General features: G+C 38.2%; 390 protein-coding genes, 7 tRNA genes, 5 pseudogenes and 1 CRISPR repeat array (1 of these 403 cut by a window edge). Of the genes and pseudogenes, 225 read left to right on the forward strand and 177 right to left on the reverse strand.

All coding sequences use genetic code 11. The annotated features are described in order from the left end of the window. Positions 1 to 1,893: 1,893 nt before the first annotated feature. Entirely contained in the window at positions 1,894 to 3,159 is a 1,266-nt protein-coding gene (gene glyA / locus NBC122_RS07520; RefSeq protein WP_133439784.1) for a serine hydroxymethyltransferase, read from the reverse strand. Between the two features lie 2,700 nt (positions 3,160 to 5,859). On the opposite strand from glyA, the gene NBC122_RS07525 reads away from it, so the two are divergent. From NBC122_RS07525 to NBC122_RS07665, 29 genes are all read left to right on the forward strand, one after another. Then, the gene (locus tag NBC122_RS07525; RefSeq protein ID WP_133439785.1) at positions 5,860 to 6,501 is read left to right on the forward strand and encodes an outer membrane beta-barrel protein; all 642 of its coding nucleotides are present in this window, start codon (positions 5,860 to 5,862) and stop codon (positions 6,499 to 6,501) included. Positions 6,502 to 6,606: 105 nt separating this feature from the next. After that, positions 6,607 to 7,404, forward strand: coding sequence for a polysaccharide biosynthesis/export family protein (locus NBC122_RS07530; RefSeq protein ID WP_133439786.1), 798 nt, complete (start codon positions 6,607 to 6,609; stop codon positions 7,402 to 7,404). Between the two features lie 6 nt (positions 7,405 to 7,410). Beyond that, on the forward strand, positions 7,411 to 9,735 hold the full coding sequence (locus tag NBC122_RS07535) for a GumC family protein (RefSeq protein WP_133439787.1): 2,325 nt from the start codon (positions 7,411 to 7,413) through the stop codon (positions 9,733 to 9,735). A gap of 576 nt (positions 9,736 to 10,311) precedes the next feature. Then, positions 10,312 to 10,662, forward strand: coding sequence for a four helix bundle protein (locus tag NBC122_RS07540; RefSeq protein WP_133439788.1), 351 nt, complete (start codon positions 10,312 to 10,314; stop codon positions 10,660 to 10,662). Positions 10,663 to 10,906: 244 nt separating this feature from the next. Continuing rightward, positions 10,907 to 11,755, forward strand: a complete 849-nt coding sequence (locus tag NBC122_RS07545) for an ABC transporter permease (protein WP_133439789.1) — start codon at positions 10,907 to 10,909, stop codon at positions 11,753 to 11,755. A 733-nt stretch (positions 11,756 to 12,488) separates the two neighbouring features. Next, positions 12,489 to 13,724, forward strand: a complete 1,236-nt coding sequence (locus tag NBC122_RS07550; protein ID WP_133439790.1) for an ABC transporter ATP-binding protein — start codon at positions 12,489 to 12,491, stop codon at positions 13,722 to 13,724. Continuing rightward, complete coding sequence (locus NBC122_RS07555; RefSeq protein ID WP_133439791.1) at positions 13,721 to 14,554, forward strand: FkbM family methyltransferase; 834 nt, start codon at positions 13,721 to 13,723, stop codon at positions 14,552 to 14,554. Before NBC122_RS07550 ends, NBC122_RS07555 begins: the two co-directional genes overlap by 4 nt. Before the next feature lie 117 nt (positions 14,555 to 14,671). After that, positions 14,672 to 15,520, forward strand: coding sequence for a glycosyltransferase (locus tag NBC122_RS07560; RefSeq protein WP_133439792.1), 849 nt, complete (start codon positions 14,672 to 14,674; stop codon positions 15,518 to 15,520). A gap of 9 nt (positions 15,521 to 15,529) precedes the next feature. Continuing rightward, the gene (locus NBC122_RS07565) at positions 15,530 to 16,540 is read left to right on the forward strand and encodes a glycosyltransferase family 2 protein (RefSeq protein WP_133439793.1); all 1,011 of its coding nucleotides are present in this window, start codon (positions 15,530 to 15,532) and stop codon (positions 16,538 to 16,540) included. 24 nt (positions 16,541 to 16,564) lie between these two features. Next, on the forward strand, positions 16,565 to 18,049 hold the full coding sequence (locus NBC122_RS07570; protein WP_133439794.1) for a hypothetical protein: 1,485 nt from the start codon (positions 16,565 to 16,567) through the stop codon (positions 18,047 to 18,049). A gap of 59 nt (positions 18,050 to 18,108) precedes the next feature. Then, on the forward strand, positions 18,109 to 18,957 hold the full coding sequence (locus NBC122_RS07575) for a glycosyltransferase (protein ID WP_133439795.1): 849 nt from the start codon (positions 18,109 to 18,111) through the stop codon (positions 18,955 to 18,957). Between the two features lie 255 nt (positions 18,958 to 19,212). Further along, positions 19,213 to 20,643, forward strand: coding sequence for a hypothetical protein (locus NBC122_RS07580; protein ID WP_133439796.1), 1,431 nt, complete (start codon positions 19,213 to 19,215; stop codon positions 20,641 to 20,643). An 87-nt stretch (positions 20,644 to 20,730) separates the two neighbouring features. After that, on the forward strand, positions 20,731 to 21,723 hold the full coding sequence (locus tag NBC122_RS07585) for a glycosyltransferase family 2 protein (RefSeq protein WP_133439797.1): 993 nt from the start codon (positions 20,731 to 20,733) through the stop codon (positions 21,721 to 21,723). Further along, a complete protein-coding gene (locus tag NBC122_RS07590; RefSeq protein ID WP_133439798.1) occupies positions 21,720 to 22,820 on the forward strand; it encodes a hypothetical protein in 1,101 nt (366 codons plus the stop codon). Before NBC122_RS07585 ends, NBC122_RS07590 begins: the two co-directional genes overlap by 4 nt. A 53-nt stretch (positions 22,821 to 22,873) precedes the next feature. Then, entirely contained in the window at positions 22,874 to 24,136 is a 1,263-nt protein-coding gene (locus NBC122_RS07595; RefSeq protein ID WP_133439799.1) for a glycosyltransferase family protein, read from the forward strand. Between the two features lie 74 nt (positions 24,137 to 24,210). Continuing rightward, positions 24,211 to 25,029: a GT-D fold domain-containing glycosyltransferase gene (locus NBC122_RS07600; protein ID WP_133439800.1), complete on the forward strand. Its 819-nt coding sequence runs from the start codon at positions 24,211 to 24,213 to the stop codon at positions 25,027 to 25,029. Between the two features lie 2 nt (positions 25,030 to 25,031). Beyond that, positions 25,032 to 25,919 carry a glycosyltransferase family 2 protein gene (locus tag NBC122_RS07605; RefSeq protein ID WP_133439801.1) on the forward strand — a complete coding sequence of 296 codons (888 nt, stop codon included), beginning with the start codon at positions 25,032 to 25,034 and terminating at the stop codon, positions 25,917 to 25,919. Positions 25,920 to 26,132: 213 nt separating this feature from the next. Then, the gene (wecB, locus tag NBC122_RS07610) at positions 26,133 to 27,251 is read left to right on the forward strand and encodes a non-hydrolyzing UDP-N-acetylglucosamine 2-epimerase (RefSeq protein ID WP_133439802.1); all 1,119 of its coding nucleotides are present in this window, start codon (positions 26,133 to 26,135) and stop codon (positions 27,249 to 27,251) included. Beyond that, entirely contained in the window at positions 27,248 to 28,000 is a 753-nt protein-coding gene (locus NBC122_RS07615; protein ID WP_133439803.1) for a glycosyltransferase family 32 protein, read from the forward strand. The genes wecB and NBC122_RS07615 overlap by 4 nt, the downstream gene beginning before the upstream one ends. A gap of 5 nt (positions 28,001 to 28,005) precedes the next feature. Next, positions 28,006 to 29,172 carry a glycosyltransferase family 4 protein gene (locus tag NBC122_RS07620; RefSeq protein WP_133439804.1) on the forward strand — a complete coding sequence of 389 codons (1,167 nt, stop codon included), beginning with the start codon at positions 28,006 to 28,008 and terminating at the stop codon, positions 29,170 to 29,172. 18 nt (positions 29,173 to 29,190) lie between these two features. Beyond that, the gene (locus NBC122_RS07625) at positions 29,191 to 30,282 is read left to right on the forward strand and encodes an EpsG family protein (RefSeq protein ID WP_133439805.1); all 1,092 of its coding nucleotides are present in this window, start codon (positions 29,191 to 29,193) and stop codon (positions 30,280 to 30,282) included. 34 nt (positions 30,283 to 30,316) lie between these two features. Beyond that, entirely contained in the window at positions 30,317 to 31,495 is a 1,179-nt protein-coding gene (locus NBC122_RS07630) for a glycosyltransferase family 4 protein (protein ID WP_133439806.1), read from the forward strand. Then, positions 31,489 to 32,517, forward strand: a complete 1,029-nt coding sequence (locus NBC122_RS07635; protein ID WP_133439807.1) for a glycosyltransferase family 2 protein — start codon at positions 31,489 to 31,491, stop codon at positions 32,515 to 32,517. Before NBC122_RS07630 ends, NBC122_RS07635 begins: the two co-directional genes overlap by 7 nt. After that, positions 32,514 to 33,632 (forward strand): glycosyltransferase family 1 protein, encoded by a 1,119-nt coding sequence (locus NBC122_RS07640; protein ID WP_133439808.1) that lies wholly within the window; start codon positions 32,514 to 32,516, stop codon positions 33,630 to 33,632. Before NBC122_RS07635 ends, NBC122_RS07640 begins: the two co-directional genes overlap by 4 nt. Further along, complete coding sequence (locus NBC122_RS07645; protein WP_133439809.1) at positions 33,629 to 34,525, forward strand: glycosyltransferase family 2 protein; 897 nt, start codon at positions 33,629 to 33,631, stop codon at positions 34,523 to 34,525. The genes NBC122_RS07640 and NBC122_RS07645 overlap by 4 nt, the downstream gene beginning before the upstream one ends. A gap of 296 nt (positions 34,526 to 34,821) precedes the next feature. Beyond that, entirely contained in the window at positions 34,822 to 36,000 is a 1,179-nt protein-coding gene (locus NBC122_RS07650) for a glycosyltransferase family 4 protein (protein ID WP_246012283.1), read from the forward strand. A 284-nt stretch (positions 36,001 to 36,284) separates the two neighbouring features. Further along, positions 36,285 to 37,178, forward strand: a complete 894-nt coding sequence (locus NBC122_RS07655; protein WP_133439810.1) for a glycosyltransferase family 2 protein — start codon at positions 36,285 to 36,287, stop codon at positions 37,176 to 37,178. Then, complete coding sequence (locus NBC122_RS07660) at positions 37,175 to 38,230, forward strand: glycosyltransferase (RefSeq protein WP_133439811.1); 1,056 nt, start codon at positions 37,175 to 37,177, stop codon at positions 38,228 to 38,230. The genes NBC122_RS07655 and NBC122_RS07660 overlap by 4 nt, the downstream gene beginning before the upstream one ends. A gap of 151 nt (positions 38,231 to 38,381) precedes the next feature. Continuing rightward, a complete protein-coding gene (locus NBC122_RS07665) occupies positions 38,382 to 39,521 on the forward strand; it encodes a glycosyltransferase family 4 protein (RefSeq protein ID WP_317127501.1) in 1,140 nt (379 codons plus the stop codon). 161 nt (positions 39,522 to 39,682) lie between these two features. On the opposite strand, the gene NBC122_RS07670 is transcribed toward NBC122_RS07665, so the two are convergent. From NBC122_RS07670 to NBC122_RS07705, 8 genes are all read right to left on the reverse strand, one after another. Beyond that, on the reverse strand, positions 39,683 to 40,366 hold the full coding sequence (locus tag NBC122_RS07670) for a hypothetical protein (protein WP_133439812.1): 684 nt from the start codon (positions 40,364 to 40,366) through the stop codon (positions 39,683 to 39,685). A 1,298-nt stretch (positions 40,367 to 41,664) separates the two neighbouring features. Then, positions 41,665 to 41,853 carry a hypothetical protein gene (locus NBC122_RS07675; RefSeq protein ID WP_133439813.1) on the reverse strand — a complete coding sequence of 63 codons (189 nt, stop codon included), beginning with the start codon at positions 41,851 to 41,853 and terminating at the stop codon, positions 41,665 to 41,667. Further along, positions 41,850 to 42,068, reverse strand: coding sequence for a hypothetical protein (locus NBC122_RS07680; protein WP_133439814.1), 219 nt, complete (start codon positions 42,066 to 42,068; stop codon positions 41,850 to 41,852). Before NBC122_RS07680 ends, NBC122_RS07675 begins: the two co-directional genes overlap by 4 nt. Then, complete coding sequence (locus NBC122_RS07685) at positions 42,065 to 42,469, reverse strand: DUF5675 family protein (protein WP_133439815.1); 405 nt, start codon at positions 42,467 to 42,469, stop codon at positions 42,065 to 42,067. Before NBC122_RS07685 ends, NBC122_RS07680 begins: the two co-directional genes overlap by 4 nt. Positions 42,470 to 42,471: 2 nt before the next feature. After that, complete coding sequence (locus NBC122_RS07690) at positions 42,472 to 43,230, reverse strand: hypothetical protein (RefSeq protein ID WP_133439816.1); 759 nt, start codon at positions 43,228 to 43,230, stop codon at positions 42,472 to 42,474. Positions 43,231 to 45,351: 2,121 nt separating this feature from the next. After that, entirely contained in the window at positions 45,352 to 45,555 is a 204-nt protein-coding gene (locus NBC122_RS07695) for a hypothetical protein (protein ID WP_133439817.1), read from the reverse strand. A 389-nt stretch (positions 45,556 to 45,944) separates the two neighbouring features. Continuing rightward, positions 45,945 to 46,775: an RteC domain-containing protein gene (locus NBC122_RS07700; protein WP_133439818.1), complete on the reverse strand. Its 831-nt coding sequence runs from the start codon at positions 46,773 to 46,775 to the stop codon at positions 45,945 to 45,947. Positions 46,776 to 46,807: 32 nt separating this feature from the next. Beyond that, entirely contained in the window at positions 46,808 to 48,505 is a 1,698-nt protein-coding gene (locus tag NBC122_RS07705) for a helix-turn-helix domain-containing protein (protein WP_133439819.1), read from the reverse strand. Between the two features lie 267 nt (positions 48,506 to 48,772). Between NBC122_RS07705 and NBC122_RS07710 the strand changes: the two genes are divergently transcribed. Both NBC122_RS07710 and NBC122_RS07720 read left to right on the forward strand, forming a co-directional pair. Next, complete coding sequence (locus NBC122_RS07710) at positions 48,773 to 48,991, forward strand: hypothetical protein (protein ID WP_133439820.1); 219 nt, start codon at positions 48,773 to 48,775, stop codon at positions 48,989 to 48,991. A 643-nt stretch (positions 48,992 to 49,634) separates the two neighbouring features. Beyond that, positions 49,635 to 49,994 carry a hypothetical protein gene (locus tag NBC122_RS07720; protein ID WP_133439822.1) on the forward strand — a complete coding sequence of 120 codons (360 nt, stop codon included), beginning with the start codon at positions 49,635 to 49,637 and terminating at the stop codon, positions 49,992 to 49,994. Between the two features lie 48 nt (positions 49,995 to 50,042). Here the strand turns inward: NBC122_RS07720 and NBC122_RS07725 are convergent, their stop codons facing one another. From NBC122_RS07725 to NBC122_RS07735, 3 genes are read right to left on the reverse strand one after another with little or no spacing between them, the layout of a single operon-like run. Further along, positions 50,043 to 51,383, reverse strand: a complete 1,341-nt coding sequence (locus NBC122_RS07725; RefSeq protein WP_133439823.1) for a RagB/SusD family nutrient uptake outer membrane protein — start codon at positions 51,381 to 51,383, stop codon at positions 50,043 to 50,045. Positions 51,384 to 51,395: 12 nt separating this feature from the next. Then, positions 51,396 to 54,593 carry a SusC/RagA family TonB-linked outer membrane protein gene (locus NBC122_RS07730; RefSeq protein WP_133439824.1) on the reverse strand — a complete coding sequence of 1,066 codons (3,198 nt, stop codon included), beginning with the start codon at positions 54,591 to 54,593 and terminating at the stop codon, positions 51,396 to 51,398. Positions 54,594 to 54,627: 34 nt separating this feature from the next. Beyond that, positions 54,628 to 55,881: a TlpA family protein disulfide reductase gene (locus NBC122_RS07735; protein WP_133439825.1), complete on the reverse strand. Its 1,254-nt coding sequence runs from the start codon at positions 55,879 to 55,881 to the stop codon at positions 54,628 to 54,630. A gap of 841 nt (positions 55,882 to 56,722) precedes the next feature. Here NBC122_RS07735 and NBC122_RS07740 point away from each other — a divergent pair. The 18 genes from NBC122_RS07740 (at position 56,723) to NBC122_RS07835 (ending at position 74,244) form a co-directional block, all read left to right on the forward strand. Next, complete coding sequence (locus tag NBC122_RS07740; protein WP_133439826.1) at positions 56,723 to 56,983, forward strand: helix-turn-helix domain-containing protein; 261 nt, start codon at positions 56,723 to 56,725, stop codon at positions 56,981 to 56,983. A 237-nt stretch (positions 56,984 to 57,220) separates the two neighbouring features. Further along, the gene (locus NBC122_RS07745; protein WP_133439827.1) at positions 57,221 to 58,018 is read left to right on the forward strand and encodes a hypothetical protein; all 798 of its coding nucleotides are present in this window, start codon (positions 57,221 to 57,223) and stop codon (positions 58,016 to 58,018) included. A gap of 242 nt (positions 58,019 to 58,260) precedes the next feature. After that, on the forward strand, positions 58,261 to 59,259 hold the full coding sequence (locus NBC122_RS07750; RefSeq protein ID WP_133439828.1) for a S1 family peptidase: 999 nt from the start codon (positions 58,261 to 58,263) through the stop codon (positions 59,257 to 59,259). A gap of 8 nt (positions 59,260 to 59,267) precedes the next feature. Further along, on the forward strand, positions 59,268 to 59,687 hold the full coding sequence (locus NBC122_RS07755) for a toll/interleukin-1 receptor domain-containing protein (RefSeq protein ID WP_246012285.1): 420 nt from the start codon (positions 59,268 to 59,270) through the stop codon (positions 59,685 to 59,687). Between the two features lie 305 nt (positions 59,688 to 59,992). Then, on the forward strand, positions 59,993 to 60,700 hold the full coding sequence (locus NBC122_RS07760; protein ID WP_133439830.1) for a leucine-rich repeat domain-containing protein: 708 nt from the start codon (positions 59,993 to 59,995) through the stop codon (positions 60,698 to 60,700). Between the two features lie 775 nt (positions 60,701 to 61,475). Beyond that, positions 61,476 to 61,823 (forward strand): hypothetical protein, encoded by a 348-nt coding sequence (locus NBC122_RS07770; protein ID WP_133439832.1) that lies wholly within the window; start codon positions 61,476 to 61,478, stop codon positions 61,821 to 61,823. A gap of 313 nt (positions 61,824 to 62,136) precedes the next feature. Further along, positions 62,137 to 62,757 (forward strand): hypothetical protein, encoded by a 621-nt coding sequence (locus tag NBC122_RS07775; RefSeq protein WP_133439833.1) that lies wholly within the window; start codon positions 62,137 to 62,139, stop codon positions 62,755 to 62,757. A gap of 297 nt (positions 62,758 to 63,054) precedes the next feature. Continuing rightward, positions 63,055 to 63,420: a hypothetical protein gene (locus NBC122_RS07780; protein ID WP_133439834.1), complete on the forward strand. Its 366-nt coding sequence runs from the start codon at positions 63,055 to 63,057 to the stop codon at positions 63,418 to 63,420. 363 nt (positions 63,421 to 63,783) lie between these two features. Beyond that, positions 63,784 to 64,299, forward strand: a complete 516-nt coding sequence (locus tag NBC122_RS07785) for a Panacea domain-containing protein (protein WP_133439835.1) — start codon at positions 63,784 to 63,786, stop codon at positions 64,297 to 64,299. Continuing rightward, entirely contained in the window at positions 64,271 to 64,882 is a 612-nt protein-coding gene (locus tag NBC122_RS07790) for a hypothetical protein (protein ID WP_133439836.1), read from the forward strand. Before NBC122_RS07785 ends, NBC122_RS07790 begins: the two co-directional genes overlap by 29 nt. A 305-nt stretch (positions 64,883 to 65,187) precedes the next feature. Further along, positions 65,188 to 65,829: a hypothetical protein gene (locus NBC122_RS07795; protein WP_133439837.1), complete on the forward strand. Its 642-nt coding sequence runs from the start codon at positions 65,188 to 65,190 to the stop codon at positions 65,827 to 65,829. A gap of 85 nt (positions 65,830 to 65,914) precedes the next feature. Continuing rightward, positions 65,915 to 67,345: a hypothetical protein gene (locus tag NBC122_RS07800; RefSeq protein WP_133439838.1), complete on the forward strand. Its 1,431-nt coding sequence runs from the start codon at positions 65,915 to 65,917 to the stop codon at positions 67,343 to 67,345. 193 nt (positions 67,346 to 67,538) lie between these two features. After that, positions 67,539 to 68,243, forward strand: a complete 705-nt coding sequence (locus tag NBC122_RS07805; protein WP_133439839.1) for a GNAT family N-acetyltransferase — start codon at positions 67,539 to 67,541, stop codon at positions 68,241 to 68,243. Between the two features lie 155 nt (positions 68,244 to 68,398). Continuing rightward, complete coding sequence (locus NBC122_RS07810; protein WP_133439840.1) at positions 68,399 to 69,325, forward strand: SMEK domain-containing protein; 927 nt, start codon at positions 68,399 to 68,401, stop codon at positions 69,323 to 69,325. A gap of 235 nt (positions 69,326 to 69,560) precedes the next feature. After that, entirely contained in the window at positions 69,561 to 71,288 is a 1,728-nt protein-coding gene (locus tag NBC122_RS07815) for a DUF2326 domain-containing protein (RefSeq protein WP_133439841.1), read from the forward strand. Between the two features lie 835 nt (positions 71,289 to 72,123). Then, positions 72,124 to 72,450, forward strand: a complete 327-nt coding sequence (locus NBC122_RS07825; protein WP_133439843.1) for a hypothetical protein — start codon at positions 72,124 to 72,126, stop codon at positions 72,448 to 72,450. A 155-nt stretch (positions 72,451 to 72,605) separates the two neighbouring features. Beyond that, positions 72,606 to 73,511, forward strand: coding sequence for a helix-turn-helix domain-containing protein (locus NBC122_RS07830; RefSeq protein WP_165983204.1), 906 nt, complete (start codon positions 72,606 to 72,608; stop codon positions 73,509 to 73,511). Between the two features lie 64 nt (positions 73,512 to 73,575). After that, positions 73,576 to 74,244, forward strand: a complete 669-nt coding sequence (locus NBC122_RS07835) for a hypothetical protein (RefSeq protein WP_133439845.1) — start codon at positions 73,576 to 73,578, stop codon at positions 74,242 to 74,244. A gap of 364 nt (positions 74,245 to 74,608) precedes the next feature. On the opposite strand, the gene NBC122_RS07840 is transcribed toward NBC122_RS07835, so the two are convergent. Continuing rightward, the gene (locus tag NBC122_RS07840; protein WP_133439846.1) at positions 74,609 to 75,214 is read right to left on the reverse strand and encodes an REP-associated tyrosine transposase; all 606 of its coding nucleotides are present in this window, start codon (positions 75,212 to 75,214) and stop codon (positions 74,609 to 74,611) included. Positions 75,215 to 75,681: 467 nt separating this feature from the next. On the opposite strand from NBC122_RS07840, the gene NBC122_RS14725 reads away from it, so the two are divergent. Further along, entirely contained in the window at positions 75,682 to 75,876 is a 195-nt protein-coding gene (locus NBC122_RS14725) for a hypothetical protein (RefSeq protein ID WP_394345893.1), read from the forward strand. A 131-nt stretch (positions 75,877 to 76,007) separates the two neighbouring features. Further along, positions 76,008 to 77,009, forward strand: coding sequence for an alpha/beta hydrolase (locus NBC122_RS07850; protein WP_133439847.1), 1,002 nt, complete (start codon positions 76,008 to 76,010; stop codon positions 77,007 to 77,009). An 89-nt stretch (positions 77,010 to 77,098) separates the two neighbouring features. Here NBC122_RS07850 and NBC122_RS07855 read toward each other — a convergent pair whose 3' ends face one another. Continuing rightward, positions 77,099 to 78,073, reverse strand: coding sequence for an NAD(P)H-quinone oxidoreductase (locus NBC122_RS07855; RefSeq protein WP_133439848.1), 975 nt, complete (start codon positions 78,071 to 78,073; stop codon positions 77,099 to 77,101). A gap of 292 nt (positions 78,074 to 78,365) precedes the next feature. On the opposite strand from NBC122_RS07855, the gene NBC122_RS07860 reads away from it, so the two are divergent. From NBC122_RS07860 to NBC122_RS14490, 6 genes are all read left to right on the forward strand, one after another. Further along, positions 78,366 to 78,824, forward strand: a complete 459-nt coding sequence (locus NBC122_RS07860) for a hypothetical protein (protein WP_133439849.1) — start codon at positions 78,366 to 78,368, stop codon at positions 78,822 to 78,824. A 271-nt stretch (positions 78,825 to 79,095) separates the two neighbouring features. Then, entirely contained in the window at positions 79,096 to 79,596 is a 501-nt protein-coding gene (locus tag NBC122_RS07865; protein WP_133439850.1) for a hypothetical protein, read from the forward strand. Then, positions 79,571 to 80,386 (forward strand): tetratricopeptide repeat protein, encoded by an 816-nt coding sequence (locus NBC122_RS07870; RefSeq protein ID WP_133439851.1) that lies wholly within the window; start codon positions 79,571 to 79,573, stop codon positions 80,384 to 80,386. The genes NBC122_RS07865 and NBC122_RS07870 overlap by 26 nt, the downstream gene beginning before the upstream one ends. 655 nt (positions 80,387 to 81,041) lie before the next feature. Then, on the forward strand, positions 81,042 to 83,366 hold the full coding sequence (locus NBC122_RS07875; protein ID WP_246012287.1) for a chondroitinase-B domain-containing protein: 2,325 nt from the start codon (positions 81,042 to 81,044) through the stop codon (positions 83,364 to 83,366). 100 nt (positions 83,367 to 83,466) lie between these two features. Beyond that, positions 83,467 to 84,873 (forward strand): heparinase II/III family protein, encoded by a 1,407-nt coding sequence (locus NBC122_RS14485; RefSeq protein ID WP_221343566.1) that lies wholly within the window; start codon positions 83,467 to 83,469, stop codon positions 84,871 to 84,873. 26 nt (positions 84,874 to 84,899) lie between these two features. Beyond that, positions 84,900 to 85,703 (forward strand): hypothetical protein, encoded by an 804-nt coding sequence (locus NBC122_RS14490; protein ID WP_221343567.1) that lies wholly within the window; start codon positions 84,900 to 84,902, stop codon positions 85,701 to 85,703. Between the two features lie 162 nt (positions 85,704 to 85,865). Here the strand turns inward: NBC122_RS14490 and NBC122_RS07885 are convergent, their stop codons facing one another. Then, complete coding sequence (locus NBC122_RS07885; protein WP_133439852.1) at positions 85,866 to 87,062, reverse strand: T9SS type A sorting domain-containing protein; 1,197 nt, start codon at positions 87,060 to 87,062, stop codon at positions 85,866 to 85,868. 27 nt (positions 87,063 to 87,089) lie between these two features. Beyond that, positions 87,090 to 87,977 (reverse strand): polysaccharide lyase family 7 protein, encoded by an 888-nt coding sequence (locus tag NBC122_RS07890; protein ID WP_133439853.1) that lies wholly within the window; start codon positions 87,975 to 87,977, stop codon positions 87,090 to 87,092. A gap of 161 nt (positions 87,978 to 88,138) precedes the next feature. On the opposite strand from NBC122_RS07890, the gene NBC122_RS07895 reads away from it, so the two are divergent. After that, a complete protein-coding gene (locus NBC122_RS07895; RefSeq protein ID WP_133439854.1) occupies positions 88,139 to 89,020 on the forward strand; it encodes an alpha/beta hydrolase in 882 nt (293 codons plus the stop codon). A gap of 101 nt (positions 89,021 to 89,121) precedes the next feature. Here NBC122_RS07895 and NBC122_RS07900 read toward each other — a convergent pair whose 3' ends face one another. The 13 genes from NBC122_RS07900 to NBC122_RS07960 all read right to left on the reverse strand — a co-directional run bounded on the left by NBC122_RS07900 (position 89,122) and on the right by NBC122_RS07960 (position 105,050). Further along, entirely contained in the window at positions 89,122 to 89,886 is a 765-nt protein-coding gene (locus tag NBC122_RS07900; RefSeq protein WP_133439855.1) for an SDR family NAD(P)-dependent oxidoreductase, read from the reverse strand. A gap of 34 nt (positions 89,887 to 89,920) precedes the next feature. Next, positions 89,921 to 91,384 carry an MFS transporter gene (locus tag NBC122_RS07905; RefSeq protein ID WP_133439856.1) on the reverse strand — a complete coding sequence of 488 codons (1,464 nt, stop codon included), beginning with the start codon at positions 91,382 to 91,384 and terminating at the stop codon, positions 89,921 to 89,923. Between the two features lie 70 nt (positions 91,385 to 91,454). Then, positions 91,455 to 92,159 (reverse strand): FadR/GntR family transcriptional regulator, encoded by a 705-nt coding sequence (locus NBC122_RS07910; RefSeq protein ID WP_133439857.1) that lies wholly within the window; start codon positions 92,157 to 92,159, stop codon positions 91,455 to 91,457. A 128-nt stretch (positions 92,160 to 92,287) separates the two neighbouring features. Next, complete coding sequence (locus NBC122_RS07915; RefSeq protein ID WP_133439858.1) at positions 92,288 to 92,947, reverse strand: bifunctional 4-hydroxy-2-oxoglutarate aldolase/2-dehydro-3-deoxy-phosphogluconate aldolase; 660 nt, start codon at positions 92,945 to 92,947, stop codon at positions 92,288 to 92,290. A 10-nt stretch (positions 92,948 to 92,957) separates the two neighbouring features. Further along, a complete protein-coding gene (locus NBC122_RS07920; protein ID WP_133439859.1) occupies positions 92,958 to 93,407 on the reverse strand; it encodes a YhcH/YjgK/YiaL family protein in 450 nt (149 codons plus the stop codon). A gap of 12 nt (positions 93,408 to 93,419) precedes the next feature. Continuing rightward, a complete protein-coding gene (locus tag NBC122_RS07925) occupies positions 93,420 to 94,460 on the reverse strand; it encodes a sugar kinase (protein ID WP_133439860.1) in 1,041 nt (346 codons plus the stop codon). 46 nt (positions 94,461 to 94,506) lie between these two features. After that, the gene (locus tag NBC122_RS07930; protein WP_133439861.1) at positions 94,507 to 95,382 is read right to left on the reverse strand and encodes a polysaccharide lyase family 7 protein; all 876 of its coding nucleotides are present in this window, start codon (positions 95,380 to 95,382) and stop codon (positions 94,507 to 94,509) included. 12 nt (positions 95,383 to 95,394) lie between these two features. Then, entirely contained in the window at positions 95,395 to 96,255 is an 861-nt protein-coding gene (locus tag NBC122_RS07935) for a PKD domain-containing protein (protein ID WP_133439862.1), read from the reverse strand. A 92-nt stretch (positions 96,256 to 96,347) separates the two neighbouring features. Beyond that, positions 96,348 to 97,781 carry a RagB/SusD family nutrient uptake outer membrane protein gene (locus NBC122_RS07940; protein ID WP_133439863.1) on the reverse strand — a complete coding sequence of 478 codons (1,434 nt, stop codon included), beginning with the start codon at positions 97,779 to 97,781 and terminating at the stop codon, positions 96,348 to 96,350. Positions 97,782 to 97,791: 10 nt separating this feature from the next. Continuing rightward, positions 97,792 to 100,674: a SusC/RagA family TonB-linked outer membrane protein gene (locus NBC122_RS07945; protein ID WP_133439864.1), complete on the reverse strand. Its 2,883-nt coding sequence runs from the start codon at positions 100,672 to 100,674 to the stop codon at positions 97,792 to 97,794. A 147-nt stretch (positions 100,675 to 100,821) separates the two neighbouring features. Then, complete coding sequence (locus tag NBC122_RS07950; RefSeq protein ID WP_133439865.1) at positions 100,822 to 101,172, reverse strand: cupin domain-containing protein; 351 nt, start codon at positions 101,170 to 101,172, stop codon at positions 100,822 to 100,824. A gap of 10 nt (positions 101,173 to 101,182) precedes the next feature. Beyond that, positions 101,183 to 103,441: a heparinase II/III domain-containing protein gene (locus NBC122_RS07955; protein ID WP_133439866.1), complete on the reverse strand. Its 2,259-nt coding sequence runs from the start codon at positions 103,439 to 103,441 to the stop codon at positions 101,183 to 101,185. 841 nt (positions 103,442 to 104,282) lie between these two features. Further along, on the reverse strand, positions 104,283 to 105,050 hold the full coding sequence (locus NBC122_RS07960) for a sulfite exporter TauE/SafE family protein (protein WP_133439867.1): 768 nt from the start codon (positions 105,048 to 105,050) through the stop codon (positions 104,283 to 104,285). A gap of 354 nt (positions 105,051 to 105,404) precedes the next feature. On the opposite strand from NBC122_RS07960, the gene NBC122_RS07965 reads away from it, so the two are divergent. Both NBC122_RS07965 and NBC122_RS07970 read left to right on the forward strand, forming a co-directional pair. After that, positions 105,405 to 105,623, forward strand: a complete 219-nt coding sequence (locus NBC122_RS07965; protein ID WP_133439868.1) for a gliding motility protein GldL — start codon at positions 105,405 to 105,407, stop codon at positions 105,621 to 105,623. Then, positions 105,617 to 105,955, forward strand: coding sequence for a low molecular weight phosphatase family protein (locus NBC122_RS07970; protein ID WP_133439869.1), 339 nt, complete (start codon positions 105,617 to 105,619; stop codon positions 105,953 to 105,955). The genes NBC122_RS07965 and NBC122_RS07970 overlap by 7 nt, the downstream gene beginning before the upstream one ends. Before the next feature lie 299 nt (positions 105,956 to 106,254). On the opposite strand, the gene NBC122_RS07975 is transcribed toward NBC122_RS07970, so the two are convergent. Beyond that, positions 106,255 to 107,613, reverse strand: a complete 1,359-nt coding sequence (locus NBC122_RS07975) for a PQQ-dependent sugar dehydrogenase (protein WP_133439870.1) — start codon at positions 107,611 to 107,613, stop codon at positions 106,255 to 106,257. Between the two features lie 830 nt (positions 107,614 to 108,443). Between NBC122_RS07975 and NBC122_RS07980 the strand changes: the two genes are divergently transcribed. Continuing rightward, positions 108,444 to 109,019: a hypothetical protein gene (locus NBC122_RS07980; protein WP_133439871.1), complete on the forward strand. Its 576-nt coding sequence runs from the start codon at positions 108,444 to 108,446 to the stop codon at positions 109,017 to 109,019. A gap of 246 nt (positions 109,020 to 109,265) precedes the next feature. Beyond that, entirely contained in the window at positions 109,266 to 109,556 is a 291-nt protein-coding gene (locus NBC122_RS07985) for a hypothetical protein (RefSeq protein WP_133439872.1), read from the forward strand. Here the strand turns inward: NBC122_RS07985 and NBC122_RS14360 are convergent. From NBC122_RS14360 to NBC122_RS08015, 7 genes are all read right to left on the reverse strand, one after another. Then, positions 109,553 to 109,723 (reverse strand): hypothetical protein, encoded by a 171-nt coding sequence (locus tag NBC122_RS14360; protein WP_165983205.1) that lies wholly within the window; start codon positions 109,721 to 109,723, stop codon positions 109,553 to 109,555. The two genes, NBC122_RS07985 and NBC122_RS14360, sit on opposite strands and share 4 nt — an antisense overlap. 64 nt (positions 109,724 to 109,787) lie before the next feature. Further along, positions 109,788 to 110,174, reverse strand: a complete 387-nt coding sequence (locus NBC122_RS07990) for a response regulator (protein ID WP_133439873.1) — start codon at positions 110,172 to 110,174, stop codon at positions 109,788 to 109,790. Beyond that, a complete protein-coding gene (locus NBC122_RS07995) occupies positions 110,171 to 110,737 on the reverse strand; it encodes a chemotaxis protein CheB (protein ID WP_133439874.1) in 567 nt (188 codons plus the stop codon). Before NBC122_RS07995 ends, NBC122_RS07990 begins: the two co-directional genes overlap by 4 nt. Before the next feature lies 1 nt (position 110,738). Beyond that, the gene (locus NBC122_RS08000; RefSeq protein WP_133439875.1) at positions 110,739 to 111,557 is read right to left on the reverse strand and encodes a CheR family methyltransferase; all 819 of its coding nucleotides are present in this window, start codon (positions 111,555 to 111,557) and stop codon (positions 110,739 to 110,741) included. 3 nt (positions 111,558 to 111,560) lie between these two features. Next, positions 111,561 to 111,935: a response regulator gene (locus NBC122_RS08005; protein ID WP_133439876.1), complete on the reverse strand. Its 375-nt coding sequence runs from the start codon at positions 111,933 to 111,935 to the stop codon at positions 111,561 to 111,563. Between the two features lie 11 nt (positions 111,936 to 111,946). Continuing rightward, on the reverse strand, positions 111,947 to 115,531 hold the full coding sequence (locus tag NBC122_RS08010) for a response regulator (protein ID WP_133439877.1): 3,585 nt from the start codon (positions 115,529 to 115,531) through the stop codon (positions 111,947 to 111,949). Positions 115,532 to 115,537: 6 nt separating this feature from the next. Further along, positions 115,538 to 116,662, reverse strand: a complete 1,125-nt coding sequence (locus NBC122_RS08015) for a hybrid sensor histidine kinase/response regulator (protein ID WP_133439878.1) — start codon at positions 116,660 to 116,662, stop codon at positions 115,538 to 115,540. Between the two features lie 1,184 nt (positions 116,663 to 117,846). Here NBC122_RS08015 and NBC122_RS08020 point away from each other — a divergent pair. Continuing rightward, entirely contained in the window at positions 117,847 to 119,274 is a 1,428-nt protein-coding gene (locus NBC122_RS08020) for an OmpA family protein (RefSeq protein ID WP_133439879.1), read from the forward strand. A 384-nt stretch (positions 119,275 to 119,658) separates the two neighbouring features. On the opposite strand, the gene NBC122_RS08025 is transcribed toward NBC122_RS08020, so the two are convergent. From NBC122_RS08025 to ureA, 9 genes are all read right to left on the reverse strand, one after another. Next, positions 119,659 to 120,546, reverse strand: a complete 888-nt coding sequence (locus NBC122_RS08025) for an urea transporter (protein WP_133439880.1) — start codon at positions 120,544 to 120,546, stop codon at positions 119,659 to 119,661. Positions 120,547 to 120,564: 18 nt separating this feature from the next. Then, positions 120,565 to 121,239 carry a hypothetical protein gene (locus tag NBC122_RS08030; protein WP_246012289.1) on the reverse strand — a complete coding sequence of 225 codons (675 nt, stop codon included), beginning with the start codon at positions 121,237 to 121,239 and terminating at the stop codon, positions 120,565 to 120,567. A 31-nt stretch (positions 121,240 to 121,270) separates the two neighbouring features. Then, the gene (locus NBC122_RS08035; protein ID WP_133439882.1) at positions 121,271 to 122,068 is read right to left on the reverse strand and encodes an urease accessory protein UreD; all 798 of its coding nucleotides are present in this window, start codon (positions 122,066 to 122,068) and stop codon (positions 121,271 to 121,273) included. Continuing rightward, positions 122,069 to 122,707 (reverse strand): urease accessory protein UreG, encoded by a 639-nt coding sequence (ureG, locus tag NBC122_RS08040; protein ID WP_133439883.1) that lies wholly within the window; start codon positions 122,705 to 122,707, stop codon positions 122,069 to 122,071. A gap of 15 nt (positions 122,708 to 122,722) precedes the next feature. Next, positions 122,723 to 123,412 (reverse strand): urease accessory protein UreF, encoded by a 690-nt coding sequence (locus NBC122_RS08045; RefSeq protein WP_133441086.1) that lies wholly within the window; start codon positions 123,410 to 123,412, stop codon positions 122,723 to 122,725. Then, positions 123,405 to 123,920 carry an urease accessory protein UreE gene (ureE, locus tag NBC122_RS08050; protein ID WP_133439884.1) on the reverse strand — a complete coding sequence of 172 codons (516 nt, stop codon included), beginning with the start codon at positions 123,918 to 123,920 and terminating at the stop codon, positions 123,405 to 123,407. The genes NBC122_RS08045 and ureE overlap by 8 nt, the downstream gene beginning before the upstream one ends. An 89-nt stretch (positions 123,921 to 124,009) precedes the next feature. Beyond that, positions 124,010 to 125,731 carry an urease subunit alpha gene (gene ureC / locus NBC122_RS08055; RefSeq protein WP_133439885.1) on the reverse strand — a complete coding sequence of 574 codons (1,722 nt, stop codon included), beginning with the start codon at positions 125,729 to 125,731 and terminating at the stop codon, positions 124,010 to 124,012. Between the two features lies 1 nt (position 125,732). Continuing rightward, positions 125,733 to 126,101 carry an urease subunit beta gene (gene ureB, locus NBC122_RS08060; protein ID WP_133439886.1) on the reverse strand — a complete coding sequence of 123 codons (369 nt, stop codon included), beginning with the start codon at positions 126,099 to 126,101 and terminating at the stop codon, positions 125,733 to 125,735. A gap of 19 nt (positions 126,102 to 126,120) precedes the next feature. Next, positions 126,121 to 126,423, reverse strand: coding sequence for an urease subunit gamma (ureA, locus tag NBC122_RS08065; protein WP_133439887.1), 303 nt, complete (start codon positions 126,421 to 126,423; stop codon positions 126,121 to 126,123). 896 nt (positions 126,424 to 127,319) lie between these two features. Between ureA and alaS the strand changes: the two genes are divergently transcribed. Then, positions 127,320 to 129,977, forward strand: a complete 2,658-nt coding sequence (gene alaS / locus NBC122_RS08070) for an alanine--tRNA ligase (protein WP_133439888.1) — start codon at positions 127,320 to 127,322, stop codon at positions 129,975 to 129,977. A gap of 76 nt (positions 129,978 to 130,053) precedes the next feature. Here the strand turns inward: alaS and NBC122_RS08075 are convergent, their stop codons facing one another. The 4 genes from NBC122_RS08075 to NBC122_RS08090 form a co-directional block, all read right to left on the reverse strand. Continuing rightward, a complete protein-coding gene (locus tag NBC122_RS08075) occupies positions 130,054 to 130,296 on the reverse strand; it encodes a hypothetical protein (RefSeq protein ID WP_133439889.1) in 243 nt (80 codons plus the stop codon). Between the two features lie 91 nt (positions 130,297 to 130,387). Beyond that, the gene (locus NBC122_RS08080; protein ID WP_133439890.1) at positions 130,388 to 130,882 is read right to left on the reverse strand and encodes a GNAT family N-acetyltransferase; all 495 of its coding nucleotides are present in this window, start codon (positions 130,880 to 130,882) and stop codon (positions 130,388 to 130,390) included. Between the two features lie 17 nt (positions 130,883 to 130,899). Continuing rightward, positions 130,900 to 132,105 (reverse strand): metallophosphoesterase, encoded by a 1,206-nt coding sequence (locus NBC122_RS08085; RefSeq protein WP_133441087.1) that lies wholly within the window; start codon positions 132,103 to 132,105, stop codon positions 130,900 to 130,902. Between the two features lie 67 nt (positions 132,106 to 132,172). Next, positions 132,173 to 133,240 carry a 3-oxoacyl-ACP synthase III family protein gene (locus tag NBC122_RS08090; RefSeq protein WP_133439891.1) on the reverse strand — a complete coding sequence of 356 codons (1,068 nt, stop codon included), beginning with the start codon at positions 133,238 to 133,240 and terminating at the stop codon, positions 132,173 to 132,175. Between the two features lie 105 nt (positions 133,241 to 133,345). Between NBC122_RS08090 and NBC122_RS08095 the strand changes: the two genes are divergently transcribed. The 11 genes from NBC122_RS08095 (at position 133,346) to NBC122_RS14755 (ending at position 147,654) form a co-directional block, all read left to right on the forward strand. Then, on the forward strand, positions 133,346 to 133,918 hold the full coding sequence (locus NBC122_RS08095; RefSeq protein WP_133439892.1) for a hypothetical protein: 573 nt from the start codon (positions 133,346 to 133,348) through the stop codon (positions 133,916 to 133,918). A 63-nt stretch (positions 133,919 to 133,981) separates the two neighbouring features. Beyond that, positions 133,982 to 134,644, forward strand: a complete 663-nt coding sequence (ubiE, locus tag NBC122_RS08100; protein ID WP_246012485.1) for a bifunctional demethylmenaquinone methyltransferase/2-methoxy-6-polyprenyl-1,4-benzoquinol methylase UbiE — start codon at positions 133,982 to 133,984, stop codon at positions 134,642 to 134,644. A 4-nt stretch (positions 134,645 to 134,648) separates the two neighbouring features. Continuing rightward, positions 134,649 to 135,434 (forward strand): type IX secretion/gliding motility protein PorT/SprT, encoded by a 786-nt coding sequence (porT, locus tag NBC122_RS08105; protein ID WP_133439894.1) that lies wholly within the window; start codon positions 134,649 to 134,651, stop codon positions 135,432 to 135,434. A 150-nt stretch (positions 135,435 to 135,584) separates the two neighbouring features. Next, positions 135,585 to 135,887 (forward strand): hypothetical protein, encoded by a 303-nt coding sequence (locus NBC122_RS08110; protein WP_133439895.1) that lies wholly within the window; start codon positions 135,585 to 135,587, stop codon positions 135,885 to 135,887. After that, positions 135,887 to 136,174, forward strand: a complete 288-nt coding sequence (locus tag NBC122_RS08115) for a cell division protein ZapA (protein ID WP_133439896.1) — start codon at positions 135,887 to 135,889, stop codon at positions 136,172 to 136,174. The genes NBC122_RS08110 and NBC122_RS08115 overlap by 1 nt, the downstream gene beginning before the upstream one ends. 288 nt (positions 136,175 to 136,462) lie before the next feature. Next, positions 136,463 to 138,037 carry a ribonuclease Y gene (gene rny, locus NBC122_RS08120; protein WP_133439897.1) on the forward strand — a complete coding sequence of 525 codons (1,575 nt, stop codon included), beginning with the start codon at positions 136,463 to 136,465 and terminating at the stop codon, positions 138,035 to 138,037. 605 nt (positions 138,038 to 138,642) lie between these two features. Continuing rightward, on the forward strand, positions 138,643 to 142,785 hold the full coding sequence (gene cas9 / locus NBC122_RS08125) for a type II CRISPR RNA-guided endonuclease Cas9 (protein ID WP_133439898.1): 4,143 nt from the start codon (positions 138,643 to 138,645) through the stop codon (positions 142,783 to 142,785). Next, positions 142,782 to 143,675 carry a type II CRISPR-associated endonuclease Cas1 gene (gene cas1 / locus NBC122_RS08130; RefSeq protein ID WP_133439899.1) on the forward strand — a complete coding sequence of 298 codons (894 nt, stop codon included), beginning with the start codon at positions 142,782 to 142,784 and terminating at the stop codon, positions 143,673 to 143,675. Before cas9 ends, cas1 begins: the two co-directional genes overlap by 4 nt. Beyond that, positions 143,672 to 144,010, forward strand: a complete 339-nt coding sequence (cas2, locus tag NBC122_RS08135) for a CRISPR-associated endonuclease Cas2 (RefSeq protein WP_133439900.1) — start codon at positions 143,672 to 143,674, stop codon at positions 144,008 to 144,010. Before cas1 ends, cas2 begins: the two co-directional genes overlap by 4 nt. A gap of 555 nt (positions 144,011 to 144,565) precedes the next feature. After that, a complete protein-coding gene (locus NBC122_RS08140) occupies positions 144,566 to 144,949 on the forward strand; it encodes an HU family DNA-binding protein (protein ID WP_133439901.1) in 384 nt (127 codons plus the stop codon). A 311-nt stretch (positions 144,950 to 145,260) separates the two neighbouring features. Beyond that, a CRISPR array of direct repeats spans positions 145,261 to 147,309; the repeat unit is 47 nt; unit sequence GTTGTTCCTCGTCACGAAGATAATGAAATTTGAAAGCAATTCACAAC. A gap of 210 nt (positions 147,310 to 147,519) precedes the next feature. Beyond that, complete coding sequence (locus NBC122_RS14755) at positions 147,520 to 147,654, forward strand: hypothetical protein (RefSeq protein WP_449384924.1); 135 nt, start codon at positions 147,520 to 147,522, stop codon at positions 147,652 to 147,654. 362 nt (positions 147,655 to 148,016) lie between these two features. Here the strand turns inward: NBC122_RS14755 and NBC122_RS08145 are convergent, their stop codons facing one another. The 13 genes from NBC122_RS08145 to NBC122_RS08205 form a co-directional block, all read right to left on the reverse strand. Next, the gene (locus NBC122_RS08145) at positions 148,017 to 148,532 is read right to left on the reverse strand and encodes a PepSY-like domain-containing protein (protein ID WP_133439902.1); all 516 of its coding nucleotides are present in this window, start codon (positions 148,530 to 148,532) and stop codon (positions 148,017 to 148,019) included. 120 nt (positions 148,533 to 148,652) lie between these two features. Further along, on the reverse strand, positions 148,653 to 149,117 hold the full coding sequence (locus NBC122_RS08150; RefSeq protein WP_133439903.1) for an acyl-CoA thioesterase: 465 nt from the start codon (positions 149,115 to 149,117) through the stop codon (positions 148,653 to 148,655). A gap of 233 nt (positions 149,118 to 149,350) precedes the next feature. Beyond that, positions 149,351 to 150,298 carry a transketolase family protein gene (locus tag NBC122_RS08155; RefSeq protein ID WP_133439904.1) on the reverse strand — a complete coding sequence of 316 codons (948 nt, stop codon included), beginning with the start codon at positions 150,296 to 150,298 and terminating at the stop codon, positions 149,351 to 149,353. A 164-nt stretch (positions 150,299 to 150,462) separates the two neighbouring features. Next, positions 150,463 to 151,314: a transketolase gene (locus NBC122_RS08160; RefSeq protein WP_133439905.1), complete on the reverse strand. Its 852-nt coding sequence runs from the start codon at positions 151,312 to 151,314 to the stop codon at positions 150,463 to 150,465. Positions 151,315 to 151,399: 85 nt separating this feature from the next. Further along, entirely contained in the window at positions 151,400 to 152,467 is a 1,068-nt protein-coding gene (locus tag NBC122_RS08165) for a type I restriction endonuclease (RefSeq protein WP_133441088.1), read from the reverse strand. A gap of 71 nt (positions 152,468 to 152,538) precedes the next feature. Further along, on the reverse strand, positions 152,539 to 153,975 hold the full coding sequence (locus tag NBC122_RS08170) for a sodium:solute symporter (protein WP_133439906.1): 1,437 nt from the start codon (positions 153,973 to 153,975) through the stop codon (positions 152,539 to 152,541). A gap of 589 nt (positions 153,976 to 154,564) precedes the next feature. After that, positions 154,565 to 154,858, reverse strand: a complete 294-nt coding sequence (locus NBC122_RS08175; RefSeq protein WP_133439907.1) for a GNAT family N-acetyltransferase — start codon at positions 154,856 to 154,858, stop codon at positions 154,565 to 154,567. A gap of 5 nt (positions 154,859 to 154,863) precedes the next feature. Then, complete coding sequence (locus NBC122_RS08180) at positions 154,864 to 155,436, reverse strand: TMEM175 family protein (protein WP_133439908.1); 573 nt, start codon at positions 155,434 to 155,436, stop codon at positions 154,864 to 154,866. Positions 155,437 to 155,523: 87 nt separating this feature from the next. Continuing rightward, positions 155,524 to 157,032, reverse strand: a complete 1,509-nt coding sequence (locus tag NBC122_RS08185; protein ID WP_133439909.1) for a catalase — start codon at positions 157,030 to 157,032, stop codon at positions 155,524 to 155,526. A 365-nt stretch (positions 157,033 to 157,397) separates the two neighbouring features. Next, positions 157,398 to 158,306, reverse strand: a complete 909-nt coding sequence (locus NBC122_RS08190; protein ID WP_133439910.1) for a pirin family protein — start codon at positions 158,304 to 158,306, stop codon at positions 157,398 to 157,400. 89 nt (positions 158,307 to 158,395) lie between these two features. Further along, entirely contained in the window at positions 158,396 to 159,052 is a 657-nt protein-coding gene (locus NBC122_RS08195; protein WP_133439911.1) for an NAD(P)-dependent oxidoreductase, read from the reverse strand. 89 nt (positions 159,053 to 159,141) lie between these two features. Next, on the reverse strand, positions 159,142 to 160,017 hold the full coding sequence (locus tag NBC122_RS08200; protein ID WP_133439912.1) for a pirin family protein: 876 nt from the start codon (positions 160,015 to 160,017) through the stop codon (positions 159,142 to 159,144). 118 nt (positions 160,018 to 160,135) lie between these two features. Continuing rightward, complete coding sequence (locus tag NBC122_RS08205; RefSeq protein ID WP_246012292.1) at positions 160,136 to 161,548, reverse strand: MFS transporter; 1,413 nt, start codon at positions 161,546 to 161,548, stop codon at positions 160,136 to 160,138. A gap of 417 nt (positions 161,549 to 161,965) precedes the next feature. On the opposite strand from NBC122_RS08205, the gene NBC122_RS08210 reads away from it, so the two are divergent. The 8 genes from NBC122_RS08210 to NBC122_RS14365 all read left to right on the forward strand — a co-directional run bounded on the left by NBC122_RS08210 (position 161,966) and on the right by NBC122_RS14365 (position 171,706). After that, on the forward strand, positions 161,966 to 163,171 hold the full coding sequence (locus tag NBC122_RS08210) for an RsmB/NOP family class I SAM-dependent RNA methyltransferase (protein ID WP_133439913.1): 1,206 nt from the start codon (positions 161,966 to 161,968) through the stop codon (positions 163,169 to 163,171). Positions 163,172 to 163,329: 158 nt separating this feature from the next. Continuing rightward, entirely contained in the window at positions 163,330 to 164,994 is a 1,665-nt protein-coding gene (locus tag NBC122_RS08215; RefSeq protein ID WP_133439914.1) for a GLPGLI family protein, read from the forward strand. A 320-nt stretch (positions 164,995 to 165,314) separates the two neighbouring features. After that, positions 165,315 to 166,907 (forward strand): GMC family oxidoreductase N-terminal domain-containing protein, encoded by a 1,593-nt coding sequence (locus NBC122_RS08220; protein WP_133439915.1) that lies wholly within the window; start codon positions 165,315 to 165,317, stop codon positions 166,905 to 166,907. 219 nt (positions 166,908 to 167,126) lie between these two features. Beyond that, a complete protein-coding gene (gene asnB / locus NBC122_RS08225) occupies positions 167,127 to 168,797 on the forward strand; it encodes an asparagine synthase B (RefSeq protein WP_133439916.1) in 1,671 nt (556 codons plus the stop codon). 283 nt (positions 168,798 to 169,080) lie between these two features. Next, positions 169,081 to 169,749: an FAD-binding oxidoreductase gene (locus NBC122_RS08230; RefSeq protein ID WP_133439917.1), complete on the forward strand. Its 669-nt coding sequence runs from the start codon at positions 169,081 to 169,083 to the stop codon at positions 169,747 to 169,749. Positions 169,750 to 169,827: 78 nt separating this feature from the next. Next, positions 169,828 to 170,547, forward strand: coding sequence for an SDR family oxidoreductase (locus NBC122_RS08235; RefSeq protein ID WP_133439918.1), 720 nt, complete (start codon positions 169,828 to 169,830; stop codon positions 170,545 to 170,547). Positions 170,548 to 170,670: 123 nt separating this feature from the next. After that, complete coding sequence (gene folK / locus NBC122_RS08240) at positions 170,671 to 171,453, forward strand: 2-amino-4-hydroxy-6-hydroxymethyldihydropteridine diphosphokinase (RefSeq protein ID WP_133439919.1); 783 nt, start codon at positions 170,671 to 170,673, stop codon at positions 171,451 to 171,453. A 91-nt stretch (positions 171,454 to 171,544) separates the two neighbouring features. Beyond that, a complete protein-coding gene (locus NBC122_RS14365) occupies positions 171,545 to 171,706 on the forward strand; it encodes a hypothetical protein (RefSeq protein WP_165983206.1) in 162 nt (53 codons plus the stop codon). 17 nt (positions 171,707 to 171,723) lie between these two features. Here NBC122_RS14365 and NBC122_RS08245 read toward each other — a convergent pair whose 3' ends face one another. Together NBC122_RS08245 and tyrS are read right to left on the reverse strand one after the other, a co-directional pair. Continuing rightward, complete coding sequence (locus tag NBC122_RS08245) at positions 171,724 to 172,476, reverse strand: acyl-CoA desaturase (RefSeq protein ID WP_133439920.1); 753 nt, start codon at positions 172,474 to 172,476, stop codon at positions 171,724 to 171,726. A 101-nt stretch (positions 172,477 to 172,577) separates the two neighbouring features. After that, positions 172,578 to 173,873, reverse strand: a complete 1,296-nt coding sequence (tyrS, locus tag NBC122_RS08250) for a tyrosine--tRNA ligase (protein WP_133439921.1) — start codon at positions 173,871 to 173,873, stop codon at positions 172,578 to 172,580. 310 nt (positions 173,874 to 174,183) lie between these two features. On the opposite strand from tyrS, the gene NBC122_RS08255 reads away from it, so the two are divergent. Next, positions 174,184 to 174,630, forward strand: coding sequence for a KTSC domain-containing protein (locus NBC122_RS08255; protein ID WP_133439922.1), 447 nt, complete (start codon positions 174,184 to 174,186; stop codon positions 174,628 to 174,630). 410 nt (positions 174,631 to 175,040) lie between these two features. Here NBC122_RS08255 and NBC122_RS08265 read toward each other — a convergent pair whose 3' ends face one another. The 14 genes from NBC122_RS08265 to NBC122_RS08335 form a co-directional block, all read right to left on the reverse strand. After that, entirely contained in the window at positions 175,041 to 175,511 is a 471-nt protein-coding gene (locus tag NBC122_RS08265) for an RES family NAD+ phosphorylase (protein ID WP_133439923.1), read from the reverse strand. After that, a complete protein-coding gene (parS, locus tag NBC122_RS08270) occupies positions 175,511 to 176,011 on the reverse strand; it encodes a type II RES/Xre toxin-antitoxin system antitoxin (RefSeq protein ID WP_133439924.1) in 501 nt (166 codons plus the stop codon). The genes NBC122_RS08265 and parS overlap by 1 nt, the downstream gene beginning before the upstream one ends. A 551-nt stretch (positions 176,012 to 176,562) precedes the next feature. Continuing rightward, complete coding sequence (locus NBC122_RS14555) at positions 176,563 to 176,778, reverse strand: hypothetical protein (protein ID WP_246012294.1); 216 nt, start codon at positions 176,776 to 176,778, stop codon at positions 176,563 to 176,565. Between the two features lie 242 nt (positions 176,779 to 177,020). Next, positions 177,021 to 178,475, reverse strand: coding sequence for an FAD-dependent monooxygenase (locus tag NBC122_RS08285; RefSeq protein ID WP_133439925.1), 1,455 nt, complete (start codon positions 178,473 to 178,475; stop codon positions 177,021 to 177,023). Positions 178,476 to 178,805: 330 nt separating this feature from the next. Continuing rightward, positions 178,806 to 180,407 carry an ice-binding family protein gene (locus tag NBC122_RS08290; RefSeq protein WP_133439926.1) on the reverse strand — a complete coding sequence of 534 codons (1,602 nt, stop codon included), beginning with the start codon at positions 180,405 to 180,407 and terminating at the stop codon, positions 178,806 to 178,808. Between the two features lie 391 nt (positions 180,408 to 180,798). After that, positions 180,799 to 182,253, reverse strand: a complete 1,455-nt coding sequence (locus NBC122_RS08300) for a sigma 54-interacting transcriptional regulator (RefSeq protein ID WP_133439928.1) — start codon at positions 182,251 to 182,253, stop codon at positions 180,799 to 180,801. A 181-nt stretch (positions 182,254 to 182,434) separates the two neighbouring features. Continuing rightward, a complete protein-coding gene (locus NBC122_RS08305) occupies positions 182,435 to 183,577 on the reverse strand; it encodes a vWA domain-containing protein (protein WP_133439929.1) in 1,143 nt (380 codons plus the stop codon). Between the two features lie 182 nt (positions 183,578 to 183,759). Next, positions 183,760 to 183,948, reverse strand: a complete 189-nt coding sequence (locus tag NBC122_RS08310) for a hypothetical protein (protein WP_133439930.1) — start codon at positions 183,946 to 183,948, stop codon at positions 183,760 to 183,762. Next, entirely contained in the window at positions 183,945 to 184,163 is a 219-nt protein-coding gene (locus tag NBC122_RS08315) for a hypothetical protein (RefSeq protein ID WP_133439931.1), read from the reverse strand. The genes NBC122_RS08310 and NBC122_RS08315 overlap by 4 nt, the downstream gene beginning before the upstream one ends. Continuing rightward, the gene (locus NBC122_RS08320; protein ID WP_133439932.1) at positions 184,160 to 184,564 is read right to left on the reverse strand and encodes a DUF5675 family protein; all 405 of its coding nucleotides are present in this window, start codon (positions 184,562 to 184,564) and stop codon (positions 184,160 to 184,162) included. The genes NBC122_RS08315 and NBC122_RS08320 overlap by 4 nt, the downstream gene beginning before the upstream one ends. 2 nt (positions 184,565 to 184,566) lie before the next feature. After that, positions 184,567 to 184,755 carry a hypothetical protein gene (locus NBC122_RS14690; RefSeq protein ID WP_317127504.1) on the reverse strand — a complete coding sequence of 63 codons (189 nt, stop codon included), beginning with the start codon at positions 184,753 to 184,755 and terminating at the stop codon, positions 184,567 to 184,569. Next, positions 184,731 to 185,324, reverse strand: coding sequence for a hypothetical protein (locus tag NBC122_RS08325; protein ID WP_317127505.1), 594 nt, complete (start codon positions 185,322 to 185,324; stop codon positions 184,731 to 184,733). Before NBC122_RS08325 ends, NBC122_RS14690 begins: the two co-directional genes overlap by 25 nt. 2,264 nt (positions 185,325 to 187,588) lie before the next feature. Then, positions 187,589 to 187,792, reverse strand: a complete 204-nt coding sequence (locus tag NBC122_RS08330) for a hypothetical protein (RefSeq protein ID WP_133439933.1) — start codon at positions 187,790 to 187,792, stop codon at positions 187,589 to 187,591. 250 nt (positions 187,793 to 188,042) lie between these two features. Next, the gene (locus tag NBC122_RS08335) at positions 188,043 to 189,089 is read right to left on the reverse strand and encodes an IS110 family RNA-guided transposase (protein WP_133439934.1); all 1,047 of its coding nucleotides are present in this window, start codon (positions 189,087 to 189,089) and stop codon (positions 188,043 to 188,045) included. Between the two features lie 548 nt (positions 189,090 to 189,637). Here NBC122_RS08335 and NBC122_RS08340 point away from each other — a divergent pair. After that, positions 189,638 to 190,702 (forward strand): transposase, encoded by a 1,065-nt coding sequence (locus NBC122_RS08340; RefSeq protein WP_133439112.1) that lies wholly within the window; start codon positions 189,638 to 189,640, stop codon positions 190,700 to 190,702. Between the two features lie 284 nt (positions 190,703 to 190,986). On the opposite strand, the gene imm40 is transcribed toward NBC122_RS08340, so the two are convergent. The 6 genes and pseudogenes from imm40 to NBC122_RS08370 form a co-directional block, all read right to left on the reverse strand. Continuing rightward, complete coding sequence (gene imm40 / locus NBC122_RS08345; RefSeq protein ID WP_133439935.1) at positions 190,987 to 191,304, reverse strand: Imm40 family immunity protein; 318 nt, start codon at positions 191,302 to 191,304, stop codon at positions 190,987 to 190,989. 12 nt (positions 191,305 to 191,316) lie between these two features. Beyond that, the gene (locus NBC122_RS08350; protein ID WP_133439936.1) at positions 191,317 to 191,853 is read right to left on the reverse strand and encodes a hypothetical protein; all 537 of its coding nucleotides are present in this window, start codon (positions 191,851 to 191,853) and stop codon (positions 191,317 to 191,319) included. Continuing rightward, positions 191,823 to 192,560, reverse strand: coding sequence for an RHS repeat-associated core domain-containing protein (locus tag NBC122_RS08355; protein ID WP_317127506.1), 738 nt, complete (start codon positions 192,558 to 192,560; stop codon positions 191,823 to 191,825). Before NBC122_RS08355 ends, NBC122_RS08350 begins: the two co-directional genes overlap by 31 nt. A gap of 827 nt (positions 192,561 to 193,387) precedes the next feature. Further along, entirely contained in the window at positions 193,388 to 193,969 is a 582-nt protein-coding gene (locus NBC122_RS08360; RefSeq protein WP_133439938.1) for a hypothetical protein, read from the reverse strand. A gap of 611 nt (positions 193,970 to 194,580) precedes the next feature. Further along, a pseudogene (locus tag NBC122_RS14560) lies at positions 194,581 to 194,781 on the reverse strand (RHS repeat-associated core domain-containing protein); the annotation flags it as partial. Positions 194,782 to 194,784: 3 nt separating this feature from the next. After that, on the reverse strand, positions 194,785 to 197,670 hold the full coding sequence (locus NBC122_RS08370; protein WP_133439940.1) for an RHS repeat domain-containing protein: 2,886 nt from the start codon (positions 197,668 to 197,670) through the stop codon (positions 194,785 to 194,787). A gap of 45 nt (positions 197,671 to 197,715) precedes the next feature. Between NBC122_RS08370 and NBC122_RS14565 the strand changes: the two are divergent. Beyond that, positions 197,716 to 198,050, forward strand: a pseudogene (locus NBC122_RS14565) (transposase); the annotation flags it as partial. 591 nt (positions 198,051 to 198,641) lie between these two features. Here the strand turns inward: NBC122_RS14565 and NBC122_RS08380 are convergent. From NBC122_RS08380 to NBC122_RS08395, 4 genes are all read right to left on the reverse strand, one after another. Continuing rightward, the gene (locus tag NBC122_RS08380; protein ID WP_133439941.1) at positions 198,642 to 199,151 is read right to left on the reverse strand and encodes a hypothetical protein; all 510 of its coding nucleotides are present in this window, start codon (positions 199,149 to 199,151) and stop codon (positions 198,642 to 198,644) included. A gap of 2 nt (positions 199,152 to 199,153) precedes the next feature. Beyond that, positions 199,154 to 199,378: a YdeI/OmpD-associated family protein gene (locus tag NBC122_RS08385; RefSeq protein ID WP_133439942.1), complete on the reverse strand. Its 225-nt coding sequence runs from the start codon at positions 199,376 to 199,378 to the stop codon at positions 199,154 to 199,156. A gap of 167 nt (positions 199,379 to 199,545) precedes the next feature. Beyond that, the gene (locus tag NBC122_RS08390; protein ID WP_133439943.1) at positions 199,546 to 200,610 is read right to left on the reverse strand and encodes a Gfo/Idh/MocA family oxidoreductase; all 1,065 of its coding nucleotides are present in this window, start codon (positions 200,608 to 200,610) and stop codon (positions 199,546 to 199,548) included. Between the two features lie 338 nt (positions 200,611 to 200,948). Continuing rightward, complete coding sequence (locus tag NBC122_RS08395) at positions 200,949 to 202,325, reverse strand: flavin-containing monooxygenase (protein ID WP_133441090.1); 1,377 nt, start codon at positions 202,323 to 202,325, stop codon at positions 200,949 to 200,951. A gap of 730 nt (positions 202,326 to 203,055) precedes the next feature. Here NBC122_RS08395 and NBC122_RS08400 point away from each other — a divergent pair. Both NBC122_RS08400 and NBC122_RS08405 read left to right on the forward strand, forming a co-directional pair. Then, positions 203,056 to 204,369 (forward strand): M16 family metallopeptidase, encoded by a 1,314-nt coding sequence (locus NBC122_RS08400; protein ID WP_133439944.1) that lies wholly within the window; start codon positions 203,056 to 203,058, stop codon positions 204,367 to 204,369. Between the two features lie 6 nt (positions 204,370 to 204,375). After that, positions 204,376 to 206,424 carry a M16 family metallopeptidase gene (locus tag NBC122_RS08405; protein ID WP_133439945.1) on the forward strand — a complete coding sequence of 683 codons (2,049 nt, stop codon included), beginning with the start codon at positions 204,376 to 204,378 and terminating at the stop codon, positions 206,422 to 206,424. Between the two features lie 198 nt (positions 206,425 to 206,622). On the opposite strand, the gene NBC122_RS08410 is transcribed toward NBC122_RS08405, so the two are convergent. The 6 genes from NBC122_RS08410 to NBC122_RS08435 form a co-directional block, all read right to left on the reverse strand. After that, the gene (locus NBC122_RS08410; protein ID WP_133439946.1) at positions 206,623 to 207,810 is read right to left on the reverse strand and encodes an MFS transporter; all 1,188 of its coding nucleotides are present in this window, start codon (positions 207,808 to 207,810) and stop codon (positions 206,623 to 206,625) included. 221 nt (positions 207,811 to 208,031) lie between these two features. After that, complete coding sequence (mgtA, locus tag NBC122_RS08415) at positions 208,032 to 210,740, reverse strand: magnesium-translocating P-type ATPase (protein WP_133439947.1); 2,709 nt, start codon at positions 210,738 to 210,740, stop codon at positions 208,032 to 208,034. A gap of 160 nt (positions 210,741 to 210,900) precedes the next feature. After that, complete coding sequence (locus NBC122_RS08420; RefSeq protein ID WP_133439948.1) at positions 210,901 to 211,395, reverse strand: hypothetical protein; 495 nt, start codon at positions 211,393 to 211,395, stop codon at positions 210,901 to 210,903. A gap of 401 nt (positions 211,396 to 211,796) precedes the next feature. Continuing rightward, positions 211,797 to 212,339 carry a hypothetical protein gene (locus tag NBC122_RS08425; RefSeq protein ID WP_133439949.1) on the reverse strand — a complete coding sequence of 181 codons (543 nt, stop codon included), beginning with the start codon at positions 212,337 to 212,339 and terminating at the stop codon, positions 211,797 to 211,799. A 588-nt stretch (positions 212,340 to 212,927) separates the two neighbouring features. After that, complete coding sequence (locus NBC122_RS08430) at positions 212,928 to 214,490, reverse strand: Rne/Rng family ribonuclease (protein WP_133439950.1); 1,563 nt, start codon at positions 214,488 to 214,490, stop codon at positions 212,928 to 212,930. Positions 214,491 to 214,831: 341 nt separating this feature from the next. After that, on the reverse strand, positions 214,832 to 215,122 hold the full coding sequence (locus NBC122_RS08435) for an HU family DNA-binding protein (protein ID WP_133439951.1): 291 nt from the start codon (positions 215,120 to 215,122) through the stop codon (positions 214,832 to 214,834). 47 nt (positions 215,123 to 215,169) lie between these two features. On the opposite strand from NBC122_RS08435, the gene mutY reads away from it, so the two are divergent. The 8 genes from mutY to NBC122_RS08475 all read left to right on the forward strand — a co-directional run bounded on the left by mutY (position 215,170) and on the right by NBC122_RS08475 (position 223,710). Next, positions 215,170 to 216,222, forward strand: a complete 1,053-nt coding sequence (mutY, locus tag NBC122_RS08440; protein ID WP_133439952.1) for an A/G-specific adenine glycosylase — start codon at positions 215,170 to 215,172, stop codon at positions 216,220 to 216,222. Between the two features lie 180 nt (positions 216,223 to 216,402). Continuing rightward, positions 216,403 to 216,960, forward strand: a complete 558-nt coding sequence (gene gldD / locus NBC122_RS08445; RefSeq protein WP_133439953.1) for a gliding motility lipoprotein GldD — start codon at positions 216,403 to 216,405, stop codon at positions 216,958 to 216,960. 195 nt (positions 216,961 to 217,155) lie between these two features. Then, positions 217,156 to 218,076, forward strand: coding sequence for a PfkB family carbohydrate kinase (locus NBC122_RS08450; protein ID WP_133439954.1), 921 nt, complete (start codon positions 217,156 to 217,158; stop codon positions 218,074 to 218,076). Between the two features lie 105 nt (positions 218,077 to 218,181). Beyond that, complete coding sequence (locus NBC122_RS08455) at positions 218,182 to 220,011, forward strand: peptidylprolyl isomerase (RefSeq protein ID WP_133439955.1); 1,830 nt, start codon at positions 218,182 to 218,184, stop codon at positions 220,009 to 220,011. Between the two features lie 65 nt (positions 220,012 to 220,076). Next, on the forward strand, positions 220,077 to 221,447 hold the full coding sequence (locus NBC122_RS08460; RefSeq protein ID WP_133439956.1) for a peptidylprolyl isomerase: 1,371 nt from the start codon (positions 220,077 to 220,079) through the stop codon (positions 221,445 to 221,447). A 365-nt stretch (positions 221,448 to 221,812) separates the two neighbouring features. Continuing rightward, positions 221,813 to 222,061, forward strand: coding sequence for an FUSC family protein (locus tag NBC122_RS08465; RefSeq protein WP_133439957.1), 249 nt, complete (start codon positions 221,813 to 221,815; stop codon positions 222,059 to 222,061). Positions 222,062 to 222,246: 185 nt separating this feature from the next. Then, complete coding sequence (locus NBC122_RS08470; protein ID WP_133439958.1) at positions 222,247 to 222,585, forward strand: hypothetical protein; 339 nt, start codon at positions 222,247 to 222,249, stop codon at positions 222,583 to 222,585. Between the two features lie 180 nt (positions 222,586 to 222,765). Continuing rightward, on the forward strand, positions 222,766 to 223,710 hold the full coding sequence (locus NBC122_RS08475) for an NAD(P)H-dependent flavin oxidoreductase (protein WP_133441091.1): 945 nt from the start codon (positions 222,766 to 222,768) through the stop codon (positions 223,708 to 223,710). Between the two features lie 47 nt (positions 223,711 to 223,757). Here the strand turns inward: NBC122_RS08475 and NBC122_RS14660 are convergent, their stop codons facing one another. Continuing rightward, the gene (locus tag NBC122_RS14660) at positions 223,758 to 223,883 is read right to left on the reverse strand and encodes a hypothetical protein (protein ID WP_262709550.1); all 126 of its coding nucleotides are present in this window, start codon (positions 223,881 to 223,883) and stop codon (positions 223,758 to 223,760) included. A gap of 289 nt (positions 223,884 to 224,172) precedes the next feature. Between NBC122_RS14660 and NBC122_RS08480 the strand changes: the two genes are divergently transcribed. After that, on the forward strand, positions 224,173 to 225,552 hold the full coding sequence (locus tag NBC122_RS08480; protein WP_133439959.1) for a tyrosine phenol-lyase: 1,380 nt from the start codon (positions 224,173 to 224,175) through the stop codon (positions 225,550 to 225,552). 289 nt (positions 225,553 to 225,841) lie between these two features. Here the strand turns inward: NBC122_RS08480 and NBC122_RS08485 are convergent, their stop codons facing one another. Next, positions 225,842 to 226,177 carry a HopJ type III effector protein gene (locus tag NBC122_RS08485; protein ID WP_133439960.1) on the reverse strand — a complete coding sequence of 112 codons (336 nt, stop codon included), beginning with the start codon at positions 226,175 to 226,177 and terminating at the stop codon, positions 225,842 to 225,844. Between the two features lie 189 nt (positions 226,178 to 226,366). Then, positions 226,367 to 228,598, reverse strand: coding sequence for a polyribonucleotide nucleotidyltransferase (locus NBC122_RS08490; protein WP_133439961.1), 2,232 nt, complete (start codon positions 228,596 to 228,598; stop codon positions 226,367 to 226,369). Between the two features lie 455 nt (positions 228,599 to 229,053). Between NBC122_RS08490 and NBC122_RS08495 the strand changes: the two genes are divergently transcribed. Then, on the forward strand, positions 229,054 to 229,296 hold the full coding sequence (locus NBC122_RS08495; protein WP_133439962.1) for a GlsB/YeaQ/YmgE family stress response membrane protein: 243 nt from the start codon (positions 229,054 to 229,056) through the stop codon (positions 229,294 to 229,296). 104 nt (positions 229,297 to 229,400) lie between these two features. Here NBC122_RS08495 and NBC122_RS08500 read toward each other — a convergent pair whose 3' ends face one another. Together NBC122_RS08500 and NBC122_RS08505 are read right to left on the reverse strand one after the other, a co-directional pair. Beyond that, complete coding sequence (locus NBC122_RS08500) at positions 229,401 to 231,329, reverse strand: DUF2207 domain-containing protein (protein WP_133439963.1); 1,929 nt, start codon at positions 231,327 to 231,329, stop codon at positions 229,401 to 229,403. Positions 231,330 to 231,334: 5 nt separating this feature from the next. Next, complete coding sequence (locus NBC122_RS08505; RefSeq protein WP_133439964.1) at positions 231,335 to 231,889, reverse strand: LemA family protein; 555 nt, start codon at positions 231,887 to 231,889, stop codon at positions 231,335 to 231,337. A 210-nt stretch (positions 231,890 to 232,099) separates the two neighbouring features. On the opposite strand from NBC122_RS08505, the gene der reads away from it, so the two are divergent. Genes der through upp form a run of 3 tightly spaced genes read left to right on the forward strand, consistent with a single transcriptional unit; the run spans position 232,100 to position 234,516 of the window. Continuing rightward, entirely contained in the window at positions 232,100 to 233,407 is a 1,308-nt protein-coding gene (gene der, locus NBC122_RS08510; protein WP_133439965.1) for a ribosome biogenesis GTPase Der, read from the forward strand. A 59-nt stretch (positions 233,408 to 233,466) separates the two neighbouring features. Beyond that, complete coding sequence (locus NBC122_RS08515; protein WP_133439966.1) at positions 233,467 to 233,814, forward strand: four helix bundle protein; 348 nt, start codon at positions 233,467 to 233,469, stop codon at positions 233,812 to 233,814. Between the two features lie 51 nt (positions 233,815 to 233,865). After that, positions 233,866 to 234,516, forward strand: coding sequence for a uracil phosphoribosyltransferase (gene upp, locus NBC122_RS08520; RefSeq protein WP_133439967.1), 651 nt, complete (start codon positions 233,866 to 233,868; stop codon positions 234,514 to 234,516). A gap of 53 nt (positions 234,517 to 234,569) precedes the next feature. Here upp and NBC122_RS08525 read toward each other — a convergent pair whose 3' ends face one another. Both NBC122_RS08525 and NBC122_RS08530 read right to left on the reverse strand, forming a co-directional pair. After that, positions 234,570 to 235,223 (reverse strand): ComF family protein, encoded by a 654-nt coding sequence (locus NBC122_RS08525; protein WP_133439968.1) that lies wholly within the window; start codon positions 235,221 to 235,223, stop codon positions 234,570 to 234,572. Between the two features lie 245 nt (positions 235,224 to 235,468). Beyond that, positions 235,469 to 236,938 carry a helix-turn-helix domain-containing protein gene (locus NBC122_RS08530; protein WP_133439969.1) on the reverse strand — a complete coding sequence of 490 codons (1,470 nt, stop codon included), beginning with the start codon at positions 236,936 to 236,938 and terminating at the stop codon, positions 235,469 to 235,471. A gap of 176 nt (positions 236,939 to 237,114) precedes the next feature. Here NBC122_RS08530 and aceB point away from each other — a divergent pair, with 176 nt between their 5' ends. The 8 genes from aceB (at position 237,115) to NBC122_RS08570 (ending at position 247,220) form a co-directional block, all read left to right on the forward strand. Continuing rightward, positions 237,115 to 238,692 carry a malate synthase A gene (gene aceB / locus NBC122_RS08535; protein ID WP_133439970.1) on the forward strand — a complete coding sequence of 526 codons (1,578 nt, stop codon included), beginning with the start codon at positions 237,115 to 237,117 and terminating at the stop codon, positions 238,690 to 238,692. Positions 238,693 to 238,915: 223 nt separating this feature from the next. Beyond that, positions 238,916 to 240,202, forward strand: coding sequence for an isocitrate lyase (gene aceA, locus NBC122_RS08540; protein ID WP_133439971.1), 1,287 nt, complete (start codon positions 238,916 to 238,918; stop codon positions 240,200 to 240,202). Positions 240,203 to 240,481: 279 nt separating this feature from the next. Then, a complete protein-coding gene (locus NBC122_RS08545) occupies positions 240,482 to 240,928 on the forward strand; it encodes a 6-pyruvoyl trahydropterin synthase family protein (protein ID WP_133439972.1) in 447 nt (148 codons plus the stop codon). A gap of 64 nt (positions 240,929 to 240,992) precedes the next feature. After that, entirely contained in the window at positions 240,993 to 241,793 is an 801-nt protein-coding gene (locus NBC122_RS08550; protein ID WP_133439973.1) for a UDP-2,3-diacylglucosamine diphosphatase, read from the forward strand. Positions 241,794 to 241,861: 68 nt separating this feature from the next. After that, positions 241,862 to 242,896, forward strand: coding sequence for a LuxE/PaaK family acyltransferase (locus NBC122_RS08555; RefSeq protein ID WP_133439974.1), 1,035 nt, complete (start codon positions 241,862 to 241,864; stop codon positions 242,894 to 242,896). A gap of 12 nt (positions 242,897 to 242,908) precedes the next feature. Continuing rightward, complete coding sequence (locus NBC122_RS08560) at positions 242,909 to 243,448, forward strand: hypothetical protein (RefSeq protein ID WP_133439975.1); 540 nt, start codon at positions 242,909 to 242,911, stop codon at positions 243,446 to 243,448. A 50-nt stretch (positions 243,449 to 243,498) separates the two neighbouring features. Further along, the gene (locus tag NBC122_RS08565) at positions 243,499 to 244,248 is read left to right on the forward strand and encodes a DUF4230 domain-containing protein (protein WP_133439976.1); all 750 of its coding nucleotides are present in this window, start codon (positions 243,499 to 243,501) and stop codon (positions 244,246 to 244,248) included. Between the two features lie 98 nt (positions 244,249 to 244,346). Beyond that, entirely contained in the window at positions 244,347 to 247,220 is a 2,874-nt protein-coding gene (locus tag NBC122_RS08570; protein ID WP_133439977.1) for an alpha-amylase family glycosyl hydrolase, read from the forward strand. Positions 247,221 to 247,384: 164 nt separating this feature from the next. Here the strand turns inward: NBC122_RS08570 and NBC122_RS08575 are convergent, their stop codons facing one another. The 3 genes from NBC122_RS08575 to pfkA all read right to left on the reverse strand — a co-directional run bounded on the left by NBC122_RS08575 (position 247,385) and on the right by pfkA (position 250,690). After that, positions 247,385 to 248,218 (reverse strand): oxygenase MpaB family protein, encoded by an 834-nt coding sequence (locus NBC122_RS08575; protein WP_394345894.1) that lies wholly within the window; start codon positions 248,216 to 248,218, stop codon positions 247,385 to 247,387. A gap of 447 nt (positions 248,219 to 248,665) precedes the next feature. Further along, positions 248,666 to 249,670: a type I glyceraldehyde-3-phosphate dehydrogenase gene (gene gap / locus NBC122_RS08580; protein WP_133439979.1), complete on the reverse strand. Its 1,005-nt coding sequence runs from the start codon at positions 249,668 to 249,670 to the stop codon at positions 248,666 to 248,668. Between the two features lie 33 nt (positions 249,671 to 249,703). Next, entirely contained in the window at positions 249,704 to 250,690 is a 987-nt protein-coding gene (gene pfkA, locus NBC122_RS08585; RefSeq protein WP_133439980.1) for a 6-phosphofructokinase, read from the reverse strand. A 167-nt stretch (positions 250,691 to 250,857) separates the two neighbouring features. Between pfkA and NBC122_RS08590 the strand changes: the two genes are divergently transcribed. The 4 genes from NBC122_RS08590 (at position 250,858) to NBC122_RS08605 (ending at position 255,715) form a co-directional block, all read left to right on the forward strand. Then, positions 250,858 to 251,211: a hypothetical protein gene (locus NBC122_RS08590; protein ID WP_133439981.1), complete on the forward strand. Its 354-nt coding sequence runs from the start codon at positions 250,858 to 250,860 to the stop codon at positions 251,209 to 251,211. A gap of 84 nt (positions 251,212 to 251,295) precedes the next feature. Continuing rightward, entirely contained in the window at positions 251,296 to 253,680 is a 2,385-nt protein-coding gene (locus NBC122_RS08595; protein WP_133439982.1) for a TonB-dependent receptor, read from the forward strand. Positions 253,681 to 253,691: 11 nt separating this feature from the next. Then, on the forward strand, positions 253,692 to 254,249 hold the full coding sequence (locus NBC122_RS08600; protein ID WP_133439983.1) for a hypothetical protein: 558 nt from the start codon (positions 253,692 to 253,694) through the stop codon (positions 254,247 to 254,249). A 131-nt stretch (positions 254,250 to 254,380) separates the two neighbouring features. After that, on the forward strand, positions 254,381 to 255,715 hold the full coding sequence (locus tag NBC122_RS08605) for a trigger factor (protein WP_133439984.1): 1,335 nt from the start codon (positions 254,381 to 254,383) through the stop codon (positions 255,713 to 255,715). Positions 255,716 to 255,794: 79 nt separating this feature from the next. Here the strand turns inward: NBC122_RS08605 and NBC122_RS08610 are convergent, their stop codons facing one another. From NBC122_RS08610 to NBC122_RS08620, 3 genes are read right to left on the reverse strand one after another with little or no spacing between them, the layout of a single operon-like run. Then, positions 255,795 to 256,439 carry an MgtC/SapB family protein gene (locus tag NBC122_RS08610; RefSeq protein WP_133439985.1) on the reverse strand — a complete coding sequence of 215 codons (645 nt, stop codon included), beginning with the start codon at positions 256,437 to 256,439 and terminating at the stop codon, positions 255,795 to 255,797. Between the two features lie 23 nt (positions 256,440 to 256,462). Further along, positions 256,463 to 257,047 (reverse strand): DUF3109 family protein, encoded by a 585-nt coding sequence (locus NBC122_RS08615; protein ID WP_133439986.1) that lies wholly within the window; start codon positions 257,045 to 257,047, stop codon positions 256,463 to 256,465. Positions 257,048 to 257,056: 9 nt separating this feature from the next. Further along, positions 257,057 to 257,962: a DUF6427 family protein gene (locus NBC122_RS08620; protein ID WP_133439987.1), complete on the reverse strand. Its 906-nt coding sequence runs from the start codon at positions 257,960 to 257,962 to the stop codon at positions 257,057 to 257,059. Between the two features lie 42 nt (positions 257,963 to 258,004). Between NBC122_RS08620 and NBC122_RS08625 the strand changes: the two genes are divergently transcribed. Further along, a complete protein-coding gene (locus tag NBC122_RS08625; RefSeq protein WP_133439988.1) occupies positions 258,005 to 258,241 on the forward strand; it encodes a hypothetical protein in 237 nt (78 codons plus the stop codon). 60 nt (positions 258,242 to 258,301) lie between these two features. On the opposite strand, the gene NBC122_RS08630 is transcribed toward NBC122_RS08625, so the two are convergent. The 4 genes from NBC122_RS08630 to NBC122_RS08645 form a co-directional block, all read right to left on the reverse strand. Continuing rightward, the gene (locus NBC122_RS08630) at positions 258,302 to 258,736 is read right to left on the reverse strand and encodes a universal stress protein (RefSeq protein WP_133439989.1); all 435 of its coding nucleotides are present in this window, start codon (positions 258,734 to 258,736) and stop codon (positions 258,302 to 258,304) included. A gap of 58 nt (positions 258,737 to 258,794) precedes the next feature. Continuing rightward, positions 258,795 to 259,403, reverse strand: a complete 609-nt coding sequence (locus tag NBC122_RS08635; protein WP_133439990.1) for a fumarylacetoacetate hydrolase family protein — start codon at positions 259,401 to 259,403, stop codon at positions 258,795 to 258,797. 174 nt (positions 259,404 to 259,577) lie between these two features. After that, positions 259,578 to 260,342, reverse strand: coding sequence for a 3'-5' exonuclease (locus NBC122_RS08640; protein ID WP_133439991.1), 765 nt, complete (start codon positions 260,340 to 260,342; stop codon positions 259,578 to 259,580). A 78-nt stretch (positions 260,343 to 260,420) separates the two neighbouring features. Continuing rightward, on the reverse strand, positions 260,421 to 261,137 hold the full coding sequence (locus NBC122_RS08645) for a CDP-alcohol phosphatidyltransferase family protein (protein ID WP_133439992.1): 717 nt from the start codon (positions 261,135 to 261,137) through the stop codon (positions 260,421 to 260,423). A gap of 199 nt (positions 261,138 to 261,336) precedes the next feature. Here NBC122_RS08645 and NBC122_RS08650 point away from each other — a divergent pair, with 199 nt between their 5' ends. From NBC122_RS08650 to NBC122_RS08690, 9 genes are all read left to right on the forward strand, one after another. After that, positions 261,337 to 263,262: an LTA synthase family protein gene (locus tag NBC122_RS08650; protein WP_133439993.1), complete on the forward strand. Its 1,926-nt coding sequence runs from the start codon at positions 261,337 to 261,339 to the stop codon at positions 263,260 to 263,262. Between the two features lie 141 nt (positions 263,263 to 263,403). Then, entirely contained in the window at positions 263,404 to 263,823 is a 420-nt protein-coding gene (locus NBC122_RS08655; protein ID WP_133439994.1) for a DUF2147 domain-containing protein, read from the forward strand. A 116-nt stretch (positions 263,824 to 263,939) separates the two neighbouring features. Continuing rightward, the gene (locus NBC122_RS08660; protein ID WP_133439995.1) at positions 263,940 to 264,923 is read left to right on the forward strand and encodes a pyruvate dehydrogenase complex E1 component subunit beta; all 984 of its coding nucleotides are present in this window, start codon (positions 263,940 to 263,942) and stop codon (positions 264,921 to 264,923) included. A 95-nt stretch (positions 264,924 to 265,018) separates the two neighbouring features. Continuing rightward, complete coding sequence (locus NBC122_RS08665) at positions 265,019 to 267,004, forward strand: KUP/HAK/KT family potassium transporter (protein WP_133439996.1); 1,986 nt, start codon at positions 265,019 to 265,021, stop codon at positions 267,002 to 267,004. Between the two features lie 76 nt (positions 267,005 to 267,080). Further along, positions 267,081 to 267,554, forward strand: coding sequence for a Fur family transcriptional regulator (locus tag NBC122_RS08670; RefSeq protein ID WP_133439997.1), 474 nt, complete (start codon positions 267,081 to 267,083; stop codon positions 267,552 to 267,554). Beyond that, positions 267,554 to 269,290: an OstA-like protein gene (locus tag NBC122_RS08675; RefSeq protein ID WP_133439998.1), complete on the forward strand. Its 1,737-nt coding sequence runs from the start codon at positions 267,554 to 267,556 to the stop codon at positions 269,288 to 269,290. Before NBC122_RS08670 ends, NBC122_RS08675 begins: the two co-directional genes overlap by 1 nt. Before the next feature lie 122 nt (positions 269,291 to 269,412). Continuing rightward, on the forward strand, positions 269,413 to 270,591 hold the full coding sequence (locus tag NBC122_RS08680; RefSeq protein WP_133439999.1) for an aspartate aminotransferase family protein: 1,179 nt from the start codon (positions 269,413 to 269,415) through the stop codon (positions 270,589 to 270,591). A 398-nt stretch (positions 270,592 to 270,989) separates the two neighbouring features. Continuing rightward, on the forward strand, positions 270,990 to 271,376 hold the full coding sequence (locus tag NBC122_RS08685) for an START-like domain-containing protein (RefSeq protein WP_133440000.1): 387 nt from the start codon (positions 270,990 to 270,992) through the stop codon (positions 271,374 to 271,376). A gap of 68 nt (positions 271,377 to 271,444) precedes the next feature. Beyond that, positions 271,445 to 272,248 (forward strand): aminotransferase class IV, encoded by an 804-nt coding sequence (locus NBC122_RS08690; RefSeq protein ID WP_246012301.1) that lies wholly within the window; start codon positions 271,445 to 271,447, stop codon positions 272,246 to 272,248. Positions 272,249 to 272,433: 185 nt separating this feature from the next. On the opposite strand, the gene NBC122_RS08695 is transcribed toward NBC122_RS08690, so the two are convergent. After that, complete coding sequence (locus NBC122_RS08695; RefSeq protein WP_133440001.1) at positions 272,434 to 272,982, reverse strand: YqgE/AlgH family protein; 549 nt, start codon at positions 272,980 to 272,982, stop codon at positions 272,434 to 272,436. Positions 272,983 to 273,033: 51 nt separating this feature from the next. On the opposite strand from NBC122_RS08695, the gene pdxH reads away from it, so the two are divergent. Next, positions 273,034 to 273,678, forward strand: coding sequence for a pyridoxamine 5'-phosphate oxidase (gene pdxH / locus NBC122_RS08700; RefSeq protein ID WP_133440002.1), 645 nt, complete (start codon positions 273,034 to 273,036; stop codon positions 273,676 to 273,678). 47 nt (positions 273,679 to 273,725) lie between these two features. On the opposite strand, the gene NBC122_RS08705 is transcribed toward pdxH, so the two are convergent. Beyond that, positions 273,726 to 274,016, reverse strand: coding sequence for an HU family DNA-binding protein (locus NBC122_RS08705; protein ID WP_133440003.1), 291 nt, complete (start codon positions 274,014 to 274,016; stop codon positions 273,726 to 273,728). Between the two features lie 394 nt (positions 274,017 to 274,410). Here NBC122_RS08705 and panD point away from each other — a divergent pair, with 394 nt between their 5' ends. Both panD and NBC122_RS08715 read left to right on the forward strand, forming a co-directional pair. Then, positions 274,411 to 274,761: an aspartate 1-decarboxylase gene (panD, locus tag NBC122_RS08710; RefSeq protein ID WP_133440004.1), complete on the forward strand. Its 351-nt coding sequence runs from the start codon at positions 274,411 to 274,413 to the stop codon at positions 274,759 to 274,761. A 21-nt stretch (positions 274,762 to 274,782) separates the two neighbouring features. Next, a complete protein-coding gene (locus tag NBC122_RS08715) occupies positions 274,783 to 275,829 on the forward strand; it encodes a lysylphosphatidylglycerol synthase transmembrane domain-containing protein (protein WP_133440005.1) in 1,047 nt (348 codons plus the stop codon). A gap of 191 nt (positions 275,830 to 276,020) precedes the next feature. Here NBC122_RS08715 and NBC122_RS08720 read toward each other — a convergent pair whose 3' ends face one another. Further along, the gene (locus NBC122_RS08720; RefSeq protein WP_133440006.1) at positions 276,021 to 278,036 is read right to left on the reverse strand and encodes a M3 family metallopeptidase; all 2,016 of its coding nucleotides are present in this window, start codon (positions 278,034 to 278,036) and stop codon (positions 276,021 to 276,023) included. Positions 278,037 to 278,136: 100 nt separating this feature from the next. Between NBC122_RS08720 and NBC122_RS08725 the strand changes: the two genes are divergently transcribed. The 6 genes from NBC122_RS08725 to NBC122_RS08750 all read left to right on the forward strand — a co-directional run bounded on the left by NBC122_RS08725 (position 278,137) and on the right by NBC122_RS08750 (position 284,696). Next, entirely contained in the window at positions 278,137 to 278,655 is a 519-nt protein-coding gene (locus NBC122_RS08725) for an SRPBCC family protein (RefSeq protein WP_133440007.1), read from the forward strand. A gap of 212 nt (positions 278,656 to 278,867) precedes the next feature. Next, positions 278,868 to 279,929 (forward strand): DUF6263 family protein, encoded by a 1,062-nt coding sequence (locus tag NBC122_RS08730; RefSeq protein ID WP_133440008.1) that lies wholly within the window; start codon positions 278,868 to 278,870, stop codon positions 279,927 to 279,929. 120 nt (positions 279,930 to 280,049) lie between these two features. After that, the gene (locus tag NBC122_RS08735; protein WP_317127507.1) at positions 280,050 to 280,199 is read left to right on the forward strand and encodes a hypothetical protein; all 150 of its coding nucleotides are present in this window, start codon (positions 280,050 to 280,052) and stop codon (positions 280,197 to 280,199) included. 56 nt (positions 280,200 to 280,255) lie between these two features. Beyond that, entirely contained in the window at positions 280,256 to 282,832 is a 2,577-nt protein-coding gene (locus tag NBC122_RS08740) for a YfhO family protein (RefSeq protein WP_133440010.1), read from the forward strand. Between the two features lie 10 nt (positions 282,833 to 282,842). Next, positions 282,843 to 283,250: a GxxExxY protein gene (locus NBC122_RS08745; protein WP_133440011.1), complete on the forward strand. Its 408-nt coding sequence runs from the start codon at positions 282,843 to 282,845 to the stop codon at positions 283,248 to 283,250. 120 nt (positions 283,251 to 283,370) lie between these two features. After that, positions 283,371 to 284,696 (forward strand): glycosyltransferase family protein, encoded by a 1,326-nt coding sequence (locus NBC122_RS08750; RefSeq protein ID WP_133440012.1) that lies wholly within the window; start codon positions 283,371 to 283,373, stop codon positions 284,694 to 284,696. A 108-nt stretch (positions 284,697 to 284,804) separates the two neighbouring features. Here the strand turns inward: NBC122_RS08750 and NBC122_RS08755 are convergent, their stop codons facing one another. Next, positions 284,805 to 285,785 (reverse strand): PLP-dependent cysteine synthase family protein, encoded by a 981-nt coding sequence (locus tag NBC122_RS08755; RefSeq protein ID WP_133440013.1) that lies wholly within the window; start codon positions 285,783 to 285,785, stop codon positions 284,805 to 284,807. A 138-nt stretch (positions 285,786 to 285,923) separates the two neighbouring features. After that, entirely contained in the window at positions 285,924 to 287,153 is a 1,230-nt protein-coding gene (locus NBC122_RS08760) for an ABC transporter permease (protein ID WP_133440014.1), read from the reverse strand. A gap of 4 nt (positions 287,154 to 287,157) precedes the next feature. Here NBC122_RS08760 and NBC122_RS08765 point away from each other — a divergent pair, with 4 nt between their 5' ends. After that, positions 287,158 to 288,354 (forward strand): exo-beta-N-acetylmuramidase NamZ family protein, encoded by a 1,197-nt coding sequence (locus NBC122_RS08765; RefSeq protein ID WP_133440015.1) that lies wholly within the window; start codon positions 287,158 to 287,160, stop codon positions 288,352 to 288,354. Between the two features lie 160 nt (positions 288,355 to 288,514). On the opposite strand, the gene NBC122_RS08770 is transcribed toward NBC122_RS08765, so the two are convergent. Then, positions 288,515 to 291,571 carry a hypothetical protein gene (locus NBC122_RS08770; RefSeq protein ID WP_394345895.1) on the reverse strand — a complete coding sequence of 1,019 codons (3,057 nt, stop codon included), beginning with the start codon at positions 291,569 to 291,571 and terminating at the stop codon, positions 288,515 to 288,517. A 320-nt stretch (positions 291,572 to 291,891) separates the two neighbouring features. Here NBC122_RS08770 and NBC122_RS08775 point away from each other — a divergent pair, with 320 nt between their 5' ends. Both NBC122_RS08775 and NBC122_RS08780 read left to right on the forward strand, forming a co-directional pair. Further along, complete coding sequence (locus NBC122_RS08775; protein ID WP_133440016.1) at positions 291,892 to 292,665, forward strand: T9SS type A sorting domain-containing protein; 774 nt, start codon at positions 291,892 to 291,894, stop codon at positions 292,663 to 292,665. 102 nt (positions 292,666 to 292,767) lie between these two features. Further along, positions 292,768 to 293,535, forward strand: a complete 768-nt coding sequence (locus tag NBC122_RS08780; protein WP_133440017.1) for a T9SS type A sorting domain-containing protein — start codon at positions 292,768 to 292,770, stop codon at positions 293,533 to 293,535. A gap of 67 nt (positions 293,536 to 293,602) precedes the next feature. On the opposite strand, the gene NBC122_RS08785 is transcribed toward NBC122_RS08780, so the two are convergent. Then, positions 293,603 to 296,422 (reverse strand): aminopeptidase, encoded by a 2,820-nt coding sequence (locus tag NBC122_RS08785; protein WP_133440018.1) that lies wholly within the window; start codon positions 296,420 to 296,422, stop codon positions 293,603 to 293,605. Between the two features lie 95 nt (positions 296,423 to 296,517). Here NBC122_RS08785 and NBC122_RS08790 point away from each other — a divergent pair, with 95 nt between their 5' ends. Both NBC122_RS08790 and NBC122_RS08795 read left to right on the forward strand, forming a co-directional pair. Beyond that, positions 296,518 to 297,372, forward strand: a complete 855-nt coding sequence (locus NBC122_RS08790; RefSeq protein ID WP_133440019.1) for a DUF4846 domain-containing protein — start codon at positions 296,518 to 296,520, stop codon at positions 297,370 to 297,372. A gap of 126 nt (positions 297,373 to 297,498) precedes the next feature. After that, complete coding sequence (locus NBC122_RS08795; RefSeq protein WP_133440020.1) at positions 297,499 to 298,662, forward strand: MFS transporter; 1,164 nt, start codon at positions 297,499 to 297,501, stop codon at positions 298,660 to 298,662. Between the two features lie 10 nt (positions 298,663 to 298,672). On the opposite strand, the gene NBC122_RS08800 is transcribed toward NBC122_RS08795, so the two are convergent. The 4 genes from NBC122_RS08800 to pyrF form a co-directional block, all read right to left on the reverse strand. Continuing rightward, entirely contained in the window at positions 298,673 to 299,173 is a 501-nt protein-coding gene (locus NBC122_RS08800) for a GreA/GreB family elongation factor (protein ID WP_133440021.1), read from the reverse strand. A gap of 121 nt (positions 299,174 to 299,294) precedes the next feature. Next, a complete protein-coding gene (locus NBC122_RS08805) occupies positions 299,295 to 299,999 on the reverse strand; it encodes a DsbA family oxidoreductase (protein ID WP_133440022.1) in 705 nt (234 codons plus the stop codon). A gap of 98 nt (positions 300,000 to 300,097) precedes the next feature. Beyond that, complete coding sequence (locus NBC122_RS08810) at positions 300,098 to 301,024, reverse strand: AEC family transporter (RefSeq protein WP_133440023.1); 927 nt, start codon at positions 301,022 to 301,024, stop codon at positions 300,098 to 300,100. A 166-nt stretch (positions 301,025 to 301,190) separates the two neighbouring features. After that, complete coding sequence (gene pyrF, locus NBC122_RS08815; protein WP_133440024.1) at positions 301,191 to 302,549, reverse strand: orotidine-5'-phosphate decarboxylase; 1,359 nt, start codon at positions 302,547 to 302,549, stop codon at positions 301,191 to 301,193. 814 nt (positions 302,550 to 303,363) lie between these two features. On the opposite strand from pyrF, the gene NBC122_RS08820 reads away from it, so the two are divergent. The 5 genes from NBC122_RS08820 to NBC122_RS08840 all read left to right on the forward strand — a co-directional run bounded on the left by NBC122_RS08820 (position 303,364) and on the right by NBC122_RS08840 (position 308,062). Continuing rightward, a complete protein-coding gene (locus NBC122_RS08820; protein WP_133440025.1) occupies positions 303,364 to 303,753 on the forward strand; it encodes a DUF302 domain-containing protein in 390 nt (129 codons plus the stop codon). Between the two features lie 101 nt (positions 303,754 to 303,854). Continuing rightward, the gene (locus NBC122_RS08825) at positions 303,855 to 304,082 is read left to right on the forward strand and encodes a hypothetical protein (RefSeq protein WP_133440026.1); all 228 of its coding nucleotides are present in this window, start codon (positions 303,855 to 303,857) and stop codon (positions 304,080 to 304,082) included. A gap of 453 nt (positions 304,083 to 304,535) precedes the next feature. Then, a complete protein-coding gene (locus NBC122_RS08830; protein ID WP_133440027.1) occupies positions 304,536 to 305,198 on the forward strand; it encodes a BON domain-containing protein in 663 nt (220 codons plus the stop codon). Positions 305,199 to 305,520: 322 nt separating this feature from the next. Then, the gene (locus NBC122_RS08835; RefSeq protein WP_133440028.1) at positions 305,521 to 306,282 is read left to right on the forward strand and encodes an SDR family NAD(P)-dependent oxidoreductase; all 762 of its coding nucleotides are present in this window, start codon (positions 305,521 to 305,523) and stop codon (positions 306,280 to 306,282) included. 484 nt (positions 306,283 to 306,766) lie between these two features. After that, positions 306,767 to 308,062 carry an NRAMP family divalent metal transporter gene (locus NBC122_RS08840; RefSeq protein WP_133440029.1) on the forward strand — a complete coding sequence of 432 codons (1,296 nt, stop codon included), beginning with the start codon at positions 306,767 to 306,769 and terminating at the stop codon, positions 308,060 to 308,062. A gap of 238 nt (positions 308,063 to 308,300) precedes the next feature. Here NBC122_RS08840 and NBC122_RS08845 read toward each other — a convergent pair whose 3' ends face one another. From NBC122_RS08845 to NBC122_RS08875, 7 genes are all read right to left on the reverse strand, one after another. Further along, positions 308,301 to 308,903 carry a 2,3-bisphosphoglycerate-dependent phosphoglycerate mutase gene (locus NBC122_RS08845; protein ID WP_133440030.1) on the reverse strand — a complete coding sequence of 201 codons (603 nt, stop codon included), beginning with the start codon at positions 308,901 to 308,903 and terminating at the stop codon, positions 308,301 to 308,303. Between the two features lie 128 nt (positions 308,904 to 309,031). Then, positions 309,032 to 310,147: an ABC transporter permease gene (locus tag NBC122_RS08850; protein WP_246012303.1), complete on the reverse strand. Its 1,116-nt coding sequence runs from the start codon at positions 310,145 to 310,147 to the stop codon at positions 309,032 to 309,034. A 2-nt stretch (positions 310,148 to 310,149) separates the two neighbouring features. Next, positions 310,150 to 311,256 (reverse strand): ABC transporter permease, encoded by a 1,107-nt coding sequence (locus NBC122_RS08855; RefSeq protein ID WP_133440032.1) that lies wholly within the window; start codon positions 311,254 to 311,256, stop codon positions 310,150 to 310,152. A 10-nt stretch (positions 311,257 to 311,266) separates the two neighbouring features. Continuing rightward, a complete protein-coding gene (locus NBC122_RS08860) occupies positions 311,267 to 312,013 on the reverse strand; it encodes an ABC transporter ATP-binding protein (protein WP_133440033.1) in 747 nt (248 codons plus the stop codon). A gap of 2 nt (positions 312,014 to 312,015) precedes the next feature. Next, a complete protein-coding gene (locus tag NBC122_RS08865) occupies positions 312,016 to 312,939 on the reverse strand; it encodes an ABC transporter ATP-binding protein (protein ID WP_133440034.1) in 924 nt (307 codons plus the stop codon). A 4-nt stretch (positions 312,940 to 312,943) separates the two neighbouring features. After that, positions 312,944 to 313,882, reverse strand: a complete 939-nt coding sequence (locus NBC122_RS08870) for an HlyD family secretion protein (RefSeq protein ID WP_133440035.1) — start codon at positions 313,880 to 313,882, stop codon at positions 312,944 to 312,946. Beyond that, the gene (locus tag NBC122_RS08875) at positions 313,882 to 315,162 is read right to left on the reverse strand and encodes a TolC family protein (protein WP_221343568.1); all 1,281 of its coding nucleotides are present in this window, start codon (positions 315,160 to 315,162) and stop codon (positions 313,882 to 313,884) included. The genes NBC122_RS08870 and NBC122_RS08875 overlap by 1 nt, the downstream gene beginning before the upstream one ends. Before the next feature lie 825 nt (positions 315,163 to 315,987). Between NBC122_RS08875 and dgt the strand changes: the two genes are divergently transcribed. The 5 genes from dgt (at position 315,988) to NBC122_RS08900 (ending at position 321,211) form a co-directional block, all read left to right on the forward strand. Beyond that, the gene (dgt, locus tag NBC122_RS08880) at positions 315,988 to 317,343 is read left to right on the forward strand and encodes a dGTP triphosphohydrolase (RefSeq protein WP_133440036.1); all 1,356 of its coding nucleotides are present in this window, start codon (positions 315,988 to 315,990) and stop codon (positions 317,341 to 317,343) included. Between the two features lie 69 nt (positions 317,344 to 317,412). Continuing rightward, positions 317,413 to 318,309 (forward strand): SPFH domain-containing protein, encoded by an 897-nt coding sequence (locus NBC122_RS08885; protein WP_133440037.1) that lies wholly within the window; start codon positions 317,413 to 317,415, stop codon positions 318,307 to 318,309. Positions 318,310 to 318,528: 219 nt separating this feature from the next. Continuing rightward, positions 318,529 to 319,161, forward strand: a complete 633-nt coding sequence (locus tag NBC122_RS08890; RefSeq protein ID WP_133440038.1) for a hypothetical protein — start codon at positions 318,529 to 318,531, stop codon at positions 319,159 to 319,161. A 177-nt stretch (positions 319,162 to 319,338) separates the two neighbouring features. Further along, positions 319,339 to 320,451, forward strand: a complete 1,113-nt coding sequence (gene prfB, locus NBC122_RS08895) for a peptide chain release factor 2 (RefSeq protein ID WP_133440039.1) — start codon at positions 319,339 to 319,341, stop codon at positions 320,449 to 320,451. Positions 320,452 to 320,515: 64 nt separating this feature from the next. Next, positions 320,516 to 321,211: a DedA family protein gene (locus NBC122_RS08900; protein ID WP_133440040.1), complete on the forward strand. Its 696-nt coding sequence runs from the start codon at positions 320,516 to 320,518 to the stop codon at positions 321,209 to 321,211. Between the two features lie 77 nt (positions 321,212 to 321,288). Here the strand turns inward: NBC122_RS08900 and NBC122_RS08905 are convergent, their stop codons facing one another. Both NBC122_RS08905 and NBC122_RS08910 read right to left on the reverse strand, forming a co-directional pair. Further along, a complete protein-coding gene (locus NBC122_RS08905) occupies positions 321,289 to 321,657 on the reverse strand; it encodes a glyoxalase (protein WP_133440041.1) in 369 nt (122 codons plus the stop codon). Between the two features lie 215 nt (positions 321,658 to 321,872). Next, positions 321,873 to 322,859: an SDR family NAD(P)-dependent oxidoreductase gene (locus NBC122_RS08910; RefSeq protein ID WP_133440042.1), complete on the reverse strand. Its 987-nt coding sequence runs from the start codon at positions 322,857 to 322,859 to the stop codon at positions 321,873 to 321,875. Between the two features lie 644 nt (positions 322,860 to 323,503). Between NBC122_RS08910 and secD the strand changes: the two genes are divergently transcribed. The 19 genes from secD to NBC122_RS09005 all read left to right on the forward strand — a co-directional run bounded on the left by secD (position 323,504) and on the right by NBC122_RS09005 (position 342,993). Further along, positions 323,504 to 326,425 carry a protein translocase subunit SecD gene (secD, locus tag NBC122_RS08915; RefSeq protein WP_133440043.1) on the forward strand — a complete coding sequence of 974 codons (2,922 nt, stop codon included), beginning with the start codon at positions 323,504 to 323,506 and terminating at the stop codon, positions 326,423 to 326,425. A 439-nt stretch (positions 326,426 to 326,864) separates the two neighbouring features. Continuing rightward, entirely contained in the window at positions 326,865 to 327,752 is an 888-nt protein-coding gene (locus tag NBC122_RS08920; RefSeq protein WP_133440045.1) for an AraC family transcriptional regulator, read from the forward strand. A gap of 131 nt (positions 327,753 to 327,883) precedes the next feature. Next, a complete protein-coding gene (locus NBC122_RS08925; RefSeq protein WP_307425097.1) occupies positions 327,884 to 329,008 on the forward strand; it encodes a muconate/chloromuconate family cycloisomerase in 1,125 nt (374 codons plus the stop codon). Between the two features lies 1 nt (position 329,009). Then, positions 329,010 to 329,300 carry a muconolactone Delta-isomerase family protein gene (locus tag NBC122_RS08930; protein WP_133440046.1) on the forward strand — a complete coding sequence of 97 codons (291 nt, stop codon included), beginning with the start codon at positions 329,010 to 329,012 and terminating at the stop codon, positions 329,298 to 329,300. Between the two features lie 31 nt (positions 329,301 to 329,331). Beyond that, positions 329,332 to 330,261 carry a dioxygenase family protein gene (locus NBC122_RS08935; RefSeq protein WP_133440047.1) on the forward strand — a complete coding sequence of 310 codons (930 nt, stop codon included), beginning with the start codon at positions 329,332 to 329,334 and terminating at the stop codon, positions 330,259 to 330,261. A 141-nt stretch (positions 330,262 to 330,402) separates the two neighbouring features. Continuing rightward, complete coding sequence (locus tag NBC122_RS08940) at positions 330,403 to 331,743, forward strand: Rieske 2Fe-2S domain-containing protein (protein WP_133440048.1); 1,341 nt, start codon at positions 330,403 to 330,405, stop codon at positions 331,741 to 331,743. Positions 331,744 to 331,754: 11 nt separating this feature from the next. After that, on the forward strand, positions 331,755 to 332,240 hold the full coding sequence (gene benB / locus NBC122_RS08945) for a benzoate 1,2-dioxygenase small subunit (RefSeq protein ID WP_133440049.1): 486 nt from the start codon (positions 331,755 to 331,757) through the stop codon (positions 332,238 to 332,240). 10 nt (positions 332,241 to 332,250) lie between these two features. Then, a complete protein-coding gene (gene benC, locus NBC122_RS08950; protein ID WP_133440050.1) occupies positions 332,251 to 333,261 on the forward strand; it encodes a benzoate 1,2-dioxygenase electron transfer component BenC in 1,011 nt (336 codons plus the stop codon). A 9-nt stretch (positions 333,262 to 333,270) separates the two neighbouring features. Then, entirely contained in the window at positions 333,271 to 334,056 is a 786-nt protein-coding gene (locus NBC122_RS08955; protein WP_185145757.1) for a 1,6-dihydroxycyclohexa-2,4-diene-1-carboxylate dehydrogenase, read from the forward strand. 19 nt (positions 334,057 to 334,075) lie between these two features. After that, positions 334,076 to 334,855, forward strand: coding sequence for a 3-oxoadipate enol-lactonase (gene pcaD, locus NBC122_RS08960; RefSeq protein WP_133440051.1), 780 nt, complete (start codon positions 334,076 to 334,078; stop codon positions 334,853 to 334,855). 11 nt (positions 334,856 to 334,866) lie between these two features. Beyond that, complete coding sequence (locus NBC122_RS08965) at positions 334,867 to 336,213, forward strand: 3-oxoacid CoA-transferase (protein ID WP_133440052.1); 1,347 nt, start codon at positions 334,867 to 334,869, stop codon at positions 336,211 to 336,213. Between the two features lie 61 nt (positions 336,214 to 336,274). Further along, the gene (pcaF, locus tag NBC122_RS08970) at positions 336,275 to 337,486 is read left to right on the forward strand and encodes a 3-oxoadipyl-CoA thiolase (protein ID WP_133440053.1); all 1,212 of its coding nucleotides are present in this window, start codon (positions 336,275 to 336,277) and stop codon (positions 337,484 to 337,486) included. A 33-nt stretch (positions 337,487 to 337,519) separates the two neighbouring features. Beyond that, the gene (locus tag NBC122_RS08975) at positions 337,520 to 338,059 is read left to right on the forward strand and encodes a TetR/AcrR family transcriptional regulator (protein WP_133440054.1); all 540 of its coding nucleotides are present in this window, start codon (positions 337,520 to 337,522) and stop codon (positions 338,057 to 338,059) included. 102 nt (positions 338,060 to 338,161) lie between these two features. Beyond that, a complete protein-coding gene (locus NBC122_RS08980) occupies positions 338,162 to 338,737 on the forward strand; it encodes a DUF417 family protein (protein ID WP_133440055.1) in 576 nt (191 codons plus the stop codon). 257 nt (positions 338,738 to 338,994) lie between these two features. Continuing rightward, a complete protein-coding gene (locus NBC122_RS14495; protein ID WP_221343569.1) occupies positions 338,995 to 339,225 on the forward strand; it encodes an OsmC family protein in 231 nt (76 codons plus the stop codon). A 986-nt stretch (positions 339,226 to 340,211) separates the two neighbouring features. Next, a complete protein-coding gene (locus NBC122_RS08990) occupies positions 340,212 to 341,012 on the forward strand; it encodes a GLPGLI family protein (protein WP_133440057.1) in 801 nt (266 codons plus the stop codon). A 173-nt stretch (positions 341,013 to 341,185) separates the two neighbouring features. Continuing rightward, positions 341,186 to 341,530, forward strand: a complete 345-nt coding sequence (locus tag NBC122_RS08995) for a DUF4377 domain-containing protein (protein ID WP_133440058.1) — start codon at positions 341,186 to 341,188, stop codon at positions 341,528 to 341,530. Positions 341,531 to 341,852: 322 nt separating this feature from the next. Beyond that, positions 341,853 to 342,551, forward strand: a complete 699-nt coding sequence (locus NBC122_RS09000; RefSeq protein ID WP_133440060.1) for an SAM-dependent methyltransferase — start codon at positions 341,853 to 341,855, stop codon at positions 342,549 to 342,551. A gap of 64 nt (positions 342,552 to 342,615) precedes the next feature. Further along, positions 342,616 to 342,993, forward strand: a complete 378-nt coding sequence (locus NBC122_RS09005; protein ID WP_133440061.1) for a hypothetical protein — start codon at positions 342,616 to 342,618, stop codon at positions 342,991 to 342,993. A 44-nt stretch (positions 342,994 to 343,037) separates the two neighbouring features. Here NBC122_RS09005 and NBC122_RS09010 read toward each other — a convergent pair whose 3' ends face one another. Then, positions 343,038 to 343,436, reverse strand: a complete 399-nt coding sequence (locus tag NBC122_RS09010; RefSeq protein WP_133440062.1) for a hypothetical protein — start codon at positions 343,434 to 343,436, stop codon at positions 343,038 to 343,040. Between the two features lie 101 nt (positions 343,437 to 343,537). Then, positions 343,538 to 344,011 carry an Mpo1 family 2-hydroxy fatty acid dioxygenase gene (locus tag NBC122_RS09015; RefSeq protein WP_133440063.1) on the reverse strand — a complete coding sequence of 158 codons (474 nt, stop codon included), beginning with the start codon at positions 344,009 to 344,011 and terminating at the stop codon, positions 343,538 to 343,540. A 124-nt stretch (positions 344,012 to 344,135) separates the two neighbouring features. Between NBC122_RS09015 and NBC122_RS09020 the strand changes: the two genes are divergently transcribed. Then, entirely contained in the window at positions 344,136 to 344,849 is a 714-nt protein-coding gene (locus tag NBC122_RS09020) for a class I SAM-dependent methyltransferase (protein WP_133440064.1), read from the forward strand. A gap of 41 nt (positions 344,850 to 344,890) precedes the next feature. On the opposite strand, the gene metG is transcribed toward NBC122_RS09020, so the two are convergent. After that, positions 344,891 to 346,924, reverse strand: coding sequence for a methionine--tRNA ligase (gene metG / locus NBC122_RS09025; RefSeq protein WP_133440066.1), 2,034 nt, complete (start codon positions 346,922 to 346,924; stop codon positions 344,891 to 344,893). Between the two features lie 362 nt (positions 346,925 to 347,286). Between metG and NBC122_RS09030 the strand changes: the two genes are divergently transcribed. From NBC122_RS09030 to NBC122_RS09080, 11 genes are all read left to right on the forward strand, one after another. After that, positions 347,287 to 350,031, forward strand: a complete 2,745-nt coding sequence (locus NBC122_RS09030) for a SusC/RagA family TonB-linked outer membrane protein (protein WP_133440068.1) — start codon at positions 347,287 to 347,289, stop codon at positions 350,029 to 350,031. Positions 350,032 to 350,043: 12 nt separating this feature from the next. Beyond that, a complete protein-coding gene (locus NBC122_RS09035; RefSeq protein ID WP_133440069.1) occupies positions 350,044 to 351,606 on the forward strand; it encodes a RagB/SusD family nutrient uptake outer membrane protein in 1,563 nt (520 codons plus the stop codon). 18 nt (positions 351,607 to 351,624) lie between these two features. After that, the gene (locus NBC122_RS09040; RefSeq protein ID WP_133440070.1) at positions 351,625 to 352,758 is read left to right on the forward strand and encodes a SusE domain-containing protein; all 1,134 of its coding nucleotides are present in this window, start codon (positions 351,625 to 351,627) and stop codon (positions 352,756 to 352,758) included. Positions 352,759 to 352,800: 42 nt separating this feature from the next. Beyond that, on the forward strand, positions 352,801 to 354,234 hold the full coding sequence (locus tag NBC122_RS09045) for a SusE domain-containing protein (RefSeq protein ID WP_133440071.1): 1,434 nt from the start codon (positions 352,801 to 352,803) through the stop codon (positions 354,232 to 354,234). Positions 354,235 to 354,453: 219 nt separating this feature from the next. Continuing rightward, complete coding sequence (locus tag NBC122_RS09050; protein WP_133440072.1) at positions 354,454 to 356,610, forward strand: glycoside hydrolase family 97 protein; 2,157 nt, start codon at positions 354,454 to 354,456, stop codon at positions 356,608 to 356,610. 59 nt (positions 356,611 to 356,669) lie between these two features. Then, positions 356,670 to 357,266 (forward strand): transposase, encoded by a 597-nt coding sequence (locus NBC122_RS09055; RefSeq protein WP_133440073.1) that lies wholly within the window; start codon positions 356,670 to 356,672, stop codon positions 357,264 to 357,266. Positions 357,267 to 357,315: 49 nt separating this feature from the next. Next, positions 357,316 to 357,627 (forward strand): hypothetical protein, encoded by a 312-nt coding sequence (locus NBC122_RS09060; protein ID WP_133440074.1) that lies wholly within the window; start codon positions 357,316 to 357,318, stop codon positions 357,625 to 357,627. Positions 357,628 to 357,648: 21 nt separating this feature from the next. Continuing rightward, positions 357,649 to 358,149, forward strand: a complete 501-nt coding sequence (locus NBC122_RS09065) for a GLPGLI family protein (protein WP_133440075.1) — start codon at positions 357,649 to 357,651, stop codon at positions 358,147 to 358,149. Positions 358,150 to 358,161: 12 nt separating this feature from the next. Then, positions 358,162 to 360,018 (forward strand): glycoside hydrolase family 13 protein, encoded by a 1,857-nt coding sequence (locus NBC122_RS09070; protein WP_133440076.1) that lies wholly within the window; start codon positions 358,162 to 358,164, stop codon positions 360,016 to 360,018. A 73-nt stretch (positions 360,019 to 360,091) separates the two neighbouring features. Continuing rightward, positions 360,092 to 360,616, forward strand: a complete 525-nt coding sequence (locus NBC122_RS09075) for a nuclear transport factor 2 family protein (protein WP_133440077.1) — start codon at positions 360,092 to 360,094, stop codon at positions 360,614 to 360,616. Positions 360,617 to 360,665: 49 nt separating this feature from the next. Continuing rightward, entirely contained in the window at positions 360,666 to 362,048 is a 1,383-nt protein-coding gene (locus tag NBC122_RS09080; RefSeq protein ID WP_133440078.1) for an MFS transporter, read from the forward strand. 207 nt (positions 362,049 to 362,255) lie between these two features. Here NBC122_RS09080 and NBC122_RS09085 read toward each other — a convergent pair whose 3' ends face one another. Continuing rightward, entirely contained in the window at positions 362,256 to 362,618 is a 363-nt protein-coding gene (locus NBC122_RS09085; protein ID WP_133440079.1) for a DUF488 domain-containing protein, read from the reverse strand. Between the two features lie 170 nt (positions 362,619 to 362,788). Then, positions 362,789 to 363,655, reverse strand: coding sequence for a DUF808 domain-containing protein (locus NBC122_RS09090; RefSeq protein ID WP_133441097.1), 867 nt, complete (start codon positions 363,653 to 363,655; stop codon positions 362,789 to 362,791). Positions 363,656 to 363,983: 328 nt separating this feature from the next. Here NBC122_RS09090 and purM point away from each other — a divergent pair, with 328 nt between their 5' ends. From purM to NBC122_RS09125, 7 genes are all read left to right on the forward strand, one after another. Beyond that, the gene (gene purM / locus NBC122_RS09095; RefSeq protein WP_133440080.1) at positions 363,984 to 364,973 is read left to right on the forward strand and encodes a phosphoribosylformylglycinamidine cyclo-ligase; all 990 of its coding nucleotides are present in this window, start codon (positions 363,984 to 363,986) and stop codon (positions 364,971 to 364,973) included. A 70-nt stretch (positions 364,974 to 365,043) separates the two neighbouring features. Then, positions 365,044 to 365,613 (forward strand): phosphoribosylglycinamide formyltransferase, encoded by a 570-nt coding sequence (purN, locus tag NBC122_RS09100; protein WP_133440081.1) that lies wholly within the window; start codon positions 365,044 to 365,046, stop codon positions 365,611 to 365,613. A 52-nt stretch (positions 365,614 to 365,665) separates the two neighbouring features. Further along, the gene (gene purH, locus NBC122_RS09105) at positions 365,666 to 367,183 is read left to right on the forward strand and encodes a bifunctional phosphoribosylaminoimidazolecarboxamide formyltransferase/IMP cyclohydrolase (protein WP_133440082.1); all 1,518 of its coding nucleotides are present in this window, start codon (positions 365,666 to 365,668) and stop codon (positions 367,181 to 367,183) included. Between the two features lie 186 nt (positions 367,184 to 367,369). Next, the gene (purD, locus tag NBC122_RS09110; protein ID WP_133440083.1) at positions 367,370 to 368,605 is read left to right on the forward strand and encodes a phosphoribosylamine--glycine ligase; all 1,236 of its coding nucleotides are present in this window, start codon (positions 367,370 to 367,372) and stop codon (positions 368,603 to 368,605) included. A gap of 247 nt (positions 368,606 to 368,852) precedes the next feature. Beyond that, on the forward strand, positions 368,853 to 370,382 hold the full coding sequence (gene guaA / locus NBC122_RS09115) for a glutamine-hydrolyzing GMP synthase (RefSeq protein ID WP_133440084.1): 1,530 nt from the start codon (positions 368,853 to 368,855) through the stop codon (positions 370,380 to 370,382). Between the two features lie 92 nt (positions 370,383 to 370,474). After that, on the forward strand, positions 370,475 to 372,121 hold the full coding sequence (locus NBC122_RS09120; RefSeq protein WP_133440085.1) for an AarF/UbiB family protein: 1,647 nt from the start codon (positions 370,475 to 370,477) through the stop codon (positions 372,119 to 372,121). Positions 372,122 to 372,480: 359 nt separating this feature from the next. Beyond that, a complete protein-coding gene (locus NBC122_RS09125; RefSeq protein WP_133440086.1) occupies positions 372,481 to 373,833 on the forward strand; it encodes a DEAD/DEAH box helicase in 1,353 nt (450 codons plus the stop codon). A gap of 270 nt (positions 373,834 to 374,103) precedes the next feature. On the opposite strand, the gene rpsO is transcribed toward NBC122_RS09125, so the two are convergent. Then, positions 374,104 to 374,373, reverse strand: a complete 270-nt coding sequence (gene rpsO / locus NBC122_RS09130; protein ID WP_133440087.1) for a 30S ribosomal protein S15 — start codon at positions 374,371 to 374,373, stop codon at positions 374,104 to 374,106. Positions 374,374 to 374,546: 173 nt separating this feature from the next. Between rpsO and NBC122_RS09135 the strand changes: the two genes are divergently transcribed. From NBC122_RS09135 to NBC122_RS14570, 13 genes are all read left to right on the forward strand, one after another. Further along, on the forward strand, positions 374,547 to 375,158 hold the full coding sequence (locus NBC122_RS09135) for a pyruvate decarboxylase (protein WP_185145758.1): 612 nt from the start codon (positions 374,547 to 374,549) through the stop codon (positions 375,156 to 375,158). Between the two features lie 458 nt (positions 375,159 to 375,616). After that, positions 375,617 to 375,946, forward strand: coding sequence for a single-stranded DNA-binding protein (locus NBC122_RS09140; protein ID WP_133440088.1), 330 nt, complete (start codon positions 375,617 to 375,619; stop codon positions 375,944 to 375,946). Between the two features lie 89 nt (positions 375,947 to 376,035). Continuing rightward, complete coding sequence (locus tag NBC122_RS09145) at positions 376,036 to 376,485, forward strand: HRDC domain-containing protein (protein ID WP_133440089.1); 450 nt, start codon at positions 376,036 to 376,038, stop codon at positions 376,483 to 376,485. 125 nt (positions 376,486 to 376,610) lie between these two features. Beyond that, complete coding sequence (locus NBC122_RS09150) at positions 376,611 to 377,093, forward strand: GNAT family N-acetyltransferase (RefSeq protein ID WP_133440090.1); 483 nt, start codon at positions 376,611 to 376,613, stop codon at positions 377,091 to 377,093. A 91-nt stretch (positions 377,094 to 377,184) separates the two neighbouring features. Continuing rightward, entirely contained in the window at positions 377,185 to 378,534 is a 1,350-nt protein-coding gene (hisS, locus tag NBC122_RS09155) for a histidine--tRNA ligase (RefSeq protein ID WP_133440091.1), read from the forward strand. A 63-nt stretch (positions 378,535 to 378,597) separates the two neighbouring features. Beyond that, positions 378,598 to 379,014: an EamA family transporter gene (locus NBC122_RS09160; RefSeq protein ID WP_133440092.1), complete on the forward strand. Its 417-nt coding sequence runs from the start codon at positions 378,598 to 378,600 to the stop codon at positions 379,012 to 379,014. Then, on the forward strand, positions 379,014 to 379,805 hold the full coding sequence (locus NBC122_RS09165) for a class I SAM-dependent methyltransferase (RefSeq protein ID WP_185145759.1): 792 nt from the start codon (positions 379,014 to 379,016) through the stop codon (positions 379,803 to 379,805). The genes NBC122_RS09160 and NBC122_RS09165 overlap by 1 nt, the downstream gene beginning before the upstream one ends. A gap of 83 nt (positions 379,806 to 379,888) precedes the next feature. Continuing rightward, positions 379,889 to 379,962: transfer RNA gene (locus tag NBC122_RS09170), tRNA-Ala, on the forward strand. Positions 379,963 to 380,549: 587 nt separating this feature from the next. Further along, positions 380,550 to 383,384, forward strand: coding sequence for an excinuclease ABC subunit UvrA (gene uvrA / locus NBC122_RS09175; protein ID WP_133440093.1), 2,835 nt, complete (start codon positions 380,550 to 380,552; stop codon positions 383,382 to 383,384). Between the two features lie 83 nt (positions 383,385 to 383,467). After that, positions 383,468 to 383,986: a DUF421 domain-containing protein gene (locus NBC122_RS09180; RefSeq protein WP_133440094.1), complete on the forward strand. Its 519-nt coding sequence runs from the start codon at positions 383,468 to 383,470 to the stop codon at positions 383,984 to 383,986. Between the two features lie 201 nt (positions 383,987 to 384,187). Next, positions 384,188 to 384,685 carry a GNAT family N-acetyltransferase gene (locus NBC122_RS09185; RefSeq protein WP_133440095.1) on the forward strand — a complete coding sequence of 166 codons (498 nt, stop codon included), beginning with the start codon at positions 384,188 to 384,190 and terminating at the stop codon, positions 384,683 to 384,685. A gap of 111 nt (positions 384,686 to 384,796) precedes the next feature. After that, positions 384,797 to 386,362, forward strand: coding sequence for an NAD(P)/FAD-dependent oxidoreductase (locus NBC122_RS09190; RefSeq protein ID WP_133440096.1), 1,566 nt, complete (start codon positions 384,797 to 384,799; stop codon positions 386,360 to 386,362). A 202-nt stretch (positions 386,363 to 386,564) separates the two neighbouring features. Beyond that, the gene (locus NBC122_RS14570; protein WP_246012305.1) at positions 386,565 to 387,068 is read left to right on the forward strand and encodes a hypothetical protein; all 504 of its coding nucleotides are present in this window, start codon (positions 386,565 to 386,567) and stop codon (positions 387,066 to 387,068) included. Positions 387,069 to 387,125: 57 nt separating this feature from the next. Here the strand turns inward: NBC122_RS14570 and NBC122_RS09200 are convergent, their stop codons facing one another. Genes NBC122_RS09200 through NBC122_RS09210 form a run of 3 tightly spaced genes read right to left on the reverse strand, consistent with a single transcriptional unit; the run spans position 387,126 to position 388,334 of the window. After that, the gene (locus NBC122_RS09200; RefSeq protein ID WP_133440097.1) at positions 387,126 to 387,374 is read right to left on the reverse strand and encodes a DUF6952 family protein; all 249 of its coding nucleotides are present in this window, start codon (positions 387,372 to 387,374) and stop codon (positions 387,126 to 387,128) included. Continuing rightward, the gene (locus NBC122_RS09205) at positions 387,374 to 387,682 is read right to left on the reverse strand and encodes a thioredoxin family protein (RefSeq protein WP_133440098.1); all 309 of its coding nucleotides are present in this window, start codon (positions 387,680 to 387,682) and stop codon (positions 387,374 to 387,376) included. Before NBC122_RS09205 ends, NBC122_RS09200 begins: the two co-directional genes overlap by 1 nt. A 13-nt stretch (positions 387,683 to 387,695) precedes the next feature. After that, positions 387,696 to 388,334 (reverse strand): peroxiredoxin, encoded by a 639-nt coding sequence (locus NBC122_RS09210; RefSeq protein ID WP_133440099.1) that lies wholly within the window; start codon positions 388,332 to 388,334, stop codon positions 387,696 to 387,698. Between the two features lie 145 nt (positions 388,335 to 388,479). On the opposite strand from NBC122_RS09210, the gene NBC122_RS09215 reads away from it, so the two are divergent. From NBC122_RS09215 to murA, 4 genes are all read left to right on the forward strand, one after another. Beyond that, positions 388,480 to 388,977, forward strand: coding sequence for a heme-binding domain-containing protein (locus NBC122_RS09215; RefSeq protein WP_133440100.1), 498 nt, complete (start codon positions 388,480 to 388,482; stop codon positions 388,975 to 388,977). Further along, complete coding sequence (locus tag NBC122_RS09220) at positions 388,977 to 389,387, forward strand: thiol-disulfide oxidoreductase DCC family protein (protein ID WP_133440101.1); 411 nt, start codon at positions 388,977 to 388,979, stop codon at positions 389,385 to 389,387. The genes NBC122_RS09215 and NBC122_RS09220 overlap by 1 nt, the downstream gene beginning before the upstream one ends. Before the next feature lie 499 nt (positions 389,388 to 389,886). After that, positions 389,887 to 390,528 carry a DUF4290 domain-containing protein gene (locus NBC122_RS09225; protein ID WP_133440102.1) on the forward strand — a complete coding sequence of 214 codons (642 nt, stop codon included), beginning with the start codon at positions 389,887 to 389,889 and terminating at the stop codon, positions 390,526 to 390,528. A 2-nt stretch (positions 390,529 to 390,530) separates the two neighbouring features. Further along, positions 390,531 to 391,838 carry a UDP-N-acetylglucosamine 1-carboxyvinyltransferase gene (gene murA, locus NBC122_RS09230; protein ID WP_133440103.1) on the forward strand — a complete coding sequence of 436 codons (1,308 nt, stop codon included), beginning with the start codon at positions 390,531 to 390,533 and terminating at the stop codon, positions 391,836 to 391,838. Between the two features lie 150 nt (positions 391,839 to 391,988). Here murA and NBC122_RS09235 read toward each other — a convergent pair whose 3' ends face one another. Both NBC122_RS09235 and ahcY read right to left on the reverse strand, forming a co-directional pair. After that, complete coding sequence (locus NBC122_RS09235) at positions 391,989 to 392,435, reverse strand: hemerythrin domain-containing protein (RefSeq protein WP_133440104.1); 447 nt, start codon at positions 392,433 to 392,435, stop codon at positions 391,989 to 391,991. 295 nt (positions 392,436 to 392,730) lie between these two features. Further along, on the reverse strand, positions 392,731 to 394,044 hold the full coding sequence (gene ahcY / locus NBC122_RS09240) for an adenosylhomocysteinase (protein WP_133440105.1): 1,314 nt from the start codon (positions 394,042 to 394,044) through the stop codon (positions 392,731 to 392,733). A 126-nt stretch (positions 394,045 to 394,170) separates the two neighbouring features. Between ahcY and NBC122_RS09245 the strand changes: the two genes are divergently transcribed. Further along, positions 394,171 to 394,845 carry a 4'-phosphopantetheinyl transferase family protein gene (locus NBC122_RS09245; protein ID WP_246012307.1) on the forward strand — a complete coding sequence of 225 codons (675 nt, stop codon included), beginning with the start codon at positions 394,171 to 394,173 and terminating at the stop codon, positions 394,843 to 394,845. On the opposite strand, the gene NBC122_RS09250 is transcribed toward NBC122_RS09245, so the two are convergent. The 3 genes from NBC122_RS09250 to porU form a co-directional block, all read right to left on the reverse strand. Further along, positions 394,821 to 397,082 (reverse strand): FUSC family protein, encoded by a 2,262-nt coding sequence (locus NBC122_RS09250; RefSeq protein WP_133440106.1) that lies wholly within the window; start codon positions 397,080 to 397,082, stop codon positions 394,821 to 394,823. The two genes, NBC122_RS09245 and NBC122_RS09250, sit on opposite strands and share 25 nt — an antisense overlap. 77 nt (positions 397,083 to 397,159) lie before the next feature. After that, on the reverse strand, positions 397,160 to 398,290 hold the full coding sequence (porV, locus tag NBC122_RS09255) for a type IX secretion system outer membrane channel protein PorV (protein WP_133440107.1): 1,131 nt from the start codon (positions 398,288 to 398,290) through the stop codon (positions 397,160 to 397,162). Between the two features lie 34 nt (positions 398,291 to 398,324). Further along, the gene (gene porU, locus NBC122_RS09260) at positions 398,325 to 402,218 is read right to left on the reverse strand and encodes a type IX secretion system sortase PorU (protein WP_133440108.1); all 3,894 of its coding nucleotides are present in this window, start codon (positions 402,216 to 402,218) and stop codon (positions 398,325 to 398,327) included. Between the two features lie 160 nt (positions 402,219 to 402,378). Here porU and gldJ point away from each other — a divergent pair, with 160 nt between their 5' ends. Together gldJ and NBC122_RS09270 are read left to right on the forward strand one after the other, a co-directional pair. Continuing rightward, positions 402,379 to 403,986 (forward strand): gliding motility lipoprotein GldJ, encoded by a 1,608-nt coding sequence (gene gldJ, locus NBC122_RS09265; protein WP_133440109.1) that lies wholly within the window; start codon positions 402,379 to 402,381, stop codon positions 403,984 to 403,986. Between the two features lie 60 nt (positions 403,987 to 404,046). Then, positions 404,047 to 405,321 carry a UDP-N-acetylmuramoyl-tripeptide--D-alanyl-D-alanine ligase gene (locus NBC122_RS09270; protein ID WP_133440110.1) on the forward strand — a complete coding sequence of 425 codons (1,275 nt, stop codon included), beginning with the start codon at positions 404,047 to 404,049 and terminating at the stop codon, positions 405,319 to 405,321. Here the strand turns inward: NBC122_RS09270 and NBC122_RS09275 are convergent. Beyond that, on the reverse strand, positions 405,318 to 405,923 hold the full coding sequence (locus tag NBC122_RS09275) for an NUDIX hydrolase (protein ID WP_133440111.1): 606 nt from the start codon (positions 405,921 to 405,923) through the stop codon (positions 405,318 to 405,320). The two genes, NBC122_RS09270 and NBC122_RS09275, sit on opposite strands and share 4 nt — an antisense overlap. A 33-nt stretch (positions 405,924 to 405,956) precedes the next feature. Between NBC122_RS09275 and NBC122_RS09280 the strand changes: the two genes are divergently transcribed. Then, positions 405,957 to 406,343, forward strand: coding sequence for an SRPBCC family protein (locus NBC122_RS09280; RefSeq protein ID WP_133440112.1), 387 nt, complete (start codon positions 405,957 to 405,959; stop codon positions 406,341 to 406,343). Positions 406,344 to 406,394: 51 nt separating this feature from the next. Here NBC122_RS09280 and NBC122_RS09285 read toward each other — a convergent pair whose 3' ends face one another. From NBC122_RS09285 to NBC122_RS09315, 7 genes are all read right to left on the reverse strand, one after another. Beyond that, complete coding sequence (locus NBC122_RS09285; protein WP_133440113.1) at positions 406,395 to 407,090, reverse strand: ABC transporter ATP-binding protein; 696 nt, start codon at positions 407,088 to 407,090, stop codon at positions 406,395 to 406,397. Positions 407,091 to 407,199: 109 nt separating this feature from the next. After that, a tRNA-Arg gene (locus tag NBC122_RS09290) sits at positions 407,200 to 407,273 on the reverse strand. Between the two features lie 87 nt (positions 407,274 to 407,360). Next, positions 407,361 to 407,435 (reverse strand) — tRNA-Pro (locus NBC122_RS09295). 20 nt (positions 407,436 to 407,455) lie between these two features. Continuing rightward, a tRNA-Ser gene (locus NBC122_RS09300) sits at positions 407,456 to 407,542 on the reverse strand. Positions 407,543 to 407,590: 48 nt separating this feature from the next. Next, positions 407,591 to 407,664, reverse strand: a tRNA-Arg gene (locus NBC122_RS09305). 80 nt (positions 407,665 to 407,744) lie between these two features. Next, positions 407,745 to 407,819 (reverse strand) — tRNA-Pro (locus NBC122_RS09310). A gap of 21 nt (positions 407,820 to 407,840) precedes the next feature. Next, a tRNA-Ser gene (locus NBC122_RS09315) sits at positions 407,841 to 407,927 on the reverse strand. Between the two features lie 132 nt (positions 407,928 to 408,059). Here NBC122_RS09315 and NBC122_RS09320 point away from each other — a divergent pair. The 4 genes from NBC122_RS09320 (at position 408,060) to NBC122_RS09335 (ending at position 414,115) form a co-directional block, all read left to right on the forward strand. Beyond that, complete coding sequence (locus tag NBC122_RS09320; RefSeq protein ID WP_133440114.1) at positions 408,060 to 409,076, forward strand: N-acetylmuramoyl-L-alanine amidase; 1,017 nt, start codon at positions 408,060 to 408,062, stop codon at positions 409,074 to 409,076. 114 nt (positions 409,077 to 409,190) lie between these two features. Then, positions 409,191 to 410,594, forward strand: a complete 1,404-nt coding sequence (aspA, locus tag NBC122_RS09325; protein WP_133440115.1) for an aspartate ammonia-lyase — start codon at positions 409,191 to 409,193, stop codon at positions 410,592 to 410,594. Between the two features lie 45 nt (positions 410,595 to 410,639). Beyond that, positions 410,640 to 413,555 carry a M16 family metallopeptidase gene (locus tag NBC122_RS09330; protein ID WP_133440116.1) on the forward strand — a complete coding sequence of 972 codons (2,916 nt, stop codon included), beginning with the start codon at positions 410,640 to 410,642 and terminating at the stop codon, positions 413,553 to 413,555. A gap of 302 nt (positions 413,556 to 413,857) precedes the next feature. Beyond that, positions 413,858 to 414,115, forward strand: a complete 258-nt coding sequence (locus NBC122_RS09335; protein ID WP_133440117.1) for a DUF2892 domain-containing protein — start codon at positions 413,858 to 413,860, stop codon at positions 414,113 to 414,115. Between the two features lie 277 nt (positions 414,116 to 414,392). Here the strand turns inward: NBC122_RS09335 and NBC122_RS09340 are convergent, their stop codons facing one another. Further along, positions 414,393 to 416,534 (reverse strand): S46 family peptidase, encoded by a 2,142-nt coding sequence (locus NBC122_RS09340; protein ID WP_133440118.1) that lies wholly within the window; start codon positions 416,532 to 416,534, stop codon positions 414,393 to 414,395. Between the two features lie 435 nt (positions 416,535 to 416,969). Here NBC122_RS09340 and glgB point away from each other — a divergent pair, with 435 nt between their 5' ends. From glgB to NBC122_RS09360, 4 genes are all read left to right on the forward strand, one after another. Then, a complete protein-coding gene (gene glgB, locus NBC122_RS09345; protein ID WP_133440119.1) occupies positions 416,970 to 418,916 on the forward strand; it encodes a 1,4-alpha-glucan branching protein GlgB in 1,947 nt (648 codons plus the stop codon). A gap of 37 nt (positions 418,917 to 418,953) precedes the next feature. Beyond that, the gene (locus NBC122_RS09350) at positions 418,954 to 420,360 is read left to right on the forward strand and encodes a glycogen synthase (protein WP_133440120.1); all 1,407 of its coding nucleotides are present in this window, start codon (positions 418,954 to 418,956) and stop codon (positions 420,358 to 420,360) included. 189 nt (positions 420,361 to 420,549) lie between these two features. Continuing rightward, positions 420,550 to 421,542, forward strand: a complete 993-nt coding sequence (locus NBC122_RS09355; RefSeq protein ID WP_133440121.1) for an EamA family transporter — start codon at positions 420,550 to 420,552, stop codon at positions 421,540 to 421,542. 223 nt (positions 421,543 to 421,765) lie between these two features. Continuing rightward, positions 421,766 to 422,743: a L,D-transpeptidase gene (locus NBC122_RS09360; RefSeq protein WP_133440122.1), complete on the forward strand. Its 978-nt coding sequence runs from the start codon at positions 421,766 to 421,768 to the stop codon at positions 422,741 to 422,743. On the opposite strand, the gene NBC122_RS09365 is transcribed toward NBC122_RS09360, so the two are convergent. Beyond that, complete coding sequence (locus tag NBC122_RS09365) at positions 422,740 to 423,267, reverse strand: hypothetical protein (protein ID WP_133440123.1); 528 nt, start codon at positions 423,265 to 423,267, stop codon at positions 422,740 to 422,742. The genes NBC122_RS09360 and NBC122_RS09365 overlap by 4 nt on opposite strands. Further along, positions 423,264 to 424,505, reverse strand: a complete 1,242-nt coding sequence (locus tag NBC122_RS09370) for an aspartyl protease family protein (RefSeq protein WP_246012309.1) — start codon at positions 424,503 to 424,505, stop codon at positions 423,264 to 423,266. The genes NBC122_RS09365 and NBC122_RS09370 overlap by 4 nt, the downstream gene beginning before the upstream one ends. Positions 424,506 to 424,682: 177 nt before the next feature. On the opposite strand from NBC122_RS09370, the gene NBC122_RS09375 reads away from it, so the two are divergent. Next, complete coding sequence (locus NBC122_RS09375) at positions 424,683 to 427,226, forward strand: phosphoenolpyruvate carboxylase (RefSeq protein ID WP_133440125.1); 2,544 nt, start codon at positions 424,683 to 424,685, stop codon at positions 427,224 to 427,226. Between the two features lie 498 nt (positions 427,227 to 427,724). Here the strand turns inward: NBC122_RS09375 and NBC122_RS09380 are convergent, their stop codons facing one another. After that, complete coding sequence (locus tag NBC122_RS09380; protein ID WP_133440126.1) at positions 427,725 to 429,332, reverse strand: S8 family peptidase; 1,608 nt, start codon at positions 429,330 to 429,332, stop codon at positions 427,725 to 427,727. Between the two features lie 81 nt (positions 429,333 to 429,413). Then, positions 429,414 to 429,539 carry a hypothetical protein gene (locus NBC122_RS14665; RefSeq protein WP_262709551.1) on the reverse strand — a complete coding sequence of 42 codons (126 nt, stop codon included), beginning with the start codon at positions 429,537 to 429,539 and terminating at the stop codon, positions 429,414 to 429,416. A gap of 286 nt (positions 429,540 to 429,825) precedes the next feature. Here NBC122_RS14665 and NBC122_RS09385 point away from each other — a divergent pair, with 286 nt between their 5' ends. Together NBC122_RS09385 and galE are read left to right on the forward strand one after the other, a co-directional pair. Further along, entirely contained in the window at positions 429,826 to 430,950 is a 1,125-nt protein-coding gene (locus NBC122_RS09385) for a DegT/DnrJ/EryC1/StrS family aminotransferase (protein ID WP_133440127.1), read from the forward strand. Between the two features lie 59 nt (positions 430,951 to 431,009). Continuing rightward, the gene (gene galE / locus NBC122_RS09390; RefSeq protein WP_133440128.1) at positions 431,010 to 432,029 is read left to right on the forward strand and encodes a UDP-glucose 4-epimerase GalE; all 1,020 of its coding nucleotides are present in this window, start codon (positions 431,010 to 431,012) and stop codon (positions 432,027 to 432,029) included. 146 nt (positions 432,030 to 432,175) lie between these two features. Here the strand turns inward: galE and NBC122_RS09395 are convergent, their stop codons facing one another. The 4 genes from NBC122_RS09395 to pnuC form a co-directional block, all read right to left on the reverse strand. Continuing rightward, positions 432,176 to 434,701: a TonB-dependent receptor gene (locus NBC122_RS09395; RefSeq protein ID WP_133440129.1), complete on the reverse strand. Its 2,526-nt coding sequence runs from the start codon at positions 434,699 to 434,701 to the stop codon at positions 432,176 to 432,178. 120 nt (positions 434,702 to 434,821) lie between these two features. Next, entirely contained in the window at positions 434,822 to 435,859 is a 1,038-nt protein-coding gene (mltG, locus tag NBC122_RS09400; RefSeq protein ID WP_133440130.1) for an endolytic transglycosylase MltG, read from the reverse strand. Between the two features lie 19 nt (positions 435,860 to 435,878). Continuing rightward, positions 435,879 to 436,655 (reverse strand): diaminopimelate epimerase, encoded by a 777-nt coding sequence (gene dapF / locus NBC122_RS09405; RefSeq protein WP_133440131.1) that lies wholly within the window; start codon positions 436,653 to 436,655, stop codon positions 435,879 to 435,881. Between the two features lie 88 nt (positions 436,656 to 436,743). Continuing rightward, positions 436,744 to 437,415 (reverse strand): nicotinamide riboside transporter PnuC, encoded by a 672-nt coding sequence (gene pnuC, locus NBC122_RS09410; RefSeq protein ID WP_133440132.1) that lies wholly within the window; start codon positions 437,413 to 437,415, stop codon positions 436,744 to 436,746. Between the two features lie 219 nt (positions 437,416 to 437,634). On the opposite strand from pnuC, the gene NBC122_RS09415 reads away from it, so the two are divergent. Further along, a complete protein-coding gene (locus tag NBC122_RS09415) occupies positions 437,635 to 437,844 on the forward strand; it encodes a hypothetical protein (RefSeq protein ID WP_133440133.1) in 210 nt (69 codons plus the stop codon). 222 nt (positions 437,845 to 438,066) lie between these two features. Then, positions 438,067 to 439,617: a serine hydrolase gene (locus tag NBC122_RS09420; RefSeq protein ID WP_133440134.1), complete on the forward strand. Its 1,551-nt coding sequence runs from the start codon at positions 438,067 to 438,069 to the stop codon at positions 439,615 to 439,617. Positions 439,618 to 440,043: 426 nt separating this feature from the next. Here the strand turns inward: NBC122_RS09420 and NBC122_RS09425 are convergent, their stop codons facing one another. The 8 genes and pseudogenes from NBC122_RS09425 to NBC122_RS09455 form a co-directional block, all read right to left on the reverse strand. Next, positions 440,044 to 440,523: a hypothetical protein gene (locus tag NBC122_RS09425; protein WP_133440135.1), complete on the reverse strand. Its 480-nt coding sequence runs from the start codon at positions 440,521 to 440,523 to the stop codon at positions 440,044 to 440,046. 745 nt (positions 440,524 to 441,268) lie between these two features. Beyond that, positions 441,269 to 441,592, reverse strand: coding sequence for a hypothetical protein (locus NBC122_RS09430; protein WP_133440136.1), 324 nt, complete (start codon positions 441,590 to 441,592; stop codon positions 441,269 to 441,271). A 537-nt stretch (positions 441,593 to 442,129) separates the two neighbouring features. Beyond that, positions 442,130 to 444,268 (reverse strand): catalase, encoded by a 2,139-nt coding sequence (locus tag NBC122_RS09435; RefSeq protein WP_133440137.1) that lies wholly within the window; start codon positions 444,266 to 444,268, stop codon positions 442,130 to 442,132. A gap of 27 nt (positions 444,269 to 444,295) precedes the next feature. Next, on the reverse strand, positions 444,296 to 444,862 hold the full coding sequence (locus NBC122_RS09440) for a YciE/YciF ferroxidase family protein (RefSeq protein WP_246012311.1): 567 nt from the start codon (positions 444,860 to 444,862) through the stop codon (positions 444,296 to 444,298). A 570-nt stretch (positions 444,863 to 445,432) separates the two neighbouring features. Further along, positions 445,433 to 445,741 (reverse strand): hypothetical protein, encoded by a 309-nt coding sequence (locus tag NBC122_RS09445; RefSeq protein ID WP_133440139.1) that lies wholly within the window; start codon positions 445,739 to 445,741, stop codon positions 445,433 to 445,435. Positions 445,742 to 445,884: 143 nt separating this feature from the next. Next, positions 445,885 to 448,309 (reverse strand): annotated as a pseudogene (locus NBC122_RS09450) (multicopper oxidase domain-containing protein); the annotation flags it as partial. Between the two features lie 240 nt (positions 448,310 to 448,549). Further along, positions 448,550 to 448,666, reverse strand: a pseudogene (locus NBC122_RS14730) (hypothetical protein); the annotation flags it as partial. A gap of 7 nt (positions 448,667 to 448,673) precedes the next feature. Beyond that, a pseudogene (locus NBC122_RS09455) lies at positions 448,674 to 449,046 on the reverse strand (heavy metal translocating P-type ATPase); the annotation flags it as partial. A 118-nt stretch (positions 449,047 to 449,164) separates the two neighbouring features. Between NBC122_RS09455 and NBC122_RS14575 the strand changes: the two are divergent. Continuing rightward, positions 449,165 to 449,389 (forward strand): DUF4372 domain-containing protein, encoded by a 225-nt coding sequence (locus tag NBC122_RS14575; RefSeq protein WP_246012489.1) that lies wholly within the window; start codon positions 449,165 to 449,167, stop codon positions 449,387 to 449,389. Positions 449,390 to 449,883: 494 nt separating this feature from the next. On the opposite strand, the gene NBC122_RS09465 is transcribed toward NBC122_RS14575, so the two are convergent. The 3 genes from NBC122_RS09465 to NBC122_RS09475 all read right to left on the reverse strand — a co-directional run bounded on the left by NBC122_RS09465 (position 449,884) and on the right by NBC122_RS09475 (position 452,519). Continuing rightward, complete coding sequence (locus NBC122_RS09465) at positions 449,884 to 450,549, reverse strand: response regulator (protein WP_133440140.1); 666 nt, start codon at positions 450,547 to 450,549, stop codon at positions 449,884 to 449,886. Positions 450,550 to 450,560: 11 nt separating this feature from the next. Further along, entirely contained in the window at positions 450,561 to 452,222 is a 1,662-nt protein-coding gene (locus tag NBC122_RS09470; protein WP_165983207.1) for a tetratricopeptide repeat-containing sensor histidine kinase, read from the reverse strand. Positions 452,223 to 452,306: 84 nt separating this feature from the next. Beyond that, positions 452,307 to 452,519, reverse strand: a complete 213-nt coding sequence (locus tag NBC122_RS09475; RefSeq protein WP_133440142.1) for a hypothetical protein — start codon at positions 452,517 to 452,519, stop codon at positions 452,307 to 452,309. 438 nt (positions 452,520 to 452,957) lie between these two features. Between NBC122_RS09475 and NBC122_RS09480 the strand changes: the two genes are divergently transcribed. Next, the gene (locus NBC122_RS09480) at positions 452,958 to 453,746 is read left to right on the forward strand and encodes a hypothetical protein (RefSeq protein WP_133440143.1); all 789 of its coding nucleotides are present in this window, start codon (positions 452,958 to 452,960) and stop codon (positions 453,744 to 453,746) included. Between the two features lie 396 nt (positions 453,747 to 454,142). On the opposite strand, the gene NBC122_RS09485 is transcribed toward NBC122_RS09480, so the two are convergent. The 3 genes from NBC122_RS09485 to NBC122_RS09495 form a co-directional block, all read right to left on the reverse strand. Next, positions 454,143 to 454,658, reverse strand: coding sequence for a hypothetical protein (locus NBC122_RS09485; protein WP_133440144.1), 516 nt, complete (start codon positions 454,656 to 454,658; stop codon positions 454,143 to 454,145). Positions 454,659 to 455,059: 401 nt separating this feature from the next. Then, a complete protein-coding gene (locus NBC122_RS09490) occupies positions 455,060 to 455,518 on the reverse strand; it encodes a nuclear transport factor 2 family protein (RefSeq protein WP_221343570.1) in 459 nt (152 codons plus the stop codon). 784 nt (positions 455,519 to 456,302) lie between these two features. Further along, positions 456,303 to 456,782 carry a hypothetical protein gene (locus tag NBC122_RS09495; protein ID WP_133440145.1) on the reverse strand — a complete coding sequence of 160 codons (480 nt, stop codon included), beginning with the start codon at positions 456,780 to 456,782 and terminating at the stop codon, positions 456,303 to 456,305. Positions 456,783 to 457,493: 711 nt separating this feature from the next. Here NBC122_RS09495 and NBC122_RS09500 point away from each other — a divergent pair. From NBC122_RS09500 to NBC122_RS09515, 4 genes are all read left to right on the forward strand, one after another. Beyond that, the gene (locus tag NBC122_RS09500) at positions 457,494 to 458,540 is read left to right on the forward strand and encodes an IS110 family RNA-guided transposase (RefSeq protein ID WP_133440146.1); all 1,047 of its coding nucleotides are present in this window, start codon (positions 457,494 to 457,496) and stop codon (positions 458,538 to 458,540) included. 263 nt (positions 458,541 to 458,803) lie between these two features. Further along, positions 458,804 to 459,397 carry a DUF6088 family protein gene (locus tag NBC122_RS09505; protein ID WP_246012313.1) on the forward strand — a complete coding sequence of 198 codons (594 nt, stop codon included), beginning with the start codon at positions 458,804 to 458,806 and terminating at the stop codon, positions 459,395 to 459,397. Then, positions 459,390 to 460,394, forward strand: coding sequence for a nucleotidyl transferase AbiEii/AbiGii toxin family protein (locus NBC122_RS09510; RefSeq protein WP_133440148.1), 1,005 nt, complete (start codon positions 459,390 to 459,392; stop codon positions 460,392 to 460,394). The genes NBC122_RS09505 and NBC122_RS09510 overlap by 8 nt, the downstream gene beginning before the upstream one ends. A gap of 169 nt (positions 460,395 to 460,563) precedes the next feature. Beyond that, positions 460,564 to 461,373, forward strand: partial view of an EamA family transporter gene (locus NBC122_RS09515; protein WP_133440149.1) — the 5' portion only. The gene runs 81 nt beyond the window's last position; 810 of the gene's 891 nt are visible here — the first part of the coding sequence; the start codon lies at positions 460,564 to 460,566; its stop codon lies off the right edge, out of view.

The following is a 461,373-nucleotide window of genomic DNA, read 5'->3' on the forward strand; positions in this document are numbered from 1 at the left end:
TTGTTTTTAATGGAATCGGCGAACCTCCTTCGTCGGTTTGCTAAAAAATGAAGATTTCTTCCGAGAAAATCCCCAAAATTTATCTCGTCCCTAAGACGAGACTCGGGCGGAAACAAGATTTGTTATCAATTAAAGTTATTTGCCGCCCTCAAACAGTGGGGATTTTTTGACATTATGTTCGTTTGAAGATTTGGATGGGAAGAAATCGTCATTTTTCTTCACGCAAAAATCTCCTAAGTCGACACTCCAGGGAAAAACAGTTTTTCATTGAAAAGGTGGCGTCATTGAGGACGCAGGGAAGCAATCTGTTAATCAGGATTTCCATAGCAAGAGTATCTTTTTTTATTAAGTTCTTTTGTCTTGAAACAAAAGAACCAAAAGTTCAAGACTGGATCTTTTTGCTAAAAAATGAAGATTTCTTCCAAGAAAATCCCCAAAATTTATCTCGTCCCTAAGACGAGACTCGGGCTGAAACAAGATTTGTTATCGATTAAAGTTATTTGCCGCCCTCGAACAGTGGGGATTTTTAGGCGTTATGCTCGTTTAAAAAGTTGGATGGGAAGAAATCTTCATTTTTCTTCACGCAAAAATCTCCTAAGTCATTCCAATTTCGTTTTTACATCCCGATTTCGTCGAAAAATCAAATTCACTCCCTTTTTTATGCTGAGCCTGCCGAAGTAAGGGTTGGGGCAATGAATTTGATTTTACTTAACGCAAAAATCTCCTAAGTCGATCCTCCAATTAAAAACAGTTTTTCATTAAAAAGACGGCGACATTGCGGGCGCAGCGATGCAATCATCACGTGATCGGGGCGTGCCGCTCAAAATGAGGTATTTCTCTATTGATCTATGGAATCTGCAATACGGTGATTTCGGCTCCGCTCAATCACCAAAAAGGGCAACATAACAGCGAGGCTGCATGTAGACTTTAATGTCTGTAAAAAATAAATTCACTGCCTTTGTCGCGACAGAGAATTTGAAATTGGTACTCTTATATTTAAAGTCAATAATCTAATAGTCTATCTCTATCGGCCTGAGGGTGCTGGGCGTATTACCTAAAATGAGGTATTACTCTAGTGATAGGTGAAAATCTGTTGAATCTGTGTGGGATTCCTGATGGCAGTTTTTCCACTACGATGATTTCGGCTTCGCTCAATTACCAAAAAGGGCACCGAAAGAGGGAGGCGACACATAGATCTATCTTGTAGAAAAAACAAATTCACTGCCTTTGTCGCGACAGAGAATTTGAAATTGGTGTTCCTATATTTAAAAGCAATAATCTAATAGTCTATCATCTATCGGCCTGAGGGTACTGGGCGTATTACCTAAAATGAGGTATTACTCTAGTGATAGGTGAAAATCTGTTGAATCTGTGTGGGATTCCTGATGGCAGTTTTTCCACTACGATGATTTCGGCTTCGCTCAATTACCAAAAAGGGCACCGAAAGAGCGAGGCGACACATAGATCTATCTTGTAGAAAAAACAAATTCACTGCCTTTGTCGCGACAGAGAATTTGAAATTGGTACTCTTATATTTAAAGTCAATAATCTAATAGTCTATCTCTATCGGCCTGAGGGTGCTGGGCGTATTACCTAAAATGAGAATTTACTCTAGTGATAGGTGAAAATCTGTTGAATCTGTGTGGGATTCCTGATGGCAGTTTTCCCATCACCGTCAAGGTGATTTCGGCTCCGCTCAATCGCCAACAAGGGCAACATACCAGAGAGGTGACACGTGAATATCTATCTTGTAGAAAAAACAAATTCACTGCCTTTATCGCGGCAGTGAATTTGGAATTGGTGTTCCTATATTTAAAAGCAATAATCTAACAGTCTATTGTCTATCATCTATTAGTCTATCATCTATTAGTCTATCATCTCTCCGTCTCCCGTCTAATAATTAAACAAAGCCTTCCCCTCCATCATTTGATTGACTTTTTTACGGACTTCAGCTATTTTGTGGTCGTCGTTGATGTTCATGACCACGTCGTTGATCAGGCCGGCAAGGATTTCCATATCGGCTTCTTTTAAACCTCTGGTCGTGATCGCTGCAGTTCCTAAGCGGATCCCCGAGGTGGTAAATGCAGATTTGTCATCGAAAGGAACCATGTTTTTGTTACAGGTAATATCGGCTTTTACCAACGCTTTTTCGGTTTCTTTACCATTGACATTTTTATTCCGGAGATCGACCAACATCAGGTGATTATCGGTTCCCCCACTTACGATATCGAATCCCTGGGTCATCATTGCTTTTGCTAACGCACGGGCATTGGCCACCACCTGTTTTGCATAGACTTCAAATTTCTGATCAATGGCTTCTGCAAACGCCACTGCTTTTCCGGCAATCACATGCTCCAGTGGTCCGCCCTGGATTCCAGGGAATACAGAACCGTTTAAGACCTGACTCATCATTTTGGTTTCTCCTTTTGGCGTTTTGTGACCGTAGGTGTTTTCAAAATCTTTGCCCATCATAATCAGTCCGCCTCTTGGTCCACGAAGGGTTTTATGGGTAGTGGTAGTAACCACATGACAATGTTCAAATGGCGAGCTCAGCAGTCCTTTGGCAATCAATCCCGCTGGATGCGCGATATCTGCCCAAAGCGTTGCTCCTACTTCATCCGCCACTTCGCGGAATTTACTGAAATCGATATCTCTGGAATAGGCAGAATAGCCGGCGATCAACATTTTCGGTTTTACTTCCAAAGCTTTCTGACGCATGGCCTCGTAGTCGATCAGCCCGCTTTCGCGCTCTACACCATAGAAATTGGCACTGTACTGAATTCCAGAAAAGTTCACAAAAGAACCATGCGTCAAATGGCCCCCCATCGATAAATCAAGTCCTAAAATCTGATCACCCGGTTTGAGAACAGAGAGATAAATGGCAGCATTGGCTTGCGACCCCGAATGCGGCTGAACATTGGCATAATCGACACCAAACAGTTGTTTTGCTCTTTCGATAGCTAAAGTTTCTATTTCATCTACGACTTCGCAACCGCCGTAGTATCTTTTTCCGGGATAGCCTTCCGCGTATTTATTGGTCAGAACACTTCCTACTGCTTTCATTACATTTTCTGAAACAAAATTTTCAGAAGCGATGAGTTCGATGCCGTGTGTCTGTCTTTGTCTTTCCTGTTCAATAAGGTCAAAAATTGGATCCATAGGGTATAAATAATGTTTTAAAATTCTCGTTAATAAAGAATTCAAATTTATGGAATTTTTTGGGAAGAATTCTGGTTGTGGGAGAAATTGTGGAAGGAGGGGTGTGGGATGCTGGATGTTGGATGCTGGGTGCTTGATACTGGGTGTTGGATTTTGAGTGTTTGTGTATTTGAGTATTTGAGTGGATGATTAAAACGCTGAGTCATGGAGTGGAGAAATCTGTTAATACTTTTCTTTTTAACGCAAGGGCGCAAAAAATATTTGACATGCATGCTGTGTTGCGGGTGTTTTTTAAGACGCAAGGGCGTTTGACTTCGTCTAATCTCTTCGGGATTTCTTCACGCAAAAATCTCCTAAGTCGATCCTCTATGTAAAAACAGTTTTTCATTAAAAGGCGGCGTCATTGCGGGGAGGAACGGTGAAGCAATCGGTCAATGATGGTTCCTTGCTTTTCTTTTTAACGCAAGGGCGCAAAAAATATTTGACATGCATGCTGTGTTGCGGGTGTTTTTTAAGACGCAAGGGCGTTTGACTTCGTCTAATCTCTTCGGGATTTCTTAACGCAAAAATCTTCTAAATCGACCCTCTTTTCATTAAAAAAAATCGGCGTCATTGCGGGCGTAGGGAAACAATCTGCTGATGATAGTTTCCGTAGAAAGAGCATCTTTTTTTTAAGTTCTTTTGTCTTGAAACAAAAGAACCAAAAGTTCAAGACTGGATCTTTTTGCTAAAAAATGAAGATTTCTTCCAAGAAAACCCCCCAAATTTATCTCGTCCCTAAGACGAGACTCGCGCGGAAACAAAGTTCTGCTTCGAAACGAGATTATGGCCGCGCTTCGGACAAAGGGGATTTTTAGGCATTATGTTCGTTTGAGGATTTGGATGGGAAGAAATCTTCATTTTTGCCTCCTGTTTTTATATTTTTATTTGAATCGGCGAATCTCTTTGAGATTTCTTCACGCAAAAATCTCCTAAGTCGATCCTCTATGTAAAAACAGTTTTTCATTAAAAGGCGGCGTCATTGCGGGGAGGGACGGTGAAGCAATCGGTCAATGATGGTTCCTTGCTTTTCTTTTTAACGCAAGGGCGTTTGACTTCGTCTAATCTCTTCGGGATTTCTTAACGCAAAAATCTTCTAAATCGACCCTCTTTTCATTAAAAAAAATCGGCGTCATTGCGGGCGTAGGGAAACAATCTGCTGATGATAGTTTCCGTAGAAAGAGCATCTTTTTTTTTAGTTCTTTTGTCTTGAAACAAAAGAACCAAAAGTTCAAGACTGGATCTTTTTGCTAAAAAATGAAGATTTCTTCTTAGAAAATCCCCAAACTTGCACGGGAACAAAATATCGCTGTGAAACGATATTATGGCCGCGCTTCGGACAAAGGGGATTTTTAGGCATTATGTTCGTTTGAGGATTTGGATGGGAAGAAATCTTCATTTTTCTTCACGCAAAAATCTCCTAAGTCGATCCTCTATGTAAAAACAGTTTTTCATTAAAAGGTGGCGTCATTGCGGGTGGTGGGAAGCAGTCAGCTAATGAGGGTTTCCGTAGAAAGAGCATCTTTTTTTTAAGTTCTTTTGTCTTGAAACAAAAGAACCAAAAGTTCAAGACTGGATCTTTTTGCTAAAAAATGAAGATTTCTTCTTAGAAAATCCCCAAACTTGCACGGGAACAAAATATCGCTGTGAAACGAGATTATGGCCGTGCTTCGGACAAAGGGGATTTTTAGGTGGTATGTTCTTTTAAAAACCTGGATGGGAAGAAATCTTCATTTTTCTTCACGCAAAAATCTCCTAAGTCGATCCTCTATGTAAAAACAGTTTTTCATTAAAAAGACGGTGTCATTGCGGGGAGGAACGGTGAAGCAATCGGTCAATGATGGTTCCTTGCTTTTCTTTTTAACGCAAGGGCGTTTGACTTCGTCTAATCTCTTCGGGATTTCTTCACGCAAAAATCTTCTAAATCGACCCTCTTTTCATTAAAAAAAATCGGCGTCATTGCGGGCGTAGGGAAACAATCTGCTGATGATAGTTTCCGTAGAAAGAGCATCTTTTTTTTTAGTTCTTTTGTCTTGAAACAAAAGAACCAAAAGTTCAAGACTGGATCTTTTTGCCTCATTCTTTTTTTTGTTTTTAATGGAATCGGCGAACCTCCTTCGTCGGTTTGCTAAAAAATGAAGATTTCTTTCAAGAAAATCCCCAAAATTTATCTCGTCCCTAAGACGAGACTCGGGCGGAAACAAGATTTGTTATCGATTAAAGTTATTTGCCGCCCTCGAACAGTGGGGATTTTTAGGCATTATGTTCGTTTGAGGATTTGGATGGGAAGAAATCTTCATTTTTGCCTCCTGTTTTTATATTTTTATTTGAATCGGCGAATCTCTTTGAGATTTCTTCACGCAAAAATCTCCTAAGTCGTTTTAATTTCTATTTTATATCTCGGGAATCAACTTTGCCAAAGTTTGGAACTTTGGCAAAGTGAGGTAGCCCGTTATGCCGGTTAATAAATTATACGGTCACCATCATCCATCATCATCTAATCCCTCAAATACTCAAATACTCAATCACAACACCCAACACCCAACATCCAGCACCGAATATCTCACCGTTTATAAAAAAAACAGCATAATTGAAATAATTTTAATTAATTTGCATAAGAATTCTTAAAAAACACAGTTCGTCAATATCGATTCTAATGGTATGAAGAAAATTAATATACTCATTGCGCTGTTCCTTTTGATTATGGTGAACGGGCAAACCTTCAAGTACGGTATTACCGGCAATTTCCACAAAGGGTCTATCGTGGGCGTGCACGATGTTTCGAAAGGGGCGTATGGCGGCAGTCTCGGATTTTTCGGACAGTGGTCGCTCGTAGAAAATGATGTCTTCGATTCGGCGTGGCTTTTTATTACCCCACAGATCGAATACCACATGGGTGGTGAAATTGCGAAAGCAGAAGAGGATATATTCGGGGTCCAGAAATTTCATCATGATTATGTGGCCATGCAGGTGTATATGAAATGGTTTTTTCATCAGGGAAACATGAAGCGGGATGTCTTTTTATTTGCCGGTCCGCGTATTGAATATTTAGTAAGACAGGAAAGAAAGGTAGATCCGGCGTATGATTTGGCCTATTTTAAATTCAATAAGGACGATGAGGTTAAGAAATTCGGGTATGGTGTTTCTTTCGGTGTCGGTATAAAAATCAGCCAGCAGTTTGAAGGATTTCTGAGGTATGACCGAGGTTTCAGCAAAGTATATCCCAATAATGACAGCCACAATACCTATAACAGGATGTTGGGGGTAGGGCTTAATTATTACTGGAAAGAGAACTGGTGGTAATAAGAGAACTGGTGGTAATCAGCTGACCGTCCATTTACTGTCAGATTACTGTCAGAGACTGGTCTGCTAAAAATAGTTTTACATTTGTAGTCTTAAAAATAAGAAATGAAGAAATACTTTTCAGTATTTATAATCGTTGCGCTCCTTGTATTTCAGTCGTGTCAACCGAAGAAAAACATCGTTTATCTCTCGAACAATAACTTTGAACAGGAAGTTTCACAAGCCCGGTACGAGGGGCTTCATATTCAGGAAGGCGACCGGTTGCAGATTTTAGTTTCCGCTTTCGAAGAGATCGCGGTACGTCCTTTCAATCTCTCTACCATGGCAGCGACAGGAGCAGCGGGGACAGGAAGCGGTTCCGGCGGATCTTCCGGCGCATCGGAATATACCGTTACCACCGACGGTACCATAGTGTTCCCGGTTCTGGGAAGTGTCTACTGCAAAGGGATGACCAAGCAGCAGCTCAAACAGGATTTAGAAAGCCGCTTAAAAAGGTACCTTACTGATCCTATGGTGACGGTTACCTTATCCAATTTTAATTTCTCAGTTTTAGGCGAGGTGAAAGGGCCGGGACAGAAAACAAGTCCGACAGAGAAGCTTAATCTCTTTCAGGCTATTGCCCTGGCTGGAGATCTTACTTACGACGCCAACAAAACCAATGTCAAGCTGATCCGCTATTCCGAAGAAGAAGCTAGAGATAAAGTGATTTCCCTTGACCTTTCAGAAGTTTCCATCGTGAATTCGCCTTATTATTATCTGCAGCAGAATGACATTCTCTATGTGGAACCCGACCGCAACAAGCAGATGTCGGTGAATACCAATTCCAATGTTGATAACTGGATTAAATATGGCGGGATTGGTTTAGGTCTGTTCACTTTAATCCTCAGTTTAACCCGAAAATAAGTATTAATGGAATTGTTGGAAAACTCCGAGCCGTTAAAACGGACAAAGACGGTTAATATCAAAAAAGAAATCGGGAAGTACCTGAAGAAATGGCCTTGGTTTTTGCTCAGTCTCGCCGTGTTTTATGGGGGTGCTAAAATCTACCTTAAATATACACAGGCCCAGTACAGCAGCAAGACTTCTCTTAAACTGAGGGAATCGAAAGGAAACAGTTCCGCTGCGCTGAGTGATCTGAAAAACCTTGGAATGGGTGTCAGTGGAGACAATGAGCTGCAGGGTGAAACCACGATCATCGTTTCCAAACCGATTTTAGAAACGGTAGCAAAAAACCTTAATTTGGGCGTCAGCTTTTTTAGTTTGGGTAAAATTAAAGAAGTGGAACTTTATAATGACAGCCCTTTATCGGGAAAGATCATCAGCATCGATCAGCCCGATCAGTTTTCCGGAGCAACTTATACCATCAATCCCGTGGGCCGTAATTCCTTTAAGCTCAACGATTCAAAGACCGTTTACCGGTTTGGGTCTCCTGCCCGTTTTCCTTTCGGCACCGTACAGATCAATGCAAAACCCGGCGTCGTTTTGACCGATCCCATCAAGGTGGTATTTAACAGTCTCAAAAGCGCGGTAGCAAATCTGGAAGGGCGAATCTCGGTAAGTTTACCGGAAAACAAAGGACTGCTCATGGAAGTAGCCATGGTAGGACCTGTTCCGAAAAAATCAGAAGATATTTTAAATGAACTCGCCAAACAGTACATCATTGATGGGGTGAACGATAAAAACCAGGAAGCACAAAATACCCAGAATTTCATCAATGAGCGTTTAGAAGTGATTACCGATGACCTCTCGGGTATTGAAGGGCAGAAAGAACGGTTCAAACAGTCCAATCAGATGACCAATCTGGAGGCACAGGGGAGTATGGCCTTAAGCAAAGCAGAGGAGAATACGAAGATCATTCTGACCCAGTCGATGCAGTTGGATCTGGTCAATTCAGTCTTGGCAGCCAGCGCGACAGAACAGCTGTTGCCAACGGGAATGGGTCTGCCTGCCGGTGCCGAAAGCAATATCACCGAGTACAACAATCTCCTGCTCACCCGGAACAGGGTTTTAAAACAGGCGACGGGCGAAAATCCATCGGTGATTGAAATGAACAAACAGATCGCCGTTACCAAAAATTTAATCCGGAAAAACTTAATAGAAGCGCGCGAAATCTTGCAGCTTCAGGTTGCTCAGGCCAATGCCCAGCTCAATCTGGCCAAAGGAAACATCAGCAAATTTCCCACCCAGGAAAAAATGTTCCGGAGCATCGACCGGCAGCAAACACTGAAAGAACAGCTCTACCTTTATCTTTTACAGAAGAGAGAAGAAAATGCCATTACCCTGGCAGTGACGGCACCGAAAGCGAAGATTATCAATCCCGCCTTCACCACCGGCATTGTACAGCCCAATTCCAAACGCATTATGAACGGGGCGCTCACGGCTGGCTTTCTGCTGCCGCTGCTCTTTCTGATTGTCTGGAACTCCCTGGATACCAAAGTACACACCAAGGAACATATCATGGCTTTAATGCCTGTGTCTGCCGTGGTCATTGCAGAAATCCCGGTCAACAGTGAAGAGAATGCCGTGGTTCACCCTAATGACTTTTCTACTTTTGCCGAATCTTTCCGGATCTTAAGTTCCAATCTCAAATACCTGTTAAAGGCTAAAAAGACCGAACTCGGAGATGTCGTACTGATCACTTCCTCCATTAAAGGCGAAGGAAAAACCACGGTGTCCATTAATACCGCCTTAACTTTAGCCGGAAAAAATAAAGTAATCATCATCGGAGCCGATATCCGGAATCCGCAGCTGCACCGTTTTGTCCACGGAAAAAATATTGGTTTGACCGACTATCTGGTCTCCGACAAGACCGTGCCCGATTCTTATATCGTCCCTTCCAAAGTGAACGACAATCTCGACGTCCTTTTCAGCGGTCAGATCGCCCCCAATCCCAACGACCTTCTGGATATGGAGAAGTTTGCAGAAATGATCAGCTATCTCAAAACCAAATACGACTATATTGTTTTAGACTCTGCGCCCGTCATGCTGGTGAGTGATACCCTGCAGCTGGTAGAGAAAGCCGATGTCCTGCTCTACGTCGTAAGATCCGAATTTACAGAAAAGGGGATGATCGATTTTGCTGCCGGCTTCCAAATCGAAAACCAGATCAGCAACATGGCTTTTGTGCTGAACAGTGTGAAACCTGAAAATACGAGGTATGGTAAGAAGTATGGGTATGGGTATTATTCTTATACGCATGAGATTGAGAAGAAATGGTGGGAGAGGCTGATGTGAGCAAGTGAATGAGTGAATGAGTGAATAAGTGAACATGTGAACATGTGAACCTGTGAACAAGAGAACCAAATCGTAAGTGAACTTGTGAACGAGTGAACATGTGAACCTGACAGTGAGAGAGCTTGTGAATAAGAGAACCAGATAGTAAGTGAACTTGTGAACGTGTGAACGAGAGAACATGTTAACAGGAGAATCTTATAGTAAGTGAACTTGTGAATGAGTGAATGAGTGAATAAGTGAACATGTGAACCTGTGAACCTGTGAACAAGAGAACCAAATCGTAAGTGAACTTGTGAACGAGTGAACATGTGAACCTGACAGTGAGAGAGCTTGTGAATAAGAGAACCAGATAGTAAGTGAACGTGTGAACGAGAGAGCATGTTAACAGGAGAATCTTATAGTAAGTGAACTTGTGAATGAGTGATTAAGATTTATATTATCAAATTTGCATTATGATTACTAAGCTATTTACGACCCACTGTTCAAACCTTCCCAGGTTCCCAGGTTCACAAGTTCACAAGTTCACAAGTTCCCAGGTTCACACGTTCGCAAGTTCACAGCTTTAAAACCACCAATATGAATAACCACAAAGATCTGCTTGTTTATCAAAAATCGCTCGATTTAGTAGAATTAATTTATAGGATTACGCAGTCATTTCCTGCCGAAGAAAAATTTGGACTGACCAGCCAACTGAGAAGATGTGCGGTATCTTTGCCCTCTAATATTGCAGAAGGGGCCGGAAGAAAAGGAACAAAAGAGTTTATCCACTTTTTATATATTGCATTAGGGTCATTAAATGAAGCGGAAACGCAGATGGAGATTTCCAGACGTTTAGGATTTATAGCAGATCTTACTGCTTTTACAGAACTTTTTCTGCATATCAAGAGGATGCTTTTGAAATTGATTGACAAACTGGACGGCAAGTGAATATGTGAATATGTGAACAAGAGAACATGTGAACAAGAGAACATGTGAACAAGTGAACAAGAAAGCCCGCCAGTTCCCAGGTTCACAAGAGAACAAGAGAATATGCGAACAAGAAAGCCAGTTCACACGTTCACAGGTTCACAAGTTCACAGGTTCACAGGTTCACAAGTTCACAGGTTCACAAGTTCACAGGTTCACAAGTTCACACGTTCACAGGTTCACAAGTTCACATTAAAAAAAAACAATGACCAAAGAAACCCAACCCACCTACTACATCCACTCCAAACAATCGGTTTTCTCGCTCAACTTAAAAGAAGTCTGGGAGTACCGCGATCTGTTGCTGATGTTGGTGAAAAAAGATTTTATTACCTTCTATAAGCAAACGGTTTTAGGGCCGCTGTGGTTTATTGTGCAGCCTTTGCTGACCACGGTAATCTACATCATCCTGTTTGGAAATATTGCCAAATTATCGACCGACGGCGTGCCGCAGGTGCTCTTTTACCTCTCCGGAATTACGGTGTGGAATTACTTCTCCGAAAGTTTAACCAAGACCTCTTCCGTCTTTACGGCCAATGCCGGGATGTTTGGGAAGGTGTATTTCCCACGGTTGATTATGCCGCTGTCGATTGTGGCTTCGTCGCTTATGAAATTTGCGGTGCAGTTTGGCATCTTTGCAATCGTGCTGCTGTACTTCGTTATTTTTACCGATGAGGTACACCCCAATATCTGGATGTTGTTTACGCCGGTTTTAATACTGCTCATGGCGATGTTCGCGCTGGGAATGGGGATGATCTTCTCGTCCCTGACGACCAAATACAAAGACCTTACGTTTCTTTTAACCTTTGGCGTTCAGCTGTTCATGTACATCACACCGGTGGTGTATCCCATTTCGGCTTTACCCGAGAAATTCAGGTTTCTGGTCTATATGAATCCGCTGTCCTCCATTTTTGAATGTTTCCGGTACGCCTTTCTAGGGTCCGGCAGTTTCGATCTGATGAGCATCCTCTGGAGCAGCATTTTCATCACCTTCATTCTGGTTATCGGCACGGTGATTTTTAATAAGGTGGAGAAGAGTTTTATGGATACGGTGTGAGGTGTGGGTGTGAAAACTTGTGAACTTGTGAACGTGTGAACAAGTGGGAGTTATTGAGTGATTGAGTTTTTGAGTGATTGAGTTTTTAAGTGATTTTAATGAAATGTTTGTTGAGTACTTTAGTGGAATAACAGCATAGTGATTGCCATGTCATACGGAGGCTGAGTGTAGCCGAAGCCGGTATCTGTATAACATCCTGCACTGCATCCTGCACGGTGCAAGATTCACGGTGCAGGATGCAGGGTGCATCCTTTGGATGACTGCCGATTCCCACCATCTGCGAAGCGGGAGGCGAAGCCCAAAAGGCGAAAGCCCCTATTCCCCTCCTCTGGAGGGGTGACCCGAAGGGTCGGGGTGGTATCTACGCAGTGATTGCGATGATTTTGGTGAATGTATGAATGGTCAATGGTGAATGTGTGAATGGTGAATCCTGTCACCGGTCGCTGAGCGGAGCCGAAGCGAAAATCGCACCCCGCACCCCGCACCCCCATTTATTTTTCCGGCAGCGATAACATAAACTCCGGTTTCCCTAAGAAATCTTCATCAACACCATTGCTTAATTAAAAACTTAATGCTTAATTTGTAAATAATTTCATAAAACACTTAAAACCACCCTCTAAAATAAAAAACCACCAACATCCAACATCCAACATCCAACATCCAACATCCATCACCCAACATCTATCCGTCTATCATCTATCCGTCTAATATCTATTCCCCCAACATCCCTCCCTTGAACCCCAACACCGCCATCACCGCCCACAACATCTCCAAACAATACCGCCTCGGTGAGGTAGGAACCGGCACCCTTACGCATGATCTGAACCGCTTCTGGGCAAAACTCCGGGGCAAGGAAGACCCTTTCCTGAAGATTGGGGAAAGCAATGATCGCACGTCGAAAGGTGAAAGCGATTATGTGTGGTCTTTGAAAGACATTAATTTTGAGATCGAGAAAGGCGATGCCGTGGGAATTATCGGCAGAAACGGGGCGGGAAAGTCGACCCTGTTGAAACTGTTGAGCCGGGTGACCAAACCCACCACCGGACATTTTGAAGTACAGGGCAGGATCGCTTCTCTGCTGGAAGTAGGAACCGGTTTTAATCCCGAAATGACGGGCCGGGAAAATATCTTTCTGAATGGGGCGATCTTAGGAATGCGCCGCCAGGAGATCAAAAGAAAGTTTGATGAGATCGTGGACTTTGCAGGCGTAGAGCGGTATATCGATACGCCCGTGAAACGCTATTCTTCCGGGATGTATGTAAGACTGGCTTTTGCCGTTGCCGCGCATTTGGAATCGGAGATCCTCATTGTCGATGAAGTGCTGGCGGTAGGCGATGCCGAGTTTCAGAAAAAATGCCTGGGGAAAATGGGGGATGTCTCCAAAGGGGAAGGAAGAACGGTTTTGTTTGTGAGTCATGATTTAAACGCTGTTTCACAATTATGCAATGTGGGAATTCTCTTAAATAATGGTGAAGTTGAATACAGAGGTCCAGCAAGGGAAGCAATATCAAAATATTTAAGCGATGGTGTAGATGATGCGGTGTATATTAATCCTATTGATAGCAGTTCAAAAGAAATATTTATCAAGAAAATTGAAGTTCAGAAATCAACCGGAAGCGTAAGCAGTGAATTCTATTTCGATGAAATAATTAATTTAAAGTTTAATATCGAAATTAAAAACAAAAATAAGTATGTTAGCTTATTTGTTATGATACTTGATTCTAGAAAAAAAAGAATTTTCGCCTGTGAGACTGAAAATATAAAGGACGAAATAATACTCTCTTTTGAAGCAAATACTTTAGTCAGAGGTTCTTACTCAGTCCATGCTTTTATTAATGAACCGAAAATAAAACAACATGACGTGGCAGAAGATGTATGTAAATTTGTTGTATTAGATGCCAGTTCTTACCTTTCTAAACATGGCGATTATGATTATGGTTCAGTGTTCGCAAAACATACTTGGAAATGATGAAAATAATACAAGATTTAAAGTCTCTGCTGTTGCAAATTTTACAGCTTATTAAAAATTATTTGGATAGGAACAAGACTAATATTAAAACGGGGATTACCACTGCTGAAGTAAATAGAATATCTAATTTAGCAAGTCTTCAGGAGAATAAAGCGAAACTATTTTCTAAAGATTTTTATTTTTCTGATAACAATGGATTTTTACATTCACTAAATGAAATCTTTGATCAGGAAGTCTATAAATTTAATTCTGATAACCAAGCTCCTCTTATTATCGACTGTGGCTCCAATTATGGGCTAAGTATTCTCTACTTAAAAAAACTTTTTCCTAAATCTAGAATTATTGCTTTTGAGCCTGATGCAAAAATTTTTCAAATTCTGAACAGGAATATTATAAACTACAATCTTAAAGATGTAGAGTTACATAATGAAGCGGTCTGGACAGTAGATACAGATTTGAATTTTTATTCAGAAGGATCTTTAGGAGGAAGAATATCAAATGCTGAACAGAATCATTACACAGTAAAAGCAATTGACTTTAAAAAATATCTCAATCAAAAGATTGATTTTTTGAAGATGGATATTGAAGGAGCGGAAAACTCGGTGATTTTTGACATAAAAGACTATTTAAAAAATGTTGATAAACTCTTTTTAGAATATCACGGAATTGTAGGTGAAAACCAGAATCTTGGAGATATTTTAAATATGCTTTCCAGTGTGGGGTTTCAATATTACATAAGAGTTGCCGGAGAAACGATGCGTTATCCATTTTGTGGTGAGCGACCTAAAATATTCAATCAACAGTTAAATATATTCTGTTATAGAAACTAAAAACTCTTTGAATGCATATAAAAGCACTTTAATTTTATCATGATTTTTTTAGAATAGCAATCTTAGAAGCACAATTCGGGAATTGTGTTTAAAATATATCCTGACTGAGAGATAAAAATGATTTCAATAATAATTTGTTCCAGAACTCCGGAAATAAGTCCCCAACTTTTTCAAAATATTGAAGAATCAATTGGTTATGACTATGAAATAATAGTAATTGATAACTCAAAAAAAATCTATTCTATTTTTGAAGCGTACAATATAGGGATTAAAAATAGCAAAGGAAATTACTGGTGTTTTGCTCATGATGATATTTTGTTACATACTCAAAATTGGGGAAAGGAGATCAAGAAAATTTTCGAAAATGACGAGGAGATAGGTTTAATTGGAATTGCAGGTTCAAAAATAAAAACCCGAATGCCCTCTGCTTGGTTTGATTGCGACGAAAGTTTAAAAGTAAATTCTTTGATACAACATTTTAACTCAGATAAAGTTAAATTGTGGGAACGGGGCTGGAAAGACAGCCGCAATGAGGAAGTTTCTGTTATTGATGGTGTTTTTATGGTGGGTAGGAAAAATGATTCCATTAAATTTAATGAAGAATTGAGCGGCTTTCATAATTACGATTTAAATCTTTCACTCGCTTATAAAAATGCAAATTATAAAGTTATCGTAACGAGAAACGTATTGATAGAACATTTTTCTATTGGGAAAATTGACAAATCGTGGTATATCTCTGCTTTACAATTCGATACTGAATATGGAAGATATTTACCTTTAAAAGTGAATGATATCATTTCTAAATCCGATTTCAGATTACAGGAATTAAAAAACGGAACGACGTTTTGTTTATATCTAATAAATAACGATTTGAAATTTGAGGCAATCAAATACTGGATCAAATTAATAAGTTTAAAGCCCGTTTCAAAATTTCATCTTCATTTTATTAAATTACTCTTAAAATAAATGTAGTATATGCCTCCCCCAGTAGCAGTTTCAATAATCATTCCCAACTACAACCATGCTTTATACCTAAAGCAAAGGATCGATTCTGTGCTGCAGCAAACCTTTCAGGATTTTGAATTGATTATTTTGGACGACTGTTCCACAGATAACAGCCGACAAATAATTGAGGAATACCGTACGCACCCCAAAGTGAGCAAAATGGTGTATAATGAACAAAACTCCGGCGGTGTCTTTAAGCAGTGGATCAAAGGAATAGAAAACGCAAAAGGTGAATATATCTGGATCGCCGAAAGTGATGATTATGCTGATGAAAACTTTCTACAGCAAACCTTAAAAGTAATTGAAAAGGATGATTTTATTGGGATGGTTTTTACCAATACGAATACGGTAAATAGTGAAGGGGAATTCCGCTGGACTACTGAAGAAAATAAATCTAATTGTTATGCTGAACTAGCAACTTTAGACAATACCATCAATAAAGACAATGCTTCTCAATTTCTGGTCTCTGAAATGATTATCGCAAATGCGAGCAGTGTACTCTTTAGAAAAAGTAGTTTGGTGGCTATTAATTTTGAAGAACTTAAAAAATTCGTCAATACCGGTGACCGATTTGTTTATTTGGGAATTGCCTTACAGTCAAATATTGTTTATATTTCTAAACCATTAAATTTTATGCGGTCGCATGAGCACAATACGACGAAGAAAAGTTTTGAAAACGGGAATATTCACAAAGACCGCCTCAGGGTTTTGAATTATTATTTTAATGATCTTTGTGCCACCGAATTAAATTGCAGAAATGTTGTTGCCTTTTACAAAACCAATTATTTATCTTTTATTCATTACGGCGATTATTATGACAATGCCGCATTGCTGAAAAAGCTAAAAGAAAGAAATGAAATCCAAAATAGCTTTTATCATGTAGTGATGTTTAATTTGTTTTTATTTAGAAAAGCCAATATAAATTCAAGAATTCTCAAAGGATTATATTACAGAATTTTAGTACGACAAAACTCACTTTAATCTGAATTATTTAATATTATGATCATGTCCCAGCTGAAGCCTCTTGATAAATTGTATTTATTAACAATTTTCGCTTTTATTATTGCTTTATTGTTGCCATTTGTAATTAATAATGTTCTATTGACTGATGATTTGGCAAGAGTGTATGGGGCTTTTTTGTACCATCAAATAAAATATTTTCCAGATTATTTATACAGATACCTAAATACGGAAACGATGTCATCGCGGCCTATTTCGGGTCTTTTTACTGCGGTTATTTCTTATTGGACAGGTTTTTATGAGAAACTTTATTATTTAGGCTATATCTTTTTTATTGTCGCTATCTATTTTGTTTTTAAATTATCAAAGTGCCTTACGAACAATATTTTTTTCTCAATTATAACTACTGCAATCTATTGTCTTATTCCTATTGGCACTTCACTTCTATATTCCCCATTGATGCTGAATTCTAGTCTTGCTACCATTTTTTATTGTATCAGTCTTATTGTTTTAATAGAAAAAAAGCAGACCACTAGAACATTGTTTTTTAGCATACTATTTTTCATTTTGTCGGTTCTTTCGTATGAGGTTTTTGCACCTTTGATTTTTTTAAGCCTGCTGTTATTAAAAAGAAATAAAATTATTTATTTATTGAGTGTAATTACTTCCATTTTTATATACAGGCAACTAATAGAACCACAAATATTCACCAATTATTTCCACAGAAGCGATGTTGCGCAATTGTTTCAAATTAAAAGAAACATTATGGTGATTTTTGATTTTATAAAGGCTTTGACCTATGATCTTTTGCTTTCACTATGCAGATCCATTCGCGCAATAAGATATTTCACTTTGTATGATTATTTGCTTCTAAGTTTGTTTAACCTTTTTACATTTTACTATATAAGAAGTAAAAATATAGTTGTCGAATTCTCTAACAATCTGAATATCAAATTTAATTTCTTTATAATATTAGGAGTTGCCTGTGCAACCTTAATTTACTTTGGCTCCGGTTATTTTCCTGATCTTTTTGGCTATAATAACAGAACAATGGGAGCGCTTAGGCTCTATGGTGTTTTATCTTTAAGTTATTTTTTGTTTAAAACACGAAATCATTATTTAATTTTCGTTGTTATATTGATTTTCTCAGTAAGTGCCATCAGTGTGAAAAATGCCTGGCTTTATAGTTTTAAAATTAATAATGAAATATTTCGAAAAATAAGTGCTCATAAAATATCTACTGATAATGATATCAAAATACTTTATGTAATTTTCGACCAGAAAAATACAGATTTAAAAACTAATTTTAGTGAACAACGTAAGAAAGACCGTAATGCCTTTTTTTTAGATCCACATTTTATCCTTCAGGAGCCGATGTTTTTCGCAACGTGGGAGCACAGGTATTATGTAAGAAAATTAAATTTAAACAAAGATCTCAAAATTCACTATTTTTATTCTACGGATGAAGCTAAATCAAAATCATATTATTTATATAATTTGGCTACGGATAAAATATCAATAGTAAAATAATAATGTACGGAGTATTTGAATTGCATTAAAATACTCCCTTAATGTAATTATAAATTTAAATGACCAATCCACTCTTCTCCATCCTCATCGCCCAATATAACAATGGAAAATATTTCCAAGACTGTTACAAAAGTATTATGGCACAAATCTATGATCATTGGGAAGTCATTATTGTTGATGACGGTTCGACCGATGATTCCGTAGCAGTGATGAAAGAAATTATTGGCAATGATGCCCGTTTTAAGATTGAGATCAACTCTGAAAACAAAGGATGTGGCTTTACCAAAAGAAAATGTGCCGAACTGGCAACAGGTGAAATATGCGCTTTTCTGGATCCTGATGATGTAATTACCCCAGACGCACTTTCGGTGATGGTTGACGAACATGCAAAACATCCTGAGGCTTCTATGATTTATTCCAAACCGTTTTGGTGTGATGAGTATTTGAATATACAAAGCGAAAGAAAATCTCAACAAGTAGAAAACGGTGTGTCTGACTTTTTTGATCTAGACGGCTATTTATTCGCTTTCCTTTCCTACAAAAATGATTTCTACCATAAAACTGAAGGCATCAACAGTTACCTGCAGAGAGCGATAGATAAAGATTTGGTTTTAAAACTATACGAAACCGGCCCAGCTTTTTTGAAAGACAAGGCCATGTACAAATACCGCATTCACCCTAATGGTATTTCTACCAATCGGAATCAGGATAAAGCGTATTTTTGGTATTGGGTTACAATTATGGATGCCGCAAAAAGAAGAAACCTTAACATAGAAGATCTTTTTATTGAAAAGGCCTTACAAAGTAGGAGAGAGGTTTCACTGGAAAAGGAGATTGCTGCTTATAATAAATCAATCATTTTTAAAGTATTACGAAAGCTAGGTTTATTTAAATTATTTGTCAATTAACCACAATATAGAACTGATTTTCGGAAGCAAATACGAACAAATGACATAGTCTTTTTTGAATCAACTACTAATTCTGGCAAAAAAAACCAATCAATACTGATGTTAAAAAATATATTATTTCACTCCTCTTTCTTTCTACTTTGTTCCCTGTCATTGATATTAATTATTTCAAATATATCCTTTCTTTGCAATTTTGATATCACTGTTTTTAACGTTGTCGGTAGCGTGCTGATAAGTGTCTTTATTATGATCTATATGGTTAAAAAAAGCACTGATATTATTGTTTCGATCGTTGCGGCACTCCTCGTGTCGGTGGTGAGTTACTATTTAGCAATTACCTATTTTGATCTTTCTTATGATGGTCAAGGATACCATCAGGAAACCATTTATTTGTTGAAAAACGGCTGGAATCCTGTTTATGGAGAGACCAAGGCTTTCAGATCCTGGATTAATTATTACCAAAAGGGCAATGAAATTATTCAATCCAATATCTACTTGTTAACAGATAAAATTGAAGCCGGCAAGATGATTAATGTCCTGTTTATCTATATCGCATTGGTCACCTTTTTTATTTTTTTATCGACCTTGCAAATAAAACATATTTACAAATGGATCATTACGTTTATCGTAGTTTTTAACCCCGTCGTATTTACGCAGGTTTTTACGAACTACCTCGATGCCAACTGGTACCTGACTCTGGTTATTTCTTTATCATCACTATTGACTTATTTTTCAAACCGAGAACGGTTAGGATTGATTATTTTCATCCTTAGTTCTGTGATTTTTTGTTCGTTAAAATTAACCTCCATTCCGGTTTTTATCGTCATTGCAGTTTTCGCCTTCTCTTATCATCTGTTTTTTCATAAGAAAAAAATGATAATGCCCTTTTTAACAGTCCTCCTACTTTCTGGTATCTGCAATGTTCATCCGTTTTTAACAAACGTGCAACATGGATATCACATTTTACATCCCTTTGCGGGCGCTAAAAAAAGTGATATCCTCAACCAGAATATTCCGGAAGTATTGTTAAATAAAAATCGAGTGGAAAGAATATTGGTGTCCTTATTTTCGGAGTCGAGTAATGGCACAAAAGCAATCCTTTATGAGGGATTAAAAATGCCCTTTGAGGTAAATAAAGCGAACTTATACATTAGCTATGATACGAGATTAGGAGGATTTGGATTTCTTTTTAGTGGCATTATAGTACTTACATTATTGATGTTCCTATGTATACTTTTTATAAAGGAAGAGAAATTTTATAAAAAAATCTTAATCATTGTTCTTGCATGTATTGTTTCCACGATCATTGTTAATCCCGCCAGTTGGTGGGCAAGATTATCTGCACAGATTTGGTTATTACCAATAACAATAATTATTTTTGGCCTTCTTTCTAAAAAGAAATTACCTAAATTATTATCTCAACTATCTTTATTTATATTTATGTTGAATATTTTAATACCGGGATACTTAAATTTCAATGAACTGCAGAACAACAAAAAAATAATGAATCAATTCGTTAATTCTGTTGGTAAAAAAACGATTATTTTAGACCTCTCAAATAAATCTGGTTTTCAACAATATTATCTGAAGTTCAGGGAAAGAAATATAAAATATAAACTTAATAATATTACCGATAAAAGTCATCTTGCACCATTTACACCACATGTATATTATGAAATAGAATAAGTTTCATATATATATATGATTGACTTTTTAAAGTTAGAATACTATAATTCAGGTTAAGAGAGTATTATCACCGATCATTCTTTTTAAATGCACAAAATAAGCATCATCATTCCAATCTACAATGTAGAGCAATATCTACCGCAATGTTTAGACAGTGTCGTCACCCAAACCTACCCAAATCTGGAGATCATTTTAGTTAATGATGGCTCAACAGATTCCTGTCCTCAGATTTGCGAAGCATACTCTGAAAAAGATTCCCGGATAACAGTAATCCACAAACAAAACGGTGGCTTATCTGACGCAAGAAATGCAGGGTTTAATATTGCCACCGGTGATTTTATTTCTTTTGTGGACAGTGATGATTTGCTTTCACCGCACTTTTTTCAGAAACTTTTTCAAGCACTCACCACGCACAATGCGGATATCGCAGAATGTGAATTTAAGAAATTTGCTAACGAGGAGGAAATCAAGTACTTTCCCGATAAGGCAGAAAGTTCCATAAAGGTATTTGAAAGTGAAAAAATGATGGAAGCACTATTCAAAGGGCCGTTGCACGTTATGGTATGGAATAAGCTCTACAAGATTGCATTAGTTCGTGGTAAGCTTTTTCCTGTGAACCGCATAAGTGAAGATGTATTCTGGACGTATAGAATATATGGTGAGGCCATAAAAACAGTGAAAATAAACGAAGAATTATACTTTTATCGTCTGCGAGACGATAGCATCATGGGGAGCAGATACTCAATTAAGCGTCTAGACAGTTTAGATGCTTACGAAGAAAAAATTGATTATTTAAAAATGAAATTTCCAAATCTTGTTCAGGATGTCAGAAAGGCTTATTGCTTTGTATTAATCGATAATTATATTCAATTAAGACAACATAATGAGGTTGATCCGGATAAGTTCCACCGAAATATTATATTAGAAAAAATAAAGAGTTACAATTATTGGACTGAGCTCAAAAAGTGGAGGTGGAAGGATTTGGTGTGGTATAAGCTTTTTTTATGGTCGCCCAACGGCTACGCGTCGCTACGGAAATATATGGATAAAAAGTCGAAACGGTTAAATGTACAAAAATGAAAAAACGAAGCGCATCTGCATTTCGTAGAACTATAAATAAAACTCCACATCTTAAAAGTAGGATATTGTGGCTTTATGATACGCTGCATAAGTATTTGCCTTTTATTGTGGGTACACTTACTCGCTCTCCTGCTTATTTAAAAAATAGGATGAATTCCAAAGTAGTCGCAAAACCAGGTACCTTGTCTTTTGAAGGTGGCGTTTTCAATCCGGGTGCGCTCCTCGTTGATGACTGCCATGTTCTACTTTTAGCAAAATCTCAAGTGCTTCCATTTTTTAAAGCAGTGGGTAAAAAACGGGAGTTGTATTTAAAAGGCAGCCCTGTTGCTTTTTTAGTAGATACCTCTTCTTTGCAAACAATTAAATCCTGGACGATACCTAAGATGGTCGGTTTCCCTCAAGAAGAGGAATATGCCATTGAAGATTTAAGATTATTCAAGTGGGGAGACCATAAAATGATTAACCATACCATCATCACAAAACAAAGAGTGCAAGGATATCTTTCAATAAAATCAACTTCCTCGGCTTTATCAGAATTAGACGATCGCGATCAAACCCTCAAATTTTGTGCGTTGCCCAAAATTGATTTTGAGCGTCAAGAGTTTGAAAAAAACTGGGTGTACGCTGAAAAAGAGGAGCAGTTGCTGTTGTGGTATTCAGTCAATCCTTACAGGGTCTTGGCTTTACAGGACGAAGAAAATTTTAATTTTAAAACCCGAATCCATCAGCAACTTTCCGGAAAGATCACTGATCCCGGTGGCTTCGGAACCATGGTGTCTTTCAGTACTAACCCAATTGATTTTGATGAAAAGCATTGGCTCGTCATCATCCACCAGTTTAAAAAGAAAATTACCGGTCGATGGTATGTGCATTGGGCAGTGCTTATTGACAAAGCTACAGTATTACCAGTGCAGATCACTTCCAAACCCATCTTTACTGGAGCGGGAGCGAGAGGACGAGTGCCGGGTTGCCGCTACATTTCTTCGGTGGTTAAAGTGCGGGATGAACTTCTTTTTTTTGCGGGTGAAGGTGATGTTTATGTAACAGTAACAAAAAAGAAAATTATAGAAATAGAATCATTATTTACTCCAATCTAATACTAATTTTGTATATAGATTTGCGCAAACAGATGATCAGTTAAAATGAAAATATGAGAGTTTTATATGTCGTTGGAACTAATTTAAGAAGGAATACTTCAGCAAACATCAGCCATAATGCTTATGTTCAGGGGTTATTGGAAAATGGATGTCAAGTGGAAATTTTGATGTCAAGTTCAAGTTGGGGCGAAGAAGATGATGCGCTTCCAATATGGACGGATGCCAAATATCATATATACAACTCTGTATCATTGATTGACAGAGTAAAATCAGCATTTAAAAATAAAATAGATAAAACGCGTACCAATGATAAAAAGGTTGACGTAGCCAGTGAGTTTACATCTGGAGAAGATACTCCGAATCACAGTTTTAAAATAGCTATAAGAAATATTATAAAGACAACGTATGATTTTCTTTTTAACACTTCTTACATCTATAATTTAGACCGCATCTGGTTACGAAATGCCAAACATTTTAAAGAAACCTCACCTTATGATTTAATTATTTCTAATTCAAGTCCTGCTTCAAGTCATAAGCTGGTTTTAGATTTATTTTCTAAGAAACATATTTCAAAAACTCGTTGGATTCAAATTTGGGAAGATCCTTGGTTTTTTGATCTTTATGGAGGTCATAATGAAAAGATAAGGAATGAAGAACATCGCTTATTGCGAGCAGCGGAAGAGATATTTTATGTAAGTCCACTCACGCTGGAATATCAAAAACAACATTTCCCGAACTGTGCTTCTAAAATGAAGCATATTCCACTGCCTTTCTTACACCTTAGCGAAGGAACGCGAAGAGAGAATGTTGGTAATCTTAAATTTGGCTATTTTGGTGACTATTATTCTAAAACTAGAAATCTAAACCCATTTTATGATGCAGTGGTGGACAGTGAAACCGAAGCATATATCTATGGTGATTCCGACTTAACGCTACCTTCGACAGAAAATGTTACTGTAAACGGGCGGGTAACTTTAGATAGATTAAACCTTCTGCAAAATCAGGTGGAGGTGTTGGTCCATCTTTGTAATCTGAAAGGTGGTCAAATCCCTGGTAAAATCTATCACTATTCTGCCACGACCAAACCAATTTTATTTATCTTAGACGGCACGGAAAGGGAAAAAAAAATGATCAAAGAATATTTTATCAAATTTAATAGATACCATTTTTGCGAAAACACAAAGGAGAACATTCTAAATACTATTATTTCATTTAAATTAGGTAATGAAGAACTGGTAAGGCAACCAGTATCTAATTTTGCACCAAAACAAGTCATTGCAGAAATACTTCATGGAAAAATGGGGTGGAGAATATAAAAAAAATTAAGAAAAAGCAAGATTGTGGTAGTGAATGCGAAAAATAATTTAGAATTAACAAAATCATTAATAATATGAAATGGTCCACTATTGTAGTTCACCAATTTAACAAAGCGCTTAATGTGTTCAAGTTAAATATTTCCGATACCGGTGCATCAATCGAACTTTTATGTCAAAATAATTTTTCAATGGCTCGATATGGCGATGGTGAATTAAATATTATGATGGGCGGTGATATTCACTTTCAGCCGTATAATAGTGAATTAGCAGGAAGGTTAAAAGAAATTTTGAGATCTTACGATGAACAATCTGCTTTAAAAATTGGTGTGCCCTTGGCGATCAATACGACTGCCGGATACAATAAGACAGCAAAAGATTTTTGGGAAATGAACCTTAGTTCTGGTCGTATGCATTGGTTTCGATATTGTGGATTGCGGAAAAAATTTATTAATGCAAGCTTGACAAGATGTTATATCGATTATGAGGAAAAGGAGCAGAGCCTATTATGGTTTCAGCAGATTCAAGCACTTTGGAGAAATAAAAAGGTTCTTGTTGTAGAGGGTGCTGCCTCCAGAATGGGAGTTCAAAATAATCTTTTTGATAATACAGCTTCTGTTAACCGAATTATTACCAAATCAAGTGATGCATGGATTGTGTACGCTTGGATTTTAGAAACAACCTTGAAAGTGGCAAAAAACTATGACTTGATTTTAGTTTCTTTAGGCCCGACAGCAACTGTGCTAGCAGCAGATGTCAGTAAACATGGGTATCGGATTTTGGATATTGGTCATATTAGTTTAGAATATGACGAGTACCAGAACGACGGTTTAGGAGTAAATCAGAATGATTGTAAAATTAAGTATCAAAATCAAATCATTGAACAAATATTTTAATCATGCAGATTACCGTCTTCACTACAACTTATAATAGGGCTTATATTCTACCCAATCTCTATCATTCTTTATTGCGACAGCAAACTAATGATTTTGAATGGTTGGTTATCGACGATGGTTCTACCGACGAGACTGCCCAATTAGTAGCAGGGTGGGTCGCTGATGGACCGTTCCCAATTCGCTATTTCAAAACGGAAAACGGTGGTAAACCGCGCGCGATAAACAAAGCTGTTGAATTGGCAAATACCCCTTATTTATTCATTATTGACAGCGATGATTATTTAACAGATGACGTTATACCATTTTTCTTAAGTGAATTGCAAGATTTTGTCCGAAAACCTGAATTAGTAGGTTTAGGTATTATGAGAGGCAACAACCCACACCAACCTTTAGGATCGCCAAGGTTCGGCGACCAAGATTTTATAGATGCTCCTCATCTCGAAAGAAACAAATACGGTCTGAATTTCGATTGTAATGAACTCTATAAAATAGAAATTCTTAGGCAATTTCCCTTCCGCGTATGGGAGGGGGAGCTTTTCTCTCCCGAAGAAATCGTCTTATATGAAATGGATTTGCACGGCTACAAAGTTCGCTGGTACAACAAAGTGGGCGTAATTTCAGAATATTTGGAAGACGGACTTACCGTGAATGCTTTCAGTCTTCTCAAAAAAAACCCAATGGGCTACGCCATGTCTTTCAACCACCAACTGAAATATAAAAAAACTTTTAAAGAAAGATTCACCAGCGCTTACCTCATGATCTGTTACACCTTACTCGGTAAAAATATTTTCTATCTTGCAGAATCGAATGATAAACTAATGACCGTGCTGGCTTTCCCTGTAGGAGTGCTTGTGTCTGTGCGCAGGTGGTGGCAGTTTAGGAAAGCATAAGTATTAAATTGAATAATCTTATAATCAGATACGGGAAATTAAAAAATGGGCATCGCTGCATGCATTGGATCACGTCCATTAAGACTCGCTAAAACTCTGCTGCTTTACCAGCGATTAAAAGGAATTTAAAGACGCATTATTTATAGTTATAACATTTATAAAACGTCTTATTATGTCACGAAATGATTTAAATATCAATAAATTTGCTTCACTATGAAAAAAATCCTCCTTTGTTTCGGAACGCGCCCAGAAGCGATTAAAATGGCGTCATTGGTTCACGAACTTAAAACTTCCAACCAGTTTGAAATAAAGGTGGCGGTTACCGCGCAACACCGTCAAATGCTGGATCAAGTTCTGGATTTTTTCGAAATTGTTCCGGATTATGATTTGGACATCATGAAGGAGAACCAAAGTTTAAATGAATTGTGTGGACGAATATTTATGAAAATCGACAGCGTTTTGCAGGACTATAATCCTGATTTGGTTTTAGTACATGGTGATACTACAACCTCCGCTGTTTGCGCTTGGGCTGCTTTTCACAGAAATATAAAAGTAGGACATATAGAAGCCGGTCTTCGTACTTTTGATAAATGCAGCCCATTTCCAGAAGAAGTAAACAGACAAATTACGGGAAGAATTGCAGATTTTCATTTTGCGCCAACCTCAATTTCTTCACAAAATCTATTGGCAGAAAAAATAAACCCACATAATATTCTAATAACCGGCAATACGGTAATTGATTCCTTACTTTGGACTAAAAATAAATTGGATCATAATTTTGGAAATCTCCGAATAAAAGAGTTAAAACAAAAACTTGATTTTACAAAAAAGATTATTTTAGTGACAGGTCACCGGCGCGAAAACTTTGGCGATGGTTTTCTCAATATTTGTAATGCCTTAATCAAAATTGCTGAAAACAGTGAGGTTGAAATTGTATATCCCGTACATCTAAATCCTAATGTGCAGATGCCTATTCTGAAACTTCTTTCAGGTATAAGTAATATACACTTGATTGATCCATTAGATTATCCGACTTTTGTATGGATGATGAGTAATTCTTATTTTATTATCACCGATTCAGGTGGGGTACAGGAAGAAGCGCCATCGTTAGGAAAGCCGGTTTTAGTTATGAGAAATACAACAGAAAGACCCGAAGCAGTTGATGCGGGCACCGTTATTCTCGTGGGAACAGACAGCCAGAAGATTGTTGCTGCATCTGAGAAATTGTTAAACAATGAAGTGGAATATAATAAAATGAAGCAAACGCATAACCCATACGGGGACGGACAAGCCAGTCCGAGAATTCGTAAGTTTTTAGAAAATATAATATGATACCAAAAATCATCCATTATTGTTGGCTCAGCAATGATCCATTTCCCAAAGATATCGCAGCATTCATAGCATCATGGCAACTCAAATTGCCGGAGTATGAGTTCATGCTATGGGATTTAAGCAGGGATCAGATAGGCGAAAATCTATGGGTACAGCAATCATTTGAAGCAAAAAAATATGCCTTCGCAGCAGATTATATCAGAATTTATGCATTGTATGAGTACGGTGGTATTTATTTGGATACCGACGTTGAGGTAATCAAGAGCTTTGATGATTTACTCCATCTGCCTTATTTTGCCGGGACTGAAGGTGGCAACTGGATTGAGGCTGCAGTCCTGGGCGCTGAAAAGAGTGCTGATTGGCTGAAAGATATTCTCACTTACTTTGATAAGCCCTTTGTCAATGGGGATGGCAGTTACGCCATGGTTACTTTACCTCAGGTCATGAACAGCATTATTGAAAGAAAAAGACAGATTATAGTAGCCGACAAAAAAGAAATTGGTGAGAATATGGACCGAAATTACCAATCACACTTTTATCTTTTCGAAGAAGATTTTTTCAGTCCTAAAAATATGGGTACCGGTGTTATTAAGAAAACAAACAATACCTACGCAATACATCATTTTGCAATGAGTTGGATTCCGACAAATCAAAAGATGCTTCCAAATATTAAAAGGGCATTGATGAAAATGTTTGGGGTGCATAATATTAATGCTGTTATTGGGTTTTTGAGATTAATTAAAAAATAGTTTTAATGAAAGTTCTTTACCTTACCGATCAAACTTTTCTCCACGGTGGGGTAGAAAAGGTTCTATCCCAGAAAGCCAACTATCTTACAGATCAGTTGGGTGATGAGGTAACCATTGTAACCTACCGGCAACAGAACCAGAAACCGGTGTACGCTTTCAGCGATAAGATAAAGTTGATCGATTTAGGAGTGGATTATGAGATTGTAAAAAGTTATTTCCATCCTCATAATCTGAAAAAAATTCCGCACCATTTCGCCAGCTTAAAGAAAGTTTTAAAGGATATTCAGCCAGACGTCATAATCAGCTGCAGTTTTGGACCTGATTTTTATTTTATGCCCTTTCTGGAAAAACAGATTCCGAAAATCAAAGAGTTTCATTCCTCACGGCATTTTTACAGTGAAAATTCCTACTCAGCAAAAGACAAACTGTTGAATATACTGTCAGCGACTTTAGAGAAAAAGTACCATCAGTTGGTTGTTCTCAACGAGTCTGAAAAGGAGTTTTATCAAAACAATCAGATTACAGTCATTCCCAACCCCGCTGAAATTTCAGAAAAAAGGGCAGAGGTCTCTTCCAAAAAAATAATGGCTGCCGGTCGGATTTCACCCGTCAAAAATTTCGGTGATCTGATAGAAGCATTCGCCAAAGTGATCAAAGATTTCCCCGACTGGGAACTGCATTTTTTTGGTGAAGACTATGTCGGTACTCAAGGGAAATTAGAACAGAAAATCAATGCTTACGGTCTGCAAAACCATATCAAATTCATGGGCGTTTCCCCCGATCTGAAAACGGAAATGCAACATTACAGCATCTACGCCCTGACTTCTGAAACGGAATGTTTCCCCATGGTTTTATTAGAGGCGTTATCTGTTGGGATGCCTGTAATTTCTTACGACAGTCCCACCGGTCCAAAACATATTTTAACCGATAACGAAGATTCTTTTCTTGTCCCTTATAAAAATTTAGATATTTTTGTAGAGAAACTTACAGAACTGATGCAAAATGAAGACCTCCGCCATGAAATGGGACAAAAAGGACGACAAAATGTACAGCGCTTCAGTATTGAAAAAGTAATGCACCAATGGAAAGATCTATTTACTTCATTAATCAATAAAACATCTAACATCCAACATCTGTCACCCATCAGCCAACATCCATCACCTAATATCTAACACCTAACACCTGACCCCTTGTTCGACTGGATCCCCGCAGCATCTTATACCGCTATTCACTATCACGTATTGCTCGTCATTGCATTACTGATTACTTTTCATGCAATAATTTTTGATGTCAAAGATGAACAGAGCATCAACTTTTTTTATTCTTTTGGCTATATAGTGGTGGTTACTTTGATTTTCTATATGGGGTTGCGGCAAGTTAATACCGGTTATTTTGGGGATACCATTAACTACTCAAGAGGTTATGATTTGTTGCAGCAGGGAGTTGACGTTAAAATAAAAAGCGACTATCTGTTTAACTACTTAATGAGGTTTTGCAGTGGTTTTATGGATGTTCACAGCTTTTTCTTACTGGTCGATATTCTATATATAATACCCTGTTTTTTATTTTCACAGAAATATTTCGGCCGCTACTGGTTTTTCGCCATGTTTATGTTTATCTGCTCCTATTCTTTCTGGACCTATGGGACCAATGGATTACGAAATGGCTTGGCAACTTCATTTTTTATCATGGGTCTGTATTGTTACGGTAAGAAATACTGGATGTACTTTTGGTTTGTTTTAGGCTATTTCATGCATGCTTCCCTCGTTATTCCTATCGCAGCATTTGTTGTTTCTGGATTCTATAAAAATCCTAAAATTTACATTTATATTTGGCTGTTAGCGATTCCTTTGTCGTTGGTGGGAGGTAGTTCCTGGTCAACTTTAATGGCAGGTTTAGGGTTTGAAGACCGAACCGCGGGTTATTTGACCAATTCTGACGAAAGTATGAATCAGTTTTCCCAGACCGGTTTTCGTTGGGATTTTCTGGTCTATAGTGGCTCAGCCGTGTTTGCAGGTGCCTATTTTATTTTTAAAAAGAAAATCACCGACCCTTTCTATATTCATGTTTTTGGGATTTACTGTATTGCGAACGCTTTCTGGATTCTAGTCATTACGGCCGCATTTAGTAATCGTTTTGCCTATCTCTCCTGGTTCCTCATGCCGGTCATTTTTGCCTATCCCATGTTCCGCTATAAAATGTGGCAGGATCAGTACAAAGTTTTTGGCGGGATATTATTCGCTTATTTTATGTTTACCTATTTTATGAATGTCATTAAATAGTTATCGAGGGAAATAATAGTTTTATCAGAAGATTATGAAAATCGTATATTGCTTGAACAGTATCAGAGGTATAGGTGGTATCGAAAGAGTTACCCTCATTAAAGCGAATGCGCTTTCAGAAATAGAAGGCAATCAGATCTTTGTCGTAGTGACTGATGATAATCACGGAAACTATTGTGATACTATCAGTAAGAAAGTTGATTTTATTAATTTGAATATTAATTATTATGATAATGATTGGCAGCCTGGTTTATCTGCGAAATTATCTCAAATTCGAAAAAGGGGACTGCATAAAAAATTACTTAGGGAAGTGTTAAATAAGATTCAACCCGACATTGTAATCGCCGTAGGGCAGTCTGAAAAGTTTTTTTGTAGAAAAGGATTGGTTAAGACTTCATATCCTGTCTATATCCGTGAGTTGCATTTTGCAACCAATTATAGAGAAAGTTTGGCGCAGAATGGAAAGGCAAAAATGATTGGGAGAATCCTTTCTTTTATAGATTTTGGCATACTTTGTAGATTTTACTATGATATTGTAGTTTGCCTAACACCAGAAGATTTAAATAAAAATTGGAGAGGACGAAAGAATGTAGCCTCGATGCCAAATCCTTTAACAATTTCCCGACCGGCAAATAAGGAGAACAGTTTTGAAAGTAATAGTTCTGCAAAAAAAATAGTAGCTATAGGAAGGTTAAGTTACCAAAAGAATTTTGAGTCCCTCATCAGATCTTTCGCACTGATTTCTTCATCAAATCCTGAATGGATTTTAGAGATTTATGGTGAAGGTGATGACAGAAAAAATCTAGAATCGGTCATTTCATCTCTAAACCTTTATGGTATTGTGAAATTAATGGGTGCCACCTCCGATGTAGCTTCGGTATTATCTTCAGCTTCCTTTTTTGTGTTGAGTTCTCGGTTAGAAGGGTTTCCTTTGGTTTTACTGGAAGCGATGGTACACAAATTACCGGTCATTTCATATAATTGTGATTTCGGACCCTCATTTATTATCGAAAATGGGATCAATGGGTTTTTAGTTCCACTCAATGACGAACAAAAGTTAGCTTCTAAAATGCAATTACTAATCGATGACCCTATTTTATTGGCTCGAATGGGGGAAAATGCACATAAACGGGCAGAGTCTTTTTCTCCTGATATTATTGCAGATAATTGGATGGATTTATTTCATAATCTTATTGCTAAAAAGAAATGCTGAAAATATCATTAATCATTCCCTGCTATAATGTGGACCAATATATTTCGCAATGTTTGGGGAGTGTTTTGGCGCAAACCTATCCTCATTTAGAAATCATTTGTGTGAATGATGGCTCTACGGACGGAACTTTTACTATTTTAGAGCAATTTACTGATCAGGACCGCAGGATTACAATCATTACTCAGGAAAATAGCGGTATTGCTGAGGCAAGAAATGCAGGATTAAATGTAGCGACAGGAGATTATATTGCCTTTGTTGATGCTGACGACTGGTTAGAGACCGATGCATTTGAGAAAGTTTTAAAAGACTGCTCTGAGGATATGATCTGTTTTTCGTATTACCGTAATTTCGCGCACGGACAGTTGACCAAAGATTTGGGGTTGGAAGGGATGTTCGATTCAGGTTATATCCAGAGACGGATTATTGGCCTTGTTGATGAGGAAATGGAAGATATAAACTCGTTTGACGCATTAATTACGTGTTGGGGGAAGCTGTATAAAAAGGAAACTGTCGCAGGAATCCGCTTTAAAGATCTGAAGCATTTTGGAACATGGGAAGACGGTATTTTTAATATAGAGGTATTAGAGAAAGCGCGTAAAGTGCGGGTGATCAACAAACCATTATATCACTATCGAAAGCCACTGCAAAGCACCTACACCACAAATTATAAACCCGAACTGTATCTAAAATGGAAGAATAAATTTGAGTGGATTCGTTTGTTCATCCTGGTGCATGATAAACCTGAAATTTTTGAGGAGGCATTGCGCAACCGGATCAGCGTTACCACACTTAATCTGGCATTCAATGAGATGAACAGCAGTCAATCTTTCGGAGAGAAAAAAGCAAATATTAAAAAAATTCTTAGTGATCCACTCTACGTCAATGCATTTGGGTTTTTCGCGATCAATGATATCCCGGTCATCTGGAGGATTTTCTATTACTTTGCAAAGACTGAAAATGCTTTTGCGGTAACGCTGATGGCAGATCTGATTTACCGTTACATTAACAGAAAAAATAAATGAAACCCCTAAAAGTCCTTCAGGTTTTCACCGTCCTTAACCGCGGCGGCGCTGAAACCAATCTGATGAATTACTACCGTCAGATGGATAGGGAACGGGTACATTTTGATTTTTTAGTCCACCGGCAGGAAGAGGGTGCTTACGAACAGGAAATAAAAAAAATGGGGGGTGAGATTTTCCGGTTGCCCGCTCTTCATCCTACTAGGATTAAACAGTATAAAGTCGCGGTTAGTAAGTTTTTTGATGAGAATCCCGGTTATCAGATCATTCATGGTCAATGCTCCGAATTGGGCATCTTTATTTACCGGGAAGCGAAGAAAAGAAAGATCCCTGTGATTATTGCTCATGCGCATAATTCTAAGATGGATTGGGATCAGAAAGCGCTGTTCCGGATGTTGTGGAAACACGGCATGCGAAAATACATCAATACCTACTTTAGCTGTGGACAGGAGGCTGCGAAATGGCTCTTCGGTAAAAAGCTTGCAACTAAGGCTTATCAGATGAATAACGCTGTTAATACGGATGATTTTGTCTTCAACCCCTCTTTGCGGGAACGGATGCGTTTAAAACTGCATACAGAAAATAGCTTTAATGTAGTCCATGTCGGCCGTTTCAATATTCAAAAGAACCACTGTTTTTTAATCGATATTTTCTCTGAAATCATAAAAATTAATCCGCAAAGTAAATTGTTTTTAGTGGGTGAAGGGGAGCTTAAAAAAGAAATAGAAACCAAAATCGATCAATTGAATCTCACCGAAAAAGTTGAATTTCTAGGTCTGCGCAGTGATGTTGCTGATCTTTTGCAGGCGATGGATGTATTTGTATTTCCTTCCCGGTTTGAAGGATTACCCGTAGCATTGGTTGAGGCGCAAACGTCTGGGATCCTCTGCGCTGTTTCTAATGCCATCCCCCGGGAGGCCGTCTTGGTGCCGGATATTGTCGAGGTATGTTCGCTGCAGGATTCAGCAAAATACTGGGCTGAAAAGATGATAAAGAGACATCTTACTTTCATCCGGACTGATGTTTCGCACCACATCACTAAGGTGGGGTATGATATAAAAACCAATGCCTCACAGTTGGAGCAGAAATATAGTGATCTAATCGACCAGTTTTCATGAAAGCACTGACCATCTTTACACCATCTTATAACCGTGCGCATCTTCTGCCGCGGATCTATACCTGTTTGAAAGACCAGACCTGTCAGGATTTTATCTGGTTAATCGTAGATGACGGTTCCGTAGATGATACCCGGCAGGTTGTCGCTGCTTTTATTCAGGAAGATACAATAGAAATACAATATATTGCTCAGGAAAACCAGGGAATGCATGGGGCACACAATACCGCCTATGAAAATATCATTACTCCACTGAACACCTGTATTGACTCGGATGATTATCTACCAACCGATGCTGTCGAGAAAATTCTCCGCAAATGGGAAACGGTTGAGCATAAAGAAAAATACAGTGGGCTGGTGGGCTTGGATGCTGATCTGAAAGGAAACCTCATCGGCTCCCCGTTTCGCACCGAAACCACCACACTGGAAGATTTTTACCTTCAGGGCGGTACCGGTGATAAAAAATTAGTGTACCGCACAGCAGTGATGCAACAGTATCCTCCGTACCCCCTATTTCCAGGGGAGAAGTACGTAGGGCTAGGCTATAAATACCAACTCGCAGATCAGGATTTTGAATTGGTCACTTTAAATGAAATTTTAGTGTTGGTCGATTATCAGCCGGGCGGTTCTTCCAATAATATGTTTCGCCAGTATTATAACAATCCACGTGGTTTCGCTTTTATCAGAAAGCAGGGGATGGTCTTGTCAAAGTCACCGGTCAAGCGGTTTAAAGATGCGGTTCATTATGTTTCCAGCAGTCTGCTGTCCGGAAACAGGAAATTCATTGCAGAATCCCCACGCAAAGCAATGACTGTTTTGGCCTTTCCGTTAGGTTTGGTGCTCTACGCAATCGTACTCTTTAAAAACAGAAAGGTGATTAACAGCAATGAGCTTTAGGTGTACTTTGCATAGGTGAGGCTAAGTTCATTTTATTTAATACATTCTGCTTTTTGAAAGCCTAAGTTCTTGTTACCATAAACCACCCCGACCCTTCGGGTCACCCCTCCAGAGGAGGGGAATAGGGCTTTCGCCTTTTTTTTGGCTTCGCCTATTGCGTCGCACATTGTGGCTCTCCAACAAAGTTCCCATTGACCATTGACCCGTTCACTGCGTCACTCAATCGGTGACCCCAACAAAAATCCCCCCGTTGAAAGAAATATTTTATCTTTGCTCTAATAAGCATCTATCAACCATTGAAAAAGCTCTTCCGCATTTCCACCATTCCGATGTCCCTGAATCTCTTATTGAAGGGACAGTTGCGTTATTTGAATCAGTTTTATGAAGTGACAGCCATCTCCGGGGCGGGCAGTGATTTGGAGGAAGTCAAAGAAAGAGAAGGCGTGAAAGTAGAAGCCGTTGAGATGTCAAGAGAGATTTCTATTCTAAAAGACCTCGTGGCGCTCGTTCAGCTTTACCGCCTTTTCAAAAAAGAAAAACCCGATATCGTGCATTCCATTACGCCGAAAGCCGGTTTGCTGTCGATGATGGCGGCAAGGCTTGCAGGCGTTCCTGTGAGGATGCACACCTTCACCGGGCTCATTTTTCCCTATAAAAAAGGACTGTTGAAATTCATTTTAATCTGGATGGACCGCCTCCTGGCCAACAGTGCGACCCATATTTATCCCGAAGGAAAAGGCGTACAGGAAGATCTGGAACGCTACCGCATCTCGCGCAAACCGCTGAAAATATTAGCCCATGGAAATGTGAATGGCATCGACACCTCCTATTTTAATCCCGAAACTATTGCAGAGAGCGGTCAGGAGAACTTGCGGCGCCAGCTTGGGCTGTCTGAGGAAGATTTCGTCTTTATCTTTGTTGGCCGTTTGGTAAGGGATAAAGGCATCAACGAGCTCGTCGCGGCTTTCAAAAACCTCGCTTCGACTCCGCTCAGCGACCACGCTTCCGATGCACTTCGTTCTCTCAAATTATTGCTCGTCGGTCCCCTTGAACAGGAGCTCGATCCTCTGGAGCCTGGGACTTTAAAGGAGATAGAAACCAACCCCCATATTATTTCGGTAGGATTCCAGACAGAGGTACGACCATATTTTGCCCTCAGCGACGCTTTGGTTTTCCCTAGCTACCGCGAAGGTTTCCCCAATGTCGTTTTACAGAGTTTAGCCATGGAACTGCCCGCCATCGTCACCGATATCAATGGCTGCAACGAGATCATCACCCCTGGTGAAAACGGACTCATCATTCCTGTCAAAAATACCGAAGCCCTGCAAACCGCCATGGAAGCATTATACACGGATACCAGCCTTTATCAGTCTTTAAAAAATAAAACCCGCAAAAGTATCTTTCTTTATGAGCAAAAAGCGGTTTGGGAAGCGCTGGTGGTGGAGTATCGGTTGGTGGAGGGGGTGAACGTGTGAACGTGTGAACGTGTGAACGTGTGAACGTGTGAACGTGTGAATGAGGTGAATGAGGTGAATGGTGTCAATGGTGAATGGTGAATGATGACTGCCACCATTTGCGAAGCAAGAGGCGAAGCCAAAAAGGCGAAGCCCTATTCCCCTCCTCTGGAGGGGTGACCCGAAGGGGCGGGGTGGTAAAACAAACAAACAGGTTCTCCATGTAAAAGTCAGCTAAAAGATATAACTAAGCATGATTAAAAGTAAATATGAATAATAATCCCTGTTTCTGACACGAACCGTACATGAAAAAACTCACCGTTTTCACGCCTACTTACAACCGCGCCTATTGTCTCGGTGACTTATACGAGAGTCTCTGCAGACAGACGTCTGGCGACTTCCTCTGGTTGGTGATTGACGACGGCTCTAGTGATGGCACAGCCGCTTTGGTGGCGGAATGGATGGAAGAGGGTAAAATAGAAATCCGCTATCATTACAAAGAAAACGGCGGCATGCATACCGGTTATAATGCGGCTTATGAGCTGATTGATACCGAACTGAACATGTGTATGGATTCTGATGACTATTGTCCGGATAATGCTGTAGAACTCATTGTTGATTGTTGGGAGAAATTGGGTTCTGACCAGTATGCCGGTATTCTTGCTTTAGACTGTCTAAAAAACGGTGAAGTGATTGGGGATCGGTTTCCCGAGGATTTAAAGGAAACGACTGTCGGAGACTTTTATTGGATTCATCGCTTAAAAGGAGATAAGAAATTAATTTACAGAACAGCGGTAGTCAAAAAGTATGAACGGTATCCGGAGTTTCAGGGCGAGAAATTTGTACCTATTTTCTGCATGCCCTTTAGGATCGATCAGGATTACAAAATGCTTACGCTGAATGAGGTGGTCTGTATTGTTGATTATCGGGAAGATGGTTCCACGAAGAATATTGTACAGTCTTATTTTAAAAATGCAAAAGGTTTTAATTATGCAAGAACAGTAAGAATGCGCTATTCTCCCTCCTTCAGAGACCGTTTCAGAAATGCCATCCATTATGTCTCCGGAAGTATCATTGCTAAAAATAAAAACTTTGTTTTCGAGTCTCCAAAAAGGATGATGACTTTTTTCGCTGTTCCTTTTGGGGTGGTGCTTTATGCGTATTTACAATATCTGATCCGTAAAAAGAAGAAGCGATGAAAGTGCTTTTTTTGACCAAATATAGCGCGCTGGGTGCCAGCAGCAGGCTGAGAACCTTTCAGTATTTGCCCTTTTATAGAGAAGCGGGTATTGAATGTATCGTTGAGCCCTTTTTTAATGATTCCTATTTAGAGCGTCTTTACAATGGTAAGGGAATTCACTTACTTGTTTTTTCTTTTTACCTGAAAAGACTTCTCGTTCTTTTAAGCATTTTGAAATATGATAAGATTTATATAGAAAAAGAAATTTTCCCCTATTTGCCTCCGTTTGCGGAATGGATCCTCTTTCTTTTAAAGAAAAAATATATTGTGGACTATGATGACGCCATCTTTCACAATTATGACCGGAATAAAAATGTAATCGTCAGAATCTTCCTTAAAAATAAAATCGACTCCGTCATGAAATATGCGGAGGTCGTCATCGCAGGAAATGCCTATTTGGCTCAACGGGCCACCGATGCTGGTGCAAAACATACCGAAATAATTCCTACGGTAGTCGATCTGAAAAGATATACCGTAAGAAGCGAAAAAAAGGAAGATGTATTCGTGATCGGCTGGATCGGTACTAAATCTACTTTTGAAAAACATCTGCTATCGATTAAGGACTGGTTGATTAAGGCACAGCAACTTTTGAACGTGGAGCTGCATGTGATTGGAATTACCAAAACAGAGGTGTTTTTGGGTGATCATGTAAAACTGATCCCCTGGACAGAAAATACTGAAGTGGCTCATCTATCCAAGTTTGATGTAGGCATCATGCCTCTGAGGGATTCGCCTTGGGAAAGAGGAAAATGTGCCTATAAAATCATCCAGTATTTTGCGGTGGGAATCCCCGTCATTGCTTCGGATGTAGGAATGAATGCGGAAGTATGTATCAATGGAGAAACCGGTTTTTTAGCCAATACGGAGGAGGGATTTCTCGGTGCACTGAAATTTTTGATCACTCATGAAGATACCCGTAAAGAAATGGGAATGAAGGGGCGGAAAGTTGTTGAAAAAACATTTAATGTAGAGGCTACTTCGAAAATTTTAACTAATATTATCCTGAATTAGTAAATAATCAACATAACTGCTATATTCGTGTGGAACTGATAAATTACTCCGTCTAAAATGGTATTGAAGATCCGAAATGATGAAAAAACTGATCCGCATTACGACCATTCCTCTTTCCCTGGACAAGCTTCTGGGGGAGCAGCTGACGTATATGAATCAGTTTTATGAAGTCACCGCCGTTTCTGCGGATGAAAAGGAACTCGAAAGGGTGGCTGCGAAGTATGGCGTCCAACACCACCATGTGGAAATGACGCGTACCATTTCTCCGCTGAGAGATATTGCAGCAGTCTGGCGGCTCTATCGTTTTCTGCGTCAGCAAAAGCCCCATATCGTGCACAGTCATACCCCGAAAGCCGGCATTGTCGGCATGATGGCTGCGTGGCTGGCCGGTGTTCCGCACCGCCTGCATACGGTTGCCGGTTTGCCCCTTCTCGAAAGGGGAGGCTCGAAAAGAACCTTACTGAATCACATCGAAAAACTCACGTGCCGGCTGGCGACGCAAGTCTATCCCAATTCTTTTGAACTTCAGAAAATCATCATGCGGGCCCAATTCTGTGCGCCCCATAAAATGAAGGTCATCGGGCAGGGAAGCAGCAACGGCATCGATACCGACCATTTCAGCCCGGCCCAAATTACCGCTGACGAGCAGCAAAACCTGCGAGCCGAACTGGGGCTTTCTCCGGACGATTTTGTTTTCATCTTCGTAGGAAGGCTGGTTTGCGATAAAGGGATTAATGAATTGGTTGCGGCTTTCAAAAATGTCGCTTCGGCCCGTTTCGGCTTCGCTCAACGACCGGTGCCCGATGACCAGAGTTTGAGGCCGATTGGCGGAAATGTAAAGCTCTTATTGGTTGGCCCTTTAGAGCAGGACCTCGATCCTTTGCGTGCAGAAACTTTAAGTGACATAGAATCGAATCCCGATATTATTTCTGTCGGTTTTCAGGAAGAGGTGCGGCCTTATTTTGCAGTCAGCAATGCGTTGGTGTTCCCGAGCTACCGGGAAGGTTTTCCCAATGTGGTTCTTCAGAGTTTAGCCATGGGATTGCCTGCAATCGTTACCGACATCAACGGCTGCAATGAAATGGTCCGCAATGGATTTAATGGTCTTGTGGTTCCGCCAAAAAATGAAACTGCCCTTCAAAATGCGATGGAACAGCTTTTCAGTGATCCGACTTTGTATGATGAGCTGAAAAGCAATGCCCAAAAGAGTGTGTTGCCTTATGAGCAAATCGCAGTTTGGGAAGCGCTTTTGGAGGAGTATAGGGGTTTGGAGGCGTTACCGGAAATCTGATGATTGTGAGGAGAGACCACCCCGGCATTTCACCTGCGGTGAAGCGCCGCCCCTCCAGGGGTGGGAATAGGGTGAGTGAATATGAAGAAAGTGGGAAAAAATTCCCACTTTCTTTTTTATTTTATCCTCACCGGTTTGCGGGTGTGGAATGTGATGTCTGGTTAGAGGCTTTCCTCCGCGGCTTGCTTTTCCGGTGATTCCTCAGCTTTTTCCAGAACGACTCCCTGCAGGGAATCTTTGCCTGCAATAAATACAAAGAAGCTGTATCCTTTTTTTGCGCGGAACTTTTTTTTGATGACGACCGGTTTTTTCTGATCGGCGGGAGTCAGGCGGTAATCGTGACGGCGGAAGTCTCCAGTGATTAGGTTGATCTGCAGTTCCGTCAGGGAAGCTTCTGTGCGGCAGGGGTTCATTACGACTTCAATTTCTACGCCCCTAAGTACGGCGTTTAAAATTTTCGGAAACTTTCTGCGGTGCTGATGAAATATGAAACGGTTAAAAAGTGCTTTTCCTTCGGCAGTCTCCAGCCCTCCGACAGGGGTTCTGCTGCCCACGGGCGCCGGATCGCAGTTTTTAATCTGAAAGAGCAGGGCATTAACCTGTTGGGAAAGGTACCGTTCGCCCAAATTCCCAAACTCCTGCTCCAATGCCTTGCGCAGGTGTTTGGATGTCAAAGCTGCGGTGCCGAATTCTGTGGCGTAGAGGGCATTTTTTTTCATGCCTTCTGTTTTGGGTCCTTTGTGAGGAGTGGGGAGGCTGCGCCGCATCTGTTTGCCGTTTCGTACATAGTATACGTAGTCTCCGAGTTTTCCGTGCCAGTTGCCGTTGATGTCTACTTTTGCCATTTTTTTTGTTTTTTAAGGGTTAGATTGTTGTTTTTTGTAATAGTGATTTTTTGATTATGAGTTCTTTTGCTTCCTCTTCTTTGTTATTTTAAATGGGTCAGCGAAGTATTTTTAATGGTTTGTGTTATTCTTTTACTTTTTGTCTTAACACAAAAAGTAACAAAAAAGTCAAGACTGGATCTTTTTGCTAAAAAATGAAGATTTCTTCTAAGAAAATCCCCAAACTCGGGCGGAAACAAGATTTGTTATCGATTAAAGTTATTTGCCGCCACTCGAACAGTGGGGATTTTTAGGTGGTATGCTCGTTTGAAAACTGGATGGGAAGAAATCTTCATTTTTCTTTACGCAAAAATCTCCTAAGTCGTTTTAAATTCAGGTTTCGTTGAAAAATCAAATTCACTCCCTTTTTTATGCTGAGCTAAGTCGAAGTAAGGGTTGGGGCAAATGAGTTTGGTTTTTCTTTATTCTTTTACTTTTTGTCTTGACACAAAAAGTAACAAAAAGGTCAAGACTGGATCTTTTTGCCTCATCCCTTTTTTTTGTTTTTAATGGAATCGGCGAACCTCCTTCGTCGGTTTGCTAAAAAATGAAGATTTCTTCTAAGAAAATCCCCAAACTCGGGCGGAAACAAGATTTGTTATCGATTAAAAGTTATTGCCGCCCTCGAACAGTGGGGATTTTTAGGTGGTATGCTCGTTTGGAGACTGGATGGGAAGAAATCTTCATTTTTTTTAACGCAAAAATCTCCTAAGTCGATTCCTAACTCAAATACATTGCTAGGAAGAACGACGTGGCAAACCGTCAATGATAATTCCCATAATCGTAATCCAATTTCTTTTTTTTACGTTCTTTTGTCTTGAAACAAAAGAACCAAAAGTTCAAGACTGGATCTTTTTGCCTCACCGATTTCTATTGTTTTTAATGGAATCGGCGAACCTCCTTCGTCGGTTTGCTAAAAAATGAAGATTTCTTCCAAGAAAATCCCCAAACTTGCGCGGGAACAAAGTGCCGCTTCGGAACGAGATTATGGCCGCGCTTCGGACAAAGGGGATTTTTAGGCATTATGTTCGTTTAAAGATTTGGATGGGAAGAAATCTTCATTTTTTTTAACGCAAAAATCTCCTAAGTCGGGGGTTTAGTGCCGACAGTCCATATGGTGTAATCGTGATGTAGCGATGTCTTTTCGATCATTGTAATTTGGGTAATTGTTGCCATTTTTTTGTTTGTTATAAGTGTTTGTTTTTTTGTGGGTGTTTTAATAAAAGCCTCCCCGGAGGGAGGCTGGTTCCGTTTTGGGTTTATTTGAATTTCTTTCTGAAACGGATCAGGAGAAATTTGACGGCGAGGGTGAAGAGGTAACTCGAGACTCCTCCGAGGCCTGCCAAAACAATGGTTTTGAGGACTTCCCCGCTTTCAATCTGCATCAGGACAATGAGTGCCATGCCACTGAAGGCACTGATGCGCTGTGAACTGTCGAAGTACATCATGGCTGTCCTTCGCTGTTTACGGCCGTCTGGCTGATGGCACTTGCAATCGCGCCCGCAATGGCCAGATAGCCGGCTGCCGTGATGAGCACCGCCGGCAGAGCGACCGGTGCCGTGAGTACCGCTCCGCTTATGGCGGTGAGCAGGAGGCCTGCATTTCTGATTTTGCGGAAGAACCGTGGCGTGGGTTCCTGCATTCTCTGAATGATGTTTTTCATTTTTCAGCGTTTTTTATGGTTAGCGTTATTTGGCGTCCATTATCCATTAGCGGATAAAGGAGTTCTTTCATTCTTTGCAAAGCAGCCCTGGAGGCGCTGCCTTTTCCTTCACCGGTATGCTCTGTGACCGGTGCGATGCATCCCCTGAGTTCTTTGCCGGCATCATTGGCGGTATGGAAGAGGATGTACTTCCTGTCTTTCACCTCCATGACTTCAAAATGGGATTTGAATTTTGGGCTACAGCGTTTGCGCAGTCTGTAGTTTCCCTGCGGAATGCATGAAACCCGCGGCTGGTTGTTCTTCCAGGGGAGTTCAACCGTTTTGCAGAGTTCCGTCCCGTTGAAGAGCAGGATCCCGTTGGTTCCTTTGGGATAGCATGTTCTGATCAACTGAAGTTCCATGGTTATGGGGTACCGGAAACGTTGACAATCTGCAGGGCATTATACGCCCCGTTTTTCAGCTCGTAAAAAGTACCGTTGACTTCCTGATAGAAATTGATTCCGAACACCAGAAATAGCGGGTTGACTGAATTTTCCGGCAGGTTGTTGTTCAGCTGGACCGCCGTGGTCAGTACCGTATCAATGGGTAGCATGGGTGTTGCATTCTTTTCGGAAGCAAATGTTCCGTTTTCGAAATTGATGTCCATTGCGGCAGCCACGAGTTTGTAATGGGTGCTCCCTGCGGGTGCTCCGAGGCTTTCCGTGGGGATGAACGGTTCAATTTCAACCACCGCATCGCCGGTAACCCGGTCTAAAGTGGCGGTAAACGGTGCGGAGATTGAATGCTCCAATTTGCCGTGGATATTGAATTCGAATCCCAGCAGCAATTCCGCCTCTCCATCGATGACATTCCGCAAACCGCGCGGATTGACCGCATCCAGCTGGATGACTTTGATCATCTCTTTGGTCAATCTACTGACCATTCTCCGGTCTGCCGAAGTTCTGAGCAGACTCTGAATAGAGGCCCGCAGTACTTTACCTGCTTTACCTGCTCTTCCGAATTCTGCCATATTTTCCCGGGTTCTCTGGAATCTGGGATCGTTCTGCATCCGTTCTGCGGTGATTCCGCCTTTTTCTCTGGCCATGTAGCCGTCTTTGGTACGGTAGAAGGTGATGTCCCCCATGGTACCTTTCAATTTAATAATACCTTTTTGTCTTGCCATTTTGTTTGTTTTTAAAAATTAATAATCAGATGTTGAGGTACATCCGTTAAAACCTGTTGTGATCACGGGGCAAAATTTGGTATAAAATTCATGCAAAGCAAGTGTTCATGCCGGTTGCGCCGTTTTTAGCCGATAACGCCGTTTATTTCCGGAATGGGGTGGATTATGCCGGATTTGCCGAAAAGTGCTGTTTGTTCCGGTTTCTACGTGGGCGTTGTCATGAACTACTCATGAACTATCCATGAAGTATCCATGAAGCATCCATGAAGCATCTATGAAGCATCTATGGGGCAGCTTCGAAAAATAGGTGGAGAGGGTGTGGAATGGTGGGGTTGTGGGGTTGTGAACTAGTGAACTAGTGAACATGTGAACGTGTGAACTGGTGGTTGCGCCACTGAGCTTTGCGTTGATTTTGGTTTTTTGGCAAATAGGGTCAGTTGCTTGCCACTTGAACAGTGGGGGTTTATTTTTTACTTTTTGTCTTGACACAAAAAGTAACAAAAAAGTCAAGACTGGATCTTTTTGCTAAAAAATGAAGGTTTCTTCTTAGAAAATCCCCAAACTCGGGCGGAAACGAGATTTGTTATCGATTAAAAGTTTTTGCCGCCCTCGAACAGTGGGGATTTTTAGGCGGTATGCTCGTTTGAAAACTGGATGGGAAGAAATCTTCATTTTTTTTAACGCAAAAATTTCCTAAGTCGTTTTTAAATCCAAGTTTTGTTGAAAAATCAAATTAAGTCCCTTTTTTATGCTGAGCGAAGCCGAAGTAAGGGTTGGGGGCAAATGAGTTTGATTTTTCTTTATTCTTTACTTTTTGTCTTGACACAAAAAGTAACAAAAAAGTCAAGACTGGATCTTTTTGCTAAAAAATGAAGGTTTCTTCTTAGAAAATCCCCAAACTCTGGCGGAAACGAGATTTGTTATCGATTAAAAGTTTTTGCCGCCCTCGAACAGTGGGGATTTTTAGGCGGTATGTTCGTTTGGAGACTGGATGGGAAGAAATCTTCATTTGCCTCCTCTTTTTTTATTTTTTAATGGAATCGGCGAACCTCTTCGAGGTTTTTCTTAACGCAAAAATCTCCTAAGTCGCTCTCAAACTAAAAACAGTTTTTCAATAAAAGGCTGCGTCATTGCGGGCGTAGGGAAACAACCTGCTGATGATGGTTTCCGTAGCAAGAGCATCTTTTTTTTAAGTTCTTTTGTCTTGAAACAAAAGAACCAAAAGTTCAAGACTGGATCTTTTTGCTAAAAAATGAAGATTTCTTCTTAGAAAATCCCCAAACTCGGGCGGAAACGAGATTTGTTATCGATTAAAGTTATTGCCGCCCTCGAACAATGGGGATTTTTAGGTGGTATGCTCGTTTAAATACTGGATGGGAAGAAATCTTCATTTTTTTTAACGCAAAAATCTCCTAAGTCGTTTTTAAATCCAAGTTTTGTTGAAAAATCAAATTCACTCCCTTTAGGGTTGGGGCAAATGAATTTGATTTTTTTTAACGCAAAAATCTCCTAAATTGGGGTTTAGTGCCAGCTGGGGAAGTCGGAGGCTTCGGAGAGCGGAATAGCACGTATTCAAAACCTTTTGATCGGGGTATACAACCGATGCCTGAGGCTCCCGAAGGCGGAGGATCCGTAAAGTCCTATTATAACTTTGCATTTTTTACTGAGCGAATGGTGGCTTCGAGAGCCTCAGCCACCGCGGGGAGAGCCTCAGCCACCGGGCTTCGAGAGCCTCAGCCACCGAGGAGCTCACCGTATTCAAAACCTTTTGATCGCGGTATGCAACCGATGCCTGAGGCTCCCGAAGGCGGAGAATCCGCAAAGCCCTATTATAACTTTGCATTTTTTACTGAGCGATTGGTGGCTTCGAGAGCCTCAGCCACCGCGGGGAGCGCACCGTATTCAAAACCTTTTGATCGGGGTATACAACCGATGCCTGAGGCTCCCGAAGGCGGAGGATCCGTAAAGTCCTATTATAAATTTGCATTTTTTACTGAGCGATTGGTGGCTTCGAGAGCCTCAGCCACCGGGGAGCGCACCGTATTCAAAACCTTTTGATCGAGGTACGCAACCGATGCCTGAGGCTCCCGAAGGCGGAGGATCCGTAAAGCCAGTGGTGATTCAGTTGATGATGAGGTGTTGGATGGATTCGTGAGGGATTCCCATGTAGGTGCAGAATTCTGCCACTGTGAGGACCTGGTGTGGTTCTTTGTTGAGTGATTTTTTGATGGTGTGTATGAGGTCGCGGCTGTATCTTTCGCTTTTTCCGGTGATGCACTGCACGTCTTTGGTGTAAATGCAGAGGCGCGGGATTCTGGGTTTCATGGCTGGTGGTTTTGTTTGATTCACAAAGTTTATCAAACAGAATGGAACCTATTCCGTAGAAATACGATAGTATGGATTTTTAGTTATTAACATTCAGCAAATGGCGGGAAAAACCACCCCGTCAGTCGGGCAAGCCCACCTGCTCCAAAGGAGGGGAATAAACCCGTCTCTTTTACAGGGTACTTTAATAAAACAAAAGGCAGCATGGGTCTCATCATACCAATAAACCCCTTAAAAAAAGAGACGCTTATTCCCCTCCCCTGGAGGGGCGGCGCTTCACCGCAGGTGAAACGCCGGGGTGGTCTCTCCCGCGCATACCTCTTTTTCCCTTCACACCCTGCCGACGTCACCCCGCATGATCTTCTTACAGGGCAATACCATCATCTTTTTCAAGATAGGCAGTAAGGTTTTCGCTGAGCTGCTTTAAGAATGGGGTTGGACTTTCTGTTTCTGATTTCTGCAATGGTGTTGTGGTAATTTCCCAGATCTACGCTGAGTGCTTCTTCAAACCATTTCACGGTTTCGGAGAGCGAAGTGTTGCCGCCGTTGAAACAGTGGGTGTGATGGAGGGCAAATACCAGTTCGGTGAGGGCAACTTTGGGAGCGGTCCATTGCAAACCGCTGGTTGCATAAGAGGGTTCGCCGGGTGGCGTTTCTTTAAGCTGCTGCAACTGCTTTTTCAGAAAAAGTTCGTATTGGTCATGCGCCAGAATGGTGGCGATAAGATGGTCATGGGAAGTGGAAAAACGTTCATCATAATTGTGAAAATCGGGTGCCAGTTTAACATCGAGGTCGTATTTGAAACGCATGAAATATTTAAGATCGAGATAGGTGGCTTTGCGGCGGTAATAGCTGATGAATTCCGTGTTTTCGAGAAAAAAATAGTGTATTTTTTCAAATTCCTGTTCATACAGTTTCTTTTTGTATTTAATGCCCGAACCGGGTGTGGCAGAGAGCAGGGCAACCACCTTGCTGAAATAGATGTATTTTGCAATGAATAGGGGTTTTAATTTTTTAAAGAAAGTGATTTCGTTTTCCCAGCAGTCGAAATCGTGCTTGATGACCCATGATTTGATGGTGCGGATGGCTTCATCGGTTTCCATTAATGCATACTGTATGAATTCCAGCTGGTTGGTTTTTTCAGTTTTCAGGTTCTTAATTTGAGTTTCCAGACCGGTGAACAACTCTTTCGTTTTTTCAATCAATAATTTTGACTCCATAGGATTAATTGCTTCAAACAGTGCAGCTTAAATTAGTTAAGGTTCAGTTCTTTATTTCTTTGGCGGATAAAATCGCCCGGCGTAATTCCGTTGATTTCATGAAATAGCCGCGAAAGCTGCTGACGTGATCTCAGTCCACATGCCTGAGCAAGTGCTTCATTGTCCATACGGAGGTAGAGGGTGTCTGTATCGGAATTCATTAAGGTAGTGATGTACTGAATACGCAGATGTGCCAGATAGGTTCTGAAATTCATTTTTTTGTACTCATTGATCACGTAGGAGAGGTGATTTTTGGTAATTCCCAGCTGCGGTCCCAGCGTTGCCATGGTAACGTCTGGATCGAGAAATCCGTGCCGGTCTTCAAATGACTGAAGCTTCTGCAGCACTTCCCCCACGATCTCCATGCTGTATTCCATCTTGCGTGGCAAATCACTTATTGGGGATGCTGTTTCGACGTCTTGCTGTACAGATTGAAGTCTTAACTGAAGTTTTTGGTAGGCGGCTGTATTTCTTTTCTCCCGTATATATGCTCTGATCAGGAACGACAAAAGTGCGGCACTGACGATTAAAGAAAAAATAACGATTCCATCTCCGACGGCCTTCGCCTTCAAAAGTTTTTCCTTTTCAGCATGTAAGGCTTTGACATCATACTCGCGGAAGATCCGAGAAGACAGATAAGGTAACTCTGCCTGCAGAATGCTGTCGGATTTCAGCAACTGCCCAATATAATAGGTGGCTTCTTCGGGCTTTTCGGCAGGGTCTGTTTTTTTAAACAGCAGTTCATAAGTTGAATGTACCTCGGGTACTGCTAATTTATTTTTTCTAAAAAGGGAATCGACCTTTTGGAGGTAGGCGGTGCCCGTGTGGCTGTCATTCATTTTAAAAAAGGAATTGCCGATGTAGTACCAGGCAACCGCCAACATTCCTTCATCTTTTTTTTCGCTCATCAGTTGGGTAGCTGCCATCAGGGTGTCGATTGCCTCGCGGTACCGGTGGTTCCGGAAGCTGGCAATGCCTTTTTCTTTTAGAAAATACCCTTTTTCCTGTGCAAACTGTGGATTTGTCAGATAGGGTTCAGCGGATTTGAGCAGGCTGTCCACTTTATTGTATTTTCCTAAATGGCGGTAACTGATGGTCATCTGATGGGTGCTGTTCAGATAACCTCTGGTATTGTTGTAGCGTACGGCTGAATGTTTTGCAGATTTGAGTTGGTGTGCGAAAAAGTTACTGCATTCCTTGAAAAAAGGAATCGCCTGCTGGTAGTAGCCGAGATAATTCCTTACGACTCCAATATGGTATTTTACTTTATGAATTAAATAGCTGTCGCCGGCTTCTTCTGCATATTCAGCGGCGAACAGATATTCATGCAGTGCCTTGTCGTACATTCTGTAGTTAAAATAATAAACGATGCCTCTTCCAAGGTAAGCTTTGCTGATTAATGCCGGATCTTTCGTGCGGGTTGCAGCTGCTATTGCACTATCAGCATATTTTAATTTGGCAGCATTCTGTGGGGAATAATAAACAGCATCTTCGTATGCATACATTAAATGTTTGAAATTTTGGTTTTTTTTACCCAAGGCGATGTTTTTACGGACTGAAGGCAGTGCCCGTGCGTCATTTTCAGTGAGATTCTCGTAGGTTTCCTGAATGAGGGTATATTGGATTACACTATTCTGCGCAGTGCATACTGAGCCTATAAGGATCCATAAAAGAAGAATGTTTCTACCCATGTCCCCGCTTTTTAAGGTCCAACACCGTGGGCTTTCCGCGGTACTTCACTCATTCAGCATTTTCTGGCAATGAAAACAAATATATACCAAAGTACTGAAATGAACAAAATGCATGACGGGAATGGAGTCGCAGGATATCTTTTGTGACACCTCAAACGTCTTCTGTTACACCAAACCTTTTTTTTAATCACTATGCGCAAGTAATTTTGGGACAGAATTCTATAACAAAAATAAACCGGCGCCGGGATCACTTTTAAATTTATTTACATGAAAAAGTCTATCTCAATTTTAAGTTTTGTTTTATTATTCAGCTCTCTTTCCTGTCGCAGCGTAACCGATGAATTAGGCCTCCCGGAAATTCAGCAGATGGAGACTGTCTCCTCAGCGTATTTTAAAAGGGATTCCATTTCCAGTTCCCAATCGGCAGGTGGCAAAGATGATGAGCCACCAAGAAAAGATCTTCAGCAATGGAGACAGCAACCCTGATGATGGTTGGAAAGGAGCAATTACCGCTACAAGCAAAGAAGGAAGTGACAAGCCTAATGGCTTCAAGTGGGGAACGGTGTCCCTGCAGTGGGGAATGGGAGATTGTAGGTACCGTGACCACCACGGCTGTACTTGCAAAAGGGACAGTAATGCCGGAGTATTATGGGAAGAAGGTGGTCTGGATGCTGGTGAGATGTGGATAGAATGGATTAATAAGTAAGATATCTTGTGGTAGCAATTTATCTTTAAAACACGCTTCCAAAAATTAATTTAACGGGCTAAGTGACGGCTTATTTTTCTGAAACCAAGTGCTTTGTAAAGGAAAAATAAAGTCTACAAGGAATTAAATAAAACCTGTTCAGCTGTAAATAATATGCTGCTCAGCGAATATCACTAATTGTTTAACTTTTAAAATCGGCCGGCCGAAAGCCGCCTGAACCGGGGAGGCTCCCTCTAAAAAGCCAAAGTGTATGATGTATTTATTAATCAATCAGGATCTGATTATAAAATCAAGAATAAAGAGATGCTTTGGTATAACAAGCTTGCGTAGCTATAGGTACACTCAATTTAATATCATCTTTTTTTTCGGGAATGAAGCAGATCTCTAAATTTTTTATGGTAATCTTTTTTATCAAAAGACATTATGAAAACAATAAAGTTTTTTAAAGCAAATATCCTGCAGATTGCAGGATTGATTGCAATCGTTTTGACCTTATCTTTCACGTTTGCCCCTGGCAAAACTGAAAATCGTGACAAGCCAGAAAAAGTTGAAACCGTCGACACTGTTTACCACTACATAAGCAGTGATATGACTTCAGGAGCTTTTGCTGAACCGGCGAACTGGAGTACCACCGATGCAAATGGAGAATGTGGTGAGCCAGATCCTATCAGACCTTGTCAAATCACAGTTCCCGCGGGCAGCACTCTAAGCAGTGTTTTAAGCGGAAAAAACAACAATGCGGTGCTGGCAATATCTCAGGGATATAAATCCAATCCGGAATAGTTTGTCAAAACAGAGCTGTCTCAGCATTTTGCTGAGACAGTTTTGTTTTTATCTTGGGTTCTGTGGTATTCCGGTCATTTTAATGATATCTTCAGGTATCGCAATGGCAAACCTGAGATCATTGGGAGGTAGGGTGTAAATGATCCCATTAAGAGTTCTTGTCAGACCAATTCCGGCTCCTTTCTTATTATACCTTTTAATGTCTGCCCACCGAAGACCTCTGAATATCAGTTCTTTCCTTCTTTCACTCTGGATCTTTACGAGGGCATCCGCTGCATTATTTATAGTCAGCGGAATATAAGTTCCTGTTTTCCAGCGGGTGACAAGCAACGAGTTTAGCCATGATATTGCTTCAGATGGTTTGTTGAGGCGGGCATAGGATTCTGCCACAGTCAGATAGAGTTCGTCAATAGCAATGGGGTTTTTTCTGGTGGAACTTCCGCTGTAATTTCCTCTGAACAGAAATGTTCCATCTGTATTGATCCTGAAGAAAATACTTTTTCTTAAATCATTCGCCTCATAACTCTGGTAAATTTCCTGAGGGATTTTTGCGTTGGTAACCGTTAGAAATGGGGAGTAGGCAGTGCCTGTAGGCAACAGAACTTCAACATTCATGTTTGGAATCGGGTAGGAAGCATTTGCGTTCAGGCTATTAAAATTCATCAGCTGCTTATTGACAGCCAGTGCCTGTAATCCATATTTTAATGCGTTTTCATAATCTCCCATAAAAAGATAAGCTCTTGCCAGATAGCCTAATGCAGTTACTTTTGAAGGTCTTGAAGAGGCAATCTGCTGCTGAGGTAAAAGGGGTGCCGCAGCATGAAGATCGGAAAGAATCTGGTTATACGTCTGTTTTAAAGTTGACCTTACCGAAGGGATATTCATGTCAGGGTCAATACGCAGCGGTAAACCTAAATCCTGATCAACGGTGGAAGGATCATAAGCAAGACACCATATCTGAGCGGCTTCCAGATAGACAGAAGCCCTAAATACTAAAGCCTGTCCTCTGACATTGTCGGCATTTGGTATTTTATAATGATCAAGATTGAAAAGCACTGTATTGAAAATGTTTATTTTGGCATAACTGTTTTCCCAGTCGTTACCACTTGCAAGTGAGACATAATCCGGCTGCCACAGGTGTAATCTTTTTTCCGGTTCATTAGGCATTGTATTGAAGGCCGATTCGGAAATGTAGATATCATCTGCTGATATTTCATTAGAAGTGGCATTGAGCCCCAACACATAAGTACGGTCCAATATCGCCTGATTGTCTTCAAGCGTCTGTGGAATTGCGAGCAGCGAATCTGATTTTTCATTCAGGAAACGGTCACACGCACTGATAGTCAGCAAAACTGACAATGACGAAAAGAGTAGGACTATTTTTTTCATAACTATTGATTATTAAAATTTAACACGGAGCCCGAAACTATAGGTTACTGTGGGCTTTAAAGATTCACTTCCAAAAGCATAATCAGGATCCAGGCGCTGTTTATTTGCGCTCCAGATGACCCCGATATTATTGACAGAACCAAAGAATACCAGACTCTTCAAAGGAATATTCATCCATGAGGCATTAGGTTCAAAATTAAGGTTGATGTACTGTAAACGGATATGGTCTCCCTTTTCCACCAATACTTCAGAACCAAGATAGAACAGGTCCCTGGACGAATTGGCGGTGTAAAGGTTGGACGGAATATTGGTGTGCTGTTCATCACCGGGATGCTGCCAGCGCTGTGCATAATCACTGTGTCCTGAACGGCTGTTGATCAGATTGGTGTAACTGATGGAACTTCTCCTGAACCAATATCCAAATTTGTAGGTGATGCCAACATCCATGCTTATATTTTTAAAAGATAAGGTATTGATGAAAGACCCATACGTTGTAGGCAAGGCAGAACCAAAATACTTCAGATCTTCAATTCCTTTGTCTGATCCTGTCATTGCAGTGTAATTTTTGCTGATTTCACCATTGAGATATCCCCGTGGATCTCCTGTTGCAGGATCGAGACCTGCCCAGCGGTAGGCAAAAACAGAATATACGGGCAAGCCGGTGATGCCTGCGATAGGAACGGCCTTTCCTGATGAAGAGACGAATGCGGACGCAAAGGTGTTAGGATTATAGTATTCGGTGACTTTGTCTCTGTACCTGCTAAAGTTTAACAGGGAGTTCCATTGGAAACTTCCGCCTTTGATATTCTGGGTGTTGATCTGAACATCCCATCCATCTCCTTTAATACCGGCAACATTCATCAGCATAGAGGTAATACCGGTGGTATAATCCAGCGGCGCATTTCCGAACAGGTTGCTGCCTTTTTTTCTGAACCATTCTGCAGATCCGGTTACCCTACCTTTCCAAAGGGTAAAGTCTACGCCAATGTTTGTGACTGCCAGTGTTTCCCAACGGAGATCAGGATTGTAAAACTGGTCTATTCTTGCCGTGCCGGTTCCCGTATATACCGAATTAGAACTGTCGTAGATAATGGTCGTTACGGCTGCCATAGAAGGGTCAATATTACCGCTGAAACCGTAAGAACTCCTTAGTTTGAGGGTATTGATCCACCTGCTGTGAAAGAAGTTTTCATTTGTAATATTCCACGCAGCACCCACGGACCAGAAAGGATTCCACTGGTCGTTGGTTTTCAGTCCGAAAAGATTGCTTCCGTCACGCCGGATACTTCCGGATACGGTATATCTGCTGTCATAAGTGTACGCTGCATTGGCAAAAAGAGAGGCAAATCTTATATTTTTACTGCGCATTGACTCCCCTCTGAAAATATAATCACTTCCTCCTGTCATCAAAAGAGGATAAGTCTTCGTAAAATCCACCGCTCCGGAGGATCTGTTGAGCGGGTTATATCCGTAATATCTCTCATTCTCAATATTTGATTGGTTTTCACGCGTTTCACTACCTGCGATGGCTGTCAGGTTATGTCTGTTCCAGATACGGTTATAATTGAGTTGGCCCCGAATATTATGGACCACAGATGTTAAATGGTAAGCATCCAGAATTCCTCCTTTGGGAACAATAAAGGTGATACTATTTCCGTTCTGCTGTGCAAAATTATTGATATAATTCCTTGCATAGTAACTCTTTTCATTATTCAGCGTTTCTGTATGATCCTGTCCGGTTTGATATTGGTATTTTACTTCTGCATCCAGACCGGTTATTATTTTATACTTTACACTTCCGTTCAGGATCAACTCGGTATTGTCGGTATCAGATTTGCTGTTCATCCAGTCGGTCAAAGGATAATAATTCCAGTCCAGAAGTCCTGTCACTCCGAGTGAGTTTTTATAATCCTGATTATATACATAAGGCATTACTACGGGGTTTCCGATGTCATCGGCAAAACGAAGGTAAGGAACACGCCAGTTTCCATTCATGGAAATACTTCCGTAGCCATTTTTCCCGCTTTTCTGATTAATCCGGGTAAAGTAAGCACCCATTGCCATCGTGATTCTGTCAGAAACTTTCCAGTTATTGCTCAAACGGAAATTTATTCTTTTGTAAGACTGTCCCAGATTTCCGGTATTGTCATCGTAGCCGAGCGCGGATGTCCAGTTCATTATGGAACTGCCCCCCGAGAGGTTCAATGCATACTGATGATTTTCCATTGGCTGGTACATGTATGTTCGGTATTGGTCTCTGATATCGGCAGACCGCAGGCGGTCTATCATCTCATTGGCTTGACTCGGGGTGAGGAGGCCTTTTTTTTCCTTATTAAGAAGGTCTACCACAGGGGTAAGAACCGGATGAAGCGGAGAACTGATGTCGCTGTCATAAAAACCCTTAGTGAACAGTGATTTTTCAACATCAATAAAATCAGAGCTAGACATCTGTCGGATGTAATTTAAATCGGGTTTTCCGCTTAATGTTGTAGTCATGCTGAAATCTGCCGAAAGCGGCTGGCTGAATTTCCCCTTTTTGGTGGTAATGACAATCACTCCGTTCGCAGCTCTTGCTCCCCATATACTCGCTGCGGAAGCATCTTTCAGTATGGTGATGTTTTCAACAATTTCAGGATTGATATTGCTCAGATCACCCTCATAGGGGAAATCGTCAACCACAATCAGTGGATCTTTCGGCCCTCGGATGGTGCTGAGCCCGCGAACCGAAAGTTGTGGTTCGCCGTCAATACCTCTGCTTACCAGGAGGCCGTTCCCCACCGCATCCAGCCGGTCCATTATATTGGTCGTCACTTGCTGATTGAGCAGTTTGTTGTCTATTGTAGAGAAAGAACCTGTGGCTCTTTCTTTTGGAATTTTCTGGTAACCTGTAGTCAGCTGGATTCCTTCGATGTTTTGCACCCCTGAAATCATCAATATTTTTAACGGCTCGGTCAGCGGAAGGCTTACTTCCGTTGCGGAAGCTTCATAGTTTTTCCCTGATACAGTAATCACCGTTTCGGGAGAGGAAAGAGAAAGAATGAATTTTCCATGGCTGTCGGTCACGGAAGCCGCAGCTGAATGTTTTGCAGAAACGGTTATTCCCGACAATGGTTTTAGTGTTTTGTCGTCCAATACTTCCCCTGCTACTGTATATTGTGCATATACGGAAGAGCAGGCAACCAGACCTATAAATGCAATGATTTTATTCATAATCTAATATTTTGGGTTAATTTTAGTAAGCAATTTATTTATCCTTAATCACAAACATCATTAGATTTCGTTCTTCTTCTGTGACTTGTAAATGGTGTTTTGCAAAAGCGCTTTTAAGTGAATTGAGATCCCGGATATCTTCCTTTTCAATACCTGTGTTTCCAACAAATTTGGATTCATCGATGATCGGTAGGGAGGTAATGTTATTGTCTGCGTTTAATAGACTTACAAGGTTTTGCATGGACAGTCCTGTATCAGAACGCTGCTGTTTCTTCATCTTCGTGGTGTTTTGCCGGATCACCAGGCATTTTACTTTCTGCTGTTCTGTGGACGCGGTATAATCGGTGGAACGGTTTAAAGCCGAGAGCATATTATTATAGAGACTGTCCGCATTGGCAACCGTGTCAATATATTCAAAAGTGTAATACCTTGCATCTGGTACGGTTGTTTCTTTACTTGGATCAAAAGTAATTTCAGAAGGGAATTTTACGAAGTTGCTGATTCTTTTATCACTGAACTGCTCGCCATTCTGGGAAAAGATTTCGGCTGCAATCCCCCGATAGATAAACATCAGAACCACATTTGAAAACAGCCTGCCATAAACGACCTGATCTTTTCTCCTGAAAACACTTCCTGCAGCCGCCGACCTGATTCTTCCTTTGGACAGGAAAGTGTAGTTCCTTAATGCGGTCTGTTTTTCCAGATCGAAGTTTTCAGAAAGCATGAAGGGCCGTGAGCGGTCTACCTGAATGACGGTTTGCAGCGATGAGTTTTTGTCATTAAGGATTTCCGCTACCGTCTGTTCCGTTACCTGTTCAGCGTCTGTGGTATTGATGAGTTTTCCGTTTTTGATCCACGCGATATAGGGTACTGCAGTATGCGGAAACAGCTGGTGAAATGTTTTGTCTTCTTTCACGGAAGCTGTTTTACTGTAGCGTTTTCCATTAGCCGTGGAAAAGAATTTATCCAGAACAGCGGAACTTTCACTGGTGACCGGAATAATTTTTATCCTGCCGCCGAACTGTTTCTCAAGTTCTTCCATTTTCGGGAAGTTTTTCAGACAGCTGCCGCACCAGGTCGCCCAGAAGTCCAACAGAATAAGTTTCTCACGATCCTTGCTGAGCTGCAGGGTTTTCTGTGGGCTGTTGACGAGTTGTAGGGGAGTGGTCCAGACTTCTTCGGGAATAGAATCCCCAATTTTTAAGGCTTTCAGCTGTGCAGGAATCTGCACAAACAGCAAGGTCATAAATGTTAGGGAAAGGATTTCCCTGCAAAACTTATTTTTCATAGTTTTGTATTGGTTTTTAAATTAAGTTTAATTACTATCTCTGCTCTTTCCTGCGGCTGCAAACTTTAGGGAAAGGGCGTTTTTTTATTAGAGGAGAGAAAAGATGATAGATAAAAGATGATAGACTAGGTGCTGTACCGTTTAAAAAGCGGATGGCGCATTCAAATGGTGAAGTATCTATGGAGCATCCCTGTTTTCAATCAAGAACTACTTTTCACTTGGCTCTTTTTACTTTTTACTTGGCTCTTGCCAACCTCGGATCGCCTTAGGGGAAAGCAAAACACAAATGATGAAGAAAAGAAATACTTCCCCACTAAAGACAAATCCATTGAAGAGCATTGATATGAATGTGAGGAGCTCTTATGAGGTGTCGGTAAAATTGTTGACGAATTGATTCATGATGATAGCATGAAAATTATTGTAGCAAGGGTTTTTCTAAACCTGATTTCCCGCGAAGCAATGAAGCCGCAATGGTTGTGCACACCATTGTAAGTGTCGTAGATACTTATTTTGAAAAGCGGGCTTAGGGAATTGAGAATACCGGATACAAAACGGCATGGGTCTCAACAAATCCGATTCGGGGTACTGGTATACCTTACATGCAGATAAGTGAGCCCACGCCTAGGTCGTGAGCTACTTTACTTATCGTCTCGCATGTTAAAATTACCAGTTTTCGAATTCGAGATTCTAAGCAATAGCTTCTATATTTTTTTGAAGTATCGCAAAATTACATCTTTAGACATAATCTTATGGCAAATATAATAAATATTTATTAATATGGTAATATATAACCATGAATTATTTGGTTCCTTTTACAAAATTGCTATTTAAATACAAAATTGTGGATAGCAAAGAAGTTTTAAGGTTATATATGGAAGCATTTTCTGAAAATTTAAAAGAAATTAGAGCCATTAAATATAAATCAATGGATGATGTTGCACAGAATTCTACCTTTGATTCTAGCAATTATAATAAATACGAAAATGGAAAGGGTAATCCTACTATAGAGACGCTACTTAAAATGGCTTCTGCGTTCGGTATTCCGCCAAAAGAGTTATTTGATTTTGACTTTGATCTAGAGAAGTATAAAATAGAGGAATGAATGAATTATTATCTCGACTAAAAAATCCGAGAGCATTATTTGATTTTGGTATTACGAAATATAGAATTGAAGAAATCCTGACGAGAGTTGGGATTTCTAGTTTTTACAAAAGGGTGAAAAGACCCTTTTTTTTGGTTTTTGGGGGAGCCATCAGAGGATAAGGAATGAGGTTTTGTATATTTGGATATTGCGTAAAATTATCACTTCAAGGGGGAAACATAAACTATACACAAAACGATGATCGAAAAAATATACCATTATACAGATATTACAACTTTAGGTTTAATATTAATGAACAAAACCATCCGCTTCAAACGATTTGATTTGATGGATGATAGAACAGAAACAGATGGATTACCAGAAATGTTGAAAAAGAATTATTTTTTATCATGTTGGGTTTTAGATATGAATGAAAAAATTCCCCAGTGGGCGATGTATTCTCCGAAAGGAGTTCGCATTGAAATGCCAGTTAAATGGTATAAAAAATTTCCTATACCCATTGCGGGAACCGATCAGTATTTGGAAAAAATGCCAGTGGAAGAAAGTCATCCAGCTAAAAATCTATTTTATCCAAGACCATTTTTCGACTGGTATCAAAATGGTCAGAAATACTACTTTGTACCTCCTATGGATGAAGAGAATGGGTTTGTTGTCCAAGTTGAATATGATGAAAACTTCGCCACGTTAAAGAAGGAACATTGGAGAGAAAACGAAGACGGGAATGGAATAAGTTTATCACACCAAGCAGCTCCAATAAAATTTAAAGATTCGTATTGGTCATTTCAGGATGAAGTTAGATTTTATTTATATGCAGGTTGTAAGCATGAAGAAAGGCATAATCTTCCGGAGCATATAGATATTCCAATCGATGAAAATGTTTTGAAGGAGATAAAGATCAGGGTTTATCCTAATTGTTCACAAGAGGACTTTCAGAAAGTGAAGGATATCGTAGGTGATAATTTTGCGACATTTGATGCTAACGAAATAATGGAGCGGAGTCTTTTAGATGGCAAGTATTTCCCGAAAAACTCATAGAATACAATAGATGCTGACGAGCGTTGGGATTTTGTTTTTATGGGAAGAGGTAATGGGGATTGAAAAGTTGTTTGTATTTTTAGACTCCAAGAAAATGCAAATACTTTTTATATATTTGATTTGATAATAATGTATTACTATAGTCATACAAATACACCTAGGTTTGGGTGGCTTTATATGCTTTTGTCATGCATATAAACGAGTTAGCAGAAATTATAACCACGTAAAACTCTCAATCAAAGATGCCAAATCTAGCAAACGAAATTCTAGAATTCTTTTCAATTAATACTATAAGTAATTCATTTGTAAAAAAACAAACACCAAAATCTATTGATGAATTTGTAAGTCAAGCACAACATATTGATTCGTTAGATTTACATAAATTCGTTAAAACAATAAGTATTTTAAAAAATGAAGGTCATTTAATTTCTGCAGGACTGCTTCCAAATGGAAATATTCCTATTGCAAATGAGTTACTAATTGCTCCAAGTTATGATGAAGAATTTGCTGATTATGGTTCATATAATTTTCTTATTCATGGATTCGTATCCATAGCAGAGACATTCTCAAATTCCGTAAGACCAATTGTCGTTCTTTCGAAGGACGGAATTCCAGACATTGGTACAGCATTTCTTTTAGGAAATATACATACTATTATAACAGCTAGGCATGTAGTTGAAAATGCGAAATTAATTACTATAACAAATGACAAGGGGGAGTTTGCGAAAATTAAACATATAAGCTTCCCTAATGATAAAAACATCGACATTGCGTTCATTCTTATTGAAAATTTTGTTTTTTCTCATTGCAAGCCTTTTAATGCAACAAATGCAAAAATTCTTGAAAATGTTTTAACAATTGGATACCCTCCAATTCCCGGATTTGATGCTTTTCAACTATACGAAATATCTTCTATTAACAATAGTTACAAATTTTCAAATGGGCAGATAATAGGAAAAGAAAACTCGTATCTAGACGGAATCGAATATTTAATTCTTAATGCTAAAGTAAAAGGAGGAAATAGTGGTAGTCCGGTCATTAACAATAAAGGGAATATTGTAGGAATGGTAATTCAAATTCCAATGGATTCAAAAGATGCAGAAAAAATAGACAAATTGGGGTATGGAATTGTAACTCCTTTTTCTGAAATAAGAAAATATTTAAACGGTTCAGAAAAATTTGTTGAACTTACTACGTTCATTTGCGAAAATAATAAAGAAGGGGCAATTATGATAAAATAACACCAGATTTGCGAGATGTATTTCTTTGTCACGCTTGGGATGACCGAAAAGGAGCTGCTAAGGAATTACACGACATTCTAGAATCAAAAGGAGTTTCCGTTTGGTTTAGCGAAAAGGATGTTTTACTAGGTTCATCTTTACTCCGTGAAATCGATAAAGGATTAATTAAGTCTCGTGTTGGAATCGTATTAGTTACCCCTTTATTTCTAAAACGTATTAAAGGGGAAGGAATTGCTGATAAAGAACTTTCTGCACTTTTAGCTCGCGATTTACTTGTTCCTATTGTTCATAATACAACTTTTGATGATTTACGGGATGTAAGTCCCTTGCTTGGTTCACGAAGTGGCTTAAGCACTATAGAAGATTCGATGGAAGAAGTTGCTGCAAAATTAGCGGAATTAGTAACCCCCGAGACTATACTAGATTGATTAAAAAAGGCTAATAAAATTCCGATAAAGAACTGCAATAATGACTAAGGTTTCGTCTTGTCTGTAAGACAAGAAATGAAAGCGTTTTGTACACTAAGGCTTCGCTGAGAGTTCAACAATATTTTAGATAAAAAACGAAAACTAGGTGTAGTAAAGAGGATTCAAAAAGAAATTACTAAATTTGGTTTGACTGACAAAGACATTAAAATCATAACCGGATGATTATCAATAGAATAATTTAACGTTAGTCAGAAGTTTATTAAAACCCATATCAAAATGAATTTTAATTATTTAGCAAAATTTTTATGAGTGATTCTATAAAATTAAAATTCGGATTTTGGAATTTTAACTTTAATTTTTGGACAGGAAATTCTTTTCGTTATGACGACTCAAGAATATTTGACACTAAAATATTAATTGTTGATACTTCGACTTTAAATCCTGAATATTATTCGATGTCAAGCAAAGAAAAAAAAGAAATACGTAATCATTGGATTAATGCACTTCCGCTACTTTATGATGTCGAATATTTGATGACAACTCATCAAATAGATCAGGAGTTTTTTGATTCTATCTGTAAAATGAAAAATCTAAAAGGTCTTTACGTAAAATGGGGGAAAATTGACAATACTTCCAACATTAAAAATCTTGAGAATTTAGAGCATTTATATTTTGGTAGTAACCCAAGAATTACTTCATTAGAAGGATTTGAAGCATTAAAAAAACTAGATCATTTAGAACTTGAAAATTTTAAAGCGGTTTTTGATTTTACAACTCTTAGAGAATTAACAAACTTGAAAACTCTATCAATTACTGGATCAATTAGTGGTCCTTCCACACCAATTAATGACTTGTACTTTTTAAATAATCTCAATAAGATCCAAGAAATAGCATTCGATATTTCACTCAAAAACAAGGATGTTTCTCCTCTTTATCGATTTTCAAAAATGGAAAGATTATTCCTACCTTCATCACTAGATAAAAAATTACGAAAAGAACTAAGTAACAAATAAAATAACCTGCAGATAATAACTAAGCTTTCGTTTTGTCTGCAAGACAAGAAATGAAAGTCCGTTGAACGGAACCTCCCTGCTGCGCAAAGTCTCCGACTTTGAGCCACAATAATTACATTCCTCACAAATTAATGAGATACGGTTTTTTCTGATTTATACGGTTTGAAGACAGATGCTTTAAGCACAAGTTCCAGATTAAATTTTTTGATGATAAAATGAGCGTAAACTAATAAGGGAATAAGTCTCTGGAATGTTGATATGATTTTTCCTTATTGACTTCTTTGTAGTATCGTTCGGAACATTGATTAAGAAGATCTTGAGTTTTCTGCAAATCATTTCGAAGTTGCTTTACCCAAATAACAAGCAGTAGGATGATTATTACTGCGATAAAATTGTAGATTTTTACAGTTTTCATAGAATTCGTTTTAACAAATATAGAAACACAGATGATAATCAGTGAGTTTTTTGATAGAAAGGGTGAAAATATCTCGCGGAATTGCAATCCGTGACTATTTTCGATATAGAAATATATAAAATTGATGAGTAATCCTAATGGGAGTTGGGATTTTTTGTTTTTAGGGGAAACCGTAATTGGGATTGAAAAGGTATTTGTATTTTTGGAGTACAAGAAAATGCAAATACTTTTTATATATTTGATTTAATGATGATGTATTACTATAGTCCTACAAATACCCCCAGATTTGGGCGGCTTTATATGATTTTGTCATACATATAAACGAGTTATCTGTGATTTTAACCAAACAATCCTTTAAAAGTGAAAAATATTATTAAACCAACTATTTTAAGTCTAACTATTTTGACTTCTTGTGTCTCAACAAAAGTAAGTTCTGAAAACAATTTTGACTTTTCTGTTCTCAAACCTAATTCAAAATATATTATTGAAACCAAAGACGGAAATAAAATAAGGGCGTTTCAACTTACTAAAATAAATGAGAATGAGATTATTGGAAGTCAGGAAAATAAAGAAATAATTATTGAAAAAACTAACGTCAACAAAGTACTAAAATTTAGTGCAGGAAAAACCATTCCATTAGTATTAGTTGGAATTGGTGTAGCAATTATTGCACCTGCCTATGCAGAAAATAAACCTGTTGGACAATAAAATATTATGAAAAATATTATTTCAGCATTATCAATTTTAATTATCATTTCATGTAGAAACGATGATAAGACAGATAATATTCAACCTGAAGCAACAAAGAGACAATAAACTTGATACAGTTAGAAGATATTTCACAAAAATAGATTAAAAACCACAGATAACAGCGGTTTTGCAATAGTGCGGGATCTTCGCAAGTTTAAAGATTTTAGATTTTCCGAAAATTAGCTTATAATAGAAAGTGTCCGCTTTATAACCGCACCATCGCAAAGCCGCAAAACGTTAGCAGCAAGGCAACCGCAGACCGATCAATGATATGAAATATAAGCCAACACCATTAAATATTGTTTGTGTACTCGCAATTGGACTTGCAATTTATTTCGCTTTAAAACCTGGACCAGAAGGTTGGGGTTTTGGTATCACCATTTATCTCATTCCTGTAATTTTTGTCGGACTTTTAGTTGATTTCGTTCTACAAAAATTCTTGACTAAATATTTTATAATTGTTGCTATTGAATTAATTCTATTGGCAGCAATTTACTTTGTTTATTGTTGGACACAAAGGACAAAAACTCTTATCATTCCTGACAAACTGGAAAGTCAATATGTTGTGACAATTTATAATGTTGAACATTCTGCAAAACTGCCAAATGGTTGGAATTACGAAATTAAAATTCCTGAAAATGGTATTTTATTGACATCTTCATCTTTTGACGACGATCTTGGTGAGACAAAAATGAAAACTTATTCAGGAATAAATTTAAATTCTAAAGAAACAGAATTAGGTTGGGGAAGAATAACAAATGGCAAGTTTATATGCGATGGAAAAACGCACGAATATCAAATCTGGATTGTGGACAGTTCTTGTTGTGGATATTCACTTAGTGAAATAGAAGATTTTAAATTAAATTTACAAAAGAAATTCTGTGAAAAATGAAAAATATGCCCTGCTGCTAATAACTAAGCTTTCGTTTTGTCTGCAAGACAAGAAATGAAAGCCCAGTGGTAGAAAAGCCTTTCGTTTTTACTGAAAAGGGTGGTGGTCACTTTGAACCGAAACTGTGTGGCCAATTACTGAACTTTGCAGTTAAGTGAAAGTTTCCTTTTTTATCTCGTAAAAGCCCGTTGCTTTTTTTTATAAATTTACTAACTTCATTGGCTTTTGATTACAGTTTTGCTAAACTAAAACTTTTCGCTACGATTTCCGTTAGTGAAAACGATAACTTTTCAATATATGAAAATAATATTTTTCACTGTGCTATTAGGACTTCTATTGCTTTCTTGTAACGTGTCAGACTCTGTTGAGAAATTACCTGAAGGATATGAGTTTGTGTATGAAGGGGGCAATCAAAACAGACTAATTAAAAACCATAAGTTAATTATTGATAGTGGTGTTGTAGAATGTAAATATAGTGATGACTACCTACTAGTTTCGGTAGACACAACTTATTCAATGAACCCTGAAAATGTAGATAAAAGAAATTTAAAGTATCTTTTTCAAAACTTTAAAAAGGACACAGCCATACACAGCATATCCTACAACAGTTTAAAGTTAATGATAAAAGATAAATCTTTAGAAAATATTGATATTACAAGGTAGAAACTCCGCTGGCAAAGTCTTCTGACTTTGAGCCCCCTATCTCGCGGAATTGCAATCCGTGACGTTTTTCGATATAGAAAAATATAAAATTGATGAATAATCCTAACGAGCGTTGGGATTTTTATTTTTATAAAAAGGTTAAAAGGCCTTTTTTTTTGTTTTTACGGGAAGCTGTAATGGGGATTGAAAAGTTGTTTGTATTTTAGACTCCAAGAAAAAGCAAATACATTCATTTTTCGAAGTAAAGGGCATTTTTTTAATAATATGTATTTATAATTGTTATAAATTAAGTTAAAAGGATTGTATATGAGAGAAATTGGATCTACATTTGTAACGTATTAAAAATAATACACATACGCAAAAATGTATACTGCTTTACAAATATCATCACACTTTATTAAAAAGGGTGTAAGTCCGTTAAAATTGCAAAAATTGCTCTTTTATGCGCAGGTATGGTTTTATGCCAAAACTGGAAAAAAATTATTTGTTGATAATATTGAAGCATGGGTTTTGGGTCCAGTAGTACCGTCGGTTTGGCAACAATACAGACACATGAGAAGAGGGGATGAAATTAATGATAGAAAAGCTGATTACTCTGCAATTTTAAGTGATGAGGTTCATGCTCATTTAGATGAAATATGGAGAGCATATGGCAAGTTTACAGGTGTAGAACTAGTGGATATAACACATGCTGAAAATTTATGGGTAGATGCTCGTGCGGGATTAGACGATCACATCAATTCCAAAAATATAATTTTTATCAGTGATAATATTTTAGATGATTTTAAACTTGATCGGTACGGATATATACCTGCTGCAGACAAAAAATCACCAGGATATGGACAAATAAATGGCTCGGTTGGAGAAGAATTATTTTAAAATCGATATCCGTAAAATTCATTCTACTCCCTCTCAAAAAGAGGGAGTTTCTTTTATAGATGAATCCTACAGTTTACGTATAAAACGGGAGGATCGTAGTATAGGATGGATTGTTAATCTAGAAATATACACCCATTATAAAGTTGCTCTAGTATCATTTTTTCTGTCAGTAAATGGAAAAAACAGTAAAATAGCAAAATTCAAGAGGAATACCGGAAAGCACTGTATTGATCCCACGTTTACTTTAAGTTTATTTAGGCATTGCTTTGAAATTTGTAGAAATGCTTGTGATAGCACATATTCATTTGGATTTTATGCATTAGATGATGATTTAGAAGAAAAAAAAGAAGATATGAATAAACGCATGTCTTCCTATACTGCATTTCTTTCTAGGATTGCTGAACGTACTTTACCTGGATTCCAACAAGCTGGTAACGTCACCCAAAATCTTTTAATTATTTATGATCCAAAAGTGTCGAAATTAGCTGATGTAGAGGAGTTTATTAGGATATATCAGCCAATAATAGAAGCAGAAGTAAATAGCCTTTATGGTAAAAAAGAATCTCATAGACTTAAAATGTAACTCCATACACCCCGCTCGCCGAAATCTCCCGACTCTTGTCGCAGATTTGTGATCCGTGACGTTTTTCGATATAGAAAAATATAAAATTGATGAATAATCCTGACGAGTTGGGATTTTTATTTTTATAAAAGGGTTTAATGACCCTTTTTTTGTGTTTTGGAGGAAACCATAAGGCTGTAAGGAGGAGGGTTTGTATATTTGTGAATTAACCTTAATTCTATGCAAAACCTAATAACCATACCAGAACCAGAAAATGTAGTTTACACCTTAAATGAATTATATAACATTGATAATATATATATGTTATGGATAATCACATGGCTGCAAGTTGGTGTTGGTCTAAAAAAATTGATGTAAACGAAAAATATAACTTTTTCCATATTGATCGACATTATGATCTTTTAAATGGCTCAGTAAGTGATTGGGTAGGAAAATTAAGAGAACTAAATTTTAACATTGTAAATTCAACAATTGAAGAATATGTCAATGCTCATTATATGGATAATCGTTTCAATAAAAAAACGAAAATTTTCAGATATGATAATTATATTACAATTTTTGCTAAATTGTTTCCCAATCTCATAAATGAAAAAAAATTTGCCACACATGAAGATGGAACTGTTCCAGAAGATTGGCAACAAATGTATCAAGTTCCGTTTTATGATTTACATACAAACCTAGCATATTGGATTAATGAAACAAAAGAAAATTGGATTGTAAATATTGATTTAGATTATTTTTTTTGTGATGATAATAATGGGATTCGATATCAAATTTTTACTGACGAATATATAAAAAACATAGGCAAAGAAATTTTTAAATGCTTAGGTAAAATCACAGTTATAACTATTGCTTTGAGTCCAAGTTTTTGTAATGGAATAGATAATTCAAAAAGAATCGCCAATTTATTATTGGACGAAATAACTACAGACAATTGGGTAATTTAAAACTTCTGCAAATAACTAAGCTTTCGTTGTGTCCCCAGCTGTCCGAAGTGTCTGACTTTGGAGTTTTTTAGAAATCCGGTAAAAAATGAACACTTCAACTCAACAAATAGAAAACAGTAAGAATTTTGAATCTGAATTACGTTTTATTGACAAACTAAATTCTTTGGACAAATTTGAAGTTGATATTCTTGAAAGCGATGGTGCAAAAGGTTGTTTATCGAAACTACCTGAAACTTTCAAACTTGAAATCAATGCAAGATTAATAGAAGATGATGAGAATAATATTGATTTATCATTTATCATAGATGACATTATTTATGAAACAAAAAAACTCGGAAGTTCATCGAGCAGCACAGAATTAAAAGCAGATAAATCTGTTAATTTTCAAACTGAAATCGAGCTAAAAAGTTTTCACTCAAAAGAATTTAGTAAAGAAGGATTATTTAAAGCATTCTTTGCGGTTGACTTAAAGGAGATAAAGACATTCCACACCGAATTCGAAACCGTTACTCACCAAAGACAAGGAATAGAATATTTTTATGATTGCCTACGCATAAATCTAAATGGAAAACATTATGATGTTACCCAACTAAAAAGTGAAGCAAAAGGGTTTTACATTTTCGAGTGTTTAGAGAAACAACGCTATGACGATTTTTCAGATGCTTGTTTTTCTATTCAACAAGCAATAGGCTTCATTAACAAATTAATGGTTGGAGGAGAAAAATTTGTATTTAATGATGCAGGTGGATTCTATTATTCAAACTATATCAGACCAACTATTAAAGGAATGTATAGTCCAGTTACAACAAATCCATACTCATATTTGGATATTGACAGAGAAATTGCAGACGAATTTTATAATAAACTGACCAGAATTTCATTGGAAAACTTATCTAGTTTAGTCCATAAAATATATAATGAGCCAGAGTTTTCAGTAGCAATTTTAGTCATTTTAGAAGCAACATCAATTCGGTCACTACTAATTATTCCAAGCTCTTTCGCTGTTATTATTGAACAACTTTCAAAATATTTAAGTATAGAAGAAATAGGATTAGAAAAACCAATAACTGACTCTATATTGAAAGACAAAATAACCAAAGAACTTCACAAGGTCATTGATGATAATAGTGAGACTTTAAGTAATAAAATTATAACAAAATTAAAAAGACGGTTGAATGAAATCAATAAGCCTATAAACAAAGAGCATTTAACGAATAATGAAAAACTCACTCGTCCATTTGAGCAACTTGGAATAAACTTAACATTACACGACATTACTATCATTGAACATCGTAATGATTTGTTACATGGGAATATATTACTAAAGATTGATGACTCTCAAGATGAAGAAAAAACAAATCTCTATATGGCGTATGTTTCAGCAAAACTATTTACTCTTATAAGTAAACTTATTCTAAAAAGTATTGGATACAGCGGATATGTATATAATCAAGCAAAGTATTTAGAAAAACATATGAGTATTGAAACGGATCAGGAATACTTTGAGAAAATCTAATAGCATCTAATAGCTAAGCTTTCGTTTTGTCTGAAAGACAAGAAATGAAAGCCCGTTGAACGGCAGGAAAGCCAGTCGTTTTTACTGAAAAGGGTGGTGGTCACTTTAATCCGAATCGAGGTGGTCAATTATAATGAACTTTGCAGATAGAAAATGAATTTTATGAATTGGTCAATAAGAATAATGTTTAATTATGCAGACGAATAAATATATAATCAATTTTTCACCTACAGAGCAGCAAATGGCTGAAATATATAGTTGGACTACTTTTCCTATAAATAATTGGAGTTCGATTGATTCTTCTTTTAGAAATAAGACCTTAGCAATAGCGATTTATGAAAATAAAGTTATTGGTTTTATTGCATATAAGCTAGAGGGTGCTTCTATTTACATTGAAATTGTAAATACGCATCCAAACTTTGAAAAAAGAGGAATTGCAAGATTTCTTGTGGGAAAAATTGCAGAGCTTTATTCTCATTCAGAGTATAAAGCTTTCTATCTGTTTTGCGCTCCGAATGAAACACAGTGTTTTTGGAAAAAATTAGGCTTCGATTATTTTCCGGAAAACCAACTAAAAAACAGAAATGAACGTATTTGGATGTTTTATATTTTTGGAGAAGTATGCACTATAAAGAAATATGCAGAAATAAAAAAAGGAGAACATTTTGTAGAAATTTGGAATAGTGAACTGAATACAGATAGTTGCGACCCCAATTGGTATACTGACATTGAATTCCATGATAATACAAAAAAACTTAAAAAGCCGTTGTTGTTTTTTGGCGATGACAAATGGCAAATAAGAATTAAAGCCGGAATATATGACATGACATGCCGATATAAAGATTATGATAGAACGAGCGAAGTTTTTGAATGTTTTTTTATTGATGAGATAAAATAATATGGAAACCCCGATTTTCTGCGAAGCAATGAAGCCGCAATGGTTTTGCACCATTGTAGTATTTTGTCGTGTAAGAATGCTAGCTTAGCAGCAAATTTAGCTTGATTATTTTCTATCTTTGCAGTAATTACTATATTAATAATTTATTTATATACATGGATAATCGACATTTATATTTAACATTAATTGGAAAAAGATTGGCATACCTCAAAACAGAGGTAGAGCTTTTTAATTCTCTCAATTTAACAGATATTAATGTTTATGCAGAAAATTTTTATAGAGATTTTTTTAATAGGTTAGGCTATGAATTTGATAATACGAATTTTATAGAAAACAATTTTGCTCATATTGATTTAATTGATACCAAAAATAAATTAGCTATCCAAGTAACGTCTCAAAACAACAACAAGAAAATAGAGGAGGCAATTGATGGTTTCTTCAAAGACCCTACCCATAAGGATTATAAATTGAAAATATTGTTAATCGCTAAGGACGCTAAAGATTACAGAACCAAATTTGGAAACAACTTCAATCATAAAGAAGATGTTCTTGATATAAAGAAAATTTTAGCACGCATAAACAATATTACTGCTTTAGTTAAGCTTAAAGGAATCGCAGATTTTCTTAACGAACAAATCTTACAAGATAGAAAGAAGACGGAATCCAATGAGGTAGAAACGATAATGGCTCTTATAGAATATTTAAGCAAAGATGATAACCGTAGTATATCTGAGAAACCGGAAAATGTAGACCCTCAATTTAAAATCTATAATAGGTTTTCAGAACATAGCGTTTTTTTGATAAATTTATACACAGAACTTTGTACAGTTTATCAGCAACCATTGATTGAAGCTAAGCGAGTAATAGATAGCGTAAAAGCAATTAAAATATCGAGTTATTTGAAAGATGAGAGTGATAAGTTTTTAACTGCTGAAAGTAATGACCCGCAGGTGGCATTAGAAAAATTAGCTGAGTTATTTTACGGTAAACTTTCCGAAAACGGAATTAAGTTCGATAAAATTGGTATAAAGTTTTATTTGTTAGATGAATTAATCAATTGTAATGTTTTTCCCAATAATTAATAATGTTAGTATCTAAAGACGAAAATATAAAAACATCATCTGTATATGTTGCTTCATTGATTCTGAAAAATATTCAACGTAAAAAGGTTGACAAGATTTCTATTTTCGAATTATCCAAAGACCTTAAAAAATACAACATCACACGATACAGACATATTTTTTTTGGGCTTGCATTTTTATATTCATCCGGAATAATTGATTTTAAAGAACCCTTTATTTATGTCAGAAAGCAGAAATGATTAAGATTAATAGATTATATAGCGAACCACAGATATTTGAGCCTATTTCTTTTGAATATGGGATAAATATCATTATGGGAGAAGAGGCAGAAAGCACTAATAAAAAAATTGGTGTAGGTAAGTCTATTTGTATAGAATTTATAAACTTTTGCCTGCTTAAAAGAATTGCAGATAGTAGATTAAATTTGATTCCTAAGAAATATTCTGATATAACAGAAAGTCAAATTAAATTAGACCTTGACTTCAATGATAAGAAAATCACTATATCTCGTTCAATAAAAAACCAAGAAGAAATATCAATTTTCGTCAATGGGGAAGAAAAGATTTTTGACAGATTAGATGATGCTTCCGATTATTTGGGTTCTTTGTACTTTGAATTATTTCCAACAAATTTAAAACGACTAAGTTTTAGAAATTTATTGCAACCAATTATCCGAGATGAAAGATCAGAGTTTAAAGATTTAATTCAGTCCCACGATACAAAAAAAAGAATACCTTCTGACTTTGGCCCCCACCTTTTTTATTTGAATTTAGGTCTCGAAAAATATTCAGAGATTAAAACGTTGAATGATGAGTTACAAAAAAGAAAAACATACTTTACTGAAACTAAAAAATTAGTAACTCAAAACGATGAATTAAAAATTCAAGATGCCAAAGCTCATTTAAATGAGTTGGAAAGTGAAGTTTTAAAAGTCAATAAATCTATTGAAGGGTTAAAGAACAATGAGTCTTTTGAATTACTTCAGGAAGATTTAGTGAGATTAGAAAATAGATTGTCTGAACTTAGAACACGTCAGCAAGCTATCAAATACGAGATTAAACAAATTGATTCTTTACCCAAACCGGAAAATATTAATGAAAATGAAATATCAATAATATTTAATCAATTTAAACAAGGATTGGGAGATTTAGTTGAAAAATCTTTGGATGACCTGAAGGGATTTAAAAGCAAAATAGATGGGTTTAGAAGTTCTATTGTAAATAACCGATTAACTGCTCTAAAAAAAGAGCTTACTCAACTCAATGAAGTAGTTAGGAAATTAGATGATGATTATTCTCAAAAAATTAGTCTTGTAGATAAAGGCGAAGTTTTAAGGGATCTGAAAACTTCAATCAAAATCTTTAATGATAAAAACAGCGAACTAAGTAATCTTCGTTCCTTGATTGAAAGATACGATACTGCCGAAAGAGATAAAAAACTATTTGAAGCAGAAAAAACAGTTCTAATTTCTGATTTTGATGAAGAGTTATACCAAAAGTCTAAAATAATTAAGAGCTTTAGAGAAACAATATTGGAGATTCACGAAAAAATAATGGGTAACAGAGAAGCTCATTTTGATATCAAGACAACAAAAAATAAAAGTGTTGTCGAATTTGTTATGAGAACCGATGATGATGGCAGTCATTCTACTGAAAGAATGAAAGTTTTCATCTATGATGTTTCATTAATGCTCAATGAATACACAAAACAGTACCATCCTGGGTTTTTAATCCACGATAATATTTTTGAGGATGATGACTCTATTGAAAAAAGCTTAAATTTTCTTTACGGCTTCAATGAAAAAAGTCCGAACGAATTTCAGTACATCGTGACCTTAAATAGTGATCTTATTGAGTTGGCTGCCCAAAACAATAAATTACATTTTAATGTAAATGATGTAAAGAGAGCAGCTTTTACAAAAGAAAATAGATTTTTAGGATTTAAATATAATGAGACTAAGTAAATGAGTAATAAGATCCTGCTGGCAAAGTCTCCGACTTTGAGCCCCTGCTGCGCAAAGTCTCCGACTTTGAGCCACAATAATTTCTCCTGCTGCTCAAAGTCTCCTGCTGCGCAAAGTCTCCGACTTTGATCCTGCTGCGCAAAGTCTCCGACTTTGAGCCACAATAATTTCACTCCTCATAAATTAATGAGATACGGTTTTTTCTGATTTATACGGTTTGAAGACAGATGCTTTAAGCACAAGCTCCAGATTAAATTTTTTGATGATAAAATGAGCGTTAAACTAGTAAGGGAATAAGTCTTTGGAATGTTGATATGATTTTTCCTTATTGACTTCTTTGTAGTATCGTTCGGAACATTGATCAAGAAGATCTTGAGTTTTCTGCAAATCATTTCGAAGTTGTTTTACCCAAATAACAAGCAGTAGGATGATTATTACTGCGATAACATTGTAGATTTTTACAGTTTTCATAGAATTCGTTTTAACAAATATAGAAACACAGATGATAATCAGTGAGTTTTTTGATAGAAAGGGTGAAAATATCTCGCGGAATTGCAATCCGTGACTATTTTCGATATAGAAATATATAAAATTGATGAATAATCCTAATGGGAGTTGGGATTTTTTGTTTTTAGGGGAAACCGTAATTGGGATTGAAAAGTTGTTTGTATTTTTAGAGTACAATAAAATGCAAATACTTTGCTATATTTGGTTTAATAATAATGTATCACTATAGTCATACAAATGCACCCAGATTTGGGCGGCTTTATAGGATTTTGTCGTACATATAAACGAGTTATAAGCAAGCCGTCGGCAATACGTTAAAATAGAAACTATGAATACGATAGACTACAATTCTATATCTGAAGCCATAACCGAATTATCAAAGATTGGACAAAAAGAGATTGCTACCAAGCTTGAAAATATTTTGGAGAATAATGAAGTGGAAAAGCCAAAGTTGCATAACAAAAAGGACGATAAAACAACAAGTTATTACAGAGTTAATTTAACAGAAGAAGAGTTGGAAGTTATTACAGATCTTTTTTTAGATTTAGAAGTTGAAAGCTTAACCGAAGAAGGCGAAGCTGGACACTCAACAGAAAGATATGTAACTCTATTAAATAATTGGTCAAATATTAGTGGAGAAACGGCCAGCTTATAACAGCGGTTTGCAGCCATGGCTGGTTTAGATTTTCCTAGCCGGAAAATACTAAACAGAAAATTTGATATATTTACAACTCAACATTAAAATTGCCGCCACAGCTGCAAGCCGCGGAACGTTGTGTGCAATATTAGGAAGCCCGATAATCTCAAATTTTGTCAAAGAAAAAAAATATTTCCATTTTTCAACCATTTGATTTTAAAAATCAATTTGTTGACTTAACTATAAATCAAGAAGTATGGAAAGAAAGTGTAAACAATTTTTTCATTCACGCTCTTGACGACAAAACTATAAATCTACAACTGCCCTTACCTCCGCATAAAAAAACAGTGAACGATTTTTTCATTGTTACTGACGGTTATGCAAAAAGACAAGTCGGTATCAATTCTTATGAGATTCACAAAAACGAATTGCTAATTGTACCACAACTACAAGTTTCTACAACAGACTTCTATTCAGAAAATATAAAAGGTTTTTATTGTCATTTCTCCGATGATTTTCTTGATGATAATTCGCTTTTGCTAAATTGGAAATTACAAAATGGTTACTTAAATAAAATAATAATAGACAACGATAGAACAGAACGAATCTGCCAATTACTCATTATAATTAATGAATTTTATAGAAAGAATTGGAGGGAGAATAAAAAACTAATTGCTCAATATTTACGGACTGTCATTTCAGAAATCAGTTTTCAAAAAACAGAAATCAATATAGAAAAAATTAGCAAAAAAAGAGATATAACATTAGATTACATAAGATTAATTAATACCAATTTAGATAAAAGATATACCATATGTGAATTGGCAGAAAAATTACATATTACTCCAAATCACTTAAATAAAACCATAAAAAATCACTTGGGAAAATCAGCACAATCGGTCTATAATGAAATTCTTTTACAAGAAGCCAAAGTATTATTATTACAAACCACAAAAGATATAAGTGAAATTGCTTTTGAGTTGGGATTTAGTGATTTATCATACTTTGGTAAGTTTTTTAAAAAACTATCTAAACAAACCCCTTTAGAGTATCGAAAAATGATTGAAAAGTACCAATAATTGATTTGTTTTTGCCCTAAAGTGCTGTGTTCAAGATTTAATTTTGCACAAAACAATTTTAGATATGAACTATTTCAACAGAGTACTTTTAGGAACAGCTTTATTTATGTCTGTTCTTTCAGCCAAAGCACAGGAAACAACGACTCCTGTAACAAAAAATCCACCCATCTTTATGGAAACTTTTGCAGGAGATCGAGCGTTAGCTTACCAAATGATTATCAATAAAAAATTGCAGAGTGTACCAAAACTTGGCTTTTTTGGTGTTACCAATATCCAACCCGAATGGGGAGAACCCAAAATGAACGATTATATGCTTCAAGGTAATATAACTTATAGTATTATCAGAGGAATTGATCTCTCAGGTGGCTTTATATGGAATCCTATTGATGGTATTCGTCCATCAGCAGGTGTTATTTTCTCTTATGGCAATCAAGATTTATTAGCAGTAGTAAATCCAAGAGTTGATTTATCAAAAAATGCAAATTTTGATGCTCTTGCTTTAATAGAATATAAACCAAAACTAACCGGAAAATTAAACATCTATACAAGATTACAAGGATTATATACCCATAATCTAGGATATGACTTTCATACGAGAAGTTATATAATGCTCCGTGCAGGATTAACTTATAAAGATATTACTTTCGGTGCTGCTGCAAATCTTGATTGGTATGGCCCAATGAAAACCAATCAAAACAACTTCGGAGGATTTGTTGCTGTTAATTTGTTCTAGAAAAAAATACTGCACACAATAACTAAGCTTTCGTTTTGTCTGCAAGACAAGAAATGAAAGCCTGTTGAACCCTTCGAGAGCCTCAGGGTAAACTCCAACTCCGGTAGCTTTTTGCCAGCAGTTGGTAACCTTATGGAGTTATCGATTTCAGAATTTAGATACACAAAGCAGTTTTTCAGAAGGACTGCTTTTTTTTGTGGCGTTTGGTAGCCTTTGGAAGTGGTTTTCTGCGGTTTTTCTTCGCTGCAGAACACAAGTTCTCCTGCTGCGCAAAGTCTCCGACTTTGAGCCACAATAATTTCACTCCACCTGCTGCGCAAAGTCCCCTGCTGCGCAAAGTCTCCGACTTTGAGCCACAATAATTTCATTCTTCATAATTATTATATTTCCAAAACTCACTGGTTTTTGTAGTATCTACAATCGGCTGATCTGCAAGTTCTATTTCTAATAATCCTTTTCCCGTAACGTAATTGCTTGCAGACGAATACAAATAATGATGCGCTTTTTCTACCCAACCCGCCCTGATTGGATTAAAATGGATATAGTTGAGTTTATCCCACATGAACGGTAGGGTGTAAATTTCCTCTGCGTGATTTCCGTATTGCCAAAACTGATATTTTTTATTTCTCCCATGAGTTTCGGTCGCTTTTTTAAATCGTTCCAACATCCATTCGCGCCGGCTTTCTGGTTCAGATTGTATGGTCTCTAAAATATTCTTTGCCGTATATTTTTTGAAATCCCTTATCAAATCAGATAGTTTAGAATCTTTGGACTGAACAATTAAATGGAGATGATTGCTCATGACGACATAACCATACAAATGCATTCCTTTTTCTTTAATACAATATTGTAACGATGAAATCACGATATCTCTGTAACTTTTCCTTGTAAAAACATCAATCCAATCCACTACGGTACAAGTAATGAAATGCGGTTTTCTCTGGTCTCGAATAAGGTATCCATCTTTCATGTCTTTTATTTTTAATTTGAAATTGTATTGACTGTAAAATAGTTATAGATAAAATTACTTAATTATTATTAATAACAGATGGCTGATAATAAATTGCTCAAAGTCGGAGACTTTGCGCAGCGAGGGATTTATTTTTAATAGAAGCCACACGAAAGGATTCGTGCGGCAGCGGTGGGAACTGCATCAGCGAAAAGCAAAGTCATTATGTGTTGGAAAGTATCAAGCCTAGGCTGCAAGTATGCAAACTGCGGTTAAGCGAAGAGAAGACCAAGATTACCTATTCACAGTTTCAAGCCGATGTCTAAGAAGAGCAACAGGAATTCGGGTGTATTTCTTGGATTTGATTGTGAGAAGAGTATGAAGTCGAGGACACGCATCCTATCGAGCTGGAAACAAATGAATTTTCAGAGAGAAGTACTTGGACACTTCTAGGCTTAGCCGCCTTACTAAATGCAAAGACCAGAGGAATCATTAACTATTTTGGCAAGATGGAAACACGGTCATTAGAGAAATTATTCCGACATTTGGACTGCCGTATAGCGAAGTGGGTAAAGAATAAGTTTAAAAGATTAAACAGCTACCAAAAGGCATTTGATTGGCTAAGAGACATAAAGTCGAGCTATCCAAACACATTTGTACATTGGTCGCTAAGCAAAATCTAAGATTGTATGTCAAGAGCCGTATGAGTCGAGAGGTTCATGTACGGTTCTGTGAGAGGCTTAGGCTGAAATGCTTTTACCTACTTGACCCGTAACCGTTACAGGCAAGCGCGTGAATCCTTAAAAACAACAACATGAAGAAAATAATTATTATAGTTCGTGCGGTAACCACTTTAATTCCAACAATTGTGTTTACTTGTTTTTTTACAATAAATGCGTCTGGACAATCAAGAGATACTTCTAATCCAGTTCGCCCAAGTGTAAATAAAAATGTAGAAGAATATGATACTTTTGGATATTTGGGTAAAGAATATGCTTTAAGCGTTATTAATGGCTTCAAAGAAAGAAGCAAGCCCATCTATGAAAAGTACATCTTGCACAGCGATATACCGTATGGCCTAGGCAAAAGAGAAACCTTTGATCACTTTCACAATCCTGCATTTGATAAAAACCCTGAAGGGGTGTTTATTTTTATTCACGGAGGATATTGGCAGGGCGAAGTAAAAGAATCCTATGCCTTTGTGGCTAAACAGCTACTCGAAAGAAATATAGATGTGATACTGATTGAGTATGATTTGACCCGAGACAATGAAAAATTTGGAGAACAAATACCTCGTGTAAGCATGACAGCTATTGTAAACGAGCTGGGTAATGCCTTAGATAAAATACAAGTTCACCTGTCAAATTCGTTCAAAGAATCCGCATCCCAAATTCCAGTTTACGTAAGTGGTCATTCAGCTGGAGGACATTTAGCTGCCATTGTAAAAGATCACCCTTTAATTACTGGTGCTGCAATGCCTATAAGTGGAATATTTGACCTTGTACCGATCTCTAAAACAAAAAAAATTGGAAGACCCTTACAACTTAATCTGCTTGAAGCTTCAAAATTGAGTCCAATCAACAATTTGCTTCCTGCAATGGATCAGTCTGTTCCAGTGTTTTTATACTATGGCGCAGATGAGCAACCCGAGTTGGTAAATCAATCCAAAAATTATCACAAACTGCTAAAGCGTAAAAAGTACAAAACGGACATTAAAGCGATACCTGCTGCAGACCATTTCACGGTTTTGATCGATCTATTTGAAAAAGAAAATAGCGTCTTGCTTAAAGAAATTTTTAATGCTAAAAGTAAGTAAATAACGAACGCCCAATATTGGGCGTTACAGAAGATCGTTTTATAAATCCTGATTTTTGTCGGTTATTGGTAAATTGCTACAGTAGCAAACTAATCCATTGTTAAAAGAATCTTTCCAATATGGTCACTGCTTTCCATTAACCGGTGCGCATCGGCAGCTTCTGCTAATGGCATTTTTTTATAAATTACCGGATAGATTTTTTTGGAATCGAACATAGGCCAGATGTTTTTTTCTACTTCCTGCGCAATTTGGGCTTTCACTTCAGTTGGCTGGGGTTTTAGAAAATTTCCTGTAATGGTGAGGCTCTTGGCCATAATCATTAGGATATTAATAGTGGTGTCAACGTTTTTCATGCCGTTAATAAAAATAAGACGGCCTTTATTATTGAGAATACCAAGATTCTTTAGCGTATAATCTCCACCGACCATATCGAGAATTACATCTATCTTTTCATCTTTCCAAACTTCTTCAAAAGCTTGATCTTTGTAATTGATGACATGATCAACGCCCATCTTTTTTAAGAAATCTACCTTTTCTGCCGTTCCAGCAGTGCTGTAGGTTTCGCAGCCCAAAGCTTTTGCCATTTGCAATCCCATGGTTCCGATGCCACTGGTTCCGCCATGAATGAGTAATTTTTCGCCCGACTGTAGTTTACCCATCATAAAAACATTGAACCAGACCGTAAAAACGGTTTCCGGAATACCAGCCGCATCTTCCAGACTCACACCCTCGGGGATAGGAAGACAGTGCGAGCTATCGACCGCGACATATTCTGCATAACCGCCATCGGGTATGAGGGCACAAACCTTGTCGCCGACTTTTTTATCTTTGACTTCAGTACCTATTTCTTCAATGATCCCTGAAACTTCCAAACCAGGAATGATGGTCTGTGATGAACTTTTACCATAGGTTTCAATATCTTCCCGGGTAATCACATCACTGCGGTTGATGCCTGCCGCTTTTACTTTAATGAGAACCTGTTTTTTCTGCGGAATGGGCTTTGGCGTTTCCTGAAGTTCTAAAACTTCCGGCCCGCCAGATCTGGTGATATGGATTGCTTTCATTATTATATTTTTTAAAAATAGTGTACGATAAAAGTTAAAAGAGTTTGGTGCGAACGCAACCTGTTAGTTTATATTTAAAGTTGCGAAACAAACAAAATTATAATGCGTAAAATTACGAATTTTATCGTACAGCCGTTATCAAATCAGCTGATAATGTCATTTTCGAGAGGGGAAAATTCTCTCCAATCTTTGGATAACAATTGAACAATTAATCGATTACTTGTGGAATTCCGTATTTCTTAAATTAGAAAACTATCATCCACAAACTGAAATCCCTAATAGAAAAAAATCAATGAAAGATGACAGCAGAACATGGACAGCGAGCATTAAACAAGAAATTTTGTTCCAGTCTATTATTATTATTATTGCAGTAATAATCAACGTGATTATCTTCGGAATTCTTTATTTCACAAAGAAAACAAAATTTAAAAATGCTTTCTTGGCGAATATCATTTTAGCACCGATTATTCTTCTCCTTGTCTTTAGCAAAGCGCACAAAACCTTTAGGCAGGAAAATTTTTCAGGTGGAAGTTTTAAATATAAGGGGTCAAAATTTTCAGTTTTTGTTGATAAGAAAAAAATAAACTTTACCATTTTTAAAACTGACATAAATACCAATGAAACTAATATTATTGCAGGTAATATAGAACTGCAAAATGATATAATTCTTCTAAAAAGTAGAAATGAAGAACACCTAATTGAAAATGATACAATAAAAGGAATTGAAGGTAGAAATTTCAAACTAAAATAAAATTTGCCTTCTCATAATAACTAAGCTTTCGTTTTGTCTGCAAGACAAGAAATGGAAGTGTGTTGAACGGAACCTTTATGAGCTTTTCAGCCACGGTGCTTCTACCAATGGGTTTAAAGTTTTCATCGAAGATTGATGCGATTAATTAAGTTTTTGACAACTAAAAAGTTTTCGTATTTTTACTCCGCCTGCAGAAATACCCGGCCGTTATCTACTACCAAATAAAACGTGCATAAAATTAAAGTCAGTAATTAAATGAAATCAAATTTTTATGAGAAAACTGAATAGAATTGTAAATATTATTTTAATTCCTAGTTTTATTATTTCTGTAGTTATATCTGTTTTAATATACAATGGACTTTCAAAGGAAATTGGAAATATAAAATACGATGCTAATACGGATAATAAAAATTTTGAAATTAACGGTTACATATATCAGTATTATCAATCTGGAGCGCAGTATTTTTATGGAAGGGCAGCAATTAGAAGCGAAATTCTAGATAAAATTAAAGCTCTGAAATCTATTCAAAACGGTTATGTCACAGCAAGATTTGTTGTTAACCATAGAGGAGAAACCGACAGATATAGACTGCTTGTTGTTGATACAAATTATGAAAAAATGAAAATATCTCAGGATGATAACAATTTGATAATTAAAGAACTTAAGAGTTTAAATAATTGGATTCCAGGAGTTATAAAAAATAAGAAGGTGGATTCCTACTCCTTAATAAATTTTAAAATACAACATGGAAAAATTGTCGATATTTTCTAGAATTTTATTAACATTTAAAATATTATTTTCCGTTCTCTTTTTAGGTTTTATCTCATTAGCAATATTCTTTGTTTATGTTATTAATAAGGAAGCAAAGTTTGCAATAGGAGCAGGAACGCAAGGAACACAGTTTTCCCAATTTATATTTGCAAAACTGATAAAAGATTTTCCCACTTATTCAGACGCTTTTTTCGAAAAATCTGTACCATACAATAAAAGAGGATTTTATTATGAAGGATTTCAGCTGTTGAATCGAGCAGTGGATTTGAATCCCAAAGAACATTTAGGGTACAGAGGTTGGATAAAATTAAATAAATTAAAAGACTATCAGGGCGCTATAAAAGATTTTGAAAAATTAGATTCTTTAACTCCCAATTATTTTGATGTAAATGGTGGAAGCATTAATTATTTATTGGCTGCTGCTTATCAAGGTGCTGGTAATTTTGAAAAATCTAGAACTTTTTATGAAAAACTATTTAAAGCAGATGAAAAACAATATCCTATTTTTCCTATTAGTTATGTAAATTATGGTATTTTGTTAGGTAATATGGGATTACACAGGCTGGCTATCAAACAATTTGATATTTCCTTAAATAAAAGCAATTATAAATTTGCAGAATCCTATTATAATAAAGCCTTAATCTATAAAAAATTGGGAGAGAAAGATTCTGTACAAATATTATTAAAAAGAGCACTGGACTCCTACGATCAAGGATATAAAATTAATGACATATATAATGAAGCATTTAATGAATTATATCGTGATGATATAATTAGACAAATTGAGTAAAATATAATATGGCAACAGATAACAAAATATTTCTATTAGCGGGTATGAAGTCCCTGATCTCCGAAGTCTCACGGCTTCGGAGCTTTATTTTGAAATGGTTACGAATCGCTGATAATTTGTGAAGAACTTGTTTCTGATGTGCTTTTTTAGGAATAGAGCGGGCTTTGGCAGATCATTCTGGTTACAGGCTGAGAGAGTTCCTCCGCAGTGAAGACACTTTGCCAGCCAGAGTACCCTTACCCCGCGGTGAAAGTGCTTTACCGCCATCCGATTTCCGTCACCGCCATCTGACTTCCTCGTTGTACTGGTAAAAACTCCTTTGATAGAGCGTGTAGAACGTTCCATGTTTGACAAATATTATAAGTTGATTATTATCTTAGTTCTTCCTAAGATGAGCTGATGAAGCTGTTGTGTATAAGGTAAAGTATTGCTATATTTGGTAAACCAATTTGGATAACCAGTTTCGAGGCGTCAAAAGTTACAGTGAAATGATCTGGAATTCTGAAAAATAAAAACTTTATTGCGGTGACGCTGCATGAAGTTTAATGGCGTGAAAAATCAAAGTTAATTACGACCGATATAGAAGTATTATAAAATTTAAAGTATGGAAATAAACGCAGTAAAAAGTAAAAGTAATTTCAAAAATTTTAAAAAAGTGAAAAATAGTATTCGTATTTTAAGTTTAGTGATTTTGCTGTTTACATCCAACCTCATGGTATTCGCCACTCCTGTTAATAGTGCAAAAGATATTAAAGTAAAAAATATAGTTGAACTTAACAAGGCCGTCAAAAATTCGACTGCAGGTGACCAGATCATCCTGGCAAATGGTATTTGGAAGGATGTCCAGATTAGATTTTACGGCACAGGCACCAAAGAAAATCCGATCGTTTTAAGAGGTGAAACTCCAGGAAAAGTTTTTATAGAAGGAGCTTCTGATTTAAAATTTGGGGGAAATTATTTAACCGTACGGGATTTACATTTTAGAAACGGATACACGCCTTCCAGTTCAGTGGTATCCTTTAAAATTGATAATAATACGATTGCCAATAACTGCAAGTTTACCCAATGCGTGATCGAGGAATTTACGCAGCCCGACAGAGATGTAAGCGATCACTGGATTGAATTTTGGGGACGGCACAACGAATTGAGCGACTCTTACATCACTGGAAAGTCTAACTTCGGACCTACGCTCCGCGTTTTCCTGGATGGTAACGAAAATATTTACAATTATCACCAAATCGTAAACAATTACTTTGGGCCCAGACCCCGAAAAGGTGGACCCCATGGAGAAACGATCCAGGTCGGAGACAGTGAAACTTCGATGGCGCCTTCCCATACCAATGTTTACAACAATTTATTTGATCAGTGTAATGGCGAAGTAGAGGTCATTTCAAATAAATCCAATTTTAATGAATACCGAAATAATGTATTTTTAGAGTCAGAAGGTTCCTTGGTGATCAGACACGGAAATTATAATGTAGTCGACGGCAATATTTTTATCGGAAACGACAAATCAAACCAAATAGGCGGAATCCGGGTTGTTAACACGGGCCATTGGATCACCAACAACTATTTTTATAAAATAAGAGGTGAGGCCTTCCGCAGCGCCATTTCCATAATGAACGGAATTCCTAAGTCATCTTTAAACAGATACAACCAGGTAACTGATGTTGTAGTTGCACATAATTCTTTTATAGACTGTGAATCGCCATGGCAATTGAGCGTAGGTTCAAATGTAAGTCAAAGTGCAGTTTTACCTAAATCTGAAATCCGTTCCGCCCGCCCTGAACGAGTGCTTTTCGCCAATAATTTAATTTACAATGAATTACCGGACACCCATCCTATTGTAAATTATGACAAAGTAGATGGCGTAACATTTAAGAACAATTTTATCAATAATGTAAACAACAGCGAAGTAAAACCTGCAGGCTTAATTACCACTAATTTTGGAGTCACCAAGGTATCGGACGGCCTGTTTACTTTAAAAGAAAATAACAGGGAGGTCTACCATGGTTTTGATTTTGAAAATATTACCAAAGATCTTTTTGGAAACGGCAGAACTGAAACTAACAACAGCATAGGTGCAATCGTGAATCCCATTAAAGGCAATCCTCTATTGGTTGACAGAAGTAAATACGGAACAAATTGGTATGAAGTTAACCAACCAAAAGCGCCTGCTAACAAAATTGCGGTTTCCACGGCCGCTGAATTGGTTAGACAATTAGCAAAGGCCAATTCGGGTGATGTAATTTTGCTAAAAAGCGGCACCTATCACTTAAAGTCCTCTTTGCCTGTCAACAAACAAATCACCATTGCTTCCATTAACAGTAAAAACAAAGCAAAACTTGTCTTTTCTTCAGAGAAAACGGCTTTTGAAATGCAGCCAAAAGGCCATTTAATTCTTAAAAATATTGTTCTTACAGGCAACAAAGCCCAGAATGCATTTACCACTTTGGATCAATTAATGAGCAAAGCCTATGATATTTCCATTGAAAATTCTGAAATATCCAACTTCAAAAGCGTGCTGGAAGTTTCTAAGGGTTCCTTTGCCGACAATATATCGCTTCTAAATTCCAAAATCAGCAATTGTGAGAACGGTTTTATGCTCAACAAAGAAAAAAATGACGGCGGTGATTATAATGCAGAGTTTGTGACTTTCACCAACTCAAAATTTGATCATATTGGCGGCGTTATCCTGGATTATTACCGCGGTGGCTATGACGAATCCACTATTGGAGGAAATATAAAAATGGAAGGGAATACCATCATCAACTCCGGAAAAGCACAGCCGGAAAATATCCTTATTAAAAACCGAGGCATCGTAAATGTATCAATCACCAATAATGTTTTTAAAAATAATCCGGTGAAAACCATCGCGGTTTTATGGGGTGAAAAAGGACAGACACCGGGAAAAAATACCATTGAAGATTCAGGTGAATTTAAAGTTGTTCAGAACTTAGAGATGAAACTGATGTATTGATATTGGCCGCAGGTCATAACAACCCAAACAATCGACAATTTATTATTAATGTGACGCGGGATTTTATTTATTCCGGCGTGCTTTAACTTACCCTAATAATATGAAATCCCTCAAACTTTTTTACCTGCTTTTTAGCTGTTTTTTTTCAAATTGCGTATTCGCGCAAAATATTCCTTCAGAAAAAATAATTGGAGCGGATGATCTGCCATATTATTTAAAACCGGAAGTCATTCAGGAATTAGGAGGTTCAAATACGATTACTCAGGCAAAGTTAGCGCAGTATTTCAGGGATAAATTCTCGGAACGCTACTTTTATGACTGGAAAAGCAATGATGCACGATTTAAAGAATATGTTCTGCTTTATCCCAACGCTCAAGGCACGCATACCAAAAATGCGTTGGATCACCTCGCGAAATTCGAGGCGGTAACCCCGTGGAAACTGCCATTTTGTTATAAAAACGGCGAGCCCCTTAACGCATATGCCATGCGTCATTTGGCCCGTCAGCATAAAATGGCAGATATTGCCTTTTATTATCAGTTTCAAAACAAAAACCCGGAATATCTTCACTATTTTAAAGATCAGCTAAAATCATTGAATACCGCCTTAACTCTTAACCGGTATGAAACGATCGATGACGGAAATGGAGTTTATGAAGCTTTCCGTTCCGGTTACCGTGTCTTAAACTGGCTTCAGATTCACAACTTATTTCTGGGAGAAAAAGGCTATAGTGACGATGACCAGCTCCTCACGATTGCCACTTTGCTTCAGCACGCATCGAGTTTATATGAAACCAATACGGAATTTGTACCCGGCAATCATCAAACCAGAGGAATGTCCGCGCTGGCGATGCTCTCCATTCTGTTCAGTGATTTTAAGGATGCGGATTTATGGAAAGACCGTGCGATGGGTCTCCTTCAGGAACATTTATCAAAGGAAATCAACAAAGATGGTTTTCAGTTTGAACGGACGGTACATTATCATATCAGTGACATCGACAATTATTTCTTTGTTCATCAGCTGGCAAAAAACAGTCATGTTAAGATTGATTCTATCTTGGAATTAAAACTGAAGTCTTTATTTGAAACCCTACCGAAAATCGCCTATCCGGATAAATCCGCTCCTGTATTTTCAGATGACACGAATGCGCCGTGGGCGGAAAAAAATGATATTTCCGGTGCTTTAACATTAGGGTTTTTACTTTTTAGAGATCCTGTAATGGGTTATTTTGCAAGTGAGCAGGTTCCGGCAATTGTCTATTGGTATTTAAGTGATACTCAGCTGAAATTGTTGAGGAATTTGAAAGCCCAGGTGCCAATAGTACAATCTGTTGATTTTCCTGAAACCGGTTATTTCATCATGCGTGAAGGCTGGAATAAAGACGATAAAGTAATGGCCATTTCCAACGGCCTTGATCCGTATAAGCCAGATCATCAGCAAGGTGATATGTTAGGTATCCAGGCGATGGCAAACGGAAAGGTGATTTTTATCAGGTACGTTATTCCCTGAAAGACTATGAATTTTTCAAAAATTCAATGGTAAAAAACGTGGCTTTAGTGGATGATGAATTACAGGGAAAAGAGTATGCCGGGAATCAGGGAGGCAGTGGGTTTGGCAAATTCAGATCGTTACCGAAACCCCAAAACATCGCTTGGAATACCAACGGAGATTTAGACTTGTATATTGGCAGTCATAACGGATTTGAAAATATCGGCGTAAAATATTCCAGACAGGTTATTTATTTAAGAAATGATTTTTGGCTTGTAAAAGATAATTTCAGAGCCAACACGCCGCATACTTATAAACAGATTTGGCAGGGACACTACACTTCGCAGAAGGGACCCGATTTATTACGTTCTGCATTTGATGATGGTTCCGGTAACGATATTTACCAGCTTAAGCCTGCTGACGCTGTAAGTTCTTCAGGCACACAGGGGAAACAATGGAACGTGGTGTCTAAAAATAACAAATCAGATTACAGTTTTATCACTGCTATTGTTCCATTTAAAACTTTTGATCAAAGTATTGATCAATACAGAGAGAATCCTTCACTAAAAGGATGGAACATCAATGATCTTCAATGGAAAACTAAAGGTGCGCAGGCCATTTCTTTAACCAAAGAAAACCTTGCAGTCTTCTTTTCGGTGAAAAGTCTGACCGCTAAAAATATTCAGTTCCGTTTTTCTGAAGAAGCTGATTTTTTTGTAAAAACCAAAGGAAATACAGTTCTTATTCAGTCTTTAAGCGAAAATGATCTGATACTGGATTATCAATATCTTAAAAATAAGAAAACCATCTTACTTAAACCGGGAGAAGAGGTAGAAGTTAATTCTAAATAGACTTCTAATTTTTGAAGATGTGTTTGTCTATCATTTTCATTCTTCAGTGACAATATGGTTTTAATTTTTCCCGCATAACAACACAAAAAAACCTGGATTTATTCCAGGTTTTGATTTATAAACCAGCCTGCAGAGAAGCTGATACATTTAAGTCAGGATCAATTAATTGACCATTAACTTCTTTGTTGACTCTGAATTTTCGCTGTTCACTTTTACCAGATAAGTTCCTTTAGGTAAGGCTGAAACATCTACCTGCTTTGACTGTGGATTAATGAGACTCTTCACCGCTTTACCATCCAAAGAATAAATTACAACTGAATTAATTTTTTTACCATTATTTTCTATATTAAAATAATTTTTTGCAGGATTTGGAGCGATCGAGAAGCTGATTTTGGATTTGGCAGCATCTGTTGCAAGCACAGCGCCCGACGTCACTTTCAGATTATCCATATAAATACCGTTTGTTCCGCTATAATTAAAATACAGCATCATATTCGCATTGGCTATTCCTGTTTGGGAATTATCAACAATACTTGCAGGAGTAGAAGTTGTGTAAGTGTTTTCAGTAGTTTCCTGCGGATCCTGTAAAGAGGCGCTACCATCCTGTCTTACCTTCATCGACCAGGTATTTGTAGAGGGAGTATAGGACACAATTACTGAACTGCTGTTGGAGAACGCTATGCTTTCCACTTGTAATAAAGGGGTAAAATGGGAAGTAGAAGTGGCGGTATCATATAATCCTCCGGCAAACGATCCTAAAGTAATTGCGTTTAAAGTGCCACTATCCCCAGAAAGAATAACTGCGTAGCCATTACCTGAGGTGTTGATGTTTCCTCCCGCGGGTAAATCGGTAGCAAGAATAACGCCGCCTGCAAGTGCACCAGCTGGTTTAAAGGCAGAAGGTAATGTGGTGAGTTGCCCATTTTTATTAACACGCATTGCGAAAGACCAGGTTAAAACATCGGTATTTTCACTTAATTTTGGTGAAAAAGGTACTGGTACAGCCACCGTAGCAGTCGCTTTGTTTGCCTGGCCAGCCGTTGTAGAACTTGTACCCTGAATACTTAAATTGGTAGTGTACGAAGTAGAAGTGGCATTGTAGATCGCATTAAGACCGGACGTTCCATTTCCGGAAGCCAGATACCATAGGGAAGTATTAACACCGGTGTACGTATGACCTGCAGATGATACGGTGGACGTTGTTCCGGGTGCCCCCGAAAAAGCCTGGTACTGGCTTGGAGATACCGGTGGATTTGGTAAACCTGCCGTATCAAAGTTGTCTGCAAATAATGTTGTCTGTGCATTTGCATTTGCGACGGTAAGCACGCATGCTGCTAAAAAGAATAGTTTTTTTCTCATTTTAAATGATTTTTGATTGTTAATAATTTAGTGTGTAACATTTAGTTTATAATATTTTACGGTGGACTTTGCTGCAGGATCGGTGGTGATTAAATAATTCCCCGCCTTAAAATAGTTTTCAAAGGGCCATTTTTCAAGACTGGTATCCTGGAAAACATGCGTGTTATTCCCATTTACGGTGACCTCTAATTTTCCTGTGGAGGCTACAATTTTTATTTCGAAAGGATCATATCCTACTTTTCCGAAATCATAAGAAATATCTGTCCATATTGTGCTGGAACTGCTGTATAGGTCAATTCCCGTGGTACTGTTGTTAACAAGTGTTTTTTTATAGGCTTTTAAATGACCATCAATCCAGAACATCTTTAATAAAGGTGGTGCGGCATTCGAAGAGAAACCATATTTGGCCATATCAGCCTGTGAAATAATTCCGTGAATCTGCATGACGATTACCCTATGAAAACTGTTCCCCGAACTGGAAGTATCGGGCGTGGTGGAAACGACTTTCAATTTCCCCTGCATGGTTCCTCCTTTACTTAATGTCCAGTTTGTTTTAGTATTGGTGGGATTCATCATTTCCCGTAATTCCGTTCTGGAATAATCGCTGTTGCTGGTGGAGGTGGACGGATAAGCGTAAAAGACTAAGGACTGATCACCGGTATCATCGTACATAAATGGCTTAATTGCCGGTATGTTTCTGTAGCCGCCATTCTGTATTTGTGCAGCTGCGTATTCGTCGGGACTGCCATCGCTGTTTTCGTCAACAGGTAAAGTAACTTTCCAGTTGCTAAGCGATATGTCTGCAAAACCGTTTGCCACGACTGGATCGATGATTTCATCGGAAATAGTATTTCCAGTCCGGGAGCAACTGCCTAAAGTAATAAAAGCCACGGCGATAAAAATTACGGATTTCATACGAGTGAATATTAGGGATCTGTTTCATATCAAATGTATAATAAAAAATTTGGTTTACCAAATTGGTTTACCAAATATTTTGTGTTAATTTGTTAAATAAAACAAGCCGCTTCATGTGGTGTCATTTATAAAATATCTCATCTAATTTAAATCTGTACTTTATGAAAAAAAATGTGTATTTTTTTATTCTCGTATTATTTTGGTCCCAGTGTTTTTCTCAGGAAACAGGCGGAGAATTTAAACCTGTAGAGTTCCCCCCGAATTATACAGCACAATTAAACATTACCTATACGAAAGTTAAGGAGTGGGAGGGAAAGGCTGATTTATATTTAAATTTAAACAGCAAGACGCCGACTCCAGTAATCATCAACATTCACGGAGGCGGGTGGAACAAGGGTGTAAAGGAATCTCAAACCGGATTCAATACCTTCTTTAAAGCCGGGTACGCAGTGGTTAATATGGAGTACCGGCTGTCTCAACAGGCAACTGCTCCCGCAGCAATAGAGGACACCCGCTGCATGCTGATCTACCTGGTGGAACATGCAAAGGATCTGAATATTGATCCAAAAAAGATCGTCATCATGGGCGGCAGTGCAGGAGGACACCTTGCCTTAATGGGCGGACTTTTAGGAAACGACCGTCGCTTTGATAATAACTGTATGACTTCTAAAGAGATTAGAGTTGCGGCGATCATTGATAAATATGGTATTACTGACGTCTATGACTGGTCTTTTGGAAAGCTTAAAAGTAAATCTGCATTACAGTGGCTGGGCTCTAAGATAGCCGATAAGGAATTTATAAAATCAGTATCGCCTATCAATTACGTCACTAAAAACAGTCCGCCGGTATTTATCGTTCACGGCGACGCAGACCCCACCGTTCCTTACCAGCAATCCGTTGACTTATACAGGAAACTTCAGGAGATGGGGGTGGACTCGCAGTTTATCAGCGTGCCCGGGGGTCTTCATGGCAAATTTGATCAGGAGCAGAACAGGGAAATTAATACTGCCATTATTACTTTTTTATCAAAATATGTAAATTAGCTTCTTTAAATAAAAAAGTTACGGTACAAAAAGCGAAGCCGCCTCAAATAAAATTGAGACGGCTTCTTTTTTTGAGATGAAGCAATTGATATAGAAAAAGATTAAATTCCTAACGCCTGACCACCACCAATCTGGATTGTTTCAGCCGTTAAAAAGGAAGCATCTTTACCTGCTAAGAACGACACTACTGCCGCAACTTCTTCAGGTTCTCCCAATCTTCCAAGCATGATACTGTTTTTCCAGCTAGCGAACACTTCAGGTTTAGTTTCTTTTATCTGAGCATGAAAAGGCGTATCAATAGTTCCCGGAGAAACCGCGTTTACTCTAATTCCATACTCAGCTAAGTCTTTAGCCATTGCTCTTGTAATCGCCTGTACCCCAGCTTTAGAAGTGGCATATACCCCAGCTCCCGGGCCTCCGCCATTCCAGGTGGCGTTGGAAGTATAGTTGATTATTGAAGCGTTTTCCGCTTTTTTCAGAAAAGGGATCGCCGCTCTTGATACAAAAAAGGTAGAATCAAGATTTAACGCCATTACTGATCTGTAAAATTCCGTCGTCATTTCCTCAAACCTTTGTCTGCCGCCTAAACCGCCTGCATTGTTTACGATAACGTCGATTTTACCGTATTTTTCACCGATCATTTTGATATTGGCGTTTACTTCCTCTTCGTTGGTAACATCAAAGCCATAATACTCCGCTGTGATCCCATCTGCCAAAAGTTCTGCTACTTGGTCAGCACCACCTTCTTTTTTGATACCATTTAAAATTACAGTATAACCGTCCTTGCCTAATCTTTTGCAGACCGCAAAACCAATTCCTCCTGTTGCGCCTGTTACTACAGCTACTTTTCCCTTTAAATCAGTCATTTTACTTATTTAATTGTTAATATTATTATTGTTATTATTTTATTTGTTCAATTTTCCCGATAGTTAAGAATATGGATACCAGAGACAAAGGAACTAATGCCGATAGCAACCCGAACAACAATGGCCAGCTGGCGATCTGACCCGCAAACAGGATTGCTATTATGGTTCCTAAAACGGCCGCTGCTCCTCCAAGGCCGGCTAATGAGCCTACTGATTTACCATCATGTAGATCACTGGGTAATGTTTGAATATTGGTCATTGTAAATTGGAAACCACCCAGCACAAAAGCCATCAGAATAACAGCTAGAACTGCATTTGGTACCATAACAGAACCTAGAATTGCAGGAATGATTATGCATCCACCTATAATCATGGCCGTTTTCCGTGCCCGGTCCACTGTTGCCCCTTTTCGGATTAAAAATCCAGAAAACCAACCTCCTGCGATGCTGCCTATCATTGCACCCAAATAGGGTACCCAGGCTGAGTATGCCAATTCCTTGATGTTAAGATTAAATTCCTCTACCAAATACATGGGTAAAAAGGTGACAAACATCCACCAAATAGGATCTAAAAAGAAGCGACCCAGTATGACGGAATAATTTTTTTTATTGGAAAGCAATTCTCCCCACGTTTTGCCAACGGCGTTACTTTGCGGGTTTTCAGGTTGGTTGTCGATGATATAGGCGCGCTCTTCATCGGTGATCCATGAATGATCTTTTGGTCCTTTCTTGTTAATAATGAGCCATGGAATGATCCACAGTATTCCTAATACCCCTACAACAACAAAAGTCATCTTCCAGCCAATGGACATATACAGGGATAAAATAATGATGGGAGCTAAGATTGAACCTATCGATGCAGCGGCACCAAAAAGACCTTGCGCAAAGGCACGTTCCTTCTGTGGAAACCACTCCGCATTACTTTTTGTAGCACCTGGCCATGGACCGGCTTCGCCCAGACCCAACATCATTCTAAATCCTGTTAAGGAAACCTTTCCCTGCGACAGTGAGGTAAGAGCATCGGCAAATCCCCATACTAAAACAGAAACAACAAATCCACGCCGTGTCCCGATTTTATCATATAATTTACCGGAAAAAAGCTGGCTGATTCCGTAGGCGATCATAAAAAAGATCGTAATGACGCCCAGCTGATCTTTCGCTTGTTTCGATGATTCTTCAGGAGCGGCATCTTTGTCGACAATACCTAATTCGTAAGCAATACCTTGCCTGTTGACAACAATTTTACCGTCATTTTTGAAATTAACGAAAGCAGCTTTCTGCACAATTTTCTCACCTCTTTTGGAAACGAGTTCGTAGGTATTGTTTTCTGCTATAAACCGTGCCTGATTATCGCCGGAATTTAGTTTAATCTTATCTACTAACTTATATTCGATATTGGCAACCCACATGTAATTCAGAGTTCCTCTATCCAAATAATTAATAATCGTAATGACCATTATCAAGCCGATAATCCACCATCTTAATCCTTTAACTTTCATTTTATTCTTATTTATAGCAGGAGTTCTGATACCGTTCAAAATTCAGACGGCTGTCCTGATTGTATTAATCTTAACTTTTATCGTAACAGAATTTATAAAGAACTTTAAAATGTTCTTTCATTTTCAATTTTCCTTCTTGCGGATCCTGGTCCTTTATCGCAGCGAAAATAGCCTCATGTTCCTTAATAGCGGTAATTTGCTGGTTTTCGTCGCACACCGGCATACTGTTAAAATAGGAAATAATTTCCGGTGTTATCGTTAACATAAAGGTATTAATAGTGCTGTTGCCACAGGCTTTTGCAATGGCCAAATGGAAAAGTAAATCCTCTTGAACAGCATCTTCGCCTGCTAAAACTTTTTGCGTATAAGCATTTAGGGCTGCTTCTATATTTTTAATATCTTCATCCGTTCTTCTTAAAGCGGCAAGTTTTACGGTTTTTAATTCTAAAAGGATTCTTGTTTCCACCAGCGATTTGAAATCTGGCTCATCTAAGCGCAGAATATCATCAATCATCCCGTTAATCGCAATTCTACGGATATTCGCAATAAAGGTTCCGCTCTGCGCAATTGATTTTAAAATTCCGTAAAATTCTAATTTTTGTATTGCATCCCTGACATTACTGCGTGATACCCCAAATTTTTCAGATAACATTCTTTCCGAAGGAAGTTTATCGCCAGGTTCAAGATTTTTAAAGTTGATTAATTCTCTAATTTTAGCGATGATTTCTTGTTGGGTGGTTTGATTTTCCTTTTTTGTAATTAAATCTAATTTCATATTGATGTTTTTTGGTTAACCAGATTGGTTTTGCAAAGTTAGCAAATAGGAAGTCTACCTCTATATATTTATTTTTTTGTTAAAATAAATTTATTAAAAAGTATGCAAAACCTCCTTAAAACATCAACTTACCTCAATTCCGCAAGTAATAGCAGTACTTTTTTAGTTTCAGATTCAATGGTTTCATAATCTTTTTCTGCCATTAACTTTTTGCTAATCAGCTTACTTCCCATTCCTACTGCTGACACGCCGGCATTGAACCATCCTTCAATGTTTTCACGGGTAGTATCCACGCCGCCTGTCGGCATAAATAGCAGATTCGGGAAGATATCTTTTATTCCGCTTAAAAAATCAGGCCCGAGCATATTTCCGGGGAAAAGTTTGATAAACTTCACGCCTGCATTTTCTGACGCGATGATTTCAGTGGGTGTCATACAGCCCGGGCTGTAGAATTTGTCCTGTTTGATCAGGAAATCTGCCACTTCGGGTACAAATCCCGGACTGATAAAGAAATCAGCGCCGGCTTCCACAAAATCTTTAGCCTGCTGAAGGTTTTTGATGGTACCGATTCCCAAAAGGAGATCCTGCATTTCGGAATTTCTGGTTTCCACCATTTTTTTGAAATTATTCAAAGCGGCTTCACCACGGTTGGTGTATTCTACAGCACGGATTCCGGCGCGGTAAATCGCGCGTAGGGTTTCTATAGTTACCGTTTCATCGGCATTGAAATATAAGGGCAAGATTCCCTGCTTTACTACCGCATCGGAAACTTTCTGAATATTGCTCATTTGATCTGAATTAAATTTTTACTTTAAATACTAATTTTCTGATTTCATCCTCACCAATCATCGGTGCATGGACATCATCCGGATAAAAAATCACAAACTGGCGGTCTTTCAAACTGAAAAACGTATCAGGCTGGTCCTCAAAAAAGAGAACATCCTTTGCCGGATCATATTCGCCTTTGGGTGAAACGCAGGTTTCGCGGGGTTTCCATCCGATGGTTTCATGACCTTTTACACAAACCTGAATATCGATATTGGTATTGTGACATTCAAATTTCTTTAAACTTTCTTCTGCGGTTTTTCCCGTTTTCTGGCTGACAATTACTTTCAGTCCTTCTTCGATCTGAATGGTTCCGTCAGGCAATGCCATCAGATCATTTTCCTGAATAAATTGAAAAGCTCTGGAAAATAAAGGATGCAGGCCGGAATATTTCTCCGCGTTATGTAGTGAATCTATAATCATTGCTAAAGAATTTTATCTTGCCACACGTCCGGAAGCATCGCCGCCCATCAGTTTGGTCACCTCATCTACGGTCACCAGATTGGCATCACCTTTAATGGTATGTTTAAGGCAGGAAGCAGCTACAGCGAAATCTAACGCGTTCTGATCATCATCAGGATAAGTTAATAATCCGTAAATCAATCCGCCCATGAAAGAATCTCCACCACCAACACGGTCAACGATATCTGTGATCTGATATTGGCGGGTCTGCAACATTTCTTTTCCATCATATAAAACTCCGGCCCAGGTGTTGTGGGAAGCGGAAATGGAACCCCGAAGCGTGGTAATTACTTTTTTGGCTTTCGGGAACTTTTCCATCATTTGCTGACAAACTGATAAAAACGCTTCTGCTTTTACGTCGTGCCCGTGAGTCTGAACTGCTGCACCATCGGGTTTGATACCGAAATGCATTTCTGCATCTTCTTCGTTTCCGAGGATGATGTCGCAGTAGGAGGTAAGTTCAGTCATGATTTTTTCTCTGTCACCACCGAATTTCCAAAGTTTAGCTCTGTAATTAAGATCGGTAGAAATGGTAAGTCCGAGTTTGCTCGCAGCTTTTACAGCTTCCAGACATACATCAGCAGAACTTTGGGAAATCGCCGGCGTAATTCCGGTCCAGTGAAACCACTCCGCTCCGGCAAAAACCTCTTCCCAGTTCACCATTCCCGGCTGAATTTCAGCCATTGCAGAATGGGCTCTGTCGTAAACCACTTTGCTTCCTCTGGAAACAGCACCGGTTTCAAGAAAATAAATTCCCAAACGGTCTCCACCCCAAACAATTTTATCAACTCCAACGCCTCTTTTGCGCATTTCCATCATCGCGCACTGGCCGATATCATTTTTCGGTAAACGGGTTACAAAATCAACAGGAATACCATAATTGGCCAATGATACCGCCACATTGGATTCGCCACCGCCGTAAACGACATCAAAATTATCTGCCTGTGAAAATCTTAAAAATCCCTGTGGTGCCAATCTCAACATAATCTCACCAAATGTTACTACTTTACTCATTACTTTTAATTTTAACCTTCTTTAGTTTTTTAAATTTTATATTCAATTAGTGGGAAACCGACAGCTTATAGATATTAACTTTTGCAAAAGTTCCCGGTTCTTTGGACTGGAAATAATTTCCGGCTTTAAAATAGTTTTCAAAAACGTTCCATTTTCTCAGACTTTCATTTTCATAAACCTTGGTCTCGTCGTTGTTCAGGGTGATGGCCATTCTGCCTTCTTTCACTTTCACTTCAAGAGTAAATTTATTGAAATCTACTTTTTCTTTAAAATTGTAGCCTTCGTCATCGGTCCACGCATCGGTCTGAAGCATTTCTTCATAAGTTGCGTTTGGATTTTTCAGCACTTTTGTTTTTATTCTGATTTTACCGTTTTGCCACAGGATTTTTAAAACCGGCGGTGCGTTATGATCTTTCTGACCGATCAGTTTTTTTTGCTCATCGGTTAATCTTCCGTGAATCTGTAAAATGATTACTTTACTGTATTGGCCCGCGCCTTCTCTGCTCACTTCGCCCATAGCCATTTCAGCTTTCAGCGTACCGCCCTGTTTGAAGGTCCAGTTTATATTATTATTACCCGGCACCATCTGTTCTCTCAGTTCCGAGCGGGAAAACGAGGTATTGGCCGTTTTACCTTCGCTCGGGTAGGCATAGAATACCAGTGCTCCCGTTTTCGGGTCGTTATACATATTCTTTTTGAGCAAATCATTATTGGCGTAATTCAGGATTTGCGGCGGCTCAACATTGGTCACTTTGCCGGTTGCCGGATCCAGTTCCGGTGTGGTGACGCTCCAATGGCTTAAATCTATTGAAACCGGTTTAGCGGTTTTTTCCTTCTTACCCTGCGCGGAGCAGTTTAATGACAGTGAAAGTAAAAGGGTTCCACACAAAATAAACGGAATGAATCTGTTTGGTAATTTCATCTTAATGTTTTTTTAATTCAGAGCAATTGTAAAAGAGTCAACGTAAGAAATGGTCCCTCCATCATTATCAACATATAAAGCAATGGTTGAATTGGCACCCGAATTAAAGGATAATACTACAGTGGTAAAATTTCCCTTTCCGGTCGCGTTGGTTCCAATTTCCTTTTTGATGATTTTGGAGTTGATCAGTGCCGGATCATTTACAGCGCCTGCGAGAACAGCCATTCTGATGCTTCCCGGGCCAATTTCCTGAGAATATTTACAGGTCACCATATAATTCGTGTTTGGAGTAACGGTTAATTCCTGATAGGCGATTCTACGGTCGGATCCCGATGGGAATTTTGCAACGAAACCACCTTCAAAAACTGATGAAGCAGAGATTTGAATCACCCCGCCAAGAGTACTGTTTCTCCATGGATCTTTACTTGCGTCTACATTTCCGAAATCAAAACCCGGTGCCAGAATAACAGGCACTAAGGCAGCCGGTACCAACGGTTTTACCACTTCAACTGTTTTCTTAATCGTATTCGTTTTTCCCAGTTTGTCACTTGCGGTGAGGCTTACTTCATAAGAACCTTCACCAGGGAAAGTGAATTTCGCATCAACGGTTTTAAACGTGTTTCCATTACCGAAATCCCACAGATAGTCTGTCGCACTTATCGATTGGTTAGCGAAGGTATAGGTTTTATAATCATCACCGGTACCTTGGCCTTTACTGTAAGTGAAATCAGCACTTGGGGGAGTAAGATCTGGTTTTGAACCTTCCTCCGCAATATCGTAACCTCTGATATCACAAGAGGTGAAAATCAATAACAAAAGGAACAGAAAAGCTGAAATTGTGCTTATTTTTTTTATTTTGAATTTATTTTTCATGAGTAGAAATTTAATTTTTAAAATCTTGCGCTATAATTACCGGCTGGAAGCGATTGGACCGGTTCATTAGAACTGATAACCTGAAATGCTGTTTAATAGCCTGGGTTCTGTTTCAACAAACCTCCGCTAATGTTAATTTCTCTCTGAGGAATTGGCAGCAACAAGTCAGTCCCTGTAAACGCATAGTTATTGGCAGCTGAATAAGCAGCTAAAACAGTTTGAGCCTGCCCAAAACGCACTAAATCGAAGAAGCGCTGATTTTCGAAAGCTAATTCCACCCTTCTTTCGTCAAGCAGTTCCTGACGGGTAATGTCTCCGTCGGCATCCGCGGACAGCCCGGCTCTTTCCCGCACTAATCTGAAAGAATTCAAAGCGGCTGGAGCTGTGGTATTACTGTTTCCTGCCATTATCGCTTCTACATGCATCAGTAAAACATCTGATAAACGTAAAACGATCCAGTCATTACCTGCAGTTCGTGGATTAACTGATGTAGCGGGTATGCCAAGACTTGCATCTGCGACAGGTAAATATTTTACCACCTGTTTTTGGGAAGGCTGAGCCGGATCTATTCTGTAAGAATACGCGGTTCGGTTTCCTCCTGCTAAATCCAGAGCCGCCGCCGCCTCATTGGTCACATAATTCACACCGCTTGATCTTCCCACTGAATTCAGCCATTCTGCGGAGAACCCCTGGCTGTCTAATACATTATCCGGTACAAAGCCAATTGAGAAAATAACTTCCTTATTGTTTTCGGTAAAAAACACATCTTTGAAATTCGGCATTAATGAATAATTACTGGCCATTACCGCTTCACATAACTGCTGGGCCTCCGTGTAGTTGGTGCGCAGGGTTAAATAAACTTTGGCCAGGAGTGTCTGTGCCGCCGCCTTTGAAGCTCTGTTTTTGTGGGTGTTATCCAGAGAGGCAACTGCCGTTTTCAAGTCGCTTACTATTAAATCGTAAATTTGTGCCTGCGGTACTCTGGTAAACTGGGTTCGTTTATCATCAATTGACAGCACATGATCTACGAATGGAATATCCCCAAACAACCTCACTAAGTTAAAATAGGCATAAGCTCTGACAAATTTCGCTTCACCTTCATATTTAGCACGTGTTTTATCAGAGGCCACATCCAAATGTTCCAAGACGGTATTTGCTCTGAAAATAATATTGTAATAACTTAAATAGTAATCAGAGACGATACCATTGGTTGCGGTGATGGTATAATTTTCAAACTGCGCTGCTTCACCTTCGCTGCTTTTGGTCCTGGTATTATCACTGCGCATTTCTGTCAGGTAAAATTCAAACTGAACTCCCTGATTTGCATTTAAATCACCTTCGAGGGCATTTGCGCCCTGTATTCCGTCATACATATTGAGCACCCCCGCCAGCAACTGCGATTCGTTCTGATAATAATTATCCGCGTTAATAGCCGATTCCGGTTCAGGACTTAAAAAATCACGACTGCATGACGCGGTGGTCAGAAATACCAATATAAACGCTGAAAGTATTGTTGATTTTTTCATTACTTTTATTTTAAAATTCTAAATTAAGACCTAAAGATACCGTTCTGAATGCTGGAGAACCACCTCTCTGATACCCATACGTAGTCGCTGATGTATTGTCTATGGATTCGGGATTAAAACCGGTATAACCTTTTGCTTTGATATAAAGCAGGTTTTGGGCAGTAGCATAGATCTTCGCAGAATTAATCACCCCTAATTTCGCCAATGTGGTTTTAGAGAGATTATAACCAATATTTAAATTTCTCCATGAAATATAGGACGCATCCTGAATGATGGCGTTGGTAAAGATTTTTTCTTTAATAAAGCCCTGGTCCGGAGTAGTCGCGATAATGTAGTCCTGCGCACTGTTGAAGTGATTGAACAAATACTGATCGGCAATATTTCTTACCTGTCCTCCCTGGCTTCCCTGAAACATAAAACTGACGTTAAAGTTGCCGATCTCAAAATCATTGGTAAAGCTCCATACCAGTTTTGGATAAGGATTTCCTAAAATGGTTTTATCTTCATCATCTATAAGTCCATCGCCGTTTAAATCTTTAACATAGACATCCTGTGCCTGTCCGCCGACAGGAAAGTAAGGATTGGTAATATATTCTTTTGGAATTTCTCTGTCTACTACCCATCCGTAGAAGGATGAAATTGGGTTTCCAATTAAATTGATCCATTCTGAGGCTCTCTTGTCATCGACACTTTGGATCAGTCCGTTGGAGTCTCCGAAATTAAGTAATTCGTTGATGTTCTGTGACGCAAGAATGGTACTGGTCCATCTGAAATCCTGTTTGGTAATATTTTTTGTCCGGATCTCTAACTCCACTCCGGAATTTCTTACTTTTCCAAGATTGGCTAAAGCGTTGGAGAATCCTGTAGTCCCCGAAACCGGATTATTTAATAAAAGCTGGTCACTGTCTCTTCTGTAAAAGTCCACTGAACCACTGATGATATTTCTAAACAGGCCATAGTCAAACCCCAGATTTACCTCCGCGTTACGTTCCCACTGCAGGAACGGATTGGCAATGTTAATAGGATTATAGGCATTGACCACTGTATTATTGACCACAGAGGACGAAGTGGACAGAAGTGATAGTGAAGGATAATTTTCTGTCAGGTAGCCGTTATTTCCACCTATTTTTAAATCTTTATTACCTGTAAACCCGTAGCTCACTCTCAGTTTTAAATTATTTAAAACACTGTTGCCGCTCAGGAAGTCTTCCTTACTCAATACCCATCCAAGGGAGCCCGCAGGGAAATAGCCGTATTTCTGATCTAAACCAAAAATGGAACTTCCGTCTCTTCTTACGCTGAATGAAGCTAAATATTTATTGTCATAGCCATAGTTAACTCTTGCGAAATAAGAAAATAAAGTCTGTTTGTAGGAATACGATCTTTTCCCTAAAAAGACGGTCCCGGCATCAAGCGTCTGTAGAATATCAGAGGTGTAGCCGGCCGCGGAAGTTTCGTCTCCCACTGTGTCCCAGCTTTCCGCGGAAACACCTAAAACAGCACTTAGGTCACTTTTGCCAAAATCTTTGCTGTAAGATAAATAATTATCATTGGCCAGATGTATTCTGTTCTCCGAGCCCAGATCTAACTGCGCGTCCGAAGGACCGATGTTCCCTGATAAAATACCCTGATATCTTCTTGCGGCGGTATTCTGGAAATCTGCCGAGAAAACAGTTCTGAAATTTAAATTTTTGGTAATATCATACTGTCCGTACATACTTCCATACACTTTAAATTTCTTCTCCGTTCTGTTTTTTTCAAGAATCTTGGCGACAGGATTGTTGTTGGAGGTATCACTGATACTCGTTCCGCCAGTGGCCACCGGCATTCCTGTGACTAAACTGTAATTATCAAACATTCTTTCCCACGCGTAATCACCAATTTTTACATTCGCATATCTGCCGTTATCTCTCAGTCTGTTGACAAATTGGATATTGTCCGCGTCGATGTAAACCGGTAACCACGGTGCCTGACGTAAAGCGTCATAAACAGATCCGTCAAATCTTCTTCTGTTGGTATACGAAGGAGAAAAATTAAATCCCATTTTTATTTTCTTACCGACTTTGGTATCCACTTTGGCGGTAAAATTATATTTTTTATAATCATCCGTAATGAGGACGCCTTCATCATGAAGATATCCGAGAGAGAAGTTGAATTTGGTATCCTGATTTCCCCCTTTCGCGCTGATACTGTGGTTTTCGATAGTTCCGCCGTCAAAAACAACATCCTGCCAGTTGGTATTGGTATTCAGTAACAGCATGTACTTGGTGCGGTCCGAAATCTTGCCGGTCTCCGCCATTTCTCTGGCCGCCGTTTCTGCGGTCGAGAACGTATACGCGTCGCTGTGAAATGCTTTCTTTACCCCTGTAAAGGTATTGTAAGAAAATTTGGTCTTTCCGGATTTACCCTGTTTGGTCGTAATCATGATAACACCGTTTCCACCTCTTGAACCATAGATTGCCGCAGAAGCCGCATCTTTAAGCACTTCAAAGGAAGCTACATTATTCATGTCCAAAGATCCCAGGTAATCATTATCGACTACCAGACCATCCACCACGATTAACGGATCAGATGAACCGGAGATGGAACCCGTTCCCCTAATTCTAATGGTAGGCGCGGAACCGGCTTCACCTTCAGTTGACTGTACATTTACACCTGAAACCTGTCCCACTAAAGCATCATCGACGCGGGATACCGCAATCTGGTCTAAAGTCTTATTCTCCACTTTAGAAATTGAACCTGTTAGATGGCTTTTTTTCTGGGTTCCATAACCCACCATGATTATTTCATCAATTTTCTGCTCCTTTAAAATCGTATCAGAGTTTTTAGACTGTGCCGAAATAAGGGTGCCGACAAATAGAAATACTACAGCTACTGGAATTTTGTTATTCATAAGATGATCGTTTAATTACAATCTGGTGAACCAAACTGGTAAACCAAAAATAGATCTAATTTTTGAATTATGAAAGCTTTTTAACAACTATTTAAAAGAACTTCAAAATATTTGCGTCATTACCTTGAATAATAAAAAAAACGCGGGCTATTTAAGCATAAAATCCTCCCGGATTGGGCTGAATACATCAATTAGAATTCCTGATTTTGTACAGGTTGCGCCGTGTGGAACGTGTGGCGGCATATAAACCGAATCTCCCTCTTTTACCGTTTTTGTTACGCCACCGATCATAAACTCAAACTCTCCGCTTGCCACATAAGTGGTTTGTGAGTGGTAATGGGAGTGCTCATAGCCGATTCCTCCCTCATCAAATTTTACTTTTACCAGCATGATTTTATCGTCATAACCCATTATTTTCCGTTGAACTCCTTCGCCAACTTTTTCCCATTCTTGGTTTTCGTCTAACAAAAACTCTTCGCTTGCTCCAAAACTTTTCATATCTATTATTTTAATTATTATTATTTATCAATTGATAAGGACCCACCCACCGGTACTCCTTATTGTTTATTTTTATTTCGTGTTTGCTTTCTTTTGAGGGATCATTGAAACAAAAAAGGAATAACTTTTTCTCGCCTTTTATAGGTTCAATACTTATGGCAATCATCGCCTCATCGCTATATATTATTTTTAGATTTTTTATATTACTGAATGAATTATGTGCAATTTCCGTCACCGGATTATAGTTACCGTGAGACTCCGTAACAGAAACAAAGAAAGTGTCCTTCGTGTTTGTTTTCCGAATCATCAATCCGGGATCAGTCCTAAGATTAAAGTTCGGATCATCTGCACCAAGTTTTGTAAATATTAATTGGTCTTCTGGGGAAACAATGGACGAAAGTGTATAAAACCGCTCCTTATTATGCCAGGAAAATTTTGCATTGCCACCGGGTTGATTCCCCTCCGCGGTTTTCCATAAATGCTGATAGCCATTTTTAGTACCTAAAGGAGCTAATATTTTTGGCGTTTCATATTTAAAGTTGGTTGATATTATCTGACCGGAATAATAATAAGGCAGATCATATTGGTTTTCTTTATCCGAATTTATTTTTATAAGATCTAAAAGAAAAGGATTTTCAAAATTTCCGTCCTTTATTAATGCCATCACCCTTTGCATATTCGTTCCGGTATACGCATTATGTTCCTTTGCGCTTACTATTTGGATATTTGGATCAGAATCATCAAATACATATTTTTCGGAATGGTGATTGGTAGCAATATCGAAATCGCCGCCGAAATGGGAGGTTTCATTTTGGGTAACCGTGTTATGTGCGACCGTTTGTTTTGCCCAGGTTGAATTTTCTTTTAAATAATTACCACCGCCTTTTTGCTCAATATTTACAAATCTTACCAAGCCATAATCCTGGAAAATTTCCTTTGCACCTTCGTAATAAGAAAACGATAATTTGTCATAGTGGCCATGACTGGATCCTTGAGCGGTATATTTCATTACCAGGGTCAGCAGGTCTTTGGAGCCCTGAATTCTTAATATTCCAATTCCTCCCTGTTTTCCATTTGGCCCATCAGTGTATTCAGCTGATTTTTGTGAAATTGGCGCTGCCAATCCATCTCTTATTGCTTTTGCGACTGTAAAACCTGCTTCATCTAAAGTAACTTCACCTTGTTTTTGTGCAATGGAAAGCAGGTCCGGACGTTTTCCGCCATAATAGTAAGCAGCATCGACCGCAAAAACCAATTCTCTGGAAAAGTAGGACATTCCTTTTTGCCCATCGTTTAACGGAAAAAATTCTCCATCGGTGTCCGTTAAATTTAATAAAGTATTTACGGAATTAAGTACAACGCCATTTTTGTATTTAAATATTTTGAGATCCGGTTTTAAGTTATGCAGCGCTTCAGCGTAAATCAGATAAGGATACATTGCATATCTTTGGTAGTAAGGACCTTCTGTAAAATACCCGTCGGGAGAAAACGGTTCGTCAATATTGGCCAGAAACCCTGATTTTTCGCCTGGCTTTTTTATCAAGCCGCCATCGTTGTCTCTGTCACCGGGTTTTATACCGTCATGTTTTATTCCGTATAAAGATCTTTTGATCAGTTTATGGTCCTTCATTACCAAACCGATCATTCCGACGGCAACCGTGCCCCATGTACTGTGATTGTGAACCCTGTTAAAAAAGTGTGGATTCTGTATCGAAATAAAATCAGCAAAAGGTCTGAAAAGATCGGTTTCTAATTTTTTTCTTTCCTCTTTACTTAAATAGTCATAGATACAGTCATAGGCCTGACTGGTATACACCAGCCAATTGGCATCATTCAGACACTGCCAGAACAGTTTTCCGCGCGTATAAGATCTTGTTTGAGGGTGGAGCGGCAGGGTAGGGTACATTTCCGCATATTGCAGAAGCATATCTTTTACATACTCGGCGTATTTTTCTTCTTCTGTAATCTGATACAGGACGCCCGCTTTCTGCATGATGAAAAAATTCTTCTTATGACGTTCGTGCGTGTAACCGCCGGAATAATCTTTAGGGATTGGAACGTCTATTCCGTGCAGAATTTCAGCGTCCACTTCCGCTTTTACGGTGACTAATGTCTGGTCAAAAAGCGGGACCGTTCCTAATTGCGCACGGATCTCAGAGACCCCTTTTTTAGTTAAAATTAATGAAGGATGTTCCTGTGCGAAAACATTTTGGGCGATTAGAAACAGAAAAAAGAAGCCGAAAATATTTTGAATTTTACTTATAGCCATAATTTCAAGATTTTTGATTTCATTTTTATTATTGGTTTACCAAATTGGTTTACCAAATATAGTGTTTTAGTTTGACGCTGTCAACAAGTACTGAATTTATTTTTTGACCTACAGTGTATTATAAAATCTAAAACTATTTTCTGGGTGAAAAGTTCAATTAGGTGAGTTTTTTGCACTGAAACGCAACTTCAGAACATTCGGGTCTCAATAACAAATCGCAAAATTATTTTGTGTGCACAAATATTAATCGTTTTGTACAATAGGGCCAAAACTCAATCACAAATATGTTTATAGGATATGAACGAGTTTCTACTCAGCTATAAGATAATGCGAGCCAAATTCATGCGTTAAAAAATGTGAAGTGTGAAACGATAATTTGAAGAAACAATTTACGGTGGTCGGTGGGAACCACTATTTATATTTTTCAGCATCGAATTATTTTTGTTTGGCAAAGGAAAATGTTTTTTTAAAATCCTAAAGTAAAGGAAGATCAGCGAGAAATTATCAATACTTTATTATAATTTCGGCGTTCCCATGCTTATGAAATGTTTTTTAATCATTTTCTTACTGATGTCTGCAAGACTGGAAGCAGAATCTTTCATTCCCCGGCGGGTTATGTTTGAATTCATTTTAAACGATAAGTGAATGCGGCCACCGAGCGCTCCAAGCTGAAGGAGTTACAGAAGATGGCGGCCTCCCATAAAATCGATCTCCATTTACCTTATCGGTGAAAATTCCTATGCGACCTCCGACTAGGATTTTAAAGATTTGGTTGCTCCTTACTGATTATTCATTGGTTATGAGGTGCTGGGATGATTGATGCTGGAAGTAAGGGCAAAAGCTATTTAAACATCACCTCATACCCGAATCTGCCGATCGACAGAAAGATGACCAGGATAAACACATAGCGGATAAACCGGTTTCCTCTTTTAATCGCCAGTTTGGCGCCCACAAAGCCGCCCAGCGCGTTACATACCGCCATGGGAAGCGCAATGGCCCAGATGATTTTTCCTTTCAGTAAGAACAGCGAAATAGAGCCTGCATTGGTGGCAAGATTAATCAGTTTGGCGTTGGTATTGGCATGAAGGAAATCCATGCCTAAGAGGGTGACGAAACCAAGAATAAAAAACGTGCCTGCTCCGGGACCGATGAAACCGTCATAAAACCCCACTGCAACACTCACGATACATCCGTTGATGACAGCGGTATGCCACGGAATCTGCTTTTCTTTGGCCTGTCCGAAGTCTTTTTTGAAAAGCGTGTAAACAGCCAGAGCGATCAGGATGAACAGCAGCACGGGTTTGATGAAATCGTTGCTGACGACTGTTAAAAGCTGCGATCCTAAAAATGCAGAAACAAATGCAATGAGCGCCATGATGCCCAGAAGCTTCCAGTTGATTTTTACATTTTTAAGGTATTGGCTGGTCGCGATAGCCGTACCGCTGAATGCGGGAATTTTAAGGGTTCCGATTACCGTAGAAACAGGAAGGTGTGGTAAAAAAACCAACGCCAAAGGAGTCTGAATTAATCCGCCACCACCAACGATAGCATCAATAAATCCGGCACAGAATGCCGCGCCGCAGAGGTAGAATAAGAGGTCTGTTTCCAACAGTTTACATTTTTTGCAAAGGTAAGTTTTAAAAGCGAAAATTTAAGGGCGGCCTTACAATTCCGACGGTTTATATCCTTGCAGTAGCAGACCTTTGTACGTGGCGGCTGGTTATTTTGGCGAGGCAGAAAAGAGGAGGGCAGTTTGCTGCTTCACATCTTGTATGCCTCAAAATTATACAATGGCAAAACATTAATAAACAGGTGGTTATAGTTTGGGTGGAATTAATGTACATGCGTATATTTGAGTTGCCCAACATTATAAACGATGAGCATAATACGACCGCGACTTAACGATTTCTATATTTGAGAGTTAGCAGAAATGCTATTCAACAACATTTCACATTAAAAGAAAATGAAAAACAAGAAAACCAAACACGCCTTAATAATATTCTTGATTGGATTTCTAATAAATATGATAGGAGCTTTTTTCAAAATAACTCATTGGAGTTTTGGTTCTTTATCAGGAAATGTGATTTTGGCAATTGGTTCAATTTTCCAAACAATTGGTATTCTATTATTACTTTACAAACTATTTACAAGTCCTAAATTTAAAGAGTTTCTGAAATGGTGAAAAATATATTATTTATTTGTTCAGCAAATAAACAACGATCAAAAACGGCGGAGGATTATTTCAGTGAAATTTATCCAGAACTAATTTTTAATTCAGCGGGAACAAATATTAAGTTATGCCAAAAAGAAGGAACAAATCCATTAAACCAAATTGATTTACAAAATGCAGATTTGATTTATGTAATGGAAACTAAACACAAAAATCAAATAGACTCAAATACAGAAAATAAATATTCAAAAAAAATAAAAGTTCTTAAAATTCCAGATATTTATAAATACTATCAAAAGGAATTAATTGAAATTCTAAAATCAAAAACTGTTGACGACTTTTAAAAAAGGCACTTCTGTTAATAACCAAGCTTTAGCTGCGCTCTGTTCGACTGCGCCCACCGCTGCCGCACCAATCCTTTCGTGTGGCGATCGCACATCAAACTTTTTCAGGTGGTATTCGATAAAGATCAAATATTCTAAAAAAGACCACTGAAAAATATTTCAAAATGTTTGAGCCGATTAATCTTTCTAATCGGCTCAGTATTTTTAGTGTATTTGAGTCAAATATTAAACACAATCGGCTCGTGACCTACAGTTGGCAATTAGAAAACTTCCCGACCTTCACTTCAGCACAGAGAAGCTTATTTAATGATTACTTTCTGAGAATAAATTTTAAGATGATCAGATGAAATGGTGATGAAATAGATTCCTGATTTTAAGGTTGAAATATCGATGCTTTGATCCTCTTTAACCTTGGTTTCCAAAACTTTTCTTCCTTCAGCATTATTGATTTCTGCAGTGTTATTCCTGGTTTTTAAACCATCAATAAAAATCTTTCCGGAAGCTGGACTCGGATAAATCTTAAATGAATTTTGCGGGTGTTCTCCGGTTGCCAGAGTGGTGGTGCTTATTTTGTAAATTTTGCCGTTATTCACGGCAGCTACATAAAGTTCTTTGCCTGAATCTTCTCCGAATGTTGCAAAATTATTCCCTGTAAATGCAGAGGTCCAAACAATGGAGTTGTCGGCATTTAAAATTCCGATTTGGGTGGAACAGTAATCAGCAAAGATATATTTACCAGTTAAGGCCGGATAGGCAGTTCCGCGGTAAACATAGCCTCCTGTTATCGAGCATTTGCCACCGGTGTGATTATACACTGCAATTGGAAAAGTCATGGTGGAAGAGTTTGCACAGCCGGTGGTATTGTAAGCGCTGTTTCCTTCGTAGCAGCGCCATCCGTAATTGATTCCGGCCTGTGTTATGGGCATTCTGTTGATTTCTTCAGTCTGACTTTGCCCTACATCGGCGATCATTGCATTTCCTGTTGCTAAATCGAAAGAAAACTTCCATGCGTTTCTAAGTCCATAAGACCAGATTTCATCCGCACCATCAATTCCCACAAATGGATTATCTGGTGGAATAGTATATGCTGCGGTAGAATTTACATCAATTCTGAGTATTTTTCCCAACAGCGAATTTTTGTTTTGGCTGTTGTTATTGGGGTCTCCCGCACTTCCGCCGTCGCCTGTAGAAATCCATAGTTTCCCGTCTGGCGCAAAATGAATGCTGCCGCCGTTGTGGTTTTCAAAAGGTTTCGTGATGTTGAGTACTGTTTTTTCAGAAGTAGGATCTGCTGTATTCGGATCTGCAGAATTCACCGAATATCTTGCAACGGTGATATTGCCGGCAGTGTTGTTGTAAAAAACGAAGAAATAGCCGTTGGTGGCATACTGGGGATGAAAAGCCAGCCCCAGAAGTCCTCTTTCTCCGTTGAACGTTATTTTCGTGCTGATGTTCAGAAATGCAGTGGAATTGACTGTTCCGTTTGGCTGAATAATTTGGATGATGCCGTTCTGCTGAACAACAAAAAGTCTGTTGTCATTGGCATTTACGATCTCAACAGGACTTGTTAATCCTGAGGCAAATTCGGCAAGTACAATATTCTGTGAAGAGAATAATGCTGCAGAAAGAATTCCTGACAGAAGGAGTATTTTTTTCATAATAAGTTGGTTTTTAAGGTCTTGTGAAGTTAGTCATAATTTTTATAAATTAAATATTAATTATGATTTATTGGGAATTCCCCCGCTCTCAGAATTCTCTGATTTTGAAGCTTTTTTGTAAAATCCTGAGGAGAGTCTGCATTTTTGCTTTAAGCGAAACAGTCAGGTGATGGATATTGTTTTATATCTTTATTAAACTCAAAGTAAAGGCATTACAGGATCGTGTGTTATTTTCAACTGGACCGTTATTTCCTAACTGCGTATTTTAAATATTTCATTAGAGTTTCTATTGGGATTCAAAATAATTGTCTGTTTTTTTTTAAGATACTATGGTTTATTGCGCTATTTGAAATTATGCGTATATTTGAGAGTATAGGCTATATTCTCAAAAATCGTGAAAATGAAAAGATGAAAATTTATTATTTTTTGATAGTTTCAACTTTAAAGGAATACTGATCAAAGATAATATCAAACTAAAATTGAATGAACAGAAATGGATTGTGATTATTGCCCTATCCAGATGCCTAAAAATGAAAATAAAATAATTCCTAAAGAATACTTAACGGAAAAATAACCGAAGAAGGAATTGAAGTAAATAATGTAAAATAACCGAAATAGACTATTCAGAATTTTTAATGAGAAGTGAAAGTTGGGAAAAAAATTGAAAAAGTGCAGCCTATAACAGCAGTTTGCAAAAATGGCGGGTTGTGGGCTTAATTTAAAGCGGGTTCCGTACTTCTAAAGTCACTGATCAATCGAAGTATAGGCTTCATTGTTCAGCCACTTATGCAAGCTGCAAAACGTTCGGCAATGTCAAAACCAGATTCTGTATGAAATATTTTCTTTCTGTTTTTCTTTTAATTATTACCTCAGTAGGTTGTGAAAACAAACTTAAATCTAACGAAGCAGATTTAATTAAAGTTGGCTATTATCCTCCTTTTATTCAACATTTTGAAATAATAGCTAATCTGAGTAACAAATCTCTGCTATTTTATAATCCATCAAAATATTTAATACCTCCACCGCCGCCGCCTCCTAAAAACGCAAGTGATGAGGAATTAAAAAGAAGAGGAGATGAACATCAAAAATTTGTCGATGAAAATCCAAAATTAGAACCTGAATATTTGGAATTAAATAATGACGAGATAAAAGCTATTCAAAAAATCATTACTTCTTTCCAAGAAAAGGATTTTAAAGAGGATGAAAAAAAATACCCCATAATTGATGGTGCAAATACAAATACAGTAATTCAGCTAAAAGATCATCGAATTTATTCAATTGGTGGTTATGAAGGAACAAACACCGATAAAGAAATTGAATTAACGTCAAAAATATTTAGTTTATTTAAATTAAAAAGTAACTCAAAGGTAAATAAGCTTTATATTGAAAAGCTCGAAAGAAGATAACACTTCTGCTAATAAGTTATTTCTACATGCGCGTATAAAGTTTTCATCGATGATTTTAGCGATTAATTAAGTTTTTTAGCAAGTCGAAATTTTCGTATTTTTATACCGTCTGTAGAAATATCCAACCGTTAGCCAAAGTCGCCCTGCCATGAAAAACAGTTGAGTTTTCGCAGTAACGGTTAGGTTGTATTTTATTGAAAAATCAGTAAATTAATTTATCATCTAACAAATAAAAATTTAATAATTATGTCGCTACAAAACAAAAGGCTTTTGCTTATTATATTAGCAGTGCCTGCACTGCTACTCGTACCGCTTATTGCAATGCAATTCAGCACTGGTGTTGACTGGGAAGTTTTTGACTTCATAATAATGAGTGTTCTACTGTTAGGAACAGGATTGCTCTGTGAACTTGTCTTAAGAAAGGTCAGAAGCACTAAAGGAAGAATCGTCCTTTTCGGTATTGTACTGTTAGCTTTTATACTCATTTGGACAGAACTTGCAGTTGGAATATTTGGGACCCCTTTTGCAGGAAGCTAAAAAACTGAAAGTACAACGCCATTTTCCTGATGTCGCGAATTTGTAATCCGTGAAGCTTCCAACACAGAATACTTTTTTATAAAAGTCCCGGCTTTGAGCTGATATATTTTCGCATCCTGATGTCGCGGTAATCCGTGATGTTTTACTGCACCCAATGATTGTCCCATCTTTTCCTGAGGGCTTTCTTTTCGGCGGACAGGAGATAGCTGCCGGTATTTAAAGCGGTGGATTTCAGATGCCGGTGTATTTTTTTACAGTCGTTTCAAAAAGGTCGAGATCAAATGGTTTTGCCAGATAATCATCAGCACCGGCTTGTTCCGCCAGTGCACTGATATTGCTGTTGGCAGAAAAATAAAGGACAGGAATGTTTTTCAGGGCGTCATTGGATTTCAGCAGACGCGTAGCTTCGATACCGCTGATGTCCGGCAGCCAGTTATCCATCAGAATAAGATGCGGCATATAGTCGGCAACCTGCTGTTCAACGCTGTTGGTGGAGGGCGAGGTTTTTACTTCGCATCCGATATCTTCAAGAATTTCCGTACACAGTTCAAGAATTTCGAGATTGTCATCGAAAATAAACACTTTTTTGGTTTCTTTTATTGAATTTTTATCAGTCATTTTCCTAAATTATTAATATAGTTGGGCATTTCCCCGGTATCCAGCACCGCGTCAATGGTCACATGTTCCAGGGCATATTCGGGCATATAACTCACCACTGCCGACGAGGGATTTTGGATAAGCGCTTTGCCGCCGTATTCTTTTACTTTCTGCAGCCCCGCCGTGCCGTCACTGTTTGCACCTGAAAGCAGCAAACATACCAAATTTTCTCCATATACTTCCGCAGCACTTTCAAAAGCTACATCAATGGAAGGCCGTGAAAAATTTACTTTTTCAGAGGCATCCAATGAGAAGGTTCTGTCGTTTTCGATGAGTACATGGTAGTCGGGCGGAGCAATGTAGAGGGTACCGGGTATTATTTTTTCTTTTTCTTCGAGCTCTTTTACGTTAAGCTGGGTTTTTGAAGCTAGAATATGGGTCAGGATGCTGTCCTTGCCCGATTTGCGGTGCAGCACAATAATAATGGGAAAGGCAAGCGCAGGATCGAGCCCCGGCAATATTTTGATAAGAACCTCCAGACTGCCGGCCGATCCGCCGATCATTAATGCTTCACACGGTTCCATTTTAATGTATTTTGCGCCATATTTTGGCAGATTTCAGCCTTTCATAATTCTTCGATACAGTGGAGAAGTCAAGTGTTTCCTTGGTGCCGAGAGCCAGATAACCGAATTTTTCAAGGCTGTTGTCAAAGAGCTCGAAAACCGTGTTCTGCAGCGGTCTGTCAAAATAAATGAGAACGTTGCGGCACAGAATAAGTTGGAATTCATTGAAAGAATGGTCCGTCACCAGATTGTGGGTGGAAAAAATAATTTTTGATTTCAGGTCATCGCGGAGTTTCCCGAGCGAATAGTTCGCCGTGTAATAATCTGAAAAATTTTCGCTGCCGCCTGCGGCCATGTAATTTTCTGTATACAGTTGTATTTTGCTCAGCGGAACCATCGCCTGTGCTGCATTTTCTAAAACGGCACTGTTGATGTCGGTCGCATAGATCAGCGATTTATGGAGCAGGTTCAGTTCCTTTAGAAATATGGCAACAGAGTAGGCTTCCTCCCCGGTGCTGCAGCCTGCCACCCAGATCCGGATGAAAGGGTAGGTACCGAGTTTGGGAAGGATTTCGGTTCTGAGGGTTTTATAGAAAGCAGGATCCCTGAACATCTCGGTGACATTGATGGTCACCTGTTCCAGAAAACGTTTGAAATACCCCGGTTCTGTTCTTATTTTATAACGGTATTCTGCAAAACTTACAAACCGGTCCAGCTCGTAAAGTCTTACCATACGGCGCTTCAGTGAGGCTCTGGAGTATCCTGTAAAATCGTACCCGTATATTTCCAGTATATCGGAAAGCAGGGTTTCCATGTTTTCGTCGCTTTGTTCGGATTTCACTTTTTATGGGATTAATTGTTGGAGTACCTGCAGCAGTTCATCAACGTTCACCGGTTTCGAGAGGTAGCCGTCGGCACCGGCCTCAAGGCATTTTTCCCGGTCTCCTGTCATCGCCTGTGCTGTGATGGCAATTACCGGAATTTTTTTCAGTTCTTCGTCGCTTTTCATTTTTCCGATGGCTTCATAACCGTCCATTTCCGGCATCATCATATCCATCAGCACGACGCCGATGTTTTTATTGTCGGACAGCAGCTGAAAACCCTGCCTGGCACTCAGTGCGGAAACACACCGGTATTTCTTTGCGTTCAGAACGGCGTTCAGTGCAAAGATGTTTTTGCTGTCATCGTCGATGATAAGAATTTCCTTTTGGCTTTTCATACATTGAAATTTTAGATTTTGTCGTACAGCCAGACTCTTAGTAAAGAAACCAACTGATCGATATCCACAGGTTTTGAAATATAGTCGGACGCACCTACAGCGATGCATTTTTCGCGGTCGCCCATCATGGCTTTCGAGGTCACTGCCAGAACCGGCAGATTTCTGAACTGAGCGCTGGACCTGATTTCGCGGATGGTTTCGTAGCCGTCCATTTCCGGCATCATCATATCCATCAGCACCACATCAATGCCAGGCTCTTTTTCCAGTACTTTCAGGGCTTCTTTACCGTCCATTGCAGGCAGGACTTTCATTCCGTGAATTTCGAGGGCCTTGGTCAGCGAGAAAATATTTCTCACGTCATCGTCGGCAATCAGCACGGTTTTGTCTTTCAGGATGTTCCGAAGTTCGCCTTCATTTCCAAATCCTGACATTCTTTCGTGTTTTTGCTTGTTCTTTTCTTCTACCAAATGAAGGAACAGGCCTGCTTCATCGAGAATCCGCTGATAGGAGTAAGCCGTTTTTACGACAATGGAATCTGCATATTTCTTAATCCGGTTTTCTTCCCCTTTAGAGAGATTTTTTCCTGTGAATACAATGATAGGAAGCTGCTCCAGCCCTTTGTTTTGCTTAATGGTTTCCAGGGTTTCATACGCATTTCTATCGGGCACGCCCATGTCCAGGATGACACAGTCGATTTCACGGTTGTGCAGGGATTCGATGCTGTCGGATACATTGTTTGCGATGTCGGTCGTGATATTATTGGCGCTTAGGAAATAGCTTAAGGCTTTGGCATGCTGTTCATTTTCCTCTACAATCAGTACTTTTTTAGGAGACCGGTTCAGCGCGTTTTCCAGCTTGCTGAAAATTTCCTGCATCTGCTCCAAGGCAAAGGGTTTGTTGATGAAATCTACCGCGCCTCTCAACAGGCTTTCCTGTTTGAATTTCATGGAAGACATGATGTGTACCGGAATCGGCTTGGTTTCCGGATTGGATTTTAAGGCTTCCATCACCTGCCAACCGTCCATAATCGGCAACTGGATATCAAGCAGAATGGCCAGCGGCTTGAAATGCTGCGCCATTTCGATGCCGGCATCGCCGCGCACCGCTACAATGGCTTTGTAGTTTTTGGTTCTTGAAAAGTCCAGCAGTATTTTAGCAAAAGCAGTGTCGTCTTCAATGATGAGAATGACTTTGTCGCCTTGCTGAATATCATCGCGGTCATCTTCAATCTGCTGTGGAATTCGGTCAGTCACAAAACGTTCCGGCAGTTTTTCCGCTTCCTGAACCAAATACGGAGTTGCTTCTTCCTGATTCTGAGCGGGTAAGGCCACGCCTTCCTGATAATCGGTCGGTACCACAAGCGTGAATTCGCTGCCCTGGCCTTCGGTACTCTGCAGCTGTATTTCTCCCCCGAGCAGACGGGCGAGTTCGCGGCTGATGGAAAGACCGAGGCCTGTACCGCCATATTTGCGCTGGGTAGAACCGTCTGCCTGCTGGAAGGCTTCAAAAACCATACGGATTTTGTCCTTCGGTATCCCGATTCCCGTGTCGGTGACTTTGAAATATACTTTCTCCTTCTTTTCGTCACTGGAAACGTGCAGCGTAATGCTTCCTTCAGAGGTAAATTTAATGGCATTGGAGAGAAGGTTTTTAAGGATCTGCTCCAGACGCAGTTTGTCGGTGTGTAAAATTTTGGCAGCCTCTTCATCCGTCTCGATGTTTAAAGCCAGGTTCTTTTCCTTGGCCATAGGCTTAAACAGCATCTGCATATCCGCCGTAATTTCTGCTAAAGGCACCTCATTGATTTCCAGGGTCATTTTGCCGGATTCTATCTTGGAGAGGTCCAGTATTTCATCGATGAGGATAAGCAGTCCCTGACCGGAGCTCTGCATCACTTCTGCATATTCTACATATTGCTCATCGAGGTCATCACTTTCCGTCATCAACTTGGAAAGCAGTAAAATAGAATTAAGCGGGGTGCGCAGTTCGTGCGACATATTCGCCAGAAATTCAGATTTGTATTTGGTGCTTTGTTCGAGTTCAATTGATTTCTGCTGAATATCGGTATTGCGCTGTTCGATAAGCGCGTTTTTCTCCTCAAGCAGGCCGGTTCTTTCTTCAAGTTCCTGGTTGCTCTGCATGAGTTCTTCCTGCTGTACCCTAAGTTCTTCTTCGGAAGCCAACAACTTCTGAGACTGCGCTTCCAGTTCTGCATTAATGTTTTCCAATTCTGAATGCTGGGTCTGCAGTTCTTCTGACTGTGCCTGCGTTTCCTCCAGCAATTCCTGAAGTTTGATCCGGCTCTGGGCACTGTAAAAGGCCAGACCGATATTTCCGGCAACAGAACGGAGAAATTCAAGCTCCCGGGCGGAATAATCGTGCATGGAGCCAAGTTCGATTACACCAAGGGGTAAATTGTGCCGCGTGATGGGGAGTGCAACGATATTTTTGGGTTTCGTACTGCCGGTGGCGAAACTGATGGTTACGGCATCATCCGGAATATCCTTTACAATGATTTGTTTTTCAGAACGGAAGGCTTCTCCGGCAATGCCTTCGCCTATTTTGAGCGGTTTTCTGGCGGTAGCGTCTGCCAGTGCGTAACTTCCGGTAAGATGCAGCTGATTGTCCTCGCCCTGCAGGTACACCGCCGCCACATGGCTTTGCGTATTGGCTGTAACTTCTTCCAGAATACTCGTGGCCAGTTTTTCCATGCTTTTGTTTCCCATCATGCGGTCGTTCAGATGCGCAATGGTAGAACTCAGCCATTCTTTTTCTGCCAGGGTGTTAAATGAACTCTGCAGTGATTCTGCCATCCGGTTGAGCGGTCCAGCGACACTGCCCAGGGTTTCCTGAGCGTTCTGATCCCAAAGGATATTATAATCGCCACGGGAGATTTGTGCCGCTACTTTTTCGATGGCGATGAGGCGGTTTTCTGTTTCGTCATTCTTTTTTTCAAGCTCCTGCGTGAGTTTTGTTTTTTCGTTGAAGTCCTGCAGAACTTTGCGGTAAAAAACAAGCGTAATGGTGATGGCCAGAATGGCGGAAACAATAATCAGCCACGGTGTGTAGGAGGCAAACTTATCCATAATTTCCGTGCGGGATTTCAGAATGGCCTGTTCCTCTTTCTGCATAACGGTTACGGTACTTCGGATTTCATCCATGTATTTTTTTCCGCTGAGGAGCTGCTCAGGGGTTACCTCTTTGTTTTCTTTTTTGTGGTTAAGATTCCGGTCCAGAATATCAACCCGCGTGATAATACTGCTCTCTAGTTTTTCGAGATTTTTGGTTTGTCTGTTGGTATTGGTCACTTCAGCGGATAATGCATTGATGCCTTCTGATATTTTTTCCTTTGCATTGTTATAGGGCTCCAGAAAACGCTCGTCGCCGCTTAATAAATAGCCGCGCTGACCGGTTTCGGCATCTTTTACCAGAGAAAAAACATGGTCCAGATCCTGAATGATCCGGTTGCTGTTTTTTACCATCGAAGCACTGTCTATCAGATTTTTAATACTGATAAATGAAGCCATGGAACTTATGAATAAAAGGAGCAGAGACAGTCCCAGTCCATACAGAAGATTATTTTTAAAATTCATCATTGTAAATTATTGGTTTTTTCCTTCAGGATTTGCCGGTATAGTGAAGTAGAATTCCGATCCTTCCCCGGGTTTACTGTGGACGCCCACGGTTCCTTGATGTCTTTCTATGATTTCCCGGCAGATGTAAAGCCCGATTCCCAGTCCCTGGAACCGTTCTGAGGTTTCCTCGATCCGGTAAAATTTATCGAAGATTTTCTGCTGATGCTCCTCTGACATCCCAATGCCAAAATCCCGCACCGAGAAGTAAACATCATCCCCCTGCATCATGGCGCTGAGGTGGATTTCCTCGGTATCGGGCGAATATTTAATCGCATTGGTAATGAAATTCACCATTACCTGTTCGATGCGCATTTCATCACCGTACACATTTCCTACGTCATGTCCTTTCTTTATGATTTTGATCTGAGGATTGGACTGCTGCATGATTTCAGTAATATGGCCAAACAGATGGTCGAAGCAAAAATATTTTTTGTTAAACTTTAGCTTTCCGCTTTCAATTTTTGAAATATCCAGCAGGTCTGCAATGAGCAGGTTTAATTTTTCAACCTGGTTCTGTACTTTATGAAGCCGGGTTCTTATTGTTTCGATGTCGTTTTTATCCAAACTCCGTTCCAAAAGCTGTATGTATCCCTTGATGCTGGTCATGGGCGTTTTCAGTTCGTGGCTGGCAATGCTAATAAACTCATCTTTTTTGCGTTCTGCCTCTTTTCTGAACTCAATTTCTTCGCGCAGCGTTTTCTGCATTTCGTTCAGCGCACGGCTTTGCTCATAGATCCGGTAAAATGTTTTCACCTTGAGTAATAAAATATTCATATCAACCGGTTTGCTGATATAATCGAGCCCGCCGGAAGAATAGCCGCGGGTGATGAGGTTGAGATTGGCGCTGGCGGCGGAAAGAAAGATGATGGCGGTTTCTTTGGCTCTGCTGTAACCGGAGATGGTTTCGGCCACTTCAAAACCGTCCATTCCAGGCATCTGAACGTCAAGAATAATCAGGACATACGATTTTTTAAGGATCTTTTTCAGGGCCTCTTCGCCGGATGATGCGGTATCCACCTCAAAACCGTTTTTTTCGAGTACTTTTTTTAAGGAGATTATATTTTCGGGAGCATCATCTACAATCAGGATCATTTTTTAATATTTGTGTTAAAAATTTAATGCAAAAGTTTCCAAATATAAGAATTTTGAATCTTTTGACAATAGGAAAGAGGCGGTGAAGGAGCTGCTCTTTATTTAGAGCCTGTTAAAAATTGATAAAAAATACTTGAACCAAAGGAGCCACAGAGAAAATTTAAAAAGAGAATGCCAAAAAAGTAATAAAGGTAACTTTTTAGACCGCCTGCTCTTTTTCTTTTTATGGCAAACCGTTACTGGGACTTGAAGGGTATCTGTATTTTAGATTCCAAGAAAATGCAAATACTTTTATTATATTAGATTTAATAATAATGTTTTAATATAGAGATACAGCGACATTAAATCATCAATAAATGAAGTCCTTACCGAACAAATTAGAAAACCAAAAGATGAGGCTATGAGAAAAATACTGTTCTTATTTATTTTCACTTTTATATTAATAAGCTGTAACAATAACACCAAAGAAAAAACTATGACGACTACGACAAATGAAAAATTGGTGAAGCAATATTTTGAATATTTTAACAATCACCAGATAATCTAAGTCTGTATAATTTCTTGCATTGCTGAGGAGCTACGAATGCTCCAGCCCAGAAACAATCTTTACTTTAACAGGATTCTGGTGGATATGATGAATTTTATCTTTAATCCGCCGATTTTAAAATTCTTCTTCAGCAACGGTCTTGCCAAACTTTAAAATGGTGCTTACGTGCTAAAGGAGTACATGATTTTTAAAATAGTCCAATATCCGCTGTTTTCTGCTTTGCTTTTAACAGTATTTCAGTAACAGACTTGCTTTACGGGTTTTTTGTAAAAAGCTGCCGGACGGGAGCGCCGTTCAATAAACCTTAGCTTTTTTTCTTTTTTTGATCTTTTCAACTTCTCACAGACAAAACATTTGGGATTGACCAGGCGTCTTGCGAATGGATGCTTACGGTTCTGCCGGTTCGTTCTGAGCTGCCTTGTACACAGTGCCGGAAGCCTCTGTATGACGGAAAAGATGCTGCTGTTTTCTCTTTTACTTCAATGTCCCCTGCGCCTTTGTAGAAGATCTTGTTATGAATTTTTTTAATTTTTTAACATAAATTGGCATAGAAGTTGGAAGAGGGTTACGCGACTGGAACTTTAAAGCTAGGATCTTTAAAAGGGCAGTAAAATAGAAATTAATAAATAATTGTAATATGAGATTAAATTTAACAAGTTTGGCAGTAGCGGTAATTTTACCTACAGCCGTATTTGCACAGGATTCGATAAAGAGTTCTACAGGTAGTTATCCCAATTCGTATACCTCCGGGTCTGCAAATGTTTCACCTTTTACTCAGGAATCAAAGAGATTCAATGACTGGGCTATCTCAGCGGGGGCAGGTATTCCATTGATGCATTCAGCCGATTTAAACTCCCTTAAAGAGTTTGGAGCAGGTCAAAACCTTATCGGATGGTCTGGTTATCTGAGTGTAGATAAAGCGATTTCGCATGCTTTCGGTCTTAAGTTACAGTACGACAAAGGAGAAACAAGACAGGGAGCTGTAAATACCAAAGACCATGTAGCTTCTCCCAATGGTGATGCTGGAAGAACACAGTATGATGCCATTTCAATTTTAGGTGATTTGAACTTTTCAAACCTTTTGAGAAGAGTTGATAACAAGTCTCCGTACAGATGGGCTTTGCACGGGTATGCAGGTGTAGGAACTTTAGCTTACAGAGCGTACAGACAAAACGCAGGAGCTTCTTATAACCAACAGTTGGTTACCGAAATCAAACCATTTAAAGCAGGCAGTATATTCGGCCAGGGTGGTGCCGGTTTAAAATACCGTGCTTCCCGTTCACTGGATCTTGAAGCAAGAGGAATGTATGTCTATACAGGAGACGACACTTTCGACGGTGCACGCACCAAAGGTGGTAGTAATTCTGATAATTTCATTAACCTTACTTTAGGGGCGACCTTGAATTTGGGCAAACACGAATCCCATGTATTCTGGCATGATCCATTACAGGAAATGTATTACAGAGCGGATGTTTTGGCTGCAAAAAGCCAGGATATCGAAGTTTGTAAATCAGGTGATGCTGACAATGACGGAGTTTGTGATGACTGGGACAGACAGTTAGATACTCCTCAGGGAGCAAGAGTTGATGGTGCCGGTGTTGCTTTAGATGTTGATTTAGACGGCGTTATTGATTTGTATGACAAGTGTGTTACCGTTCCTGGACCTGTTGAAAACAACGGTTGCCCTACGAATTCCACTTCTGTAGTGGGAGATAACACCAGAGTATTGGAAGGAATTGAATTCGATTTTAATTCTGACAGGATTTTGCCTTCAAATACCCCAATCCTTAACAATGCGGCTAACTATATTAATTCCTCTGCAGGAGCATACAATGTGATTGGTGGAGCGGATACTACAGGAACAGCTGTTTATAATCAGAGACTTTCTGAAAGAAGAGCGAATACCGTAAAAAATTATTTAATCCAAAATGGCGTAAGTTCAGGTAAAATCGACGCGATAGGAAGAGGTGAAACCAACCTTAAATATCCGGAATGTAACCCAGCGAGCAAATGTCCGGAATGGAAAAACAGAGCGAACAGAAGAGTTTATTTTGAAGCAAAATAATATTCTTAAGTTTTAAGATTCTAAAGAAAGCCACTTAATTGTGGCTTTTTTCGTTTTCAGATGCTGCTGTTGACGGGTTTACTTCGGTACGCTCGCAATGATATTGCACAGAAGATGCATTGGGCACCAGAACCCTCATCATGAATATAGATATCTCTTTCTATTTAATAAAAATATACATTTTTCAACTTTAATCGCCTGTGATAAGTTTAATAACAATCATTATCCATATCACTTTTTTTTCTTAACATAACTCCGTCGTAAAGCAGCAACAAAAGAAGAATACCAAATTTTTGACAATTGTTGATATTGAACGTTAGGAGTTTTTCCTCATCCTGTTGTTCTTTTAACTCCTGTGTTTTTATTTTTAAATTTAATCATGCTCTAAACTGATTTTTTCAAAACCACTTTTTTCAGCAGTAAGGTCAGCCAGGTTGCTGCAACAAAAGGGAAAGTAAATACGCCGCCGAATGCATCTAAAATCTTGTAATCAACTATTAAATCATTTAATACGGCCGTAATAACAACCGCGATGAGTACCCATAATCCATCAATCTTTTTATGCCCGGAAAAAAAGATGGCAGACAGAACAGCATTGAACCCGAAAAGCCCCATGTGCACATGTTCGAGCGCCTCCCCATTAAGCTGCGAAATGTAGGCACTCAATAACGAGCCCGCCAGACCGTACAGGGCCGCAACAGGCGAACCGATAAAAACACCCAGGAAAAATAAAAATCCGGATAGAGGGCTCCCTTGGAAGATTACTTCACCAAAACCCTGGATCGCGGTGAACACATCAATGAATTTTGAGTCTTCGAATTTTACAGACATTAAATCTGAAGGCGGTATTTGTGTATAATGTTGCAGACTATAAACAAATACCCAACTGATAACAATGAATGGGAATGAAAATGCGCGGAGTTTCCTTGCGATAAAAAAGTTTTGGAATATTGCCGCTAGTACTGAACCCACAATAATTAATACCCATATCAACACCGTTGCCTGAAAGAGGAAAGCCAGCGCAACTCCCACCAAAGACGCGCTGAACCCGTACATTCCGGCATTTATTTCTTTCTGATCATATTTTAGAAATTTGGCGGTGAGTGTTCCAGACGCACCTGCCACTACTGCAGCGAGACCACACTGCCAGCTTCCCAAAAAGATCCCGATGAGGAAAAGCACGCCGGTCCAACTGTTTTCCTGCAGCATAATTTGTCCCACTCCTTTCAGAACCTGATCTACAAAAGGTACTTTTTCGAAAACTTTTTTCATCTCTATTTAGTTTAAATTTTACCAGCCAAAAAAAACCATACCTATTCCACAAAGGGTGATGACAGCGCCACTGACGAGTCCCATGTATTTTTCAAATTTTTCAGAATTAAAAAGGGTGGTCAGGCCGTATCTGCCCAACAGCACCATTCCGAGCATAGTGGCGACCGTGGTCAGAGAAAAGGGAATTACCAGTGCCAGAATTTCCGGTACGGAACGGTTCATCCCCGAATAGAAAAGGAGTGGCGTAAGCGGCTCGCTCGGACCCATCACGAAAATCATGAAAAGGACGAGCGGTGTTACTTTTATACGGCTTTGCGGCCGTACCATTTCGCCATGGCTGTGTTCGAAAACATATACTTCTTCGCCCATGACATCAAAATGTTTGTGCGGTTTATTCCTTAGCGCCTGATGAAATCCATAAGCCAGATAAGCGATGCCGAAGATCAAAAGCGCCCATCCCGAGAGATTGCCGCGAATGTCCTGAAACCATGCAAAACGGGTCATTTGCCAGCCTAAAAATAATCCGACTGCACCGATCATCAGTGAGCTCAAAACATGCCCAAAGCCGCATGCAACCGTCAGAAGAACGGTTTTGCTTTTGCTCCATTTTTTCGATTTCGAAAGAACGATGAAGGGCAGGTAATGATCCGGACCTGAAGCAGTATGGATGAAACTGATAGACGCCGCGCTCAAAGCCAATGCCCACAAAGCTGTATTCATTTTTTTAGGGAGTTAAAATCTTTTCTTCCCACAGGAAATCCTGTACTGCGAGAAAATAATTATACATCACTTCGGCACCGTGCGACAATGCCCTTACTACAAATCCGCCGCTTTCCAGTGCAGAAATTCCGATTTCCACTTCGGGAAAGTCTTTTGATTTTTCTACCAGATGATTGACAAGTTCTGTTTTATCAGTGTCTTTTTTGGTGCTCACAAAAATCAAACTTCCCTGATGGGTGAAATCTTCGAGAATGCCTATATTCTGGATGGGTATTCGCCCCGGTTCTATGAGAACATTATCTTTTACGATCAGTTTCCCTTCATGGAAAACCTCGGTCAGGTTGTGGAATTTTTTCAGCTTAAAAACTTCACCGTAGTGTTTTCTTCCGCAGGTAATAATCTCGCTGATCAATACGCTGCTTTCTTTTCCCAATGTAATTTTTGCCCGGCTTTCAAAATTTGAATTCTCGTGCGGAACTACCGGGTGGGGAACGAAAGCGAAAAAAGCGTGATCCCCAATATCGACCGTCAGATTTTGGGTGGCTTTGTTTTCCATATCAAACAGCCGCTGATACGACTGCGAAGCCAGCTGCAAGCGGCTTTGTTCTTCCAGACTGATCCCTATAATGTACTGGTCGCCGTCCAGGATTCCCGGTGACGTACTCATGATCATCTGATAAAGTTTGTTGTCTCTTTTCCGTTGTCCTACAGAAACCACACGGAAAGGGGTTCCCACATAAAGATCTTTGATGTAGGATTTTCCTTCTTTATATCCGGCGGTGATATTCAGTCTGCATTCCATTTATCTCAGTAATTCCGGTTCTTCCGCATTTTCCAGCAGTGCATATTTTTTGAGCCATCCGATGACTTTGTCCAAGCCTTCTTCTGTTTTCAGATTGGTGAAAACGAACGGTGATCCGTTTCTCATCCGGCGGGAGTCATTTTCCATCACTTCAAGACTTGCGCCTACATACGGTGCCAGGTCGATCTTGTTGATCACCAAAAGATCGGAGCGTGTGATTCCCGGGCCGCCTTTTCGCGGAATCTTTTCGCCTTCAGCAACATCAATGATAAAGATGGTGACATCTGCAAGATCAGGGCTGAAAGTAGCAGAGAGATTATCGCCACCGCTTTCGATAAAGATCAGCTCGATATCGGGGAATCGGTTGGCCAGCTCGTCGACCGCTTCCAGATTCATACTTGCGTCTTCGCGGATTGCGGTGTGGGGACACCCGCCGGTTTCTACGCCTATGATCCGGTCGCGCGGCAGAAGGCTGTTGTGGGTCATGAATTCGGCGTCTTCTTTGGTGTAAATATCATTGGTGATGACGCCCATATCGTAAATGCCATAAAGTTTACGGCTTAATTTTTCCAGCAGTGCAGTTTTGCCTGATCCTACGGGACCGGCTACGCCTACTTTAATATATTTTCTGTTTTCCATTTCTTTAATTTAATGTTAAGACATATAAAGTCTTGAATATAGCCTTTCGTGCTGCATGCAGCGGATATCGAACGACGTGTTGCACAGTCCTACATAACTGCGGTCCAGTTCCATGGTTTCGTTGGCTGTTGTTTCAATGACGGGGTACATTTCGAATAGGATGTCCTGCCCATCAAGTTGACCCAATGGAACGAGTTTCACGGCATTGGTGATCATTCCTGCAGCGGAACTGTAATAAAAGCCAAAGAGTGCATCTTGCAATGGAATTTCCAGTAGATGCGCGTAGATTCCGAAAGCGATACAGTAATTGGAGAACGCATTTCCTTTTTTAATTTCGGCTTCGTAGTCTTCCATAAGCTGGGAAGAGCGGTAGCGTTTAAAAATTTTAATAAACCGCAGCCCAAGTTTTTGGCTCGCCTGCCTGATCTCCATAGGCGCTTTCAGTGCAAGGCATTCCTGATCCAGTTTAAGGATTTCATATAATTCTCCTTTTTCTGCCGCATCATAGGCCAGTTTTACAAACGCGCCGTCATTGTATTTCAGGTTGTAGCGGATCATGTTTTCCACAAATTCCTTCGCGGTTTTGCGGTCGTTTACAATCCTGTTCTGTATGTAGGTTTCCAGACCGTTGGAATGCGAGTAGCCCCCAATAGGAAGCGCAGGGTCTGAGATATGCAGCAGTGTTGCCAGGAACTGTTTATTCATCATCTTTAGAAGAAGCCATTTTTAATATTTTAGTAAAAAGGGACGATCCCAAACTGCCGTGTCCGTGCGGTTCTACATTTGATTTAAGCAAGTTGAGCAGTTTCTTTTTTGTTTTTTCAGGTTGATAGCCTGCCGCGTCCAGCCAGCGGAACATGGGCATTTCAAAAGGCAGCAAAACTTCGCCGTCCTGGATGAAGAGCGGAATGTGTTTGTTGCCGATTTCGTAACACACGGTTCCCATTTCGAGCATCGATTTTGGAGTTATGACGATTGCATCGGTCTCCAGTACGTTTACGGCGACAATTTTCTCCTGATTTTCAAACAGGATATCACCTTCGCGCAGGCGCTGTCCTTCGCGCAGAAATTTAATCGCGATCTCCTGTCCCTGTACCGTATTTTTGCGCTGAATTCTTTTGGTTGTTTCATACCATTCCAGATCCAGATAATCTACGGTTTTACCATGAAGAGGCCTTTCAGAAAGATTGCCTGAAATTTCGTTAATAATCATTGTTAAGATTGGTTTTTTGTCCTCGATTTCGCTCATAAAAAAATACGGAAGTCCACCGTGAAGCGTCCTCCCGCAGTTTCAGTTTAATTTTAAAAAAGGAAATATCTTTGTGCCAACGGCAGTTCTTCCACCGGATCACAGGTGATGTACTCGCCGTCCACATATACTTTGTAGTTTTCGGGATTGACTTCAATGTTTGGAGTTTTGTCATTGTGAATCAAGTCTTTTTTACCGATGTTGCGGCAGTTTTTCACCGGAAGGAAAATCCTGTTGAGCTGATAGCTGTTAATGGTTCCGTTTTCGATGGATGCCTGGGAAACGAAGGTGATGCTCGTTTTCTGTACCGCGGTGCCGAAACCACCGAACATCGTTTTGTAAACGATTGGCTGTGGTGTTGGGATCGAGGCATTAGCATCGCCCATTTTACTGGCGCTTACAAAGCCGCTTTTTACGATCATTTCAGGTTTTACCCCGAAAAATGCGGGTTTCCAAATGACGAAATCGGCGATCTTGCCCACTTCCAGTGATCCTACATAGTCGGAGATTCCATGCGCGATGGCAGGGTTGATGGTATATTTTGCGATGTATCTTTTAACGCGGAAATTGTCATTTCCTTTGCCTTTGTCTTCTTCCAGTTCCTTGCGCTGCAATTTCATCTTATCGGCGGTCTGCCATGTTCTCATAATGACTTCTCCGCAACGCCCCATCGCCTGGGAATCGGAACTCATGATGCTGAAAACGCCCATGTCATGAAGGATGTCTTCGGCTGCGATTGTTTCTGGACGAATACGGGAATCGGCAAAAGCGACATCTTCGGGAATCTCTTTACTCAAATGATGGCAAACCATCAGCATGTCTAAATGTTCATCGATCGTGTTCACGGTAAACGGACGGGTAGGGTTGGTAGAAGCCGGTAATACGTTTGGATACATCGCGGCTTTGATAATGTCCGGAGCATGGCCTCCTCCCGCGCCTTCCGTATGGAATGTGTGGATTACCCGTCCGTCGATGGCGGCAATGGTATCTTCCAGGAATCCGCTTTCATTCAGGGTGTCGGTATGGATGGCGATCTGGATATCGTATTTATCGGCTACTTTCAGCGATGCGTCGATTACTGCCGGAGTAGCGCCCCAGTCTTCGTGGACCTTAAGCCCCAGTGCGCCGGCTTCGATCTGTTCTTCTAGAGGTTCCACGGTGGAGCAGTTTCCTTTGCCGAAAAATCCCAGATTCATGGGAAAGGCTTCAGTGGCCTCCATCATTCTCTGAATATTGAATTTTCCCGGTGTTGAGGTTGTGGCATTGCTGCCGTCATTTGGTCCGGTTCCTCCACCGATCATCGTAGTGATTCCACTGTAGAGTGAAGTTTCGATCTGCTGCGGGGAAATAAAGTGAACATGAGTATCGATTCCACCCGCTGTAACGATCATTCCGGCACCGTTGTGGACTTCTGTAGAAGCGCCGATAATCATTCCGGGGGTAATTCCATCCATGGTATCTGGGTTTCCTGCTTTACCGATCCCGACGATTTTGCCGTCTTTAATCCCGATATCTGCTTTTACAATTCCCCAGTGATCGATCAGAATTGCGCGGGTAATGCACAGATCCAGAACGCCCTGTGATCTTAGAAATGTAGAATTCTGTCCCATTCCGTCGCGTACGGTTTTGCCGCCACCAAAAATAGATTCATCGCCGTAAATTCCGAAGTCGTCTTCTACTTCTATGATCAGATTGGTATCTCCAAGACGAATTTTATCACCCGTTGTAGGTCCAAGGATATTCGCGTACTGTTTTCTGTCTACTTCTAAACTCATTTTATAAAGATTTATAGTTCAAAGATTTCATTTTAGCAAGTGCCCGATCTTTCACCTCCTGAGAGTCGATAGATCCGCTTACAAGATTGTCGAAACCGTAGAAATTCCGGTCTCCTCCAATCTCTACCAGTTCTACTTCTTTTTCTTCGCCGGGCTCAAAACGGACTGCAGTACTTGATATGATATTCAGTCTTTTTCCGAAGGCTTCATCGCGGTTAAACAACATCGCTTTGTTTACTTCAAAAAAATGATAATGCGAACCTACCTGTATGGGTCGGTCGCCGGTATTGGTCACTTTTATTTTTACGGTCGGCCTGCCTTCATTACAGATAATCGTGCCTTCTTTTACAAATATTTCTCCAGGTATCATAATGCTTTGTTTTTTGAGATTATCGGATAGGATTGTGCACGCTCACCATTTTGGTTCCGTCGGGGAACGTTGCTTCAATCTGTATGTCATGGATCATTTCGGGCACGCCGGTCATCACATCCTCTCTCGTAAGAATATTTGCGCCTTCGTGCATGAGGTCGGCAACGCGTTTTCCGTCTCTTGCTCCTTCCATCACAAAATGACTGATCAGGGCTATAGATTCGGGGTAATTCAGTTTCACACCCCTTGCTTTTCTTTTCAGAGCAAGTTCTCCAGCGGTGTGCAGCATCAGTTTTTCGATTTCTCGTGGTGTTAAATGCATCTCAGTATTTTTAATTAAGTTTAAGTATAACAGCTATTGCTCCATGTTTACAGAAAAACTAAAAAGGCTTGCTCTGAAAACAAAATGTAACGGATCATTTCATAGAACCACCATCTGCATTGACTGCTAATGAATCTGCCTGCAATGGTAAATTAAAAAATAAAATAGGTGCACGAAACACAGTTCTCCTGTGCCTTCATCTGAAAAGCACTCCACTGCAGTTTTCCGGAAGTAGAATACATACCGGTTTTTCGTGCCTTTATCTTAAGCGGCAAAATCTTTATCATGATCAGTTTCGGAAAAGGAACCTTTGGGTATTCTCATTATTGCTGAGATTTGAAATGACAGAACTGTCTGGATACAACGGAAAAATGGCAACAGCTGATCTTTCCAAACAGCGGGTATCAATTTAATCAAAACAATGAGTGAACATTACTTGGTTTTCTTTACTTTGTTATACAAATTAACAACTATTTATGTATAAATAAATGTTAAAAATTGATACATGAGTGTTAAATTTTGCGGATAGTGGAATTGGTTTTTTTTGTGATAGTGAGCGTTGGTTGGGGGCAGCGCTGTTGCACCTCCTTACAATGATCTGTCTTAACCGGAAATACATGTTTTAAATCTGCCTTTGTCGAGGGCTTGGATGAACGCTTTCAGCAGTTTCAGTTCTAAACTTCCGCTTAATCAAATCAATTTATTCATTCTTCTTTGTTTAATTAAGGAAAGGCTAAGGAGTATAAAAAATCCCTTGGTTAAAAAATTAGATATTTACTGAGAATAATACCTCTCTTAAGTTCCGAAAAATCAATCTGTTTTTTCAGTCAAAAATTTCTTAAATTTGCATTCTTATAAATTCGCCCAAAGCCAATCGCTAAAAGCCAAAATCAACTATGACTTCACAAAATATACGCCAGCAGTTTTTAGACTATTTTAAAAGTAAAAATCACCTGATCGTACCGTCAGCGCCGATTGTATTGAAAGACGATCCTACCTTGATGTTCTCCAATTCTGGAATGACCCAGTTTAAGGATTACTTTTTAGGTTATAAAGAACCGAAATCACCGCGAATTGCAGACACACAAAAATGTCTGAGAGTTTCCGGGAAGCATAATGATTTGGACGATGTCGGCCGCGATACTTACCATCACACGATGTTTGAAATGTTAGGGAACTGGTCATTTGGTGATTATTTTAAAAAAGAAGCCATTGGTTATGCCTGGGAATTACTGACAGAAGTTTATAAGATTCCGAAAGAAAATTTATATGTTACTGTTTTTGAAGGTGATGCTTCCGAAAACTTAGACCGCGACCAGGATGCCTACAATTTCTGGAAAGCTCATATTTCTGAAGACCGGATCATTAACGGAAATAAAAAAGATAATTTCTGGGAAATGGGCGAGAGCGGACCTTGTGGACCTTGTTCCGAAATTCATGTCGATATCAGAACAGACGAAGAGAAAGCCAGAGTTTCCGGTTTGGAGTTGGTGAATAACGATCACCCGCAAGTGGTAGAAGTCTGGAATCTCGTTTTCATGGAATTCAACAGGAAAGCCGACGGAAGTCTGGAAAAACTGCCAAAGCAGCACGTAGATACCGGAATGGGTTTTGAGCGTTTGTGTATGGCTTTACAAGGCAAAACTTCGAATTATGATACCGATGTTTTCACGCCTTTAATTCAAAAAGTAGAAGAACTTTCAGGAAAAAAATATACCGGAATTTTAGAAGACGAAAAAGATATTGCCATCCGCGTGGTGGTCGATCATATCCGGGCGGTTACTTTTGCAATTGCCGATGGACAGTTGCCTTCAAACGGTGGCGCTGGTTACGTAATCCGCAGGATTTTGCGCCGCGGAATCTCGTATGCTTACCGATTTTTAGGAATGAAAGAAGCTTTCCTTTTTGAATTGGTGGCTGTTTTAAGAACCGAAATGGGCGACTTTTTCCCTGAACTGGTTAAACAGCAAAAACTGGTGACGGAAGTGATCAAAGAAGAAGAAACTTCTTTCCTGAAAACCATCGAACACGGTTTAAAAAGAATTGATTTAATTATTAACGATACGATTTCAAAAGGACAGAAAACCCTTTCCGGCGTGGATGTTTTCGAATTGTACGATACGTACGGTTTCCCCGCGGATTTATCGAGAATCATCGCTGAAGAAAAACAGTTGACCGTTGATGAGCAAGGTTTTGAAGAAGAAATGACCAAGCAGAAACAGCGTTCCAAAAAATCATCCGCACAAAAAGTTTATGACTGGGTTGTTTTAGAGGAAAAAGCAGAATCTTTTGTAGGGTATGATGTCCTGGAAACTGAAACCTATATTACAAGATACCGGAAAATTGAAAATAAAGACGGCGAATTTTATCAGATCGTGCTTTCCAAATCGCCATTTTATCCTGAAGGTGGCGGGCAAGTGGGTGACAAGGGAATTTTAATTCCAAGTTATACCGCAGGTTTTGATATTTCAAATCCAAGCGTTTTTGATATTACAGACTGTTCAGAAATCATCGAAGTGCTGGAAACCAGAAAAGAAAATAATCTGATCGTCTCTTTAATTAAAGATTTGCCGAAAGATGCAGGTGCAGTTTTTTATGCTAAAGTAAACGAATCGGAAAGAAGAAATACGCAGGCGAATCATTCGGTGACGCATTTGCTTCACGAAGCGCTGCGCGAAGTTTTAGGAACACACGTGGAACAGAAAGGATCTTTCGTAGGTCCGGATTATCTGCGTTTTGATTTTTCCCATTTTTCTAAAATCAGTGAAGAAGATTTGAAAGTGGTTGAAGAAAAGGTGAATGCAAAAATCAAAGAAAATATTGCCCTTCAGGAATTCCGTGAAATCCCAATTACGGAAGCCATGGAAAAAGGAGCAATGGCACTTTTCGGTGAGAAATACGGCGATAAAGTAAGAATGATTCAGTTCGGTTCTTCCAAAGAACTGTGTGGGGGAACGCATGTGAAACATACGGGAGAAATCGGTCATTTTAAAATTCAGAACGAAAGTTCTACTGCAGCCGGAATCCGCAGAATAGAAGCGATTTCCGGAGATCAGTCTGCGGCTTATTTCAGGAATTTGGAAACCCAGCTGAAAGAGATTTCTTCTTTATTAAAGTCAAAAGAGCTTACGAAATCAGTGGAGAAACTGATCGAGGAAAATACTTCTTTAAAATCTGAAATAGAATCTTTGAAAAAAGAGAAAGCAAAATCTGAAACGTCGAACTGGGCCAATGATTTCGTTCAGAAAGAAGATAAAAAATTACTGGTGAAGAAAGTTTCTCTGGATGCCGGTAGCGTGAAAGATATTGTGTTCCAGTTGAAGAAAGATGTTGCGAATTCAGTGATTATCGTCCTTTCTGATGCGGATGGGAAACCGATGATTACCGTAAGCGTATCTTCAGATTTAGAAGCAAAATACCACGCGGGAAATATCGTGAAAGATTTGGCTAAGGAGATCCAGGGTGGCGGCGGCGGAAATCCGGGCTTTGCAACAGCAGGTGGAAAAAACCTGGATGGAATTGAAAACGCTTATCAAAAAGCACTCGCTCTGTAAAAAAGCAACAGAAATTTTAACATAAAAATCCCGAAAACTTTACAATCTTCGGGATTTTTGTTGATGATGAGGTCGTTTATTTGTTTCCGCCACCTCTTGCAACCAATGCAATGATAACGATCAGTACCAATGCACCGACTACCCAAACCAGTGGATTACTCATCCAGTCTCCGCCCATCGCGTCATTTCCTTTGTTCACATCTACATCCACTTTTAAATCGGAAGCTTTTTCCTGCGCTTTTACCAAAACTACGGCAAAGTTTGCCATCACTGCCAATGCGAAAATCTGGATCTTTGAGAATAAATTAGTACGTGTCATAATTTTAATTTTTTAATGTTAATAAAATTAACAATTCTAAAATCGTACCAAATAAAAAAAGCTCTTATTTTTTCCGGGTGAAAATGAGGATTTAAAACCGGTATTCCATTAAGTAATCATCCATTACATAACCGTTTCCGATGTCAAAAATACCTTCTGCAAATACCGAAAATCCTTGCGATTCATAAATTTTTTTTGCAGGATTATCTTTGTTGACGTTCAGGATAATTCTCCTGTCTGAAGTTTCTGCGACTTTTTCTTTTAAGAAATTGATGGCTTTTTTGCCGAGACCTTTTCCTTTGAATTCTTCTAAAAGATAAATGCGGTGGAGTTTGGCAGTGTCTTTTTCATAATGAAATTCGAAACCGATAAATCCGGCAGCGCTCCCATTATTTAAAATGAAGTAATAGTGATAATTTGGATTTTTGAGCTGATCAGAGATTTCCTGATGAGAATACATTTCCTTCAACATATAATCGATCTGATCTTGCGGGAGAATGTTTCTGTAGGCTGCATTCCAGGATTTTTCAGCCAGTTGCTGAAAAAGAGGAATATCTTTTTCCGCTGCTTTTATAAATTCAACCATGAGGTTTTATTTTTTAATTAACTCAATTCCAGTAAGGTTATTTCAGGATCGATGCCGACTCTTCCGGGATAACCGATCACGCCAAAGCCCCGGTTGACATAAAGCGATTTTCCATTGCTTTCATATAAATCTGCCCATTTTTTATAACGGTACTGCACCGGAGACCAACGGACGTTTTTCAGATCAAGCCCAAACTGCATGCCGTGGGTGTGCCCCGAAAGCGTGAGCTGTACATTGGAAGGATGATTTTTTACGATGGCATCAAAATGCGTGGGATCGTGGCTCATCAATAATTTCGCAGCTTCGGCAGGGATCCCATAAGACGCTTTATCCAAATCTCCATATTGTGGAAAAGGTTTTTCGCCCCAGTTTTCTACACCAAGTACATACAGTTTTTCGCCGTTTTTCTCAATGATCCGATGCTCATTTCTAAGCATTTCAAAGCCGGCCTGTTTTTGTAATTCAATTAAATTGGGAATGTTCTGTGCTTTTTCGGCCGCTGAATTCCAGGTACCGTAATCGCCGTAATCATGATTTCCGAGAATTGAAAACTTGCCGTCTTTCGACTGTATGCTTTGGAATAAGTCCACAAAAGGTTTAAACTCGCTGGCGTAATTATTGACCATATCGCCGGTAAACAGGACTAAATCTGGTTTTTGCTCATTAATTAAATCGATGGCTTTCTGCAGTTTTTCGGGACGGAGAAAACTGCCGGCGTGGACATCGGAAATCTGCACGATTTTGTAACCGCTGAAACTTTTCGGCAAACCCGCTATCTTTAATTTCACTTTTCTTATCGAATGCCTGTATTTTCCAAAAACAATCCCATCCAGAAATAAACCTGAAAGCAGTGCTGCAGTTCCTATTCCGACGATACTTAAAAATTTCCTGCGTTCGGGAATGTGATTTTCGGCCGTGCCAAATAATTGAACGGTATATTTAATTCCCCGTCCGAAATCTTCGATCAAAAGAAAGAAAACCACAAAAAGTTTGGGAAGTAAAAAAACTAAAAATACCGAAGCGACAATCTGTACCTGCTGATGATCGCGTTCTGTACGTTTGAAATTAAGGACTTCATAAATGAAAAATAAATACACCAAAACCGTAATCACCCAATAAGCAATCCGAAGGGAATTATTGTTTGTGACGGTTTTAAAAGCCTGATAAACATAAAATTCGAGGGCGAATAAAATTCCTGTAATTATTAAAATATTTCTTTGCATCATTTTTTAGATCAATAAAAAAGCACAAAATGTGTTTTGTGCTCTTCTTTATTTTGTGACTTGTTAATTAAGGAAAACGGTAAACAATCGCGTTGATGTTCATTCCGGCTCCTACCGAAGTGAAGACGATATTTCCTTTTTCTTTGAATGATTGCCCCTCCATTTTTCCTTTCCTAATTAAATCGAACATGGTTGGTATTGTAGCCACAGAAGAGTTTCCTAGATATTGAATCGTCATTGGCGAAACCGCGTGATCGTAATCTGTTCTGCCGTAGAGTTTAAACAAGCGGGAGATCATGGCATAATCCATTTTGGCATTTGCCTGGTGAATTAAGATTTTATCGATATCGTCGATGGTTAAATTTGCTTTGTCAATGGTTTCTTTAATCGCATCAGGAACATTTTTCAAGGCATATTCGTAGATTTTTCTACCGTGCATTCTGATGTATAAAGGTCTGCGGTCTTCATCTTTTTTTAAGGAAGGTGCATTTTCGAGATAGTTTAATTCCGGTCCGTTATCACAAATGGTTGAATCGGCAATGATTCCCACGGTTTCATCGTCGGTTGCCTGTACAACGACCGCTCCGGCCCCATCGGCAAAAATCATTTTGTTGCGGTCAAATGCGTCGGTTACCCGGCTTAGGGTTTCAGATCCTACCACCAATATTAATTTTGCTTTTTTAGCTTTAATAAGCGTATCTGCCAAAATCATGGCTTCTACCCAACCGGGGCAGCCAAAAATCATGTCGTAATTTACGGTTCTTCTGTTTTTAATGTTGAGTTTGTTTTTCACTCTGGAAGACATCGAAGGCATGAAGTTGGTCATTCCGTTTTGGTCAACTTCACCAAAATTACTGGCGTAAATAATATAGTCTAAATCTTCCTGGTCTATTTTTGCGTCCGCGATGGCTTCTTTTGCCGCGCGGTATCCCAAATCAGAGTTAAATTCGTCTTCTTCCAGGTAACATCGGGTTTCAATTTCGGTGATTTCTACAAATTTTTGAATGACTTCTTCATTAGGTTTGTCGATTTTCTCACCTTCGTCGGTGTAAAAAACAGAGTCCATGAAGTATTCTTTACCGATTACCTTAGTAGGAATGTAACTTCCTGATCCGATTATGATTGTATTGGGCATATAATGATATGAAAAATTTAGGGCAAATTTAAGAATTATTATTGTACCGTAGTAAAACAAAATTATTATTAAATTTGCAAAAGTTTTTTCACCACAATATTTTATATGAAAATCAGTGCATCTACCAAAGGTTTAATTATTTCAGTCATTACTGTATTGGTCGCCTTCGGGATTTATAATTTCTTTTTAGCGAAAAAAAATTATTACCTGGTGGATAATCCCACCGAAAATACTTTTTATTTTACTATTAATAACGGGAAAGAAAACATTATTTCGGCAGGGCAGAAAGTGCATGTTGATTTAAAGAAAGGCAAAAACGAGATTAAAGTTTTTGACGGTCAAAAAAAATTGCTGTATGATTCAGGTTTTGTGGTGAATAAAAACCGCGGCCTGCTGAATATCGCTCACCGGGATTATTATATCAACGAACAGTTTTATGGCTATGGATTAAATAAGGATTCTTTGATCGCGGCGAGAAAACAAACCAATATCGACGGGAAATTATATCTGAATGCTCCCGTTCATTTTAATAAATTATATACCGATGCTTTTTATTACAATATCGACGAAAAGTACGATGGAGTAGTAAAAAACATCCAGAAAGTAGAATCCAGAACAAAAATTTTCCGGAAAGAAGATTTTTTGAATTATTATAAAGAATATTATCAATTTAAATAAGACACCTTGAACCAAGTTACCCCTTACAATACCGAAGCCGGCAAGAAAAAAGAAGTCGAAGATATGTTCGACAATATCGCACCGAAATACGATCTGCTGAATCATGTGCTCTCTATGAAAATTGATGTTTTATGGAGAAATACCCTGGTGAAGTGGATGAATGCTGATCAGCCGAAAGAGGTTTTGGATGTGGCCACCGGAACCGGAGATTTAGCAATCGCCGTACAAAAAGGAACCGGTGCAAAAATGATTGGTTTGGATCTTTCGCAGCAAATGCTGAACGTAGGGATAGAAAAAATCAGGAAGATTAATTTGACCGAACAAATCGAAATGATCAAAGGAGATGCAGAAAATCTTCCTTTTGAAAGCAATAAATTTGATGCGGTTTCCGTTGCATTTGGAGTGCGTAATTTCGAGAATTTAGAAAAAGGGCTTTCAGAATTGAAAAGGGTAGTGAAAGAGGGAAAGAGCGTTTATATTCTGGAGTTTTCCAAAGTAGAAGGTTTTTTAGCTCCATTTTATATGTTTTATTTTAAAAATATCTTACCTCAAATCGGTAAATTGGTTTCAAAAGATAACCGCGCATATACCTACTTGCCGGATTCTGTAAATGCTTTTCCTTTTGGAGAAAAAATGAAAACCATTTTATTAAATGTTGGATTTCGAAAAGTAGAATACAAAAAACTAAGTTTAGGAATCGCAACCATTTATAAGGCCACCAAATAATAATATGTTGAAAAACTTTTTTAAAACGAGCATCGTTGCTGCCTTTTGTTTTGCAACATTTAGCAATGCACAGTTGTTCCGGACCAAAGACAGGATGGATCATCTGGAAGGATTTGATGAGCAGAAATTCAGTTATGGATTTTACCTCGCTGCCAATAATTTCGATTACAAACTGGTTCTTGATCCTAAGTTCGGGATGGATGGGCAAAAGAATTTGGTACAGACCAAATCTGCCTATAGTTTCGGTGCTGGTTTAATCGGGAAGTTAAGATTAAGCGATTATTTTGATTTAAGAATCGAACCGGGTCTGCAGTTCGTGGAACGCGAAATTTATTTCGACACACAGTCCAACGATCAGTTTGCGGCAGGGACTCCGGCCAACCAACCTTTTGCGCCGAGAGTTTTAACGGATGCTGATAAATTAAGAACTGTAAAATCAACTTACGTAGATATTCCTCTGTTAATAGAGGTTCACGGTGACCGTTGGTATAATTCCCGACCTTATGCCGCCACCGGGGTCAACTGGATGATGAATCTGCAATCCAACAGCAAGGCAGAAGACGACAATCAGCAGGGGATTTTCCGTACCACGGGGAGTAATCTGGCCTGGTCGGCAGAAGTGGGAATTCAGTTTTATTTCAGCAGGTTTAAACTGACGCCGGGCTTCAGGGGAACCTTTATGATCAATAATGAATCTGTGGCAGATAATGCCGAAACGCCGCCCTACTGGTCATCAGCAATCTCGAGTGCGAAAACCAGAGCGTTCATGTTTGTATTGAAATTTGAATAAAAAAGGGATGGTTTTTTAATAACAGGGAGAAGGTTCTAAGACTTTCTCTTTTTTATTTCGCAATTTCTAAAATTAGTACTCAATAAGTTATACTTTCAAATTAATTTTTTATATTTTTGCTACAGAGTTAGAATAAATTAACCTGGAGAAATGCTCAAAGATTTAGAAAATAATTTTTCGCTTTTAGAAAAGAAGATTTTGGCGGTAAAAAAAAATTACGAGAATCTTAACGAAAAATATATCGAATTAAATCAGGAGCATGAAGAGCTGAAGATGAAATACGAAGAGGAAAGAAAAAGAAACCAGGTTTTAGCAGAAGAACAAAAAGATATAAAACTTTATTCAGCAATATCAGGAAATCCGGATCATAACCGATTGATGAAGAACCATATCAACCGGTTGATCAAAGAAGTGGATTATTGTATTGCGGAACTTCAAAACAGTGGATTGTAATGGATGTAAGAAGAATAACCATCACCATTGCCGGCAGAAGTTATCCGCTGAATGTACCCTCCGCCGAAGAAGAAACTTTGCGCAAAGTCGGGAAACAGATTGAAGCAATGATTAAAGATTTTGAACAGAATTTTGACGTTAGAGATAAACAGGATGCTTTGGCGATGTGTTGCTTAAAATTAGGAACCAACGCTGAAGTGGCACAGATCAACAACGATAAAAATATAAAAGATTCCACGGAGCGGTTGATGAATATCAATCAATTTTTGGAAGAGTTGGAAAAGTAGATTTTTCTTTTTCACTCAACAACTGCCTACAATAGTTCTAACACATTACAGGTAAACTCAACGCAAAACTATTACCGAACGAAAGTTTATTTAATGGCGTGCCGACATGCTCGGATTACAGAAAATAAAAAACAGTTCAAATCGTGTTGATTAGGAGTTTACTCTAAATCCGTGAACTGTTGTAGGTTTTTTTTTAACCCATAATCAAGGTCGAAAAGGTTTTAAATTGAAATGATTTTGAATCTAACGGCTTGATTTTTAACAAACTTAATATTAAACTAAACATATATGACAACAATCACCATTATTATTATCGGTATTGTTTGCTTGGTTGTAGGAGCGGTAATTGGAATGGTTTTTTCCAAAAGTGCTCTTAACACAAAAGCGAAATTCATCGTAGAAGATGCAAAGAAAAACGCCGAGAACCTTATAGAAAAAGCCACCGTACAGGCAGAATCCATTAAGAAAGAAAAGCATTTTCAGGCCAAGGAAAAATTCATGGAACTGAAATCGCAACATGACGCAGACATTCAGTCAAGAGAAAGAAAAATGCAGGATTCTGAAAAAAGAATCAAAGACAAAGAGCAGAAACTTAATGATGAATTAAGCAAAACAGGCAAACTGGAGAAAGACCTCGACCGTCAAATTGCTGATTACAGTAAAAAACACGAAATTCTCGAAAGAAAACAGCAGGAACTGGATGCGGTTACGGCACAGAAAGTAGAAATCCTGGAAAGAATCTCCGGATATTCTGCCGAAGATGCGAAGAACGAACTGGTAGAAGCTTTGAAAGCAGAAGCCAAAACAAGAGCGCAGGCACATGTTCAGAACATCATGGCGGAAGCGCAACTCAACGCTAAACAGGAAGCTAAGAAAATCGTTATTCAGACCATTCAGAGAATCGGTACAGAACAGGCCATCGAAAATTCGGTTTCTGTATTCAATATCGAATCTGACGAAGTTAAAGGAAGAATTATTGGTCGAGAAGGAAGAAATATCCGTGCTTTAGAAGCGGCTACAGGAGTTGAGATCATCGTTGATGATACGCCGGAAGCTATTTTGCTTTCATGCTTCGATCCGGTAAGAAGAGAGATCGCAAGACTGTCTCTTCACCGATTGGTTACCGACGGTAGAATTCACCCGGCAAGAATTGAAGAAGTAGTAGACAAAACCAAAAGACAGATCGAGGAAGAAATCATCGAAGTGGGTAAAAGAACCGTCATCGATTTGGGAGTTCACGGACTTCACCCTGAACTGGTAAAAATCGTGGGTAGAATGAAGTTCCGTTCTTCTTATGGACAGAACTTATTGCAGCACTCGAGAGAAGTTGCGAATATCGCCGGAACAATGGCGGCAGAATTAGGCCTTAACGTTAAGTTAGCGAAAAGAGCCGGTTTGCTTCACGATATCGGAAAAGTTCCGGAACAGGAATCAGAATTGCCACACGCCCTTTTGGGAATGCAGTGGGCAGAGAAATACGGTGAGAATCCGGAAGTTGTCAACGCCATCGGGGCTCACCACGATGAGGTTGAAATGACCACCTTATTATCGCCGATCATTCAGGTGGCCGATGCGATTTCCGGAGCTAGACCAGGCGCAAGAAGACAGGTTTTAGAATCTTATATACAAAGACTAAAAGACCTGGAAGCAGCAGCTCTAAGTTTCGACGGTGTTTCAAGTGCTTATGCAATCCAGGCGGGTAGAGAACTTCGGGTAATGGTAGAAAGCGGAAAAGTGAATGATGACCAATCGGCACAGCTTTCTTATGATATCTCAGAGAAAATTCAAAACGAATTAACGTATCCGGGACAGGTTCGGGTAACGGTAATCCGTGAAACCAGAGCGGTGAATATTGCGAGATAAAATTTCGTATTAATGATATATAAAACTCCTTTCAGTGATGAAAGGAGTTTTTTTGTGATTAAAATAGTAATGAAAAATAATCTATTTGCCAATTTTTCTTTTTGCCGAAAAGGTCATTGTTTGCCTAAAAAAAAGGCCCGAAATCAGGTTTTTAGGAAGTGTCTTTCTAATCTTTAGAAGGCTGAGTTTTTACAAATTTGTTTTGGAGAGAGGGGCTGCTAAATGTTTTAGCGTATTAATTTCCATGTGGTAGTAAAATATTCAGACAAAAAAATGCCCCGAAGATAGTCGAGGCGCTAAATGTTTTCACAACGGAATAATCCTTATTGTGAATTGCTTTCAAAATTATTGAGACAAATGTATAAAAATTATTTATTGCCCTATTACGGATTTCCATAATTTTCTCTTAATTCTTTTTATTATATTAGGGAATTGAAAAAAATAACTATGAAAAAAGCAATGCTTCCGGTAAATTTGGAAATCGTCTTATCATCAATAAAAAATCCCACGGAGTACGCAGGATTGAGTTTTTCTTCGGCTTATAGCCTTGTTGTGAATTGTCTTTCAGTTGCAAATATATAAAAAATAATTAAAACGAAACAAAAATGAATAAAATTTTAGGTGTTGATTTAGGTACCAATTCAATTGGGCTTACATTAAGAGTCGGTGATGTGTTTTCATGGTATGAAGTATACACTTTTAAAAAAGGGGTTGGAGAAGGGAAATCCGGCGAATATTCATTTGCAGCCGAGAGAACAAAACATCGTTCTTCAAGGAGGCTTTACAATGCAAGAAGATATAGGAAGTGGAAAACTCTTAAAGTTTTAATTGAAAATAATTATTGTCCATTATCTATAGAAAATTTAAATAAATGGAAACATTATGAAAAAGGCTTAGGAAGAATTTTTCCTGTAAATGATGAATTATTTCAAAACTGGATTAAGTTGGACTTTGATAATGATGGGATTCCGGATTTTACAAGCCCATATCAATTGAGAAGATTATTAATCACCGAAAAATTAAATTTATCACTTCCTCAAAATAAATATAAAGTTGGTAGAGCATTATATCATATTGCGCAGAGAAGAGGTTTTAAAAGTAGCAGGAAAAGTGGAGCTAATGAAAAAACTGCAGTTTATAAAGGAAGTACTGAAACCAAGACTATCGGAAGAAATGAATATGAAAATTTAATTATTGAGAATGGAAGCTTAGGAGCTGCTTTTGCGTTTTTAGAAGATAACGGAATACGGGTTAGAAACAGATATACTTTAAGGTCTGATTATCAAATTGAAGCTAAGAAAATTTTAGAATTTCAAAACATTGACAATCTTCAGTTTCGTGAAGATATTGAAAAAGCAATATTTTTTCAACGCCCTTTGCGCTCCCAAAAAGGCTTGGTGGGGAAGTGTACTTTAGAACCTAATAAAGCCCGTTGTCCAATCAGCCATTACAAATTTGAGGAGTATAGAGCGTGGTCTTTTATTAATAATATAAAATTTAAAAACAAAGAAACGAATCAATTTGAATCAATACCGCTAGAGCTTAGACAAAAATTATACAACGAAAAATTCTTCTACAAAAGTAAGAGAGATTTTCAGTTTAGTGATGTTAGAAAATTTATTAAGGAAAATGGTGGTAAAGAATGGGAACTTAATTATTCGGCCAAAATGGATGAAATTTCTATTCCGAGTTGTTTTGTTTCAGCAAGGTTAAAATCTGTGTTTGGAGAAAATTGGCAGGACTATAAAAAATCAATTAAAAAAATCGATAAGAAAGGGAAGGAGTATGATGTAAATTATACTATTGAAGATATTTGGCATATTATGTTTTCCTATGAAGATGAAGAGGTTTTTGAAGAGTTCCTCGTGAGTACATTAGAATTAGATGAAAAGGAAGTTAAAGAATTAGTGACTATATTTAATCAGTTTCCTATTGGTTATGCCAATTTAAGTTTAAAAGCAATAAACAATATTTTGCCTTTTTTAAAACAAGGAATTATCTATTCCGAATCAGTAATTCTAGCAAAAATACCGGAAATTATCGGCAAGGAATTATTTGAACACAATAAAGAAGAAATCTTAGAAGCATTGCGGCAAGAAGTTGAAAACGTACGAGAAGAAAAAACAATTGTCAACATTGCTAATAATTTGATTTTTAAGTATTATGCATTGGATTGGGATGAAAGATTTGCTTGGAAAGATGTAAGTTATAAACTAGATAGTTCTGATTTGAAGGAGGTTGAAAAAGCAACTATAGAACATTTCGGAGATAAAACCTGGCAGAAACTGGATGAAGGCTCCAGAAAAAAGATATTATCAGAAGTAACAATTAAATATCAAGACTTTTTTGCTTCGTCAAAAAGGGAGCATATCAAACCACCTCATTTGGTAAATAGAATTTGTGCATTTCTAAAGCGTGCGTTGGGTGTTTCAGAAGAAAAATTGAGCAAAATTTATCATCCCTCACAAATCGATATTTATCCTAAAAAAGAAGGACAAAAATATTTGTTAAGCCCGAAAACAGCAGCTTTCAAAAATCCGATGGCTTACAAAACATTGTATAAGTTGCGCGATGTTATTAATTATTTAATTGAGATTGGAAAAATTGATGAAGAAACCAGAATCGTTGTAGAAATTGCAAGAGATTTGAACGATAGCAACAAACGCTGGGCAATAGAAAAATATCAAAGAGACCGGGAAGCTGAAAACCGAGAATTTGCTAATGCAATATCAGAGTTAATTAATGATCCGGAATTCAAGGGAAATGCAGATCCTGCAAGTAAAAAAGACAACGAAAAATTCAGATTATGGATTGAACAAACTGACAATTTAGAAGAAGTTCTGAAAGAAATTCAGGTAATTGATAAAAATAAAAATCTATCTGTTTCTCAAAAAGACATTCAAAAATACCGTTTATGGAAAGAACAAAATTGCACTTGTTTTTACACCGGAAAGATGATTAGATTGACAGATTTGTTTGATAAAAACATAATCGATTTTGAGCATACTATTCCCAGAAGTAAATCTTTTGACAATTCATTAGCTAATCTAACGGTTTGCTATGCAGATTATAATAGAAATATTAAAAAGAATCAAATGCCAACTGAATTGCCTAATTATGAAGAAGAATCAAATGGGTATTCGGCAATAAAACCACATTTGTATTTGTGGGAAAAGAAAGTAGAAGATCTGTTCAAGCAGATTGATTTTTGGAAATTCAAATCCAAAGTTGCAATAGATAAAATGGCAAAAGATGAAGCTATTCGTCAAAAACATATTCGTATAATGCAATATGATTATTGGAAAAGCAAATTAGATAGATTTACAAGAACAGAAATTCCGCAAGGATTTGTCAATAGCCAATTAACCGATACACAGATTATTACAAAATATGCTTTTCATTATTTGAAAACCGTTTTTACTAAAGTAGATGTTATTAAAGGCTCAAATACTGCCGAATTTAGAAAAATATATGAGATTCAACCAAAAGATGAGGTAAAGGATAGAAGCAAGCATTCTCATCACGCAATTGATGCTGCTGTTTTAACTCTTATTCCTTCTGCCAAAAAACGAGAAGAAATACTGAAAAAGTCTTATGGATTTGAAGAAAAATATTTTGATAAACAATACCACGAAAAACCATTTCTTGGATTTAATATTTCGATGATTGATGAGATAAGAAATAACATACTTATCAACAATATGGCCGACAAAGACCAAGTTTTAACTCCAGGAAAAAAGATTGTAAGAAAAAGAGGAAAAGTTGTTTGGATTGATCAAAAAAATAAAATTCCTAAAGTTGCACAAGGAGATTCTGTGAGGGGCGAATTACATCTTCAAACCTATTATGGAAAAATTAAAATTGCGGCAAAAGATAACAATGGTTCATTATTAAGAGACGAATCAGGTAATGTAATCTATAATCAAACAGATGGAAAAGATGAGGTTTGGATGGTTTTGAGAAAACCTATTGATAAAGTAAATTTTGGTTCAGATATAATTGTTGATTTTCATTTAGCAGAATATCTCAATAAACAAATTTTAGATGGCGTAAAACAACTAGAATTACAGGATTTTCAAGGAAAAATTTTAAGACATCTACGATGTAGAGTTAAAGCGGCTCGTGGATTTATGAATCCGGACAATGTAACTGTTGTAAAAGAACATGTTTATAAATCTTCAAAAGATTACAAAAATTATATTTATGCAGATTCCGGCGAGAATTATATGTTTGGGTTATATGAAAATGAAAAAGGAGAAAAAAATATAATTTCAATTAATAAATTTGAAGCTTCAAAGTTTGTTAGTGCCTTAGGAATTCCTGAAAATAAAGAAGAAGTATTTAAACAGAAAGAACCTGTTTTAATAAAAACTAAGGAAGCTATTCTAATTCACCTTTTCAAAAGTGGACAAAAAGTAATTTTCTATAATTCATTGGAAGAATTAGAGGATATTAAAAAAACTCCTGAAGAAATTTCAAAAAGACTATATTTTATTAAAAGGCTACACCAAGCTTCAGTAGGAAATATGCTTTTTCAACACCATTTAGAAGCGCGTACAGATGAAGAATTAATAAAAGATTTTCCAAAAGAGATATTTAAATCAGCTGGTAAGGATGGTTTTTCAAAATATCAAACAGATTTTATAGCTCCAAGAATTTTGTTTAAGCCAACTACCCCTAATTTTATCATTGAAGGTAAAGATTTTGAAATGAAATTAGATGGAACCATAAATTTTAATTTCCGATGATCACCCGCTCCATTTACATCGGCAATTCCGCATACCTCAAGCTCAAAGACGAGCAGATGTACATTCTTTGTCCGGAAACCAAAGAAGTGAAAGGCAAAGTTCCGGTGGAAGATTTGGGGCTTTTGATGCTGGATCACTTTCAAATTACGATTTCCCATCAGCTCATTCAGAAAATGATGGGAAATAATGTGGTCATCATCAGTTGTGATGCGCACCATTTGCCGCACGGCATCATGTTGCCGTTGTACGGTCATTCGCAACATTCAGACCGGGTGAAAGATCAGCTGGAAGCCAGTGAACCGCTGAAAAAACAACTTTGGAAGCAAACCGTAGAATGCAAAATTGAAAACCAAAAGGAAGTTTTAATCCGTTTAGGAAATTATCATGAACCCATGACCGGTTATCAAAACAATGTCAAAAGCGGTGATATTACCAATATGGAAGGCATTGCAGCACAACATTACTGGAAATACCTCATCAGTTTAGATTTTCTGCGGCAGCGTTTTGGCGAGTCCCCGAACCCGTTTTTTAATTTCGGATATGCGGTTTTGCGCAGTATTGTAGCCCGTGCGATTGTAGAAACGGGGCTGCTTCCGGTGTTAGGGATTTTTCATAAAAACAAGTACAATCCTTATTGCTTAGCAGATGATTTAATGGAACCTTACCGCCCTTTTGTAGATTGGCTGGTGATGAATTGGCTTACGAAAAACCCTGATTCAGAAGAGTTGACCAAAGAGTTTAAAGCGCATCTCCTGCAAATTGCAACCAAAGATGTGTTGATCGATGGCAAGAGAAGGCCGCTGAAGGTGGCTGTTAAAACAACTGCAAGCTCCCTTTATAAGTGTTATACTGGAGAAAAGCGGTTGATAGATTATCCGGAATTAATATGAATGCCGAGAGGTTTAATGCCTACCGAATTATGTGGGTTTTAGTTTTATACGATTTACCGACCGAAACCAAAGCCAATATGAAAGACGCGAACCGCTTTCGTAAAGGTTTGTTGGATGATGGATTTGCACTGTTTCAGTTTTCGATGTATATGAGGCATTGTCCGAGTCGGGAAAATGCTGAGGTACATATTAAAAGGGTGAAGTTTATACTTCCTAAAGCAGGCAAAGTGGCCATTATGTGCATTACCGATAAGCAGTTTGGTGATATTGAGATCTTTTTTGCCAGAAATAAAGAAGAACCGCCGCCAATGTACCAACAGCTCGAATTATTCTGATTTATTCATATAGAAAAATAACATAAAAAATTGACTTTCAGTTATTTATATTTATTTTTTTTCGTAACTTATTGGTAGCTAGCTTAATAATTTATAATGAAAAAAATACTCCACAAACATTTCTGACCATCAATGGCAATTGGTTTAATATCATTAGAGCAAATGGGCAAATGTGGAAAATTTCGATCTTCTTCTTTCCAAATTGCGGAAAAAAATCAGATTAAAGAGAAACCAAAACACGGAGCCAGATTTAGAAATGATGGACAGCCAGCGTGTAAAATGGGAAAAAACCGTTCTTTAAGTATTTTCATGGTTTGATCATGACAGAAGTTGCGGTAGAAATTATGAAATCGTAATGGCAACCTCTGAAAATAGGGTCAAATTATCCGCGATAAAATTTTTATTAAATAAAATTTAAACAGGCTCTTATTATACTCTTCATATTTTATAGTAACCTTTGGAAAATTCACCGCGGTGAAAATAATAAAACACCGCGGTGATTTTTCGAAAAGACCGCGGTGTTTATTAATTTTAGGTTTTAAAAAATAAATAGATATGCCTGCAAAAATTTATTACCACCAAGAAGACGGTTCCTTCCGGATCGGAAATGAAAGAACTGTATTGTGCCACCCTAGTGAAAAACCGGGAAGTGACCTCCACGAAATCGCTGAGGCCCTGTCCGAAAACAGCACCCTGAACCCAGTAGACTGCTACGGGGTGATGGTAGGCATGGCCGCGCAGATTGCAAAACACCTGCAGGAGGGAAATGTTGTGAACATTGAATTTCTAGGTACTTTCAGGATCAGGGCCAAATCCACCGCGGTGGAATCTCCGGAACTGGTCACCGAAAAAACGATTGGTAAACCCTCGGTCAACTTCCGCCCCTCTGTCCTGATGAAACAGCGGATTTCCAAAACACAGTTCGTCCCTAAAAAATAGATTATTTCCCAATAACTGCCTGTTTGATATTCCCAGTTTTACAGGAAAAGAGAAATGCTGCCACTAATTCCGTTAAAAAGTTTTGCAGCGGGCTGACGCATTGTGCAAAAGAAGTGGGTGTCGCAAAAACTAACATTAAAAAATAGCTTTATCATTTTAGTATCTTGATTTTTTTTGGACTTCTACTTTCGATTTTAAAATCCAGGAAAGAATAACAGGCTAAAATAAAACTTTAGCAAGGAGGAATACTTCACTTTTTAAATGCTATAAAAACAAATAATCTACTGAAAATCAGCAGATTATTATTTGAGGTTGTTCCTCGTCACGAAGATAATGAAATTTGAAAGCAATTCACAACCATTAAATGTTTCTTCAACTTGTTTTCCGTGTTGTTCCTCGTCACGAAGATAATGAAATTTGAAAGCAATTCACAACTCGATGAACTTCTGTAATTTGAAAAATTCAGTTGTTCCTCGTCACGAAGATAATGAAATTTGAAAGCAATTCACAACTAATTGCCGAGAACTTCCCATTCATAACTTGTTGTTCCTCGTCACGAAGATAATGAAATTTGAAAGCAATTCACAACTTCTGTTGATTATTTGTTTTTCGCTCAGGAGTTGTTCCTCGTCACGAAGATAATGAAATTTGAAAGCAATTCACAACTATACACAGGTTGGAGCATATTCCTCAGATGTTGTTCCTCGTCACGAAGATAATGAAATTTGAAAGCAATTCACAACATAATATTAATAACGGAAGATATATGACAGGTTGTTCCTCGTCACGAAGATAATGAAATTTGAAAGCAATTCACAACCAGTAGGTGCAATTGAACCACGCCGTAGCTGTTGTTCCTCGTCACGAAGATAATGAAATTTGAAAGCAATTCACAACCATCGGCATTTAGTGATAACCGTTGGAATCGTTGTTCCTCGTCACGAAGATAATGAAATTTGAAAGCAATTCACAACACTTAATCCACCATAACACCGACGGTAATAGTTGTTCCTCGTCACGAAGATAATGAAATTTGAAAGCAATTCACAACCGTTGTATTCGTTGCTTTCAACTGGGAAAAGTTGTTCCTCGTCACGAAGATAATGAAATTTGAAAGCAATTCACAACTTACTTTCTTCTTCCGTGTAAAGGTCTTGCGTTGTTCCTCGTCACGAAGATAATGAAATTTGAAAGCAATTCACAACTAGGTGAAATAGTTCGAATTAAAATTGATGGTTGTTCCTCGTCACGAAGATAATGAAATTTGAAAGCAATTCACAACTTAAGCACGGCACAGAGGAAAATGAGGGTAGTTGTTCCTCGTCACGAAGATAATGAAATTTGAAAGCAATTCACAACAGTTGTCCGATGGTTCCGATTCCTGCGAGGGTTGTTCCTCGTCACGAAGATAATGAAATTTGAAAGCAATTCACAACAATGGGGGTAATATTGTTAGAATAGCAGGAGTTGTTCCTCGTCACGAAGATAATGAAATTTGAAAGCAATTCACAACTTTACCCTATTTACGACTGGACAACGGAGGGTTGTTCCTCGTCACGAAGATAATGAAATTTGAAAGCAATTCACAACTTACTGAAAGTGGCAGTGGATTTTATGAGTGTTGTTCCTCGTCACGAAGATAATGAAATTTGAAAGCAATTCACAACATTGATACGGCAATTAAGCTATCAAAAGAAGTTGTTCCTCGTCACGAAGATAATGAAATTTGAAAGCAATTCACAACTCTGCCGTGTTGGTCAAAGTGATGTTAATCGTTGTTCCTCGTCACGAAGATAATGAAATTTGAAAGCAATTCACAACTTTTTTGATTATCTTTTAATTTGATAATACGTTGTTCCTCGTCACGAAGATAATGAAATTTGAAAGCAATTCACAACTGAGCCGTTTTGGTTGTGTTGGGATCACGAGTTGTTCCTCGTCACGAAGATAATGAAATTTGAAAGCAATTCACAACTTTGGTTTCTTACGGAATTTGGCTCGGTGAGTTGTTCCTCGTCACGAAGATAATGAAATTTGAAAGCAATTCACAACCGGGAAAGTGAAACTGAGTTAGATGTCAAGGTTGTTCCTCGTCACGAAGATAATGAAATTTGAAAGCAATTCACAACTATTTCGTTTAAACAGATAATGGTAGATGGGTTGTTCCTCGTCACGAAGATAATGAAATTTGAAAGCAATTCACAACCACTCAATTAAAGTTAAATCGCGTTTCATTGTTGTTCCTCGTCACGAAGATAATGAAATTTGAAAGCAATTCACAACGCCGTGGTTGCCTGCATCGTGGGAGTATTTGTTGTTCCTCGTCACGAAGATAATGAAATTTGAAAGCAATTCACAACATGAAACGTTAATTTAATTCAAAAGTAAAAGTTGTGACTAATCACGAAGATAATAATTTTGAAAGCAATTCACAACTATTTTCGCTGTCATAATCATTTGGCTGATGTTGTGACTAATCACGAAGATAATAATTTTGAAAGCAATTCACAACGAGGGATGGGCTTGCTTCAGTTGGGAATTGGTTGTGACTAATCACGAAGATAATAATTTTGAAAGCAATTCACAACATCGATAACAATCAGATCTACATGGTCGATGTTGTGACTAATCACGAAGATAATAATTTTGAAAGCAATTCACAACTGGAAACCACTTTCACTAAAATATTACCGAGTTGTGACTAATCACGAAGATAATAATTTTGAAAGCAATTCACAACTCGAATAGCATCTTTAGCATCCTCGAAGTTGTTGTGACTAATCACGAAGATGATAATTTTGAAAGCAATTCACAACAGATCCAGTCCTTTCCAAACTAAATAATATGTTGTGACTAATCACGAAGATAATGAAATTTGAAAGCAATTCACAACGAAAACGAAAAAGTTGTTTCTTCGATGTAAGTTGTTCCATTTATGATGGAAAGTTAACTTATTCGGGACACGTTGGGAGATAACCGTTAAAATTATTTTATAGAAAACTCCTTTCAATCTGGTGTTGAAAGGAGTTTTTTATTGTAGTAAATTCAAATTCTAAATTTTGTTTTTCTACAAGTCAATCATTAAAAAATTCCCCTGCATATCGAACTCTAAATCAACGCCATTCAGAAGATCGGCTTTGATTATGTTTTTATCGGATTTTTTCTCCAGACTTTTGATTTTTATGTCTTTGTAATTTTTGTTAACGTATTCTTTTATTTTGGTAGGAATTAGAATGTCGGGAACGCCATTATTATCTTTGATGCCTTTCCAATTCCCGTCATTGTCGAATTCTATTTCCACACCATTATTTAATTGAACCTCGTACTGTTTACCCTTGGCATTAGTTTTTGTTTCATGCTTTGAAATCGCAATACCGGCATAATGTTCATTTAAAAAAGTTTTTACTTGTGGTGGAAGATTCTGATCGACGTTGTTTGCTTCTGGGTTAGGCGTTACGACTTCTGTTTTTGAAGCAGTTGTATTGTTCTCAGCGGGGTTTTGTAAAACTACTTTCTTTTCACATGATGTAAAAACGAAAGTGCCCATCAATAGTGACAGTGTTGCTAATTTCAAATTTTTCATAATCAAGGAATTTTGGTTAGAAATAAAATTAAGGTCTTATTTTTAATTGAAGTAAAACGTGAACAAATTAAGTACCGTTCCAATATTCATTTTAAAATGTTTTTACAGCAAACGTTAAATTTACATGAAAGGCTTCATCTCATCTTCAATCTTTTTACGGAGATCCATCAGTTTTATCGCGTATTTTTCCATTTGCTTGTCCTGTTCTGTGGTTGGGACGAATTTCGGGACTTCTACAGAATTACCTTCATCATCAACCGCGACGAAAACGATAATACAGTGCGTTTTCTTTTCGAAATCTTTCCTTTTGATGTTTCTTGAAAAAACATTGATGGCAATATGCATACTGGTTTTTCCGGTGTAAATAACTTCGGCTTCCACTTTTACGATATGTCCGATTTTTATGGGAGAATAAAACCGGATTCCGCCCACATAAACCGTAACGCAATAACTGGAGGACCAGGAACTCGCACAGGCGTAACCTGCCTGGTCAATCCATTTCATTACACTTCCGCCGTGAACATTCCCGCCATAATTTACATCGCTGGGTTCTGAGATAAACTGAAAAACTGTTTTGGTATGCATTTGTTTGATTATTTGAACAAAGCAAATATCCGTTTTAATTTTTTATTAATGAAAAATAGCAAGATTGGCTTTTATAAAAAAATAGATTTCAATTTTCACTTCAGTTCTTGGACTGTTTTTATTTTAAAAAAAGTCCACTGAGAATTTCAGTGGACTGGTGTGAATAATAACGTTCTTCACCAAAACAATAGTAAAGATGAGCGGCAGTGCGCTATGATTTTAAAGTGTATTTTTTATCTTTCCAAAATTCTCTTCACTGCTTCTTTTACCGCAGCGGCGTCGATTTTGTATTTCTTCATCAGTTCTGCCGGTGTGGCAGATTCTCCGAAAGTGTCATTTACGGCTACAAATTCCTGAATTGTCGGTCTTTTTCTGGACAACATTCCGGCAACGGATTCTCCTAAACCGCCGATGTAGTTGTGTTCTTCAGCAGTGACGATTCTTCCTGTTTTTTCTACAGATTTCAAGATAATCTCTTCGTCTAAAGGTTTGATCGTGTGAATATTAATGACTTCACAGGAAATTCCTTCTTTTTCCAGTTCATCTGCAGCCAACAAGGATTCCCAAACCAAATGTCCGGTTGCTACGATGGTCACGTCGGTTCCTTCCTGAAGCATAATTCCTTTTCCGATTTCAAACGGCATATCTTCCGGAATAAATACGGGAACAACCGGTCGTCCGAATCGTAAATAAACCGGTCCGTCGAAATCTGCGATGGCTAAAGTTGCTGCTTTGGTCTGGTTGTAATCGCAAGTGTTGATCACGGTCATTCCCGGAAGCATTTTCATCATTCCGATATCTTCTAAAACCTGGTGCGTTGCGCCATCTTCACCCAAAGTTAATCCTGCGTGGGAAGCACAGATTTTTACATTTTTGTTGGAATAAGCAATGGACTGACGAATCTGGTCATACACTCTGGAAGTTGAAAAGTTCGCAAAAGTTCCGGTAAACGGAATTTTTCCGTTGATGGTTAAACCGGCTGCGATGCCCATCATGTTGGCTTCTGCAATCCCGACCTGGAAAAAACGTTCCGGTGCTTTTTCAATGAATTTCTCCATTTTCAAAGAGCCGATAAGGTCGGCGCAAAGTGCGACGACATTTGGGTTTTTATCTGCCAATTCTGCCAGTCCGGCACCGAATCCGCTTCTTGTATCTTTTTTTTCTGTATAGGTATATTTCATGATTTACTTTTTTGATTTCTTGAATTTTAATAAAGGAATTTTCTAAGGATAACTGATCTGCAGCCCGGCCTGAACGGAGCTCTTTTTTATGGCAGTCTGAGCGGGAGCGAAGGTGGCCATAAAAAAAGCGGGAGTGGAGGACGGAAATGTCTGCCCAAATCAAATTAATAATCAGCCGGAGCTTCTAAATACAATTGTTTAAATGCAGTATCCAATTGCTCGTCACTTGGCGCTTTTCCGTGCCATGCGTGCGTTCCCATCATGAAATCTACACCATGTCCCATTTCAGTATGCAGCAGAATACAAACCGGTTTCCCTTTGCCGGTCTCCGATTTTGCTTTTTCAAGAATTGCGATGACGGCTTCCAGATCGTTACCGTTTTTTTCGTTCAGAACGGTCCATCCGAAAGCTTCCATTTTTGCGTGTAAATCTCCTAAATCTAAAACATCTTCGGTATCGCCATCGATCTGTCTACCGTTATAGTCGATGGTGGTGATGATATTGTCTACTTTTTTTGCGGCCGCATACATGAATGCTTCCCAGTTCTGGCCTTCCTGCAATTCGCCGTCGCCCTGTAAAACATACACCAAACTGTCGTCACCGTCTAATTTTTTAGCTAAAGCAGCACCGACCGCTACGGAAAGGCCTTGGCCCAAAGAACCTGAAGCGATTCTGATTCCGGGAAGTCCGTCGTGTGTGGTTGGATGCCCCTGTAGTCTGGTTCCCAGTTTTCTGAAAGTCGCCAGTTCTGCCACCGGGAAAAAATCGAATCTTGCTAAAGTGGAGTAGAAGACGGGTGAAATGTGTCCGTTGGAAAGGAAGAACAGATCTTCGTTTTTTCCTTCCATGGTGAAAGGGGATTTGTAGTTCATTACTTTCCCGTACAGTGCGGTGAAGTATTCGGTGCAACCCAAACTTCCGCCGGGGTGCCCGGAATTTACAGCGTGAACCATTCTCAAAATGTCTCTTCTAATTTGTGTGGTAAGAGATTTCAGCTCTTCAATCGATTTACTCATTATATAGATTTATTTGCAGGCGAATTTACAAATTTTTGATTGGTTTTGGAAATGAAAATTCCGGGTTTATGGCCCGGATGATATTTTAGTAATTTTCAAAAGTGGTATGCAGTTGTTCCCGGTAATTATAAATTCCATCAAGAGAATTTAAAAGGATTTTTTCTCCCAAGTCTTTCCCATTGTGAAATAATTCAATGTATTTATTTGAAGAATTAAAATGTAACCTCGCTAATGGTTTTCGGTTATTATCATCTAAAAGGATTCCAAAATAGGATTGGGTATCTCTGAATGCGATTCTTTCGGCAGCGATTTTTTCTCTTAAAATGGCTTTTACAATTTGAAAACCTTCAAGTTCTTCGTCGGTGGTGATGTATTTAGGAATTTCATTGTTTAAGTCTATTGGATTCTCTATTGCAGGGATTTTATCTTTTGCAATATTTTCATTAATGTTTAAAGCTGATTTTAACCGTAAACTGATAGAATCATTTATAGAATTACTGACTGCTTTTTTAGTGTATTCTCTAAAGGTAACCATTCTGGAGGCGGTCAAAGGCTTGTCAAAAAACTTATTAACTAACAGTTTCACAAATTCATCTGATGCTTCTGCAACTTCCTTTTCGAATTCTTTTCTTATTGCTTTAATGTATTTTAAAGCTTCTGCAGAATCAAGAATGCTTTCTAAATTATAATCAGTTTTGGTAAATTTTCCTAAAATTTTAACTGAAGAATCCTTGATGTCATTTAGATTTAAAGTGAAAAATGGCTTTTCATCCATAATATTTGGCTGCTCTAAATCGGTGTAGAAATTATAAATATGTCCGTTCGTTAAAACGCCGAATCTTGCTTTGGCAACATGATAATACCGATGAAGTTGTGAGTTGTGTGCATCTGCGTTTTCTTTCCAATGTTTGCACTCAATAATTAGAATTGGGTGATCATTATTCTTAATGACATAGTCCACTTTTTCTCCTTTCTTTGTTCCAATGTCACAAATGAATTCTGGAATAACTTCAGTAGGGTTAAAGATATCGTAGCCTAAAATCTGAATAAAAGGTAAAACGAAAGCGTTTTTTGTTGCTTCTTCCGTATTAATTTGATCTTTTAAAGAATCTACCCGTTCATACAATTGCTGTAGTTTTATTTTTAAATCCATCATTTTATTTGGTATTTAAAACAAATATAGCAAAAGAAATGTATATTTTTTATTATTTCATTATAAAATGTCTATTTCTTCCGAATCAGCCATAATCCAAAAAACGTGATCAATCCATTAATAATCAACAGCTCCAAACCGATTTTGAAATCGCCGAAAAAGCTTTCCTGGTATTTGTCAATCAAAAATGAAATAACGGGAGCGGCGACACAAACGTAAGGAACCCATTTGTCGATAACTTTAAACTTAGTGAAGATTCCGAAAGCGAAGAGTCCTAACAGCGGCCCATAAGTGAAACCAGCCATTTTCAGAATCAAACCGATCATTGAATTGTCATTGATTAATTTGAAAATAATGACCATCACCAAAAATGCAAACGCTACGGTCAGGTGAACTCTTTTTCGGAATTTTTCCTGTTCTTTTTGTGAAATCGGTTTTTCCCGCAGCCCGAAAATATCAATGCATAATGACGATGTTAAGGCGGTCATCGCACCATCTGCACTCGGGAAAAGTGCCGAAATGAGGGCGATGATAAAGATGATGGAAATAAACGGCGGCATGTGATTCAAAGCAATATCCGGGAACAATTGATCACCTGAACTTACAACATGTTCCGTATTTCCGTACAAATGCAGAAGTCCGCCCATGAATAAAAATAACGAAATCACACCCACTAAAATAATTCCAAGAACGACCATGTTTTTTTGCGAATCTTTCAGTCTAGTTACCGATAAAGATTTCTGCATCATTTCCTGATCAATTCCCGTCATCGTGATCGTGATAAAAGCGCCGGCTAAAATCTGTTTAAAAAAGAAAGCTTTGCTGTTCGCATCAGTGTTGAATACTTCTGTATAACCGAGTTGATTCATTTGAGAAATACTTTCTGTAAAGTTTAAACCCAAATGATTCATCATATAAACCGAACAGATAATGAGTCCCAAAAGCATACACGTCGTCTGCAGCGTGTCGGTCCACACAATCGTCTTCACGCCTCCTTCGTAAGTATAAAGAATAATCATGATCAGGATCACCAGGGTCGTCACGATAAACGGAACGCCTAAACTGTCGAGAATCGTCATCTGCAAAATATTCACAACCAGATATAATCTTGCCGTTGCCCCAACTAACCGCGAAACAATGAAAATCCACGCGCCGGATTTATAGGAAAGTTGGCCCATTCTCTGTTGGAGATATCCGTAAATCGAGGTGAGTTTCAGGCGGTAATAGAGCGGGAGAAGAACGTAAGCGATGACAATATACCCAATCAGATACCCAATGGTAATCTGTAAATAATGGAATTTATCTGCGCCAACTGCCCCGGGAACCGACACGAATGTTACGCCCGAAAGCGAGGTTCCGATCATTCCAAATGCTACGAGCATCCAGTTGCTTTTTCGGTTTCCTATAAAAAAACTTTCGTTGTTACTGCCTTTTCCAGTTCGGTAGGCGACCCAAAGTAAAAGTCCAAAATACGCAATGATAATCAACAGCAACACAATCGGATTCATAGAATTTGAATTAAAATTTTCACAAATATAGTTTTTTGTTATGATTTGTGCGCTTTATCCGTATTCTGGTGCCGTTTTTTTTAATCACCTTGTTTTGCGAAAAGAAACGCCGTTCAAACCACATTGTGATCCGCCGATTCAAATAAAACATGAAAGAATGAAAAAAGTCGGCGAGAAACTTTTCGTTGTTCCTGAAAATTGGATAAAAAAACCTTTTGGTTTTTCACCAAAAGATTTTGATTTAACCCTTGTCAGATTAATTTTGTCAAAGTCTTTGAAATTGAAATTCTAAAAATTTAATCCAAAACTCTTCGAAAAGTTCAGAGTGACATCTTTTATTCAAACCTTTTATTTGTTTTTTTTGTCAGACTGAGCCTGTCGAAGTCCTTATCATAAGAATGCAGTATTTGCATATTTAAACATTCAGGTAATGAAGCGTTTAAGGAAAAACTAAGATTCATCAAAGACGACTTAAAAGCATATTTCTCAAACTTTTTCTCACCTTACTATTATCTTCAGCTATTTCTTAATGGTAAAAAAAATACTGTTGTTTACAATGAAAGATAAGAAATGTTTAAACAGTGAAAAATCACTTCGCCAACAGGTCTTTAAATTCGGGCGTTGCATCAATAATTTTCTTAGCGTACGGACACGAAGCAACGATCCTGTAATCATTTTTTCTTGCCAGTTCCACCGCAGCTTTTACCAGCTCCTGTCCCAGACCTTTTCCGCCAAATTCTTTGAATATCTCGGTGTGGATGATTTCCAAAATATTTTCTTTCACTTTGTATTCCATGAATCCGGCTTTTTCTGCGTCGTAAAAAAGGTCGAAAGTTTTGTCGTTTTGTTCGATATTGATCATATCGTAATGTGGTGATATCATCTTGTTTATTTTAAAGTTTTTTCAATTCTTACATCAGGAATGATCCATAATAATGCCACAGTATAATACAAAATAACAGAAATCATCGGGAAAAAAAAGGAAATTATAATTCCCGAAATATAAATTCCTGCCGAAAATTTTTCCTTTAAAGTAGATTTCAGTGCTCTGGCAATGGCGGAATCTTTACCTTCAATATCCAGGCAGAATTTTTCTAAAATGTTAAAGGCAAGCGCGCACATCAGCAAAATAAATCCATACAGGGCAACGGGATTTTCCGTGAAATTATTTTCTCCCATCCAGGCAGTGGCAAAAGGCAGTATCGAAAGCCAAAACAGCAGATGAAGATTGGCCCAAAGAACTTTACCGTTCACATGATTAACCGCCTGAAATAAATGATGGTGGTTATTCCAGTACATTCCAACATAAATAAAACTGAAAATATAAGACAGAAATTTGAAGAGCAGAGGTTTCAAATCGGCGAAAGTATTCCCATCAGGTATTTGTAATCCTAATACCATAATGGTGATGATAATGGCGAGAACGCCATCGCTGAAAGCTTCTAATCTGCCTTTGGTCACGGTTTTTATTTTAGAAAATAAATTTACAGACAAAAAGTGGAACGTTTTCTAAAAACATTTCCACTTTCCCATATATTTCATTTAATTCTATTTTGTTTTTGAGGGAGCCCATTGGTCATAAGGACTCATGTCGAAACTGTTGACTTCATCCATACTCATTCCCAAGGCATTTGCGACGCCCTGTCCGTATTCGGGATCGGCTTTCCAGCAATTTCTGATGTGGCGGATCTGAACGAATTTTTCTGCGCCGCCCACCTGTGCGGCGGTATTTTTAAACAGTACTTCGGCTTTTCCCTCTGCTTTAATAATGCGGAATAAATCACCGGGTTGGGTGAAATAATCTTCATCATCATCGCGGAAGTTGTGCGCGTAAGCATCGCCGGACAATTCCAGAGGCGGCTCTTTGGCGGACGGCTGTTCCTGCCATTCACCGTAGCTGTTTGGTTCATAATGTTTCGTGCCGCCATAATTCCCGTCAACGCGCATTTGGCCATCTCGGTGATAAGCATGATACGGACATCTCGGTTTATTCACCGGAATCTGATAATGATTCACGCCCAATCGGTACCGTTGTGCATCGCCGTACGAAAATAATCTTCCCTGCAGCATTTTGTCTGGAGAAAATCCAATTCCCGGAACAATATTGGTCGGATTAAAGGCGGCCTGCTCAACATCAGCAAAATAATTCTCAGCATTTTTATTGAGTTCAAATTCTCCTACTTCAATTAAAGGGAAATCTTTTTTCGACCAGACTTTCGTTAAATCAAACGGATGGAAACGGTAGGTTTTAGCTTCCTCTTCAGTCATGATCTGGACAAACAATTTCCATTTCGGGAAATTGCCTTTCTCGATATTGTCGAATAAGTCGCGCTGTGAAGATTCGCGGTCCATTCCCACTAATTTTGCCGCTTCTTCATCAGTTAAATTTTCAATTCCCTGCTGGGTTCTGAAATGGAATTTCACCCAATGGCGAACATTATCTTTATTAATGAAACTGTAAGTGTGGCTTCCAAAACCATGCATGTGCCGGAAACCATTTGGGATTCCACGGTCGCTCATCACAATCGTAACCTGATGCAAAGCTTCCGGCAGCAGGGTCCAGAAATCCCAGTTGTTTTGGGCGCTTCGCATATTGGTTTTCGGATCGCGTTTTACGGCGTGATTCAAATCAGGGAATTTCATCGGATCGCGGAAAAAGAAAACAGGTGTATTGTTTCCTACCAGATCCCAAATGCCTTCATCGGTATAGAATTTCAGGGCAAATCCACGAATGTCTCTTTCTGCGTCGGCGGCGCCACGTTCTCCTGCAACCGTGGAAAATCGCGCAAACATTTCTGTTTTCTTTCCGATCTCATTGAAAATATTGGCTTTGGTATATTGCGAAATATCGTGGGTTACGGTAAAAGTTCCAAAGGCACCGGAACCTTTTGCGTGCATTCGCCGTTCGGGAATAACTTCTCTGTCGAAATTGGCCATCTTTTCTAAAAACCAAAAATCCTGCATCAGCATCGGGCCTCTCGGTCCTGCGGTTTGCACATTTTGATTGTCAGGAACCGGCGCTCCCGTTTGTCTCGTGAGTTTTTTCTTTTCTTCCATGATTGAACTGTTTTTTGATGGAATAAAGTTAAGGATTAATACCCACGGTATTTATTTATTTTATCTAAAACGGTTATTTGTTTTAATTTATCGCATTAATTTTTATTAATTCTCTATCTAAATTATTCAAATGATACGAAATAAAAAAAACAGCCATCCGGTTGACTGTTCTTTTAAACTGAATTCGTTTCTTCTTTAAAGAATAAAAGTCTGTTTGGGTTTTAAGACGTTTTTTTTTAGTAAAGAATTAATTATCTGAAAAAATTTAAAATCTGTTATTTTCCCACTCTGCCGCAAGAAAATAGCAGAGGCTTTTTAAGATAAATTGAATCAATGATCTGCATTAAAGTATGCATCCTATAAATTTACTTTGATAATTTTCCGTTCAGAACTGCTTTCGGAAGCGGAACGAAATCTTTATCATCACCGATAACCAAAGGGAAAGCCTCATGGTTTTGCTCCTGCCAGTTGAGTTTTGCCTGCTCAATGATTTCTTTGTCAGAGTTGACAAAATTCCAGAAGATAAAATGTTCTTCCGCAAAAGGTTCGCCGCCGAAAAGATACAGAGTTGCGTTTTCACCGGTTTCGAATTCACATAAAGTGGCATTTTTTGCAACCAGCAACTGTTTTCCGCCGAAAGTATTTCCTTCGATGTTCACATTTCCTTCCAGGATATACATCGCTACTTCACCAAATAAATCTTTTCCGATGCTGAGTTTCTGCGGGGTTTTGCTTTTGATTTCAATGAAAAATAATTTAGAGTGAACCGGAACCGGGGATTTTCTTCCGAAAAGTTCGCCGGCTATTAATTTAAACTGTAGATCGCCCTCATTCCAAACGGGAATTTCATCGGCTTCGGTATGATGAAAAGCAGGTTTGGTTTGTTCTAAATTTTTCGGCAAACCGACCCAGATTTGAAATCCGTGAAGATGTTTTTCGCTATGTCTTAAGTATTCCGGAGTTCTTTCAGAATGGACTACGCCTTTTCCTGCGGTCATCCAGTTCACCGCGCCGGGTTTTATTTCGATGTCGCTTCCCAGACTGTCTTTGTGCTGAATAGAACCTTCCAAAAGATAAGTCAGCGTAGAAATTCCGATATGCGGATGGGGCGGTACATCGAAGTTCTGATAATCTTTTAAAGCAATAGGACCCATGTGATCGATGAAAACGAAAGGACCAACTGCCCGTTTTTCACGAAACGGCAGCAATCTTCCCACTAAAAAGTTTCCGATATCGGCGGCTTTTTCTTCAATAATTATTCCGATGTTTGACATGATTTTTTAGGTTAGCTTATGAAATTAATATTTTATGATCTGCCCTATCTACTTTCAAAAGGGTTTTAACAATTCAAGATATTTTGACATTAATAAGCGGCGGTGAAAATCTGATGGTTGAATTTTTTGTTTTCAAGTTCGTCAGCGATAGCCAGCGCTAAATCCTGAACGGAAAGTCTGGAGCGGCCATCTTGGTCAAAAACCGGTGATTCTGTTCCGAGACGGTATTTCCCTGTTTTTATCTGAGTGTCACTCACATTGCTCATTTCGATTGCCGGACTGAAAAATTCCCAGTCGAGGGTTTTATTCTTACTTAGATTTTCTACGAAATATTTTTTTACGGCGCTTGCTGCGGGGTACAGTTGCTTCGGAAAATCCGGTCCGTCAACAATATACTTGCCATCAATTTTCAAAGTCCCTGCGCCACCGATCACGATGAGTTTTTTTACACCGGAAATTTCTACCGTATTCTGAATAGATGTTGCTCCTTTCAGATACTCCTCATGAATATTGGGATTGCTCCAGCCCGGATTATAAGCGCTGATGACGGCATCGCTGCCTTTTATAGCCTGCGATAAATCGGTTAGGTTGAAGATATCGATATTCTTTTTTTTAAGATTTTCGTGTTCAATAGTCAGTTTATCCGTATTTCTTGCGATGGCGGTTACCTGATGATTTCTTTCCAAAAGCTCTTTGAGAATGGCATTTCCTACATAGCCTGTAGCGCCGATAAGTGAGATTTTCATTTTTTATAGAATTATAAATTAATAACTGAGTGAATCTTTAGGATGATGTAAATCTGTTTTTAAACATAAGGCAAGTTTCTACCGGAAATCTAATCTTCCAGATACCCAAATTTCCCATTATTATAATCATCGAAAGCCTGAACGATTTCTTCGCGGGTATTCATTACGAAAGGGCCGTGCGGCGCAATCGGTTCATTTAAAGGTTCACCGCTTACGATTAAAATAATGCTGTCTTCGGTGGCTTCTATGGTAAAGGTTTCTCCTTCATTTTTGAATAATACAAAATGATCGGTTGGAACTTTTTCTTCGCCATTCACGATAATATTTCCCTCAATCACCAAAGCTGCAGTATTGAAATGGGCAGGGAAATTAAATTCTGCTTTTCCCCCTTTTTTCAATTTGGCGTTCATCAAATGAACCGGACTGAAAGTGGTTGCCGGACCTTTTTGATCCTGATAATCGCCCGCAATCAATTCAATACATCCGTTTTCACCCAAATCTATTTTTGCCATATCTGAGTTGGCAATCGCCTGGTATTTTGGGGTGCTCATTTTGTATTTCGCCGGAAGATTCACCCAAAGTTGAACCATCTGAAAAATACCGCCTTTTTTTGACCATTCAGATTCGTGGAATTCTTTATGTAAAACGCCCGATGCTGCTGTCATCCACTGTACATCGCCTTCGCCAATAATGCCTCCGCCACCTGCGGAATCATGATGCTCCACTTTTCCCTGGTAGGCGATAGTTACCGTTTCAAAGCCGCGGTGAGGATGAACGCCAACCCCTCTTGGAACCTTAGTCGGACCGAAATTATATTTAGAATTATAATCCAACATAATGAATGGGTCCATTCTTTTCATATCCAAACGGGATCCGCCCGGAATAAAATTATGTACTCTAAAACCATCACCCACAAAATGCGCAGGTCTTGGCGGAACGGTTATTTCTACTTTTTTAGTTGCCATTTTCTTTCTTGTTTACAACTGCAAATGTACACCGGAAAAAAAGCAAATGCATTGATATAGGATAAGTTAGAGGAAATATGTAATTTATCCAACCGCTGTTTTTTTTAATTTGCGAAAATTATACCTGTGATTTCATATTGTTGCCATCCGTGGAATGAAGCCTTCGGAAAACGAATCCCGTACATATTGTCAGAATCCCGACCAGAAAAAAGGTGTACCGAAATGCAAAATGTATTTTTCCAGACGTTATCGATAGACTGTCTTCAAATAATTTTAAGATAATTAAGCCAATCGCAATGCCAAATCCTACGGCCAGTTGTTGATTGACTGCTAAGAGTGAATTTCCACTGCTCGTATGAGAATCCCGTAAATCTGCAATCGCAATCGTATTCATCGATGTAAACTGAATGGAATTGAAAAATCCGAGAATTGCAATGATGGGAACAAACCAAAACAGGGAAGTGTTAATTCCGGGAATTCCCAAACAGGCGATCAAGAAGCCAATGATAAAAGTATTGGTCATCAAGGTTCGTCGATAGCCGAATCTGTCGAGGATTTTAATGACAAAAGATTTTCCCAACATGGCAGTTAAAGCCATTGGCGCGACAATCCAACCGGAAATTACAGCGGATTGTCCGTACGCAATCTGGATCATCAGTGGCAGTAAAAGTGGAATAGAACTGATTCCCAACCGGGTTGCTAAGTTCCCTAAAATTCCTACGCGAAACGTTCTTACCTGAAATAAATTTAAAGGGAAAATAGGATTTTCTGTTTTTTTGGCATGAACGTAATAATAATAAATCATTAAAAATCCCAATGTGAAAATAAGCAAAATTAAAGTGGTGGGCTGTGTGGCGCCAAACATTTCCAGCGAAATGGAAAGAAGCAACGAAGCCGAGGCAAATATTAAAAACCCCTTTAAATCAAACGAAATAGTTTGGGACCGGTAATCAGGCATGTATTTTAAACTGAGCAAAAGTCCAAGCAGACCAATGGGAAGATTAATGAGGAAAATCCAGTGCCAGGATAAATAATCGACCATATATCCACCGACCAACGGACCAAGAATAGGGCCGATCAGCGCTGGGATTATCGCATAATTCATCGCTTTCATCAGTTCGTTTTTTTTGAATGTTTTGATTAAAGCCAGGCGGCCGACCGGCGTCATCAAACTTCCGCCAACCCCTTGAATCACCCTTGAAAGCACCAAATGGTTGAGGTTTTGAGAAAGGGCGCAAAGCAATGATCCCAAACTGAAAATAATCAAAGAAGTGATGAAGACTTTCCGCGTTCCAAATTTGTCGGCCAAAAATCCGCTTACAGGCATGAACAAAGCCAGCGTTAATACATAACTGATAATCGCGTTCTGCATGTTCAAAGGCGATTCGTGTAAGTCTTTTGCGATGGATGGTAATGAAGTATTCAGAATGGTGGAGTCCAACATTTGCATAAAAATGGCCGTGGCCAAAATTAAGGGAAGGAATTTTTTAACAGAAGCGTTCTGGTTCATGGGCATGAAGTAAATTGACATAAATCACAGCAAAGGATTTGCCATCACTTAGGAACGCTATAAAAACCTTTCATAGATCATCCCTGTTGAGCAGATAGAAACTAATAGATTTTTCGCCGGAAGTATAAAAAGTGAGGGAAAAATTGTGTAGTCGAAAAACGGATCATGTGTAATGGGGTGTTTGACTGTATTTTTGCCGGAAATCTGCGCCCGGCTTGAACGGAAATCTTTTTTTTGCGGTGGAAAAAAGGGCTGGCAAAAAAAAGATGACTCTGTTATTTTTATTTTGTCCCGCCGAAACTTATTCCCGGTTTTGGGAGTGGAAGACCGAAATGTGCACCCAAAATATTCCTGCTATGTTTCGGTTTAAAAACCTTATTTTTGCAAAAAATTTAATCCGAAGATTCGAGATTGAATTGAACCTAAAAAATATCCGAAATGGAACTCATACACAGAAACTTACTCATAGGAATTCACGACGCACTGCAGGAAACCTTTTTCGAAGACCGAAAATATGCCGATAAAGTGATTGAAAGGCTTTTGAAATCACATAAACAATGGGGCAGCGAAGACCGAAAAGTAGTTGCTCAGATTTTTTACGATATCATCCGTTGGAAAAAACGCCTGGAATATTATATGGGCGAAGGCGTGAAACCGAACAATATTTACAAAATGATTTTGGCGTATTGTCTCTGGACCAAAACGCATTATAAAAAATTTGAAGAATTCGATGGCGTGAAAAACGCTGATATTCTAATTAAATTAAAGAAACATACCGTTCCTACCAAAGCGATTGAATATTCAATCCCAGACTGGTTGGCAGAAACTTTGGAAAAAGAACTCGGCAAGAGCTGGGAAAGAGAAATGGTTGCGCTGAACGAGCAGGCTCCTACCATCCTTCGTGCCAATACTTTGAAAACCACTGCTAAAGAATTGGTTTCTGACTTGCGGGACGAGAATGTAGAAAGTTTCCTGATTCCGAATTATCCGGATGCCGTACAATTAGAGCTGAAGAAAAACGTTTTTTTAACTTCGGCCTTTAAAGACGGTTTATTCGAAGTTCAGGATGCAAGTTCTCAAAAAATAGGTGAACTTCTGGACGTAAAAGAAGGAATGCGCGTGGTGGATGTCTGTGCCGGAGCAGGTGGGAAAACCTTGCACCTGGCGGCTCTAATGAAAAACAAAGGTCAGATTATCGCCCTCGATATTTACGAATGGAAATTGGCAGAACTGAAACGCCGTGCCAAAAGAGCCGGCGCTCACAATATCGAAACGAGATATATCGACGATAATAAAGTCATCAAAAGACTGCATGAAAAAGCAGACCGTTTGTTGATCGATTCCCCTTGTTCAGGTTTGGGAGTTTTGAAAAGAAACCCCGATTCTAAATGGAAAATCGATCAGGAATTTATTGACAGAATCAAAAAAGAACAGGAGAAAATTCTACAGGATTATTCTAAAATCCTAAAGAAAGGAGGGAAAATGATTTACGCAACCTGTTCTATTTTACCAAGTGAAAATAATGAGCAAGTCGCCAAGTTCCTTAAAAACAATGAAGAATTCACTTTATTAAAAGAAGAAAAAGTAATGCCGAGCGAAGGCTACGACGGATTCTATATGGCGCTGATCGAAAGAAAAGCGTAATAAATTAAAAGGAGCAAAATATTTGCTCCTTTTTTTTTGTATAAAAAATTCTGCGTCTTTGTGTAAAACAAAATGAATTCAATTTTTATTGTTTTCTAATCTATTCCTTTTAAAATCTTAAATTTGAGACTCCATAAAAAGTACTCAAAATCTAAAGAATGAAAAAGTTATTTCTGGTTGTCCTGTTTTCTGTCGGTCAAATTGTATTCGCTCAAAATTTTAAAATTACTTACAAAACCTTTTTTGAAGGGAAAGAAAATCCAAAACAGGATCCCGTAATTGTTTTCACCAATGCCAAAGAAACTTTTATTCTGAGTGAAAAAACAGCGGAAAGAACGAAAGAAATTCCTTTTGAAATTCAGAAAATAAACAGAGCTGACCATACGGTCAGTCAATATGCTTTTTTGCAGAATAATCTGGTTTCCGAATATCAAAATAAAGAGATTTTAGCAAAGCAAAAATTTGAACTTAAAAGCGAGACTAAGAAAATTTTGGGTTATCTCTGTAAAAAAGCAGTCACTTCGATTAATTCCAACACCATGGAAATTTGGTACACCGACGATTTAAAAGTCAAAGGAGGTCCCTCCATTTTAGGGCAGGATTTAGGATTGGTTTTAGAAATTACCCGAAACGGCAACAGCACGACCAAAGCAACAGAAATTTCTAAAGTGAAAAACTTCACCGTAGAAAATATCTTCGCCAAAAAGAAAATCACTTCAACAGACGAATTGTCTTATAAAGAGCTACTTTGGAAAAGCCGTTTTACAACAGTTCCAATTTTTGAAAATGAAACCATTAATTTCACCAAAGATTTAAAATCTGATGAAAAAATTCTGCGTTTTGCCAAAGGAACCGTTATTCTTAAAAAAGTAAAATATCCCAAAATAGAAGCCAATAGTAATGTCTTCGTTGAACTGACCGAACAGTCTGCTGGCGATGCTTACGACCGAACAGGAACCGTTTTCATTATCCCGCAAAATAAAGAAAAGAACTTTTTAGACGCTTTACAAAACGGACCCAAAACAGTTCCCGCTTTCGACAATGGAAATGGCAAAACCTATCAGGGAGTCGCTGCTACCGAAATCTACGAGCCTGCGCTGGAGTTGATGAGGTTTTTCACGCCTTTTGGAATTCAGCAGTTTAATCATCTGAAACTGAAAGATAAAAACTGGCACGATAAAGTGATGTACCGGCAGGATATTTCGGATCTGAAAGAAATGCTGAGCGGTAAAGAATTCTGGACCGGCGTATTCATCGGTAATTACGACAAAAACGGACATAAAATTTCTTTAGAAGTTACGCTTCACAAAGACGGTTTAGATGTTTTCAAAAACAACACCGCAATACCGCTTTTCAACACCTTAAATATCATGGAAATGGCCGGACAGGATTACGCCACCATGTTTGATTCGCCGAACGGTTTGACTACCAGTTTCACACTTACGAAGGATTTGAAAAATGCAAAACTCCGTTACATTACGACTGGACATGGCGGCTGGGAAAATGGTGACGAATTTTTACCGAAAGAAAATCGGATTCTGGTAGACGGGAAAGAGGTTTTTTCTTTTATTCCGTGGCGGACAGATTGTGGGAGTTATCGCCTTTATAACCCGGCTTCCGGTAACTTTGCCAACGGACTTTCTTCCTCCGATTACAGCCGCAGCAATTGGTGTCCAGGCACGACAACGAATCCTAATTACATTTCTTTGGGCGATTTAAAAGCGGGTAATCATCAGATCCAAATCCTCATTCCACAAGGAAAAAGAGAGGGAAACAGTTTCAGCTCCTGGAATGTATCCGGTGTTCTTTTGGGCGACGAATAAATAAGTTTTTCTTTTTAGGAGCATAAAAGTTTTCACTTCTTACAAACCCGATCCCGCTCTCCGCTATATCTCTGGCTTTTTTCTAAGAAAAAAATCCAGAGGATGCCGCTGCGATCGGGGCTAAAATGACAGGCAGTTTTTCTTTCAAAATGAATTTTAAAATGTCTTCTTAAAAATCTGCGGGATCCTACTTTTTAAATCTAAACTATGATCGTAAAAACAATTTTCTTCCGAAAGTCGCAGTGTTGATTTACTATGTAACACTCCTGTTTTTCTGCTTTTTATTTCAATTGTAGTACAGTTTTTGTTTAATATTTGGTATGAACCGCAAAGAATTTATTCAAACCAGTAGTTTAGGAATCGCTGCCTTTTTCTTTTTAGGATCAGGCAGTTTATTTGGAAAGTCAGAAAATCGTTTGGAGAGAAAACCCGGAAGACCATCAGAAACTTTTGAAAAAGAAGTGGTTATCATTGGAACCGGATATGGCGGTTCGGTGGCCGCGTTACGTCTTACTGAAAAAAACATTCCGGTAACGTTGTTGGAAATGGGTTTGAACTGGGAAAAGTCCGGCAAGAAATTTTCACCGATGATTAATCCCGGACATTCTGCAGCATGGCTGAAAACAAAAACCATCGCACCATTTATGAATCTTTTCAGACTCGATAAATTTACAGGTGCACTGGACCGGCTCGATTTTGAACATATTAAAATCTGGCTCGGTCGGGGAGTTGGCGGCGGTTCTTTGGTGAATGGCGGAATGGCAGTGACTCCTAAAAAAGAATACTTTAAAGAAATATTCCCCAATTTGGATACCGAAAAATTCTATTCCCATTATTTCCCTTTAGCCAATAAAGAATTGAAAACCAATGTAGCTTCAGAAGATTTTCTGAAAGACTGTGATTTCTACAAATTCAACAGAGTTGGCGAAGAAGAGGCGAAAAAGGCTGGCTTCAAAACCGTTCGGGTTCCGAATGTCTATGATTTCCGTTACATGGAAAAGGAATACAGAAATGAAGTTCCGCGCTCGGCTTTGGCTGGGGAAGTTATTTATGGAAATAATCACGGTAAAAATTCGCTCGATAAAACCTATTTAAAAAAAGCTGCTGCGACCGGGAATTTAGAAATTCTTGAACTGCATCAGGTGAATCATATCACCCAAAATCCGGATAAAAGTTATGCGCTAGATATTTCTGTGATCAATACGAACGGTCAAGAAATTCAACATAAAATCATCAACGCCAGAAAATTAATTCTTTCAGCCGGGACAATGGGTTCGCTGGAATTGTTATTGAAATCAAATTCCGTTACCCAACTTCCTGTTGATCAACATATCGGTAAAGAATGGGGAAACAACGGGAACTTTATGACCGGGCGAAATTGGGTAAAAGCTTTTTCTGGTGGCACCGGATCTAAGCAATCGACAATTCCGGTTGGCGGAATCGATCATTGGGAAGATAAAAAGCATCCTTTCTTTGTAGAAATTGCGCCTTTACCAATGGGAATGAATGTGGCAACATCACTTTATTTACTGGTCAACAAACTGAAGAAGTTTGGCGAAGTTACTTATGATTTAACGGATCAAAAACTTCAGCTAAACTGGGATGAATCCCATACTTCCCACATGAAAGACAATGCTAAATATTTTCTGCGAACCATGAATAATGCCAATGGCGGAACGCGTGCTCATTTACTTTTTAAGAACGGTTTTGGCGCAGATATCTGTTATCATCCGTTGGGCGGAATTGTCTTGGGAAAAGCAACCGATCAGTTTGGAAGATTGAATGGGCACCAGAATTTATATGTAATTGACGGTTCCTTAATTCCCGGAACGATTGGCGTAAATCCTTTTGTGACCATTACGGCAATTGCAGAATATTGTATGGAACATTTAATTAAAGAGGATTTTAGTTAAAATCTTTGGCCGTATTTTAAAAATAATTGCTTGTGAGAAATGATTTTTTTCAACCACAGGCTATAAATTTTCTGCTAAAACTTAATTTTTTTCTATATAAAATTTAATAATAGTAAATAATTCTTATATTAAAATTTTTTGTTTCGTTTTGTAAACAGTTATTATATGTTTGCAGTAGAATTTTAATTAAAAGTTACAAAACGAATAAATATAAGAATCATGTGTGGAATTGTATGTCTGTTTGACGCAAAACAAAAAACCGAACTCTTAAGACCTCAGCTATTAGAAATGTCGAAAAAAATCCGTCACCGCGGTCCGGACTGGAGCGGTGTTTTTCAAAATGAAAAAGTGATTTTTTCGCACGAGCGTCTGGCAATCGTAGATCCTACTTCCGGGAAACAGCCTTTATTTTCAAAAGATGGAAAAATTGTTTTAGCCGTTAATGGGGAAATTTATAACCACCGGGAATTAAGAAAAGAATTTCCGGAATATGATTTTCAGACAGAATCTGATTGTGAAGTGATTATTCCTTTATTTCAAAAATACGGAAAAACTTTTGTCGATAAACTCAACGGAATTTTTGCTTTCGCAATTTATGATATTGAAAACGATATTTATTTAATTGCCAGAGACCACATGGGAATCTGCCCGCTTTATCAGGGTTGGGATCAGCACGGAAGTTATTATGTGGCTTCTGAACTGAAAGCTTTGGAAGGCGTTTGCAAAACGATCGAAACTTTTTTGCCGGGACATTTTCTTTACAGTTTAGATGGATATGAAATGCAACAATGGTACGAAAGAGATTGGGAAGATTATGAAAACGTAAAAGACAATTCTACGGATATTGCGGATTTGCGGAAAGCACTTGAGGAGGCCGTTCACCGTCAGCTGATGAGCGATGTTCCGTACGGCGTTTTACTTTCCGGAGGTTTGGATTCCTCAATCATTTCCGCCGTAACAGCAAAATATGCGAGAAACAGAATTGAAAGTGGCGATACTCAGGAAGCCTGGTATCCGCGTTTGCACAGTTTTGCGGTGGGTTTGGAAGGAAGTCCGGATTTAATTGCAGCCCAAAAAGCAGCCGAACATATCGGATCCATTCACCATGAAATTCATTTCACCATTCAGGAAGGTTTAGATGCTGTCCGCGATGTGATCTATCATTTGGAAACCTATGATGTTACCACGATCCGGGCTTCAACACCGATGTATTTGCTGGCAAGAGTGATTAAATCGATGGGCATTAAAATGGTGCTTTCCGGTGAAGGAAGCGACGAGATTTTTGGCGGTTATCTGTATTTCCACAAAGCACCGAATGCCAGAGAATTTCATGAAGAGAATGTCAGGAAATTAGGAAAGCTTCATTTATACGATTGTTTAAGGGCCAACAAAGCGCTGATGAGTTGGGGAATTGAAGGACGTGTTCCTTTTTTGGACAAAGAGTTTATCGACGTGGCAATGCGGATTAATCCGAAAGATAAAATGGTCACCGCACACGAACCGAAAATTGAAAAATGGGTTTTGAGAAAAGCTTTCGAAGATTTATTGCCGGAAAGTATTACCTGGAGACAAAAAGAACAGTTTTCGGATGGCGTTGGCTATTCCTGGATCGATTCTTTAAAAGAAGTGGCATTAAAAGAAGTTTCAGATGAAATGATGACCAACGCCAAATTCCGTTTTCCTTTAAATACGCCTCAAAACAAAGAAGAGTACCGGTACAGAACTATTTTCGAAGAACATTTCCCAAGCGAAACTGCGGCGGCGACGGTTCCTTCTGTTCCTTCTGTGGCCTGTTCTACACCGATTGCTTTGGAATGGGATGAAGCTTTTAAAAACGCCAATGATCCAAGTGGAAGAGCGGTTCTTTCTGTTCATGAGGATTCGTATTAAAAAATAAAAGTTACATATTTCTGTTGAAAATTTATAATCAACACAGCATATTTCAGTACGGATAGAAACCGGGTCAGCGCTCGGTTTTTTCTATTTAACCGATGTTTAAATATTTGGGAAGCTCTATAGCATACCGGTATGGGCGAATTGATAGAAGGCGTTTATGCCTGTATTTATTTATAAAAACTATTGATGAAAGACGCTTTATGTTCGTTTTAGACTTCAAAAATGAAACATTTGCGAAAAAATTTTATCGTATATTTATAATCCTAAACAAGGAATCATGTCACAATTAACTACCATTAAAGCGGTTGAACATCTTACTCATGATGTTCTGCACATCGTACTTGAAAAACCGGAAGGGCTGACTTATATCCCCGGACAGGCGGTTGATATTTCTCTTAATAAACCCGGCTGGAGCGAAAAGAAAAACTGTTTCACCTTTACCTCTCTTCCTGAAGATGACCAGATCGAATTTACCATCAAAACTTATCCCGAACGTAAAGGAGTAACCAATGAGCTTCTTTCTTCAAAACCCGGAGATGAGGTTCTTATTTATAAACCTTTTGGCGATATTTATTATAAAGGCCCAGGAATTTTCATTGCAGGTGGTGCAGGAGTAACGCCATTTATTGCGATTTTGAAAAACCTGGAAAAGCAAAATAAAATTGACGGAAACAAACTTCTTTTCGCCAATAAGGCAAAAGCAGATATTATTTTAGAAGAGCGATTTGCATCAATGCTCGGGAAAAATTTCATCAATATTCTTTCCGATGAAAATTTAGAAGGGTATGAACATGGCTATATCTCTGCAGAATTCATTAAAAAATATGCGGAAGAAAATTTAAAATATTACTACCTCTGCGGTCCGCCACCAATGATGACAGCGGTTGAAAGCCATTTAAAAACATTAGGAATATCCGAAGAATTTATCGTGAAAGAAGGTTTCTAAACCGATTTTTATTTATTAAATTTATTGCGCTCAAGTTAAAAGATCTGACTTGAGCATTATTGAGTCAAAAAAACAAATATGAAAAATTATGCTCTTGTAACCGGCAGCGCCGACCGGATCGGAAAAGCGGTCGCCATTCATCTTGCCAAACAAGGCTACAATTTGGTGTTGCATTATAATTCCTCTGTAGAAAAAGCCCAAAAAGTAAAAGATGAAATTCTATCTTTACCCAACAGCGTGGAGGTAGAATTGCTGCAGATTAATTTTTTGAAAGACAATGATTTCGATCAAATATTTACAGAATTAAAAGAAAAGGAAATCAGCATCGAAATTTTAGTGAACTGTGCCTCAGATTTTATTCCTTCGAATTTTAAAGATCAGGGAAGTGCGCTGTTCGATAAAGAAATGACCATCAATTTTAAAAATCCTTATCTTCTAACCAAAGCATTTGCGAATGTTTTTGGGACGGGAAATATCATTAATTTCGTTGATACCAAAGTGGCCAAAAACAGTACGGTTCACCTCGATTATATTTTGAGTAAAAAATTACTGAAGGATTTTACCGGGATTTCTGCGGTAGAACTCGCGCCAAATATCAGAGTCAACGGAATTGCACCTGGACTGATTCTGCCTCCGGAAGGGAAAGATGAAAGTTACCTGTTAAATTTGGCTGAGAATATTCCTTTAAAAACAATTGGTAATTTAGAGGAGATTTTAAAAGCGGTTCAGTTTATTTTGGACAGTAAATTCTTCACCGGACAAATTTTATATATTGACGGTGGCGAGCATTTGGTCTAAAATGAAAATTATTTCGCAGATATTTGCAGGAATGAAAGAATAAGTGTTATCAATTAAAATACAAAACACAAATCAAAGGCATTTGTTTTAAAAATAAATCCTAAAAAAAATTTAAAATAAAATATGGGAGCACTCTATCATCCTAAATTATCAACAGTCCGGGTAGAAAATCTGCGGCTGCGGGCATTTATCGGGTTCATCGATTGGGAAACCGAAAAACTACAGGACATCATTATTTCTTATTCCTTTAAATATGATACTTCGTTGGCTGCCAAAACAGATAATGTTCAGAATGCGGTGGATTATAAAAAGATCACCAAAGAGATTATCGATTTTGTGGATCATAAAAGTTTTCACCTCATCGAAACCCTGGCGGAGAAAATATATGCTTTTATTCAATCTTCAGGTGCCGAACTTCAGGAGATTCAGGTGAAAGTGGAAAAACCTCATGCGCTGCGTTTTGCCGATAATGTTCTGGTCGAAATCGACGGTAAAGACCGGTACCATACTGCGGTTGTGGCTTTGGGATCCAATATTGATTCCGAACAGAATTTCACCAAAGCTTTAAGTCATCTTCAGGAAATTGGATTTATCATGAAACGCACAGCGTTTATTAAAACAAAACCGTTAAAATTTGAGGAGCAACCGGAATTTCTGAATGGCGCTGTTCTGATCAACACCAAAAAAAGTCTCCCTGAACTGAAGATGCATTTAAAACAGATCGAAGCGATATTAGGCAGAGTACGGTCTGATAACAAAAATGCGCCGCGGGAAATCGATCTTGATGTCCTTACTTATAACGGGTTCCTCATTGATAAAGATATAGAGGAACTGCCTTTTCTCATTGGTTTTGTGCAGCAATTAGAACCGGAAATTGCACTGTTTAATTCTGATGTCAAGAAGTAAAATGTTCGTATATTTATTTAGTGTAATGGGAGCTGATGTATTTCAAACTCCAGTTATCTTGAAATAAATATAAACTTTAAACTTATAAGTGATGATGGTTTTACATCCACAGTATATTAAAGATGCTAAAGGAAATGAAACTTTAGTGGTTATTTTTGCGGAAGAATTTAATAAAATTATGGACTTACTGGAAGATTTGGAAGATGTTACTGTTGGAAAACTCATAAAAAAAAACCGTCCCGTCATTATTTGACGGGACGGTTTCTCTATTTAATGGTCTCTTTTTACGACCGCTACCGGATTCAGTTTGATGAGTTTCATTTTGTGCAGAAGAATCATAATGTAATACGTCACATCGATTTCATGCCATCTCACGCCACCGAAGTTGGCTCTGCCACCGTGTTTGTGGTGATTGTTATGATAGCCTTCGCCCATCATTAACCAGTCGAAACGGAAAAGATTTTTAGACGTATCAGAAACTTTAAAGTTCGTATAACCGTAAATATGCGCAAACCAATTGATAATTACGCCGTGAATCGGCGCCATCATGTAGGCAACAGGAAGTAAAATCCATTGCCACCAAGCGGTTGCGAAGAAGTAAAAGAAAGCGGTGTAAGCAATTGCCCAACCAATTCTGGATCCCCAGGAACTTGCGAACTTGTCGAAACTTTCCCATTGAGGAACGTTCTTGGTGAATTTTTCTTCGATAATCGCTTTCTGACTGTTGATATCGGCATAGATTTTCTTCGTACGCCACATCATTGAAAACAGATTATCGTCGTATTTTGGGGAATGCGGATCTTTTTCGGTGTCCGCAAAAGCGTGGTGCATTCTGTGCATAACGCCGTACCCATAAGCGGAAAGGTAATTGGATCCCTGTGTAACCCACGTTAAAATAAAGCACAGTTTCTCGCCAAATTTTGACATTTTAAAGGATTGATGCGCTGCATATCGGTGCAGGAAAAAAGTTTGAAAAAACAGTCCCGAATACCAAAGGACGATGATGAAAATAAGAATAGTCATAAATAAAATTAGGGGCAAAGGTACGGTGAAATCAATAAAGATGAAAGCCGGAAATGCTCCGGCTTTCACAAAATACTGTTAAATTTTGGCTGGTTTATACGTTAAACCCCTTTCACGATAAAATAATTCTTTTTGCCTTTTTGTAATAAAAGGAATTTTCCGTCGATCAGATCTTTTTCGCTAACCTCAAAAGTTTCGCTTACTTTTTCTTTATTAATGGAAATGGCGTTGCCTGTCAGTTCTCTTTTGGCTTCTCCTTTTGATTTCAGGAAACCTGATTTTTCAGAGATTAAATCGATCACATTGCTTCCAAGTACTTCAGCTTTTGAAATTTCTTTTTGCGGAACTCCTTCGAAAACTTCCAGAAAAGTGGCTTCATCCAGATTTACCAGATCTTCTGCGGTCGAGCGTCCGAATAAAATCTCTGAAGCTTTCACTGCTTTTTCGAATTCTTCACGGCTGTGAACCCAAACCGTCACTTCTTCCGCCAGTTTTTTCTGTAATTTTCTCTCATGTGGCGCCGTTTGATGCTCTGCAATCAAAGCTTCTATTTCTTCTTTGCTTAAAAAAGTATAGAATTTAATGAATCTTTCAGCGTCTGCATCCGTTGCATTTACCCAGAACTGGTAGAATTTATAGGGGGAAGTTCTTTTTGCATCCAACCAGTAATTTTCTCCCGCTTCCGATTTTCCGAATTTGGAACCGTCGGCTTTGGTGATGAGGGGAACGGTTAAAGCAAAAGCTTCACCCTGAACTTTTCTGCGGATCAGTTCTGTTCCTGTGGTGATATTTCCCCACTGATCAGAACCGCCCATCTGGAGTTTTATATTTTTTGTTTTGTATAAATGCAGGAAATCGTAACCCTGCAACAGCTGGTAAGAGAATTCAGTAAAGCTCATTCCTTCTGCGCCGCCTTCGCCGGTGATTCTTTTCTTCACCGATTCCTTCGCCATCATGTAATTCACGGTAATATTTTTACCGATATCGCGAATGAAATCCAGGAAAGAAATTTCTTTCATCCAATCGTAATTGTTGACCAGTTCTGCACTGTTCGCTTCGGTACCATCAAAGTTTAAAAACCGGGATAACTGCCCTTTCAAACATTCTACATAATGGTTCAGCGTTTCCTCATCCAAAGCATTTCTTTCGTTGGATTTTCCCGAAGGATCACCGATCATTCCTGTTGCGCCGCCCACCAAAGCGATGGGTTTATGACCGTGTTGCTGATAATGTGCAAGAACTTTGATTGGAATCAAACTTCCGATATGCAACGAATCTGCGGTAGGATCGAAGCCGATATAGGCCGTCGTCATTTCCTTATTCAGTTGTTCTTCGGTTCCCGGCATCATGTCGGCAAACAGGCCGCGCCATTTCAGTTCTTCAATAAAAGCGTTCATTTTCTTGCAAATTTTAAGAGGCAAAGGTAGGGATTTGAGGCAGGAGTTCCAAGTTTCCGGTTTGCGATTTCGGGGTACGAAACAATCGGTTCTTTGCATTCCGGATTCCGGGTTTTGAATGATTGGTTTAATGAATACTGTTTTTTCGGGTCATTATTTTTGAATATGCTCTCCGTAAAAACTTTTCAGGCTTTCCGGGCGAAATTTCAATGATGTAAAGGCTTTGCAAATTATTTGATATTCATTTAATTAAGCCATTATTTTTAAATTAAAATAGCTTAATTTTGCACCCCGAAATATTGATTTACTTATGAAAAGAATTGGCGAGCACAGAAAGCTTCTTGGGGTTGAAAAATCCGCGACTTTAAAAGACTTGAAAACGGTTTACAGAAATACGATGAAAGATGCGCATCCTGATAAATTCGTGAATGACGAAGCCGGAAAACTGGAGGCCGAAGAAAAAAGCAAATCCGTCATTGAAGCCTATCATTTTTTGGTGAGCATCAATCCGGAAACGCAGGAAAAATACAAAGAAGAATATACGGAAACCATTTCCAGTTCAATTATTCAGGATTTTTATTACGAAAAATCAATTTTGAAAGTTCAGCATTTCAACGGTAAGATGTTTGAATATATCGGCGTTCCAAGAAATACCTACATCAAAATGGTGAATTCAGATTCTCCGAGCCGTTTTGCGAGAAGACATATCTACGGAAAATACATTTACCGAAAAAACGGTGAAGCGATGGCGGAGTAATTTCCGTTCGTTTTTAAAATTTAAAAAGCACAATTTCTAAGGAGATTGTGCTTTTTGATTTATGGGCGTAAATTTAAGCAAGTTGGTTTTTAAAATGAGATCCTCAAAGTCGGAGACTTTGCGGAGCGGAGGAATTCAGATTCTCCGAGCCGTTTTGCGAGAAGACATATCTACGGAAAATACATTTACCGAAAAAACGGTGAAGCGATGGGGGAGTAACTTCTGTTCGTTTTTAAAATTTAAAAAGCACAGTTTCGGGAAGAAATTGTGCTTTATTTTTAGTTAGGATATCAGTAAGTTGTTGTTTTAAAAGAGATTTTCAAATGAAAACTTTGCGGAAGAAAGTCAGAAGACTTTTCCTTCTGAAAAAAAGTATCAATTTTTTTTACAAAGCAAAAAAAACTTTCATATTAATGTTTTTTAAAACGAGAGTCAAATGCCATTGGAGTTTTAGCGGTAACTTTAATCTTTTTTGAATCAGGATGATTGGGATTGATAAGGTAATTGTATTCTTGCGGAACTATACTGCTTGGGACTTTTAAGATGACTGCGCTGTTTTCAGACACGAAGTCATCGCCGATTGTTTGCGTGGTTAGCGTTGGTGGTTTGGAATTCCAGTCGTCCGGGAGATCTTCAATTTTAACTTCCAGAATTGTAATGTCGCTTGGAATGTCGATCTCTACATAAAACCGGTCATTTGGTAAGTCTTCAGACAAATCTAAATGTACAGAGACTTCTAATGTTGCTAATGCTCTGCTTTCGGCAGTATACACGACTTTGGTATTTAAACTGTTCCACCGGTATCCTTTTGACATTGATGCACCAGTTCCCGAAAGGGTGGTTTTTAAATATTTTTCTCTTTCAACTCTGTACACTTTCATTAGGCGAAATTTCCGAATTCAATTCTGTTCAGAGCATAGTTTACCTCATCAATGCCGGTGGTGGTATCCAATAGGCTTTCTGGTGAATTGCCACCTAATGACAGGTTTGGTTTCTTCAGCCATCGTTGAAACTTTTCTTTTTCATCATTAAAAACCTCTAAACCATAATCGAGTAGTTCAGTAATCATTAGGATTAATTCGCTGTCTCTGCTGTCGAGCAAAGATTCTTCACCTTTTTTCTTATTATAGGTTGTTTGGGGGATGCCTACCATTGCTAACACTGTTTTAACCGGACGGTCTAATCGGTCACTTATCAATTCAATTGACGAGTAGGGGATGCCTTGCCGGATAATGTCAACGCGCTCCATTTTGTTAGACCATGTAAAGAGTTTTCCACCGGAATTAATTTTCCATGATTTCAAACCTGCGTTCCTGCCAGCAGCTTTTCTAATACTTTTTTTAGTATTAAATGGAATTGTTTTTAAAGTTTTATCTGTCATTTTGCAACATATCTATTGTAAATGTACAACATATTTGTTGTGTGTTTGTTTTTTTTTTGCAATTTATTTCACCCTTCTGTTTTTTTTTAATTCAGGGTAATTTTAAGACTGAAAAGAAATGTCAAATTCTGAAGCGGTTTTAAATGGGTTTCCTTTGATTGAGATATGGCAAGCCAATATTATAATGGAAAGTGTCTGATATATTGGATTACTGATGTTATTATTTTGAAAAACAAATTTTAAAAGTTCAGCATTTCAACGGTAAGATGTTTGAATATATCGGCGTTCCAAGAAATACCTAAATCAAAATGGTGAATACAGATTCTCCGAGCCGTTTTGCGAGAAGACATATCTACGGAAAATACATTTACCGAAAAAATGGGGAAGCGATGGCGGAATAATTTCCGTTTGTTTTTATAAATTAAAAAGCACAATTTCTAAGGAGATTGTGCTTTTTGATTTATGGGCGTAAATTTAAGCAAGTTGGTTTTTAAAATGAGATCCTCAAAGTCGGAGACTTTGAGGAGCGGAGGAAAGTGAATTTAACATTCTTAAGGTTTAGAAAACTTGACAAGGTTGACGGAAGTTTCAGGTTCCATTATTGCTAAATTGCTTGTTTTGTAGTTGAATTCTGAGTGTAAAGCTTCTAAAACTGCATCTTTATTGGTCGTTAAAACATCAACAATATTCATTAACATTTTTAGATGTTCAATCACTTTTTCATATTTTGAAGTTTTTCTGAGCAGGTAATAAATATTGCTCAACATGATTGAGGTTACAAAACCCTGAATTTTTCCATTTTCACATCAGGTGACGATTTGGGCGGCATCTTCTGCGAATTGTTTTCTATCAAACAGAAAATCAAGAATGACGTCGGTGTTGATTAAAACTTTATTCATTACAAATATTTTTCAGACGAGCGGTCGGTTAATTCCTTTTTGTAAAACCGTACTTTGAAACATGTTGTTTAATTCTGCAAATATTCAAATAAACTTAAAGAATAAAACCCCTACAAATCCCCTCTCTTCAAAACCCTCCCTCTCGGTTCATCCCCTTCATACAAAGCAATCTCAGAATGCAGAAACTGCGCAGCGGCGGCGGAATCTTCCACTTTCGTGGCGCTGCGGGTGAGCATTTCTGTTTCGTATTTTGCTAAAGCCGTTTCGCGAATCCCTTTTTCCCGCCAGTGAGATGAGGGTTTGCAATTTTTGAAAATTTCACGGGCTAAAGAAAGGGCATCTAACAGCGCCTGGTTTGCGCCCTGTCCTTTGAAAGGACTCATTGGATGTGCCGCATCGCCGATTAATGTTGCGTTTCCGGCTTTCTGCAATAATTCTGGCGTGAGCAATGCCCGATCATAAACAGGATAACCGGAAATCTGCGTTTCTGAAGTTGCTGCGACAATCTGTGGAATCGGAGCGTGCCACTGCGTTCTGCGCAACGCCTCTGCTTTCAATGCTTGCGGACCTTTTGCGCTCAATTCTTTCGCTTCATTTTCCGGCATGGGAAAACTCAGTTGCCACATGACGGAGTCGGAATCATATGGCATCATGTAAATTCTTTCGTTACCATTGGCGGTTTGGAAGACCGTCGCGGAATCCAGCAAAGAACTTTCAATATTTTCGAGCGCTGACAAAGGACAAATGCCCAAAATCACAATACAGTCGAGGTAGCGCAACGGAGAAATTTCTTCGCCAATCAACAGATTCCGGACAACACTGCGGATGCCGTCGGCTCCGACGAGAAGACCGGCTTTTGCGGTTTCTGTTTTTCCACCGACCTGAAAGTGGAGGTCGATTCCGCCTTCTTTATTTTCTTTAAAACCGAGGAGTTGATGGTTCCATTGTATCATTTTTTTTCCGCCAAGTTGGCCGAGTAGTGCTAAGCGCAGAGACTGTCGGGCGATGTGGATATTGGTGCGTTTCGGCGAAGTTTTTGCGTTGGCGTCTGTTTCCAGCCATTTTCGCATTCCCCATTCGCCAACGATTTTTCCTTCGGGCGTATGAACCAGATGGCGGGTGGAAACGACGCCTTTTTCCAAATTGAAAATGCCAAAACCTTCGATGGCTTTGCTCGCCTGTTGCAGCGTTAATCCGTAACCTTGAGACCGTTCATCAAAACTTTTGTCGCGCTCGTAAAGGGTAAATGGAATTCCGCGGTGCAGACACGCTACGGCAAGCGCAACCCCGCCAATTCCGCCCCCAATAATGGCAACGTGCGGATAGTTTTCAATATCCGGAACGGGAAAGTGTTCTGAGGGAATAATTCCGGAGCCGGAACAGTTTGGACAAATATAAAGGGAAGCTTCCGGGCGGACCGGCGGTATTTCTCCGGAATTATTTTTTTTAAAGTTTTCTAATTCCGACTGATACCGAAGCCGGATACTCTTTTTTATTCTGCGCTTTAATTTGCCCGATGCTTTGCATTCCGGGCACACCGTAAAACTGATTTTTTCTTTTTCCATCTTCTTTATTTCGATAACGGGAGCTGCTGAATACCCATCCTTTCGCGAATCTTTTTCGATACTTGCTCACAATTTTCAAAGATACGGAAAGCGCTTTTTGCAATGAAAATTTTGCGGTCTGTAATTTAAAAATTAATTTTTATTGTACAGGGAAATCTGCGGCCCGGCCTGAGTGGAGCTTTTTTTTATCGGTGACTTCGGCTCCGCTCAGTCACCAATAAAAAAAGCGGGAGTACTTCGACAGGCTCAATATAAATTCCGGACGGAAAAAGGCGGCCAAATAAAAAACCCCACCGAGACGGCAGGGTTTACTGATATAAAGAAAAGATTTTACGGTTTGGAAATTAATTTCCCACTCTGTTTGGCTCCGTTTTTACCGGTTAACTGGTAAAAATAAACGCCTACAGGAAGATTCATTGGTAATGAACTTGTTTTTTGTGACAGAACAGTTTGCATTACTTTAGCGCCCGCTGTATTGAAAATGGTCAGTGTGGATCCTCCGTCTAAGTCCTCCATTTTTATGTTTAAAACATTGGAGAAAGGATTGGGGAAAAGCTGAGCTTCCTTGGCTGTAACAGTAGTGGAAATGGTTCCTAGAAGTTCACAACCGGAAGTCATCTGTGCATTGATTCCAAAAGTAGAAATTCCGCCACTCGTACTCAATACACGGCCTTCAATCTCAACACCTTTATTAATGATAACAGCACCATTGTTTCCAATAACTGAACCTTTAAATTTCGAGTAATCATTGATGTTCACTGCGCCGTCCACTTTCCAGAAAACGTTTTTCGCCTGCGCCTGGTTGATGAGTTCTACGGAAGCATAAGTACTTGTAGACAAAGCGCCGTTAATTTTGATGACAAAAACTGCATTGGGGTTATTCTGCGCATTAAGGGTCACTTTTCCGTTAAGTACAGTGGCTGCATTCATTTCGTAAGTATGCGGAGTCAGTACCAGATCCTGTCCGAACGCTGCAGGATAAAGCAGTTGAATATCTGTAGGAAGCGTGTTGAGGAAAGTATATGCATTATTAAGATCTAATGAAGCTTTAGCGGTAGAAGTATCCGGCATAAGATGGATCGTGCCGTTTACTTTCGTAGCTTCAAAACCTGTGGTAAGTCCTACATTGGTTCCAACATCACCTGTTATATAAGTGATTCCTGTATTGGTTAATGAACCGTTTCCGGTGAATACTGTGTAACAGACAACAGTGCCTAACGGCGGTTGAGCCGGGCCTGTAAGTACCTTTGATCCGCAGCCAACCGGCTTTCTTACGGTAACTCCCGATACGGTAACAGCGCCTGTTGTCGAAAGTGCACGGCCTTCGAGTGAAGCACCGGAATTAAGAATAATGGCTGCGTTATTTGCTACGATGGTACCTTTCATTGCAGTGTTCGTGGCAAGGTCAACAAGGCCTTCAACTTTCCAAAATACATTGCAGGCTAGCGCTCCGTTGGTCAGTAAAACCTGCGCACCTGCTGCTGAGGATAAAGCTCCCTGAATTTTAAAGATAAAAACTGAATTGGCATTTCCGCCACCATCAAGTGTTAAAGTGTTGCTTAAACTTGCACTTTCTCCGATTGAGTAAGTTCCGGCAGTAAGTATCTGTCCGTTTCCTAAAAGGGGAGAAGGGAAATAGTCGGGAATCGCTGCGTTTAACTGGTTGTAAGCAGTGTTAAGATCAGTAGCGGCGATCATAGTCGTTCCGTCTGAATCATGCATTACCCCATCTACGTTTCCAAAATTGGTGCTTGACCCGTTATTGGTGCCTACATCTCCAGTAAGGTGAGAAAGGCCGGTATTAGATACTGCGCCATTCGTCGAGAAAAGTGCAAAGTTAGCGGCACTCCCCAAAACCGGAGCCTGAGCTTGTGCCAGTGAATTAAAGCTCATGAATGCAGCCGAAGCTGCCAAAAGTATGAATTTTTTCATTTATTAAGAATTAAACTGAGTATAAGCACTACAGTTCATCAAAGATACACTCTTTATTGAATAAACAATATTATTTTGATAAAAATAATGGTATTTTGATGTTTTTATTTTAATAATACCAATTGTATTACTGTATTTTGTATTTTTTTTTCGATATTTATTTATGATTTTAATAATTATTTTTCGATTAACTGTTGAGGTGTAGAAGATTTTTTCACATTCCGGCTATTGTTCTGTAATTCCGACACCGATTGAGAACAGATCGATGAATAAAAATCCTGGACGCTTCCTTGCAGGAAAGGGATGGCTAAAATATTTTAAAGGAAAAACCTCATTTAAATCTTTTTTAAATGAGGTTCGTGTTGATTGCAGGTTTGAAATCTCTTTTAAATTAGCTGCTGTAGTATTTTCCAATTCCGGCAGAATCGAAGGTAAACGCTTTTTCGTTTTCTGACTTGTCTAATTTATTATTAATGGTCAAAGCCCATAAAATAAGCTCTTTGCAGAAGTTTTGATCTTCCGGACTTAACTGGTCTGCGTACTCGCCGATTATTTCTGAAAGAGGTTTTACGCTGTTGAGTTTCGCATAGAATTCCTGATCGGTATCGTCGAAATTTAATTCTAAAGAATTTTTATTAAACCATTTAATGACATCGGTATATGGCGCTTTGATGCCTTCTTTTTCCAGTTTCGGGATTCGGGGGAAAATCATTTCAAACTGTGTCATCACGGCTTTGTCAATGAGGATTTTCGCGACATGGTCAGCGCCTTCCTGTTCGCCTTCATAAACCAGTTCAATTTTTCCGGTGACCGACGGAATGACCGACAGGAAATCCAGCAACCGCACCGTCGTTTTTTCAGCATCTGATTCTATTAAGCGCAGTTTTGCGGCGGCCATTAAGTTTTCCATGGCACTGATGGTCAACCTCGCACTCACTCCACTTTTCGCATCTACATATTCGCTGTCCCGCGCTGCAAAAGCCACTTCTTCCAAAAGGTCTTTGGCTAAACCTGGAACTTGAATTTGTGCTTTATCCTCTTTAGAAATTAAAGCTTCCTGTTCGGTAATCTGTCTTGCAAGCGCAATGGTTTTCGGGTAATGGGTAAAAATCTGAGAACCGATTCTGTCTTTTAAAGGCGTTACAATACTTCCTCTGTTCGTATAATCTTCCGGATTTGCTGTAAAGACAAACTGAATATCCAGCGGCATTCTCAACTGAAAACCCCGAATCTGAATATCGCCTTCCTGTAAAATATTAAACAAAGCAACCTGGATTCTTGCCTGTAAATCCGGCAGTTCATTCAAAACAAATATACAGCGGTTGGCGCGGGGAATCATGCCGTAATGCAAAACGCGTTCGTCGGAGTAGGGGAGTTTTAAAGTCGCCGCTTTGATGGGATCGATGTCGCCAATTAAATCTGCCACATTCACATCCGGTGTTGCCAGTTTTTCAAAAAAACGGTCGGAGCGGTGCACCCAGGAAATCATGGTTTCGTCGCCATGTTCTTCAATCAGGTCCCGCGCGTATTTCGAAATCGGTTGAAAAGGACTGTCATTGATTTCAGAACCTTTTACAACCGGCATGTATTCATCGAGCAAATTCACCATGCTTCTCGCAATCTTGGTTTTTGCCTGTCCGCGAAGTCCTAAAAGGTTGATGTGATGTCCGGCTAAAATTGCTTTTTTCAGTTGTGGAACTACAGTATCTTCGTAACCCCAAAGACCTTCGAATACCGGTTCTTTCGCTTTAATCCTGGCAATTAAATTCGCCTGAATTTCCTGATTAATGGTTTTGTGGGTATAGCCGGAATCTTTTAATTCTTTAAAGGTGATCTCTTTTTTCATTCTCTATATATTCTAATTGTTTGCTGGAATTTTATTGTTTAACCACAAAAGTCACAAAAGAAATGCGTGTGAATTTTAGTGAATTAAAAGGGCAAAAAAATGGATGTTCCAATGAGTATGCTTTTTTGTGCTTTTACTCCGCTAAAAACTTTTGTGGCTTAATGATTTATTTGTTAATCAACTATATTCTCTTAATCCTGTTCCGCTCATAATCTTCAAAAATCATTTCTCCTAAACCGGATAGTCCTGTTAAGAAAGCTTTTCCCTGGTTTTGAGCCGTAAAAGCGTCCACGAATTTCCGCAGATAAGGATCCTGAGCAATCATAAAAGTGGTGATCGGGATTTTGAGTTTTCTGGCTTGTGCGGCTTTATTCAGGCATTGATCAACAATCATCTGATCGAGACCGTTGCTGTTCATGTAGAATTCACCGTTTGGTAATTTGATGCAACTTGGTTTACCGTCGGTGATCATGAAAATCTGTTTGTTGGTATTTCTTTTTCTCCGCAGGATATCCATTGCCAATTCCAGGCCGGCCACGGTATTGGTGTGATAAGGCCCGACCTGCAGATAGGGGAGGTCTTTGATTTTAATGGGCCACGCTTCATTTCCGAAAACGATAATATCAATGGAATCTTTCGGATATTTTCTTTTGATTAATTCCACCAAAGCCATAGCGACTTTCTTTGCAGGCGTAATCCGGTCTTCGCCGTACAGAATCATAGAATGGCTGATATCGATCATCAACACGGTACTCATTTGGGCTTTGTGTTTTGTTTCTTCAACGATGAGGTCATCTTCGGTTAAACGCAAATCTGAAATTCCATTATTGATCTGGGAATTTTTTAAACTTTCGGTCATATTGAGGGCTGACAGATCATCGCCGTATTGAAAGGAACGGTGTTCGCCTTCGCGTTCATCACCTACGCCCGCTTTTTTGGTGCTGTGATTTCCGATACCGCTTTTTTTGAGTTTGCCAAAAATCTGATCCAAAGCAAATTGTCTTAAAGCTGCTTCCAGTTTGGCGGTCAGTATATTTTTACCTTTTCCGGTTCCGGTGTTGCCGTCTTTGTCCTCTTTTTCTTCCCTGATATAACCGCGCTTTTTCAGATCTTCTTCAAAATCTGCGAGCGTATATTCATCGGTAAAAATATCGTATTCTTTATCAAGCATGTCGAGCCATTCAAAAGCTTCTTCGATATCGCCCGAGGTGTGGGTCAGCAAATCTTTAAAAACATCAAAAACCCGGTCAAAATGGGAAATTTCTTTCGGAGTATGTTTGGTGAAGATCAATCCTCTGCCGAAATTTAATTCTTTGTCTGTCATTTTCTTTTCACATTAAGTGCACACAAGATATAGAAATATCGTTCCAATAGACCATCTGAAAAATAGAAAATAGTAATCATGGTGATATAGACTTCGGGTGGTTGATGAAAGCTACTTTCTGTTTTTGATTAAAGGATGTTTAATAAAAGCCTCCCCGGAGGGAGGCTGGTTCCGTTTTGGGTTTATTTGAATTTCTTTCTGAAACGGATCAGGAGAAATTTGACGGCGAGGGTGAAGAGGTAACTCGAGATTCCTCCGAGGCCTGCCAAAACGACGGTTTTGAGGACTTCCCCGCTTTCAATCTGCATCAGGACAATGAGTGCCATGCCACTGAAAGCACTGATGCGCTGTGAACTGTCGAAGTACATCATGGCTGTCCTTCGCTGTTTACGGCCGTCTGGCTGATGGCACTTGCAATCGCGCCCGCAATGGCCAGATAACCTGCTGCCGTGATGAGCACCGCCGGCAGAGCGACCGGTGCCGTAAGCACCGCTCCGCTTACCGCGGTGAGCAGGAGGCCTGCATTTCTGATTTTGCGGAAAAATCTGGGTGTTGGCTCCTGCACTCTCTGAATGATGTTTTTCATTTTTCAGCGTTTTTGATGGTTAGCGTGATTTTGTGTCCGTTATCCATCAGCGGATAAAGGCGGTCTTTCATTCTTTGCAAAGCAGCCCTGGAGGCGCTGCCTTTTCCTTCACCGGTATGCTCTGTGACCGGTGCGATGCATCCCCTGAGTTCTTTGCCGGCATCATTGGCGGCATGGAAGAGGATGTATTTCCTGTCTTTCACCTCCATGACTTCAAAATGGGATTTGAATTTTGGGCTACAGCGTTTGCGCAGTCTGTAGTTTCCCTGCGGAATACATGAAACCCGCGGCTGGTTGTTCTTCCAGGGGAGTTCAACCGTTTTGCAGAGTTCCGTCCCGTTGAAGAGCAGGATCCCGTTGGTTCCTTTGGGATAGCATGTTCTGATCAACTGAAGTTCCATGGTTATGGGGTACCGGAAACGTTGACAATCTGCAGGGCATTATACGCCCCGTTTTTCAGCTCGTAAAAAGTACCGTTGACTTCCTGATAGAAATTGATTCCGAACACCAGAAAGAGCGGGTTGACCGAATTTTCCGGCAGGTTGTTGTTCAGCTGAACCGCCGTGGTCAGTACCGTATCAATGGGTAGCACGGGTGTTGCATTCTTTTCGGAAGCAAATGTTCCGTTTTCGAAATTGATGTCCATTGCGGCAGCCACGAGTTTGTAATGGGTGCTCCCTGCGGGTGCTCCGAGGCTTTCCGTGGGGATGAACGGTTCAATTTCAACCACCGCATCGCCGGTAACCCGTCTAAAGTAGCGGTAAACGGAGCGGAGATGGAGTGTTCCAATTTGCCGTGGATATTGAATTCGAATCCCAGCAGCAATTCCGCCTCTCCATCGATGACATTCCGCAAACCGCGCGGATTGACCGCATCCAGCTGGATGACTTTGATCATCTCTTTGGTCAATCTACTGACCATTCTCCGGTCTGCCGAAGTTCTGAGCAGACTCTGAATAGAGGCCCGCAGTACTTTACCTGCTTTACCTGCTCTTCCGAATTCTGCCATATTTTCCCGGGTTCTCTGGAATCTGGGATCGTTCTGCATCCGTTCTGCGGTGATTCCGCCTTTTTCTCTGGCCATGTAGCCGTCTTTGGTACGGTAGAAGGTGATGTCCCCCATGGTACCTTTCAATTTAATAATACCTTTTTGTCTTGCCATTTTGTTTGTTTTTAAAAATTAATAATCAGATGTTGAGGTACATCCGTTAAAACCTGTTGTGATCACGGGGCAAAATTTGGTATAAAATTCATGCAAAGCAAGTGTTCATGCCGGTTGCGCCGTTTTTAGCCGATAACGCCGTTTATTTCCGGAATGGGGTGGATTATGCCGGATTTGCCGAAAAGTGCTGTTTGTTCCGGTTTCTACGTGGGCGTTGTCATGAACTACTCATGAACTATCCATGAAGTATCCATGAAGCATCTATGGGGCAGCTCCGAAAAATGGGAGGAGAGGGTGGGGAATGGTGGGGTTGTGGGCTTGTGAACTAGTGAACTAGTGAACGTGTGAACTGGTGGTTGCGCCACTGAGCTTTGCGTTGATTTTGGTTTTTTGGCAAAAAGGATGTACTTTTTGCCACTTGAACAGTGGTGATTTCTTTTTTTATTTACGTTCTTTTGTCTTGAAACAAAAGAACCAAAAGTTCAAGACTGGATCTTTTTGCTAAAAAATGAAGGTTTCTTCTTAGAAAATCCCCAAACTCGGGCGGAAACAAGATTTGTTATCGATTAAAAGTTATTGCCGCCCTCGAACAGTGGGGATTTTTAGGTAGTGATAGTTGATAGACCTGGATGGGAAGAAATCTTCATTTTTTTTAACGCAAAAATCTCCTAAGTCGTTTTTAAATCGAAGTTTTGTTGAAAAATCAAATTCACTCCCTTTAGGGTTGGGGCAAATGAATTTGATTTTTCTTTATTCTTTACTTTTTGTCTTGACACAAAAAGTAACAAAAAAGTCAAGACTGGATCTTTTTGCCTCATTCTTTTTTTTTGTTTTTAATGGAATCGGCGAACCTCCTTCGTCGGTTTGCTAAAAAATGAAGATTTCTTCTTAGAAAATCCCCAAAATTTATCTCGTCCCTAAGACGAGACTTGCACGGGAACCAAGTATCGTTGAGAAACGAGATTATTGCCGTGCTTCGAACAGTGGGGATTTTTAGGCGGTATGTTCGTTTAAAGATTTGGATTGGAAGAAATCTTCGTTTTTGCCTCCAGTTTTTATATTTTTATTTGAATCGGCGAATCTCTTCGAGATTTCTTAACGCAAAAATCTCCTAAGTCGTTTTTAAATCCAAGTTTAGTTGAAAAATCAAATTCACTCCCTTTTTTATGCTGAGCGAAGCCGAAGTAAGGGTTGGGGTAAATGAGTTTGATTTTTCTTAACGCAAAAATTTCCTAAGTCGACCTTCCAAGTAAAAACAGTTTTTCATTGAAAGACGGCGTCATTGCGGGGAGGAACGACGGAGAAATCTGTTAATACTTTTCTTTTTAACGCAAGGGCGCAAAAAATATTTGACATGCATGCTGTTTTTCGGGTGTTTTTTAAGGCGCAAGGGCGTTTCACTTAACAAAGGCGCGGGGTCCTGGATGAGGGATGTTGGGTGTTTGAGTGTTTGGCGTTTTGATTTCTATTTTACATCCCGACTTTGTTGAAAAATCAAATTCACTCCCTTTTTTATGCTGAGCGAAGCCGAAGTAAGAGTTGGGGCAAATGAGTTTGATTTTTCTTAAAATCTCCCAAGTCGGGGGTTTAATGCCAGCTGGTCATACGTGTTGTCGTGGCGCAGCAGTGATGTAGTCTTACCAATTAACAGTGGTGATTTATTCTTTACTTTTTGTCTTGACACAAAAAGTAACAAAAAAGTCAAGACTGGATCTTTTTGCCTCATTCTTTTTTTTGTTTTTAATGGAATCGGCGAACCTCCTTCGTCGGTTTGCTAAAAAATGAAGATTTCTTCTTAGAAATTGACTCCCTTTGGTCGTGGAACACTTTGTTAGGTTTCCCCAAACTTGTCCCGTCTTGAGGACGAAACATCGGACAAAGGGGATTCTTAAGCGTTATGTTCGTTTAAAGATTTGGATGGGAAGAAATCTTCATTTTTGCCTCCAGTTTTTATATTTTTATTTGAATCGGCGAATCTCTTCGAGATTTCTTAACGCAAAAATTTCCTAAGTAGTGGGTGGGTGCGAGGTGAGCGTATTAGTGAACTTGCGAAGGTTGCGCGACTGTGCTCTTTGCATTTGATGTTGGTTTTTTTTAAAAAGATGCTGATTATAAAGTTCCGAAGCCGGAGTCTTCGGAGAGCTGATTGTGTGCGATGGTAAGAGGTGCTACGCTCGGAATGAGTGTGAGCGCATTGTTTGGGGTTGATTCGTCGTGCTTTCTGCAAATGGCGGTTTGTGCGCATTGGTGGGGTGGGAGCGGGTTCAGTTGGTGATGAGTCCCTGGATGGATTCGTAGGGGATACCCATGTAGGTACAGAACTCCCGTATGGTGAGGACCTGATGTTTTTCTTTGTTCAGTGCCGTTTTGATTTTAATGATCAGATGGCGGCTGTAGCGTTCGCTTTTTCCCGTGATGATCTGGATGTCTTTTGGGTAAATGCAGATGCGGGCTGTTCTGGGTTTCATCGTTTCAGTTTTCCTGGCTGAACAAAGTTTGGAAAACAAAATGAAACTGTTTCGGTAGGAGTACGGTAGTACCGTTATTTTTATTTTAAAATGATGTCACGTAAAAGCTTTGAAGGTACTATCTGAAAATACAAATATTTCTTTAAGTTTTTTTATATAATTTTGCAAATGCAGAGAGGAAGCAAACTGTGATATTTCACTGGATGTTTACCTTGTATAGCCTCAGGTTAATGAGGCTATTTTTTTGCCTCTACGAGGCAAGCAGAGAGGGAAGCACCTGCTCCTTTTCTTGGATATTTTGTCTTTTGGGATCATAAGGCTGATTGTTTTTGTATAGCGAATAAATGATCACAAGTAATTTTTTCTGCACTGCGACATAACTTTTCATCTTTATTCCGTGATTTGAAAATGTACGGGTATATAAATTTAGAAAGGGAGCTTCCTTGCACCTTACAACCGTAAATGCAGGCATAAACAAAATTCGCCTGATACGAGAATTTCCTTTTTTGGATATTTTGGTTTTTCCAACCCTTTTTCCTGACTGGTTTTCTACCACATCATAACCTGCAAAAGATACAAGCTGCCTGGAACTTTCAAATAAAGAAAATCCGTTGGTTTCCGCCAACACGGTAGCCAGGGAAAGAATTCCCACTCCTTTTATCTTACATATATTCTCTGTTTTCTGCATTACTTCAGGATTGGATTCCAAATGATTTTTGATTTGTTCTTCCAGTTCTTTCAGCTGCTTTGTGAAAAGTTTGATGACCTGCTCAAGCTGTTTCACAATAGCTTTGTTGATATACATGGAATTTTTTAATGAATGAAGTTGGTTCCTATAAACCGTGATCTGCTCCTGGATATTCTGATATTGACGGGTAAACTGTCTCAGTTCATAAAAATATTTGCCCATTGGTTCCCACAGCTTAAGGTTTTGCTCTGCTCCCATTTGTGCCAAACCTTTTGCATCAATGGAATCATTTTTCGACTTAAGCCCAAGTGCCTGCAGATACTTCTTCGCCTTATTTGGAAGAATTACCGAGACTTTGCAGGCTTTTTCAAAAAGGAAAAGTGCGCATGACTCATAATAGACCCCTGTCGCTTCCATGCAAATCACTAAGGCAATATCTTTCTGCCTATGGTTTTTGTCAATCCAGTCTGCCAATAAATTAAACCCTGTGGGATTGTTGGAAACTGTAACAGTAGATTGAACTTTCACTTTTTGACCCATGTCGATACTGCTGAAACAGCAGTCGATTTTTTTGCTTGAAATATCAAGCCCGACGGAATATTTTAGCATAATAATTTGTTTTGTAAATAAACGATAACCAGTTTTTGCCTTTACTCATATTTTATACAACATCAATCTTAAATATAGAAAGTGTTTAAGTACTAATTGAAGCTCTAGTGGTTAAAGCAAGGATGTTTTTCCTTCGGAGCGATATCGTAAAACGTATCTGTCAGGAGAACAAGTTTCATCCTTGCCTGTTTATTTAATATTTATACAAAGATATGAGGCAGGAGACTTCGGAGAGCGGATTTTGCGTTTTTTAGAATATTTGATTTTTACAGAATACCACCTGAAAAGTTTGATGTGCGAAGGCCACACGAAAGGATTCGTGCGGCAGCGGTGGGAATTTTGGAAATATAATAATTATGAAGAATGAAATTATTGTGGCTCAAAGTCGGAGACTTTGCCTTTACTTTGAATTCTAATAAAAATCTTAAATTTATTCAAAGGAAAGCAGAGGTGAACTTTAGACTTTGCTGGTTAAGAACCATGCTGCGCATTAGTCCTCTGCCTTCTCCTTGAATCCCGTTGAACAGCTTCAAATAGAATGATAGACATTGTGGTCTAATAAAGGCTCTAAAGAAGTTCAACATTTTGTTTATCCTAAATCCAAAGTTATGAAAAATTATTGCTTCCACATTGGGATTGATGTTTCAAAATTGAAATTGGATGTAAATCTATTGAACAGTCAAACCCTTGAATCCGAACATTTTGTATTGGATAACGATGCAAAGTCCATCAAACTTTTCATCAAAGCTCTTATTAAACGAAAAATTGACATTCGCGAAGTCTTATTCTGTTGTGAAAACACAGGTATTTATACCAATCATTTAATTAATGTTTCAACAGATTTGAAATTTGATCTATGGGTCGTTCCCGCCATTGAAATTAAACGATCCAAAGGAATTTCTAGAGGAAAAACGGATAAAACGGACGCCAAAGATATTGCGTTTTATAGCTTTAGGAATCTAGATAAGTTGAAAATTTTCAATGTATCTGATATTAATATTCAAAAATTAAAAATTCTTTTCACCGAAAGAGAAAAAGTTTTAAAAGCATTATTACTTCTAGAAACGACCAAAGAAAATGAAAATTTTGTTGATAAAAAGGTGTTTGCAGAAGTAGTAGGGATCAATAAATCTCTGATCAACGTGATAAAAAAAACGCTTCAAAAAATAGAAATTAAAATTAAAGAAATCATTAAAGCTGATGAACAATTGGATCAGCAAAATCGGCTCATTCAATCAATCCCTGGATTAGGAGAGAAAACCAGTACCTATTTAATTATTGCAACAAAAGGATTTACGATGTTTGCTAATTGGCGAAAATTTGCTTGCTATTCTGGTATAGCTCCTTTTGAATATAGTTCTGGAACAAGCATAAAAGGCAGAACCAAAGTAAATCATATGGCAGATAAAAAAATGAAATCTTTGCTCCAAATGTGTGCAATGACCGCAATTAAATACGACCCTCAATTAAAAGAATATTACCAGAAGAAAAAGCTTGAAGGAAAAAACTCCATGCTGGTTTTAAATAACATAAGATGCAAACTAATCAGCAGAGTTTTTGCAGTAATAAGTCGAGAAACTCCTTACATCAACACTTACAAATTTGCATCTTAATTTTAACGATTTTTATTTGGATTTTATCATAGAATGCGCAGCAGGGCAATACAGGATATGAACGAAGAAGATAGAGCGATGGTGACAAGATTTCTAGACCTCACAATACGGGATTATAAAGCGAAAAAAGCGTATTCGTAAAAACAAAGAAAGTGTCTCAATACCTCAAATAGCGCTCTGAGATTTTGATATTCGCAACCCAAGCTCGGACAGGAGTCCGTGAGAAAACTTCAAAAAAAGCCGTTTCATTGAGTTATGAGACGGCTTCGTTGTTTTTACGTAATTTATTTTAGTGGTAATAACTCAAAATAAATATTTCCATTTTGAGGATAATTATTAATGTAATTGTTTGCTTTGCATATGCTTCTATGAACATAATCACTATAGGGTTCATTTGGTAATCGTTCACAATACCAATTATCATAATTGTGATTCATTTGTTCATTTTGTAAAATCCAAACATCGCCTCCAAGTATTGGAGTGGTGACATCTTCTAATTCTTTGAGAACATTTAATGCTTCATCTTTGGTGAAAGCCCAATTGTTAACTCCAAAACTTTTTAAAAAAATTCCTCTACTTAATATGTTATCTATTTTATTCATATAAATTATAATCTATTGTGTAATCTTAAAAAAACGATGATTGATTAAACCATTCGGCTCTTTCATAAATTCAAAATATCCACTTCTTCCGTTATATTGACCGGGAATTCTTAAAAGTTGTCTACTAACTCCATCTCCTCCAACAACTTTTGAAACAGCGCCACTAGATTCAAAAGCCTTTACAGCTTCGGGGAATGCATGATTATCTCCTAGTTTCATCTGCCCAAATACCTTATCTGTATATTTCGTTCCTGCAAAAAAGGACTTACTTCCATTCTTAGCCATTGAGCTACTTAACACTCCAAAGCCTTTTCCTAAAACTTTAAAAACAGCTCCTCCAACCAAGGCTCCCTCTGCGGTACTAACAGCTTCATGTATAAATCGATCATCCGCAGAATTATATTCTTTGTGCTCAACATTATAATCATCATCTCCACCAAACCAACTATTAATTTCATTAAAAACCACACTTTTCAAGTTAGTAGTGTTTTTATGATATTTCTTGCCATCAATAGTAACTAATTGAGAGAGTGATTTTTTTTCTGACATTCCAGATGGCTTTGAACCTGCCTTCTATCATTTGTCTTTCCAGGAGGATCTCCACCTTGATCATAATAGGCAACTGCTTGGTCAAAAGAAACCTCCTTGTCTCCATCCATATATTTTCCTGTATCCCAATTATATGCAGGAGCCATTCCATCTGGATCAATAAACATTATTGGATTATTAAAAGCATAGTTGTATGGACTATGTCGTCTCATAGCTTCCGCCAGCGGGTCGACAACTCCCCATCTACCAATATCCGGCATATACATTCTCGCGCCATAATCATACATTCCGGTCTCCTGCAACTCCTTTCCGTTATACTTGTAGTTATACTTAGAATTACCAACCAAATTATTATAATCAGTATGTTCTAAACCAAAAGGATAATAATTGCTTTCAGTATCAATAGTAAGAGCTCCTGCGCTGTTTTTATAGTAACTTAACCTCACATTTCCGAGATGATCGGTGTAGTTGTAAATGTAGGCATTTTTTATAAAATCATAATAACCTTCTACAGTGGGTATAAATTGTAAGAGATTATTTTCATATTGGAAGCCGTCTAAATAGGCGGTTACTGCCGTACCATAGGTTTTCTTTAGTTTCACACCGTCGGCTCGGTAAATATAATTTGTATTGCCCTGGCTGCTGCTAATGGTTACAGGTAAATTCAAATAATTATAATTAATCGCACTTATTCCTTTATCTGCCATAGAAGTCATGTTACCATTAGGGTCATAAGTAATGCGTTTTGGGGTGGCTGTATATGGGTACCCGTCAGAGTTTTGTTGAATATCTGAAATCGTTTGTAATTGGTTTCCTGTGGAGGAATAGGTTAAATTATCTATTAAAGTTGCAAAAGGATTTCCAGCCAATACTGAGCTCGAACGTTTTAATTCTGTAATATTTCCATCCTGAATTTTAACAGTTTTTACTTGTTTTTTGTCATAGAATGCGGCAGCGGAGGTGATTTTAGAATTGATATAAATTTGTAATTATTATGGGTACGAGCGAGACGCTCTCACCAGCGTGGGGGATTGATGGAATGGCCTCCAATAACTCTCCCTTTTCTATCGTACAAACTGTAGTTTTGTGTCCAGTTATCATCTTCTATGTTTTTAACAAAAGAAGCGGTTGGCAGGGATTGGGTAACTCCTGTAGGTTTTTTTTATTATTGCTCAAAGTCGGAGACTTTGCCAGCAGGGTATACCACCTGAAAAGTTTGATGTGCGATTCTTAAAAAATTCATCATAAAAAGTAGTGTAGTAGAAAATGTTTGTTTTCTGGTTCTTGTAAAGTGTTTTTTTGACACTTTGTACTTTTCAATAAGCGCTGGATTATAGATCTCACTCTTTAAAATATCAAAAATGAATAGAGGTGTTTTTTTTATAAAACTAAATAACTATCTGATTATCAGATAAATATACAAAAATATTATCTAAAAAAACAAATATAAACGCCTGATATTCAATTGTTTAATACACTAACTTAATGACATTGTTCGTGCGGCAGCGGGGGTTTATTTTTAAATTATCACGGCTTACAGACCTGTTATATCTGTAACAATAGCCTTAGAATCTTTCGGGAAGAGATATTGATTATTTATTTTCAAAGTTTTAACCACGCTCAAAAGACTGTCCTTTTTAAAAGGAATTTGTTTTAAACCTTTATCAGTTTTAAAGGTAAAATCGTAAATATTTCCGTTAAACTCTCTGATAAAACTGAAACCCCCATTTGTGTGCTCTGGAAAAGTTTCTAAAATATAACAGTATTCGTTATTCTCTAAATAATATTTATAAATGTAATACGGCAATCCTTCTTTTTGTTGTTGTTCAATCGAAACCCCCAAATCTTCTATCATATAATCTCTTAAACTTATTGCTTTTACAGGATTTGAAAGCAATATAACCTGAGACTTATCATCAGATTTATCCATTAATCCACCAAATAAATAACGTTCATCTTCAATAATTTTCCACGTTTTCGGTATTGACAACTCAACAGAATCTTTAGCAAATTTCACATATACTTTGGTTGAAATATTATCTTTTTTAGGTGTATTTTCCTTTTTACAGCCAATAACAAATAGTAAAACACAAAATGTTAGTATTATCTTTTTCATTATTTATTGTCTTTTTTAATATTTAATGTAGCATTGCCACCAATTTTAATATATCTATTTCCTACATTAATTTTTTGCTCCACTTGACCACCAAATGTATAAGTTGTGGATTTATTATCTTTTTTAACAGAACCAACAGCTCCATTATTTCCAGCCCCATATACTACTTTTGTTGTGTTACTTGGACTGGAGCCTGTACCGCTCGTTGAACTTCTTTTAACAGGAGCAGAAGTCGTATTGCTCACCGTAACTGTTCCTGCTTCCGTTGGAATTGTTTTTGAAAAGGTTGTTTTAATAGAGCTCTCGTTTTTTACTTCAAATTTAACAGGAAGTTTTGCTTGGGTTGTAACTGTCCGGTTTCCATTTCCATCTGTTACGGTTGTTGCTTTGAAAAAATTACCGTCCAATCCAACAGAAGCTGTGGTAGTATTTTCAAGGGACGTCGTATTAGCAACTTTTTTAAAGAGTTCTTTCCCTGCTGAGAAAGCAACTTCTATTTTTGCTCCGGCTCTGTTAATCAACTCTCCACCTGCATCAAACCATTTGTATGCCTCTTGTTGAAATTGCACATATGAAGGACCGCTACAACAATTATCACCATCGCCAATAATTGGGTCTTCCGCAATCATTCCTGTGGGATCGATGTAACGAACAGGATTGTTCAACGCGTAAGCATACGGGGAGAAGGAAGGCGTAGCTTCCGCCAGCGGATCAACAACACCCCATCTACCAATATCCGGCATGTACATTCTTGCACCATAATCATACATCCCCGTCTCCTGCAACTCCTTTCCGTTGTACTTGTAGTTGTAACGTTATTTAGGTGGAGGTGGCGGGTTAGGAATTTTTGAATCTAGCAAATCTCGTGAAAACTTATGATAAGGAATTTCTTTAAGTCTTTTATCTTCCTTTAGTAAAATCAAGTCCTCAATAATTTCCTCTTGCCTCTTTGATAATTCGTGTGAATAAAATCTAAATTTGAGATTCTTCCCATTTAAATAATAATTTATCTGTCGTGGTTGGGCATCAGGAGTACTTTTAAATTGAATTGAATCATAAAAAGAGTTTAATATTCTTTTTTTGTAAGAAGCAAAATCAATCTTTTGAGTTGATTTAAAATATTTATATTTTACTCCATTGTCAACTGATATTAACTCTTCCTTACATACATACAAAGAGTCTTTGTCATTTATGAGGATTCCAATCCTTGGTTCATTAGGGTTCATACTAAATCCCAATGATATTTCAATATACTCTTGCTTTTCTTTATGACATGAAAGCAATAGTATACAAATCATTATAATACTAATTAATTTCATACAACTATTGATCTTATGTTTGAGGCTTCCATTTTTATCTACTTTTATCATAAACCCGTTAAACTTCCACATTTCAGTTTTTATCTGAGAATTACCTAATTTTAATTTTAGAGATTCGTTTGCTTGTTTAAGAATTTGAAACCCCTCCTTAGTGTATGTATTTACCTTATTGTTTGTAGGGTCTTTTAAATACTCATTCTGGATATAATAATGTTGCCCATGTTGAGATTCCCAAGTGTCATATTTTCTGTATTCTTTTGGAATGCTACTTGAATTAAGATAACCATCATCTTGAAGATCATTAGCTTCCAAATCAGCGTGAACAAAAGATTCGTGAACTATCTGTCTTAAGGTATTAAAAAACTGACTGCCAGAATCGCCATATGCTTTATTTGAAATCAAAATCGATACATTCTTCTCATCTCCCTTAATTTTGCCGGTTGTAGACCCTCCTACGGATGAGTCTGTTTTGACTCCATATGATAGATCTATCCCTTTATTATGATGCTCTCCATTAGCCTTGGCTTCAAAAATAGTCTTTCCTCCATATTCAACTTTTTGCCCTTTCTCCATATATTTAGATAAAAAAGCTTGTCCTTCTTTTGTTTTAGCAAAAAACACAAAAGCTTTATATTGTTCTTCATTACCTTTCTTCATTATATTACTCAAATCTAATTGCATCCCATCGGGATCAATATAAAGAATAGGATTATTTGCGGTATAATTAAATGGCGATATATTAAAATATTTCTCCGCCAGCGGATCAATCACCCCCCATCTTCCAATATCCGGCATATAGAATCTCGCTCCGTAGTCATACATTCCGGTTTCTTGGAGCTCCTTGCCGTTGTACTTGTAATTTTTATATGAACTTTGCCCGAAGAAAGACTCCTCATCGCTATTCAAGAAATTCATCCCAAACGGATAATAGGTATTGGTGTCTAAGGTTTCAAGAACGCCTGCGCTGTTTTTTGCAAAACTTACCCTTGTGTTTCCCAAATGGTCTTTGTACTGGTAAATATACTTATTTTCTGTGAAATCATAAAACCCTTCTGCCGTAGGAAAAAACTGTAATATAGCATTATCTGTTCCGCCACGCGGTGGGACAATAATTGGTATGTTTTCAAGCGAGAATGCTTCTCTTTCCAGTGCCACATCTGTTTCTAACTCTCTCCTTAGTTCGTATGCAGGTTCGCCATCATCAGAAGGTATTATGGTTTCCAAATACTGGAAGCCGTCTAAATAATTGGTGATGTTTACCGTGGTGATAACATCACGTATTCCGATAATGTTGGTGATGTTTTCTTTTTTTATTTTCACGCCATCTGCACGATATCCTGTTTTAATAGCAATAGTAGAGTTATTCATGTAATCCGAGATATCAACTTGCTTGGGAAGATTCAGATAATTATAGGCAATGGAAGAAATTCCTTTGTCGGGCATATCGGTCATGTTTCCGTTGGCATCATACGAGACAGGGTTTCCACCGCCTTCGTAGCCGTTGCTGTCACCTGAAGCATCGGTGATGGAGGAGAATTTATTGCCTACATAATTATTGTAAGTAAGATCATCAATCAAGTTTGCGGCTGTTCCCATCACATAAGCAGACCGTTTCAGCGTGATGATGTTCCCGTTCAAATCGTAGGTTAGTCTTTCGGAATGTTCTTTAGAAGTGGGGTTGTTTGGGTTTTGGTATAAACCGGCGGTTAATCTGTTGAGACCGTCATACACATAGCCATATCGTGCTATTTTACTACTTCTAACTCCAGTTTTCCAGGAAACTTCAGCAATATTACCATTGAATTTTGGTTGGATTGGTACACCGAAATCTCCATTGGGAAGTGCCAGACCTTCCAACGGGTCGTTGTAATTTATTTTGTAATTAAAGAGTTTTCCATTTTGAAAGCTTCCATTGGCATTCACATTAATTCCGGTCATCCAGCCACGGATATTGTAGGCATAATCAATGCTTTGGAGTGGACTGTTAATCATACTACCACCTACTTTTTTGTTTTTGAGCTGCCCAATTTCATTGTAGCTGTTTTGGGTTAGAATTTCTTCTGGCTCTAAGTCAACCTGATGCTTGTGAACCAAAAGGCGGTTTTGGTGGTCATAGTCAAAGTTTTCTTCAATTTTTACTTCAGTGCTGCTATTCAATCTTTTGTGATAGGTAAAGACTTTCTGTGGAACGCCGGTAAAATCGAGAATGCTTTCTGTTTTGGTATAACCGCCGAGATGATTGATGGAATGGCCTCCAATAACTCTCCCTTTTCTATCGTAGAAACTGTAGTTTTGTGTCCAGTTATCATCTTCTATGTTTTTAATAAAAGAAGCGGTAGGCAGGGATTTATTATTGCTCAAAGTCGAAGACTTTGCCAGCATGGTACACCATCTGAAAAGTTTGATGTGCGATGGCCATACAGCGGTGATTTCAAAGGTTTTACATCAAGAAAAATAATAAAAGCCATTGAAGAAAACAATCAGGAAAGTAGAAAAGAAACCTAACGAAGTGGTGTAGCCAATGGTTGTTTTGGACGTTTGAACAAGCAGGAAAAAGAAATTCAAATGTCAAAAAACATCAATTTTGGCACCACCACAATAAACCAATTGAGATTTGGTCTTCAAAAGTTTTTGAACAAAAACTAAACTACATCCACCATAACCCTGCAGAAAGTAGTTTTGTTATAGAACCTTGGGAATGGAAATACAGCAGCTCAAGAAATTATTGTGACGATTATCAAGAGATTTTAGAATTGATATAAATTTGTAATTATTATGGGTACGAGCGAGACACTCGCACCAGCGTGGGGAAAATACCGAAGATCGATAGCAGAGACTTCAGCTGCAAAATCTGAAGTTGTATCCTTCTTTCAAGATTATTATTTATATTTGTAAGTGATATAATGATTTATTGATTTGTGTCGTTGTTCCGACAGGTCATATTTCCCTCTCCAAGTTAGCGAGTCCATAGCGAGTCCATAGCAACTCCACAACCACACCAGTAATTTTATAGATAAGCCATTAACCTACAATATATTATTTGAAGATTTAGGTACCCTGTAAGGTTAAGGATCCCAATCTTTACCTTACACCAATCACCAGGATCATGGCAAGAATTTCAAAAAAAACGGTATTCTGATCGGACCTTTAGGGAATCTGGTATTCGTCAACAGCGAATTCCACATTTACGTACCAAATATTTCCCGCTTACACAAACCCCAAAAACAAAAGTAGCTGAGGGCATTCGGCATTGCAAGTGCACAGGACAAACTGTTCCGAGAAGCGCTCATGCATCAGTTCTCCCGCTGGTTCAGGTTCAAATATCATTAAGGAGTGTGTTAAAGTGAAATCGACTATTTTATCTTCTTGCTTTTACCTTCGATATAGGTCATGAACTGCACTCCGTCCTGCGACATTTCAAATTGGGTATTGATACTTTCATGGTCAAGCAAAGTGTACGTCAGCCGGAAAACAGGAACATTTGGAATTTTGTCACTGGTCATAACGATGGATTTACCGGCGTACGAGATGGAATACTGGATCGTGTGTCCCTCGTTGTCAAAGTAGATTGCTTTGGATGGATTTCCGGCAAAGTCCCGGTAGATGAACATCAGGTCATCGTGAATGACCAGGGGTTTATCTGCGGTGGCCGAATATTCGGAATGGCTCTTTCTTTCGATGATATTATGATCAAGATTGTAGGCAAAGGAGAAAGTGCCGCCACCTTGCCCCGGTTGTCCGCTCCCTTCGCCTTTCCACTCGCCGATTAACCAGTTCCATTGGTCCCAGCTTTTGCTTTGCTGCCCGAAGCAGGAAATCGTCAGTGTGAAAAAAAGGGTGGTGAACAGTAACTTTATTTTCATTACTAAACTGTTTTTAACGTTTTTTGATTATTTCTAAGCATCAAAACCGCTTTTCCAGCTCTCGTTTGCCTTGTTGCTTCCTGTTTTGCCGACCCCACCCAGTCGCAATAGCCCTGTTTGTAGGAGGCAGATAATGTTTCAAAAAAGTCTTTTGCTTTTTGGTCACTGTCAAGTAATGACTGAAGTTCAGCCGGAATTCCTTCGATGTGTTCTCCTCTTTTTAACATATTATTTTGGTTTGTATTTTAAGTTTACCACTAAATTTCAAATATACCCATAAACTTCATTTCTAATGAAAAATATCTTTAAGATCTTCTATAAAGAGAAATTGATTACCAATATTATTTGCATCTCCGGAATAAAAGTATCGGAAAGCGGAAACTTTTTTGTGCGATCACTGGTCAGCAAAATAAACAATCTTACCTTCTTTCGAACTTTCCAGAGCAGCTTCAATGATTTTCATGTTCTGAATAATTTCTGATCCCGGAGAAGGTAGCGGATAACCAAAAACAATATGTTCATAAATCTCCTGATAATAATTCATGTAATTTCCCGGTTCGCTGGAAGTGAGAATTCTTTCTGAACCGGAGTTTTCTTTTAAATAATTGAGAATTCCGTCGGGGTTATTTAATGGTTTCATCCAGTCTTCATTGAAAGTGGGAATGGCTCCGGAAACCAGTTCGTTTTCCTGATCATCGGTTCTTTCCTGTAAAAAACTGCCTTTATCGCCGTGAAGAATATAAGCATAATGCGCTTCTTTGCTGAAAACAGAAGATTTCAACCGGACTCTTAAACCGTTTTTATAATAAAGCAGAATCTCGAAATAATCATTCGCAAAAGCTGAACCTTTCATCGGAAAGACATCAGCAAACAGTTTTTCGGGAAAGCCAAAAAGTTGGGTCGCCTGATCGATGAGATGAGATCCCAAGTCATGCAGCGCACCGGAACCTTTTAACTGGGGATTTTCTTTATGCTCTTTTGCGCTGGGTTCTATACGAAATCGGTCGAACCGGATTTCTGCTTCTTTGATATTTCCTAACTTTCCTTCGTTTAAAACTTTTTGAACCTGAAGATAATCACGGTCGAACCTGCGGTTTTGATAAACACTGAGAAAAAGGTTTTTTTCTGCCGCCAGCTTCACCAGTTCTTTGGCTTCGGCAACATTTACGGTAAAAGGTTTTTCTACGATTACATTTTTCCCGGCTTCCAAAGCCATTTTTACATATTCAAAATGAGTCTGAACCGGCGTGTTGACGACGACCAATTCGATATCTGAGTGCTGAAGCATTTCTTTGACGGATCTATAAATAACGGTTTCAGGATATCTGGACTTCGATTCTTCTTTCGATCTTTCTACGACCGCAGACATAAAAAATCCCGGATGTTCCTTTAAAAAAGGGGCATGAAAAACTTTTCCGCTCATCCCAAACGCACAAAGGCCGACTTTTACCAGTTGCATAGCTCTTAATTTTAACAAATATATTGATAAAAAATATTCTTTAGAGCGTGCCGAAGTTGAAATTTATGTAAGACCAAAAAATATAATGATCGTAAAACTTTAAGCAAAAATACCCCTCAGAAAACCTCACACAGACTTTACCGGATAAAATCTAAAGATTCAACGGAGCCGAACTCCTTTGCGTCTTAAAAAGAAGCATCAAGAAAAGGGGGTGAGTCAAAAAAAATAGTTGCGTCCTTGCGTTAAAAACTACATTATTAATGAAAACAGATATCCATTATTTTAATCAAAAAAATACCCTTCAGAAATACTGAAGAGTACAATTTGAGGTGCGTTTTTTAAATGCGTTCGGGAATGAATTCTTCTTCCTCAGCTGCATAAAGATAGCGCTCCTTGCTGTCGTCTAATTCATCCATCCAGTCGGTGTGGTGCTGAGCGGCCATGGTTCCGGTAACCACACTTTGATAAGTTTTGTCGCGGTACGTAAGAATGTCCTCTTCTTTGTCCAGAAGCCATTCCTTGAACATTTCTGCCACTTTATCTACACTGAAATGCGGATAATCCGAAAGAGCAAGTAAATCCTTGATATAATCTGACTGGAAATCGACATTATCGATACTGCTTTCCAATTCGTTATTTTTCTTTAACCATCGGTCCATATCGAATCTTCTTTCTGCTTCCGAAGGCAATTCCAGGCGATCCATCATAAAGTCCCGGGCAACCCAAGCCTGCGCATCGAACATATTGAAGGTGTAATATTGATCCTGCATTCCCAAATAAATTAACTGCGGCAACTGATTGAAAAATATTCCCTTGTACAGCTGATCCGGGAAGAGGTTGTTTTTGGTTTTCAACCGAAGTTCATCGGGTAAAAACGGGAACTTGTGTTTGTAACCGGTACACATAATCACGGCATCATATTTTTCGGTCGTGCCGTCTTTAAAGAAAGCGGTGTCGTCTTCGAAATGCGTAACCAACGGAAGTTCCTTAATTCCTTCCGGCCAGTCGATGCCGATCGGGTTGCTTCTGTAACTCAGCGTTACCGATTTTGAACCGTGTTTATAACATTGAACGCCAATGTCTTCTGCGGAATAACTGCTGCCAATGATCAAAACATTCCGGTCGATAAACTGATCTGCACCTCTGAAATCATGAGCATGCATCACTGTTCCGGGGAAGTTTTCAATTCCTTTAAAGTAAGGCATATTGGGGGTAGAAAAATGGCCGGACGCCACGACTAAAAAATCCAGCTCCTCGGTATAGGTTTTGTCGATTTTTAAATCATCGAGAACGACGCTGAATTTTTGGGTTTCCTCATCGAAACTCACCCATCTTACGGTGGTGTCGAAACGGATATACTCGCGCGCGTTGCTTTTTTTAATCCGTCCCTGAATATAATCGAATAATACAGGCCGCGGAGGATAAGAGGAAATGGGTTTCTTGAAATGTTCGTCAAATGAATAATCAGAAAATTCCAGGCATTCTTTCGGACCATTGGACCAAAGATATTTGTACATACTTCCGTGAATAGGTTCGCCATATTTGCCGACACCTGTTCTCCATGAATAGTTCCACATGCCGCCCCAGTTCTCCTGTTTTTCGAAACAGATAATTTCGGGCATCACATAACCCTGGTCTTTCAGCGCTTCGAAAGCACGGATCTGGGCTAAACCGCTTGGGCCAGCACCGATAATGCCGACACGCTTGTTTTTCATGACATTTTTGTTGATCATATAAAATATTTTAGTAAGAAAATCTGCTTTTAAAAAAAAAGTAAATTTTCTAAAGTTAATAAGAGCTTTTAAAAATTTTCTGCGGGATGCAGAAGGAAGAGATCCAGTCTCTAAACATGGAAATAATTTGATGAATCATCAGCGAACGGAATTTCCAATGTGAATTCTATAATTAAGCAATATTGCTAAAATACGGATTTTTTTGCGGAATTCCTAATTTGAGAATAAGAAGCAGGGGTCTTCTTTTTGTTTGCGATGGTGGGAATCATCGTCAAGTCCGGCTCGGGGCGTATTGTTTATCAGTTGTTTGTGATTTTTTCAACAAAGAAGTTTGGTTTTATTTTAAACATTAAGAAATTAAGGATTATTAAGAAAATGCTGCTTCTGTCAGTCATCGTAAATATCTGAATTTCCCTTAATTCCTTAATGGGAAAAATTTACCATTCACTTCCTCAAGGCATTTTTAATTAAACACAGCTTCCATTGGTTTAAAATTAATAATTATCTCAATCTGTGGAATCCGTGTGCTTTTCATTTAAAAGATTTATTTTAAACATTAAGGAATTAAGAATTATTAAGAAAATGCTGCTTCTACATTTGCATGAAGCGATCATCTTTTTATAAATTCCCGCTGTCAGCATAAAAGTTTTGCCGATACTGTAACTTTCCCGGAGAATAAACTACTTATTGATCATAGAAATAATATAAAATTATGATAAAAAAATCTTTTTCAGCTTTTGGCCTTCTCCTTTTGGGAGTGGTGTCGCAGGCTCAGGAAATTAAATTTGAGGAATATGATTTGCCAAACGGCATGCATGTGATTCTGCATCAGGACAATAAGGCGCCTGTTGTTACCACTGCGGTGATGTATCACGTAGGGGCAAAAGATGAAATCGAGAACAGAACCGGTTTTGCTCACTTTTTCGAGCATTTGCTTTTTGAGGGAACGCCCAACATCAAGCGTGGCGAATGGATGAAAATTGTGGCTGCCAACGGCGGAACCAATAACGCCAATACCACCGATGACCGGACGTATTACTACGAAACTTTCCCCTCCAATAATTTACAGCTCGGTTTGTGGATGGAATCTGAGCGATTGAGACATCCGGTAATTAACCAGATCGGCGTGGATACCCAGAATGAAGTGGTGAAAGAAGAGAAAAGAATGCGCGTTGATAATCAGCCTTACGGTAATATTATGAAAGCCATTAAGCTTGGTCTTTTTAAAAAACACCCTTACAAAAACACCACCATCGGTGAAATGGAAGATCTGGATTCCGCGAAACTGGAAGAGTTTTTGACTTTCTTTAAGAAATATTACGTTCCGAATAACGCAACTTTGGTGGTCGCAGGAGATTTTCAGCCGGCTGAAACCAGAAAGCTGATCGATACTTATTTTGCAGGCATTCCGAAAGGAGCACCAATTGTAAGAAATTTACCTAAAGAAGATCCGATTACCAAAGAAACGGTGATGACTTATACTGATCCTAATATTCAGTTGCCGGCTTATCTTTATACCTACAGAACGCCAAGTGATAAGACACGCGATTCTAAAGTTTTAGATATGGTTTCTTCTTATTTGAGTAATGGGAAATCTTCGGTTCTGTATAAAAAACTGGTTGATCAGGATAAAAAAGCACTTCAGGTTCAGGCCATTAATTTGGGTGAAGAAGATTACAGCGTATTTGCATTCTTCGCGATTCCTTTAGGAACGACCACAGAAGCTGCTTTGCGGACAGATATCGATGCTGAGGTGAAAAAACTTCAGACGACTTTAATCAGCGAAGAAGATTTTCAGAAACTTCAAAACCAGTTTGAAAATCAGTTCGTGAATGCCAATTCAAGCATTCAGGGAATTGCAAGTTCTTTGGCGACCTATCACGTTTTACAGGGCGATGCCAATTTAATCAATAAAGAAATTGAAATCTACCGAAACATCACGCGTGAAGACATCCGCGAGGTTGCCAAGAAATACCTGAACAGCAACCAAAGAGTTATTATTAATTATTTACCGGAAAAAAAATAACCGAAAATGAAAAAATCATTATATAGTATTGCCGCCGTATTTTTTGTTTCTGGCTTGATCAGTGCACAGGTTATCGACCTTAACCAAATGCCGAAACCGGGACCTACGCCGTCGGTGAATATCGCCACGCCCCAAACCTTTAAACTGAAAAACGGTTTAACCGTGATGGTGGTAGAAGATCATAAACTACCGCGGGTAAACACCACTCTGACTTTTGACCATCCGCCAGTGGTGGAGGGAAACAAAGCTGGAGTAAGTGATATTATGGCGGATCTTTTGGGCAGCGGAACTTCGAAAATATCAAAAGACGAGTTTAATAAAAAAGTAGATTTTCTGGGAGCGTCCATTAACTATCGGGCAAATGGAGCCAGTGCCAACACGCTTTCAAAATACTACCCGGAAATTTTAAATCTTTTCGCAGCCGGAATTACCGATGCCAAATTCTCGAATGAGGAATTGAGTAAATCTAAAGAAAGAGGAATTGCAGGTTTGAAATCGAGTGAGTTAAGTGCACAGGTGATCGGCAAGCGCGTTTTCGATGTTTTGACTTATGGCAAAAATACCGCTTTAGGGGAATATCAAACTGAACAGACTTTGAATGCTATTACTTTGGCTGATGTTCAGGATATGTACAAAAAATCGTATGCACCCAATACCGGCTACCTGGTGGTCATCGGTGATGTGAAGTACAGCGAGGTGAAGAAAATGATTGAGAATGCTTTTGAGGGCTGGAAAAAATCAGATTACAAATATCCTTCATTACCGAAATTCTCTAATGTTGCGAAAACCGAAATCGATGTTGTAGATGTTCCTACGGCGGCGCAGTCTGTGATTATGTTGGGAGATCTTCATGATTTAAAAATGAAAGATCCTCAATATTTTGCAGCAACGACAGCGAATTATATCTTAGGAGGCGGAAGTCTGGAAACCCGGGTGAACATGAACCTTCGCGAGAAAAACGGATTTACTTACGGCGCTTATACCTCTCTGGATGTTTCGAAATATGATTCCAGTTTTGGCGGAACTGCCAATGTTCGTGGTGAAGTGACCGACAAAGCGATCAAAGAATTTATGACAGAAATTAAGGGAATAAAAACCATTAAACCCGAAGAACTGCACAACGCAAAAGAAAAACTCAAAGGCAGTTTCATTCTTTCTCTGGAAAGACCGGAAACAGTTGCGCGGTTTGCATTGAATTTAATTACCCAGGATTTACCAAAAGATTTCTATTCCAATTATCTGAAATCGGTGGATGCTCTGACGGTTGATCAGGTACAGAAAGCTTCTGATTCTTTCATCAAACCCAACAATATGAGAATATTTGTGGCGGGAAAAACCAGCCAGTTTGCCGGGCAGTTAGATGCTTTGGGTTATCCGGTAAAGTATTTTGATAATTATGGAAATCCCGTGGCCAAACCTGAAGTAAAGAAAGCTGATGCCAGTGTCACTTTAGCCGGCGTTGCCGATAAATACATTGCGGCGATCGGTGGGAAAGACAAAGTTTCGAAGATTACCTCGATTACTTCTGTAGCGACCACGAAAATGCAGGGAATGGAACTGGGTATTAAAAATACGCAGGCCATCGGTGGAAAAGTAAATATGGAAATTTCGATGATGGGGAATACCATTCAGAAAATGACTTACGACGGCATGAAAGGGTCGATGACCGCACAGGGAAATAAAATGGATATGCCCGCAGAAATGCAGGAAGCATACGCCAAAGAAAAAAACCTTTTCCCGGAATTAGCTTTTGCAACTTCTAAAGAGTACACGCTCGGCGGCATCGAAAAAATAGAAGGTGCGGATGCCTACGCGGTAAAGTCTGGAGATACCACCTATTACTATGACGTAAAAACCGGCTTAAAAGTAGGTGAAATCAAAAAGCAGAAAATGCAGGGTCAGGAAATTGAAGTTCCCAGTTACTATTCCAATTACAAAGACGTTGACGGCGTTAAGTTACCGTTTACCATCAAAGTAAACCAAATGGGACAGGACATGCAGCTGGATGTAAAGTCTTACGAATTAAACAAAGCGACCGCAGAAGATTTTAAATAAACTTTCTGTTTGAATAATTGATCAACGGCACTGAAAGGTGCCGTTTTTTTTGTTATAAAGGATTTTGGAAATTTTATACTTTATATTAATACTGAAAATCAGACGACTGTAGAACGATGATCTTCGAACCTGATTTTATTTAAAAGGATTCACATCAAACGAAAGACTGAATAACCGGCTATTGTGCTTTTTTTTTGTCTAATGACTTTCTTTGATTAAAGTCTTGGGTTTACGAATTGTGAGAAGGTAAAGAACGACAATCAGTGTGGCAAATGCGGAGATTAAAAAAGTCGCGGCTGCACCGAACTGAAACCAAATAAGGCCTGCAAATGAACTTGCGAGCATGGTGCAGATGCTCTGAAATCCCGAAAATGTTCCGATGGCCGTTGCGGTATCTTTCCGGTCACTGATATTGGAAATCCACGCTGTTGAAATCCCGTCGGTCGCTGCGGCGTAAATCCCGTAAAGAGAAAACAGTCCAAAAAATACATACAGATTGGTGTTCACCGACATTCCAAAGTAAACCGCTGAAAACAGGAGCAGACCTGATATAAGAATTTTTTTCAGACCTATTTTGTCCGCAAGAATCCCGATTGGAAAAGAAAACAATGCATAAATAAGATTATAAAAGATATAGACCGCAATAACCACTGTGTCATCAAGTCCAGACTGTTTTGCTTTGAGCAGAAGGAAAATGTCTGAGCTGTTAAAAAGGGTAAAAGCAAGGAGTCCGATGACTAATTTTTTGTATTCCGGCGGGCTTACTTTCCAGTAATTAATAAAAGAAAAGAAAGAAGCAGCTGTTTTGGGTTTGATGTCTTTAGGATGTTTATCTTTCAATAAAAAAGAGGCAAGAACAGCAAGAAGCCCCGGAATAAAAGCAACAAAAAATAGGATCCGATAGTTCTGCGGATAATAATACAGATAAATTAAAGCCAAAGAAGGCCCGATGACCGCTCCCAAAGTATCCATGGATCGGTGAAAGCCGAAAATCTGACCTTTCGTTTCCGCGGTGGCTTCATCTGAAAGCAGGGCGTCTCTTGCCGCCGTCCGGATTCCTTTTCCGAAACGGTCAAGGGTACGGCTAAAGAAAATCAAAAGGGGATAAGTGAAAATCGCCATCATCGGTTTTGAAACCGCACTGAAAGCATATCCTATTTTAACAAATGGAACTCTTCTGCCCGAATTGTCTGAAAGTTTACCGAAATAAGCTTTGCTCATGCCTGCCGTAGCTTCTGCAACGCCTTCAAGTATTCCGATGAGCACAATTGAAAAGCCGATTGATTTTAAATACATGGGCATCACCGGATACAGCATTTCACTGGCAATATCGGTGAAGAGACTGACTAATGATAAGATCCAAACAGTGCGTGTAATATATTTCACAATTTCTCCTTTTTAGTCGTTTGTTCAATATTTGCAGGTCGTTCCATAACAGCTTATCAAATATACGGAAGTTCATAATTATTTGAAAGCCAGTGTATTTCTGATTTTTATCTCCAATGTCGTTTCTGGCGAAAATCTGCGCCCCGGCCTGAGTAAAACTCAACTTTTGCGGCGGCTCCTTTTCTCTGGAGAGGGTTGGGGGCGAGCAAGTTACCACAATGCTATAACCAGCTGTTGTATTTCTTAATAAACCAATTTTTCACAAACTGAGTCAGTAAGCAATAACTGAACAGGATCCCCAATAACCACGGGAAATACATCAAAGGCAAAGGCGTCATTTTGAAAGCGGCGGCAAAAGGGGAGAAGGGAATCAGGATGCCGACCAGCATTATGGTGGAGGTGAGAGCCACAACGGGTGCGGAAGCCCAACTTTGAATAAACGGAATTTTGCGTGTGCGAATCATGTGAACGATTAAAGTTTGGGAAATCAAACTCTCTACAAACCAGCCAGTCTGGAATAAACTCTGGTGATCCGGTGAATTGGCTTTGAAGATAAACCACATCAGAGCAAAAGTGGTATAATCGAAAACAGAGCTGATCGGTCCGATGATGATCATGAATTTGCTGATTCCGTTGGCGTCCCATTTATGCGGGGTGGCAATGTAATCAGAATCCATTCTGTCCCAGGGAATTGATATTTGCGAGAAATCATACAGGAGATTATTGATTAAAATCTGTATCGGAAGCATAGGTAAAAAAGGCAATAAAGCCGAGGCGCCCAAAACGCTGAACATGTTCCCGAAGTTACTGCTGGCAGTCATTTTGATATACTTAATGATATTTCCATGCGTTCTGCGGCCATAAACAACACCTTTCTGCAGAACCATTAAGTCTTTTTCGAGCAGAATGATATCGGCACTTTCTTTGGCGATATCTACGCCGGTATCCACCGAGACGCCCACATCTGCATCGCGCAGAGCCGCCGCGTCATTGATTCCGTCGCCCATAAATCCCACGGTGTGTCCTTTTTGCTGGAGCAGTTTCACGACTCTGGATTTTTGCAGCGGACTTAATTTTGCGAGTATGGATACCGTGCTGATTTTATTTTGAAATTCCTCATCAGTCATCTTTTCCAGCTCGTTGCCGAGCAGCACATTCGTTACGGGAATACCCACTTCACGGCAAATCTTTTTAGTGACAATACCGTTATCACCTGTCAGCACTTTTATGTTGACTCCTAATTTCTGCAGTTCATGAACGGCCGCACTTGCCGTTGGTTTTGCAGGATCCAGAAAACCGATGAAACCGGTAAGTACCAAGTCGCATTCATCAGCGATCGAATATGTAAGCGGTCCTGCATCGCTTTCTTTTACACCGATAAGCAGTACCCGAAGTCCGTCTTCATTGAGCTTATCTATGATTTTGATGATTTTGTTTTTGAGATTTTCGTCTAAAGGAATAATGGCATCTGTGAAAAACTGACTTTGTTCATCTGCCCCCGGATCTATTGCCCGGTTACAGACCGACAGCATTTCTTCGACAGCGCCTTTGCAGATCAAAAAGTGTTTGCAGTTTTTTTCTTCCAAAATGACAGACATCCTCCGCCGGTTAAAATCAAAAGGTATCTCATCTACTTTCTTAAATTCGGCCAGCTTTAAATCGGCCTGTACATCTTCATGGGTTTCATGATAATCGATTACGGCCAAATCCATGAGGTTTTTCAAACCGGTTTGATAAAAACTGTTCAGATACGCCCACTTAAAAACTTCGTCATCTTCGATACCGTGAATGTTGAGATGTCTTTGCATGACTATTTTGTCAAGCGTTAAAGTTCCGGTTTTGTCGGTACAAAGAATATCCATCGCACCGATATTCTGAATGGCATTTAATCTTTTGACCACTACTTTTCTTTTGCTCATGCTTACGGCGCCTTTCGCCAGATTGGTCGTTACAATCATCGGCAACATTTCGGGCGTTAATCCTACGGCAACGCTGATACCGAACATAAATGCTTCCAGCCAGTTTCCTTTCGTCAATCCATTAATTAAAAAAACAAGCGGAACCATAACAAACATAAACCGAATGAGCAGCCAGCTTACACTGTTGACTCCTTTTTCAAAACTGGTTTCGGCTCTTTTGCCCACCAGTGATTCCGACATCGTGCCAAAGTACGTTTGATTGCCTGTGGCCACTACGATTGCCTGAGCAGTTCCACTCACCACATTGGTCCCAAGGAAACAGATATTCTCTAAGTCGAGTGAAGATTTTTCGGAACTGTCCGTCAGCAGCGTATCGTGTTTCTCAACAGGCATGGCTTCACCGGTCAGCATTGATTGGCCTACGAATAAATCTTTGGAGTGAAGTATTCTGACGTCAGCGGGAATCATGTCACCGGCAGATACCGAAATAAGATCACCGGGGACTAATTTTTTGATATCAATATCAATTTTACCCGAGTCTTTCCGCAGCACCGACGCATTAGTTTTAACCATGCTTTTCAACTCTTCTGCCGCTTTATTGCTTCTGAATTCCTGAGAGAATCTCAGCAGGACACTGGTCAGGATCATGAGCAAAACCACAATCACTTCTTTGTAATCTTTGGTGCCGGGAGCCGCATAAATTACATTCATAAAAAAGGAAACTACGCCGATTAAGAATAAGACCCCATTGAAAGGATTTATAAAAGCGCCGAGTAACTGAATATACCAGGAGGGTGCTTTTTCGTGCGCTATTTCATTGATGCCATACGCTAACCTTTTTTTTAGAACCTGATCTTCTGAAAGACCTTCCTCACTGCTTTCGAGCTGAATGAACAGTTTCTGGGGATCGGCTTCTGCGGCTTCTAAAAGTTGTTTCGCTGCGAGTTGGTTTGCGCTGTTATCCGGCGCAACTAAACTGGCGGTCACTTTTTTATGTAAAATATTCAACATAGCGACAGGATGTTAAAATTAATTTGCAGCGTCGGTTTCAGGCGCTGACCCGCTGCGGCTCCCGGTTGTGATTATAATTTTCCCTCCTGCAAAAATGGGCCGGGTGCATTATTGCTTGATGCAGTGGTGAATTTTTTATAAAGTTTTCACTCTGTTTCAGTTATTTATTCCATTGATACAGATTTTCTAAAAACTGCATTTTTTCGGTTTCCGTCCACTGATTGGTATAAATTAAAAAAATTAAGAAATTTTTTTCTGATGAACCGAAAAGAAATACACGGTCCAGTTTATCTTTATATTTCCAAATGATAAATTCTAAGTCAGAATTCTCTTTAAGTTTTTGCGTTTTAAATTTATGTTTTTTTTTGAAATCAGAATCCCATTTATAAAATGCTTTTAGGTTTTCAAAATCCGACCGGTTTGCTTTATAAAATGGATAAGATTTCTTTAGATTTTGTGCCACTGCGATAATAATTCCTTCATCATTTTTCAGATAGGTTTGGCCGGATGCGCGTACCGTATTCAATAGCGTCCAGTCTCCGGGAATTTTTACTTCGCCCGAATTCGTTTTTATAGTAGAGTAATCCATCAGGTTCTGGCTCACTATAAAGTAGGGCAGGAGAAAAAGGAGGATGGTTGGTAAACTGATTTTCATTATGCTGTTATTTGTTCGGAAGAAGTGCTTTGCGCGTTCATCGGTTTGCGGACTTTTTATAATAAATCCTCATAGCGTTTTCATATTCAGTATTATACAAAGGTATAATAGAAATGGTTACAAACTGTATTTTTTTAGCTTCCAATTTATTTTTTTATTTTCTTTCCCTCAGAATCAAACAACGGATAAACGCGGACGCTCCCTGAATACATTAGAAAAGATGAATTCCAGATCATATTAAACAGCTATTATTTAATTTGCAATATTGTTATAAAAGATAAACACATAAAAAACAGCGCTTAAAAAACGCTGTCTGGACTGTCCTTATTTTTTTTGACATTACTGAAAATTATTGAGGCTGTTCTTTCCCAGAATTTTCATAAGATTTTATGGGACGTAAATCAGTTTTGATTATTGGTCTTTGATTTCTCAGTTCTGAGAAGGTTCAAAGAGCCGAATCTGGTATCCTTAGTTAAGGTCCAGACGTTAATTATTTTTTCCTTGTTAAAATCCTGCTCGTTTGGACTGAGGAATTCAATTTCCCTGATGCTGTTGGTAGCGATGAGGTAATTTTTATTCATTAATAAAAAACCATCCACATATATTTTTGTTTGAGGATCTGCGCCTAAAAATGTTCTGATGTCATTTTGAGTTTTGGTTTCAATATTTCCCAGATCTGCTTTACAAAGAATCAAGCCATATTCACTTAAATTTGGGTAGGTTTTCGCATATTGATCAATTCCTTTTTGTGCGGATTTCATCACCTGCATTTCCTTTATTGTAATGTTCGGCTGCGTATTAATCATTTCCCAGTTGGCGATAATGTTTTCATTAATCAAAACGGTGGGCTTATCTTTTTTGGAATACAGTAACTTTTCGAAACTCTGTGCAAACATACTTGAGCACGAAAAAACGGTCAGCAAAAGAAATAATTTTGTTTTCATAGAAGTGATTTTATTATGGATTGGGTCTTTCAAATATAGCGATATTTTTAATTCAAAAACTTTTGAGGGTTAATGGTTTAAAAAGTTAAACTATGGCAATCTTGCGAAATACTTATTAAAAATAACTTCTCCTATTTGTGAAAAACTTTTTAAAATAATCTTTTGTTTCTTCTGCGGTTGAAAAAAGTTGAAAATTATCAGTGAAAATTGAACTATTAAGATTCGGTTAAGGGAGTAAGAATATTAAGATTTCCACGGGTTGAAATAAATAATTTGCCGCAACATTTTGCCATCTTTTGAAAAACTTTTTAAAATAATCTTTTGTTTCTTCTGCGGTTGAAAAAAGTTGAAAATTATCAGTGAAAATTGAACCATTAAGATTCGGTTAAGGGTTTAAGAATAATAAGATCTCCTCCGGTTGAAATAAATAATTTGCCGCAACATTTTGCCATCTTTTGAAAAACTTTTTAAAATAATCTTTTGTTTCTTTTGCGGTTAAAAAAACTCCGCGATATCATTAATTCAAAACAAAAAAAACTTCCGAAAATCTCCGGAAGTTATATGTTTTAGTATGATTCTTTCTTATTCTTAATTTGAATAACTCATCAGTTCCTCTTTTTTGGAATTGACCATTTTGTATTCCAGATATTTAAAAGAATCTCTTGGGATAATCGTTACCCATTTTTTGTATTTCAAGTACCATTTCATTTGGATGCTCCTCAAACCTTTGGTCAAATAAGCTTCTACAAAAGGATGGACATGCAAAAACAGTTTGCCTTTTTCGGTTTGAATCAAATTCCGGATAACTTCTTCCATGCGCTCCACCACAACGATTGGGGCCAGGATTTCTCCGTCAATATTAGGATTGTCTTCTTTGGTTTTGATTACTTTTTCCGGTTTGGTCCGTTGACGGGTGAGCTGGATCAGCCCGAATTTACTCGGTGGCAAAATCTTGTGTCTTGCTTTATCGCGGCTCATTTCAGCTTTGAAATGTTCGTACAGATCGCGTCGGTGGTCGGCATTAATCATATCGATAAAATCGACTACGATGATTCCGCCCATATCTCTCAGTCGGAGCTGACGGGCGATTTCAGTGGCTGCCATTTTGTTCACCGTCAAAGCATGTTCTTTGTTGGATGAACCTGCTCCTGAGGAAAGATTATTTCCGGAGTTGACATCGATAACATGAAGTGCTTCTGTATGTTCGATGACCAGATAGGCACCTTTCGAACTTGGGATATTCACGTGTTTCCCAAAACTCTGTTTCATCTGTTTTTCTACGTTATAATATTCCATTAACGGAATAGGCTTATCGTAGAACTGAACAATATTTTTTCTTTCCGGCGCGATAACTTCGATATAATTCCGCATGTCATCAACCATTTGCTCGTCATCACAAATAATGGAAACGAAATCAGCATTAAAATTATCCCGTAAAATAGAGGAAGCTTTATCTTCTTCGCTCAATACTCTGCTCGGGACTTTGTTTTTCTGAAGGTTTTTGAATGCGGTTTCCCATTTCTGAATCAGCTGATTCATGTCATTGTGGAGTTCTGCGACTTTTTTTCCTTCGGCAACGGTTCTGATAATTACCCCGAAACCTTCAGGTTTAATGCTTTCAATTAAAGTTTTGAGTCTCTCCTTCTCCTCAGAGTTGCTGATTTTTTTTGAAATAGAAACGCTTTTGTCAAACGGAATCAAGACCAAAAATCTTCCGGTAAGGGAAATTTGAGTTGATATTCTCGGTCCTTTTGTAGAGATCGGTTCTTTGGTGATCTGTAGAATAACGCTGTCGTCTTTAGCCAGAACTTTATCGATGGTTCCGTTTTTATGAATCTCTTTTTGAATTTCGAAATTCTTTAAGGACGAATTGTGTTGTCTTTTGGAAACAGTGTCTTGTAGAAATTTTTTGTAAGTAAGAAATTGTGGACCTAAATCCTGATAATGCAAGAAGGCATCTTTCTCATAACCAATGCTTACGAAGGCAGCATTTAAATTGGGTGCAAGTTTTTTTACTTTACCGATAAATAAATCGCCGACCACGAATTCGCTTTTGTCCTCCTGTTCGTGGAGCTCAAAAAGCCGTCCGTCTTCCAGCAAGGCAATCTTCGATTGCTCGCCTTCATGTGATATAATCAGTTCTTTCTTCATTCTGTTGATAAGGGATTAAAATATTAAGGGTCTTAGAAATTCTGAAAAAATCAATTCTAATTGCTCAATTTTTTAATAGTTTCTTGGTTTTGTTTTATCAAATTTGGCGAAATGTCATCCTTATGATATAAACAAAAATATAGCCGGTGTAATTTTAAATAGATAAAAACACCAACTATATTGTTATATTGTAAATCGCAAAGAGATTATTTTTTCTTGTGTCTGTTTGCTCTTCTTCTTTTCTTTCTTTTGTGGGTCGCAACCTTATGTCTCTTTCTTTTCTTTCCGCTTGGCATAATTTAAATTTTTTTGTTTGTAACTTATATTTATTATTTAGTTTATTACTTAACTGGAACTTTCGTTTTGATTTTCTCTACGAACGTTTTCGAAGGTTTAAAGGCTGGGATATTATGAGCAGGAATTTCAATAGCGGTGTTTTTCGAGATGTTTCTTCCTGTTTTTGCTGCTCTGGTTTTAATAATAAATGAACCAAATCCTCTTAGATACACATTATCTCCGTTATACATTGATGTTCTGATCTCCTGCATAAAAGCTTCAATAACTTTCTGGGTTTCATTCTTTTCAGTTCCCAATTTATTTGAGATGGTGTTTACCAATTCTGCCTTTGTCATTTCCTTTTTTTATTTATATTTTTGGTGTGCAAATATAATAAGAATTTTTGAAAACAAAAAAACAAAATGCTGATTTTCTTCATGTTGGTAGGAAATTGCTAGATTGGTACAAAATCCATGGCAGAGAGTTGCCCTTTAGAAAAACCAATGATCCCTATAAGATTTGGATTTGCGAAATTATTTTTCAGCAAACCCGGATAGAACAGGGGCTTAACCATTACCGAAATTTTATTGAAAGATTTCCCGATGTTCAAACCTTAGCCGAGGCAGAAACTGATGAAGTTTTGCTCTATTGGAAAGGCCTCGGATATTATTCCAGAGCCTTGAATCTGCATAAAGCATCTCTGCAGATCATTAATGATTTTAATGGAGTTTTTCCTGTTGATTACGACCATATTTTGCAGTTGAAAGGAATCGGGAAGTACACTGCAGCAGCCATTTCAAGCATTTGTTTCGGAAAAAAAAATGCTGCTGTTGACGGTAATTTCTACCGCGTTTTATCCCGATTGTTTGCCGATGATTTTGATATTTCAAACTCCAAAGCCTTTGATTATTTTTCTGAACTGGCTTTAAAGATGATGCCCGAAAATGAAGCGGGACATTTCAATGAAGCCATGATGGACTTGGGTTCCGAAATCTGTAAACCCAAAAATCCGAAGTGTGAATCCTGTCCTTTAAATAAAGACTGTATCGCTTTTAATTTAGGAAAGATTTCCGGTTTTCCCGTAAAGACCAAAAAAGTGAAACCAACTGATTTGGACCTGTATTATTCATTTGTGGAATATAACGGTCAGTTTTTGGTACGACAGAGAAAAGACGATTTTATCTGGAAAAAACTTTTTGAATTTCCTGTTGAAATTCCGGCAGACTGGCAGCTGTTCGTCGTTAAGCAGAAAACCATTGCTCATAAACTGACGCATAAAAATTTATCGATTCAGATGAGTCATGTTGTACTGGAGTCGCAGGATATTTTCACCGAATTTGCTCACGGGAACGGCTTTTCGATCATAACCTATGAAGAATCGCACCAGAAATCCTTCCCGAAACCGCTGGAAAATTATCTGAAAGATTATTATGAAAACAAATCTTTAATGCGCTGAACTCTTTAACCAGAGCTTATGTTCTTTTTGCTGAGACGGATTCAACAATTTTCTTTAAACTGCTTTAAGGACAAATAATAAAACCTTTAAACTTTACAGATAATCATTCGTGAATTCGTGGCATTCATAAGCCTGTTTTTTCTTTATTAAAAATTTAAAACTAATTCGTATTTTTGCGCAATGTTTAAAAAACTCATTTTCACTTTTTTAGGATTTATTTTGCTTTCCTGTTCAAAAGAAGCACTGCCAAAACCTTCTGGTGAACTTCGTTTAGAATATCCCGCCCCGAAATATCAAAGTTTCACTTCCCCGTGCAATTTTACTTTTGAGTACTCGGATTTTGCCAAAGTTAGAGCGGCGAAAAATCCGTGCTGGTATTATATCGAATATCCGAAAATGAAAGCAAAAGTTTTTATCACCTATTTTCCCATTAAAAATGATTTTGATCTTCATGTAAAAGAATCGGAGAAAATGGTGTACGAACATACCATCAAAGCGAGTTCAATTGACACGAAATCATTTAGTTTTCCTGAACGGAAAGTGTTTGGTAATTTCTATGAACTGAAAGGTCAAAGTGCCTCGAATCTGCAGTTTTTTGTGACCGATTCTACACGCCATTATGTGACCGCAAATCTCTATTTCAATTCAAGACCTAAGCCCGATTCATTGGCGCCGGCGGTAGAATATATTAAAAAAGACATGCTCCATTTAATCGAAACCTTTGAATGGAAAAAGTAATCATGAATAATGGGCAATAAGCAATTATTAATGTGCAATGAGTACTATTTTAAAGTAAGGTATTTTTTAATAAAACGGAGTTGATTCATAAAGTGACGATATAAGAAAGGATAAAGTAATCCAGTTAAAAATAAAACAAATTAGATGATATCTTTTATAAGGTAGATTTTATAAAAAAATAAAACAAATTTAAATATGAAATTATTAGTTGTTGGTTCAGTGGCTTTCGATGCGATTGAAACACCTTTCGGAAAAACAGATAAAATTTTGGGTGGCGCTGCAACCTATATCAGTATTGCTTCTTCGGTTTTAGGCGTGGAATCTGGAATTGTTTCCGTTGTTGGCGGCGATTTTCCACAGACCGATTTAGATATGCTTTCCGGAAGAGGGGTGAATATCGAAGGAATTGAAATTATCAAAGAAGGGAAAACTTTTTTCTGGAGCGGCAAATACCACAACGATCTGAATTCAAGAGATACTTTGGTTACCGAAGTAAACGTTTTGGAAAACTTCGATCCGAAAATTCCTGAATCAATGCAGGATGCCGAGATTTTATTATTGGGGAATCTTCATCCTGGCGTTCAGCTTTCTGTGTTGGAAAAAATGCACAACCGTCCGAAACTGGTTATTTTAGATACCATGAATTTCTGGATGGATTCTGCTCTGGATATTTTAATGCAGATGATTGCGAAAACCGATGTAATCTCTATTAATGATGAAGAAGCAAGACAGCTTTCCGGTGAATATTCGCTGGTAAAAGCGGCTCAGAAAATCCATGCGATGGGACCGCAATTCGTGATCATCAAAAAAGGAGAACACGGTGCGCTGTTATTCCACGAAGGAAAAATCTTTGCCATTCCGGCATTGCCTTTAGAAGAAGTTTATGATCCAACCGGAGCGGGAGACACTTTTGCCGGAGGTTTTGCTTCTTATTTAGCGAAGAAAGAAGATTTCTCCTTTGAAACCATGAAATCTGCCCTGATCGTAGGTTCTGCCATGGCTTCCTTCACGGTGGAAAAATTCGGCACTCAGCGTTTAGAAGAAGTTACAGAAACGGAAATGATTGAAAGAATCAACAGTTTTAAAGAATTAACTACTTTTGAAGTAAACGTTTAACTTTCCACGGATTAAAGAATCAGAATTCCGGGAACAACTACATTTCTTCTCGGAATGATAAATTTAAAATTGGATTAATCTTCAAAAAAAATGACAGATAAAAATATGAGAAAAATAGTCGGTGTATTGATGATGATGGTTTTCGGCGGTGGAATTTCTGCACAATATATGATGGTGGGCAAAGACAGTATTTCGCTGGCTCAGTTCAAGAAAGAAAATTTATACGGTTTAGAAAATGCCGGTGTGGCCAATACCATTAATTCTATACAGAATTTCTACCTGTTTCAGCAATTTGCAGCCGAGAAAAAAGCAGATACCTTGACTTATTTCCGTGAAAGAATGTCGGAAAAAGAAGCGGAGTTGAGAAGTAAATATTTTTTTCCGTCACAGGTGATCGATCCGGTTTTAAATGATTTTGTTAAAGATAATCAGACAGAAAAAGAAGTTCAGGTTTTCATCTTAGAAAAAACGGAAGGCGATAAAACAGATTATCAGCAGGTTTATAACGATGTGAAATCCGGTAAACTGACCATCGAAGAAGCCATCTCAAAATACACAAAAGCGAATCCCAAACCAATTTATATTAAGCCGGGAAGTCTTGATAATCAAATGTATGCAGAGATTAAAACTTCGCCGAATAATACACTGACCAAATTTTTCAACACTCCTTCCTATATAGGTTTTGCCAAAGTTCTGAATTCCAGACCAAGTTTGGGTTACATGATTTTTGGAACGATCTCTTTTCCTAAAGATGCCAGTTCTGATTCGGTAAAAGATAAAATTTACCGGGATTTGAAAGAAGGAAAAACCTTTCAGGACGTGGCAAAATTGTATGGTGCCAATGAACATGAGAAAGATAACGGTGGCGTAATCATGGGGTCACCAACTTTGCCGGACGAAGTTTATGAACTGTTCAAAGGAAAAAAAGCGGGATATTACACGCCGGAACCTTTGCTTTTTGGCGACAGTTATTTTGTTTTTAATATTTATAATGTTGAACCTTATGTTTTAACAGAAAAAAACAGAGCATTCTTTCTGAGAGAGATGAACAGCACGCTTTATGCTGAAATTTTACAGGACAGGATGACGGCTTACCTGAAAACAGATCCTTCTTATAAAGAATTTCCGGCTTTTCAGAACATCAAAAAATCGTATCAGAATTTAGTGGCGGCAAAAGACAGCGAACTTCTTTATCAGTATAAAAATGAAAAAGTAACCGCCGGATTTATCAAAGAACTTGTTGGCGACAAAAAAGACGATGCTGCAAAACTATCACCTGCAGTGTGGGCAGAAGCTCTTAATAATATCAATTCCCAGGATGTTCTGAAAATTTACAGTCAGAACTTTACCAATCTTAAAAATGTAAAAGAGGAACTGGAAGCCAGTAAAAAATCACTTTACTCGGACTATATTTTCTCCAGATATTTGACTGAAGAAATTGCAAAACACCCGGAATGGCTTACCGAATATTACAACCAGCACAAGTCCAAATACTTTTGGGGGGAAAGAGCAGAAGGTAGAGTTGCCATCTTCGGTGATGCAAAACTGACCAAAGATATTTCTAAAGAAATAAAAGATGTGAAGGCTTGGGAGTTTTTAAAAGGGAAATTCGCCGGAAAACTCAATGACAAAAAACAGGTCCTGGTGAATTTTGAAAAAGGCGAAATGTCGAAAGAAGCTGATGTCTTTACCAAATACAATGTTCCTTTTAAAACAGGCGTTCACACCACCAAAATGGGAGATAAATCTTTGGTGATCGCCATTGATAAAATACTTCCTCCGTCCCAGATGACTCAAGAAGAAGCAGCGGAAGAACTGAAAGATGCGGTGACTGAAAAAAAGCTCAATGAAATCATCGCTGAACAGAAAGCAAAAACTAAAATTGTGGTTCAACCCGAATTCCTTAAGGATTTAGAAAAGAATTTTAAGAAATAATTATAATAAAACATGCAGGTTATTTCGTTTAGAATGATAATTTTGCAAATCGATAAAAAATAGATATGAACAAAAATGTAAAATTCACCCTGCTTTTTAGCTTAATGCTTGTGTTTTTCGGGACTCTCAACAAAGCGCAGACGCATTTGAAAAAAGGCGATATGATTGACGGGATCGCGGTAGTCGTAGGGGATGAAATTATTTTAGAATCAGATATAGAAGAGCAGGCCAACTTTGCAAAACAGCAGGGCGCCAGTGTTGCAAACAAATGCGAATTTGTGGAAAGCATCATCAACAATAAACTTTTGATCTATGAAGCCAAAAGAGATACGTTGATAGAAAACCGCTCGGCAGCCATCAAAGACCAGGCAAACCAAAAATACGCGCAGATCTTAGGACAGTTTCCGGATGAGAAAACAATGCTGTCAACCTATAAGTTCCGTACCTCTTACGAGATGAAAAATGCCATCGAAAAGATTGATGCAGACAACTATTACGGGCAGATGAAGTTCGGCAGAATTACTGATAAAGCAGACGTTACTCCCAATGAAGTAACCGATTTTTTCAATACTTTTCAATACCAGCTTCCGGAGGTGAAAGATGAAGTCTCGCTTTCCCAGATTGTCATGTATCCCAAACTGACCGATGCCCATAAAGATGAAATCATTGCACGACTCAATAAAATAAAACAGGATATTTTAGCAGGCGAATCATTTGAAAGCCAGGCGAGAATCTATTCAGACGATCCGGGATCTGCCGCAAAAGGCGGATTGTACACCAATATTGCAAAAGGCAAAATGGTAAAACCCTTCGAAGCAGCAGCACTGAATCTGCAGGAAGGAGAAATGTCTGATCCCGTAGAATCCGATTTTGGATACCACCTCATTCAACTGGTAAAGAAAAGTGGAAAGCAGTACGATGCCCGCCATATCCTCTTAAAGGCCGAACCGAATGCAGAAGAGATTCAGACTGCAAAAAAAGAATTAGACAGCATCAGAACTTTAATTATCGATGGTAAAATGAGTTTCAAAGACGCAGCATATCGGTTTTCCGATGACAAACAAACCAAGTTCAATGCAGGAATTATAAGCGGACAGGACGGTTCAGATAAAATTGAAAAGCTAAATCTTCCGCCGACGATCTCTTACCAGATTGCAGGACATAACAAAGGTGACATCACCGATGTGTTTGAAGATACCGCGCAACAGGACCGAAAAACCGTAGCCATCATTAAAATCGATGATGTGATCGCAGCGCACAAACTGGATATTACTACCGATTACAACAGAATTAAGCAAATGGCGCTCAATAAGAAGAAAAACGAAATGGTAGAAAAATGGGTAAAAGAAAAATTACCAAATGTATTTATCTCCATCAACGACCGTTACAAAGACTGTACTTTCAAAACCGACTGGCGTAAAACAGTTACCAAATAAATAAACTAAATCTCTGCACTAGCGGAGATTTTTTTTTGCATTTCATTTGACAAACTCAACGGGAAATAAGCATAAAAATCTGAATAGGGAGCAACAGGGTTTTCGCTTCCCAGAAAACCAGTCCCGCTTTTCGCTGTATCTTTTTTTCGTCGTTCCTCCTCTAAAAAAGGATGACGCTGCAATCGGGGCTAGAATATCAGGTGTTTTTTATTTTCGAAAGAATATCCAACGTCTGTAATAAAAGAAGTTCTTTTGATCATTTGTGAGGGATTATTGCTATTTTAGTTGTGTAATAATGTTGTACGCGTAAACTGCCGTTAAGAGGTAAAATATTTTGAAAAATCACCAAAAACAAATTACGATAAATGAAACAGAAAGAACCATCAGAATTATCAGATCAGGAACTCTTGCAGGAAGTACAGAAAATAAAATCATCTTTAATCGTCAATGCGGTATTATGCGGCATCATGATTGGTGTTGCCACTTACAGCACGGTAAAAAACGGACTGGGAATTCTCACTTTTTTCCCGCTCTTTTTCATTCCGGTGTTTACTAAAAACAGAGCCCGCAAAAAAGCCGTAGAAAACCAACTGAAAGAACGAAACCTTGTATAAAATATCACGCCCGTATTCCACAATATTCTATTATTTCGTTCTGTTTAGAACGAAATAATTTTTAAGCCCGCTGGTTTTGAAGGCTATCTTTGATGAATGTATTTTGATGGATCATCATTTCTTTTCAATTGTTATCCTTACTTTGCTGGCGAAAAACATATTCATTAACAACGAAAATCATAAATATGGAAGAATTAAACAATCTTGAATTGACCCTTTTAAACGCTTTGACCGAAAAATATCCCTCTTTAAAATCTCATATTCCCTATTTAAAACTGAAGGAAAGAAAAAACACCGGCGTCGGAATGCTGGTAGATCTGGAATATGTAAATGGTGATGAATTAAATTTTGATGATATGAATGCATTATTCAGTAATGGAGAAAATATAGAAATTAAAGGTTTAAAACAGGGTTTGAATTATGTAATTGATGTTACTGACGGCAAAATTTTATATATCGAATTTTCAACATACGGTGAAAATTGGAATGGAGAATTTGGGGAATATAAAATTATTAAAGATTAGCTTTTTGTTTTAAAAGAGGTTTCTCCTGCGTTCATTTTTTGATGATGATAAAAATATCAGATTTACCTTTTTCTTCTGTAATAAATTTTCACTCCCACATTTTTTCCTCACCGCCGAATTATTTAAATTTACCACATGAGTAATTTTTTAGATTTTGGCGTGGCCAAAAAGATGAAAGAAATGAGTGAAAAACAAAATAAAGTCACCCAATTATTTGAAATAAAATATCCTATCATTCAGGGTGGAATGATTTGGCATTCCGGTTGGCGTCTGGCTTCTGCGGTATCGAATTCGGGCGGTTTGGGCTTAATCGGAGCCGGGAGTATGTATCCCGATATTCTGCGTGAAAACATCCGCAAATGCAAAGCCGCGACCAGCAAACCTTTTGGGGTAAACGTTCCGATGCTCTATCCGAATTTAGAAGAAATCATCCAGATTGTTTTGGAAGAAGGCGTGAAGACTATTTTCACCTCGGCCGGAAATCCCAAAATCTATACCGAATCATTAAAGAAAGAAGGTTTAAAAGTCGCTCACGTGGTTTCCTCGACCAAGTTTGCCATGAAATGCGAAGATGCGGGCGTTGATGCCATTGTCGCAGAAGGTTTCGAGGCCGGCGGACATAACGGTCGAGATGAAACGACCACTTTCTGTTTAATTCCAAACGTGAAACAGCATATTTCAAAACCTTTAATCGCCGCGGGTGGAATCGCGTTAGGTTCTCAAATGAAAGCGGCCATGATTCTGGGTGCAGACGGCGTGCAGATTGGTTCGCGGTTCGCGGCGACCGAAGAAGCGAGTTCGCATGAAAACTTTAAAAATAAAGTCATCTCTTTAAATGAAGGCGATACGTATTTGACTTTAAAAGAATTGGCGCCCGTTCGTTTGGTGAAAAATAAATTTTTCCACGATTTGGAAAAACTTTACGATCAAGGCAGAGATGCCGAGGTTTTAAGAGAAACCCTCGGAAGAGCCAGAGCTAAGCGTGGAATGTTCGAAGGTGATTTAGAAGAAGGCGAATTAGAAATCGGTCAGGTCTCGGCGTTAATTCATGAAATTTTGCCTGTTAAAAAAGTCTTTGAAAATTTATTGAAAGAATATCGGGAAGTAAATTCCTTTGATTTATAAATAAAAAAATTCCGTCCCGCATTTACGTGACGGAATTTTTTTTACTCCTAATTTTTTACAACTGCTTTTGCCTGTTGGTTTTTCAATTGTCTTTCGTCATATTTTTTTACAATAAAAGCGATGATCATCGGTGAAACCCAAATCAGGATTTTTCTTAAAAGTACAGGATTCATAATAGTATTTTTTTATGTTAACCTTATTTGCAATTTGTTTGCCAAATATGATTCAAATCAGATTTTTGGCATTGATTCATTGGCTATATTTGTTCTATAGAATCACAAAATGGGAACCGCTCAATTAAATTTTCTAAAATTATCCGAACTGTTTTTGGATTTGTTCTCATTGCTCCTGTTTAAAAAATTCCTGCGCAAACCGACTTAACTTTTTTTGTTTTTTCAATTCGTCAATTGGGTTTTTTATTAAATCCGATCAATATTCAAGTACAATTATAAAAACAAAATTATGTTACCGAAAAGAGACAGCTGGGCAGAACCCTATAAAATTAAAATGGTGGAATTGCTGAAAATGACCACACCATCTCAACGAAAAGAAGCTTTAAAACAAGCCGGATTCAATACTTTTTTACTCAAATCAGAAGACGTTTATATTGATCTGCTCACCGACAGCGGAACCAATGCGATGAGCGACCGGCAGTGGAGCGGAATGATGCTTGGTGATGAAGCCTACGCCGGAAGTAAAAACTATTACCATCTGGAAGAAGCGGTGAAAGAAGTTTATGGATATCAATATTTGGTTCCCACACATCAAGGCCGGGGAGCAGAAAATATTCTTTCGCAAATCATGATTAAACCCGGCGATATTGTTCCCGGAAATATGTATTTCACCACGACAAGGCTGCACCAGGAATTGGCAGGCGGCGTTTTTCATGACGTGATTATCGATGAAGCCCACGATTCAGCATCTGATTTTCCCTTTAAAGGAAATGTAGATTTAAATAAAGTGGAAAAATTAGTTCAGGAATATGGCGCTGAGAAAATCGCTTATATCTGCGTTGCCGTGACCGTGAATTTAGCCGGCGGACAACCGGTGAGTATGGAAAATCTGAAAGGCGTTCGGAATTATACTCAGGAAAGAGGAATTAAAGTGATGCTCGATATGACCAGAATTGCCGAGAATGCCTATTTTATCCAACAAAAAGAAGAAGGATATCGTTTGAAAACCATCGCTGAAATTGTAAAGGAAATCTGCAGTTATACCGATGGTGCGACCTTTAGCGGGAAAAAAGATGCATTGGTGAATATCGGTGGATTCTTAGCTTTAAATGACTATGATATTTTTGAAGAAGCCCGAAATCTGGTCGTTGTTTATGAAGGATTGCATACCTACGGCGGTTTGGCAGGACGCGATATGGAAGCCATGTCCATCGGGATTTATGAAAGCGTGCAGGAAGAACACATGAAAGCCAGAATCGGTCAGGTTTTCTATTTGGGTGATAAAATGAAGGAATTCGGAGTTCCCATCGTTACACCCATTGGCGGTCACGGAATTTTCGTTGATGCAAAACAGTTTTTACCGCACGTTTCCCAGGATGATTTTCCCGCTCAGGCTTTGGCTGCTGAAATTTATCTGGATGCCGGCATCAGAACTATGGAACGCGGAATAGTTTCCGCCGGAAGAAATTCCAAGGGAGAAAATTATCATCCAAAACTGGAATTGGTTCGTTTCACCATTCCGAGAAGAGTTTACACGCAAGCTCACATGGATGTAATCGCAGAATCCACCGCCAGAGTTTATGAACGCAGAAACCAGATCAAAGGTTTGAAAATGATTTACGAACCGAAATACCTGAGGTTTTTCCAGGCGAGATTTGAACAGCTTTAAACAAACGAAACCACCTCGAAATGAGGTGGTTTCTGTTTTAATAATTATTTTTTCGATTCATAAAAAGTGGAAAGAAACCTGAAGTTTGAATTATTTAATAAATCAGTTTTTATTAAATACTTAAAACCTGTTTAAATTTGTGTAAAAACCACCAAAGGCACCAAAGGGATATTTCTTTTAGAGTATTTTCTTTTTAGATTTTATTTTGCTCATTTTGCGGTTTAACTATTTTTATCATTTTTAAACAGGCTTAAAGTTTAAATCTGTTCACACATCAGATAATCAGGACTTAAAACTTCTTCTTCAAAGCTTCCCCTTCAAACGAAATTCCTTCCCAACCGAACTCCATAAAGTTTCTGATATTCTGATGATCGGTTCCTTCAGGATTTTCCAAAACATCATTTCTATAGAAATCTCCAAATAATGATAAGGTTTCTTCTTTTGATAGATCATTCAATTTTGCAAAACTGAAAACTTTGCAGGAACCGTTGTTTTGATTGCCTTCATTGATCGTATTTCCATTCTTGAATTGCGTTGGTGTAAAGTTGTAATGCTCATCAATGTAAGCGATGACTTCTTTAAAACCGATTGTTTCCGGCGTGTTTTTTATATGTTCTAACAGCATTTTTAAATTTTTTCAAAAATAAGAACATAATAGTATCTGCGCAAAAAAATTGGTATAGGAGTTCATCATCAAAAAAATGCTGACTCCGGTAAATCTCCGTAACACACTTAATGAATTAATCTTTGTTGTACCTTGATTTGAAACTTTAAAAAAAAAAAACCACCTCATTTCGAGGTGGTTCCTATTATTTTATCCGTTATTTTCAGGATTATGTCCGCCGTTATTTTCCGGTCGGTCATCTCTTCGTTGAGGTCTGTCACCTTGTGATCGGTCTTCTCTCGGTCTGTCGTTATTCGGTCTTTCTTCACGAGCCGGTCTTGGCAACAAAACTTTTCTTGAAAGTTTCATTTTCTTACGGTCATCGTAACCCATGAATTTCACTTCTACCTGATCGCCTTCGTTGTAAGGAACTTTATCCAAACGTGCCCATTCGATCTCAGAAATATGCAATAAACCTTCAGTTCCTTTTGCAATCGCTACAAAAGCACCGAAATCCATTACTTTTACAACTCTGCCGTTGTATACACTTCCAACCACAGGAACGAAACAGATTTCGTTAATCGCTGCAATCGTGGCGTTGATGTTTTCTCTGTTCACCCCGGAAATTTCGATTCTTCCGATTTCGCCAATTTCTTCGATCGCGATAACGGTTTCGAAATCTTTCTGCATCTGCTGAATAATTTTTCCTCCAGGTCCAATAATCGCTCCGATGAAGTCTTTGGAGATTTCCAAAACTTCCATTTTCGGTGCGTGTGGTTTAACGTCTGGTCTTGGTGCGTCAAGGGTTTTCAATAATTCATTAAGGATATGCAGTCTTCCGTCTTTCGCCTGGATTAATGCTTTTTCCATAATGTCCATTGTAAGACCTTCCACCTTAATGTCCATCTGACAAGCCGTGATTCCGTCTGCAGTTCCTGTTACTTTGAAATCCATATCACCTAAGTGATCTTCATCTCCTAAGATATCGGAAAGTACGGTGAATTTACCTGATTTAGGATCAGTTACCAATCCCATAGCAATTCCGGATACCGGTTTTGAAATTTGTACCCCTGCATCCATTAATGCTAAAGTTCCTGCACAAACAGTTGCCATAGAAGACGAACCGTTTGATTCTAAAATATCAGAAACGATACGGATGGTGTAAGGATTTTCTGTAGGAATCATTTTTGCCAAAGCTCTCTGAGCCAGGTTTCCGTGACCTACTTCTCTTCTTGAAGTTCCTCTTAAAGGTCTTGCTTCACCCGTTGAGAACGGTGGAAAGTTGTAATGTAAGAAGAATTTCTGATCATAATTAATCGCAACCGTATCCACCATGTTCGCATCTTTTACAGATCCTAAAGTTACGGCAGTCAGTGACTGAGTTTCTCCTCTGGTAAAGATTGCAGAACCGTGAGCTCCCGGTAAATAATCAACTTCTGACCAGATCGGACGAATCGTTTCCGGACTTCTTCCATCCAAACGGATTTTGTCGTTCAAGATCATTTGACGCATTGCTTCTTTTTCTACATCGTGGAAATAGATTTTTGCGTAAGGGGTTACTGTTACTAATTCTTCCTCAGAATACTGCGTTAAGAAGTCAGCTAAAACCGCCTGGAAGTTATCATGTCTTTCTTCTTTAGCAGAAGGCGTTTTTGCAATGTCTAATACTTTATCATAAGTTTGGGCCCAAACTTTTTCGCGAATTTCTTCGTTGTGATCTTCGTGGGAATATTCTCTTTTTGGAAGAGATTTGCCAACTCTCTCGGCTAATCTTTCCTGAGCGGCTACCTGAACTTTAATTTCTTCGTGTGCGAATTTGATTGCTTCGATCATTTCCTGTTCAGAAATTTCTTCCATTTCACCTTCAACCATTACGATAGAATCTTTGGTCGCTCCAACCATAATATTTAAATCAGCTTTCGCTAAATTCTCCATACTTGGGTTAACAACCAATTTTCCGTCGATTCTGGCTACGGTAACTTCAGACATTGGTCCGTTGAAAGGAATATCGGTAATTGCGATCGCTGCGGAGGCTGCTAAACCTGCCAAAGCTTCCGGCATGCACTCTTTATCATAAGAAATCAGGGAAATCATCACCTGAACTTCTGCATGGAAATCGGATGGGAAAAGCGGACGCAAAACGCGGTCAACTAATCTCATTGTTAAAATTTCCTCGTCAGATGGTCTTGCTTCTCTTCTGAAGAAGTTTCCCGGGATTTTTCCTGCAGAATAAAATTTCTCTCTGTAATCTACTGTCAGTGGCAGAAAATCAACGCCTGGTTTCGCTTCTTTGCTGGCGACAACAGTTGCTAAAAGCATCGTACCTCCCATTCTTACGACTACAGCACCGTTGGCTTGTTTCGCTAATTTTCCTGTTTCGATGGTAATTTCTCTACCATCTTTTAATTGAATTGTTTCAATAATTGCTTGTGGAGCATTCATAAAATTTGTTCGTCTTTGGCACTCCGTATTGAGTGCGGTTTGTATTTAATCTATTTAAATTTTCGAGGGCAAAGATACGGAAATTTCTTAAGTGAAAACCACCGGTAATATCATGAAATATCAAGAGCGGCAATCAAGGTTTACCTTTTAAAGACAATGTGATAATTTATAATTTTTTTATTGGTTAAAATTTGAAGTAAACAGCCCACATCAAAGCATGAATTTAGAAAGTAATATTAATGGGTTCTTTGCTGTGATGAACATTTGAAAATAAGGTGAATCATGTGTTTGAAATAAATTTTAACATTTTGAATATTTTATTAAAGAAGCCAGCGGCGCAGGGAAGTCCTTCAAAAAAATGATTGACGTTTAAATTTTATAAAAAATATATTTCGGCATAAATTTGGATAATCTTTTGAACATCATTTAATATTAACATTAAAAAAATTACAATTATGGGAATTTTATGGACATTAATTATTGGGGCCGTTGCCGGATGGTTGGGAGCACAAATCTTTAAAGGCGGAAGTCTAGGATTAATCGGGAATATTATAGTCGGTATTATCGGCGGATTTATTGGGTATTTCCTTTTGGGAACCCTGTTTGGAACTGCTATTATCGGACAGATTTTAACTGGAGCAGTGGGTGCAATTGTATTGCTTGCAATAATTAATTTACTCTCTGGCCGCAGGGTTTAAATTAAAATATTGATTAGAAACCAATACTCTTCTTAAATAAAAACGTCCTGAGAAAATCAGAACGTTTTTTTTATTGTTTAAAAATAGAAAACGACAATTCATAATTACCAGCCGCCACCTCCGCCACCGCCACCGCCACCTCCGGAAAATCCACCACCACCTGATCCGCTTCCGGAACTTGAAGGTTGCGTAGAAGAACTCGCGATGGATTGTGACAGTGAAGAGTTTAAGGAGCCCGCAAAATTCATATTCATTACCGAAGTGCCAATAAACCAATTCGAATGATATTGCTGATTTTCACCTAAAGCTGATTTTTTTAACATGCTTTGGAATTTTTCGCCCCAAATTTTCTCAACGCCTAAAACCATCGCGTAAGGCAACATTTTTTCAAAAATATCGGGCGTCATTGCCGGCGGATTGTGAAATTGTAAAGTTTTTTCCTCTGCTGTTCCCAGATACATTTTAAAACCTTCGATGAGCGATTGGGTTTCCAGTTTTTCTGAACTTGGTTGTTTAATGAAATATTGATAAAGTACCATTGCGATAAATCCAAATATTAAAAAACCATAACTTGCGTAGAAGCCTATGTTTTCTGTTCTTTCTGTGTCCAATGAGAAGATTGTTGAAAGAATCGACATCAATCCTATTGAAATGAAGGCAAATAAAACTTTCACCACACTTGATCTTTCAAAAAAAACAGAAATAAAAATTCCTGTAAATAAAGCAGCCGCACTCAGAAAAATTCCTGCGCCCAGATGCGTGTCGCTATAACTTAACCGGTAACTGAAAAATAAACCCAGACCGTAAAAAACAAAAATGACGATAATCGGTAAGAATAATTTACTCGTATTATTTCCTTTTTTCAAAAAGTCATCATGTTGGAATTTTAAACTGGCTTTAAAATCATTCACAGCATTTTCAATTTTTGAATTGTATTGTCCATCGAAAGTGATGACCGTTGATTCGCCAGAAAATAATTTATTCATCAGGTTGATTTCCTCTTTGGGTAAAGTCTGATCCTGTTCTTTGATTTTTTCTAATGTATATTCTTTGCCGCCGAAAATCCCCAGAATTCTTTTATCTTCTTCAATGATTTTAAGGTAACCTTTAACTGCCAGACTTACAATTGCTGCTGAGATCAGCTGAGTCGAATACTGTTCATTTTCCAGATAACCTAACGAAGCAGGAGACAGGTTTTGTGGCGCATTGAACTGTGGATATACAATGGGCTTCTGCGGATCGATCCCGTATTTCTTCCAAGTGGTAAAAAAGTATCCTGATAATCCTAAAGCTGCTGCAATAAGCGCTGCCAAAATCCCGTATTTTTCTAAAAATCCCGGTGGAGGCGGAGGGGCAAAAATTCCTTTGTTGAAACCAACTGCAATCGTTAACCCTTCATTTTGGCCTAAGTTTTTGGCAGACCATTCGATCGTGTTTGCAGATAATTGTTTGCCTGTGCATTTGGATTCATCCGATCCATAGCTTCCCGTATAACATGATTGCTGAAGAATTTCTGCACCTTCCGGCAAAGTAACTTTAGCCGAGATTTTATCCACAGGAAAATCCCACAATGTGCCGTTCACGTTCCAGTAAAATTCGTCATACTTGTCAAAAAATCCAATCTGATCTGAGGTCGTGTATTTCAGTTCATATTCATAAATTCCCGGAGGTAAGAGGATGTCTTTATTACCGAAATAAATATCGAAATCAGAACTTGTACTTTCAGTATGATAATCTTCTTTTGATCCATTTTTTTGAACCGAAATGAGATCATATTTAATTCTTATTTTCCTGCCATTAATGTTCCTCCATAAAGGTAAGGACCGGAAAATTCCTCTGCGGATATTAATTCCTTCTGCGTAAACTTTTATTTTTTCGGTGACCGTAATTTGTGCATTCTTTCCAATAACGATATCGGAATCGAAAGAAATAATATGTTCATAGTTTTTCCGGGCAGAAGAATCAACCGCCAAATCCTGTGCTGCGCCAATCCCGAAAATCAGGATCAGAAATGCAAAAATTAACCGGTTCATGGTTTTTAGAATTTTACATTGGGAACCGCTCTTTCAGTTACGTTTTCCAGTTCAAAGAAAGGAGATTTGGTAAACTTGTACAGGTTCGCAATGATATTACTCGGGAAAGTAGCGACCAGAATATTGTTTTCCCGAACGGTTCCATTATAATATCTTCTCGATTTTTCAATGTCGCCTTCCAAAGTAGAAAGTTCGCCCTGAAGTTGCAGGAAATTGGTATTTGCCTTTAAGTCCGGATATTGTTCTGCAACGGCGTTCAAAGTCATCATCGCCTGGTTAAGGTTTTTCTCAGCCGCTTCTTTTTCCTCAACGGAATTTGCAGCCATGGCGGCGGCTCTCGCTCTCGTCACACTGTCAAAGGTTTCTCTCTCGTGCGTGGCATAACCTTTCACCGTTTCTACCAAATTTGGGATTAAATCGTATCTTTTTTTCAGCATCACATCGATACTGCTCCATGCTTCATCAACCATCGTACGCAACTTTACCAATTGATTGTAGATAGATACTCCATAGAATAAAGCTACAGCGCAAAAAGCTAGAATAATTAAAATAGCATTCATAATTTTAAAGTTTTTTGGTATTAATTTTTTTTAAATAGATTTCACAGATGTTCCAGGCAATCAGTTGCACGATGAAACAAATGTAACGGAAAGTTACAAATATTTAACATTACTTATACGGCCGCTGAAAAAAAAACTATCTTTGCAAAAATTTTTGGGCTCGAAAAGTTCGAGTAACCCATTAATAATGTCATTATTAAACAAAATTTTATGTCGAATATCGTCGCCATAGTTGGACGTCCCAACGTAGGAAAATCCACCCTTTTTAACCGTTTTCTCGAAAGAAGAGAAGCTATCGTAGATTCAACAGCCGGAGTTACCAGAGACCGTCATTACGGAAAATCTGACTGGAACGGAGTTGAATTTACCGTTATCGATACCGGTGGTTACGAAGTGGATACTGAAGATGCATTTCAAGGAGAAATTATCAAACAGGTTGAATTAGCCGTTGATGAAGCTACATCAATTATCTTCATGCTTAATGTTGCTGAAGGGTTAACAGATACCGATATTGAAATTCATGAAATGTTACGCCGTTCTAATAAACCGGTTTATATTGTGGTTAACAAAGCGGATTCTGCAAAAGAAGAATTGGCCGCAACTGAATTCTATCAGTTAGGAATTCCAAAATATTATACCATGTCTTCTGCAACAGGTTCCGGAACCGGAGAGTTGCTGGATGATATCGTAAAAGATTTCCCGACTACTGAATATAAAGATCCTTTCGAAGGTTTACCAAAAATTACAATTGCAGGAAGACCAAACGTAGGAAAATCCACTTTAACCAACGCTCTTTTAGACAAGGAACAGAATATTGTAACTGATGTAGCGGGAACAACGCGGGATTCTATCCAGACTTTATATAATAAATTCGGGCACGAATTTGTTTTGGTTGATACCGCAGGAATGCGACGTAAAGCCAAAGTAAAAGAAGATTTAGAATTTTATTCAGTGATGCGTGCTGTTCGTTCCATAGAATATTCTGATATCGTAATTATTATGGTTGATGCCACTTTAGGTTGGGAATCTCAGGATATGAATATTTTCGGACTGGCTCAGAAAAATAGAAAAGGAATCGTAATCGTGGTCAATAAATGGGATTTGGTGGAAAAAGAAACCAATACCACCCGTGACTTCGAAGCGAGAATTAAAGAAAAAATCGGTCAGTTTACCGATATTCCAATTCTTTTTGTATCCGCTTTAACGAAACAGAGGATTCTGAAAACTGTTGAAGTTGCGATGGAAGTTTACCAAAACAGAGCGAAGAAAATTAAAACTTCAAAATTAAATGAAGTAATGCTTCCTGTTTTTGAAGCAACACCGCCGCCGGCACTGAAAGGGAAATATGTGAAGATCAAATATTGTGTACAGCTGCCTACGCCGAGTCCACAGTTTGTGTTTTTCTGTAATTTGCCACAATATGTGAAGGAAGCTTACAAAAGATTTGCTGAAAATCAACTTCGAAAACATTTCGGTTTCACCGGTGTTCCTATTGAAGTTTACTTCAGACAAAAATAAATTGATTTGATGATGTGTCGATTTGTTAATTTGCTGATTTAATTATTAAACATAAACAAATGGAAAAAAGAAATGAAATTTTGGAATTGAGTATTCAGTTTGCATTAGACATTATCGAATTTACTGAAATTCTTGAGAGTAAAAGAAAATTTGTAATTGCTAATCAATTGTTGAAATCAGGAACATCTGTGGGCGCAAATATTTTCGAATCTCAAAGTGCAGAAAGCAGAGCAGATTTTATTCACAAATTAAAAATAGCAGATAAAGAAGCAAAAGAAACAGAATATTGGCTTTTGCTCTGTGAAAAATCATCAGGCTATCCTTTTAATGAAGACTTGAAAATAAAATTACTCAGTATTCAGAAGCTTTTGTCAAAAATTATATCGACTTCAAAAATTAATAAATAAGATCGTATTAATCGCCACATCATCACATCAACAAATCATCACATCAATATTATGATTACTGTCCTTTCAGATCAATTTTCTCTTATTAATACTTGGATCAATGAACTTCGAAATGTAGAAATTCAAAATGACCGACTCCGCTTCCGTCGAAATATGGAAAGAATTGGAGAAATTGCCGCCTTTGAAATCAGCAAAGGGTTGGAACAAAAGGAAATCGAAATTACCACACCTTTAGACAAAATTAAATCCCAGGAAGTTGCCGTACAACCTGTAATTACAACGATTTTAAGAGCAGGTGTTCCTTTGTTTCAGGGGATTTTAAATTATCTGGATAAGGCAGATTGCGGTTTCGTAGCAGCATATCGAAAACATGATGCGAACGATTATTTCTCCATCAAACAGGATTATCTCACCTGTCCGAGTATCGACGGCAGGCCCTTAATCGTCGCAGATCCGATGTTGGCTACCGGCGCAAGCTTAATTGAAGCCATCAAAGATTTATTGAATCATGGAAAACCGACACAACTCCATATTGTAGCAGCAATCGCTTCACAACAAGGCGTTGATACCATTCAGAAAGAATTTCCGGAAGCGAAAATATGGGTAGGCGTTATCGACGAAAAGTTGACCTCAAAAGGCTATATTACGCCAGGTTTGGGAGATGCCGGCGATTTGTCCTACGGTGAAAAATTACAGAGATAAAAAATCATAACATACAAAAAACAATAATCCTTCTCTTTTCGAGGAGGATTTTTTTAATCCATCGCCATTACCAAAACGCTCACTTTATTATCTCCGGCTTTTAAAATTTCCCACGCAACGGCGCTCATCGTATTCCCGGTTGTGAAAACATCGTCGATCACTAATATATGGTGATTGGAAATGTTTCTGGTAATTGAAAAAAGGTTTTCATTGAAATTTCTTTGCTCTTTTTTCTTCTTTGCCTGAGCTTTCTTGTAGAAATTTCTTTTAATTAAAGTGTGTTCACAAGGGATTTTAAGATTTTTTGAAAGTTCATCTGCAAACAAATGCAGTTGATTGTAGCCGCGTTCTTTTAATTTTTTTGGATGAAGGGGAACAGTCACTAAAAGATCGGGTTTTGAATGCGAAAAATCTAATTTTTCAGCCGTCCAGTTGGCAATGATTTTTCCGATTTTCTCCCGGCGGCCATATTTTAACTGATGGATGATTTTTTGACTTGTACTTTGCCGCTCAAACTGCATTAATGCAAAAGCGTTCTCGATCGGGAAAAGCAAACGGCATTTTTCTGTCAGAAGATTGCTTTCTGAAATATGGTGATGGGTAAAATTGATTTGATTAAAACACAGTTCGCAAACCACTTCCTCCGGGTGGATAATTCGCTTACATTCCAGACAGCGGTTCGGGAAAAGTAAGTCCACTAAAAACATACTCCAGTTGTTTAGTGAAAGTTACAAATTAATTTTTAATGAAAAATGAAGAAATTGATTGAGAATTATTACTGGATGATTAGAGTTTAATTATTGAAAGCCATTGTTTAAAAACCACATAGTCACAAAGAATTTCTGAAAAATACTCTATTAAATTTAAGTCCATAAAGTAAAAATGTATAGATCTTTTACTTGGATAATAGCACAGAAACTTTTGTGGTTGAAAAAAGTACGGCTTTTTTGTCCTAAAGCATTTGCTTCCGAATCTGCTGGATAGACTTTTTCATATTTTCATTAAAAATTTCCTTTTCTAATCTCAAAGGCGGTGCCTGCCTTACTTCACAGTCAGAAATACTGCAGAATTCACACGTTACACCGACATTAACTGTTTTGATCTGATCGCTTTTTGCAAATTTAATTTTCTTTAAAGAAGCTGAATTTAACAAGATTCCAATGCAATAACTTCTGTTCGTTCCATCAGAAAAAGGGTTTTTCTGCGACGTGGAAATCACAAGATAGGTTAAGCCGGTATCTTTATAATGAGAAATTTGTGCGTCGGTGAGCTTTTCATTTTCTTTTAGATTGCTCATGTTTTTCACCGCAATCCAGCGTCTGCAATAATGTTCACTTGTCGCGTTTGCATGCGGAGCCTGTTGCTGATTCAGATGAAGTTCTTTTAAAATCTGAATTTTATCTGAATTTTTCTTTTTGGTAAAACAGAGATAAAACAAATCTTTAATCCCGAATTCTTGTGGTAAAATATTGGTCAGCCGGTAATAAAATGTCTCCGGTGAATTGGTGAATTCTTCAGTTAAATTTTCAAAAAGGGCAGGCTTCCATTCCTGATTTTCAAAGAAACTGCTTAATTTCTGAGTTAATGTTTCTTTTCGAATCAATAAACATCCGGCGAAATAGGCAGCGTAATAATTGCTTAGAAGTTCTTCAAAACTTGTAAAATCCAGCCAGGAATAAGTGTTTGGCCGGGGATTGATATTCAAAATATTAAAACCGATTTCTTTTGCGAGAATAAAAATTTTCTGATCTTCATCTAAAAGTTCATTCAGTAAAAGTAGTTTTTTTTCCGGGATAAAAAGAGAACGCAATTTTCCGGAAGCACCATATTGTTCCAAATCGAGTGACCGGATTTCGTACTGAAACTGCCGCTCTAAAATCTGCCGGAATTCAACAGAACTGGGTTTTTCTGAAAGTTTATTGTCTAAAATGTAATCCTTTGCTTTCTCTTCGATTTCAGGGAAATAATTGTCGTACAATTCCTGAAAACTTCTGATGACGGCGAAATAAAAACGCTCTTTACTGAGATTGTAATTCTTCGCAATTTCAATTAAAGTATTGATGAAAGCGGTCACTTTTTTCGGTGCCTCACTGATGATACTGATGAGGTTGTTTTTGTTGATGCCAAAAAGGTCGAGCGGAATTTCTTTAAAAAAATCGGACTGTATAATTTCAGCGATTGGCGCTAAACTTTTGTCCAGTTTGGTAGAGACCAAATCGTCGTAAGTGCAATGTAGTGAAGTTGCAAGCTGTGAAATTTTATCATGTTTCGGGTACTTTTTGCCGTTTTCTATTTCATTTAAATACGATTTGGAAACTCCTGTTAAAGTCGCCAGATCCTGTAAAGAAAAACCTTTCTTTTGACGGAACTGTTTCATTTTCAGTCCAAAAACGGTTTTTATAAAATCACTGTCACTTGCCATTAATTATAAATTAATTTATATTATTTCTAAATAGATGTAGAATCCGATGAATACAAAGATAAATAAAATAAAGCGATTGTTCGCATAATTTATGTTTGGTATATTTAGCGAACGTTCGCTATTTGTGAAGGTTTTTTATTTAAGTTTGCAGTATTAAATCTTTAAAGTGTAAACAAATGGAAACGGCAACACAATTTCAGATCGTCCCTCAGGAAGAGTACAGCGACATTTTCACTTCTGAATTATTGGTCTTTTTGGCGGAACTTCATGTTAATTTCAACAATAGAAGAACTGCTCTTCTTCAGTCAAGAAAATTGAAGCAAATCGAATTCGATCACCGCCAGCTTCCAAAATTTTTAGCAGAAACAGAGGAAATCAGAAACGGGAAGTGGAGTTGTAATCCTTTGCCAACAGATTTACTCGACAGAAGAGTGGAGATTACCGGACCGGTTGAACGAAAAATGGTGATCAATGCTTTGAATTCAGGCGCTTCCGCTTTCATGGCAGATTTTGAAGACAGCAATTCGCCGACTTGGGAAAATTGTATGGAAGGACAAAGAAATCTTTCCGATGCCGTCAACAGAACCATCAGTTTCGAAAGTGAAAACGGTAAAAAATATGAATTGGGCGAAAACGCAGCCACGCTTTTGGTTCGCCCCCGTGGTCTTCATTTAGAAGAAAAAAATATTAAAATCAATGGTGAAAGAACTTCCGGTTCTTTAATCGATTTTGGAATTTATTTCTTTAGAAATGCTGAAAGATTAATTGAAAATGGAAGTGGACCTTATTTTTATTTGCCAAAATTGGAACATTATAATGAAGCAAAATGGTGGAATGATGTTTTTAAATTTTCACAGGATTATCTAGGAATCCCGCAGGGTACCATTAAAGCAACAGTTCTCATTGAAACCATTACCGCCGCTTTCCAACTGGATGAAATTTTATTTGAATTAAAAGAACACAGTTCCGGCCTCAATTGCGGACGGTGGGATTATATTTTCTCTTACATTAAAAAGTTTCGGAATCTTCCCGAATTTTTAGTTCCCGACAGGGATCAAGTGACCATGACTTCGCCTTTTATGAGTGCTTATTCCAAAAGAGTGATTCAGGTTTGTCATAGAAGAAATGTTCACGCGATGGGCGGAATGGCGGCGCAAATTCCCGTGAAAAATAACGAAAAAGAAAACGAAATCGCTTATGCGAAAGTCCGCGCGGATAAAGAACGCGAAGTGAAAAATGGTCATGACGGAACGTGGGTCGCCCATCCGGGATTGGTTTCGGTTGCAAAAAAAATCTTTGATGAATTCATGCCGATGCCAAATCAGATCGGTAAAAAATTCGAAGACTACCATATTTCCGAAGAAAATCTACTCGAAATTCCAAAAGGGACCATTACTGAAAATGGCGTTCGGAAAAATATTAATGTCGGAATTCTCTACATCGAATCTTGGTTAATGGGCATTGGCGCTGCTGCTTTGTATAATTTAATGGAAGATGCGGCAACTGCAGAAATATCCCGAACCCAAATTTGGCAATGGCTGAAAAATGAAGCAAAATTAGAAGACGGCCGAACATTAATGCCCGAAATGGTTTTGCACTGGCAGGAAGAGGAATTGGAGAAAATCAAAAATTATGTCGGTGAAGAACGGTTCAGAAGTGGAAAGTTTGAACTCGCTACCGAACTTTTTGATGACCTTGTTCTCAATGATAATTTCGAAGAATTCCTGACTTTGAAAGCGTATCAGTTTATTTAAGAGCCTATAGTGATGAATGGTGAATAGTGAATGCTCAATGGTCAATAGTGAATAGTGAATAGTGAATTTTACTTTGTAACGTTTATAACGAGATTAAAAAATACCATTGTTAAGCGAAGTGGCTTTGCGCCTTTAAAAGCAGCATGAAAAACATAATGTATGTAAAGGAAACTTTGCGTCTTTGCGTTAAAAATAAAAACAACAAATCCAAAAACAAATCGATATGAACAAGCAAGAACAAATCCAGCAACTGGAAAAAGAATGGTTGGAAAGCCCAAGATGGAATGGTATAAAAAGACCGTATTCCGCAGAAAAAGTATTGAAACTCAGAGGGTCTTATCAACTCGATTATACCATCGCCAAATTGATGTCGGAGAAATTATGGGAGAAATTAAATAATCAGGATTTTGTGGCAGGATTAGGTGCTTTAACCGGAAATCAAGCGGTACAGGAAGTTGATGCCGGTTTGGAAGCGATTTATCTTTCTGGTTGGCAGGTTGCTGCCGATGCGAATTTGAGCGGGGAAATGTATCCGGATCAAAGCTTATATCCAGCGAATTCTGTTCCGTCTGTGGTGAAAAGAATCAATAATGCTTTATTGCGTGCAGATCAAATTCAGTCTGTAAATGAAGTGGATGAAGAGAACTGCAAAGAATATCTGGTTCCGATCGTTGCTGATGCAGAAGCTGGTTTTGGTGGTAATTTGAATGCTTTTGAACTGATGAAGCAAATGATTGAAGCCGGTGCGGCCGGAGTTCATTTCGAAGACCAATTGTCTTCAGCAAAAAAATGTGGACATTTAGGTGGGAAAGTTCTGGTGCCGACTCAGGAAGCGGTAAATAAACTCATTGCGGCGCGCCTGGCTGCTGATGTTTGTGGTGTTCCAACACTTTTGGTAGCCAGAACCGATGCTGATGCGGCGGATTTGTTAACCTCGGATATCGACGAAAGAGACCGGAAATTCGTGACAGGCAAAAGAACACCTGAAGGTTTCTATGAAGTGAAAAACGGAGTAGAGCAGGGAATCGACAGAGGTTTGGCTTATGCGCCTTACGCTGATTTGATCTGGATGGAAACTTCAAATCCCGATTTAGCGTACGCCAGAAAATTCGCTGAAGGGATTCACGCAAAATTCCCGGAAAAAATGCTCGCTTACAACTGTTCCCCTTCTTTCAACTGGGCTGCAAAATTATCCGTTCCCGAAATGGAAACGTTCCGCGAAGAATTGGCCGCGATGGGTTATAAATTCCAGTTCATCACTTTGGCGGGTTTCCATGCTTTAAATACCTCCATGTTCGAGTTGGCTTTGGCTTATAAAGAAAGAGGAATGGCAGGCTACAGCGAATTACAGGAAAGAGAATTTGCACTTCAATCGAAAGGTTTCCGCGCCGTAAAACATCAGAATTTCGTCGGAACTTCTTATTTTGACGAAGTGCAAACCGTAGTTACCGATGGAAATTCATCTACAACGGCTTTGGCTGGATCAACTGAAACTGAGCAATTTCATTGATTGATAAAAACACTGCATTTTTAGACCTGAGATGGGAGACTTGCTGACTCAAAAATCGTCTCATGTCTCCTTTCGAAGAATTTCAATTCTCATTTATTTTAAGAAAGTCCTCTCCATTTTTCGGGGAGGATTTTGTGAGGTGTCTTCCCGGAAGGTTGGTTTATTGCCGCTAATTAAAATTGTAATGAATTAAATTTTTAGAGTCTTTGCATTAAAAACAATATTCAGCACACTTTTTTATTATTTCTAAAAAGCTTAAACTTTCATTATCTTTGCGCCATGATACGCATTACCAAAATTTTCACGTTCGAAACCGCCCACGTTCTCTACAATTACGACGGCAAATGCAAAAATATGCACGGACATTCCTACAAACTTTTTGTTACGGTAAAAGGAAATCCAATCAATGATTTAGACCATCCAAAAAACGGAATGGTCGTAGATTTTGGAGACATTAAAAAAATCGTAAAATCACAGATTATCGATGTTTGGGATCATGCGGTGATGCTCAATGGTATTTCGCCACACAAACAATTGGGTGAGGATCTGGAGGGAAAAGGTCATAAAGTGATTTATTGCGGTTACCAGCCGACGTGTGAAAATATGCTTTACGATATCGCAGACAAAATAAAAAAACAACTTCCCGAAGCCGTATCTCTGGCTTATCTTAAACTGCACGAAACCGAAAACTCTTACGGAGAATGGTTTGCAGAAGATCAAGTTTAATCTGAAAATGCACTATTTTGAAAATGCACTAAATTTGCAAAATTCGGATCATTCGAAAGATATTATGAAAATCAATTTAGAACAAAATAAAAAAATCTATTTCGCTTCTGATCAGCATTTTGGTGCACCAACTCCGAAAGAAAGTAAGGTTCGCGAGGAGAAATTTATCCGCTGGCTCGACGAAATTAAAGCAGATGCCCAGGTTTTATTCCTCATGGGAGATTTGTTTGATTTCTGGCACGAATGGAATCACGTTATTCCGAAAGGATATGTCCGGGTTTTAGGGAAATTGGCCGAATTAAAAGATTCAGGAATTGAACTGTTCATGTTCGTCGGCAATCACGATTTGTGGATGAAAAATTATTTTGAAGAAGAAATAGGATGTAAAGTTTATTTTGATAAACAGTATTTCGAAATCAACGGAAAGAATTTTCTTCTCGCACACGGCGACGGTTTAGGTCCAGGCGATAAAGGCTATAAAAGAATGAAAAAACTTTTTACCAATCCTTTGGCGCAGTGGGCTTTCAAGTGGTTGCATCCGGATATTGCGATGAAAATAGCCATTTATTTTTCAACAAAAAACAAAATGATTTCCGGGGAGGAAGACAAAGAGTTTCTTGGCGAAGACAAAGAATTTCTGATCATTTATTCCAAAGAAAAACTCAAAGCAGAAGAAATCGATTATTTCGTTTATGGTCACCGGCATTTACCGATGATTCTGGACTTAGAAAACGGCAGCGCCCAATACATCAACCTCGGTGACTGGATTTCTTATTTTACGTATGGGGAATTTCAAACTCACTTTAAATTAAAGTCTTATAAAACTGGAGTCACAGAAGTTTTTATCGGAGATACGACTTCGTAAGATAAAATTCACAACAAATACCTTTTAACAGTTAAAATTTACTATCATCCCAAATATTAAGAATCTCCGTGGTTAAAAATATTTTCAATATCAAGACAGTAACCGATTTCCAACAAAAATGTCTGGAAACTTTCCATTATCAATATCAAAATATCGAGGTTTACAGAAAGTTTGTTGATTATTTAAACATCAAACCGGATGATATTCAGGAAATTGAAAAAATTCCTTTTCTGCCTATTGAAATGTTTAAAAATCACACGATTTTGGATCGAAATAAAAACACCGATTTGTTTTTCCAAAGTTCAGGAACCACGCAGATGAACCTTTCAAAACATTGGATTGCTGACGAAAACCTTTATCAGGAAAGCATTGAGAAAAGTTTCGGGCAGTTTATCGGAAAACCGGAAGATTATATTTTTCTCGGATTATTGCCGAGTTATCTGGAAAAGCAAAATTCTTCCTTAATTTATATGGTCGATTTTCTGATGAAAAAATCAGGAAAACCGGAGAACGGATATTTCCTTTACAATCACGAGGATTTATTTGAATTATTAAATCAACTCTCAAAAGAAAATAAAAAAGTCATTCTGTTCGGCGTTTCTTTTGCGCTTTTAGACTTCCTGGATTTCGCACAAACCAATCATCACACCATCACCTCATCAGATCAGCTCATCATCATCGAAACCGGCGGAATGAAGGGACGAAAAGAGGAAATGACCAAAGATGAACTTTTGAATATCTTTCATAAAGGTTTCGGAACCGACAAAATTTACTCGGAATATTCGATGACCGAATTGCTTTCACAAGCCTATTCCTTAGGCCAGAATATCTACGAAAGTCCCAACTGGATGCGCATTCTCATCAGAAACACCGAAGACCCTTTTTCGTATGTTGAAGACGGAAGAAACGGTGCGATCAATATCATCGACTTGGCCAACCGGCATTCCTGCAGTTTTATTGCGACGCAGGATTTGGGTAGAATTGAGACCAATTCTGAAATTAATTCCGTCAAGAATGACGATGCTATTATTTCCAATCGGTTTCAGGTTTTGGGCCGGATCGACCATTCCGATATTCGCGGTTGCAGTTTGCTGGTTTCTTAATTTTTAAATTTCATGCTGAAAGTAGAAGAGTTAACCTATAATTATATTTCTCAATTTTGTGATTTTGAGAAAGATTTGGTGTTGACGAATCACTTTCATTCCGATTGGGAAGCTGATATTTTAATTATTAATGAGGAAGGATTCAGTCATGAAATCGAAATCAAATTTTCAAAAGCAGACTTTAAAAACGATTTCAAAAAACAATATCAGAATCAGAAAACCAAGGAAAAATTTCTAAAACACGATAAAATTATGTGTGGTGATTATCCTTGTAATCATTTTAGTTTTCTATTACCACAAGGAATGGTTAAAGCTGAAGATATTCCTAAACACTGTGGAATCATCGAGTTTTATCACAATCCAGACTCCTGGAAAACCACTTTTGAAGAAATCAGAAAACCCAAAAACATTCATGAAGAAAAATTCTGGAAATTCTTTGATAGAGATTTAATGCTAAAAATAACGGCGAGAAATCTTTATTTTAAAAAATTGGAAGTGAAAGGGAAATTTGAAGAATTAATTCTGCCACCGAAATTTTCACCGAAAAAGTAAGAAGTAAAATACTTTTCGAAAATCCTTATCTTTACTTAAATTAAAAATAAATGAATTTCAGTAAATTTAAAATTGTTCTTTGGTCTTTAGGGGTTTTGATGGTTATTTTTCTGGGATTTTTCCTGTATCAAATGACACAAAGTCAGAATATCAATTCGGTAATGACGGTATTAATGTTGATTCTGGGACTTATTCTCGGCGGAATTATTGCTTTTTTGGCTTCCAAAAAAATGACGGCTGATCCGGCGGTAATTACAGAAAGCTCGCATACAATTGCTGAAAGTATGCGCAAGGTTTTCAAAGTGGTTTCTGCGGAAGGACATTTTAATGAAATCTACAATTACGAAGAGACGACCAAAATCTTTAATTTTATTCCATCAAAAAAGAAAGCTCTGGTGATTGTTCAGGCCAAAGTTTTGGTGGGTTATGATTTTGAAAAATTTCGGTGGGAAATCGATGAACAGAACCGAAAAGTAAAACTGCTGAATTTTCCGGCGCCGGAAATTCTTTCGACCGAAACGGATTATAAATACTATAATATCGAGGAACAGTTTTTCAATCTTTTCAGCAAAGATGATCTGGCCAAGATTCAACAAAACGGAAAACAGCAAGTCATTGAAGCAGCTAAAAAATCCCATCTCCCGGAAGTGGCAGCAGAACAGATGCGGACTTTACTTACGGAGCTTTTGGCAGCTAAAAATTTTTTCCTGGAAAATGCCAGTGTTATTTCCGACAGCAAAAACCGAATCGATTACCAATCATCTTTACATCAGCAATCAAAAAATAACCTGTTTTTTTGACAGTATTTTGAATTTTAAATTCCTGCTTACCGGAAAATGAAATTATAAGTACTTCATGCTTAAGTTTCACTACTTTTACATTCTTAAAATAGTTAATTATGAAATATTTTTACACCCTCATTCTGGCCTTGATGCTTCCGGTTTTTTCGGTCGCCCAGCAGCAGGAGATTACGTACTCGGTAAACCCGCCGACTTTCAATGAAACGGAAGCAGTTACGGTGACTTTTACTGTAAATGAAACAGCATTTGGAGTCGCATCCTCCCATGCACTCTATCTTTGGGCCTGGTCTTTTGACTCCAATAATTCGCAGGCAGACTGCCCGACAAACGGAACGTGGGCTGCTTCGAATGCTGCCAATAAATTGACCTACGTATCGAGTTCTGGTAATACAGGAACGTATACTTTTACCATGAATACGGTAAAATCCTTTTATGGAAACCGTGCAAATCCCCTGTCTAAAATTGGATTTCTGGTTAAAACGGTAAGTGGATCCGTTCAGTCAAAGGATATTTTGGTGAATGTGGGTAAATTTCAGTTTAATTTAACCAATCCTGTCCAGGGAAGTACCAATGTCGTTGCTTCAGGAACGGTGATTAATATTACAGGAACTTCAACTCTGCCTTCGAACTTTGTAATTAAAGCCAATGGAAATCCGGTGTACACGAGCTCCGCTGCTTCTACAATTTTGAATTTTCCATACACAGTGACGCAGGATGCTGCGATGGAAGTTGTTGCGACCGATGCAGCAACAGGAACAACAGTGGTGAGTAAAACATTTACAGTGGCGCTTTCAATTCCGGTTCAGACTGCGGCGATTCCTTCGTACATGAGACAGGGGATTTCGTATGATCCGGTAGATCCAACTAAAGTAGGTTTGGCAATTTATGCTCCTTTAAAAGCGTATGTTCATGTGATCGGAAGTTTTAATAACTGGGCGGTAAGCGCTAATTATTTAATGAAAAAAGATACGGTAAATCCTGATCTTTATTGGTTGGAAGTTACGGGACTTACGCCGCAGCAGGTTTATACATTCCAGTACAGAACGGCGGACGGAATTAAAGTCGCGGATCCTTATTCAACTTTAGTTTTATCACCGGATGATGATCAATGGATTAACCAGTATGCTAATGTTTACCCCAATCTTCCGGCATATCCTGCAGGACAAAGCTTTGATGTATCTGTAATCCAGACAGCGAAACCGGCTTATAACTGGACGATTACCAATTTTAATAAACCGGCAAAAGAAAACCTAATCGTTTACGAATTATTGGTGAGAGACTTTACCACCGAAAAAACCTGGCAGTCACTGATCAATAAAATATCTTATTTAAAGTCATTGAATATCAATGCGGTGGAATTGATGCCGGTAATGGAATTTGATGGAAATAATTCCTGGGGATACAATACCGGATTTCATTATGCTTTAGATAAAGCATACGGAACGCCGGAGAAATTCAAAGAGTTTATCGATCTGTGTCATCAAAACGGAATTGCCGTAATTCTTGATATTGCCTTAAATCATGCCACCGGAAGAAGTCCTTTGACCAGAATGTGGATGATCGATCCCGATGGGGATGGTTATGGTGATCCTGCGGCCGATAATCCTTATTTCAATCAGGTTGCAAAACATTCTTACAGTGTGTTTAATGACTTTAACCATTCAAGTTCTGCTACTAAATATTATGTGAATCGTGTTCTTGAACAATGGATTAAAGAATATAAAGTAGATGGTTTCCGTTGGGATTTAACAAAAGGGTTTACCCAGGCATGTTCGGCAGGCGATGATGTTTGTACCAATAAATACCAGCAAGATCGGGTGAATATTCTGAAAGCGTATGCCGATAATCAATGGAGTTATGATCCTACATCGTTTATTATTTTCGAACATTTAGGAACCGATTCTGAAGAAGCACAATGGGCAAACTACAAAGTGAATGAAGGAAAAGGCGTGATGATGTGGGACAAAGAAACCACTCCCTACAATGAAAATACAATGGGCTTTGCGCCGAACAGCAACTTCAACAGGGTGAATTATCAGGTGCATGGCTTTACGCAAAGAAGAGCAATGAGTTATGGCGAAAGCCACGATGAAGAAAGACTGATGTATAAAAATATCACTTTCGGTGGATCTGCAGGAACTTACAACGTAAGAGATTTAGCAACTTCCCTTCAAAGACAAAAAGCGTACGGCGCGGTTTTCTTAACAGTTCCGGGACCAAAGATGATTTGGCAGTTTGCGGAATTAGGTTTCGACAAAAGCATTTATACCTGCGAAAACGGTACTGTAAATACAGAAACTGATTCAACTCCGGGAGACTGTAAATTAGATCCAAAACCATCGGCGTTTGGTTTGGCCTATGATCAGGATGCTGCCAGAAAATCAGTGTATGATACGTGGGCGAAAATTTTGGAATTAAGATTATCGAATGACGTTTTCAATACTACAGATTTCAAGGTTGAATCGGGAAACTTAATGCCGAGAATCTTTATCAATAATACTTCGACTGCAAGCGCGTTGAAAAATGTGGTTGTTTTAGCAAACTTCACCTTGACTTCTCAAAACATGGTTCCTGATTTCCCTTATACCGGAAACTGGGTCAATTTAATGGATAACAGTTCGCTTTCTGTAACAAACACCGCAACTCCGGTTACGGTTGAACCGGGAGGTTTCAGGATTTTCGGAAATGCTGCGGCTTTGGGAACAGATGAAGTGATTGGGAATAAAAGTTCAGTTTCTTTAAAATTGATTCAAAATCCGGTAACCAATGGAAATGCAACTGTTCGTTATACCAATGCGAAAAACGGAACCATTGCGATTTATGATCTTGCAGGAGTTTTGGTTAAAACAGTAAAAGCTTCTAAAGATAACGGTGATGACACGATTTCTATCAACGGATTAAAATCCGGGATTTATTTAATTCAGTTGAAATCTGAAAAGGGAGTTGCGGTTACAAAAATGATGGTGAAATAATTTTTTTCAAATATAATTAAGACGGTTCGCAGAATAGGCGAGCCGTTTTTTTTGATAATCCAGTTTGGTTTTGAACTAGATTCAAGCATCGATAGGAAAGGGTTTCAGCCCGTTTACAGAATGATAGAATCAGCCAAAACCTGTAAGATTAATTATTGTTTTTATTAATAATGAAAATCTTTCGGAGTATGTTTAATATAATCTACCAAAACTTTCCGCTGCTGTTCATCTCCCATTTCTACCAGTTTTTGATATTTGGTGGCATTGCGTAAATAGATTTTCTGAGAAATTTGATTTCCTTTCAAAACGATTTTCGGGAAAATTAAAAATGCTTTTGCTGGTTTCGGAATTTGAAGTCTTTCATTAATTTTCTCGTCCAATAAAAACCAGTTCATACTTTGATGCAGATTTTTCAATATTTTTCGTTGAAAGGCATGGGTGTAAATGGTGTTTTCCAAATTTTCATTCAGCAAAGCTTTTGCTAACTGCACCGAATCTTCATCACCTTTATCCTGAAGAGTCGTCCACCAATAAAACTGTTCCACGGCCTGCTGGCGGTTATCCGGCAAAAAGGCCACAGGAATTCCCAGCAGATAACCGATATATTTCCATAGATGAAAAACACCATTTTCTTCTTCCTCCGAAATCAGAATTCCCAATTTTTTTAAGCCCTGCATGAAAACTAAAGAAAAACCGGTATAAGTGGCGATCATATCCCAATGATTGATCGGTTCGCCCCAATTTTCGTCATCCCAATTTTCCGTCTTTTCTTTGATTTTTAAACGGGCGTAAGAATGCATTAGCCGAGTTCTTACAATCCACTGATAAGCTTCTGAATTGGGTTTCAAAGCATTTTCTCTGGTGACATTTACCCAGAATTCCAGGGTGTCTTTCAATCGTTTTACGGCGCCTTTTTTTAAGGCTCCGGTAAAGATTAGAGGTTTACTGATATAGGCGAAATCGTAACCGCCCATCAAAGTGAAATCCCGCAAAATCATTAAACCATTTGCGCCGGTTCTCATGCAGAATCTCGCACCGACGTTGGTTGAATTTTCATCGAACCAATCGGGAATTTCCTGTAGTTGAAGAAATAATTTTTTGACCTTTTCCGGCGCGTCATCAGTTTCGGAAATTGGTTGTTCCGAATATTTTTGTATTAAAGAACCTGCATCTCTGTACTGAAGTTTCAGATAGGTTTCTTTCACAACTTCATCGCCCAGTTCAACCTTGAAATAGAGATAGAAGTGGAAATCCTTTTCTGTAAAAAAAGATTGACTCAAACTTAATGTTTTAAATTTGAATCGTCGAAACTAGTTCCTCGTTTTGCAACGGATAGCCCGACCCGGGCAGCTGGTTTTGCCTAGCGAGGGGATTGCCCAAATTTTTTGCACAAAAAAACCTCCCGAGACCGAGAGGTTTTACTATTTTCATTAATGAAATTCTGACTATAAAGAAGCAGAATGCACCAATAAATCAGCTAATTTGTTAGAATATCCCATTTCGTTATCGTACCAGGAAACGATTTTCACGAATTGTGGAGACAACATAATTCCAGCATCTTTATCAAATACTGAAGTTCTTTTTTCACCTACGAAATCCTGGGAAACTACTGCATCTTCTGTGTAGCCTAAAATTCCTTTTAATTCACCTTCTGACGCAGCTTTCATTGCCTGACAGATTTCTTCATAAGAAGTTGGTTTTTCTAATCTCACGGTTAAGTCAACTACAGAAACGTCTGCTGTTGGTACTCTGAAAGACATTCCGGTTAATTTCCCGTTCAATGCAGGGATTACTTTTCCTACTGCTTTTGCAGCACCTGTAGAGGAAGGAATGATGTTGTTCAAAGCAGAACGGCCACCTCTCCAGTCTTTTACAGATGGTCCGTCAACGGTTTTTTGGGTAGCAGTAGTTGCGTGAACCGTAGTCATTAAACCTTCTACAATTCCGAAGTTGTCGTGCATAACTTTCGCAATCGGCGCCAAACAGTTGGTGGTACAGGAAGCGTTAGAGAAAATTTTGATATCGTCTGTCAATTCTTTGTGATTCACTCCCATTACAAACATTGGCGTATCATCTTTCGAAGGGGCAGAAAGGATTACTTTTTTCGCACCGGCGTTGATGTGCGCTTGTGCAGCTTCTTTAGAAAGGAATAACCCTGTAGATTCTACGATATATTCTGCGCCTACTTCGTTCCATTTCAAGTTGTTAGGGTCTCTTTCGGCAGTTACTCTGATTCTTTTTCCATTCACGATAAGGTCATTTCCTTCTACAGAAACCTCACCTTTAAATTCACCGTGTACAGAATCATACTTAAGCATATAAGCCATGTATTCGGCATTGATAAGGTCGTTGATTCCTACAACTTCGATGTTTTCTCTTTCGGCCATTGCTCTGAAAACAAGACGACCAATTCTACCGAATCCATTGATTCCTACTTTGATTGTTGACATAATTTTTATTTTAAAATTAGATTTATTGTTAAATTATATAGACAGAATTTCTGAAATTTTCAGTAAATCCTGATCAATTTCATTGTGTTTTTTTACGGCTTCTTCGATCTCCGTGTAAGTCATTTTGTTGGACTGCATTCCTACCATCATATTGGTTTTGCCGTCCATTAAACCAATTACAGCACCGTAGCCCAATCTGCTGGCTAAGACGCGGTCTGCACAACTCGGTGATCCGCCTCTCTGAATGTGTCCTAAAACCGCGACACGGATATCATAATCAGGGAAACCGGCTTTTGTTGCTTTTGCAATATCGTAAATACTTCCTAATTTTTCACCTTCGGCAACGACCACGATACTGGAAGCTTTTCCAGCTTTCTCTGCCCGTTTGAAAGTGGAAAAAAGTTCGTCGATGCTGTCTTTTTTTTCTGGAATTAAAATACCGATTGCCCCGGTGGCCAACCCGCTGTTCAAAGCGATAAATCCAGCGTCACGACCCATCACTTCAACAAAAAATATTCTGTTATGAGAAGTGGCTGTATCTCTGATTTTATCGATGGCTTCCATGGCGGTATTCAGTGCCGTATCATAACCAATCGTATTATCGGTTCCGAAAATATCGTTGTCAATGGTTCCGGGAACCCCTATTACATGGATTCCGAATTCTTCGCAGAAAATTTGTGCTCCTTTGAAAGTACCATCTCCACCGATACAGACCATTCCGTCGATACCGTGTTTTATACAGTTGTCATAGGCTTTTTTTCTGCCTTCCGGTGTTTTGAATTCTAAGGATCGGGCAGACTTTAAAATCGTACCGCCTTCGGTGATGATATTTTTAACGGAACGTGGCCCCATTTTCGTGAAATCATCGTTGATTAAACCATTGAAACCTTCTCTTACTCCATAACATTCTATTTTGTAGTGACTTGCGGTTCTTACCACCGCTCTTAATGCTGCATTCATTCCCGGTGCGTCTCCGCCTGATGTGAGAACCACAATCTTTTTCACTGCACTTTCTTTCATAGTTAAAAATTTCAGCACAAATTTACGAAATCTCTATCAATTATGTAAGGCTTTAAAGAATGAGATTTAACTGTTTTCGCAGTGGTGATTAATTTCTTTTTTTTATTAAATTAATAGGGTTGAGATTTCATTTTTTTTCTTTCATGATAAAATCCTAAATTTGCAAAATGTTGAGAAATAGAAAGAGTCAGAAAATTTTAGCATCGCTTTTTACCGCGGTCTATCTTTTCGTTGCTTTATTTTCCCAAAGTTTTCACGACCATGGAAGTGGTGAAGTATTCAAAGATTTTCATTTTACCAAAATTGAGAAGACTTTTACAAAATCTTCTTCTGCTGCTCATTATTCTGATTGTTTGTCCTGTCATATTTTGCATGAGGGAAAATATCTCACACCGCAAAACTTTTTCTTTTCAGCAATTTCGATTGAAGATTCTTGCTTAGAAATCTTCACCGCAGAACGAACTTTCAGTCCGCTCGCACTCTTTAATTTCAGGTTACGCGGTCCGCCGTCTTTCATTTAAAAACAGTTTTTTTCGAAATGAATAGTAAGGAATTGATTTTCAGTTTTTTATTGTTCGTCTTTTTTATTATTAAACTCAATTTAAATGAAATTTACTTTAAATATCATCACAATCTTTTTTGGATTGTTATTTATAAACGCACAGACAAATTTTACAGTTAAAGGCAAAGTGGTCGATTATCACGATAAAACGTCTTTAAAAAACGCTACAGTTACCATCGGTAAACGATCTCAAGTTTCAGATGACAACGGAAATTTTACTTTTAAAACTGTACAAAAAGGAAAATATACGTTGATCGTAAATCATCCAGACTGTAATCCTTTTACTGAAGGACTTACGGTGAATAAAGATATGGAGCTGACGATTCAGCTCGAACACCATATTGCCGATATCGAAACCATTACCCTTCACGCAACACACAAAAATGCGAATTCCTTAATCGTGAAAACTTTAGACAGAACCGAAATCGACCGTAACTCAACGGAGAATTTGGGAAATATCCTGTCCGGCATTTCGGGGGTTGGCGCTTTGAAAACAGGGAATAATATCGCCAAACCAATTATCCACGGGCTTTACGGAAGCCGGGTTCCGATTATTAATAACGGCGTAAAAATGGCAGAGCAGGAATGGGGCGTTGAGCATGCACCGAATATCGACGTGAATCAATTTGATCATGTCGACGTAATCAAAGGTGCTTCTGCATTAAAATACGGAAGCGACGCCATCGGCGGGGTGGTTGTTTTGGAACCGGCCGTTTACAAAAGAAAAGATACCATTCAGGGAAGCGCAAATCTTTCAGGAATTTCTAACGGGCGGGGAATCGGTGTTGCAGTTAATTTATTGAAAACCTGGGAAAACGGTTGGGCAGTAAAGTCCACCGGCGGTTTTAAGAAATTAGGTGATTTGAAAACTCCCGGTTATTATTTAATGAATACGGGACTTCAGAATAATTCATTCAGTCTTACGGTGCAAAAGAACTCTTTTTTACAGGGAATTTCTTTTGATTACAGTATTACCAATCAGGAAATCGGGATTTACCGTGGATCTGATTTGGGGAATTTAGAAGATTTTTATAAAGCATTGACGACCGATATTCCTATTTATCAGAGAGATTTTTCTTACGCGATTGATAATCCGAAACAGAATGTTCAGCATCATATCGCTAAGATTTCTGCCTTTAAAAGATTTGAAAAATTAGGTAAAGTTTCTGTGGATTATAACTTTCAATACAATCATCGAAAGGAATATGATGTGAGACGTGGTGAGTTGGCGCAAATTCCATCACTGGATTTGGAATTGTTTACGAATCAATTTAATATTAATGACTTTATCGAGCGGCAGCACTGGAGTTTAGAAACCGGCATCGATTTGAAATACCAGTTCAATTATTCCACGCCGGAAACGCAGGCAAGAAGACTGGTTCCGAATTATGATCAGTATGCAGGCGGCGTTTATTCCGTTTTTAAATATAAGTTGACGCCGAAATTGAATGCAGAAGTAGGTGTGCGATATGATGTGACCAAATATGAAGTCAAAAAGTGGTATGATCTCAGCAATTGGGAAAACCTGTATGCAGATACTTTTCCTCAGTTTTATGTGAAGACCGATGGAAACCGTGTTTTTACCAAACCGAATTTAACTTACAAAAACTTATCTTTTAATGCAGGTTTGGATTATCAGCCTTCAAAGAATTTTGATGTGAAACTGAATTATGCGAAAGTAGGACGAACGCCGAATATTGCTGAACTTTTTGCTGATGGATTGCATCATTCCGCTGCGATAATCGAGGTAGGAAATATGGGAATGAAAAATGAAGACGGAAACCAATTCAATTTAAATATCGACGGTAAACTGAATATTTTAGACGGAGCGAGAATTACCGTAAATCCCTATTTATTTATCACCAAGAACTTTATTACCGAGATTCCAACGGGGATTCAGAATACGATCCGTGGTGTTTTTCCCGTGTGGTCTTACCAGCAGATCAATGCGAAAATGTATGGTTTGGATGTTGATGCACAGTTGAAATTGAATGATCATTTTGAATATCACGGGAATTTTTCATACATCAATGGTGAAGATCAGACGAACGGTCAGCCTTTAATAATGATGGTTCCAACGAATTTTGCCAACAGTTTAGAATTCAAAAATGAGGAATGGAAAAATTTCTATTTCAAAGTTCAGCAGCAGACTTTTTTGCATCAGAACCGATTTCCGGTTTATAATCCAACCATCCATATTTTCGAAAACGGAATTGAGGTTGAAAAAACTTTGGATCTTTCTACGCCGCCACCGACTTATACTTTGTGGAGCGTGCAAACCGGTTTCGATTTTAACAAACATTTTTCGGCAGGTTTAAATGTGACCAATCTTTTCGATACCAATTACAAAGATTACCTGAACAGAATGCGTTATTTCTCTTACGAAATGGGCAGAAATATTATTTTCAATGTTAAATACAACTTCTAAAATTCTTTAAAATGAAATCATTAATTAAAATAAAATATATCGTCTTTTTATTATTAACCGTTATTGCCGTAAGTTGCAGCCGGGCCGATGAAGATGATGACGTTCTTTCTCAGGAAGATATTTCAAATATTATTCTCAATGTAAAAGACGACGCAACCGGAATTACAACTACTTATAATTATACCGTAAATTCTACTACAAATCCCGATATTAAATTAACAGACGGTAAAACTTATACCGTAAATGCAGTTTTTCTTAATGGAAATGAAGATGAAACAGAAAGCATTATCGAAGCAAAAGATGAACATTTTCTATTGTTCGATTTTCAAAATTCAAATATTAATTTAGAAAGAATCGATGGTGAATCTTCTACTAATAGTGACGGAATTAAAATTGGGTTGAAAACAAAATGGACTGTTGTAAAAGCGAAAAACGGAGTGAATCCGCAATTGGTTGTAACTTTGGTTCACGATGCTGTATCGGTTAGCGCTGGCCAACCCGGAAGCGAATTCGGTTCTGTAACCGGTGGCGAAACCGATGCGATGGCAACTTATTCCATTTCAAACTAAAAGACTTTTAATCAAAATGAACACAGGAATATTTTCATCTTTTAGGAATGGGCGATAAGATGGAAATTTTTCCTTTTAATTAATCAAAAAAAAATTCCTATTTTTGCAACCTAAATTTTCAATACATTAAAATGAACGTTACAGCGACCAACCACGATGAAGTAAGTGCGTTACTTACAGTTACATTAGATAAGTCAGATTATAAAGATAAAGTTGAAAAACAATTGCACAACTACGCAAAAAATGCACAAGTTCCTGGATTCAGAAAAGGGAAAGTGCCATTGAGCATGGTGAGAAAGCAATATGAAGCGGGAATCGCTTTTGAAGAAATCAACAAACAGGTTTCAGAAGCGCTGAACAATTATATTGCTGATAACAAATTGCGATTGGTAGGTCAGCCGGTTCCACAACCAGTTGATGAATTGAATCACAATGCAGAGCAACTTTCAGTTGGTTTTGAAGTGGGTTACGAACCAGAATTTGCTATTGATCTGGCAAAATACGAAGCCCCTCATTTTAAAGTAGAAGCTTCTGAAAAAGAAATCGGTCAGAGCATCGAAAACATGCAGAAACGTTTCGCTGAGCAAGTTCCTCAGGAGGAAATCGCTGACGATTCTACTGTTGCTTTAGAAATCAGCCAGGTGATTGAAGAAGGTGCAGAAGGTGAACACCACCACGCGCCCAAAAACATTACCATTGATGCTACGAAAAAAGCAGCTTTCGAATTGGTAAAAGCTTTGAAAAAAGACGAATCAGTAAAAGTTTCTAAAGCAGATTTAGAGAAAAACGAAGAATTAGCGAAAGAATTAAGTTTCAGCAAAGAAGAAGTTGAGCATTTACACCACGACCAAATCGAGGTTAAAGTAAAAGATTTCTTCGGATTAAACTTAGCAGAATTAAATCAGGATTTATTCGACAAAGTTTACGGTGAAGGTACCATCAAGTCTGAAGAAGAATTGAAAGACAAAGTTAAAGCTGAATTGGATGAGTATTTCCAGCAAAATGCGGATGTTCATTTCGTCAATAAAATTTTAGCGCAGATCAACGAAAAAGAAGAAGTAACACTTCCTGAAACTTTTTTGGTTAAATGGTTAATGTTCAGCAATGCGAACGTAACTTCTGAAGACCAGGCGAGAGAAATCCTGGAAGCTGAAAAAAATCAGTTGAAATATCAAATCCTGGAAGGGAAACTGATGACTGACAACGAGATTACTCTGGACTACGCAGATATTTTGGGACAGGCTGAACAATTGGTTCGTAATCAGTTAGCGATGTACGGAATTCACCATTTACCGGATGAAGAAGTACAGAAATATGCTGCTGATATGTTGAAAGATCAGGAGCAGGTCCGCCAGATTTCTTCTGAAGTTGGAATGGCGAAACTGAAAGATGTTATCTTAGAAAAAGCAACTAAAAAGGAAACCAAAATTTCTCACGATGAGTTTTTGGAAGAATTGAAAAAGTAATTTTTGCTTTATAAATATAAAATCCGTCCCGTTAATTCGGGACGGATTTTTTTTATGTTTAAATGTAAACGGATCGAATTTAATAACTGAATGATTCTATAATCTTATTGTTGATGAGGTAAGTTTCCAGTTCTTCAATTTGTTGGTTGTTGATATGAAGATCCATGGTAATGAAGAGAGAATCGCCATGTTTTTCCAAAGCAATTTCGTAAGCGATTTTTGATAACTTTTTGATTTCGCGGATGATCGGTTTTTTTTGACTGATGGCCTGTACCGGAATTTTAAATTTCAAAATCTTATTGTGATGGTAAGAAACAAAACTTCTGGTGAAAGTTTTTGCAACATAGATGACGATTAAGGCACTTATCAGAAAAGTGAAGGCTATAAATATTTCGCCAAAACCTATCGACATTCCGATGGCTGCTGCAATCCAAATAATTCCCGCAGTCGTTAAACCGTACACACTAAATCCTTCTTTAAAAATAACGCCTGCTCCCAGAAAACCAATTCCACTCACAATATAGCTGGCAATCCTTGTGGGATCACCGCTTCCTGCCATTTTATACGAAAGAATAGAGAATAGTGTTGAACCCAGGCAAATGATGGTGATCGTTTTTAAGCCCGCGGATTTGTCTTTCATTTCGCGTTCTAATCCCAGGATTAATCCGGCAACTAATGAAATGACTGCTTTATAAATATCTAAAAGTTCAAAATGTTCTGACATTTTTATTTAAAGGTATTAATTTTCTACGAACCGTATTCAATTTTCCATTCATCCGCAGCGTCGCATAAGGTTTTATAAAATTCTTCGCCATATTTTCTGATGAGCGGTGTTTTTACAAATTTATAAATGGGAACTTTTAATTCTTTTCCTAGGGCACAGGCATCGCTGCAGATTTCCCATTTGTGATAATTCAGTGCGGTGAAAGTTCTGTATTCATCCACACGAATAGGATAGAGGTGACAGGAAATCGGTTTCTGCCAGTCGACAGCGCCGTCTTCGTAGGCTTTTTCAATCCCACATTTTGTAATCCCTTTATCGTCAAAAATCACGTAAGCGCATTCTTTTCCTTCAACCATCGGCGTTACATAATCATTATCGCTCGGATCGAGAACCCAGGTTCCCTGCTTTTCAATCGCTTCTACGCCTTCGGGTCTGAGATAGGGTTTTACCTGATCGAAAATCCTTTCGAGGATCAATGTTTCGCTTTTATCCAAAGGTGCTCCTACATCGCCTTCTACGCAGCAGGCGCCTTTGCATTTGCTGAGGTTGCATACAAATTCTTCAGAAAAGATATCTTCAGAAATTAATTTATCGTCAATTTGAATCATGATGTTGTATTAAAAGAAATTAAAATAAGTAGAGAGTTTAAAAATAAGCAGTGAAATGATAATGACCCATAAACTGACTTCCTGAATCCAGTATTTTTTAGAGAAACGGAGCATCCTGCTTAAAATAATGGAAGCTGGCAACGCCAGTAAAAGCAAATATTCAAATGTTTTTCCCATATAAAGGAAAATGGTAATCAGTTGGGCTAAAGAAAATACCAGTAAAAAAGTATATTTGAATCTGCTGTTCGGACTTTTTTTATTGAAGTTTCTGAAATGATCCATTACCGCATGAATGAGTAAAATAGCCACGGGCGTTAACCATAAAAGATGATCAAAATGGGATTGTATTTTAAATCCGGTAAATGGAAAGTAGGCCAGATTCCAGGAATTCATGCCCAGGAAATAGGCAATCCCAAAATAAGAAAGTGCCACCAGCAACATCCCAAAAAACAACCGGAAAATGTGCAGCCCAATGCGGTCGGAAGTGGCGATGATATGGAAGATCACGAAAATCGACATCGGCCACGTGGTAGGAAGAAAGATAAAATTGAGCGCCAGAATTGATCCCACTAAAATATAAGAGAAATTGCGGACAGAAATATTATCATTCGTTAACAGCAAAAGAATAATCGAATTGGTGAACAGCGAAACAGCAATTCCGATATCTAAATCCCCAGGATATAAGGCGAAAATAAAGACGGTATATAAAAAAAGGGGCAGATGGGTTTGATAATTCAGCGCAACAGCGTTAAAACAAAAGTATCCCAAAGCAACGCCTCCAAAAGTTATTACGGCTGAAATGATTTCTAAAGTGTTGAAGTCCAGTATATTGAAGCTAATTACTATTAAAAGAAGAATCCCAATATAAACGGGAACCGAAAAAATATTGCTTTCTTTTGAAAGTAATCGAAACATTTTTTATAAATTTGTGCAAAGTTAATTTAAAAAAGGAAAATAATGACGTCTTTCTTCTTATTCTTAAGCAGTGTATTCAAATGGTCTTTCGGTTTTTTTGATTTCGCAGGAAATGTAATAAACTGGATTTTATTCTTGGTTGCATCTGCCATATTTACTTATTGGTGCTATGTTTTGGTTGCAAAATTGGGTGGCGATAAGGATAAAGAGTATTTCTCACCAACAGAAGGAAACCATCCTTACTACGACCCGAAAATTTATAAAAAAGAAAGTAAATAATTGATATCCCATTTACAATAAAAATCCCGAAATTTTTAGTTTCGGGATTTCTGTTTTTTATTAGTGAATCGGAATTACCAATACCGGAATCGGTGAACGTCTGGTTAATTCTTTGGTTAAACTTCCTACAAAAACGTCGTACATATTGCTTCTTCCGTGCGAACCCATTACGATATATCCTGCCCTTTTATCTTTTGCATATTCCAGAATAATATCGCCTGCTACACCTTGTTTTAGCAAGTGTTCACAATCGATACCCTGTGCGATGATGCGTTGTTCAATGGTATTTAGCTGGAGCAGTTCCTGCTTAATTTCATTTTGCTCCACTTCGGGGAAATATTGAAATCCCATATCACCAATCGCAAAACCGATATCCGACGGTGCCACGTGAATCAGGTATATTTTCCCGCTGGTTTCTTTTGCGAATTTCACAGCGCCTTCGACTAATTTATCGGTCGCTTCTGAAAAATCGACTGGTAGAATAATGTTTATCATGATCTTAAATTTTGTTCATTAAAGTTACAATTATTTACTGACACCGTCAAAAACTAAGTTACTGAATTCGCAAATCAAAAACTTTCCGGTCTTCCAGAAACGCTTCCAGTATATCGTTTTCCGAAACTTTGCCCACTCCTTTTGGCGTTCCCGTGAAAATTAAATCGCCCACTCTTAACGTAAAATATTGGGAAACAAATGCGATGATTTTTTCCGGGGAGAAAATCATCATTGAAGTATTTCCGTCCTGAACTTTTTCTTTATTTTTATTTAAAGAAAAGTTTAAGTTAGTGAGGTCAAAATTTTCTTTTTTATAAAAATCAGAAAGAACGGCACTTCCGTCGAAACCTTTTGCCAGTTCCCACGGAAGTCCTTTTGCTTTGAGCTGACTTTGTAAATCTCTCGCCGTAAAATCGATTCCTACACCGATTTCGTCATAATGTTTACCGGCATTTTCTTCCTGAATATATTTTCCGCCTTTTGATATTTTCAGTACGACTTCCAGTTCGTGATGAATGTCATTCGAGAATTCAGGAATATAAAAGTCGCTGCCTTTTTTTAAAACCGCCGTATCGGGTTTCATAAAGATAACAGGATTTTCCGGTATTTCATTTCCCAGTTCCTGTGCGTGTTCTGCGTAATTTCTGCCGATGCAAATGATTTTCATGCTGAGTTGTTTTTCTTGTTTGTAACAGGATTTTTTTAACAATAAAAGAAGTGAAAGTGTTATTCTAATTCATTATTTAAAAAAAATTATTGAAATAGATTTTATTTTTTGAAGCCTTTTGAAAATTTTATTTTCACATTTTGTCTTTGGTCACTTTTGCGGTAAATACTTTTTTTAAAATTTTGATCTCAACTGAATTCCTGTCAGAACTTTCTTGGTGTATAAAGGGAAATCAGCATTCTGGATCCAGCCGTAATAGCCCAGATCCTTTTGAAAAACTTCTTTCACTCTTTGGCCTTTGTATTTTCCGAAAGTGAAAATTTCTTTTTCGTCTTTGTCAAAAGCGATAAAACCTGCCAAATCAGCAAATTTATGATGAGAAGAAATCTCACTTAATCCAGCGATGTCATTTGGTAAATCGTCGTAATGGCCGACCTGCGAGTCTATCACTTCGAAAGTTGCCAAAACATCTGCTTCCGCGGAATGCGCGTTGATCAGTTCTTTTTTGCAGTAAAACTGATATGCGGCCGTCAGGTTTCTCGGTTCCATTTTATGAAAAATAGTTTGTGCGTCGATCAGCTTGAATTTACTCAAATCGAAATCTAAACCGGCACGCAGTAATTCCTCAGCAAGAAGTGGAACATCAAACCGGTTAGAATTAAATCCACCCAAATCTGAGCCCGCAATCATCTCCATTATTTTGGAAGCAATTTCTTTGAAGGTTGGCGCATCTTTCACTCTTTCATCTGTAATTCCGTGGATTGCAGAAGATTCTGCCGGAATTGCCATTTCTGGATTTACCAGCCATGTTTTGCTTTCCCTGGAAGCATCAGGATTGACTTTTAAAATACAGATTTCTACGATCCGGTCTTTTGCAACCTGAGTTCCCGTAGTTTCTAAATCAAATACACAAAGTGGTTTATGGAGTTTTAAATTCATTTTTTTATTTTAATAATGATCAATCGTGACTTGTCCGACTGGATTAATTTTGTGAAGTAAGTTATTGGAAGTGTCTTTTTATGCTTTCAACTGTTTCTGAAAAATCACCGATATCAATATATAATACAGCATTGCCAATGGGATTCCGACCGTTTTAAACAGGGGTAAAAGAACCAAGACGCCAATTACCAGCGCAACTTTCGGATAATTATCTTGCAGCTTCATCGATTTGAATTTCAGCGAGATCATTTTTATCGGGCTGACTAAAAGCCAGGATAGAATAATGGTGATTGCAATTAAATAAGCAGGGTTTTCAAAAATCGCTTTAAAACTTTCGTTTTCTAAATAAGCGTAGTATAAGCCGAAAATTAAAATGGTGTTCGATGGCGTATTCAAACCTTTGAAATAATAAGTTTGCTCATCATCCAGATTGAAAATCGCCAGTCTTAAACAGGAAAATAAAGTAACAAAAAGTCCCAGATATTTTATTTCAAAGGGAAGTTCCATTCCGAACAATTGATGGCCAAACGGCTCAAGGGCTTTGAACATAACGATTCCCGGCAATAATCCGAAACTCACCATGTCGGCCAGTGAATCTAACTGAACGCCAAGTTCAGAATTCGATTTCATGGCTCTGGCGATAAATCCGTCGAAGAAATCTAAAATTAAGGAAAGGATAATGCAGATTGCAGTGGTTTGATAATCACCATTAATTAAGTGGATTACGCCAACACTGCCGGAAAATAAATTGGCGAGCGTAACAGCATTCGCCAGATTGTTCTTGATAAAATTCATTTTTAAGTTCAGTTTTTTAAGGTCCGAGGAAACATCTTTAAATGCCGAAGTCTGCTGGAGCTACTTTTACCCCGATGTTTCGTAAGCACAAAAGTAAGGTTTTTATTAAAATTAATTTTCAGCGTTTTTAGAATTGAATTTTGAATGATTTGAAATTCTAAATATTGTAAATTTGCAGCATTAATTTGAACAAGTTTTAATGAAAGAAATTAGATTTCAAGAAATTTCCGCCTTACTCTACCGAATCGTACTCGCCTTTTTTTTCTATCAGATTGCACGGCTGCTCTTTTGGTTTTTTAATAAAAATTTGATTCCCGTTGACAGTATTTCAGAATATCTGAATTTGGCTTATCGCGGAATTGCCTTCGATACCACGGCGATTCTCTATGTGAATTCGCTGTTCATCCTTTTGAGTCTTATTCCCGTTATCATTAATACCCAAAAAACGTATCACAAATTTTTGTTTTATCTTTATTTCATTACCAACGGGATTTCCTACGGCATGAATTTCGGCGATTTCGTTTATTTTAAATTTTCTCAGGCACGGTTGACAACTGCCGCCATGAATGTTGCACAGCATGAAAGCAATATTGGCAAGGTTTTTTTAGTGTCGGTTGCTGAACATCCGTTTGTACTGGTATGGTTTGTGATTTTAATGGCTCTCTGGATTTTCCTGTACAAAAAGGTGAAAGTTTCGCCGAGAAAACCATTAAAATTAGTTCCTTATTTTATTTTTTCTGTACTCACGCTTTGTTTAACTGCTCTGCTCGTGGTAGGTGGGATTCGTGGTGATTTCAAGCATTCGACGCGGCCGATTAATTTGGTGGATGCCAACCGGCACGTTACCAAACCCGCTCAGGCGAATGTCGTTCTGAACAGTGTTTTTTCTTTTTTCAGAACGATGAATACCAACAGTTTTCAGGAAGTTCATTTTGTGAATGAAAAGTTTATTGATGAAAACATTCATGCTGATAAATTGTACCAGAGGCAAGGAGTTGAACCCAAACCGAATGTGGTTATTTTCATCCTCGAAAGTTTTGGAAAAGAATATTCGGGCGCTTTTAATAAAGATACGAAGATCAAAAATTTTGTTTCTTACACGCCGTTTTTCGACAGTTTAGCCACGCAAAGTTTAATCGCGACCAACGCTTTTGCCAATGGGCGACAGTCCATCCATGGGATGAGTTCTGTGCTGGCCGGAATCCCGAGTTTGAAAGATGCGTTTACCAGTTCACCTTATTCGAATCAGAAAATTCAGTCGATTGTTTCGGTTTCGAATGATATGGGTTATGATACTTCGTTCTTTCATGGCGCGCCAAACGGGTCGATGGGCTTTTTGGGTTTCGGCAATATTTTGGGTTTCAAACATTATTACGGAAAAACAGAATATAACAATGATGCGGATTTCGACGGAATGTGGGGCATTTGGGACGAACCGTTTTTTCAGTATTTCGCGAAAACTTTAGACAGGAAGAAAAGTCCTTTTATGGCAACTTTGTTTTCGGTTTCATCACATCATCCTTTTAAGGTTCCGGAAAAGTATCAGGGTAAATTTAAAAAAGGACCACTCGAAATTCATGAACCGATTGGTTACACTGATTTTGCGTTAAAGCAATTTTTCAAAACCGCAGAGAAAATGACTTGGTTCAACAATACGATTTTTGTTTTTGTAGCCGATCACACCAATCAGGTTGCCTATCCGGAATATGAAAAATCAATGAACCGGTTTTCAATTCCCATTCTGTTTTATTCTCCCAATCCAAAATATCAGTTGAAAGGAGAAATTACAGAACCTGCACAACAAATTGATATTTATCCAACTTTAGCTGATTTAATGGGTTACAACAAAAAAATAAGAAGTTGGGGAAGAAGTCTGGTGTCGGATAAAAAGGAAGATTACATGGTGATCAATTCTGATTCTATTAATGAGCAGTTCATGATTGGGAACTATATTTATTTGTTTAACGGGAAAGAAGTGACCGGGATTTATAATATCTCTGATAAAGGTTTGGAGCGAAATCTCATTAACAAAGTGAAAAACCCGGAAACAGAAAAAGGCATTCTTTTGAGCAAAGCCTGGTATCAGGATTATATGAACCGGGTAATCAACAGAAAATTGAATTAATTACAAAACTTTTAATAAAACATTGTGTAATTATTAGTATTTTGGCAGTACTTTTGACTACTATGATATAAATAGTTAAAAATTTGTGGTTTCACTATTTTTAATTACTTTTATCCAACTAAAAATTAAAATAATTTTAAAATGAAAAAAATACTTTTCAGTTTTGTTGCCTTATTATTCGCAACACTATCTTACGCCCAAATCGAAGGAAAATGGAAGACCATTGACGATGAAACGGGACAGGCGAAATCCATCGTAGAGATTTTCAAAAAATCCGATGGTAAATATTATGGGAAAGTGACTCAACTGCTCATCAAACCTCAACATGCAAACTGTATCGACTGTAAAGATGACAGAAAAAATCAACCCATTCTGGGGATGGAAGTGATCAGAGGCATGAAAAAAGAGGGTAAAGAGTTTACCGGCGGAACAATTACAGATCCTAAAACAGGAAAAACATACAAATGTAACATCACCCGTGATGGTGACAAACTGAATGTAAGAGGTTATGTAGGATTCTCATTAATCGGAAGAACGCAGATCTGGCACGCAGTAAAATAGTTTTCTAAAAATAAACTTGATAAAAAGCATCTTTTCTGAGATGCTTTTTTAATATCAGCATATACGGTAATTCGCGAAAAAATCTTTACTTTTGTACTTTAATTTTTTAATAAATCATGAAGGAATATACTTTTAGAGAAGTGATTGCACAGGCAATGAGTGAAGAAATGCGAAAAGATGAATCCATTTTCCTGATGGGTGAAGAAGTCGCAGAATACAACGGTGCTTACAAAGCTTCTAAAGGAATGCTTGACGAATTCGGCGCTAAAAGAGTAATTGATACTCCAATTGCAGAACTCGGATTTACCGGGATTGCCATCGGAGCAGCCATGAACGGAAACAGGCCCATTGTAGAATATATGACTTTCAACTTCTCATTGGTAGGAATTGATCAGATTATAAATAATGCAGCGAAAATCCGTCAGATGAGTGGAGGGCAGTGGAATTGCCCAATCGTTTTCCGTGGCCCGACTGGTTCGGCAGGTCAATTGGGAGCAACGCATTCTCAGGCTTTGGAATCTTGGTTTGCAAATACTCCAGGCTTAAAAGTAGTTGTACCTTCTAATCCTTACGATGCAAAAGGTTTATTGAAAACCGCAATTCAGGATAATGATCCGGTAATTTTCATGGAGTCTGAACAGATGTATGGCGACAAAATGGAAATCCCAGAAGAAGAATATTACATCCCAATCGGAAAAGCAGATATTAAAAAAGAAGGTAAAGATGTCACTTTGGTTTCTTTCGGTAAAATTATGAAGATGGCGATTCAGGCCGCTGAGGATTTAGAAAAAGAAGGAATCTCTGTAGAAGTAATTGATTTAAGAACGGTTCGTCCATTAGATTATGACACTATTTTAGAGTCGGTAAAGAAAACCAACAGACTGGTAATTTTAGAAGAAGCTTGGCCTCTGGGTTCCATTGCAACGGAGATTACGTATATGGTTCAACAAAAAGCATTTGATTATTTAGATGCGCCGATCAAGAGAATAACCACACCAGATGCTCCTGCACCTTACTCAGCGCCACTTTTCGCTGAATGGTTCCCGAAATTGGAAAAAGTAAAAGAAGAAATTAAAAATGCTTTATATATTAAAGCGTAATAGATAAAAACTCTCGAAAGAGAGTTTTTTCATTTATAAAAAGTTATAGAAAACAACTTTTATTAATTTACCTTTGACGAAATTTTTCGCAATCTATGTCACAAGATACTTTATCTCATTTTGATACAAAAAAACTTACCGCAGTAGGAGTTTTGGTTTCCCTCGGAATAGTTTTCGGCGATATCGGAACTTCACCGCTGTATGTTATGAAGGCGATCGTAAATGCCCGTCATGGTACCGGGAATTTGCCGTTCGATGAATATATCGAAGGAGCACTTTCCTGCATCATCTGGACGCTGACGATGCAAACCACTTTTAAGTACGTGATTATTGCATTGCGTGCTGATAATAAGGGAGAAGGTGGTATTTTATCTCTGTACTCGCTGGTCAAGAAGCTTAAGAAAAAATGGCTGTATGTCATCGCTATTATCGGTGCTTCAACTTTGGTAGCAGACAGTATAATTACCCCCTCATTAACGGTAATGTCTGCTGTGGAAGGGTTGAAGATATTTTCGCCTCATACTCCGGTTGTGGCGATTACGCTGGTTATTCTGGCCTTTGTCTTTATTGTGCAACAATTTGGTACGGCTTCCATCGGTAAGTTTTTTGGTCCGGTGATGGTTGTTTGGTTCTTGGTTTTAGGGATATTTGGTTCAGTTCATTTATTTGATCATCTCGAAATTTTGAAAGCATTTAATCCTTATTACGCTTATAATTTAATAAAGCATTCACCCAGTGCGATTGTGATTATGGGAGCGGTATTTCTTTGTACGACAGGAGCGGAAGCTTTGTATTCTGATTTAGGACATTGCGGCAAACAAAATATCCGGGTGAGCTGGATTTTTGTAAAGACCATGTTGGTTTTAAATTATTTGGGTCAAGGTGCCTGGTTATTAGATAATCCGGAATCTGTTTCGCAGGGAATCAATCCGATTTTTGGAATTATGCCCGAATGGGCGATTTTACCAGGGGTGATTTTAGCAACAGCTGCTGCAATTATCGCAAGTCAATCTGTGATTACGGGTTCTTTTACCATGTTTTCAGAAGCGATGTCGGTGATGTTTTGGCCGAATCAGCAAATCGATTATCCATCCGGTATTAAAGGTCAAATGTATATTCCTAAAATCAATTGGGGGTTGATGTTTCTTTGCTTCATCGTGGTTATTTATTTCCAAAAGTCAGAAGCGATGGAAGCTGCTTATGGTTTAACCATTACGATTACGATGTTGATGACCACTACCTTACTGTTTTTCTGGCTCAGCAGATCCAGAGTTACGAAGGTATTCGCAATCGGTTTTTTAGCCGTCTATCTTTGCATCGAATTGGGTTTCTTTTATGCCAATGTTATTAAGTTTTTCGACGGCGGGTGGCTGACGGTGGTTTTAGGTGGATTTATCGCCGTTTGCATGTACGCATGGTATAACGGAAGACTCATTAAAGCAAAGTTTATCAAATTTGTAAAACTCGATAAATATGTGCCGGTAATAAAAGAAATGAAACTTGATGAAACCATCCCGAAATACGCAACCAATCTCGCTTTCCTAAGCCGTGCAAAAAGACAGGATGAGGTAGAAGCCAAGATTATTTATTCTATTTTGCGGAAGCAACCTAAAAGAGCAGACCATTATTTCATCCTCAATATTGCCAATCAGGAAGATCCATATACTTTTAAATATACCATTGATGAAATTATGCCCGGTACGATTTTCAGGATCAATTTCATGCTTGGTTTTAAAATTGACCGCCGAATCAATGATTATTTCGACCAGGTCTTAGAAGACATGATGGAAGAGGGAAGTATTCCCGCACGAAGCAGTCACCCTTCACTTCGCCATTATAATATTCCACCTGATCTCAAATATGTGATTATTGATAATACTTACATCAATGATGCTTTGTTGACTGTCAAAGAAAAAATCACACTCAATATTTACAATTTTGTAAAATATATCGGCAGTGATGACTTTAAAGCCTGGGGAGTTTCTGCCCATAATGTAGTGGTAGAGTCGGCGCCTTTACTGGATCAAAAAATTATCACCAATAAAATTAAGCAGGTAAGTTTCCATAGATACGATTCCTAAGATGGCATTCAGGGAAGAAATGAAGGTGAACCGGAGTTAATAAAAAATTCGGTAAATTTGCATATAATTATTTTTAATGGACGCTAAACAAAAAGAACTCAATTTTTCAACAATCAAGGAGGTTTTAAGACAATATCTTCAGCATAAAGGTTTTCGAAATACGCCGGAACGCTACACGATTTTAGAAGAAATCTACAATATGGAGCATCACTTCAATGTTGATGATTTATACCTTTTGATGATGCAGAAAAAATACCATGTTTCCAAAGCGACCATTTACAATACCATCGAAATATTTCTGGATGCCGGCTTAATCAGAAAACATCAGTTTGGCGAAAAAACCATGACTTCTTCTTCCTACGAAAAATCATATTTCGATAAGCAACACGATCATTTGGTTATTTACAAAAAAGGCTCAGACAAAGAAATTCAGGAAATCATTGAGTTTTGCGACCCGAGAATCCAGGGAATCAAAGATTCTATTGAAGCAGCATTTGGTGTAAATATTGATTCACATTCACTTTATTTTTACGGAACTAAAAAGGATTAATGAAAAAAATCTTTGTTTTTTTTCTCTTCATCAGTGCCCATGTTTTTGCGCAGATCAATACCCAGCCTAATCAGGACTTGGTCAAAGATCCTTTTTTTAATAATCCAAAAAAAGGTGTTTCCACGGAGAAGGTAAAATTAATCCATTCTGATTTTTTTCAAAAGGCTTTAGATAAATACCAGGGAAATCCCTACTTCTCGGGAAATGTGCAGTTTGCCCATCAAGGTTCCGTTTTAACGGCCGATGAGGTTATTTTTTATCAGGAACAGAATTTTGTGAAAGCCATCGGAAATGTAAAACTTCAGAATGCGGACGGTTCAGTCATTACTTCCGGTGAAATGGAATACGACGGAAATACCCAAAAAGGAATCGCCCGGAAAAATGTACTGCTGACCGATCCCGGACAAACCATCAAAACTGAAACCCTTTATTACGACCGCATTTCCAATAAAGCCTATTTCAATACGGGCGGTACGATTACGAAAGACGGCAACGTGATGTACACCAAATCTGCCACCTACGACTTGAACAGCAGATTAATTGATTTTTCCGGCAATGTGAAAATCGATAATCCCGAATATACGGTAGAAGGAGTGAATATTATTCAGAACCAAAATACCAATACCGCAACATTCAACGGTGCTACAACCATTACCAATAAAAAGAATCCAGCCAATCTAATTTATACAGAGAAGGGAACCTACAACATGAATTCTAAGGAAGTTTATTTAAAGAAAAATTCCCGAATTCATTATAATGGAAAAATACTCACCGGCGACGATATGTATTTCAATCAAATCACCGGATTCGGAACGGCCAAAGGAAATGTAACCCTCCGCGATCCTTTAGAAAAACGCTATATGAAAGGAGGTTACGGCGAAATCTACGAGAAAAAAGACTCCGCGATGATGACCGATAAACCCTATGCTGTGAAAATTTTGGAGAAAGATTCTATGTATTTTTCTGCAGACCGTATTTTGGCTTATCAAAAAGTAGATGAACAAAATCCCCTCAAGAAAAAGAGTTTCCTGCGTGCTTATAAAAAAGCCAGAATGTTCAAGTCTAATATTCAGGTTAGAGCCGACTCCTTAAGTTTTAATGAAACCGACGGAATCATGCATCTCGACGGAAAACCCATCGCCTGGAGCGGCGAGAAACAGATAACCGGCGATAAAATAGAAGCGTATTTCGATACCGAAAAGGAGTTTATAGATTCCTTGCGCGTCATAGGAAATGCGTTCGCCATCAGCAAAGTGGATTCACTAAGTTTAAAAGATGAATTCCACCAGGTGAAAGGAAAACTGATGACGGTTTATTATAAAGAAAATGAAATCAAGCTGGCAAAAGTAATCGGTAACGCACAATCAATTACGTACGCCGATGACCAAAACGAAAAAACCAAAGAAGTAGAAAGAATCGGAGTGGCGCTTTCTACCTGTGGCACAATTGAAGCCGAATTCGAAGACCGGAAAGTTCAGATTATTTCCTGTAACATCGGTGCCAATACCGACATTTATCCGATGAGTTTAATCTCGCACGAACAAAGGTTTTTTCCCGATTTCAACTGGAATACCAAAGACCGCCTCCGTACCTGGCGCGACATTTTCGTGGAAACACCGGATTATCCCGAAATAAAATACGAAGCCGACGACGCTCTTTATAACGCTGCCCAAAAAGCCATCAATGATGAAAAAGCCAAAGAAGAAGCTAAGAAGCCGAAGAGGGTTCGGAAGTAATTTTTTTATTTGGGCGCCTTAATCCGCCTTCCACTCCCGCTTTTTTGTTCCACTTCGTTCCACAAAAAGAGCTCCGTTCAAGTCGGGGCGCAACTCAGATTGTAATAGAAAATTTTCACATAATGCAAACAGATTTTTTTAAATACCAGGCGCAAACCACGCAATTTGCCGCCGGATTTGAAGTTGAAAAAGCTTCCGGTTCCTACATCTACGGAAAAGACGGACGAAAATACCTGGATTTCGTAGCCGGAGTTTCTGCCAATACTTTGGGACATTCACATCCTAAAATTGTAGAAGCCATCAAAACACAGGCAGAAAAATATCTGCACGTCATGGTTTATGGCGAATACGCTCAGGAGATGCCGGTGAAATTATGCAGGCTATTAGCCGATGCTACGCCCGAACCTTTAGAGGTTACTTATCTCGTCAACTCCGGCGCAGAAGCAATCGACGGTGCTTTGAAATTAGCCAAACGTTTTACCGGCAGAGAAGAAATTATTTCGATGACCAATTCTTACCACGGAAATACCCACGGCGCTTTGTCGGTTTCGGGGAATGAATTTCACAAGCGGGAGTTTCGTCCGCTCCTGCCGATGGTCAGTTTTATTGAATTTAATAATCAGGAAGATTTTGATAAGATTACCGAAAAAACGGCCTGTGTTTTAGCGGAAACCATTCAGGGTGCTGCGGGATTTTTAGTTCCGGATGCTGACTATTTCCGGAATCTTAAAAAGCGGTGTGAAGAAGTTGGCGCTTTATTAATTCTCGACGAGATTCAGCCTGGTTTTGGCAGAACAGGAAAACTCTTTGCCTTCGAACATCTGGACATGGTTCCGGATATTCTGGTAATGGGGAAAGGTATGGGTGGTGGCGTTCCCGTAGGTGCTTTTATGAGTTCGAAAACGATCATGCACAGTCTTTCTCATTCACCGAAGTTGGGGCATATCACGACTTTTGGCGGAAATCCGCTGATTGCCGCCGCAAGTTATGCTACTTTGCATGAAGTTATTGAAAGTGGTTTGATGAACGAAATCCAGGAAAAAGAAGATTTATTCCGGGAATTATTAGTTCATCCAAAAATAAAAAATGTCAACGGAAAAGGCTTGATGTTGGCCGTGAATCTCGGTTCACCTGATTTCACTTTAGAAGTTGCAAAACGCTGCATGGAAAAAGGACTCATCGTTTTTTGGCAACTGTACCGAAATGAATATTTACGGATTTCGCCGCCGCTTACGATTTCTTTAGCTGAAATTAAAGAGGGTTGCGAATTTATTTTAGAGGTTTTAAATGAAATGGAATAGTACTTCTCATCTTCTGTATCAACAAAAATCGAATTCTCAACCCCAAATGTATGGCGGAATTTAACAAGCTTTGAAACCTTGTAAATTCATTAATTTGAAAAAGTCTTGCAAAGACTACGATTTGATTCTTTCAGTAAAATGGAAAGATGTTTTGAAAAAAAATATTTAAAATAGAAAAGGAACTTTTTCTTAGCCCCGATGGAAGCGGCATCCCGCGATGATATATGTCATGGTTTTGAAACCGGTTTTTCAGAATCGCGGATATAGCGGACAGCGGGACGGGTTTTGTAAGAAAATACCATTTAGTTGCTCCTAATGCCTTAAAGTATTTCCGCAAATATATTGCGTATATTAAAAATTAATTTATATATTGCGAGACATTAAAAAAAGGTAATAATATGGCGAAAACGAAAGTGCAATACGAGTTTCCAATGCACTGTCAGTCAGAGATTTTGTATGAATATATGGCGAGCGCAGAGGGACTTTCTGAGTGGTTTGCGGATGACGTGGTGGAAAAAGGAGACGACTTCTATTTTAGTTGGAGCAATGGTCCCGAAGAAAAAGCGACGCTTATTCGTTACAAACCCGAAAGTTTTGTGCGTTTTCGATGGGAAGAGGATGAAGGAACGAAAAATTATTTTGAAATGACCATCGTTATTGATGATATTACTGATGATTTGGCCCTGAATATTACTGATTTCTGTGATGCCGGCGACGAAGAAGAAAACCGCCTCTATTGGGAAAATTTAATCGAAAATTTAAAATTAAAATTAGGCGCATCCTAATTTTTTTAATCTAAATAAAAAGATGAACGATTTATCGTTCATTTTTTGTTGCTAAAATACGGTCTATTGTGAAATTATCTTTTGCTTCTGAGAATTTTCAAACCCACAACCGCGCCTTTTTATATGGTGATGCGGTACAGGTTTCTTTTTTTATCCGCAACGCTGAATTGATTATGGCGGAAGAATGTTATTTTTATTTAATGGCTTCGATGCGTAAAATGAGAATGGCGATTCCATTGTCTTACACTTTGGAATTTTTCCAGAATTTATTCGGGGAAAAAGTGCTGCAACAGGAACTGAAAAATGGAATTATTCATTTCTTCGTCTATCGGAATGCAGATGAAAAAGAACTTTCAAAAAGTGGGATTTCTTATTATTTCGAAGTCGATGAAGTTGATGATATCTTGTCGGTTCAAAGAGAGTATGAACTTGATTTGATTAAGGAAATCAACGTGAATGCCAATGTTCTAAGCGGTATTCATGTTCATTGTCCGGAAAATATCTACGCAGAAATTTATGCGAAGGAAAATGATCTGGATGACATTATTTTCCTGAACCCCAATAAAAGAATTGCCAGAAGTGTCTTCGGGAACTTATTATTCCTGGAAAATAATACCATTAAGATCCCTAAAACCTCAGAAGGAGCCTATATTTCGCCACTGATGGAAAACTTTGTCACCTTTATTCATAAAAATAATTTGGCTCAGATTCAAGAGTCAGAAATGATTGCCTTTGAATCTCAAAAAGCAGAAGAGATTTTGATGATTTCAGATTTAAAAGGAATTTTCTCTGTTACCAAAATCCGGAATAAAACATTTGGAAAAGAAAGGTTTGCGGAAATGGTGGAAAAATGGAAAACCAGCTTCCTTTAAAAATTGACAAACCCAGTTAACAACCTTTAAAGAAAGTCATTAACCGGGTTTTTTAGATTTTAATTATAATAATAACGGGGTTGCAATCTTTAAATTATACCCCTGAGTATTAAAGTTCTGTTAAAATTTTAAAACGCCAAAAAAGTGAAGAAACAAGATAATTTATGCCGGTTTCCAACCGCTAATCAATTCATCGATACATCTTCCGGCGCATTGGCCCACAAAAGATAATCTCCACCTAGATTCTGCATGATATTTTTCCAGAGACTCTGATCATTTGGAGACGTGTAATCCAGATTATAAACATCTACCGGAGTCCATATTTTTCTAAGGATTTCGCTCTCCAACTGTTGACTGGACCAACCGGAATATCCGGAAAACACCTTCACATCGTTGATGGAAATCTGTTGATCTAAAATGGAAGAAATTACCTTTTCAATATCTTCAGTGAGATAGTATTCTTCGTCTATTGCCAGATATTCTTCTGTGATTTTCTTGCCTTTGCAAATGAAAAAAATCTTGTCGTTTTCTACCGGACCGCCATCATAAACTGCAACCTGGAATTCGAAGATTTCGAGCAGTCTTGAACTCATGTTTTTATTTTTTTTATTGAGTATCAGTCCAAAAGCACCGTTCTCATTATGGTCAACGATCAAAACGACAGAGCGTGAGAATATGTCGCCCGAAATATCGGGAGTGGAAATTAAAATTTTACCTTTGTAAGAATAATTCATCTGATAAATCAGGTTAAATAAAAACCTTTAACCAAATGTAATAAAAATTTAATGGAAAACTTGCACGACAAAAGAAAAATCTACAACCGCGCGGAACTTTTGGAAAATCAGATTAAAGAAAACCCAATGGAGCAGTTTCGGGGTTGGTTCCTGGATGCTGAGCAAAATCCTCACATTTCAGAGGCCAATGCCATGGCGATTTCTACCCTTGAAAATGACGGCTGTCCGCGAACCAGAATGGTTTTGTTGAAATCATTCACTTGGGAAGGTTTTATTTTTTACACCAATTATGAGAGCAGAAAAGGAAAAGCGATTGAAAGCAATCACAAAGCGTGTCTGCATTTTTTCTGGCCCAGTTTAGAACGGCAGATCATTATAAAAGCAGATTTAGAAAAATTGGCTGAAAATTTAAGTGACGGTTATTTTCATTCCCGCCCCAAAGGAAGTCAATTGGGAGCGGTGGTTTCGCCACAAAGTCAGGTAATTCCGGATCGGGAATATTTAGAGGAAAAGTTGAAAAATCTTGAAAAAGAATTTGAAAATATAGAAATTCAACGACCAAAAAATTGGGGTGGTTATCTGGCAAAGCCTTATGAAATAGAATTTTGGCAAGGCCGACCAAACCGTTTACACGACCGGATTATCTATGAATTGCAGGAAGACTTTAACTGGAAGATTTCACGCTTAGCCCCATAAAATAAGTCCCGAATATTCGGGACTTATTTTTTAATATAATCGATAGATTATTTTTTCTTACCACCCATTACAGCGTCTGCTAAATCAGAACCTGCTTTGAATTTTGCAACTGTTTTTGCCTCAATTTTGATTGGCTTTTTAGTAGCTGGGTTGATTCCCTGTCTTGCAGCTCTTTCTGCTACAGAGAAAGTTCCGAATCCTACTAAAGAAACTTTACCATCTTTCTTTTTCAAAGTATCAGTAACGTTAGAGATAAAAGATTCAAGGGCAGCTTTTGCTGCAACTTTTGTAATGTTCGCATCTTTTGCGATAGCGTCGATTAATTCAGACTTGTTCATAATATTAATTAGTTAAGGTTAGTTCCATTGTTAAAGCAAATATAAAACATTTTTCATATTGTGCAAATTATTTGCTAAAATTTAATCAATATTCAATAAAATTCTTGAATACTGGACAAAATATACAATCCATAATTTTGTGTTTAATCGATGTTTCCGCGTTTTATTTTCGTGCCAAACTCAATATTTATCGCTATTGGATGAAAAATAATTATTGTTAATTGTAATTACGAATTATGGAATTCCGTACTAAATCCAAATCGGTATTTCATTATTGTTAAAATAAATGGCCGCTTCGTTTCTTTTTATTGTTTAATTGTTAATGAGAAATGAGGTGAGAATTGAAAATGAAAATTAATTTTATTCCTTTAATTAAAATAATTAAATTTGCGCCATGCTAATTGAAGTTTTTAAATCAAAGATACACCGCGTACGCGTGACCGAATCCGACCTTAATTATATTGGGAGCATCACTATTGATGAAGAATTGCTGGAAGCTTCCGGAATTATCGTAGGCGAAAGAGTTTATATCGTCAACGTCAATAACGGCGAGCGGTTCGATACTTATGCAATCAAAGGGAAAAGAAAATCAGGCGAAATTTGTTTAAACGGGCCCGCAGCAAGACGGGTGCAGAAAAACGACATCATCATTATCATGTCGTATGCTCAGATGACGCCGGAAGAAGCAAAAACCTTTCAGCCGAAAATTATCTTTCCGGACGAGCACACCAATCTTCTTACTTAATTTCTGAAAATTTCCCCTACTTTGAAACAGGACAAAAAACCAAATCCTTTTAAATCCTTTTTAACCATTGCGGTTTCCCTCGGCATTGCGACGCTTTTTATGTGGTTTGCCCTGAAGGGAATGGAGTTTAAAAAAATAATGGGCTATTTCGGAAAAGCCAATTATCTCTGGGTTTTCATCGCAGCCCTATTCGGAATTCTTGCGTACTGGTTTCGGGCGGTCCGCTGGAATCTTTTGCTGGAACCGATGGGTTATGCTATTTCAAACTCCAACTCATTCTGGACGATTTCCTTCGGATATTTAATGAATCTTACCATTCCCAGAAGTGGTGAATTGGCACGCTCAACGGCGTTATTTGGAGTGGAAAATGTGCCGGTCGAAAAATCTTTCGGAACCATTATTCTGGAACGCGTGGTCGATTTAATCTGCATGGTTGGGTTTTTGGGTCTGACATTGATTTTTAAATACAAAGCTTTTATCGCTTTTTATAATTATATCACCGAAGAAAAAGGAAAGACAGAAACAAATGCTTCCAACTCGAAAATTTATCTAATTCTTTTAATTCTTGCAGTAACCGCTGTTTTGTTTTTGGTGTTCAGAAAAAAAATGGAGCGGTTTCCCATTTATCAAAAAGTTATACATTTTGCAAAAGGAATTTTTGCCGGTCTGACCTCCATTTTCAAAATGAAACAGAAAGGAAAATTCCTGGCCTACACTTTAGGAATCTGGATTTCCTATTATCTGGCGGCCTATTTAGTTTGTTTTTCTTTACCGGAAACTTCTCAGTTTACATTTGCAGACGGTTTTTTCATTATCGTCGTTGGGACTTTAGGAATGATGGTTCCCGCTTCCGGCGGAATCGGTGCTTTTCACTTGGCGCTGAAATTCGGAATTATGGCGTTGTTTCTTTCGATGGGTAAAAACCCTGAAGAAGGAGGTGAAGTCGGCCTTTCCTACGCTTTTATTTCGCACACGATGCAACTGGTGATTATGATCGTTATGGGGCTGATTTCGATTCCTATGTTGGCAAAAGCGAGAAGTAAGGCAGTGCAAAATCGGAATTTATAAATTTAAAATGATCATAAAAAAAGAGTTTACCATTACAGTAAACTCTTTTTTATTTTAATTAATGAATTTTAAATCTTGAAATTTTTCTAAAGTTTAATTACCGAATAAATCCTTAATATTCCTAATTCTTTAATGTTTAAAATACGAATGCTTAAGTTGCTGTTTTATTTAAAGTAATAACAGTCAGTGTTTTATCCAAATGCTCTCTTCAGCAAACTCTCTACTTTCGGTTCGCTTCCTCTGAAGTTTTTATACAGTTCCATTGGATCTTTTGTTCCGCCGGAAGAAAGCAAAACTTTATATTTCGCTGCGATTTCCGGGTTGAAGATCCCATTTTCTTTAAAATACTGAAAAGCATCGGCATCTAAAACTTCCGCCCATTTATAAGAATAATATCCCGCGGAATATCCTCCCTGAAAAATATGGGAAAAGCTTGTACTCATCACCGTTTCGGGGTTGCTTGGGTAAAGATTGGTCGCTTTGGTTTCTTCTACTTCAAAGGTTTTGATATCGGCCACTTTTTCAGGAATCGTATGGTAGCCCATATCCAGAATTCCAAATCCGATTTGTCTTAAAGTTTGATAACCTTCCATAAAGTTCTTGGAATCTGAGATTTTTAGAATTTTTTCGTTTGGTAAAACTTCGCCGGTTTCATAATGTTTAGCAAAGGTTTTCAGGAATTCGGGTTCATAGCAATAGTTTTCTAAAAACTGCGACGGAAGTTCCACAAAATCCCATTTTACCGAAGTTCCTGAAAGATTCGGGTAAGTTGTGTTCGCCAAAATACCGTGTAAAGCATGTCCGAATTCATGGAAAAGCGTCGTTACTTCTTGAAAAGTCAATAAACTTGGCGTGTCGGAAGTCGGTTTTGAAAAATTGCAGACCACAGAAATATGGGGACGGTTATTTTTACCATTTTTAATGGACTGGCTTTTAAAACTCGTCATCCAGGCGCCGGCTCTTTTGCCTTTTCTTGGGAAATAATCAGTATAGAGCAGGGCTTTGAATGTTCCGCCTTCGAAGATTTCGTAGGTTTTTACTTCTTCGTGATATTTCTGAATTTCCGTAGTTTCCTTAAATTCTAACCCAAAAAGCGTTTTGGCCAGACCGAAAACAGCGTCCTGAACTTTCTCTAACTGGAAATAGGGTTTCAGTTCTTCATCATCGATATCGAATTTTTGTTTGCGCAATTTTTCGGCGTAGAATGTGTGGTCATAACTTTCCATTTGCTCAATGCCGTCTGCTTTTGCTAAGGTTTTCAGTTCCTCGATTTCTTTTTCTGCAAAAGGTTTTGCTTTCTCTAAAAGTTCATTTAAAAATGATTTTACTTTCTCCGGAGATTTCGCCATTCTTTCTTCCAGAACATAATCAGCGTAATTTTTGTAACCCAGAAGTTTTGCTTTTTGCTGTTTCAGAGCAATGATTTCTTTAATTAAATTCTGATTGTCGAATTCATTATTTTGGAAAGATTTTTTCCCGTTTGCTAACGCCAGTTCTTTCCGCAGCTCCCGGTTTTCAGCGTAAGTCATCAACGGAAGAAAACTCGGATATTGCAAAGTCACCACAAAACCGTCTAGATTTCGCTCTTTGGCTTCGTCGCGGTATTGCTGTAAAATCGCTTCCGGAATTCCTGCCAGTTCTTTTTCTTCGGTAATATGTTTGAAATAATTATTGGTTTCTGCCAAAACATTTTGCCCGAACTGCAGTGATTTCGTGGATAATTCAATGCTGATGTTTTTAAACTTTTCTTTGTCAGCCTCATTTAACAAAGCACCGCTTCTTACAAAACCTTTGTAAGTTTCATTTAAAAGCATTTGCTGTTCATCATTCAGACTGTATTTTTCTTTTTGGTCAAACACTTTTTTTATCTTTTCAAAAAGAGCTTTGTTTTGAGAAATATTGGCCGAGAATTCTGTTAAAAGCGGCGAAACTTCCTGGGCGATTTTCTGGATTTCATCATTGGTTTCGGCAGAATTCAAATTGAAAAAAATACTGGAAACCACTTCAAGTTTTTCACCTGAGAAAGCCAAAGCTTCGATCACGTTTTCGAAAGTGGGTTCTTCTCTGTTTTCAACAATTCCATCGATTTCCTTCTCCGAAACTTTAATGAGTTCCTGAAAAGCAGGAAGAAAATGTTCTTCTTTAATATCATTGAACGGCGCGGATTGATATTTTGTGGTAAATGTTTGTAATAATGAATTTTGCATTTGTGACTGAAGTTTAATTAAATTTTATCTTTAAAAGATTGAACAGCAAATTTACTGAAAAATATATTTTATCTTTGGTTTAACAAAATTCTAAAAAACCATGAAAAAACTATTAAAAATCCTGCTGGCAATCGTTGCTGTTCTGATCATTACGATGCTGGTCATGGGAAAAGCGTATCATTTTGAAAAATCGATTGTCATCAATGCATCCGCGGAAAAAGTGTATTCCCATATTAATTCCACAAAAGCGTTTAATGAATGGAATCCCTGGATGAAGCTGGATCCCAATCTGAAGGTAACTTATTCCGGAAATCCCGGACAAATCGGCGATAAATATTGTTGGGACGGCAATAAAGAAGCAGGAAACGGATGCCAGGAAATTACGGCGCTGGTTCCCAATCAGAAACAATCGACCAAAATGGTTTTCTTTAAACCTTTTGAAAGCGATGCTACTTCAAACATTATTCTTATGCCAGAAGGAAACGCTACAAAAGTAACGTGGGATATGGATTGCGAACTGGATTATCCGATGAACCTGATGAAATTGTTTATGGATAGTCAAATGGATAAATCGTACGGAGAAGGTTTGAATGCTTTGAAAACAATTTCCGAAAAATAAATTTTGAAATAGATATCGAAGTCGGGTTTTAATCCGACTTTTTTTGTGATAGGATAAAAGTAATTCAGTCCTTATTTTAATTATTAAAAGACTGTTAAAATATTGATAATGTTTGAAACCATGAGAAATAATTACCTTAAATTTGTATTCCGTTTGTAAAAAAGCAAAATCTTTAACAAACGACTTTAAATAAAATTGAGAAAAATCAGTAAATGAAAAAATTCACAGCCATTGCGCTTCTTTCTATAACATTAGTTGCCTGTAAAAAAGAAACCAAAACCGTTACCAAAGTTGATCCCCAAACCGGAAAAACCATCACCGTAGAAGTCCCAACTTCCGGCACCGATTCATTGAAAATTGAACAAACAGCAGAACAGGTTCTTGCAATTAGAGATTCTCTGGGAGTTTACAGGCAGACTTTCAAATTAGAAAAAGGCCAGACTTATCCTTTGGTCACTTACCAGAAAGATGTTCAGACAATGACCGCTCCAGATGGAAAATCGCAAAGTGGCACCAGCGAAACGACCGACGAAATGTCATTTACGGTTAATGATTTTAAAGACGGCGTTTATGATATTACCATCAATTTAACAGGAAAAAGAAATTCCCAATCGGCGAATGGTAAAACGGTGACTGTTGATACGAAACAAGCCGAACCCAAAGAGGAGCAGCTGAAAATGATGTGGAAAGTGAATAAAGCTTTGGTCGGAAATAAATTAAAGTTGAAAATGACCGAAACCGGAAAAGTGATTTCCATCACAGGTTTTGATGCGGTTTATAACAAAATTAGTGCTTCTGTGGGATCAACAATAAAAGATGCCAAAGACAAAGCCGGCTTTATCAACAGTTTTAAACAAAGCTTTAATGAAAAAATGCTGAAAGATCAGTTCACCAAAAATCTGGTTTTGATTCCGGCAAAAGGAGTGAAGATTGGCGATAAATGGTCTGCAAGCGAAAATGCCACGCCGGACGGAAAAATAAAATTGACTACAACATACACGCTGAAAAGTGTGGGCGACGGAATTGCACAAATTTCGGTTGCGGGAGGAATTCCTAAAAAATCGGATAAACAAACCCAGGAAGGGGTCACCAGATCAATGAGTTCTGAGTTGTCACAGAATGGAACAATCACTTTGGATCAAAAAACCGGTTGGGTGAAAAATCAGAATATTGCGGTGAAAACAACCCAAGCAGAAACACTTTCAGATGGTAAACAGTCTCAAACAATGAAATCTGTTTCTAATTCAACGGTTATTGTAAATCCTTCAAAATAGGATTGCACGGACTGTTTTAAAGAAACCTTTCTCCATTACTAAAAATAAGAAATGAAATATATATTAGAATTAATTCTAACCACAGTAATCATTTTTTTTGTTTGGAATTTTTTAAAAAGAATGTTTTTTACTAAAATTTTTAAATTTCCACAGCCCAGAAATGATGAAAATGCAAACCAACAGAAACCCAAAGAAAAGTTGGATTCGAAAATCAGGTGGGATGCAGAAACCGTAGATTACGAAGAGGTTAAAGAACCTAAACAAAAATAGAAATTTGAAAATCCTTTGACCATGTCGAAGGGTTTTTCTCAATAATAAACCTAAAGATGTTAAAAAATAAAAACTTAATTTTCATTATCGGAAGCCTGGTGGTTTTCATTGTGCTGGCGGTTATTTATGCCAATCCTGTTTTGACTGGGAAGCAACTTTTTCAGCATGATATCGTTCAGTACAAAGGCGGCGCCAAAGAACTCCTGGATTACCGTGCAGAAAATGGAAAAGAAACCTACTGGAGCGATTCTATGTTTGGCGGTATGCCGACTTATCAAATGGGTGCGCAGTTTCGCGGTGATGTTATTAAAAATATTGATGATCTGCTGAACTTTTTACCGAAGCCAGCGAACTATATTTTTCTTCTTTTTTCCGGATTTTTTCTTTTAGGTTTAGTTGCAGTTAGAAATTGGAAATACGCACTTTTGGGTGCTACTTTTTTTGGGCTTTCTACATATTTCTATATTGCACTTGCTGCCGGACATAACGGTAAAATACACACCGTTGCTTATTTTGCACCACTTTTAGCGGGAATACTTTTGGTGTATATCCGCAAAAAATATGTGGTCGGATTTATTGTGACGGCACTTTTTATGGGCTTGCAAATTGCCGCTAATCACCCGCAGATGACCTATTATCTGTTTATCGCGCTTGCTTTTTTATTCTTATCAGAACTCATTCGTGCGTTTCAGGGGAAAACCGATTGGAAACATTTTGGTATTTCAACGGGAGTTTTGGCACTTGCATTTGTTCTTGGAATTGGAATGAATTCCCAGCGGATCATGGCGAATTCAGAATACATCACCGAAACCGTTCGCGGAAAGCAAATTTTAGATAATGAAAAACATTCTGCCGACAAGTCGGGCATGGATAAAGAAAGCATGTTGATGTGGAGCTATGGCAAACTGGAAACTTTGAATCTGTTTATTCCCCGGTTAATGGGCGGTGCAAGCAATGAAGAAGGTTCTGATCAAATGATGGCGAAACTGCAGCAATTGGTTCAGGAAAATGTGACTTCCCAACAGGAAATGGACCGGATTTCTAAAGGCTTCAGCTCACTTGCTTACTGGGGCGAACAACCGGGAACTTCCGGACCGGCTTATCAGGGAGCGGTAGTTTGTTTTCTGGCCGTTTTAGGATTTTTCTTTGCTTGGAAGAAATACAGATACTGGATTTTAGGAGCGTCAGTTTTGACCGTTCTTTTGGCTTGGGGAAGCAACTTTATGATCGTTTCCGATTTCTTCATCGATTACGTTCCTTTCTATAATAAATTCAGAGCGCCGAGTTCTATTTTGGTCGTTGTCGAATTATTATTTCCATTGATTGCAATTGTAGGATTGTACCGTTTCTTTAATTCTAATGAAAAAACGGAAACATCTTCTGATAACATATTAACAGAGGATTACAAGAAGAAAACTTTGATTTATGTAAGTTCTGCAGTTTTAGGAATTACCTTTATATTACTCCTTTTCGGAAAATCAATTTTAGGATTTTATACGCCTTCGGAAAAAAACTATCTTCCGCCGTTTTTATTGGATTTTTTAGTGGATGAAAGATTTAAAATGTTCAGTATCGATGCGGTAAAAGCAATTGTTTTCGTAGCGGTGACAGCGGGAGTTTTATTTTTAAGTTTAAAGAATAAAATCACTCAGAACATAGCGATTGTCATTATCGGTTTGGTGAGTTTATTTGATTTGTGGAGTGTGAATAAAAGGTATCTGAACAATGATAATTTCATTGATAAATCTTTTACCGAAAATCCTTTCCAGACCGAAAATTCAGAATTGTTGATGCAGAAAGTAGGCGATAACGCCAATTTGAAATCACTGCTGGATAATGCGGATATGAACAAGACTCTGGAGACTCTTGCAGAAAAAGACCGTGGACATTACCGGATTTATAATCAGATTTTAGGACCATTTAATGAAACCAATACTTCTTATTTTAAATCATCTGTCGGAGGTTATCACGCGGTGAAATTACGGAGGTATGATGATCTGATCAACGAGTATTTTGGCAAAATGGATACGGTAAAAGTTCCTCGAATCCTGAATATGCTGAATACCAAGTATATGATTTTTGGCAGTCCCGAGCAGCCGAAAGTGGTAACCAATGCTGATGCAAATGGCAACGCGTGGTTTGTTTCTGAATTAAAATTTGCCGGTACACCAAATGAAGAATTGGATGAGATCGGAGTAATTGATAATAAAAGAGTGGCTGTAATTGCGAAAGCAGACCAGAAATATTTTGACGGAAAACCTTTGCAGCAGGATTCTACCGCATTTTTGGATCTGAAAAAATACGAAGCCAACGAACTCGAATTCACTTCTCAATCGAAAACGCCGCAATTAGCTGTATTCTCGGAAATCTATTATCCAAAAGGTTGGAAAATGTTTGTTGATGAAAAAGAAGTTCCTTACATCAAAGCAGATTATTTGTTAAGAGCAGTATACGTTCCCGCCGGAAAACACAGCATAAAAATGATTTTCGCACCGGAAGTAATCGCAAAAGGAAAAGTAATTTCGATGATCGCATTTGCATTATTTTTATTGTTGAGCGGATTGGGAATTTATTTCATTTACCGCAAAAGAGACAAAAGAAATTTTTTAAATATGAAGGAGTTCAAAAGATAGAAAAAGGCAAATGATAACTCAGAAATACATAACAGATCTAACTTATAGGATTAATGGAGCTTGCATTGAAGTCCATAAACTCCTAGGTTCTGGACTGTCTGAAATTGTGTATCATAAAGCTTTGGAAAAAGAATTTCAATTGAGAGAAATGAGTTATCAGTCTGAATTTAAAATTCCTATTGTCTATAAAGGAGAAAATTTAGATTGCGACTTTAAATGTGATTTTTTAATTGAAAATTTGATTATTCTCGAAATTAAATCTGTTGCGGCCATTTTAGATATTCATAAATCGCAGGTTTTAAATTACATGAATTTATTAAAAGTTCCAAAAGGTATTCTTGTAAATTTTAATGTTAAAAATTTGTATCATTTTGGTCAAGAGACTTTTATCAATAAATATTTTGATCAATATGATTGAAATTTAAGCAAGATTATTTTCGCGCTTTTGCTATCTATTGAATTTCTGAAAATTAACTATTATCTTTTGTTTCTTTTGCGGTTAAAAACTTTTAAAGTAAAAAAATGGATCAAATAATCAATGAAATCTCCTAAGAAAATATTAATCATCACCTATTATTGGCCGCCAGCCGGCGGACCAGGTGTTCAGCGTTGGTTGAAATTCGTGAAGTATTTACCCGATTTCGGCTGGAAACCCACCGTTTTTATTCCTGAAAATCCGAGTTATCCGATTATTGATGAAACACTAGGAAAAGAAGTTTCAGACGATTTAGAAATTATTAAAAGAAAAATTTGGGAACCTTATCAAATCGCCGAAATTTTCGGGAAAGACAATAAGAAATTCAAAGCCGGACAATTTGATGTCGGTAAAAACCAAAGCTGGAAATCTAAACTTTCGATTTGGGTGCGCGGCAATTTTTTTATTCCAGATGCCCGGGTTTTTTGGGTGAAACCTTCTGTGAAATTTCTTAAAGAATATTTAAAGGAAAATCACTTTGATGCTTTTGTGACAACCGGCCCTCCGCATTCGATGCATTTGATTGGCTTGGAATTAAAGAAAGAATTTCCGCAATTAAAATGGGTTGCCGATTTCCGTGATCCGTGGACAGAAATCTCTTATTATAAACATTTAAAACTCACAAAATCTGCCGATCATAAACATAGAAACCTCGAACAGCAGGTTTTTGAAAAGGCGGATATCACTTTAGCGACGAGTTTCTCCGATGCGGAAAACTTCAGGCAAAAAGGGGCCAACGCATTTTGTATTACTAACGGTTTTGATCGGAACGTTTCGGTCGCGGAGCAGAGCCAAAGTGACCACAGAGAAAATTTCACTTTAAGTTATATCGGCGTTCTTGAACAGTTACGCAATCCGAAAATTCTTTGGAAAGTTTTACATGAAATAATTGCAGCAAATAACGATTTTAGAAATAATTTTCAGTTAAAATTTGTCGGTAGAATTGATGATAAAATTTTGGCTGAAATCAAGCAGTCGGAACTGCGCGATTTAATAAATAATTTAGGTTATCTATCTCATTCAGAGGCAAATGTAGAAATGAACGAGTCGGATTTATTACTGATTACCAATTTCCCTGATGAAAGTTCGAAAGGAATTATTCCCGGAAAAATTTTCGAATATTTGGCGACCGGAAAACAGATTCTTTCATTCGGTCCGGAAGAAAGTGATGTCAAGAAAATATTAAGTGAAACCAACGCCGGAAAACATTTTTCTTACGCTGATGAATCAGCATTAAAAGCGTTTTTACTGCAACAGTTCGAGGATTGGAAATCGGGAACGCCAGATTCGAAAACGCACAATATTGAGCAATTCTCCCGAAAAAAACTGACTCAAAAACTGACTGAACTTTTGGGAGTTTTCCAACTTGAATTCAATAAAATTCGGTAAAAACAAAGTCGGACAAATGCCCGACTTTATCTTTTAATTTATAACTCCCCGTCAAATTTTTTTTAAAAAAAACTTCCAACTTCAGGGAAGGGGAATCACAAGGTTTTTTTACAACCAACCCATTTCTTTCATCCACTCATCATTATAGATTTTGCCTACATATCGGGAGCCGTGATCATGCAGTAAAACGACGATCACATCATCTTTGGTAAATTTGTCTTTCATCTGAATCAAAGCGGCAATGGCACTTCCGGCAGAATAGCCACAGAAAATACCTTCTTCTTTCGCTAATTTTCTAGCATAAATGGCACCGTCTTTATCAGTCACTTTTTCGAAATGGTCGATCACCGACATGTCGTAATTTTGAGGAATGATATCTTCGCCGATTCCCTCTGTAATGTAAGAATGAGCGTGTTCCGGATGAAATTCGCCCGTTTCATGATATTCTTTTAAAATGGAACCGTAAGTATCGACTCCGATCACTTTGATGTCAGCATTTTTTTCTTTGAAGAACGTTCCACAACCGGTTACGGTTCCGCCCGTTCCTGCGCCTGCAACAAAATGCGTGAGTTTTCCGTCGGTTTGTTCCCAAATTTCTGGTGCAGTTTGTTCGTAATGTGCCTGTCTGTTTGATAAATTATCATATTGATTCACATACCAACCATTTTCAATTTCTTCTCCCAACCGCTTCGAAACACTGTAATAAGAACGTGGATCTTCTGGCGTTACGTCTGTTGGACAAACGATTACTTCAGCGCCAACTGCTCTTAAAATATCATTTTTTTCTTTAGACTGTTTCGCGTTAGTTACGAAAATACATTTGTAGCCTTTTACAATTGCGGCCAAAGCCAAACCCATTCCCGTATTTCCGGAAGTCCCCTCGATAATGGTTCCTCCGGGTTTTAATCTACCGTCTTTCTCGGCATCTTCAATCATTTTCAAAGCCATTCTGTCTTTTACAGAATTTCCTGGGTTGAAGGTTTCTACTTTTGCTAAAACCATAGCCGGGAAATCTTCACCCAAAACTTTATTAAGTTTTACAAGCGGCGTATTTCCGATGGTTTCAAGAATATTTTGTGCGTATTTCATAACCGTTTTATATTTTATTGTTCACTTTCACTTTTTAAAAATAAGATTTTAAATAGATTTAAATGACGTTTTTATTATTGTTGATTTCGTAAAAATCGATAGGAAATTTACGAATCTGCAAAGATATAATTTTAAAATTTAATTGTATTTAATGGCTTTTACCGGAGATATTTTACTGATCAAATAACTCGGCAGGACTAATGAGATGCCTGAAACGATAAGGATTCCCAAAGATATTGATACAATCTGGATCAAATTGATTTCGACAGGAACAACACTTATATAGTAGTTTTCAGGATTTAATGTAATGATGCCGAAATACTTTTGAATGAATAAAAACGCCAGTCCAATTAAATTTCCGAAGACCAAACCGGGAATCATAATCATTAAAGTATAATTAATGAATATCATTCGGATTTGTCCATTGGTTGCGCCCAGGGTTTTCAGCATTCCGATGGAATTGGTTCTTTCAATAATTAAAATCAATAAAACCATAATGATGTTAATGATCACCACGACCAGCATAATGGTAATAATCAGGGCAATATTGGTGTCGAAAATCGCAATGAAATCCATAATCTGCGGATATTCATCGGTGGCTTTTACCGTATAGTTTTTATAACCGACCAGTTCGTCGATTTTGGGGGTATCGTCATCAATATTATTAATGTTTTTCAGGAAAATATCGATTCCACCAATTTCAGCATCTTTCATTCCCTGAATTTTCCGGGCATGGTTAATTCCGCCAATGACGAATAAATCATCAATCATCTTGATGTCGGTCTTATAAATCCCAACCACCTCAAATTTTCGGTATAAAGGACTTTGGTTTTCTTTGGAAAAGATCGCGACGATACTGTCTTTAATTTTTAAATGAAGATCGGTTGCTATTTTTTGCGATATGCAAATTCCATTGTTAAATCCCTGTTCGGTAATTACAGGCGCATGTCCGGCCACTAAAAATTTACGGAATCTGGCCGAGTCAAAATCTTTGCCGACTCCTTTAAAAATGATGCCGGCGAAATTATGTTCGTTCCGCAGAATCCCGCTTACTGCAACATATTTTTGGGTAGAAGCCACATCGGGGAGGGCTTTTATTTTATCGAGCAGAAGACCGTCATTACTTAAAATGGAGGAATTGTAGGAATTGTTGGACTGCTTGGATTTTACCGAAATGTGCCCGGAGAAATCGGCCATTCTTTCTTTGATGGCTTTCTTGGACCCCACACCGGTCGAAATGGTGATGAGCGAAACAATCACGCCAAGCGCGACGGAAAGCCTACCAATAAAGACAATAACCCGTGAAAGATTATTTTTGTTATCTTTGGAAAAAGCAATTTTTTTAGAAAAATATAACGGAAAATTCAATCGTATGATTTTAAGCCTCAAAAATAAAGATTTACTTCTGATTGTGCTAATTTATTTTGGTTTTTGCCAAATCAGTTTTGCCCAAAACCTTGATGAAAATTGTTTTAAAGCCGGAGCAGACCGCCCGGAACTGTATCTCCCTCTGCTGAAAAACAAGACCATTGGAATCGTTACCAATCAAACCGGCTTGCTGAAAGATAAAAGTTTTCTGGTTGATTTTTTAGTTAAAAACAATATTACCATACAATCGATTTTTGCCCCTGAACATGGTTTCCGTGGTGATGCTGATGCCGGTGAACACGTGAAAAACGGGGTGGATACCAAAACCGGAATTCCGATCGTTTCGCTTTATGGAAACAATAAAAAGCCAAAATCAGAACAATTAAAAGGAATTGATATTGTTCTTTTTGATATTCAGGATGTTGGTGTGCGGTTCTATACTTATATTTCAACTTTGACTTATGTAATGGAAGCGGCGGCAGAAAATGGAGTAGAAGTGATTGTTCTCGACCGGCCAAATCCGCACGACGGATATATTGACGGACCGGTTTTGAAAAATGCGTGGAAAAGCTTTGTCGGAATGCACAATGTTCCAGTGGTGTACGGTTTGACAATCGGCGAATACGGGAAAATGGTCAATGGTGAAAAATGGCTCGACAAAGGAATTCAGACGAGATATACTTTAATACCGATGCAGGGTTATCATAAAAAACAACGCTACGAAATCTCAGCGCAACCGTCACCGAATTTGCCAAATGATAAATCCATTAACCTTTATCCGAGTTTGTGTTTTTTTGAAGGAACGCAGGTTTCCGTAGGTCGCGGAACCAATTTGCCTTTCCAGATTTATGGTTCTCCCTGGACTGAAAATTTGCCGTATCAGTTTACACCAAAACCATCTGCGGGAGCAAAAGATCCTTTCCTAAACGGGAAATTGTGTTACGGTGAAAACCTGTCAGAATATCCGGAAAATCTGCAGGCATTGAATTTAGAATGGCTTTTGAAAGCTTATAAAGACTATAAAAATCCGCAGCAGGATTTCTTTTTGAAGAATTTGTTCTTTGATAAATTAGCCGGAACCGATGAATTGAGAAAACAGATCATCGCCGGAAAAACTGCCAAAGAAATTAAAGATTCCTGGAAAAATGATTTGGAAAATTTTCAAAAAATCAGAGCGAAATATGTGATGTACGAGGATTAAATTTTATGAAAACGAGAAGCTTTGAAGAATGATTGAGTTTTAAATATTTTCGGAAATATAGAAGAGGTAAAGGTTTCGGTGCTCCGCACCTGCCATTTTTATTGTCCTTTTTTCTACAAATGTTTCGCCGCTCTGCGGCTTAAAATATATAAAAATGATTCTAAAAACTCGCTTTCACCTGCATCGATCCCATGTGGATGGTTCGTTCACCGGAATTTCTACCTTCGTAATTTATATTAAGTTGGATAAACGAATTCAGAGCCTGTTGTAAAAAAACAGACCAAACCTGATTTTTACCTGCCTTCAAGCCATCAAGCATTTGATTGGCAACAATCGAGAAATTATTCCCCGTAAAATCATTGTTGATAAAAGAAAAATTACCTCGTATTGACGTTCTTCGCCATTCCCATTGCAGGCTTCCGGTAAGGTCAAAAGTCTTTAGAAACTCTTCACCGTCCATTCTTTTTTTCTGACGGAAAGCGGAGGATAATTCGCTCTGTATGGCTTCTGTAAACTTATACGTAGCTTTCGGTTTGGTTTCTACATTTTGTAATTCATAATCCCGGCTCTTAAAAAGTTGCGATGAATTTTCAATCGCATGAACCGAATTTTGCCAATCAATTCTGAAATCTTTGCCAAACCAATGTCCGATATTTAAGAAGTGTGAAAGCTGAGTTCGTTCTTCGTTGCTAAAATTCGCATTGATTAAATTATTATTGGCGATAAAGCGGTAATTCCCATTCCAGCCGGATTTATCGGTAGGATTGAATTGTGCCGAAGCCAGAATATTTTGATTTTTCAGAATCTGATCTTCATTTTTTTCAAACGGATTCAGCACAAAAACTTTTTCTTTTTTAAAGTAAGAGTTTTGAGAATTGATGGAAAGGTTAAAATTCCAGCGTTTCAGAAATTGGTTTTCAGAATCAAAAATTACGGAAGGATTCACAAATAAAGCCAACTGGATTTTGTTTTTGTTGGACGGAATATAATTCACGGTATTCGTGTAAATCCTTATGTACTGAGCCAAATCGGCATATTCGGCAATTTCGAATTCATCGAGCTGTTGAATTCCGTCGCCGTTATAATCCGTCCATTTATAAACGCCCTGTCCGTCGGTCACTTTAATATATTGAAATTCGCGCTGCGCTTCCTGCCCGTTTCCAAGTTCATAAAATGCCTGCAAACGCATACCATTATTGAATAACTGTTGCTGATAAGTCATATTTCCGACAATGAAATCCTGATTGTATTTCGATTGTACATCCTCTGTTTTCTCATAGAATTTCCGGTAATGAAGCAAAGCTGACAAAGTGGTTTTTTCCGTTTTAATGATTTGGCTTTCCGCCATCAAACCCAGAATTTGATTTCTGTTTTGCAACGCATTATTTCTTACAGAATCGTTGTCCCGCAAATACATTTTAGCCAAAAGTTTTGTTCTGGCCGAATCACCGATTTTTTTCTGTGCAAAAACTTCTTTCCAGCGATAACTTGTCAGATCGAGTATTTTGGTTTCATTAAAGTTTTTTAAATTCTGTTCCAGAGCGGCTCCGATTCCCCAACTTCCTTTTTTACCAGAAAATTCTGTGGCAACACCGCTTCTTACAAAGTTCGTATTCTGAAAAGTCGATTTCGTATCAAGGTAAGAAAAGTTTCCGGCGGTATTAAATTTCCCTTTAATCCAGCCAAAGTCCAGATCATTCTTAATGCCTTTATAGAAATCTTTTTCATCCAGATAATTGATTTTATAATTTATAAAAGAAGTATTTTTCCATTGATTAAGAAAGCTGAAAATCAATCGGTTTTGGGTAATCTGATTAAATTCCTGAGCCAAATTGAAATCACGTGAAAATTCAACATCATTAATCCGGTCTAAAATATGAAACTGTGAATTGATATGTTGAAATTCGAAACTTGGGGTTCCTTTCCAGTTGTTTTTACTAAAGATTTTGTTTCCAAAAACACGTCCGGCATAACCAATGTTTTGACGGCCGTCTTTAGAAGAAAAAAGATTAATATCATAATTGCTCAACGAAAAGTCGGCTCCGATTTTCCCTTCATTTAAAATAACTTCAGTATTGGTAGAAAAAACCTGCGCTTTTTGTGGAGAAGGTAATTTACGAACTGCTTTATAAGTTCCGGCATTTGGACCGACATATTCGAAAACCCTTCCGTTATTCGTGGTTTGCTTGATGCGATAATCGCCTAAATTATCACCAAAATAGGTAAACGCAACCTGATACAATGTTTGAGTTTGATCACTGGAAAATTCGTAATAATTTCCATTTTGATCTTGAATAAGTTGATACAGAATTTTATTTACATCATATTCCGAAACCGTCCCGGAAGGTGCGTACATCAAATCTGGATTGTTGCCTGCATTGGCGAGAATCTGCTCATCTTCTTTAGATAAATTCAAAGAAAGCGGCGCATTTTTATTGTCGTTTTCTAAAAACCAGTTGAAGCCGAATTTCACTTTTTCTCTTTCGTGCTGAATTCCGCCCGTAACAAGAAATCGCGTATAATTTCGGTTGGTATAATTATAGGAAATGGTAATAAAGTTTTGCTTGAAAATCGGTCGGAAACTGGTAAAAGTTATTTCGCCGGTATTATAATTAATGACATAATCCTGACTTTCACCGCGTTTCATCAAAATTCCATCGATAAAAACCTGTTCAGATCCGGAAATAATGGTAACAAACTGTTCGCCATTTTTTCCGTTTAACCGGTATGGACCCTGGTTTCCTTCTACGCCCTGAAAACGCACGCGATAAAACTCGCTTCTGGCGACACCGGCAGAAATATTGGCAAAGGTTTTATGGTCTTTTCCAAACTGGGTCTCATATTCCAGACCCATACTTCGCCGTTGGTACCTGCCGAAATAGGTTTTGTCATCGATCAAATCCAAATGACCGGCGCGCAAAACAGAATGATCTTTAATATTGAGCTGAAGATAAATTTTGTCGAATTCCTCCAGTGTCTGCGTATATCCATCGGCTTGAATCGGTAGATTGTGATCAGAAATAGACGCAAGAATGGAAACATCTTTTGACAGTTTTCCTGTAATCTGCAAATCCATGGAACTCTGCACACTTTGCCCCTGATTATTCCCGAAAGTAATTCCACGGATAATAGAACCTTTCGAATTCAGATCACCGAGAATTTGCGAGCGGGTATTTTTAACCAAAACGCCTTCATCAATAATTGTTTTGGCGGGCATTCTGATGAAGTCTAAAGTGTCTTTTGAAAAAACATCCCGATTGATTTTTGTGGTTAGTACAGAATCCTTTTTCAGGGAATCTTCAGGAATATTGGGGTTTTTCCATGTGAAAATCTGAGCATCAAACAGATTTAATGCAGAAATAAAAATGAAAAATAGTAAAATCTTTTGAATCAAAACTGCTGAAACATTTGTGTAAAAGTAACGAAAAACTCTATTTAAAATTGTTATTGCTTTTTTAACATTTAATTCATGGAAAGATTAGCGGATTAATAGAAAAAAAACTATATTTACTCCAATTAACAATTAAATTTTTTACTATGAAAAAATTCTATTCTGTTTTTGCAGCTGTAATATTTGCAGCTACTATAAATGCACAAGGTGCAGAAACTTTTGAAACCCAAAAAGTATTGACGGCAACATATTCAAACGGAACTTTTGCCGGAGAAACCGCAGGTGTAACTGTTAATTATTTTGATTCAAGAAATGAAGGTTTGGGAACCACGGATGATTATTCAATTTCTGGAAAAGGTATTATATTAAGAGGAGCTGATCAACCCAGTTCTGTAGAATTCGTTATTCCAAATGGAGTAGGTTTTTTTTCTTTTAATTATAGGAAAGCATTTATAGCTGGTGCATATGATCGAGTTGTAGCGGTATTTGTAGATGGGGTACAAAAATCATCTGTTGCGCCATTCGGTCCTGCAGGTGCAGATTCGACCCTTGGTACATTGAGTACTATCGTTAATAAATCAGGTCCAGTTACTGTGAAAATCAGTTTTCCTGCAGGTACATCAGCTGGCGAAAAACAGATAACTATTGATAACGTTTCGTGGACTGCTGCTCCGATACTGGCTGTTGGGGACATTAACACAACTAAAGTGAATCTGGTTAAAAATACAGTGGTTGGTGAAACAGTCATGTTCACTGCAAAAGCAAATGTGCAAATCTTAAACATGACCGGTCAGGTTGTGAAAACCGCATCTGTTAATGAAAGCACTTCTTTAAACGTAGCTTCTTTACCACATGGAATGTATATCATAACTGCAATTGTAAACGGGAAAGCAGTTTCTCAAAAAATTATGAAAAATTAATATTAACTTATTATTAAACTTTTAAATACTTCCCTGAGGAGAAATGTTTTTTTTCGTATATTTACGTTCTTTAAAAAATAAAACAATTTTAATTAAATTACAATGAAAAAAATCTTTACAATTTTAGGTGTTTCCGCAGCAATGTTTGCATCAGCACAAACTAATTTATTCGCAGGATCCGATTTTAATGATTGGACAGTTTTCGAATCAAGTTTAGGATTTGCTCTGAAATCAGGTGAACAAAGTGTAAATGGTGGTATCGGCGGAACCAGTGCTTTGAAAATTACTGACAATGCTACAGCGCAGAATATTTATGTAATGACTGCTAACAAAAACATGAATACAAGCGGGGTTAAATACATCACAGTAAAATTCAAAGGAGTGTCCGGAGGGATTTCTTTTAACGCTGGTGATAAATTCTTCAACGTACCTTCAGGCACTTCTGCAGACATAACCCTTCAATCTTCTGGAGCTAATTCCTATACAGGAAGTATTAACGCAGCAGATTGGATTACAGTTACATTAGATGTTTCAGATGTATCATGGAGTACAAATTCATTTTCTATCAAACTGCAAAAAAGCTCAACTAACGCATTATTTGTAGATGATATCAAAGGTTCAGCAACTTTAGCAGTTGGTGATATTAAGGCAACTAAAGCTAACCTGGTTAAAAACACTGTTGTTAACAATGAAATTATCTTTGGAGAAGCTTCTAAAGTATCCGTAGTTAATATGAATGGTCAAGTAGTGAAAACTGCTAATGCAACTGAAAACTCTAGACTTAACATTTCTGAATTGCCAAAAGGAATGTATATTGTTTCTGGTACTGTTAATGGTAAAGCAGTTTCTCAGAAAATTATCAAGAAGTAAAATTCTTTTTAGAAATAATGAAAGCCACTTCTCAGAAGTGGCTTTTTTGTTTTTTAATAGAACAAGATTAAAACCAACCCCTTCTAAAATAACTGGTGATCGCATTGAAGTTTAAAACCAAAGTGAATCTGATTCTTTGTCCATAATCTTTAAAGCCTGGTTCGAACCCTAAAGAACTTTGTACCGGGAAATACACTTCCAGAAAATCAGGAATTACTTTTACTTTCACGCCCGAATCCCAAATGAATTCAGCACCATGATTTTTGTTTTTATAAACTCCTGCATCCGCATAAACATTGAACCAACGCCATACATGAGAATCCACATTCACAGATGTGATCCACTTGTTTGCCGTAGTTCCCAGATAGGATTTAAAGCCTCCTTCCGCAATAATCAGCTGTTGCGCAAATAAACCGGAAGTGGCACTCTGTCCCAACAAACCGTACGAAAAGGCATAATTCGACACCCTGGAAATACCGTAGTCAAAGAGGTTGTTTTTGGTGTGGTTAGAAATAAAATATCCTCCAAAAAAGCGCATACTGATTTTTTTATCCTTTGCAAATTCCCACCGGTAAGAAAATTCGCTGGAAATTTTCTGGAAATCTTCCATCCACTGAAAATTGGCGTTGTAAGATTTCTCGTGAATTAAGGAGCGGTCAGAATAACCATATCCTAAATTCCACAAGTTGTATTTTCCGTATTCGGTTTGGTTTGTATTATTCGGGTTCAGATCTTTCTCTAAATAATTATACGTAAAACCAATATTTCTCCGAACATCAGAGCGGGGATCTTTGGCAAAATTAATGCCTATAAATCCCGCAATTTTCTGGTACGTTAAATCGTAATCATAATGAAAATGCGAGGCAGAAATACCAAAATCTAAACTCCTGTAAAAGCTGTCCGCCGGTTGAAAAGAGTATGCAACGCTGCCGGAACCAGCTAACTGTCCGGTACCGGAGCTGAAAAAAGGAGTCAAGGAATATTGAAATTTTCTTTCAAATAAAGAAGCGTTCTTAAAATTCAACCCAAATAAAATCTTATCATAAACATTGAAACTTAATCGGGGATTCACATAAATCTCGTTGTATTCAGGATTGGGAATGTCTTTGAAAACTTTCAGTTTAATCCTTTTTCTGTTGGAGAAAAAACCTTCAGTATATAAATAATTATCGCGGAAGTTTTTCTCAGGGAAAATATAACCGTCATTAATAATGATTTTCTCCGCATTCGATTGTGGGATATTATAAGTCACCGTTTCCTTCGAATCCTCAGTGTCAAACCAATAAGTTTCTTTTTTACCCGATTTTTCTTCTGTTTCTATTTTAAAAGGAATCGTCTGTCTGGTGTTTTTTGCTACTTTAACCTGAAAGTTATCACCGGTTTTCGTAAAACGTTTCAAATTAAAATTCACGCGGTTTTTCTGTTGAATAAAGCGCTCTAAAAAATCAGACGAATAGCCGGATGCCAAAGAAAGCTCATCTAAAAACACTTTTTGATCTACCGGTTTCCCCGAATATTGAGTTAAATAATTCTTCAGAAAATCATCGAAATTCTCCTGACCCATTTTTTCTGCAATAAAAGAAAAAAGACTTCCCGTTTCAAAATGACTGATTGTAGCGGCATTGAAATTACTTAATTTGTCAAAAGGCTCACTGATTTTTTGATCCAGATTCTGCGCAACGATATACTGGTAGGCGAGTCCATATCTTTCACTGAGTTCCAGTTTCGAAATGCGCATCAGTTTTAAGGGCTGCATGCCGAAAAATTTCAGCTCATTCGGCAGATCTCCCAAGAGTTTTCTGTTTTTATAATAACGGTCGATATATTGGATTTCCAGGTAAGTCTTAAGCCCGTTCATCAGCCAATGGTCAAGGCTTTTATCGAAAACGACGGTTCGTTGAATAATTGCTTTTGATAAAATACTGAAATAATTAAGGTCGGTCTGTTCAGTATCCTTAAAGAGTTTATAATGGAATTTCCAAAATTTCAGGTCGTCGATTCCGGTAAAATCTTCGTCTTTTTTAAACTTTTCGCTGATGAAAATTTTGGACGGAAGCTTTCCAGTTTTGTTTTTAATGAAATGAAGTTGCAGCGGAAGATAAAACTCCAGATTCTGCTTTTCGGTTTTTGTTAAAAAATAGCCGAAACCGATTTCTATTTTTTCACCATCCACTTGGGTAATTATCTGGTCAGTCTTTTCTTTTGAAATTATAAATTCAGGATCTTTATTGAGTTTACCTTCAAAAGAATTGGGCTGAAGCTGTACCAAATTACTTTTGGCAAAATAACTTTCTGGAAGTTCGAACTTAATGTTCCAATAGTTCCCGGGACTTTGGTTTTCCTCAATATTCAGATAATATTTGGGTTTTTGATTTTCATCTTCGAAATAATCAGGAACAATGAAAAAATATTTTAAAGAGAATTTTTCATCCCCGATTCCGTAGCCTGTAAATTTTTCATCAGGAACATGAAGATTATATTTTAATGCTATTTTCACCCGTTCACCCGGTTTTAATTCCTGAGAAAGTGGGAAAAAAATATTTTCATCGTCACCGGAAATATAAGCCCAGTCCGAGGAACCGATTTTGATCTGTAATTCTGTTGTGTCGCCCAACTCTTGCGGTTTTGCAAAATACATTTCGTTTTTCCGGTCCTGAATGGTGCGGGAAAGAAGGGGCGTATTTCTGTTTTTATAAGCCGAAATCCAGTTGAGCAGTTTTATTTTTTTTAAAGGTAATATCGTGTTATTATAGTAAATTATTTCCTGATTAACTGAAATCAGATTACTGTTTTCAGTTATTTTTGCAGCAATGCTGATGGTATCCTGCTGTGCAGAAATTCCAACATAAACTAACAGGAACACGAGGGCAGAGGAATATCTTTTCATTTTCAAACGTAGCTCAAATATAACGATGTTTTTTAAAAATCAGTGTTATTTTTACGTATTTAGAAATTATAAGTAATTTTGATTATCTTTAAATAATGTACCCATTGAAACGGTTTGGATTATTATTGCTCTTAATTTCATTTCAAAATATTTCTTCCCAAGTAATTGAGACGACGGTACCACTGGTCATCGACGAAAGCAGGTCTTCAATCCGTACCCGTTTTGCACCGCCAAAAGGTTTTTACTGGGCGAAAGAGCAGCCCGGAAGTTTCAGCGAATTCCTGAATAATTTCCCGCTTCATCCCCCGAATTTCCCTGTCAGGGACTTTACAGGAGCTTTAATTGGGCACCAGCAACACCATATTGCACTTTTGAAAATTAATGTTGGAGAGAAAAATCTGCAGCAATGTGCAGATGCCTGGATTCGGCTGTATGCGGAATATTTATGGATCAATCAACGTTTTGATGATATCGGATTTGAACTGACTAGCAAGCAGTTTTTTTCGTGGAATGACTTTAAAAACGGTGCAAGAACCCTAGAAACAGGAAATAAAGTTCGTTTTGTAAACACCGGAAAAGCAGATGATTCTTATGAAAACTTTCAGAAATATTTAGAAGTTATTTTCAGATATGCAGGGACGATTTCTCTGGACCGCGAATCGGTGCCTGTTACCAATAATGCGGCCATTAGAACAGGTGATTTTTTGATCAAACCCGGAAGCCCCGGTCATTCGGTGATTATTGTAGGCGTTGCCAGAAATGCATCGGGCAAAAAACTGTATTTACTGGCCGAGAGTTTTATGCCGGCGCAGGATATTCATATCCTGGTGAATCACAGAAATCCACAACTTTCCCCGTGGTATGAACTGGATGTTGATGCGCCCGAAACCGTTACGGCCAAATATATTTTTAAACCGACTTCAATTAAAAGGTTTCACGCTTTACGGTAATGGAGTTACGGATGATAGATGAGATCATCTTTTCCTATTAAAGAATACAATAATAAACAGCGCATATATTACTGGAGAAGTTTTAGTTTTGCACCTGTTTAAAAAAAATACGGTGTCCCAACTCTTATGGAAAATAAATTACCCAATTCCCTTCTTTATCTTTTGAGTATTTCGGCCGGTTTGGTCGTCGCTAATTTATATTATAATCAGCCTTTGCTGCATGATATTGCTTCAAGTTTTAAAGTAAGTGATTCAGAGGCCAGTAATGTGGCGCTCTCTACCCAAATCGGTTACGCGCTTGGGTTGCTGTTTATTATTCCGCTGGGCGACAAAGTCAGTAATCTGAAAATCATCAGACTCAATTTTTTGATTTTGGTGCTTTCTTTATTGGCAGCAGCGCTTTCACAATCCCTATTTTTATTAATATTCAGCAGTTTTTTAATAGGCTTTACCTCCACGCTTCCGCAACTTTTTGTTCCGATGGTTGCTCATTTAAGCAATGATGAAGGTCGCGGAAGAGCAATAGGAATCGTGATGAGTGGATTGCTCATCGGGATTTTGGGAAGTCGTGTCCTGAGCGGTTTGGTTGGTGAATATTTCGGTTGGCGAACGGTATTTTACGGCGCCGCAACGTTGATGACTTTGCTGTTCTTTTTGTTAAATGCCAAACTCCCGGTCATTCAGCCGAAATTTGGCGAGAGTTATTTGAAATTGATGAAATCGCTTTGGTTTTATTTAAAAACCGAACCTACTTTGCGGTTGGCAACTTTGCGCGGCGCCTTGGCATTCGGTAGTTTAAGTGCTTTCTGGACGACCTTTGTATTCCTGATGGAAGATTCTTTCGGTTACGGAAGCGCTGTCGCAGGAGGATTTGGTTTGTTCGGGATTGCAGGTGCGCTGGGAGCAACCGTGGTCGGGAAACTAAACAGCCGCGTTAAAAAAAGCAATCTTATTATCGCAGGAGCCATTTTAATAATTGTTTCCTGGTTGATATTTTTAATTTCCTCACATTCAATTATCGGATTAATAATTGGTGTTGTTTTAATTGATTTGGGAGTACAGAGCGTTCATATTACCAATCAGAATATTGTTTTTTCAAAAAATACAGAGGCCAGAAACCGCGTCAATACAATTTACATGGTCGGCTTTTTCATCGGAGGTGCTGCCGGAACGAGTTTCGGGTCTCTCGCCTGGACTTATTTTGGCTGGACAGGCGTTTCCGCAGTAGGACTGGTTTTCTCCGGAATTATTTTAGGCGTTCAATTGTTGACCAATAAAAGAATAATTTAATCGGTCTGTTTTAATACTCAATCTTCAGAATTTCAAAAGTGCTTTTCCTGGATTCTAAATCTAAGATGGCCTGTTCTCCCACCTTTTTATGCATTAAAACTTTTGCTAAAGGAGTTGTAAATGCTATTTTGCCTTTTGAAATACTAGCTTCATCCACTCCAACAAGCTGAAATAGTTGAGTCGATTTATTTTCTACATTTTTAAAGGTTACTTTTGCGCCAAAATGTACTTCATCTTGCGGTAGTTTTTTGACATCGATGATTTTTGCGGAGGCCATTCTTTCATTTAATAACTGCAGTTTTGCATTGATATGATTGAAAGAAATGCGGTATTCTTTCTCCTGGGCAGAATCCAGGTTTTCCTGTTCCTGCAGTAATTTTTCACGTTCTTCCAGTAAAGAATCCATTCCCGTTTGGGTTACGAAGTTTTCAGTTCCCAGCGGTAAATCTGCTCTTGGCGGAACCAAAGGAACTTCTTCCTGGTCATCTTCTTTTACAAATCCTCTGCTCATTATTCTTTAATTTAATGCTAATGAATGCAACTTTTAGACCTTGACTCATGAATTATTAAAGTTAAAAAAAACTTCCGGAATGTGATACTCCGGAAGTTTGTCAATTTTATATAAGCTATGTTTAGTCGCAATTTCCATCAATATCACAACTTTCGCCACCATAAATGATTTGCAAACCTTTATCACCTGCAGAAAATTCTTTCCAGGAATTTTCTAAAACCTCTGTAAAAGCTGTGGGAGGCTGTGCACCGGAAACCCCATACTTATCATTAATCACAAAAAACGGAACACCACTGATTCCCATTTGCTGAGCCAACATCATATCTCGGGTTACTTCCATGCCGAAATCATCAGACAGCAGCGCTTCTCTGATTTCGTTTTCCTCTAAAGAAACAGACTTCCCGATTTCAATTAAGGTTGCTTCATCATCAATGTTTTTGCCATCTACCAATTGGGCTTTAAATAAAGCTTCTTCGGCTTCATTTGCCAAATTTTTTGTCGCTGCCAGTTGCAACAAAAGATGCGCCCGGTAAGAATTTGCAACTTTTTGATGATCAAAATTAAAGTCAATTCCTGCTGCTTTCCCGGCTTTGTAAACGTGCTCATACATTTCTTTCGCCTGTGCTGCAGAAACTCCTTTTGCTTCTGAGAAATATTCCAAAGAACTGATGTCCGGCTGTGTTTTTAAGTGTGGATCAAGTTGAAAACTGTGCCACGTGACTTCTATTTTTTCCTTATCAGGAAACTGTTCCAGGGCTTTTTCGAAATTCTTTTTTCCCACATAGCAGAACGGACAACGAATGTCGCTCCAAATATCTACTTTCATAACTTTTATTTTAAAATGCAATCAAATTTACGAATCTTTATATCAATTAACCTTGACATATGATAAGACGATGGCAGGCATATTATCTAAGGGAAATGTCAGATCACCAATAAACCGGAGATTTTTAAGACAATATACCAAAAGGCGAGCGTGAGCAGTGATAACGGAATGCCGATGCCAACCATTAAATTACAGAGTTTGGGTTCTAACCTGTGGGTTGATGCGATAACGGCGGCAGTAATCATGGGTGCCATCGCTGATTCTAAAAAAGCAATTTCAATGATTTGTCCTCTTTGGTTAAATATGAAAAAATACAGGACGAAAATTACGGCCGGAAATAAGATCAGTTTAAACAAAAGTCCCCAAAACAACGGTTTTGCATCGCGGTCTAACTTCTGCCATTTGAGTTGGCTTCCGACCGAAACCAAAGCCAGCGGTACGGTGGTGGCACCGAGTTTTGCAAAGACATCGTCAATGACCAACGGAACTTCAATATTCAATAAGTTTAAAAAAACAGCCGCCGAGAATGCAATAAACGGCGGGAATTTTAAAATCTTTTTCAGAATATCTGAGAAAGAACTTTTTCCGCCTGAATAAAAATTAGCAAAAATAATTCCCAGTGTTGAAAGTGCCACGAAAGAACCCGGTTGGTCCACGAGCATCACGGTTTTCAAACCACTTTCACCGTACAGCGACTGAATTACGGGGATTCCTACAAAAGACGTATTTCCAAAGCCGGCACACAGGATTAATGCACCGATAAGTGTTTTCGGCCATTTCATTTTTTTGCCCAGGAAACTGAAAAAGAGGAAAGCCAATACAATATTCAGCCACGGAACCATCACCGGAAATACCACCTGAAAATTCAGGATAATCTTCGGAATAAAATAAAGAGATAACGCTGAAAGAGAAATATTTATGACGAAAGCGTTCAGCGCCAGATGTCCGTTTTGTGGGAACAGTTTTGTTTTTCGTAGGAAAAACCCCAAGAATAAACAAAGGAACAGTAAAATCAGATTAGACAAATTTTAGTTTTATTTAAAGATTTCTTTATTTTTAAATAAGGAAAGCAATCAGGGGACGGAATTTCATAAACCCCGCAGAGAAAACCTTTACCACAGATTTTCAAAATGTTGATCTGTAAAACCGGCTTTATCAGCGGGAATGAGTTGCTTTATAATTTGGGACTAGCTAAAGACTTTGCTCATACGCATTCCAGCCCGCGATTTTATAAGTCAAGGCTGATTTTTCAGGGTCATCAGATTTGTAAACGCCTCTTCCTACAATAATGAAATCGGTTTCCAGTTGGGTAAAGGCATGTTCAGGAGTATTGTACTGCTGACCTTTTCCATCGCCGGAGTCCGCCATATTAATTCCTGGCGTAAACAAAAGCAATTCGTTTGGAATTTTATTTTGAGCCACGCCTCCAAAAACATTGGGATGAGATAATGCAATTTTTGTTGCTTCTTCCCGGTAACTGGAATCTGTTAAAGTCCCTTTGGAGGACATTCCCAAAATTGCAACCACTCCTACATTTCTGAAACAGTCGAGGGAATCGTAGCCTGCAATGACCTGCGCCGTTACCAAGTCTGCCCAGTTCGATATTTTATACATTCCGTACGCAAACTGTAGTTCCTGGGTGTTTCCAATGTCCGCAAATTTGCGGTCTTCCATCAAAAGGAAGTTGTATTTGGCCGCTAAATCTTTTAATGGTAAAATGGTTTGGTCTGAATTGAAATCGATTAAGATATCGATATGCGTTTTCAAAGCAACAATGTGTGGTCCCACTTTTTCAGCCAGTGCCAGGAGTTCCTGTGTAGTAGTAACATCCGCGGAAACAATAAGGTTTGATTTCTTTTCAATCGCAATTTCCAGCAGTTTCTGGGCGACAGAGTGGTCACAAAGATCCAGTTTCTGTTCGTAAGAAATTCTTTTTTCCTCTTTGAATTTTACAACGTTTCCGGCAAGAAAATCGTTGATTCTTTCAACTTCATCATCGGATAGATGGCCTTCTTCTTTCAGGATAGTACACACTTCTGAAATCGTAAAAAGCGTATGAACACGGAATCCTCTGCTTTCCAGAATTTCCTTTCCACCCTGTTGCCGGTCCAAAACCACCACGATATCTGAAACGGTAATTCCTTCATTTTCAATTTCCGGAATAGTTTCTAATAAAGAAGCGCCAGAAGTAATCACATCTTCCACCAGGAGGCAGTTTTGACCCTGCGTGTAAATGCCCTCCAGTATTTTTTTGGTGCCGTACTGTTTGGCTTCTTTGCGTTTGATAATTAAAGGCAGATAGCTTTCCAGAGACATTGCCGTCGCCATCGGAAGTGCCGCGTACGGAACCCCGCAGATCAAGTCGAAATTATCCAGAGGAAGCATGTCCAACATATAGTTAGCAAGCTTTTTCAGGATTTTTGGATCCGATGCCAACGGACGCAAATCCACATAAAACGGACTTTCAATGCCTGATTTCAGTGTAAATCTTCCAAACTTGATGATGCCGAGCTGATAACACTCGAGAAAAAAATCTTTCTTAGTTTCCATATACTTTTTACTTTATTACAAAGTTAAGTTTTTCAATGAATTTTCGGGGAGTATTCAAAGGTTAAAAAGTATTAAAAGTGGGGTCGTGGTATTAAATCATTATTTTATTTGCAGCTCGAATGAGTCCAAATAAAAAAGCAGTCTTTTTAAGGCACTGCTTTATTTTAGAAATGCGTTTATAAACTTTGGATCTATTGGTGTAGAATAAAACAGAACTTTTTCGAACTGTAAATATTTAAATTTTTCGTAATGCTTCCGGTTCCAGACTTTGCACTCAATGAAAAACTTTCACAGAAAGTCTCACGTACCAAATACAGGCTCCTTATTGATTAGTTATGAATGCTTTTTGATTGGTATTTTAAAATAACTACACTTTCGGTTGCATTAGTATAAAAAATGATATTTTTCACCAGTAGCACGCAGCATTAAATATTATGCCACCTGCCTAAAGGTAGAGTCGGTATAAGGTCTGAGCAAACCGGTTGATGACCAAAAGGTGATGTATTACTGAAATTAATGAGATATGGCCAACTGTCTTTTTTGTTACCCTTCACTTTATTGAATTCTCCTTATGTGTTTGAATAGAGGGTGGTTATAAGTGGATTTGTGTAAAATTTTGCGCCACTTTCCGAATTAAAAATGTAACTTTATACATCAATAAAACATTATCGAAGCCGAATATCCAGTCGGCAAAGTTTTATCCACCGGTGGAGGAATTCATCACTTTATAAGATGGGAAACTGTCGGTTTCAAGATTCTAAAAAGAAGTGTTTTACGTCAAATATTAAAAAAAGCAAAACTAAAAATTAAAAACATGAATTACTATTTCTCAAAATCACTCGTCAATATAACCTTTGATGAAGCTATTCAAAAAGTAACAGAATCATTAAAGGAGGAAGGCTTTGGCATATTGACAGAAATAGACATTAAAGCTACCCTAAAGAATAAACTGGATGTAGATTTTTATAATTACAAAATCCTCGGGGCATGCAATCCGCCTTATGCCTACAAAGCTTTATTGGAAGAAGATAAAATAGGTGCAATGTTGCCTTGCAATGTAATTGTGCAGGAAAGAGAAACCGGACACATAGAGGTTTCTGCAGTTAATCCTAATGCATCTATGCAAGCGGTAGAAAACAAAGATTTGCAATCTATTTCCAATGAGATAAGTGCCAAGCTACAAAAAGTAATTAAAGCTTTATAGTATCGGGCCTTAATATGGCGAAAATATTTTCTTTAATAAAAAGCCATTTCACATCATTTGGAACCAGAGAAAATTTTAATCAGATTTTTTAAAAAAAACAAATGAATATTAACTTAAATAATTATGTAATGAAAAACTTTTTAATTTTTTTGGCCCTCCCAATACTGTTATTGACATCAAGTTGCAAATCTGCTTTTAGTGCTTCTAAAACCCTGCAAAATGATGAGAATCGTAAGGAACTTTATCAAAATATAATTTCAGATACAGTTAGATTTTCTGAATTTTTGGAAATGGCGAATAGTAATAAAAATGCCCGTATGATGATTTAAGAGCACAAATCGAAGATTCACCAAATTTTTTTTAAAAAAAAGAAAGCATTGGTAAATTCATTACCATCATTAAATTCATAGGTCAAATTTGCAAATTACAGGCTTACCAAATAATGAATTTGGTCACGAAAAAAAATGAGATCGCATGTTGGTAGTCCTCTGGAATAGTTAAAACATTTTTAATGATCAATTTATAAAAATAATTCTTTCTTTAAAAATTTTAAAATTGACCAGTATCAGATTTCATAATGATGAAGATCATTTTGCTTCTGAGGAGGTTTATGGAACTTTGAGTTCCTTTAATAATGAAAGGATCATCATCAAATTTTATAAAAATCAAATAAGTGTTTAACAGGAAAGTGGAGGATTGCAGATATGTGGCATCTATTTTTATCAAAGACCGGCATTCTATAGGCAATTTTAAAAATTCCAAAATTAAAATTTCAAATTAAAATGAAAACAAATGTAGAATTACAACGGGACGTGCAGGAAGCAATCCAATGGGAGCCATTATTACACGCTGCGGAAATAGGAGTAACCGCGAAAGACGGTGTAGTTTCTTTGACGGGCGTGGTTGACAGCTATGCAAAAAAGAAAGAAGCAGAAGATGCTGCTAAAAGAGTGAGTGGCGTAAGAGCTTTGGTTGAAAATATTGAGGTGAAAATTCCCAGTGCCTGGTCAAAAACCGATGCGCAAGTCGCTAATGAGGTTTTAGAAGCTTTGAAAGCCGATTGGTCAGTTCCAAATGATAAAGTATCCGTAAAAGTAGAGGACGGTTGGGTGACTTTAGAGGGTGAGTTGCCCTGGAATTTCGAGAAAGAAGCCGCCAGCAACGCAGTGAAATATCTTACGGGAGTAAAAGGAGTCATCAATAATATAAAAATTAAATCCGAGGTACACGATAAAATTGAACAGAAAACCATTAAAAATGCCCTTAGAAGAAGTGCAATTGACGATAGTGAAATCGAGGTTTCAGTTTCAGGTACAACTGCTACTTTAACAGGAGTCGTTAATTCCTGGTATGCCAAAGAGGAGGCAAGCCGTATTGCCTGGAAAACACCTGGGATTTGGCATGTGAAAAATGAACTTGCAGTTGATTACGAATATGCTTATTAACCACTGATAACATTTTTTTAATGATACAGCCGCAATCACAGGTATTAAATCAAATGATCAGTATTGATCTGACTGAATCTGAAAAAGCTCAAAAGTGTTGAAACCGTATAATTTGCAAGCAGCGGTTAAAAGTCATTGGGATGCCGTAAAAACATCGCGAAGTTGGGAATCACTTCAGTGCCAAAATTTAAAATACTGTTCATTATTTAAAGCACTGAATGAAAAGGTGCTTTTAAATTTGTTTTCACAGTGTACAATAAGACATAAACACATTTGGAACCGAAACAATAATGAGTCGTGAAATTAATTTAAGATGAACGTAATGAAAAAACTGGAAAATAAAGTTGCCGTTATCACTGGTGGTTCAGGCAGCATTGGTAAAACGACCGCGAGATTATTTTTAGAAAATGGCGCTAAGGTACTTTTGGTAGATCTTTCTGAAGATGCACTGAAAAATACGGTGAAGGAATTAAATAGTGAGCAGGTAAAATATTGTGCAGCAGATGTGTCAAAAGCAGATGAGGTCAAAAAATATGTTAATGAAGCGGCACAGTTATTCGGGAAAATTGATGTTTTTTTCAACAATGCCGGTATTGAAGGGACCGTAAAACCCATCACCGATTATCCTGAAGAGGTTTTTGATAAAGTCATTTCCGTTAATATTAAAGGAGTGTGGTTGGGCAATAAATATGTTTTGCCCCAAATGAATGATGGCGGCAGTATCATTATGACTTCCTCGGTTGCAGGAATACGGGGTTTTGCGGGCTTAAGTGCTTACACCGCCAGTAAACACGCTGTGGTGGGTATTATGAGATGTACAGCAATTGAAGCTGCTCCGAGAAAAATAAGAGTCAATTCTGTACATCCGTCACCGGTAAATAACCGGATGATGCGTTCTATAGAAGAAACTTCATCTCCAGGCCATGGAGAAGAAGTTAAAAAACAGTTTGAAGCTGCTATACCGCTGGGACGGTATGCTGAACCTATAGAAATTGCACAATTAGTTTTATTTCTTGCCAGCGGTGACAGCCAGTTTATCACGGGTACAACCCAAGTTATTGACGGCGGCATGTGTGCACAGTAATACAGATTACAGACCTTTTATGATCAGTTTTCTGCAGGTTAAAACAAAACCGGAAGTATTGTAACTTAAACTTAAACCTCTTCCGATAAGGTGACTGTAATTTTAGCTGATGAAAATTTGCTTAGCCAAAAATGACCTTTGGAATATTGAGAGGTCTGCTTTTTAGGAAAACATCCATTTTTGAAAGGCTGATTCTTATTATTTGGATTTTTGCGGTTCCTTATAATATTCCCGGACAAAGAGGCTCAAAAGACACGCCGCTTGATTTGCTGAAAAAGCGCTTTGCTTAAGAAGAAATCAGCACAGAAGAGTATCAGGAAAGGAAAAAACAGTTGACTGGAATCCTTTATTGTCAAATGCCAAATACCGTAGGAACAGGGCATCATTAAGGAACAATCAGAAGGAAGGTGATGATAAAAAATAGAGAAATTAAAAATAATGATAAGTTTAACGGTATATTGTACCAACAAAATGCATCAGTAATATGTCGGTCAAACATAATATTCGATCCGCAACCAGAAAAATAAAAGAATTCTTTGGGCTTTTTGGTCCTGGGATTACTACCGGTGCAGCTGATGATGACCCTTCCGGTATCGCCACCTATTCGCAAACCGGTGCACAATTTGGCTATGGGCAATTGTGGACAGCGCTATATATGCTGCCCTTTATGACGGCTGTGCAGGAAGCCTGTGCGAGGATAGGGATGGTTACCGGCAAAGGACTTACTGCTGTTATCAAAGATCATTATAATAAAAAGGTACTGTATGCTTCCGTGGGGCTGGTTGTTATCGCCAACACCATTAATATAGGTGCAGATATCGGTGCGATGGCCGCCGCTGCGCAGCTTCTTATTCCTGTTCACTTTGTCGTACTTACGGTAAGCTTTACCATTCTTATCCTTTTGTTAGAGATCTTTATGAGTTATAGGGTGTATTCAAAAGTACTTAAATGGCTGGCTTTATCACTGCTTGCCTATCCTCTCACCGCATTTATTATCGATCAGCCCTGGGCAGAAGTGTTAAAAGCATCTGTTGTTCCTCATTTTGAGTTTTCTTTTAGTTTTCTGTTCATCATCACCGGGGTGTTTGGTACTACCATTACCCCATATATGTTTTTCTGGCAGGCATCTCAAGAAGTAGAGGAGGAAAAGGAAAAAGGGCTCATACGGGATGGGAAGCCCAGAATCAGATGGGCCCATATCCACGCTATGAGGAAAGACAATAACATTGGGATGATCATCTCGGAATTCACTACCTGGTGTATCATACTGGTCGGCGGAACTGTACTTCATAAGAGTGGCGTTACCGACATCGGAACTGCCGCCGATGCAGCCAGGGCTTTGGAGCCTCTGGTGAACTCTTTCCCGAATTCGGGACTTCTGTCCAAGATGATATTTGCTATAGGGATTATCGGTCTCGGTATGCTTGCAGTACCGGTACTATCGGGGTCGGCTTCCTATGCCGTGTCCGAGGTCTTTAATTGGGATGCGAGTTTAGGACTCAAATTCAAAAAAGCAAAAGGCTTTTATATGGTCATTATCCTATCAACCCTCATCGGCCTGGCAATGAATTTTATTGGCATTGATCCGGTAAAAGCTCTAGTTTATACCGCTGTACTCAATGGAGTAGCCGCAGTACCGCTGCTGTTTCTTATCGTACGGATATCCACAAGTGAACAGATTATGGGTGATTTCAAAAGCGGATGGCTGTCCAAAGGATTGTTATGGGCGACCTTTATCGTCATGGCAGCAGCATCTATTGCCATGTTCGCTGCCTTTTAACATCAAAAGAAGTTGATGTAAAATAAAGAAGTAAAATCTCAAAAAATACATGAATCTTAACTCGCGCTTCTATAATAACCAAGACCGATCATCTTAAAGATAATTAATGGATATCTGTCTTTAATCATCATGATAAAACAGGTTGCAGCTTTTGTGACTGTTATGGTTTTTAAAACAAATAAAACAGGCTCTGATAATTCACAAGAATATATTTTAAAAACAATTAAAAATGCAAACTTTAAAGGTATTTCACACTCAAAAGACGCATGTCTGCATCAAAATGGTACATTCTGGGGACACCTGTGGGAATATTTACTGCGCAAATATCCTGCGGACTGATATTTTCCAGATGCATCATTAAAGCCCGCAAGCTGTTACCATGAGCCACAATCAAAACATTTTTACCCATTTTTAACTGCGCAACGATTATATTTTCATAATATGGAATAACACGTTTAGCGGTATCTGCGAGACTTTCGCCGCCAGGTGGGCGGATATCATAACTTCTTCTCCAGACTTGGACCTGTTCCACCCCGTGTTTCTGCGCCGTTTCTGCTTTATTGAGTCCCTGCAAACTGCCGTACATCCTTTCGTTCAGGGCACTGTTTTTTACGATGGGGATTTTTAAATGAATTTCATGGAGGATAATCTCCAGACTCTCCCAAGCTCTGACCAGCATGGAAGTGTATGCGATATCAAAAACATAACCCTTGAGTTTCGCGCCTGCATTCTTTGCTTCCTGGCGGCCAAGAGGGGTCAATCCAATATCGAGGGTTCCGGTGAAACGGTTCTCAAAATTGTATAGCGATTGCCCGTGTCGTACGAAGATTAATAGAGCCATTTTATCATTTTAAAGAACGGTTGAGTACAGTTGTAACCTGCTGAAATCAAGATAAAATTTACTGAGAACAGTGCTTAATTTGACCTTATCACTCATAAAACAGTTGAAAATTTTATGCTAAGTGTTTTTTACCCGGATCGTTTGTTATAATTTAATATTGCCCATCCATTAAAAAAAATAGCAAAGCCGATCAAGGCCAATATCTGGTATTTGATATCTGCCAGTCCGCTGCCTTTCAACATCACCATCCGCATTACCTCGATAAAATAAGAAACCGGATTAAATTTCGTGATAATCTGTGCCCAGTGCGGCATACTTTCAATGGGAGTGTACAATCCGCTCAACAGATTAAAAACCATTGTCACGAAAAAAGACACCAGCATCGATTGCTGCTGAGTTTGGGCATAGGTAGAAAGCAATAAACCCAGTCCGAGTATCGCCAGGAGGTAAATGGTTGCAAACATATAAATGGTACTGTAATGACCCAGCGGCACTATTCCGTACACGAATCTGGCGATGAGGAGTCCCATGGTCAAAACGATGATTGCTAGCATCCAAAACGGAATGAGTTTACCCAAAATGAACTGTATTTTCCTGATGGGGCTTACATTGATCTGTTCGAGAGTACCCATTTCTTTTTCCCTGACGATATTGTTTGAAGCGAAGGACGAACCGATCATCGTTATGAGCATGACCAGTATTCCGGGAACCATAAAAACACGGTAATTCATATTAGGATTGTACCAGTTGGCTGAAACGATTTTGATAGTTGGCTGTCGGTTAAACCGCTCATCCTGTAACCATTGTGTGCGGATGTCCTGATTGTAATCCTGTATGATCTGTTGTATATAAGCGCCTCCCAATCCGGCTTTAACACCATTTACAGCATCTACCGCAACGAAAAGGGTACCCTGATCTTCTTTGATGAGGTTTCTTTCAAAATGGGCCGGAATTTCCAGAATAAGATCGGTTTTGTCTGATTCAATGGCTTTCATTCCCTGCTGAAAACTGGGGCTGTAATCTTTCAGACGGAAATATCCGGAAGATATTACCTTATTGACAAGCTTACGCGAGTATTCAGAATGGTCACGATCGACTACGCCCAGGTTTATGTTTTTGATTTCATAGTCAGCGGCGAGGGGTAAAATAAGCAACTGTACCATAGGCATGACAAACAGTATTCTTATAATGGCCGGGTCCCGGAAGATCTGTAACAGTTCTTTCCACAACAAAAACTTCATCATTCTCATGTCAGTCTGATTTTAAATTTATAAATACTTGCGACAAGTAATATTGACGTCATGGCAATTAAAACCAGAGTTTCCTTCCAGACTGATGCAAAACCAAGTCCTTTAATCATGACATCTTTTACGATGATGAAATACCATTTTGCCGGCACCAAATTGGATATGACCTGCAAAGGAACAGGCATATTTTCAATAGGAAACATAAAACCGCTGAACAGCAGGGTAGGCAGGAATAAGCTCATCATTGAAGTAAACATCGCCGTTTGCTGGGTTTTGGCGGTATTGGAAATTAATATTCCCACCGAAAGAGAGGTAACGGTAAATAAAATGCTCTCGGCAATCAATAAACCCAGGTTTCCGGTGATGGGCACCTCCAGTGCGTAAACGCTGAGCAAAAGTATGCTGGCGATATTGACCATCGAAACCAAAAGATAAGGAATCGTTTTGGCAATGATGATCCGAAAGGGTTTTAAAGGAGACACCAAAATGACTTCCATCGTGCCCATTTCCTTCTCCCTGACAATCGAGATGGAGGTCATCATGGCGCATACCAGCATCAATACGAGTGCCATGACGCCGGGGACAAAATTGTAAGCTCCTTTCAGTTCAGGGTTGTAAAGCATTCTCAGCTGGGTATGGATGGTGTATGGCATTTCCTGAGCAGGATTGATCGTCTGCTGATAATCCTTAATTATTGAAGTGGCATAATTGGTGAGGGTGTTTGCGGTATTGGGATCAGAAGCGTCGGCTATGAGCTGTATCTGAGCCTGATTGCTGTGCAGGAGATCATACCTGAATTTTGCAGGAAATACAATGGCGACCCTCATCTCATCCTTGCGGAAAGCAGCTTCGATATCTTTATAGGAATAAAGGTTCCTGGCCAGATCGAAATATCTGCTGGCGGCTATTTCATTGGAGATCACCATGGTGGCTTCGTCTTTGGACTGATCGAAAATTGCGATTTTAGAGTTTTTCACTTCAGTAGTAAGGGCAAAGCCATACAGAACAATCTGGATAATGGGCATAAAAAGAAGAATGAACAGCGTTCTGCGGTCTCTCCAAATGTGAAGCCATTCTTTTTTCACAAAAATTAAAAACTGTTTCATTTTTTGAAGATTAATTTTCTGTCCGTACCGCTTTTCTTGCCAGCTGTAAAAAAACACTGTCCATCGATGATGCCGAATACTGTTTCATAAGATTTTCGGGGGTGTCGAGCGCATCAATCCTTCCATCCACCATAATAGAAATCCGGTTGCAGTATTCTGCTTCATCCATATAATGGGTTGTAACAAAAATGGTGATGCCTTTTGCAGACGCTTCATAAATCAGATTCCAGAATTCCCGTCTTGTAATGGGATCGACACCGCCTGTGGGTTCATCCAAAAAAACGATGGCGGGATCATGAATGATGGCAATCGATAAAGCCAGTTTTTGCCGCCACCCGAGAGGCAAAGCCTTCACCAGTGTTTTTTCCTGACCCACGATGTGCAGCTGCTCCAGCAGGAAGGCTGTTTTTTCCTTAATCAGTTTATCAGTTAAACCGTAGATGCCGGCATAAAACCGGATATTTTCTCTAATGGTCAGGTCTTCATAAAGAGAGAACTTCTGACTCATGTAACCGATGTGTTTTTTGATCTGTTCGTTCTGTTTGTAAACATCAAAGCCGGCGACGGTGGCCAATCCCGAAGTAGGCAGAGACAAGCCGCACAGCATGCGCATCGCAGTAGTTTTACCGGCGCCATTGGCTCCTATAAAGCCAAAAATTTCCCCTTTTCTCACGTCAAAAGAAATTTTATCGACTGCGGTAAAATCACCAAACTGTTTGGTGAGCTCTTTGGCTGTTATTACTTTTTCTGTTTCCATGGTTACTCCTGCATTAATGCCATAAAACAATCTTCGACACTGGGTTCAATTAATTTAACTTCGCTCTGGCTGTATTTTCCCTGTGCAATAATCTGTTCCAATTGGGCTTTACTGTTTCCCTCAGTTTTAAAAACAACGTGATGCACCTGCCCAAAAGGATAGCAACTTGCTATTGATGCATTTTTTTTAATGTCATTCATCAGCTGGAACATATCGTCGGCTTTTACAGACCATAACTGTTTTTTAAATTCACTGACAATACCTTTTGGGGTATTCACTGACAAAAGCTTTCCTTTCTGGATCAGCGCCACTCTGTCGCAAAGGCTGGCCTCGTCCATATAAGGGGTAGAAACCAGTATTGCGATGCCCTGATTTTTGAGCCTGTAAAGCATTTCCCAGAACTCTTTGCGGGATACCGCATCGACCCCCGTTGTAGGTTCATCGAGAAACAACACGGATGGTTTGTGAATGAGCGCGCAGCAAAGTGCCAGCTTTTGCTTCATCCCTCCGGACAGCTGGCCTGCTTTCCGTGTTTTAAAAGGTTCGATCTGCCGGTAAATCTCCTTGATCATTTCATAATTCTGTTCAATAGTGGTATTAAAAATTGTGGCAAAAAACTCGAGATTTTCCTGAACCGACAAATCTTGGTACAAGGAAAATTTTCCGGGCATATAACCGATGCTGCTGCGTATCTGTTTGTAATCTTTGATCACATCAAAACCATCTATTGAAGCACTTCCGCTGTCAGCCAACGCCAGGGTTGTCAGAATATGGAAAAGAGACGTTTTTCCTGCACCATCGGGACCGATAAGACCGAATATTTCTCCTTTTTCCACGCTGAAGTTGATGCCTGTTACGGCCTCAATGACTTCCTTTTTCACCCGATAGGTTTTTGTGATATTTTCAATGATTATGGTGGGGCGCATTTCATTAAAATTTTACATTACCATACATTCCGATTTTCAAATAACCATCGTTCTTTACGTGAATCTTAACCGCATAAACAAGATTAGCCCGTTCTTCTTTGGTCTGAATGGTTTTGGGGGTAAATTCTGCTTTATCAGAGATCCAGATAATGGTACCGGTGTATGTTCTGTAAGAATTCGGACTGCTGTCTACCAGTACTTTTACCTGTTGGTTTAGTTTGATTTGTGCCAGTTGTGTTTCTGTAATATAAGCCCTTAAGGTAATTACAGATAAATCACCGATTTTATACACGGGTTTTCCTATGGCGGTCATTTCGCCAGCCATTGCATATTTTGTGAGTACGGTTCCGTTTATTGGATTGATGATGTTTGTTCTTTTCAGCTGATCATTAATTTGTGCTACCGATTTTTTTAAGGGCTTAAATTCGCTCAGTACCGAACTGTTTTGGACAGCTGTTGTGGTTTCCTGCACTTTTATCTGTTGTTCCTGCACTTTTATTTGTTTTTGCAGTACCTCGATTGCATTATTCCAGTCATCCAGTTGTTTGCCGGTAGCCGCGTCTGCTTTTAATAATCTTTCGGTACGTTTTTTTTCATGGATTGCATTAGCGAGCTGAACTTTCTGTACCGCAATTTGATCTTTGAGCATTTTAACCTGAGGTCTTACGTCCATTGTTTTTTGATGCAATGCAGCCATAGTGGCCTCCACCTGCGCTTTTTGTAAATTAAGAGGGATAGAGTCGATCACACCTACAACGCTCCCTTTTTTAAGTATTGAGCCTTCCTCCACATTTAGGGATATTATCTTACCCGGTACTTCCGATGAAACGATGACTTCATCTACCTCAAAGGTACCTTCGGCATCATACAATGCATTGTTTGAATTGCATCCCGTGACAGTCAGACCCAGTAGAACGGTGTATAAAAAGCTCCTGATTTTCATTATTGATTGTTTAGCGTTTGAATGTTTCCTGTGGTGCTTTGGTAATTGTACTGCTCCTGTAAAAGCTTTATTTCATGAAGGATACGGGTCTGGCGGGCTTTGTTCTCTGCATTGACTTCATTGATGTAATCGTGAGCGCTTAAAACTCCGTTTTCCAACTGTGCGGCCGCTGCCTTTTTTACAGATTCGAGTAAAGCAATGATAGCGTCGTCTTTTTTAAAAAGTTCTGCATATTTTTCGATGCTGGCGCGTTGTTGTTTTTGGGAAATTTTGGTGTTGAACAGAAAAGTTTCCTTTTGTATGTCAAGTGTTTCTTTGTTTAGAGCCAGTATTTTCTTTTGATTTTGTAAGGTATATAAACCTCCCAGGTCCCAATTTAATCTGAGTCCGCCAATATAATACCAGGAAAAATCGTTGCTCAGTGGGTTGAGACCCGGGCGCGCATATCCGCCCTGAACAAAAAAGCCAAGTCTCGGCCGAAGCTGTATTTTTAAAAGTTGTTCCTGCAAATCATCTATTTTTTTCTGCGCCTCATAAAATAAAATTTCCGGCCGGTTGATTTCTTCTGAAATGATGGGAGCGGCCGGTTTTTCAAGAACAGAGTTTTCATCAAGAGGAACATTGATTAGCAAACTCAGCATACCCAGGTATGCTTTTTTTGTGGCATTTAATTCTGTCTGAGACTGTTCTGCCTGCAAAAGTTGGGCGGTAAGTTCATCCACATTGCTTCTGTATGCGAGACCGTTTGCAACCAAAGCTTTGGTCTTGTCGATTCCATTCTGAATATCAGATTTCAATAAACCGTTGATTTTTAACTGTTCATCAATGATTACAGCGCCAAAAAACAATTGGTTAATACGGTCGTATAAAGTATATAATTCAATTTTTAGATTTTGCTGCTGAACGGTTTCGTTGGCTTTTGCAGCTTTTTTTTGATTGGATATGCGCCCGCCATCATAGATCACCTGGTTTATTTCACCGTAGATTTTATATTGATCCTTGCTGTAATTGGGTAATGTAAAAAGAGGGTTGTTCAGCGGAAAATCAGTCACCGTAGACTGGTAAGTAGCTTGCCCGTTAATGGATAAAGTAGGCAGATATCCTTTGGCTGCATTGGCAACAGAATATTCAGCTGTTTTTGCAATCAGGTGCGCCTGCTGGATGAGCGGATAATTTTTGTAGGCCAGTTGGTAGGCTGATGCGATGTCAACTTTTGCAGGCTCCTGTGCATGGATATGATGTCTGCCAAAAAGCATTAAAATAGCGGTAATGGTTGCCATTGTAAATTTCCTCCTTAGCGAATTTGTTGGTTTTATCATAATGCAATCCTTATTGAACTGTTGGCAGGTAAATGTTTCTATGGAATCCATCAATGCAGGTGAATCCTGATGTTGGCTGTTTAGGCCGTGTTTATGGATCACGGATCATCATTTTAAAATTTTCACTTTTTTTTGTACTCCATATCCACAGGCAGATGTATGGAGTGTACATTTATTATTATATTAAATTTCGGATTTATTAAGTCTGTACAGTTATATATATATAAAAATAAATTATACATATAGCAGATGAGCAGTCGTTTGTGACAACATTTTGCAACAAAACTCAAACTGCAATTTTGCCCAATAGGCGACTTTATTTCCATTTGAGATGGTTAACCCTACCGATGATTTTGATCTCGGCACAGAATTTATCCGGAATATACTTTTGCAAAGTTCCAAACCTGTTTTCCGGTTTTGGTTGGTGGATGTAAAAAAAGAGAAGAAAACAGATAAAGACCTTTATTGAAGAAATAAAGGCTCATAATCCGGGAGAAGACAGTTTTGCGCAGTTGCAAAATCTAACCGTCACCTCAAAGAATTCACTTGGTGTTGTGCGGTCAATTTTAGATGTTCCTACAACCTTAATTATTTCGCATCCAAATTGAAAGCAATAATTCTGGTTTCCTGCGGTAAAATATTATTATGCTGTGTTTTAAGAAGATTCTTAACTGTTTGAAGTATTTGCCTTCCAAAAGAAAATTATCAGTGGCAGCGGTGAAAAATAAACTTTCATCTTAAAAACTTTTATTAATTAAAATTAAGCATTATTTTTGGGTGAATATTATGATTTTAAACAGCCTATTTACCCATCAGCGGACCGGAAACCATCCCGCAACTTCAGCTTCGCGAACCGATTTCCAGAGAGATTTTGACCGTATTATTTTTTCAGCGGCATTCCGAAGATTACAGAATAAAACCCAGGTTTTTCCGCTTCCCGGAAGTGTTTTTGTACACAACCGACTGACGCATTCTCTGGAAGTTTCTTCTGTTGGCCGAAGTTTGGGAAGTGCCGTTGGAGATTTTATTTTTAACAATTATAAAAATGATCTCGACGAAAATGCACAGAATTTTTATCAGCATAATTTACACAATGTCATCGCCGCAGCTTGTCTGTGTCATGATGTCGGAAACCCAGCCTTCGGACATTCCGGCGAGGATGCTATTGCCAGTTATTTTGAGAAAAATGAAAAAGATTTAAAAGGAAAATTCAACGAAAAAGAATGGGCAGATCTGGTGAATTTTGAAGGAAATGCAAATGCCATCAGAGTTTTAACACACCAGCAAACCGGCAAAGATGAAGGCGGAACACAGCTAACCTATACCACGCTGGCAAGTATTGCAAAATATCCGTGTGAAGCAATTGCCAAGAAAAAAGGGATCATTCACCGCAAGAAATTCGGTTTTTTTCAAAATGAAAAAGAGACCTTTCTGAACATTGCAAAATCAGTTCATCTTCATCAGGAAAGTGAGGAGCCAACGATTTTTAAAAGACATCCTTTTGTGTGGCTGGTAGAAGCTGCTGATGATATTTGCTACAACATCATCGATATGGAAGATGCGCACCGGTTGGGAATTGTTTCTACTTCTGACTGCGAAAATCTGTTCCTCGAACTGATAAAATCCGAAAATGGAAATACCAAAAGAGTAGAAGATAAATTAGCGATTTTGACCAATGCTAATGAGAGAATTTCTTACTTAAGAGCAAAAGTAATCAATGCATTGATTAATAAATCCATTCAGATTTATCAGGAACGTTTTCTGGATATTTTACACGGGACTTTAGATAAAGCTTTGCTCGATATTTATAAAATTGACAATCCGTCTTTGCAGGAAATCGAAAACTTTTCAATTGATAAAATTTACAATCATAAAAACGTCATCGAAATAGAAAATGCCGGTTATAACGTAATGTACGAATTGCTGAATCATTTTATTCCGCCGATTTTGACAGAGAAATCCCAGCGGAAATCTTACGATAAAATGGCTTTGAAGCTTTTGCCCAAACAGTTTCTGTATGAAGATGCATCTGATTACCAAAAAGTTCTCGGTGTAATTGATTTCGTTTCCGGGATGACCGACAATTTCGCGACTGATTTATATAGAAAAATTAAAGGAATTGATATCGGAATGACGATGTAAATTCGCAAAATTTTAATTATCTTTATCCAAAATCAAAACGATTTAATAAAAACCATTAAAAAAATTCCAATGACTTATTTAGGATTTATTATCTTTTTCGCCCTTGTTGTTTTATTTGCCTCCTTTTTTACGGTGAAGCAGGCAACCGCTGCAATTGTAGAGCGCTTAGGGAAATTTCATACCGTACGCCAATCGGGTTTACATTTAAAAATTCCGTTCATCGATCAGGTTGCCAAAAGAATGAACCTGAGAATTCAGCAGTTAGATGTGATTATTGATACCAAAACTTTGGACAACGTTTTCATCAGAATGAAAGTTTCCGTTCAGTATCAAGTTATCGCCTCGCAGGTTGCCGACTCTTTTTACCGGTTAGAAAATCCGGAAAACCAAATCACCTCTTACGTTTTTGACGTAGTAAGAGCGGAAGTCCCAAAGTTGAAACTGGATGATGTTTTCGTAAGAAAAGACGACGTTGCAATTGCAGTCAAAGGAGAACTTCAGGAAGCGATGCAAAGTTATGGTTATGACATTATCAAAGCGTTGGTAACCGATATCGATCCCGATGAACAGGTGAAACATGCGATGAACAGAATTAATGCTGCGGAACGTGAAAAAACGGCTGCAGAATACGAATCTGAAGCACAGAAAATCAGAATTGTTGCCGTAGCGAAAGCTGAAGCGGAATCTAAAAAATTACAGGGTCAAGGTATTGCCGATCAGCGGAGAGAAATCGCCGCCGGTTTGGTAGAATCCGTGAAAATGCTGAACGAAGCGAATATCAATGCACAGGAAGCTTCTGCTTTAATTGTGGTAACACAGCATTATGATACGCTTCAGGCAATTGGTTCCACGAACAAAAGCAGCTTGGTATTGTTGCCGAATTCGCCAAATTCCGCAAGTACTTTATTAAATGATTTAATGGTTTCTATGGCTGCCACCCAGCAAATGGAACATATTAAAGAATAAGTTATTTTCTGTATTTATAAAATTAAACCAACTTTTCGGAGTTGGTTTTTTTTGGCGGAAATTTTGAAAACCTTCTTAATAAGTTCATATTGATAATTTAAGTAAAAAATTTAACAATAAAAAAGCTGAACAATAAGATATTTTTAGCTTTTTTATTAATTTTACTATTATAACTGTTAAATTATCTTACTTTTGGATAAATTTAAAAAAAAATATTTTATGAAAAAAATTTCTTTATTGTTGGTTTTAGTATTTTTTACTAAAATTTACTCCCAAAAACAAATCTTTGAAGCACCCAACCTAAAAGAAAAAATTGCTGCTCAGAAAACGGTTGCAATTATTCCTTTCGATGTAAGCATTAACTACAAGAAACAACCCAAAAATTTTAGTGCAGAAGCTAATAAGGAGCAAGAAAAAAAAATGTCAACAAGTGTTCAGACAAGTATGTATACTTTTCTTTTGAGAAAACGAGACAATTATTTAGTTTCATTTCAAGATGTTGACAAAACTAATATTTTGCTTAAAAAATCAGGAATGCTAGATAAGCTAGACGAGTTTACAAAAGATGAAATTGCTGAAATTTTGGGTGTTGATGCAATTATTGGCGGAAAATATGAAATTGAACAAACTAAATCAGAAGCTGGTGCAATTGCAACGGCTGTATTACTTGGTGGTTTCGGTGGCAAAACAGGAACAGGAACATTGACGATGACGATAAATGATGGAGTTGATGGTGATTTACTTTGGAGATTTTTTAAAACTTTGGATGATAGTATTGCAACTTCTACAGATGATGTTATTGAACGTATGATGAGAAAGGTTTCAAGAAATTTCCCTTATCAAGTTAAGTAATATTGTTAAAAATACTTAGATTATAATGTCCTAAAAAGTTAAATTTTAGGGCATTTTTTTTGGGCTTTATTTTAATTCTTAATTAGTTGAGTAACCTTAACAGTAGAATCATCTTTCACTTTAATCATAAGTAATTCATTATTATTTAAAACATTTTTAAGTATTTTTGCATGACTTATGATTAACAGCGACCAAATAAAAGACGTTCAATCCAGAATCGGCGAATTGTATAAATATTTACAAATCGACCGAAAAAAAATTGAAATTGCAAACGACGAAGAAAAAACGGTGTCACCAGAATTTTGGAATCATCCGAAAGAAGCAGAAGTTTTTATGAAGCAACTTCGGTCCAAGAAAAAATGGGTCAACGATTACGAAGAAATTTTCGCGCGTTTTGAAGATATTCAGGTATTGATGGAATTTGCCAAAGAAGATCCGGATTCCGAAAAAGAACTGAACGAATCTTTCCCGGTACTTATAAAGAAGATTGAAGATTTAGAATTTAAAAACATGCTTTCCAACGAAGGCGATGAACTTTCTGCCGTTCTGCAGATCACGGCAGGAGCAGGAGGCACAGAAAGCTGCGACTGGGCTTCGATGCTGATGAGGATGTACACCATGTGGGCAGAAAATCAGGGATATAAAATCCGAGAACTGAATTATCAGGAAGGCGAGGTTGCCGGTGTGAAAACGGTAACTTTAGAAATCGACGGTGAATTTGCTTTTGGATATTTAAGAGGAGAAAATGGTGTTCACCGTCTAGTGAGGATTTCACCGTTCGATTCGAATGCGAAACGGCATACCAGTTTTGTGTCGGTATACGTGTATCCTTTGGTTGATGATACCATTGAAATTAATATTAATCCGGCTGATATTTCCTTTGAAACCATGCGTTCCAGCGGCGCAGGTGGGCAAAATGTAAATAAAGTGGAAACCGCAGTCCGGCTGCGTCATGCGCCGACCGGAATTATTATTGAGAATTCCGAATCCCGTTCCCAGCTTCAAAATAAAGAAAAAGCAATGCAGCTGTTGCGTTCCCGTTTATATGAAATGGAACTCGAAGAGCGCATGAAAGCAAGAAATGAAATTGAGGCAGGAAAGATGAAAATCGAGTGGGGAAGCCAGATCAGGAATTATGTGATGCATCCTTACAAACTGGTGAAAGATGTGCGTTCCGGTTACGAAACCTCAGATGTGGATGGCGTGATGAACGGTGGTTTAACGCCTTTTCTGAAAGCATTCCTGATGGCTGATGGAACGGCTGCCCAAGAGGATGATTTTTTAATCTAAACTTTAAGAAACTTTAACAAATACTTAATATCGATAGACGCTGTCTTTTATTATCTTTGCCACCATGGAGCATTTCGAAAGTTGGAAGGATCTTTTAAATCCTGAATTTTATATAAAGATGGGTGGTTTTTGGCTCATTTTATTTATTATCTTCGCAGAGACGGGTTTGTTTGTAGGGTTTTTCCTCCCTGGTGACAGTTTGCTTTTTGTATCAGGTATATATGCGGTAGAAATTGTTAAAGAAACTTTCGGTGGTACAGGAAGTAATTTATTAGATACTACCATTTTAGCTACCGCAGTGGCAGTTGCTGCTGTAATTGGTAATGAAATTGGTTATTGGTTTGGGCTTAAAGCCGGACCAGCTCTTTACAAAAAAGAAGATTCATTCCTTTTCAAAAAGAAATACCTTTTTCAGGCACACGATTTTTTCGAACAACATGGCGCTTTGGCAGTAATTATGGCGAGATTCTTACCCATCGTCAGAACATTTACGCCGATTGTAGCCGGCATCGTAAAAATGGATAAAACCCGGTTTTTAATCGATAATATTATCGGTGCTTTTTTGTGGTCATTTTCGTTAATTTTCGCGGGACATTATTTAGATGCCTTATTCAAAACTCAGTTTGATATTGATTTGAAATCGCATTTAGAAATGATCATCATTATTATTGTATTGATTACAACTGTTCCGATCATCGCAAAATTTTTCTTCGGAAAAAAGAAAGAAGAAGTAAAACAGGACGCGGATATTTCTAAATAAAGATTTTTTCTTTTAAAATATAAAAACAGCATTTTTTACAATGCTGTTTTTTTTAATCTGGAATGAAGTAATGAGGATTACTTTGTCTGGTCCTTTATTCTTTCGGTCAGCATGGTGATCATTCTTCTGTTATACTCTTTGCTTTCCAAAATATACAGATCCAATTCGGAAAGGGTCAGCATGCCAATCGTTATTCCGATGAAGGTGTTTTTCAGAACGCTGTCTTTCAGTAAACTCTGTTCGATGAAAGTTCTCTTTTTTGCTGCGGATAAAGAATTGAAATCTGGATTTTGGCGCGCACAGTACGTTGAAAATAATTTCAGATAGAGTTCATTTTGTAATTTTAAAACCGGTCGCAAGGATTGATTCTGAAATTGCTCAATTGCGGAACTCGTTTCTAAAACAGGAATTTCTAAAGTTTCCCTTAAATCAATTTTCGTGATCATTTAATTTTTTCTTTGCAGTAAATGTAAAGCTTTTGAAATTGAAACAGGGAGTGATTTCACCGCGTTATTTTTTTTAGGAGTGAATAAGTTTCGATTTCCGCCAATGAATACTTTAATGCCTTTTTATCGTTTTTAAAGCCCAAAAGCAAGAAGAGTTTCTTGCTTTTGGGGTGTACTGTAAATCCTTAATTAGTAGGAGTCGTAAAGATTGTAGCTTATCTTTTCTTTGATTTAATATAGAAAAATCCTAATGCAATACCGGTAACCATCATCATGACGGTTTTTGTTTTTCGTGAAGGAACAGGAATCGCGAGTTCACCGTAAATCCTCATCGGATCTTTTGATTGATAATTGACGTTTCCGTCCGTATTGGTTTCTGCATCCGGTTTCATCGCCAGTCTTAAAGCTGCCGATGCAGTGTTGATAATCGCTTTGGGAAATAAACCGTAAAGAACTTTCATCACGTGGGCATAACCATCTGTGATAATGCTTTTCTTCGGATTTTTTGCCGCTTCTACCATTTGCGCAGCCAGTTCGCGCGGATCGCTGGAAAAAGGTGGAATTTTAAAATCCAGACCCGAATATTTGGCAGAGTGCATATTTCCTGTTGATCTTTGAATTCCGGGATACATTCCGACAATATGAATGTTCGGTTCATCTGAAACTTCGCCCTGTAACCCTTCTACCATTCCGCGGATTCCAAATTTGGTACTCGAATAGGCGGTTGAATAAGGAGCCGGCATCCATCCGCCGATTGAAATATTATTAATTAAAATCCCTTCTTTCTGCTTTTTGAAAATAGGAAGAACGGTATGGGCACCGTGTAAAAATCCTAATAAATTGGTTCTTACCAGTTGATCCATCGTTTCGACCGGGATTTCTTCAAATTTACCACTTGCCATAACACCGGCGTTATTGATCCAGATATCAATCCGGCCATTAAACTGCAGTGCCTGTTCTGCCAGATGCTGAACTTGCTGCGCATCGGAAACATCAGTCTGAACGCCCAGGGCCACTACTTCTAAATCGTGACACAATGCGACAGTCTCATCCAGTCCTTCGCGGCCTCTGGCGGCAACTACCACATTGCAGCCTTCCAGCGCGAATGCTTCTGCGGCGGCTCTTCCAACGCCACTTGTTCCTCCGGTGATGACGACTGTTTTTCCACGTAATTCCCCGTGGTTTATTTCTTTATTTTCCATAATGATAAATTGTAATGTTAGATTGATGCACAGATACTATCAATTATTATGCAATTGATTATAAAATTAAATTAATAACTTTTTTTGAACGGAAAGAGAATGCTTGCTCTTGAAATCTTTTTTTCAGATTATCACTTCTTTAGGCCACAAATCATATTTTGAAATCTGTCATTTTAACGAAAGTCACTCCCTGACTGTGAGCCCGAATGCTCTTTATTATAATCGTTTCATGACCCTTTTTGCAATAGAAGATTACCGTAATTGGCCAACATTCGCGAAATTTTTATGCCCGAAAAACACTCAATTACAAAGGATTTGAAGCAAGGGTAAAAAGCGCAACAGCTTACTTCGCGCGCTGAGTTCTAACTGAAAAAAACCGGATTTTTTACGAAAAGCATTCAAAAAATATAACCAAAATTCGCTTCAGCCGTCCGGGATTTTAAAATGGATGATTACATAAATAGTATTGTTTCCCGAAAAACAGTAAGGATTATGCATCGACAGGTTTGAATTTTCATCGCTGAGTTAAAGCTTTCTGCCCCTTGGTTTGTGAAATTTCGAAAATCAATTGTTAAATAATCCTAAATTATATTGAAAATCATTATATTTGCCGACTATAATTTTAATGTTGTAAACTATTAACGATGCAAGGAAAAGGACTTATTAAGCTGGTTGCGATTATTCTGGGACTTATTTGTCTTAACGAATTGTTACCAACATGGTATGCTGGTAAAGTTGAAAGACAGGCCACTGCTGTTGCGGGAAACAACCCCGAAAAATATAACAGGGAGATCGCCCGTCTGTCTAAAGACACTCTGAATCTCGGATTTACAAAACTGTATTATTCCAGAGCAAAAGAAAGAGAAATGAAGTTGGGTCTGGATTTGAAAGGAGGGATCAACGTTCTTTTGGAAATCAACCAAAGAGATTTGGTGAACGATTTAACCCAATATTCTACGAATCCGATTCTTTTGGAAGCGCTGGACAGAACCGAAAAAGACCAGAAAAATTCTACGAAAAACTATATCGAGAATTTCTTTACCGAGTTTGAACTGGTGAATAAAGAAAAAGGAACCAATCTGAAACTGGCTGATCCGGAAATCTTCGGGAATACCAATCTTACAGAAATTAAATACAACTCATCTGATGAGGAAGTTAAAAATATCGTCAGAAGAAAAATTAGTGCTTCTGAAGGAGCTGCTTATGAAGTAATCAGAACGCGTATCGATAAAATGGGAGTCACCCAGCCAAACGTTCAGCGTGTTCCCGGAACAGGTAGAATCTCCGTGGAAATGCCGGGGAGCAAAGATATCGACCGTGTAAAGAAAATGTTGGCGACTTCTGCTAAGTTACAGTTTTGGGAAGTACAGACTGTACAGGAAGTTATCCCTTATTTAGAACAGTTATCAACGATTGTTCCTTTGAAAGCAGATTCTATCGGTGTTGCAAAAAATACCAATTTAATGAATATGCTTCAGTTGAACTCTTTAAGATCAAGTGGAGTTGGTAACATTAAATTATCAGATACTGCTGCAGTTAATAAAATATTAAACTCAAAAATTGCAAAAGACCTTCGTCCTGCGAATATTAAATATACCCAATTCATGTGGGGCTATAAGCCGGAATCTACCGACGCAAATAATTTAGTGCTTTATGCAATCCGTGGTAATATCAACCAGAAAGCGCCGGTTGACGGTGCGGTGGAATCTGCGAGAGTAAACTATGACGAAATGGGTAGAGTAGTTGTCGACATGCAGATGGACTCTAAAGGTTCTAAAGAATGGAAAGCCATGACGGCCAAAAACGTAAACAAATCGGTAGCGGTTACTTTGGATAATGTTGTTTATACAGCGCCAAATGTTGTTAATGAAATCCCGAACGGCAGAACCCAGATTTCCGGAAACTTCTCCCAGGAAGAAGCGCAGGATTTGGTAAATGTTCTGGGAGCTGGTAAATTGCCTGCAAGTGCAAAAATAGTACAGGCAGATGTGGTTGGACCATCATTAGGCCAGCAGTCAATCGATGCAGGGATGCTTTCATTCCTGATTGCCTTTTTGGTAATTGTTGCCTATATTATTTTCTACTACGGTGGAGCAGGAGTTTACGCAGTAATCGCAATGGTGATTAACTTATTCTACATCTTCGGAATCATGGATTCTGTAGATGCGACCTTAACTTTGCCTGGTATCGCAGGTATCGTGCTCTCCATGGCGATGGCGGTGGACACCAACGTAATTATTTATGAAAGAACCAAAGAAGAACTCTTCGCCGGTAAAAATATTCTGGAAGCTTATAAAGACGGTTTCAAACACGCTTTATCAGCGATTATCGACGGTCACTCGACTACGATTTTAACGGCAGTTGTTCTGTATATTTTCGGAACAGGTCCAATTAAAGGATTTGCGGTAACATTGATCATCGGTATTCTGATGACCTTCTTTACTTCGGTACTGTTATCAAGAGTGATGATTTTTGCGAGACTGAACAAAGGTAAAGGACTTTCTGTATGGACTCCTCTAACGAAGAATTTATTCAGAAATGTCTGGATTGACTTTATCGGAAAAAGAAAATATGCTTACATCATTTCTGCGTTCCTTACCGTTGGAAGTTTACTTTCAATCGCAGTCAACGGATTTAAATATGGAATCGACTTTACGGGAGGTAGAAACTACGTAGTGAAATTCGATAAACCTGTTGATGCAACAAAAACAGAAGAAGCTTTAATTAAAATATTTGCTACCCAAGACGGAAAACTATCTGCTGTAGAAGCGAAAACTTTCGGAAGCGGTAACCAGTTAAAAATATCTACGGATTATTTAATTGATGATGAATCTTTGAAAGCCGATCAAACCATCGAGCAGAAATTATATGAAGGTTTAAAACCGAATCTTCCTGCTAACATGACTTTACAGGATTTCAAAGCGGCAGATAAAGATCATGCAGGAATTGTTTCTTCAACCAAAGTAGGTCCAACGGTTGCAGACGACATCAAAACCGGTGGAATGTTCGCCGTAATTGCTGCCTTAGCGGGAATCTTCCTTTATATTTTGGTGCGGTTTACCAAATGGCAGTTCTCTTTGGGAGCCGTCGCAGGTCTTGCGCATGACGCCATTGTTATTCTCGGAGTATATTCATTACTGCACAAATACATGCCGTTTAACATGGAGATTAATCAGGATTTCATTGCGGCAATTCTTACTGTTCTTGGATATTCCATCAATGATACCGTAATTGTATTTGACAGAATCCGGGAATATTTAAGAGAGAAAAAATCCACTACTTTGGCAGGGTTGTTTGATGATTCTATTTCCAGTACTTTGGGTAGAACCTTCAACACCTCATTTACTACGATCCTGGTCATCTTGGCCATCTTCATATTCGGTGGAGAAAACCTAAGAGGATTCATGTTTGCCTTATTACTCGGTATTGGATTCGGTACCTATTCGTCGATCTTTATCTCTTCAGCAATCGCCTATGATTTCCTGAAAGGAAAAGGGAAAGAAGAAACTCCACACGGAAAAACTTCTGTAGATGTTGAAGTAATCGACAAGAGAACTAAGAAATAAATTTTCTGTTCAGATAACAAATGTCCTTCGAAAGAGGGACATTTTTTTTGTGGGAAAATTGGGTTTGTTTTTTTATTTGGGCAGCTTTTTGAGCCGTCTACGCCTATTTTTTTTTGAATCCGTCTCAAATCTTGAGGATGGATCCGTAGTGTTTTAAAGTAAACTGATCGTTTACTGATATTAAGAAAGGCGTATCTTTATTTTATTATTAAAAATTTTACTACATGATAAAAAATTATTATTGAATTTTCCAACCACAAAAGTAACAAAAGGGAAAAGTATAAAAACACTCCTTTTAAAGTTCAAATAAGTAGAGCGCTTTTGCATCAACCTTTTTTAAACTTTTACACGAAATTTTTTAATCTTCAAAGTAGTAAAAACTTTTGTGCCTTGTGTGGTTAACTTTTTTGTCATGTACTAAGAATAAAAATCATTGATTATGAAAAATACCGACCGCACTTTTTTTGAAGGATTATATGGGAAAAGTTCTATCGAATTTGTAAAAGGTTTGGTGTATATCTATCCGTTTGGAGTGATCGGAAAAGAAAATAACAACAACGTAAAACCACATATTCACAACAATCAGTTTCAGATTTTTTTAGTGATTCAAGGCAGCACGGTATTGCTTCATAATGACGAAAAAATTCCGATATCGGCTCCTTCATTTATAACCATTCCGAAAAATACTGAACACGGTTTTGAACATCAAACGGAAATGAAAGGTTGGATTATCAGCCTTTCAGATGCTGTATTGGAGCACATGATTAAGAGAGAAACCGAAGCCGTGATTGCGATTGAAACTTTCCAGCTGACCGCAGTAACAGCGGATAGCTTTTCAGAAACGGTTTTTAAAAACATGCTGGAGTGTGTAGAAGAATACCATCAGGAAAACTTCGGCAAATTGCTGATGCTTGAAAGTATGATTGGAAAAATGATCGTACAGCTGAGCCGAATCCCGAAAAGCACCCCACTGCGAATTTTCAACAAAGACAATTCATCCATTATTTATTTCAGAAGATTTTCTCAACTTATTCGTGAAAGCCGTACCTATAAAAAAACAATTGAACAGTATGCCGCCGAGCTTAATATTACTCCTGGTCATTTAAACAGAATTTGCAGTATTATAGCCCAGCAAAATTCCAAGGAAGTAATCATAGATTACTTTATTAACGAATCAAAAACGCTGCTTTCAGACATAGAAAAAAGCATTAATGAGGTTGGATACAGTCTCGGTTTTGACGACCCAAGTTATTTTTCCAGACTGTTTAAAAAGAAGACTGGGTATACACCCAATGAATTCCGAAAAAACATAGGTGTTAAAAATTAAATAACACTCTTGCATCATTTGTGATAGTAATAAATTAAAAGTCCTATTCCCGAAACTTGATTTCAAGGTAATTTTGTTTTTCAGGTAAGCAAGTGCTTACTAACGTGATGAAACGCTTACTATTATAAGAAATGATGTCAAAGATAAAAATTACGAGAATAGAGACTTTTATTGTAGATTTACCAACGATTAGACCACATCATCTTTCCATGGCGGTCATGAGAAATCAGTCTATGGTAATAATCCGCCTTTTTTCTTCAGATGGAATTGAAGGGATAGGAGAAGCGACAACCATCGGTGGGATTTCGTATGCGGATGAATTTCCTGAAGGAATAAAACTCGCAGTCGATACTTATTTTACCCCATTACTTTTAAATCAGGATTCTACAAACATCAATTTTCTGATGAAACTTCTTGATAAAAACATTTCTGGAAATAATTTTGCCAAATCAGGAATTGAAACCGCTTTGCTAGATGCTCATTCCAAAAGACTTGGTGTTCCTTTGCACAATCTGTTTGGAGGAGCAATTTCAGAAAATCTTCCCGTTTTATGGACACTTGCGAGTGGCGACACCGATAAAGACATTGAAGAGGCTAAAAAATCAATTAGCGATAAAAAACACCAAGTTTTCAAACTAAAAATAGGAAGTAAAAAACCTGAAGAAGACATCAAACACGTTGCCGCCATAAAAAATGCTTTGGGTGCGGATATAAAAATAACCGTAGATGTCAATCAGGCGTGGAGTGAACAGGTCGCTAAAAGAGCGATACAAAAACTTCAGGATGCCGGTGTTGATCTTATAGAACAACCTCTTGCAAAGCATAATTTTGAAGGATTGGCAAGACTAACTTCTTATTTTGAAGTTCCTATTATGGCAGACGAAGCCGTAGCTACCGTTCAGGATGCTTTTAAATTGGCTAAACTGAATGCAGCCAGTGTTTTTGCACTCAAAATCTCAAAATCAGGCGGACTCACAAATATTGCAAGACAAGCAGCGATCGCACAAGGAGCTGGCATTTCGCTTTACGGAGGTACAATGCTTGAAGGAACAATCGGAACAGTTGCGTCGGCGCATATTTTTTCCACACTGACTAATTTGGATTGGGGAACAGAACTTTTCGGTCCTCTTTTACTTACGGATGATATTGTTAAAAAACCAATTACCTATCAAAATTTCAGTCTTGAAATTCCTAAAGGAATAGGACTCGGAGTTGAACTGGATATGAATCAAGTAGAAAAATATAAAAGAAAATAATATGGTTTACGTAGTAGAAATGGAGGTTCACCTCCCAGAAACCTGGAGCGAAAAAAAAATAGCCGATATCATCGCAAGAGAAAAAGAATGCTCTCAAAAATGGCAGTCTTCCGGAAAATGGAAATATTTATGGCGTGTTGCCGGCAAGTTTTCTAATATTTCTGTTTTGGAAGTAGAAAGCCCGGATGAACTACATCAAATAATCAGCTCTTTGCCTTTATTTCCGTACATGACAATAAACGTAACGAGTATTTGCAAACATCCAAATGCTTTAAGAGAAACAATCTTGTAATTTTAAATAGTAACAACAAACAACTGATATTATGAAAAGAATAGATCAAAAACTAATTGACGAAACATTAGAGTTAATAAAATCTTCAGAAAAAGATGGCGCTGGAAATGAAAGAATCAAAACCATTGTTAACCGTCTTCTTAAAGATTTGTTTAACGCAATGGCCGATTTAGACATTACCTCCGAAGAAATGTGGAAAGCTTGTGATTGGCTCACGCAAACAGGAAAAAACAACGAATATGGGTTGGTATTTGCTGGATTGGGAATTGAAAAATTCATGGACGTTCAAATGGATTGGGAAGACGAACAGGCAGGAATCGAAAACAAAACGCCTCGCACCATTGAAGGTCCTTTATATGTTGCAGGTTCACCAGAATCTACTTCATATGCAGAATTAGAAACAGAAATTGAACCCGATGCAGAGCGTTTATTCATGAGCGGAGTGGTTCGTGATGAAAACGGAAATCCTATACCTAATGCAAAAGTGGAAATATGGCATTGCAATTTAAAAGGATTGTATTCTCACTTTGATTCTTCGCAACCAGCATTCAATTTACGACGTGCAATCAATGTGGTTGAAGATGGAAAATACGAATTCAAATCTTTCGTTCCTGTAGGTTATGCTTGTCCTCCAAACGGTTCTACAGATACGTTGATGCAGTTGTTAGGCCGTCACGGAGCGCGTCCGGCACACATTCACTTTTTTGTGACAGCACCAGGTTTTAGAAAATTAACCACTCAGATCAATATCGAAGGAGATCCTTTAACTTATGATGATTTTGCTTTTGCAACCCGTCCTGAATTGGTTCCTCATATCGAAAGAGTTTCAGCTGAAGATGCTGCCAAATACGGAAAAAATGAAGCTTTCGCTAAAATTAATTTCGACTTCAATATGGTTCATGAAATAACAAATGCCGCTCCTGGTGAAAACCATAGATTGCGTGCTGCTGCAGAATTGTAGTATATAATTCACTTGTACAACCCAATGGATCTGTAGGAAGAAAAACTGCAATTCCATATTTTCAAAAAATTTATAATACGATACTGAAAATTTGAATTTTATAATTCGAACAGGAATTTTATTGCCTTAAAATTTTAAATTATGAAAAAAGTTACTTCCGAATATCTGGATAGCCTTATTGTTCACGATAAAGAACAAGGTCTCTACCGTCATAACCGTGAATCTTTTACCAACGAAGAATTATTTGAATTGGAAATGAAACACATTTTCGAAGGCAATTGGGTTTACCTTGCTCACGAGTCTCAAATCCCAAATGTAAATGATTATTATACTACTTCGATAGGAAGACAATCGGTAGTCATTACAAAAGACAAGCAGGGAAAATTAAATGCTTTAATTAACTCTTGTACCCATAAAGGCGCACAATTGTGCCGCTATAAAAAAGGAAACAAATCTACTTTTACATGTCCGTTTCACGGATGGACTTTTAGCAATGCAGGAAAATTATTAAAAGTAAAAGATGGGAAAACGGGTGGCTATCCAGAACAGTTCAATTGCGAAGGTTCTCATGATTTAGTGAAGGTTGCAAAATTTGAGTCGTACAAAGGTTTCTTATTCGGATCGCTTAAGCCCGATGTACTTTCTTTGGAAGACTATTTAGGAGATTCAAAAATTATTATCGATCATATTGTAGATCAGGCGCCAGAAGGTTTAGAAGTGTTAAATGGTTCGTCTTCTTATGTTTACAACGGAAATTGGAAATTACAAATGGAAAATGGAGCCGATGGTTATCACGTTTCATCGGTACACTGGAATTATGTTGCAACAATGGGAAGTCGTGACTACGAAAAGGAAGGAACTAAAGCGGTAGATGCCAATAATTGGTCGAAATCGGTAGCTGGAGTGTATGGTTTTGAAAACGGACATATTTTGCTATGGACGAATAAACTAAACCCTGAAGTAAGTCCAATTTATCAACAAAAAGAACGTCTTATTTCTGAATTTGGAGAAGAAAAAGCAGATTTTATGGTGAATATGACGCGTAATTTAGGTTTGTATCCAAACGTATTTTTAATGGATCAATTCTCTACACAAATTAGAGTAATAAAACCTATTTCTGTCAATGAATCAGAGATTACCATTTACTGTTTTGCACCAAAAGGTGAAAGTGCAGAAGAGCGTGCCACAAGAATCCGTCAATATGAAGATTTCTTCAACGTAACAGGTATGGGAACTCCAGATGATTTAGAAGAATTTAGATCTTGCCAAATTGCCTACCAATCTTCTGCTATAAAATACAATGATATGAGTCGTGGTGCTACCCATTGGATTTACGGACAAGACGAACAGGCAGAAAAGATGGGCATTCAGCCACTCATTTCTGGAATTAAATCGGAAGATGAAGGTTTATTTATCACCCAACACGAATTTTGGAAAAACTCTTTAAAAGATGGTCTTTCTAAAGAAAATTTAGCCGTTTAAAACTATAGATCATGACAAATTATCAAGATATACTACAATTCTTATACAAAGAAGTTCGCCAATTAGACGATAAACAATGGGATGAATGGTTGAAATTTTATGATGACGATTGTGTTTTTTGGATGCCAGGATGGGATGACGAAGATGAATTAACCAAAGATCCGCAAACTGAAATTTCATTAATTTATTATCCAAATAAAGGCGGATTAGAAGATCGGGTGTTCCGTATAAAAACCGAACGTTCATCAGCTTCGATGCCCGAACCAAGAACTTGTCATTACATCAATAATGTGGAAATTCTGGAAGAAAATGAACACGAAGTAAAAATTCGTTTTAATTGGAATACTTTATCCTTCCGATACAAAACAACCGATACGTATTTCGGCCTTAGTTTTTACACCCTGAAAAAAAATCAAGATTCATTCTTGATTTCAAATAAAAAAGTAATCATTAAAAACGACTACATCCGTCAGGTTTTAGACGTATATCATATTTAAAATAATAGTTATGGCAAAAGTTGCATTAAATTTTGAAGACGGCGTAACCCATTTTATTGAGACTGCAGGTAATGAAACCATTGCAGAAGCAGCCTATCGAGTAGGTGTAAATATTCCTTTAGATTGTGCCGATGGTGCTTGCGGAACGTGTAAATGCTTATCAAAATCGGGTTCATTTGATTCTGGAGATTATATTGAAGAGGCTTTATCTGATGAAGAAGCAGAAAACGGTTACGGTCTGGCTTGTCAAATGCGTCCAGAATCGGATATGATCGTAGATATTTTAGCGAGTTCGGTTGCCTGTAAAGTAGAAGTAACCACTTATGAAACGGAAATTACCGAACTGACTTTTCTATCCTCTGAAATTGTAAAACTAAAAACTAAAATAAAAGACGGCTCTACTATCACGTTTTTGCCAGGTCAATATGCCAATATATTAGTTCCTGGCTCAACAGAAACACGCTCTTATTCATTCTCCTGTTTATCAGATAGCGATGAAATGGAATTTATCATTCGACTCATTCCAAATACAGGTTTGATGAGTGATTATTTAAGACAGGCAAAAGTGGGCGAAACTTTAAGTATAACGGGACCAGTTGGTAGTTTTTACAGTCGTGAAATAAACCGTGAAACGTTGTTTTTTGCCGGAGGAACCGGAATTGCTCCTTTTATTGCCATGTTAGAAAAACTAAATAAAGAAGAAAATAGCCAAACGATTAAATTGTTTTACGGCGCTACAACGGCAGAAAATATTGTTGAATTAGATCGTCTCAAAACCTATACAAATCTTACTATAGAAAAATATCCTTGTGTCTCCAATGAAAACTGCGATGCTTATCCATCAGGATATGTGACGCAATGGATTAATAAAGAGGAATTATCTGCAGCTGTTTACGATATTTATATCTGTGGTCCCAATACAATGGTTGATGCGGTTAAATCTTCTTTAGAAGACAATCAAATACATTACGAAAATTTCTATACTGAAAAATTTATTCCAACAGGAATGGCAACCATTTAATCTAAACTTATGATATTTCAAGATAGATTTAAAAATAAAATTGCCATCGTTACCGGTGCTGCACAAGGTATCGGCAAAGGTGTTGCCAAACGTATTGCTAAAGAAGGAGCTAAAACAGTTTTAGTTGATCGTTCTGATGTAGTTTTAGAAGTAACAGAAAATTTAAAAAAAGAAGGATACGATGTTATTGCAGTACAAGCCGATTTAGAAACTTTTGAAGGTTTTGAAAAAGTAGTAAATAGCACGATAGAAACCTTTGGTAAGATTGATATTTTAATCAATAATGTGGGCGGAACCATTTGGGCAAAACCTTTTCAACATTACACAGAAGAAGAAATTTTAAAGGAAGTAAACCGATCATTATTTCCTACTTTATGGGGATGCAGAAGCGTTTTACCCAGTATGATTGCCAATGGTGGTGGCGTAATTATTAATGTTTCATCGGTGGCAACACGTTCTGTAAATCGGGTTCCCTATGCGGCTGCAAAAGGTGGCGTGAATGCGATTACGGCATCTTTAGCGTTTGAACAAGCCACAAATAATATACGAATTATTGGGATTGCACCTGGCGGAACGGAAGCTCCTCAACGTATTATACCGAGAAATGAAAATCCACAAACGGAAAAAGAAATTTTGTGGTACCAGGAAATTATAGACCAAACAAGAGAATCGTCCTTGCAGAAAAGGTACGGAACTATTGAAGATCAGGTGAGCACCATATTATTTGCTGCATCTGATGAAGCCCAATATATTACAGGCGTAACCATTCCTGTTGCTGGTGGCGATTTAGGATAATTTTATTAAAAGAAAAAAAATGCCAAAAATTCAATTAACAAATTTCATTTGTCATTATAAATATGAAAATTTCGGACATGAAAAAACATTGGTTTTTTCCAATTCATTGGGAACCAATTTATCCATGTGGGAAGATAATATCACTGTTTTAAGTCATCACTTTAATATTTTAAGATACGATAAACGGGGTCATGGCGATAGTACAATTAGCCAAGATCAAGTTTCAATTGCAGACTTAGGAAACGATGTTATTGAATTATTGAACTATTTAAAATTAGATCAAGTTTATTTCTGTGGACTTTCTATTGGAGGTTCAATTGGTCAATGGTTAGGAATTAATCATCCCACTCGTTTCGAAAAAATAGTTATCAGTAATACTGCCGCAAAGATTGGAACAGAAGAAGGATGGCAAACTCGCATAAAACAAGTTACAGAAAATGGACTGGAAAGTATATTAACCGGAACGGCAGAACGTTGGTTTACTCCCGATTATAGAGCTAAAAATCCTGATAAAGTTCAGGAAATTTTAAATAGTTTTAAAGCGACTTCTTTACAAGGATATACTGCTTGTTGCTATGCCGTTGCTGGTGCAGATTTTAGGGAACAGCTTCATCATTTAGAAGTTCCTACTTTAATCATCGCAGGTACAAAAGATGAGGTGACCACGGTTGAGGACGGAAAATTCATTCAAAAACGTACACCAATTGAAAGTTTAGTTACACTTGATGCAGCTCATTTATCGAATATGGAACATCCGGAAGAGTTTGCAAAACACATTATTCATTTCACACAACATTAAAAAAAATTCTAATGAAAACGATACCACAAATATCTTTACAGGAAGCAGTTGCAATGGTAAAGGACGGAGATACTTTATTGCAGGGCGGATTTGGAATGACGGGAAACCCAGTTCATTTGATGCATGCTTTAGCTGAAACAAAAACCAAAAACTTAACTTTTATTGGAAATAATGTAGGTGAAGCAGGAATTGGTGGCGGAAGACTTCTTAGAAACGGTCAACTCAAAAAAATGATAGGTTCTTTCTTTACTTCTAATCCTGAAGCAGTAAAAGCAGCACAGGATGGCGTTGTGGAATATGAATTATTACCGCAAGGAACTTTAGCCGAAGCAATCAGAGCGGGTGGCGCAGGTATTGGCGGTTTTTTCACCCCAACTTCGGCTGGAACTGAGTTAGCAAAAGGAAGAGAAACAAAAATATTGAATGAGGTCGAACAGGTTTTTATTCCGGGAATTAGAGGAAACGTAGCCTTTATCCGTGCTTGGAAAGCTGATACCGCCGGAAATCTTCAGTATAGAATGACCGAACAAAATTTCAACAGAGCCATGGCTACTGCTGCAGATTTAGTCATTGCAGAAGTCGAAGAAATTGTTCCTGTTGGAGAAATTTCCCCAGAAAGCATTCATACTCCAGGTTCTTATGTAGATTTTCTGGTAAAGGCGACTTTAACTTTAGACGATCTTGGAAGTTCGGCAACGGTTTCATCAAGCAAAAAAGTTTCTGAAACCCGTTTAAATATGGCGAAAAGAGCTTTAAAAGAACTTAAAAAAGGAGATGTCGTGAATTTAGGAATTGGAATTCCGACACTCGTTGCCGATTTAATTTCAGGAGATGAAGGAATTATTCTTCATACAGAAAACGGAATGCTTGGCGTTGGTCCAGCTCCAGTAGATGGTGGCGGTGCTATGGATTATCCGGTAAATGCAGGGAAAGTTCCAGTGACAGCGCTGAATGGTTCTTCTTATTTTGATTCTGCAGATTCGTTTGCCATGATCCGTGGAAAACATGTAGATGTGGCCATAATGGGAGGATTGCAAGTAGATGAAGCCGCAAATTTAGCAAATTGGGCAGTTCCTGGACAACCATTATTGGGAGTTGGCGGCGCTATGGATCTAGCTTCTGGAGCGAAAAAGCTTATCATTACCATGATGCATAATGAGAAAAACGGCGATGCAAAAGTAGTTTCGATATGCGATCTTCCGCTAACGGCACTAAAAGCTGTTGATATGGTGATTACCGATAAAGCAGTATTTGAATTTATAGACGGCAAACTTATATTAACCGAAGTTATGCCAGGCGCAACTTTAGAAGAAGTGCGAGAAAATACTACTGCAAAATTTATAGAACGATTATCGTAACATGCTGACGGTACTTTAAGGCGTCCTAATAGTTTTGCATCAAATTATAAAAAGAAAAATTATGAAAACAGAAGCCTATATTATAGATGGAATCCGTACCCCAATTGGAAATTTTGGCGGTACTTTAGGCGCAGTACGTACCGATGATCTTGCCGCAATGGTCATTGAGGAATTGGTAAAAAGAAATCCGGCTATTCCGAAAGACGCCATTGATGAAGTTGTTTTAGGATGTCATAATCAGGCAGGTGAAGACAACAGAAATGTGGCAAGAATGGCTGCATTACTAGCCGGACTACCGGTAACTGTTCCTGGCGAAACGGTAAATAGGCTTTGCGCGTCCGGAATGTCGGCCATTATCCATGCTAACAGAGCAATCAAAGCAGGCGACGGTGACATTTTTATTGCTGGCGGTGTGGAAAACATGACCCGTGGACCATTAGTAATTTCAAAACCATCAAAAGCCTTTGGAACCGATTCTAAAATGGAAGATTCTTCTTTTGGATGGCGTTTTGTAAATCCGAAAATGAAAGAAATGTACGGCGTAGATCCTATGGGAATTACCGCTGAGAATCTGGTAGATTTGTATGGCATTTCAAGAGAAGATCAGGACAAATTTTCTTTAGCCTCTCAATTAAAAGCTTCTGCTGCCACTAAAAATGGACGATTGGCAGAAGAAATATTTCCCATAACTATACCTCAGCGCAAAGGACAGCCAATAGTTTTTGATAAAGATGAATTTGTTAGAGAAAATTCTACGTTAGAATCGCTTTCGAAACTGAAACCAGCCTTTAAAAAAGACGGTACAGTAACGGCCGGCAATGCTTCGGGTTTAAATGACGGTGCCGCGGCAGTGTATGTGGCATCAGGAGAAGCTGTCGAAAAGTATGGCTTAAAACCTTTGGCCAGAATTGTTTCCTCCGCAGTTACAGGTGTTGAACCGCGAATTATGGGAATCGGACCTGTGACTGCTGTTCAAAAAGCATTGAAAAAAGCGGAACTTACTTTAGATGATATTGGAGTTATGGAATTTAACGAAGCCTTTGCAGCACAAGCATTGGCTTGTACGAGAGCATTAGGACTAAAAGATGATGACCCAAGAATAAATCCCAATGGTGGCGCTATTGCTTTAGGACATCCATTAGGCATGTCCGGTACACGGATAACGTATTCTGCTGCGCTGGAGCTTCACAAGAAAAATGTAAGGTATGCATTAGCCACGATGTGTGTAGGGGTAGGTCAAGGATATGCTGTTATTTTGGAAAAAGTGGACTAAGTAATTTATTTCTTAATACGATAGAATTAGAAAATGAGTAAGAAACAGGACATCTTGGATGCCGCATTAAATATTTTTACAGAGGTAGGGACATCAGCTGCGTCAACGAAATCTATTGCCGTTGAGGCAAATGTGTCTGAAGCGCTTATTTTTAAACACTTTAAAAATAAAGACAACCTTATTGAAGAAATTGTAAAATCGGGATACCGGGAAGCCACCAAGTTGGTTGCGGAACATTTGGAATACAAAACCCCCGAAAATTACATTTCAAACTTACTCGATTTACCAAAAATACTCGTCTTGTCAAACAAAAACTTCTGGCAGATGCAATATAAAATCACGCCGCTGAATGTGATGGCAATGACGCATCATCAGCTGTTTATGAAATCGAGTCACGAATTGCTGGTGAAGGCTTTTGCGTTATTAGGCTATGAAGAACCAGATTTAGAAGCAGAAATACTGCTGTTTATTATTGATGGCTTGTGGAAATATATTGCGGCCAATGAGTTTAATTCCGACCATATCGATGCCATCATCCGCCTTGCCAAAAAGAAATACAGCATACATTCGTAGTATTGATTCATAAAGGTTATAGGTGTTTTAGGGCAGATTAACGGTCAGTTAATGCTAAATTGCATCTGACCTAAAATAAAAAATCATTAATTATTATTCAATATGAAAAAACTAATCGAATTATTGGCGGGTAGTCAATCTCAATTTATAAACGTAAGCCGAATTTCTATATTTGTGGTCATGGCCTGGATTGGCGGTTTAAAAGCCTTTCAGTATGAAGCGGATGGCATTGTTCCGTTTGTGGCGAACAGTCCTGTGATGTCATTTTTTTATACCAAAGAAGCACCTGAATATATTGAATATAAAAATCCGGAAGGGAAAACCGTTCAGAAAAATGTTGACTGGCATGAGGTCAATGGTACTTATATTTTCGCCTACGGATTAGGAACCTTGATCATCATTATTGGAATTTTTACTTTACTGGGAATCTGGTATGATAAAATTGGATTAATCGGCGGACTGTTAACATTTGGTATGTCGATCGTTACGTTGACGTTTTTAATCACGACGCCTGAAGTATATGTTCCAAATCTGGGCGGCGATTTTCCGACCCCGGAGTACGGATTTCCTTATTTGTCGGGTGCAGGGCGTTTGGTACTGAAAGACATAATCATGTTAGCAGCCGGACTGATTTGTGCAGCGGACAGTGCAAAGCGACTTACGTTACAATTGGAATAGGTGCTGACAAGCTTTTGGTTGGAAGGTGTTGAGGTTTGCATTAATGCGCAATAATTGAGTTTACATGTAAATAAAATATTTTTAAACGTCTAAATGCTTCCCGCTGTTTTTGTGCTGCATAAATTGAATTTCAACAATCTTACCATCCTTATCTGGGCGGGATTAAGAGAGGGGATATCTGTGGCAACGGCGCTTTCATTGCCCAATTCAGCTAAAGAGAATTAATAGAAATACAGTCGCCTACAGGAAATAGGGTATTGGCGGGTGAACCAAAAGAAAAAGGTGGCCAGGACAAAGGATTCTCGCCAAAAGAATTGCTGGTTTCTGCTTTGGCAGCCTGTACCAGTGCCACAGTAGGGATGTATTCCGACCGTAAAGCAACGTACATATTGAAACTGAACTCATTGAAGACGATGGAAAAACCATTTTTAAAAGGAAACTTCAATTTGAAGGAAAGCTGGATGAAAGGCAACGCCAAAGACTTTTGAATCGCTTTTTATCATTAAATGGTTTGCGAATACGAATGCTCGTCTCCCCAATTTTGATGTTTCCGCGAGAGTGCCCAACTCCCTCAACAGTTTCCGGCGGAAGGTCTTTTTCCTGGCGCTTACCAGTCCGAAAATTCCTGCAGCCGCTTTGGTTTGGGGGCCATTTTTTCACGCGGTCGGGTCCTACCCGTACGAATATGCGTTCGCCATCATTTACAAAAACAATATTGCCGGTTGCACCGCTCAGGTTGCCATTTTTCTTTAAATTTGCCATAACGATTTCCGTGGGGATTAGGTTGTCATCAACCGCCCGTCAGCAGAAGATCTTATTTCTACTGATCCTCAACGCATTAATTTTGATGAAGATACAATTAAAAACCATTATAAAAGCATTGTTTCTCCAATAGTTTATTGGAGTTTTATTGGACTTATATTGGAGTGATATTGCAGTTATAAAGAAGGACACTGGCAGGAGATTGGAAGCAATGAGCGAGCATTGTGGGAGGAAGACCCCAACTGACCCCGTGAAACTGACTGCGCACTACGACGTTGCCATATCACTTACGCGGAGTCCCATTCCGTAACACTTGAGGATGAGTTTGCGTTTCGGATTCTCGGTAATCTGAGCAAAACTTCTTGCGGACTATTATTTGGTCAAGGGCGAAAAGTTCGCGCTTAGTTAAAAGAATGATCGGTGACGTACCATGGTTTTTGGGTTTGCTGCCATCGGGGTTTTGTTGGAGATTTGAGCATTGCAATAAGCAAAGAATCATTTGGAAACCTGATCCAAATGATATTTTTGTTTTTGTGTTGAACCACCTTCACAATATCTATTTTTTGGATGAGAAAAGAAAAATTGCTGCAGCCAAAAGAATTCAAAAACAAATCACTAAATTTGGGTTGACTGACAAGGATATTGAAATCACAAAATTTTGATTATCAATGTTTAAATTTAACCTTAGTCAGAATATTTATAAAAATATGTCGTGAAACTGAAATTCTTCATTTTAACTTTATTTCCAACTCTAATTTTTTCGCAGAATTCGAGTTTTATTTATGAGATGAAGTTTAAACCAAATTCTGACAGCACAAAAACTGAAAAAATAATCTATTTTTTGGACGTAAAAAATCAAGAGTCAATTTTTCGTTCCGAAAAGTTTCGAACTTCCGACTCTTTGAGAATCAAACGCGGATATGGAAATAGCGCAGATATGCAGTTCAATAATAAGCAATTGTATGTTTACAAAAAATACGATAAAAATGTAGTTAATAAATATGTTTTTATTCCCTTTATTGAGCCAAAATATACAATAAAAGTAAAAAAGAATTTAATTTGGAAAATTACTAATGAAAAAAGGAAAATTGGACAATATGACTGTCAAAAAGCAGAAACAAATTATGGTGGAAGAAAATGGTTTGCTTGGTTTACAAATGAAATTCCTATACAAGATGGACCTTATGTTTTTCGTGGATTGCCAGGTTTAATTGTTGATATTTCTGATGAAAATTCAGATTATTATTTTAAGCTTGGAGAAGTACGTCATTTTTTATGGAAAGAATTCTATCTTGAAACTTCACAGAACGAAATTTCTTGGGAAGATTTCAAAAAATTGCAAATGAATTTTTATAATAATCCGTTTGCAGTACTTAATAAATCTGATGTAACAAATTATGATGAAGCAGGAAATATCGTTGAAACTGACTTAAAAAGAATGACTGAATCTATACAAGAAAGAATCCGCAATAACAATAATCCAATTGAATTGGACCAAAAATTAGATTATTAATAACACTTCTGTTAATACGGTATTTCTACAAGAGGGTATGAAGTTTTTATCGAGGATTTTAGCAATTAATTCAATTTTCAGCAAGTAGAAAGTTTTCGTATTTTTAGCCCGCCTGCAGAAATACTAAACGTTGTACGACATTAACCTAAAATTAAAATTATAAAATATATCTAATGAAAAAAGTAATAGTATTTTATTTATTCTTGATGATTGCAATATTGGCAATAAGTTGTGAGAGAGAAGATAGGGATAGAATAACAACCGTTGTAGCAACTGTACATCATCAATATGTTGATTTATCTGTTCCGCCGGACTTTGATGTAATAAAGGGTATAAAAATTAAAGAATCCACTTCTACTGAATGGGTTACAATAACCGGAATTGATGGATTTACTTTCGAAGAAAATTTTGTGTATGAACTTAAACTTGAAAAGAAGTACTCAGCAGATCCGCCTTTAGACTCACCAAGCCCTGTAACATATAAGCTGTTGGAAATCTTGTCGAAAAAGCAGAAATAACGTACAATAACTAAGCTTTAGCTTCGCTCAGTTAGGCTCCGCCTCGGGTCGTTTTGTCTGCAAGATAAGAAATGAAAGCTCGGTGAATCCTACAACTTCTCTCTCGGACTGGCTACGCCTTCGGTGACTTTTCGGTAAGCTATTGAATTGTCTGTTGAGATATTATCGCTCATTTTTGGTAAAATAATGCAGGCAATGGAAAGAGAATCGAAAACAAATCAATATATTTGACGCGACTGGTAAAGTCCTGAAATAATCAGCTTATCGCTGCCGGATTCATTATGTCAGTCGAAAAAAAACGATCCAACAAAATTTTATTTTTATGCTATTTCTCATACCTGCTTATTTATCAGAAAACTCACCCATCGATTATTTTGCGCCGGCCGTAAAAGAATATATTTTAAAGACCGATTATTTCTTTGTGGAAAATGAAAAAACCGCCAGAAAAGTCATTAAGTTTTTCGCGCCCGAAAAAAAGCAGGCCGATTTAAAGTTGTTTCTGCTGGATAAAAATACCGAAAGAAAAGATTTACAGGAAGCCCAAATGCTGATGAAAAAAGGTCAGGATTTCGGTTTGCTTTCAGAAGCGGGGTTGCCCTGTATTGCCGATCCCGGAAATGTAATGGTGATGTGGTGTCATGAAAATGGCGTAAAAGTAGTTCCGGTCAATGGACCGTCTTCCATTATTATGGCTTTGATTTCCAGTGGGTTTAATGGTCAGGAATTTACTTTTCACGGTTATTTGCCGATCGAGAAATCAGAGAAAAAAGCGAAGATCAAATGGCTTGAGAATCAGGTGTTGACCACGGGCTATTCTCAGATTTTCATGGAAACGCCTTACCGTAATAATCCGCTTTTTGATGATTTGTGCAAAGTGTTGGCGCCAAGTTCAAAGCTGTGTATCGCTGCCAATATCAACGATCCAAAAGAGGAGTTTATTAAGACCTTAACCATTAAAGAATGGCAGAAAAACAAGCCGGAACTTCATAAAATCCCTGCGGTTTTTGTGTTGGGGAAATAAACTTTAACAACCATTAACAGGATACTTGCATCATTTTTGATCTTATCGACACAAATAAATTATTATGTCAGAAAGAAAGTTAGCGGGAATTTGGATGGATTCCGAAAGTGCAACGGTAGTTAAAAATCACGATATCGAAAGTGCTTATAAATTTTTTGTTTGTAATCCGGTGAAAAAAGATGTTCAACACGGTAATTCAAGCGAGAAAAATGCAAATAATGTAGAGCAAACCAATATGGCGAAGTTTTTTAAGGATCTAGAGCATCTCATCACCAATACAGAAGAACTTTATTTAACCGGAACCGGAACGGTTCAGGAACAGTTCAAAAATCATTTGGCGGAAACAGCGCAATTTAAGAATTTGAAAGTGACTCTTGATACAGATCAGAAAATGAGTGACCAGCAGTTTTTAGAAAAAGTCAAAAAGCACTTTGGTGAATAATTAAATTTTCCCAAGCAAAAAGGTCAGAAATTTCTGACCTTTTTTTATTTGGAATAATGGTACTTGAAACCATCATTTGCATCCTGGGCTAAATACAAATCATTGGCGTTTATGCTTTCAATAATTAAGTTCGGCTGATTACTGAAGTGCAAGAAAAGTTTTTCCAAATGATCAGTGTTTGTGACTTCTCTGGCCAAATAATAAGTTCCTTCGCTCACCACTTCTGTATTTTCTTTTATGGTATAAATTGATTCTGCAGTTAAGGTTAAGGTTCTTGTAACTCCTGTGTTTGAAGGTGTTTGGTGAACGTTTGCCAATCCGCCATCGGTTGAAACCCAGTTCCAGACGCCTACATATTGTTCGTTATCCGTTTCGTCTTCTCTTGTTCCACAGGAAAAAAGAAGGAATAAAAACGCAGTAAGAAGTATGATTCTTTTGATCATTATGTCTTTTTTTAGAAATTAATATTCCTCAAATTTAAGGTTTTTACCTATGTTTAAATGATTTTCAGTCGATTGAGATTCGAAATATGAGACAAGTCATTTTAATATTTGATTTTTAGTTTTTGTAAAATAAAATGAAGTAACCAAATAGGTCCAATTAAAAGAAACTGTAAATCTTTTAAGAAACTGGGTTTTTTGCCTTCGATTTTATGCCCGTAAAACTGCCCGATCCAGGAAAGAACGAATATTGAAACGAAGACCATCCATGATTGATGTTCAAATTTCACATTGATAAAGTAAACGGGATGCTCCAGTAATGCCATGATGAGAATCATCAGTAAAGCAATCCGCCACGATAATCTGACATAAAAAAGGGTCACTAAGAGCAATGCGATACAGCTCACAATACTGATACATCCGAAATAAATAAAACAAAAATGCGGCGCCGGAATCAGTGAGATAAGCCCAAGAATCGACCAGAAAATTAAAGGAACGCAAATCCAGTGGATTAATTTGTTGGTTTGATTCTTATGACTTTCACCATATTCGGCAAAGAGTTGATCAATTTTTCTCATAGGTTTTAGAATTTTTATTGTACTAAATTAATGATTCTTTTAATAAAGGATTTTATTTTTAATAAAACATTTTACAATTGACTGCTGCTCAATATTTTCTTATTTTTGACAAAAATTTATTTCAATGAAAGATTTAATGGGGCAGGCGATTTGGGATTTTTATCATGATAACAGTCCTGAGAATTTATTAACGGAAACTTCCATTTCGGAAATGGACGATTTGCCGGTTGATTATCTATTCCGGGATTTTGATGAAATGAATTTGGTGGAACAAAAAGCCCTGGAATTATCGAAAGGTAAAGTTCTCGATATCGGAGCAGGCGCAGGTTCTCACAGTTTATACCTCCAGAATGAAAAGGGTCTGGATGTTTTGGCGTTGGATTTTTCTCCCAAATCAATTGAAGTTTGTCAACTGCGCGGCGTTAAAAAAACGGTATGTTCAGATATGCTTCAGTTTTCCGGTGAAACATTCGATACGGTATTATTGTTAATGAACGGCACGGGAATTTTTCAGTCACTTGATAAAATCGATATTTATTTAGAGAAATTGCATTCATTATTAAATGAAAACGGACAGATTCTAATTGACAGCACCGATATTCTCTACATGTACGACCGCGCCGATGATGGCGGAGTTCTGGTGCCGACCGAACATTATTACGGCGAAGTCGATTATTTTGTCCATTATAAACTCGATACTGAAAAACCGATTAAATGGCTTTATCTGGATTTTGAAACTTTGAAAAGAGCCGTCGAAAATAACGGATTTAAGATTGAAAAAATACTTCAGGAAGAAGATTCCTTTTTAGCGAGATTAACAAAAAAAGACCTGAATTAATTTCAGGTCTTCAATATTTAAAAATGGAATCAGTACATTATTTATCCGATTTCTACACCGTTTTCAACCGTTTCAGTTGGAGTTACAAATACCAATTTCCCTTCAGCATTATTCGTTAAAAGCAACATTCCCTGAGATTCGATTCCGCGGATTTTACGGGGTGCGAGATTCAATAAAATCATTACCTGTTTTCCCACACATTCTTCCGGAGTAAAACTTTCGGCAACACCGGAAACTACCGTTCTTACATCAACTCCTGTATCTACAGAGAATTTCAATAGTTTATCTGCTTTTTCCACTTTTTCAGCGGTCAAAATGGTAGCGGTTCTTAAATCTATTTTCGTGAAATCATCGAATTGAATTTCTTCTTTCATAGGATTAGCTTTAGGGTTGGTTTTTTTGTTGGATTGTTTTGTGTTTTCTAATTTCTGAATCTGGAATTCAATCGTTTCGTCTTCAATTTTCGAGAATAATAATTCTGCCGGATTTATTTGATGACCGGTTTTGATGAGTACTTTTTCGTTTTTAATTTCGCTCCAGTTTAATTGAGAAACATTGAACATTTTCTGCAATTTCTCTGCGCTGAAAGGAAGGAATGGTTCACAAATCTGTGCTAAACCAACTGCAATTTGTGCGGCCACAAATAAAGAAGCTGCTGCTTTTTCAGGATGGTCTTTAATGGTTTTCCAGGGTTCTTCAATCTGAAGGTATTGATTTCCGAAACGGGCGAGATTCATCATGGCTGTCAAAGCATTTCTGAATTCGTAATGTTCCAGGAAATTTTCAACTTCGGTTGCGGCTTTGGTAATTTCATTGAGCTCTTCCGCGTTTTCGTTTCCTGCGGGAACAATTCCGTCGTAATATTTATGAATAAGAACGGCAACTCTGTTAATGAAATTTCCGAAAATTCCCACCAACTCTGAATTGTTTTTGGTTTGGAAATCTTTCCAGGTGAAATTATTGTCCTTGGTTTCCGGTGCTGAAGAAAGAAGCGAATAACGCAAAACATCCTGCTGCCCCGGGAATTCCTGAACATATTCATGTGCCCAAACCGCCCAGTTTCGGGAAGTTGAGATTTTGTCGTTTTCTAAATTTAAAAATTCAAAAGCAGGTACATTGGCCGGCATTATGTAATCGCCATGGGCTTTCATCATCGCCGGGAAAATAATACAGTGGAAAACGATATTGTCTTTTCCGATAAAATGAACCAAATCTGTATTTTCATTTTGCCAGTAATCTTTCCAGTCTTTTCCGTTTTTTTCTGCCCATTCCTGGGTGAAGGAAATATAACCAATTGGTGCATCAAACCAAACGTAAAGCACTTTCCCTTCTGCATTTGGAAGAGGAACAGGAACGCCCCAGTTCAGATCTCTGGTCATGGCTCTCGGTTTCAAACCATCGGTTAACCATGATTTTACCTGACCGTAAACGTTAGGTTTCCAGTCGTCTTTATGGCCTTCGATAATCCATTCATTAAGAAAATCTTCGTATTCGTTTAAAGGAAGATACCAGTTTTTGGTTTCCTTTAAAATGGGAATATTTCCGCTCAGCATTGATTTTGGATTGATCAGTTCAGACGGAGAAAGGGTAGAGCCACATTTTTCACACTGGTCACCATACGCGTTTTCGTTGCCGCAATTCGGGCAGGTTCCTACGATATAGCGGTCGGCAAGAAACTCATTGGCCTGTTCATCAAAGTATTGTTCGGAAACTTCTTCGATAAACTTTCCTTTATTATATAGGGTTTTGAAGAAATCCTGACTCACATCACGGTGTCTTTCAGAAGTGGTTCGGGAATATTCATCAAAAGAAATCCCCAAATCCTCGAAAGATTTTTTGATAATTCCGTGGTATTTATCGACAATATCCTGTGGCGTAACCCCTTCTTTTTTTGCACGGATTGTAATGGGAATACCGTGTTCATCGGAGCCACAGATAAAAGCGACGTCTTTTCCCAGTCTTCTCTGAAATCTCGCATAAACGTCTGCGGGAATATAAACTCCAGCTAAATGACCGATGTGCACCGGTCCGTTTGCGTACGGCAAGGCAGCCGTAATCATCTTTCTATCTGACATATTTTGAGATTAATTTTTTGCAAAGATAAGGGTTCTGCGATGGAATTTAAAATGTAGAATCCTGAAAATTTACGGTGGGGGTTTGTGCTGTAGTTTAATTTAGTGATTTTAAGTGTTAAAATTTGCGAAACATTTGTTTAATTTTTTGTTAATTTTTAAGAAGGTTCCAAAAAAATGTATTTTCTGTAAAGTTTTGATAAATAGTTGTTTGTATTATTTTTATGATTCAAAATACTGATACTTGTCACAAATAATTAACATTAGGATTAAAAAAATTATGATAACTAAAAAATTGGTTAAATTGCATTGCTTCTTTTACGGGGCAGAGATGTTAAGAATATTAATCCTTAAATTTTATTTTTGTGAGAAACTATACTAAAGTATTAAAAATTGCTCCAGCTTTTTTATTGGCCGGAACAATGTTACATGCGCAAACCAAAGATTCCATAAAAACTGCCGAGATCGAGCAGGTGGTTTTGATAGGTTATGGAAAGCAGAAGAAGGAAGATCTTACGGGATCGATTGCTTCGATTTCGTCGAAAGACTTTAATCCCGGATCTACATCTGCAGATCAATTGATTATTGGCAAGGCGCCAGGTGTTACGGTTACCGGAAACGGTGGTAATCCAGGTTCAGGAGCTACCATTCGTATTCGAGGTGGGGCATCTTTGACAGCAAGTAATGATCCATTAATAGTGATTGACGGAATCCCAATGGATTTTGGTGGTATCAGTGGGGCTTCAAATGCGTTAGCATTGATTAATCCAAATGACATCGAATCTTTCGACGTTTTAAAAGATGCTTCTGCAGCCGCCATTTATGGTAACAGAGCTTCGAATGGGGTGATTTTGATTACCACCAAAAAAGGTTCTTCCGGAAGAGTGAGAGTGAATTTCTCTACTTCAGGATCGGTATCTACCAAAATGGGAAATCAGAGTGTATTAACTGCAGACGAATTCAGGGATTTTGTAAGAGCAAATGCTTCGCAGCATTATATAGACAAACTCGGAAACGCAAATACTAATTGGCAGGATTTAATTTATCAAACCGCTTGGGGAACCGATAATAACGTTGCGATTACCGGTGGGATTAAGGATTTACCTTACCGTTTGTCTTTGGGTTATAATGAGCAAAATGGTATTGTTAGAACGAATGAGTTTAAAAGAACATCAGTGGGTTTAAATTTAACCCCGAAATTCTTTGATAACCATCTGAGCGTTACCGCTAATGTAAAAGGATCGATGACAGAGAACCGTTTCCCGGCCGGAGTGATTGGTGCCGCACAGTTTTTTGATCCTACGCAGGAAGTCTATGATTATTCAGCGCAAGGTGATAAAGTAAATAACTATTGGGAGTGGTTTTTGAATCCTGGCAATATTAATGTGAATGCAACGAGAAATCCACTTGCTTCTTTATATGGAAGAAGAGATGTATCGACCGTATTCCGCGGAATCGGAAATCTGCAGTTGGATTATAAACTTCATTTTCTTCCGGACCTGCATTTTAATGTAGTGGGTGGATATGATTATCAGAAAGGGAATGGTGCAATTACTCAATATCCTGGATTTGCAGGAATGCTTGCTTCTGGTGACGTGAGTACAAGAAGAGATTACACGCAGGAGAAAACCAATAAATTATTAGAAACTTATTTAAACTACGTAAAGACAATTACTGCAATTGATACGAAGGTAGATTTAATGGCGGGTTATTCTTATCAGCAGTTTCATGATAAAGTACCATCTGCAACAACTTATTACGGAAATCCAACAAGGGTTGCGACTCCAAGCAATGCTTACGAAGGAAAATTAACTTTATTAGGATTCTATGGCCGTGGTATTTTTTCCATTGCCAATAAATATATCTTAACCGGATCTGTAAGAAGAGATGCTACATCCCGATTCTACAACGGAACTGATTTGAAAAATAACTGGGGAACATTCTATGCCGCTTCAGGGGCCTGGAAAATCAAAAATGAAAACTTCCTGAAAAGCTCTAACGTATTTTCAGATTTGAAACTGCGTGCCGGTTGGGGAGAAACGGGACAACAGGAAGTAGGAGGTTACTATAATTCCTTTGCTTCGTACAATGTGTCCGATCCAACTGCACAGTATGGTTTCGGAGATCAGTTTTATTTAATGTACCGTCCGACTCAGTATAATCCTAATTTAACCTGGGAAACGACAGAAACGGTTAATGCAGGATTGGATTTTGGATTCTGGAGAAACAGAATTACCGGTTCAATCGATTGGTTTAAGAAAGACACCAGAAACTTACAGGCCAGAGTTCAGGTTCCGGCAGGAGAATTCAGCAATACCAATATCAAAAATATCGGCACGATGAAAACTGATGGTATTGAGTTCCTGATTAATGTGAATCCTGTAAAAACAGAAGACTTTACCTGGGACTTCAGCTTCAATGTTGCTCATTACAAGCCTGAAGTTACCCATTTTGATGATGTAGCTGATGGTTACGTTATTCAACAGGGAGGGATTTCCGGTGGAGTCGGGAATACGGTACAAGCTCACAGTGTAGGATATACGCCATTTAGTTTCTATGTGTATCAGCAAGCCTATGATTCTAATGGAAAACCATTGGAAGGGGTGTATGTTGACAGAAACGGAGATGGTAAAATCAGTGCAGATGGTGATAAATATTTCTATAAATCAACTACACCAGATGCAACTTTTGGTTTCTCGACGAAATTCAAATATAAAAACTGGGATATGTCTACTTCTTTGAGAGCGGTGGTAGGAAATTATGTTTATAATAATTTCGATTCCCAATCGAATGTTCAAAGTATTGCAACCAACGAATACTTACAGAATATCTCCAGCACAACTGCAAACTACGGATTTGGAACGCCACAGTACTGGAGCGATGCTTTCGTAGAAAACGCTTCCTTCTTAAGAATGGATAATTTAACGTTAGGCTATAACTTCGGAGATGTTTTCAATAAAGGAAGCAATCTTAGAGTTTACGGAATGGCGCAGAATGTATTTGTAGTCACTGATTATTCCGGCGTAGATCCAGAGATTTTTGGAAATATTGATAATGGATTTTATCAAAGACCAAAAGTGTATTCATTAGGATTAAACTTTCAATTTTAATAATTAAGAACAATGAAAAATTTCAGAATAAAAAATATTTCTATCGCAGTAGCCATTTTTGGCGCTTCGCTCACGATGACCTCTTGTATTAATGATTTAAGACAGGAACCCATCACCGAAGTTACCGCTGCAAGTCTTTATAAAGATTTTGGAAATTACAAAAACCTGTTGGCTAAATTATACGGAGGTTTAGCAGTAGGTGGACAAACTGCTGGAGACGGCAACGGAGATATCGCTGATATCGATGGTGGATTCTCCAACTATATGAGACTATTGTACATCATGCAGGAAATTACAACTGATGAAGCCGTGATTGGATGGAATGACGGTACGCTGCCTGAATTTCATAAAATGACCTGGACTCCAGCCAATGAATTCAACAATGCAATGTACTACAGACTGTATACAGAAGTTGCTTTCTGTAATGAATTTATTAAAAACACCACTGATGAAATGTTGAGTCAGAATGGTATTTCAGGAGCCAGTGCTGATGAAGCAAAAGTAATGAGGGCTGAAGCGAAATTCATTAGAGCGCAGGCTTACTATCATTTGCTGGATCTATACGGGAATGTTCCTTTCGTAGATGAAACTACTTTTGGTACTTTGCCAAAACAAATTTCCAGAGCTGAACTTTTCAAATATGTTGAATCAGAATTAATTTCTGCCGCAAACGATTTGAAAGCACCGAAAGCCAACGAATATGGCAGGGTAGACAAAGCAGCTGCGTGGACTCTTCTTTCCAGATTGTATTTGAATGCGAAAGTATATACGGGAGCTGAAAGAAATGCAGATGTGATCGCCAATACTGAAAAAGTAATCAGTGCAGGGTATACTTTGCACCCAAAGTATGAAAATTTATTTCTGGCAGACAACAACCTTAATAATCCTGAAAACATCTTTTCGATTGTGTATGATGGATTAAAGACCCAAACCAATGGTGGAACAACATTTATGGTTCACGCTGCAGTTGGTGGAACTATGGATCCTGCGGCTTTTGGTATCAATGGAGGTTGGGGTGGTATCAGAACTACTAAAGCTTTCGTGCAGAAATTTGAGCCTACCGATCTAAGAGGACGTTTTTATACAAGCGGCCAGTCTTTAGAAATTAATAATCTTGGTAACTTCAATGATGGATACGCTTTTATCAAATATAAAAACGTAAAAAGCAACGGAGCTGTCGGAGCCCACGACAACTGGGTAGAAGCAGATATGCCTGTTTACCGGTTGGCCGATGTTTATCTAATGTATGCCGAAGCAGTCCTTAGAGGAGGCGGTGGCAGCATGAGCACAGCGGTGGGATATATAAACGACTTAAGAAAAAGAGCAAATGCATCTACGGTTACATTTATCGATCTTAACTTTATTTTAGACGAAAGATCAAGAGAACTGTCTTGGGAAAATACCAGAAGAACCGATTTAATCCGTTTCGGTAAATTCACCTCGGCAACTTATTTATGGCCTTGGAAAGGAAATGCAAAAGATGGTATTGCTGTTGGCGAGTACCGTAATTTGTTCCCAATCCCGAACAATGATTTGGTTGTAAACAAGAATCTTGTACAAAATCCTGGTTATTAATTATTAATAAAAGAAACAATGAAAAATAATATATTTAAACATATTTTTTTGGCGGTTACCCTCATCTTAGGTTTGATATCATGTGACAATCGTGAAATTATTACCATAGATAATGTATCGTCGCCAATCGTGATGGATCTCTCTGCGAACAGTTTGGTTTTAGACAAAAACTTTCCCGGAAATCCTGCGCTTACCGTAACATGGCAATCTGCGGCATACTCTGTGCCCACAGAAATTTCATATAGAATTGAAATAGCCGTAGATAAAGATTTCGCAAAACCTTATACTTTAGCGACCGTTGCCGGGTCACAGAGAGCAGCTGCTTTTACCATGTTGCAGATGAATGATGCAGCTGCGGCAATCGGTTTGGTACCTAATGTATCGGCGAAAATGTTTATGAGAGTAATTTCTTTCTTAGGATCAGGACACTCTTTAGCAGCAACCTCTAATGTTACCTCGTTGATGGTTACTCCTTATGTTTTAACTTATCCTGATTTTTATCTGGTAGGAGGAGCTACATATGTTGGATGGACTCCGGAAAAAGCTCAGATTTTATACAAAAAAGAGAATCTTTCTTACATCTATACCAATTTACAGAGTGGTGAAAATTTCAGATTCTTAGGGCAGTTGGCTTGGGATGGAAAAAACTATGCTTTGAATACACCAGGTACAAAAGCGGGTAACCAATATTTCAAGCAATGGAGTGATGTTTTAACAAAACCAGATGGTGATGAAGAAAATATTAAATTCACCGGAGCCACTGGAGTTTACAAAATTACAATCAATGCAACACTGGGTGTTCAAACTATTGAATTAAAACAATCACCAATTGCAACTTATGATTTCCCGGAAATTTATTTGGTTGGAAATATCGCAGGTAACGGTTGGAATGAAACTAATGCAATACCAATGACTACCATTGGGGACGGCGTTTATGAATTCACATCAACACTTGCAGGTGATACGGAATTCAAAATCTTAGGACAAAAATCCTGGGGTAACCTGGATTGGGGGAATATCTCCGGAGATGGAAACACTGGATTCGTTGGTCCGAAAGGAGATAACGGAAACATCAAATTTGCAGGTGATGGCAGTTCATACAAAATCACAGTGAACCTTAAAGCTGGAACTTATAAAATTATCAAAATATAATTTTATAATCCAAAACTTTTTTTAATTATTAATTAAAACAAAATGAAAAATATTTTAAAATTATTAATGGTGTTTTTGTTGCCATTGCTTTTAATCAACGCCTGTAGAGACGAGGCAGATCGGGACTGGACTTCTCCGGAACCGTCTTTCAAACTCTACGACACTACGTTGGGTGCCAACACGCTTTATCCGTCGATGGAAAATAATCCGTTTATTTTAACCTGGGATAATGCTACTACAGGATCCGGAAGTTATTCGGTGGTGATCTCTGCAACGTCAGACTTTAAAAATAAAGTAGAACTTGCAAAATCAGAAACCAACACGTTGAAAACAACGATTGGTGCTTTGAATACAGCAATGCTTCAGGCAGGACTTAGTCCTTATTTAGCGCAGAACGCGTATATAAGAATTGAAAGAGGAACCCAGGTTTCAAATGCTGTTTCATTCTCGGTAACTGCTTATCCGACAGGCAAACCGGTGATTACTAATCCAACTGCGGGTTCTGCTCTTGTTTTAGATGCAACCAAACCCACTGTTACGGCAACCACTTTCAAGTGGAGTGATTATACCTATGGAGTTAATGTCAGCTATAATGTGGAAATTGCAGCATCGGGATCAACCGCTTTTTTACTGGTAGGAAATGTACAGAACTCTAAGGAATTGGCTGTGTCTAACTTTGATTTGAATGAGTTGGCCTCAAAACTTTCTTTGCCGGTGAATGTAGCTTCCAATGTTGATGTCCGGGTAAGTGCAACCTCAGAATCTTTAGGCGGTGTAATTACCAAGACTTCAGATGTGGTTACCTTTAAGCTGACTCCTTACAAGCCAGACTTTAAAGCATTATACCTTGTTGGTGGTGGTACTGCTGTGCGCTGGGATGCTTCTAAAGCACAACTTTTATATCAAAATCAAAACATCTCCGAAATCTATACTTACTTAGAAAACAACGGCGAGTTTAGATTCCTGGGACAACAGGATTGGAATCCAATCAACTACAGTTTAAATGCTGATGGAATCAAGGATGGCTATAAATATTTTGCCACATGGTCAAGTAATTTAGAAAAATCGGGTGACGAGAATATTAAATTCCTTGGAAACTCCGGAATGTATAAAATCACTATCGATCAGAACACGAAATCTATCACGGTGACTCCTTCTGCAAATCCTGCCTTACCAACAAACGTTTACTTGGTAGGATCAATTCAAGGTTGGAACGCTGGTGCAGCGATAGCAATGGATCAGGTTGGTGACGGTGAGTTTGAATACACCATCGCAATTCCCGCCGATGGCGAATTTAAATTTCTTGGTCAGCAGGATTGGTCCGGTTTGGAATGGGGGAATATTCACGCTGGTGGAAATTCTGGTTACCTCGGTCCAAATGGTGATAACAACAATATCAAGTATGCAGGAACTGGCGGTTTGTACAAAATTACAGCCAACATCAAAATGGGAACTTATAAAGTGACTCCACTTTAAAAAAAACCTGTTTTAAAAATTGAAACTGTTGCTTTTTAGCAGCAGTTTTTTTTGTTTTTTAGGATAAAGAAGCCGTAAATAATTGTTTATTAATGGCATTTTCTCTAAATTTATTGATTCGAAAAGATCATGATGAAATCGCCAGTAATAAACTGTTTTAAACCCGCTGAAATGAACGCAGACTATTCCATATGATCTTGAAAAATTAAATATCTATCTATGAAAAATATAAAAATATCCGTCCTTTTCCTTCTGTTAGGAAGTTTTTCCCTCAACGCACAATCCTTAAAATCTCCCGATGGAAAGTTTGAAATGAATTTTCAGTTAAAAGCCGGAGTTCCCTATTATGACCTTAAGTATCAGGGCAAAACAGTCGTTGAAGATTCGAAATTAGGATTAAGACTTTTGCGGGACGGTAATATTCAGTTCGCTTCAGAAATTGAAAATAAAGATCAGAAAGGAAAAGATCTCGATAACGGTTTTACCAAAACTGCAGAAAAACGCGATTCCAAGAACGAAACTTGGGATCCGATCATGGGCGAGAAGAAATCCTATATCAATCATTATAATGAATTAGTGGTTACTTTAAATCAAGACGCAAATGATCGACACATTATTGTGAAATTCCGTTTGTTTAATGATGGTCTGGGTTTCAGATATGAGTTTCCGGAGCAGAAAAACCTGAATTATTTCATTATTAAAGAAGAAGATTCAGAAATCGATTTGCCAACCGATATGAAAGCCTGGTGGCTTGCCGGTGATTACGACTCTCAGGAATATCAAACCCAGACCACCAACCTTTCAGAAATTCCGGCAAAATGGCCCACTTCTTATGACGGAAATGCCTCCCAAACTTTAATTAAAAATGCAGTCCAAACTCCTTTAATGCTAAAAAAAGAAGGAAAAGATCAATTGTATGTTAATATTTCAGAGGCAGCGGTCATCAATTATCCGGCATCAAATCTCGAACTCGATGCTACGAATTTTAAATTTAAAATGCATTTAACGCCAGACGGTCAAGGTGCAAAAGGCTATATCCAGACGCCGGCCGTTTCTCCCTGGAGAACGATTATCGTGTCACCAAAAGCCGAAGAAGTTCTCGCTTCAAAAATGATTTTTAATCTTAATGAGCCTACGCAATATAAAGACACTTCTTACATCAAGCCTACAAAATACATGGGCGTTTGGTGGGAAATGATTATCGGCAAATCGCAGTGGGCGTACTCCACCGCCAACAATGTTCATATTGGCAAAACCGATTTTTCTAAATTAACACCCAACGGGAAACATGCGGCCAACAATACCAAAGTAAAAGAATATATCGACTTCGCTTCTGCAAACGGTTTCGACGCTTTGCTCATCGAAGGTTGGAATACCGGTTGGGAAGACTGGTTCGGTCACAGCAAAGAATTTGTTTTTGATTTCATCACGCCATATCCGGATTTTGATATCAAAATGCTGAACGATTATGCTCATTCTAAAAATTTAAAACTGATGATGCACCACGAAACTTCAGGTTCTGCGACGAACTATGAAAGATGGGCAGACGATGCATTTAAATTAATGAATAAATATGGTTACGAAGCCGTAAAAACAGGTTACGTTGGAAATATTATTCCACGCGGTGAGCATCACTATTCGCAATGGACGATCAACCATTATTTAAGAATTGCCGAAAAAGCCAACGATTACAAAATCATGGTCAATTCCCATGAATCCGTTCGGCCGACAGGTTTAAACCGTACATATCCAAACTGGATTGCCGCAGAAGCTGCCCGTGGAACAGAATTCGAAGCGTTCGGCGGAAATAATCCCGATCACCAAACCATCTTGCCATTTACCAGATTTATGGGCGGACCGATGGACTACACACCGGGAATTTTCCAAACCAAACTCGATTATTATTTCCCTGGCGATACCCGATTTGTGAAAACCACTTTGGCGAAACAGTTGGCCCTTTATGTCGTGATGTATTCCCCGCTTCAGATGGCCGCAGATTTACCTGAAAATTATGCCAAACACATGGACGCTTTTCAGTTCATCAAAGACGTTGCCCTCGACTGGGATGATACCAAAATTTTATCTGCAGAACCTGGTGATTATATTCACACTGCCCGTAAAACCAAAGGAAAAGATGAATGGTTTGTTGGCGGAATCACCGATGAAAATGCCAGAAATTTCACCGTAGATTTCTCTTTCCTGCCAAAAGGCAAAAAATACGAAGCTACTGTTTATGCTGACGGAGACGACGCTGATTACATCAAAAATCCACAGTCTTATAAAATCTACAGGAAAACCGTAACCAACAAATCAAAGCTTCCGATGAAATTGGCGAGAAGTGGCGGTTATGCGATTTCGGTGAAAATTTTGAAATAGGAAACTCCACAAACCTTTGAGGTTTTTTAAACCTTAAAGGTTTCAATACAATTTCAGTAATGGAAATAAAAGCTCCTTTTTACGAAAATTTTAAATTTGGACAGATTTATCATCTGTTTACAAGAGTGAATGGAAATGAGCTTATTTTTCGTAAAGAGGATAATTATGTTTATTTTCTGAAGCAAATTTCAAAATATTTGCTTCCCTACTTAGAGATTTATGCCTATTGTTTGGTTTCACAGCGTCTTAGTTTATTGGTTCGTTTTCGGCCGCAAAATGAGATTTTTAATAATCTCGACTTACCTGAAAGAGAACTTTCAGCGGAAGAAGAGCATAAATTTTTAATGCAGCCGGTAAGTAATTTGCTCAATTCTTATTCAAAAGCATACAACAAAATGTTTCAAAGAAAAGGTGCATTATTTATTGACTATATTAAAAGAGAAAAAGTAGATGAAGAGGAGCAACTTAAAGATATTTTCAAAGGAATTCATCAGATTCCTTTACAGCACCGGTTAGCGAAAAGTTCTGAGGAATGGAAATATTCCTCATTTAATGCCTATTTAGTTCAAAATAAACCTACTAAAGTCAGCATAAATTTCATGATGGAATTTTTTGAAAATACGCAAGACCTGATAAAGTTTCATAAAGTAAATTAAATCAAAACCTTATAGGTTTGCAAACCTATAAGGTTTCCTAAAATAAAAGATGATGAAAAGAACAATTTTATTTTTTATTTTATTCATGTTTTCCCTTCATGAGGCGCAAACCCATCGTTTTATTTATGAATTGCATTTCAAAGGCGATTCTACAAAAAATAAAATGGATTCCATAAAAGTTATTTTAGAGGTAGGCAAAGAGGAAGTCAAGTTTTACGATATGGAATTTTTAAGAATTGATTCCATCCGAAAAAACAAAAATGAAAACTGGACGACCAATAGTACGTCTCAACAATTAATGAAGAGAAAAAAAGGAAGCAATACCCATCAGAATTACAGAGACAATCTCTTTGATTATTAGCTCATTGAATCCAAAGATGAAATGAAATGGGAAATTTTTACTGAAACTAAAAAAAGCGCTGATTATCAATTGCAGAAAGCAGAAGTAGATTTCGGAGGAAGACATTGGGTTGCGTGGTTTTGCAATGAAATTCCAATTAATGAAGGACCTTATAAATTTCAGGGATTGCCGGGTTTAATTTTTGAAATTGAGGATACAGGAAATAATTATTCCTATAAATTAATCAATAGCAAGAAATTAGAAAAAGAACTCGACACCACGGAGTTTCTGGAAACGCATTACGGGAATAAACCCATAAAAATCACCAACCAGAAGCTCAATGAAGTAAAACTTAATTATTACAATAATCCTTATTCATGGGCAATGACATCGACTGGAACATGGAGTGTAAATTTCGGTGACGGAAAAATTTATAATAAAAAAGAAGATATACCTTATCTCACCAGGAGAACGCAGGAAGAACTTCGCAGAAATAACAATCCGATAGAATTAGATATCGCCCTTAAATATCCTTTAAAATAATATTAAATAAAAATGAAAAAAATACTGTTATTTTTACTCTTTTCCGTTTTCTCTTTTGCCCAGATTCAAAAAGTAGAACCCGCATTCTGGTGGCACGGCATGAAAAATCCAGAACTTCAAATCTTAGTGTATGGAAAAAATATTTCAGGTTATCAAATCGAACTTTCGGATCATATCAAAATAAAAGAAGTGACGAAAACAGAAAATCCAAACTATGTTTTCGTCACTGTAAATACTGATGAGATTAAAAATTCTTCCTTTAAAATTAATTTTAAAAAAGGAAAGAAAACAGTTGATTCTTACACCTACGAACTCAAAAACAGGAAACCGGGTTCTGCCGAAAGAAACTCTTTTTCTTCAAAAGATGTGATGTATCTCATTATGCCGGACCGATTTGCCAACGGCGATCCATCCAACGATTCGCAACCCAGTTTAATTGAAAAAGTAAACCGCAATTTACCAAGTGGAAGACACGGCGGAGATTTACGTGGCATCATCAATAATTTAGATTATTTACAAAATTTGGGAGTCACCGCATTGTGGCTTACTCCGGCAAATGAAGACAATGAAAAACAGACTTCTTATCACGGCTACGCCCAAACTGATCTTTACAAAATCGATGGCCGGTATGGAACCAACGAAGAGTATCTGGAACTTTCCCGTGAACTGCAAAAGCGCGGCATGATGCTCATTCAGGACTATGTGACCAATCACTGGGGGATTTCACACTGGCTGATTCAGGATTTACCGACCAAAGACTGGATTCACCAGTTTAAAGATGGTGAAGGGAAATACGGTTTCAAAAGATCCAATTACAGAACAACTTCTCAGTTTGATACCAATGTGGCGCAAATTGACAAAGATATTGCGCTGAATGGTTGGTTTGATACGACGATGCCGGATTTGAATCAGAAAAATCCGCTCGTATTGAAATATTTAACCCAAAATGCAATCTGGTGGATCGAGTATGCGGAATTGGGCGGTTTGCGCGTTGACACTTATCCTTACAACGATAAAACTGCGATGGCAAAATGGGCAAAAGCGATTACCGATGAATATCCGAAATTCAATATTGTAGGAGAAGCGTGGATGTACAATCCGGCTCATGTTTCTTTCTGGCAAAAAAACTCGAAGATTGCAGAGATTGAAAATTACAACTCCAATCTCCCTTCTGTGATGGATTTTACCCTGTTTTCAGATTTGCCATCTGCTTTGAAAGAAGAGGACGGCTGGGACAAAGGAATGATTAAAATCTATAATTCCTTTGGCAACGATTTCCTGTATCCGGACATTAATAATATTTTGGTCTTTTTCGAAAACCATGATACAGAAAGGTTTAATGAGATTTTCAAAGGCGATATCCGTTATTATAAAATGGCATTGACTTTAATGTCAACCGTTCGCGGAATTCCACAGATCTATTATGGTTCTGAAATCGGAATGCGCGGTGATAAAAACAACGGTGGTGACGCAGAAATCCGGAAAAATTTTCCAGGCGGCTGGAAAGAGGATGCTCAAAATGCGTTCAATGCAAAAACCCAAACTCCGGAACAGAAGGAATTTCACGGTTTTACCCAGAAACTGCTGAACTGGAGAAAAGGAAAAGACGTCATTCACAGCGGGAAAACCACGCATTATATGCCGGTTGATAAGGTTTATGTTTATTTCAGATACAATGATCATGAAAAAGTAATGGTCATTATTAATAACAATGAAAAAGAACAGAATTTAAATTTAAGCCGTTTCGCAGAATCTTTGGACGGAATTTCAAAAGGAAAAGACGTAATTTCCGGAAAAGAATTTTCTGTTTCCCCACAAAATAAAATCACGGTTTCAGGAAAATCTTCACTAATTTTAGAACTTCAATAAAAAATAATTCGGTTAAGATTACAGTTGTCATGCTGAGCTTGTCGAAGCATCTTTAATTTTAAATAATTTAGTAATGAAAAAGAGTATTGTTTTTACGGTGATCACCTTTCTATTGATTTGCTCCAACTCACTTTTCTCTCAGAAAAAAAGCTTTTATGAAAATGTTCAGAAAAAAAATGTGAGTAAAGTTTTAGACGATCTGAATTTATATGCAACAAAAGCAGACTTTAAAAATTACTTTAATCTCTACGCTGAAGCATCTACTTTCATTGGAACCGATGCCAACGAAGTCTGGAATAAAAAAGAATTTATGGATTATGCCAAACCCCATTTCGACAAAGGAAAAGCATGGAATTTCACTTCTTTAAAAAGGAACATCTCTTTCAGCACCGACGGAAAATACGCATGGTTCGATGAATTACTCGATACCCAAATGAAATTTTGTCGCGGAAGTGGTGTTCTTGAAAAAATAGGATCACAATGGAAAATAAAACAGTATGTGCTGTCAATAACAATTCCCAATGAGGTAACCAACGAGGTTGTCAAAATAAAATCACCTCTTGAAAATCAGGTAATTTCGGATTTAAAAAATAAATAAGTTATTTTTATAAACTCAAACACTCAAACACTCAAACACTTAAAAATACATGCCTAAAAAAATAAAACCAAATCTCTCCATCGCTCAGATTATCAACATGAGTATGGGATTTCTCGGAATTCAAATGGCCTTTGGATTACAGAACGGAAACGCCAGTAGAATTCTTGCCAATTTCGGCGCTGATGTTCATGAACTTTCCTGGTTCTGGCTCGTCGCGCCTATCACGGGATTACTTGTACAGCCGATTATCGGACACATGGGTGACAATACGTGGAGTCCGCTCGGCCGCAGAAAACCGTATTTTTTAATTGGTGCGGTTTTGTGCGCCGTTGGATTGGTTTTCCTGCCCAATGCTGCTTCGGTTACGATGATGATGGGTGCAAGTGTTTTGCTCTTGGCTGTGATTTTCCTTGCGATGATGGATGCTTCCATTAATGTTGCTATGGAACCTTTCCGTGCTTTGGTGGGCGATATGTTGCCGAAGCATCAGGGGACTTTGGGATTTGGTGTTCAGACTATTTTAATTGGAATCGGTGCGGTAATCGGTTCCGAAATGCCGAACTGGCTGACCAAAATGGGCGTTTCTAATGTCGCACCAGATGGTTTTGTCGCAGATAATGTGATTTACGCTTTCTATGTGGGGGCCGCTGTACTCATTTTATCGATTGTTTATACCATTGTAATGACCAAAGAATATTCTCCTCAGGAATTTGCCGATTTTTCAGATGAAGAACCAAGTACCGGGAAGTCTAAGTTTTCAGATATTTTTAAAGATTTTGCGAAGATTCCCCCATTGATGAAAAAATTGGGTGCTGTTCAGTTCTTTTCCTGGTTTGCACTATTTACGATGTGGGTTTTTACCACCAGCGCTTTAGCAACGCATCATTTCGGACTCTCTCCGCAGGATACGAAATCTTTAGAATATAATCAGGCGGGGGATTTAACAGGTCATTTATTCGGACTGTATAATTTATTTGCCATTCCGTTTGCTTTTCTTTTAACGCCAATTGCTAAAGCAATCGGAAAAAAACAAACCCACGCTTTAGCCTTATTTTGTGGAGGTTTGGGATTAATTTCGATGTTCTTTATTAAAGATGTTAATATGCTTTGGATGTCGATGGTTGGACTAGGTTTTGCCTGGGCGAGTATTTTAGCAATGCCTTATGCAATGTTGATCGATGCGATTCCACAAAGAAAAATGGGTGTTTACATGGGGATTTTCAATTTCTTTATCGTAATGCCACAAATTATCAATGGAATTTTTGGTGGTCCGATTGTAAAAAGTTTGTTCGGAAATATGGCGATGGATTATGTGGTGGTCGGTGGAGTTTGTATGCTGATCGCAGCTGCGGTAACAATGTTTTTAATTAAAGGAGAAGGAAAAGAAACTGCGGAAGAAATTGAAGAAGAAATTCAGCAGGTTCATTTTTAAAATTTTTTCAATCAGAAAATATCAATTGGAGAAAGTGTCTCAATACCTCAAATAGCGCTCTGAGATTTTGATATTCGCAACCCAAGCTCGGACAGGAGTCCGTGAGAAAACTACAAAAAAAGCCGTTTCATTGAGTTATGAGACGGCTTCTTTTTTATTTACGTTTAATGGGCTTTAGCCAAAACTTAAGTGGAAAGTTTTTTACGATTAAGAATGTCGCTTTATTCTTTGCTCGATAAAAGCTTTTAGAACCGGAGTTTCACTCGTTTCAATTTCCTTTACAGAAGTCATCAAAGTGATTGTTTCCTGTTTTTTTATTTGATTTAGAAAGGATTCCGTTTTGGGATTCTCATCCAGTTCCTTTAAATATTTTTTGCTGAATTCCTTGAAATCAATTTCTTTTCCGTGATAGGATTTCCGTAATTCTGTGGAAGGTGCAATTTCCTTTGCCCATAAATCGATATGGGCATTTTCTTTTTTCATTCCTCTTGGCCAGAGACGGTCGGCAAGAATCCTAAAACCATCTTCCTTTTCAGGCTTGTCGTAGATTCTTTTTTCTAAAATTTTCATCTTTTTAAATTTTATTAAAGTTAATGAAAATGATTTATTGTTTATTTATTGAACTTTAAATCATCGAATTTAACTCTTTGAAATTTTCAACATTTAATTCCACAAAACGATTAAATAAAAAAAGCGAACAAAAAAATGCCCGCTTTCTATTGATTCTCAATGCTGGATTTCTATTGTTTTTGGATCAGGGAAATTCCTTTCTTAATTCCGGAAATGATGAAAAATACTAATAAACCTGCAATAATTCCATAAAGTAAATGTTTCACCATCTCTGTAAAGTGAGGCAAAAACTGATGAACCCACTCAATGTTATGATCAAAAATTCCGCCTGAAACCAATAATAAAGCGATGGTGCCGATAATTGATAATGCTTTGATAATAAGGGGAAGTGCTTTTACCAAAAGGTTTCCAAAGAAAGTAAGAAAGCCTTTGTTGTTTGATTTGCGGATGAGTTTATAGCCCGCATCATCCATCCTCACAATTAAGGCGACAATTCCGTAAACCCCAACCGTTGCTAAAAATGCGACCACAGAAACGGTGAGAATCTGTATCGGTAAACTCTTTTCAAGTACCGATCCTAAAGCGATAATCACGATTTCCAAAGACAGAATAAAATCGGTGGTGATGGCTGATTTAACTTTTATTTTTTCTGCATTTTCACCATTTTCAGTTTCTGCGGCAAGTTCTTCGTGTTTATCTTTTTTATGAAAGAAATATTCGATGATTTTCTCCACCCCTTCGTAGGCCAGATAAAGTCCACCCAATATCAAAATAATCTTAATCGCCGGCGGAAAAATAACCTGTAGTAAAAAGGCAATCGGGATAATGATTAATTTATTAATAAATGAACCTTTCGTAATCGCCCAAAGAACAGGGATTTCGCGGGAGGATAAAAACCCGGTGGCTTTTTCCGCATTCACGGCCAGATCATCACCAAGGATACCGGCGGTTTGTTTGGTCGCAACTTTCGAAGCTGCTGCAACATCATCCATTAAGGCAGCAATATCATCCAATACTGCGAAAAATCCTGAAGCCATTTCTTTTTTGTTTTGTGACAAAAATAGAGAATTCTGGAAGATGTTTTCATTAATAATTTTACAATGCGACATTTTATGGAGTTAAAATTATGGAAAAATTAGCATTTATAATTTTAAAGTCAGCTTAAAAATTGTTATTTTCGCAGAACTAAATTTTTAGAAAGTGAAACTGCATCTATTACATTCACCAAATGAAAGATTCCAAGAATTGGGAAATGCAATCGACGCTGAAAAATAATTAAAAGCCGATGGTCAGACAGACTGTCGGCTTTTTTATTTTGATTAATTACAGATATTTTTAGAATCATCATATATTAAAGAAATAAAAATGAGCAATACCTATAAATCCGCTGGCGTGGATAAAGAAGAAGGTTACAAAACCGTTGATAAAATCAAAACGGCCGTTGCAGAAACGCACAACAAAAATGTTTTGAATAATCTCGGAAGTTTCGGTGCTTTTTATGAAATCGCAGGCTATAAAAACCCTGTTCTCGTAAGCGGAACCGATGGAGTAGGAACCAAACTGAAAGTGGCGTTAGATTCTAAAAAATACGATTCTATCGGCGTCGATTGCTTTGCAATGTGTGCGAATGATATTATTTGTCACGGTGCCAAACCATTATTTTTCCTCGATTATTTAGCCTGCGGAAAACTGGATGCAGATATTGCTGCCGAAATTGTAATGGGAATGGTGAAAGCTTGTAAAGACAATAACTGCGCACTGATCGGTGGAGAAACTGCCGAAATGCCGGGAATGTATAAACCGGGCGATTATGATGTCGCTGGATTCTGCGTTGGGATCGTAGAAAAAGATCAGATCATCGATGGTTCGAAAATTAAAGCGGGCTGCAAAATTATCGCTTTACCAAGTTCGGGATTTCACTCGAATGGTTTTTCACTGGTAAGAAAAGTATTTACGGATTTTAACGAAGAGTTTGAAGGAAAACCTTTGTATGAAACACTTCTTGTCCCGACAAGATTATATTACCAACCGATTCATCAGATTTTAGAAGAAATTGCGCTGTGCGGAATTGCCCATATTACCGGCGGCGGAATTATCGAAAATATTCCGAGAATAATTCCGGAAAATTTGTGTGCTACAATTGATACTTCAAAGATTAAAATCCCGTCCGTGATGCTAGAACTGGAAAAACGCGGAAACATCGACCGTCTGGAAATGTACGGAACCTTCAATATGGGAGTCGGCATGGTTGTGGTTGTTGATGAAAAGCATGCAGATAAAGTTTTGAATCTTATTGATGATGCTTACGAAATCGGTGAAATCACGGAAGGTTTGGAGAAAATACAGTTAATTTAATATTTTAAAGAATCGATAAATAGAAGGTTGAAATGAATTACTCATTATCCATTACTTATTATTAATGTAAATGAAGAATATCGTTGTTTTGGTCTCCGGCGGAGGAACCAATTTGCAAAGAATTATAGACTGCATTAAAAGCGGAGAAATTCCGAATGCAAAGATTGCGATGGTCGTTGCAGACCGGGAATGTTTCGGTTTGGACCGGGCTCAAAATCAGGGTATTCCAACGCAGTTGATTCAGAGAGGCAAAACGTTCTCTGCGGAATTAAAAAAGATTCTTCCGGAAAACACAGATTTAATTGTGCTCGCTGGATTTTTATCCATTTTAAATAAAGAATTCTGCGAATCATTTCCGGGAAAAATCATCAACATTCATCCTGCTTTACTGCCGAAATTTGGCGGCAAAGGAATGTGGGGACATCACGTTCATAAAGCGGTTTTAGCCGCTGAGGAAAAAGAAAGTGGAGCAACGGTTCATTATGTAACTTCTGGAATTGATGAAGGTGAAATCATCCTTCAAAAATCATTTGAAATTTCAGATAACGAAACCTTAGAAAGTCTGTCGGAAAAAATTCATAAGATAGAATATGAGATTTTTCCAAAAGCGATCAATAAAATACTCAGAATTCCCAGCTAGAAAAAGGAGAATTGAAAAAGAAAATAATCTAATAAAAAGTAAAAAAAGAAAAATGTCAAAAAAAAGAGCGCTTATCTCCGTTTCCGATAAATCCGGACTCGTAGATTTTGCAAAGTTTTTAGAAGCAAACAATTACGAATTGATTTCTACGGGCGGAACTTTTAAACATTTAAAAGAAGCAGGTTTAAATCCGATTCAAATTGATGAAGTCACCAGTTTTCCCGAAATGTTAGATGGCAGGGTAAAAACTTTACACCCAAAAGTTCATGGCGGATTGCTTGCCATCCGATCAAATGAGGACCATATGAACACGGTGACCGAGCATGAAATTATCCTGATCGATATGGTTGTGGTTAACCTTTATCCGTTTTTTGCCCATGCGAATACCGATATTTCTTTAGAAGAAAAAGTTGAATTCATTGATATTGGCGGGCCGTCAATGTTGCGGTCCGGCGCCAAGAATTTTCAGTCTGTTACCGTAATTACTAATGTTGAAGATTATGCTGTTATTCAAAAACAAATCGAAGAAAACGGCAATACCACTTTAGAAACAAGAAAAAAATTAGCCGGTAAAGTATTTAATCTGACTTCCGCTTATGATGCTGCAATTGCGCAAATGCTTTTAGAAGAAGACTATCCGCAGTACTTAAATGCTTCTTATCAGAAAGTTTCCGATTTAAGATATGGCGAAAATCCCCATCAGACGGCTGCATATTATGTTTCAACAACGGAAAACGGGGCGATGAAGGATTTTGAAATTTTAGGCGGCAAAGAACTGTCTTTCAATAATCTTCGCGATATGGATTTGTGCTGGAAAGTCGTCAATGAATTTAAAGATGAAATGGCCTGTTGTGCGGTGAAACATTCCACGCCATGCGGAGTTGCCATCGGAACAACGGCGGCAGAAACCTATAAGAAAACATTTGAATGCGATCCTGTTTCAATTTTCGGCGGAATTATCGGAATGAATTTTAAAGTTGATTTCGCTACGGCTGAAGAACTCAGTAAAACATTTTTAGAGATTGTGATGGCTTCGGATTTTGATGAAGATGCGGTTGAGCTTTTGAAAAAGAAAAAAAATCTGCGTATCATTAAAATTAAAAATCCGGTTTCCGACCAGCAAACCTGGGTGAAAATTGATGGTGGAATGTTGGTTCAGGATAATGACAATCAATTTTCTGAAGACATTAAAACCGTTACTGTTTTTAAACCCACAGCCGAGCAGGAAAAAGCGTTATTATTCGCACAAAGGGTTGTGAAATATGTAAAATCAAATGCGATTGTTGTGTCCAACGGCGTGCAGGCATTGGGAATCGGCGGTGGGCAGGTGAACAGAATTTGGGCAACCGAACATGCTGTAGAAAGAGCAAAACTAAAATTTGAAGGAGATTTGGTTTTGGCTTCAGATGCATTTTTCCCATTCAGAGATGTTGTTGACTTTTGTGCGAAAGAAGGCATCAAAGCAATCATTCAACCCGGGGGGAGTATGCGCGATGAAGATAGCATCGAAGCAGCAAACGAACACGGTATTCCAATGATGTTTTCCGGAATGAGACACTTTTTGCATTAATTTTGCTATTCTATATTTAGAATGGAAATTTTTTCCATCTCGATTTGAAATCCACTTTCAATTGAGTAATTTTGTAAAAAGCAAACAAATAATAAACTGTGAAATCGCTTTAAATATAATTTGATTCAATGAGGGATCAAGTTAGCGATTCCATTTGACCGTTAAACATTAATAAATAAACTTCAAATGAAAATTTTAATAGTAGGAAATGGCGCCAGAGAATCTGCGGTAGCTTTAAAGCTTAGCAGCGATAAAAGGATTACGAAAATGTATTTCGCCAAAGGAAATGCAACGACAGAATCGCTGGGGCAAAATGTATATGAAGACAGCATCGAAGGGTTGCGGGATTTTGTGATTAAAGAAAGAATAGATTTAACGGTCGTAGGTCCGGAAGCTCCTTTAGTTGCAGGCATTGTAGACGAATTTAAAAAACATAATCTTAAGATTTTCGGTCCCAGAAAAAGAACTGCAGAATTGGAAGGAAGCAAAGCCTTTTCGAAAAAATTCATGCAGACTCACAACATCAAAACAGCAAAAGCGAAGGTGTTTGAAGCGTATCAGGATGCCATTGATTACGTAAGAACACAAAAGTTTCCTTTGGTCATTAAAGCCAGTGGTCTTGCCGGAGGAAAAGGAGTGGTCATTGCTGACGACCTGGCTGAAGCCGAAACGACCATTCACCAGTTTATGATCGAAAGAATTTTTGGTGATGCCGGTATTCAGTTGGTGATCGAAGAATATTTGAGAGGTTTTGAAGCTTCGATTATCGCCTTTTCAAACGGGGATAAATTGTTCCCATGTATTCCGGTAAAGGATTATAAAAAAGCCGGATCGGGTGATACAGGACCCAACACCGGTGGTATGGGAAGCGTTGCCCCAAGTCCGGAATTTACAGAAGCTCATCAGAAAGATTTTAACGAAAATATCCTGAAACCGACACTAGCAGGACTTCATGCTTCAAATATCCGTTTCAAAGGTTTCATCTTTTTCGGTTTAATGGTTACAGAAAACGGAACTTATTTGCTGGAATATAATATGAGATTGGGTGATCCGGAAACGCAGGTAATTATGGCGCTGATGGAAAACAATCTCTACGACGTAATCATGGATTGCCTGGAAGGAAATGATATCGAACTGAAATTCAGCGACAAAAAAGCAGTGTGTTTGGTAATGTGTTCCGGCGGCTATCCAAGACAAATTGAAACAGGTTTTGAAATTCGGAATACCGAGAAAGTGACGAGTCAACTTCTTTTTGCCGGAGCCAGGGTGAAAGGCAGTCAAATTCTGACGACTGGCGGACGCGTTCTAAGTCTGGTTGCAACAGGTGATACTTTCGAAGAGGCCCGTAAAAAAGTGTACAAAGATGCAGACATCATTCACTACGATTACGAATATTACAGAGACGACATCGGTAAGTTTTAACTCATAAGGCGTGGTTTTTCCACGTCTTTTTTTCTATTTTTTAAAGCTGTTTCCTGCTCTTCATTATAATTCCTCATTTCGGCACCAGGTAAAAAGAGCCAAGTAAAAAGTAAAAAGAGCCAAGTAAAAAAACTAATTTAAAGCAGTTTAGAAATTATAACAGATAATCATTTTATAACGACATCAAAGTCTATTATCTATAATCTATCTGTCTATTATCTATCATCTATCATCAAAAAATTCATATATGCAAAACGGAATCATCATCCTCGATTTTGGATCACAATACAATCAACTCATCGGAAGGAGAATTCGCGAAATGGGCGTTTATTCAGAAGTCCTTCCTTTTAATACGCCTTTAGCAGAAATCTTAGAGCGGAAGCCTTCAGGAATAATTCTTTCCGGCGGACCAAGTTCAGTAAACGCTGAAAATGCCAGTCTAGTAGATAAAGCACTCTTCGAACAAAATATCCCTGTTCTTGGAATTTGCTATGGAATGCAGCTGACGACTCATTTATTGGGTGGCAAAGTGAAAAAAGGAGAGAAGGGAGAATATGGAAAAGCCAAACTTCAAATTCAAAAATCAAACGCTTTACTCTCTGGCGTAAGTCGGTTCTCTACCGTTTGGATGAGTCATTTCGACGAAGTGGAAACACTTCCGGAAGGTTTTGTAATCAACGGAATGACCGATGTGATTTCTGCAATTTCAAACGAAGCGAAGAAAATCTATTGTGTGCAATTTCACCCCGAAGTTTCTCATACCGAAGAAGGTACCAGAATGATGGAGAACTTTGTTTTCAATATTTGTAAATCACCAAAAAACTGGAAGCTGACCAATTATATCGACACAACTATTGCGGAAATTAAAGAAAAAGTCGGTGATCAAAAAGTAATTCTCGGACTTTCCGGTGGGGTAGATTCTTCTGTGGCAGCCGTTTTAATCCATAAAGCGATTGGCGATCAGTTGCAATGTATCTTCGTTGATACGGGACTTTTAAGAAAAGATGAAGGCAAAAAAGTAATGGAAAATTACGGCGAGCATTTCAATTTAAAGATTAAAATGATTGATGCTTCAGAAAGATTCCTGTCTAAATTGAAAGGCGTTTCAGATCCCGAACAAAAACGAAAAGTAATCGGTAACGAATTTGTCGCGGTTTTTGATGAAGAATCACATAAAATTGAAGGAGCGAAGTTTCTGGCCCAGGGAACGATTTATCCGGATGTCATCGAAAGCCAGAGTGTAAAAGGACCGTCTTCTGTAATTAAATCTCACCATAATGTCGGCGGGCTTCCCGAAGAAATGGATTTTGAATTGCTTGAACCTTTGCGCGAACTCTTCAAAGATGAGGTTCGTAAAGTAGGCGAGGAGCTCGGTATCCCTCATCATTTGGTTCACCGTCATCCTTTTCCAGGCCCCGGATTGGGAATCAGAATTTTAGGCGAAGTGGATGAAGATAAAGTAAGAATTCTTCAGGAAGCTGATGATATTTTTATCGGGGAATTATACAAGGATGATTTATACGATAAAGTTTCCCAGGCATTTGTAGTTTTACTTCCTGTAAAATCTGTCGGAGTAATGGGCGACGAAAGAACTTACGAATATACCGCGGTTGTTCGTTCTGCCAATACCACCGATTTTATGACCGCAACCTGGAGCAGACTTCCGTACGAATTTTTGGATACCATTTCCAATAGAATTATCAATGAAGTTCGTGGGATAAACCGCGTTGCTTACGATATTTCAAGCAAACCACCAGCGACGATCGAGTGGGAGTAATTTGACAATTTTACTGAAATAATATCGTATAACTATTCCCCTTTTTTTAATAATTGGGGAATACTTTTTGAAAGTAATTGTAAAACATTTTTATGTTCGATAAACAGCAAAGAAAATTGAGGCGATCCGCAAAATTAATTTCTATTTTTAGCAAATATGGGTTCAAAGATATTTTAGCCAGAATGAATCTTGCGAAAAACAATGAACCTTCTGTCGATGAAAATGAAATCGTGCTGACCAATTCCGTTTATGAAAGAATAAGAATGGCTTTGGAGGAATTGGGACCTACTTTTGTGAAATTGGGTCAAACGTTTTCTAGCCGCGAAGATTTGTTGCCTCCCGAACTAATTGTAGAATTGCAGAAACTTCAGGACAAAGTCGAAGAAGTCGATCTGAATCTGGAAGAGATTTTAGAACTTGAATTCAATATTTCACCGGACGAATATTTTCGGGAAATTCAGAAAAAACCTATGGCCACGGCCTCGATTGCGCAAGTCTATAAAGCGGTTTTAAATGACGGTTCAGAAGTAATTTTAAAAGTTAAAAAGCCAAATGTTCAGGAAAATATTCAGGATGATCTATTGCTGATTCACGATTTGATAAAAGTAATTACAACCTATTCCGACATTGGAGCGAGACTCAATTTAAAGAGCGCCATTTCTACCTTCGAAAAATCTTTGTTGGAAGAAATTTCTTTAACCAATGAAAAGAATAATATCCAACAGTTTGCGCTCAATTTTAAAAATAATAAAGAAACGTATGTCCCGAAAATTTATGAGGAGTTTTGCAGTAACAATATCCTCTGCATGGAATTTATTGATGGAATAAAGATCACCAATAAACAAGAGCTTTTAGAGAATGGAATTGATCCGGTGAAAATTTCGGAAGTTGGTTTGCGCGTCTTTGTTTCCCAGATTTTAGATTACGGATTTTTTCACGCCGATGCTCATGCGGGCAATGTTTTGGTGAAGAAAGACGGTAAAATAGTTTTCATTGATTTCGGTGCCGTCGGAAAAATCCAGCCCAATGATAAAGAAATTCTGGAACAATTAATTGTGGCTTTTGTGTCGAAGAATGCCGCGAAGATTGTTAAATATTTGAAAAAAATGGCGGTGAGTTATGAGATTCCGGATGACAAAGCTTTTCAAAACGATGTGGAAGAGGTTCTCAATTTTGTACACAGCGGTTCTCTGAAAAACATTGATGTTCCGAAACTGGTCGGTAGAATGATCCATACGTTAAAGAATAACCGAATCAATATGCCGGATTATTTATACCTGCTTTTGAAAGGGATTAGTTTAATAGAAGGAGTTGGCAGAAGCATTAATCCGGATTTAGATATTGTAAAGAGCCTGAAACCTTTTACTAAAAAAATAATTTTTAATAAAATCTCACCGAAAAAACTCGTGAAATCCGGCTCTGAGAAACTCTTGGAGCTCAGTGAAAATTTAGAAGAAATCCCAAAAGAATTGCGCTCACTTCTCCAAAAGTTAGATGAAAATAAATTTACCATTACCAGCGAAATTAAAAATATTGACAAAACGCATCAACTCATAAAATCCAGTATTGTCAATCTTATTTTAGCCATGATATTGTGTGCCAATATAATTGCTGCGGCGATTCTCTGGAATTCAGAAAGTGCTTATAATATTGGAGATATCCCGCTTTTGATTATCTTGAACTCTGTACTTTCAGTTGTTCTAATGATTGTCATTTTTTTAAGATTACTAAAAAGATAGTTTTTAGAGTGAAAAAAACTTTTTAATCTGTTTTATTCTACTAAATATTAAAATAAAAAAGACTTAAGTCAGATAAAAAAACACAAAGAAAACATAAGAACACCCAATTTTTTATTTTAAAACTTTTATGCATATCCGTAATTAGTAATATTGTTAAAACTTCTTCTCCCTTGCTAAATGAAACGCCTTTGTGAATCTTAAAAACACAAGTAAAACAGAAGGTATGTAAATAAAATCTTTGCGGACTTTGTGTTAAAACTTTGCATTATGATTGAGAGCAGACATATATAAAAATTTTTAATGCTTTATAAAAAAAATTAGATATATTCTAATCCTCTCAAAAAAACTATCTTTGCAAAATGGAAAAAATGACCTTTGCCGATTTCGATCTTCCCGAAAAAATTCTTGATGTTTTAGCGGATTCTAATTTATTTGAACCGACACCGATTCAACAGAAAACCCTGAGCCCGATTCTTTCAGGACGGGACGTGATGGGAATTGCGCAAACCGGGACCGGAAAAACTTTGGCATATCTCCTTCCGGTTCTTAAAACCTGGAAATATAATAAAACAGGCAACCCAACAGTGCTTATTCTTGTTCCAACCCGTGAACTGGTCGTTCAGGTTGCAGGAATTGTCGAACATTTAACCCAAAATATTACCGCCAGGGTCATCGGGATTTATGGTGGAAAAAATATTAAAACTCAAAAATTACTTTTTGCAGACGGTTGCGATATCCTCGTAGGAACGCCCGGAAGAGTAATGGATTTGGCGATTGATAATGCTATTTCTTTGAAAGAAGTTCAGAAATTGATCATCGATGAATTTGATGAAATGCTGAATCTTGGTTTCAAAGCGCAGTTGACACACATTTTCCAGATGATGAAAGATAAAAGACAGAATATTCTTTTTTCTGCGACCATGACCGAAGCAGTAGATGCTTTGCTCTACGAATATTTTTCCGGTCCGATGGAAATTTCATTGGCGAAATCAGGAACGCCGCTGGAGAAAATTGAACAGATTGGTTATAAAGTGGAAAACTTTAATACCAAAATCAATTTGCTGCAACATCTTTTACAAACAGATAAAGACTTTTCGAAAGTTCTTATTTTCTGTAATAATAAGAAGCATGCCGATTTACTTTATACCAAAATCGAAGAACTTTTCCCGGATCAGTTCGATGTAATTCACTCTAATAAATCACAGAATTACCGTTTGAATGCGATGAAAAGTTTCGAATCCCAGGAAGTCCGCGGATTGATTACTACCGATATTATGGCGCGTGGTTTAGATATTTCAGATATTACCCACGTTATTAATTTTGAAATTCCAGAAGTTCCAGAGCAGTATATCCACAGAATTGGTAGAACCGGTCGTGCAGATAAAAATGGTATTGCTGTTTCTTTTGTGACTAAAAATGAAGACAGCCACTTATTAGATATAGAAATTTTAATGGATAAAGCGGTAATCATCAAAGATTTTCCGGCTGAAGTTAAAATCAATCCGGTGAAAATCGCTTCTGAAAAAGATGAAGTGGTGATGAAAAATGCCCATACGGTAAAGCTGGAAGATGGTGGTGGCGCATTTCACGAGAAGAAAGACAAAAACAAAAAAGAAAACTGGGGTGGTCCTCATGCCAGAAAGATTCCGAAAAAAATTGGAGCCAACCGAGCACAGGAAAAAGCAAAATCAAAAGCGAAAAAAAAGAAATAATCCTTTAAAAATTTATTTTTAAAAACTTAGCACCGGTTTAAAAATGATAAATCTTTAAACCGGATGTCATAAAAGAAAATCCCAAAAAGGACAGTCTCCAAAAGAGCAAAAAAGGAAACTTCTTAGGATAGTTTCCTTTTTTGATCTTTTGAAAGATTTAAAAAAATATCACTTTTGTGCCTTTTGTGGTTTTTAAAGCAAATCTACTGGCTCTTAAGCATAAAAAAAGCAACCCGAATTCGAGTTGCTTTAATTTTGTCTGGAAAATGATTATTTTCTTAAACCAAGTTCTGCAATAATAGCTCTGTAACGATTAATATCTTTTTTCTTAAGATAATCTAAAAGTGCTTTTCTTTTTCCTACTAAAAGTACTAAAGAACGCTCTGTTGCGTAGTCTTTGTGGTTTCTTTTCAGGTGACCTGAAAGGTGGTTAATTCTGTAAGTAAAAAGGGCAACCTGTCCCTCTGCGCTTCCAGTGTCTGTGTCAGACTTTCCATGTTTTCCGAAGATTTCTTTCTTCTTGTCAGTTGTTAAGTACATTCCAATATTGTTTTAATGATTATTATGTAACGGGTGCAAAAGTACAACTAATTATTTAATCTTGAAAGCATTATCGCTTTTGTAAATCAGAAATTTAATAACAAATGTTAAATAAATCTTAAAATTCTATTGTCTATATGATTGGATGGCAGTATCTTTGCAGTACAAAACACATGAAAAATCTTTACTTAATTAAAACACATTTTACAGTCTTCTTACTGTTAACTTCTTGCTGTGTAGTTTCTGCCCAGATTGGTTTGTTGAGTAGAGATACCAAAATTCATCAGATACTTTATTTCAATCCTGAAGTTTTCCCTGATATTGAAGAAATAAAAGAACCTACTTATTCCGCTTTTTTCTCAGCACTGTCTGATCAGTTAAGTTCTTCTAAAAACAACAAATTGCTTCGGGTAGATTATAATATTCCTTATGACGATGCAGAAACAAAGCTCATTAGTGAATTTTGTGAAAATAATAATGCCCAATATGCGGTAGTTCCGAAAGTAAAATATTTTAAAGTAGGATTTGGGAAGTATGTTTTTTCTAATCAGGTGATTGTAAGCATGAAAATTTACAGTTCGACTGGTGAATTACTCGCAGAGACTTCTTATGATACCTACAGAAAGAACGGTCGACTTCTGGGTTCTGCAGAAAATTCCATCAAAATAGGAACCACCGGTGCCCTAAAAAATATCAATAAAATTCTTCGTAAAAAGTACCGTTCGACAGCAAACGCTTCAACCGAATTCGACATTTTCCCGGAGAATCAGTTTTCTTATAATTAAAAATTGGGCTCTTGATTTTGTACGGAAAATTAAATTTTGAGCTAAATATTTTTTTTAAATTTAAAATTACAGACAAACGCAGGACATAAAATTTCCTGTAAAATTCTACTTAAAACGCAAATTCGGTTTCGCTGATCGGAAATTTTGTGGTTTAAAACTTTAAATCCTTCTCCTTTTTTAAACATTTAACGCATTTAGAATATTAAAATCCCCATTTGGAATTGGTGAGCCAATTTTTTTGGTCTTTTGAAATTCTTAAAAAACATTTGAGCTTTTTCCTCAAAAAATACTTTCTGTATAATATTGGTAAATAGTGTTTTATCCGATGCAAATGGATACAAACGATAGTAAGCGGTTCCGTACCGACTAATTTTTGAAAGCTTGTGAACCTTTGCAGTAGAGATTCGGGAAAGACAGTGAGACTCGTTTCTAATGTTTAATTATATAAATCTAATGCCATGTCACTAAGAAACAAAATTACCCTAGTGGGTAGAACAGGAAAAGACGTAGAAATTGTACAATTTGAAAACGGAAAGTTGGCCAGAGTAAGTTTGGCAACTACCGATCATTACACCAATGCCATGGGTGAAAAAGTAGAAGAAACACAATGGCACAACTTGGTCTGCAGCGGAAAAACAGCAGATATTATGGAAAAATACGTCGAAAAAGGAAAGGAAATCGCCGTGGAAGGAAAAATCGTATACCGAAACTATGATGATAAAGATGGTCAGAAACGCTACATTACGGAAGTTCGGGTTTTAGAACTTTTGCTTTTGAGCAGTAGATAGAAGGGATAAGCAAAACCGGATTTCCCCCATGAAATCTGGAAATCCGGCTTGCTTTCCCTTTTGAAAATTAATATTAAAAACACAATACCATGAAAATTCAAATATTTAAAATCAGATTATCAGATGAATTCATTTACAATGATCAAAAAAGGCTCGACCGTTTTCTCCAGCAAAACACCATTCTGAAGTACGAAACCGCTTTTGTAAAAGACGAAGAAAGTTATTGGTCTGTTGTTCTTTATTTCGAAGAATTGGAATTGCAGATCAATGAACCGAAATCTGAAAAATACAGTGTAGAAAAGGAAGTAGAGCTCTCCATATATGAAATAAAAATTCTCGACTCGCTCAAATTATGGCGGTCGGAAAAAGCAAAAGATCAAAAACTGCCGGTTTATTTTATCGCAACCAATAAAGAACTCTTCTCAATTGCGAAATACAAGCCTGCCAAAAAAGAAGAGTTGCTCGAAATCAAAGGTTTCGGTAAACATAAAATCGAAAACTACGGCCAGGAAATTATTGAGATTTTAGAAACCGTTTAAAAACACAAAAACTATATATTTTCAAAAACCGGAGAAATTTTCTTCGGTTTTTTTGATTTGTAAATTCCTCAGATCGAGACTCTTTTTTAGGGTACTAAATCAGCAAGTTTTATTAAATTTATAAAATGGAAACAATTATTAGAAAAATTCAGAAATCAGATAATGGCGCTTTGGCAATAATAATACGAAGTTGCTTTCATGATTTTGAAGTTCCTACACCGGGAACTGTTTATGAAGATGCAGCGACAGATCATTTATACGAGTTGTTCAGCAAAGAAAACTCAGCATTGTTTGTCGCAGAATTAGACGGCAAATTATGCGGTTGTTGCGGGATTTTCCCTACCGAAGGTTTATCGGAAAAATGTGGTGAACTCGTTAAGTTTTATATCCATCAAGATTGTCGTGGAAAAGGATTGGGCAAAAAATTAATGGAAAAAAGTATTGAGTTTGCAAAAAAATCGGGTTATCAATCCATTTATATTGAAAGTTTACCCGAATTTTCTACCGCAGTTTCCATCTACGAAAAGCAGGGTTTCACTTACTTAGAAAAACCATTGGGCAATTCGGGACATAGCGGCTGCAACCTTTGGATGATCAAGCATTTTTAGGGATTTAGATTAATATTTCCGTATTTTTGCAGACTGATGCAAGTATATTGCCAGCATAATTAATCACCACCTATTATTCATTACGATACCTATGAAACCCAGTTTAGCCAAAGGAACCAGAGATTTTTCCGCCGAAGAAGTTTACCGGAGAAAGTTTATTATCAATATTTTACAAAAGAATTTTGAACTGTTTGGTTTTCAGCCTTTAGAAACACCGAGTTTCGAAAACCTTTCCACTTTAACCGGAAAATACGGCGAAGAAGGCGACCGTTTGATTTTCAAAATTCTGAATTCCGGTGACTTTGCGTCGAAAACAAAAGACGAAGACTGGTTGGCCAAAAACTCGCAAAAGTTAATTTCGCAAATTTCCGAAAAAGCATTGCGTTATGATTTAACGGTGCCCTTCGCCAGATATGTTGCCATGAATCACGGCCAAATGACTTTTCCTTTTAAGCGGTATCAGATTCAACCGGTGTGGCGCGCAGACCGTCCTCAGAAAGGACGTTTCCGCGAATTCTACCAATGCGATGCTGATGTGGTGGGAAGCGTGAGTTTATGGCAGGAAATAGAGTTGGTTCAACTGTATTTAAAGTCATTTGCTGAACTTAAAGTGAATGTTGTTCTTCATTTGAACAACCGAAAAATTCTTTCCGGCCTGGCAGAATTTGCCGGGATTTCAGATCAGCTGATCGACTTTACGGTGGCACTCGACAAACTCGATAAAATTGGAAAAGAAGGAGTTGTCAAAGAACTTTTAGAAAAAAAAATCAGTCAGGACTCTATCGATAAACTGGATTTTCTTTTTAATCAAAGTGAAAAAGCACTGGATAATTTAGCACAGTTAAAAGAGAAATTTCAGGGAAATGAAATCGGAACGGCTGGCGTAGAAGAGTTAGAATTTGTATTGACGAAATCTTTTGAATTGGGAATTTCTGATGAAAGTTTAAAATTCGATATTACTTTAGCACGTGGCCTTGATTATTATACCGGTGCAATTTTCGAAGTAAAAGCGACCGGTGTTGCGATGGGATCCATCGGCGGCGGCGGCAGATACGATAATTTAACCGAAGTTTTCGGTGTGAAAAACATTCCGGGAATCGGGATTTCTTTTGGTCTCGACCGAATTTATCTGGTCATGGAAGAACTTGGTTTATTTCCTGAGGATTCTATAAACGTGGTACAATATCTTTTTGCCAATTACGGCGAAACCGAATCTTTAGCGGCGATGAAAGTCATTGGTCAGCTTCGGACAAAAGGGATTTCTGCAGAATTATATCCGGAATCTGCAAAACTGAAAAAACAGTTTACTTACGCTGAGAAAAAGGGAATTCCCAACCTGGTTTTCTACGGAGAACAGGAAATTGCAGACGGCAAAATAACCGTTAAGAATTTGAAAGCGGGTGAACAGATTATTCAGACCGTAGAAGAATTTTTAGATTAAACAAAGGTAACCGTGACAAGATTATGAATCTTGTCACGGTTACAGAATTAATAAACTCAAAAAATGTGGTGGATCTACGCTTTACTTTCTGCCTTATTTGCAGCAGCGACAGCGATTTTTGCTAAAGTCGGTGTAGAAAATGTAAACTCTAATCTGGCAACTGCTATTCGGACAGTTGTGGTTTTGGTCATGATTTGGATAATCGTTTTCTTCCGAAATGAATATCGAGCAATCGGAGAATTATCATCTCGAAACTGGATTTTCCTCACGATTTCAGGATTAGCAACCGGTCTTTCTTGGATCTTTTATTTTAAAGCATTACAAATAGGACAAGTCTCGAAAGTGGCAGGAATTGATAAACTCAGTTTGGCTTTAACCATCATTTTTGCCGTTATATTTTTAGGAGAAACATTAACTTGGAAAACAGCAGTTGGCGCAAGTTTAATTATTGCCGGAACTTTATTTTTAATCTGGAAATAATGGAAAATTATCTCGACATCAATCGTAAATTATGGAATGCAAAAGTAGAAACGCATTTAAAATCTGATTTCTATTTTGTTGATGAATTTTTAAAAGGCAGAACTTCTTTGAATTCCATTGAATTGGATCTTTTAGGAGATGTTAAAGACAAAAACATTCTTCATCTGCAATGTCATTTCGGACAGGATTCTATTTCACTTTCCCGTTTAGGAGCAAAAGTTACAGGAATCGATCTGTCGGATAAATCGATTGAAGCAGCAAAGAAATTAGCGCAACAGTGTGAAACAGATACGCAGTTTTTAGTTTCAGATGTATATGATTTGCCAAATGTTTTACATCAAAAATTCGATATTCTTTATGCGACTTATGGCACAATAGGCTGGCTTCCCGATTTGCAGAAGTGGGCCGAAGTGATTGCTCATTTTCTAAAACCTGGGGGTCAATTGATCTTTGTAGAATTTCATCCCGTGGTTTGGATGTATGATGACGACTTCACTTTTGTCAAACACAGTTATTTTAATAATGAACAGATTATTGAAACCAATCAGGGAACATACGCCGATCCACGTGCCGATTTGATGAATGAAGAAGTGAGTTGGAATCATTCGCTTTCAGAAGTTTTTACCAATTTATCAGGTGAGGATCTCCTTTTGCAAAACTTTCAGGAATACAATTGGTCTCCATATCCGTGTTTCCGGCATATTGAGGAAGTCGAAAAAGGAAAATATCAAATCCCACAATTTGGAAATAGAGTTCCTCTCGTATATTCCCTGGTTGCAGAAAAAAAATAAATACAGAAATGTTGCTTTTAAATCACAAAAATTTGTATCATTGCAAATCCGAAATTTACTTTGTAAAATTTGGATTTTAAAATGGGGGATTAGCTCATCTGGCTAGAGCGTTTGACTGGCAGTCAAGAGGTGGTCGGTTCGATCCCGATATCCTCCACAAAAAAGAAGCCGTCTCATAACTATATGAAACGGCTTTTTTTATGGTTTTCTCACGGACTCCTGTTCGAGCATAGGGTTCAAATATTAGAATCTCTGAGGGTTAGTTGGAGTATTGAGACACTTTCTTTTTGTTTTAATAATGTGATGAACTCAAGCCCGTAAATTTTCACTGTTTTCGATATGCATTCCTTTTTGCTGAAGAAATACTAGGTAAATGATCATAACAGTCACTAACATTAGTTTTGATTTTTTTTCTCCATCAATATATTTTACAGGGATTTTAGCTTAAAATTTTCCATAGTATTGCAAACCATCGCGGTGCGTTCAGGTTTTTTTTCGGTAATATTTTAGATATGATGCAGGTCTGCGGATTCTGCAATTTCTAAATCGCCCGGGAAACTCGATCATGTTTTTTTAATTCGGTTAAATGGAGTGGAAATCAATTCTTAAATTAATTTTTTGAGGCTGCTTTAATTCATTATTTTTAATTCTAAATTAAAATTCAATCTAGAATTCCTAACTTATTATCCTATAAAAATTCCGTATTTTTGCCAATCCCGAAAATTCAAATTTCGAGGTTTAAAAATGAAAGATCCTAAAGAATATATAGAAGTTTACGGAGCCCGTGAACACAATTTAAAAAATATCGATGTTAAAATTCCGCGCAATGAACTGGTCGTAATCACCGGGCTTTCAGGAAGTGGGAAATCATCGTTGGCTTTTGATACGATTTTTGCGGAAGGTCAGCGAAGATATATCGAAACTTTTTCGGCGTATGCCAGACAATTCCTCGGTGGACTGGAAAGACCGGATGTTGATAAAATCGACGGACTTTCTCCCGTGATTGCGATTGAACAGAAAACGACGAATAAAAATCCACGTTCGACAGTTGGAACAGTTACAGAATTATATGACTTTTTGCGTCTGCTTTTTGCCAGAGTTTCCGATGCGTATTCTTTGACGACCGGGCAAAGACTGGTAAGTTACACCGAAGAACAGATTTTAGACGCCATTAAAAATAATTACAAAGGAGAGAAGGTAATGTTGCTTGCGCCGGCAGTACGGTCGCGGAAAGGACATTACCACGAGCTTTTTGTGCAGATGGCTAAGAAAGGATATGGCCAGGCAAGAATTGATGGCGAGATTCTGGATATTGAATATGATCTAAAACTCGACCGCTACAAAACCCATGATATCGATATCGTGATCGACCGATGGATTATCGGCGAAAACGCATCTGAAGCCAGAATGGAACAATCCTTAAAAACTGCGTTGCACATGGGCGAAGGAGTGATTGGAATTCAAAAATTAGCAAGTGAAAGCATAGAGTATTTCTCTAAAAATTTAATGGATGCCGACACCGGACATTCATTGTCTTTGCCGGAACCGAATACTTTTTCGTTTAACTCTCCGAAAGGAAGTTGCCCGTATTGCAAAGGTTTGGGCATGGTGAAGAAAGTGAATACCGACTATTTTGTAGAAAACCCGAAACTTTCTATCAATCAGGGTGGTTTGCTGCCGTTAGAAGACATTAAATCTAACAAATGGATTCTGGGTCAGATTAAAAATATCTTGGAGATTTTTGGTCTTTCTATGGCAACGCCGATTAAGGATATTCCGAAAGAAGCCCTGGATTACATCTACCACGGTTGCCACAAAGAAATCAATAAAGATTTAAAACTGGCAGGAATTAATAAGAAAATCAAAGTCAATTTCGATGGTTTAGTTTCCTTGATTAATGAAATGATTGATGACAAAGAAAGTTACGATGCTACTTTGTTAGAACGCCATTTCACCACAGAAGAGGTTTGCCCGGACTGTAATGGAGCGCGTTTGCAGGCGTCGAGTTTAAGTTTTAAAATCGATGGGAAAAATATTGCAGAAATTAATGCTTTATCGCTTCTTGATTTAAAGGAATGGCTGATTCAGGTTGAAGATAAATTCAGCAAAAACAATAAAATTATCGCTCACGAAATTCTAAAAGAGATCAAAACCAGACTGCAGTTTCTGCTCGATGTCGGTTTGGATTATCTGAGTTTGAGCAGAAGTTCACGAACGCTTTCCGGAGGGGAATCTCAAAGGATTCGTTTGGCAACACAAATCGGTTCACAACTGGTGAATGTGCTTTATATTTTAGATGAACCGTCGATTGGTTTGCACCAAAGAGATAATGAAAGACTGATCGCATCGTTGAAAAATTTACGCGACATCGGAAATTCTGTAATCGTTGTAGAACATGACAAAGATATGATTATGGAAGCCGATGAGGTCTTGGATATCGGTCCGCGAGCAGGGAAATTCGGTGGTGAAGTTCTTTGGCAGGGAAAACCGAAAGATTTATTAAATGCAGATACCATCACCGCAGATTATCTGACCGGAAAACGCAAAATAGAAGTTCCCGAAGTTCGCAGAGAAGGAAACGGGAAATCATTAATTCTAAAAGGTGCGACCGGCAATAATCTGAAGAATGTCAATTTAGAAATTCCGCTTGGAAAACTCGTTGTAGTGACAGGAATTTCAGGAAGTGGAAAATCTTCTTTAATTAATGGGACTTTGTATCCAATTCTAAATCAGCATTTTTATAGAGCCGTAAAAGAACCTTTACCCTACAAAAAATTTGAAGGAATTGATAACATCGACAAAATAGTTGATGTTGACCAAACGCCGATTGGCAGAACACCGCGTTCGAATCCCGCAACTTATACCGGAATGTTTACCGATATCAGGAATCTTTTTGCTGAGCTTCCCGAGTCTAAAATCCGGGGTTACAAAGCAGGACGCTTCTCCTTTAATGTAAAAGGCGGACGTTGCGAAACCTGTCAGGGCGGAGGTTTGAAAGTGATTGAAATGAACTTTCTGCCTGATGTGTATGTTCATTGTGAAACGTGTAATGGCAAACGTTTTAACCGCGAAACTTTAGAAGTCCGTTATAAAGGAAAATCCATTTCTGATGTTTTGGAAATGACGATCGATGAAGCCACAGAATTTTTCCAGCCGATTCCTAAGATTTTTTCCAAAGTGAAAACCATGCAGGATGTCGGTTTGGGATATATTACACTGGGCCAGCAATCCACAACTTTGAGTGGTGGTGAAGCGCAACGGATTAAACTCGCCACAGAATTATCGAAAAGACAAACCGGAAATACTTTGTATATTTTGGATGAACCAACGACCGGATTGCATTTTGAAGATGTAAAAGTGTTGATGGACGCCATCAATAAATTGGTTGAATTAGGGAATTCGTTTATTATTATTGAACATAATTTAGATGTAATTAAATTGGCAGATCATATCATCGACATCGGTCCGGAAGGTGGTTACCGCGGTGGAGAAATCATTGCCAAAGGAACGCCCGAAGAAGTCGCCAAATCAAAAAAATCTTTAACTGCAAAATTCTTGAAAAGAGAATTAAACAGTTAAAGTAATTATTTGAAAAATCAAAAACCGAATGTGATGTTCGGTTTTTTTATTTTCTTTTACTTTGTATTATAAAAAAGTAAATAATGGATGCATTTCTTGATGTCGCTTTACGGAGTCTCGCAGTCTATCTTTTTATGTTTGCCGCAATCCGGGTTTTTGGGAAGAATCAACTTTCGCAGTTAAACGCTGGTGATATTGTTTTGCTTTTATTGATTTCCAATGCGGTGCAAAATGCGATGGTGGGTTCTAATGTAAGTTTAGAAGGCGGTTTGGTCGCGGCACTGGTTTTATTTGTAGCCAATTTTATCGTTAAAAAAATAATTTTCAAAAATCCAAAAATTAAAAGTCTGGTAGAATCTGATCCGATCATTTTAATCAAAGACGGCGTCGTGGATAATTTAAAAATGAAGGAACAGGAAGTCAGTTTTGATGAGTTGGAAGAAGCTGTCCGGGAACACGGGATCGAAAAAATCATCGATGTGAAACTGGCAGTTTTGGAAGTTGACGGTAACATCAGTGTTATTTCTATCGATAAGGAAACCGGCTCTACCAAATTTTCACGCCGCCGTCGAAAATTCCCCAGAAAAAGCCATAAGTTTTAAGGAACTGTTTGAAAATATAAATCTTTAAACCATAAAGTGACAAAGAATAAAAGTGGAGAACAGGATTTCCATAAAAATGCAAAATGGGAATGCAGGAATCAATTCAACTTTTGTATGACTGATTTTCCGAATTGCTCTTTTGATTCTTTGGCGGCAAAAAAAATAAATAGGCTCTTATCAGAAATTATAATTTAGAAAACAATGAATTACGAAATACGACCAATGCGTCCCGAAGATGGCGATAAAGTTTTAGAAATTTTTCAACAGGGAATTAACGGTGGAAATGCGACATTCGATAAAGTTGCACCTGCCTGGGAAGCCTGGGATACCAAACATTTTAATGTGTGCCGTTTCGTCTTAGAAAATGAAACGGATGAAGTGGTGGGTTGGTGCGCCCTGCAACCTGTCAGCAATCGCGATTGTTTTAAAGGTGTTGCCGAAGTCAGCATTTATTTAGACACTTCAGTTCAGGGAAAAGGACTGGGAACCGTGATGATGAAAAAACTGATTCTCGATAGTGAAGAAAACGGCTTCTGGACTTTACAGGCCGCAATATTCCCCGAGAATACAGTAAGCGTGAAAATTCATGAAAAGCATGGTTTTACGATGATCGGCACAAGAGAAAGAATTGGCGAAATGAACGGAAAGTGGCGAAATGTTGTGTTACTCGAAAGAAGAAGCAGGGTAGTGGGAATTTAGATGATAAATTTTTATTTTATATTATTTGTATTGAATAAAAAGCAGAAATTTGCAGCAGGAATGATTGATCCGATGAAAACCTTTTAAAAACTTTACTCTTAACTCTATTCAATGCCAAAAGAATTTCAATTTCAAGTATCGCCCCAAGTTGCTGCCAGCGAAGATTTATTAGCACAACAGGTCGCAAAATTCTGTAAAATAACTCCGGAAGAAATTCTTAAAGTAGTGGTTTTGAAACGCTCTTTCGATGCCCGGCAAAAGGCGGTGAAAGTAAATGTTAAAGGAATTGTTTATTTAATTGGTGAAGATTATATTCCCGCTAAAATTGAATTACCGGACTATCCAAATGTCGCGAACAGGCAGGAAGTAATTGTGGTGGGCGCTGGTCCTGCCGGATTGTTTGCTGCTTTACAATTGATAGAACTGGGACTGAAACCGATTGTTTTAGAGCGCGGAAAAGAGGTGCGGGGCCGTCGCCGTGATTTGAAAGCCATTAATGTTGACGGAATTGTAAATGAAGATTCTAATTATTGCTTTGGCGAAGGTGGAGCAGGAACTTACTCTGACGGAAAATTATATACCCGTTCAAAAAAGCGCGGCGATATCGATCGCATTTTAGAACTTTTTGTTGGTTTTGGAGCTACTCCAGATATCATGGTCGATGCCCATCCCCATATCGGAACCAATAAACTGCCCAAAATTATTCAGGATATCCGTGAACAAATTATCGCTTGTGGCGGAGAAGTTTTATTTGAAACCCGCGTCACCGATTTTGTGGTGAAAAACAGCGAAATGCAGGGTGTTGTTCTGCAGAATGGAAACATCATTTCAGCCAATAAAGTTATTTTAGCAACGGGACATTCCGCACGGGATATTTTCGAATTGCTGCATAAGAAAAATATTTATATTGAAGCCAAACCTTTTGCTTTGGGCGTACGAGCAGAACATCCCCAAGAATTAATTGACCGGATTCAGTATTCCTGCGATTATCGTGGTGAGTTTTTGCCACCTGCACCGTATTCTGTGGTAAAACAGGTCAACGGCCGCGGAATGTACTCATTTTGTATGTGTCCGGGCGGTGTCATTGCGCCGTGTGCGACGAGTCCTGGCGAAGTGGTTACGAATGGTTGGTCGCCTTCCAAAAGAGATCAGCCCACCGCAAATTCAGGAATTGTGGTCGAGTTGAAATTAGAGGATTTCAAACCTTATCAAAAATTCGGACCTTTAGCAGGGATGGAGTTTCAGAAAGCAATCGAGCAGAAAGCCTGGCATTTGGCCGGCGAAACTCAAAAAGTTCCTGCGCAGAGAATGGTCGATTTTACCCAAAATAAAATTTCGCAAAATATTCCCAAAACCTCTTATGTTCCCGGAACGACATCGATTGAAATGGGAGAAGTTTTCCCGGGATTTTTAAGTCAGATTATGCGGCAGGGATTTGTAGAATTTGGAAAATCCATGAAAGGATACATGACGAATGAAGCGATTTTGCACGCACCGGAAAGCAGAACTTCGTCTCCGGTTCGGATTCCGAGAGATTCCTTTTCTTTGGAACATCTTCAGATCAAAGGTTTGTATCCGTGTGGCGAAGGAGCAGGTTATGCGGGTGGAATTATTTCTGCTGCAATTGATGGGGAAAAATGTGCTTTGAAAGTGGCGGAAAGTTTAAATTTAAAATAGATATTGATTAAAATTTCGAAAGTTTTTTTAGTGAAAATTTGAAGTCATAAAAACGAATTAACAGGACAAATTTGATGTCGTTTTCATAGAGATAATCAGTAGGTTATAGAAGTTTCCATTTTAATAAAGTAAAAAACCGAACTTATTTATGAGTTGGCATCATCATTGAAAGGTCTAAAGTTAAATCTTTAAAATTTCAATAATGAAAAATCTATTCAAAATACTATTAGGAGCAGGTTTGGCGGTTACGCTTACTTCTTGCGGTGCGACCCAGAATCCGTACGGAAACAGTTACCCCAATGATGGAGTAAATAATGGTACGGTTTACAGAGCCGGAGACGGACAGGTTTACCGCCGCGGTGAAGTCTATCGCGACCGAAACGGAAATGTGTATCAAAACGGAACGGTAATTCGAACAGGAGACGTGTACGGACAACCCGGTGTTTTAGGAAGAAACGGAAACCAAACCGTGTATTATCCTAATCAAAACCGAAAAAACCTTCCACCAGGACAGGCGAAAAAAATCTACGGTGGTAAAGCAACTGATTACGCGAAAGGGCAACAGAAAAAAAGAAATAATCAGTGGGAAAAATCTCGTGATGACGACTACAGAGATCGGAATTATAAGGATTACAAAAAGGGCAAAGACCACAATAAGAAATACAACAAAAATCGCAAAGACCGTAAAGACCGTAAAGACGATTAAAATAAAAAGGTGGGAAAATAATTTTCCCACCTTTTTTCTTTCATTTTTACTTGAAAACTACTTGTCGATCGATCCTAAAACCTTTTGAGCAAAAGAGTTCAGCGCGTCTCTTTCCGCCATTCCGGTCGCAACATTTGCATGAACTTCGAGTGCGCCGCAGATATTGGTAATCAATTCTCCGGCAACGTTAAGATCTTCTTCAGTTGTTCCTCTGAATTCCGTAAATGCTTCGATGACTTCTAAAGTTTTCTCTAGATTTTCTACAGACTGCGTTTGGTAAAACTGTCTGATTACAGGTAATTTCATTAATTAAGTTCTTTAAAAAGATTAATAAGACTTTCTGCCTGATTCGATTGAACCTGATTCACCAGTTCTCCTTTGCTGAAAATAGCGAACGTGGGTAAATTATCTACTTTTGCTAATTTTCTGCTTTCAGGTAATTTTTCTGCATCAACGTATAAAAAAGGAATGTCTTCATTTTCTGCCGCCAATTTTTTGAATTTAGGTTTCATAATCCGGCAGTTTCCACACCATGTCGCGCCGTATTGCACCACAACTTTATCGTTGTCTGCTACGATCTGCTGCAAAGTGTCATCTGCTAATTCTGTATACATAATTCTTTTTTTTTTAGTTTTTGTGAGACGCTAAATATTCTGCGGTAGAAGTTCTGTTTGCTTTCATTGCATCTTTTCCTTCTTCCCAGTTTGCAGGACAAACTTCACCGTGTTTTTGTACGTGAGTGTAAGCGTCGATTAATCTTAAAAATTCTTTCACGTTTCTTCCTAACGGCATATCGTTCACCGCTTCATGGAAGATTTTTCCAGTTTCGTCTACCAAATAAGTAGCTCTATACGTTACATTTGATCCTGTGAAAGATTCGTTTCCTTCTTCATCATAATCAAAATCCTGATCTACAATTCCTAAAAGGTTTGCTAACTGTCTGTGCGTATCTGCCAGGATCGGGTAAGTAACTCCTTCGATTCCACCGTTGTCTTTTGGGGTGTTTAACCAGGCAAAGTGTACTTCATTGGTGTCACAGGAAGCACCGATTACTTTGGTATTTCTTTTTTCAAATTCACCTAAAGCCTCCTGAAAAGCGTGAAGTTCTGTCGGGCAAACAAAAGTGAAATCTTTTGGGTACCAGAATAAAAGAACCTTTTGTTCGTTCTTGGTTGCTTCTTCAAAAATGTTGATTTTTAAATCATCACCCATTTCAGACATTGCATCGATGGAGATGTTTGGGAATTTTTTTCCTACTAATGACATAATATTGTTGTTTTAAAATTTCTGATGCAAAAGTACAAATTTCTCATCAATCAAAAAATGATTTTCGATTTATAAAATCTATAACGTTGAAAGTTTTTTCTCATTTAAAATTAAAGTTATAAATTCACACAACAAAATTTTTAAAATGAAAAAAGTACTGATAATTATCATCGTGGCTTTTATACTGATACAGTTTTTTCCGATTGATAAGAATAATCCCGTTGCCACACCGCAAATGGATTTCTTAAAAATTAAAAACACCCCCGAGAAAACGGCTAATTTAATTCGAAATGCCTGTTACGACTGTCACAGCAATGAAACAAAATATCCGTGGTATGCGAATACGCAGCCATTTGGTTGGTTTCTGGAAAGCCATATTAAAGAAGGCAGAAAAGAGCTGAACTTCTCGACTTTTGCAACTTACGAGACGAAACGGCAGATCAAGAAATTGAAAGAAGCTGTTGAAATGATGGAGAAAAATGAAATGCCGCTGGATTCTTATGTAATCCTTCATCCCGAAGCTAAATTAAATGCGGCGGATAAAAAGCAAGTGATCGATTATTTCAAATTTATGGAGAACGACACGCGTATTTTAAATGATTTACCGACTTCGGTTGAAAAATCTGATTTTAAAGTTAAATAATGACAAAAATTGATCCTTCCAAATATTACGTTCTCTATGATGGGGAATGCGGCTTCTGTAATTTCTGGGTGCACTGGATCTTAAAAAAAGATTCGAAGAATAATTTTCTGTTTGCTGCTTTGCAATCGAATTTTGGTCAGCAGTTTTTAAGCGAAAGGAATTTGGAAGTAAAAAACCTCAGCACTCTTTACCTTTGGAAACCTGAAAAATATTATTTACAGAAATCACAGGCTGTTTTCAAGGTTTGTGAACTCATCGGAGGATCGTATCAACTATTATCTTATTTGCGGTTTTTGCCAACTTCGCTGACTGATTTCTTTTACAACAGCGTAGCGGCAAACAGGAAAAAACTCAATTCTGGAGCCTGCGAAATTCCTACTGCAGAAGAGCGGAAAAAGTTTGTGGAGTAGATGATATAGTGCTTCGCAGAAGATCAGAGATGACAGACGGGAGATTCCTTTTTGCACATTATATCCTTTCTCTGAAAGTTAAAAAAAGAAAGGGTGATACTTTTTTGAAATATCAGTTTCGGTATCAACAGGAACGCGCTTTAGCCCGTTTATCCATTAATATTTCCCAAAGGTTATAACCGAAACTTATTTTGATAATTATAAAATTGCTTTAATCTTTTAAAAAAAAAATTCTAAATCCCGATTTTAATTCGGGAATTGAAGTCATGAACGGGTCTGCGTGAGGACGCAGGTGGAAATCCTTTTTTTTCTAAGTCTTCTTTTTGAACAAATTCTTTCTAAAAAAAAGATTGGAGCCGAAGACCGACCCAAATGGAGGGGAAAGCGTTGTTAGGGCTACAAGCCCTAACAGCGCTCAGCAACGGCAATGAAGGGGCACGCCCAAAAAATTACAGCAAACTAAAACCATTAACCTCAACAAATTCTTATATTTGCACCTATGGAATACAATACAAGCAAAACGCATCTCCAAATGCCGGAATACGGCCGAATTATACAGCAACTGGTAGAACGTTGCAAGGAGATTGAAAACAGAGACGAACGTAATGAAATGGCGGTGGCGATTGTAGATTTTATGGGTCAGAGAAATCCTCAGCTCCGTGATGAAGAAAATTATAAACATAAATTGTGGGATCATCTTTTCATTTTAGCAAAATATGATTTAGACGTAGATTCACCTTATCATATCCTAACCCAGGAAGAAATGAAGGTGAAACCTAAAAGAATGGAATACCCGAAACTTCAGGGTGATTTTAAATTTTACGGGAAAAGTATTTTGCAGTTGATCGATAAAGCAATTGAGTTGGAAGCAGGCGACGAAAAAGACGCTTTGATTCAGGTGATTGCCAACAATATGAAAAAATCGTATAATGTTTATAACAAAGAACACGTACAGGATGAGGTAATTTTCCGTCATTTAAAAGACCTTTCGAAAAACCGTTTGGATTTAACCGTTTTGGATTCACTAGAAAAAAGTAAAATTTATTACGCAACGAACCGAACCAATAAATCGTATCCGCGAAATAATCCAAAGAACCAAAATAACAGAAAAAATATTCAAAACAATAAAAACCGGAAATAAGAATGAGCGGAAGTTTTCAAATTAGAGGAGGAAAAAAACTGCATGGCGAAATTACGCCGCAAGGTGCTAAAAATGAGGCGCTTCAAATTTTGTGTGCAGTATTGCTGACGGATGAAGAAGTGCGCGTAAAAAATATCCCCGACATCCATGATGTGAACCGGTTGATTGAGATTTTGCAGGATTTTGGCGTGAAAATAACTAAAAACGGACACGGCGATTATACATTTCAGGCAGATGCGGTCAATTTTGATTATGTGAAATCGCAGGATTTCAAGCAAGACGGTGCAAAACTTCGTGGATCGGTAATGCTGCTCGGTCCGATGCTGGCAAGATATGGCGAAGCTTATATGCCGACTCCGGGTGGTGATAAAATCGGCAGACGACGATTGGATACGCATTTCCAGGGATTGGTAGAATTAGGCGCGGATTTTCATTATGACGAAAAAGAATCTTTTTATACGTTAAAGGCGAAAGAACTTCACGGCAAATTTATTTTGCTGGAAGAAGCCTCGGTTACCGGAACTGCCAATATCGTTATGGCAGCTGTTCTGGCGAAAGGTAAAACCAGAGTTTATAATGCGGCTTGCGAACCTTACCTGCAGCAATTGTGTAAAATGCTGAACAGAATGGGCGCTGATATTTCGGGTATCGGTTCCAATTTATTGACCATCGAAGGCGTGGCTCATCTGCACGGAACAGAACATACGATGTTGCCCGATATGGTGGAAATCGGTTCGTGGATCGGTCTGGCTGCAATGACGAAATCTGAAATTACCATTAAAAATGTAAACTGGAAAGAGCTTGGAGTGATTCCAAATACGTTCAAGAAATTAGGAATTGATTTAGAAAAGAGAGGCGATGATATTTTCATTCCGGCTCAGGAAAATTACAAAATTCAGAAATTCATTGACGGCTCTATTCTGACGGTTTCAGATGCGCCGTGGCCTGGATTTACGCCGGATTTACTTTCTATCATTTTGGTGGTGGCTACCCAGGCAAAAGGTACAGTGCTCGTTCACCAGAAAATGTTTGAATCCCGTTTGTTCTTCGTGGATAAATTAATAGATATGGGAGCGCAGATTATTCTGTGTGATCCGCACAGAGCAACAGTTGTCGGTTTAAATCACGAATATCCGTTAAGAGGTACTACCATGGTTTCACCTGATATCAGAGCAGGGAATGCCCTGTTAATTGCGGCGCTTTCGGCTGAAGGCACTTCGGTTATTCATAATATTGAACAGATCGACCGTGGTTACGAAAATATCGACGGAAGATTGAAAGCGATTGGTGCTGATATCGAACGGATTTAACTTTTATACAGCCACGAATTCACGAATGTTGATGATAGATAATCAATCATCAAAATATAAGTTTAAAATAAAGACAACCAGTTCAACAGAACTGGTTGTCTTTGTTTTTAGTAATACATAGTAACTGAAAGTTATTGGTTTAGGAAACTTTTACTTCCAAAAGATGTCATCATATTCCGGCTCTTTTAATTCAGGATGATCCAGTTTTAAGATGGCCTGCAATTGTTCTTCGGTTGCCTGTTTTTCTATTTCCGGGAAAATCTGCCGTTCCTCTGTTCGGATGTGAAGTTCAAGTAAAGCCCGAAAATTTTCGATTTGTTCTGGGTTTTTTAAACCATCTTCAATCATCTTGCGCATGATTCTGTGCTGAGAAATCGCTTCTTTAATTAAAGGATGCTCCTCGCCTAAAACTTTAAATATCGTTTCCTCTTCTTCCGCAAAATGAGGTTTAAGATTTTGAAGATAAAATAAATCGATATATTTTGACATTCGGTCAACGGCGACCTCTTTCTTTAAACCCTCCTTTAATTTCCAGCAGAGCAAAAGTCCGAAATGATGGTCACGACTGAGTTGTACTAAGGCTTCATGTCTTTTCATAGCTTTTTATTTTAAATATGAATATCCTGCTTTAATTATAGTAAAGATTTTTAATCTCGCCGTGAACGAGACAAAGATTTCATTTGCAAATATGCTATTTTTTTCTCACTTTTTTAAGGTGCTTATCAAAGGTCCAGAATAAAAATATCTTAATTACGAATAAAGATTATTTTTTTAATTAAATGCTTTCGTCAATCATTTGCCGACAGGTTGCAGAGTCTGCGAAAAATAAAGGAACTCTCTGAAATTTTCAGAGAGTTCCTTTTAATATAAAATATTTTAAATATTCGTAATCTTAGTATCTGTAATATTCCGGTTTGAATGGACCTTTTACATCAACACCGATATATTTTGCCTGAGCTTCGGTTAAAGTTTCCAGTTCTACGCCTAATTTTGCAAGGTGCAAAGCTGCTACTTTTTCATCCAGATGTTTTGGCAAAGTATAAACTTCATTTCCATAAGCGGAAGAGTTGGTCCACAATTCAATTTGAGCCAAAGTCTGGTTTGTAAATGAGTTGCTCATTACAAAGCTTGGGTGTCCTGTTGCACAGCCAAGATTTACCAAACGGCCTTCTGCCAAAATGATGATTTCTTTTCCGTCGATATTGTACACATCAACCTGCGGTTTAACTTCATATTTGGTGTCGCCGTAGTTTTTGTTCAGCCAAGCCATATCGATTTCATTATCGAAGTGACCGATATTACAAACGATGGTTTTGTCTTTCATTCTTTTGAAATCCTCTCCTTTAACAATGTTAAAGTTACCGGTAGTGGTAATAATGATATCTGCATTTTCAACGACAGAACTCAGTTTTTTAACTTCGAAACCTTCCATTGCCGCCTGTAAAGCACAGATTGGATCAACTTCGGTTACCGTAACGATAGAGCCGGCACCTTTGAAAGAAGCTGCAGTTCCTTTACCAACATCACCGTAGCCACAAACTACAACTCTTTTACCCGCCAACATTACATCAGTTGCTCTTCTTACGGCATCAACCGCAGATTCTCTACAACCGTATTTATTGTCGAATTTTGATTTTGTTACCGAATCATTCACGTTGATTGCAGGCATTACCAAAGTTCCGTTCTGCATTCTTTCGTATAATCTGTGAACTCCTGTAGTCGTTTCTTCAGAAAGTCCTTTGATTTCCGCTGTTAATTCAGGATATTTATCGAAAACCAGGTTGGTTAAATCGCCACCGTCATCTAAAATAAGGTTTAATGGTTTTCTGTCTTCACCGAAAAATACAGTCTGCTCGATACACCATTCGAATTCTTCCTCAGTCATTCCTTTCCAGGCGTAAACCGGGATTCCGGCAGCGGCAATTGCAGCAGCAGCATGGTCTTGGGTAGAGAAAATATTACAGGACGACCAGGTAACATCTGCGCCCAAAGCCACCAAAGTTTCAATTAAAACAGCAGTTTGAATCGTCATGTGAAGACAACCTGCGATTCTTGCCCCTTTCAATGGTTGAGACGGGCCGTATTCTTCACGAATCGCCATTAATCCCGGCATTTCTGCTTCGGCTAATTTAATTTCTTTTCTCCCGTAATCGGCTAGTGAGATATCCTTAACTTTATAAGGAATGTATTGGGTTGTAGTATCCATCTGATAAAATAAATTTGATGCAAAGATACGAAATGTCTTTCTTTAAATTTAGTTCAATTACAAAATACCGGTTATGCTTTTAATCTATTGCTCAAACGAAATATGGATAACAAAATGTGCTGGCAGATGCAAAATTTTGCAAGTACGTATTTAAAGAATTGTGTAATTTTACCGTCTAATAAATTTTCAATGCCACTTTACCGGGATTTTTCAGATGATCAGGCCACCATTCTTCTTTGGAAGTATGGTGAAGAAGAGGATTTGGATGTAGAGTTTCTTTTAGAAGAAGAGAATTTTGATAAAATAAAAGACTATCATCCTACTAAATTGAAGGAAACCCTTTTGGTGAGGAAAATCTTAAAATCAGTTTTGCCTAATCATAAAATTCTTTACGAAGGCAGACAACCATATTTGTCGCCGAATGATTATGAAATCTCGGTAACGCATTCTTTTCCCTTTGCCGCTCTGGCGATTTCGAAAAATAAAGTTGGAATTGATCTAGAACCTTTTAATCAGAAAATTACCAGGATTCAGCACAAATTTTTGCAGGATGAGGAAAGCGGTTTTATCGAAAAAGATAAAGAAGTTGCCTATCTCACCGTTATTTGGTCGCTGAAGGAAAGTCTGTACAAAATTCATCATTCGAACTATTGGTCGTTGAAAAAACATTATGAAGTAAAACCTTTCAGCTTGGATTTCCCTTTTAATATCAGGTGCCGGGTGCACGATGAGCACGTTTCGGATCTGTACAGAGCGCGCGTCGAGTTTTTCGAAAATTACTGTTTCACGATCGTGGACTGAAGCTCCGGTTCTAAATTTTCGACGACTTTTCGTTGCTCTCTTGCTACATCATAAATCAATTCCAGAATTTCCTTTAAATTTTTCAGTTCCGTTAAATGGGTGATTCTGCCCGGATCGCGGCGGTCAAAGAATTCGTTTTCCTGCAGCTCTTTTTTCCGCTTTTCGAGCAGCGTTTCTACAGAATCTTCCGGCTCGAGTTTGCTTTCCTGCAAAATATTTTGATGAAGGTTTTTTTGATATAAAATTAATTTCGTTCTCACTAATTCTGCTGAAATCTTTAGATCCCAACCGTTAAAATCGATTTCCGGATAATGTTTGTTGGTTTCTGAATATTGAGAAAAGGAAGCGATATACGCCGTAATTAAATGGGAAGTAATGACAAACTGATGCAGATGTTCTAATTTTTTCTGTTGGTTTTTCGGATCAGAAATCATTCTTTGAAAATTATCAGAAAGATTGGCAAGGTCGATGATGGCGGCTTTTCTTTTGAGTTTGTAATCTTCAATTCCAATATTTTCATCTTTAAAAAAAGCCATTGCGGCAGAGAAATATTTGAAATTGCTCTCGGCAGATTTCTTCATGAGATCCAGATTTTGGGTATGTTCCCAAACCGGTAAAACAAAATAGGACACCACAAAAGCCACGGCGCCCGCAATGACGGTATCCAGAATCCGGTCTTTAAAAATCGTGTTTAAGTTTCCCGGATTTAAAATATTAAAGGCAAGAAAAATATAGATGGTCATGAAAAAGACGGCCACTGAATAATTGGTTTTCAGAAAAGCAAAACACAGCACCATAGCAGATATGAAAAGGACAAAGAGCACATTCTGAAAAGGAATGAAATACAGAATTGCGTAAGCCACCAAAGCCCCGGCCACCGTTCCGTATAACCGTAAAAGATTCCGGTGTTTGGTCGTGGCATAAGCGGGTTTCAAAATCGCTACAATGGTGATAAAGATCCAGTAAGAATGACCGATTCCTAAAAACTTCAGCTGAGAAATAAAGTAACCTACCACTAAAGCAACTGTAATCCGAATGGCATGGCGGAAGTGCGTTGACTGCAAAGAAAAATTGGCAAGAAATATTTTGCTATTAAGTTTCTCCTCTGCGGTCACAAATTTTTCTACATCAAGACCTGTAGAAAGACTTTTTGCCATTTTTAGATTTTGGCTGAAAACTTTGTAAATCGTTTTTATTTCATCTGAGATCACTGTGATTCTATTCAGGATTAAACGAAGCGTCATAAAATCTTCCAGCGTTTCGGGCGTTAATTTGCTGTTTCGTAAATCAAAATAATCGTTATATATGTTTTCCAGTGATTCGTCGATATTGCGGATAGGTTTTGCTTTGGAGCCGCTTTGCAGTGCAATCCCGATATTGCTCATTTCTTCTGAAAGCATCTGCAGATAATTTCCCAGAGCGTTTAAAAATTCTGTTGCACCGAAGTTTTCCTGAACCTTGCGGTAATCACTTTCAGAAGTCATCAGTTTTTCGTGCAGATCAATGGAATTAAGGAACATCAGCATCAACAACCGGCTGGTAGTTGTGGATTCGTTGACGATTTTCCGGGTTTTAAAAACGGTTTCCCGGGTTTCTTCCTGAAGATTTTTGATTGAAATCTGCTTGGTAATAATCTGAGAATAGAGACTGTCAAAATTAGGATCCTTTAAATAAAATTTTGATTTCAGGGAAAGGTATTTTGCAAGTTCCAGATAATTTTCACCAATCATCTGTCCTGCCAGCTTGTAAGGCTGCATTTTGGAAACAATCAGAAAAATAATAAAGTAGCAGATAGAACCGGCGAGAAAAATCAGGGAACTTTTAATAATATGACCTCCGGTTAAATGGCCGTCTATAAAAATGGCCAAAACCACTAAAGACAAAGAACCCACCGCAGCCAGTCGCTGGCCAAAAACGCCGATCATGGTAAAGAAAATGCTGAAAATAATAATTTCCGGATAAATTAGAATCGGGAAATTTTTGATAACACTGGCCACGATGGACACCAGGAAAAAAGAAGCAATCGCCAGAATTAAAGCATTTCTTCTCCGGATAAAAGGTCCGGGCTGATCTGTAAGTCCTACAAAACTGGTGGCAAGAGGAAAGAGGAAAAATTCCTTGAGCAAACCAAAATGAGCCAGAATTACACTGGGCAAAACAATGGCCAACGAAATACGAACCGCTGAGGAAATCGCCTGGCTGGTTGCAAATTTTTTTAATTCGGTTGCATAGTTCATTTTACAAATTTAAACTTTTAAGGTCAAAAAAAAGCCTCAAAATACTTTGAGACTTTTTATTTGTGAATTAAGTTTTATTAATAATCCTGAGCATTCGAAGATTCTTCACCGATATTCCAGGTTAATCCGAACCGAAGCGTATTATCTAAAGCTGAATTTGTTTTTGAGGTATTGATTAAATAAGACATATCTAATCCGAAAGACTGGTATTTCAAACCAACGCCTACTGTTGCATATTGTCTGCCACCCTGTTCTACGCTTTCATGGAAATAACCACCCCGCACGGCAAATGCATTGTCATATTCATATTCAACCGCGCCGCTGAACATCATGCTTTTTGGATTGCTGAAAGATTTTCCGATTCCATCGATTACCCCAACATTCGGAACATTACCGGTTTGATCAGGACCCGGCACCAAAAGTTTTGATGCTTCGAAATTAAGTCCAACTCTGTTTAAATCATCCAGAAATAAATCATAACCTGCACCTACTCTCGCCATGGTCGGAAGATAAGATCTGGATTCTTCATCACCGGTATAGTCTAATCTCGGACCTAAATTTTGAACGGCAAAACCTCCTTTTACGCGACCTTCAAAATCGTTGATGCTGCTGTGTTTTTCCGATTGAAAATATCCTGAAACATCAACTGCAAAAGAGTTTGCTGGTTTTAAAGTGTTGTCAGAGTTGAATCCTCCCGATAAATCAGAACGGATAAATCGACCCGTAACCGCCATTGAATAGTAATCTGAAAGTTTTAGAGCGTAAGCAACATCAATTGAAAATTCGTTGGGTTTTGCAAATCCTCCTTTCTCAAAACCTTGTCCGCCTACCGCCAATTTGGTGAGCTCTACCTCACCCATATTAAAATAGTAAATACTTGCGGAAAGGGTAGCTCGTTCTTCATCTCCCAAAAACTGATGATAAGCGCCATAAAGCAAGAAAACATCATTGGTTAATTTGCTCATGTAGGGCGTATAGTTGATCCCAACAGCAGAAGTTGTTTTGCTGAACGGATATTTCGCTGCATTCCAGAATTGGGAAAAAGCGTCGGTAGTTGTTGCAACCCCCTGATCACCCATTCCTCCTGCTCTTGCATCGGGCGATATTCTTAGGAACGGTGCACCGGTTAAGACAGTTTGAGTCTGCGAATAGGCCGCAATACTCATCCCAAGTCCTAATCCTAAAAATAGTTTTTTAGTCAATGTCATAAAGTCAATTTTTGTCGTTATAAATTTTTTTTAATTATTTTAATAAAACCATTTTTTCGACCGCAGTTGCACTTCCTTTGCATTTGTCCTGATTTTGGCTGCGTGCGAAAATTTTAAATATATAAGTTCCTTTACCAACTGCATCTCCGAAATCATCATTTCCGTCCCATTCGATCGCTGTTCTCGGTGTTCTGAATCCCTGCAGGAAAGGTTCTGCCGTCACCGTGGTGCTGAGGGTTCTTACCAATTTACCGGTAATGGTGTAAATCTGAACATTTACGTCTAACACATCATCGCAATTGTGTTCAAACTGAACGTAGGTTTTGTTGGTAAAAGGATTTGGCCAATTTAACAATTTTTTAACGATTAAATTTTGATTGCTTTCGTCCTTAACTATAAAGTTTAACGTAGCAGTCGTTGAATTATTGTTAATGTCCCAAACTTTAAATGTTAACTGATGCTCGCCAGGTGTTAAATTTCTGAAGGGGTAAGTTACGTTTCCTTTCTGATAATCTAATAGGGAAGGATTGGTACATCCATTTCCATCTCCTGAAAAATAGAAATCATTCAGAACTACGGTGTCGATAATTTTACCGTCGAGAACTACGGTGACATCGTGCCCAATACCGGAACCGGTGGAGTTGATTCCTTTATCATCGGTTACACAGGCAAGGAGTAGGGGATTCTGATCAGTGATGCCCCCATCTGCAAAATTGGTGTTGTTCATGTATAATTTTACTTTTGGAGCTTCTGTATCATTGATTCCTTCTGGATTAATTCCTCCAATGGTGTGTGTTTGATTATTAAAAACATCGAACACTTTGTTGTCAGCGTAAACTAAAATTCTTCCTTGGCCGGATTCATAATTAATATCTTTTGGAACATAGAATTCAACAGAGAAAACACCACTGGTTGCCACTCCCGAGGATTTCACAATTGGGCTGCCTTCTTCAGTGTACGTTAATACCGGATTCATTTTCGGCATTCCATCATTATTGAGTGTTTTTTTGGTCAGCCGTTTATCAAAAATATTTACCGCCACTCTTCCATTAAAGCTTTCATCTATGCTTCCGTCAGCTTTTGTAATATGGCCTTTTATTTTCACAAAATCCAATGCGCGAAACTGCCCCGGAACCGGAGAGTCGATTTCATCGATGGTTATTAATCGTTTTGGGCGGCTTAATTTAGTCGCCGGATCTCCCAGAAAGTTGACTTTCAAATGGTCATTCGATGGACCTTTTTGAATTTTTGCTTTTAATAGGGCATCACCTAGATTTAAAAAATCGTCATTTTCCAAATCAAAAATATGTTTGGTGAAAATAGTCGTGAAATCTTCGCCATAACCAACTCCAATCGCACGGCTGGAAGTAACCATGGTTGATGCTCCTCCGGTTTTTGATTTGATGACCTGCTCGCCGGCAGAAAAAGTTCCCGGATCATCCCAAAGGGTAAATTCACACGTAATCGTAGAAACCAAAGGGAAACGCGAATAAACATTATTGAAATTATTAAAATTCTGAATCTGATCGATTGTTAAAACTCTTTCCTGCGCCCAACCATTAATCCCACCATGACCGAAATAGAACAGGTAAAGACTGTTACCGACATCATTGGAGATCGCCTGGTTGACCTGCGGGTATCTTTGGCCGCCAGCCGATGTCTGTGCAGGGAAGGCATCTAAATAAAGTTTTCGGATATTGTATTCTTTTCTCAATGTTCCTGTTTCGAATACATTGGCCAGAGAGGCGTTCATGGTATTGTGGAAAGGGAATTGGTTATCAGCATCATCATCTACTACGAAATCCAGTTTCATGCGCCATTCGCCAAACGGAGTCGACTGACCGGGATTTGCATTGTTATAAGCTAAAGCTTTGTCGATTAAAAGTTTGGCTTCAGAAATATTGGCAGCCGGCAATCTGCCCACCGGCAAGTTCGGTAATGTTGCAGAAACACTTACTGCTCCAATGCTTTGTGGACTGGTCATTACAAAATAATCGTCGGTTACAAATGAATCAGAGTAATTGCCACTTTCTTCACTTTGATAGCTTGGGACCACTGAAGAACCGGGATGCGCTTTTCCTTTGAAATCATATGAAGTGTCTCCTAAAATGAAAAGATATTTCAATTTTCCGGACGGCGTATTCAGTCGGGTTGTAAAGTCTCTGATTGCGGTGATGTCTCTGCTCCCACTGCTGAATTCATTATAGATTTTATTAACGTCGACGACCGCGACATTATATTTTCCCTGGTAAAAATTGGCGAGACGCTGTGCCTGTCCCATCATCTCGGGAACCGTAATCATCAAATAATCGATGTTTTGTAAACCAGCTAAATCCTGATTATCGATTTTTCCGACAAACGCAGGAGAAAATGCTGCATTGTTTTTAAAAGCGACAAACTCATTCACGAAGGTGTTGCTATTTGCGATATAACCAAAACTGAAATTAGAGGAGTCGCCTGATTTATTCACTTTTCTGGTCACATTGGTGATGTCAGAAACTTGCCAAACCTGATCCGCCGCAGAGGCATCGGACATATTAAAAGTGTACGTATTACCGCTTTGCTCCACAATGCCATAACTTCTAAAATTCATCTGGTCATTATTGAACTTTAAATCTTCTTTATACTGAACTTCAGCATAATCAAAATAAAATTTACCATTAGGATTACTGGCAGAGTTCGGTGCATAATTGAAGGAAAGTTGATTGCCCTGTAAATTAGTAACCGTCCCGTTATAAACTATCGGTAGATATTCTCTTTTATCATCTGGCGAAACCGAAGTACTGGCCGGATTTGCATTGTTAATGTTTACCGTGATTGTATTGCCTTGCGATAGGTAAGCAATATATCTTGAACGGTATGCAATAACATCAGCCGGCTGAATCGGCGATTTTGTTGTAAAAGTGACAGTCTTATTAGTATTAAAAGCATCGCCGGTCCAGATTCTGCCAATTTTCATTAAATTGAATTTCTCTTCATTGATGTATTGGTATTCATCATAGCGGGAAATGATATTTGAATTAGTCGGGACATCACTTGCTTGAATTCTTTTGCCGGGTCCGTTATCGAAATTGATGAAATAGTAAGCGAAGTCTTCGTAGATGTTGATAAAGTTACTGGATTTATCCGTCCGCGTTTCTATTCTTCTGTTGCCGTTGCCATTCCCGCTTTTGTGCAGATTATAACCATTAGGACCTTGAGCGTAGAAAAGAGCATAATCATCTTCATTCCAAACCCCGTCATCTTCACCGAAAACCTGTATTGCATTTTCCTGCAGAGCATCGAAACGGTAATCCTGATTATGTTCAGGCAACATCAAGCCACCATTTCCATAAATTCTAAAATTTTTAGGATTGATGTTGGCGGGATTTATTCCGTTGTCCCGCAGGAATTTTGCAGTAATTTTAAAAACGCCTGATTTGTCAACTTTAATTTTATAAAAGTTTCCCTGTCTCAATGGATTTTCAGCAGTTCCGATTTTACTTGCCAGATTTTTACCCAGCATTTTCCTTTCATCATTGATTACCGTAAAAGAACTGAGCCGGTAAATGGTTCCTTTTTCAAATTTTAAGGCGGCAACCCGAATATTATTGCTTTTTTCCTGTGTGTAAGGATTCGTATAATCACTCACTTCATATTGATCTTCGGCTGGAAGATTATAATCATTGATGTCGAAAAGATCCTTTGCTGATATTTTTTCCCAAACCAAATTGGTGACTTTTCTGCCGGTACCACCGTATTTTTCTACTATCCTGATATAAACCCCGCCATCTTCATATACAAAACTTTCGTTCTTAAAGAAAGGAACAGTAACTTTGCTGCTTCCGTAATCAATCACGGTGCTTCCTTCCCAATTTATTTTAGTGGTTTGCGAAAAAGAAAAAGAACTGAATAAAAATACTAAAAAGAGTGTTAAATTGCGCTTCATCTGCTGGTTAATTTGCCATTTACAAATTAAACGAAAATTATTAAATAATAATATGATACAATAAAATTAAATTGTTAACGTTCTGCAAAAAATCAATCTTTAATTTGATTTATTAAATAATTTATTTTTTCTTTGTACCTTGATAAATTCTAAATTTACTATGAATAGACTAAAGTTGTTTACAATAATGGCGTTAAGTGCAACACTTATCCTGATGAGTTGCGGCAGTGGTGGCAACAGCAAGAAAGGTGGTGGTACAAAACGTTTTACAAGTAAAACTGGTTGGAAACCCAACGACCAAAAAGGTTGGTTCTTTACCGGAAAACAACAGAAACAGAAAGGCTGGCCAGGAATGGTGTACGTGGAAGGCGGAACATTTACCATGGGATTGGTGAAAGATGACGTGATGCATGATTGGAATAATACCCCAAAAAGAATGCAGGTGAGTTCTTTCTTTGTCGGCGAAACAGAGATTACGAATTACGAATACAGAGAATATGTAACGTGGCTGAAATATGTTTTCCCTCCTTCTGACACTAGTTTTAAAGAGATTTATACAGGAGCACTTCCAGATACTTTGGTTTGGAACAACAAGCTGTCCCGAAACGATTTTGCAGAAACCTATTTCCGTTCGCCAGAATATGATTACTATCCTGTAGTAGGTGTTTCCTGGCTGCAGGCTTCCAGATACTGTGATTGGTTAACCGATCGTGCAAATGAAAAAGCTTTGATGGAACAGGGTGTAATTTCTAAAGATTTATATACCAACGATTCAAACAATCAAGGAGCAAGTGCCTTTAATTTAGATAAATTCAAAGGGAATGATCCAGAAATGGATGCATATATCAACAAGCAGCGTTTGCAGCAAAAAAGTGGGATTAAGACCCAAAATGCAAGAATCATTGCAGCAAACCGTAATGCAACTTCCGGTGTTGTAGAAAAGTTCCGCTTGCCAACTGAGGTAGAATGGGAATTTGCGGCCCTTGGAATGCAAAAAGAAAGAGAATATAATCTCTACACCAGTAAAAAACCGGAAATCGAACAACTGAAAGGTAAAAAAGGTAAAAACCGGGGAATGTATCTTGAAAACTTTAAACAGGGAAGAGGTGATTATTCCGGAGTTGCAGGTTGGAAAAATGACGGTTCACCGACTACTGCAGACGTAAAAAGATATCCTTCAAATAATTTGGGAATCTTTGGAATGTATGGTAACGTGTCTGAATGGACTGCTGATGTTTACAGGCCAATCATTGATGAAGAAGCAAGCGACTTTAATTATTACAGAGGAAACATAGCAAAAGAAATCGTAAAAAATGCAGATGGGACTTTCAAAAAAGTTGACGCAGTGAAATATGATACGTTAGCTGATGGCCGATTGGTTTATAGAGGATTGCCAGGTCAGTATGAACGAGAGGTTGTTGCAGATAACAGAAACTTCCGTGACGGTGATTTTCAGTCGTCTCTGGATGCAGGTTATGGGAAAGCAGAAGACAGTTCGACTCTGGGCTATAACATGTACAATTCTAAGCAAAAAAGATTTATTGTAGACGGCAGAGGTAGAATAGTTCTTCAAAAAGACAAAACTTCCAGAACAACCGCATTATCTAATGAAGTTAGAGTAATTAAAGGAGGTTCGTGGTTAGATGGAGCTTACTGGCTTGATCCGGGACAAAGAAGATTCCGTGATGAAGGAAAAGCTTACGGTTGGGTCGGATTCCGTGTTGCACAGGATGCGAAGTCAAACGGAAAAGGAAGAACCAAAAGATAAAATTTAATAAATATTTAAAAATCCTTCTGTTTATGCAGAAGGATTTTTTATTTTTGATCTATGAATGCAATTTCCTTTTATCCTGTTTTTTTAAAATGCGCGAAAGTAACAATCGATACCAGAAATATTGAACAAAACGATGTTTTCTTTGCCTTTTCGGGCTCCACATTTAATGCCGCAAAATTAGCTGAAAACGCCATTGACAAAGGAGCGCTGGCGGTTATTGTGGAACAGAAGGAATTTGAAAATGAAAAGAGAAATATTTTCTATGTTCCGTCAACTCTCAAATTTCTGCAGGATCTTGCAAAACATCATAGAAACCAACTCGAAATTCCCGTTATCGGCCTCACCGGGAGTAATGGTAAAACGACGACCAAAGAAATTATTCATGCGGTTCTTTCGCAGAAATATAACGTGCAGTATACTTTTGGAAACCTTAATAATCATATCGGTGTTCCGCTGACCTTACTTTCGATAAAACCAGAACATGAGATCGCGGTGATTGAAATGGGTGCGAACCACCAAAAAGAAATCGAACTGCTTTGTGACCTTGCGCAACCTAATTATGGCTATATTACCAATTTCGGCAAAGCACATCTTGAGGGTTTCGGTGGTTTCGAAGGAGTTATTAAAGGCAAATCTGAATTATATGATTATTTGGAAAATCAGTCGCAAACTATTCTGGTTAATGAAAATGATCCTATTCAACTTGAAAAAACAGAAGGGTACCAGCCAAAAATTACTTTTGGTGCAGAAACTTCTGATTATCAATTTCAACAGGTTTCAAAAGACAATTCAGTAGGATTGATTTATGGGGGAAATCAGGCGATATCGAAGCTTACAGGAAATTATAATTTTACCAATCTTTGTGCAGCGGCAAGTTTGGGTTTACATTTTGATTTACATTTTGATCAGATTAAAAATGCCATTGAAAACTATTTGCCCACCAATATGCGGTCGCAGGTTGTAGAAAAGAACGGGAAAATTTTTGTACTCGATACATACAATGCCAATCCCAGCTCGATGAGCGAGTCTTTAAAAAACTTTAATAATTTTAATGGCAGCAAAACCATTATCATCGGTGATATGTTAGAGTTGGGCGAAGAATCAGAGACAGAACATCAGGCGATTCTGGACCTTGCGAGATCTCTTAATTTTGATGAAATTATTACGGTAGGAAATGAATTTAAGAATGTGAATCAGCTTTCAAAATCCTATCAGGATGCAAAAGAACTTTCAGAATATTTAAAAATTAATACCATTGAATCCAAAAATATTTTGTTAAAAGCTTCACGTGGTGTTGCGTTAGAACAAATTTTAGAATTCATCGGTTAGTCTTTGCGCCAAAAATCATTGAGGATTAATTTGATATTTTCAAAGGTCATTGGAAAAACTTCTGCAATAATTTGTTTTTCGTTTTTCCAGGAAACTTCAGAAATTCCTTCCTCTGTTTGTGGTACAGGATCCGAAGTTCCGATATAACTGACACTGAACCAGTAAGTTGTTTTCAGTATTTTCTTGCCATTTCTTTCAGTGTAAATGTGAAAAGTCGTGTTTAAATAATCTTCTAAAATAAGCTCCTTAAGTCCGGTTTCTTCCTCTATTTCCCGCAATGCTGCCTGTTCCAGAGATTCTCCTTTTTCTATTTTCCCTTTTGCTAAATCCCATTTCCCTAAACGGCGGATAAACAGAATTTCTTCTTTTTGATTGCTTACAACCCCGCCTGCGGCCTCAATTACTTTAAACATCTTGGTGAAATCTTCCCAAATATCTTCAAGATCATCACCGTAAATGTTAAGTTCCGGACAGGAAGTGTTTTCCAAAAGATCGATTGCAATTTCTAAAGTCGAAAATCCTTCATACCGAAGCTTCTTTTCTACATCTTGCGGATATTTACTAATAGATAATTTTTTTTCATTCACAAAAACTTTATACATTTGCAACGCTTTATTTAATACAAAAATATAAAAATGAATTTAGAAGGACGCAAAATTATCGTAAATAAATCGGGAGCTGAGTTGGTTTCTATGTTAAACACTCCAGAAGGGTACAGAGATCTGATGCCGGATTCTTTACAGAGTTTTGAAGTTCGTGACCAAGGTTTTAAATTCAGTTTAAAAGGAATGCCTGAAATTGCTTTGGTAATTGATGAAGTGACAGAAAATCAAGTGGTTTTGAAATCGGCAAGCTCGAGTCTGGATTTTTCATTAAAAGGGGTGATGAATCCGGTTAATGAAAATCAAACTGAAGTCCAGTTGCTTTTTGAAGGTAAATTTAATCCGTTTATCAAAATGATGGTCGAGAAACCTTTGAAAAACTTTATCGACGCTTTGACCGATAATATCGAAAAAATTTAAGAAATCAAATCTATTGAAAAGCCCTGAATGTTGAATTCAGGGCTTTTTTATTTAATGAGTGTAGCTTGCAAAAGCTTCTTCCAAACTGCCGTATTTGCCTTTAAATTCTTCGATGTTGCAATCCTGGATAATATTTCCCTGATGAATCAAAATTACCCGGGAACACAGTGCTTCTACTTCCTGCATAATGTGAGTGGACAGAATTACTGTTTTTTCTTTCCCAATTTCTTTAATCACATTTCTAATTTCGATGATCTGGTTCGGATCCAGACCGTTTGTCGGTTCATCTAAAATCAGCAAATCAGGCGAATGCAATATAGCTTGGGCAAGACCAACTCTTTGTTGATATCCTTTTGAAAGCTGCGAAATTTTTTTCGATTTTTCAGGGGTGATGCCCACCAATTCGATCACTTCGTCAATTCTTTCTTTTGGGATTTGATGAAGATTAGCTACGAAATTTAAATATTCTTTCACATACATTTCGCTGTAAAGAGGATTGTTTTCCGGTAGAAATCCCATATTTTTCTTTGCTTCAATCTCATTTTCACGAATATCTTTTCCTTTAAAGATCATTTGTCCTTCATCAATTTTCAGCGCCCCGACAATCGATTTCATCAACGTAGATTTTCCCGCACCATTCGGCCCGAGAAGACCAATAATCTCATTACTGTCGATTTCAATATTGATATTATTTAAAGCGGTTTGATCGCCAAATTTTTTGGTCAGGTTGATGATTTGTAAAGACATAAATTTTATTTAATGAAGTGCAAATTTAGGAAATTGAATAGGAGTGTAATCTAATTAGGAAGAATCATTTAAACAAAAAAAGACCGAGAAATATTCTCAGTCTTTTTAGTGAGCGCGACAGGATTCGAACCTGTGACCGTCTGCTTAGAAGGCAGATGCTCTATCCAGCTGAGCTACGCACCCAAATATTAGAATTTTTCAAACTCATCGTTGAGAAGATAAAGTTTTTTTTAAAAAAAAGAAAACTCTCGAAAGAGCTTCCTTATAAAGTCGGGGCGGCAGGATTCGAACCTGCGACCTCCTGGTCCCAAACCAGGCGCGATGACCGGACTACGCTACGCCCCGAGTGATTTTTGCGATTGCTGCGGAGAGTAAGGGATTCGAACCCTTGGTACAGTTTCCCATACGCTTGTTTAGCAAACAAGTCCTTTCGGCCACTCAGGCAACTCTCCTCTCCAATTAAACAAAAAAAAGATAGAGAAGTTCTCGATCTTTTTCAGTGAGCGCGACAGGATTCGAACCTGTGACCGTCTGCTTAGAAGGCAGATGCTCTATCCAGCTGAGCTACGCACCCTTTTATAATTTTGAGAAAATTATTAAAACATTATCATTTTAAAAAAAAATCTCATTGGTAAAGAGAATTTTTTTATAAAGTCGGGGCGGCAGGATTCGAACCTGCGACCTCCTGGTCCCAAACCAGGCGCGATGACCGGACTACGCTACGCCCCGAATAATTTTTTGTGGAAGTTGCGGAGAGTAAGGGATTCGAACCCTTGGTACAGTTTCCCATACGCTTGTTTAGCAAACAAGTCCTTTCGGCCACTCAGGCAACTCTCCATTGCAATATTTGTAAGAGCTTCTGTTCTGTAATTGCGAGTGCAAATATAAAAGAGTTTTCGTTATAAACCAAAAGAAATTCCTAAAAAATATTCGTATTTTTGACTCTAAATTTAAAATATTAAAAAACGAATGCGTAATTCATTATCTGTCATATCCTTAGGTCTTCTGATTATTTCTTGCGGAACGCAAAAAAAATCACACACTGCAGTTGTAAAACCTACATTGCCCCAAGTTTCACTTGTGAAACCTGAAGTTCCCCTTCATAAACCGAGAATTCGACATGAAGGTGGAGTCGAGTTTTTTAAAGAAAACATCGGTGATATTACTAAAAATGACAATACGGCCAGTTATGGATCGATTGTTTCTGCGAATCCTGCTGGATATAAAGTAGTGAAAACTTTCTTTCCGGCAGTAGGGCAAAATTTCCGACAGCGGTATATTATTTTACATTATACGGCTTTGGATGATGATAAATCGGTAAATGTGCTGACTCAGCAATCGGTGAGCTCCCATTATTTGGTCAATGATTTAGGAGATAATGAAATTTATCAGTTGGTTGATGAAAATAAAAGGGCTTATCACGCCGGAATCAGTGCCTGGCGAAAAGACAAAATGCTCAATGATACTTCTATTGGGATTGAGATCGTAAATGCAGGTTATAAAACCGATGCCGGTGGAATGAAAGTTTTCCCTGAATATTCTGAAGCACAGGTCAAGAAAGTGGCTGCATTGGTAAAAGACCTTGCGAACCGGTATATGATTCCGCCGACCAATGTTTTAGGACATTCTGATATTGCACCAACCAGAAAGCAAGATCCAGGGCCAAAATTTCCGTGGAAGAAGTTATACACTGACTACCAGGTTGGGATGTGGTATGACGAAAGTGTGAAAGACAATTTCTATATGACCGCTGTTTTGGAAGATTATACCTTGCAGATGACCGTTCCATCATTTCTGTTTAAAATTCAAACTGCCTTGCGTGATTTTGGCTATGATATTAATCCGAATGGATTATATGATGATGCGACGAAGAAAACGATCGAAACTTTTCAGTATCATTTCCGGCCGGAAAATTACTCGGGGATGATGGATGCGGAAACTTGGGCAATTTTGCAGGCATTAAACTTGAAGTATCCAAATAAATAAATATCTTTACAATTCTCAAACCGGGCGATACATTATCGCCTCTTTTTTTAGACTTAACTTTAAATCAATTTAATAAATACAGTAAATAATCTTAACTCTTCAACAAATTATTTTATGGAACATTTCAGAAATGAAAGCGATTTATTAGGGACTTTACAAGTGCCCCAAAATGCATATTATGGAGTTCAAACCCAACGTGCTATTGATAATTTTAAAATTTCAGGACAAACTCTTTCTTCTTATCCGCAATTTATAAAAGCGTTGGCTGTAGTGAAAAAAGCAGCTGCAAAAACCAATTATGAATTGGGATTGCTTGATGAGAATCTTTATAAAATGATTGCCGAAACCTGTGAGGAGCTTATCGACGGAAATCTGCATGAGCAATTCCCGATCGATATGATTCAGGGTGGAGCAGGAACTTCTGTGAATATGAACGCTAATGAAGTTATTGCAAACAGGGTTTTAGAGAAATTAGGAAAAGAAAAAGGAGATTATCAGTATTGTTCGCCCAACGATCATATCAACCTTTCGCAATCGACGAATGATGCTTATCCAACTTCATTAAAAATGGCTTTGCTGTCGATGAATTTGGAGTTGGTAGAAAAACTCAGGAAAATAGTTGAAGCATTTCGTGAGAAGGGAAAAGAGTTCGCACCCGTTATCAAAATGGGAAGAACACAGCTGCAGGATGCCGTTCCTATGAGTATGGGTCAGGAGTTCGAAGCTTATGCGGCAACTCTGGAAGAAGATATTTCTAAATTAAACGCGAATGCCAACCTTTTTGTGGAGGTGAATATGGGGGCAACCGCCATCGGAACTGGATTAAATGCTCCCGTTGGTTATGCGAATTTATGTGCTAAAAACCTCGCTCAATTGACTGGGTTTTCTGTTATTTCTGCACCCAATTTGGTAGAAGCAACTCCAGACACGGGTGCTTATGTCATTTATTCTTCGGCCTTAAAAAGATTAGCGGTGAAGCTGTCTAAAATCTGTAATGATTTGCGTTTGCTTTCTTCAGGTCCAAGAGCGGGCTTTTTTGAAATCAATCTTCCGCCAATGCAGCCTGGATCTTCAATCATGCCGGGAAAAGTAAATCCTGTAATTCCGGAAGTGGTCAATCAGGTTTGTTTTAAAGTCATCGGAAATGATTTAACGGTAACTTTTGCGGCAGAAGCAGGACAATTGCAATTAAATGTAATGGAACCCGTTCTTTCACATTCAATTATGGAAAGCATGATTTTCTTAGGAAATGCAATGGATACTTTAAGAGAAAAATGTATCGTAGGCATTACGGCCAACAAAGAGGCCTGTTTGAATATGGTGAGAAACAGTATCGGTATTGTAACCGCTTTAAATCCTTATATCGGTTATAAAAATTCTACAGAAATTGCCAAAGAAGCGTTGGAAACAGGCAGAAGCGTTTATGATTTGGTATTGGAGCGCCGGATTTTATCTGAAGAAAGATTAAATGAAATTCTGGATCCTGCAAATATGCTGAAGCCTCATCAACCAATGTAATTTTTTAAATAAAACTACAGATTAAAACCATCGGATAATTAAACTATGAAGAAAATATTAACAACAATAACCGTTATTGGAGCACTCACGATGAGCAACGCACAGAAATTTGAAACTAAGAAAACAACAGACAAAAGCGGTTACCAATATGAAACCGTTATTAATGATAAAACAGGGGTAAGAGTTTATACTTTAAAAAATGGATTAAAAGTATTCCTTGCGAAAAACGATGACGCACCGAAAATCCAAACCTATATTCCCGTAAGAACAGGAAGTAATAATGATCCGGCTGATAATACGGGATTAGCGCATTATCTGGAACACATGATGTTCAAAGGAACCTCTAATCTTGCAAGTGCAGACTGGGCAAAAGAAAAACCGCTTTTAGAGGAAATTTCTAAACTGTATGAACAGCATAAAGCAGAACAGGATCCGGAAAAAAAGAAAGCACTCTATAAAAAAATAGATGAAGTTTCACAGGAGGCAAGTAAATTTGCAATCGCCAACGAATATGACAAAGCGATTTCTTCACTGGGAGCGTCGGGAACCAATGCTCATACGTGGTTGGATGAAACCGTTTATAAAAATAATATTCCAAACAACGAACTCGAAAAATGGTTGAAAGTGGAGAAGGAAAGATTCTCTGAATTAACTTTGAGATTATTCCATACTGAGCTGGAAGCGGTTTATGAAGAATACAACCGTGCTCAGGATAACGACGGACGTTTGGTGAATTATGAATTAATGGATGCCCTTTTCCCAACTCATCCAAATGGTCAGCAAACGACGATCGGAAAATCAGAGCATTTGAAAAATCCATCCATGCTGGCGATTCACAAATATTTTGATGAATATTATGTGCCGAATAATTACGCCATGGTTTTGGTGGGAGATTTAGATTACGACAAAACCATTAAACTGGTAGATCAGTATTTCGGAAGTTTTGAATACAAAGAATTACCGAAAAAACAAACGATCACCGAAGAGCCAATGACCAAAATTGTAGAAAGAACGGTAAAAAGTCCTTCTACACCGAGGTTACAACTCTCCTGGAGATCTGATTCTTATGGAACTCAAAATGCGAGACTTGCAGACATCGTCGGAAATATTCTGACGAACTCGGGAGATTCCGGTTTGATTGATTTAAACATTAATCAAAAACAGAAAGCGCTGAGAGCAATGGCTTACGAGTCTGCGTTTAAAAATTACGGAAGTTTTTCATTAATTATCGTTCCGAAAAATGACCAGACTTTTGATGAAGCGAAAAAATTAATGTTGGATCAAATTGAACTGGTGAAAAAAGGAGAATTCCAGGACTGGTTGATTCCGGCCATCATTAATGATATGAAAATCCAGCGCATGAAAACGTATGAAACCGCTGACGGATTGGCTACTTCATTGTACGGAAGTTACATCAACGACAGAACCTGGGAGCAGGAACTGAATGAGATCAATGAATACGAAAAGATTACGAAAGCCGACGTGGTGAAATTTGCCAACTATTTCTTTAAAGATAATTATGTCATCATTAAAAAAGAAAAAGGCGTCAATGATAAATTAGTCCGCGTAGAAAATCCGGGAATTACTCCGATTAAACTAAACAGGGATGCGCAGTCTCCGTTTTTAAAGGGAATTTTAGCAGAAAAATCTTCTGAAATTAAACCTGAATTTATCGATTACGCAAAAGTGATCAAAACGGATAAAATCGGTGATAAAAAAGTGAGTTTCGTACATAATAAATACAATGATATTGCCCAGGCTCATTTTGTTTTCCCTTTCGGAAGCGACTATGACAAAGAATTAGGTCTGGCAACTCAGGTATTGCAATATTTAGGAACCAATAAATTATCTGCGGAAGACCTTAAAAAGGAATTCTTTAAGTTGGGTATTTCTAATGATTTCAGAACTTCACAGGACCAGTTGAGAATCTCGTTAAGCGGTTTAGAAGAAAATATGCCAAAAGCAATCGAGCTGTTGAAAAACTGGATGCAGAATGCAAAACCCGATCAGAAGGTATACGAAGAAAATGTGAAAACCATTTTGGAAGGCCGGGAAGTTGCCAAAAAAGACAAAGCAAGAATTATGGCCGCTCTGTCTAATTACGCTAAGTATGGCAAGGTTTCGCGCTTTTCAGATGTGCTTTCCAAATCACAGTTAGAGGCGATCAATTCGGTTGATATGACGAATAAAATTCAGAATTTGCTGAAAATGCCTTACGAGATTTTCTTTTACGGACAGAATTTCAATGCTTTCAAAAAATATGCAAAACCTTTCGTAGAAAAGGAAACCTTGAAAGTTCCTGCAAAAAACGACTATCCTGAACCTGCAACCAACGGCAATGTATATTTTACCAATTACGATATGGTACAAACTGAAATGAGTAAAGTGGCAAAAGGACCAAATGTTAATTTAGCGAACCTTGGGAAAATCAGTGTTTTCAATGAGTATTTTGGACGGGGATTATCTTCAATCGTTTTCCAGGAAATCCGTGAGAGCAAGAGTTTAGCGTATTCTGCTTATGTTTCTTATGCGTCAAGCGGCGAGCTCAACCGTCCTGATTACGTGACGACTTATATCGGAACTCAGGCGAATAAACTTCCGCAGGCAGTTACTGCGATGGATGAATTGATGGAAAATCTTCCGCAAATCCCGGCACAGTTTGAAAATGCTAAAAATGCAGCGTTGAAACAAATTGCTTCGGGTAGAATCAACAGAACCAATATTTATTTCAATCAGTTAAGTCTTAAAAAATTAGGAGTTGACTACGATTTAAGAAAGGATATTTACAAAGAAATCGAAAAATTGTCTTTGGCAGATCTTACGGGTTTCTATGATTCGCAGATGAAACCAATGAAATACAATACCGCGATTATCGGTAAAAAAGAAAATCTTGATATGGTTGCCATAAATAAAATGGGCACATTCCAGGAAGTTTCTTTAGAAGAAATATTTGGATATTAATTTTTGAAGATATGGTTAAAAAAAAGTGAAATTTCGGTTTCACTTTTTTTTATGTTTAATAATAAAATCAAAAAAATATTTACAAATGAAATTGAGATCAATTAAATAGGGTGATTTGACTCTTTTATAGTAAAATAAATAGGTTCACATTTGCAATGCAATACCTATAAACGAATTTTTTCGTGATCCACAGAACGATAAAATTCGACGTAACAATGTAGAAATTACAGCGCAACATTTCATTGTCCGTTGTTCAACAGAAAAAGTCAGTACAATGATGAAAATTTTAAAAAAAAAATTTTATGAGTTTGCATGAATCTTTCAACAGATCGGGTTTCTCAAAATCCGTCAACAGTCCGGCAGGTCGCATATTCCGTTTGGCAGCAGGCACCGCATTTCTGCTGGTAGGATACCAGTTTCGCGATCGCCCACTTGGTATACTTTCAATGGTTTGGAGTATTTTCCCCTTAAGTGCCGGAGCATTTGATATCTGCTATATCAGCGCCGCATTGGGCGGTCCATTATCGGGTAAGAAGATCCGCGGCAGTTCGGGTAAATAGGTTTTATCGGTTACGGAAGTTGCACAGCAAGCAGTCGAAGAGAATCCTATTAATTATCTTTAAAAACCTTACAAATTATAAAACTAAACTAATAGCTGTGAAAGCAAAGATTCCGGAATTTCCGGAATTTTTTTTTGGATTATTTTAAAGTTGGTGACAATGGTTGCATGAAATATATACCTAGGCTTTGCAATATCTAAAACAGTTACCGGGTATATTTAAACGAAAGAACGCACCAAAAAGGCACGTTCTTACAAATGTAATATTTAAAAAATATTTATTTCACAATTTTCATTTCATTCAACAGCCATTTTGCATCGGCATATTTATCAACAATGAAAAGAATATATTTGGTGTCCACCATGATATTTCTACTGAAACGGGGATCGAAATTGATGTCACTCATCGTTCCTTCCCACTGTCTGTCGAAATTCAGTCCGATTAAATTTCCGTGTGCATCCAAAGCAGGACTTCCGGAGTTACCGCCGGTTGTGTGATTGGTTGCTGTAAAGTTTACGGGAACATCGCCGGTTTTGTCTTTGTACATTCCGTAATCTTTCGTATTGTAAATGTTGACCAGTTTTTTAGGAACATCGAATTCATAATCACCGGGAACATATTTTTCCATCACCCCTTCCAGATGCGTTTGGTAACCGTAGTAAACCGCGTCTCTGGGGTTAGAACCTTTCACCTGGCCATAAGCGACACGAAGCGTAGAGTTTGCATCCGGGAAGAATTTACGGTCTTTATCGGTTTCCATTTGCTGCGCCATGAATTTCTTTTGAAGCACATCGATCTGATCCTGAAGTTCTGCATATTTCCCTTCAGTAGTTTTCATGTAGCTATCTTTCATTGAAGAAGCCAGCTGAATAATGGGGTCGTTTTTAAGGTTTTTAATCAACTCCGCCGGATTGGCAAATACCTTGTCGATATTCGCTGACGCCGTTGCGCTGTTGAAAGTTCCGCGTCCGGTAATCACTGAATTTTTAGACCAGTTTTCAATGGTTGCTGAATTTTTATTAACCTCTTTAAACTGAGCGAAATTTGCAGGCAAAAATTTGGCAGGTGTTTTTTCTGCATACAAAGCGAGCAGCTGTGCTGTTACTTTAGCATCCAGTTCAGCATCATAATCTTTGTAAAATGAAGCAAGTCTGTTTTTGAAACCTGTCAGTGTCTGGTCGGTCATTTTTCCAGCTTCATAACTTTGCATAAAATTGATGTACTGATTGGCCAGTGACAAAGTTTCGGCATTTCTGGTCACTTCCGAATAATAAGAACGGTTTAGCGAGTAAGGAGACTGCTCGTTGTACAAATTGTTCAGCTGATCAATCGTCGGTTTAATTTGCGGATTTTTTGCAATTAAAGTCTGCTCGTATTTTTTCTTTTTTCCAACGGCGTCAGATTTTTTCAAACCTTCAACTTCGCCGATCCATTTTTTCCAGTAATTGGCTACACCAGCGTATTTTGACGCATATTTAATTCTTGTTTCCGCATCGGTACGCATTTTTTCGTTTAAGGTTTTCAACGCGACTTCTCTTACGGCGATCATGGCAGGATCGGTTTCTGTCATTACCTTTTCTACAGCGATGGCAGGTAAATACTCGGTTGTTCTGCCGGGGAATCCAAAAACAAATGTGAAATCATTTTCCTGTTTGTCTTTAATGGAAACCGGTAAGAAATATTTCGGTTTGTAAGGGATATTGTCTTTTGAATAATCCGCTGGTTTATTGTTTTTGTCAGCATAAATCCGGAACATCGAAAAATCGCCGGTATGTCTTGGCCAAACCCAGTTGTCGGTATCAGATCCGAATTTACCGATTGAACTTGGCGGTGCACCAACCAAACGGATATCTTTGTAAGTTTCAATAATGTAGGCGTAATATTTATTACCGTAATAAACGGGTTTAATGATTACTTTCTGCCAAGGTTCTAATTTAAAACCGGCTTTAACCGTTTCAAGATTTTTGGCAATCAGCGCTTCCGCCGCTTTAGAATCTAAATTTTGTGTTCCCGCCAAAACAGACCCCGTCACTTCTTTAATATCTGCGATAAAATCTACGGTCACGCCCGGATTTGGTAATTCTCCATTCATGTCTTTTGCCCAGAAGCCATCACTCAAATAATCATGTTCCACTGATGAGTGTTTCTGAATTTGACCGTAACCACAGTGGTGATTGGTCAGCAGTAAACCTTGTGGTGAAATTATTTCTGCGGTACAACCTCCGTTAAATTGTACGACCGCATCTTTAATACTCGGTTTTGAAGGATCGAAAATCTGTTTCGCAGAAATTTTCATTCCCAAATCTTTCATTTCCTTTTCGTTGAGTTCTGTAGGAATCCACATTCCGCCGTACTGCTGGGCAAATGCCATCACTGCCGGCAAAAGTATTGCTGCCAGCAATATATTCTTTCTATTCATTTTTAAAATTTGGCCTAAAAATAAGAAAATTTTTATTGATGAAGCAGTATTATGGGGCTTAAAATGAGTTGACCAATCTTTTTTCCATTATTTGGGGTGTTGAAATAACCGATCAATCACAGACTGAAATACCCGAGAATAAAAAGTTAATGATGTTTTCCGTCGTGATTATTGATCGTTTTTCAAATAAACAGAATGATGTTTCACGGTATTTTCAAATGTTAAAGGGCGACATTTATTCAAAAGCCGATTTTGCAGAAATGATCTTTGTTCGGTTTTATTCTTAACTTAATGATTATAAGTGTTAAGCATTCATCAAATATTCTTTTTTTTAAAGGAGATGTTCGGTATTTTATCTTTATTTTAAATATATTTGATGGACAAATGCGATTCCGTATTTTATTCTGAAAAAACAAACCTGAAAACCCCGAAATCATGCGAAATATAATTCCTCATTCTTTGTTTAGCGACCATGATATTTATCTTTTTAAAGAAGGAAATCATTATAAGTTGTATGAAAAATTTGGCGCTCACTCTATTGAAATTGATGGGGTCGAAGGCGTTTATTTCGCCGTTTGGGCACCATTTGCTAAAGAGGTTTCTGTTATTGGTGATTTTAACGGATGGCATTCTGAAGCCCACAAATTACTGCCAAGATGGGACGAATCCGGAATTTGGGAAGGATTTATCGCAGGCTTAAAATGGGGAGATGTTTACAAATACGGAATCCGAACCAATAAAGGAGTTTTACTCGAAAAAGGAGATCCTTTTGCTTTAAGTTGGGAACAGAACCTACAGGCTGGTTCACTCGTTTCAACCACCTGGTTTGAATGGACGGATAAAAATTGGATGAAGGACCGTTCAAACAAGAATTCCATCAATGCGCCAATGTCGGTTTACGAAATGCATCTGGGATCCTGGATGCGCGGCACAGATGATCCACACCGTTTCTTCAGTTATAGAGAAATTGCAGAACGGCTTGTTCCTTATATGAAGGAAATGGAGTTTACGCACGTAGAATTCATGCCCATTATGGAATATCCGTATGATCCAAGCTGGGGCTATCAGGTGACAGGATTTTTTGCTGCCACCTCCCGTTTTGGTTCGCCGCAGGATTTAATGTTTCTAATTAATGAATTGCACCGGAACGAAATCGGCGTTATTTTAGACTGGGTTCCTTCTCATTTTCCGGGTGACGCCAATGGACTGCATTTCTTCGACGGTACTTTTTTATATGAACATGAAGATCCCCGAAAAGGTTTTCATCCTGACTGGAAATCCTATATTTTCAATTACGGAAGACCGGAAGTGAAATCGTTTTTAATCAGTAATGCTATATTTTGGCTCGACCGTTATCATGCCGACGGACTTCGGGTAGATGCCGTAACCTCAATGCTGCACCTGGATTATTCCAGAAATGAAGGCGAATGGGAACCGAATAGTGATGGTGGAAATGTGAATCTGGAAGCCAGGAAATTCTTACAGGATTTCAATAAAGCAGTCTATAAAGAATTTCCGGATGTGATAACGATAGCCGAAGAAAGTTCAGACTTTCCCATGCTCACAAAACCAGTACACGACGGCGGTATCGGTTTTGGTATGAAGTGGATGATGGGCTGGATGCACGATACTTTGAAATATTTTAAAGTAGATCCAATTGATAGAAAATACCACCATAATAAATTGACGTTTGGCTCTGTTTACGTTTATAATGAAAATTATATGATGCCGCTTTCTCATGACGAAGTCGTCCACGGGAAAGCCAGTTTAATTTATAAGATGCCGGGCGATGAATGGCAGAAATTCGCCAATCTTCGTGCTTTATATCTTTATATGTTTACCCATCCCGGCGCAAAACTGCTGTTTATGGGTAATGAATTCGCGCAAACCCGCGAGTGGAATTTTACCCAAAGTCTCGATTGGCATTTGCTCCAATTTCCTTTTCACAAAGGAATGCAGGAATTTGTAAAAAGATTGAATCATTTATACAGAAATGAAACCGCCCTGTACGAAAATAATTTTTCACCCCAGGGAATGGAGTGGGTGGACGCGAATGATGCCGATAATTCCATTTACATTTATTTAAGGAAAGGAAAAAAAGAGGACGATGTTTTAATGGTGGTTTTAAATTTAACACCAAGAGTTCTTGATTATAAAATCGGTATTGATGAGGGGACGAGTTGGGAAGTGATTCTGAATTCGGATGACACGCAATTTGCGGGAAGTGGTGTGAAGGCAGAAGTGGAGGATGAAGAAGACGATGAATGGATGTACAGGCCCAATGCAATTGTCTTAAAATTACCACCGCTTGCCGGCGTTATTTTAAAACAGAAAAAATTACAGACAGCTGTGGTTGAAAAGGAGAAGAGTGTAAAAAACTGAGAAATAGTAGATGCCAAATAGAATACATGAACGTAAAATGAGAATATTTAACCTTTCTATCGAATGTTATCCTGTCGCCAAAGTTGGCGGACTTGCCGATGTGGTAGGAGCATTGCCTAAATATCTCAATAAAATCGATGGGGTGGAAGCCAGCGTAATTATGCCCTGGTACAATAAACCGTTCGTTCACGACCACAGTTTCGAGCTGGTTTTTGACGGTTGGATTCATCAGCACCGGCAAAGTTTTCAAGTTCAGGTCATGAAAGAACGTTCCAAAGTTTTAGGTTTTGATTTGTATTTGGTGAAAATTCCGGGACTTTTGGACCGGGATAATCCTTACGGATACTGGGATGAAAGTCAGCAGTTTCTGGCTTTTCAACATGGAGTACTGCATTGGCTGACCGCCATGGAGATTCGCCCCGACGTTTTGCACTGCCATGATTATCATACCGGTCTGGTTCCTTTTATGGTAGAAAATTGTCCTGAGTTTAGTTTTCTAAAGGGCGTAAAAACAATCGGTACCATTCATAACGGCGAATATCAAGGGCAGATGAGTTGGGAAATGATTAATTATTTTCCCTGGTTTGATGGCGCGAAATGGGGTTTGCTGGATTGGGACGGCTACATCAATCCATTGGCTGCGATGATAAAATGTTGCCATTCTTTCAATGCTGTTTCTGGCGGTTATATGGATGAACTGTTTGAAAATTTCCGCGGTCTGGAAACTTTAGTCAGACAGGAATATGCAAAAGCAAACGGTATTATCAACGGCATAGATACCGAAATATGGGATCCTGAAGTCGATCCGTTCCTCGCTTTTAATTATGGAAAAAAAGATGCTGACTCCGGTAAGTGGAAAAATAAAAAAGAGATTTGCGAAGAATATGGTCTGAATCCCAATTTGCCGCTGTTCAGTTTCATCGGTAGATTTGCGGGCGAAAAAGGAGCCGATTTTTTACCGGAAATCGTCTGGAAAAGTATCCGGGAAACCTACGGCGCTTTGAATATCATTATTTTAGGTTCAGGTGATAAAAATATCGAAAATCAATTGTCGGAATTGTCTCATTCTTTTTCAAATTTCGCTCTGGATCTGGGGTACAAAGAATATTTATCCCATAAAATTTATGCTTCTTCCGATTTTTTATTAATGCCTTCCAGAGTGGAACCCTGCGGACTCAACCAAATGTACGCCATGCGGTACGGAACCGTTCCGATCGTCAGATATACCGGTGGTTTACGGGATACAGTAGAAGATATCTCAACAGGCGGAAGCGGACTCAATTTCGGTGAAGCAAGTGCAAATGCCGCTGTTCATGCAATCCATCGCGCTTTGCATATTTTTCATAAAGAGGGTTTGATGAAACAGTTGGTGCAATCGAATATGAATTTTGATTTCTCCTGGGAAAAATCTGCCGAGAAATACCTGGAGCTTTATGAAAAGTAACTGAATTTTTCAGCTTCGATCATAGTTCGCCATTAATCATCAACTAAAGCTGATATTCTTAAATTTATTCCGAAAATCAATGTGCTTTTTTCAAAAATCAAGGAGTTTTTTCCACTGATGACTTTTTAATTTTCGACATAATTGGCTCACAAATTTATAAAACCGTAAGTTTGCAGGCTGAAAAAAATTATGGAAAAGAAAAATATGTTAAAAGGGGTTTTGTATGTTGCGCTGGGAGCAAGTATTTTCGGCATGTTGGCCACGTTTGTTAAATTGTCTTATCAAGACGGATATACGACCTCCGAAGTTACCACGGCACAATTCGTTCTGGGATTGACAGGTTTATTTATTTTAAATCTGATACAGAAAAAAACTTCAAAAAAACCACTTGCCCAGCCAACGCCCAAAGAGATTAAAATGTTGATGCTGGCAGGAACATCTTTAGGCTGTACCAGTCTATTTTACTATATCTGCGTTCAGTATATCAATGTATCTATCGCAATCGTATTGTTGATGCAGTCGGTCTGGTTCAGCGTTGTTATAGAAAGTGTAATATCGAAAAAATTTCCTAATGCCAAAAAGGTGGTCGCAACTGTAATCGTTCTGATCGGAACATTCTTCGCAACCAATATGATTAATCTGGACGTTAAATTGGATTTGCACGGTGTTTTTTGGGGACTGATGGCGGCAGCGTCATTCAGCATGACGATGTTCACTTCCAATAAAATAGCAACCCATATTCCGGTGTTGAGGAAAAGTATGATTATGCTTTCCGGAGGCGCTGTCATTGTATTTCTGTTTCTCTTTTTTGCACAGATCGGTCCTCTGCATTTTGAGGTGTTGAAAACATTTTATTTGAATTTTACAGATAATACAGACCATATCAGGGCTTTTGATTTTTCGATATTCTATACTTACGGTTTCATTCTGGCTTTGTTCGGAACGATTATTCCGCCGACTTTGTTTAATCTCGGGTTTCCAAAAACAGGTTTAGGATTGGGAAGTATTGTTTCGTCTCTGGAGCTGCCGGTTTCCGTTACGATGGCATTTGTATTATTGGGTGAAAAAGTTATTTTAATCCAATGGATGGGGATTCTTTTAATACTTTTTGCGATCGTGTTGATGAATTTGCCTTCCAAAAAAAAGGAATTACAGCCCAATTATCTGAAAGTAGATCATTAATGTAAGGAATATCCGAAATCCGGAAGAACTTTAAAATCTGGGGACTTTCCTTTAGGATTTTGCATGCTGATTAAAAAAGGATATGCATTTTAATTGATTAATGATTTCAATTAAAAACTGAAAAATGATTTCAACTGTAAATTATATTTTTTTTGAAAAAGAGTCTCATTTCCTTTGTTAGTGGTACTGTTATTGCAAAGTAAATGTTTATTTAAAATAAACTATGCTTAGACTTTCTCAAAAAAAACTTTTCAATCTGATTCTTTTGACCTCGGTTATTTCATTTGCTTTACAATGTGAAAAGGGACAGGAAACTGCTTCCCGGGAAATCGAACTGAAAAAACTGGATTCCGCTGCAAAAGCAAAAAAGGATTCTTTAATTCAGGATTCTATTCAGAAGAATACCGTTGCTTATCGTGCCTTTATTTTTCCTGCAAAGAAAAAAGATTCAGCGATGGCGGCTTTTAATAAAGAGTTTTCAAAAGAAGATCAATATGTGATTTTAGCTTTAAACCGTCTTGATTTAAAAAATAAATGGCGTGCTGATACGCTTGCTGTTCCCGATAAAATAGATTCTACTTTGATGGCTTATTCGCCATTTCCGCATCAATTGGAAATTCTGAAAGACGTTCATAAAATAGTTTTCTTTTCTTACCCGATTCAGGCTTTTGCCGTTTATGAAAACGGAAATCTTCTAAAATGGGGACCTACAAGTATGGGTTCAAAAGCCGCCCAGACCAAACGGGGATTAACATTTGCGAACTGGAAAAAAGAACTGTCAATTTCTACTGTTTCCAGCGAATGGAAATTACCGTATAACTTTAATATTCACAATACTTTAGGAATTGGCTGGCATCAATACGATCTGCCCGGCTATCCGGCCTCGCATTCCTGTTTGAGATTGTTGAGGAACGATGCGAAGTTTTTGTACAATTGGGCAGATCAGTGGATTTTGAACAAAGGCGGAGCAACGGTAAGAGCAAACGGAACTCCCGTCATTGTTTTTGGGGATTACAAATGGGGCAAGAAAAAACCATGGAAAAATTTAATTCAGGATCCCAAAGCTGATGATATTTCGGTAGAAGATTTGACTGAAATTATAAAACCCAATCTCTCGAAAATTTTGGAGGAGCAAAAGAGAACCGATGAGGTTCGTGGCGGAATAACCGCTGCAAAAGCCGGAGAAAAAGTCGCTGCTTAATTTTTTTCAAAACTTCGGATCGATTCTTCTGCGAATTCCCGAAGTTTTTGCATTTGCTTTTTACCCTGCCATTTTCCGATTCGCGCTGCCGCAAAAGTTAAACCCAGGCAAACCACCATCGCTATTGAAAAACTGAAGGCCCACGGGAAATCATGACTTTTAATCTGTTTTTCTACCAGCCAGATGGTGATGGAAACCAGCCACATGATTCCGAAAATAAAGTTGAGAAACATAAAAAAAGTCCACACGGCAGAAGTCGGCCCGAAAACACCGCGGATCACCGTTTTGTTTTCATCAGGATCGGTTTCTGTGCGAAGGGACAGACAAGGATTCCAGTAGTTATTTTGTTCAGTTCGAACGGTGATTATAGAAATTTCTTTATTTACGTTTCCTTCAAATTCGTCAGCATGTTCCTGCAGAAAGCGTTTCAAATAAGCCGTGTATTCTTCCCTGGAGATTTCGGTGATTATTTTAAATCTCGGTCTGGAGCGGATTTGGTCGAGGACAGTTTCTTCAATTTTCATTTTTGATAAGGGATTGGGTCTTCTAAAGTAATGGTAAAGTTGAGAACCTGATTGCCTCTTTCTATTTTCAGATCGATTTTTTTACCGTTTCCTTCTTTAAAATAATTATTAATTTTCTCCATAGTCATATTGTTCACGGGCTTTTTGTCGATGCTGATGAGTTGATCATTTTTACGGATTCCTGCCACGAAACAGGGTGAATCTTTACGGCATCCGGCTACAGAAAATTTTGGTTTCAGAACAAAATTATACTGAAATTTCTGTGTTTGATCTATAACTTCTATGCCGTCGGCAGCTTTTATATTTTTTTTTGTTTCAACTTCTACAAGATCTTTTTCCCAGGTCATACCGTCCTGCTGAATATCCAGACCACTGCTGTTGAATAAAAAAGGATCATTGTAATTTTTATTTCTTTTAAGCAAAATCCTTTGACCCGGATAATCGAAAATCACCGTAAAACGTCTTAAGATATCATTGCCAACCGAGCCTTTCCGACCGGGAACTAATTTTAAATTTTGAATCGAATATTCATCAGGCATCGCGGTAAGCGGTTCTGCAAAATTGAATTTCCCCAAATATAAATTGTGGATACGGCTTCTTTTCCCGAAAATATCACCATTGAAACCACGCCCCAGATAATCATCAATGTTGGGACGGTTGTATTCGAAGTTTTCGATGAGTTTGGGGAAAAGCCAGATTGCATCGCTGTTTCCTAAATCGATCAGCATTTTTGACTGGACTTTCTTGTCGGTCATTTCAACATCGGCCATAATATATGGTTTATTATTTTCGATGGTGATCGGGAATTCGGTAAATCTTTTCTGGCGTTTAATCAAGCTGTTTTCATCGTTGAAAACGGTAATTTTTTTTGAAGTAAAATTAATTTCAACCGGATGGTCTTTAAAAAACTGATAACCGATGATTCCATTGACCGGGATGCCTACATGCGATGAGAAATTAATGCCTTCATCTAAAATAATAAAAACGGTATGTTTAGCATCTTTGTAATCTTTCCCGATACTGACTGTGTTGTTTTCCGATTTCAAACCTTCAATATCCATACTTTCCCCTAAACCGGAAAATTTTATTTTTTCAACATCCTTAAAGTTGACTTCTTTTTTATCTAAACTAAAGAGGATCGTTTCATTTACTCCGGAATCCAGCAGAAAGGTTAAATCTACCCCATTAATATTGATTGGAATGAAAATTAAATTATTAATCAGTTTAAAAGGGATCACCGTTTTTTTTTGGTGAAGAATTTTGAATCCCTTTTGTGCAAAAGAAAATGTAAAAATGAAAATTAGGATTATTTGTAGAAGTTTCATCTAATGAAGATACAAATTTATTGTGAAAATGATAATTATTTTGAGGGTAAAAGTTTTTACTAAGAAATTATAATGCACTAAATTTGTTCGATGCTACACGAAGAAAAAAAGGAGAAATTCCATCAGTTGGTCGAGAATAAATTCCAAATTTATAACTCCCTCTTTATGAGTTTGCCGTACGATAAAATGTCTAATATCGGTATGCTGCTGCCTTTTCTTTATGAGGAAAGTAAAGCGGGATATGAAGCCGGAAAAAGTCCGGAAGAAATAGTGGAAGAGTTTTTCAGCAAACACACCGAACTGAAAACTGAAGAACAGAAAACCGAACTGCTTTTTAAAATCATTCAATATATTGAAAGACAGGTCGTCCTGTACGACAGTATTGAGGATGCAGCATTTCCGGAACTTCACTCTGACCGGGATGCAGGAACGGTTCTTCAGCTTCATGAGCGGGCGTTGCAGGAGCATCAGTTGGAAGCGACGCGGAAAAAGCTCAAAGATTTTGCGATAAAAGTAGTATTCACAGCACATCCGACCCAGTTTTATCCCAATGCTGTTCAGCGGATTTTACATGATTTGCGGACTGCAATTACGAATGATTCGGTGACTGCTATTGATATGCTTCTGCAGCAATTAGGGAAAACACCTTTTCTTAATCAACAAAAACCAAGTCCTTTAGATGAAGCTTTGAGTATTATTTTTTATCTGCGTTATGTGTATTATGACACGATCGGCGAATTGTATAAAAAATTAAAAAACACCTTCAGCACCAGTAATTTTACACCTGATCAGGATGTGATTCAGATGGGATTCTGGCCCGGCGGCGATCGCGATGGAAATCCTTTCGTTACCGCAGAAATCACGAAACAGGTTGCCCGGGAACTTCGGCTTTCTATTTTGAAATCCTATTACGCGCATCTGAAAAAAGTGAGAAGGAGATTGAGTTTCCGAGGAGTTTCCGAAGTTTTAGATGGATTAAGTGATGATTTGTATGATGCTATTTTTAAAGAAGAAGCAGCGATTTCTGCTGGAGATATTTTATCGAAAATTGAAGAAGCTGAAAAAATTCTGATCGAACAGCATAACGGACTTTTCTATAATCTGTTGGAAGATTTCAAAGACCGCGTGAATATTTTCGGGACGCATTTTGCAACACTGGATATCCGGCAGGACAGCCGCGTTCATCAACAGGTAATCGACGAAATTATTGAAAAAAAATCCGGATTAAATCTTGACGAAATTTCTGTTGAAGAAAAACTCGACTGGATTTTGAATACAAACGTTAGTTTGGATCCCAATGATTTCGAAGGTATCACCAAAGACACTTTGCAAAATGTGTATCACATTAAAGACATTCAGAAAAAAAACGGACAGAGAGGAATGAATCGGTACATCATTTCTAATTCTGATCATATCAAGGATGTGCTGAATGTTTTTGCCTTATTCCGGTTTTGCGGTTACCGGGAAGAGGAAATCAATATGGATATAGTGCCGCTTTTTGAGACCATGGAAGGTTTGGATGCCGGTGAACAGGTGATGAAACAGTTATATGAACTTCCGGTGTATAAAAAACATCTGGAAAGACGTGGAAATGCACAAACCATCATGCTTGGTTTTTCTGATGGGACCAAAGACGGCGGTTATCTGAAAGCCAACTGGGAGATTTATGAAACCAAAGAACAGCTCACCAAAATTTCTGACCGGTACGGGATTAAAGTAATTTTCTTCGACGGCAGAGGCGGCCCGCCCGCGAGAGGTGGTGGAAAAACCCACGACTTTTACGCCTCTCAGGGGAAAACAATTGCCAATCATCAGATTGAGTTAACCGTTCAGGGACAGACAATCACCAGTGTTTTCGGAAATAAAGATCAGGCGAAATATAATTTTGAACAGTTGTTAACCGCCGGTATAGAAAACGATGTCTTTAAAAATGCCAAAAAAGATTTATCGGAAAAAGAGAGAACGCTTCTCGAAGAACTGGCAGAAATCAGTTATAAAAAATATTCGGATTTAAAAGCGCATCCGCGGTTTGTTTCTTATCTGCAGGAAATGAGTACGCTGGAATATTATGGCAGAACGAATATTGGAAGCCGCCCTACGAAAAGAGGAGCGGGTGGTGAACTGAAATTTGAAGATCTTCGGGCGATTCCTTTTGTGGGTTCCTGGAGTCAGCTGAAACAAAATGTTCCCGGATTTTTCGGGTTTGGATTTGCAATGCAGGAATTAAAAAATCAAGGCCGGTTTGATGAAGTCAAGAGTTTGTATAAAGGTTCTGATTTCTTTAAAACATTGGTTTTGAATTCGATGATGAGCATGAATAAATCTTATTTCCCCTTAACCTCTTACATGAGGAAAAACGAAAAGTTCGGGGAATTCTGGACCATTCTTTTTGATGAATATAACCTGTCAAAATCTTTGATGCTCGAACTGACCGGTTTTCAGGAATTAATGGAAGAAGAGCCGCTTTCTCAAATGTCGGTAAAAATCCGGGAAAAAATTGTACTTCCGCTTTTGAGCATTCAGCAATATGCTTTAATTAAAATTCAGAAAGAAGAAGGCAACCGAGATGCTTATGAAAAACTCGTGATGCGGTCGCTTTTTGGGAATATCAATGCCAGCAGGAATTCGGCGTAAGGAAAAGACGGTCGGTTAGCAGCCAAATGATAAGAAGTAATGTATTGTTAAATCTCAAAAAAATAAATTCATTAAATTTTAATGCTTTATTAAGAACGTGTAAAATTAATTTAAAAGAAGTGAGAACAGGTACAGAAAATAAAATATTCCAGCAGCGGATCGATATTCAAATTCAAGATCTGGGAAATATTTAAATTTTTTTCGTAACAGAGATTTTTATTATCTTTATATTATTGTAACCTTTTATTACAAAAAAATATAAGTACAAAAACATAAACAAAAAAACGATGGCTTATCTGATTCTTCCAGTCCTGCTGACCGTAGTATTTATCGTATATGTGCTTTATCTCATTTTTATTAAAAAAGATAAAGAACAATTGAAGTCCGTATATTTTCCGGGTGTACTGTTTATTGTTATTTGGGCTGCTATTTATTATTTTTTATTGAAATGAATCCTTGTACATAAAAAAACCTTTTAACAGAAGGTCTTTTTATGTATTATTTCTTAATAATTTTCTTGATATATTCGTTTGTTTCTGTCTGTACTTTCAGGAAGTACACTCCGCTGGCTAAATGCTCGACAGTATTCGTTTTCTCATTTTTCAATGTCTGAATTTTTCTGCCTAAAGTATCATAAAGCTCTACTGAAATAATTTTTTCCTCAGTTTTAATGGTAAAAGATTTAGCAACTGGATTTGGATAAATTTCCAGGTTTGATTTTCTTCCGTTTTCTACCACTGCTAAAGCTGCATTATTCCATGTTTTTCCAAAGTCCAAAATTCCATATCCTTTCTGAGCATCGCTGCCCGGATAAAGAGATGAATTTTGACGGAGAAGATTGCTTATTTCATCGACCTTTTTATTTGGCAACGCTTCTATCAGGCAGGCAACGCCGCCCGCAGCTAATGGGGTGGCAAATGAAGTTCCGTTGCTTGTGGTGACAGAATTATTATAACCCATGTAGGTGGAAGTTCCCCTTGCGCTGGCGTCCGGTTTTATTTGTCCTAAAGCATTCGGGCCAAAAGAAGAAAAAGAAGAACTTCCTCCCGTAGAAGTCACGGCTCCAATCGTAAATACTTTTTCATTATCTGCTGGAGTGATGATGTATTTCCAAGGTTTCTGGGCTTCGTTTCCGGCAGCGGCCAGAACAAAAATTCCTTTCTCGGTGGCGATTTGTGCTGTTCTTGCGATGAATGAAGTGGTTCCGTTCATATCCGAATACAATAAATTATAACGGGGATCATCGAAATCGTAGTAGCCCAGTGATGTGGTAATTAAATCCACTCCTTTCCGGTCCGCTTCTTCTGCTGCTTCAGTCCAGTAAAGCTGTTCTTCGGGAATTTCATTGTTAGCATCTTCAGTTGCATATAAATAGAAATCGGCATCCGGTGCAGTGCCTACAAAACTGTTTTCAACGTAGCCCGCAATCACTCCCAGACAGTAGGAACCGTGATTATTGAGTGAAGCATTATAAATGTCACTGCTTTTATTGACGAAGTTGTAGCCACCTTTAATCTGGCCGTTATCTCTCATTCTGGCATAAACGGAACCCGTATTTACGGTCGGGAATCCGGTGTCAATCACTGCAATCGTAACTCCAGTTCCCGTAAAACCTGCGATATGCAGCGGACGGAGATTCACCTGATTGATCTGTGATAAGCCTAATCCATAGTTAAAAGTGGTTTTTCCTAAAGAATTATTAAACTCATCGAATTTATTAACTTTTTTTGTTTGTGCTTTTCCGCCGTTCGGATGTTTGATAAATTGCTCTACCGAAAGCACATACGGTTCGGTTTGCAGGTCCGCAATCTGCGCGGCGGTTGCATTCACGGCCACACCGTTCATCCATTTGGAATAGTCTTTTACCGTAAACCCCAGATTTGTAATATTCTGAATATAGGTGGGCTCAATCGGAGCATCCTGGTCATTCAGCGCGATTCCGTATTTCGTTCTTCTGTCGAGCGATTTCTGAGTTAATTCGGTAAGCGGATTTGCATAAAAGGCCGCTTTATTCGGTTTGTCTTTAAAGATTACAAAAACAAGCTGCGTCTGCGCGTGCGTCAAAACAAAGAATAAAAGAATAAAAAAGGATATCAGTTTTCTCATTTTGTTTCATTGTTAAATTGAAACAAAAATAGAAAAATGCTGAATATTTTCAGCGTTTTCTTTGAATATATTTTAATAGTCTTATTTAATATCGGTTTTGTTTCCGTTTTTATTAATGTTGCATTTTCCGCCTCTTGATCCTGTGAGAACCTGATGTCCGTTATAAGTTCCTTTCATTTCCAGGGTTATACGGAGCAGAAGGTGCATCTTTTTTTGGTGTATTTTCTTTTTGTTTTGGTTGTTGGCGTAGTTGTGTCCAGAGTTTGTACAAAAAATCGGCAGTTCCGAATGCATTTATTAAAGCAATATAAGGAACAATTTTGTTGTTTTCAAGATCATTTTATTTACGTTAAAGATTAAAAATTTATCTCAAATTATTGAATAAGTATTTATTAATCAGAACATTAACCGTTTTTGTAGTAAATTAAAAAACATTAAAGAGATTTAGTTTTTTAAAAAACTTAATTTTAGTAAATTTGAGCAAATATTTTTTATGAAAAAGATTCAGATGGTTGACCTGCAAAGTCAATATTATAAGATAAAATCAGATGTAGATAATGCAATTCTCAATGTTTTAAATACCGCAGCATTTATTAATGGACCTGAAGTGAAATCTTTCCAGTCCGAATTAGAAACTTATCTTGATGTAAAACACGTGATTCCGTGTGCGAACGGAACTGATGCTTTGCAGATCGCTTTGATGGCGCTTAATTTACAGGAAGGCGATGAGGTGATTACTGCGGATTTCACTTTTGCGGCGACCGTGGAAGTAATTCATCTGCTGAAGTTAAAAGCGGTTTTAGTCGATGTAGATTACGATACTTTCACCATGGATTCTGAAAAATTGAAAGCAGCAATTACATCCAAAACGAAAGCGGTTATTCCGGTTCATTTGTTTGGACAGTGTTCCAATATGGAAGAGATTTTAAAGATTGCCAAAGAACACCATCTTGCTGTAATTGAGGATAACGCACAGGCCATCGGTTCTGAGTTTACCTTTTCAGATGGAACGGTGAAGAAATCAGGAACCATGGGAATTATGGGGACAACTTCTTTCTTTCCTTCCAAAAACTTAGGTTGTTATGGCGACGGCGGCGCGATTTTCACCAATGATGATGAACTCGCACACAAACTCCGAGGAATCGTGAATCATGGAATGTACGAAAGATATTACCATGATGAAGTGGGTGTGAATTCCCGTTTGGACAGTATTCAGGCGACGGTTTTAAGAAAAAAACTCACTTTACTGGATAATTATAACGAGGCCCGCAAAAAGGCTGCTGATTATTATGACGAAGCTTTTGCCGGAAACGAAAATATTTTAACACCGAAAAGAGCAGAAAATTCTACCCACGTTTTTCACCAGTATACGTTAAGAATTCTGAACGGAAAAAGAAATGAACTGCAGCAATTTTTAGCAGAAAGAGAAGTTCCGGCAATGATTTACTATCCGGTAGCTTTAAGAAAACAAAAAGCCTATTTTCAGGAAAGTAATGATGCGGATTTTGTGAATACCGATCAACTGCTCGAGCAAGTGATTTCTTTGCCAATGCATACCGAACTGGAAGAAGAGCAGTTGAAATATATTACAGATGCGGTGCTGGAATTTATGAAATAAATCCGGCTCAAATATTCATCGATAATCTTACACCCATCATCAAACATCCATCATCCAGCATGACCATACTCGTAACAGGCGGACTAGGCTACATCGGCTCACACACCGTTGTAGAACTTTTACAAAATAATTTTCAAGTCATTATTGTCGATGATTTGTCGAATTCAGAAAAGTTCATTCTCGATAATATTGAGAAGGTTGCCGGAAAAAGACCCGTTTTCTTTCCGTTCGACCTTAAAAGAAAAGAATTGCTTTCTCAGGTTTTCGATGCTTACGAAATTGATGGCTGTATTAATTTTGCTGCGTTTAAAGCAGTAGGAGAGAGCCAGGAAAAACCGCTGGATTATTATGAAAACAATCTGTTTTCTTTAATAAATATCCTTCAGGAATTTAAAAAAAGAAATATTTCCAACTTTATTTTCAGTTCTTCCTGTACAGTTTACGGACAGGCCGACGAACAGCCGATTGACGAGAATACGCCGCTCAAAATGCCGGAATCATCTTATGGAAAGACCAAACAAATGGGCGAGGAAATTCTGAAAGATTTCGCAACGGCTTACCAAAAAAAGGTTTCTCTGCTTCGGTATTTTAATCCGATCGGTTCTCATCCCTCTGCAATGTTAGGAGAATTGCCGATTGGTATTCCCAATAATTTAGTTCCTTATGTCACACAAACTGCGTCGGGAATTCGTGAGAAATTATCAATCTGGGGAAATGATTATGATACAGAAGACGGAACGGCGGTTCGGGATTATATTTATGTGGTCGATCTCGCAAAGGCGCACGTGAAAGCTTTGCAGAAATTAATGGCAGAAACTGAAGAAACCGTAATCGATATTTACAATTTAGGTACAGGAAAAGGATCTTCAGTTTTAGAAGTCGTGGAAGCTTTTGAAACAGCGAACGATGTGAAAGTTCCTTATCAGATTTGTGAAAGAAGAGCGGGTGATATTACGATTGCTTATGCCAACGCTGATAAAGCTGAAAGAGAACTCGGCTGGAAGGCTGATACTTCTTTAGAAGAAGCATTGCGCACGACCTGGCAATGGCAGAATTATCTTGTGACCAGAGAATTATAAAAAGCTCACTGATTTACCGGATTTTCCTGTTGAAAAAATTCCGTCCATCAGAAAAGTTTAGATCAAAAAAATCCTGAAAAATTAATTTCAGGATTTTCTTTTTGGTGCTTTTTACAACCTAAATTTTTATGTTGTACCGTTAAAATTTACATTGGTGGACCTTGGTCATCAGCACCTTGACTGTTGGCATTGATGTCTTTTTTCTTTTTAGGAGCGTCAATTTTTTCACCTTGTTTGAATCGGTAAGTCAAAGAGATATTGAACGTTCTCGGACTCCAGCGCATATAAGAATCTCGTTCGTATCCAGGACCCAAACTGGTGGTGTTTCTACCTCGGGTTCCTAAGATATCCTGAATGTTAAACGCGATTGTTCCATTGTTTTTCCAGATGGTTTTGTTGGCACCGAAGTTTAAAACATACATGTCTTTACTTGTGCTGGAAGCGGTTTTTTCTCCACCCCGGTAGAAACCTTGCAGCTGCATATTCAGTGTTTTATCGATTTTGAAACTGTTGGTTAATCTGAGTCTTGTAGAGAAACCTGAGCCCTCAAAAGAAAGAGGAGTCTGCATTCTCGATGGGTCGAAATAGGAACCTTCTGATTTGTATCCGTAAAGATCAGCACTTGCCATAATTTTATACCAAGGGAAAAGATCGGCAGTTAAATTTAAATCTAAACCATAGTTCGCCTGATTGCCTACATTGTAAGGGCTTGTCACCAAAACATCAGAACCAATAGATTGACTTAGCAAAACAAATTTCACATCATCCGTTGTTTTTCTGTAATACAAAGTTGGATTGATGGTGAATTTTTTCTTCTGAACCGCATAACCCAATTCAAAAGAGTCTACGTATGACGGATTTAAGTCTTCATTACCACGGAATAAATTCTGGCGGTTTGCCAAAGATGTTGGGTAAGGAATCAAAAACCAGGAACGCGGTCTGTTGATTCTTCTGGAGTAATTTAAAAGCAACTGATCATTGCGGTCTCCTCCTAAATCGTAACTCAAAAATACGCTCGGGAAAAAGCCGGTATAATCTTTCTTTTTGTTAGACGTATTTCCGCTTAAACTTTGATATTCAATATTGATGTTTGAATTTTCCGCTCTTAAACCTAACTGGTAACCTAACTTATCAAATTTACTTTTGAACTGAGCATAACCAGCATTGATTGTTTCATCATAAACCGTGTTGCCACTATATGCATCTACAATTCCGAATTTTAAATTGAGATCGGTTTCGCTATTAAGGAAATCATAATCATTCGTATTCCGGTCAATTCTATAACCTGCCTCTAATTTTGATTTTTCACCAAGTGGCAATTCGTAATCCACTTTACCGATTACTGATTTATTAACCGTATTGTTATTTCCTAAAGTTCCGTATCCAAAAACCGACTGATTATATTCTTTGGAATCTTCGGTGGATTTATTATTGCTTCTTTGTAAACTTAAGGAAAGAGCAATATTATGTCCGTTGCCATTAAATTTATGATCCAAGCCAACATCTCCCTGCAAAGAAAGGTTCGAACTGTTTCCCAGAGCCTTGGTTTGCGAATAGCTGTTTAAAACTCTTGCCGCATCATAATTGATGTTATCAACTTTATTATCGCTGTCGCTGGAGAAATTACGAATCATTCCCGACAGATTGAATGACGTTTTTTCTGTTAAATCAACATTAAAACCTGCAGTCGCATTGTAATTATTGCTTTCGCTTTTGTTACGGGAATTCTGTTCAAAATATCTTGTCGTTGCCAGGGTAAGAGGGTCAAAGAACCGGGTGTCGCTATCGCTTTTACCTTCTCCTTTCCGGTAACCGCCGCCACCATTAAGGAACCAGGTCCAGTCGCCTTTTTTCCAGCTGAGGTTGGTATTTAAACTGGTCGTTGGTAAATAACCTAAACTTCCGACCACACTTCCGTTGAAGCCCATCCCTTTGGATTTCTTTAAAATGATATTTAAAATACCTGCAGTTCCGCTCGCTTCAAATTTTGAAGAAGGGTTGGTAATGACTTCAATTCTTTCGATTTGATCTGCCGGAATAGATTGCAGTGCATTCGCGCCGCTGTCGATTCCAAGTAAAGCAGATGGTTTTCCGTTGATAAGGAATTTTACGTTAGAGTTTCCGCGCATAGAAACGGTACCGTCGGTATCTACGCTTACGGAAGGAACGTTGGTTAAAACATCCTGTAAATTTCCTCCTTTACTGATGATGTCTGTAGACGGGTCATATACTTTTTTGTCGAGTTCTACCCGGTAAGCTTTCGTAGAAGCTGCGGTAATAGTTACTCCTTCAATATCCTGGGTTTTCCCATTGGTTGAAGAGCTTTCAGATATAACGGTGAAATTTCCAAGATTACCGGCAGCAGAAATTTGCTTATTCAACATGCTTTTTTTAAAGTCAATTGCTTCTATGCTGATGTCGTAGTTTCCGGGAGACAACTGAAGTTGATAAGCTCCTTTTTCATCGGTTAACGCTGCGTCACTGAAAAGTTTGTTGGCTTTGTTGCTGAAGGTTACCGAAGCGTAAGGAACGGCGTTGTTTTGTTGGTCAACAATTTTTCCGCTTACATTTACTTTCTGCTGTGCAAACGCCAAACTCGCTGCACCCAAAACGAACGACAGTCCTAATGTTCGTTTTTTGATAATTGATGAAATCTCAATTTTGTTCGTCATATTTTTAGTTTAAACTATACTGATTACTTTTTTTAACTAAAGTTAAATTAAATGTTTGTTTTATTTTTTAATTTTAAGAAATCCCAGACTTTTCATTTGGGATTTTGGTAAAGCCTTACTTTATTGAATGTTTTTAGCATTCAGCCAGTCTTGGTATTTTTTCGCATTCACGGCGTGCTCGGCTGCGCTTGCTGTAAATTTATGAAAGCCGAACCGGTCTGGATCTGCACACATATAAATAAAATCATTGTGCCCGGCATTTAAAACCGCATCCACGGAATTTTTATCGACCATACAAATCGGTCCAGGAGGGATTCCTGCCGAGAAATAAGTGTTATAAGGAGAGGGTTCCCGCAAATGTTTGTAGAAAACTCTTTTTAGTGTTTCGCCCTGAAAATTATTGGCTTTACTTACGGCGTAAATTACGGTAGGATCGCTCTGTAATTTCATGCCTTTGTGGTATCTGTTCAGGTACAAACCGGCCACGGTTTTCATTTCGTCCGGTTTGCCGCCGGTTTCTTTATACACTAAAGAAGCCAATGCGTAAATTTGATTACGGCTTAATCCTGATTTCTGTTCTTTCGCTTTTCTTTCGGCAGTCCAAAAACGGTTGTAATCTTTTTCGAATTTTTTAAAGAATTCTTCGGGTGTTACCGTCCAGAAAAAGTTATAGGAGTCGATGAAGAAATATTTTTTTAAATCTTCGGCATTATTAAATCCTTTTTGGACCGCAATTTTATTTAAATCATCTGCAAACCGTAAAGAATCGAGTTCTGTCTTTTTTGCGACTTTTCCGATCATTTGATAGACCGTATAAAAATCTCCGATCCGGAAGGTATTTTCGGTTTGGTTGCCGGCTTTAATCATATTGACCAAATCAGTGTTATTGGCGCCGGATTTTATCCGGTACCGCCCGGCCTGGAAAAAACGGTTCATGCCTTTGGTTTTGGCAACTTCTTCAAACTGTTCTTTGTTTTTCAAATAAGGGGCAATGGAATCTAAAATAGAGTTGAAATTGGCCGAATGAGGAATCAAAACATAGCCTTCTTTGCTTACATTATTTCCGTAAAATTTCTTATAATACTGAATACCGAAATAGCCAGCAATTAAGAAAATGATGAATATGATGACGGAAATTATTCCCTTGCTTTTTTTCATAAATCTGAAATGATCTATTTTATAAATTTATTTTTCCTTTGAAAACCTGTTTTGCGGGTCCTTCTAACCAAATGTTTTTGAAAGATGATCCAGCCTGCTCTGCATAAACTTTCAGGTTTCCACCCAATACTTTCACTTTTACGGAAGGTTTGTTTTTACCCTGCAGAAAAACAAGTGCCGCCGCTGTTGCTCCTGTTCCGCAGCTGAAGGTCTCGTCTTCGACACCTCTTTCATAGGTTCTTATGAAAATTTCGTCCTCAGAAATTTCTTCCACGAAGTTCACATTGATTCCTTCCTGACAATAAGACGCAGAATTTCTGATTTTGTTACCATTTTCGAAAACTTTATAATTCTTTAACTTTTCAACAAACGTTACAAAATGCGGAGAACCCGTATTCAACTCGAAATTTCCGTCGATATTTTTTATGGCATCCACGTCGATCATTTTAAGTTTAATGATGCCGCTGTTGATTTCGGCTTCATGTAAACCGTCAATGGCGCTGAAGGTGGTGAAATCCTCAAAAACATCCAGAAAATGAGCAAAAGCAACAAGACATCTTCCGCCATTTCCGCACATCGTGCTTTCGTTTCCGTCGGAATTATAATAGACCATTTTGAAATCGGCTTTTTCATCATTTTCCAACAAAATCAGTCCGTCGCCACCGATGCCAAATCGGCGGTCGCAGAGCTTTTCGATGATTTCTTTCTCTTTAGGAAACTGTAAATCGCGATTGTCGATCATTACGAAATCGTTGCCTGTTCCCTGATATTTATAAAATTCAATGGTATTTTGCATAAAATTAAAAGTTTTTTTAGCCTCCTGTTTTTGGGACATCAAAGATACTCAAAACTTTATCATTGAACCGGGAACGTCATCGTTAAAATCAGTTGCTGTGATTGGACTGGTGGTGCTTTTTCCATTCGGTGTATCCGATAACGGCCATGGCAGTAAATACCAAATATTGAATGGAAGTGATTCCCAAACCTTTGTAAATCATCATCGGAATGCAAATAAGATCACCGACAATCCAGAAGATCCAGTTTTCAATTTTGCGTTTTGCCATTAACCACATTCCGACCAGGAAAATCGCGGTTGTGAAAATGTCCAGCCAGTTTGCCCAGTCCAGATGATATAATCCCAACTGTACATTTTCCATTGAAAAATGATTGTCAATGTACGGTTTGTAATAATATACGGTGGTGACCAAAATCAAACTGACGAAAAATAAAATTCCGGAAAAAATCCATTCTTTTTTATGCGCCCATGAAACGGCAACGTGCACGTGGTCTTCGGAACTTTTTGCCCATAAAATCCAGCCGTAAACGCTCATTACGGTATAGTAGAAATTAATCATCGTATCGCCGAGCAGTCCGAAATTGAAAAGAATGTAAACGTAAAGTGCGGTAGAAATTATCCCCGTAGGATACACCCAAATGTTTTTTTTAATGGAAAAATACACACTCAAAACCCCGAAAATGGTGGCGATCGCTTCGAGCACAATTTGAAAGGTGTCGTATGATTCATAAGGCTGCAGGAAGAGATCGTGGAAATTCATGAGTTCAAAGATAATAATTTCGCTGAAAGCGGTTTTGCTTTTATGGTGAATTTATCAGGTACTGCATTTATTAACGATGATATTTTGAGCCCGTCTATCAAAAAAAACAATAATTTTATGCTGCTGAATCTTTTTTTAATTTAAAATAGGGCAAAACCCTCACTTCATCGGAAACCGACCTTCTAAAAAACAAATATGAGGGATTAAAAGTTGTCTGATGTGCCTATAAATAAAAAAAGGATTTCAATAAAAAAGACGGTTAATCAAAAATTCATTGAAGATCTTTATTTCAAAAACATCACTGTTAACAGTAAATACGGAGTGATAAGAAAAAACGCGTCCAATTTGGTGTTTGAAAATGTGAAAATCAATGGCAGCAGTGATTATAAAGTAGCCGGTGGATTAATGAAGGCCGTGGTGAAAAAATAGGAGGGTTATTTTTCCCGCCCCGGAACTGCCTCCGAAGTTGGGTCCGGTCATTATCCGCCAACTTCAGTAGAGAAAAGGACAATCCATAAAATATTGCTGAAAAAAATTCTATCTTTGAACCAACAGTAGATAGGGTGCCATTTAAGATTAAAAATGGCTTGTAACCAACCCTGCTGAACATCAAGTAAAAGCATTTAATATTTAATCCCAAAACCATTACTAATGAAGACCAGATTATCATTTCTCCTCATTCTTATTTCCTTTTTTGCATTTGCTCAAACCGAAGAAAAAAAACTCGATGAACTCATTCAGAATACGTTAAAAACTTTCGATGTTCCTGGAATTTCCGTAGGGATTATTAAAGATGGGAAAGTGATTTATTCAAAAGGTTTTGGTGTAAGATCTTTAACAACGAATCAACGAATGACCGATGAAACTCTGGTCGGAATCGCTTCCAACTCCAAAGGTTTTACCGCAACCGCTCTGGCAATGTTGGCAGATGAAGGTAAATTAAACTTTGACGATAAAGTTTCTAAATATATTCCCGAATTTCAAATGAATGATGCGTATGTTTCACAGGAAGTTACCATCAAAGATTTGATTACCCACCGGGCCGGTCTTGGTCTGGGACAGGGGGATCTGATGTTTTTCCCGGAAGGCGGCAGTTTGACTGTAAATGATATCATCCACAATGTAAGATATCTCAAACCGGATCATTCATTCCGTACCACTTTGGAGTATAATAATGTAATGTTCATCGTGGCAGGAGAGGTTATTCACAGAGTTTCCGGACTTTCCTGGGCGGAATTTATTGAACAGAGAATTTTAAAACCTGTCGGCATGTCTTCCAGCTACGGAAGTTACAACCGCGCAAAGGCAGCCCGTGTTCCGAATATTATCGATGCCCACGCACCGGTAGATGGCAAAGTTGTTGCCGTCCCTCACGACTGGAATGAAACCGGAAATGCTGCCGGCGGAATTATCAGCAATATTAAAGATATGTCTGTCTGGGCAGAATTCCTGATGAATGGTTTTACGACCAAAGAAGGGAAAAAATTGGTCTCTGATAAACAGATTCAGCAGCTTTGGAATTTACAGATTTCTACGCCGGTTGCTTTGAAAAATCCTTACGATTCTAATTTCGCGGGGTACGGATTAGGATGGTTTATCACCGATGTGAAGGGCCATAAGCAGGTTTACCACACCGGCGGATTAATTGGAACGGTAACTCAGTTTACCTTAATTCCGGATATGAAACTCGGAATTATCGTATTGACCAACCAGCAAAGTGGCGCAGCTTTCAGCACGATTACCAACACCATAAAAGATTCTTATTTGGGAATGCCTGAAAAAGACTGGCTCAAAACTTATGGCGACAGAATGGCCAAAGTAAATGCAGATTACGATAAAGGAAAGAAAGAAATATTCGCGAAATCTGAGGCGTTTAGAAAAGATAAAAACGCACAGATTAAAGCGGATCAAATCGTTGGAACCTACATTGATCCATGGTTTGGTGAGGTGACAATAGCTAATGAAGGCAAGACTTTCCGTATTTACTGTAAGAATTCTCCGAGACTGAAAGGGGAACTGTTGCCTTATTCTTCCAATGTAATGATTGCAAAATGGGATGACAGAAGTTACGATGCCGATGCTTTCGTTAATTTTAATTTAAATGAAAATGGAAAAGCGCAGGGTATGAAGCTAAAGCCGATTTCAGATGTGACCGATTTCAGTTTCGATTTTGAAGATCTTGATCTGCAGAAAGTGAAATAAGTCTTTATTTTTATCAATCCTCACCGATAAATGATAAAACAAAGTTCAATTTTCATTAATCCAAGGTAGGGCAGAAGTGAGGATGTAAAAACAAAAACTACCTGCCCCACCTTCCGGATAATAAGCCTTAGGACGTTCTTTTCCATTCTTCCACTGATTGGTGGTTTTCGTAAAATACCGTCATCATCAGCCGACCGGTCACCTTCTGCACTATGGCTATGGGTGGGCAGATGGCCGCACGAAAAGATTCGTTCGGGAGAAAGGGGATTCAGTTAAATCTACAGAAATATTACCGTTTTGGAAAAAGTAAAACTGCTCCTACACAACTTTAAAAAAGATTATTTTTTAGGATTTTGAGAACTAATGTCGCAGACTACTTTGTGCAACGGTTTAACCGCGGAGCCTGGCGGTTTATTGAAGATGGAGTTAAAAAGGCCTGTCTTTTTTAGTTTTAAGGTCATCCAGGAACAGAATTATAATTAAAACTCCTGACATCATGCAGCCTATCAACGTCATAATGACATCATGAATATCGAAAGGATATAAAATTGTCCGTACCGTTTCCCAAACAGTGAAACCAATAAAAGTGAACAGAACCGAAAAAATAATACTGTTGTAAAGACTGTATTTTCCATAGTACATCTTTAGAATTCTATGAAAAGCAAATAGTATTGCAACAAATGCGGCAGCCCCAAATAAACTGGGTAATGTACCTAAGAGAAATTCATTGGCAGATGATAATTCAATATTTTTGGGACGCAGGAAGTACTGAATATAAACTACCCATGAGATAAGAATTAATTCCCATACTGTAAGTACGACATACCGTTTTTTATCCTGTTTGTCTGATTTGTTAATTTCTTCACTAAAGTTGATATTTTTTACCTCTTCAATTAAATTTTTCATTGATGTATTGCAATGGATCGTTGTAGCTATTTCTTCTTTTCAAGTGGCCTTGGTAGTACGGAAAAGTACCAGCAAATTCACGAGCCGCCGCTCCCCAGTCAAAGATTCAGCGAATGTAAGTCCGGTAAAATTTAACTGAAACCTACCGAAGCGGCCTATGGAAAAAAAATTCAGTTCAGACCAAACAGAGCCCCATGTTTTTTCAATGGAGCTAAGATAATTAAAAATGTGGAAATGGAATATCGGAAATTCTGCGACTTCTTTAAAGAAAATATAAATGAGTGCTGCATTTGCTTAAAAAGAAATTTTCTTTTTCGCGACGCTAAAGGGTGGAGGATTTCTTAAAAATTCATCAAAATTACACCCTTAAGGATTGGGGAAAATTAATTTTGATGAATTTTAAGCAGACTTCAAATATTGGAGGCAAAGGAATAGCATCATTCAACGTTGCACTCAACGCCGGATTTTGTCAATTCTATGCAGGTGTTTTAGTTGAAACACAATTTCATCGTCTCTGTTATAAACTCGTTTCTTTTGTCAGAAATTTGAAGATGTATCACTTATTATTTTCAATATCAATCTGATGATTTCTATTTTTCTTTGTCCAGTTCAGGAGACCGCTTTTTTGCTTTCCAACCGCTGTCGGAAGGGATTGGGCTTTTAAAAAACCACAAGCTAAATCAGTGTACCTTCCCGATTCATAGAATCCGAAACCCGCAGTTGATGTGAAAATACTTCATTTAAATTAGCGGTGTCTTACCCCTTTCTGATGGTACTGTACATTTTTTACCGTCTCTTTATAATGATTGGGGGTTGAAGCATTAGGATGGGATGAATGAGAAGCATCTGTTACAAAATGATCCTCCGGTTTTGCATTTCTGATTTCTCTGCCGTTCTGATAGGTCTTATGATCAGCACTGCGGTAGATTTGTCCCTCGTCATAAAGCGTTCCATCGGGAGCAGTATATTGCCGTTGTACGGTTGCTTTTCTTTTTCTTAAAAAAGCCATTGCAAGTGTTCCTATTGCTGTAGCTGCCAGTCCTATGGCGATTTTTACAGGGGTCTTCATATTTTTATTATTTGAGAATCAATAGACAAAATTCTTGCCATTATTCCCAGATGCCTCGCGGGAACACGACTGCGTCACCGCATTAACCCAGATGAAGATGATAAAATTTTTAAAATGCCAGATCAAATGCTCACTACCAAAAAATTTGATGATACCTTTAGGAGGCTGTTTGAATAAGTTTTAACAATTATAAAAGGCATAAGAGCGATGAAAATTACACGCTTTAGGGATGGAGGAAATTAATTTTGATGAATGGTAAACAGGCTCTGGAATTTGTTTTATTAATTATGGATATCCGTTTATAATAATGTAAAAATATCAATAGTCCTTGTGATGAGGTTCTAGATTTTTTCCTGCCCTTTATTACCCCGTATTAAAAAAGCGGCTCAGGAGCCGCTTCATAGAATGGTAATGAAATATATCAGTGCGCTGCGTACCCACAGATTTTTAGGCAAACCTCTCGGACAGAACCTTTAAAAGTTTGAGAGCTTCCTGCTTTAAATTTTAAAAATGAAAAAATAAACGCGCTGCGCGTTATTATGCAGGAACTCCGTTGTCTTTTTCCCTGTCCCAAAAACGGTGCAGTCTGATGTTTTCTACGAAATCATTTAAAACGCCGGAAGTAGTGACCCCTTTATTTTTCAACGCTGATTTTGGCAATGCTTTTTCCAGCAATAACCGGCCATTTCCGTCCGTTGAAATGGGTTTGCAGTGTTTAAAGGCTTCCGCAATAAAATGAACAGCATCTGCATTTGCGGAAAGGATTTCCACACTGTCGCCTCCCGGCACATATACTGCATCAAACACCACAGATGCGGCGGTTAACAGACTGTCATCAATTGGATACTTTTCGCCCGACTGCGTAGTTACGAATCCATGTCCCGGTGCAATCACGGCAACCATGGCTCCCCGGTCGCCCAGTTCTTTTTTTACCTCGGTAAAGGCTTTATCATTAACGCCATCTGCAGTTAAAATGGCGATTCTTCTGGCCCGAATATCTGTCGGGAGCTTTTTCGCCATGCTGAGCGATGGGGCCTTGTCAATCGGTAATTTTTCTTTGAAAGAGTGGTAATGCTCAGGATCTCCGTCTGCCGGTATGCTGCCGGTGATCGGCTGCGGCAGTTTCTGGGGAATCAAACCTAGATGGTCTCCAACCGTTTTTGAAAGTTCCCCATCAATTTCTAAGAGCATATTCACCATTCTCTGGCGGATCGGAACTGTTTTTACCTTTCCCAGTTCGAAGGCAAAGGCGTTTTGAATGTGGCGTTTTTCATCGGCCGACATGCTGTTGTAAAAAAGCGCAGGCTGACTGAAATGATCAAAAAAACTTTTACTTCTCCGTCTTATTTTATTGGAATCTATGCGTTCTTCAAAAGAGGAAAATCCTCCTTCGGCAATCATGGCCTGAAAAGGGCAGCCTCCTCCGAGGGAATTAGGATTGTACGCTACTTTCCCTTTATTAATCTGCATTCTGTGCATTCCATCCCGCTGATTATTGGTCACCTCCGGAATGGATTTGTTAATGGGAATTTCATGAAAATTCGGTCCTCCCAATCTTGAAATCTGCGTATCGGTGTAAGAGAATAATCGCCCCTGCAGCAACGGATCATTGGTAAAATCAATTCCCGGAACCAGGTGACCGGGATGAAAAGCGACCTGTTCGGTCTCTGCAAAGAAATTATCCGGATTCCTGTTTAAGGTCATTTTTCCGATAATCTCCACCGGCACCATTTCTTCGGGAATTAATTTGGTGGGGTCCAGAAGATCGAACGGATACCGATGCTCGTCTTCCTGCGCTACAATCTGCACGCCCAGTTCCCACTCCGGGTAATGGCCTTCATCAATCGCCTCCCACAAATCTCTCCGGTGAAAGTCGGTGTCTTTCCCGGCAATTCTTTGCGCCTCGTCCCAGGCTAATCCCAGAACGCCCTGTTTCGGTTTCCAGTGGAATTTTACGAAATGAGATTTCCCTTCCGCGTTGATAAAACGGAAGGTATGGATTCCAAACCCTTCCATCGTGCGTAAACTTCTCGGAATCGCACGGTCGCTCATCAGCCACATCACATTGTGCATTGCTTCCGGCATCAGCGATATAAAGTCCCAGAAGGTATCATGGGCGGAAGCTGCCTGCGGAATTTCGTTATGCGGTTCTGGTTTTACCGCATGCACGAGGTCCGGAAATTTAGTGGCATCCTGAATAAAAAATACAGGCATATTATTTCCTACCAGATCATAGTTTCCCTCCTGGGTATAGAATTTTACGGCAAATCCGCGGACGTCTCTTGGTACATCAGTAGATCCTCTGAATCCTGCCACTGTAGAAAACCTTACAAAAACGGGTGTTTTTATTGAAGTGTCATTTAAGAATTTTGCTTTCGTATATTTTCCCATCGGTTGATACAGTTCGAACACGCCGTGTGCTCCAGAACCTCTTGCATGAACAATCCTTTCCGGAATACGCTCATGATCGAAGTGGGTTATTTTTTCGCGGAGGATAAAATCCTCCAGAAGCGTTGCGCCTCTTTCGCCTGTTTTCAGGGAGTTTTGATCATCATTAATTTTCAGTCCCTGATCAGTGGTCAGGAATTCACCCTGGTTATCGGTGGTGAATTTACCAAGCTGTTCCTGTTTAGGATTTGCCCCATTTTCAAATGGTTCACTTTCATTTATTTTCATAATGTAGTTATAATGTTGAAGGGTTAATTAAACGGCATTTAAATCTTTGGACTGAAGCTTTCCGTCCACAGCCTGTGAATTTAAGTTGGTGTCTGCAATGGAACTCAATAAGGAATCAGATTTTTTTTCTTCGCCTAAAGTCTTAAGCAAGAGATCAAGTGCGGCTCTTTCATTCAGCGTTTTAGCAAATGCGGCAAGGGTTCCGTATGTGGCGATCTCATAATGCTCTACTTTTTGCGCACTTGCAATAATTCCGGCATCCCGGACAGGACCAGGCGCGGTCTCTTCCATAATTTCTTCCCCTTCTTTAATAATTCCCTCCATGGCTAAACATTTTTTACCTTCCGGTTTCACTCCCATGGACTCAAAAACTTTTTCCAGTCTTTCCACCTGCATTTTGGTTTGGGCCAGATGGTCTTTAAACGCTGTCTTTAATTTCTGATCTGTGGCCTGCTCCAACATTTTAGGTATTGTTTTTACCAGTGTATTTTCGGCCCAGTAAATGTCTTTCAAACCATCAATAAAAAAATCTTTAAGATTGGTGATGGGTTTACTTGCGTTTTGTGCTTCGTTCGCACTTTTCTTTTTTGCCATAGGTTTAAAATTTAGAGTTGTTACCATTTCCTGTATGCAAATAAAATTCCATTTATGTTAATGTATATGTAAAAAGAAGAATATTTATTTAATGATTATGTAAGATAAAGGCTTTTTTAGGATTGATTTGCAGGAACGCAGGGGGTCATGGGTCAATTGAGGTGAATTGAGGTGAATGGTGAATTGAGGTGAATGGTAAATTGGAAGAATGGAGATTGGTGAATGATGAATGTTGAATGGGTTCTTGCGCGATTGAGTACATGGCATCGGGGTGCTCCTTTTTTTAACGCAATGGGTTGAGGTTCAATGGTGGTAAAGCAGGACAACAGGGTTTTGTACAATCTAGAAGTTGGCTTTGTACTGTTGGTCACGGTTAATATCCACGATATTGGAAAATGAAGGCTTTACCCATTAATATGCGGTGAGCGAACCTGCGGTCTTTAGGCAGTGGGGCATACTATAACCATACTATATCCATACTGTATTCATTCCATATCTATTGGATTCGGTATCTTGGGGTAGTATTGATAACTGCTAATAAGATGGCGTAACTCAAAGGGGTTCTTAAAATTACCGGAAGGCCGCGCGGGCTTTGTGATATAAAGTGATGGGAAAGATGATCGCGTGGACTCTTAAGTCGACCCTCCAAGTAAACAGTTTTTCAATAGAAAGCTGCGTCATTGCGGCCGTCTTCTTGGTACGGATCACTTTCAGGGTTCCTTTGGTCACAGAGGATGAGTCACGGATCGGTGAGGCTTCGTCCAGAATTAAATCTTCTGCCTCATGCTCTTTTGCGGTACTGTAATGATTAGGTTTTGAACTGAGTCCCGGTGAAGTCTGGAATTCTATGATGTGTTCCAGCTGCTCTATGGGGTACATTTCATTATTACCAAAGGAGAAGGCGAACGGCTTCAGTTAAAAATAGATGGTCACCTGTTTTTCGCTCTCCTTTAAACATAAAAAAAGAGTGCAGCCCCAATGACAGGCTGCACTCTTTTATTGTTTTTTGTAAAGAAGATATCCTAGTAATTCAAAGTGAGTCCTGCACCCCAGCTCATGTCGCTGTCATAGTGTGTGGGAGATCCCAAAATTCTTTGTAACGATATATTTAAGACCTGCGCTATATTCTTTGTCAGTATTGATCATGAATGCCCCGCGCAAACGTGGTGAAAGCGGAATGTCTTCACGTTTCAGCTGAAATCTTACAATACCGTCTGTAAATATTTCTGCCTGCAGATCTACCAGCATCGGAAGTCTGTACGTGATACCGGCGCTGAAAGTTTTTCGTTCGTCTTTTGTGTTGGCTTGTCCAAAAAGGTTTTTTTCAATATTGTTCCTGTCAATCTTTCTGTAATGGTAATTGAATCCGATAAATGGTTTCAGCCACTGCATCCGGTCCACATATCTTCCGAGCTGGGTTTCCACTTCGTAGCCGTGCCGGGGACTGTAACCTAAGCGCCATTCTGTTCCCAATTCCCAGCGGGTATTTGAGATTCTGGCCCTACCATCATTACCATTAGTAGCAAAATCGTTTTCAGCCATCAGGTGCCACATGTTACTTTCGCGCTGAAGCTTTTTATAGGCCGAAGCTTTATCGGGCAGCAAAGGATTCTGATCATCACCCACAGCGAAAACACGGTTCATCCCTGCCATCATGTGATAGAGGATGTGACAGTGGAAGAACCAGTCACCATCGGTTTTTGCTGTAAATTCTATAACATCGGTTTCCATGGGCATCATATCCAGCACATTTTTGAGAGGTGCCTGCGCGCCATTTTTGTTGAGTACCCGAAAATCAAATCCGTGCAGGTGCATGGGGTGACGCATCATAGAATTATTAAAAAGGGTAATGCGGAGGATCTCGCCTTTTTTGACCACTATTTTGTCGGATTCTGCCAGGACTTTATTGTCCATGCTCCAAACGTAGCGGTTCATATTTCCGGTGAGGGTGAACTTGAGATCGCGCACGGGCCTGTCTTTTGGGAGCGAGGTGTCATAGGGGGATTTCATCATGCCGTAATTCAAAGTGGTAATTCCAGAAGTTGGCATCTGGTGCTTTGAGTGATCCATTTCCGCCTCACTGGTGTTCATGTTATCCATTTTTATTGCGTCATTGTTTTCTGCGGTAATTTCTGGATACATCACCTGATTCATATCCATGGTCTGGTAACTCATCTCCATACCCATATCCTTCATGTCACCGTTCATCTTCATCATGTCATTCATCATTTTCATCCCTTCAAAATATTTAAGTTTGGGTAATGGTGCGTGCGCTTTTTTAATTCCTCCGCCAATGTAGACCGAAGCCGATTTTGTGCGGTCTTCGGGCGTAACGAGGAATTCATAGGAGGTGTTTTTTTCAGGAATTTCCACTACGACATCCACCGTTTCGGAAACCGCGAGGATAAGGCGGTCAACTTCGACCGGCTCAATATCCAGTCCATCACTTGCTACCACTTTAAATTTTCCTCCTGCATAGTTGAGCCAAAAGTAGGAGGAAGCACCACCATTAGCAATTTGAAGCCGCACTTTGTCACCGGCTTTATATGCGGCCAGCTGGCTTTCTATTTTACCGTTAATCAGGAATGCATCATAGTACACATCGCTCACGTCCATCGCCATCATCCGCTTCCATTCATTGGTAAGCTTTGTTTTAAATTGGCCTTCTTTAAGGGCTTCTGCATAACTCTGAGTGCTGCCTTTCCTGAGGGCAAACCAGTCGTTGGCGTGGTGGAGCATCCGCTGAACATTGTTGGGATTCAGGTTTGTCCACTCGCTCAGTATAAGGTGTTCAGTGGGCAAATCATCTATTCCGGTGCGGAAAGTAGGGTCTTCCGGACGTTTCTTCAGAATGATCATGCCATACATTCCAATCTGCTCCTGCAGGCCCGTGTGGGAGTGATACCAGTGGGTGCCGTTTTGGATGATGGGAAACGAATACGTATAAGCGGAATGGGGTGGAATGGGTTTTTGGGTAAGCCACGGCACACCATCTTCGCGGTTGGGAAGATGCAGACCGTGCCAGTGCAGAGAAGTTTCTTCATCCATTAAATTATGAACGATCACTTCTGCGGTGTCGCCTTCGTAAAACACCAGTTTTGGCATGGGAATCTGCCCGTTTACGGCAATGGCGCGTTTCTGTCTGCCCGCAAAATTCACCAGCGTATCTTTTACATAAAGGTGGTAGGTTACTTTGCGGCCGCCTTTCAGCTGTTTTTCAGGCATTGGCATCACTATTTTGTGCTCACCATTTATCTGGGTGTTTTCATGCGCAGAATGATCTTCTTTATTTCCTTTTTGGAGAACCAGATTCATACCGCATTTTGGACACTTGCCGGGTTTGTCAGAAACCACTTCGGGGTGCATCGGGCAGATGTATCTTTTTTGCACAGCTTCATGCTGCTGTGGATTTGAAGTGGGATGGTCCTGTGTTTTTACGGTGACCGGAGCCGATTCTTTTGGTACCGTTTTAACCTTTGGGAGAACTTTTTTTTTAAATTCCGTTTTAGCCTTTGCTTTTGCAGGGGTAGGCGTCTGGTTTTGAACAGAAGTTTTTTTCACCGCTGCATCTTTTTTTGGAGCAGGTGCCACTTGTGGCTTCTTCACCACCGATACCGGTTTTGCTGCCGTTTTTTTCTCAGTAATGGTTTTTTTTACCAGCGTCATGCCGCAAATGGGGCAGTTACCGGGTGCTGATTTCACGACCTGCGGGTGCATCGGGCAAGTGTAAACAGTTTTGGTACTCTGGGAATACGTGGTTATGGACAGTGTCATCAACAGAAAGAGCGACAGTAGGGATTTCATTTTGTAGTTATTTAATTTTTAATAAACTTGTGTTCAGTGGTGCTACGATGGTACCGGCACTCATCAGCACGGCGCCCATCGCTGGACTCAGCAAAAATGAGGGATATAGAATACCGGCCGCTAACCGAATTGTCAGGACGCTGTAACCCACTGCCCATGCGAGGTTTTGGGTAATTTTTGCGGTAGTTTTTCTTTTCCAAGTCAATCATTTTTGCAACGGCACCCGGGTCACTGTTCACCGGAATAATGTCTGTAGTTTCAGCGGCAACATCTGTTCCGAAACCTACCGCAATACCCACCTCAGTCTGCGCTAAATCCTGTGCATCGTTTACTCCGTCTCCTGTCATCGCAACGATTTCTCCTTTGTTCCGGAATTCTTTTTAAAAATTCCCAAAAATCCATGGATCGTCATCATGGAATCCCCGCCGTTTTTTCAATTACAAATTCTGGGTGTTGTGTATATATACTTTGTTTAAAATCAACAGCGTCCACAACGTTGTGAATAAAGGTGAAAAAAGAGGGTCAGGTTTAGTATCTCGAGGGATCTTTGAGTTTGCCCAACAGAACCTCTCCCTCTCATGGCAAATAACCTTGTTTTCGCAAATCATTGAAAGATTAGACCGTTCTAAATTCAATAAAATTGTAAAATACAGAGAAACCGGTCAACACAATAAAGGTTTTAACAGTTGGAATCACGGTGGATCAATTTGGTTGCTGAGTTAAAGTCACAGATTACAAATCTTCAAAACCGGGATATTTATCGTTGAGCTATTTGCCTCTATTTGATGCAAAAATAAAACTGATCGACTGCTTCAAGTAGTTTTAAATGATACTATTTATCACAGGGGTGTTTGAAAACTGTATTGATTTAATACCATCAATTACTATCTTTGATACTATCAAATGATAATATTACGAATGAATTCGAGTTTACGAGATTGCACCCGACCGTATTATAAAAATAGTAAATAACGGATGAAACCACCTTATACCATCACTGAAAATATTTTAGCGTTAATTGCCTCTATTTCAGAAAAGATGGGAGATTAACGGAATATCAATTCAGATAGTGTCTTATTGCTACAATTATTTTAGCCCATCTTTTTCATCAAAATTATTTTAAGAGATTTTCGATAAAGAATATTGAAAATATCCGTAAAAAAGCCACTTTCTATGAAAAATTGAAAGTGGCTGTGATTTGATGTACCCATTCTGTTTTAAATTACCCCTAAATCTTTACAGAATGCAATCAGCTGTTCATTATTATTAATTTTCAATTCCTCTTTTAGAATACTCAGTCTTTTTTCAACACTGCTAAGACTGTTAGGTTTGATATCATTAGTCACGAGATAGGTAGGGATGTTCTTCTGTATAACCCCTTTGGAAAGAAGTGAGACCAAAGTAATGTCATAGGAAGTAAATTCATAGCTGTTTAGTTTTTTTACTTCATGTTTTATGTCCAGGGCAAGATAATTTTTACCGGCAAATACTGCATCGATTGCCTTTTTAAGTTCTTTAGCATCGTTTCTGGCTTTTCGCACATAACCGTTAATGCCATTCTCTTTGAATAAACCATCAATAATCCCTGATTTCTGTTCTGCAGAAAAGACAATTATTTTAATGGAGGGAAGAACCGCACGAATTGCGCTGACCATTTCTTTACCGTCTTTTAATTTCTGTTCCCTATGATCGGTGTCAAAATGGAGATCTGTAATCACAAGATCGTAGGGTGAATGGTCCCTGATGCTTTTCCCGACCTTGGCCATGGCATCATCACAATAGTGTACGTAGTCTACTGTAGGGATATTCAGATCATGAAGTGTTCTCTGTAAGGAAAGGTTTTGGATTTCGTGATCTTCGGCGATTAAAACTTTTTTAAACATAGCATTTTTATTTATAAGCCAGAAAAGGAGAAATCTATTTTTAATCCTTTTTCTGTTTCAGTGTCAAAAATAATCACTCCCTGCAGATTTACAATACGGGATTCCACATTCCGCATTCCATTTTTAAAAATAGTTTCTTTTTTTATTCCTATTCCTGTATCTCTGTAGGCTACCGTAATCCTGTCTTCCATTCTTTCAAATCGTAACGTTACCCGATCTGCATGACTGTGTTTTTTCATGTTAACGAGCAGTTCTCTCAATATTTGATAGACTTCCCCTTTTTTGATGTGACTGACCCCTTCCCAAATCGATGGGTCATTTCCTGCAATAACTGTCTGTACGTTGTGGGTATTAAAATACCCTATTAATTTTCTGATTTTTTCACTGAAAATTTCCGGGCTGTCGTGTACCTCAATACCTTCATACGATATATTCCGGGATCTATCGTAGACGTATTCCAAATCATCAAGGGTTTCATCTCTGCTGATCTCCAGATTGTTTTCTAATTTGGTCATCAGCTGATAAATCCCGTTGGCCACCACGTCATGCACTTTTTTCGAGTATTTTAACTCCGTTTTTTTTACTTCCAGGTCTTTTTCCTGCTGCAGTCTTTTCCTTCTTTTCTTAGAAGACATTATCACACTTATCATTGTAATTATCAGTACTGCCGCGATCATCGCCAGATACATCAGTTTCTTTTGAGATTCCAGTTTTTCAACTTTCAGAATACTGTTTTCGGCTTTGCTTTTTTCTACCCCATACCGGATCAGAGCAAATTGATTTTTGGCTTTGCTGCTTTTTAATTGAATTTCGGCACTAAGGGTATTGTACGTCTGAAAATTGTCAAGGTAATTATTTTTATCCAAAATAATGATTCTCTTAATGGCCTCCAGAACATCCGGAGTACTATTGGCTTCTACCGCCGCCTGTTTCATTTGTTTTGCAAACTGTAAGGAGACTGCAGGATCTTTATCGGCATAGTAATCACACAGATTGATATAGCTTGAATTTAAACCATGTCTGTTACCGTCTTTCAGTCTGATTTTTAAGGCCTTATGGTAATAGGGTACAGGATTAAAAGTGTTGTCACTAAAATGTTTTGCATAAGCCCAATTGTTTAAAGCTCTTGCATAATTGATGCTGTCTTTAACCTGAAGTGCAACTTCCAAATTCCGAAGGGCATTTTTAAAGTCCCCTCTCATTATTAATACATCCCCAATATTATTATAATACACATATTTATTTTCGGGATGGGTGACAAATTTTAAAGCCAGTTTATAAAAATTCTCAGCATGATCAAAGTTTTTAAGTTTAGTTGATGCAATGGCAAGATTATTATAATTTGCCGCTAAAAAGCTTTTAGAAATACTGTCATTTTTATCAACCAACAGCGTGTCGGCTTCCAGTGAGGTTTCAATACTTCCAAAATAATCTCCGTTGTCACACTGTATTATTGCCATATTGATAGAAGCCTGTGCGGCTTTTACAGAATCGTTATTCAGTAAATATTCATCTTTTGCTATGCTGTAATAATAAAATGCAGAATCGGAAAGCTTCTCCCCTCTAAATAAATTAGCTTTGTCGTGATTCTTACTGTTGACTGCAGGATTTTTATTTACAGGATCCTGTTTTTTACAGGAATAGAAAGTAAAAAAGATTAGAATTAATATCATTCTGAACATATTCAATTTTTCATGCAAAATAATGAAAAAAGGCAGATATCCGGTATCTGCCTCTTCATAAATGTGTTATTATGGTTATGGAGTAGGTGGAGTCTGTCCTGTATTCCCGCCAATTGGTCCATGAGGCCCACCAGTACCATCGCCACCGTCGGTTTCTGTTCCCGGGTCAAGGCCTTCTGTATGAGTGCTGGTTTGGATTCCTACATTGTTTGAATTTTTGTAATAAGTAGTGTTTCCATTATGGTTTCCCCATGCTAATCCCAATAGCATTAATAAGAATTGTATCATCGTTTTAAAATTTAAAAATTGACATTGATGTTCTTCCCCGCAAAACTGATTGCAGGCGGTGTTACATGTTTTTAAAAAAGAAGCGCTTCTTAAATTTTGGGAAGTGAACCCTTTGAAAACAGAAGAGAAAGCACCGCTTCCCAACCCAGAGATTTATCCTCCGTTTTCTCAGGTATTCAGAAATCAGTTGGTTTGTTGTTTAGTTTCTCACTGATTTCTATGGCAAAGTAACGTCGGGCAAGGGCCAAAAACACTGACAGATTTCTGACAGCGGCTGACATCATTCTGACATTGATGGTGATTTGGTTTTTTTGGTTATTAAAAAAAGATCAATGGCCTGCGATAAGAACCTCCAGTATATTATCAGGCGTTTTAACGGGATCCCGTAGCGTTATGTTAAAAAAAATCGCTTTTTTTGTAATAATTTAATAATCAGTCATGTTTACGAAAAAACAATTGGTGGAAGAGGTTTTTGATAAGGCTAAAAGGGAATCAGGAAAGAGTACGAAAAACGGTTTATCTGAATATCTTGTGATAACGTTGGAAGAAAAAGTGAGTCTCAGCATCTCGGAGCGAACGCTTATTCGTTATTATGATACCTATGTCATCAACAGTACAAAAAAAAATGAAATAGAAATTGACTCCAATACTTTGGATAAGCTTAGTCAGTATTTAAGCTACCGCTGTTTTGAGCACTTTGTTAATCCAAATGAGTTTGTTCTTGATGGGGTAGAAGCCGCGAATGTCCATCGTCCGATCGGGGTTTACCAGGACTTGACAAAAGTGGTAGAAGGAGGGTTGCACATCAACATCCATAATATGATAAGACTCCCCGATTTTATCAAAAATAATAAAGGAATGAGTTTAGGGATGATGGGTGTACTCATCGCAAGTGGTTCTTTTGCTCATTTTAACGGCTCTTTTCAGAAGAAGGATCATATGTACTGGAATGGAGTGGAGTACAGGTTGACTGCGGCGCAAGACCGTAATCCGAAGCATGCAGTTATTCCGCTGGATACGGTACAGTTTAAATATTTTAAGAAGATTACCCGTCCGGACACCTTAGATCTCGACAATGGATTGAATAAGGTTTGGTACTCTAAATATCGGAATAAGGTCGAATTCTTTACGATGGATGGGACGAATCCGGATAATCATAAGGAACTCAAACCCGTATCTGAAGGGATTTTGGAGAAATATGCAGGAAAAAAAACCACTGAAAAGTGAATTAAATAAAAAAAGATACCGAATTAAGAAATTAATTTCAAGCTGTCAGGTTCTATTTTTTTATAGGGTAGATACGCTCTAGTTGATCCGCTACAAAATCCCCAAAAAGAATCCAGTTACTATTCTTATGTAAAAAGGTGTTGCTCCATCTTCTAGGAAGATCATTTCATGAATCAAATTAGGAAAAGAAAGCATGTTGTTTTCACCGCTATGCATAATCACTTAAATAAAACTTTATCAGTGTTCCACAAAAAAAATCCCAACTCCCGTCAGGATTTTGTTACCTATAAATAACCGCCTTTCCTTTATTCATAATGGAAATCAGGAACTGTTCGGTTTCCTGTCTTGCAGACAAAACGACCTGAGGCCCAGCCGAACAGAGCGCCAAGTGATACATTAATTCTTTGAACAATTGTTATAAGATTCAATAACTCTTTCTATATTTTCAGTTGGATATTTTTCTTTATTATTCCAATCTTCCAGTACCGTCGGACAATCTGAAATTAGTTTTGAAATGGTATTTCTATTGGAGGTATTACTGCGTAATTTTATAATTTTATTATCTTTTACCAGTACGTTTGCCAGTACTATTGATTTTGTATAAAAATCCCAGTCATCAATATGATACAAGCTCAATTTTCCTTTAATTCTTTCCACATAGAATTGATTTTTATTATTCAAAAGAGAAACATATTTGACTGGTGCACCAACAAAAACTGAAAATAATTTAATTTCGTGTGGCTTATATTTCTTCTTTTGCCCATTTTCTAAAACGATTAGTCTTTCATACGAATGTTTTAGAATGTCACACTTTATTGTATCGTTATTATTTGTTACATAATATTCCCCAAATTTTTGTGAAAAAATGAAACAAGAACAAAATATAAAAAGAATAGGAAAAAAAGATTTCATTGGTTGGTTTTTATTAATAACATTTCAGCGAGTGGCAGTCTGTGAAAAAAAATTCCGTTTATTATTTTCAAAAATAGCTATATATTTTAATAAAAGAAGCGAAAACATTATATTTAATGATGTAAAATAGGGATGGAAGCATGAAAAGTTAAATGTTTTTTTAGTTTTCTGTAAAAGGCTTTAATCACAAAAAAAGCAGTCTTTCTAAAAAAACAGCTTTGATGATCTCTATTTTAAAAATGACAACTCGATAGACTGCCAAAATGCTGTTGAAAGGCCGCCGAAGGTTCCGTTCAACAGGCTTTCATTCTTTGCCTTTCCGGCCCAAACGTCCCAACACGTAAAAGAATGAGGTACAGCTCATGTTCAGTCATTAGCGGTTCGGGCTTGGTATGATGTATCTATTGTTCTTCTTCGTCAAAATTATCAAAATAGGAAAAATCTTTTGTTATCAGTCCGTTTTCAATGGTGAAAATAACGCAAATAGGTAATTCAAATTTCACATTGTCCGTTCCCGTTCCAGTGGATACGAATTCTACAATGATATGTTGGTCCCCCGAAGGATAAGTTTGAATAACCTCATCATGAAGGTCTGGGAAAACTTTATGGAGCTCTGCATATTTGTCTGCAATTTGTTGTCTTGTTTGTTTTACAATTCCCTGTCCCAGTGACGGATCTTTAAAATCGGCAGTTTCAGCATACATATCAGCCATTTTTATCCATTCGTGATTGTTGAAATGTTCAAAATATTGCTGAACCAATTTTTCATTTGTTGAGGTCTCCATCGTTTTTTCTTTTGTTTGATTGTTACAGCCGATTAGTATAAAAGTCAGCATCAATAAGGATAATATTGTTCTCATAGCATAATTGATTAGTTTTCTGCAATTTAGATCATTTTCTGATCACTTTTTGGCTAACGTAAAAAATACGGGTTTTATCCATTCGTAATTGTTTCCAAATGGTCCGTAGACCATTCAAATATATACATTTGTTTTTAATTGTTTCCTCCGGAACATATTCTAAAACGACAGGCATGGAGATTAAAAATAAAAACCAAACAAAGATTGAGCATGAGCGATGAAGTTTGATACAGGTTTTTATTATCAGCTTAAAAATTCTGCTGAGCACCCGTTTTCTTTTGTCTGGGAATTTGAAACTCAGGAGACCGGTAAAAAACAGGTTTGCACCCCTTAGAATCGGGGACTGCGGTATCTGCCTCCTGAACTCTACTTGAAAATTCAGGATTATCAGGGAGCATCAAGGTATTTCAATTGATTTCATAAAAATTTTCCGGAGGAGTCGGGTTATCCTGTTTTTCTGTTGGAGTGCGCAATCACTCTTTTTAAAATGGGAAATATTAAAAATGCTGAAGATCAAATTTTGAAAACGTATTCTTCAAATGCCTATATCATTCTGCTTTTTTAGAGATTGAGAATAATGACCTTTCTATTTCTGAAATTTCTAACTGGGAAACTCCTATTATTGCTGAGAATTTGGTTTATTCGAAAAATGATCCGGAGCTTTTGGATTTTGCTGACTGGCTTTCAGACTTTATAAAAGAAGGAAGATTTGATAATGGTGCCTTATGATGATCAGTTGTTATTTCATTCAATAGTTACCACATCAAGACTCTTTGCTTGCTGATTACATTAATGATTCTCTGGAATTTCTGAATTTTTCAGCTAAAAGGGAAAGTTTAATCTCGATCTGCCTTTTTCTTTGGTTGCTGCCTTTAAAATTAGCTTTAATGCTTTTTATTTTCTCAAGCAGCGTTACTGTTTCGTCAAATAACGCTGCATATTTACTGCCTGATGAAAATTCCATAATTTTGATGTTATTTTCTGCGATGCAAATGATCTTTAGCAGGATTTCTTTTTTTTCTTTTTCCTGTACCAGTTTTAGTGCCTTTCTTTCTGCTTTCAATCTCTTTGCAGTCTCATATTCCTCCAGTATTTTCTCTGTTTTCGGGCTGATATATGCTTCTCCCATTTTTGAAGTCAGATGCCAGCCGCAACATACGTTACAGAAATAACTTCTTATAGGAGCATAGCCGTTTACAGATTCAATTTCTTCATTATTGAATCTCATAAATGTCTGTGCTTTTACTTCTGTTTCGAAGAGCATTTTTTGCCGTCCGCAGTCATAACAAAACACCTTGTTTTTAAAAGGTTTCATCAGAAAATCTTTTATAGCTGTTAATCAGTGAGTTGAAGTTACAAATTTACAAATATTACGATACCCGAATTTTTTATTTTTTTTGATTGAGGTTTCCACGGTATTGATTGTTGTCAGCGGAAATGATAAGAAGTCATCGTTCGAATTTTGCAGTTATTTTGTACCACACGATTTTTAAATCCTATCGATATCGATGAAGTATTCAGCGTCGTATGCTTCTTCATGTTTACTGGAAGGCTACTTTAATCATAACGAATCAGGGATTCACTAATGCAGGGTCATTTTGAAAAAAGAAGAAAGTAATTGAAAGAGAAGGTGAAACGACTGGTTATTGAAATGTTAATAGAGAAGAGATAGGGTTAATTAAACCCCAATTCCCATCCATATTGCTGATATAAAAACTTCGAAAGGAGAGGACACTTCGGAGAGCAGGGATGTCCTCACTCATATCTTTGTATAAATATTAAATAAACAGGCAAGGATGAAACTTGTTCTCCTGACAGATACGTTTTACGATATCGCTCCGAAGGAAAAACATCCTTGCTTTAACCACTAGAGCTTCAATTAGTACTTAAACACTTTCTATATTTAAGATTGATGTTGTATAAAATATGAGTGAAGGCAAAAACTGGTTATCGTTTATTTACAAAACAAATTATTATGCTAAAATATTCCGTCGGGCTTGATATTTCAAGCAAAAAAATCGACTGCTGTTTCAGCAGTATCGACATGGGTCAAAAAGTGACAGTTCAATCTACTGTTACAGTTTGCAACAATCCCACAGGGTTTAATTTATTGGCAGACTGGATTGCCAAAAACCATAGGCAGAAAGATATTGCCTTGGTGATTTGCATGGAAGCGACAGGGGTTTATTATGAGTCATGCGCACTTTTCCTTTTTGAAAAAGGCTGCAAAGTCTCGGTTATTCTTCCAAATAAGGCGAAGAAGTATCTGCAGGCACTTGGGCTTAAGTCGAAAAATGATTCCATTGATGCAAAAGGTTTGGCACAAATGGGAGCAGAGCAAAACCTTAAGCTATGGGAACCAATGGGCAAATATTTTTATGAACTTAGACAGTTTACCCGTCAATATCAGAATATCCAGAAGCAGATCACGGTTTATAGGAACCAACTTCATTCATTAAAAAATTCCATGTATATCAACAAAGCTATTGTGAAACAGCTTGAGCAGGTCATCAAACTTTTCACAAAGCAGCTGAAAGAACTGGAAGAACAAATCAAAAATCATTTGGAATCCAATCCTGAAGTAATGCAGAAAACAGAGAATATCTGTAAGATAAAAGGAGTGGGAATTCTTTCCCTGGCTACCGTGTTGGCGGAAACCAACGGATTTTCTTTATTTGAAAGTTCCCGGCAGCTTGTATCTTTTGCAGGTTATGATGTGGTAGAAAACCAGTCAGGAAAAAGGGTTGGAAAAACCAAAATATCCAAAAAAGGAAATTCTCGTATCAGGCGAATTTTGTTTATGCCTGCATTTACGGTTGTAAGGTGCAAGGAAGCTCCCTTTCTAAATTTATATACCCGTACATTTTCAAATCACGGAATAAAGATGAAAAGTTATGTCGCAGTGCAGAAAAAATTACTTGTGATCATTTATTCGCTATACAAAAACAATCAGCCTTATGATCCCAAAAGACAAAATATCCAAGAAAAGGAGCAGGTGCTTGCCTCTCTGCTTGCCTCGTAGAGGCAAAAAAATAGCCTCATTAACCTGAGGCTATACAAGGTAAACATCCAGGGAAATATCACAGTTTGCTTCCTCTCTGCATTTGCAAAATTATATAAAAAAACTTAAAGAAATATTTGTATTTTCAGATAGTACCTTCGGAGTGCTGGAATATAACAATATGCTCTATTTTTTTAAATAAAACAATTCAGCACTTTAAATCTACGGGTTTTCTTATTTCGTCCCAAATTTTCATTATATTTGGGACTATTATGAGGCCAAAAGTGGAACAATATATTTCAGATCAAATAGATACCCTAGAAAATGGGGCGATTTTTTTTGTGGATGATTTTTTAGATTTTGGAAATTCAGAAAGTGTGAAAAAAGCATTGCTCAGGCTTGAAGAAAAACAAAAAATTAAAAGACTATCTCACGGTATTTATTATAAGCCAAAAGTCAGTAAAATTATTGGAGAACTCATTCCTTCGATAGAAGATATTGCAAACGCTATTGCAAGAAGAGATCACGCCAGAATTATCCCTACTGGTGCTTTTGCAGAAAACATATTGGGATTAACTACCCAAGTTCCTATGAAGTTTACATTTCTTACGGACGGAGCTGCCAGAATGATTAAAGTTGGCAACCGAACGATCAATTTCAAATCTACCGTTCCTAAAAACCTAGCTACAAAAGGGAAAATTTCTACTTTGGTTATTCAAGCTTTGAAACAAATAAAAAAAGACCATGTAGATGAGATTATTTTGAATAAAATTTCTGAACAATTGAAAAATGAAGACCAAAATAATATTCTTCATGATGCTAAACTTGCTCCAGCGTGGATCAGAGAAATCCTTTTAAAATCACTCCATAATGAATAATTGGTTTACATTAACAGGAGAGGAACAATTCGAAATAATCAATGAGACTTCTGCTCAACTTGGCTTTTCCGAAGTGGTTATCGAAAAAGATTGGTGGGTTTGTATGGTTTTACGAGCCGTATTTCAATCGAAATATGAAAAACACATCGTTTTTAAGGGAGGGACCTCATTAAGCAAGGCGTATGCTGTTATTGAAAGGTTTTCCGAAGATGTTGATTTAATTGTTGATTATCATTTTCTCGGTTTTGATGATTTTAAATCGAAATCGCAGATCAAAAAACTTCGCAAAGCTTCCGGGCATTTTGTTATTGGCGACTTCCGAGTGGAATTAATTGATCAACTTAAAAGATTAGGGATTCCGGAAGAAATGTTCAGCATAGAATTCGACTCCAGAATTGATGATACCAGCGACCCAAATACTTTGGAATTATCATATCAATCAGTTGTTCCAAGTGAAACCCACATTCGAAAGAAAGTGATTATTGAGATGGGTGCAAGAGCTTTATCAGAGCCCTCTGAGAAAAGAAAAATAAGTTCGTACATCGATCAGTGTTTTAAAGACGATGATTTTGTTTTTCCTGAATTTGATGTTGAAGTTACCATTCCAACCAAAACATTTCTGGAAAAAGTTTTTCTTCTGCATGAAGAATTTTCAAAACCGATCGAAAAAATTCGACACCATAAATTGAGCCGTCATTTGTATGATTTAGATCGGCTCATGAATTCTGAATACGGTGAAAAAGCAATTGCCGACAAAGATTTTTTCAAGAAAATTGCCGAATTTAGAGAACTGATGAATAATGGGAGAGGGATTTCTTTTGAACATCATAAAAGGGATCGACTCAACATCATTCCTCCTGTGGAAGTGATTGATCTTTGGGAAGCAGATTATAGACAAATGCAGGAAAATATGATTGTAGGTGATAGTTTACCTTTTAATGAACTTATTGAAAAAATGCAGATTATTCAGCAAAAATTTAAAAGCAATTCAAATTGACTCGTCATAAAATAACGAAACAGATTCACAACTTGCATGAGAGTCTTCAACAAGGCTGTTAATTGAGGTAACGGAAGAGATTTTCATTGCTCATGGATGATGGATATTAAGCAATCAATTCCTATTTTTGCATCCTATTTAGCGAAAATTTAATACCTCCAAAAACAACTTGAATAAACTCAAATATTATCTCGCGGCCCTCTTCGCATTCACCCTTTGGGGAACTTTCAGTCTGGTCTTAAAACCTTTACATGCCTATCCATCGCTAGATATTCTTTTTTACAGAGTCTTCAGTTGTGCATTGATCATGACCCTCATATCGATCCTATTTAAACGGGCAAAACTGAGGAGTATGATCAGTTATTTCAAGTCTTTAAAAAGAAAGGACCAATGGCACATTGCAGGTTTAAATATAGGGAGTAGCGTCCTGCTGACGGCGAATTGGTTTTCTTTTATTTATGTGATGAATCATGTGAGCGTACGGGCAACTTCGGTGGCTTATTTGGTTTGCCCCATTATCACTACGGTGCTCGCTTATTTTATTCTTAAAGACCGACTGAACAAATTTCAGTGGCTGTCTGTATTTTTGAGTTTGGCTGGCTGTTTATTGCTTTCTTACACCAGTATGATTGATATGTTTTACAGCAGTCTGATTGGTTTAACTTATGCTTGCTATCTGATCAGCCAGCATATTAATAAAAACTTAGATAAATTCCTGATCCTCAATTTTCATATTCTTTTATCCGCTGTGATTTTGTTACCCTTTTTTCCTACGTTTTCCGGGAGCATCCCTACAGACTTTAAATTTTACTTCTATATTGAAATCATCGCTCTGTTTTACACCATCATCCCTTTATTTCTCAATTTGTATGCCTTATCAGGCATCTCTTCATCAAAGGTCGGCATGATGCTGAATATAAATCCTATTATTGCCTTTATATTGGCAGGAGTGGTGTATCTCGAACCCTTAGGAACGCTG

It is taken from the genome of Chryseobacterium salivictor (assembly GCF_004359195.1).
GTDB classification, from domain to species: domain Bacteria; phylum Bacteroidota; class Bacteroidia; order Flavobacteriales; family Weeksellaceae; genus Kaistella; species Kaistella salivictor.

What these genes read in the sequence shown, in the direction of transcription:
- glyA (WP_133439784.1), bottom strand. Translation starts at nt 3,159, where the DNA reads ATGGATCCAATTTTTGACCTTATTGAACAGGAAAGACAAAGACAGACA.
- NBC122_RS07525 (WP_133439785.1), top strand. Translation starts at nt 5,860, where the DNA reads ATGAAGAAAATTAATATACTCATTGCGCTGTTCCTTTTGATTATGGTG.
- NBC122_RS07530 (WP_133439786.1), top strand. Translation starts at nt 6,607, where the DNA reads ATGAAGAAATACTTTTCAGTATTTATAATCGTTGCGCTCCTTGTATTT.
- NBC122_RS07535 (WP_133439787.1), top strand. Translation starts at nt 7,411, where the DNA reads ATGGAATTGTTGGAAAACTCCGAGCCGTTAAAACGGACAAAGACGGTT.
- NBC122_RS07540 (WP_133439788.1), top strand. Translation starts at nt 10,312, where the DNA reads ATGAATAACCACAAAGATCTGCTTGTTTATCAAAAATCGCTCGATTTA.
- NBC122_RS07545 (WP_133439789.1), top strand. Translation starts at nt 10,907, where the DNA reads ATGACCAAAGAAACCCAACCCACCTACTACATCCACTCCAAACAATCG.
- NBC122_RS07555 (WP_133439791.1), top strand. Translation starts at nt 13,721, where the DNA reads ATGATGAAAATAATACAAGATTTAAAGTCTCTGCTGTTGCAAATTTTA.
- NBC122_RS07560 (WP_133439792.1), top strand. Translation starts at nt 14,672, where the DNA reads ATGATTTCAATAATAATTTGTTCCAGAACTCCGGAAATAAGTCCCCAA.
- NBC122_RS07565 (WP_133439793.1), top strand. Translation starts at nt 15,530, where the DNA reads ATGCCTCCCCCAGTAGCAGTTTCAATAATCATTCCCAACTACAACCAT.
- NBC122_RS07570 (WP_133439794.1), top strand. Translation starts at nt 16,565, where the DNA reads ATGTCCCAGCTGAAGCCTCTTGATAAATTGTATTTATTAACAATTTTC.
- NBC122_RS07575 (WP_133439795.1), top strand. Translation starts at nt 18,109, where the DNA reads ATGACCAATCCACTCTTCTCCATCCTCATCGCCCAATATAACAATGGA.
- NBC122_RS07580 (WP_133439796.1), top strand. Translation starts at nt 19,213, where the DNA reads ATGGTTAAAAAAAGCACTGATATTATTGTTTCGATCGTTGCGGCACTC.
- NBC122_RS07585 (WP_133439797.1), top strand. Translation starts at nt 20,731, where the DNA reads ATGCACAAAATAAGCATCATCATTCCAATCTACAATGTAGAGCAATAT.
- NBC122_RS07590 (WP_133439798.1), top strand. Translation starts at nt 21,720, where the DNA reads ATGAAAAAACGAAGCGCATCTGCATTTCGTAGAACTATAAATAAAACT.
- NBC122_RS07595 (WP_133439799.1), top strand. Translation starts at nt 22,874, where the DNA reads ATGAGAGTTTTATATGTCGTTGGAACTAATTTAAGAAGGAATACTTCA.
- NBC122_RS07600 (WP_133439800.1), top strand. Translation starts at nt 24,211, where the DNA reads ATGAAATGGTCCACTATTGTAGTTCACCAATTTAACAAAGCGCTTAAT.
- NBC122_RS07605 (WP_133439801.1), top strand. Translation starts at nt 25,032, where the DNA reads ATGCAGATTACCGTCTTCACTACAACTTATAATAGGGCTTATATTCTA.
- wecB (WP_133439802.1), top strand. Translation starts at nt 26,133, where the DNA reads ATGAAAAAAATCCTCCTTTGTTTCGGAACGCGCCCAGAAGCGATTAAA.
- NBC122_RS07615 (WP_133439803.1), top strand. Translation starts at nt 27,248, where the DNA reads ATGATACCAAAAATCATCCATTATTGTTGGCTCAGCAATGATCCATTT.
- NBC122_RS07620 (WP_133439804.1), top strand. Translation starts at nt 28,006, where the DNA reads ATGAAAGTTCTTTACCTTACCGATCAAACTTTTCTCCACGGTGGGGTA.
- NBC122_RS07630 (WP_133439806.1), top strand. Translation starts at nt 30,317, where the DNA reads ATGAAAATCGTATATTGCTTGAACAGTATCAGAGGTATAGGTGGTATC.
- NBC122_RS07635 (WP_133439807.1), top strand. Translation starts at nt 31,489, where the DNA reads ATGCTGAAAATATCATTAATCATTCCCTGCTATAATGTGGACCAATAT.
- NBC122_RS07640 (WP_133439808.1), top strand. Translation starts at nt 32,514, where the DNA reads ATGAAACCCCTAAAAGTCCTTCAGGTTTTCACCGTCCTTAACCGCGGC.
- NBC122_RS07645 (WP_133439809.1), top strand. Translation starts at nt 33,629, where the DNA reads ATGAAAGCACTGACCATCTTTACACCATCTTATAACCGTGCGCATCTT.
- NBC122_RS07655 (WP_133439810.1), top strand. Translation starts at nt 36,285, where the DNA reads ATGAAAAAACTCACCGTTTTCACGCCTACTTACAACCGCGCCTATTGT.
- NBC122_RS07660 (WP_133439811.1), top strand. Translation starts at nt 37,175, where the DNA reads ATGAAAGTGCTTTTTTTGACCAAATATAGCGCGCTGGGTGCCAGCAGC.
- NBC122_RS07665 (WP_317127501.1), top strand. Translation starts at nt 38,382, where the DNA reads ATGAATCAGTTTTATGAAGTCACCGCCGTTTCTGCGGATGAAAAGGAA.
- NBC122_RS07670 (WP_133439812.1), bottom strand. Translation starts at nt 40,366, where the DNA reads ATGGCAAAAGTAGACATCAACGGCAACTGGCACGGAAAACTCGGAGAC.
- NBC122_RS07675 (WP_133439813.1), bottom strand. Translation starts at nt 41,853, where the DNA reads ATGATGTACTTCGACAGTTCACAGCGCATCAGTGCCTTCAGTGGCATG.
- NBC122_RS07680 (WP_133439814.1), bottom strand. Translation starts at nt 42,068, where the DNA reads ATGAAAAACATCATTCAGAGAATGCAGGAACCCACGCCACGGTTCTTC.
- NBC122_RS07685 (WP_133439815.1), bottom strand. Translation starts at nt 42,469, where the DNA reads ATGGAACTTCAGTTGATCAGAACATGCTATCCCAAAGGAACCAACGGG.
- NBC122_RS07690 (WP_133439816.1), bottom strand. Translation starts at nt 43,230, where the DNA reads ATGGCAAGACAAAAAGGTATTATTAAATTGAAAGGTACCATGGGGGAC.
- NBC122_RS07695 (WP_133439817.1), bottom strand. Translation starts at nt 45,555, where the DNA reads ATGAAACCCAGAATCCCGCGCCTCTGCATTTACACCAAAGACGTGCAG.
- NBC122_RS07700 (WP_133439818.1), bottom strand. Translation starts at nt 46,775, where the DNA reads ATGGAGTCAAAATTATTGATTGAAAAAACGAAAGAGTTGTTCACCGGT.
- NBC122_RS07705 (WP_133439819.1), bottom strand. Translation starts at nt 48,505, where the DNA reads ATGGGTAGAAACATTCTTCTTTTATGGATCCTTATAGGCTCAGTATGC.
- NBC122_RS07710 (WP_133439820.1), top strand. Translation starts at nt 48,773, where the DNA reads ATGAAAAAGTCTATCTCAATTTTAAGTTTTGTTTTATTATTCAGCTCT.
- NBC122_RS07720 (WP_133439822.1), top strand. Translation starts at nt 49,635, where the DNA reads ATGAAAACAATAAAGTTTTTTAAAGCAAATATCCTGCAGATTGCAGGA.
- NBC122_RS07725 (WP_133439823.1), bottom strand. Translation starts at nt 51,383, where the DNA reads ATGAAAAAAATAGTCCTACTCTTTTCGTCATTGTCAGTTTTGCTGACT.
- NBC122_RS07730 (WP_133439824.1), bottom strand. Translation starts at nt 54,593, where the DNA reads ATGAATAAAATCATTGCATTTATAGGTCTGGTTGCCTGCTCTTCCGTA.
- NBC122_RS07735 (WP_133439825.1), bottom strand. Translation starts at nt 55,881, where the DNA reads ATGAAAAATAAGTTTTGCAGGGAAATCCTTTCCCTAACATTTATGACC.
- NBC122_RS07745 (WP_133439827.1), top strand. Translation starts at nt 57,221, where the DNA reads ATGATCGAAAAAATATACCATTATACAGATATTACAACTTTAGGTTTA.
- NBC122_RS07750 (WP_133439828.1), top strand. Translation starts at nt 58,261, where the DNA reads ATGCCAAATCTAGCAAACGAAATTCTAGAATTCTTTTCAATTAATACT.
- NBC122_RS07760 (WP_133439830.1), top strand. Translation starts at nt 59,993, where the DNA reads ATGAGTGATTCTATAAAATTAAAATTCGGATTTTGGAATTTTAACTTT.
- NBC122_RS07775 (WP_133439833.1), top strand. Translation starts at nt 62,137, where the DNA reads ATGAAATATAAGCCAACACCATTAAATATTGTTTGTGTACTCGCAATT.
- NBC122_RS07780 (WP_133439834.1), top strand. Translation starts at nt 63,055, where the DNA reads ATGAAAATAATATTTTTCACTGTGCTATTAGGACTTCTATTGCTTTCT.
- NBC122_RS07785 (WP_133439835.1), top strand. Translation starts at nt 63,784, where the DNA reads ATGTATACTGCTTTACAAATATCATCACACTTTATTAAAAAGGGTGTA.
- NBC122_RS07790 (WP_133439836.1), top strand. Translation starts at nt 64,271, where the DNA reads ATGGCTCGGTTGGAGAAGAATTATTTTAAAATCGATATCCGTAAAATT.
- NBC122_RS07795 (WP_133439837.1), top strand. Translation starts at nt 65,188, where the DNA reads ATGGATAATCACATGGCTGCAAGTTGGTGTTGGTCTAAAAAAATTGAT.
- NBC122_RS07800 (WP_133439838.1), top strand. Translation starts at nt 65,915, where the DNA reads ATGAACACTTCAACTCAACAAATAGAAAACAGTAAGAATTTTGAATCT.
- NBC122_RS07805 (WP_133439839.1), top strand. Translation starts at nt 67,539, where the DNA reads ATGCAGACGAATAAATATATAATCAATTTTTCACCTACAGAGCAGCAA.
- NBC122_RS07810 (WP_133439840.1), top strand. Translation starts at nt 68,399, where the DNA reads ATGGATAATCGACATTTATATTTAACATTAATTGGAAAAAGATTGGCA.
- NBC122_RS07815 (WP_133439841.1), top strand. Translation starts at nt 69,561, where the DNA reads ATGATTAAGATTAATAGATTATATAGCGAACCACAGATATTTGAGCCT.
- NBC122_RS07825 (WP_133439843.1), top strand. Translation starts at nt 72,124, where the DNA reads ATGAATACGATAGACTACAATTCTATATCTGAAGCCATAACCGAATTA.
- NBC122_RS07835 (WP_133439845.1), top strand. Translation starts at nt 73,576, where the DNA reads ATGAACTATTTCAACAGAGTACTTTTAGGAACAGCTTTATTTATGTCT.
- NBC122_RS07840 (WP_133439846.1), bottom strand. Translation starts at nt 75,214, where the DNA reads ATGAAAGATGGATACCTTATTCGAGACCAGAGAAAACCGCATTTCATT.
- NBC122_RS07850 (WP_133439847.1), top strand. Translation starts at nt 76,008, where the DNA reads ATGAAGAAAATAATTATTATAGTTCGTGCGGTAACCACTTTAATTCCA.
- NBC122_RS07855 (WP_133439848.1), bottom strand. Translation starts at nt 78,073, where the DNA reads ATGAAAGCAATCCATATCACCAGATCTGGCGGGCCGGAAGTTTTAGAA.
- NBC122_RS07860 (WP_133439849.1), top strand. Translation starts at nt 78,366, where the DNA reads ATGAAAGATGACAGCAGAACATGGACAGCGAGCATTAAACAAGAAATT.
- NBC122_RS07865 (WP_133439850.1), top strand. Translation starts at nt 79,096, where the DNA reads ATGAGAAAACTGAATAGAATTGTAAATATTATTTTAATTCCTAGTTTT.
- NBC122_RS07870 (WP_133439851.1), top strand. Translation starts at nt 79,571, where the DNA reads ATGGAAAAATTGTCGATATTTTCTAGAATTTTATTAACATTTAAAATA.
- NBC122_RS14485 (WP_221343566.1), top strand. Translation starts at nt 83,467, where the DNA reads ATGAAATCCCTCAAACTTTTTTACCTGCTTTTTAGCTGTTTTTTTTCA.
- NBC122_RS14490 (WP_221343567.1), top strand. Translation starts at nt 84,900, where the DNA reads ATGGTAAAAAACGTGGCTTTAGTGGATGATGAATTACAGGGAAAAGAG.
- NBC122_RS07885 (WP_133439852.1), bottom strand. Translation starts at nt 87,062, where the DNA reads ATGAGAAAAAAACTATTCTTTTTAGCAGCATGCGTGCTTACCGTCGCA.
- NBC122_RS07890 (WP_133439853.1), bottom strand. Translation starts at nt 87,977, where the DNA reads ATGAAATCCGTAATTTTTATCGCCGTGGCTTTTATTACTTTAGGCAGT.
- NBC122_RS07895 (WP_133439854.1), top strand. Translation starts at nt 88,139, where the DNA reads ATGAAAAAAAATGTGTATTTTTTTATTCTCGTATTATTTTGGTCCCAG.
- NBC122_RS07900 (WP_133439855.1), bottom strand. Translation starts at nt 89,886, where the DNA reads ATGACTGATTTAAAGGGAAAAGTAGCTGTAGTAACAGGCGCAACAGGA.
- NBC122_RS07905 (WP_133439856.1), bottom strand. Translation starts at nt 91,384, where the DNA reads ATGAAAGTTAAAGGATTAAGATGGTGGATTATCGGCTTGATAATGGTC.
- NBC122_RS07910 (WP_133439857.1), bottom strand. Translation starts at nt 92,159, where the DNA reads ATGAAATTAGATTTAATTACAAAAAAGGAAAATCAAACCACCCAACAA.
- NBC122_RS07915 (WP_133439858.1), bottom strand. Translation starts at nt 92,947, where the DNA reads ATGAGCAATATTCAGAAAGTTTCCGATGCGGTAGTAAAGCAGGGAATC.
- NBC122_RS07920 (WP_133439859.1), bottom strand. Translation starts at nt 93,407, where the DNA reads ATGATTATAGATTCACTACATAACGCGGAGAAATATTCCGGCCTGCAT.
- NBC122_RS07925 (WP_133439860.1), bottom strand. Translation starts at nt 94,460, where the DNA reads ATGAGTAAAGTAGTAACATTTGGTGAGATTATGTTGAGATTGGCACCA.
- NBC122_RS07930 (WP_133439861.1), bottom strand. Translation starts at nt 95,382, where the DNA reads ATGAAATTACCAAACAGATTCATTCCGTTTATTTTGTGTGGAACCCTT.
- NBC122_RS07935 (WP_133439862.1), bottom strand. Translation starts at nt 96,255, where the DNA reads ATGAAAAATAAATTCAAAATAAAAAAAATAAGCACAATTTCAGCTTTT.
- NBC122_RS07940 (WP_133439863.1), bottom strand. Translation starts at nt 97,781, where the DNA reads ATGAAAAAATCAACAATACTTTCAGCGTTTATATTGGTATTTCTGACC.
- NBC122_RS07945 (WP_133439864.1), bottom strand. Translation starts at nt 100,674, where the DNA reads ATGAATAACAAAATTCCAGTAGCTGTAGTATTTCTATTTGTCGGCACC.
- NBC122_RS07950 (WP_133439865.1), bottom strand. Translation starts at nt 101,172, where the DNA reads ATGAAAAGTTTTGGAGCAAGCGAAGAGTTTTTGTTAGACGAAAACCAA.
- NBC122_RS07955 (WP_133439866.1), bottom strand. Translation starts at nt 103,441, where the DNA reads ATGGCTATAAGTAAAATTCAAAATATTTTCGGCTTCTTTTTTCTGTTT.
- NBC122_RS07965 (WP_133439868.1), top strand. Translation starts at nt 105,405, where the DNA reads ATGAAAAACAAGAAAACCAAACACGCCTTAATAATATTCTTGATTGGA.
- NBC122_RS07970 (WP_133439869.1), top strand. Translation starts at nt 105,617, where the DNA reads ATGGTGAAAAATATATTATTTATTTGTTCAGCAAATAAACAACGATCA.
- NBC122_RS07975 (WP_133439870.1), bottom strand. Translation starts at nt 107,613, where the DNA reads ATGAAAAAAATACTCCTTCTGTCAGGAATTCTTTCTGCAGCATTATTC.
- NBC122_RS07980 (WP_133439871.1), top strand. Translation starts at nt 108,444, where the DNA reads ATGAAATATTTTCTTTCTGTTTTTCTTTTAATTATTACCTCAGTAGGT.
- NBC122_RS07985 (WP_133439872.1), top strand. Translation starts at nt 109,266, where the DNA reads ATGTCGCTACAAAACAAAAGGCTTTTGCTTATTATATTAGCAGTGCCT.
- NBC122_RS14360 (WP_165983205.1), bottom strand. Translation starts at nt 109,723, where the DNA reads ATGGGACAATCATTGGGTGCAGTAAAACATCACGGATTACCGCGACAT.
- NBC122_RS07990 (WP_133439873.1), bottom strand. Translation starts at nt 110,174, where the DNA reads ATGACTGATAAAAATTCAATAAAAGAAACCAAAAAAGTGTTTATTTTC.
- NBC122_RS07995 (WP_133439874.1), bottom strand. Translation starts at nt 110,737, where the DNA reads ATGGAACCGTGTGAAGCATTAATGATCGGCGGATCGGCCGGCAGTCTG.
- NBC122_RS08005 (WP_133439876.1), bottom strand. Translation starts at nt 111,935, where the DNA reads ATGAAAAGCCAAAAGGAAATTCTTATCATCGACGATGACAGCAAAAAC.
- NBC122_RS08010 (WP_133439877.1), bottom strand. Translation starts at nt 115,531, where the DNA reads ATGATGAATTTTAAAAATAATCTTCTGTATGGACTGGGACTGTCTCTG.
- NBC122_RS08015 (WP_133439878.1), bottom strand. Translation starts at nt 116,662, where the DNA reads ATGATCCTGATTGTAGATGATGCTCCCGAAAATATAATCTCCTTAAAA.
- NBC122_RS08020 (WP_133439879.1), top strand. Translation starts at nt 117,847, where the DNA reads ATGAGATTAAATTTAACAAGTTTGGCAGTAGCGGTAATTTTACCTACA.
- NBC122_RS08025 (WP_133439880.1), bottom strand. Translation starts at nt 120,546, where the DNA reads ATGAAAAAAGTTTTCGAAAAAGTACCTTTTGTAGATCAGGTTCTGAAA.
- NBC122_RS08035 (WP_133439882.1), bottom strand. Translation starts at nt 122,068, where the DNA reads ATGGAATGCAGACTGAATATCACCGCCGGATATAAAGAAGGAAAATCC.
- ureG (WP_133439883.1), bottom strand. Translation starts at nt 122,707, where the DNA reads ATGGAAAACAGAAAATATATTAAAGTAGGCGTAGCCGGTCCCGTAGGA.
- NBC122_RS08045 (WP_133441086.1), bottom strand. Translation starts at nt 123,412, where the DNA reads ATGAATAAACAGTTCCTGGCAACACTGCTGCATATCTCAGACCCTGCG.
- ureE (WP_133439884.1), bottom strand. Translation starts at nt 123,920, where the DNA reads ATGATTATTAACGAAATTTCAGGCAATCTTTCTGAAAGGCCTCTTCAT.
- ureC (WP_133439885.1), bottom strand. Translation starts at nt 125,731, where the DNA reads ATGAGTTTAGAAGTAGACAGAAAACAGTACGCGAATATCCTTGGACCT.
- ureB (WP_133439886.1), bottom strand. Translation starts at nt 126,101, where the DNA reads ATGATACCTGGAGAAATATTTGTAAAAGAAGGCACGATTATCTGTAAT.
- ureA (WP_133439887.1), bottom strand. Translation starts at nt 126,423, where the DNA reads ATGCATTTAACACCACGAGAAATCGAAAAACTGATGCTGCACACCGCT.
- alaS (WP_133439888.1), top strand. Translation starts at nt 127,320, where the DNA reads ATGACTTCACAAAATATACGCCAGCAGTTTTTAGACTATTTTAAAAGT.
- NBC122_RS08075 (WP_133439889.1), bottom strand. Translation starts at nt 130,296, where the DNA reads ATGACACGTACTAATTTATTCTCAAAGATCCAGATTTTCGCATTGGCA.
- NBC122_RS08080 (WP_133439890.1), bottom strand. Translation starts at nt 130,882, where the DNA reads ATGGTTGAATTTATAAAAGCAGCGGAAAAAGATATTCCTCTTTTTCAG.
- NBC122_RS08085 (WP_133441087.1), bottom strand. Translation starts at nt 132,105, where the DNA reads ATGCAAAGAAATATTTTAATAATTACAGGAATTTTATTCGCCCTCGAA.
- NBC122_RS08090 (WP_133439891.1), bottom strand. Translation starts at nt 133,240, where the DNA reads ATGCCCAATACAATCATAATCGGATCAGGAAGTTACATTCCTACTAAG.
- NBC122_RS08095 (WP_133439892.1), top strand. Translation starts at nt 133,346, where the DNA reads ATGAAAATCAGTGCATCTACCAAAGGTTTAATTATTTCAGTCATTACT.
- ubiE (WP_246012485.1), top strand. Translation starts at nt 133,982, where the DNA reads ATGTTCGACAATATCGCACCGAAATACGATCTGCTGAATCATGTGCTC.
- porT (WP_133439894.1), top strand. Translation starts at nt 134,649, where the DNA reads ATGTTGAAAAACTTTTTTAAAACGAGCATCGTTGCTGCCTTTTGTTTT.
- NBC122_RS08110 (WP_133439895.1), top strand. Translation starts at nt 135,585, where the DNA reads ATGCTCAAAGATTTAGAAAATAATTTTTCGCTTTTAGAAAAGAAGATT.
- NBC122_RS08115 (WP_133439896.1), top strand. Translation starts at nt 135,887, where the DNA reads ATGGATGTAAGAAGAATAACCATCACCATTGCCGGCAGAAGTTATCCG.
- rny (WP_133439897.1), top strand. Translation starts at nt 136,463, where the DNA reads ATGACAACAATCACCATTATTATTATCGGTATTGTTTGCTTGGTTGTA.
- cas9 (WP_133439898.1), top strand. Translation starts at nt 138,643, where the DNA reads ATGAATAAAATTTTAGGTGTTGATTTAGGTACCAATTCAATTGGGCTT.
- cas1 (WP_133439899.1), top strand. Translation starts at nt 142,782, where the DNA reads ATGATCACCCGCTCCATTTACATCGGCAATTCCGCATACCTCAAGCTC.
- cas2 (WP_133439900.1), top strand. Translation starts at nt 143,672, where the DNA reads ATGAATGCCGAGAGGTTTAATGCCTACCGAATTATGTGGGTTTTAGTT.
- NBC122_RS08140 (WP_133439901.1), top strand. Translation starts at nt 144,566, where the DNA reads ATGCCTGCAAAAATTTATTACCACCAAGAAGACGGTTCCTTCCGGATC.
- NBC122_RS08145 (WP_133439902.1), bottom strand. Translation starts at nt 148,532, where the DNA reads ATGAAAAATTTGAAATTAGCAACACTGTCACTATTGATGGGCACTTTC.
- NBC122_RS08150 (WP_133439903.1), bottom strand. Translation starts at nt 149,117, where the DNA reads ATGCATACCAAAACAGTTTTTCAGTTTATCTCAGAACCCAGCGATGTA.
- NBC122_RS08155 (WP_133439904.1), bottom strand. Translation starts at nt 150,298, where the DNA reads ATGAAATATACCTATACAGAAAAAAAAGATACAAGAAGCGGATTCGGT.
- NBC122_RS08160 (WP_133439905.1), bottom strand. Translation starts at nt 151,314, where the DNA reads ATGAGTAAATCGATTGAAGAGCTGAAATCTCTTACCACACAAATTAGA.
- NBC122_RS08165 (WP_133441088.1), bottom strand. Translation starts at nt 152,467, where the DNA reads ATGGATTTAAAAATAAAACTACAGCAATTGTATGAACGGGTAGATTCT.
- NBC122_RS08170 (WP_133439906.1), bottom strand. Translation starts at nt 153,975, where the DNA reads ATGAATCCGATTGTGTTGCTGTTGATTATCATTGCGTATTTTGGACTT.
- NBC122_RS08175 (WP_133439907.1), bottom strand. Translation starts at nt 154,858, where the DNA reads ATGATATCACCACATTACGATATGATCAATATCGAACAAAACGACAAA.
- NBC122_RS08185 (WP_133439909.1), bottom strand. Translation starts at nt 157,032, where the DNA reads ATGGAAGAAAAGAAAAAACTCACGAGACAAACGGGAGCGCCGGTTCCT.
- NBC122_RS08190 (WP_133439910.1), bottom strand. Translation starts at nt 158,306, where the DNA reads ATGTCAAACATCGGAATAATTATTGAAGAAAAAGCCGCCGATATCGGA.
- NBC122_RS08195 (WP_133439911.1), bottom strand. Translation starts at nt 159,052, where the DNA reads ATGAAAATCTCACTTATCGGCGCTACAGGCTATGTAGGAAATGCCATT.
- NBC122_RS08200 (WP_133439912.1), bottom strand. Translation starts at nt 160,017, where the DNA reads ATGGCAACTAAAAAAGTAGAAATAACCGTTCCGCCAAGACCTGCGCAT.
- NBC122_RS08205 (WP_246012292.1), bottom strand. Translation starts at nt 161,548, where the DNA reads ATGTCAATTTACTTCATGCCCATGAACCAGAACGCTTCTGTTAAAAAA.
- NBC122_RS08210 (WP_133439913.1), top strand. Translation starts at nt 161,966, where the DNA reads ATGGAACTCATACACAGAAACTTACTCATAGGAATTCACGACGCACTG.
- NBC122_RS08215 (WP_133439914.1), top strand. Translation starts at nt 163,330, where the DNA reads ATGAAAAAGTTATTTCTGGTTGTCCTGTTTTCTGTCGGTCAAATTGTA.
- NBC122_RS08220 (WP_133439915.1), top strand. Translation starts at nt 165,315, where the DNA reads ATGAACCGCAAAGAATTTATTCAAACCAGTAGTTTAGGAATCGCTGCC.
- asnB (WP_133439916.1), top strand. Translation starts at nt 167,127, where the DNA reads ATGTGTGGAATTGTATGTCTGTTTGACGCAAAACAAAAAACCGAACTC.
- NBC122_RS08230 (WP_133439917.1), top strand. Translation starts at nt 169,081, where the DNA reads ATGTCACAATTAACTACCATTAAAGCGGTTGAACATCTTACTCATGAT.
- NBC122_RS08235 (WP_133439918.1), top strand. Translation starts at nt 169,828, where the DNA reads ATGAAAAATTATGCTCTTGTAACCGGCAGCGCCGACCGGATCGGAAAA.
- folK (WP_133439919.1), top strand. Translation starts at nt 170,671, where the DNA reads ATGGGAGCACTCTATCATCCTAAATTATCAACAGTCCGGGTAGAAAAT.
- NBC122_RS14365 (WP_165983206.1), top strand. Translation starts at nt 171,545, where the DNA reads ATGATGGTTTTACATCCACAGTATATTAAAGATGCTAAAGGAAATGAA.
- NBC122_RS08245 (WP_133439920.1), bottom strand. Translation starts at nt 172,476, where the DNA reads ATGACTATTCTTATTTTCATCATCGTCCTTTGGTATTCGGGACTGTTT.
- tyrS (WP_133439921.1), bottom strand. Translation starts at nt 173,873, where the DNA reads ATGAACGCTTTTATTGAAGAACTGAAATGGCGCGGCCTGTTTGCCGAC.
- NBC122_RS08255 (WP_133439922.1), top strand. Translation starts at nt 174,184, where the DNA reads ATGAAAAGAATTGGCGAGCACAGAAAGCTTCTTGGGGTTGAAAAATCC.
- NBC122_RS08265 (WP_133439923.1), bottom strand. Translation starts at nt 175,511, where the DNA reads ATGAAAGTGTACAGAGTTGAAAGAGAAAAATATTTAAAAACCACCCTT.
- parS (WP_133439924.1), bottom strand. Translation starts at nt 176,011, where the DNA reads ATGACAGATAAAACTTTAAAAACAATTCCATTTAATACTAAAAAAAGT.
- NBC122_RS14555 (WP_246012294.1), bottom strand. Translation starts at nt 176,778, where the DNA reads ATGTTGAGCAATATTTATTACCTGCTCAGAAAAACTTCAAAATATGAA.
- NBC122_RS08285 (WP_133439925.1), bottom strand. Translation starts at nt 178,475, where the DNA reads ATGGAAAAAGAAAAAATCAGTTTTACGGTGTGCCCGGAATGCAAAGCA.
- NBC122_RS08290 (WP_133439926.1), bottom strand. Translation starts at nt 180,407, where the DNA reads ATGAAAAAATTCATACTTTTGGCAGCTTCGGCTGCATTCATGAGCTTT.
- NBC122_RS08300 (WP_133439928.1), bottom strand. Translation starts at nt 182,253, where the DNA reads ATGAAAAAAGAGATCACCTTTAAAGAATTAAAAGATTCCGGCTATACC.
- NBC122_RS08305 (WP_133439929.1), bottom strand. Translation starts at nt 183,577, where the DNA reads ATGACAGACAAAGAATTAAATTTCGGCAGAGGATTGATCTTCACCAAA.
- NBC122_RS08310 (WP_133439930.1), bottom strand. Translation starts at nt 183,948, where the DNA reads ATGATGTACTTCGACAGTTCACAGCGCATCAGTGCTTTCAGTGGCATG.
- NBC122_RS08315 (WP_133439931.1), bottom strand. Translation starts at nt 184,163, where the DNA reads ATGAAAAACATCATTCAGAGAGTGCAGGAGCCAACACCCAGATTTTTC.
- NBC122_RS08320 (WP_133439932.1), bottom strand. Translation starts at nt 184,564, where the DNA reads ATGGAACTTCAGTTGATCAGAACATGCTATCCCAAAGGAACCAACGGG.
- NBC122_RS08325 (WP_317127505.1), bottom strand. Translation starts at nt 185,324, where the DNA reads ATGGCAAGACAAAAAGGTATTATTAAATTGAAAGGTACCATGGGGGAC.
- NBC122_RS08330 (WP_133439933.1), bottom strand. Translation starts at nt 187,792, where the DNA reads ATGAAACCCAGAACAGCCCGCATCTGCATTTACCCAAAAGACATCCAG.
- NBC122_RS08335 (WP_133439934.1), bottom strand. Translation starts at nt 189,089, where the DNA reads ATGCTAAAATATTCCGTCGGGCTTGATATTTCAAGCAAAAAAATCGAC.
- imm40 (WP_133439935.1), bottom strand. Translation starts at nt 191,304, where the DNA reads ATGAATAAAATAGATAACATATTAAGTAGAGGAATTTTTTTAAAAAGT.
- NBC122_RS08350 (WP_133439936.1), bottom strand. Translation starts at nt 191,853, where the DNA reads ATGTCAGAAAAAAAATCACTCTCTCAATTAGTTACTATTGATGGCAAG.
- NBC122_RS08355 (WP_317127506.1), bottom strand. Translation starts at nt 192,560, where the DNA reads ATGGCAGATAAAGGAATAAGTGCGATTAATTATAATTATTTGAATTTA.
- NBC122_RS08360 (WP_133439938.1), bottom strand. Translation starts at nt 193,969, where the DNA reads ATGAAAAAGATAATACTAACATTTTGTGTTTTACTATTTGTTATTGGC.
- NBC122_RS08370 (WP_133439940.1), bottom strand. Translation starts at nt 197,670, where the DNA reads ATGCTGGCAAAGTCTTCGACTTTGAGCAATAATAAATCCCTGCCTACC.
- NBC122_RS08380 (WP_133439941.1), bottom strand. Translation starts at nt 199,151, where the DNA reads ATGAAAATAAAGTTACTGTTCACCACCCTTTTTTTCACACTGACGATT.
- NBC122_RS08385 (WP_133439942.1), bottom strand. Translation starts at nt 199,378, where the DNA reads ATGTTAAAAAGAGGAGAACACATCGAAGGAATTCCGGCTGAACTTCAG.
- NBC122_RS08390 (WP_133439943.1), bottom strand. Translation starts at nt 200,610, where the DNA reads ATGCAACTGGTAAAAGTCGGCCTTTGTGCGTTTGGGATGAGCGGAAAA.
- NBC122_RS08395 (WP_133441090.1), bottom strand. Translation starts at nt 202,325, where the DNA reads ATGAAAAACAAGCGTGTCGGCATTATCGGTGCTGGCCCAAGCGGTTTA.
- NBC122_RS08400 (WP_133439944.1), top strand. Translation starts at nt 203,056, where the DNA reads ATGATAAAAAAATCTTTTTCAGCTTTTGGCCTTCTCCTTTTGGGAGTG.
- NBC122_RS08405 (WP_133439945.1), top strand. Translation starts at nt 204,376, where the DNA reads ATGAAAAAATCATTATATAGTATTGCCGCCGTATTTTTTGTTTCTGGC.
- mgtA (WP_133439947.1), bottom strand. Translation starts at nt 210,740, where the DNA reads ATGTTGAATATTTTACATAAAAAAGTGACCGCCAGTTTAGTTGCGCCG.
- NBC122_RS08420 (WP_133439948.1), bottom strand. Translation starts at nt 211,395, where the DNA reads ATGAAAATCAGTTTACCAACCATCCTCCTTTTTCTCCTGCCCTACTTT.
- NBC122_RS08425 (WP_133439949.1), bottom strand. Translation starts at nt 212,339, where the DNA reads ATGAAAACAAAATTATTTCTTTTGCTGACCGTTTTTTCGTGCTCAAGT.
- NBC122_RS08430 (WP_133439950.1), bottom strand. Translation starts at nt 214,490, where the DNA reads ATGAAGAAAGAACTGATTATATCACATGAAGGCGAGCAATCGAAGATT.
- NBC122_RS08435 (WP_133439951.1), bottom strand. Translation starts at nt 215,122, where the DNA reads ATGACAAAGGCAGAATTGGTAAACACCATCTCAAATAAATTGGGAACT.
- gldD (WP_133439953.1), top strand. Translation starts at nt 216,403, where the DNA reads ATGTTTAAAAAACTCATTTTCACTTTTTTAGGATTTATTTTGCTTTCC.
- NBC122_RS08450 (WP_133439954.1), top strand. Translation starts at nt 217,156, where the DNA reads ATGAAATTATTAGTTGTTGGTTCAGTGGCTTTCGATGCGATTGAAACA.
- NBC122_RS08455 (WP_133439955.1), top strand. Translation starts at nt 218,182, where the DNA reads ATGAGAAAAATAGTCGGTGTATTGATGATGATGGTTTTCGGCGGTGGA.
- NBC122_RS08460 (WP_133439956.1), top strand. Translation starts at nt 220,077, where the DNA reads ATGAACAAAAATGTAAAATTCACCCTGCTTTTTAGCTTAATGCTTGTG.
- NBC122_RS08465 (WP_133439957.1), top strand. Translation starts at nt 221,813, where the DNA reads ATGAAACAGAAAGAACCATCAGAATTATCAGATCAGGAACTCTTGCAG.
- NBC122_RS08470 (WP_133439958.1), top strand. Translation starts at nt 222,247, where the DNA reads ATGGAAGAATTAAACAATCTTGAATTGACCCTTTTAAACGCTTTGACC.
- NBC122_RS08475 (WP_133441091.1), top strand. Translation starts at nt 222,766, where the DNA reads ATGAGTGAAAAACAAAATAAAGTCACCCAATTATTTGAAATAAAATAT.
- NBC122_RS14660 (WP_262709550.1), bottom strand. Translation starts at nt 223,883, where the DNA reads ATGAATCCTGTACTTTTAAGAAAAATCCTGATTTGGGTTTCACCGATG.
- NBC122_RS08480 (WP_133439959.1), top strand. Translation starts at nt 224,173, where the DNA reads ATGTTACCGAAAAGAGACAGCTGGGCAGAACCCTATAAAATTAAAATG.
- NBC122_RS08485 (WP_133439960.1), bottom strand. Translation starts at nt 226,177, where the DNA reads ATGCTGTTAGAACATATAAAAAACACGCCGGAAACAATCGGTTTTAAA.
- NBC122_RS08490 (WP_133439961.1), bottom strand. Translation starts at nt 228,598, where the DNA reads ATGAATGCTCCACAAGCAATTATTGAAACAATTCAATTAAAAGATGGT.
- NBC122_RS08495 (WP_133439962.1), top strand. Translation starts at nt 229,054, where the DNA reads ATGGGAATTTTATGGACATTAATTATTGGGGCCGTTGCCGGATGGTTG.
- NBC122_RS08500 (WP_133439963.1), bottom strand. Translation starts at nt 231,329, where the DNA reads ATGAACCGGTTAATTTTTGCATTTCTGATCCTGATTTTCGGGATTGGC.
- NBC122_RS08505 (WP_133439964.1), bottom strand. Translation starts at nt 231,889, where the DNA reads ATGAATGCTATTTTAATTATTCTAGCTTTTTGCGCTGTAGCTTTATTC.
- der (WP_133439965.1), top strand. Translation starts at nt 232,100, where the DNA reads ATGTCGAATATCGTCGCCATAGTTGGACGTCCCAACGTAGGAAAATCC.
- NBC122_RS08515 (WP_133439966.1), top strand. Translation starts at nt 233,467, where the DNA reads ATGGAAAAAAGAAATGAAATTTTGGAATTGAGTATTCAGTTTGCATTA.
- upp (WP_133439967.1), top strand. Translation starts at nt 233,866, where the DNA reads ATGATTACTGTCCTTTCAGATCAATTTTCTCTTATTAATACTTGGATC.
- NBC122_RS08525 (WP_133439968.1), bottom strand. Translation starts at nt 235,223, where the DNA reads ATGTTTTTAGTGGACTTACTTTTCCCGAACCGCTGTCTGGAATGTAAG.
- NBC122_RS08530 (WP_133439969.1), bottom strand. Translation starts at nt 236,938, where the DNA reads ATGGCAAGTGACAGTGATTTTATAAAAACCGTTTTTGGACTGAAAATG.
- aceB (WP_133439970.1), top strand. Translation starts at nt 237,115, where the DNA reads ATGGAAACGGCAACACAATTTCAGATCGTCCCTCAGGAAGAGTACAGC.
- aceA (WP_133439971.1), top strand. Translation starts at nt 238,916, where the DNA reads ATGAACAAGCAAGAACAAATCCAGCAACTGGAAAAAGAATGGTTGGAA.
- NBC122_RS08545 (WP_133439972.1), top strand. Translation starts at nt 240,482, where the DNA reads ATGATACGCATTACCAAAATTTTCACGTTCGAAACCGCCCACGTTCTC.
- NBC122_RS08550 (WP_133439973.1), top strand. Translation starts at nt 240,993, where the DNA reads ATGAAAATCAATTTAGAACAAAATAAAAAAATCTATTTCGCTTCTGAT.
- NBC122_RS08560 (WP_133439975.1), top strand. Translation starts at nt 242,909, where the DNA reads ATGCTGAAAGTAGAAGAGTTAACCTATAATTATATTTCTCAATTTTGT.
- NBC122_RS08565 (WP_133439976.1), top strand. Translation starts at nt 243,499, where the DNA reads ATGAATTTCAGTAAATTTAAAATTGTTCTTTGGTCTTTAGGGGTTTTG.
- NBC122_RS08570 (WP_133439977.1), top strand. Translation starts at nt 244,347, where the DNA reads ATGAAATATTTTTACACCCTCATTCTGGCCTTGATGCTTCCGGTTTTT.
- NBC122_RS08575 (WP_394345894.1), bottom strand. Translation starts at nt 248,218, where the DNA reads ATGATTTTGCGGGATTTCACTTTGATGGGCGGTTACGATTTCGCCTAT.
- gap (WP_133439979.1), bottom strand. Translation starts at nt 249,670, where the DNA reads ATGTCAACAATCAAAGTAGGAATCAATGGATTCGGTAGAATTGGTCGT.
- pfkA (WP_133439980.1), bottom strand. Translation starts at nt 250,690, where the DNA reads ATGAAAGAAAGTGCAGTGAAAAAGATTGTGGTTCTCACATCAGGCGGA.
- NBC122_RS08590 (WP_133439981.1), top strand. Translation starts at nt 250,858, where the DNA reads ATGTTGAGAAATAGAAAGAGTCAGAAAATTTTAGCATCGCTTTTTACC.
- NBC122_RS08595 (WP_133439982.1), top strand. Translation starts at nt 251,296, where the DNA reads ATGAAATTTACTTTAAATATCATCACAATCTTTTTTGGATTGTTATTT.
- NBC122_RS08600 (WP_133439983.1), top strand. Translation starts at nt 253,692, where the DNA reads ATGAAATCATTAATTAAAATAAAATATATCGTCTTTTTATTATTAACC.
- NBC122_RS08605 (WP_133439984.1), top strand. Translation starts at nt 254,381, where the DNA reads ATGAACGTTACAGCGACCAACCACGATGAAGTAAGTGCGTTACTTACA.
- NBC122_RS08610 (WP_133439985.1), bottom strand. Translation starts at nt 256,439, where the DNA reads ATGTCAGAACATTTTGAACTTTTAGATATTTATAAAGCAGTCATTTCA.
- NBC122_RS08615 (WP_133439986.1), bottom strand. Translation starts at nt 257,047, where the DNA reads ATGATTCAAATTGACGATAAATTAATTTCTGAAGATATCTTTTCTGAA.
- NBC122_RS08620 (WP_133439987.1), bottom strand. Translation starts at nt 257,962, where the DNA reads ATGTTTCGATTACTTTCAAAAGAAAGCAATATTTTTTCGGTTCCCGTT.
- NBC122_RS08625 (WP_133439988.1), top strand. Translation starts at nt 258,005, where the DNA reads ATGACGTCTTTCTTCTTATTCTTAAGCAGTGTATTCAAATGGTCTTTC.
- NBC122_RS08630 (WP_133439989.1), bottom strand. Translation starts at nt 258,736, where the DNA reads ATGATAAACATTATTCTACCAGTCGATTTTTCAGAAGCGACCGATAAA.
- NBC122_RS08635 (WP_133439990.1), bottom strand. Translation starts at nt 259,403, where the DNA reads ATGAAAATCATTTGCATCGGCAGAAATTACGCAGAACACGCACAGGAA.
- NBC122_RS08640 (WP_133439991.1), bottom strand. Translation starts at nt 260,342, where the DNA reads ATGAATTTAAAACTCCATAAACCACTTTGTGTATTTGATTTAGAAACT.
- NBC122_RS08645 (WP_133439992.1), bottom strand. Translation starts at nt 261,137, where the DNA reads ATGAATTTTATCAAGAACAATCTGGCGAATGCTGTTACGCTCGCCAAT.
- NBC122_RS08650 (WP_133439993.1), top strand. Translation starts at nt 261,337, where the DNA reads ATGAAAGAAATTAGATTTCAAGAAATTTCCGCCTTACTCTACCGAATC.
- NBC122_RS08655 (WP_133439994.1), top strand. Translation starts at nt 263,404, where the DNA reads ATGAAAAAAATACTTTTCAGTTTTGTTGCCTTATTATTCGCAACACTA.
- NBC122_RS08660 (WP_133439995.1), top strand. Translation starts at nt 263,940, where the DNA reads ATGAAGGAATATACTTTTAGAGAAGTGATTGCACAGGCAATGAGTGAA.
- NBC122_RS08665 (WP_133439996.1), top strand. Translation starts at nt 265,019, where the DNA reads ATGTCACAAGATACTTTATCTCATTTTGATACAAAAAAACTTACCGCA.
- NBC122_RS08670 (WP_133439997.1), top strand. Translation starts at nt 267,081, where the DNA reads ATGGACGCTAAACAAAAAGAACTCAATTTTTCAACAATCAAGGAGGTT.
- NBC122_RS08675 (WP_133439998.1), top strand. Translation starts at nt 267,554, where the DNA reads ATGAAAAAAATCTTTGTTTTTTTTCTCTTCATCAGTGCCCATGTTTTT.
- NBC122_RS08680 (WP_133439999.1), top strand. Translation starts at nt 269,413, where the DNA reads ATGCAAACAGATTTTTTTAAATACCAGGCGCAAACCACGCAATTTGCC.
- NBC122_RS08685 (WP_133440000.1), top strand. Translation starts at nt 270,990, where the DNA reads ATGGCGAAAACGAAAGTGCAATACGAGTTTCCAATGCACTGTCAGTCA.
- NBC122_RS08695 (WP_133440001.1), bottom strand. Translation starts at nt 272,982, where the DNA reads ATGAATTATTCTTACAAAGGTAAAATTTTAATTTCCACTCCCGATATT.
- pdxH (WP_133440002.1), top strand. Translation starts at nt 273,034, where the DNA reads ATGGAAAACTTGCACGACAAAAGAAAAATCTACAACCGCGCGGAACTT.
- NBC122_RS08705 (WP_133440003.1), bottom strand. Translation starts at nt 274,016, where the DNA reads ATGAACAAGTCTGAATTAATCGACGCTATCGCAAAAGATGCGAACATT.
- panD (WP_133440004.1), top strand. Translation starts at nt 274,411, where the DNA reads ATGCTAATTGAAGTTTTTAAATCAAAGATACACCGCGTACGCGTGACC.
- NBC122_RS08720 (WP_133440006.1), bottom strand. Translation starts at nt 278,036, where the DNA reads ATGCAAAATTCATTATTACAAACATTTACCACAAAATATCAATCCGCG.
- NBC122_RS08725 (WP_133440007.1), top strand. Translation starts at nt 278,137, where the DNA reads ATGAAAAAACTATTAAAAATCCTGCTGGCAATCGTTGCTGTTCTGATC.
- NBC122_RS08730 (WP_133440008.1), top strand. Translation starts at nt 278,868, where the DNA reads ATGAAAAAATTCACAGCCATTGCGCTTCTTTCTATAACATTAGTTGCC.
- NBC122_RS08735 (WP_317127507.1), top strand. Translation starts at nt 280,050, where the DNA reads ATGTTTTTTACTAAAATTTTTAAATTTCCACAGCCCAGAAATGATGAA.
- NBC122_RS08740 (WP_133440010.1), top strand. Translation starts at nt 280,256, where the DNA reads ATGTTAAAAAATAAAAACTTAATTTTCATTATCGGAAGCCTGGTGGTT.
- NBC122_RS08745 (WP_133440011.1), top strand. Translation starts at nt 282,843, where the DNA reads ATGATAACTCAGAAATACATAACAGATCTAACTTATAGGATTAATGGA.
- NBC122_RS08750 (WP_133440012.1), top strand. Translation starts at nt 283,371, where the DNA reads ATGAAATCTCCTAAGAAAATATTAATCATCACCTATTATTGGCCGCCA.
- NBC122_RS08755 (WP_133440013.1), bottom strand. Translation starts at nt 285,785, where the DNA reads ATGAAATACGCACAAAATATTCTTGAAACCATCGGAAATACGCCGCTT.
- NBC122_RS08765 (WP_133440015.1), top strand. Translation starts at nt 287,158, where the DNA reads ATGATTTTAAGCCTCAAAAATAAAGATTTACTTCTGATTGTGCTAATT.
- NBC122_RS08770 (WP_394345895.1), bottom strand. Translation starts at nt 291,571, where the DNA reads ATGCCCGCCAAAACAATTATTGATGAAGGCGTTTTGGTTAAAAATACC.
- NBC122_RS08775 (WP_133440016.1), top strand. Translation starts at nt 291,892, where the DNA reads ATGAAAAAATTCTATTCTGTTTTTGCAGCTGTAATATTTGCAGCTACT.
- NBC122_RS08780 (WP_133440017.1), top strand. Translation starts at nt 292,768, where the DNA reads ATGAAAAAAATCTTTACAATTTTAGGTGTTTCCGCAGCAATGTTTGCA.
- NBC122_RS08785 (WP_133440018.1), bottom strand. Translation starts at nt 296,422, where the DNA reads ATGAAAAGATATTCCTCTGCCCTCGTGTTCCTGTTAGTTTATGTTGGA.
- NBC122_RS08790 (WP_133440019.1), top strand. Translation starts at nt 296,518, where the DNA reads ATGTACCCATTGAAACGGTTTGGATTATTATTGCTCTTAATTTCATTT.
- NBC122_RS08795 (WP_133440020.1), top strand. Translation starts at nt 297,499, where the DNA reads ATGGAAAATAAATTACCCAATTCCCTTCTTTATCTTTTGAGTATTTCG.
- NBC122_RS08800 (WP_133440021.1), bottom strand. Translation starts at nt 299,173, where the DNA reads ATGAGCAGAGGATTTGTAAAAGAAGATGACCAGGAAGAAGTTCCTTTG.
- NBC122_RS08805 (WP_133440022.1), bottom strand. Translation starts at nt 299,999, where the DNA reads ATGAAAGTAGATATTTGGAGCGACATTCGTTGTCCGTTCTGCTATGTG.
- pyrF (WP_133440024.1), bottom strand. Translation starts at nt 302,549, where the DNA reads ATGGAAACTAAGAAAGATTTTTTTCTCGAGTGTTATCAGCTCGGCATC.
- NBC122_RS08820 (WP_133440025.1), top strand. Translation starts at nt 303,364, where the DNA reads ATGAATTACTATTTCTCAAAATCACTCGTCAATATAACCTTTGATGAA.
- NBC122_RS08825 (WP_133440026.1), top strand. Translation starts at nt 303,855, where the DNA reads ATGAATATTAACTTAAATAATTATGTAATGAAAAACTTTTTAATTTTT.
- NBC122_RS08830 (WP_133440027.1), top strand. Translation starts at nt 304,536, where the DNA reads ATGAAAACAAATGTAGAATTACAACGGGACGTGCAGGAAGCAATCCAA.
- NBC122_RS08835 (WP_133440028.1), top strand. Translation starts at nt 305,521, where the DNA reads ATGAAAAAACTGGAAAATAAAGTTGCCGTTATCACTGGTGGTTCAGGC.
- NBC122_RS08840 (WP_133440029.1), top strand. Translation starts at nt 306,767, where the DNA reads ATGTCGGTCAAACATAATATTCGATCCGCAACCAGAAAAATAAAAGAA.
- NBC122_RS08845 (WP_133440030.1), bottom strand. Translation starts at nt 308,903, where the DNA reads ATGGCTCTATTAATCTTCGTACGACACGGGCAATCGCTATACAATTTT.
- NBC122_RS08850 (WP_246012303.1), bottom strand. Translation starts at nt 310,147, where the DNA reads ATGATGAAGTTTTTGTTGTGGAAAGAACTGTTACAGATCTTCCGGGAC.
- NBC122_RS08855 (WP_133440032.1), bottom strand. Translation starts at nt 311,256, where the DNA reads ATGAAACAGTTTTTAATTTTTGTGAAAAAAGAATGGCTTCACATTTGG.
- NBC122_RS08860 (WP_133440033.1), bottom strand. Translation starts at nt 312,013, where the DNA reads ATGGAAACAGAAAAAGTAATAACAGCCAAAGAGCTCACCAAACAGTTT.
- NBC122_RS08865 (WP_133440034.1), bottom strand. Translation starts at nt 312,939, where the DNA reads ATGCGCCCCACCATAATCATTGAAAATATCACAAAAACCTATCGGGTG.
- NBC122_RS08870 (WP_133440035.1), bottom strand. Translation starts at nt 313,882, where the DNA reads ATGAAAATCAGGAGCTTTTTATACACCGTTCTACTGGGTCTGACTGTC.
- NBC122_RS08875 (WP_221343568.1), bottom strand. Translation starts at nt 315,162, where the DNA reads ATGGCAACCATTACCGCTATTTTAATGCTTTTTGGCAGACATCATATC.
- dgt (WP_133440036.1), top strand. Translation starts at nt 315,988, where the DNA reads ATGATTTTAAACAGCCTATTTACCCATCAGCGGACCGGAAACCATCCC.
- NBC122_RS08885 (WP_133440037.1), top strand. Translation starts at nt 317,413, where the DNA reads ATGACTTATTTAGGATTTATTATCTTTTTCGCCCTTGTTGTTTTATTT.
- NBC122_RS08890 (WP_133440038.1), top strand. Translation starts at nt 318,529, where the DNA reads ATGAAAAAAATTTCTTTATTGTTGGTTTTAGTATTTTTTACTAAAATT.
- prfB (WP_133440039.1), top strand. Translation starts at nt 319,339, where the DNA reads ATGATTAACAGCGACCAAATAAAAGACGTTCAATCCAGAATCGGCGAA.
- NBC122_RS08900 (WP_133440040.1), top strand. Translation starts at nt 320,516, where the DNA reads ATGGAGCATTTCGAAAGTTGGAAGGATCTTTTAAATCCTGAATTTTAT.
- NBC122_RS08905 (WP_133440041.1), bottom strand. Translation starts at nt 321,657, where the DNA reads ATGATCACGAAAATTGATTTAAGGGAAACTTTAGAAATTCCTGTTTTA.
- NBC122_RS08910 (WP_133440042.1), bottom strand. Translation starts at nt 322,859, where the DNA reads ATGGAAAATAAAGAAATAAACCACGGGGAATTACGTGGAAAAACAGTC.
- secD (WP_133440043.1), top strand. Translation starts at nt 323,504, where the DNA reads ATGCAAGGAAAAGGACTTATTAAGCTGGTTGCGATTATTCTGGGACTT.
- NBC122_RS08920 (WP_133440045.1), top strand. Translation starts at nt 326,865, where the DNA reads ATGAAAAATACCGACCGCACTTTTTTTGAAGGATTATATGGGAAAAGT.
- NBC122_RS08925 (WP_307425097.1), top strand. Translation starts at nt 327,884, where the DNA reads ATGATGTCAAAGATAAAAATTACGAGAATAGAGACTTTTATTGTAGAT.
- NBC122_RS08930 (WP_133440046.1), top strand. Translation starts at nt 329,010, where the DNA reads ATGGTTTACGTAGTAGAAATGGAGGTTCACCTCCCAGAAACCTGGAGC.
- NBC122_RS08935 (WP_133440047.1), top strand. Translation starts at nt 329,332, where the DNA reads ATGAAAAGAATAGATCAAAAACTAATTGACGAAACATTAGAGTTAATA.
- NBC122_RS08940 (WP_133440048.1), top strand. Translation starts at nt 330,403, where the DNA reads ATGAAAAAAGTTACTTCCGAATATCTGGATAGCCTTATTGTTCACGAT.
- benB (WP_133440049.1), top strand. Translation starts at nt 331,755, where the DNA reads ATGACAAATTATCAAGATATACTACAATTCTTATACAAAGAAGTTCGC.
- benC (WP_133440050.1), top strand. Translation starts at nt 332,251, where the DNA reads ATGGCAAAAGTTGCATTAAATTTTGAAGACGGCGTAACCCATTTTATT.
- NBC122_RS08955 (WP_185145757.1), top strand. Translation starts at nt 333,271, where the DNA reads ATGATATTTCAAGATAGATTTAAAAATAAAATTGCCATCGTTACCGGT.
- pcaD (WP_133440051.1), top strand. Translation starts at nt 334,076, where the DNA reads ATGCCAAAAATTCAATTAACAAATTTCATTTGTCATTATAAATATGAA.
- NBC122_RS08965 (WP_133440052.1), top strand. Translation starts at nt 334,867, where the DNA reads ATGAAAACGATACCACAAATATCTTTACAGGAAGCAGTTGCAATGGTA.
- pcaF (WP_133440053.1), top strand. Translation starts at nt 336,275, where the DNA reads ATGAAAACAGAAGCCTATATTATAGATGGAATCCGTACCCCAATTGGA.
- NBC122_RS08975 (WP_133440054.1), top strand. Translation starts at nt 337,520, where the DNA reads ATGAGTAAGAAACAGGACATCTTGGATGCCGCATTAAATATTTTTACA.
- NBC122_RS08980 (WP_133440055.1), top strand. Translation starts at nt 338,162, where the DNA reads ATGAAAAAACTAATCGAATTATTGGCGGGTAGTCAATCTCAATTTATA.
- NBC122_RS08995 (WP_133440058.1), top strand. Translation starts at nt 341,186, where the DNA reads ATGAAAAAAGTAATAGTATTTTATTTATTCTTGATGATTGCAATATTG.
- NBC122_RS09000 (WP_133440060.1), top strand. Translation starts at nt 341,853, where the DNA reads ATGCTATTTCTCATACCTGCTTATTTATCAGAAAACTCACCCATCGAT.
- NBC122_RS09005 (WP_133440061.1), top strand. Translation starts at nt 342,616, where the DNA reads ATGTCAGAAAGAAAGTTAGCGGGAATTTGGATGGATTCCGAAAGTGCA.
- NBC122_RS09010 (WP_133440062.1), bottom strand. Translation starts at nt 343,436, where the DNA reads ATGATCAAAAGAATCATACTTCTTACTGCGTTTTTATTCCTTCTTTTT.
- NBC122_RS09015 (WP_133440063.1), bottom strand. Translation starts at nt 344,011, where the DNA reads ATGAGAAAAATTGATCAACTCTTTGCCGAATATGGTGAAAGTCATAAG.
- NBC122_RS09020 (WP_133440064.1), top strand. Translation starts at nt 344,136, where the DNA reads ATGAAAGATTTAATGGGGCAGGCGATTTGGGATTTTTATCATGATAAC.
- metG (WP_133440066.1), bottom strand. Translation starts at nt 346,924, where the DNA reads ATGTCAGATAGAAAGATGATTACGGCTGCCTTGCCGTACGCAAACGGA.
- NBC122_RS09035 (WP_133440069.1), top strand. Translation starts at nt 350,044, where the DNA reads ATGAAAAATTTCAGAATAAAAAATATTTCTATCGCAGTAGCCATTTTT.
- NBC122_RS09040 (WP_133440070.1), top strand. Translation starts at nt 351,625, where the DNA reads ATGAAAAATAATATATTTAAACATATTTTTTTGGCGGTTACCCTCATC.
- NBC122_RS09045 (WP_133440071.1), top strand. Translation starts at nt 352,801, where the DNA reads ATGAAAAATATTTTAAAATTATTAATGGTGTTTTTGTTGCCATTGCTT.
- NBC122_RS09050 (WP_133440072.1), top strand. Translation starts at nt 354,454, where the DNA reads ATGAAAAATATAAAAATATCCGTCCTTTTCCTTCTGTTAGGAAGTTTT.
- NBC122_RS09055 (WP_133440073.1), top strand. Translation starts at nt 356,670, where the DNA reads ATGGAAATAAAAGCTCCTTTTTACGAAAATTTTAAATTTGGACAGATT.
- NBC122_RS09060 (WP_133440074.1), top strand. Translation starts at nt 357,316, where the DNA reads ATGATGAAAAGAACAATTTTATTTTTTATTTTATTCATGTTTTCCCTT.
- NBC122_RS09065 (WP_133440075.1), top strand. Translation starts at nt 357,649, where the DNA reads ATGAAATGGGAAATTTTTACTGAAACTAAAAAAAGCGCTGATTATCAA.
- NBC122_RS09070 (WP_133440076.1), top strand. Translation starts at nt 358,162, where the DNA reads ATGAAAAAAATACTGTTATTTTTACTCTTTTCCGTTTTCTCTTTTGCC.
- NBC122_RS09075 (WP_133440077.1), top strand. Translation starts at nt 360,092, where the DNA reads ATGAAAAAGAGTATTGTTTTTACGGTGATCACCTTTCTATTGATTTGC.
- NBC122_RS09080 (WP_133440078.1), top strand. Translation starts at nt 360,666, where the DNA reads ATGCCTAAAAAAATAAAACCAAATCTCTCCATCGCTCAGATTATCAAC.
- NBC122_RS09085 (WP_133440079.1), bottom strand. Translation starts at nt 362,618, where the DNA reads ATGAAAATTTTAGAAAAAAGAATCTACGACAAGCCTGAAAAGGAAGAT.
- NBC122_RS09090 (WP_133441097.1), bottom strand. Translation starts at nt 363,655, where the DNA reads ATGGCTTCAGGATTTTTCGCAGTATTGGATGATATTGCTGCCTTAATG.
- purM (WP_133440080.1), top strand. Translation starts at nt 363,984, where the DNA reads ATGAGCAATACCTATAAATCCGCTGGCGTGGATAAAGAAGAAGGTTAC.
- purN (WP_133440081.1), top strand. Translation starts at nt 365,044, where the DNA reads ATGAAGAATATCGTTGTTTTGGTCTCCGGCGGAGGAACCAATTTGCAA.
- purH (WP_133440082.1), top strand. Translation starts at nt 365,666, where the DNA reads ATGTCAAAAAAAAGAGCGCTTATCTCCGTTTCCGATAAATCCGGACTC.
- purD (WP_133440083.1), top strand. Translation starts at nt 367,370, where the DNA reads ATGAAAATTTTAATAGTAGGAAATGGCGCCAGAGAATCTGCGGTAGCT.
- guaA (WP_133440084.1), top strand. Translation starts at nt 368,853, where the DNA reads ATGCAAAACGGAATCATCATCCTCGATTTTGGATCACAATACAATCAA.
- NBC122_RS09120 (WP_133440085.1), top strand. Translation starts at nt 370,475, where the DNA reads ATGTTCGATAAACAGCAAAGAAAATTGAGGCGATCCGCAAAATTAATT.
- NBC122_RS09125 (WP_133440086.1), top strand. Translation starts at nt 372,481, where the DNA reads ATGGAAAAAATGACCTTTGCCGATTTCGATCTTCCCGAAAAAATTCTT.
- rpsO (WP_133440087.1), bottom strand. Translation starts at nt 374,373, where the DNA reads ATGTACTTAACAACTGACAAGAAGAAAGAAATCTTCGGAAAACATGGA.
- NBC122_RS09135 (WP_185145758.1), top strand. Translation starts at nt 374,547, where the DNA reads ATGAAAAATCTTTACTTAATTAAAACACATTTTACAGTCTTCTTACTG.
- NBC122_RS09140 (WP_133440088.1), top strand. Translation starts at nt 375,617, where the DNA reads ATGTCACTAAGAAACAAAATTACCCTAGTGGGTAGAACAGGAAAAGAC.
- NBC122_RS09145 (WP_133440089.1), top strand. Translation starts at nt 376,036, where the DNA reads ATGAAAATTCAAATATTTAAAATCAGATTATCAGATGAATTCATTTAC.
- NBC122_RS09150 (WP_133440090.1), top strand. Translation starts at nt 376,611, where the DNA reads ATGGAAACAATTATTAGAAAAATTCAGAAATCAGATAATGGCGCTTTG.
- hisS (WP_133440091.1), top strand. Translation starts at nt 377,185, where the DNA reads ATGAAACCCAGTTTAGCCAAAGGAACCAGAGATTTTTCCGCCGAAGAA.
- NBC122_RS09160 (WP_133440092.1), top strand. Translation starts at nt 378,598, where the DNA reads ATGTGGTGGATCTACGCTTTACTTTCTGCCTTATTTGCAGCAGCGACA.
- NBC122_RS09165 (WP_185145759.1), top strand. Translation starts at nt 379,014, where the DNA reads ATGGAAAATTATCTCGACATCAATCGTAAATTATGGAATGCAAAAGTA.
- uvrA (WP_133440093.1), top strand. Translation starts at nt 380,550, where the DNA reads ATGAAAGATCCTAAAGAATATATAGAAGTTTACGGAGCCCGTGAACAC.
- NBC122_RS09180 (WP_133440094.1), top strand. Translation starts at nt 383,468, where the DNA reads ATGGATGCATTTCTTGATGTCGCTTTACGGAGTCTCGCAGTCTATCTT.
- NBC122_RS09185 (WP_133440095.1), top strand. Translation starts at nt 384,188, where the DNA reads ATGAATTACGAAATACGACCAATGCGTCCCGAAGATGGCGATAAAGTT.
- NBC122_RS09190 (WP_133440096.1), top strand. Translation starts at nt 384,797, where the DNA reads ATGCCAAAAGAATTTCAATTTCAAGTATCGCCCCAAGTTGCTGCCAGC.
- NBC122_RS14570 (WP_246012305.1), top strand. Translation starts at nt 386,565, where the DNA reads ATGAAAAATCTATTCAAAATACTATTAGGAGCAGGTTTGGCGGTTACG.
- NBC122_RS09200 (WP_133440097.1), bottom strand. Translation starts at nt 387,374, where the DNA reads ATGAAATTACCTGTAATCAGACAGTTTTACCAAACGCAGTCTGTAGAA.
- NBC122_RS09205 (WP_133440098.1), bottom strand. Translation starts at nt 387,682, where the DNA reads ATGTATACAGAATTAGCAGATGACACTTTGCAGCAGATCGTAGCAGAC.
- NBC122_RS09210 (WP_133440099.1), bottom strand. Translation starts at nt 388,334, where the DNA reads ATGTCATTAGTAGGAAAAAAATTCCCAAACATCTCCATCGATGCAATG.
- NBC122_RS09215 (WP_133440100.1), top strand. Translation starts at nt 388,480, where the DNA reads ATGAAAAAAGTACTGATAATTATCATCGTGGCTTTTATACTGATACAG.
- NBC122_RS09220 (WP_133440101.1), top strand. Translation starts at nt 388,977, where the DNA reads ATGACAAAAATTGATCCTTCCAAATATTACGTTCTCTATGATGGGGAA.
- NBC122_RS09225 (WP_133440102.1), top strand. Translation starts at nt 389,887, where the DNA reads ATGGAATACAATACAAGCAAAACGCATCTCCAAATGCCGGAATACGGC.
- murA (WP_133440103.1), top strand. Translation starts at nt 390,531, where the DNA reads ATGAGCGGAAGTTTTCAAATTAGAGGAGGAAAAAAACTGCATGGCGAA.
- NBC122_RS09235 (WP_133440104.1), bottom strand. Translation starts at nt 392,435, where the DNA reads ATGAAAAGACATGAAGCCTTAGTACAACTCAGTCGTGACCATCATTTC.
- ahcY (WP_133440105.1), bottom strand. Translation starts at nt 394,044, where the DNA reads ATGGATACTACAACCCAATACATTCCTTATAAAGTTAAGGATATCTCA.
- NBC122_RS09245 (WP_246012307.1), top strand. Translation starts at nt 394,171, where the DNA reads ATGCAAAATTTTGCAAGTACGTATTTAAAGAATTGTGTAATTTTACCG.
- NBC122_RS09250 (WP_133440106.1), bottom strand. Translation starts at nt 397,082, where the DNA reads ATGAACTATGCAACCGAATTAAAAAAATTTGCAACCAGCCAGGCGATT.
- porV (WP_133440107.1), bottom strand. Translation starts at nt 398,290, where the DNA reads ATGACATTGACTAAAAAACTATTTTTAGGATTAGGACTTGGGATGAGT.
- porU (WP_133440108.1), bottom strand. Translation starts at nt 402,218, where the DNA reads ATGAAGCGCAATTTAACACTCTTTTTAGTATTTTTATTCAGTTCTTTT.
- gldJ (WP_133440109.1), top strand. Translation starts at nt 402,379, where the DNA reads ATGAATAGACTAAAGTTGTTTACAATAATGGCGTTAAGTGCAACACTT.
- NBC122_RS09270 (WP_133440110.1), top strand. Translation starts at nt 404,047, where the DNA reads ATGAATGCAATTTCCTTTTATCCTGTTTTTTTAAAATGCGCGAAAGTA.
- NBC122_RS09275 (WP_133440111.1), bottom strand. Translation starts at nt 405,923, where the DNA reads ATGTATAAAGTTTTTGTGAATGAAAAAAAATTATCTATTAGTAAATAT.
- NBC122_RS09280 (WP_133440112.1), top strand. Translation starts at nt 405,957, where the DNA reads ATGAATTTAGAAGGACGCAAAATTATCGTAAATAAATCGGGAGCTGAG.
- NBC122_RS09285 (WP_133440113.1), bottom strand. Translation starts at nt 407,090, where the DNA reads ATGTCTTTACAAATCATCAACCTGACCAAAAAATTTGGCGATCAAACC.
- NBC122_RS09320 (WP_133440114.1), top strand. Translation starts at nt 408,060, where the DNA reads ATGCGTAATTCATTATCTGTCATATCCTTAGGTCTTCTGATTATTTCT.
- aspA (WP_133440115.1), top strand. Translation starts at nt 409,191, where the DNA reads ATGGAACATTTCAGAAATGAAAGCGATTTATTAGGGACTTTACAAGTG.
- NBC122_RS09330 (WP_133440116.1), top strand. Translation starts at nt 410,640, where the DNA reads ATGAAGAAAATATTAACAACAATAACCGTTATTGGAGCACTCACGATG.
- NBC122_RS09335 (WP_133440117.1), top strand. Translation starts at nt 413,858, where the DNA reads ATGAGTTTGCATGAATCTTTCAACAGATCGGGTTTCTCAAAATCCGTC.
- NBC122_RS09340 (WP_133440118.1), bottom strand. Translation starts at nt 416,534, where the DNA reads ATGAATAGAAAGAATATATTGCTGGCAGCAATACTTTTGCCGGCAGTG.
- glgB (WP_133440119.1), top strand. Translation starts at nt 416,970, where the DNA reads ATGCGAAATATAATTCCTCATTCTTTGTTTAGCGACCATGATATTTAT.
- NBC122_RS09350 (WP_133440120.1), top strand. Translation starts at nt 418,954, where the DNA reads ATGAGAATATTTAACCTTTCTATCGAATGTTATCCTGTCGCCAAAGTT.
- NBC122_RS09355 (WP_133440121.1), top strand. Translation starts at nt 420,550, where the DNA reads ATGGAAAAGAAAAATATGTTAAAAGGGGTTTTGTATGTTGCGCTGGGA.
- NBC122_RS09360 (WP_133440122.1), top strand. Translation starts at nt 421,766, where the DNA reads ATGCTTAGACTTTCTCAAAAAAAACTTTTCAATCTGATTCTTTTGACC.
- NBC122_RS09365 (WP_133440123.1), bottom strand. Translation starts at nt 423,267, where the DNA reads ATGAAAATTGAAGAAACTGTCCTCGACCAAATCCGCTCCAGACCGAGA.
- NBC122_RS09375 (WP_133440125.1), top strand. Translation starts at nt 424,683, where the DNA reads ATGCTACACGAAGAAAAAAAGGAGAAATTCCATCAGTTGGTCGAGAAT.
- NBC122_RS09380 (WP_133440126.1), bottom strand. Translation starts at nt 429,332, where the DNA reads ATGAGAAAACTGATATCCTTTTTTATTCTTTTATTCTTTGTTTTGACG.
- NBC122_RS14665 (WP_262709551.1), bottom strand. Translation starts at nt 429,539, where the DNA reads ATGCACCTTCTGCTCCGTATAACCCTGGAAATGAAAGGAACTTATAAC.
- NBC122_RS09385 (WP_133440127.1), top strand. Translation starts at nt 429,826, where the DNA reads ATGAAAAAGATTCAGATGGTTGACCTGCAAAGTCAATATTATAAGATA.
- galE (WP_133440128.1), top strand. Translation starts at nt 431,010, where the DNA reads ATGACCATACTCGTAACAGGCGGACTAGGCTACATCGGCTCACACACC.
- NBC122_RS09395 (WP_133440129.1), bottom strand. Translation starts at nt 434,701, where the DNA reads ATGACGAACAAAATTGAGATTTCATCAATTATCAAAAAACGAACATTA.
- mltG (WP_133440130.1), bottom strand. Translation starts at nt 435,859, where the DNA reads ATGAAAAAAAGCAAGGGAATAATTTCCGTCATCATATTCATCATTTTC.
- dapF (WP_133440131.1), bottom strand. Translation starts at nt 436,655, where the DNA reads ATGCAAAATACCATTGAATTTTATAAATATCAGGGAACAGGCAACGAT.
- pnuC (WP_133440132.1), bottom strand. Translation starts at nt 437,415, where the DNA reads ATGAATTTCCACGATCTCTTCCTGCAGCCTTATGAATCATACGACACC.
- NBC122_RS09420 (WP_133440134.1), top strand. Translation starts at nt 438,067, where the DNA reads ATGAAGACCAGATTATCATTTCTCCTCATTCTTATTTCCTTTTTTGCA.
- NBC122_RS09425 (WP_133440135.1), bottom strand. Translation starts at nt 440,523, where the DNA reads ATGAAAAATTTAATTGAAGAGGTAAAAAATATCAACTTTAGTGAAGAA.
- NBC122_RS09430 (WP_133440136.1), bottom strand. Translation starts at nt 441,592, where the DNA reads ATGAAGACCCCTGTAAAAATCGCCATAGGACTGGCAGCTACAGCAATA.
- NBC122_RS09435 (WP_133440137.1), bottom strand. Translation starts at nt 444,268, where the DNA reads ATGAAAATAAATGAAAGTGAACCATTTGAAAATGGGGCAAATCCTAAA.
- NBC122_RS09440 (WP_246012311.1), bottom strand. Translation starts at nt 444,862, where the DNA reads ATGGCAAAAAAGAAAAGTGCGAACGAAGCACAAAACGCAAGTAAACCC.
- NBC122_RS09445 (WP_133440139.1), bottom strand. Translation starts at nt 445,741, where the DNA reads ATGTACCCCATAGAGCAGCTGGAACACATCATAGAATTCCAGACTTCA.
- NBC122_RS09465 (WP_133440140.1), bottom strand. Translation starts at nt 450,549, where the DNA reads ATGTTTAAAAAAGTTTTAATCGCCGAAGATCACGAAATCCAAAACCTT.
- NBC122_RS09470 (WP_165983207.1), bottom strand. Translation starts at nt 452,222, where the DNA reads ATGATATTAATTCTAATCTTTTTTACTTTCTATTCCTGTAAAAAACAG.
- NBC122_RS09475 (WP_133440142.1), bottom strand. Translation starts at nt 452,519, where the DNA reads ATGATACAATTCTTATTAATGCTATTGGGATTAGCATGGGGAAACCAT.
- NBC122_RS09480 (WP_133440143.1), top strand. Translation starts at nt 452,958, where the DNA reads ATGTTTACGAAAAAACAATTGGTGGAAGAGGTTTTTGATAAGGCTAAA.
- NBC122_RS09485 (WP_133440144.1), bottom strand. Translation starts at nt 454,658, where the DNA reads ATGAAATCTTTTTTTCCTATTCTTTTTATATTTTGTTCTTGTTTCATT.
- NBC122_RS09490 (WP_221343570.1), bottom strand. Translation starts at nt 455,518, where the DNA reads ATGAGAACAATATTATCCTTATTGATGCTGACTTTTATACTAATCGGC.
- NBC122_RS09495 (WP_133440145.1), bottom strand. Translation starts at nt 456,782, where the DNA reads ATGCTCTTCGAAACAGAAGTAAAAGCACAGACATTTATGAGATTCAAT.
- NBC122_RS09500 (WP_133440146.1), top strand. Translation starts at nt 457,494, where the DNA reads ATGCTAAAATATTCCGTCGGGCTTGATATTTCAAGCAAAAAAATCGAC.
- NBC122_RS09510 (WP_133440148.1), top strand. Translation starts at nt 459,390, where the DNA reads ATGAATAATTGGTTTACATTAACAGGAGAGGAACAATTCGAAATAATC.